The following is a 461,373-nucleotide window of genomic DNA, read 5'->3' as shown; positions in this document are numbered from 1 at the left end:
CCATGTCGCGCTACCTTGTTTTATCCCTCTGGATGATTTTTTCCGCCGCCCACGCCGACGAAAAAACCACCGCGAACGATGCTCACGATCTGGCCTACAGCCTCGGCGCCAGCCTCGGTGAGCGCTTGCGCCAAGAGGTCCCGCAATTGCAGATTCAGGCGTTGGTCGACGGATTGCAGCAGGCCTATCAAGGCAAGCCATTGGCACTGAGCGAAGCACGGATCGAGCAGATTCTCGCCGATCACGAGTCGCAAAACGCCGAACACTCTACGCTGCCTTCAAGCGATGCCGCGATGGAAAACGAACAACGTTTTCTCACCGCCGAAAAAGCCAAGCCAGGCGTAAAGGAACTGGCCGACGGCATCCTGTTGACCGAGCTGACCCCGGGTACCGGTGCCAAGGCCGGCCCCGATGGGAAAGTGCAGGTGCTGTACGTCGGTCGATTGCCGGATGGCACGGTGTTCGACCAGAACACTCAGCCGCAATGGTTCAGCCTCGACAGTGTGATTGCCGGCTGGCGTACCGCACTGCAGAACATGCCGGTAGGTGCCAAGTGGCGGCTGGTGATTCCATCGGATCAGGCCTACGGGGCCGACGGTGCGGGCGATCTGATCGCGCCATTTACACCACTGGTGTTTGAAGTCGAGTTGCGCGGCGCAACGAGCTGATCGCACCCGGCGCGCAGGCATAAAAAAACGCGGTGCACTTTCGATGCACCGCGTTTTTTATGTCTGCGAGAAACCTGTCAGGCCTGAACCGGATCTTCCTGCTTGTGTGCCGTGTGCAGCACTTCAATCAGACAGTCTTCCAGCTCGAAGCGCTCGTGCAGCAGGCCACCCAGTTCCTTGAACTTCTCGGCGACACATTTGCCTGCATCGCAAAGGTCGTTGAACGCGAGGAGTTTTTCGGTGATGACGTCGATACGCGGGTAAAGGGTTTCGGCAAGTTCGAGGCCGCGCTTGTCGTTGAACGCCTTGGCTTCACCGGTCAGTTGTTCGTAGATCTCGAAGTGCCCGGCCGAGACGTAATCGACCAGCACACCGCAGAATTCCAGCAAGGGTTTACGGTTCTCGGACAGAGCCTGTGGCTTGTCGCCCAACTTGTCGTAGGCACCGATCAGATCTTCACGCTCTTGCAACCAGCGGTCGATCAGCAGATGAACTCCACCCCAGCGTTCCTGAGCATTCTGACAACTTTCGAGCATGGCGATCTCTCTTCCCTTGTGGGTCATGCTGCTCTACACCCGCGCCCCTCTTCTGGCTGTTATCGCTTGGAGGCGGACCGGGCAGAGCGTCATCGAGCAACATAAATCCAATGACACGTGCGGGCCAGATTATGCCCGCACGCCTGTGGCTTCAAGGTACGCAGGAGATAAAGTTCATACAAGTGTTTAATCCCTGACCAGCGTGCGGTGCGACGCTTCGCCGCTGGGGGAGCGCTGCAGAGCGCTCCAGACCAGCCGCAGCAATTGGTACACAGACAGGATGAACATTGCCACAAAGAACAGCAGACTCCACTCGGGGATACTCAAATCGAACAGTGTCCAGGAAATTTCTGCGCAATCTCCACCGCCTCTGAGCATCCGCACCGTGGCACACAACCATGGCAGGTTGCTGAACAACGCTTCGGAATCAGGCGCGCAGCGGGTCATCTGCATCAGCGGGTCACTCTGCAGCAACACCTGTCGCCAGGCCGCCGTCGTCCCGCCAAGGCTCAGGCCAAGCGCGGCGCCCCAGTACAGCGACAGGCCGACACGCCGTGGGCCATGGACTGCCGCCACCCCGCAACACAACGTCAGCACCGCCATGAAGAACCGTTGCGCCAGGCACAGGCTGCAGGGCGTCAGCCCGACCGCATACTCGAGATAATAGGAAGCTCCCAGGGCCATAGCCCCTGCAGTGAAAGCCGTGAATAACAAGGAGCGTGAACAGGCCAACGACATGGCTTTTCCGTAGCAATAGAGACAGGCAGTTACGGTAGAGGAAAGCTTGTCAGCCTTTCAAGGCGGAGCTCTGGCGACAGTTCACCAGAAGTGTAGGGAAAACCCGACAGACGCGAGAGGAATAGGCGTAGTCCCCTGTAGGACTTCGCCCAAGACGCCCGCCGGTGGTAATTATTCGCTCACTGAACGTTCACGTGGGAGCATGCTCCCTCGCGAAATCAGGCGTGAACCGGCACTGGCAACGGCGCAGCCAGCAGGCGCTCATCCAGCAATCCGAGACCTTCCTGGAACAGCTGGTTACTGCGCTCGGTGTCACCCAGTTGCGCAAGCAGACGTGCCAGCTCTGCACAGGCTTCCGGATTGCGCTGCAGCCGCAGACTGCTTTCCAGGTAATCCCGAGCCTTGCCCCACAAACTGGTTTGCAGACAGAGACGACCGAGGGTCAGCAACAGGCTCGGATCCGCCGGATGCTCTTTGAGCCAGCCTTCGGCGGTCTGCAACTGACGCGCCGGATCACTGCCGCGCACCAGGCCATACAGCCGAGCAAGATGGCTGTCGTACTTGCGCTTGAGGGCGCTGCGCAGGACTTCTTCCGCTTCAACCTGTGCGCCAAGCTGACGCAGTTGCTCGGCGTATGCCAGCACCAGCGCCGGTTCCTGACGCTGCGCGGACGTCAATTGCTCCCAGGCACGGGTGAGTGATTGCAGACCAACCTTGCCGTCCTCGTCACGATGCGCCGCCAGCGACAGGTTGTTACCCCAGGCTCGCCGTTCCAGTTCAGCCAGTTCGGCTGGCGGCAGAGCCTTGTCCTTGCGCAGTTCCGGCAACAGGCGAATCACCGCCGACCAGTCGCCGCGCTGCTGATGCAGACGCTGCAACTGCCGCAAAGTCTGCACGTTATGCGGATGCCGCTCGTGCATCGCTTGCAGGGTCACTAGGGCGCCGTCGGTGTCACCACGATCGGTCTGCAATTGCGCATGACTCAAGGCAATCGCCAGTTCGGCCTGCGGCTGGCGCTCCAGCGCACGCTCAAGCAACTGATCGCACTCCTCGTACTTGCCTTGCTCGTTGGCCGCGCGTGCCGCGCCGAGGTAATACAACAGCGGCTGGCGCTCGGCCTCGGCGGCGCGAGACAGGTGACGTTGCGCGCTGGCCCAGCGACCTTCGGCCAGATCCAGCTGACCGTGTTCGATGGCCACCTGCACTCGCCGGCTGCGATTACGTCGCGACCACGGGTTGACCACACCACTGGAGGTCATGACCAGCTCGACCAGGGCCCTGATGCCCCAGATCAGCAGCCACAACACCGCAATCAGTGCCAGCGTCGCCCACAGACTCGATTCATAACGGAAGCTCTTGTAGGCGATCAGCACGTAACCGGAGTGCTCGGCAATCGCCAGGCCCAGCGCCGCCGTCGCGGCGATCACCAGAAACACGATCACATACAGGCGTTTCATGGCGTGGTCTCCTGCGCGGTGTTGGCGGCAGGTTTGGCGAACGGTTTGACCGATTCTTCAGCGTTGACGTTACGCCGCTCCAGATAAGCCTGCACCGCGCTCAACGTGCCGGTCAGATCCGGCGTCTTGACGGTGACCGGTTGCTGGCTCAGCTCGGCAACCTGTTCGAGCATGGTTTTGCTCTGCGGATTGTCCGGGTTGAAATTGCCCTTGAGCACGTCCCGCGCTTCGGTCAGCGCCTGGGTGTAGACGGGTGCCTGGCCATTGAGCGCCGCCCATTGCGCCTGCTCCAGCGCCAGGCTCAGGGCCAGACGCACCTGGCTCAGGCTTTGCCCGGCCAGCAGTGGCTTCACGTTCTTGTCGGCATTGAAATCGATGCGGATGTAGCGCGACACCTGATCCCACCACTGCGCCCAGCGACTGGCGCCATCGCCATCAGCGGTCAGGCCCAGCAGTGACTCGCCACGATCCTTGTACTCCGGGGCCAGTTCGGTCAGTTCGATGACCTGGTCACGCAAGGCGCCAATGCGCAGGAACAGGCCGGTGCGATCCGGCTGTTCGGTGCCGCGCAGCGCGACGAGGGTTTTCGCCACTTGCTCGCGGGCGGCGAACGATCCCGGATCGTTCTGCTCACGGAGGATTTCGTCAGCGCCCTGCACCAGCGCCTGAGCGCTGCTGATGTCCTGCAAGGCCGAAAGGCGCAGGCTGGCCAGCCGCAGCAGATGCTCGGCCTCGGCCAGACGCCAGTCCTTGCGGCTGGCACCAAGGACGGTTTCCAGGCGCTGATTGAGGCGTTGCTGATCACCCTGCAGTTGCGTCACCAGACGCTGGCGCTCGGCGAGCTCATCGGCACCGGGCAATTGCGCGAGACGCTCGGTCAGACGCTGTTCGTTGAGCTTGAGGCTCTGCGCCTGATCGTTCAACGCCTGCACCTGGCCGGACTGTTGCGCAGTGTTGGTCTGCAGGTGACGCACCTGCCAGACACCCCAGCCACCGATCGCCACGCCGGCAGCGCCGAGCAACAGGGCGACAATGGCCAGGCCGTTGCCTCGGCGCGGCGCTTGGGCCGGCAGTGGCGTTTCAACCTGGGCATCGATCACAGGCTGGACATCATCTTTAGGCAAGGCTGTTTCGCTCACGTATCCATCCTTTGCATTAGAGAACGGGCACGGGATGCTCCCGTAACGCCGTCAGCAAAGCCGCAGCACTCGCGCCACGGCAATCCACAACTGTTTGGGCCCCGGCGGCACGTGCCAGCTCGGCGACCCTTGGGCTTGGCACAAACAACGGCAACTGCGCAATCGCCGGCCAGGCAGCGCCGGCCAGTTGGCACAGGTGCTCGAAACCCTGTCCACTGCTGACCACCAGCCCGTTCAAGCGTTCCGCTTCGATCCGTCGTGGCAGTTCATCCGGGGCATAGGCTGGCAGGTCACGCCTGTACAACTCCAGATACTCGACACTAGCACCTAGCGCACGCAGGCGCTCGGCGAGCAGCTCGCGACCTCCCTCCCCGCGCAGGATCAGCACCTGCGCGTCGGACCCGCTGACCGCTTCGCGCAGACGCGGCAATTGCAGCAGGGCTTCACTGTCATCGCCGTCGGCGGGAAAGTGTACGTCGAGACCGTGATCGCGAAGAATCTGCGCGGTCGCCGCGCCGACGCTGAACCACGGCATCGACAACGACTCAGGCCCGTGAGCGTCCAGCAGATCAAGCGCAATCCGCGCCGCCGGTTTGCTGACCACAATGACCGCGCTGCAACCCGACAGTTGCGCCAGTGCCCGACGTATCTTGTCAGAGACCGGCAGCGGCACGATGTCCAGAAGCGGCAGGCAACTGCTGAAAAAACCTTCTGTGGCCAACACCCCGGCCAGCGCCGCGCAGTCATCCGCAGGACGCGTCAGCAGCAGGCGCCAGGCAGTCACTCGTGACCTGCCTCGCCATACACCGCTTTGAGAATGTCGTCGGCCCCCTGACTGAGCAAGGCTTCAGCGACCTGCACGCCCAACGCTTCGGCATCGGCGCGCGGCGCGCGGGCCTCGGCGCTGAGCAGCTTGCCACCGCTCGGCTCACCCACCAGGCCACGCAGCCACAGCTGCTCATCTTCAAGCACGGCATAGCAGGCGATCGGCACTTGGCAGCCGCCATTCAGATGTTTGTTCAGAGCACGTTCAGCGGTCACGCGCGAAGCGGTGTCGGCATGGTGCAAAGGCGCAAGCAAGGCGTGGATTTGCGTATCGGCGCTACGACATTCGATGCCGACCGCGCCTTGGCCACCGGCCGGCAGACTGTCGTCGATACTGATCGCCGAGGTGATGCGGTCTTCGAAACCGAGACGAATCAGGCCGGCTGCCGCAAGAATGATCGCGTCGTACTCACCGGCATCGAGCTTGGCCAGACGGGTGTTGACGTTGCCGCGCAGGAAGCGGATTTCCAGATCCGGGCGACGAGTCAGCAGTTGTGCCTGACGACGCAGGCTGGAAGTGCCGACGATGGCGCCGGCAGGCAGCGCGTCCAGGCTTTGATAGGTATTGGAAACGAAAGCATCACGCGGATCTTCACGTTCGCAGATGCAGAACAGGCCCAGGCCTTCGGGGAAGTCCATCGGCACGTCTTTCATCGAGTGCACGGCGATGTCGGCTTCGTTTTCCAGCAGCGCGGTTTCCAGTTCCTTGACGAACAGGCCCTTGCCGCCGATTTTCGACAGCGGTGAGTCGAGCAGCTTGTCGCCGCGACTGACCATGGGCACCAGCGTCACCAGCAGACCCGGATGGGCCTCCTCCAGACGGGCTTTGACGTATTCGGCCTGCCAGAGGGCCAGCGCACTTTTACGGGTGGCGATGCGGATTTCGCGAGAGGACATGGATCAATCCGTACTGAATAGATACGGCGGATAATAACAGCTCAGCCAAATCCACTTTGACTTGAATCAGAAACGGCGTGGCCTCCCTGGCCTGCAATGCCCGGCAGAAGAACGTGCAACCCCGCGCGAAGGCCGGGTCAGAGGCCCTGCATCATCTTGCGCACACCCGCCACATGCCGCCGGCTGACGATCAGCGCATCACCATTGAGGCCTTTGAGAAATAGCTGGAAATGCCCCAGCGGCGTGCGTTGCAGACGCTCGATACGGTCGCGGGCGACCAGCGCGTTACGGTGGATGCGCACGAAACGCTCGCCGAATTCGTCTTCGAGGGCCTTGAGCGGCTCGTCCAGCAGCACCTCGCCACTTTCATGGCGCAGGGTCACGTACTTGTGATCAGCAATGAAATAGACCACCTGATCCAGCGGGATCAGTTCGATGCCTTTTCGGGTTCGGGCGCTGATATGACTGCGCGGGCCGTTGCCGCTTTCGGCGGCAGGCCGGGTCAGGGCCGAAAGTTGCGCCCGGTTGGGACGTTCAGCCCGCTTCAGGGCGTCATGAAGATGTTCGGTTCGCACGGGTTTCACCACATAGCCCACGGCGCTGGCCTGCAGGGCTTCCACGGCAAATTCATCGGGGCTGGTGCAAAACACCACGGCCGGCGGCGTTTCACGCTCGCACAGACGGGCAGCCACTTGCAGGCCATCGAGGCCCGGCATGCGGATATCGAGCAGCACGATATCCGGCTTGTGGCTGTCGATCAGCGCCAACGCCTCTTCGCCATTCGTGGCGCTGGGCTCCAGAACTGTATAACCCTCGAGCTCGCTCACCATTCGGCTGAGGCGCTCGCGAGCCAGTGGTTCGTCATCAACGATCAGGACATTCATATTGCGCTGGATTCCTGCGTGAGTCTCGCACAAGGATAGCGTAGACAGGTGAAGTGACGTCCGTCACCGCGATCCACGCTAAGACTAGCCCGAGCGCCAAAAAGTGCCGTACGTCGGCCAGCAATATTTGCCAGTGTCCGGGTCGTACTGCTCAAAGCCCGCTGTTTTCTGCGTTTTTCACGGGGTATGCCAAAGGACAAATCCACCCACCCCCTCTTCTTATAGTCGGCGTCCAGACCTTAGCGCGATCTGCAGTCGCGCCGACCCTTATGTCCAACTGTAGACGCTTGCCGGGCCGATATTGCTCAATCGAAAAATATCCTTGCGCAAATTCCCTGCAGACAGCGCCGACTATGAACGAGCAGATGAGAAAAAAACGTATCGACCGGTGTCAGCGACAGGATTGGCAACCCTGTTATTATCCGCGCCAGCGTTTCACGCCTTCTTTCTCCAAGCCGATACGAGCGAATTCATGAGCACTGACAAGACCAATCAGTCCTGGGGCGGCCGCTTCAGTGAACCCGTCGACGCCTTCGTCGCCCGCTTCACCGCCTCCGTCACTTTCGACCAGCGCCTGTATCGCCACGACATCATGGGCTCGATCGCCCACGCCACCATGCTGGCCAAGGTCGGCGTGCTGACGGATGCCGAGCGCGACAGCATCATCGATGGCCTGCAGACCATCCAGGGCGAAATCGAGGCCGGCCAGTTCGACTGGCGCGTCGACCTCGAAGACGTGCACATGAACATCGAAGCGCGCCTGACTGACCGCATCGGCATCACCGGCAAGAAACTGCACACCGGGCGCAGCCGTAACGACCAGGTCGCCACCGACATCCGCCTGTGGCTGCGTGACGAAATCGACCTGATCCTGGCCGAAATCACTCGCCTGCAAAAAGGCCTGCTGGAGCAGGCCAACCGTGAAGCGGCGAGCATCATGCCCGGCTTCACTCACCTGCAGACCGCACAACCGGTGACCTTCGGCCACCACATGCTGGCCTGGTTCGAAATGCTCAGCCGCGACTACGAGCGTCTGGTCGACTGCCGCAAGCGCACCAACCGCATGCCGCTGGGCAGCGCTGCGCTGGCCGGCACCACCTACCCGATCGACCGCGAATACACCGCGCAACTGCTGGGCTTCGACGCCGTGGGCGGCAACTCGCTGGACAACGTTTCCGATCGCGACTTCGCCATCGAATTCTGCTCCGCCGCGAGCATCGCGATGATGCACCTGTCGCGCTTCTCCGAAGAGCTGGTGCTGTGGACCAGCGCGCAATTTCAGTTCATCGATCTGCCGGATCGTTTCTGCACCGGCAGCTCGATCATGCCGCAAAAGAAAAACCCGGACGTGCCGGAGCTGGTACGCGGCAAGACCGGCCGGGTATTCGGCGCGCTGATGGGCCTGCTGACCCTGATGAAAGGCCAGCCATTGGCCTACAACAAGGACAATCAGGAAGACAAGGAACCGCTGTTCGACGCCGCCGACACCCTGCGCGATTCGTTGCGCGCCTTTGCTGACATGATCCCGGCGATCAAGCCGAAACACGCGATCATGCGTGAAGCGGCCCTGCGCGGTTTCTCCACCGCCACCGACCTGGCGGACTACCTGGTACGCCGTGGCCTGCCGTTCCGTGATTGCCACGAAATCGTCGGTCACGCGGTGAAATACGGCGTGGATACCGGCAAGGATCTGGCCGAGATGAGCCTGGAAGAATTGCGCCAGTTCAGCGACCAGATCGAGCAGGACGTGTTTGCCGTACTGACGCTGGAAGGCTCGGTGAATGCCCGTGACCACATCGGCGGGACTGCGCCGGCACAGGTCAAGGCAGCGGTGGTTCGCGGTCAGGCCCTGATCGCCAGTCGCTAAAAGCATCGCTGGCAAGCCAGCTCCCACAGGGTTCTTTGTTGGAACACAATTTTGCGTTCGACCCAAAGACCTGTGGGAGCTGGCTTGCCAGCGATTACCTATTTACAAACGCCACAATACTCACTTCTTGGCAGCGATCATCGCCAAAAACGCCGGCATCGCCGCCTCTTTGTCCGCTGCAATCTTCTGCACATGCGGATTCTGCTCAAGCTGCTCCAGCAGCGCCTTGGCTTTCGGCATCTCCGCCAGCCAATCGATCCCGAACAATTTCTGCCCGACCGCACAGGCCAGCGGCACGCTGTACAAAAAGTACAGATCCGCAATGCTCAGGCTGTCGCCCGCCACGTACGGCGCGAACTTGCCGTGTCGGCCCAGTGCCGCAAAACCCAGCAACAGCTCGGCTTTGGTTTTCTCCTTGATCGCGTCCGGCACCGTCGCGCCGAAGAACGCCTCGCCATAACAGGCGCGCCCCGGCAGCTCGATGTACAGCTCGATTTCCTTGGCAATTGCCAACACCTGCGCTCGCTCGAATGGATCGCTCGGTAACAGCGGCGTACCTTTCTGGGTCTGCTCAAGGTATTCGAGGATGATCGCGGTTTCGTTAATAAATCCGGCATCGACACCGAGTACCGGTACTTTGCCGCGCGGGCTGATCGCCAGCGACTCCGGGGTCTGCGTCGGGTAGAAGGTGACTTCTTCGAACGCCAGGCCTTTTTCCAGCAGCGCCAGTTTGACCATGTTGTAGTAGTTGCTGACAGCGAATCCATAGAGCTTGAACATCACATAGCCTCCAGGCCGTGCGGGGTGGGCAGGCACTGTTTATAGATCGCCCGTCACGATCCTGCCAGCAGCATCACGGCGCTGAATGCGGGTAAACTGGCGCCTTTCCTTGAGGAGCCTGCCATGAGCGAGCCGACAGACATCGACAACGACGAAGAAGAGTTCACCGAGGCGACGCTGATCGAAGCCATCGAGAACCAGATCGAAAGCGACAACCCGCCAGCCGCCAAGGCGACCTTCAACAAGCTGACCCTGGTGGGTGTCGAGCGCGAAGAGATCCTCAACCTGATGGCGCACGTGCTGGCCTATGAGATTGACGCGATGCTCGACGAAGACCGCGCGTTCGATACCGAGTGGTATGAAACCGCACTGCGTGCGCTGCCAGAGCTGCCACCGGAAAAGCAGTAAGCAAATCACATCCCCTTGTGGGAGCGAGCCTGCTCGCGAATGCCGTGTATCAGCAAAAACAACGCTATATGACACACCGCTTTCGCGAGCAGGCTCGCTCCCACACAATTTGTCACCCATCCATCCAGCCATCTCTCCGGCCCCGACTACACTGGAATCCGCCTCAAGACAAAATCCCTGATCTGAGCACTGGACATGCCGCAAAAGCGGGTTCACCTTAGGGACGCTGTCGTCCAATTCCTAGAAAGTCTGGAGTCCTTATGTCGCTTACCCCTGAGTTGGTTGCCGAACTGGAAGTCCTCGCACTCTTCAACCTGGACAGTTCCCAGGAAGGTTTGAAAATTCATCAGACCGCTGCCCCGAAACACATTGCCGCCGCCAAACGCCTCTTCGAAAAAGAACTCACCGACCAGCCCGATGGCGGGTATCTGACCAGCCTGGGTCGCGATGCCGCGCAAAATGTGCAAACCGTGCTGACCATTCTGAGAGAGCAGGAAACCGCCTGATTCCCCCTTCTTTTGCCCACGGGAACTCCTGCCACGGGATTTCCGCGGGCCTGCCCCGCCCTTGCGCTAAAAATCTGGCGTCAAAAAACAAATTCAGCTTAAAAGTCCCGCCGTGCAAAGGCTAAACTGCCTCCCATTCCGAGACCCTCTTCGTCCGAGCCCACGAGCCGGTTTGAGCTGACATGACGCGCACCCACGAAATCCGCCCCGATCTGGACGAAGGCATCGACCGCAAGGTACTCAGCCAGCTGCGCGCGCGTTTTCTCAAGCTCAATGAAGGTCGCCTTGGCCGGGCACTCGAAGGTCTGTCGACCCGCCAGCAAGGCGTGCTGACCCTGCTGCCGCTGTTCTTCCACGTCAATCACCCGCTGCTGCCAGGCTATGTTTCCGGCAGCACGCCAGCCGGGCTGTCCAACTATGAACCGGACGCTACCGCCCTCGCCGAAGCACAACGCCTGACTCGCTCGTTCTCCTACAAACCACGCCACGGCAGCAACCCGCCACGGCCGATTCACGGGCTGTTCCTGATGGGCAGCCTCGGTACCCTGGCCCAGGCCGATCAGAGCGACATGGACGTGTGGGTCTGCCATGCGCCGGATCTGGGCGAAAGCGAGATCGCCGAGCTGCGCAAAAAATGCCAGCTGCTCGAAGCCTGGGCCGCGACCCAGGGCGCCGAGGCGCACTTCTTCCTGATCGACCCGGTGCGTTTCGTCACAGGCGAACGGGACAGCCAACTCAGCTCCGAAAATTGCGGCAGCACTCAGCACTATCTGCTGCTGGACGAGTTTTATCGCACCGCGATCTGGCTGGGCGGACGCACGCCGATCTGGTGGCTGGTGCCGGTCTACGAAGAAAGTGCGTACGACCTGTACACCCACACTTTGCTGTCCAAGCGCTTCATTCGCGCCGACGAGACGCTGGATCTCGGGCATTTGGCGAGGATTCCGCCGGGCGAGTTCATCGGCGCCGGCCTGTGGCAACTGTTCAAGGGCATTGAGTCGCCCTACAAATCGGTACTCAAGTTGTTGCTGACCGAGGTCTACGCCAGCGAACACCCGAACGTGCAGTGCCTGAGTCTGCGTTACAAGCAGGCCGTGTTTGCCAATCAACTGGATCTGGATGAGCTGGATCCGTACATGGTCGTGTACCGACGCATCGAAGAGTACCTGACCGCCCGCAACGAGCCGGAGCGGCTGGAGCTGGTACGACGCGCGTTGTACCTCAAGGTCAACCGCAAGCTCACTGGCAGCAGCCGCACCCAGAGCTGGCAGCGCTCGCTGCTGGAACGCCTGGCGCACGAATGGCATTGGGATCAGCGCCAACTGGCCTTGCTCGATAGCCGCAGCCAGTGGAAAGTCCGCCAAGTCAGCGCTGAACGCCGCGCCCTGGTCAATGAGCTGAATTACAGCTACCGCTTCCTGACCCAGTTCGCCCGCAGCGAACAGACCGTCAGCCTGATCAACAAGCGCGATCTCAACGTGCTCGGGCGCCGCCTGTACGCGGCGTTCGAGCGCAAGGCCGACAAGGTCGAATTCATCAATCCCGGCATCGCCCCGGACCTGGCCGAAGACACCCTGACCCTGGTGCAGTCGCCGAACAAGAAAGAACCCGGGCAAACCCAGTGGGGCTTGTACAACGGCAGTCTGAACGCTTTGGAATGGGAGCACTTTGCGCCGATCAAGCGCAGCCGCGAGTTGCTCGAGCTGCTGACCTGGTGCCATCGCAATGGCGTGATCGACAGCAGCACGCGCCTGGCCCTTCATCCCGGCACCAGCGACATGAGCGAGTTCGAGTTGTTCAACTTGCTCGGCAGCCTGCAGCAGTGCATCGCCCTGCCCCTGCCAACCGTTGCAGAAGAGCCGCTGCTGCGCGCCGCGATGCCGAGCGAGGTGCTGATACTGGTCAACGTCGGTGTCGACCCGCTCAAGCATCATCGCGACCTGAATATCCTGATGACCACCGAGCGCACCGATTCGTTGAGTTACGCCGGGGTGCGCGAAAACCTTGTATTGACCCTCGATCAAGTCACGCTCAACAGCTGGAATGAAGTGCTGGTCAACCGCTTCGACGGTCCCCACGCATTGCTCGATTGCCTGCGCGACTACCTCAACAACCTGCCGCGCGGCCCGCAGCAGCCGTCATTGAAAGTGCGCTGCTTCTGCCACAACCGCGCACAGTTCATTGCCCGGCGCGTCGAAGAAGTCATCGACACCGCGCAGACCCTGCTGCTCAGCGAACTCAATCATCGCTACCTGATTCAGGTGCAACAGCACTATCACGTGCTGGAACTGGTGCCGGGCCAGGTCAATCACGTAGCCCTCGCGACATTGCCGGCGCTGCTGGATTATCTGGGCGAAGAACAGCCGCGCTACAGCCCGCTGCACCTGGATCCGATGGCGCTGGAGGATCATGACCTCGCGCTGATTCTGCCCATGGGTCAGCCGGAGGCAATTCAGGTGTTCTACCGGATTACCGAACAACAGGCCGAGTTGTACGTGCTGGATGAGTTCAACGCGCTGTGGCAACAGCATCTGCCGTACCACGACGAACAGAGCCTGCTGGTGCCGCTGCAACGCTTCCTGCAATCGATTCAGTACCGGCGAGAAGCACTGTTGCCGATGGACGGCAACCCGGCGATTAGCCTCGAAACCTTGTATTACCAGTTATTGCCTTCAGGCCCGGGGCGCGCGCGCCGGGTCGAAGCACGGCCGGCGCCGCAAACCCCGGTGAACAAACCGTTCTACGATGTGCAGGCAATCATTGGCAAAGCCGCACCGGGCGAAGTGCACGTCACCCTGTATTGCAATCAACGAGAATTCAGCGAGCTCGAACATGGCGACCAGCTGTTTCGCGTGGTCGCCCGGGAGATCGTCGAACAGCGCCGCGAGACCGAGCGCTATCGCTGCTACATCACCGACCTGGACCTCTCGGGCCTGCTTGGTGACGGGCAGAGTTCAAGCAATCTGTATTTGCGCTACAAGGCCGACCTGGAGCGCGCCCTGAACGAGGCGCTCGAACAGATCTGAGGCGGGGTCACTCGCGGAAATCACCGCCGTTGGCTGGTTGTGACTCGACTTCCAGCAAGGTCAGTTTCAGGGTCTTGCCACCCGGCGCGGGCCAGTCGATGTGCTGACCGACCTTCAGGCCCAGCAGCGCGCTGCCGACGGGTGCGAGGATCGAGATCTTGCCTTCGTCGGCGTTGGCATCCTTGGGGTAGACCAGCGTCAGGTGATAATCCTTGCCGCTGCCTTCTTCGCGGCAGTGCACGCGGGAATTCATCGTCACGACATCAGCGGGCACTTCATCGTGGCCGACCAGTGTATCGGCGCGGTCCAGTTCGGTTTGCAGCGCGATCACGCCCGGCGCAGCCTGGTCTTTCTCGTTCAGGTTGTCGATCAGGCGCTCCAGACGTTGTACGTCCAGACGGGTAAGGGTGATGGAAGGTGCGGTCATGATCCGGGCAGACTCCTTTCTTCTGCACACAAAAAAAGCAAAACCCCGCCAAAAAAGACGGGGTTTTCACCAAGCCTCGATGGGTTGAGGCGTGTTCGGACACTATCACAGCTCAAAAAATATACAAGCCACCCACCCGACAGCCCCACTCAGCCCTGAGGAAACTTTGTGGTGAGGGGATTTATCCCCGATAGACTGCGCAGCAGTCTCAAAAGGCTGGGGCCGCTGCGCAACCCATCGGGGATAAATCCCCTCGCTACAGGATCGAGTCAGGCCTGAATTCGGCGTTGTCGGGCTTGGCTGACGATCACCCGCCGCCGCTCATCATCGGCCGAGCGCCATTCGCGAATATCCTCGACATGGCGGAAGCAGCCAAGGCAAACCTTCTGCTCATCCAGCCGGCAAACGCCAGTGCACGGTGACGGCACCGCTGGGCTGACGTTGCTGTAGAGCGGCTTGGGTGGGCGCGGGGCAACCTCGGTCACGATCAGATCTCTTCGAAATCCAGCTCAAGGCCGGTCTGGTCCTGAACGCAACGAGCCAGTACTTCACCGAGCAGTTCTTCAGACTTCTCGCAGCTCCATTTGCCCGACTCTTCGTCGTAGTCGAAATGGAAACCACCGGAACGCGCCGCCAGCCACAGCTGACGCAGCGGCTCCTGGCGGCTGATGATCAGCTGGCTGCCGTTGTCGAACTTGATGGTCATCATGCCGGCCGTGATCTCGATATCGTCGGCATGATCCTCCAGCAACTCTTCCAACGCCTGCTGGGTGGCATCGACCAGATCGTGGAAACGCGCTTCGGACAAACTCATTGTGGCAACCTCAAAAAATGTCGGGTCAGGCTCAAGCGCCGCAAGATACGGGCGCTGCCGGCCGATTGCAAAGATTAACGACCAAGCACCGTTTCCCATCCAGCGCTGGCGCCTGTGGGAGCGAGCCGGCTCCGGGCGGCGATCCGACGAAAGCGGTGTGTCAGCCAGCAAACATATCGAATGTGCCGGCCTCTTCGCGAGCAGGCTCGCTCCCACAAGGCTCCAGGTGTATCCAGAGAGCCCCGCCGGACGGGAACCCCCTCGCATAGGCAAGCTGCCGGGTGGCCGGTATACTCCGGCGCAATTAACGCATTTTCAAGGATTTCGCCATGAAGCGCCTGATCTCTTCCCTTGCTGCGCTCGTCGCGGTTGCCTGCCTCGTTTCGGCCTGTGGTCAAAAAGGCCCGCTGTACCTGCCGGATGACGATCAGGACCCGGCCGAGCAAGCCCAGTCTTCGCAAAAGCAGCCGTCCAAAGCACACAAGCACGACGTTTACCAATAAGGGATCGCCATGGACGCTTTTAACTACCGTGGCGGGGAGCTGTTCGCGGAAGGTGTGGCGCTGTCCGCCATCGCCGACCGCTTCGGCACGCCCACCTATGTCTACTCGCGTGCGCACATCGAAGCCCAGTATCTGGCCTACGCCGATGCCTTGGCGGGCATGCCACACCTGGTCTGCTACGCCGTAAAGGCTAACTCCAACCTCGGCGTGCTGAATGTCCTGGCCCGTCTCGGCGCCGGTTTCGACATCGTTTCCCGTGGCGAACTGGAGCGGGTGCTGGCCGCTGGCGGCAACGCCGACAAGATCGTCTTCTCCGGTGTCGGCAAGACCCGTGACGACATGCGTCGCGCGCTGGAAGTCGGCGTGCACTGCTTCAACGTCGAATCCACCGACGAGCTGGAGCGCCTGCAAGTGGTGGCCGCCGAGCTGGGCGTTCGCGCGCCGATCTCGTTGCGTGTCAACCCGGACGTCGATGCCGGCACCCATCCGTACATTTCCACCGGTCTCAAAGAGAACAAGTTCGGCATCGCCATTGCCGACGCCGAAGACGTGTACGTGCGTGCCGCACACCTGCCGAACCTGGAAGTGATCGGTGTCGATTGCCACATCGGCTCGCAACTGACCACCTTGCCGCCGTTCCTCGACGCTCTCGACCGTCTGCTGGACCTGGTCGACCGCCTCGGCGATTGCGGCATTCATCTGCGCCACATCGATCTCGGCGGTGGCCTGGGCGTGCGTTATCGCGATGAAGAGCCGCCACTGGCCGGCGATTACATCAAGGCTGTGCGTGAGCGTCTGAACGGTCGTGACCTGGCACTGGTGTTCGAGCCGGGCCGCTTTATCGTCGCCAACGCCGGCGTGCTGCTGACCCAGGTCGAATACCTCAAGCACACCGAACACAAGGATTTCGCCATCGTCGACGCGGCGATGAACGATCTGATCCGCCCGGCGCTGTATCAGGCCTGGATGGACGTCACCGCCGTCAAGCCGCGTGACAGCGCCGCGCGCCAGTACGACGTGGTTGGCCCGATCTGCGAAACCGGCGATTTCCTCGCCAAGGATCGTGAGCTGGCGCTGGAAGAAGGCGACCTGCTGGCCGTGCATTCGGCCGGTGCCTATGGCTTTGTGATGAGTTCCAACTACAACACCCGCGGCCGTGCCGCTGAGGTGCTGGTAGACGGTGATCAGGTTTTTGAAGTGCGCCGCCGCGAAACCGTGGCCGAGCTGTTTGCCGGCGAAAGCCTGCTGCCGGAGTAACCCATGCTGCTGCGTTTTACCAAAATGCACGGCCTGGGCAATGACTTCATGGTTCTCGACCTGGTCAGCCAGCACGCGCATATTCAGCCCAAGCACGCCAAGCAATGGGGCGACCGGCACACCGGTATCGGTTTCGACCAGTTGCTGATTGTCGAGGCGCCTAGCAACCCGGACGTGGATTTCCGTTACCGGATCTTCAACTCCGATGGCTCGGAAGTGGAACAGTGCGGCAACGGTGCGCGCTGCTTCGCGCGCTTCGTGCTCGACAAACGCCTGACCGCCAAACGGCAGATTCGCGTCGAGACCAAGGGCGGCATCATCGAGCTGGATGTGCGTAACGACGGCCAGATCGGCGTGAACATGGGCGCACCACGCCTGGTCCCGGCGGACATTCCGTTCGACGCACCGGCGCAGGCGTCCAGCTATCAGCTGGAAGTCGACGGCACCACGGTCGAACTGGCCGCCGTGTCCATGGGTAACCCCCATGCGGTGCTGCGCGTGCAGGACATCAATACCGCACCGGTGCATGAACTGGGACCGAAAATCGAACACCATCCGCGCTTTCCGGCGCGGGTCAACGTCGGTTTCATCCAGGTCATCGACCGTCACCGCGCGCAATTGCGCGTCTGGGAACGCGGCGCCGGGGAGACCCAGGCCTGCGGCACCGGCGCTTGCGCCGCGGCTGTCGCGGCCATCAGCCAGGGGTGGATGGATTCGCCGCTGTTGATCGACCTGCCCGGCGGGCGTCTGTCCATTGAATGGGCAGGCCCCGGCCATCCGGTGCTGATGACCGGCCCGGCAGTGCGTGTATACGAAGGACAAGTGCGTCTTTGAGTGAGCAGAAACCATGACCGATAAGCCTCAGGTACCCGCCCGACAGTCCGACGAATCAGCGTCCGAGAGCCTGGAGGCGGCAGCGGTTGCCGCATACCTGGAGGCTCATCCGGACTTCTTCGTCGAGCACGAAGAACTGCTGCCCGCCCTGCGCATTCCCCACCAGCGCGGTGACACCGTATCGCTGGTCGAACGGCAGATGAGCATTTTGCGCGACCGTAACATCGAGATGCGTCATCGCCTCTCGCATTTGATGGACGTCGCCCGCGACAACGACCGGCTGTTCGACAAGACCCGTCGCCTGATACTGTCGCTGATGGACGCCGCCAGCCTCGAAGACGTGGTGATCAGTGTCGAAGACAGTCTGCGTCAGGATTTCCAGGTGCCTTTTGTCAGCCTGATCCTGCTCGGCGACAATCCGGCCTCGGTCGGCCGCTGGGTGACCCACGCCGACGCGCAAACCGCCATCGGCGGCCTGCTCACCGAAGGCAAAAGCGTCAGCGGCAGCCTGCGTGAGCATGAGCTGGACTTCCTGTTCGGCGAAGAACAGCGCAAGCAGATCGGCTCCACCGCCGTGGTCGCCGTCAGCCACCAAGGCATCCACGGTATTCTGGCGATCGCCAGCCGTGATCCGCAGCACTACAAAAGCTCGGTCGGCACGCTGTTTCTCAGCTACATCGCCGAAGTCATGGGCCGCGTGCTGCCACGGGTCAACAGCTCACTGCGCTCGGTACGCTGAGCATGGAACGACAACTGGACGCTTACTGCGAACACCTGCGCAGTGAGCGACAGGTGTCGCCGCACACCCTGTCGGCCTACCGCCGCGACCTCGATAAAGTCCTCGGCTGGTGCCTCAAGCAGAACATCGGCAGCTGGGCGGCGCTGGATATTCAGCGTCTGCGCAGCCTGATCGCCCGGCTGCATGCTCAGGGACAATCGTCACGCAGTCTCGCCCGCCTGCTCTCGGCGGTGCGCGGGCTCTATCACTACCTCAATCGCGAAGGTCTGTGCGACCACGACCCGGCGACCGGTCTGGCGCCGCCGAAAGGCGAACGGCGCCTGCCGAAAACCCTCGACACCGACCGTGCGTTGCAACTGCTGGAAGGTGCGGTAGAGGACGATTTTCTCGCCCGTCGCGATCAAGCGATTCTCGAACTGTTCTACTCCTCGGGCCTTCGCCTGTCCGAGCTGACCGGGCTCAACCTCGATCAGCTGGATCTGGCCGACGGCATGGTTCAGGTGCTCGGCAAGGGCAGCAAGACCCGCCTGCTGCCGGTGGGCAAAAAGGCCCGCGAAGCACTGGAGCAATGGCTGCCGCTGCGGGCCATGACCAACCCGGCCGACGACGCCGTGTTCGTCAGCCAGCAAGGCCGACGCCTCGGTCCACGGGCGATTCAGGTGCGGGTGAAACTGGCCGGCGAGCGCGAGCTGGGGCAGAACCTGCACCCGCACATGCTGCGGCACTCCTTCGCCAGCCACTTGCTGGAATCCTCGCAGGATCTGCGCGCGGTGCAGGAACTGCTCGGCCACTCGGACATCAAGACCACGCAAATCTACACCCACCTGGACTTCCAGCACCTGGCGGCGGTCTACGACAGCGCCCACCCACGGGCCAAACGCAGCAAAGGCGACGATTCATGAACATCCAGTTGATCACCTTCGACCTCGACGACACTCTGTGGGACACCGCCCCGGTGATCGTCAGCGCCGAAGCGGTATTGCGCGAATGGCTGAGCGAACACGCACCGAACCTGGGCGCGGTGCCGGTGGAGCATCTGTGGGCGATTCGCGAACGGGTGCTGACCCGCGAACCGGGCCTCAAGCACCGCATCAGCGCGCTGCGCCGGCGGGTGCTGTTCCACGCACTGGAAGACGCCGGGTACGCCCACGGCGAAGCTTCGGATCTGGCCGACAAAAGTTTTGAAGTGTTCCTGCAGGCACGGCACGAGATCACGGTATTTCCCGAGGTCGAACCCACCCTGGAAATCCTCGCCAACCACTACGCCCTCGGCGTGGTCACTAATGGCAACGCTGACGTGCGCCGCCTCGGGCTCGCCGATTACTTCAAGTTTGCGTTGTGCGCCGAAGACATCGGTATTGCCAAGCCGGATGCGCGGCTGTTTCACGAGGCGTTGCAGCGTGGTGGTGCCACAGCCGAAACCGCCGTACATATCGGCGATCATCCAGGCGATGACATTGCCGGCGCGCAGCAAGCGGGCATGCGCGCGATCTGGTTCAACCCGGCGGGCAAGGTCTGGGAAGCGGAGCGACTGCCGGATGCCGAGATTCGTAGCCTGACTGATTTGCCGGCCGTTCTCGCACGTTGGAATGCCACCGCCTGCTGACACACAACCGCTTTTTTGTGGTGAAGGGATTTATCCCCGATCGGTTGCGCAGCAGCCGTGAAGTCATCTTGCGCGGTGTGTCAGGACTGTGGGGCGTGCTGCATCAGGGGCCGCTTCGCGACCCATCGGGGATAAATCCCCTCGCCACAAGGCTCACCCCTGCAAGGGATCGCGGCGCGTCTGGAGTATTTGTTCCAGGCATGAAAAAGCCCGCAGCGACGGCGGGCTTTTTCAGCAAGCAAGTGGCACGCCTCAGATAGGGCGGCTGCCGTACTTGTTGTCCGGCTTCTTGGGCGGATCGGCGACCACGTTGGCCTCCACTTCCTGCACCTTGCCGCCGCGCGCAAGGAATTCTTCCATGGCCTTGGCCAGGGCGTCGCGCTCCTTGTTCTTGGCTTCGATGCTCGGCAACTCGTCGACCGACACCGCAGCCTTGGCTTTGCCTTTGGCAGCCGGGGCCGGCGTATCGTCACCGCCATCGTCTTCAGCAACGTCTTCCGCTGCTGCTTCCAGACCGTCCTCGGCCTCGTCTTCGTCGCCTACTTCGAGGTCGTCGTTTTCCAGATCATCGTCGCTCATGTTCTACCTCATGACTTGCGAAAAGCAGATTAGTTATAGACCAGCTTTGGCGACTGTCGAAAGTCGCCGGAAAAAAATCGGTAACCGCTGGTGACCAGCGGTTTACGCCCCTTCACCGTGCAAGGTGGCGAGGACTTTACGGGCACCGCCATGATCACGGTGCTCGCCCAGATAAACGCCTTGCCAGGTTCCCAGAGCCAGACGCCCAGCCGATACCGGCAGACTGATCTGACAGCCAAGCACGCTGGCCTTGAAGTGCGCCGGGAGGTCGTCCAGGCCTTCGTCGTTATGCTCATAGCCGTCTGTTCCTTGTGGGATCAGACGATTGAAAAATCGTTCGAAGTCGCGACGGACCGCCGGATCGGCGTTCTCGTTGATGGTCAACGACGCCGAGGTATGCTGCAGCCACAAATGCAACAGACCGACCCGGCACGCCTTGAGTTCAGGCAGGCCGGCGAGTAACTCGTCCGTTACCAGATGAAAGCCCCGGGGCCGTGCCCGCAGGGTTATCAGAGTCTGTTGCCACATACAGTTCTCCGCACGTTCGGGGCGCATTCTAGCGCGCTCTGGGAAAAAACAAAGGCCCTAATATTCCTGCAATGATGTAAGCCATTGGCCGCAGAAAAATGCCCATCGTAAACACGACGAAAGCCGTACGAAAAATCCTTTCAGCTGCTCTCTCAATGACAAATCCCGGACAAAAAAATGCCCGGCAAGCCGGGCAAGTTTTTTCGATGCGCGTACTTACAGGTTGTAGCCGCGTTCGTTGTGTTGTGCCAGGTCCAGGCCAACCGATTCTTCTTCCTCGGTCACACGCAGACCCATCACGGCGTCCAGCACCTTGAGGATGATGAAGGTGACAATCGCGGTGTAGATCACTGTGAAGCCGACGCCTTTGCACTGAATCCACACTTGCGCCGCGATGTCGGTCACGGTGCCGAAGCCGCCCAGCGACGGTGCAGCGAATACACCGGTCAGGATCGCACCGAGGATACCGCCGATACCGTGCACGCCGAATGCGTCCAGGGAGTCGTCATAACCAAGCTTGCGTTTCAGGGTGGTGGCGCAGAAGAAACACACCACACCCGCCGCCAGACCGATCACCAGTGCGCCCATCGGGCCCACGGTGCCAGCCGCTGGAGTGATTGCAACCAGACCGGCAACCACACCCGAGGCGATGCCCAGTGCACTTGGCTTGCCGTGGGTGATCCACTCGGCAAACATCCAGCCCAGTGCGGCAGCTGCGGTTGCAATCTGAGTGACCAGCATCGCCATACCGGCAGTACCGTTGGCAGCAGCGGCGGAACCGGCGTTGAAACCGAACCAGCCGACCCACAGCATCGCTGCACCCATCAGGGTGTAACCGAGGTTATGCGGCGCCATCGGGGTGGTCGGGAAACCTTTGCGCTTGCCCAGTACCAGGCACGCTACCAGGCCGGCGATACCCGCGTTGATGTGCACCACGGTGCCGCCCGCGAAGTCGAGTACGCCCCAGTCCCACAACAGGCCGCCGTTGCCGGACCAGACCATGTGTGCAATCGGTGCATAGACGAGGGTGAACCACACGCCCATGAAAATCAGCATCGCCGAGAATTTCATCCGCTCGGCGAACGCACCGACGATCAGCGCCGGGGTGATGATCGCGAAGGTCATCTGGAAGGTGACAAACACCGCCTCAGGGAACAACGCCGCCGGGCCGGTCAGGCTCGCCGGAGTGACACCGGCCAGAAAGGCCTTGCCCATGCCGCCGACGAAGGAATTGAAGTTGACGACGCCTTGCTCCATACCGGTAGTGTCAAACGCGATGCTGTAGCCATAAATGACCCACAGGACGCTGATCAGACCGGTAATGGCGAAGCACTGCATCATCACCGAAAGAATGTTTTTGGAGCGAACCATGCCGCCGTAGAACAGCGCGAGGCCGGGAATGGTCATGAACAGCACGAGGGCTGTGGAGGTCAGCATCCAGGCGGTATCGCCGGAATTGAGGACTGGAGGCGTTACCGGATCTGCCGCCATAGCCAGGCCGGGCATTACGATGGACAACAGGGCGCCTAGCCCTGCGAATTTACGCAGAGTCATATTGTTTTCTCCTGGGGCGTTGGGTTTGTGGCGGCGTTTAGATCGCGTCGGTATCGGTTTCGCCGGTACGGATGCGGATCGCCTGTTCCAGATTGACCACGAAGATCTTGCCGTCACCGATCTTGCCGGTGTTGGCCGCCTTGGTTATCGCCTCGATAACCCGATCCAGATCCTTGTCGTCGATGGCCACGTCGATTTTCACCTTGGGCAGAAAATCGACCACATATTCCGCGCCGCGATACAGCTCGGTGTGACCCTTCTGCCGGCCGAAGCCTTTGACTTCCGTAACGGTAATGCCCTGCACGCCGATTTCGGACAGCGACTCGCGCACGTCGTCCAACTTGAACGGCTTGATGATGGCAGTGACTAGCTTCATGAAACTCTCTCCCGAATTGGTGGACTTGCCCCAGGAAAACAAACCCGACTCAAGTCTAAGCGCAGTGCCTGGCTTTGTAACGCATCGTCGGCCTTACCTGCCCGACTGACGCCAGCTAACCGCTGCCGGCGAAACTCCCCGCTCCGCCTGCCGCACTGCATTCGTCACAGCGACTGCATCAGTGCATGGGTCACTACCGACTAAGCAGAAAGCTTGCCATCTCGCCAAATTCCTCTGATTTCAATCCCTTGGCCGCTGCCGCAGGCGTTTGCACGAAAAACGCCCGACGGTTACGCACAACAACGGTGCGCTGCCGTCCGTCCGCTTGCGCGAAAAGCGTGCATCCGTGCCTGCGTCAATGACTATAGACACTGCGTGATACACTGCGCGCCACTGTTTACAGGACACATTCCATGCTCGCGCCCAAAGACTTCCTCGACGCCCTGAGCGGCACTGCCTCCCGCCTGTTCAGCGGCGACACCCCGCTGCCAAAAGCCGAAATCGAAAGCCAGTTCAAGATGCTGCTGCAAAGTGCTTTCAGCAAACTGGATCTGGTGAGCCGTGAAGAATTCGATAGCCAGATGGTCGTCCTGGCTCGAACTCGCGCCCGCCTTGAAAGCCTTGAAGCCAAAGTCGCAGAACTGGAAGCCAGGCTGACGCCGCCGGCCGAGTAAGGCTGCAGCCCCTGGGCCGAGACGCCTTCAAGTTTGCGAGTAGACATTAAACCGCCCCCGCCGAGGCAGGAGCGGTTTCCGCCAGATCAATCCTCTACAACGAATTATTCCAACGGTCTCGCAGAAACTCGTACAGGCGAAAAGCCCATAACGCGATTCTGACGAGGCGCCACATATGTTTAAGAAACTTAGACATACTTTGGCCCTCCTTGCGTGGGGCCAAACCTCCGATGCACTTTCCGGCGTACGAACATCTTCGGGACTACACACGAGTGTGTCCGCCAAGGCGGCCGGGTGTGGGTTCCCCAAAAACAGCACCGGCACGGGTCTCATACCGTGTCGAGGAACATGAAATCTTTAGCTCCCGGCCACACTTCACGAAAACTCGAGGAGTGGGCATCGTCGCCGGGGATGTTATGCCGGTAGTTCGAAGGGGACTTAAACAAGTTGTATCAAGTGATTAAGCAATGTTTCACACCTTAATGAGTCAATCATTTCAAGGTGATATTGACTTTGGACAAATGATGTCGGTGCTTGCGTCAACGTGAAAACGTGCATAACCTGCACATACACGAGTGTGTCCGCAAAGGATACGCAGGCCTTGGCCTCACCGATGCCTGCAAACTGAAAACCGTCTACTCAAGGCGGTTTTTTTTCGCCTCGAAATTGGTTGACCTCCTCCCGCAACATCCAGTGAAAGTTCGCGCCCGCCAGCTCCCCTTTCCCCGACTACCCTTCAAAAACCCGCAGGAAGCGGCCCCCGATTCAGCTCAAGGAACGACCATGTCCCTGTCCATCGTCCACAGTCGCGCCCAGATAGGCGTGGATGCACCTGCCGTTACCGTCGAAGTCCATCTGGCCAACGGCCTGCCGTCGCTGACCATGGTCGGCCTGCCCGAGGCGGCGGTGAAGGAGAGCAAGGATCGGGTGCGCAGCGCGATCATCAATTCCGGGCTGCAGTTTCCGGCGCGGCGGATCACCCTGAATCTGGCGCCGGCGGATTTGCCCAAGGATGGCGGGCGGTTTGATCTCGCGATTGCCTTGGGGATTCTGTCGGCAAGTGTGCAGGTGCCGTGTCTCACGCTGGATGAGGTGGAATGCCTCGGTGAACTGGCGCTGTCCGGCGCGGTGCGGCCGGTGCGCGGGGTGTTGCCAGCGGCGCTGGCGGCGCGCAAGGCCGGGCGGGCACTGGTGGTGCCGCGGGCGAATGCCGAGGAGGCCTGTCTGGCTTCGGGCCTGAAAGTGTTTGCGGTGGATCATCTGCTGGAAGCCGTGGCGCATTTCAACGGACATACTCCGGTCGAGCCTTATGTCTCGGACGGGCTGATCCACGCGGCGAAACCTTATCCCGACCTCAATGAGGTGCAAGGACAGATGGCCGCGAAACGGGCTCTGCTGATTGCGGCGGCGGGCGCACACAACCTGCTGTTCAGCGGGCCGCCGGGCACTGGCAAAACGTTGTTGGCGAGTCGCTTGCCAGGCCTGCTGCCGCCCCTGTCCGAATCCGAAGCGCTGGAAGTGGCGGCGATTCAATCGGTCGCCAGCGGTGTGCCGCTGACTCATTGGCCGCAGCGTCCATTCCGTCAACCGCACCATTCTGCATCGGGGCCGGCGCTGGTCGGTGGCAGCTCGAAACCACAACCTGGCGAAATCACCCTCGCTCACCACGGCGTGCTGTTTCTCGACGAGCTTCCGGAATTTGATCGCAAGGTGTTGGAGGTACTGCGCGAACCTCTGGAATCCGGATATATCGTGATCGCCAGAGCCAAGGATCGCGTGCGATTCCCCGCGCGTTTCCAGCTGGTAGCAGCGATGAACCCCTGCCCCTGTGGATATCTGGGCGAGCCGAGCGGCAAGTGCTCGTGCACACCAGACATGGTGCAGCGCTACCGTAACAAGCTCTCGGGGCCGTTGCTGGATCGGATCGATCTGCACCTGACGGTGGCGCGGGAGGCAACGGCGTTGAATCCATTGGTCAAACCGGGCGAGAACAGTGCCAGTGCGGCAGCCGTGGTGGCCGAGGCACGAGAGCGCCAGCAAAAGCGCCAGCGTTGTGCCAACGCCTTTCTTGATCTACCGGCGCTCAAGCGGCACTGCCAGTTATCCACAGCCGATGAGAAATGGCTCGAGTCAGCCTGTGAACGGCTGACACTCTCACTGCGTTCGGCACATCGCTTGCTCAAGGTCGCTCGCACACTGGCGGACCTTGAGCAAGTGGATGCGATCAAGCGTGAGCACTTGGCCGAGGCGCTGCAATACCGCCCGGCAACGCCTTAATGCTCGGTCAAATCCACCAGCGGCGCCTGCCGTACTTCGGTTTCGCGCCCGGCCTGAATCTCGGTCACGCGCTTCAATGCGTTATCCACAGCGCTTTTGTCTGCCAGCAGGCTGTAGCTGATCTGAAACTGTTGGCTGGCCTTTGGCGCAATGGTCGGTACCAGGTTCAGCGGACGCTGATAGCGGCGGTTGTAGGAAAAACTGGTTCCCGGCTCAAGGCCCGTGACATAGCCCTGCCCTTGGGTGTCGGTGTTCTTCCACAGAGAAAATACCGGCAGCTGCCGGGTATTGAAGCCGACGGAGACACCGAGGCTGCCAGCCTTGTCATGCAGCACGGTCAAGGTTTCGCCTTTGGCGTCGGCGTAGGGTATGACGTTGTAGACGGTTTCGTCATAGTCCTTGGTCGGCCCGCGATAGGTCTGCCAGTCGGCCAACTCGGCTTTGGCCTTGTCGTTGAAGGGCGAGACCTGTTTCACCGGTGCCGCGAACCGCGAGCCCTGCTCGAGGAACGGCGTGCTGAAGTTACTGTGGTACAGCGCCTGGTATTCCTTTGGATAATCGCCGTTGTTGGTCAGCGTATCGTTAAGGGCAAAACGGGTGCTGCCGGGCTCAGTGACAAGCTCCGTCATCACCGAAAAGTCGACTTTCTTGAACGCCTGCTCTTTGAGTTCGCCGCGCAGGCTGATGGCATAGGGTGGTTTTTCATCGATGTGCAGCGTGACGCCGCTGGCCGGGATATTGGCAGCGCGGCCGTGCAGGGTCAGCAACTCGCCATTGTCCATGCCGGGATGGCCGACCCATTCGTAACCGCAACGTGTCACCAGTTCATTGAAGCCTTCCAGCCAGCCCAGACCACCGCGCCCATTGAGTTCGATGAAGGCCGGGTTGACCACGTCCTTGACCGGCGAATCCCAACCCATGCGTACATTGCCGACGGAGGCCTGCAGGACATTCATGCCACGGGTTGGCACCACCGAGAGTTTCATCGTGCCGTTATCGATATCGACGATGCTGACACCTTCTTGTCGCCCACCGTGCAGGGTGCGCAGGCTTATGGAGAAAGGTTTGCCGGTTTTCACACCGAGCTGCTCACTGGTGATCGTCCAGTTTTGCGCGGGCTTGTTGGTATCGAGGAGTACGTAATCCCAAGCCATGGCGTGGGAAGCAGCAGAGAGTGCGCCGAGGGCAACGGCGAGTTTGAGCAGGGTCATGGCAGCAGCCTTTATTGGAGTTGTGCCATTTTTATAGCGCTGCGGAAACGTTTCAGCAAGTGCAATGGAGCTTGCGATCGTGTGATTTCCCAAGAATTGGCGGGGATCCATTCGCGAGCAAGCTCGCTCCCACAGGGATCTCGGGTGTTCACAGAATCTGTGATTCACGCCGGAAACTGTGGGAACGAGCTTGCTCGCGAAAGCTATATCAAGGCTGTATCAACGAAAGCGATCAACCTCGGAACGCAAGTCCGCCGCCAGTTTCTCCAGCTCTTTAGCCGTAACAGCCAGGTTCGACACAACCTCACGCTGCTCACTGTTGGCCAGCGCAATGCTCTGCAAATTGCTGCTCAACAATGTCGCGGTGCTGCTCTGCTCCTGAGTCGCCGTGGTAATCGCGGCGAACTGCTGCCCTGCCGAACGGCTCTGCTCATCGATCCGCGCCAGCGCCGACGCCACGTTGGCGTTGCGCGACAGGCCTTCCTGCATCAGCAGGTTGCCCTGCTCCATGGTGCTGATGGCGTTGCCGGTTTCCTGCTGGATGCTGTGAATCATCCCGGAGATTTCATCAGTGGCCTGACGGGTGCGCGAAGCCAGGTTACGCACCTCATCGGCGACCACGGCAAAACCACGACCCTGTTCACCGGCACGGGCCGCTTCGATGGCCGCGTTGAGCGCCAGCAGGTTGGTCTGTTCGGCGATCGAGGTAATCACGCTGACGATGCCGCCGATTTCCTGGGAGCGCTGACCGAGGGTGTTGATCACGGTAGCCGTGGTGTTCAACGCGCCAGCGATTTGCTCCAGCGAGGAAGACGCTTCCTCCATTGAGCTGCGACCGATCTGCGTCTGCTGAGCGTTTTCCTGGGCCAGACGCTGGGTGGCCCCCATGTTGTCGGCGATGTTCAGCGAGGTGGCGCTGAACTCCTCTACCGCACCGGCCATGCTGGTGATTTCGCCGGACTGCTGCTCCATGCCTTCGTAGGCACCACCGGACAAACCGGACAATGCCTGGGCGCGGCTATTGACCTCTTCCGAGGAGCGACGGATGTGCTCGACCATCGTCGACAGCGCCTGGCTCATCTGGTTGAACGCGCGGGACAGCTGACCGATCTCGTCGTTGCTCGACACGTTCAGGCGCACGCTCAGATCACCCGCGCCCAGCGCTTCGGCCTGACGTACCAGATCACTCAGCGGCGCCAGTTTGCTGCGCAGCAACCACACCACCGAACCCACCGCCAACAGCATCGCCAGCAGACTGCCGATGGCCAGTTGCGTGCCGACGCTCCAGGTCACCGCGCGAATTTCGGCTTTCGGCATACTTGCCACCACCGCCCACGGCCCACCGTCAAATGGCACCGAAACGCTGTAGAAATCTTCGTTCTTGTCGCTCCAGAACTGCCCCTTGCCCGGGGTTTTCGCCAGGCCGCCGATCACCGTGACCGCCTGATCCAATGCCTGGACGCCCGCCGGCGCTACCAGCCATTTATTCTGCTCATCCAGCAGCGCCAGCGAACCGGTCTGGCCGATGCGGAAGCGCTTGAGGTTGTCGAACTGGGCGTTCTGCGCATCGGTGTAATCAAAACCAACGAACAACACCGCAATCACCTTGCCGCTGCCATCGCGCACCGGGGTGTATTGGGTCATGTAGGAACGATCGAACAACAAGGCACGGCCGACGTAGCCCTGCCCCGCCATCAACCTGGCATAGGCGGGGTGCGCATGATCGAGCAAGGTGCCGATGGCGCGCGTGCCGTCCTGTTTGGTCAGCGAGGTGCTGACGCGCACGAAGTCTTCGCCGCTGCGCACGAACAGCGTGGCGACACCAGCGGTCATCTGCTTGAACTCGTCGACTTCCTTGAAGTTGTTGTTCAGCACTTCACTGCCCAGGTGCAGGCCCGGGGTCTGGGTGCCGGCGACGTTCACCGGTTCATCCGGATGAATGCTCAGGCCCGCGCTGAAGCGCTTCTCGAACAACCCGCTCAGGCGCTGCGTGCTCTCGCGCAGCGTGCCGTGGAAGGTGCTCAACTGGTCAGCCAGCAGCCGCGCCTCACTGGCGAGGTGTTCCTCACGGGTGGCGAGATTGGCGGAATCCAGCGAACGCAGGGCGAATACCGTACTGCCGCTGATGACGATCGCCAGTATCACAGCGAGCGCGAGGCCCAGCTGCGAAGCGATCCGAGCGCGAGGTTGAGACATGAACAGCTCCTGGCCGAGCCACCGGATCCTCCTTGATCGCAGCACCTGCTCGGAAAATTCTAATAATGGGGGTGGAATCGTGGAGACCGGCACGACGGTCCCACATGCTCATTTTCGGCGGTCAAACCGAATACTTGAGTAAATAGCGGGGTTATGGCGCAAGGCCGGCATTGTGGCGGCTCTAACGTTTCAGCTCAAGCGCTTGACCTGCGGCAGCGACATGGCGCGCACTTCGCCTTGCAGAAAATCACTAAGGCGGCGCAAACGTTCACCTCCCGGACGGGTTTTCGGCCACACCAGGTAGTAATTCAGGCCACTGGCGACGGCAGTCGGCCACGGCAGGCTCAAGCGGCCCTGCGCCACATCCTCGGCGACCATCAGCAGATCCCCCATCGACACCCCATAGCCTCGGGCTGCAGCGATCATGCCCAGTTCGAGGGTATCGAACACCTGCCCGCCCTTGAGCGAGACCTGATCGGACAGCCCCATGTGCTCCAGCCAACTGCGCCAGTCACGCCGGTCCGGGGTCGGGTGCAGCAACTCGGTGGAGGCCAGCCGCGCCACATCCCAGGGTTGATCGTTCAGCAGGTTCGGCGCGCCGACCGGGATCAGTTCTTCGGGAAACAGCAGGCTGGCCTCCCAGTCCGGCGGGAAGTGCCCGTCACTGAGCAGTACCGCGCAATCGAATGGCTCATTGTTGAAATCCACCGAATCCACGTCCATCCACGCACTGGTCAGTTGCACTTCGTTGCCCGGTTGCAGATGGCGGAAACGACTGAGTCGCGCCAGCAGCCAGCGCATGGTCAGGGTCGATGGCGCTTTCATGCGCAGGATGTCGTCCTCGGCGCGCAAGGTGTTGCAGGCGCGTTCAAGGGCTGCAAAGCCCTCGCGAATGCCGGGCAACAACATCCGCGCCGATTCCGTCAGTTGCAGGTTGCGTCCGCTGCGGTGAAACAGCTTGCAGGCAAAATGCTCTTCCAGCGTCTTGATGTGCCGGCTGACGGCACTCTGGGTGATCGACAACTCCTCGGCCGCCCGGGTGAACGAGCTGTGCCGCGCCGCCGCTTCGAATGCGCGCAGGGCATACAAGGGTGGAAGACGACGGGACATACACAAAGCTCCTTTGGCGGCATCCGGCCACCCCGGCGAGGTTTATTCATGATGAGTTTTAATCATGCCACCCATCCTTTTTATCCTTTTGTGCAAACCCTGCCAAGCGCCGAGAATCGACGGTCTCTTGTTCCCTTTGATTGATGGGTGGTGATGACCATGCAGCATCCTGTGCGTACCGAACTCTGGGCCATCCTGCGGCTGGCGGGGCCGTTGATTGCTTCACAGTTGGCGCACATGCTGATGGTGCTGACCGACACGCTGATGATGGCGCGCCTGAGTCCCGAGGCGCTGGCCGGTGGCGGACTGGGCGCGGCAAGTTATTCGTTCGTGTCGATTTTCTGCATCGGCGTGATCGCGGCGGTCGGCACCCTGGTGGCGATCCGTCAGGGCGCCGGCGACATCATCGGCGCGGCCCGCCTGACTCAGGCCGGATTATGGCTGGCATGGCTGATGGCGCTGGGCGCCGGTCTGCTGCTGTGGAATCTGAAACCGGTGTTACTGCTGTTCGGCCAAACCGAAACCAACGTCCAGGCCGCCGGGCAATTCCTCATCGCCCTGCCCTTTGCCCTGCCCGGCTATCTGAGCTTCATGGCCCTGCGCGGCTTTACCAGTGCGATCGGCCGGGCGACGCCGGTGATGGTCATCAGCCTGGGCGGCACCGTGGCCAACTTCCTGCTCAATTACGCGCTGATCACCGGCCTGTTCGGCCTGCCGAAACTGGGGCTGACCGGCATCGGACTGGTCACGGCAATCGTTGCCAACTGCATGGCGCTCGCGCTGGCCTGGCACATTCGCCGGCACCCGGCCTACGACGCTTACCCGTTGCGCGCCGGCCTGTCGCGGCCAAATCGTCAGTATCTGAAAGAACTGTGGCGACTCGGCCTGCCGATTGGCGGCACCTATGCCGTGGAGGTCGGTTTGTTCGCCTTCGCCGCGCTGTGCATGGGTACCATGGGCAGCACGCAACTGGGCGCACACCAGATTGCCCTGCAGATCGTTTCGGTAGCGTTCATGGTGCCGGCGGGGATGTCCTACGCGATCACCATGCGCGTCGGCCAGCACTACGGCGCCGGGCAACTGAGCGATGCACGCCTGTCCGGCCGGGTCGGCATCGTCTTCGGTGCAGTGGTGATGCTGGGTTTCGCCATGGTGTTCTGGCTGTTGCCGAATCAACTGGTCGGGTTGTTCCTCGATCACCACGACCCGGCGTTTGCCGAGGTGATCCGCCTGGCGGTGAGCCTGCTGGCGGTGGCGGCATGGTTTGAGCTGTTCGATGGTACGCAGACGATTGCCATGGGTTGCATTCGTGGACTCAAGGACGCAAAAACCACGTTTCTGGTCGGCCTCGGTTGCTATTGGCTGATCGGCGCGCCGGCGGCGTGGTGGATGGCGTTCCACCTGCATTGGGGGCCGACGGGCGTCTGGTGGGGTCTGGCGCTGGGTCTGGCGTGTGCGGCGGTGAGCCTGACGCTGGCGTTTGAATGGAAGATGAAGCGGATGATCCGGCTGGAGCCTGTGTCACAGAGGTTTGAGGCCGTTCGCGCAGATTAGGATCAAAAGATCGCAGCCTTCGGCAGCTCCTACAGGGATTTGTGTAGGAGCTGCCGCAGGCTGCGATCTTTTAAACGGCCTCCACAGAAACCTGCTGGCTTGAGCCAAACGTCAGGTACTCAACCAACTCCGCCAACGGCAACGGCCGGCTGATCAGATACCCCTGCACCTGGTCGCAGCCAAAGCCGCGCAACAACTCCAGCTGTTCCGGTGTTTCCACGCCTTCGGCCACCACTTCCAGATGCAGGTTGTGCGCGAGGTTGATCATTGCGTGCACCAGTTTGCGGTTCTCTTCGCGCTGTTCCATGCCGCCGACGAAGCTCTTGTCGATCTTCAGCAAGGTGATCGGCAGGCTGTTGAGGTGCACGAACGACGAGAACCCGGTGCCGAAGTCATCCAGCGAGAAACGCACGCCGAGGCGGCCGAGGGCGTCCATGGTCTGTTTGACCAGATCGCTGCGGCGCATCACGGCGGTTTCGGTGAGTTCGAACTCCAGCCACTGCGCCTCGACCCCACGCTCGGCAATCAGCCGACTGAGCGTCGGCAGCAACTGACTGTCCTGAAACTGGCGGAACGACAGGTTGATTGCCATGTGCAGCGCCGGCAGCCCGCGCTCGCGCAGCGCCTGCATGTCACGCAGGGCGCGGGAAATCACCCAGTAACCCAGCGGCACGATCAAACCGCTTTGTTCAGCGAGCGGCACGAATTCGCTCGGCGGCAGCAGACCACGCTCGCCATGACGCCAGCGCACCAGCGCTTCAAGGCCGACGATTTGCCCGTCCGCCAGATTCAGGCGTGGCTGGTAGTGCAACTCCAGCTCATCACGACGCAAGGCCCGGCGCAGTTCGCTTTCGAGGTCGGCCATGCTCCGCGCGTTGCGGTTGATGCGTTCGTTGAAGATATGGAAGGTGCAACCCTGGGTGCTCTTGGCCTGCTGCATGGCGATGTGCGCGTGCCACATCAGCGGATCGGCGCCGCCCTGCGCACGGGCGTGGGCGATGCCGAGGCTGGAGCCGATCAACAGGCTTTCGCCATCGACCCAATACGGTTCGGACAAGGCTTCGGTGATGCGTTCGGCCATCCACTCGGCGCGTTGCGGCGCGCGGCGGGTGTCGATCAGCAGGGCAAATTCATCGCTGCCCAGGCGGGCCAGTTGATCACCGGCCTCCAACTGACTTTTCAGCCGCGCAACGACCTGCAGGATCAGCCGGTCGCCGGCCTGATGGCCGAGGGCGTCGTTGGCGTGACGGAAGTTGTCGAGATCCAGATGCCCCAGGGCCAGACCGCGACCGTCGTTTTCCGCCAGGCGCGCCGCGAGCAAGGTCTGGAAACCCTGGCGGTTGGCGATGCCGGTCAGCGGATCCTGTTCGGCGAGGCGTTGCAGGGTGTTTTCCAGCACACCGCGCTCACGCACGTGGCGCAGGCAGCGGCGCAGCATGCCGGCGTCGAGCGCGTCGAACACCAGCCAGTCACTGACACCCACCGGCGCGGTGGCGGGTTCGTGCTCCAGCAGCAACACCGTCGGCAGGCTGCAACGGCCCGGGGCCGGCTGCAGCGCGGGAACGGTCAACAACACCGCATGGCGATTGTCTTCGAACAGACTGCTGACCGACTCCCAGCTCGGCGCGCTGATCAGCACCGCCGCGCTCCCCATCGGAGCCAGACACTCGCGCAATAACGCTGTCCACGCTGGCTCTTCGGCCAGTAGCAGCAAACGCAAGGGTTCGACAGGCGTAGACAAGCTAGCTCCCTAGACTCTGCAATGATGTGGGCGGGGCATTATGCCGTTGCGATGTTCAATGACAACGATTATCAGAACGTTATTTTGTGTCACGAATGAGAACATTAGCCGCAAAATCACCGTGTATCCTCCGCGAAAGTAACAAAACCGGCAAATTTGAATCGCGTGGTGCGTCACAAGTCGGAGAGAGCAGCACAAATCGCTGAGCCTGTTAAAATGCCGGCCCATTTCGTCAACGACTCCCGAATTTTCGTATGTCCCGACTCAATCCCCGGCAGCAAGAAGCCGTGAACTACGTCGGCGGCCCTCTATTGGTGCTCGCCGGCGCTGGCTCCGGCAAGACCAGCGTGATCACCCGCAAGATCGCGCACCTGATCCAGAACTGTGGCATCCGCGCCCAGTACATCGTCGCCATGACCTTTACCAACAAGGCCGCGCGCGAGATGAAGGAGCGGGTCGGCACCCTGCTGCGTGCCGGCGAAGGTCGCGGCCTGACGGTCTGCACCTTCCACAACCTGGGCCTGAACATCATCCGCAAGGAGCATGCGCGGCTGGGCTACAAACCCGGTTTCTCGATCTTCGACGAGACCGACGTCAAAGCCCTGATGACCGACATCATGCAGAAGGAATACGCAGGCGACGACGGCGTCGACGAGATCAAGAACATGATCGGCGCCTGGAAAAACGACCTGATCCTGCCGGCCCAGGCGCTGGAAAACGCGCGCAATCCCAAGGAACAGACTGCTGCCATCGTTTACACCCACTACCAGCGCACACTCAAAGCGTTCAACGCGGTGGACTTCGACGACCTGATCCTGCTGCCGGTAAAGCTCTTCGAAGAGCACGCCGACATTCTCGAAAAGTGGCAGAACAAGGTGCGTTACCTGCTGGTCGACGAATACCAGGACACCAACGCCAGCCAGTACTTGCTGGTGAAGATGCTGATCGGCAAGCGCAACCAGTTCACCGTGGTGGGCGACGACGACCAGTCGATCTACGCCTGGCGCGGCGCGCGGCCGGAAAACCTGATGCTGCTCAAGGACGACTATCCGTCGCTGAAAGTGGTGATGCTGGAGCAGAACTACCGCTCCACCAGCCGCATCCTGCGCTGCGCCAACGTGCTGATTTCGAACAACCCGCACGAATTCGAAAAGCAACTGTGGAGTGAGATGGGACACGGCGACGAGATCCGCGTAATCCGCTGCCGCAACGAGGACGCCGAAGCCGAGCGCGTGGCCATGGAAATCCTCAGCCTGCACTTGCGCACCGACCGCCCGTACAGCGATTTCGCGATTCTCTATCGCGGCAACTACCAGGCCAAGCTGATCGAGCTGAAGTTGCAGCACCACCAGGTGCCGTATCGCCTGAGCGGCGGCAACAGTTTCTTCGGGCGTCAGGAAGTGAAGGACCTGATGGCCTACTTCCGCCTGATCGTGAACCCGGATGACGACAACGCCTTCCTGCGGGTAATCAACGTGCCGCGCCGGGAAATCGGTTCCACGACGCTGGAAAAGCTCGGCAACTACGCCACCGAACGCAAGATCTCGATGTACGCCGCCACCGACGAAATCGGTCTGGGCGAGCATCTGGACAGCCGCTTCACCGATCGCCTGTCGCGCTTCAAGCGCTTCATGGACAAGGTCCGTGAACAGTGCGCCGGCGAAGACCCGATCTCGGCCCTGCGCAGCATGGTCATGGACATCGACTACGAGAATTGGCTGCGCACCAACAGCTCCAGCGACAAGGCTGCGGACTACCGGATGAGCAACGTCTGGTTCCTGATCGAGGCCTTGAAGAACACCCTGGAAAAAGACGAAGACGGCGAGATGACCGTCGAAGACGCCATCGGCAAACTGGTCCTGCGCGACATGCTCGAACGTCAGCAGGAAGAAGAGGACGGCGCCGAGGGCGTGCAGATGATGACCCTGCATGCGTCCAAGGGCCTGGAATTCCCTTATGTGTTCATCATGGGCATGGAAGAGGAAATCCTCCCGCACCGCTCCAGCATCGAAGCCGACACCATCGAGGAGGAACGCCGCCTGGCCTACGTGGGTATCACCCGCGCCCGTCAGACCCTGGCGTTCACCTTCGCCGCCAAGCGCAAACAGTACGGCGAGATCATCGACTGCGCGCCAAGCCGCTTCCTCGATGAGCTGCCGCCGGACGACCTGGCGTGGGAAGGCAACGACGACACACCGACCGAAGTCAAAGCCGTGCGGGGCAACAGCGCACTGGCTGATATACGCGCGATGTTAAAGCGCTAGAATTGACCACTTTTTACTAGACCTTCGGCGCACAAAGCGCCAAATGAGGACAGCTTCATGGAAGCATTGCACCAGAAAATCCGCGAACAAGGCATCGTGCTTTCCGACCAGGTCCTGAAGGTCGACGCCTTCCTGAACCACCAGATCGACCCGGCCCTGATGAAGCTGATCGGCGACGAATTCGCCACGCTGTTCAAGGATTCGGGCATCACCAAGATCGTCACCATCGAAGCCTCGGGCATTGCCCCGGCGATCATGACCGGTCTGAACCTCGGCGTGCCGGTGATCTTCGCCCGCAAGCAACAGTCCCTGACCCTGACCGAAAACCTGCTGTCGGCGACCGTTTACTCGTTCACCAAGAAGACCGAAAGCACCGTGGCCATCTCGCCACGGCACCTGACCAGCAGCGACCGCGTGCTGATCATCGACGACTTCCTGGCCAACGGTAAGGCTTCGCAGGCGCTGATCTCGATCATCAAACAGGCTGGCGCCACGGTTGCCGGTCTGGGCATCGTGATCGAGAAGTCGTTCCAGGGTGGGCGTGCCGAGCTGGACTCACAGGGCTATCGCGTTGAATCGCTGGCTCGCGTGAAGTCGCTGAAGGATGGCGTTGTCACCTTCATCGAATAAAGCCACACCGCAGCTCCCCTGTAGGAGCTGTCGAGTGCAACGAGGCTGCGATCTTTTGATCCTGATTTTTACAATCAACATCAAAAGATCGCAGCGTGCCGCAGCTCCTACAGGTTTGCGGTAGACAATTATTGTGCGGTGGCTTTGAGGCCGGTGAGCAGCAGGCGCTGGAACAGCTCTTCTTTCAGGCCTTCCGGGTTGGTCAGTTGCATACGTTCGAGGTGCTCGGGGAACGTCGAAGCCTCCGGCGCATCCAGCGCAGCCTTGCCCAATTCCAGAATCTCGCTCAGCTTGAACTTGCTCTTCAGCCAGTTCAGCGCTCGCAGCAGATCGCGCTCGATCGCGGTGAAATCACAACCCAGCGGATACTCCGGAAACAGGTTCGGATGCTTTGCGGCGATGGCCTGCAAGCGTTGCGGGGTGTTATCGGCAAATCGCGGATCGAGGCGGAAGTCCTTCGGCAGCTTGCCGACCTTCTGTGCCTGCTCGATCAACCCCGGCTGGAAGCGCGAATCGCTGATATTGAGCAACGACTCGATCACCACCGCATCGGCCTTGCCGCGCAGGTCGGCGATGCCGTACTCGGTGACCACGATGTCACGCAGGTGCCGTGGAATCGTGCAGTGGCCGTACTCCCAGACAATGTTCGAACTGACCTCGCCGCCGGACTCGCGCCAGCTGCGCAGGATCAGAATCGAGCGTGCATCGTGCAGCGCGTGGCCTTGGGCGACGAAGTTGTATTGCCCGCCAACCCCGCTGAGCACCCGCCCGTCCTCCAGTTGATCGGCCACGCCCGCGCCCATCAGGGTCATGGTGAACACGGTGTTGATGAACCGGGCATCGAGGCGCTGCAAGCGCTTGAGCTCTTCCTGACCGTACAGCTCGTTGATGTAGCTGATGCGGGTCATGTTGAACTCGAGGCGCTTGCTCTGCGGTAACTCGCGCAGGCGCTCATAGAAACTGCGCGGGCCGAGGAAAAAGCCGCCGTGCACCGAGATGCCATCGGTCTGCGCCGACTCATCGAGGGTGCCGGCGTTGGCCTGCTCTTGCGTCTGAACGTCGGGGTAGACCTTGCGCCGGATGATCCCGGCATCGGCCAGTACCAGCAGACCGTTGACGAACATTTCACTGCAGCCATACAGGCCCTTGGCGAATGGCGCGGTACCGCCCTCGCGCTCGATCAACTGCGCCCACTGGCTGAGATTGATGTCATCGAGCAACGCTTGGTAACCGGCGTTATCTGCCTGCCGCGCCAGCAGTGCGGCGGTCAGTGCATCGCCCATCGAGCCGATGCCGATCTGCAAGGTGCCGCCGTCGCGCACCAGCGTGCTGGCATGCAAACCAATGAAATGATCCTGAAAGCCCACCGGCATGTTCGGCGTGGAAAACAGCGTGCTGCTGTCCTTCGCGTCGATCAGCAGGTCGAAAGTGTCGATATCGACTTCGGCATCGCCGGGCATGTACGGCAGGTCGGTGTGCACCTGACCCACCAGCAAAATGGTCTCCCCGGCATCGCGGCGCTTGGCGATCATCGGCAGCAGGTCAAGGGTGATGTCCGGGTTGCAGCTCAGGCTCAACCGATCGGGATGTTCGCTGCTGCTGGCAAGTAACTGCGCCACCAGATTGAGGCCGGCGGCATTGATGTCGCGGGCGGCGTGGCTGTAGTTGCTGCTGACGTAATCCTGCTGGGCCGGTGCGCTGTTGAGCAGGCTGCCGGGCTGCATGAAGAACTGTTCGATACGGATGTTGGCGGGCAGGCTGTCACGCTGCAGATCGGCGAGGAAATCGAATTCGGGGTAGTCGCCGAACACGCGCTCAACGAAGGGTTCGATAAAGCGCTTCTGCAGACCGTCGCCCAGTGTCGGGCGCCCCAGGCACAGCGCGGTGTACATCGTCAGTTGTCGCTCGGGCAGATCCTTTATGCGCCGGTACAGCGCGTTGACGAAATGATTGGGCTTGCCCAGCCCCAGCGGCATGCCCATGTGGATATGCGCCGGCAAGCGTGCGAGCACCTCGTCCACTGCCTGTTCGATCGAACACAACTGCACCATCTGTAGCCTCCTGCCCGTTCCGTGAATAGAGGTAGACCGAGCTTGCCTCGACTTTGCTGCAAAGGACAGCCCACGTCGCGAATCGCAGGCACAAAAAAACCGTCCGAAGACGGTCTTTTTCGTCAGAAGCGCGGCTTATTTCAGGCCGGACATCTTCTGGATCGCGCCTTTCAACTCGTCATCCGAGCAATCGGCGCAGGTACCTTTTGGTGGCATGGAGTTGATGCCGGTGATGGCCTTGGCCAGGATGCCGTCGAGGCCGCCCTGATGATCGGCGCGGTCTTTCCAGGCGGCGGTGTCACCGATTTTCGGTGCGCCCAACAGGCCAGTGCCGTGGCAAGCGTTGCAATGTTTTGCAATCACGTCATCCGGGCTCTTCGCACCACCGCCGCCGCCCGCAGAGACAGCGACTTCCATTCCTTTGCATTCCTGCCCCTGAACACACACCTGGCCCACTGGCTCGAGGCGCTTGGCAATGTCGTCATTCGTCGCAGCTTGAGCGCTGACAGCCCAGAGGGCCAGTACGGTTGCTGGTGCGGCCAGCATTTTCATAATTAGGTTCACGCGTTCACCCTCAATGGTGGCTATTCACGCCTGCGGCCACGGTTCGCAGGCGGGCGCAAGTATAGCGGGTAGCCCGCCACACTGAAACAACCCCATAGTCGAAGGGGTTATACCGCGCAGTGGAAAAACTCTTCGGATGCCTTCGCCGTCATGGCCTGGCGCCTCTGTGTTTAAAAATTCGCCGGCGTGGCTGCGCTGATTAGTCGCGCAGGCGCGTCGAACGGATTACGGAAACGGTGCGGCTTGGTACTTTCAAAATAGTAGCTGTCGCCGGCTTCGAGAATAAAAGTTTCCAGCCCCACCACCAGTTCCAGACGACCTTCCACCAGAATCCCGGTTTCCTCGCCTTCATGGGTGAGCATTTCTTCGCCGGTATCAGCGCCCGGCGGGTAGATTTCGTTGAGAAACGCGATGGCGCGGCTCGGGTGCGCGCGGCCGACCAGTTTCATGGTCACCGCGCCGTCGGAGATGTCGATCAGCTCGTTGGCCTTGTAGACGATCTGGGTCGGGACTTCCTGCAGGATTTCTTCGGAAAAGAACTCGACCATGGACATGGGAATCCCGCCCAGTACCTTCCTCAGCGAACTGATCGAAGGGCTGACGCTGTTCTTTTCGATCATCGAAATGGTGCTGTTGGTGACGCCCGCGCGTTTGGCGAGTTCACGCTGGGAAAGCCCTTTGAGCTTGCGGATCGATTGCAGTCGTTCACCGACGTCCAAGGCGGGAGCCTCCTGATGTTGTAAGAATATTGAGCGTTATCATGGCGACAGCGTTCAGTATTTACAACACTTGGCCCCCGCAGCGGCGTCAACCCTCGGAATAGAGCCTTGGCACCCGACGCAGGTTGCAGAAGATCTGGTACGGAATGGTGTCCGCCCACTGCGCCACTTCGCTGGCGAGGATGTTTTTGCCCCACAGCTCGACGGTCGAACCGAGGTCTGCTTCCGGCACCTCAGTGAGGTCGATGCACAGCATGTCCATCGACACGCGACCGAGAATCCGGCTGCGTTTACCGGCCACCAGCACTGGCGTGCCGGTCGGTGCCTGACGCGGGTAGCCGTCGGCATAGCCCATGGCGACTACGCCGATGCGCATCGGCTTATCGGTAATGAATTTGGCGCCGTAGCCGATTGGCTCGCCGGCGGGCAATTCACGCACGCAGATGACTTTCGATTCGAGCGTCATCACCGGTTGCAGGCGCTCGGCCACGGCGTTGGCTTCTTCGAACGGGGTCGCGCCATAGAGCATGATGCCCGGGCGTACCCAGTCGCTGGGGATCTGCGGCCAACCGAGCACCGCCGGCGAGTTGCGCAGGCTGACTTCGGCCGCCAGGCCCTGACGCGCCGCCTCGAACACCGCCACTTGATCGGCGCTGCTCTGCTCGTGCAACTCATCGGCACGGGCGAAGTGACTCATCAGCACGATCTTCGCCACTTTGCCGCTGGCCAGCAGGCGTTGATAGGCCGCCGCGTAATCCTTCGGATGCAGGCCCACACGGTGCATCCCGGAATCGAGCTTCAACCACACGGTGATCGGTTTGCTCAATGCCGCCTGCTCGATGGCTTCGAGCTGCCACAACGAATGCACCACGCACCAGAAATCATGCTCGACGATCAGCGCCAGTTCATCGGCTTCGAAAATGCCCTCAAGCAACAACACCGGGGCCTTGATGCCCGCCGCGCGCAGCTCCAGCGCTTCTTCGATGCAGGCGACGGCGAACCCGTCGGCCTCGGCTTCCAGCGCCTGGGCGCAACGCACCGCGCCGTGCCCGTAGGCATCAGCCTTGATCACCGCCAGCGCCTTGGCGCCGGTGACTTCGCGGGCAATTCGGTAGTTGTGGCGCAGGGCTTCTAGGTCGATCAGGGCACGGGCAGGACGCATGGCGGCAGACTTCTAGGCGGTCATGGGAATAAAAACCGGCGCTGGCTGACGGCGTGAACCGCCAACAGCGCCGGGAGAGGGATCTTTGAAACGGTTACGGCAACGCGGCGACGATGGAAATCTCGACGAGGATGCTCGGCTTGGCCATCTTCGCTTCGACGGTGGCGCGGGCCGGCGCGGCGCCTTTGGGCAGCCACTGATCCCACACCGAGTTCATCCCGGCAAAGTGCGCCTCGATGTCGTTCAGGTAGATCGTCGCCGACAGCAGGTGCTGCTTGTCAGTCCCTGCCAGATCCAGCAAACGCTCGATGTTGGCGAGCACGTCGCGGGTCTGCTGTTCGACCCCGGCGTTGAAGTCATCACCGACCTGACCGGCCAGATACACGGTGCCGTTGTGGGTGACGATCTGACTCATGCGCTCATTGGTGAGCTGGCGCTGGATTGCCATGTTTTGCGGACTCCTGAGGCTTGTTGCCGTAACGGGAAATATCGAGGCCTTCGGCGCTGATCTGCGGCTTTTTCTTCGCCATCAGATCGGCCAGCAAACGACCGGAACCGCACGCCATGGTCCAACCCAGCGTGCCGTGACCGGTGTTTAGGAACAGGTTCTTGAACGGCGTGGCGCCCACGATTGGCGTGCCGTCCGGCGTGGTCGGACGCAAACCGGTCCAGAAGCTCGCCTCGGTCAGATTGCCGCCCTGAGGATAAAGGTCGTTGACGATCATCTCCAGGGTTTCGCGCCGACGCGGGTTGAGCGACAGGTCAAAACCGGCGATTTCCGCCATGCCGCCGACGCGGATGCGGTTGTCGAAACGGGTGATCGCGACCTTGTAGGTCTCGTCGAGAATGGTCGAAGTCGGCGCCATGTCCGGGTTGGTGATCGGCACGGTCAGCGAGTAGCCCTTGAGCGGATACACCGGGGCCTTGATGCCCAGCGGCTTGAGCAGTTGCGGCGAGTAGCTGCCGAGGGCCAGCACGTAGCGGTCGGCGGTTTCCAGCTTGCCGTCGATCCACACGCCGTTGATGCGGTCGCCAGCGTAGTCGAGGCGCTGGATGTCCTGACCGAAGCGGAATTCCACACCGAGTTTCACGGCCATTTCCGCCAGGCGCGTGGTGAACATCTGGCAGTCGCCGGTCTGGTCGTTCGGCAGACGCAGGGCGCCGGCGAGGATATCGGTGACATTGGCCAGCGCCGGCTCGACGCGGGCAATGCCGGCGCGATCGAGGACTTCAAACGGCACGCCGGATTCTTTCAGCACGGCGATGTCTTTGGCGGCGCCATCCAGCTGCGCCTGGGTGCGGAACAATTGCGTGGTGCCCAAGCTACGGCCTTCGTAGGCGATGCCGGTTTCGGCACGCAGTTCGTCGAGGCAGTCGCGGCTGTACTCGGACAGACGCACCATGCGCTCCTTGTTCACCGCGTAACGGCTGGCGGTGCAGTTGCGCAGCATCTGCGCCATCCACAGGTACTGGTCGATGTCGGCAGTGGCCTTGATCGCCAGCGGCGCGTGGCGCTGCAGCAGCCATTTGATGGCCTTGAGCGGCACGCCCGGCGCGGCCCACGGCGAAGCGTAACCCGGCGACACCTGGCCGGCGTTGGCGAAACTGGTCTCCATGGCCACGGCTGGCTGCCGGTCGACCACCACCACTTCAAACCCGGCACGGGCCAGATAGTAAGCACTGGCGGTACCGATGACGCCGCTACCCAAGACCATTACGCGCATTTTTGTATCCCTCATCGCGGCGGGGCCGCGTACGTCTGTTGTTAGAGCAATGATGCGCGCAGTGTAAAAAAGAATGGCCAGTGCATTTCACTATATAAGCGCCTATATTTGGCGACAATTCTCGGCAAAAACCCTTTTCACGGAGGCGCATCCCCTATGCGTACCAACACTCAGACCAAACGTGAGCTGGACAAGATCGACCGCAACATCTTGCGGATCCTGCAGGCAGACGGGCGCATATCGTTTACCGAACTCGGGGAGAAGGTTGGTTTGTCCACCACGCCGTGCACTGAGCGGGTGCGACGGCTGGAGCGTGAGGGGATCATCATGGGCTACAACGCCCGCCTGAATCCGCAGCACTTGAAGGGTAGCCTGCTGGTGTTCGTCGAGATCAGCCTCGACTACAAATCCGGCGACACGTTCGAGGAGTTTCGCCGCGCGGTGCTGAAACTGCCGCACGTGCTGGAATGCCACCTGGTGTCAGGGGATTTCGACTATCTGGTGAAGGCGCGGATTTCCGAGATGGCTTCGTACCGCAAGCTGTTGGGCGACATTCTGTTGAAGCTGCCGCATGTGCGTGAGTCGAAGAGTTATATCGTGATGGAGGAGGTGAAGGAGAGCCTGAGCCTGCCGATTCCAGACTGAGATTTGGAAGATCAAAAGATCGCAGCCTTCGGCAGCTCCTACAGGAGAACGCATTTCCATGTAGGAGCTGCCGAAGGCTGCGATCTTTTCAGACCAGCACCTGCCGATTCGAAGCCATGTATTCGAAGATCTGCTTTTCCACGCGCGGATGAATCAACTCCACCGGCCCCCGCCCGTTCGGGCAAGGCAGGGTTTTGGTGGTGCCAAACAACCGGCAGATCAGTGGCCGCTCGCCATACACCGTGCAACCATTGGGGCCCAGGTGCACACAGTTCAGCTCTTCCATCGCCGCATCCTGTTCGGCGTGGGTCTTGCGCGGCAGACGTGACATTTCTTCCGGGGAAGTGGTCACCGGTCCACAGCAGTCATGGCAGCCGGGCACGCAGTCGAACGTGGGTATCTGCTGACGCAGATCGCGAAGGGTCTGGCGATTGCAACTCATCGAAACGGTAACCCACATGAAATAGGCGGCAATTGTGCCGCAAAAGCCGTGATCCAGACAGCAACGACCGACCAGTGTTGCCCGTGCTCGGGCGTGCGGCTTATGCTCCGTCAAATTTTCTCGACACTCAGCCGTTGGATGACGCCCATGAACGCCCGCGCCCGAACCTTCGCGAGCCAACCCCACGTTGCCTCTTACTACGCCGCCAGCAGCCTGCCGCAGCCCGATCATCCGCAGCTGCAAGGTGAAGTGATGGCCGACGTGTGCGTGGTCGGCGGCGGGTTTTCCGGGTTGAATACCGCGCTGGAACTGGCCGAACGCGGCCTCAGCGTGGTGTTGCTGGAGGCGCACCGGATCGGCTGGGGCGCCAGTGGCCGCAACGGCGGACAGTTGATTCGCGGGGTCGGCCACGGCCTCGACCAGTTCGCCAATGTCATCGGTGCTGACGGCGTACGCCAGATGAAACTGATGGGCCTGGAAGCGGTGGAAATCGTCCGTCAGCGCGTCGAGCGCTTTCAGATCCCGTGCGATCTGACCTGGGGCTACTGCGACCTCGCCAACAAGCCGGCCGACCTCGAAGGCTTCGCCGAAGACGCCGAAGAGCTGCGCAGCCTCGGCTATCGCTACGAAACCCGCCTGTTGCAAGCCGATAAAATGCACACCGTGGTCGGCTCCAAACGTTACGTCGGGGGCTTGATCGACATGGGTTCCGGGCATTTGCACCCGCTGAACCTGGCGCTGGGCGAAGCCGCTGCCGCACAGCAATTGGGTGTGAAGCTGTTCGAGCAATCGGCGGTGACGCGGATCGATTACGGCACCGAGGTTCGCGTCCACACCGCTCAAGGTTCAGTGCGGGCGAAAACCCTGGTGCTGGGCTGCAACGCTTACCTCAACGACCTCAATCCGCAACTCAGCGGCAAAGTGCTCCCGGCCGGCAGCTACATCATCGCCACCGAGCCGTTGAGCGAAACCCAGGCGCACAGCCTGCTGCCGCAAAACATGGCGGTCTGCGACCAGCGGGTGGCGCTGGATTACTACCGGCTCTCGGCGGATCGGCGTCTGCTGTTCGGCGGTGCCTGCCATTATTCCGGGCGTGATCCGAAGGACATCGGCGCCTACATGCAACCGAAGATGCTCGACGTGTTTCCACAACTGGCAGGCGTGAAGATCGACTATCAATGGGGCGGGATGATCGGCATCGGTGCCAACCGGTTGCCACAGATTGGCCGACTCAAAGATCAGCCGAACGTGTATTACGCCCAGGCCTATTCCGGGCACGGGGTAAATGCCACGCACCTGGCCGGCAAGCTGCTGGCCGAGGCAATCAGCGGGCAGCACAGCGGTGGCTTTGATCTGTTTGCCAAGGTGCCGCACATCACTTTCCCCGGCGGCAAGCATTTGCGTTCGCCGTTGCTGGCGTTGGGGATGTTGTGGCATCGGCTCAAAGAGTTGGTCTGATGTTTTTGCTGCGTCCTTGAAGCCGCCATCGCTGGCAAGCCAGCTCCCACGGGTTTTTGCGGCGAATACAAATATTGTGAACACCAAATTACTGTGGGAGCTGGCTTGCCAGCGATGAGGCCCGCCAGAAAAATACAGGTTTCAGATCCGCCAGAACGGCTTCAACCCCTCTTCATGCGCCTGCTCGCGGGTCAACCCGACATCCTTGAGCTGCTCCGGCGTGAGATTCAGCAACGCCTTGCGCGTGTGCAGACGATGCCAGAACAGGCCCCAGCGACTCAGGCCGGACGGCGCGTTGCGCATGGCGCTATTCCATGCGCTGTCCTCCTGCCCTGCCGCCAGTTCCTGACTGTGTAACGTCAGCCGCACATCGCTCAAGCCGTTCATTTTTGTCGCTCCTGTTTACTTGGGTAGCCAGAGATTCCATGATGCGCGCGTCGGCAAAAGCATTACAGATTCAACACATCTGTATTAATCCCATACAGATTTGCCGTTTCTGCGTCTGAATCACCGATTTTTGCTGCATCTGTACTGGTTTAACGAATCACCTGCATCGAGGCAGTGCCATGACCCTGTATGTGAACCTCGCCGAGCTGCTCGGCACCCGCATCGAACAAGGCTTCTACCGTCCCGGTGATCGCCTGCCTTCGGTGCGCGCCCTGAGCGTAGAACACGGGGTCAGCCTGAGCACCGTGCAGCAGGCCTATCGCATGCTTGAAGACAGCGGCCTGGCAACGCCGAAACCCAAGTCCGGCTACTTTGTGCCGGTCGGTCGCGAGCTGCCGGAGCTGCCCGCCGTCGGGCGTCCGGCGCAGCGGCCGGTGGAGATTTCGCAGTGGGATCAAGTGCTGGAGCTGATTCGCGCAGTACCGCGCAAGGACGTGGTGCAACTGGGTCGCGGCATGCCCGACGTGACCACGCCAACGATGAAACCGCTGTTGCGCGGACTGGCGCGGATCAGCCGACGCCAGGACATGCCCGGTCTGTATTACGACAACATCCACGGCACCCTCGAACTGCGCGAGCAGATCGCCCGGCTGATGCTCGATTCCGGCTGTCAGTTGAGCGCCAGCGATCTGGTGATCACCACCGGTTGCCACGAAGCGCTGTCCACCAGCATCCACGCGATCTGCGAGCCGGGCGATATCGTCGCGGTGGATTCGCCGAGCTTCCACGGCGCCATGCAGACCCTTAAAGGGCTGGGCATGAAAGCCCTGGAAATCCCCACCGATCCACTGACCGGCATCAGCCTCGAAGCGCTGGAACTGGCGCTGGAGCAGTGGCCGATCAAGGTCATCCAGATCACCCCCAACTGCAACAACCCGCTGGGCTACATCATGCCGGAGTCGCGCAAACGCGCGTTGTTGACGCTGGCGCAGCGTTTCGACGTGGCGATCATCGAGGACGACGTGTATGGCGAACTGGCTTACACCTACCCGCGACCGCGCACGATCAAATCCTTCGACGAGGATGGTCGCGTGCTGCTGTGCAGTTCGTTTTCCAAGACCCTGGCGCCGGGGCTGCGCATCGGTTGGGTCGCGCCGGGACGGTATCTGGAACGGGTGCTGCACATGAAATACATCAGCACCGGTTCCACCGCGCCACAGCCGCAGATTGCCATTGCCGAATTTCTCAAAGGTGGATACTTCGAGCCGCATTTACGGCGGATGCGCACGCAATACCAGCGCAATCGCGACGTAATGATCGATTGGGTGACCCGCTATTTCCCGGCCGGCACTCGCGCCAGTCGTCCGCAAGGCAGCTTCATGCTGTGGGTCGAATTGCCGGAGGGTTTCGATACGCTGAAACTCAATCGTGCATTGCATGACCAAGGCGTGCAGATTGCCGTCGGCAGCATCTTTTCCGCCTCGGGCAAGTATCGCAATTGTTTGCGGATGAATTACGCGGCCAAACCGACCCCGCAGATCGAAGAAGCGGTGCGCAAGGTCGGCGCAGCGGCGATCCGGCTGCTGGCCGAGTCCGAATCACTCGAGCTGAAACGTACCGTACCCCTCGAAGCGCTGAAGGTCGGCGACACGGCTTGAGGTATCGCTGACGCGGGCTTCGATCTGCAGTTCCACCTCCAGATGGCGCCCGGTGGCGATGCTGCCCGCGCGCCGGTTCACGATGCGATCACCAGGCTGCAGCAGATCCGCCGCGCCCGTCCGGCCTACCTCGCGCTGCCATTGCACCGGCGCGCCATCCAGACGCGCCGCCACCATGCGTAGCTGCAAGCGTCCCGCTGCCCATCGATAATCCAGCGCATCGCTGTTCGGGGCAGAAAACGACCAGGTGAACGAACGCGCGACCGGGCATTGAATCCGTAGGTGAACCGTGCGCACCCCAAAACTGCCGTCATTGCCCGATTGCCGAGCGCGCAGCTCCGGCCGCGTCGAAATGCCATAGTTCACAGCGCTCGGTGAGAGCGTCATCTGACAGGCGTCGCTGGCCATGGCCGACGTTGCTGCCAGCGCTCCCAGCGTGATCAGGATAATCCGTCGAAGCATGCGCAATAACTCGCTCATGTGAGATTCAAAGGCTGACAGAGCGCGTCGACGGGCTCGATCAACGCGTGCTCGTCCGGCGCTTCAGCCAGATTGAATTGCAGGTCGCAGTGCGCGCTATCCGACAGTTGCACCCGCAGCAACTGCCCGGGCGTGATATCCGGTAGAAAGATCGTCCCGGCCTCAAGCACCGTGGTCACGAATGCGCCTTGCCGGTCTTGAACAAGCAAACCACTGGGCAGCCATTGCCGATCAACCGTTCTGGCCTTCAACAGCACACGCCGCACACGGGTGACGGTGAAATCCAGATGCTGAACCGAGCCGCGCCCGGCCTCCACTTCCTGATAACCGTCGAGCACCTCCACATTGCGCGGCAGGCTCAGTGGGTCGACCTCCAGCCTGGCCGTCGCATAGGGCGGCAGACTCGCCGCTACTGCCCGGCCCGAAACGTCCGTCCACACCGGACCTTGCGGCGTGTACAGCTTCAGACCCGCACGGTCACCAGCCTTGAGCACGGCAAAGGTCTCGCGCAGCGGATACGGCGACAGCGTCACACCGTCGCGATGCAGCGCCATGCCGCCACGCAGGCCCACGTCGAACTCACTTGCGCTGTCACGCTGGTTCAGGCCCAGGTCCACACGGCTGTAATGCGTCAGTGCGTTGACCCGCAATCCCAGCGATGGCGCTGCGGCTTCACGCTGTTCGGCGCTGGCGCTATAAGCCAGGGTTTCACTGAGCACCTCGCTCATCGACACGCCACTGCGCACTCCGGATCGCGGATCGCTGCGCACATAGCTACGAGCCCTGCGCTGCTCACCCAATGGCATCCCGACCGTCAGATAAGCCGAGGTACCCCGACGCCACGCGTCGGCATCGCCGATGCTGCGCTCAAGACTCAACGACAGGCTGATCCGCTCGGGCAACGTCTGCGACCAGGACAAACCCAGGCGAATGTGTGGCGGTTCGTCCACGCTGGTGTAGCGCGACCAGGTCATGCCGAATGCCCCCCAGCGCTCGACAGTACCGTTGAGCGAAAATGTCCAGTGATCGCGCCCGGGGGCCTCGGCGCTTCCCCGCTGCTGGTTCCACCCCATGTCCGACAGGGTGCGAAAGCCCTGACCACGGCGCACCGCAACCACGCTGGTGGACAGATTCGGCGACAACACGGCACTGACGGTCATTTGTAATTGATGCCCTGCAATACCTGTCTCTCGATCACTGGACAGCACCTGGCGCACACCGGTGCTCAGATTGCCCGGCCATTGACGCTGCAGCCCCCAGCCTGCCGACAGGTAGTCCGCCCCACCCAGGATCCCGCCGCTCACGCGCAACGCTCGCGACAGACTCCATTCCCGGCCAAAGGTGGCAAACGATGGCGCCTGACGATCATCCGCACCCTGGCGTCGCACCGTGCCCAGCGCCAGATTGAAGCCGTCGGCGCGATCAAATTGTGAATCCTGCAGGCTGGCTGCCGGGACGCGAAAACGCCGCACTTGCCCTTCTTGCTCGTGCACGCTGACTTCGAGGTCGAGTTGGGTGCTCAACAATGGCAGCGCGCGCAGAGTGAATGGCCCACCGGGAACCCGCGTGGTGTAGATCAGCAAACCGTTCTGTCGGACTTCGATTCGCGAGGGCGACCAGGCAATGCCCTCGACCTCGCCACGCGCGCCCTGCTGTGCCGCGCGCAATTGCGCGAACGCATCCTCCGGCAGAATCTGCACACCGCTGAACGCTTCGCCGGCAAACAAGGGCGACTGCAGGTTCAACTGACCGATCTGCACGCTGGTTTCGTAGTCTTCCAGGGTGCGCATGCCATAGGCATACAGATGCTCGAAGCGCGTACTGTCGGGCAATTGCGTATAGGACTGACGACTGCGCAAAACCCAGTTGCCAGCGTTCAAGCCAATCTCCGAACCCAGGCTGCGAAAATCGCTGCGCTGCCCCCCTGACTGGCCGCCCATGACCAACGCATCGTAATTGAACACGCCGCCGACACCGCCGTTGGTGAAGGTGTGCGGTTGAGGTTCCGGCAACGCGAGCAGGTCGGTCGGTAGCAGCAGGTCGATCTGCTCCTGGCCGGGACGCAGCTCGACGATGGCCGAGGGCAGACCTTCGCGCAGTGTCAGACACGGGTCGACCGGCGCCGGAGCCGCTTGTGCCCGCACGCCGGCAGCCTTGAGCAAGGCCGGTTGCAGGCACGGCTCGCCCTCGGCATCGAACGTCACGAACACCCGACCCCGAGGCTGTCCATTGACCTCCAGCGCGACCAGACGTGTGCCCTGGGAGAAACGCGGTGCCTGGCGAAAGTACGCCGCCAATGCCGGATCGAGTCCGCGTTCGCGAAGCATCTGCGCGTCGAACTCCACCACCTCGCCGGCCAGCGCCACGCCGACACCCTGAGCCATCACCAGCGCCAGTCCCCGACGGGCAGAAGCGCGCATCAATGCGTTACCGGAGCATCGAAGTGATCCACCGCAAAGCCATAGGTGGTGGCCGGGAAAGTCCGTACGGCCATGGCCCGCACCGTCGAGCTCAACGGTAACCGGACGGCCAGGCGCTCTCCGGGCAGGATCCAGGTACGCGGCAGCTCCACCACCTGCGTGCCCGGCAGAGGAACAATCGCCTTCGCCAGCCGCACAACATAAGGACTGGGATTACTGACCAGCAGGCCTTCAGCCGTGGCCGACCAGCTCAGCCGCTTCCATGGCTCGCGCTCGACTGGCAGGCCGGCGGGGCGCAGGATCACCGGCAGGTTTTGCCGAACCCCCAGATTGACCCGGGCGCCGTCGACACCTGAGACAGGATTGATCCCCTCAAAGATCACCCGCTTCAGACGCTCGGTCTGCAACGGTTCGGCGCTCTGCAAAATAAACCGTACCTGCTGCACCGCGCCGGCCTCGACCCGGGCCACCGACGGGCTGAACAGCAACAGCGTCTGATCATGCGGTTCGACGTCTACGACCGTGGTATGCAGCAGGGCCGGACGCGTTTCGGTATTGCGCACGTTCATGGTTGCTTCGCCCACGCCCTCATCCACCACCAGCACAGGGGTTTGCGGCACCATGCCCGCAGCGTGGACGACAGGCATCAAAAGCAGGGCGAGCAGGCACAGTGGCAGCGCCCTGAAGACAGGACGACACATCGAAATCGACATCGGTATTGTTCCGCTGGGAATGGCAACGCCCCCGTCAAAGGGTGCGCCGAAAGAGCGAGAAAGAACCCGGCCATGGCCGGGTTCTGACGATCAGAGGTAGTACATATCGAACGTGACCGAGCCATCGAGCGGAATCTCGCTGGTGATCGGCAGTGCGTTACTCGGACCAATGATCGGCAGCAGGCTCATCGGAAATCCGTGGTGGCGCGCCGCGACCGGGCCAGCGGCCACGCCCGTTCCCCAGGAGTACAGCGCCGGGGCATTGCTTACCAGCGGCGAGGAAGGCAGTTGCCACGTCGGCGCCGCCAGGCTTCGGGTGATCAGGGTCTGCTGGATGCCGTCGGCCTCCGGACGCCCGTGGCGCAGCGCAAAGCCACCGATACGGATGCCGTTGATTTCACCCAGGCCATAGAACAAGGCCGCATCGCTGTTACCGGCGCCATCGCTGATACCCGGCAGTTTGGTCGCCGCGCGATTGTCTCTGACCGACACTTCCACCGGTGCTGGAGCATCGCAGTTGATGTGCAGCGATATATCGTGAGTTGGCAGCAGCGTCTGCGTGGTCTTGTTCAGCGTGGCTGCCGATATCTTGCGTAAATCTACCGTGCCGCCACCGGCAAACGCGGGAATGCACGACGTCGGAATGATGGTTCCGATCACGCTCAGGTCCACGCTTTCGGCAACCGCCAGTGTGGGTATTACTGCAGCCGCAACGGCGGCCATCCATGTTGATGTTTTCATCAGTCCCTACCTGTTCGGCTATTTAAATGGCAGTGGTTCAGTGCATCGCTTTCACGAGGCCGTGAACGCCGGGGCGATGATTTCGTTTTTTGTAGGCTCCGTATGTAGGAATAGGCACCAAGCCAAAACAGAAAAAACGACAAAGCAAATAGTCCAAAGCCACATGCGAACTCATTCCTACTTTCGAACGACTAATGGTTTACCCAATGTGGCGAGGATCTGCCTTGAAGGGTCTTTGAAATCCTCTGCATGCCATACTCCGCCCCCCAGCCTCCAGCCGAGAAAGCAACGTGCGACCCGGAAAAAAATTGCTCGCTGTCTGCGTGTTGTGTTCGTTGGCCAGTGGTTGCGCAACCCTTGATGTACCGCGCGAACCCAGCCAGGTGTTGCCGGCCACCGGCTCCGCATTCGGCCGCTCGATCCAGGCCCAGGCCGCGCCCTATCAGGGCCGTTCCGGCTTCCGTTTGCTGTCCAACAGCACTGAAGCGTTCACCGCGCGCGCCGAACTGATCCGCAATGCGCAAACCAGCCTCGACTTGCAGTACTACATCGTTCACGACGGTGTCAGCACGCGGATGCTGGTGGAAGAACTGCTCAAGGCTGCCGACCGCGGCGTGCGCGTACGCATCCTGCTCGATGACACCACCAGCGACGGTCTGGACACGATCATCGCCACGCTGGCGGCGCACCCACAGATTCAGATTCGCCTGTTCAACCCGCTGCACTTGGGTCGCAGCACCGGCGTGACCCGCGCTGCCGGACGCCTGTTCAACCTGTCGCTGCAACACCGGCGCATGCACAACAAACTGTTTCTGGCCGACAACAGCGTGGCCATCGTCGGCGGGCGCAATCTGGGCGACGAGTACTTCGATGCCGAGCCGAACCTGAATTTCACCGACATCGACATGCTCAGCGTGGGCCCGGTGGCCGAACAGCTCGGGCACAGTTTCGACCAGTACTGGAACAGCGCGCTGAGCAAGCCGATCGACGAATTCCTCTCCAGCAAACCGAGCATCAAAGACCTGCAAAACACCCGCACACGCCTGGAAGAATCGCTGGATGAAACTCGCAAACAGAACCACGCGCTGTATCAACAGTTGATGACGTTCAAGACCGCGCCGCGCATGGATATCTGGCGCAAGGAACTGATCTGGGCCTGGAACCAGGCACTGTGGGACGCGCCGAGCAAGGTGCTGGCCAAGGATGAGCCGGATCCGCAACTGCTGCTGACCACGCAACTGGCGCCGGAGCTGCGCGGCGTCAGCAAAGAACTCATCATGATTTCGGCGTACTTCGTACCGGGCCAGCCGGGGCTGGTGTACCTGACCGGACGCGCCGACGCCGGGGTCTCGGTGAGCCTGCTGACCAATTCGCTGGAAGCCACCGATGTGCCAGCGGTGCACGGCGGGTACGCGCCGTACCGCAAGGCGTTGCTGGAACACGGCGTGAAACTGTATGAACTGCGCCGTCAGCCCGGGGACAACTATGGCAGCGGTCCGCATTTGTTTTACAGCAAGTCGTTCCGCGGCTCGGACTCCAGCCTGCACAGCAAGGCGATGATTTTCGATCGACAGAAAGCCTTTATCGGCTCGTTCAACTTCGATCCGCGCTCAGTGTTGTGGAACACCGAAGTCGGGGTGCTGGTGGACAGCCCGGAGCTGGCCGGACATGTGCGCGAACTGGCGCTGCAAGGCATGGCGCCAGCCCTGAGTTATCAGGCGAAATTGCAGGATGGGAAGATTGTCTGGGTGACCGAGGACAACGGACAGATGCACACGCTGACCCAGGAACCCGGGAGCTGGTGGCGGCGCTTCAATGCGTGGTTCAGCACCACGGTGGGCCTGGAACGGATGCTTTAAAAAGCAAAAGATCGCAGCCTGCGGCAGCTCCTACAGCGGAGGAATGCGGTTTCCCTGCAGGCTGCGATCTTTTGACCTTAAGCCGTTTGCACCGTCCCGAATGCACCTTGGCGCATCAGCAGAATCACCAGCCCGAACGCCCCGGCCGCCATCAACAATGGCAACGCATGCCCGCTGATCCACTGGCTGCCCGCCCCCGCGAGCAAAGGCCCGATCAGACAGCCCACACCCCACAGCTGCGCAATGTGCGCATTGGCTCGCACCAGCGCATCGTCGCGGTAACGCTCGCCGATCAGGATCAGTGACAAGGTGAACAGGCCACCGGCACTGGCCCCGAACAACACCCACAACGGCCAGATCAGCAGCGTATCGATCAACAGCGGAATCGCCAGGCTCGACAGCATCAGGATCACCGCGCATCCGGTGAACAACGTGCGCCGCGACAGGTAGTCTGCCAACGCGCCAATCGGCAGTTGCAGCAGCGCGTCGCCGACCACCACGGTGCTGACCATCGCCAGCGCAATCTCGGCAGTGAAGCCCTGCTGCAGGCAATACACCGGCAGCAGCGTGAGGATCATCGCCTCGAACGCGGCGAACAACGACACCGCCCAGGCAATCGCCGGCAACTCGCGGGCAAATCCCCAGAGATCGCCGAAGGTCACACTGCTGGCTTCACTGCTCGGCGCCCCGCTGCGGCCCATCAACAGAAAAGGCGAAACCGTCAGCAGCCCGACACCGACCCAGAACCCGTAATCATGCTCAGTGCCCAGTGCCCCCAGAAGCAATGGACCAGACAGCTGGCTCAATGCATAACTGCTGCCATACAGCGCGACCAGCCGCCCGCGCCAGTGTTCGACGACCAGTTGGTTGATCCAGCTTTCGCCAAGGATGAACACGATGGTCAGGATCACCCCGATCATCAGGCGTAATACCAGCCAGATCGGATAACTCGGCAGCAGCGCCAGCAAGCCGATCGACAACGCGCCGGCCCACAGGCACAGGCGCATCAGGTTGGCTGTGCCGAAACGCGCCGCCAGATGACTGGAAATCTTCGCGCCCAGCAATACGCCAATCGCCGGCATCGCCGCCATCACACCGATGGCGAAAGAGCCATAGCCCCAACCCTCCAGACGCAACGACACCAGCGGCATGCTGACCCCCAGGGCCAGACCGACACTCAAGACAGACGCCAACACGGCGAAATACGTCGCCCAACGCATGGTCCACGCTCCTGTGGATTATTTTTATGTACACCACAAAACCAAATGTGGGAGCGGGCCTTTGTGGTGAGGGGATTTATCCCCGATCGGCTGCGCAGCAGTCGCAAAACCTGAGCATGCGGTGTATCTGCAAATCCGCATTGTCCGGTTCTGGGGCCGCTGCGCTGCCCATCGGGGATAAATCCCCTCGCCACAAAAACCCGCTCCCACAGGGGATCTCTGTTTCGTCAGGGAGCCGGAGTTGCCGGGCTCCCGCTAACGACTTACAGCTTGATCCACGTCGCCTTCAGTTCGGTGTACTTGTCGAATGCATGCAGCGACTTGTCACGACCGTTGCCCGACTGCTTGAAGCCGCCGAACGGTGCGGTCATGTCGCCGCCGTCGTACTGGTTGACCCACACGCTGCCGGCGCGCAGCGCTTTGGCGGTCAGGTGCGCTTTGGAGATGTCCTGGGTCCACACTGCTGCGGCCAGGCCATACGGCGTATCGTTGGCGATCTGGATCGCCTCTTCGGCGGTGTCGAAAGCGATGACCGACAGCACTGGGCCGAAGATCTCTTCCTGAGCGATCTTCATCGCGTTGCTCACGCCGTCGAAAATCGTCGGCTCGACGTAGGTGCCACCGGTTTCCTGGAGGATGCGCTTGCCGCCAGCGACCAGTTTGGCGCCGTCGCTGTGACCGGATTCGATGTACGACAGCACGGTATTCATCTGCTGGGTATCGACCAGCGCACCAACGTTGGTCGCCGGATCCAGTGGATTGCCCGGCTTCCAGGTTTTCAGCGCCTCGATCACCATCGGCAGGAATTTGTCCTTGATCGAACGCTCGACCAGCAGACGCGAACCGGCGGTGCAGACCTCGCCCTGGTTGAAAGCAATGGCGCTGGCGGCGGATTCGGCAGCGGCTTGCAGGTCCGGCGCATCGGCGAAGACGATGTTCGGACTCTTGCCGCCGGCTTCCAGCCACACGCGTTTCATGTTCGATTCGCCGGAATAGATCATCAACTGCTTGGCGATCTTGGTCGAACCGGTGAACACCAGCGTGTCGACATCGTTGTGCAACGCCAACGCCTTGCCAACGGTGTGGCCGTAGCCCGGCAGCACGTTGAGCACGCCTTTCGGAATACCGGCCTCAACGGCCAGCGCAGCGATGCGGATGGCAGTCAGCGGGGACTTTTCCGACGGCTTGAGGATCACCGAGTTACCGGTCGACAGCGCCGGGCCGAGTTTCCAGCAGGCCATCATCAGCGGGAAGTTCCACGGCACGATGGCGCCGACCACGCCGACCGGCTCGCGGGTCACCAGACCCAGTTGATCGTGCGGAGTGGCGGCGACTTCGTCGTAGATCTTGTCGATCGCCTCGCCGCTCCAGCTCAGGGCCTGCGCCGCGCCGGGCACGTCGATGTACAGCGAATCGCTGATCGGCTTGCCCATGTCGAGGGTTTCGAGCAGCGCCAGTTCTTCGGCGTGCTGCTTGAGCAGGCCGGCGAAACGAATCATGGTGGCTTTGCGTTTGGTCGGTGCCAGGCGCGACCAGACGCCGGAATTGAAGGTGGCGCGAGCGTTTTCCACGGCGCGCTGAGCGTCGGCGGCATCACAGCTGGCGATCTTGCCCAGCAGACGGCCATCGACCGGGCTGATGCACTCGAAAGTCTCGCCAGAAACGGCGTCGGTGTATTCACCGTTGAGGTAGGCGCGGCCTTCGATCTTCAGGTCGCGGGCGCGTTGTTCCCAATCGGCACGAGTCAGGGTGGTCATTCGAGTGTCCTCCTCTTGTTGAATAGAGCGCCGCGTTCTTCGCGGTCGTCTTCAGGAATGCTGCCCGGCCAGCCTGCTTTTCGGCCCAAGGCACCCGCCACCCTAAACCAGCGGCCGGGTTTGTTTCAATATATTTGACATAAGCGCGCCATACGACCTTGCGGTGTTCATTTTAATAAACATAGACTCTGGCCCTTTCAAGCCACCGCGCCGTCATCACGGGAGAAAACAACAATGAACATCCAGAACGTCGTCGACATCAGCCTGACCACCAGCGCAGCCGAACGCTATCGCCCGGACCCGGCCAAAGTGCTCAAGGGTGATCCCGAGCAAGCGGTGTTCAATCAATACGACAGCCCTTGCGGGCAAATGGGTGTTGGCGTGTGGGAAGGTGCGGTTGGCCAATGGACGGTCAATTACACCGAACACGAATATTGCGAAATCCTGCAGGGAGTTTCGGTGCTGCGTGACAGCGATGGCAATGCCAAGACCTTGCGCGTGGGTGACCGCTTTGTGATTCCAGCGGGCTTCCGTGGCACTTGGGAAGTGCTGGAGGCTTGCCGCAAGGTCTATGTGATCTTTGAACAGAAGGCTTGAGGACTTTCGCTGACTGCTCCGGCCCTATCGCTGGCAAGCCAGCTCCCACAGGTTTTGTGATTAACGCCAACATTGTGAACACCGGTAATCACTGTGGGAGCTGGCTTGCCAGCGATGAGGCCCGGCCTGACACCGCAGAAATCCGAGGCAACAAAAAAGGCCCGCATCTCACGATACGGGCCTTTTTTGTAAGTCGGGAAAAATCAATTACTTGATTTTGCCTTCCTTGTAGATCACGTGCTTGCGAACAACCGGATCATATTTCTTGATCTCGATTTTGTCCGGGGTAGTACGCTTGTTCTTGTCGGTAGTGTAGAAGTGACCAGTACCGGCGCTCGAAATCAAACGAATCAATTCACGCATGATTAGCTCCCTTAAATCTTGCCGTCGCGACGCAGCTCGGCCAGCACAACGCTGATGCCACGCTTGTCGATGATACGCATGCCTTTGGCGGAAACGCGCAGGCGTACGAAACGTTTCTCTTCTTCAACCCAGAAGCGGTGATGCTGCAGGTTCGGCAGGAAACGACGACGGGTTTTGTTGTTTGCGTGGGAAATGTTATTCCCGGTTACCGGACCCTTACCGGTAACTTGACATACTCTCGACATGCCTCAGCCCTCTAAAACCACATGCCCAACCCGGCATGGGTTGGCCGCTTAATCTCTCAGTCATTTGGCGCCAGGCGCCGCGTTTCTTTAGAGGTCTTACCGGCTACACCTACAGTGAAGGAACCGGGCCCCTAGAAAAGAGCGCTGCTTTATACCAGAAAGACCGGGGTGCAACAACAATGGATGTGCAATCGACCGGTAAAAAGGCGCATTTTCCGCCTGCAGACGCTTTGGATAAAGGCTGAGGCGCGCTTTGACCACTCGTCGCAGAAAACCGCTTTAAAAGAGGTTTCCGACTTTTCCTCGCGCAACGTGGTCTGAAAAACACCACTGTCCCGGCCCGAAAAATGCAAAAAGGGGATAGTCATTTGCAATCCAGCCCTCTAGGGTAACCCTTTTCCAGACTGCACCTGCAGATGGGCCTTCGATCTGTAAAGGAAGCCGACCATGCGCCTCGCTGCCCTACCCCTGTTGCTCGCCCCGCTTCTGCTGAGCCCATTGGCCCAGGCTGCCGCCCTGAGCGTGTGCACCGAGGCCAGCCCTGAAGGGTTCGACGTGGTGCAATACAACTCGCTAACCACCACCAATGCCTCGGCCGACGTACTGATGAACCGCCTGGTGGACTTCGACACCGCCAGCGGCAAAGTCGTGCCAAGCCTGGCCGACAGCTGGGAAGTCAGCCCCGATGGCCTGAGTTACGTGTTCAAGCTGCACCCGCAGGTGAAGTTTCACAGCACTGAATATTTCAAGCCGACCCGCACCCTGAGCGCCGAAGACGTCAAGTTCAGCTTCGACCGCATGCTCGACCCGGCCAACCCATGGCACAAAGTGGCGCAAAGCGGATTCCCGCACGCCCAGTCCATGCAGTTGCCGACGTTGATCAAGAAGATCGACGCACTCGACCCGCTGACCGTGCGCTTTACCCTTGACCACCCGGATTCGACGTTCCTCGCGACACTGAGCATGGGCTTCGCCTCCATCTATTCCGCCGAATATGCGGACAAGCTGCTCAAGGCCGACGCCACCGACAAGCTCAACAGCCAACCGATCGGTACCGGCCCGTTCGTGTTCACGCGCTTCCAGAAAGACGCCTCGGTGCGCTACAAGGCCAACCCGGACTACTTTGGCGGCAAGCCTGCGGTCGATCCGCTTATCTTCGCCATCACCCCTGACGCCAACGTGCGCCTGCAAAAACTGCGGCGCAACGAATGCCAGATCGCCTTGTCGCCAAAACCGCTGGACGTGAAGGCCGCGCAGGAAGAGCCGACGCTGAAAGTGGAAAAGACTGACGCGTTCATGACCGCTTTCGTCGGCATCAACAGCCAGCATCCACCGCTGGACAAGCCGGAAGTACGTCAGGCGATCAACCTCGCCTTTGACAAGGCCAACTACGTCAAAGCCGTATTCGAAGACACCGCCGAACCCGCCAACGGCCCTTACCCGCCGAACACCTGGAGCTACGCGAAGAACCTGCCGGGCTATCCGCACGACGTGGCCAAAGCCAAGGCGTTGCTGGCCAAGGCCGGGCTCAAGGACGGCTTCCAGACCACCATCTGGACGCGTCCGTCCGGCAGCCTGCTCAACCCGAACCCGAGTCTGGGCGCGCAGTTGCTGCAATCGGACCTGGCAGAGATCGGCATTCAGGCGGAAATCCGCGTGATCGAGTGGGGCGAACTGATTCGCCGCGCCAAGGCTGGCGAGCATGACCTGCTGTTCATGGGCTGGGCCGGCGACAACGGTGATCCGGACAACTTCCTCACGCCGCAGTTTTCCTGCGCAGCAGTGAAGTCCGGCACCAACTTCGCCCGCTACTGCAATGCCGACCTGGACAAGCTGATCAGCGCCGGCAAAACCACCAGCGAGCAAGGCGTGCGCACCAAGCTGTATGAACAGGCACAGGCACAGATTCAGCAGCAGGCGCTGTGGCTGCCGCTGGCACACCCGACCGCTTATGCGCTGACCCGAAAGGATGTGCAGGGTTACTCCGTCAGCCCGTTCGGGCGGCAGGACTACTCCAAGGTCAACCTGAAATAACCCACCACAACACAAAACCTGTGGGAGCTGGCTTGCCAGCGATAGCGGACTGACAGGCAGCATTGTGCTGAATGTACCGCCGCCATCGCTGGCAAGCCAGCTCCCACAGGGTTTTGCATTCTCCCACCGGATCTACATCCAACCACACTCCGCCATCGACAGCGGCTCGCCGTCGCCGATGATGAAGTGATCCAGCACTCGCACATCAATCAGATCCAGAGCCTTCTGCAGGCGCTTGGTCAGTTGCCGATCCGCCTGGCTCGGATCGCTGTTCCCCGATGGATGGTTGTGGCAGAGAATCACCGCCGCCGCGTTGTTGGCCAATGAGCGCTTCACCACTTCCCGGGGATGCACACTGGTATTGTCGATCGAGCCGCGAAACAGCGCCTCGAACGTCAGCACTTGATGCTTGGAATCAAGAAACAGGCAGCCAAAAACCTCGTGGGGCTCATGGCGCAGCATGGATTTGAGGTAATCCCGAACAGCCTGTGGATTCTCCAATGCCGGCTCTCTACGTGAGCGCTCGGCCAGATACCGGCGGTTCATTTCTTGAGCAGCCTGCAACTGCGCAAACTTTGCGGGCCCCAGCCCCAACTGTTTGCTGAATGCTTCCTGATCGGCCTCAAGCAACAAACGCAGGCTGCCGAACTGATTCAACAAGTGTCGCGCCAGGTCCACTGCGCTTTTTCCAGCGACTCCCGTACGCAAAAAAATCGCCAGCAACTCGGCGTCTGAAAGGCTCGCAGGGCCCTGTTCCAACAACCTTTCTCGCGGCCGCTCCGCCGCCGGCCAATCGCGAATACTCATACACATTCCTTGTCTGTGGGCGCCGCTGTTCCGTAGCGGTCGCTGTGATATCGTAGCCCATCTTTTTTGCGGGCGAATTCACCCTGGGGAGGGGGTTTCGCCACGTATCAACCACGAAATGAAAGGCAGACCTATGCAGCGGCTGTATCGGAAACGCATCGTTCTGGGCGTCGGCGGCGGCATTGCAGCCTACAAGAGTGCCGATCTGGTTCGTCGCCTGATCGACCAGGGTGCCGAAGTGCGCGTGGTCATGACCCATGGCGGCGCCGAGTTCATCACCCCGCTGACCATGCAGGCCCTGTCGGGGCACCCGGTTCACCTCGACTTGCTCGACCCGGCTGCCGAAGCGGCGATGGGCCACATCGAGCTGGCCAAGTGGGCCGATCTGGTATTGATTGCGCCGGCCACCGCCGACCTGATCGCCCGTCTGGCCCAGGGCATCGCCAACGACTTGCTGACCACTCTGGTTCTTGCTACCGACGCCGTAGTGGCGGTCGCGCCGGCAATGAACCAAGCCATGTGGCGCGATCCGGCGACCCAGGCCAACCTGCAACTTCTTGAAAGCCGTGGCCTGAAGACCTTCGGCCCAGCCTCCGGCAGCCAGGCCTGCGGTGACGTCGGCATGGGCCGGATGATGGAAGCCACCGATCTGGCGCAGTGTGCGGCGGACTGCTTCCTGCGTCAGGCACTGACCGGCAAACACGTGGTGATCACCGCCGGCCCGACCCAGGAAAACATCGACCCGGTGCGCTACATCACCAACCACAGCTCCGGGAAAATGGGCTTCGCTCTGGCCGAAGCCGCGGTGGAAGCCGGCGCCCGCGTGACCCTGATCAGCGGCCCGGTGCACCTGCCGACGCCGGATCGCGTCACCCGCATCGATGTGGTCAGTGCCCGCGACATGCTCGCGGCGTGCGAATCGGCCATCCCGTGTGATGTGTTCATCGCCTCGGCAGCGGTGGCGGACTACCGTCCGGAAGTGGTTGCCCCGCAAAAACTCAAGAAAGACCCTACAAGCGGCGACGGTTTCGTCCTGCAAATGGTGCGTAACCCGGACATCCTGGCCACCATCGCGACCCGTCCCGACCGTCCGTTCAGTGTCGGCTTCGCCGCCGAGACCGAACACCTGCTCGACTACGCTGCACGCAAGCTGAAAGACAAGAATCTCGATTTGATCGTCGCCAACGACGTGGCCAATCCGAGCATCGGGTTCAACAGCGAAGAAAACGCCTGCAGCGTGATCGACCGTCAGCTTCACGCCACCGTTTTCGCCCAGACCAGCAAGAGCAAGATCGCTCGCCAACTGGTCACTTTTATCGCCGAACGTCTGAACCAGGTTTAATTTACATGCACGCTTTGCAAGCCAAGATCCTCGACCCCCGCATCGGTACCGAATTCCCGCTGCCACAATACGCCACCCCGGGCTCCGCCGGCCTCGACCTGCGCGCCATGCTGGAACAGGACATCGTGATCAAGCCGGGTGAAACCGTGCTGATCCCAACCGGTCTGTCGGTCTACATCGGCGACCCGAACCTCGCCGCGCTGATCCTGCCGCGCTCGGGCATGGGCCACAAGCACGGCATCGTGCTGGGCAATCTCGTCGGCCTGATCGACTCGGATTACCAGGGCCCGCTGATGGTGTCCTGCTGGAACCGTGGCCAGAGCGACTTCACCATGACCGTCGGCGAGCGTCTGGCGCAGCTGGTGCTGGTGCCGGTAGTACAGGCGCACTTCGAAATGGTGGAAGAGTTCGTCGAAACCGAGCGCGGCGCGGGCGGCTTCGGTCATACCGGCACTAAATAACCCTGAAATATTATTGTGGCGAGGGGATTTATCCCCGATGGGCTGCGAAGCGGCCCCAAGACTTTTGGATCTGTTGCGCAACCATCGGGGATAAATCCCCTCACCACAAAATTCGTGCATTTCGGCAGCAGGTTTTAACACCGAAAATCAAGGTTTTGCCGGCCGAAAGCCGCGCCAGCCGAGGCGTCATGGCCCTTTCACACCACGAACTCTCTGTGGAAAACGCCGTCATACCCTTCAGTTTGAGCCTGCCGCCGAGTGAATCGTCGGTCTGTCCCGCCACTTTCGAGATGGAGCATTTGTGCAGATGAGCACCCCAGCCAAGATCGCCCCGAAGCTACCTGACAGCATCTTCCGCGCCTATGACATTCGCGGCACCGTGCCGGAATTCCTCAATGCCGAAACCGCGTACTGGATTGGCCGCGCCATCGGCTCGCAGAGCCTGGCCCAGGGTGAACCGAACGTGTCGGTCGGCCGCGACGGGCGTCTGTCCGGCCCGGAGCTGGTTGCCGAACTGATCCGCGGTATCGCCGAGAGCGGCTGCCATGTCAGCGACGTTGGCCTGGTTCCGACCCCGGCGCTGTACTACGCGGCCAACGTGCTGGCCGGCAAGTCTGGCGTAATGCTCACCGGTAGCCACAACCCGTCGAACTACAACGGCTTCAAGATCGTGATCGCCGGCGATACCCTCGCCAACGAGCAGATCCAGGTGCTGCACGAGCGCATCAAGACCAATGACCTGACCAGCGGTCAGGGCAGCGTCACTCAAGTCGAAATCCTTGACCGCTACACCACCGAAATCGTCCAGGACGTCAAACTGGCCCGCCGCCTGAAAGTCGTGGTCGACTGCGGCAACGGTGCGGCCGGCGTGATTGCCCCGCAACTGATCGAAGCGTTGAACTGCGAGGTCATCCCGCTGTTCTGCGAAGTCGACGGCAACTTCCCCAACCACCACCCGGACCCGGGCAAACCCGAGAACCTCGTCGACCTGATCGCCAAGGTCAAGGAAACCAACGCCGATCTCGGCCTGGCCTTCGACGGCGACGGCGACCGTGTCGGCGTGGTGACCAATACCGGCAGCATCGTCTACCCGGATCGCCTGCTGATGCTGTTTGCCCGCGACGTGGTGGCGCGCAATCCCGATGCGGAAATCATCTTCGACGTCAAATGCACCCGCCGCCTGGTGCCGCTGATCAAGGAATACGGTGGTCGCCCGCTAATGTGGAAGACCGGTCATTCGTTGATCAAAAAGAAAATGAAACAATCCGGTGCTCTATTGGCCGGCGAGATGAGCGGGCACATCTTCTTCAAGGAGCGCTGGTTCGGTTTCGACGACGGTATTTACAGCGCCGCACGGCTGCTGGAGATCCTCAGCAAGGAAAAATCCACCGCCGAAGAGCTGTTTGCGACCTTCCCGAACGATATTTCTACGCCGGAAATCAATATCCATGTGACCGAAGAGAGCAAATTCAGCATCATTGATGCACTGCACGACGCACAGTGGGGCCCAGGCGCCGACCTGACCACCATCGACGGCGTGCGAGTCGATTACGCCAAAGGCTGGGGCCTGGTGCGCGCCTCCAACACCACACCGGTGCTGGTGCTGCGTTTCGAGGCCGATGACGAGGCAGAACTTGCGCGTATCAAGGCGGTGTTCCACACCCAACTGAAACGCGTTGCACCTGATCTCCAACTACCGTTCTGATTCACCCGGAGCCCTGAATGACCCTCGAACGCGAAGCCGCCGCCCATACCGCCCAGGTTCTGTCCGAAGCGTTGCCTTACATCCGACGTTATGTCGGCAAGACCCTGGTGATCAAATACGGCGGCAACGCGATGGAAAGCGAGGAGCTGAAAACCGGCTTCGCCCGCGACATCGTCTTGATGAAAGCCGTGGGCATCAACCCGGTGGTGGTTCACGGCGGCGGCCCGCAGATCGGTGATCTGCTCAAACGCCTGTCGATCGAAAGCCACTTTGTCGATGGCATGCGCGTCACTGACGCGGCGACCATGGACGTGGTGGAAATGGTCCTCGGCGGCCAGGTCAATAAAAGCATCGTCAACCTGATCAACCGCCACGGTGGCAGCGCCATCGGCCTGACCGGTAAAGACGCCGGACTGATTCGTGCGAAGAAACTGACCGTCACCCGCCAGACTCCGGAGATGACCCAGCCGGAAATCATCGACATCGGTCAGGTCGGTGAAGTGGTCGGGATCAACACTGAACTGTTGAATCTGCTGGTCAAAGGCAACTTCATTCCGGTGATCGCGCCAATCGGCGTCGGTGAGAACGGCGAGTCGTACAACATCAACGCTGACCTGGTGGCCGGCAAGGTCGCCGAGGCGCTGAAAGCCGAGAAGCTGATGCTGCTGACCAACATCGCCGGCCTGATGGACAAGTCGGGCACTGTGTTGACCGGCCTGAGCACCCAGCAGGTCGACGACCTGATCGCCGACGGCACTATCTACGGCGGCATGCTGCCAAAGATCCGTTGTGCACTGGAAGCAGTTCAGGGCGGTGTCGGCAGCTCGCTGATCATCGACGGTCGTGTGCCGAACGCGATCCTGCTGGAAATCTTCACCGATACCGGTGTGGGTACGCTGATCAGCAATCGCAAGCGTCCGTAAGGCGTCGCACAAACCAAAAGACCCCGCTCAGCCTGACTGAGCGGGGTCTTTTTTTGCCTGCAATCCCTGTAGGAGCTGCCGCAGGCTGCGATCTTTTGACGTTTTGCTTTCAAAAAACAAGATCAAAAGATCGCAGCCTTCGGCAGCTCCTACAAGGGCAGCGCATCAGACGCCGAACTGGGCGCGGTACGCTTCCACAGCTGGCAGATGCTGCTTGAGCTGCGGATCGTCAGCGAGGAATTCCAGCACCTGGTTCAGCGAAACGATGCTGATCACCGGAATACCGAAATCACGCTCGACTTCCTGGATTGCCGACAACTCGCCGTTGCCACGCTCCTGACGATTCAGGGCGATCAACACGCCAGCGGCCTTGGCGCCATCCTGGGAAGCGATGATCTGCATCACTTCACGGATCGCGGTGCCGGCGGTGATCACGTCGTCGATGATCAGCACTTCGCCGGTCAGCGGAGCGCCGACCAGACTGCCGCCTTCGCCGTGGGCCTTGGCTTCCTTGCGGTTGAAGCACCACGGCAGGTCACGGTCGTGATGCTCGGCCAGCGCGACGGCAGTGGTGGCTGCCAGCGGGATGCCTTTGTAGGCCGGGCCAAACAGGACGTCGAAAGAAATGCCGCTTTCGGCGATGGCCGCCGCGTAGAAACGCCCCAGCTGCGCCAGGGCCGAGCCCGTGTTGAACAGGCCGGCGTTGAAGAAGTAAGGACTGGTGCGCCCGGACTTCAGGGTGAACTCACCGAAGCGCAAAACGCCGCGATCGATGGCAAAACGAATGAAATCGCGCTGATACGCTTGCATGAAAAAAACCCCAAATACCACGGATTTAGCTAATTAGCTTGACGCCGTGTATCATACACGCACGCGATTTTTGGGGCCATTTATGCGGATCATCAGTGTGAACGTCAATGGTATTCAGGCGGCAGTCGAGCGCGGTTTGCTCAGTTGGCTGCAAGCTCAGAATGCCGACGTCATCTGCCTGCAGGACACCCGTGCCTCCGCCTTTGAACTGGATGACCCAGCCTTCCAACTGGATGGCTACTTCCTTTATGCCTGCGATGCTGAAGTCCCTGCCCAAGGTGGCGTGGCTTTGTATTCGCGGTTGCAACCGAAGGCTGTCATCAGCGGTCTCGGTTTCGAGACGGCCGACCGCTACGGGCGCTACCTGCAAGCAGATTTCGACAAAGTCAGTATTGCCACCTTGCTGCTTCCTTCGGGGATGAACGGCGATGAGGACTTGAACCAGAAGTTCAAGCTCATGGACGACTTCGGCAAGTACCTGGACAAGCAGCGGCGCAAACGTCGCGAGTACATTTATTGTGGCTCGCTGTACGTGGCGCAGCAGAAGCTCGACATCAAGAACTGGCGCGACAGCCAGCAATCCCCGGGCTTCCTGGCGCCGGAACGCGCCTGGATGGACGAGATTGTCGGCAACATGGGTTACGTCGATGCCCTGCGCGAAGTCAGCCGCGAAGGCGACCAGTACAGCTGGTGGCCGGACAACGAACAGGCCGAGATGCTCAATCTGGGCTGGCGTTTCGACTACCAGATCCTGACCCCGGGCCTGCGGCGCTTCGTGCGCAGTGCACGCCTGCCGCGGCAGCCACGGTTCTCGCAGCACGCGCCGCTGATCGTCGACTACGACTGGACGCTGACCATCTAAGCGTCGATTTGTGGATGCAAAAAAGCCGACATCGCTGTCGGCTTTTTTGTGCGCGCTGATTACAGGTCATTTGTGCTGATCGTTATTTGATCAACCGCCAGGTGAACGGATAACGGTAGGGGAACCCTTCGTTCGCCTTCACCCCGGCAATGATCGTCAACACCAGCGCGCCGATGGCCAGCAGGCCCAGCAAGAAGAAGCCGATGATCAACACCATCAGCAGCAGACAGATCGCGGCAGCAATCGCCACGGTGATCTGGAAATTCAGTGCCTCTTTGCCCTGAGCGTCGATGAACGGATCAGTTTCGCGCTTCATCTGCCACAGAATCAGCGGCCCGATCAGGTTGCCGAACGGAATCCAGATCCCCAGCAAGGCGGACAAGTGACAAAACATCGCCCATTGGCGAACCTCCTGGCTCGGTTTGGGCAGCAACTCTTGCTCATCACTCATCGCGTCCTCCTTGCGGGTTACGAACCTGCTCAGTCGGCCAGTGCAGCCTTTTGCAGTTCGAAGATTTCGTTCATGCCTTTCTTGGCCAGCTCCAGCATGGCGTTCAGCTCTTCAGGCTGGAACGGCGCGCCTTCGGCGGTGCCCTGGACTTCGATGAAGCCACCGGTGCTGGTCATCACCACGTTGAGATCGGTCTCGGCGGCGGAATCTTCAAGATAGTCCAGATCCAGCACCGGCTCGCCCTGATACATGCCGACCGACACTGCGCCGATCATTTGCTTGAGCGGGTCGCCGCCTTTCAGGCCGCCACGCTTCTTGATCACTTTCAGTGCATCAACCAGGGCCACCATGGCACCAGTGATGGAGGCGGTGCGGGTGCCGCCGTCAGCCTGGATCACGTCGCAGTCGACGTACAGGGTCACGTCGCCCAGCTTGGACATGTCCAGCGCAGCGCGCAGGGAACGGCCGATCAGGCGCTGGATTTCCAGGGTGCGACCGCCCTGCTTGCCACGGCTCGCTTCACGCTGGTTACGCTCGCCAGTGGCGCGCGGCAGCATGCCGTATTCGGCGGTCAACCAGCCCTGGCCCTGACCCTTCAGGAAACGCGGCACGCCGTTTTCGACGCTGACGGTGCAGATGACTTTGGTATCACCGAATTCGACCAGTACGGATCCCTCGGCGTGTTTGGTGTAGTTGCGGGTAATGCGGATCGAGCGGAGCTGATCGGCAGCGCGACCACTTGGACGTTTCATAGGGAATACCTGTACTGGGGACGGAAAACTGCCGAGCATTATAGAGCGCTGCACCGTGCCTGGGCACGGGTTAAAAATTCCGGCCGTCGACACAACGCCCTGAAACGCACATAACCGACGGCCTGCAGCCCTTTGTCACACCGTGTGTTTGGGCGCATCCGCCGCACTGCGCTACAATCCTGCGCCTTTGCTGCCAGTCGGCTTAAATTCATTGATATCGAGCCTGCGGAACATCCCTTCTGCGCCGATCTGCATTGCGAGGTCACCGCCATGGTGCACAGCATGACCGCCTTCGCCCGCGTTGAGAAAGCCGGCGCCCAGGGCACCCTGAGCTGGGAACTGCGCTCGGTCAACAGCCGCTATCTGGAACCGCACCTGCGTCTTCCGGAGTCGTTCCGCGACCTCGAGGGCTCAGTGCGTGAAGCCCTGCGTCAGGGCCTGTCGCGGGGCAAACTGGAATGCACCCTGCGCTTCACCGAAGAAAGCACCGGCAAGCCGTTGCAGGTCGACCGCGAGCGCGCCGCACAATTGGTCGCCGCCGCCGAAACCGTTGCCGGGCTGATCAACAACCCGGCGGCACTGAACCCGCTGGAAGTGCTGGCCTGGCCCGGCGTGCTGGTGGCCGACGCGACTGATCCACAGGCGCTGAATGCCGATGCGCTGGCGTTGTTCAATCAAGGTCTCAAGGAACTCAAGGCCGGCCGCGAGCGCGAAGGCGCGGAGCTGGCACGCCTGATCAACGAGCGCCTGACCTCCATAGAAGAAGACGTCGTGACCCTGCGTGAACTGGTGCCGCAGATGCTCGCGACCCAGCGCCAGAAAGTCCTCGACCGCTTCGCCGACATGAAGGCCGAACTGGATCCGCAGCGTCTGGAACAGGAGATGGTCATGCTCGCGCAAAAGAGCGATGTGGCCGAAGAACTGGATCGCCTGAGCACCCACATCATTGAAGTCCGCCGGGTGCTCAAGTCCGGCGGTGCTGCTGGCCGGCGCCTCGACTTCCTGATGCAGGAACTCAACCGCGAAGCCAACACACTGGGCTCCAAGGCCTTCGACCCGCGCAGCACCCAGGCCGCCGTCAACCTCAAGGTGTTGATCGAGCAGATGCGCGAACAAGTGCAGAATATTGAGTAAGGCAACAGACATGACCCACCACACCGGCACCCTGTACATCATTTCCGCCCCTTCGGGCGCGGGCAAGAGCAGCCTGGTCAAGGCGTTGACCGACACCAACCCGGAAATCCGCGTCTCGATTTCCCACACCACTCGCGCCATGCGCCCGGGCGAAGTAGATGGCGTGAACTATCACTTCGTGACCCGCGAAGAGTTCGTGAAGATGGGCGAGCACGGCGACTTCCTCGAACGCGCCGAAGTCTTCGGCAACTTCTACGGCACTTCGCAAAGCCGTTTGCAGCAGACGCTGGACGAAGGCCACGACCTGATTCTGGAGATCGACTGGCAAGGCGCCGAGCAGGTCCGCAAGTTGATGCCGCAAGCCCGCTCGATCTTCATCCTGCCGCCGTCGCTGCAGGCCCTGCACCAGCGCCTGACCAACCGTGGCCAGGACAGTGACGAGATCATCGACGGCCGGATGCGCGAAGCGGTCAGCGAGATGAGCCACTACGTCGAATACGATTACTTGATCATCAACGATGATTTCGCCCACGCGCTGGACGATCTGAAAGCGATTTTCCGTGCCAATCAGCTGCAGCAGAAGCGCCAGCAAGTGCGTTTCGGCAGATTGCTGGCTGAATTGCTGGGTTAATCAGCACTTCCCAAAACCGCTGCAAGCGCTTTACATTGGTGCCTGCAGCGCTTTGAAGGGTCTGGTCAAAAAATCAGCGCTTCCCTAATCGCTGGTGATTTTTTAAACTGTTGAGTCCGCTCGCCCAACCGGGCAGCGCGCATATTGCATTCGCTCCGAGGAATACCATGGCCCGCGTAACCGTTGAAGACTGCCTAGAACACGTGGAAAACCGCTTTGAGCTGGTCATGCTCTCTACCAAGCGTGCCCGTCAACTGGCCACCGGCGGCAAAGAGCCTCTGGTCCAGTGGGAAAACGACAAGCCGACCGTTGTCGCCCTGCGTGAAATCGCTGAAGGCCTGATGAGCTACGAGTTCATCGCCGAGCAGGAAATCGTCCAGGATGAACCGCTCTTCGCTGCTTTCGAGGACGAGTCCAACGAGGCCGTCTAAGCCTATGCCTGGTCGACGTAGCACGGCGCGGGAACACAGCCTACGGCAGGAGTCATCATGCCGAGCATAGACGCCCTCGCCGATCGCTTATCGACCTACCTCGGCAACGACCAGGTCAACCTGGTCCGCCGAGCGTATTTCTACGCCGAACAAGCCCATGACGGCCAACGCCGCCGCAGCGGCGAGGCGTACGTCACGCATCCGCTTGCGGTGGCGAATATTCTTGCCGACATGCACATGGACCATCAGAGCCTGATGGCGGCGATGCTGCATGACGTGATCGAAGACACCGGTATCGCCAAGGAAGCGCTGCAAGCGCAGTTCGGTGAAACCGTAGCCGAACTGGTCGACGGGGTCAGCAAACTGACCCAGATGAACTTCGAGACCAAGGCCGAAGCCCAGGCCGAGAACTTCCAGAAAATGGCCATGGCCATGGCACGCGACATTCGCGTGATCCTGGTCAAACTCGCCGACCGCCTGCACAACATGCGCACGCTGGAGGTGCTGTCCGGGGAAAAACGCCGCCGCATCGCCAAGGAAACCCTCGAAATCTACGCGCCCATCGCCAACCGGCTGGGCATGCACGCGATTCGTATCGAGTTCGAAGACCTCGGCTTCAAGGCGATGCACCCGATGCGTTCCGCGCGGATCTACCAGGCGGTCAAACGCGCCCGGGGCAACCGCAAGGAAATCGTCAACAAGATCGAAGAATCCCTTGGCCATTGCCTCGCCATCGACGGCATCCAGGGCGAAGTCAGCGGACGCCAGAAACACCTCTACGGCATTTACAAGAAAATGCGCGGCAAGCGTCGGGCCTTCAACGAGATCATGGACGTCTATGCGTTCCGGATCATCGTCGACAAGGTCGACACCTGCTACCGCGTACTGGGTGCTGTGCATAATTTGTACAAACCGTTGCCGGGGCGCTTCAAGGATTACATCGCGATCCCCAAGGCCAACGGCTATCAGTCGCTGCACACCACGTTGTTCGGCATGCACGGCGTACCGATCGAGATCCAGATCCGCACCCGCGAAATGGAAGAGATGGCCAACAACGGCATTGCCGCCCACTGGCTGTACAAATCCAGCGGTGACGAGCAGCCCAAAGGCACTCACGCCCGCGCCCGTCAGTGGGTCAAAGGCGTGCTGGAAATGCAGCAACGTGCCGGCAACTCGCTGGAATTCATCGAGAGCGTGAAGATCGACCTGTTCCCGGACGAGGTCTACGTGTTCACGCCCAAAGGCCGGATCATGGAGCTGCCCAAAGGCTCCACGGCGGTCGACTTTGCCTACGCGGTACACACCGATGTCGGCAACAGCTGCATCGCCTGCCGGATCAACCGTCGCCTCGCACCGCTGTCCGAACCGCTGCAAAGCGGCTCCACGGTCGAGATCGTCAGCGCGCCCGGCGCACGGCCGAACCCGGCGTGGCTCAACTTCGTGGTCACCGGCAAGGCGCGCACGCACATCCGTCATGCGCTGAAACTGCAGCGCCGCTCCGAGTCCATAAGCCTTGGCGAACGCCTGCTGAACAAAGTGCTCAACGGTTTCGACAGCGCGCTGGAGAAGATCCCGGCCGAGCGCGTCAAGGCAATGCTCGCTGAATATCGTCTGGAACTGATCGAAGATTTGCTCGAAGACATCGGCCTGGGCAACCGCATGGCCTATGTCGTGGCGCGCCGTCTGCTCGGCGAAGGCGAGCAGCTGCCGAGTCCGGAAGGTCCGCTGGCGATTCGCGGCACCGAAGGGCTGGTGCTGAGCTACGCCAAGTGCTGCACGCCGATCCCGGGCGACCCGATTGTCGGCCACCTGTCGGCAGGCAAAGGCATGGTCGTGCACCTGGACAACTGCCGCAACATCAGCGAAATCAGGCACAACCCGGAAAAATGCATCCAGCTCTCGTGGGCCAAGGATGTCACCGGCGAATTCAACGTCGAGCTGCGCGTCGAGCTGGAGCACCAGCGCGGCCTGATCGCCCTGCTGGCCAGCAGCGTCAACGCGGCCGACGGCAATATCGAGAAAATCAGCATGGACGAGCGCGATGGCCGCATCAGCGTCGTCCAACTGGTGGTCAGCGTCCACGACCGTGTGCACCTGGCCCGCGTGATCAAGAAACTGCGCGCCCTGACCGGGGTCATCCGCATCACCCGCATGCGTGCCTAATTCACACCTAACAAGGAGTCATACATGACCAAGACTGTTATCACCAGCGACAAGGCCCCAGCCGCCATCGGCACTTACTCCCAGGCGATCAAGGCCGGCAACACTGTCTACATGTCGGGCCAGATTCCTCTGGACCCAAAGACCATGGAGCTGGTTGAAGGCTTCGAAGCCCAGACCGTCCAGGTGTTCGAGAACCTCAAAGCCGTAGCTGAAGCTGCCGGTGGTTCGTTCAAGGACATCGTCAAGCTGAACATCTTCCTCACCGACCTGAGCCACTTCGCCAAGGTCAACGAGATCATGGGCAAGTACTTCGACCAGCCGTACCCAGCGCGCGCCGCCATCGGCGTTGCTGCCCTGCCGAAGGGTTCGCAGGTCGAAATGGATGCCATCCTGGTCATCGAGTAATGCGCACGGCGCAGCCTTCAAACGCTGCGCCGACTGCTCTGCGGTAAAGAACAGGTTTTGAAAGGATTCCACCATGCGCAAAGCGCTTGCTCTCTCGCTGCTCGCCATTTTCCTCGGCGGCTGTGCCAGCGACCCCGCCGACCGTGACATCAGCGGCACCTGGATCAACCAGGTGGCGATCGACGCTGCTGCCAAGGGCGGCCCCCTGCGCGAAGCGCTTCAGGCCTATGGCCCGAACCTGGAGTGGGACGTCAACACCAAGGCCGGTCAGGCCCGCTACACCAACGGTTTCGAGAACGTCGAAGGACGGCTGCAGGGCGAACAGTCCGGCGCCTGGAAAGTCGACTTCTATGGCAGCTCCGGCAGTGAGCTGAAACGCGACGGCGGCCGGATGAAACAAGCCGCCACCGAGAACGAACCCGACCAGTTGTTCGACCGCGCACAAATCCCCGTACCGGAAGGCGCACCAATCGGTGCCAGCTTCGAACGCGCACTGTATTCGGCTTACCTGGGCGGCAGCTGGAAGATTGCCAGCGGCGACGGCGAAGGCAACACCGTGCAATTCCAGGCCGACGGCCAAGTGTCCGGCCTGCCCGGCGCCGACCGTTATGCGCTGTGCCTGGCAGGCGACTGCGCCTCGATGAACAGCGACCACGACAGCATGTGGCTGCAGCTCAACGGCCAGGGCAACAACTGGATCTTTGCCCGAAAAGGCAAGGCGCTGGAAATCTTCCAGGCAGTGAATACCGCACTGGCGGATGAAATGCCGCAGTTCACCCCGGGTGAGCGCAAGTGGTTGCTTGAGAAGCAGTAACCGCGCCTGAGAGCAACACATAACCCTGTGGGAGCGGGCTTGCCCGCGATGAGGCCATCAGACTCAACACTTTAGTTGACTGCCAAGCCGCCATCGCGGGCAAGCCCGCTCCCACAGTGGTTTGTGGCGTTAGAAAGTCAGCACTTGCCTTCAAGAATCGCCGCATAACCTTCGCGGTAACTCGGGTATTTCGGCGTCCAGCCCAGCGCCTTCGCACGAGCATTGCTGCAGCGTTTACTGCCAGTGCGGCGTACGCTGGCGTCGTCAGCCCATTCGGTAACCCCCAGATACTCCCGCAGCCAGGCGACCACTTCGGCCAACGGTGCCGGCGCATCGTCCACACCAATATAGATATCCTGCAACGGCTTGCCCTGATGAGCCGCCTGCAGCAAAAACGCCATCAGCCCCGCCGCGTCATCAGCATGGATGCGATTGCCGTACAGCGGCGGCTCGACCGCCACCCGATAACCACGACGCACCTGAGTCAGCAGCCACTCACGTCCCGGGCCGTAGATACCGGTCAGTCGCACAATGCTCGCCGGGATGCCGCTGCTCAGCGCCACTTGCTCAGCCTCAAGCATCACTCGCCCGGAATAGCCGCTGGCGACGGTCGCTGAATGTTCGTCGACCCACTCCCCTTCCTGCTGCCCGTACACACTGCTGCTGGAAACGAACAGTAGCCGATCAGGCGTCTGCCCGTAGTCGTCCAGCCAACTCAGCACATTCTGCAAACCCTGTACGTAGGCAGCGCGGTAACCGGCTTCATCGTGATCGGTCGCCGCCGCGCAATACACCAGATAGTCCACCGCCCCGAATGGCCAGTTTTCCGGGCAATCTTCCTTGAACAAATCACCAGCGACGCCGATGACGCCGTCCGGCAAACGCGACACATCACGGCGCAGACCCTGCACCTCCCAGCCGGCGGCCAACAATTGCGTAGCCAGACGACTGCCGACATCACCACAACCGGCAATCAAAACAGAAGGCGCGGACATCAAAAAACTCCCAAAAGAAAGGAACAGACTAGCCCTCGTACAGGACGAACGGCTAGCAATGAAGGAAAAAAAGAAACTCTATTACTTTTGTTAACAAGAATTACTTGCAATAATGCACCCCACTTTTGTTCTCGGCCTTACGAGGCCTGGAAGAGCATTACCGTTTTTCTACCTCAGGTCCGGCCAGCATGACACGTAATCAAACCCCCGCTTCGCCAACCAAACGACCTCGCGCCTTCAGCGCAGTGGCGGCCCTGCTGCTCAGCCTGATGCTGGCACCGACCGCCGCTTTCGCCGACGCACAAGCGCCAACCGCTCCGGCGGCCACCGAACAGCACGCACCAACTGCAGCCGCGCCAGCCACCACCGATCCGGTGCAGGCAGTAGACGCCGCCCCCGCAGACACCCCTGAAGTGCTCGAACCCGACAACACCTTGGGCATGGCCCACGACCTGTCGCCATGGGGCATGTATCAGAACGCCGACATCATCGTGAAAATCGTAATGATCGGTCTGGCCATCGCTTCCATCATCACCTGGACCATCTGGATCGCCAAAGGCTTCGAGCTGATGGGCGCCAAGCGGCGTCTGCGTGGTGAAATCGCGGCCCTGAAAAAGGCCGCCACCCTCAAGGAAGCCAGCGCCACTGCGGCGAAGGAAGGCACCCTGGCCAACCTGCTGGTGCACGACGCCCTCGAAGAGATGCGCCTGTCGGTCAACAGCCGCGAGAAAGAAGGCATCAAGGAACGCGTCAGCTTCCGCCTTGAGCGTCTGGTCGCCGCCTGTGGCCGCAACATGAGCAGCGGCACCGGCGTCCTCGCCACCATCGGTTCCACCGCGCCGTTCGTCGGCCTGTTCGGCACCGTGTGGGGCATCATGAACAGCTTCATCGGCATCGCCAAGACCCAGACCACCAACCTCGCCGTCGTGGCGCCGGGTATCGCCGAAGCGCTGCTGGCCACCGCGTTGGGTCTGGTTGCTGCGATTCCTGCGGTGGTGATCTACAACGTGTTCGCCCGCTCCATCGCCGGCTACAAGGCGCAGGTGTCCGACGCTTCGGCGCAGGTCCTGTTGCTGGTCAGCCGTGACCTCGATCACCAGCCTGAGCGCAGCAGCTCGCAACCACACATGGTGAAAGTGGGGTAATCGGCCATGGGCCTGCATTTGAAAGAAGGCGCAGACGACGATCTGGCCGAGAACCACGAAATCAACGTCACGCCGTTCATCGACGTGATGCTGGTGCTGTTGATCATCTTCATGGTGGCCGCGCCACTGGCCACTGTGGACATCAAGGTCGACCTGCCGGCCTCGACCGCCAAACCGGCGCCGCGCCCGGAGAAACCGGTGTTCCTCAGCGTTAAAGCTGATCAGCGCCTGTACATCGGCGACGATGAAGTCAACGCCGATACCCTCGGCGCAACGCTCGACGCCAAGACCCAGGGCAAAAAAGACACCACCATCTTCTTCCAGGCCGACAAGGGTGTGGACTACGGCGACCTGATGAGCGTGATGGATAAACTGCGCTCGGCCGGTTACCTGAAGGTCGGTCTGGTAGGACTTGAGAGCGCAGCCAAGAAATGATCACGACGCGCCATAAGCTGACGCGTTACAGCGGTAGCCTGGCCGTGGTGCTGGGCGTTCATGCGCTGGCCATCGCGCTGGCGCTGAACTGGACCGCCCGCCCGCCCATCGAACTGCCGCCGCAGGCAATGATGGTCGAACTGGCACCGGTTCCGGCCCCGCCACCGCCTGCTCCGCCGAAAGTCGTCACACCGCTGCAGCCACCAGCTCCGGTCGAAGAGTTGCCGATCCCGAAACTGGCTGAAGCACCCAAGGCCGAGATTGCCGTACCGAAGCCCAAACCCAAGCCAAAGCCGAAACCGCAGCCGCCCAAGCCCGTCGAAAAGAAACCGGAGCCGGTGAAGGAAAAACCGGCCGAGGAAAAACCGGCTGACACCCAACCGACTCAGGCGCCGACGGAGAAATCCGCCCAGCCCGCACCGGGCCCGTCGCCGGCACAAATGGCCGCCAAGGCCAGTTGGCAAGGCACCCTGCTCGCGCACTTGGGCAAATACAAGAAGTACCCGGCCAGCGCACAGGCTCGCGGCAAGGAAGGCGTGAACCGTTTGCGCTTTGTGGTCGACGCTGAAGGCAACGTGCTGTCATTCGAACTGGTGGGCCGCTCGGGCAACGCCGACCTGGATCGGGCCACCCTGGAAATGATCCGCCGCGCACAACCGCTGCCCAAGCCACCGGCCGATATGCTGAACAACGGCTCGATCGAAATTGTGGCGCCGTTTGTGTACTCGCTGGACCGTCGTCGTTAAGTAGCAAGATCAAAAGATCGCAGCCTTCGGCAGCTCCTACAGGTATTCGGCCCCTGTAAGAGCTGCCGAAGGCTGCGATCTTTTGTTTTTCAGCTCATCCATAAACGGCAAACTCACATTGCCCGGTGTCGCATTCCTCACTCAGTCTGATAACGTGCGTCTATCGATTGCAGCCGTTATGCTTGGCCCGCAACTTCATGGACGCTCGCTATGACCCTCACAGAATTACGCTACATCGTTACCCTCGCCCAAGAGCAGCACTTCGGCCACGCCGCCGAGCGTTGCCACGTCAGTCAGCCGACCCTGTCGGTGGGCGTGAAAAAACTTGAAGACGAACTCGGTGTGCTGATTTTCGAGCGCAGTAAAAGCGCCGTGCGCCTGACTCCGGTTGGCGAAGGCATCGTCGCCCAAGCGCAAAAGGTGCTGGAGCAAGCGCAAGGCATCCGTGAACTGGCCCAGGCCGGCAAGAATCAGCTGACCGCCCCGCTGAAAGTCGGCGCGATCTACACCGTCGGGCCGTACCTGTTCCCGCACCTGATTCCGCAACTGCACCGGGTCGCCCCGCAGATGCCGTTGTACATCGAAGAAAACTTCACCCACGTGCTGCGCGACAAACTGCGCAACGGCGAGCTCGACGCGATCATCATCGCCCTGCCGTTCAACGAAGCCGACGTGCTGACCCTGCCGCTGTACGACGAGCCGTTTTACGTCTTGATGCCAGCCCAGCACCCGTGGACGCAAAAAGAATCCATCGACCCGGGCCTGCTCAACGACAAGAGCCTGTTGCTGCTCGGCGAAGGCCACTGCTTCCGCGATCAGGTGCTGGAAGCCTGCCCGACCCTGACCAAGGGCAACGACGGCGCCAAACACACCACGGTGGAATCCAGCTCGTTGGAAACCATCCGCCACATGGTCGCGTCCGGTCTGGGCATTTCGATCCTGCCGCTGTCGGCGGTGGACAGCCATCACTACGCCCCGGGCGTGATCGAAGTGCGTCCGCTGTCGGCGCCGGTGCCATTCCGCACTGTCGCCATCGCCTGGCGCGCCAGCTTCCCACGGCCGAAAGCCATTGAGATCCTCGCCGACTCCGTTCGCCTGTGCTCGGTGGCCAAGCCCGCCGCGCCGGTCACGGCCGGTTAAGCCAGGGTCATGACCGAGCTGTCGCAAGTGTCGGTGACGGCACTCAAGGGTGTCGGCGAAGCCATGGCCGAGAAACTGGCCAAGGTCGGCCTGGAAAACCTCCAGGATGTGCTGTTTCACCTGCCGCTGCGTTATCAGGATCGCACCCGCGTGGTGCCGATCGGCCACTTGCGCCCGGGCCAGGATGCGGTGGTCGAAGGCACCGTCAGCGGCGCCGATGTGGTCATGGGCCGGCGGCGCAGCCTCGTCGTGCGCATGCAGGACGGCACCGGCGGGCTGAGCCTGCGCTTCTACCATTTCAGCAACGCGCAGAAAGAAGGCCTCAAGCGCGGCACACGGATTCGCTGCTACGGCGAAGTACGGCCCGGCGCTTCGGGGCTGGAAATCTACCACCCGGAATACCGCGCCATCACCGGTGACGAACCGCCGCCAGTGGATGAAACCCTGACCCCGGTCTACCCACTCACCGAAGGCCTGACCCAACAGCGCCTGCGCCAGTTGTGCATGCAGACCCTGACCCTGCTCAAGCCGAACACCCTGCCCGACTGGTTGCCGACCGAACTGGCTCGCGACTACCAACTGGCGCCGCTGGCCGATGCGATCCGCTACCTGCACAATCCGCCCGCCGACGCCGAGGTCGATGAGCTGGCCCTCGGTCATCACTGGGCCCAGCATCGCCTCGCTTTCGAAGAACTGCTGACCCATCAACTGTCGCAACAACGTCTGCGCGAAAGCATGCGTTCACTGCGCGCACCAGCGATGCCGAAAGCGACGAAGCTGCCGCCGAAATACCTGGCCAACCTCGGCTTCAACCCGACGGGTGCTCAACAACGCGTCGGCAACGAAATCGCCTACGACCTCAGCCAGCACGAACCGATGCTGCGGCTGATTCAGGGCGATGTCGGCGCGGGCAAAACCGTGGTCGCCGCCCTCGCGGCACTGCAAGCGCTGGAGGCCGGTTATCAGGTCGCGCTGATGGCGCCGACCGAGATCCTCGCCGAGCAACACTTCATCACCTTCAAACGCTGGCTCGAACCGCTGGGCATCGACGTCGCGTGGCTGGCCGGCAAGCTCAAGGGCAAGAATCGCGTCGCCGCGCTGGAACAGATCGCCAGCGGCACGCCGATGGTGGTCGGCACCCATGCGCTGTTCCAGGACGAAGTGCAGTTCAAGAATCTGGCGCTGGTGATCATCGACGAGCAACACCGCTTCGGCGTGCAGCAGCGTCTGGCGCTGCGGCAGAAAGGCGTCGGCGGGCGCATGTGTCCACACCAACTGATCATGACCGCCACGCCGATCCCGCGCACGCTGGCGATGAGCGCCTACGCCGACCTCGACACCTCGATCCTCGACGAACTGCCGCCCGGTCGCACCCCGGTCAACACCGTGCTGGTCACCGACACCCGTCGCGTCGAAGTTATCGAACGGGTGCGCAGCGCCTGCGCCGAAGGGCGTCAGGCCTATTGGGTGTGCACGCTGATCGAAGAGTCGGAAGAGCTGACCTGTCAGGCCGCCGAAACCACCTTCGAAGACCTCACCGCCGCCCTCGGCGAGCTGAAAGTCGGGCTGATCCACGGGCGCATGAAGCCCGCCGAAAAAGCCGCGGTCATGGCCGAATTCAAGGCCGGCAACCTGCAACTGCTGGTCGCCACCACCGTGATAGAAGTCGGCGTCGACGTGCCCAACGCCAGCCTGATGATCATCGAAAACCCCGAGCGCCTCGGCCTCGCACAGTTGCACCAGTTGCGCGGCCGGGTTGGCCGGGGCAGCGCGGTCAGCCATTGTGTGCTGCTCTACCATCCGCCGCTGTCGCAAATCGGCCGCCAGCGCCTGGGCATTATGCGCGAGACCAACGACGGTTTCGTCATCGCTGAAAAAGACCTCGAACTGCGCGGCCCCGGCGAAATGCTCGGCACCCGTCAGACCGGCCTGCTGCAATTCAAGGTCGCCGACCTGATGCGCGACGCCGATCTGCTGCCCGCCGTACGCGATGCCGCGCAAGCTTTGCTCGAGCGCTGGCCGACTCACGTCAGCCCATTGCTCGACCGCTGGTTGCGCCACGGGCAGCAATACGGCCAAGTGTGAGCACCGTCGCAGTTTGTGCAGGATCGTTCCGACAGAGCTGGTTATACTCCTGCCATTGTTTCAAAAACGGATACAGACCATGACTGACGCAGCTCTCGCCCCCGAACTTCCGCACGCGCCGTCTGTAATTCGGCTGCTGCTCGGCAAGCTGGGTATCGCCTACGAAGAAGTGCTCGACCACCACGGCCTCAATGCTTCGCGCAAGGTACAAGCCGTGTTGCTGGACGACGCCGTGGGCGCGCTGATGGTGCTGTTTCCGCAGAGCCAGTTGCTCGACCTCAATCGCCTCGCCGAACTCACTGGCCGACGCCTGACCGCCGTGTCCACCGAGCGCCTGGAAAAGATGCTCGGCAAACACAGCCTGAGCCTGCTGCCGGGCCTGCCGGCGCTGACCAGTTCGCCGTGCCTCTACGAAGAAAGCCTGCTGCGCGAGCCGAAGCTGCTGATCAACTCCGGCGAGCCGGGCGTGCTGCTGGAGATCACCAGCGAAGCCTTCAAGACCATGCTGACCAAGGCCAGCGCCGCCAACTTCGGCGAAGCCCTGAGCAGCATCCGCCCGAACCTTGATCGCCCGGACGATGACCGCGAGGAAATCACCCAGGCCGTGCAGGCGTTCACTGCACGCCGGATTCAGCAGCGTCTGGAAGCGACTATCGAAATTCCGCCGCTGGCCGAAACCGCGCAAAAAATCATCAAACTGCGCGTCGACCCCAACGCCACCATCGACGACATCACCGGCGTGGTCGAAACCGACCCGGCGCTGGCTGCACAAGTGGTGAGCTGGGCGGCGTCGCCGTACTACGCCTCGCCGGGCAAGATCCGCTCGGTGGAAGACGCGATCGTTCGCGTGCTCGGTTTCGATCTGGTGATCAACCTCGCGCTGGGCCTGGCCCTCGGCAAGACCCTGAGCCTGCCGAAGGACCACCCGCAACACACCACGCCGTACTGGCAGCAATCGATCTACACCGCCGCCGTCATCGAAGGCCTGACCCGCGCCATGCCGCGCGCCCAGCGCCCGGAAGCCGGCCTGACCTATCTGGCCGGTCTGCTGCACAACTTCGGCTACCTGCTGCTGGCCCACGTGTTCCCGCCGCACTTCTCGCTGATCTGCCGCCACCTGGAGGTCAACCCGCACCTGTGCCACAGCTACATTGAGCAGCACCTGCTGGGCATCAGCCGCGAACAGATCGGCTCGTGGCTGATGCGCTATTGGGACATGCCCGATGAACTGGCCACCGCCCTTCGCTTCCAGCACGACCCAAGCTACGACGGCGCCTACGCCGAATACCCGAACCTCGTCTGCCTGGCCGTGCGCCTGCTGCGCAGCCGCGGCATCGGCTCCGGCCCCGACGAAGACATCCCCGACGCCCTGCTCGAACGCGTCGGCCTGACCCGCGACAAAGCCAACGACGTCGTCAGCAAAGTGCTTGAGGCTGAAGTCCTGCTGCGTGAGCTAGCTTCGCAATTCAGCCAGGCTTGAAAACTTCGCGAGCAAGCTCGCTCCCACAAGGTTTCGGTGACCTCCTGTGGGAGCGAGCTTGCTCGCGAAGAATCCACCCCAATCTACCTGCCTGACACAAAACCTGTGGTGAGGGGATTTATCCCCGACCGACTGCGCAGCAGTCGCAAACCCAACTAACAGGATGTGTCAGTTATATCGAGGTCTCAGGTTTTGGGGCCGCTGCGCAGCCCATCGGGGATAAATCCCCTCACCACAACAGCCCATCCACTCAAGCCCTTCTACTCAAGCCTTAGGCTTGGCATTCCTCGGCTTCAAATACTTCATCAACCCCTGAAACCACATCACCAGCGCCGGATTCCCCTTCAGCTGGATCGACTTGTCCTGAATCCCCTGCATGAACGCCAGCTGCTTGTTCTTGGCCTGCATCGTGGCAAAGGCATAACCCGCATCCTTGAACGCAATCGCAAACGCCGGCTCCGCCACCACGCCAGACTTGCTGGTAATGCGCTGATTCTTCACCACGAAATGCCGCGCCACTTTCCCGTCCAGCGTCTGCAGCTGAAACACCAGATCCTTGTCACCCAACTGCTGCTGGAACGCAGGATTTGTCCGGCTGGCCTTACCCATCAACAAACCCATCATCCACAGAAGAAAACGAAATTTCATGCGCACAGCCTCAAAAGGAAAATGAACGGCCGGGGCAGTGTAAGGGATTCGGACGATAACGCCACTATCCGCCGCTATTGGAAGATGATGCAGACCATTTCCCGCACGATGACCGCCAAGTCACACTTCTGCACCCACCGTCCTACACCTGTTGAAACACATCCCTGTAGGAGCTGCCGAAGGCTGCGATCTTTTGATCTTCCAGCCTGCAAACCTATGGGAAATTTCCTGCAAAGCGCCGCGATACCTATGAACTAGGCAGGTTGGCAGTTCGTCGATAGCCTTTGCTTGTCGCCGCCAAATCGGTGACCGGATGTGCAAGTCCGAAATCCGGAGCAAATCTCTTCTAACTCCAAAGGATTTACACCGATGACCAACCCGACACCCAACACTGAGGACACCTCGCCCTACGAATCTTTCGATTCAAGAAAACTCCACGAAGCCGCCGAACGCGCCCTCGACCACCACTTCAAACCATGCATCGAATCCCAACCCAAACGCGAAACCGGCCTCTTCAGCCTCTGCCCCGGCATCGACGCCGAAGCTCTCATGGCCAACGCCTCCGAAGACCTCCTGTCCATCAGCGCCATCGCCTGCGACCTCGCCGACGACCTCCACGGCTCCCGCCGCTCGGTAGCACTGGCCCTGAGCAGAATGGCGGACGGGGTGCGATTGATGGTGGAAGGGACGCTCGACCATATTGAAGTGCGAAACCTGGCAGCCAAGTCGTAGCGGGATTTGCGGATGAAAAAAAGGGGACGTTAAGTCCCCTTTCTTAAAGACTTTATCTCCACTGACAACCCGTCTCTGGGGAGGCCTCGATGCTGAAGTCTTCATCGAACGAATACTGTTTGTAGGATTTGTAATTCGTGTAGCGCATCGAGTTCACGCGAGCGCCTTGCGTTGCAATGACATACTGCCCCGTCACCGCACCGTCTGAAATTTCCACCCAAGTCGTCGTGAATTCGTAGGGGCCGTCCTCCGTCATGACGTATTCTTCGGTTCGGTGATGAACCAGAGCAATGGCGTTCTTCGACTTGCTATACCTGACACTTGCGCCGCTCCATTTGGCGGCCGCGTCGTAATAGGTTCTGAATTCAAAATCGATATTTTTGCCTTCCAGCGAGCGGAAGCACCTTACCTGTGTAGAAACTTCACTGTGCGCTGCCAGTGGCATTAGAAGAAGCACAGAAATAAACGCAGGCAAAAATTTCAAACCGAACATTCCTTTAGCGGTTTCATGAGGTATCAGAAAACACATCTACAGCAACTCAACGAGCGTTGATCACGCCTCGGGCACCAAAGCGCGGCGCTCACCCACCCTCGCCGGGATCTTCGAAGCTTTTCCCGCTTCAGACATTCGCGATACGTATTGCTTGTATGCCGCCACCGCCCGTTCTTTATCGTTCACGGCCCAATAACTGTCAGCGAGATTCAGGTAAGCAACCGTCCTGTTTGGGTGATTGGCAATTACTGCATTGAGCAACTCAATCGACTCAACGTAGTAACCCGCCTCGCCCAGTAAAAACCCAAGGTCGTTGGACCAGCCGGGACGCTGCGGGTAGTAGTACTTTGCGACGATATAGCTATCCGGGGGACAGGTGTCATGCGAGCCGCCGCCCATCAACACGTAGCTCATCGTATCCTTGAAGGAAGAGTCATCACCCTTTCGATAGGCTGCCAGCGCCATATCCAGCAGATCAGCCGAATCGACGGTCATCAATTTCTTTCTCACGCCCTTAATACTGCCAGTACGAGCAACCTGCAGCTTCTGCAGCGCTTCACGCCCATCGAAAGAAGCGAGAGTGATTGGGCCCAATGTCTGCACCGGCAACTCCACTACGCTGACGAGCGATCGATCACATGAGTCGTTATTCGCCACTTCCAGGAGAGCTTTCAGCTCAAACTGCTTTGAACCTCTGTTGAAGGCGAACAACAGGTTGAAGTTGTAAACCGCGTTATCTTCCTCGCTGGTTACCAGCGCTATGTAATCCCCAGCCTCAACGAACGGCTGCTTGACCACAGCTTCCTCCGCCTGCGGATCAATGACGGTCATGACGCCAGGGCGACCTTTGAGTAGATGGACGCTGAATACACCCTGAAGCGCAGACGAGTACTGACTTTTGATCAGAGGCAGCGCCTTCGACGTATCGAGCAATATGTCCTCATCACGTGCCTGTACCGGCGCAATCAACAATCGGTTGGAGGCCTCTTCCGCATCTCCTGCCAGAACAAATACGTTTTGCCGTGATGCATCACCCAGCAAGCTAGCCGGAATTTCCTTGAGGACTTGGGGCGCAGCAAGCGCGGGAGAACCCGGTACAGCGACACAACAAGTTAGAGCGCAGAGAACGCTCTGCAATACGCGTTTCACTTTCTTCAATCCTTGATTCAATCAAATGATGTCCAAATACACCCCAATAGAGCTTGTCCGATTAGGCACCGGGTTCAGGCGCGCCGCACTTTAGTTCTTCAATTCGCTCATTCTGGATCGGTATCACACAAGCGAGCCGCTTCTCTCCTTCCCCACGAAGCTCGAACAAGCTGAGCGTCAGGTGTAAACCATCAGCAGCAAATGCATGATCCTCAAACAATGCACTGGCATAACCATTCCAAAACGATTTGCCGTCAAAACTGCAAAACCGCTTGGAGGACAGCACTCTCCAACCGCCGTTGGGAGCCAGTATCTGGACCGTCAGGCATGGGCTGCCAAAGGTGCTGACATAACGTGCCACGACATTGCCGAAGCGCTGGGAGCCGGACAGGTACACCTTGTTGAGATCAACCACATTACCCGGCTCATCAGCGACGATTGTGTCCAGGTAAGCCGCACGCTCCAGACTCAGTCTGGCCATGCAGTTGTTGATCGTCGTGACATGCGCTGCCACCCCTGGCTCGATTTCCGTGGCTTCAAGCGGGCATGTGGTGTCGCGTAGCTTGATCCAGGCGCGCTGGGATTCTCTGGCCATGGCGACCAGCGCCTTGCCCTGCTCAGGGTCAAGCCGTTGTTGAGCCCCAAACCGTCCCAGCAGTTTCTTGTAGCTGGCATTGAGTTGCGTGTCGGCTTCCTTGCGGGCGGCCTCCACACACCGATCGACCTGGGCGCTCACGGTGATTTCCTTGCAGTCGTCCTCGGCCATCGCAAGAGAGGCAAACAGGCATACAAAGGACAACGCGATAAAGCGCACAAACATGTTCAATGTTTCATTCCCTGAATAACGGATCGCTCAACTACGCGTTGAGGTATTTTCTGCGCCTTGCCCTCGGCGCTCATCGCGTCGCGGTACTGGCTGTAATAGCGCTGCGCTTCATCTTTGCGATCAAGGCGCCAGAGTGAATCGGCGATGTTCAACATCAGTACTGTGCGTTTACCAACGGTCTCAACGCCGCGATAAAATTTCAGCGCCAGCTCATCGTTACCGCCCTCGGCCAAGTAAAAAGCCAAGTCGTTAAAAGCTTGAACATTGCGCGCCGGTGGGTGACAAGCCATATAGGACTCTGGACTTATAGTGCGAAGATTGAATGCGAGTTCTTCCACGCGAGATTGCGGCATCTCAATATTTGAGACCTGCTTCAATAAGTCCTTTGGAGACGGCGTCTGCATGACGAGGTCAGGCGCATCCTCTTCCCCGGAAGTCCACCGATTGCCCTCCCACTTGCCGTAGCAAAACCTGGCTGCCGGCTGACTGAGCACGCAACCGGTCTCCATCGAAATGACCCCGCAACCAGTTTCCTCTGTCGGGATTTCTTCACCCTCCTGGCCAATGACAACGCCATACAGAGTCTGAAGGAGGAGCAATGTTTTCTTGTCGGGACTTAACCAAGTCTCATGCGTTTCAGTACCCACCGCGGGTACATAGAGGGGAAACGTTTTTCCATTGGCGGTAAACGAGGCAACCGCCGACTCCGCAGCAGGCCTACCCCATGTCTTGTCCTTCAGCGTCACTAAGTGCCCGCCAACCCCCACGATCTGAATATTTTCAGACAAGGCATTGGCTGAAGCTGACACGCTCATGACAATCATCATCCGCTTAAGGCTGCCCGCGAGAAGACGGTTCATCCACTCACTCCTCATCCATCGGCGACGATTCCACGTCGGTCATGCTCAGCAGTCGAAATTCATTGTTCACAAACTCGTAGTAACGATCCCGGTTACCACTTTCCAAAGCATTCCCCTGCGCATCTTCTTCACCGTCGAGCGTGATGCCGGACACGATGATCAAGCGGCTGTCGGGCTGGTAAATCATGCCGAACGTGCTGCCGTCGTAAGCATTGGGCAGACCGCCAACGACTTCCCCAGTCTGAGCGTCCAGCACTTCGCCGCAAATGGCGCTACCGCCACAGCCGAGCCTGTGCAGGATGTAATGGCCGGCGAAGTTGACCTTGCCTTTCAGGGCTTGTGCCCGCGCTTGGTCCATCATTGGGCTGCTGTTTTCTTGCGGCACCAGCTTATGGTTGGGGCCGTTGAAAACTGGCGTGACGGTGTAATCCTTGAAGGTTGGATCTGCAGCGAAGGCCATGGCGGTTGAAATTGCCAAGAGACTGCCCGCTACCAGTGACAGCCAGTTCATACGCAACAATAGTGTTTTCACTTCCTATCCTTCGAATTAATCAATTCCAACTCACCATCCCGATACAACACCTCACACCCCATCCACGCCGGATCCACCTGCGGCATCACCGCCGACGGCTTGCGCAATTCCCGCAACAACGTCGAGCCATGGGACAGCCGCCCACCCATCCGCGCAATCACCGCTCGTGCTGCTTGATAGTGCGCATGCCGCCCCGGATCGAGGGTGTCTTCGAGCAGGATGTCCTCGCCGAGAATGCCTTGCACTTGTCCCGGATAAATCATGAACCCGGTGGCCTGCTCCGCACCTTCGCGACCGTCCTGCCAGAAGCTGCCATCGCGAGTGCGTACGTCCGGATGCGGCGCGAACCAATGCTCGCGGTCCGCCAGTGGCATGGCGTGGTGAAGACGGAAGAAGATGCACATCAGGTTGTCGCGGTACCACTCGCGTACTTGCAGGTAGTAGCCGCGCAGGCCCGGCAGGCCGGTCGAGTGCGCGAGGCGGATCAGCCCAGACCATTGCGGGAATGGCTGTAGCGGCAGTGCGCTCGACGCGGGTCTAGGCGTAGCGGGATCGGTTTCCCACGGCAATCGATGCGGACTGTTTTCAAGATTGTCGTAAGCGGTCGGCGGGCGGCCCAGCCAGTCGCCGCCACTGCTGGCCAGCGCCGTGGCGATGCACAGATTGCCTTGCACCACGAACACGTAGAACCGGGTGAACCAGTCCGCGAGTTGTTGGCCATTGGCACTTTGGGCGACCAGTTCGGCCAGCTCCCGATCGAAGCGCTGCAAACCGTTTTCAAGGTTCAGCAAATGGCCCCGAGCCTTGCGTTGCATACGCAAAAACAGCGGCAACGAACGCAGCATCTTCAGCGGTTGCCACGGCAGATGCGGCGTCGCACCACCAACTTCACCGGCGTAGTTATCGGCGCTGATGCCCCAGTCGGCCAACCGGGCAAGAAACAGGTCATTGTTGATGTAGGACGCGCCGCCGAACACAGCAGTGAACGGCTCGTTGTCCTGCAACACCCGCGCATCCCAACGCGCCATGATCGCCGGAATACTCATTGCCGCGCGGCGCTGGGTGTACTCCACCAGCACGCTCGGTTGCGGCGGCAGGATCTCGGCGATGTTGGCGGTGGTCAGGTGGCGGCGCCAGCCGTAATCGCTGATCGGCCGGTATTGCAGCAGCCACAGTTGCGAGCCGTCCCAGGCCCATTCGACGTCGCCGGGCACGTAGTGGAACACGCGCAACACATCTTGCATAAAGCGCCACAGCAGGTCTTCGGTCAAGCCGTGGGACGGCGTGAACGTGCCGCTGCGCCACGCATCGCCCAGTCGCGAAAGCGTTGCTTGTGAGGGGCTGACGTGACCGTTGGCCAACGATTCGAGATGGCCCTCAACCCATTCCAGTTCTACCGAGAGATGGCGCACGAACGCGATGCCGGAAACTACCGGGGTGATGAAGCGTTGCACCATCACTTCCTCGACGCCTTCGGCCGTCAGTTCGGCGATGCGTTTCGACACATTGGCGGGCGGCTCGCGCAGATAGGTTGTGCTCAAACCGGCATTCGCCGAATCGGCCTGGTCCTCGCCATAACTGGAGGAGCGCACCGCCCAGGTCACGTCGGGTTGGGCAGCGAGAAATGCTGGCAGACGCGGATCATTGCAATCGTTGAGCGTCAGCGCCGCCGGCACCGCTTGCCGCGCCAGTTCAGCCAGGCGCAAACGCCCGCCCTTGGTGTGCGCAACAAACCCGCGCTCGCCCGACTCCAGCCACTGCGCGAATTCGGCGGGCGAGTCGATCCACGGGTAATGGCCCCAACCGGGTTTGAGGCTGATAGTCAGATCAGCGCGAGCGAGAATCGCCGACCACGCCGCCGCTTGCTCGATACCGAGCACGGCGTCCTGATCGCCCCAAACCAACTCGACCGGATCGGTGATCCACTCCAGCAGTGGCAGCGCGGTGTCGGCGCGAATCAGATCCCAGTGCGGCACGAACGCACGACAGCGCGCATAGCCGGCGCCCATGCGCTGGTACTGCGCGGGCGTCCAGGTCTGGTTGGAAAACTTGCGCGCGAACAGTGTGGGCTGGTTCGACAGCAGCCAGTGAATGGTCTTGCGAATCGGCAGCGGCGACATCAGCGCCGGCAACCGCCGCTGCCACAGAAACGCACCGACCGGCGCCAACAAAACGCTGCGGGAAAAGTGCCCCGGCCGACGTTGCAACGCATGCAACACCAGCAACGCATTGACCCCGACCGCCATGATCGCGCTGCCCTGCTGTGTCATCGCCAGCAAGGTCTGCGCGTAGCCCGCCAGATCCTCACAGGGCGGCTGCGGATTGGCGCCGAAACCCGGCAACTCCAGCGGAACCACGTCGTAGTGTTGAAAGTGCGGCAGCGCGTCATCCCACCAATCGGCGGCGCTGCCGTTGCCGGCCAGCAGGTACATCAAGGGCTTGCTCATGAGCGATCCTCAGGTCAGATCGCGCAGAGCGGCGTCGAGGGTTGGAAAGCGGAATGTGTAGCCAGCCTCGGTCAAACGCTGCGGCACCACACGCTGGCCGTCGAAAAACAGCTGCGCCATCTCCCCTGCCATTGCACGCACTGGCGCGGCGGGAATATGGAACCACACCGGACGCTTGAGGACCTTGCCGACGTTCTCGGCGAAGGCTGCCTGACTGACGGTTTCCGGCGCCACCATGTTGTAGGTACCGCGCAGACTGTCGTCATCGAAAGCCCTTGCGATCACCTGAAGCACATCATCGCGATGCACCCAACTCATGATCTGCCGACCATCGCCCATGCGCCCGCCGAAGCCCAAGCGGAACGGCAGCAGCAACGGCGTCAACGCGCCGCCCGGGCCGAAGACCACGCCGAGGCGTAGCACCACCTGACGCACGCCAAACTCAGTGGCCGGTTGCGCGGCGGCTTCCCAACGCGCGCAGAGTTCGGCCATGAAACCATCGCCCTTGCTGGCGTGTTCATCGAGGCTTTCGCTGGCATCGCGCACGCCGTAGAAGCCGATGGCCGAGGCTTGAATCCACAGCGTTGGTTTTTGCTTGGTGTTCTTCAGCCAGGTCATCAACGCTTCGGTGGTGCCGACTCGGCTGGCGAGCAGTTGCGCCTGACGTTTGGGAGTCCAGCGTGGGCCGGCGACAGGGGCGCCAGCGAGATTGATCACTACGTCGAAGGTTTCGTCGTGACTGAGTTCGCCGAGCGAATGCACACAGCGGACGCGGCCGTTGAATAGATTGGCCGCGCTCAACGGATCGCGCGTTAGGACGCTGACCGAATGACCCGCGTCGAGTAATTGAATGACCAAGGCTTCACCGATGAACCCAGTGCCGCCGGTGATCAGCACACGTTTGAAAGCGCCACCGGCAAATGGGTTGGACAGGCTCGTTGTCTTTACTGCAGGAGACTTCCGGCGGTCATGCCGATACAGCCACAACAGTGGCGGCAACAACACCAGCAATGCAAAACCATCTAGCCATAGATGCGACCAAACCTGTTGTTGCTCTGAGAGCCACATGTCCTGCGGCGCCCATAACAGGATGCCGGCGATCAACCAGCCCCAGACTCCCGGGGCTTTCAAGCGATTGCCCAAGTGCACCAACGCGAGCATGTACAGCGAATAACTTTGCAGCGTCGCGCCGAACAGCGCGAGCCACCAGACTTGTTGTTCGTGGCCGGCGGCAGGTACCGCATCGGCGCCCCAGAATGCGAGTTCGAGGATGTGCAGATAGCCGTCGAGTAAACCGGAGTGACCGGCCCAAGTCAGGGTGAGGCCGGCGAGTATGTGCACGATTGCGGCGGCGTATAGCCAGAGCACTAACGCGGGGCGAAGCGAGGTCGAGGGGGCTGGCATTCCGTGTCCTGAGCGCATTACTTGGGGTGGAGAGTTTAAAGGAAGGACAACATAAAAAATCCAAAAAACTTTCTAACGCATGTTTTTAAGTCGTACTTATTCTTCAAGTGAGATAGCCATTTTCAGAGTAGATCCATTCAGATAAACGATCGCTTCGCGCCCGTTAACATCGATAGGCGTAGGATTCTGAATCATTCCTTCATCACTGGCCTTCGCAATTTTCGTCAGCGTCTTATCCACAACATTGGCACGCCAAACAGTTTTATCGCCATTCTTGAAATAAAACGTCGGCCTTGATTTGCTCCAGATTGGATTATAAATATTCCAACTAGCATCCGGCCCACCAACCGGAGCTATCGTTTCATACCCTGGGGTATGCGAATAGTACGCTTGCAACTTTCCATACTCTCCACCCCAGCCGAATGTCAAACCACTTACAGCATTTTCATTAGTATTTGGCCACTGCTGAAACAATAAACTACTTTCAACCGGCGGCAGCTTGGAGCCGAGTTTATAAACCATCCCCCGCAACTGATTTTTCGAAAGCTGCTGTCGATAGTAAAACGACCCGTCCAGAATTCCCGCAAACCTTTTGCCTTCGTCATTCGACCCCAGACTCAGAGCACCATCAAAACCGATATCTTTCGCAATCGTGTGCAGTATTTGCCTGTCATTGCGATCAACGTACTCATAAAGATTGCCCCTGTACGCTATCATCGCTGGATCAAAATGCCCTTCAAATACGATGACATGCAACATGCCTGAGATTGTTTCAGCGGAGATTAAAAATCGTTCGACAACCCCCTTTTCATTGGGAAGCCATGCTAAATCAACGACCTTCCATGAGCGCTCAGACTGCGTATATGGCTTATCGCCCAACATCAACTTAATATCTTTCTGGGTCGGCCTAGGCGCAATAGAAATCGGCGACAGAAACTGTATCTGCTGAGTATAAGCATCCTCTAGACACTCAACCGACTCACAAGCATTACGTTCCGACTCCAGCCAATCGCTTTCGATTATTTGAAAAGCCCGTCGACTCTTTAACGGCTTGAAAAATTCATTCAACTTTTCATCCATTATGGACAAAGAGGGAGAATTACAAATTTTCTTTTCTACGTCCGTTGAAGCCTTGCCGCAATCGAAACTCGCGGAATGCGCAACCGTACTAAAAAGCAAAAAGGCTAACGATAAAATCCCAGAAACTGGAAATATGTTTCTCATTGATTCAGCCATTAATGAAGTCTCAACGGGTGATATAAATTTCAAATGTTAAACCTTTCGGCGCGCGACAATTAGGCTCTTCCCATCGCATTTCGTCGGGCGACGCTAGCATTGACCATAAAGAATCAAGGCGTGGAATATAGCCAGCCAAGGGGTCGGATTAAGCCAAACAAAATCCGCTCCCTTTTATTGCCAAGACTATCTTTAATTATTTAGAGCCAATCATTTTATCAATATAGGTCTTTATCAACCCTGCATTAACGTAAGGAAAATGTTGCTCCTCACCTTCTTGATAACCTTCCATCCCACTCAAGTTTTTATCAAACCTGACAAGCTTATTCACAACCAATTCATTACCCGCACTTTTTTCATACCCATAAACTTGATAAAGGGTTCCGTACGTTCCAATTCCTCTACTCGTGATTTCCCAAGAAACCAAAACAAGTACATTTTTCTTACCTTTTACTGGATAAAAGAAAATCGACTCGATTTTTGGATCCGAGCCTGCCACATCATATTTATCGACAAGGCTTCTATTTTTTTTATTATCGGCACCAACAACATCCAAAACCAAAGAAACCGGAAATTCTGCGTTCCCTGTCTGCAAGAAGGAGAGTTCCCCTCCCTTTACAACATTAGTTTTAAACGGGCCCTGTAGCACGCGCCCCTGAAGGTAATCTACATCTTGCGCACTGCTGAAGTTTGCCATAAGAAGAACGAAAGCAAACATAAAAAAACGGAGCATAGCAAATGACCTCTTAGTTGATATTCATTAGTGCAGCAAGGGCTTGGTATCTATTGTTTCTGTCCGTATATCCGTTTTGCCCGCCATTCACCATTTGTGTGACGTCGACCACACTCCCCGTCTTGGCGACTTCGCACAATTTTGTGCCTCCTTGCCCAGTTTTGGTAAACCAAAAAACGAAGGCAGACTCAACTCCGTACTCGGTTGAGGAAATCAGGAGATCTGGATTGGCCACGAAATCCTGAATATCCGACGGATTTCGCTGATTATGCACATTAGTAAACCGTTGATACTCGGACTTTCCGGTTACCTGCAGCATTCCACGGCCACGATATCGATAACCGTCTCGACTAGCCTCATTGCCATTACCCATTCGATCCGCGTAGACGTAACTGGCAAGATTTTCAGCATTCATCGCGTAATGACTTGTTTCTGACCAAAGCTTGCTTCTCAACACACCAAAATCGCAGCTATCCGTTTGCTCATTATAGCCATTCACATTGTTTTGCCGTCGGCACCCATAGGTCTTCTTCATTTGCCGGGCACTATAATTCAAGCCCTCTTCAATAATCCTGAATTGACTTTCATGGCCGACTTGGGAAAGGAAATGCGCAATAGCTTTAGGTTGCTCAAGCTTATACGCCGCGGCATATTTATTGAGATACGGCAAAATACTCGAATGATGTGATTCAGCCCCTGCTGGGTTAGCGGCCCTAAGCATTTCCAAGGTAATCAGATCACGTGTAGCAGTGAAACTTCCAATAAGTGCAATCGGGTGAATATGCCGAACATTTGTATCATTGGTAATTCCATGCTGCCCGATAAGCTTGTCCCACCAACTCAACGTCTTAATTCTTGCTTTTTCTTCAATCCATTCATTGTGTGGCTCTGTTTCAGTGTGACCCATTAACTCATCCAGAGAATCCCATTTTTCTTGTTTGAATTGCCACTCGTTTTCATAGCGTGTAACCATCTGAGAAATCGGCTGAGCGAACCATGGTTTACTCAAAGCCTCTTTTATTTCCGAAGGCGTGAGTTTTTTATCGCCGTTTCTGTCTAGAATTTTGTAAAGATTTTGCTTTGTAGAACCTTCTTCGGCATTACCGATATTAGGCTGATAGTTAGCTTGCTCCTCCTCACTAAGACTTTCCTGCGCATGAAGAAACGCGGCCAAATGATCCACATTACTCCCAGCTTCATCTATAAAACTAAAACCCTCCCACTCAAATGGTGAATGGCGTGACAACGCAGTATCCGGCTCTGCAAACCAACCGCTGATTTCATTCCCTTCGGCATCCCCCAGCAACCCATCCAGACGCCACCAAAGCGTATAGGTAGTGGTTCCACCCATCACAACAGGAACTTTTATCTTTTTTTCCGCGGGTAGCGCTTCCAATACTCCGACTGGGATAAAGAAGTCATAGCCAACCTTTTTGTGGGGATCGGTCACTTTCGGAGGATTTGTTGCGCTCATTCCTTGCGTGTGAGTAACCAACACACTGTCTTTTGGAATCTTTACGAGCGTTTTTCCAGCGGCAGGCATTCCCGCAGCTTTCTCTTTACTCAGTTCAGTAAATGCCTTTACGTCCTCGCAGCTGAACACCTCAACGTGCAACAGATTCTTGGGCGCCGAATCCGAATGGTTTTGATATTTGCCTACGTGACCGATCAGACTCCCCGCCGTAATCGGGAATGGAGTCGCCAAAACATGTACCGAGTCCTTCTCGGCTGGCTCACTTTTGGCTTCAAGGTTCCCCTCCCAGACATACCCGAGCACTTCAGCAGGCGCCAGCGGAGGAATAGCACTCCCGCTGACAATCTCCAACAGTTTCTGGTACTTACCACGCGTCCCATCGTTCCCGATTCTGACTTGCGTGCCGTGGGGCAAAATGGCTTTTTCAGCGCCAGATCGGCTTGCAGAAGCGCGAACAACCAAACCTTTCTGAGGTGGGTTCATCGGGTCTTTTGCAGCGGCGCCAATGACGTAAGTGTTGGGTGTCGGACCCGCCGTCATTTCTCTCTTGAAAACCCAGCCTGCTCCGGGTTGAAGATTGGTATTAGCCGGCGTGACGCTGACCACCTTGAGCCAACCGTTTTGCTCTTCCCCCGTCTCGACGACCGTACCGCGACTCAAAACCGTTAGCACGGTTGCGTACCCAGGCTTGCCACGCGGTTCCTGACGAACGCGCAAACCGAGAATTTCGTCGTCAGCCGTTGCTTTGACTTGCAACGTACCCCCTCCCCAAAAGGGCGGTCGCGACAATGTCGGAATTTCCTCGTAGTTCTTCCACTGCAACAAATGCATGTAAAGACTGAAAAAAATCAGGCTTGGACCAGGTGCTGGCGGAGAAGCAGGCGATCCAGCAGGAGCTGGGGTTGCAGGTTGCACCGGCACTTCCAAACGATGCTTAACTAATACAAAACCAGTCGAAAACTCAGCCTCAGCCGTACCGTAGGCCGATTTCGGATAAGTACTATCAATACGGTAAGCGACTACTTCACCATCCGCGATGCACTTGACTTCTGCCAGGTCGGGCACTAAACCCGAGGCTTCATCGAAATGAATACCACCATGCCAAAGACCATTGGCACCCAACGGGTAGAAACCATCTTTGGCCTTGGCTAAGGCCTTGTAGAACTGCTGTGGATCCGTCGTCCCTGCCGCTCCAACTTTTAACGGATACGACCATTTTTCTACTTTCTTGCTGGTTGTCTCTGTCATTACCAATTACCTGAATTCTGATCCCTGGTGGCTTGGATTGCCGTCAATGTCTTACCCGGAAAAATTGAGCATCCGCTTCGGCTTGCGTTTGATTTTCTCCTCAGACGCATTCCCCAGCGCCTGATCCATCAAACTCCCCGCCTTATCCTTATCCGCAGCCCCCGGCAGCACCGGCGGCTTAATCCCTATGCCAGTCCCACTCCCCGGCGAGCCACCGGCATTAATCTTCACCACCGGCCCAACCACCGTCACACCACCGCCATCGAGTTTGATAAAGCTCCCACCCCCAAGAATGGTCAGCTCCGTCCCCGCCTCAATAACAATCTTGTCCCCAGCCTTGAGGTGAATCTCTTTCCCCACGCTGGTCAGTTGTGCCGTGCCCAGCTTCACATGCTGGTTCTGCCCAACCGTCAGGTGGTCATCCAGCTTCGCTTCAACCTTGCGGTCGGAAATAGTCGTGCGGTGTTCTTCAGCCTTGAGTTCGGTGTAGGTGTTCTTCACCACCGTGTCATGACGTTCATTACCGACACGAATCTTCTGGTCGTGCTCGATGTTTTCATCCCAGTCGCGCTGGGCGTGGATGTAGATTTGCTCCGCGCCTTTTTTGTCTTCGATGCGCAGTTCGTTGTACCCGCCGCCGCCCGGGGAGCTGAGGGTTTTGAACACGCTGCGGGTTTTGTTTGCCGGCAGGGCGTACGGCACCGGGTTTTCCTTGTGGTACAGGCAGCCGGTGACGAGGGGTTGGTCGGGGTCGCCTTCGAGGAAGGTGACGAGGACTTCCATGCCGATGCGCGGGATGCTGATCGCGCCGTAGCGGTCGCCGGCCCAGGAGCTGGAGACGCGCAGCCAGCAGCTGGTTTTGTCGTCGGCGAGGCCTTCTCGGTCCCAGTGGAACTGGACTTTGATGCGGCCGTATTGGTCGCAGTGGATTTCTTCGCCTTTGGGGCCGGTGACCATGGCGGTCTGGCTGCCGAGCACCCGCGGTTTCGGGTGTTCGAGAGCCGGGCGGTAGAACACGTCCCACGGGGTGGCGAGGAAGGTGTTGCGGTAGCCCTGGTGGAAGTCGTCCTTGTTGTCGGTGGTGTCGCTGGTCACGCCTTCTTCGAGGACTTGCGGTTGTTTGCCTTCGTGGAAGATTTCGGTGAGCAGCCACAGGTCGTTCCACTCGCTACGCGGGTGGTCGGACATGGCCATGAAGTGGCCGCTGACCAGTTTGGTCTGGTCGCCGCGACCTTCGGCCTGGCGGTAGTCGGCGCGGTGGCGTTCGAGGGCGCGCTGGCTGAGGAACTTGCCGCGTGCGCGGTCGATGAAGCGGCCCGGGTAGTCGTAGTCTTCGAGATCCGGCTCAGTGCTCTCGCCATCCGGCTTGTAAGCCGCTTCCATCTGCAGGCGCGGTTTTTCGAAGTCGTAGTCGCGGCGCGTGGTGCGGCTGGTGCGGGTTTCCAGACGCAGTTTGAAGCCTTTGATCACCGGCTCTTCGGCGACCATGCCGCTGCCCTGCACGTACGCGGTCGGCTGGCCGAGGTCGGGGAACACGGTCTGGTCATCACCGAACACCAGCAGGTGGGCTTTTTCGCTGTGCTGGAAGTGGTAGTGAATACCCTCCTCTTCGCACAGACGCTGGACGAAGTGCAGATCGGTTTCGTCGTACTGCACGCAGTAGTCGCGATCCGGGCACGGCTGGCTCAGTTGGAAGCTGTAGGCGTTGCCCTTGATCCCGTGTTCGTCGAGGATCAGCGCGATGATTTTTGGCGCCGACATCTGCTGGTAGATGCGCTGGTTGGTGCGGTGATGCAGGTACTGCAGTTGCGGCACCAGCGAGACCTTGTAGCGGGTCAGGCGCTTGCCGGCATCGCCCTGGGCGACGCGGTAGATCTGCCCGTGAATGCCCGAGCCCTGCGGATCGAATGCGAGAAACGCCTGCTTGTGCAGGAGTTTTTCCAGGTCCAGATCGGGGTTTTCGCTGACCAGTTCGAGGTCGAAACGAAACGGCTGGCTGATACCTTCGGTGCCGGTGAACGACAGCACTTGCAGGTCGCCCACGTAGTCTTCGACCTTGAGGCTGAAGTGGGTTTCGTTAGCTGGGTTGAACATAAAGCGCTCCCTGTTCGAATGTCGTCCGTTACGCCCGAAGTCGCAACCGTTGCAGCCAGGACGAAGTGGCGCCCAAGGCGTCACGCAATTGGGCAGCAGTGATGGTGCGTTCTGCCGCATTGAAGCTCAGCGCGGTTCGCAGCGCTGGCCAGCCGTGTTTCGGTAAGTTCGCCGGGGCTTGCAGCTCGCGCTCCAGGTGCTCGTCGCGGGCCTGGGTCGAGGGCAAGCGGCGGAACGGGTGTTTGCCGCTCGCCAGTTCATAGATCACGCAGGCCACGCCGTACACGTCCGCGCTGGCCGACAACGGTTGGCCCTCAAGCAGTTCGGGGGCGGCGTAGCCCGGGGTCCAGGCGTTGAAGCGCTCGCGGCTCAGGTGCGGCAGGCCGGGCAACACGCCCTCGTCTGCCTGGCCGAGACCGAAGTCGAACAGGCGCAGGCCGTCTTCGCTGAGCATGACGTTGCTCGGTTTCATGTCACCGTGCAGCACGCCGCGACGGTGGGCGTAGGCCAGCGTGTCGAGCAGCGGCAGCGCGATGTCGCGCGTTTCTTTCCACGGCAGGCCAAGGGGCCGCTCGCAGAGCAGTTTGTCCAGAGTCAGGCCACGCATGTATTCCATGGTGATGAAGGCCCGCTGGCAGTCGGTGTCGACTTCAAAGGTGTGTGCACGCACGACGTTGTCGTGGCGCAGGCATCGGGTCAGGGCGAACTCGCTGTAGAGCAAGGCACTGGCGTCCGGCGATTCGGCAAATTCTTCGCTGAGGATTTTCAGCGCAATGTAAGGGTCGGGATCGCCGAACTGCTCGTGCAGCAGATCCCGCGCCCGGTAAACAGCGCCCATGCCGCCCGCCCCGAGCAGACGCTCGAGGTGGTAGCGGCCGGCGAGTACGTCCGGCAATGCACCGATGCTGGCCTTGGTCGGCGCCAGCAACGGCTCGGCGTTGTTTGCCTTGGCGAAGGCGAAGTAGGTCAGGTTGCTGGCCTGCTCTTCGTTCATCAGCAAGTCATCGACTGAGGATTCGATTTCAGTCATTGGCGGATCACCACGGCAGTCAGGTTATCCCGGGCGGCGCCACGCAGGGCGCCGTCGAACAGACGTTCCAGCGCCACATGCGGCGCGCTGAGGCTGAGGGCGTTGCCGAGGGCATCGCTGCTCAGGCCCTGATACAAACCATCGCTGCACAGCAAAAATGCATCGCCCGGATAGACCTCGAGTTCGAGGACATCCAGGGTCAGCTGTTCGGCGGCGCCGACGGCTCGGGTCAAGGCCTGAGCTGCCGGGTGCGCTGCCGCCTGTTCGACGCTCATCTGTTGCTCGTCGATCAGTTGCTGTTGCAGCGAATGATCCTTGGACAGCTGATACAGCCGCTGCCCGCGCCACATGTAACAACGGCTGTCGCCGGCCCAGATGCAGGCCGCGCGATTACCTTCCACCAGCAGCGCCACGACGGTGCTGCCCATGATGCTGTCGTGGCGCCCGGCGGTGACCGTCAACTCCTGCCCCAAACGCCGGTTCAGCCAGTGCAGGCACTGGCGGATGGCTTTGAGGCGTTCGTCGAAGTCCTCGTGTTGCGGCAGTTCAGCCAGGCTGGCAACGATCAACTGGCTGGCGATGTCGCCACCCTGATGACCGCCCATGCCGTCCGCGACCACCCACAGCCCCTGCTGTGGCGAGTCGAGGAAGGCATCTTCGTTGCGCGCCCGCACCTTGCCCGGGTCGGTACGCGCCGCGCTGCGCCAGGGACTGGCCACCAGCATCAGAGCTGCACCGGCATACGGAAGGTACGCAGCACGCCCATGTCGAACGGGTTCGGCGTGCGCTGGCTGGTCAGCAGGTAGTTGGCGCGCAGGCCACCCACATCGGCTTTCAGCACCAGCACGTCGCGTCCGGTCAGGTACTCGGTCTGCATCAGGTCGAACAGACGGAACAGCGACCATGGGCCGGAGTTCTTCTCGATCCCGATCGGCCGCCCGGCCATCTTGTCCATCACCAGGCTGGTGCGACCGTCTTCAGCATCGGTCGGCCACTTGAACGTCATTGGCAGGATCGGACCGTGGCGGTACTCCATGGTCTTGTCGCCGAACTTGAACTCGGAACGGCTCACGGCCGGGTCGAGGGTGTAAGGCTCCAGTTTGAACTGCACGGTCGGCTCGGCCGGGTTGATCGAGAAGAAGCTCTGGCGAATGGTCAGGGCTGCTGCCATCTGGTCGAGGTACATCTTCGACACCGGCAGGCTGTGACCGTCGACGCTGCGCATCCGGTAGTTGCCCGGATCACCGCTGACGAACGGACGCATGTAGCTGTCGAAGAAGCGATCGACGGTGCCTTGAGCGCGGAAGAACTCGCGGAAGTCGCTGATCGCCACGTCGCTAGTGCTGCTGGCGCTGAACGGATAACGCTTGCTGATGGTTTTGCCATACACGCTGTACAGCTCGTTCTGATAACGGCCGTTCAGGTATTGGTAAGCGTCGTTGAGCACCAGGCGCCACGAGTCCTCGGCCAGCACGTTGAACCACACGCTCAGTGGACGCGGCAGGCGACCCGAGGCCGCACGCAGGTTGGTCAGCGCATCACGCTGGCCGCTCATGCGGGTTTTCGCCATTTCGAACGAGGCTTGTTCCGGCGTGCTGGAACGGGCCAGACCGGACAGTTGCAGTTGCAGGTCGTTGAGCGCGCTGATGGCCGGGGTCAGGTCTGCGGCCGGGCCGTTGTTGTCATCGAGCAAACGGTGCAGCGGCTCGAAGCGGCGTTGCAGCGACTTCTTCGCGGTGTCCGGCAGGCTTTTCGCCACGGCCATCGCCGACGCCTTGTCCGCCACGGCAGACGCCAGTTTGCCGACCTTGCCCAGTTTGCCCTTCTGCCCGGCCAGTGCATCGGCGGCATCACCGGCTTCGTCCACCGGATCGGCAGCGGCCGGGAAGCGCGTGTTTTCACGTACTTCAGTGAGCAATGCCAGCACCGGCGAGTTGGCCGAGGTCAGGCCCGCCAGTTGTTCGGCGCCTTCACCGGCGTCGCTGATCGGCGGCAAGGCCACCTGGCCAACGGCTTCGCTCCAGTAGTTGGCGTAGTCACGGAAGTACAGTTGCTCCAGCTCGACCATCAGGCGACGCAAGTCCATGTCGCTGATGCCCGCACCTTCGCCCAGCACCCAGTTGTCACGCAGGATGTCGGTGACCAGCGCCGAACCCTGCACCGAGAAATACTGCTGATAACCCTGCTGGGTGTAGAACCCCGGGATCACGTATTCGGTGCCGATGAACAGCGAGCCTTGCGGGCCGAGGTGTTGGCTGAAACGGTATTCCGGCAGGTTACGCGCCTGCTCGCGGAGCATGCGGTAGACCACGGTGGCCAGCGATTCGGCGCGCAGCACCTGACGTGCCTGAGTGACCAGTTGATCGTTCAGCGGGTAGATGAACGGCTGCTTCAGCAGGCGCTCAAGGTGAGTGTTCAGACCATTCTGCACCGCGGTGTTGCCGGTGTAGCGCTGCGACCAGTCAGTGGCGACCCAGTCCTTGAGCCACGCTGCGTCACGACGGTCCTTCATGTTCAGCATCAGGTACGCACGCAGGCTGTTGAGCAGCTTGTCGCGGTCCTTCATGTTGGCGCGGATCTGCCCTTCGAGCATCGTCGCGACCCGTGGCAGCAATTGTGCTTCGAGCTCATGCTCGTAGGCTTGCTTGACCACCGGATTGACGTCTTCGCCCTGATACAGACCGCCACGCTCGTGGTACGAGACGTCGCCCTTCTTCGGGAACACCTGAGTCGCGGCGTAGCTGGTGTCGAGGGTTTTCAACACGCCCATCGCGTCATCACGCGGGGTCAGCGCCGAACGCTGCTGAGTCCAGTTCTGCGCCAGCGTGCGCAGGTTTTCCAGACGCTCATAGTTGGCCGAGAAACCACCGGCCCAGAGCATGCCGAACAGCGCCAATGCCGCCAGTGCGCCAACGTACAACGCACGCTGACCCCAATGGATGCGGCTGCGCTCGCGTTTGTCGAGGCCGGCCAGATCCGACTCGGGGAAAATCACCCGACTGAACAGATGATGGATGAAGCGCGAACGGCCACTGCGCAGGGTCGGCAGCACACCGGCATTCATGCCGAGGTTGGCGCCGATGCCGGCGGTAGTTGCGTCCATTTCCTGCGTCAGGTGCGGAGCACTGGTCAGGTAGAAACCCCGCAGCAGCGACGCGCGCTGATACCGGTTGCCAGTGAACGCCATGTCGACGAACAGGCACAAGCGCTCGCCGATCTGCCCCAGTTGATGCGGGAAGTCGAGGATGCGGCCACGGCGCTGGGTATCGCGCTCGGAGTGCATGCGCATGATCACCTGATTGTTCAGGCGCCGCAGCAGCTCTTCGAACTCGCCGCGCAGTACCGCGACGTCGGTACCAACCTGATCCTTGCGGAAACTGGTGCCCAGCACCTGATCGCTTTCTTCGCGAGTCAGTTGATCGAAGAACTCGTCGAAACCGAGCAGCTTGTCCGCCTTGCTCAGCACCAGGTACACCGGCACATCGACGTGCAGTTTCTGATAGACGTCTTGCAGACGACCGCGCACCTGGCGCGCGAGGGTGTCGATGTCCTGCTCGCTGCCACCGATCAGCGATTCCACCGGAATGGTCACCAGCACACCGTTCAACGGACGCCCGCGACGACGCTTGCGCAGCAGTTCGAGCAAGGTGGTCCAGGCATTGCCGTCGACTTCCGCGTCCGGCTGGGTGGTGTAGCGCCCGGCGGTGTCGATCAGCACACCGTGATCGGCGAAGTACCAGTCGCAATGCCGGGTGCCGAGGGTGTCACGGGTCAGCTTGCGGTCGATCTTGTTGATCGGGAATTCCAGCCCGGAGAAGTCCAGCAGACTGGTCTTGCCGGAAGCCTGCGGGCCGATCAGCAGGTACCACGGCAAGTCGTTGCGCCAGCGTTCGCTGCGGCCGCGATACAGGCTGGAAGTCTTCAGGGTTTTCAGCGCGTCCTTGAAGCGCGCTTTCAACTCTTTCTGCTCTTCTTCGATCAGTTCGTCACGACGGATGCGATCCTGGCCATCTTCGGTTTCTTCGACGGCTTTCTTGCGGATGCCTGCGCGCCAGCTGACGAAGACCATGGTCAGGCCCCAGATCAGGAACAGCACGCTGATGGTCAGCAGGCGCGAGGTCGCGCTCTCCCAGAACTTGTAGTCATCCACCGCCAGCAACGGACCAACGAACCACACCAGCAGCGCCACGAACAGCACCAGCAGCAAGGTCCAGACCCAGGTCTGGCGCAGGAAGGCGCCGACTTTCTTGAAAAACTTTTTCATCACACGTCCCTGTTTACGGCTGCGACTGCGGTTGCACCGCGGCCGGATCAAGCGGCTGATAAGGTTGCAGAACGGTGTCGCGCTGCTCGCCCAGGACCCAGGCGAAGCCCGAATACATCACCACCAGGCAGACCAGCGTGAACAACACCACCATCCACGCCGGCACGATGCGCACCAGGTTGCGACGCTGGTCGTTGAGGCCTTCCCAGTGCGGCGACAATTCACGCGGCACGTCGCCACGCAACTGACGGATCTGCCGGTACAGGGCGTCGCGGATGCCTTCAAGCTCAAGCATGCCACGGGCCTGCACGCGGTACTTGCCCTCGAAACCAAGGGACAGGCACAGGTACATCAGCTCGAGCATCGGCAGGTGTTTGACCGGGTTTTTCGACAGCCGATCGAGCAGCTGGAAGAACTTCTCGCCACCGAAGGTCTCGTTGTGGAAGCTGCTGAGCAGGCTCATCTGCGACCACTCGCTTTCGTTGCCCCACGGCGTGGTCACCACAGCTTCGTCGACCACGGTGCAGAGCACGTAACGGGCGGCCATCACCTGACTGCTTTCGGCGCCGTTGTGCAGGGCGCGCACTTCGAACAGTTTGAGCCCGGCGGTCAGGCGCTCGTTGAGCGCGTAGAGGTCTTCGCGGGTTTCGCTGTGCTTGAGGCGCACCACTTCCGAGAGCAGTTCGGACGACGCTGCCACCAGCGAATTCAGGCTGATGTTGAACGCTTCCGCCGGGCGCAGGCGCGCGGCGTAGATCATCCGTTCTTCCAGTTGCTCGAAGCGCGGCGGCGCGGCGAAGTCGGTCAGCGGACTGGCTGCCGGTCCGTGGCCCTGACGATCGAGCAGGACGGTTTTGTCGTCCTGGTTGTAATCCGTTTCCTTGATCATGTCGGTCAGTTCCTGATGGCCCAGAATTTCAGTTCAAGCTCGGCGAATTCGCCGGACACGTGGAACGCGAAGCCGCCGGAGCGCTCGAGTTGCGCCAGGTCTTCGGAACTGAGTTCGAGGATGAAGTAGGTTTTGTTCGAGTGGAACGCGATCTGCCGCGGGGCCACCGGCAACGGTTTGACCTTGATCCCCGGCAAGTGCAGGTTGACCAGTTGGCGGATACGCTCCACCGGGCCGACCTTGAGGTGCGCCGGCAAGCGATGGCGCAGTTCTTCGGAGTCGCAGTTGGCGCTCGCCGCCAGCACGAACGACGCCGAGCCGAGCAGTTTGTGGTCGTGCAACGGCGACACGATGATCCCGTACTGACGCGCCTGCAGAATCAGTTCGATGGCGTGCTGTTCGAGCACCATCGACAGCACCTGACGAATCGCTTCCATCAGTTTGCGGAAGCTCGCGCCCTGATCGGCGTGGGAATAGCGGCTGTCCAGACGCGGGCGTTTGCTGTCGCTGGAGAAGGTCGCCAGATCGCCAAGCATGGTCAGCAGCGTGCGATACAACTCTTCCGGGTGCACCTGCTCCAGACCGAGGTAGTGGCGCAGCAGCAGTTCGGTACGGTTGATCAGTTGCAGCATCATGAAGTCGCCGACTTCCGCACCGCCGACCTTGCCGTTGGAGCGGATCCGCTCGGCAATCGTGTCGCCACGGTGGTTGAGCATGCTGATGACTTCTTTGAGGCACGACAGCAGATAGCTGGAAGCGTGAGCCTGAATGTAGGTCGGCACGAAATCCGGATCGAGGCTGATCACGCCATCAGGCGTGGTGTCGAGCACGTCGCAGATCTTCAGCTTCACGTAGGCCTGATCGCTCTGCTGCTCGCCGAGCAACAGTTTGAAATCCGGGCGACCACAGCTGACCTGGCTGGCGGAATCGTCGCCGGCGTTGGAGTCGGCCACTTCGGCGTCGTACGCGGTGTAACGCGCGAGCACGTCGGACTGCTCCGGGCGGCGCGCCTCGATGTGGTTACCGGTGACCAGCGGCAGCGCCAGGTAAATCGGCGTGTTGCCGGTGTTCGGCGGCACGTCCAGCGCCAGCGGCTCGGTGTTGCCGCCGAGTTCGAACAGGCTGCCGTCCGGCAGGATCCCCGAGGCGGCACTGATCACCAGTTTGCCCATGTTGAGGAACTGCAGGTCGATCTCCAGATTGAGGAAACCCCAAGTGTAGCCACCCAGCAACTGGGTGCGGGTTTTCATCTGGTGATCGTAGTAGCGATCGTTGTGCTGGAAGTGCTGCGGCCGCAGCAACATGCCTTCCTGCCAAATGACTTTATGGGTATTCATGTTCAGTCATCCGCCTTGGCGAGCGCTTCATGGGTGTTGCGGATACCGGCCTGATCCAGGGTCAGATCGGCCTCGGTCAGCTCCAGCGGGGTGACCTGAACGGTGTAGCGCCACTTGGTTTCCGGCAGATCGCGGTAGGCAGCGAGGACGCCGACGTAGCGGCTGCCCTCCTCCACGCTGAGCTTCATTTCCACGGTTTCACCCGGGCGCAGTTCGAGTTCTTCGCTGGCCACCAGATCCGGGTTGAGGGATTCCTTGGCGCGCTCGTAGAGGCTGAAGAAATCAGCGTTCTCGAAAGTCACCGGGTGCTTGAGTTCGAACAGGCGCACGACGATCGGCGAAGGACGGCCGTTGAGGTCCGGGTTGAGCTGATCGCTGCCGGTCAGCTTCAGATTGATCTTGGTCACTTTCGAGTACGGCGACAGCGACGAGCAACCGGCGAGCAGCACCAGCACGGTGAGCGCAGTCAGCGTCTTGAAAAAAGCGGTCGAGCGGCGAGACATGCGCATCATCCTTGGTGGTCGGTGTGGAGGGTGGAGATCAGGCGGATCTGTTCTTCGTAGGCCTGGGCGAAATCGCGGGCCAGCAGACGCTCGCTCCAGTCATCGTCCTGACGCAGGGCCTGGTGGTAACGGCCGAACGCTCTCCAGCGTCCGCCCGAAGTGGCGATCAACGGCTTGTTGTCGCGCTCGAAACGCAGGGTCAGTTGCTCCGGCGAGAAGTGCTCGAGGGTGCCGCGTACGGCGGCGCGGCTGGCGGTCAGCAAGGCCACCTGATGCGCCTGCAGATCGCGGAACGCACGGGAAATCGCCTGCTCGGCCGGCAGGTGCCCGGGCTTGTGCGGCTGCAACAGAATCTCCAGCGCTTCGCTCGGATCGACGGCGAACTTCAGCGGGTTCTTGTTGGTGCCTTGCACGGTGGTCTGGGCCAGACGCAGTTCGTTTTTCAGCTCCGAACGGGTGCGCAGGCTCTGCTGCAGTCCGCCGATGCTCTGGCGCAACAGACGCGCGGCGTTCAGCGCCAGGGCTTCGCGGGCGTCGTGATCAAGGCCTTTGAGATCCACGCCCAGTGCTGCACCGAAATGCTCCCAGAAGCCTTCACTCTGACGCTCGACGGCTTTCGGGGCCGGAGCTGGCTCGGGTTCAACCGGGGCGACCAGCTCGGGCACCATCAGGCTTTCCATGTCGATGCGCGCGTAGTCGGCACGCTGACGGGAGTCCTCAGGCTTGGCGGTCGGCGCCAACAGTTCGTCGATTTCCGAATAGACGCGCTCTTGCTGTTCGATCGCGTTCAACGGATCAAGGTCGAGGAAGGCGTCGTCCGGAATGATGCTGCCGGCGGCACGCGGACGGCCGACCTCACCGTCGAAGGTCGCCGGGTCACGCACCAGCCGCGCACGAATCTCGAAATCGCCGAGCACGTAGGTGCTGCCGTGCTCGATGCGCACCGGTTCGCCCTTGTGCAGGCGTGCGCCGCTGTCGCCGTCCTGAACCCCGTTGCTGCTGGTGTCGGTGAGGAAAAACGTGCCTTCGCGGTAGCTGACAATCGCGTGGTGATTGGACAGATGACGCTTGCGGTCAGGAATGATCCAGTCGCAGTCCTCGCCCCGCCCGATCACGCCACCGGCCTGTTTGAAGGTCTTCTGGCACAGCTCGGTGGGCACGAACTGCTTGGTGTTCAGCATTTCGAAAACCAATTCCATGTTTGATGCTCCTTGCGGTCACTTGCCGCGATTGACCGCTTGCGGATCACCCAACGGGCGATAGTCGTTGTCGTTGAATTTGTAATTGCCGCTGCAGCCGCCAAGGCCGCATAGAACGACGAGGGTCAGCAGGACAGCGTGCCAGTGACGAACAGACATCAGAGGGTCTCCAGGGGTAGACAAAGCACAAAGCGCCGACCCTTGCGGGCGGCGCTGAAATTAATTCTTTGGGTGGTCTCGAAGGCTCTGCATCGGGGCCTTGAGCCAGACCAGCGAGGCGTACGCACCTCCTGTGGCCAGTGAGCAATTTGTGGTGAGGGGACTTGTCCCCGATGGGCTGCAAAGCAGCCCCAAAACCTGATTACCGGTTCTTGCAGGAGAACCGCGCTTGCTCGATTACGACTGCTGCGCAGCCGATCGGGGATAAATCCCCTCGCCACAGAGAAGCCCTTCAAGACAGGAGTTGTGCAAACGGCAAGAGCCAGGTTCAGATCAACCATCGAAATCACCCAGGTTGATATTCAGGCGCCCGAGGCGGTACAGCAGGGTGCGGCGCGGCAAGCCCAGTTCGCGGGCGGCGAGGGTCTGGTTGCCGTCGTTCTTGCGCAGGCAGTCGAGCAACAACGTGCGTTCGACCTTTTCCAGACGTTCGCGCAGATTCAGGCCGCTGTGGTCTTCGGGCATCGGCTCCATGCGCAGGGAGAAATGCTCGGCCAGCAACTCGCCGCCCTCGCACAACAGCACCGCGCGTTCGACCAATGCCTTGAGTTCGCGCACGTTGCCGGGGAAGGTGTAGCCGGACAGGTGCTCCAGCGCCGCGCTCGACCAGCGCACCGGGTCGCGCTGCAAATACGCGCAGGTCTTCTCGGCGAAGTGGTGGGCCAGCTCGAGGATGTCGCCTTCACGCTGACGCAACGCCGGCAGCTCGATCGGAAATTGCGCGAGGCGGTAGTACAGGTCCTCGCGGAATTTGCCTTCGCTGACCAGCGTCGACAGATCACGGTGGGTCGCGGCAATGATGCGCACGTCGATCTTGTGCGTGTCGTTGGAACCCAACGGGCGGATCTCGCCTTCCTGCAACACGCGCAATATCTTCGCTTGCAGCGACAGCGGCATATCGCCGATTTCGTCGAGCAACAACGTGCCGCCGTTGGCCGCATCGAACAGCCCCGCGCGGTCACGATCAGCACCGGTGAAGGCGCCTTTGCGATAGCCGAACAGCTCGCTTTCCAGCAGGTTTTCCGGGACGGCCGCGCAGTTCTGCACGATGAACGCCTGAGAGCGACGCGGGCCGCAATCGTGAATCGCCCGGGCCACGACTTCCTTGCCGGTGCCGGTTTCGCCGCGCAACAGCACCGTGTACGGGCTGTGCAGGACTTTGCTGATCAGCGAATGGGTCTGGCGCATGGCGGCGCTTTTGCCGATCAGGCCATAACCACTGATACTCGGCACACTGCGCGCCACCGTTGCCGACTCGGCCAGCGGCTGTCGCAGACGCTGCAGCAAGTGCAATTGACCGAGCACGAACGAGCCGAGCTGACCGAGCGAATCGGCAAAGCCTTGCAGGTCGACGTGACGACGACTGGCGCACAGCAGCAGGCCTTCAACCGCCTTCTGCTGATTGACCAGCGGCACGCACAACAGCGATTGCCAGGCACCCGCGGTGGCCGGCAGGAAACTGGTTTCGTGCAGGCTGGCACCCAGATCGTCGAGGCACACCACGCGGTTCTGGCACAGGGCAAACTGCAGCAGCTGCTCACCGTTGTAGTCCGCCGGGAGGCTGGTGGCGGCGCGCGGTTGCAGCGCGCCGTCGAGGCATTCGGCGTTCATTCCCAGGCAGGTGTGGGTGGCGTCGAGCAGGTACAGCTGCGTCAGTTCGCAGCCGCTCAACTCGGCCAACCCGCGCACGAAGTCACCCAGCAGCGCAGCACCGTCCGCCGCCCGCGACAGGCTGGCAAACTGCGCCAGCAAGGCTTCGGCATAGACCAGTGGCTGCGGCACTTGAGTGAACATCACACCCACCTCAGGCGAACTCGCACGTCACGCTGGCGTTGCCGTCGAGCGTGGCATGCACACGCATGAGGCTTTCACCGGTGGCCATTGCATCGAGCAAGCGGTCGGCCACCAGCGGCAGCACGTGCTGATCGAGCAAATGGTCGATCAGGCGCGCGCCGCTTTCGCTTTGCGTGCAGCGCTCGGACAGGTGATCGACGAGGTTCTGGCACCAGCTGAAATCCAGCTGACGGCGATTGAGGCGCTCGCCCAGACGACCGAGTTTGATCTCGATCAGCTCGCGCAATACCGGGCCGCCGACCGGGTAGTACGGCACCACTTTCATCCGCGCCAGCAGCGCCGGTTTGAAGTGTTTGCTCAGCACCGGGCGAATGGTTTCCTCAAGCAGCTCGGCGGTCGGGCGAGCGCCGTCTTCGCAGAGATCGCTGATCTTGTCGCTACCAAGGTTCGAGGTCATCAGGATCAAGGTGTTGCGGAAGTCGATCTCGCGACCTTCGCCGTCGTTGGCCACACCTTTGTCGAAGATTTGGTAGAACAGGTTGAGCACGTCCGGATCGGCCTTCTCGACTTCATCGAGCAGCACCACCGAGTACGGCTTCTGGCGCACCGCTTCGGTGAGCATGCCGCCCTCGCCGTAACCGACATAGCCCGGTGGCGCACCGATCAGACGCGAGACGGTGTGCTTCTCCTGGAATTCGGACATATTGATGGTGGTGATGAAACGGTCGCCGCCGTACAGCAGGTCAGCGAGGGCCAGCGCGGTTTCGGTTTTGCCGACGCCGCTCGGGCCGACCAGCAGGAACACGCCGACCGGCGCATCCGGTTTGTTCAGGCCGGCGGCAGTGGCGCGCATCGAGCGATCCAGCGCGTGCACGGCTTGTTCCTGACCACGGATGCGCGTGCGCAGGTCGGTGGCGAAACTCGCGACCTTGGCGTTGTGTTCGCGGGCCAGTTGCGCCAGCGGCACACCGGTCCAGGCACTGATCACTTCGGCCACCAGACGCGGGCAGACTTCGAAGCTGACCAGACGCTCTTTGACTTGAGCCGCGGTCAGGGCGCTGTGGGTTTCGTTGAGCTGGGCTTCCAGCGCTTCGACGCTCTGGCCTTCCTCGACCTCGGCGGCGATGGTTTCGATCACCGTGCCTTCGGCGTCTTCCTCAACGCTGACGCTCGGTTCGACGGCGGCGGCTTCGCGGGCCTTGGCCAGTTGCTGACGCAGTTCCAGCAGGCGCTCGGCCAGTTGTTTCTGTTCGGTCCACAGACTTTCCAGCGCGACCCTTTCGCTTTCGGCTTCGTCCAGTCGCGCTTCCAGTGCATCCAGCGCTTCGTGGTCGATCAGCAGACCAGCCTCGGCATCGCGACGCAGGGCCTGACGCTGACGGCCACCTTCGGCCAGTTCGCCACGCAGGCGTTCTAGGCTTTCCGGGGCGGCGGCGAGGCTGATGCGCACACGGGCACACGCGGTGTCGAGGACGTCGACGGCTTTGTCCGGCAGCTGGCGACCGGCCAGATAGCGCGCCGACAATTCCGCCGCCGAGACCACCGCGTCATCGCGCAGATAGATGCCGTGGCTCTTCTCGTAGACCTGCGCCAGACCACGCAGGATGGTCACCGCTTCGCTGACGGTCGGTTCGTGCAACTGCACCGGTTGGAAACGACGGGCCAGCGCCGGGTCCTTCTCGAAGTATTTCTTGTACTCGGCCCAGGTGGTGGCGGCGATGGTGCGCAGTTCACCACGGGCCAGCGCCGGTTTCAGCAGGTTGGCCGCGTCGGAACCGCCGGCGTTGCCACCCGCGCCGATCAGGGTGTGGGCTTCGTCGATGAACAGGATGATCGGTTTCGGCGAGGCTTTGACTTCGTCGATCACGCCTTTGAGACGCCGCTCGAATTCACCTTTGACGCTGGCGCCAGCCTGCAGCAGGCCCATGTCCAGCGACAGCAGCTCGACACCCTTGAGCACCTGCGGCACTTCACCGGCCGCGATGCGCGAGGCCAGGCCTTCGACGATGGCGGTCTTACCCACACCAGCTTCACCGACCACGATCGGGTTGTTCTTGCGGCGACGGGCGAGGATGTCGACCATCTGCCGGATCGCGCCATCGCGGCACAGCACCGGGTCGAGTTTGCCGTCGCGGGCCTGTTGGGTCAGGTTATGGGTGAAGCGCTGCAGCAGCGATTCGCCCTGCGCCGCCGGCTTGCCGTTGGCCGCCGGTTGCTCCTGTTGCGACAGGGCAAATTCCTTCAGGCGATCGATGTTCAACTTGGCGAGCAACGGCTGGTAACGGCTGCCGGCGTAGCGCATCGGGTTGCGCAGCAGCGCGAGGATCAGCGCGGCATCTTCCACCGAGGTCTGGCCCAGTTCAAGGTTCGCCACCAGCAGCGCGTCTTGCAGCCACTGCACCAGTTCCGGGGCGAACACCGGGTTGCGCGAGGCGCTGTGTTCAACGCGAGATTGCAGTGCGGCGCTCAGTTCACCGGCGTCGACGTCGGCATCCTGCAGCGCGCGCGAGAGCAAGCCGTTGGGACGTTCCAGCAAACCCAGCAGCAGGTCTTCGACGAGGATCTTGCTGCCGCCACGAGCCACGCAACGTTCGGCCGAACGCTCCAGATCACGACGGGTTTCGGCGTCCAGCGCCTGGATGAGTTGTTGCAGGTCTACGTTGATCATGGCTCACGTCCTTAATGAATTTTGCTGCCCAGGGTGACCACGCCGTCTGCTTTTTCGCAGCCCAGCCAACTGGTCCACCCCAGGCGACAGTCGTTCTTCTCACCAATGCGCAGTTCGCGGATTTCTTCCGGGCGCAGCACCAGGCGAATGTCGTAATCAAGCGGGTCACGCAAGGTGAACCGCACCAGCGCGCACAGCGGCTGGTACCCGAAACCGATCGGCAGGAATTCGTGGAATCGCTCCCAGTCGAGTTCGGTAATGTGAATGCGGAATTTGCCGCTGCGGTCGCGCACCCGCTCGCCCAGCACCAGGTCTTCACCGAGCAGGCTGTTGGCGCGGCCGAGGCGGTTGCGCTGCTCGTCGAGAATCTCCACGCGGCGCTCGATGCACTGCTCGATGACCAGGTCTTCGTGCTTGAAGTAGTAACGCAGCACGGCTTCGATCAGCGCCGCCGAGTGCGCGCGCAAGCTGAGCAAGCCGAGGTACGGCAGCAGGCGCTTCCAGTTCAGCTCCTTGGCCTTGCGGATCTCGTCGCCGCCCAGACCGATCAGCGCGAACAGCTGCGAGGAGAACGGGTCAATCGCGCCGCTCTGGAAGCTGGCGCGATAGCGGTACTTGCGCCAGATCGGCAGCATCAGCCGTTGCAGGCGATGGTGGAACAAGTCGAGGAAATTGCGCGTCGGGTTGCCGTCCTCGCTGTCGCCCAGCGCTTGTTCGCCGTAGAACGCCGGCAGCGGCGAACCGGAGCCGACCAGCCCGATCAGGTTGAAACGCATGCGCGCGCGCATCTGCCCGTGCTCTTCGAAAAACTCTACGCGATCGACGTCGCTGCGCGGAAAGCCCAGGCTCGGGTTGGCCTGGAACTCCACCTGATCGTACAGATCGTCTTCGCTCAGGTACGGGTGCGCCTCGCGCAGCCGGTCGATCACCAGCAGCACGGCCTGAAACAGCGAGTACTCGCGTATTACCTTGGTCAGCCCGCTTAAAGCAGGGGCTGCAGGCCCATACGTGGTGTCCATTGGTACACCTCTCCCTGTGTGCTTTTTACCCGCAGCTCATGGTACGAATTGAGACTGGCGTAAAGCGCGAAAAACTCGTTGAGAACCGAGGCGAAAACGAACAGGTCGCCTTCGCCGATATACCCTTCCGGGTCGATGGTCAGTTCGGTGCGCAGACCGCGCACCGGCAAGCCACGGTGCAGCCGGTCGACGTGGTGGTGCTTGATGTGCTTGAGGCCGCCGAGCAGGCGTTTGCTGACCTTCTCCGCGTGCTGGTCGTAGTAGCGCGGCAGGTCGTAGGTTTCGAGAATCACCTTCAACGCGTTGACGTCGGCCAGCGACAGATAGTTGAGCGACATGTTGCTGATCAGCTTCCACAGGAAGTCACGGTTCAGCGGCGGCGCAAAGCTCGACGTGGCCGGGGTGATGTTGCGGAAACTCAGGAACTCCGGGGTTTCTTCGCAGGCCATGCAGATGTCGCCGAGCTTGAGCTTGCGTGGCAGGTTCTGGTTGGTGCACATCAGCTCGATCGACAGGGTTTCGTGGGCTTCGGTGTGGCGGATGCCGAAGCTCAGGTAGGTGTCGAGGCCGTCGTGCAGCAAGGATGAGCGCTGGCGGATGCTGTAATGCGGACGGCTGTTGGGCACGTCGAAACTCGGGTCGTGCTCGAACGATTCGAACGGCACGTACTCCTGATAACCGAGGCCGCCGGGCTTCCAGCCGGTCACGGTTTCCACCGAAAACACACCGCAGTTTTCCAGATCGTATTCCGCCGGCAGCAGCAGGTATTCATCCTGTTTGCCATCGAGGCGGATCGGCAGCGCGTCGTGGGCGAACAGGTTGGCAATCGGCGTGCAGAACAGCTTTACGTTATCCAGGGTCGGCCGCATGCGCATGATCCCGCTCTTGCGGATATCGAAACGCAATTCCAGGCCGCGCATCTGCTTGAGCGTGTCTTCCGGCAGCGCCTTGAGGATGTCCAGACCGTTGACGTCGACGAACAGGAACTTGTCCTGGAAGGCGAAGTATTCCTGCAGGTAGCGATAACCACGGAAGGTGTTCAGCGGATACGGGATCAACGCTTCTTCTTCGGCAAAGCCCACCGGCTTGACCCGGTCACCGGGAATCTTGAACGCCATCGGCTTGCCCGCCACGCCATCGATCGGCTTGCCGGCGCCGTCGAGCGGGATCAGTTCGATGCCTTCCAGGTTGCGCAGCAGGCTCAGGTAGAGCATCTGGCTGATGTAGCGTTCGCCGGCAAAGTGCAGGCGCAATTTGCTCAGCTCCAGCTCACCGAGGTGACCGTCAGCGCTCATTTCCAGACGCAGGCTGAGCAGCGAACCGTCGCCCTTCACCGAGTAGTTCAGCGCGGCCAGATCCAGCGGCAGCACCTCGGTCGGGTAGCAGGTGCGGAAGCGGCAACGCACGTCTTCGATCGGTTTGCTTTCGATCGGCGTATCGCGCTCGACCACCAGCGCCGGCCCGGAACGCTTCAGCGGATCGAACTGCAGAATGCTGAACGCCGGCAGCGGGCGCATGTAGTTCGGCCACAGCAGTTGCATCAGCGAATGGCTGAGCTCCGGCAACTCGTCGTCGAGCTTCTGCCGCAGACGCCCGGTGAGGAACGCAAAACCTTCCAGCAACCGCTCCACATCCGGATCCCGCCCGGCCTGGCCCAGGAACGGCGCCAACGCCGGACTACGCTCGGCGAAACGGCGACCGAGTTGGCGCAGTGCGGTGAGTTCGCTTTGGTAGTAGTGGTTAAAGGACACGGGTTACCTGCCTGGTAGTGGAACTCATGGAATAACTGTCCTGCGGATTACGCTCGATGTCCGACCTGGTCATTGGATTGCACCTGCAGGCTGACTTGGCTGAATGCGACCTGCGATGTTTCGCAAAGCCCAACGCAACTCGATGACTTGAGTGGTGAGGATCGCCAGCAACGTGACGCAGCCTTGAGCCACGCCGTAGAACAGGGCTCTTAACGGGTTGTCGGGTAGCATCCAGAGCAGGATGAAGCCCACCATCAGAAAAAGGATGGCCAGCTTGGCGACCAGACCTGGAATCAGCGCAACGATCAGGTTGACGCCCAGAAAAATGTAAAACAGTGCGTAAGTCGCAATGCCGATGGCGACACCATGGGAGGTAAATCCGCCGTTAAAAAGCCTGTAAGCATGCACAACCGCGTCATTCAAAAATGCATACGCCACGCATCCGAGAGCGTGGATTAATAGGCATAGGGCGAGACGAACGTAGCTGTTCATACTGCTATCAATTTTCCAGAATCTCGTAGGGTGTATTACTGATGAAAATATTCAGCCAACTTTCTTCCCATTGCGGCATGGAGATTATAAAAGCCTTATCTTTCTTTTCGAAGGCGATCCAAGTAATTCCAACTTCAGCATCATCTTCGAATGTGCGCATATCCAGTGACTGAGTATCATACAACGGGGTTCGATATACCTTTCCTGGCTCTTTTGAGTCGACAACTCTTAAATACGCCATACCGCCAAGCATGAAGATCCTGCCGACACGCACATTCTCAATTGTGTAGCGACCAGAGGGGCTAGCTGTAGTTGTACTTGCAGGATACCCTAGCATTGCATTAACGCAATAAACGAGCAATGCAATCAATACCAAGAGAAAACTGATAGGCACTAGCCATTTCTTTTTAAGCGTAGTCATTTTTTCGCCACACCCACTTCGACAGCGATTGTACATAAGCAAAAAATGCGCATCATTTATTCCAAACATTAATAACTGTCACGGGAACATTCTGATATTTGATATCAGACAAAACCTGGAAATCACCGCCTTTTTTAAATTCCGTCCGATATTTTACAAAATGAGAATTCGTAATATAGAAATAACGCGAGTTCTCTATTTCCCGAAACATCGCCTGAGAATCTTCTGCACTGATATAGGGATTTGAAGCGATGTCTGACTTCATCTGCGCCGCACCGGCATTTGCAGTAGCCGCATAGGCCGGGTTGGCTATACCATCGAAGTTCCAGAACCCCAATGGCTGACTGAAATTGTCATCCGGTGCGTCATTGAAGTCATAGGCGTCCTCAGCGTAAAACCCAATTCGCTCTACAAACAGTTGAATGCTGTCTACGGAAATAACCAGCTTTCCTTCTGGAAATACGCGGACGTTAAAGTTTGCCAGCGCAGCTCGCAATTCATCAGTCTTCTCTATTAGACCGAATTTAACTGCTCGATTATTACTGTATCCAAACTCTTCAACCTTCCTGGCGCTCGCAAACTTAAAAGGATAGACACCCGGCGCCGAGCCAAGATACTTATCTTTAATCTTCTTGCTTATATTATTGCGGCCTGCAGGATTATCCCAGGCTGACTTAAGCTCTTCAATGACAGCTTTCGCAGGTTCAAACTTTTCCAACCAGGCCATTTTTACGATGGTGTCATTTACGTAGGCGATGTCAGCAAGAGCAATATGGTCTTTGACCTCTTTACTCATCGCACCATCTGCAGTTGGCCATGGCTTGCCATCAAACCAATGGCGCATCAGCTTCGCAGCAACTGGCCACTTCATCTTATCCATCGCATCAGGTATATCTGTGATTTTGAATTGACGGACAGCTGCAGACTTACCAGTTTGGTTACTGGCCGGCGTCAGACTTGATGCTATTTTCGTATCCGCCATAACAAAATCCTTTTATCCAATTACGACTTCAGATTGCTGTTCAATAATCAACTCATAGGACTCCGCTACAGAGGACGAGATTTTTTGCGTCTTCCCGTCGGCTCCCGTGACGCCACTGATAACTTTCCCCGAGGCGGTTTTGAAACTGTATGCCACTCCCGCCAGGGGCTTCCCGGAGTCCTGACAATTGATGACGTAGTGCTCGTTAAACGGCCATTTGATCTCCACCGGCTCCGGCGGCACAAACGGCGCCGGCGAATGCGAATTACCGATAATCACCGTCCCGGAACCTGCCGTGACCTTGTTGCCGTGAGCACCAACCGAACCTACGGTCGCAGCCGGTTTTCCGTTGATCAAAACCGTGGTCGCCAGATCGCCGACCAACGCACCACCACACGCCGAGGCATCGCCTTGGCGGGCGGCCGCGAGGCCGTCGAAGAACACGTCGCCGGAACCGGCGGCGATCGGGTTGGTACCGTGGCCAGGAAGTGGGCAAGCGGTGGGGTCGGATACGCGTGCTGCGGGTTTGCCAGACATCGGGAATCTCCTTAGGTGACCTTCACTTGACCGCTGCCATCCAGGCGCGCGGAAAAACTGACCTGACGCTTGAAACCCTCGACTTCCAGCAGGCCTTCGATGCTGAAGGCCAGCCGTAGCTGGTCGTGGTCACGCGGCAGGGAAATGACACGCACGTTGCTCAGGCGCGGCTCGTAGGCTTCGATGAAGTTTTCGATGGCCAGACGGGCCTGACTCAGGGAGTCGTGCAGGCTCAGACGCATGTCATTGAGATCGGGCAACCCGTAGTCGGCCAGCGTTTGCACGCTGCCGGCCCGGGTGCTGAGCATTTTGGCCAGATGGGCAGCCACTGACGCCATGGCACAAGCCTCGAGGCTGTTGCCCTTGCGTAGTTGCGCGTCGCCGTTGAGGCGCTCGAACAGGCTGCCGTATCCGTCCATGAGTCGCTCTTACTCTTTGTCCAGCTTGCCAACCAGCGACAGGGTGAAATCGGCACCCATGTACTTGAAGTGCGGACGCACGTTCAAGCTGACGCGGTACCAGCCCGGCTCGCCTTCAACGTCGCTGACGATCACTTGCGCAGCGCGCAGCGGACGACGGCCACGCACTTCGGCGCTCGGGTTTTCCTGGTCGGCCACGTACTGGCGGATCCACTTGTTCAGTTCCAGCTCAAGGTCGGTACGTTCTTTCCACGAACCGAGTTGCTCGCGCTGCAGCACTTTCAAGTAGTGAGCCAGGCGGTTGACGATCATCATGTACGGCAGCTGGGTACCGAGCTTGTAGTTCAGCTCTGCCGCCTTGCCTTCTGCGCTGATGCCGAAGAACTTCGGCTTCTGCACCGAGCTGGCGGAGAAGAACGCCGCGTTGTCGGAGCCTTTGCGCATGGTCAGGGAGATGAAGCCTTCCTCGGCCAGTTCGTATTCACGACGGTCGGAGACCAGAACCTCGGTCGGGATCTTGGTTTCGATTTCGCCCATGCTTTCGAAATGGTGCAGCGGCAGGTCTTCAACCGCGCCACCGCTCTGTGGGCCGATGATGTTCGGGCACCAGCGGAATTTGGCGAAGCTGTCGGTCAGCTTGGTGCCGAACGCGAACGCGGTGTTGCCCCACAGGTAGTGCTCGTGGCTGTTGGCAACGGTTTCCTTGTACACGAACGATTTGACCGGGTTTTCTTCCGGATCGTACGGGTTACGCAGCAGGAAACGCGGCACGGTCAGGCCAACGTAACGGGAGTCTTCGGAAGTACGGAAGCTCTGCCATTTGGCGAATTGCGGGCCTTCGAAGTGGTCTTTCAGATCTTTCAGATCCGGCAGGCCGGTGAAGCTTTCCAGACCGAAGAATTTCGGGCCGGCTGCGGCGATGAACGGCGCGTGGGACATGCAGGAAACGCTGGCCACGTACTGCATCAGTTTCACGTCCGGCGAGCTTGGGGACATGAAGTAGTTGGCGATGATCGCGCCCACCGGCTGACCACCGAACTGGCCGTATTCAGCGGTATAGATGTGCTTGTACAGGCCCGACTGCATGACTTCCGGCGAATCTTCGAAATCGTCCAGCAAGTCTTCTTTGGAGACGTTGAGGATTTCGATCTTGATGTTTTCGCGGAAGTTGGTGCGGTCGACCAGCAACTGCAGGCCACGCCACGACGATTCCAGCGCCTGGAAATCCGGGTGGTGCAGGATTTCGTCCATCTGACGGCTGAGCTTGGCATCGATCTCGGCGATCATGCGGTCAACCATGGCTTTCTTGACCGGCTCACCGTTGTTCTGCGGCTTGAGCAGTTCTTCGATGAACGCCGACACGCCACGCTTGGCGATGTCGTAGGCTTCGTCGTCCGGGGTCAGACGGGTTTCGGCGATGATGCTGTCGAGAATGCTGTATTCGCCGCTTTCGGCGCTCTTCTCTTGTGCTGCGCTAGTGCTCATTGTGTTGGCTTCCTTGGCTGAAGTCTCAGGCGTCCGGGGCTGCGGCGTTCAGGCCCAGCTCACCGAGTACGCGACCGCGGGATTCGTCGTCGGCGAGCACGCCTTCGATCGCTTTACGGAACGCAGGTGCGTTACCCAGCGGGCCTTTGAGGGCCACCAGCGCATCGCGCAGTTCCATCAGTTTTTTCAGCTCAGGCACTTGCTCGACCAGGCTGGCCGGGTTGAAGTCCTTCATCGAATTGACGCGCAATTGCACAGCCAGCTCGTCGGCCTCGCCATCTTCCTGCAGACGGTTCGGCACGCTCAGCGTCAGACCCAGTTCTTGCTTGGCCAACACTTCGTCGAAGGTCATCTTGTCGATGCTGATCGGCTTGCGATCTTCGATTTTGCGATCGTCCTTGCGGTGGGTGTAGTCACCGATTGCCAGCAGCTTCAGCGGCAGTTCAATCTCTTCCTGAGCACCGCCGGTGGCGGGTTTGAAGGTGACGTTGATGCGTTCCTTGGGGGCTACCGAGCCTTCTTTGGCCATGGCTTTTCTCCTTGCGGTTGTGGCCCTGGGGCCTATTCGAGTACCACTTCGAGATCGAGGTGGCACAGCCTGCGATAAATCTCTTCCTTGCGTTCACGCACTGCATGGTTCTGCGGCAACAACTCGCAGCAACTGTGCAGCAGGTGCAGCACTTCCAATGCAAGATCGGGCTCCCAGGCGTGCAGGCCTGAGTCCTGTAATGTCTGATCGAGGGTTTCGAGCTGGTTCTTGGCCAGTTCGTATTTCTTGGCCATGAAGCACAGCCGCGCGAGGGCGAACTGCCAGAAGAACCGCTCGCGGCCACCGTGGGCCGACTGCAGCCCCTGTTTGAGGATTTGCACGGCAGGCTTGAGGCCTTCTTTGCGCAGCAGCGGCAGCACGTCCTGCAGGGCCTTTTCCCAGGCGGGCTGGGTTTCGATGTCATCGGTTTCGACCTTGCGCGGCGCGCTGGCGCTTTGCAGGTGCGGCATGACATTGCCGGCGATCCACGCCCGGGTGGACGGATCGGCAAACGGCGCGCCGTCATGGAAACGACATTCGATGATCCCGGGCAGGCGCTGAACCAAAAGCGCGAAGTGGATTTCCACTTCGCGCATTGCCATCTCGGCGTTGAGGTTCTGGAGACATTCCCAGACCATCCTCTGGCCATCGAACCAGAACGGCGCCTTCGCCAGGCTCGCCTCCAGCTCCACCAACAGGTCGGCGTATTTGCCTTGATCGAAGCGATCCTGATACTGCTTGAGTTTGTCCACCGGCAGACCGCGCAACACGGTGATCTGCTCGGCGTTGCGCTCGGGCACCGCGTCGATCGGCAGCCACAGCAAGGTGCGGTTCAGACGCAGGGCGCGCAGGTCGGTGGCCTTCTGCTTGAGCCACCAGGCACACAACGGACGCGCGCTTTCCTGCTGGGCGCGCAGTGCCTTGTAAGCGTCTTTTTCGTTGTCGATCGGTGCGCCGGGGGTCAGCAACTGGCTCGCGGCCTGCTTGACCTGCGCCACCGCCGCACCCACCACACCGGGGGCCGGCTGATTGTCGGCGGCACGCTGGATCATGGTTTTCAGGCGGCGCGAGAGCGGCAACAGCAGCGGCGCATCGTCGCCCAAATGTTCAGTGCACGCGGCATCGAGCCCGGCCAGATGCTCGGACAACTGCCGGAACATCGGCAGCTGTTCCTTGATCGCGATGTTTTCGGTGAGCACCTGCTCCAGGCGCGGCACCAGCCAGCCGATGGCGGCGGCACGGGTACGCGGCTTGAGCGGGTGAACGTCGGCCCAGTGGTTTTCCGACAGATGGTGCAGCAGACCGAGGCCGGCCAGCAGCCCGGGGAAGGATTCGCGCTGGTACAGCGACCAGGTCAGCCAGGCGCCGACACGCAAATCCTTGGATTGGGTGCGCAGCAGGTTTTCGCTGTTTTCGCGGATTTTCTGCCAGTCGATCTGCCCGCTTTCGTGCATCGACGAGGCTTTGGCCAGCTCGCTTTCCAGCGCCTCGAATTCGCTCGAAAAACGAACGTCTTCGCCCGCGAAATTCTCTTTGGAAACAGAGACTTTTGCGAGTTCGAGGTAATGGGCGGAAAGTTTGCTTGAGTAGGACATCCATGGCCTTTATTCAGGATTACAGTCAGGCGCCTATTGGAGTTACCGCGGCGCGGGACAGTATCGAAGAGCGGTGAAGCGACTCATCCAATTGAGATGTGCTCTTTCAAGTGGGCGCATCGTAATCACTATGATGGCCACTAGCAAGCATCTGATTAAACAACAAGACGAAGTGTTCAGTGGGGTGTGTAAGAGATCGCCCTATATATGGCAGGGGAATCCCTGATGGCGAATTATATTGCGCGCATTTGCCTCGCCCCCTCAGAACCCTTGATCCAGAGCGGCCCAACCCGCTGTGTGCGAATCGCCTCGAACACCCGTCCCAATACACGGCGGCAAGCATGACAACTCTCGAAAAAAATAGAAGTAGGACTCTTCCGAAAATGCATTGGATTTTACAAACGATTTACCGACGACAACACTCAACAACAAAAGTGCCATCAATTTGATGGCAATTAATTTTTCTGAAACTTTATTCAGCTCGTGAATGCTGTACTTCAGTGCTAACTCAATAATTATCGAAGTGACTTCCCACAGACATTTCCTCCAATCCGCACAACACTTTCACGCCCGGAATACTCTGACAAATGTCAGAGATACTTCTTACATCAATTTATTTCCTGCGTCGCTAGCGTGTCTTGGCAAATTCTTTTCGCGTGGCGATCAGGGAGGATCGAACACCGCGCATCGACTCACTATGCCAAGGACAAGCGTATGTTCAGTACGGGCAGCTGCGCGCCTTTCTCCCTGCACATTCCCGGCGTTCGTCATGACTTCGAGGTGCTCGCATTTGATGGTGAAGAAGCCATCAGCCGCCTGTACGCGTTCCGGGTCGAGCTGGTCAGCGAACGTGCAGATATCGATCTGGAAAGCCTGCTCAGTCAGCCGGCTTTTCTGCAATTCGGGTTCAACAACGAAGGGATTCACGGGCGCATTGAAGATGTACGGGTGGGTGAAAGCGGAAAACGCCTGACCCTCTATGAGCTGACGCTGGTGCCTGCGTTGCATTATCTGCAGTTCAGTCATGACCAACGGATTTTTCAGCAGCGTACGGTGCCGCAGATCATCGCGCAGGTGCTCAAAAGGCATGGCATTCAAGGTGATGCTTTTACCTTTCATGTCGCCTCGAATCCGCCACGCGACTATTGCACTCAGTACGCGGAAAGCGACTTTGAGTTCATACAGCGCCTGTGCGCCGAGGACGGAATCGCTTGGCATCACCAGCATTCAGCGGATGGCCACCTGCTGGTGTTCACCGATGACCAGGTGTTTCTCCCCACGTTGGCTGCGATGCCGTATCTGCAGGAATCCGGCATGGTGGCCGAGCATCAGGTGGTCAGCCGATTCAGTGTGCGCAACAGTACGCGCACCAGCACCGTCACTCGTCGTGACTACGACCTGAAACGCCCGAGCCTGTTGCTTGAAGCCCGCTTCACTGCCGGCTTCACTCCAGCACTGGAGGACTACCGTTATCCGTTATTGATTGAAAACGACAGGCGCGGCAAGCAAGTTGCCCGGCAAGCGCTGGAGCGCCACCGTAGTGATTACGAACGGGGCGACGGCGAAAGCGATCAGACGAGTCTGCGTAGCGGCCACTTGTTTGAGCTGAACGGACACCCGCGCAAACAGTGCAACGATCTGTGGCTGCTGCTCAGCGTTACTCACGAAGGCCGCCAGCCGCAAGTGCTTGAGGAGACCGGCACCGGCAACGTCGAACCCGCCGATGGTTTTACCCAAGGCTACCGCAATCGCTTTAGCGTGATTCCTGGCGAGGTGGTATTCAGGCCTGCACTGCCGCCGCCACGCCGTCCGCTGGTGACTCAGACCGCACGGGTTACCGGCCCCGAAGGCGAAGAGATTTATTGCGATGAGTTCGGTCGCGTGAAGATCGAATTTCCCTGGGAACGCAAAGAACTCAACAGTGAGCGCAGCAGTTGTTGGGTACGCGTAGCGAGCAGTTGGGCCGGCGATCATTTTGGCGCAGTGACCATTCCGCGGGTTGGCATGGAAGTCGTGGTGTCCTTTTTGGAGGGCGACCCGGACAAACCACTGATCACCGGTTGTGTGTCCAACAGAGTTACCGCGCCACCCTACTCGTTACCCGATCACAAGACCCGAACTGTCTTGCGCAGCGAAAGCTCGCCGCGCAATGGCGGTTACAACGAACTGTCGATCGAGGATCGTGCCGGGCAAGAGCTCATCCATGTGCGCGCACAGCGCGACATGGCGCAAAAAATCGGCAACAGCTTTCAACTGGAAGTGGGCAACGAGCGCCGCGAAACCATCAATGGCAACAGTTACACCCGTGCCGGAAGGTCTCTCGACATCGAGGCCGGCCAGCAAGTGCTGCTCAAGGCTGGCGCCAGTGTGGTGCTGGATGCCGGCGCCAGCATCACGCTGAAGGCTGGCGGCCATCACCTCGTGATCGATAGCGGTGGCATTTTCAGCAGCACTGAAATCGAAACAGGCCATAAGCCGCAAGACAGTGAAGCGCCCCCTCTGCTGCTGCCTGGACTGGATGGCGCATTACCCGTTGCGCCAGCGGTACACGAACGTGCAGAGGCAGAGCTCGAGGAAGAGGAGGAAGAAGTCGACCTGGAGGATGAGACGCCGGGGGGAATAACTTTGCGTATCGGGGTGTTTTTCGATGGCACGGGGAACAACAAGGCCAACAGCGAGACGGTCGCAGCGTGTTACGCCCCGGACGCCAATCTTGCGGAGGCGGCTGCAGAGATCCAGCAGCACTGCGCCACCTACGGTTACGACGGTGATGGAAACTCGCCGGATAACAGTTATGGGAATGATGTGAGCAATATTGCGAGGTTGTATGAGCTTTACACCGACGACACTTACAAGCTTTTACCAGTGTCCGCAAAAAACGCATCGATCGCGGTTTACATAGAAGGCGTCGGCACCAAAAGCAATGACGCCGACTCTCTCTACTCACAAGCAACAGGTAGAGGTGAAACAGGCGTAGTCGCTCGTGTAGAGCAAAGTCCGACAGTTATCAGGCAACAAATACGGCAGCTGATTGAACGGAACCCAGCATTGGTAATTCAGCGAATCAAATTCGATATTTTCGGTTTCAGCCGAGGAGCCGCAGCAGCCAGACACTTTGCAAATGAAGTGCTTAAGGGTAATGAGGGGCTACTCGCCAAGTCGCTTTCCAGCGGCTTGGTTGAAGGCTTCAACTGGCGATTCAAGGTCGATACGGAGATCAACTTCATTGGGCTTTTTGACACCGTTGCAGCAATCGCCAACCCATGGCTGCTCGATTTTACCGGCGCCAACAGTAGAAACCCCGGCCTCGAATTGAAGCTGCCTGATGGTTGCGCCAACAAAATAGTCCATCTGGTTGCCCGTGATGAATATCGCGAGAACTTCGCACTCAACAGCCTGGGCGACATCGATCTGGTCTTGCCCGGCGCTCACTCGGATCTGGGCGGCGGCTATTTGCCTAAAGCCAAGGAAAAACTTCTGCTGAGCAACCCGCTCACCAGCACTATCAGCCGAGACAAGGACGCGACCCGCAGTGCAGCCTATGCTGCTGCCGAAAAAGAAACCTATGCCTGGTATGCAAAAGGCGTCATCGAAGAGGACACCACGGGCAGTCATTTACACGTTGCACTTTGGGAAAGAGCCGTGACTCAACCAACGGAAAAAGGCGGATACAGGCAGGATCCCCAGAAGCGGGTTTACGCGGCGGCCAGCATTGAGCGACCAGTACACGGGGAGCTGTCTCTGGTGTATCTGCGCATCATGCGTGAGCTGGCGGTCAGACATGGAGTCCCATTCGAGGAGATTGACGAAAATGAGCCAAGACTGTCCTTGCCGGCGGAATTGATCCCGATTCATGCCAAGCTTGAAGCTTATGCGCTTGGAAAATCATCTGTCGAAGGCCTGACCATCAAAGAAAGGGAATTGTTACGTAGGCGCTATATCCATCTTTCCGCTCACTGGAATGCAGCCAAGGGCTTGAACAGCAGCGACATGAACATCGTTTTCATCAACCGCCCGGCCAAGAGCAACCCACGAGTGGTGCACCCCCATGAATGACTTCACTCGACGTCTCGGCAAAACAATATGTTTCCTGCTTGGCACATTTTTGGCTGGCTGTGTACAAGATGTCTCCCATGCTGCAGAGAAGCAGCCTTGGTTCCTTGGCTTTGGAGCACCAGACTATATGGAGGTCTGGATAGAAACAGCCGACGTGGTGGATATCCGGGAGCGAGTGTTCCAGCGTGCCGGATCGGGTATTGCATCAGTACAGAATCCCGTGGAGCACAAGGGCAACCCCGCAGGTTGGCCAGAAAACCCTGGAAGCGGAAAAGGCAAGTATGTAACGGGTGCCGACCTGCCCCGCTTGGTCTACGTACGCTGGCAATCTCTGGCCGAACCTCAGACTTATGAAGCCTATATCGTCATCCCCGAATCAGCCCGGGAAATCATGCGCAAACCGGAAAAAGCGTTCTGCAACTTTGGCTCGGAGTGGGTTACTGAATCGCGTAAAAACCTGGTAATTGGGCTGGCACCCGGCGGCATTGCCAAAGTATGGCTCACTGGAACATGCCTCAAGGCAATCGAGATTGCCCGGATCGCAGGCACCGTGAATAAAAAGGGTCCATACCAAAGAAAAAATGAAGGCCGCTATGCGCTGCCTCTTGAGCCGGAGTCCAGGGCCTACGTGGAAAAATTTGGAATTCCTTATGGCTCTTGGTAAGGACAGCCCGGTGATCACGCCGAGAAGCTCGCCCCTTGGAATCAAGAAACTCACAAGCCTGTTTACAGGCCTTCTGCTGGCGGTTTGCACTCAAACTCATGCTCAAGCGAAAGACAAACTGCCCTGGTTCCTTGGCTTTGGAGCACCGGACTACATGGAGGTCTGGATTGAAACTGCCGATGTGGTGGATATCCAAGAAAGAGTGTTCCGGCGGGCAGGATCAGGCATTGCTTCAGTACAGAGGCCTGACGATCAAAAAGGCAACCCCGCTGGCTGGCCGGACAACCCCGGCAGCGGCAAAGGCAAATATGTAACCGGCGCCGATTTACCTCGCCTGATCTACGTGCGATGGCAGTCACTGGCCGAACCCCAAACCTACGAGGCGTACATCGTAATTCCCGAATCTGCACGGGAAATCATGCGCAAACCCGAAAAAGCGTACTGCAGGTTTGGCTCAGAGTGGATCACCGAATCCCGTGACAATATGGGTATCGGTCTGGCCCCCGGCGGCATTGTAAAGGTTTGGCTAGGGGGAGCCTGTTTGAAGTCGGTCGAAATTGCCCGCGTACAAGGAACCATCAACCCCAAAGGCCCCTACGAAGGTAAATCCGGCGGTAAACATCGACCTCTTTCTGATGCCTCAAAAACCTACATCGAAAAATTCGGCATCCCCTTCGGGAGCTGGTAAGGAGCTTTACCTCATGGAATTGAAACCCCTGCTTTTCGCAGCACTGCTGTCGCTACCCATCTCTCAAGCCTCCGCAGATACCCCACCACTGGACGGTCATTACTATCTGACCGGCGCAATGGAAATGGGCGCCGAATTGCTGCTGCGCAAGGACGGCACGTTTGACGCAGGCGTGGCATATGGCAGCGCAGACGGCTTTGCCAAAGGCACCTGGCAGGTGCAGAACAACACCGTGACGCTGAAGAGCGAAACCAAACCGGCCTCGAACAGCGATTTGTCCGGCCTGTTTCAGGATCTGCAACTGGCAATCGAGCCGAACTGTCTGGCCGTGGATTTCGGCAACGGCAAGGCCTGTTTCCGACGTCAGTAAACCGATTTACAGCCACAAAAAATGGGCACCCGACCGCAATCGGTGTGCCCATTTTTTATTGCAGTTCTCCCCGCTTCTCAGGGAGTTCGCCGCAATTTAAGGATTGACGCTGTCTTTCAACGACTTGCCTGGCTTGAATGCAACAGTGTTGCTGGCCTTGATTTTCACCGGTTCACCGGTTTGCGGGTTCTTGCCGGTGCGGGCGCCGCGGTGGCGTTGCAGGAAGGTGCCGAAGCCCACCAGCGTGACGCTGTCCTTGCGGTGCAGAGCGCCGGTGATTTCTTCGAGGACGGCGTTGAGAACGCGGTTGGCCTGTTCTTTGGTCAGATCCGCTTTTTCAGCGATTGCAGCGGCGAGTTCTGGTTTACGCATTAGTGAAGCCCCTTTGACGGTTTTTTGTTGTTATGTCCGTGCTGTTCTCGTTGGAACAGCGCCCAAGGCGCCGCAGGCTCTACTCTGCGGCAGACGGGAGTGAGAATGGCACGCGGATACCGGCGGCGCCAGTCTCCCCGCGACCTTTGTAGGGGCAAAAGCGGGGTGATTCCGACAGAACGACCGGTATTTACGCCAGCAGGGCCGGAAGCTGTTTGTTCAGAGCAAGTTTTTCCATCACTGCCGCGCCGGTCAGCGCGTAACCGAGCAACTGACCCTCGGCGCTGTGGCACAGGGCCTTGATGTCGGCGCCCTGCCCTTCGACGGTCCAGACGCCTTCGCTGCCCCGTGGCGGTGGCGAAACGACCAACGGGCATACCGGGGTTTTCACCGTGATCGGCATCGCGCCGTAGCTCACGGCCGTCGGATTGCCGGCCAGGGTTTGTGCCAGCGCACGCGCACAGCTCATGAGGGGCATCACGTACAACAGATTCAGCCCATCGACCTCGGCGCAGTCGCCCAGGGCGTAAATATTGGCGTGGGACGTTTTCAAATAACGGTCGACGACAACGCCGCGATTGACCTGCACCCCGGCAGCCGCCGCCAGATCGATGCGCGGACGCAGGCCGATGGCCGACACCACCACATCGCAGGCAATCACCTGACCGTCGGACAGATGCGCTTCCAGCCCGTCCGCGACTTTTTGCAGGCGGGTGAGCACCGGGCCAAGGTGAAAACGCGCGCCCAGGCTTTCCAGCCCGGCCTGCACGGCGGCCGCAGCGGCCGGGTGCAGCAGCATTGGCATCACTTGCTCGCACGGCGCCACCAGTTGCACCTCGTAGCCGCCGAGGATCAGGTCGTTGGCGAATTCGCAGCCGATCAGGCCCGCTCCCAGCAGCAACACGCGGCGCTTGCCCGCAGCGGCGGCACGAAAGCGTGCGTAGTCTTCGAGATCGTTGATCGGGAATACCAGTTCGGCGCCGTCGCCTTCGATCGGCACCCGCACGGTTTCCGCGCCCCAGGCGAGGATCAGGTCGCGGTAGTACACCGCTTCTTCGCCGATCCACAGACGCTTGTGGCCGGCGTCGATGCCGCTGATGCGCGTGTGGGTGCGCACTTCGGCCTTCAATTGCTCGGCCATGGCGCCGGGTTCGGCCATGCTCAGGCCATCGGCGTCCTTGTTCTTGCCGAAACCGGTGGAGAGCATCGGTTTGGAGTAAGAGCGCCCGTCGTCGGCGGTAATCAGCAGCAGCGGGGTTTCGCCATCGAGTTTGCGAAACTCCCGGGCCAGGTTGTAACCCGCGAGCCCGGTGCCGACGATTACGACAGGTGCGTTCATGCCTTACTCCTTGGTTTTTCTCAGTTGATTTCGATCATTTCGAAGTCCGACTTGCCCACTCCGCAATCCGGGCACAGCCAGTCTTCCGGCACGTCCTGCCACAGGGTGCCTGGCGCGATGCCGTCATCCGGCCAACCTTCGGCTTCGTTGTAGATCAGGCCGCAGACGATGCATTGCCACTTTTTCATTCAGGTACTTCCTCAGGATTCAGGCTTTGGTCGGCGCGGACGGTCGATGGTGGTTGCGCTGCCGTCCGGCTCAGGGCGTTTTGTACTGAGGGTGCCGGGCAGATGCAAGCCTGTTCGGCGCAACGGCGACCCGGATCCATCAAATTCGCAGCACGCCATGTTAAGCTCGCCGCCTCATTTGCGGCCAATAATGACTCATTGTGCACCATTCAAATGCCTGCCCGGCCCCGCTCTGGCTGACTCAAAGCCGACTGACGCCCCTTCCCGATTCGTTGACCCTGAACTGGTTGTTCGACGAAGGCTCGCTGACCCGCCGCCTGACGCGGCTGTCGAATGACGGCTTCAGTGTCACGCCGCTGTTCGAAGGCTGGGACACTTTGCGCAGCGACGAATGCGCGGCGCTGGATCTGGCCGAAGGCAGCGAAGGCTGGGTGCGCGAGGTGTATCTGCGCGGTCACGGCGAGGCCTGGGTGTTCGCCCGCAGCGTGGCGTCACGCGCCGCCCTGCAAGGCGACGGCTTGCACATGGACGAACTGGGCAGCCGCTCGCTGGGCGAACTGCTGTTTTGCGACCACGCTTTCCAGCGCCGCGCCATCGAGGTCTGCCACTACCCGCAGGACTGGCTGCCGTCAGAATGCCGCGCGCCGGAACTGTGGGGCCGCCGCTCGCGCTTCGACCGTGGCGCCCTGAGCGTGCTGGTGGCGGAGATTTTCCTGCCGACGCTGTGGAGCACCGCCCGCGCCCATCCGGAGAACAGCTGATGTACCAGAGCCTGCTCAAGTCCCTGAACCGCTTGAACCCGCGCGCCTGGGATTTCATTCAGCTGACGCGCATGGACAAGCCGATCGGCATTTACCTGCTGCTGTGGCCGACGCTATGGGCGCTATGGATTGCCGGTAAGGGCTCGCCCTCGCTGGCCAATATCGTGATTTTTGTCCTCGGCGTGGTACTGACCCGCGCCGGGGGTTGCGTGATCAACGACTGGGCGGATCGCAAGGTTGATGGCCACGTCAAACGCACCGCGCAACGACCGCTGGCCAGCGGCAAGATCAGTTCGAAAGAGGCGCTGGTGTTCTTCGCGCTGCTGATGGGCGTGAGCTTCCTGCTGGTGCTGTGCACCAATGCGCCGACCATCTGGCTGTCGCTGGGCGGCCTGGCGCTGGCGTTCACCTATCCGTTCATGAAGCGCTACACCTATTACCCGCAAGTGGTGCTCGGCGCGGCGTTCTCGTGGGGCATGCCGATGGCGTTCACCGCCGAAACCGGCGAACTGCCTGCCGCCGCGTGGCTGCTGTGGATCGCCAATCTGTTGTGGACGGTGGGTTACGACACCTATTACGCGATGACTGACCGTGATGACGACCTGAAGATCGGCGTGAAATCCACGGCGATTCTGTTTGGTGATGCGGATCGGGTAATCATCCTGACCCTGCAGGCGCTGTCATTGGGCTGTCTGCTGCTGGCCGGGTCGAAGTTCGAGCTGGGGACGTGGTTCCATCTCGGCCTGCTGGTGGCCGCGGGCTGTTATGCGTGGGAGTTCTGGTACACCCGCGATCGCGACCGCATGCGTTGCTTCAAGGCGTTCTTGCACAACCATTGGGCCGGATTGGCGATTTTTGTCGGGATCGTGCTGGATTACGCGTTGCGCTGATCCACAAAAACCTGTGGAAGCGAGCCTGCTCGCGAAGGCGTCGTGTCAGTCAGCCAATGTGTTAACTGACACACTGCTTTCGCGAGCAGGCGCGCTCCCACAGGGATGTAGTTGCTGCAGGAATCAGTGTTTAGGCATGTGCCACATGTCCTTGAACCCTTCCCCCTTCATGTCGCCCGGTTTTTCATCCATTTTGAAGGTGTAAAGCGGCTTGCCGTCATATGCCCACTGCATGGTGCCGTCATCACGCTTGATGGGGGTGAATTTGCCTTCAGCCTTGGCACCCGCCGGCGCCATCATCGGCGGCCAGTTCTTCGCGCAATCGCCGTTGCACATCGATTTACCGCCCGTGTCCTTGTCGAAGGTGTACACGGTCATGCCTTTGTGATCGGTCATCATGCCGTCTTTCATCATGACCGGGTCAGCGGCGAACGCCATCGACGGTAATGCAACGGCAGCAGCCATCAGCAGGGCTTTGAAAGAAGCAGTCATTTGAGTCATGGAAACCTTCTTTTGTGGTTGTCAGGATTCGGACTTAGAGCTTAGCCCAGGATCACGCCAACCGCCGGGCGACTAAAATACTGTCACACGACTGCAATAATTCCGTTATCTAATGCGGCGCAAGACAGTTAAATGACAAGAGGATTAAGGCATGGTTGGCAGGAGCATTCTGATCGTCGACGACGAAGCGCCCATTCGCGAAATGATCGCCGTTGCGTTGGAAATGGCCGGCTATGACTGCCTCGAGGCGGAGAACTCGCAGCAGGCACACGCCATCATCGTTGACCGCAAACCGGACCTGATCCTGCTCGACTGGATGCTGCCCGGCACCTCCGGCATCGAACTGGCCCGCCGCCTCAAGCGTGACGAGCTGACCGGAGATATCCCGATCATCATGCTCACCGCCAAGGGCGAAGAGGACAACAAGATCCAGGGGCTTGAAGTCGGCGCCGACGACTACATCACCAAACCGTTTTCTCCACGCGAACTGGTCGCCCGCCTCAAGGCTGTGCTGCGCCGCGCCGGCCCGACCGATGGCGAAGCGCCGATCGAAGTCGGCGGCCTGCTGCTCGACCCGATCAGCCACCGCGTGACCATCGACGGCCGTCCGGCCGAGATGGGCCCGACCGAATACCGTCTGCTGCAATTCTTCATGACCCACCAGGAACGCGCCTACACGCGCGGGCAGTTGCTGGATCAGGTTTGGGGCGGCAACGTCTATGTTGAAGAGCGCACCGTCGACGTGCACATCCGGCGCCTGCGCAAGGCCCTCGGCGATGCCTACGAAAATCTGGTACAAACCGTGCGCGGCACCGGCTACCGGTTTTCCACCAAGGCCTGATCCGACCGCCAGACTCGCTGACAAGGACCGTATTTTCCGTGAATCAAAACTGGCATGGCACCCTGATTCGCCACATGCTGTTGCTGGTCACCGCCTGCCTGGTGATCGGCTTGATCAGCGGCTATTACGGCTGGAGCCTCGCTGCAGGCCTGGGCCTGTATCTGGCCTGGACGCTCAAGCAACTGCTGCGCCTGCACGAATGGCTGCGTCTGCACCAACCCGATGAAGCACCGCCCGATGGCTATGGCCTGTGGGGCGAGGTCTTCGACAGCATCTACCACCTGCAACGCCGCGACCAACGGGTACGCGGGCGCCTGCAAGCGGTGATCGACCGGGTGCAGGAGTCCACCGCCGCGCTCAAAGATGCAGTGATCATGCTCGACAGCGACGGCAACCTGGAATGGTGGAACCGCGCCGCCGAAACCCTGCTCGGCCTCAAGACCCCGCAGGACAGCGGCCAACCGGTGACCAACCTGGTGCGCCATCCGCGCTTCAAGGAATACTTCGAGCAGGACAGCTACGCCGAACCGCTGGAAATCCCTTCGCCGACCAATGATCGTGTGCGCATTCAGCTGTACCTCACGCGTTACGGCAACAACGAGCATCTGATGCTGGTGCGCGATGTCACGCGCATCCATCAACTGGAACAGATGCGCAAAGACTTCATCGCCAACGTCTCCCACGAACTGCGCACGCCGCTGACGGTGATCTGCGGCTACCTGGAAACCCTGCTCGACAATGTCGAGGAAGTGAACCCGCGCTGGAGCCGCGCCCTGCAGCAGATGCAGCAACAGGGCGGACGCATGCAGACGCTGCTCAACGACCTGCTGTTGCTGGCGAAACTGGAAGCCACCGATTACCCGTCGGACAATCAGCCGGTGCAGATCGACACCCTGCTGCAATCGATCAAGAGCGACGCCCAGCAGTTGTCCGGGCAGAAAAACCAGAAAATCACCCTCGAAGCCGACGGCAAGATCCTGCTCAAGGGCAGCGAGGCGGAACTGCGCAGCGCCTTCTCCAACCTGGTGTTCAACGCCGTGAAGTACACCCCGGCCGAGGGCAACATCCGCATTCGCTGGTGGGGCGACGAGCAAGGCGCGCACCTGAGCGTGCAGGACTCCGGGATCGGCATCGACAGCAAGCACCTGCCGCGCCTGACCGAACGCTTCTACCGTGTCGACTCCAGTCGCAACTCCAACACCGGCGGCACCGGGCTGGGCCTGGCAATCGTCAAACACGTGTTGCTGCGCCACCGCGCACGGATGGAGATCAGCAGCGTGCCTGGTCATGGCAGCACGTTCACCTGCCACTTCGCCCCGGCCCAGGTGGCCCAGGCACGGGCCATCAGCGCCGCCGAGTGATACCGGCCAGCACGCGCCACTAGGCAATCGCCAAGTCAGCCGCTACATTGGCTGACTTGCGTCTGCCTTTCAGGCGCGATTTTTTCTCTCTTACGAATCACACGGAACCTGCAAAACTCCATCATGGACCCTTCCCCTGGCTTGTCCCTCGCTACGATTTTCGCCGATTTCGGCATGATTCTTTTCGCTCTGATCCTGGTGTTGCTCAACGGCTTCTTCGTTGCAGCGGAATTCGCCATGGTCAAACTGCGCTCGACCCGGGTCGAGGCCATCGCCGACAAGAACGGCTGGCGCGGGCACATCCTGCGCACCGTTCACAGTCAGCTGGATGCGTACCTCTCGGCCTGTCAGCTCGGTATCACCCTCGCCTCCCTCGGCCTGGGCTGGGTCGGTGAACCGGCGTTCGCGCACCTGCTCGAACCACTGCTGAGCGCGGTCGGCGTGCAGTCGCCGGAAGTGGTCAAAGGCATTTCGTTCTTTACCGCGTTCTTCATCATTTCCTACCTGCACATCGTGGTCGGTGAGCTGGCGCCCAAGTCATGGGCGATCCGCAAACCCGAGCTGCTGTCGCTGTGGACGGCAGTGCCGCTGTACCTGTTCTACTGGGCGATGTACCCGGCGATCTACCTGCTCAACGCCAGCGCCAACGCGATTCTGCGCATCGCCGGCCAAGGCGAACCCGGCCCGCACCACGAACACCATTACAGCCGCGAAGAACTGAAACTGATCCTGCACTCCAGCCGTGGTCAGGACCCGAGCGACCAAGGCATGCGCGTGCTGGCCTCGGCAGTGGAGATGGGCGAACTGGAAGTGGTCGACTGGGCCAACTCCCGCGAAGACCTGATCACTCTCGAATTCAACGCGCCGCTGAAAGAAATCCTCGCGATGTTCCGTCGCCACAAGTTCAGCCGGTATCCGGTGTACGACAGCGAGCGCCAGGAGTTCGTCGGCCTGCTGCACATCAAGGACCTGCTGCTGGAACTGGCGGCGCTGGACCATATTCCGGAGTCGTTCAACCTGGCCGAGCTGACCCGCCCGCTGGAGCGCGTGTCGCGGCACATGCCGCTGTCGCAGCTGCTGGAGCAGTTCCGCAAGGGCGGCTCGCACTTCGCCGTGGTGGAAGAAGCCGACGGCAACATCATCGGCTACCTGACCATGGAAGACGTGCTGGAAGTGCTGGTCGGCGACATCCAGGACGAACACCGCAAGGCCGAGCGCGGGATCCTCGCGTATCAGCCGGGCAAGCTGCTGGTGCGTGGTGATACGCCGCTGTTCAAGGTTGAACGCCTGCTCGGTATCGACCTGGATCACATCGAAGCGGAAACCCTCGCCGGGCTGGTCTACGAGACCCTCAAGCGCGTCCCGGAAGAGGAAGAGGTGCTGGAAGTCGAAGGCCTGCGGATCATCATCAAGAAGATGAAAGGGCCGAAGATTGTGCTGGCCAAGGTGTTGATGCTGGATTGATGGGTGTTTTGGGGGACGCTTCTGTGGTGAGGGGATTTATCCCCGATGGGTCGCGGAGCGGCCCTGTAATCTGCAATCGCGTAACTCCTGACTCAATGCCTTCAATGATTTTGGGACGGCTGCGCCGTCCATCGGGGATAAATCCCCTCACCACAGAAGCCCCTCCACAGCGGCCCCCTAACGGTTTTACTGTTTGCCCAACGCAAAGTTGGGCAACGCCCCCAGCGGCTGGTTGAACTGATACGGAATCGACACCAGCCCCTGCCCGGTATTGCGCTGCACCACAAAGTGCAGGTGCGGGCCGCTGCTGTTGCCGGTATTGCCCGACAGTGCCAGCGGGCTGCCAACCGTCACCCGCTGCCCCTCGCGTACGCTCACCGAACCTTGCTTGAGATGCAGGTACACACCCATCGTGCCGTCGTCATGCAGCACCCGGACAAAATTGCCGGACGCATCATTGCCGCGCCCGCTCTGCGAGTTTTCGGTTTTCACCACCACCCCGGCCCGTGCGGCAATGATCGGCGTGCCGACCGGCATGGCGATGTCCATCGCATACCGGTTCTTCGGCCCGTAATGGCTGTACTGGCCGTTGGCGCCCTGACTCAGACGGAACGGCCCGCCCCGCCACGGCAACGGATAGCGATAGCTCTGCGCGGCGCCTGCAGGGTCACCCAGCGAATACTGAAATTGCGGTGAATACACCAGCGGCTGACCCTGGGTAATCGCTGTGAGCAGCGCCAACCGGGTATTACTGCGCGCAGGCAGCACTCGGCGGATGGTCTGGGCCGGCACGCCACGCACGTTGCTCATCCCGGTAAACGCCAGCGCAATCTCGACCGGCGCATACAGATCGTTGCGCACGAACACCACGTCGGCGCCCTTCTGCTTCTTGATGTCGAGGTACACCTGGCGCTCCAGATGTTCGACCATACGGTCCTGAAACACGAACACCTGCGAGCCTTTGCTCGGTCGGTCGCTGTACGAGACGACACCGTTGGCATCGGTGGATTTGTAGATGGTCATGGCCACAGTCGAGGTGGAGGCCAGGAAAAGACCACAGAGAAACAGCAGGCGCGCGAGCATGGGCAGAAATCTGTCGAAGGAAGGCCTGGAAAAGAGCCTAGCAGCTGAGACAGACCAGGCTAGTCGACAGATGTTTCAAGTTGCCCAGCGCATAAAGCAAAAGATCGCAGCCTGCGGCAGCTCCTACAGGGAAATGCATTCCAATGTAGGAGCTGCCGCAGGCTGCGATCTTTTCACAGACGCCGCTTACGCGCCCGGAACGAAGTGCTTCTGCGCCGTACCGCGGGCGATCAGGCGGGAGATGTAGTCGAGCTTCTGCGCATCCTGGTCGACGAAACGGAACGTCAGTTGCAGCCAGTCGCTGTCGGCTTTCTGTTCGTGGGCAACGATGGCGTGCAGGTAGCCGTTGAGGCGGGCGATTTCGGCGTTGTCGCCCTGCTCCAGATCGAGCACGGCGCTGTCGAGAATCTGCGGCAGGGCCTCGGTGCGTTTCACCACCAACAGCGCTTCCTTGATACTCAGGGCCTTGATCACGCATTGCTGGGTGCCGCCGGGCAGGCGCAACTGGCCCTGGCCACGACCGCCGGCCGTTGCTTTGGAGGCGGCCGGAGCCTGGACTGGCGGGCTGTTGAGCAAGCCGCGGGACGGCGCCGCAGCAGGTGCCGCCGCAGCGGCAGGCTTGGCGAACGGATTGGCCGCAGCAGCGGCCGGCGCAGCACCGACCACCGCAGGCTTGCCACCGGTCAACGCGCTCAGGGAATCGTTGCCGAATGCCGAATTCATCTTGGTCGGTGCGCTGTTCATCAGGGTGTCGAGCTTGCCGACCTTGTTCAGCGCCTGCTTGACCTTGGTCAGCAGTTGCTCGTTGGTGAACGGCTTGCTGACGTAGCCGGAAACGCCGGCCTGAATCGCCTGCACCACGTTCTCTTTATCACCACGGCTGGTGACCATGATGAATGGCATGGTCTTGAGATTGTCCTGCTCGCGGCACCAGGTCAGCAGTTCAAGACCGGACATTTCCGGCATTTCCCAGTCGCACAGCACCAGGTCGAATGCTTCCTTGGCCAACATGGCCTGAGCCTTTTTGCCGTTGATGGCATCCTCGGTGCGGATCCCCGGGAAGTAATTACGCAGGCACTTTTTCACCAGGTCGCGAATGAACGAAGCATCGTCCACGACCAACACACTGATCTTGCTCATCCAACACCCCTATAAAAATCCCGGCAAGCATACCGCTTTGCTGATGGCACATTGCCAACAATCTTCAGTCACGCCGGGACTTTTCGTTCGCGGGTGCTGCTTTTCAATTCGATTTTCTGTTCAAGCGCCATAAACAAAAACGCCCGGCCAAAGGGCCGGGCGCTTTTCTCAGGCAATCTTACTTATCGTCAGCATCGCCCGGAACATTAGCGGTTTCGCCGCTTGTGCCTTGAACTTCTTCTTTCATGCGTTTGAGGCCCAAGTGCCGCACATCGGTGCCGCGTACCAGGTAGATCACCAACTCCGAGATGTTGCGCGCGTGGTCGCCGATACGCTCCAGCGAACGCAGCACCCAGATGATGCTCAGAACCCGCGAAATAGAGCGTGGGTCTTCCATCATGTAGGTGGCCAGCTCACGCAGCGCGGTCTTGTATTCACGGTCGATGACCTTGTCGTATTGCGCCACCGACAGCGCCAGATCGGCGTCGAAGCGGGCAAACGCGTCCAGCGCATCGCGCACCATGTTGCGCACCTGGTCGCCGATATGACGCACTTCGACATAACCGCGCGGCGCTTCGCCTTCTTCGCACAGCTGGATGGCGCGGCGGGCGATCTTGGTCGCTTCGTCGCCGATGCGCTCCAGATCGATCACCGACTTGGAGATGCTGATGATCAGACGCAGGTCGGACGCCGCCGGCTGACGACGGGCGAGAATGCGCAGGCATTCTTCGTCGATGTTGCGTTCCATCTGATTGATCTGGTCGTCGATCTCGCGCACCTGCTGGGCCAGACCGGAATCGGCCTCGATCAGCGCGGTGACCGCGTCGTTGACCTGCTTCTCGACCAGCCCGCCCATGGCCAGGAGGTGGCTGCGCACTTCCTCAAGCTCGGCGTTGAACTGCGCGGAGATGTGGTGGGTAAGGCCTTCTTTACTAATCATGTTGGCGTCCTTGGAGCGTCCGGTAAGGTGCGGTGGGCCGCAGCGTCAATTCTGTGAATAACCGCAACTGTCAGCCATAACGACCGGTGATGTAGTCTTCGGTCTGCTTCTTCGCCGGATTGGTGAACAGGGTGTCGGTGTCGCCGAATTCCACCAGTTTGCCCATGTACATGAACGCCGTGTAGTCGGAAACCCGCGCGGCCTGCTGCATGTTGTGGGTCACGATGACGATGGTGAACTTGGACTTCAGCTCGTAGATCAGCTCTTCGACTTTCAGGGTCGAGATCGGGTCGAGGGCCGAGCAGGGCTCGTCGAGCAGCAACACTTCCGGCTCAACCGCGATGGTGCGGGCAATCACCAGACGCTGCTGCTGACCACCGGACAGGCCGAGTGCCGAGTCATGCAGACGGTCTTTGACCTCATCCCACAGTGCAGCACCTTTCAACGCCCACTCGACGGCTTCGTCGAGAATGCGCTTCTTGTTGATGCCCTGGATACGCAGGCCGTAGACCACGTTTTCGTAAATGGTCTTGGGGAACGGGTTGGGCTTCTGGAACACCATGCCGACGCGCCGACGTAGTTCGGCGACGTCTTCACCCTTGCGGTAGATGTTGTTGCCGTACAGGTTGATCGCACCTTCGACACGACAGCCGTCAACCAGGTCGTTCATACGATTGAAGGTGCGCAGCAGCGTGGACTTGCCGCAGCCGGACGGGCCGATGAACGCGGTCACGCGCTGTTTCGGGATGTTCATGCTGACGTCGAACAGCGCCTGCTTCTCACCGTAGAACAGGCTCAGGCCCGGGACTTCGATGGCCACCGTTTCCTGCTCGAGGCTCAGGCTCTGCTTGTCGCGACCCAGGGCCGACATGTTGATGCCGTGGGTATGTGTTTCGTGCTGCATGGGAGGCTCCCTGTGCTAACAAATTCGGTTCGTTGTACCGCCGGACAACGCCAGCGGGTTACTCAAATTCTGTGTCTGTCGCGATTCCTGTGGGAGCTGGCTTGCCAGCGATGGCATCACCGCGGTGTTACTGGCAGACCGAGTCGTCTGCATCGCTGGCAAGCCAGCTCCCACAGGGTTTGTGTTAACTATCCAGTGCTTTGTATTTTTCGCGCAGGTGGTTACGAATCCACACCGCCGACAGGTTCAACGTGGCGATCACCAGCACCAGCAGCAACGCCGTGGCGTACACCAGCGGCCGTGCCGCTTCGACGTTCGGGCTCTGGAAGCCGACGTCATAGATGTGGAAGCCCAAGTGCATGATCTTCTGGTCCAGGTGCAGGTACGGGTAGTTGCCGTCCACCGGCAGCGACGGTGCCAGTTTCACTACACCCACCAGCATCAGCGGCGCCACTTCACCAGCGGCGCGAGCCACGGCGAGGATCATGCCGGTCATCATGGCCGGGCTGGCCATTGGCAGGACGATCTTCCACAGCGTCTCGGCCTTGGTCGCGCCCAGTGCCAGCGAGCCTTCACGGACGGTGCGCGGGATACGCGCCAGACCTTCCTCGGTCGCCACGATCACCACCGGCACCGCCAGCAGCGCCAGGGTCAACGAAGCCCAGAGCAGACCCGGTGTGCCGAACGTCGGCGCTGGCAGCGCTTCAGGGAAGAATAGACGGTCGACCGAACCACCCAGCACGTAGACGAAGAAGCCCAGACCGAACACGCCGTAGACGATCGCCGGCACACCGGCGAGATTGTTCACCGCGATGCGGATCACTCGGGTCAGGGTGTTCTGCTTGGCGTATTCACGCAGGTACACCGCCGCCAGCACGCCGAACGGGGTGACAATCATCGCCATGATCAGGGTCATCATCACGGTGCCGAAGATCGCCGGGAAGATCCCGCCTTCGGTGTTCGCTTCACGCGGGTCATCCGAGAGGAACTCCCAGACCTTGCCGAAGTAGAAACCGATCTTGGTCATCGTGCCCATGGCGTTCGGCTGGTAAGCGTGAACCACTTTGCCCAGGCTGATTTCGATCTCTTTGCCGTTTGCATCGCGGGCGGTCAACGCGTCGCGGTTGAACTGCGCATGCAGATCGCTCAGGCGTGCTTCGACATCCTGATAACGCGCGTTCAGCTCGGCACGCTCGGCGTCCATGTCCGCTTGCGCGGTGGCGTCGAGCTTGCCGTCCAGTTCCAGCTTGCGCCCGTGCAGACGGATGCGTTCCAGCCCTGCGTTGATCGCACCGATGTCAGTCTTTTCCAGCGATTTGAGCTGTGCAGCCAGGCCGTTCACCCGGTTGATCCGCGCTTGCAGCTCAGGCCACGCCGCTTCACCTTCGGCGATGACCTTGCCGTCCTGTTTGACGTTGACCAAGTAGCCGTAGAAGTTGCCCCACTCGCGACGCTCGATCGCCATCAGTTCCGGCGGCGTGGTCTGCTTGGTCAGCCACTCGCCGACCACCCAGGTGAAATCGTTGCCGTTCAGGTCGCGGTTGCCGACCTTGATCAGCTCGCGGGTCATGAATTCCGGGCCCTGATCAGGCACCGGCAGGCCGGCGCTTTTCAGGCGTGCGCGCGGTACTTCTTCTTTCTGTACCACTTCGCCGATGACCAGGTGATTGGCCTGGCCCGGTACGTCGTAGCTGGCGTGGATCAGGTCCGCCGGCCAGAAGTGACCCAGACCGCGCACGGCAATCACCGCCAGCAGGCCAATGGTCATGATGACCGCGATGGACACCGCGCCACCGCTGATCCAGACGCCCGGGGCGCCGCTCTTGAACCATCCATTCAGGGAGTTCTGTTTCACAGACTTCTACCTTTCTTAAAGCGACGAGTATTTCTTGCGCAGACGCTGACGAATCAGTTCTGCCAGGGTGTTCATGACGAAGGTGAACAACAGCAGCACCAGCGCCGAGAGGAACAGCACGCGATAGTGGCTGCCGCCGACTTCCGACTCAGGCATTTCCACCGCGACGTTGGCGGCCAGGGTGCGCAGGCCTTCGAACAGGTTCATTTCCATGACCGGGGTGTTACCCGTGGCCATCAGCACAATCATGGTTTCGCCGACCGCACGGCCCATGCCGATCATCAGCGCGGAGAAGATCCCCGGGCTGGCGGTGAGGATCACCACCCGGGTCATGGTCTGCCACGGCGTGGCACCGAGCGCCAGGGAACCGAGGGTCAGGCCACGCGGCACGCTGAACACGGCGTCTTCGGCAATCGAGTAGATGTTCGGGATCACCGCAAAACCCATCGCCAGCCCCACCACCAGAGCGTTGCGCTGGTCGTAGGTGATGCCCAGGTCGTGGGAGATCCACATGCGCATGTCACCGCCGAAGAACCAGTTCTCCATGTACGGGCTCATGTACAACGACAGCCAGCCCACGAACAGAATCACCGGAATCAGCAGTGCACTTTCCCAGCCATCCGGGACTTTCAGGCGGATCGACTCGGGTAGACGACTGAAAGTGAAACCGGCCACCAGAATGCCGATCGGCAACAGCATCAGCAGGCTGAAGATGCCCGGCAGATGCCCTTCTACATACGGGGCGAGGAACAGACCGGCGAAGAACCCGAGGATCACCGTCGGCATCGCTTCCATCAGCTCGATCACCGGCTTGACCTTGCGGCGCATGCCCGGGGCCATGAAGTAGGCGGTGTAGATCGCAGCAGCAACCGCCAGCGGTGCCGCCAGCAGCATCGCGTAGAACGCCGCTTTCAGGGTGCCGAAGGTCAGTGGCGAGAGGCTCAGTTTCGGTTCGAAATCGGTGTTGGCCGCCGTCGATTGCCAGACGTATTTAGGCTCGTCGTAGTTCTCGTACCAGACCTTGCTCCACAACGCGCTCCACGACACTTCCGGGTGCGGGTTGTCGAGCAGCAGCGGTTGCAGCTTGCCGCCGGCCTCGACGATCACCCGGTTGGCGCGCGGCGACAGGCCGAACAGGCCCTGACCTTCGGCCACCGGCTCGACCAGCAACGTGCGGTGCGCGGTGCTGTGGAACACACCGAGCTTGCCGCTGGCATCGAGGGCCACGAAGCCCTTGCGACGCTCTTCGGCGGTGATTTCAACGATCGGCGTGGTGCCCATCTGGAAGGTACGGATCTGCTTCAGGCGCAGTTCGCCATCGGTGTCACGGGCCATGAACCACTGGGCCAGGCCACCCTTGGAGTCACCGATGATCAGCGAGATGCCACCCACCAGTTGCGTGCTCGCAGTGACTTCGGCGTCAGCGTTTTCCAGCAGTTTGTAGCGACCGTTGAGGCTCTTGTCGCGCAGGCTGAACACGTCGGCCTGGGCGCGCCCGTTGACCACGTACAGCCATTGCTGGCGCGGGTCGACGAAGATGTTTTTCACCGGCTCGGTCATCTGCGGCAGTTCGATACGCTTCTGCTCGTTGGTGACTTCGCCGGTCATCATGTTTTCTTCGCTGGTCAGCGACAGCACATTAAGTTGCGCACCGGTCGAACCCACCAGCATCAACGTCGAATCGGTGGCGTTGAGGCTCACGTGCTCCAGTGCCCCGCCGCTCTCGTTCACAGCGATCGGCGCTTCGCCGTACGGGTATTCGATGGCCGGGGTGATGGTTTTCTTGCCATCGGGATAGCTGACTTTATAGGTGTGACGGAACACCAGCGCCTGGCCGTTGGACAGGCCCACCGCTACCAGCGGATGACCTGGCTGATCTTCGCCAATGGAAGTGACGGTCGCGCCAACAGGAACCGGCAGATCGACGCGCTTCAATTCAGCGCCACTGTCGATGTCGAAGAACAGCGCCTGGCCCTTGTCGGAAACGCGCATCGCCACCTGATTCTGCTCTTCGAGCGAAATCATCAGCGGCTTGCCGGCGTCCTGCATCCAGGCTGGGGTAATGGCATCTTTCGCGGTCAGGCTGGCACCCTGGAACAACGGGGCAACGACGTAGGCGAGGAAGAAGAAGATCAGCGTGATGGCTGCCAGCACCGCCAGACCGCCAACGAGGACGTACCAGCGGGTGAAGCGATCCTTGAGCGCGCGAATGCGGCGCTTGCGTTGCAACTCAGGCGTATTGAAGTCAATGCGCTTGGGAGGGTTCGTAGTCATTTTGGAATTGGCCAGATCATTCATGCGCACACCCTAGCGATCCTGTATGACAGAAAGATGACAATGCAGTGACGCAGCAAATCCGCCGCCAGCAGGGCACTGGCAGTGGATAAAAGAATTCGGGGAGTGTGGGGCGAACTTGCTCGCGAAAGTGCCGGTTCTGAAGGCCGCTTCGCGAGCAGGTTCGCTCCCACATGAGTCAGGCGGGGTTTACCCCTGACTCAGTTTGTTACTTTTTTGCGACTTCAGCGCCGCCTTCCTGCAGACCCAGGTCAGCCAGCGCTTTTGCAGCAACCTTGGCCGGCAGTGGGATGTAGCCGTCTTTCACCACCACTTCCTGGCCCTGTTTGGACAGAACCAGTTTCACGAACTCGGCTTCCAGCGGGGCCAGAGGCTTGTTCGGGGCCTTGTTCACGTAAACGTAGAGGAAGCGCGACAGTGGGTACTTGCCGTTCAGGGCGTTTTCTTCGGTGTCTTCGATGAAGTCAGTGCTGCCTTTCTTCGACAGAGCAACAGTCTTCACGCTGGCAGTCTTGTAGCCGATGCCCGAGTAACCGATGCCGTTCAGCGAGGAGCTGATCGACTGCACAACCGACGCCGAACCTGGTTGTTCGTTGACGTTAGGCTTGTAGTCGCCTTTGCACAGGGCTTCTTCCTTGAAGTAGCCGTAAGTGCCGGATACCGAGTTACGACCGAACAGTTGCACTGGCTTGTTGGCCAGGTCGCCGGTCACACCCAGGTCGCCCCAGGTTTTCACGTCGGCTTTGGCGCCGCACAGACGGGTGGACGAGAAGATCGCGTCAACCTGTTCCATGGTCAGGTGCTGGATCGGGTTGTCCTTGTGCACGAACACCGCCAGGGCGTCCACGGCCACCGGAATAGCAGTTGGCTTGTAGCCGTATTTCTGTTCGAAGGCCGCCAGTTCGGTGTCCTTCATCTTGCGGCTCATCGGGCCCAGGTTGGAGGTGCCTTCGGTCAGCGCAGGTGGCGCGGTGGCGGAGCCAGCAGCCTGAATCTGGATGTTTACGTTCGGGTATTCTTTCTTGTAGTTCTCAGCCCACAGGGTCATGAGGTTGGCCAGAGTGTCGGAACCAACGCTGGACAAGTTGCCCGATACACCGGTGACCTTGGTGTAAGCCGGAATTGCCGGGTCAACGCCAGCGGCTACCGCGTGGGCAGTCGCAACGCCAGCAGCGACAAAAGTCATTGCCGCCATCAAACGCTTCAGTTTCATGCCTTACTCCTAGCAGATAGGGTGTGTTAAGTCGGGGCCAAGTATCAGCAGGCCGTGTGAACACTCTATGGCTGAAATATGACAATTGGATGAAAGGCCAGCATCTGGGTTTTACTGAATGATTCGAGTGGCCCCCTTCGCGAGCAGGCTCGCTCCCACAGTTGAAATGCATTCCAATGTGGAAGCGAGCCTGCTCGCGAAGGGGCCGGTACTGCTGGAGGAAATTCGGGATCAGCGCCCCTTGTTCCAGAGCCACGCGCCAACAAGAATCCCCATCGTGCACAGCACCGCCACATAGTAGGCCGGGCCCATCGCACTCTCTTTAAGCAGCAGGCTGACCACCATCGGCGTCAGGCCACCGAAGATCGCGTACGCCACGTTGTACGAGAACGACAGCCCGCTGAAGCGCACCACCGGCGGGAACGCTTTCACCATCACATAAGGCACCGCGCCGATGGTGCCGACCAGCAGACCGGTCAGCGCATACAGCGGGAACAGCCAGTTCGGGTGGTCGGCGAGGCTGTGGTAGAAAGTCCAGGAGCTGATCAGCAGGCCCAGGCTACCGAAGACAAACACCCGGCCGGCGCCGAAACGGTCGGCCAGGGCACCGGAGATGATGCAGCCGACGCTGAGGAACACGATCGCCAGACTGTTCGATTGCAGCGCCACCGTTGGCGAGAAGTGATAGACCGTCTGCAGCACGGTCGGGGTCATCAGAATCACCACGACGATCCCGGCGGACAGCAGCCAGGTCAGCAGCATCGAGATCGCAATCGCCCCGCGATGGTCACGCAGCACCGCACGCAGCGGTACTTCTTCGGCCAGCGCCTTGCGCAGTTGCAATTCGGCGAACACCGGGGTTTCGTGCAGCCAGCGGCGCAGGTACACCGAGAACAGGCCGAACACGCCGCCGAGCAGGAATGGAATCCGCCAGGCGTAGTCGGACACCTCCACTGGCGTGTAGATGCTGTTGATTGCCGTGGCGACCAGCGAGCCGAGCAAGATGCCGGCGGTCAAACCGCTGGTCAGTGTCCCGCAGGCGTAGCCGATGTGCCTTTGCGGCACGTGTTCGGAAACGAAGACCCACGCCCCCGGCACTTCCCCGCCAATCGCCGCGCCTTGGATCACTCGCATCAGCAGCAACAGAATCGGCGCCCACAGGCCGATCTGTGCGTAGGTCGGCAGCAGACCCATGATCAGGGTCGGCACGGCCATCATGAAAATGCTCAGGGTGAACATTTTCTTGCGCCCCAGCAGGTCGCCGAAGTGCGCCATGACGATGCCGCCCAGCGGCCGCGCGAGGTAACCGGCGGCGAAAATGCCGAAGGTCTGCATCAGGCGCAGCCACTCGGGCATGTCGGCCGGGAAGAACAGCTTGCCGACCACGGTGGCGAAGAACACGAAGATGATGAAATCGTAAAACTCCAGCGCACCGCCCAAGGCCGATAGCGACAGAGTCTTGTAATCATTGCGGGTCAGGGGGCGTGCAGGTTGCTCGGGCTGCGCGAGGCTCGAAGGCGCTGTGGTCATGGCAAGGGCTTCTCTTATAGGCGGATCTACCGCCACAACAACGCTGGCTGTGGCTTGGGCAGGTTCGGCACCATAGCAAATTGTTCGAAAAAGCACATAGAGGCGCGTATTTGACGGTCAAAATCAGAACCCGATGGTCGTCGTGGAGTCTACCGACCGATATACTCGCAACCTTGCTCCGGTTTGTAGGGGGTTGCTGTGCGAAAACGTCGTTGGTCGCCCTGGTGCGTGGATCCAGCCGCTTTCGCAGAGTTTCCCTTTAGACGCCTACGGAAAACGTGACGAACGCAGTATGTTCGGTGCTGAATCGTTTTTCCTGAAGACGGCTACCACCAGCAATACCAACGAAGAGTCACGGGTCAGAGGCACCCCCGGCATGATAGAGCTCGAACAAGAAGATCCGATCCCGCAAGGCGACCTGGCCTTGCAAATCACCGCACTCCCTCGCGAGACCAACGGCTTTGGCGATATTTTCGGCGGCTGGCTGGTGGCGCAGATGGACCTGGCGGGGACCGCGATGGCCAGCCGCGTTGCCGGTGGCCGTGTGGCGACCGTGGCCATCGACCGCATGGCCTTTCTGGTGCCGGTCGCGGTCGGTGCGCAATTGTCCTTTTATACCCAGACCCTGGAAATCGGCCGCAGCTCGATCCAGATGATGGTCGAAGTGTGGAGCGACGATCCGCTGTCCAGCGAGTGGCGTAAAGTGACCGAGGCGGTGTTCGTCTTCGTCGCCATCGACGGCAGCGGTCGCACCCGCTCGGTGCCGCCGCGCGCACGTTAAACCTCGCCGCGGTTTTGCGGTCGATAGTCGTCCCAAGTGTCTGATCGAGAGCTGTCCCATGAACACGCCCAGCGTTGAAGCCGTGAAACTGGATGAACTGAACTGCTGGCGCATCCGCCACGGTCAGGCCGAAGTGCTGGTGGCCCAGCAAGGCGCGCACATCCTCAGTTATCAGATCGACGGCCAGCCGCCGATCATCTGGCTCAACGACAAGGCTATATTCAAGACCGGCAAGAGCATCCGTGCCGGTGTGCCGGTGTGCTGGCCGTGGTTCGGCAAGTTCGAACGCAACCCGCAGCACGTGCAGGCCATGTACACCGGTGAGCAACCGGCACCCGCACACGGTCTGGTGCGAGCGATGGATTGGGAGCTGGGCGGCATCGAATCAGAGGCTGACGGCGTCAAGGTCGAATTCAAGCTGCCCTACCCCGAAGGTGGCCTGCCGGGCTGGCCGCATCAGGTCGATCTGACCCTGACCCTGCATCTGAATGATCAGTTGCACATCAGCCTGACCAGCCATAACCGGGGTGTCGAAACCGTCAGCATCAGCCAGGCGCTGCACACTTATTTCGCAGTCAGCGATGTGCGCAACGTGCACGTCGACGGTGTGGACGGTCTGGAGTACATCGAGACCCTGGACAACTGGAACACCCACCACCAGCAAGGCGCACTGCGCTTCGCCGGGGAAACCGACCGCATCTACCTCGAGGCTCCGCCGCAACTGAGCATCGTCGACCCGACCTGGGAGCGGCGCATCGTACTGACCGCAAGCGGCTCACGCACCGCAGTGATCTGGAACCCGTGGATCGACCGCGCCGCCGCGTTCAGCGACATGGACAACGACGGCTGGCAGCGCATGCTGTGCATCGAGACGGCGAATGTGATGAATGATGTGGTCACGCTAGGCTCGGATGCGAGCCATACCATGGGTGTGAGCATCGGCAGCAAACCGCTCTAACGAACACCGCAATCTCAATGTAAATGAAAGCCTTTGTGGTGAGGGGATTTATCCCCGATGGCCTGCCGAGCAGGCCCTTGCCCTTGATTCAAAGCGGGGGTCGCTGCGCAACCCATCGGGGATAAATCCCCTTGCTACAATTGTTCAGGTGTTAGAGATCAGACTCCTGCACCACCCGCACCTTGTCCGCATCCAGCGCATACGCCGCATCGGCCAGGTCATTGCTGACCTTCTCGATCTTCAGCGTGCCGGTCACCCACAGCGGCGTGTAGATGTCATCCAGCTTCAAGCCCTTGGGATAACGCACCAGCACCAGTTGATTCGGCGGCGGTGGCGGTACGTGGATGCACGCGCCCGGGTATGGTACGAGGAAGAACAGCGTGCTGCGACCCTTCGCATCGGATTCCAGCGGCACCGGGTAACCACCGATGCGGATGTGCTTGTCGTTCATCGACGCCACGGTCTTGGTCGAATACATCACCGCCGGCAGGCCCTTGGCCTGTTTCATCCCACCCTTCTCGGTGAAGGTGCCGGTGGCTTCCGGGGAGTTGTGGTCGATTTCGGGCATGGCCTCGAGGGCTTTCTGGTCCGACTTGGGCATCAGTTCCAGCCAGTCGGTTTCCGGCAGTTCGCCGGCGTGGGCCAGACCGCTGCCCAGCAAAAGGAGAGTCAACAAAAGACGGCGCATGGAGGTGCTCGGTAAAAAATGCTCGGATAAAGGAAGGACGTTGAATCGCCGAGCATTCTAGCCCTCCCTGCCGCGTTGGCAGAGAGGACTTGGTCGCTTGGATCAGTTCTTTTTGATCAGGCCGTAGATCACCAGCAGCACGATCGCGCCGACCAGCGCACCGATGAAGCCAGCGCCTTGACCTGCCTGATAGATACCCAGGGCCTGGCCGCCGTAAGTGGCCGCCAGCGAACCGCCGATACCGAGCAGGATGGTCATGATCCAGCCCATGCTGTCATCGCCCGGTTTGAGGAAGCGTGCCAGCAGGCCGACGATCAAGCCGATAAAGATGGTTCCGATAATTCCCATGGCATTTCCCTCTGACACTCAATAGTAGATATGCCAAAGCCTAGTCAGACTTTGGCATCCTGCCATGAGAGAACGGCGAGCCCTGAATGGTTCCGCCGCTGCCAGATGAAACTGTCGTTACTCGGCGATCAGCGCTTCGACCTTGACGATCTGCGCCTGCAGCGTGGCCATGTCGGCGCAGCGCAGGTTGGCGTGACCGACCTTGCGCCCGGCCTTGAAGGCTTTGCCGTAGTGATGCAGATGGCAGTCTTCGATGGCGATGACTTTCTCAACCGGCGGAACCACGCCGATGAAGTTGAGCATGGCGCTCTCGCCGACCTTGGCCGTCGAGCCCAGCGGCAGGCCGGCTACGGCGCGCAGATGGTTTTCGAACTGGCTGCACTCGGCGCCTTCGGTGGTCCAGTGCCCGGAGTTGTGCACGCGCGGGGCGATTTCGTTGGCCTTGAGGCCACCGTCGACTTCAAAGAACTCGAACGCCATCACGCCGACGTAATCCAGCTGCTTGAGCACACGGCTGGAGTAGTCTTCGGCCAACGCCTGCAGCGGGTGATCGGTGCTCGCCACCGATAGCTTGAGGATGCCACTGTCGTGGGTGTTGTGTACCAGCGGATAGAACTTGGTTTCCCCATCGCGGGCACGCACGGCAATCAGCGAGACTTCGCCGGTGAACGGCACGAAGCCTTCCAGCAGGCAGGCAACGCTGCCCAGCTCGGCGAAGGTGCCGACCACGTCTTCCGGCTTGCGCAGGACTTTCTGACCCTTGCCGTCGTAACCCAGGGTGCGGGTTTTCAGCACGGCCGGCAGACCGATCGAAGCCACGGCGGCGTCCAGGTCGGCTTGCGATTGAATGTCGGCGAAGGCCGGGGTCGGAATCCCCAGGTCCTTGAACATGCTCTTCTCGAACCAGCGGTCGCGAGCGATGCGCAGGGCTTCGGCGCTCGGATAGACCGGGACGAATTGCGAGAGAAAAGCCACGGTTTCGGCCGGGACGCTTTCGAACTCGAAGGTCACCAGGTCGACTTCGTCAGCCAGTTGGCGCAGGTGATCCTGATCGCCGTAATCGGCCCGCAGGTGTTCGCCCAGCGCGGCGGCACAAGCGTCCGGCGCAGGGTCGAGGAAAGCGAAGTTCATGCCCAGCGGAGTGCCCGCCAGCGCCAACATGCGGCCCAACTGGCCGCCACCGATTACACCGATCTTCATCTCAACAACCTCAGGCAATACGTGGGTCTGGATTGTCCAGGACGCTGTCTGTCTGCTCGGCACGGAAGGTTTTCAGCACCGCGTGGAACTGCGGATGCTTGGCACCAAGGATGCTCGCCGAGAGCAGCGCGGCGTTGATCGCGCCGGCCTTGCCGATGGCCAGGGTGGCAACCGGAATGCCCGCCGGCATCTGCACGATCGACAGCAGCGAATCGACACCCGAGAGCATCGACGACTGCACCGGAACGCCCAGCACCGGCAGGTGGGTCTTGGCCGCACACATGCCTGGCAGGTGGGCTGCGCCACCGGCACCGGCGATGATCACCTCGATGCCACGGCCCTCAGCCTCTTCGGCGTACTGGAACAGCAGATCCGGGGTGCGGTGGGCAGAAACCACCTTGACCTCGTACGGGATGCCGAGCTTTTCCAGCATATCGGCGGTGTGGCTAAGGGTGGACCAATCGGACTTGGAGCCCATGATCACGCCAACCAGTGCACTCATCGTCGCGCCTCTTCTCTCTGGGCGCCCGCAGGCGCGTCAAAAACAACAAGCCACGCAGGATTGCGTGGCTTGATTGTACGAAAAATGGCCGGACGTACCGGCCGAAGGCCGCGCAGTATACCGCAAAGAAGCCAATAAACAGCCCCCGAAACGACCATCTGTCAAATCAGCCAAAGGCCCGGTTTTATTGACTTGAAGGTCAGCGCTCCAGCATCACTCGATACCTGTGGGAGCTGGCTTGCCAGCGATGGCGTCGGATCAGTAACCACAGGCGGTGACTGACCCACCGCTATCGCTGGCAAGCCAGCTCCCACAGAGTTGTTGGGTGGGCTCAGGAAGCCTGCGCAGCGCCGCCTTCAAGCTTGCGCCACAACAACCGCACGTTGGCCTTGCGCACCAGTGCGCAGCGGTACAGGCGAATTTCCAGCGGTACATGCCATTGCGGGCCGCCGCAGACCACCAGTTCGCCGCGGGCCAGCTCGGCACGCACGCTCAGTTGCGGTACCCAGGCGATGCCGAGGCCTTCCAGGGCCATACTTTTCAGACTGTCGGCCATGGCGGTTTCATAGATCGTGGTAAAGCGCAGCTGACGTTGACGCAGCAAACCATTTACCGAGCGCCCGAGAAACGCCCCGGCGCTGTACGCCAGCAACGGTACGCTGACGTCACCTTCCAGATCGAACAGCGGCTTGCCTTCGGCATCCGCCGCACACACCGGGAGCATCTCGGTCTGGCCCAGGTGCAACGACGGGAAGATTTCCGGGTCCATCTGCATCGCTGCGTCCGGGTCGTAGAACGCCAGCATCAGGTCGCAGCCGCCTTCGCGCAGCGCGTGCACCGCGTCGCCGACGTTGGTCGCGACCAGCCGTGTGGCGATGTTCAGCCCTTCATTGCGCAGTTGCGCGATCCAGCGCGGGAAGAATCCCAGCGCCAGCGAGTGCGCGGCGGCGACCTGCATCACCTCGCCCTGCCCGCCTTCCAGGTGATGCAGATGCCGCAGCACTTCGCCGAGCTGTTCGACCACGGTGCGCGCGGTCACCAGAAACAGTTGCCCGGCCGCCGTCAGTTCGATCGGCGTGCGCGAGCGGTTGACCAGCGTCAGGCCCAGCGCCGCTTCAAGGCTGCGGATCCGCCGACTGAACGCCGGCTGGGTCACGAAACGCCGTTCGGCCGCCTGCGAGAAGCTGCGGGTGGCGGCCAAAGCACTGAAGTCCTCGAGCCATTTGCTTTCCAGATTCATCACGCCCTCCCGGGAACGCACCAAAACAGGTCACACGTCTGCCGCGCAGGCGGCGTCACACGGGCATTATGCCGAATGTGCATAGGCCAGTGTTTAACAGCATTGGCCCAAAAAATCCTGTAAGCCTAGCATTCGCAGCGTTCCGGCATAGACCGGGTCCATATCGAGATGATTTCTATCATGTCCTCCGCTGCATCTTTCCGCACAGAAAACGACCTGCTTGGCGCCCTCGAAGTACCGGCTCAAGCGTATTACGGCATCCAGACCCTGCGAGCGGTGAACAACTTCCGTCTCTCCGGCGTTCCGATTTCGCATTACCCGAAACTGGTTGTGGGTCTGGCGATGGTCAAACAGGCCGCCGCTGACGCCAACCGTGAGTTGGGTCATCTGAGCGAAGCCAAGCACGCTGCCATCAGCGAAGCCTGTGCGCGATTGATCCGCGGTGATTTCCACGAAGAGTTCGTGGTCGACATGATTCAAGGTGGCGCCGGTACGTCCACCAACATGAACGCCAACGAAGTGATCGCCAACATTGCGCTCGAAGCAATGGGTCACCAGAAAGGCGAGTACCAGTACCTGCACCCGAACGACGACGTCAACATGGCGCAGTCGACCAACGACGCCTACCCAACCGCGATCCGCCTGGGTCTGCTGCTGGGTCACGACGCGCTGCTGGCCAGCCTCGACAGCCTGATTCAGGCCTTCGCCGCCAAGGGTGAAGAATTCAACCACGTCCTGAAGATGGGTCGTACCCAACTGCAAGACGCCGTGCCAATGACCTTGGGTCAAGAGTTCCGCGCATTCGCCACCACCATGGGCGAAGACCTGGCCCGTCTGAAGACGCTGGCCCCGGAACTGCTGACTGAAGTGAACCTGGGCGGTACCGCGATCGGCACCGGCATCAACGCCGACCCGCGCTATCAGGCGCTGGCCGTTCAGCGTCTGGCGCTGATCAGCGGTCAACCGCTGGTGCCCGCCGCCGACCTGATCGAAGCCACTTCCGACATGGGCGCCTTCGTGCTGTTCTCCGGCATGCTCAAGCGCACCGCGGTCAAGCTGTCGAAGATCTGCAACGACCTGCGCCTGCTGTCCAGCGGCCCACGCACCGGCATCAACGAGATCAACCTGCCGGCGCGTCAGCCAGGCAGCTCGATCATGCCCGGCAAGGTCAACCCGGTGATTCCGGAAGCCGTTAACCAGGTGGCCTTCCAGGTCATCGGTAACGACCTGGCGCTGACCATGGCAGCCGAAGGTGGCCAACTGCAGCTGAACGTGATGGAGCCGCTGATCGCGTTCAAGATCCTCGACTCGATCCGTCTGCTGCAACGCGCCATGGACATGCTGCGCGAGCACTGCATCGTCGGCATCACCGCCAACGAAGCTCGCTGCCGCGAACTGGTCGAGCACTCGATCGGTCTGGTCACCGCGCTGAACCCGTACATCGGCTACAAAAACGCCACCCGCATCGCTCGTATCGCCCTTGAAAGCGGCCGCGGCGTGCTGGAACTGGTGCGCGAAGAAGGTCTGCTCGACGAAGCCATGCTCGCCGACATCCTGCGCCCGGAAAACATGATTGCCCCGCGTCTGGTTCCGCTCAAAGCCTGAGCCGACGCGTTATTTGTAGCACCGCTCACCAGGTCGAGGGACTAGACACCTCTCACCTTTTGAGGGCTTGGGGATTTGTCCCCAAGCCCTTTTTTTTAACTTTCTGATCCTGAGACCCGTATGTCTGGGGACTGAACAATGTAGAGGTGAGCCCTTGTGGTGAGGGGATTTATCCCCGATGGGTCGCGAAGCGGCCCCAAAACCTACCATTGCGATGTAACAAGTACACCGCGTGCAATGATTTGCGACTGCTTCGCAGCCGATCGGGGATGAATCCCCTCGCCACAGGGTTTGCATCTACAGAAACGCAGTTCCCGCACAAGCCCGGCGCCGGTAACGCCGGGTGCTTCAAAGCTTCGTTTCGTCGCTTGCACCACGAGCGTGCAGACGGGCGCCGCACTGATCGGTATAGTGCCGCCCCTCTTCGCGTGAGCGGTCGTCGGTAACGAGGCCATAACCCATGCGAAACCCGAACTAATAACAAACCCGCGAAATGGACCGGGACGAAACCTTCGCCTCACCTGTCGTGCCGCGCGCAAACCGGTGTAACGCGATGTTTCTGAACATCCAGCATTTGCTTACACAAAAAACAGCGAGGAAAAATCCATGCTCGAAGTCATCAACGACTTCCTCTCAGGGAAAGTACTGATCGTGCTCATTGTCGGGCTCGGTAGCTACTTCACGATTCGCTCGCGTTTCGTTCAATTGCGCCACTTCTTCCACATGTTCGCGGTGTTCCGCGACAGCCTCAAAAGCAGCGGCGGGCAACTCAGCTCGTTCCAGGCCCTGATGCTCAGCCTTGCCGGCCGCGTCGGTGCAGGCAACATCGCCGGTGTCGGCATCGCCGTGACCCTCGGTGGTCCGGGTGCGGTGTTCTGGATGTGGGTGACCGCACTGGTCGGCATGTCCAGCAGCTTCTTCGAATGCACCCTGGCGCAGGTCTACAAGCGCGCCGACGGTGACGGTCTGTACCGTGGCGGCCCGGCCTACTACATCCAGCACGGCCTGAAGCTCAAAGGCATGGCGGTGGTGTTCTCGATCCTGCTGCTGGTCACCTACGGCTTCGCCTTCATCGGCCTGCAGTCCTACACCGTGACCCACTCGCTGCAAAACGCCTTTGCCTTCGACCCACGCCACACCGGGATCGTCCTGGCGGTGCTGCTGGCCATCACCTTCATCGGCGGCATCAAGCGCATCGCTGCAGTGTCCGACCTGCTGGTACCGGTCAAGACCCTGGCCTATATCGGCGTGACCCTGTACGTGATCGGCACCCAGATCGAGCACGTGCCAGCCATGCTGGAAACCATCTTCAAAAGCGCCTTCGGTCTCGACCCGGCCTTCGGCGGCCTGCTCGGCAGCGCCATCGTCATGGGCGTGAAGCGTGGCGTGTTCGCCAACGAAGCGGGCCTGGGCAGTGCGCCGAACGTCGCCGCCGTGGCCTCGGTGAAACACCCGGGCGCTCAGGGCGTGGTTCAGGCCTTCAGCGTGTTCCTCGACACTTTCGTGATCTGCACCTGCACCGCGCTGCTGATCCTGTTGTCGGGCTTCTACACACCGGGCTTCGAAGGTGACGGCATCGTTCTGACCCAGAACTCGCTGGCCGCCGTGGTCGGTGACTGGGGTCGCATCTTCGTCAGCGTTGCGCTGTCGCTGTTCGTCTTCACCTGCATCCTCTACAACTACTACCTGGGCGAAAACAGCCTGCAGTTCCTCAGCCGCAACCGCGCCTTGCTGATGGTGTTCCGCGGTCTGGTGCTGGCGCTGGTGGTATGGGGTTCGATGCAGGATCTGTCGACCGTGTTCGCCTTCGCTGACATCACCATGACCTGCCTGGCCTTCGTCAACCTGATGGCCCTGGCCATGCTGTTCAAGGTCGGCATGCGCGTGATGCGCGACTACGACGAGCAGCGCCGCGCCGGCATCAAGCAGCCGGTGTTCGACTCCAGCAAATTTGCCGATCTGGATCTGGACCTGAAGGCCTGGCCGACCGAGGCGCCAGCCGTCGGCAAGACCGCAGTCGAGCCGCAAGGCATCCCTGCAGCGCAACGCTGACAGGTGAATGACGGGCGCATCCCCTGCGCCCGTCAGTTACAGTTCGTAAAACTGTGGGAGCGAGCCTGCTCGCGAAAGCGGCGGATCAGTCGACATTCTGGTATCTGACCCACCGCATTCGCGAGCAAGCCCGCTCCCACAGGAACTCATCGCTTCGGAGAATCCTATGACCCCTTCGACTTATCCCGCCGCCCAACACGTCATGGTGCTCTACACCGGTGGCACCATTGGCATGCAGGCCAGCGCCAACGGCCTGGCCCCGGCGTCCGGTTTCGAAACCCGCATGCGCGATTACCTGCACGGCCAGCCCGAGTTGGTGGTGCCGCAGTGGCGCTTCCGGGAAATGTCGCCACTGATCGACAGCGCCAACATGACCCCTGCCTACTGGCAGCAACTGCGCGAAGCGGTGGTCGATGCGGTGGACGTGCAAGGCTGCGACAGCGTGCTGATCCTGCATGGCACCGACACTTTGGCTTACAGCGCCGCGGCCATGAGCTTTCAGCTACTCGGCCTACAGGCGCGGGTGTGCTTCACCGGCTCGATGCTGCCGGCCGGCGTGACTGACAGCGATGCCTGGGAAAACCTCGGTGGCGCGCTGGTTGCCCTCGGCCAAGGCCTGGCGCCGGGCGTGCACCTGTACTTTCACGGTGAACTGCTGGCGCCAACCCGTTGTGCGAAAGTGCGCAGCTTCGGCCGGCATCCGTTCAAGCGCCTGGAACGTCAAGGTGGCGGCGTGAAAGCCACGTCGATTCCGGCAGCGCTGCACTACGACCAGCCAAAACAACTGGCGAATGTCGCTGTGCTGCCACTGTTCCCCGGCATCAGCGCCGGGATTGTCGACGGGTTGCTCGACGGCGGTATTCAGGGTCTGGTGCTGGAGTGCTACGGCAGCGGCACCGGGCCGAGCGACAATCCCGAATTCCTCGCCAGCCTTGGCCGCGCGCGGGATAACGGCGTGGTGGTGGTCGCGGTCACGCAGTGCCATGAAGGCGGCGTCGAGCTGGATGTGTATGAAGCTGGCAGCCGTTTGCGTGGCGTCGGTGTGCTGTCCGGTGGCGGCATGACCCGCGAGGCGGCGTTCGGCAAGTTGCAGGCGTTGTTGGGTGCAGGTCTGGAATCGACCGAAGTGCGCCGGCTGATCGAACTCGATCTGTGTGGCGAGCTGATCTGACACACATTTCCCCTGTGGGAACGGGCTTGCTCGCAAATGCGGTGTGTCAAACAGGCTGATATCGACTGACACGACGCTTTCGCGAGCAAGCTCGCTCCCACAATTGGATCTGTGTGCGGCATACAACTTGCTGCGTTCCAGCCATCCCCAGGCTGGAAGATCACATGCTGCACTCCCACCTCACGACCCTCAACGCCGTCTCTCTTATCCTCAACACCTTCAAAGATGAAGGCCTGTCGAGCGACGCGCTACTGGCCGGCAGCGGCATCAGTGCAGCGGATCTGAACCGCGCCGACACGCGCATCACCACCAATCAGGAAATGCAGGTGTGCGCCAACGCGGTCGCGCTCAAGCACGACATTGGCCTGGAACTGGGCCGGCGGATGCACGTTTCCTGCTACGGCATCCTCGGTTACGCGCTGCTGACCTGTGCCACCTTCGGTGACGCTTTGCGCCTGGCGATTCGCTATCCGGCGCTGTTGGGAACACTTTTCGAACTGAGCCTGGAAGACGATGGCGAGCGCGTCTGGTTCGTCGCTGCCGATTACCGCGAGAGCCCGGAGATGGCGGTGTTCAACGCGGAATTCTGCCTGGTGTCGCTGAAGGTCATCTGCGACGACCTGCTCGGGCATCCGCTGCCACTGCTGGCGACGCGTTTTGAACATGCCGCGCCGGATTATCGCGACAGTTATGCCGAGCACTTCGCCAGCCCGCTGCACTTCGCCGCCAAGGACAACGCCTTTGCCTTCGACCGGCGCTGGCTCGATCAACCGTTGCCATTGGCCGACAGCATCACCCACCAGGCCATGGCCGATCGCTGCCGCAAGCAGAATATCGAGTTCACCGGACGGCAGGCGTGGCTGGGGCGGATTCGCCAGCTGCTCAGCGCCCAGCTCAATGCAGCACCGGGCCTCGAGGGGCTGGCCCAGCAGATGAAATGCTCGCCGCGCACCTTGCGCCGCCACCTCAAGGACATGGGCAGCAGTTACCAAGAGCTGCTCGACGAACTGCGTTTCGAGCGCGCCAAACAGATGCTCTTTGAGGATCAGTTGCCGATCTACCGCATTGCCGAGACCCTGGGTTTCAGCGAAACCGCGAGTTTCCGCCATGCGTTCGTGCGCTGGAGCGGGGTTGCGCCGAGCCAGTTCCGACCCTGAAGATCAAAAGATCGCAGCCTTCGGCAGCTCCTACGCCGATCTGTGTAGGAGCGGCCGAAGGCTGCGATCTTTTGATCTGCTGACAAGGGGCGAATTTCGGTCAGCGTTTTTGGCCATATCGATCCCCTTTTGGCCTTTCCTGCCGTTCTCCGATTCGCCGCGCACCGCAACACTGGGGGCAACCGAATCAGCCCCCTGCGGAGAACAACAAATGCTGACGATCTACTCGGACGATCACCACCTGCACCACGGCCGCTGCGAGCTCATCGACGGCCAGCTCAAGCCGTGCTTCGAGATGCCATCGCGTGCTGACCATGTGCTGCAACGGGTCAAGAACCAGAACCTCGGCTCGGTGGAAGCGCCAAAGGATTTCGGTCTCGAACCGATCGCGCGCATCCACAGCCGCGACTACCTCGACTTCTTCAAAGGTGCGTGGGCACGCTGGACCGAATTCAACACCGACGGCGACTTGCTGCCCTACACCTGGCCCGCACGCACTCTGCGGCAGATCAAACCGACCAGCCTGCACGGCCAGCTCGGCTACTACAGCTTCGACGGCGGCGCGCCGATCACCGCCGGCACCTGGCAAGCAGCCTACAGTGCAGCGCAAGTGGCGCTGACTGCGCAGGCCGAAATCCAGCGCGGCGCCCGCAGCGCCTTCGCCCTGTGCCGGCCACCGGGACACCACGCCGCCAGCGACTTGATGGGCGGTTATTGCTACCTCAACAACGCCGCTATCGCTGCTCAGGCATTCCTCGATGCAGGCCACCAGAAAGTTGCGATCCTCGACGTCGACTATCACCACGGCAACGGCACGCAGTCGATTTTCTACGAGCGCAGCGACGTGCTGTTCACCTCTATCCACGGCCACCCGGAAGCGGAGTTTCCGTTCTTTCTCGGCTACGAAGATGAACGCGGCGAAGGCGCCGGTGAAGGCTTCAACTTCAACTATCCGCTGCCGGCCGGCTCCGGCTGGAAGGTGTGGAGCGCGGCGCTGGAACAGGCCTGCAACGAGATCGACAGCTACGGTGCCGACATCATCGTCGTGTCGCTGGGCGTCGACACCTTCAAGGACGATCCGATCTCGCAGTTCAAGCTCGACAGCCCGGATTACCTGGCCATGGGCAAACGCATCGCCGCCCTCGGCAAGCCGACGCTGTTCGTCATGGAGGGTGGTTACGCGGTGGAGGAAATCGGCATCAACGCAGTGAACGTGCTCGAAGGGTTCGAACAATGAACCGACTCAAGCACTGCATTGCACCAGCCCTGTGCGCGGCGCTGCTCAGCGTCGGCGCCCACGCCGAAGAACGCACCTTGCGCGTCTACAACTGGTTCGACTACATCACGCCCAAGGCGCTGGAAGACTTCAAGGCGCAGAACAGCCAGACCAAACTGGTCTACGACATCTTCGACACCAACGAAGCGCTGGAAGCCAAGCTGCTGACCGGCAACTCCGGCTATGACGTGGTGGTGCCGTCCAATGTGTTCCTCGCCAAGCAGATCGAGGCCGGGGTGTTCCAGCCGCTGGACCGCAGCAAGCTGCCGAACTGGAATCACCTCGATCCGAAACTGATGAAGCTGATCGAGGCCAACGACCCGGGCAACCAGTTCGCCGTGCCGTACATGTACGGCACCATCCTGATCGGTTTCAACCCGGCCAAGGTCAAGGCCGCACTGGGTGACAGCGCGCCAGTGGACAGCTGGGACCTGATTTTCAAGGAAGAGAACATCAGCAAGCTCAAGCAGTGCGGCGTCGCCCTGCTCGACTCGCCGTCGGAGATCCTGCCGCTGGCCCTGCAACACCTGGGCCTGGACCCCAACAGCAAGAAGCCGGCTGACTATGCCAAGGCCGAGGCGTTGCTGATGAAGATCCGCCCGTACGTCACTTACTTCCACTCGTCCAAATACATGGCTGATATTGCCAACGGTGACATCTGCGTCGCGGTGGGTTATTCCGGCAGCTTCTCGCAAGCGGCCAATCGCGCCAAAGAGGCGAAGAACGGTGTCGTGGTCGACATGCGCCTGCCCAAGGAAGGCGCACCGATCTGGTTCGACATGCTCGCCGTTCCCAAGGGCGCGAAGAATCCGCAAGACGCCTACACCTTCATCAACTACCTGCTGCAACCGGCGGTGATCGCCCCGGTCAGCGATTTCGTCGGCTACCCGAACCCGAACAAGGACGCTACCGGGCTGGTCGATCCGGCGATCCGCAACAACCCCAACCTGTACCCGACCGATGCGGCGATGAGCACGCTCTACACCCTGCAACCGCTGCCGCGTGATGCCGAACGGGCGCGCACACGGGCCTGGACCAAGATCAAGTCCGGCACCTGACCTTCACTTCGGTTTTTTTATTGGCCTGCGTTGATGCAGGCCTTTTTTTGTCCGCGATATCTATATACCGCCATGCCGGCCCCGACGGTCATTACCTTGAGCCCGAACGCGCACCGAACGCCCAACGGTACCTGCACCCACCTCACAGGAAGTGACCATGAGCGAAGATTCCGCCCCACCCGCCGCCCTCCCGAATAATCAGAATGACCTGCTCACCCAACTGGTGACGGGGCCCTCGATCAGGGAAGTCGCCACCCAGGCGCTGTTGCCGGCCCTGAAAGCCCTCTACCCGCAACTGACCATCGATCCACGTCTGGCCATGGTGGTGACACCGACCTGGGCCTTTGATGCAACACAGGTCATCCCCGGCGCAAGACGCTACGAATCACTGACGGGCGCCCTGGTCCGTCATGGGGTGGCATCCACGCCCGTGCTGTATTTCGATGGCGAGCATTACCTCACCCTGGAACCTCTGGCGCCGGTACCGGTGCAATTGCCGGTCAACATCGAGGCTATCGGGCGCTTGCTCAACGAACTTGCGCCCTTGCTGTTCATTGCGTTTCAGGAGCAACAGCTCAATTACTGGAACCAGCTCACGCGCCCCTCGAAGCCACGCTGGAAGCAGTTGTCCCACTCACTGCGCGAGCGCTGGAACATTGAACCCGGGCCATCATGGGATGCCGATCAGGTCGCCATGGCCCGCCACTTGTTCACTTATCCGGAAAAGGACGCTCGCACGACCAACGACCGTTATCAATCGCGGGCCTGCCTGATCGACCTCGACCAGGTCGATGACGGTGCTGCAAGACACCTGAACACCCTCGACATGGCGGTGCTGACCGGAACGCTGGGCACTCGCACACTGATCCTCACTTACACCATAACCGGTGGTTTTCAGAGCTACGAGTCAATGCAGGCTCTGGGCGAGTCCCTGCTGAGCTACACCGCAGAAAATGACGCCGGCAATGCCTGGCAGTGGCGCCTGATCGAACCCGAAGGCAATTACTTCGACCACCTGGCCTGTAACCTGATTGCCTTGCAAGCCGATGCGATCGGTGCACTGGCGACCGATACCGACATCCGCAACCGCGATCTGGCCCCCCACATCAGTCGGGCGGCAGATGGACACGACCCGACGGACAGGCAGGCACCCTCGCGCTTCAACCGGGTCGAGCAAGGGTTGCCGGACTGGATGCTCAACGCGTCCTCCGTCGATCTCACGGCCTACAGTCGTCATCTGATGGACTTGGCGACCCTTCGCACACAGAACGCCAACCAGTCGTTTCAGGACGGGATCAAGCCGATCCGCGAGTACACCCTGGAGAGACTTCGCGAGGCCATGCTCAAGCAACATCCCGAGGCTGCAGATCTGGATCTGGCAGACATCGAGATCGTGGTCGACAGTGTCGTGGTCTGGGGCACTTTTGTGCCACCGACGGAACCACAACGTAGCACCTTGAGCCTGGTCGATCTGGCGCTGCAAAACCTGATCGCCGTCCCCCTGGGTGACAAGACCGTGCGCAGCAAAAGTGCTTCGACGCTGCCGTCCTGGATGAACGCGGCGTACCTGGAGGCGTTGATCGTCAGTGTCGACATCGGCAAGGCCTACCCGGCCCTGATCAAAGGCAAATTGCTTGACGATCCTCTGGAAAGCCTGCGCCGGCAGAATCTGTTCACCGGCCATTTGCGGGTTGAGCTACCGCTGTTGGCCCTGCAACAAAAGATTCGCGGCCTGGGCGGGATCAATGAGCTCGGCTATCGCTATGTCGCGGCCGTGGTGCAGGTGCTCGATGCCAATCGCCGGGTCGACGGCCAGGAAATTGTCATTCGCCCACTGGCATTCAATCCCGGTTGGCGGCTGCTTGCCTCTGCGGACGAAGTGGCCAACATGTTTGTCATCGGTCCTCGACAGATGGACAAGGGCCCCTGCCTGCTTTACCAGCCATTACTTGACCAGTCCTTGAGCCAGTACCCGACACCGGCGAACCTGATTTATGCCATCAAGCATTCGGCCACCCTGCGCCAATCGGTACTTGCCTGGTTACCGGACAGGGTACGCAGCCATTACTCCGACTACGTATTCACCGGCAGCCTGCCCTCGGTCTGGTCGCTCTCGCAGCTGTTGGCAGACCCGCTGACCCCTCTGCAAATGGGCGGCACGCTGTCCCTTGGCACGCAAGTCATTGCCAACGATTACCTGGCCGCTGTGTTCAAGAGCAACGCCCTGGCACTGGTGGATCTGGCACAGCGGCAATCGGTGTCCAACGCGCAAAACCGCTGGGCGACTTTCAAACAGGCGGCGTGGTCGATCCTCAATGCGGCGCTGCCCTTTCTGGGCAGTACGGTCGGTACCGCCGCGTGGGTCTGGCAGATTCTGGAGGACCTGCAACAAGGCCTGGACGCCACAGAAACAGGCGACCGTGACCAGCAGAAAGCCGTGATGACCGACCTGTTGCTGACATTGGCCATGGTCCTCGCGCACCGCGGTGCGACGCGTCATACCACGGCCCGCCAGATCGAAGAAAAGTCTGTCGATGCCGTCTCGACCGAGATTCGGCAGGCCGTCGAACCGCCGCCGGCCTCTATCGTGCAACTGCCCGACAGGGCAAGCGATTCCACTACTGCCCGGCACCCTGTATCCCTACTGACCGGCCCGGCCCTGAGCCTTAGGGAAACGCTCGACCGCTTCCAAATCAGCAAACCCGAGCCTCTGACTCCGCCCGCTGCCGATAGCGGTGCGTACCGACATCTCTACAGCCACGACAACCGCTACTACACCCAGGTCGGCGAGCGCTGGTTCGAGGTGGCCGTGGAGGAAAACGGCGAGGTCTCGATCATCGACGCTCGCCAACAACCTCCACGCCAAGGGCCGCCGTTGATCGGCAATTCCCGTGGGCAATGGTTCGTCGACACCCGCCTGCGTCTGCGAGGCGGCGGCTTGTCTGTCCGGCGCAAAGCGATCAAACAGCAAAACGCTCAACGGATCGCCGAGCTCAAGCAACAGTTGGCCACGTTTGATGAGGAACGCGCCAACGCCAAAACCGAACTGATCGCCGCTTACAACCAGATGAAAGCTGCCAGCACCGAGGCTCGACCGGCCTTGCAGCAACAATTTTTAGACCTGCTTGAGCAGCGCAGCAGCCAGTACGAAGCCCCCATCGAACAGCTCAAGGCGCTCAGCCTGCTTGAAAGCTTGCCCAACTACCGCTCCGCCATGACTTCGATGTTGGATACCCAGCTGTACTTCAACCAGAGCTGGCTTGATGAGAACAATGCCACCTTCAGCCGGACACTGCGTGAAACCCTGGCACTGCTGGAGGCGCAAGAGACTGCCGCGGGCTCGGGCGATCGGACGATCTATCGACAGATGATTGATCTCGCTGAAGGCGTAATCGGCAAGATCGAGTTTGCCCACTCGCGGTTCCAGGCGCTGAGCAGGCTAGGCAGAAACGCTGCCGAGATCACCAATAAGTACCGCAGGCAATTACCCGCTTTCAGCGTGAATGACCTCAAGGCGCTGCAAGTTTCACTGGCGCGTGAGGTCTGCTTCGAAGCAGGCGACGGCGCTGCTCTGAATGAGGCGCGAGGCGACTTCACCCGCCTGCTCGACACCACCAACCTGGCGATCCAGACCTCACAGGAACTGATTCAGGAAGACAGCGCCGAGGGGATTATCCAGCGCGTCGAAGCGCTCGATGGCGTGCTGGAGCAGTTCACGGGCATTACTCAAGCCTTCGAAGACATGTCCCTCAGCCACAAGGAAGTGCTGATCCAGCCGTCCTTCGAGCAAGTGCGCAAACGGGTCAGCGAATTCCACAAAGACACTGAAGATCATCTGGCGCAATTGCTGCGTGAACTGCCGACGACGGAGCCACGTTCCGTACCTTCACAACCGCCGCGAACCTCGCGCAAACGGGTCATCAAAACGCGCTTCAAAGGCACCGTGGTCGGCGAAATGCGCCCTTCGGCTCCCGGTGAACCCGTTTTGCTGGAGGTTCGCGCCCCCGTGACCGGCAAGGTCATCGCCACCTTTCACGAAAAGACACCCGGGGTCTGGCTGGAACGCATCCCGGCCCCGCGGCGCCGTCCGGTCGCACCTGCACCGGCGCTGGCAGTACAGCTGGTGCAGGGCCAGGCACTGCTTGATGGCCTGGAGGATTTCATTCGGCGAACCGAAGCCCAATCGAAGAAACCCGGCCGTATCCCGGTGGAAACCGAGGAGCTGTTTCGACAACAAGCCGAACACGTCGGACAAAGCGCCAGTGCCCTGGCGCAAGCCATGACCCCTCTCAGCACGATTGACGGCCAGAGCCAGACCGCCACCCGACTGCAGGCGGCGCTTGAGAAAGCAAAGGAGCGACTGTACGACGAGGGTTACCGGGTTCGCGTCGACATGATCAAACGGCAACCGCCGACGGCGGCGCGGGTGGAATGGCTGCTGAGCAAAGGTGAAATCGACATCGTGCGCAACGGTGATCGGCGCCGGCTCAAGGGACCGCGCAAGGATTTTCTTCAGGAATACGAGATTCGCGAGCGTCGTGGGGCAGCGACTCTCTGGTACGCGCACTTTCATTATCCCCGGCTCGACGCGGCCATCAACGCCTTTACCGCTGCTCATTTGAAGACCCGGGAGCAGCGCTTGCTGGCCGGCGCTTTCGACGTACGCGCCGACACTGCAAACCCACAGCTCATCGCGATTTATCGCAGCGAGATCAGCCCGCAACTGGCTCGTGCCCTGTTTTTTTCGCATGCCTGAAATGTCAAAAAGGAAACTGACAATGACCGACTCTGTCGACAACCTCCGCCCCCCCGTCCTGCTGAAGAAAAACCTCGTCGTGCGGCAGACGAGCCAAGGCCCCACCGTCGACGAAGTGGCGGCTCAGATGCTGCGTAAAGCGCTGAAAGAGAGGTTTCCCGAACGCGATATCGACCCCGACCATACGCTCATCGGCACCCCTCAATGGCACTGGGACGACGGTACGCTGACGGCAATGCCCATCCGGTTCGAGTCTCTGACCCAGGCCGTAGTCCGGCAGTTCTTCACCGCCACCAGCGCCAATTACCTGGAAGGCGAACACTTCCTGACAACCGATCCGCAAGCCACACCCGTGCTGCACCTGGACATCGGCATCGAAGCCATCGCCACCTTGCTCAACGACTACGCGCCCCTGCTTTTCACCGCCTTTGGCGAACGTCAGCTGGATTACTGGAACAGCGCCGGACCCAAGTCAACGCGTTGGCAGGAGTTGTCCGATGCCCTGCGCAAAGCCCTTGATGTGCAGACCGACAGTGGCTGGGATGAAAGCCAATGCCACGTGGCCAGAGCCGTCTCGCAGTTCCCGGACAAGCAGCAGAGGCCAACTCGGGCTCCCGAGGTTTCGTCGATCAAGGCCTGCCTGATCGACGTCGATACGGTCGATGACAAGGGCGAGACCCGGCATCTGATCGTCGGCGGCGCGGCCGTGCTCACGGGGCGTTATCGGCAGCGCGACCTGGTGATGATGTACTCGGTAGAGAAAGGTTATGAGTCGTTCGACACTCTGGAATCGCTGGGAGCGTCTTTATCTGATCGCCTGCCCGACCAATTGGCCGGGCGCAACCTGAAGTGGCAGTTGTTCGAGCCCGCGGGCAATTTCTTCGATCATATGGCCTGGGCGTTGATTGCCAGTCAACTCGATGCCATCGCCTCGATCACCAGCGCAGAACTCGCCGCCGATCGCACGCCGTACGCCCCGGACTTGACCCGTGCCGACCATCCCCGCGATACCGGACTGGACGATGCCATTCCCGACTGGCTGATCGGCGCCTCGGCGGCGGACATGGAGCGCTACAGCCGATCGGTCAGTGCGCTGGGCAAGCTATACAAACTGGCGGACAAGAACCTGTTCCGGATTGCGTCCATCACGACCTTCGCTGGCAGGCGTATGCGCGAAGCCATTCTGGCCGATAAAAAATCTGCGGCCGGGCTGCCGCTGGAAACCCTCGAAATCACCATCACCAACAGCTTCGAGTCGGGGGGCCTGACGCTGCCCAACCCCAACGATACTCATACGGAAACCCTGGGTGAGTTTGCACTGCAGAACGCCGCCCCCTATCAGGCAAGCCTGCGCTTCAATCCGCCGCAAACCGTTCCCCGCTGGTTGAACGAGACCTATCTGACAAACATGGCGAGCCAGGTCAACATCGGCATGGCCTATCCACAGTTGATCAAGGAAAAACTGATCAATGATCGGCCGCAAGCTGCATTACAAGCACAGTTCTATATCAGACAACTCCAGGCTGTGCTGCCGCTCGTTGCACTGGAGAACAAAATCCGTCGCATCGCCGGTTTCAATGAGCAGGGCCATCGCTATGTGTGCGAATGGCTCAAACCGACACCCGCTCATCCGCAACCGGTGGTGATACGCCCTCTGACCTTCATCCGCTCCGGAGAAAGCATCGGTGATACGGTGGACAACATGTTCATCATCGGCCCCCGTCAGCCCGAGGCCGGCCCCTGCGTGCTGTACCGGCCACTGTTCGAACAATCGCTGATGCAATTCCCTTCTGCGCAAAACCTGCTGTACGCCTTGCACCAACCGGGAGAGCTGAGGGATTCGGTGCTGGCGTGGTTGCCCGATGCAGCCATCAGCTTCAAATACGCTCAATTCACCTTCCCGATCGGCCTGCCCACCCCATGGCTCGGCGCTGAGTTACTGCTGGAACCCTGGACCTCCGTGAACTGGGCCGGGCCGGTCGAGCTCGGGTCGCAGGAACTGAACGGCGATGTATTCGCCAAATTGTTCCAGTCCCATGCCCAAGCGATGGCACAACTGGCTGACCGGCAATCGCAATCCAACGCCGAACGCCGCTGGGCATTGCTGCGAGACAGCGGCTGGGCCGTGTTCAATGTTGCTGCGAACTTTCTCAGCGGCCCGGCTGGCGCGGCCATCTGGATCTGGCAAAGCCTCACTGAAATCGAGCATGCGCTGGAGGCGCATCAACGCGGCGACAGGCTCAACGAGTGGAGTTCGGTGGGCGACATGTTGCTGACCTTGGGCATTCTCCTGGCCCATCACGCTGCCGTACGCCGCAAGGCCGGCCCACGTCCATGGTCAGACATCGACAACATCGTAGCCGACTTGCCGCAGAAACCAGCCGTAGCGCCCGCCAAACCTGTCGTGACCCTGATTCCCACGCCACTGACCGATGAACTGCCTCCCGCTCATTACAATTCACTGGAAGCCAGCGGCTCCATACCTCGCAGGAGCCCGGCGGCCTTGATCGCGTATCTGCAAGATGCCGCAGTCCCGGCCCCGGACCTGACTGATCCGAATGTGCAGACCTTGCGGCGCGGTCGTGCCAGCCTGTACAGGCTCAATGATCAGCTGTACGCACAGGTCGGCGAACACTGGTACACGGTGATCGAAAACGATGATCAACAGCTGCAGATCGTATTTGCCGGCAATCCGCGGAAAACCGGGCCGCTTCTGGCGCAATTTGCTCAAGGCCAGTGGGTGGTCGATACGCGTCTGCGCCTGCGCGGGGGAGCCGGTGGGCAGAGTCTGCAAAACCGGCTCAGGAGCCAACGCAGGGAAAAGGAGCAACAGCGAAAACAGCTGGAAACCGCGCTGAATGACTTCAAACGCCAGGAACCCGCGGCCGATGCCGCGTTGCAACGGGCACTGGATGAAATGCTCGCGGCCAGCGGCCCTGCGCACGAGCAAGCCACCGAGCGCTATCTCGCACAGGTTGAAACGCTGATTGGCGATTATGACGCCGCCCTGAAAAACCTCGAGCAATGGCGCCAGAAAGGCGGCAGCGAAGGCTATCTGCATGATGTGCTGCGCCTGACCACGCTGCTGCAGAAAAACCTCGCCCTGTGGTTTTCCCTCAAACGCAACGCCTATGCCAGCCTTACCCACAAGCTGGTCGAGAACAACGAGATCGAATCGGACACCGCACTGCAAACTCATATCGAAAATGTCAGACAGACATTGGCATTGAGTCAGGACATGGTGACGCGCCTGCGATTGTCCCAGAGCTCACTGGCCGCTCTCGAAACCCTGGGTAGTGCCGGTATCACCGCTGCACAACGCTTGCGCGCGTTGCTGCCGTCATTCACCGAGTGGGATCTGAAGTCCAACGAAATCGGCATGTCCCACGAGCTGTGCATGCGTAACTCGGCCAACGCAGCGGCCGCGCCGGAGCGTGACGTGGTGGGATTGCTGATCATCGAGGCAGCTACCGCCACCCATCAGCATGCACAATTGCTCAAAACGCCGACCGCGACAGATGCAATCGCGCTGCACATCGAACGTCTGAGCAAGCTGATCGATGTTTATGCCGACACCGATCAGCGCCTCACAGACCTTCCTGGTGAAATGCCGGACAAACTGGAGCCGACCCAGCTTGAACGAATACGCGGCCTGATCAACGAGTTCCGACAACTGGCTCAGGATCAATTGAACGCGCTGCTGCCCGAGAACGTTGTCAGCGCCCCACCCGTCCCTCCCAGACCGGCCGTTGCGGGGCCCTCCCGCCCAGCCATAAAAGTGACCAAGAGCCGTCCTCGCGAACCGCAATCCGCCCACGCTTCAACCACAACCGAGCAACCTCTGGAGAGCGTACTGCCGCCGAGGCCGCGTCCGAATCGACAACCGCCGTTGGCAGACATCGATATTGTCGCCAATAGCCTGAAACTGGTTGATGACGTGCAGGCTTTCACGCAACAGACACGCAAGGACGCGTTACGGCCCAACCGGATTCCGGCGGACATGCAGGATCTGTTCGATCAACGAGCAGCGCTTCTGGAGCGAGCGGCGGCCGATGCTGCCCAGGCCCTCGCCCGCATTCGCGCAACTGGCGGCGCAACGCCGCCGGTGGGCAATATCGGGGCGTATCTCACCGCCGATGCCCAGCGATTACGGACCGAAGGCGTCAACCTCCGCGCCAGCATGCTCAAGCAGCGCCAGCCTCGTCAGGCTTATCTGCAATGGATGCTGGACAATCATCAAGTGCAAATCGAACGCAATGTTCAGGGAAGGATCAGGACCAAAAAACGTCGCGATTACTTTCAGGAATACCGGATTCTGGATGTAACCAACAAGCATCAACCATTGTGGCTGGCGCATTTTCACTACGACTCGCTGGAGGCTCCACTGGAAAGCTTCACAGCGGCGCACCTGAAAATCGCTGATGCGCATTTGCAGCAATTCACTGCCGAACGCCGCGAGGCACTCGGCACATTGGCACCGATTGACTATGTGCTGCGACGAATCAGCGACCCGGCGCTGTTTTTCAAACTTGAACCCCAGCCCTGACTCAGGCGACGGGGCGGTCTGGAGCCCGCCCCTTTCAATCCACCTGCCAGGCCCTGCGCAACCTGTCCAGCGCGGCGTCGATCGCCGGTTCAGGCACCGCAGCAAACCCCATCACCAGACCGGCGCGCTGCTCCAGCTCAGCGCCGGCGTCCGGCAACCAATAGCTGCTCAAGCCATTGATCTCGACCCCGACGTCACGGGCCAATTCGATCAACTCCTGCTCACGCGCCATGCTGTCGACTGGCACGGTCATATGCAGGCCTGCGGCCACGACGGGCAACGGGCCAACTCCCGGGATGTGCGCCGGCCACCCCTTGAGCAGGGTGTCGCGCCGGCTCAGCGCCGCTCGCCGCATACGGCGGATGTGCCGCTGGAAGTGTCCGCTCGCCATGAATTCGGCCATGACCGCCTGGGTGCTGACTTCGGAATGCCTTACATCCACCGCACGCCGTTGAGCGAACGCTTCCACTAACCCCGGAGGCAGCACCAGATACCCCAGGCGCAATGCCGGAAACGCCACCTTGCCGAACGTGCCGACATACAGCACACGTCCCTGCCGATCCAGCGCCGCCAAAGGGGCCAGCGGCGCGCCGCTGTAGCGGTACTCGCCGTCGTAGTCGTCCTCGACGATCCAGCCTCCTGTGCGCTCGGCCCAGGCAAGCAGTTCAAGGCGTCGGGCAAGGCTCATCACCACCCCGGTGGGATATTGATGGGAAGGCGTTACATAAGTCAGGCGACAGTCGTTCAACCTCGTCAGTTCGGCACAGTCGATGCCCTCGTTATCCACAGCCACACCGTGCAGTTTCGCACCGGCCACGGCGAAGGCGTGACCCGCTGCTCGATACCCCGGATTTTCAATCGCGACGCCGTCACCCGGCTCTACCAGCAACTGTGCACAAAGGCTTATTCCCTGCTGCGCACCACTGGTGATCACAATTTGTTCAGCTGTGCATTGCATGCCCCGAGAACTGCGCAGATAGGCAGCGATCATCCCGCGCAACCGTGCATCACCGGCCGGATCGCCATAACACAGCTGCTGCAAATCCGGTTTTCGCCAGAAAGCCGCATTCAGCTTGGCCCAGACGTCGAACGGGAACAGATCAAACGCCGGTACACCGACTCGAAAAGCCCGGGGCGGACCACTGGGCGGCCGGGCCAAATGGTTATTTCTGACCCGGGTCAGCGGATCGTTGTGGATAACGTTGCTGGATGGATCTACAGGTAAATCTGGGCATTTTGTGGATAAGGCTGTGGGTAAGCCTGTTGAAAACCCTGTGGATACTTTTGTGGACAACTTTTTCGCTGGCAACGCTGCGTGAGGCAAATGCGCAACGTAAGTGCCATCACCGACCCGACCTTCGATGAAGCCTTCGGCATACAGTTGATCGTAGGCGCGCACCACACTGTTACGCGAAATGGCCAGCGCCGCCGCCAGATCACGACTGGCCGGTAGCCGCGTGCCGCTGCACAGCCGCCCGTCCAGTACGCGCAATCGTAATGCCTGATAGAGCTGGCGGCTCAAGCCTTGGCGGCGGTCGAGTTCGATTCCGGCCGGATTGAACGGCATAGACAGTGTGGTCGATTCGGGCATGGCAATGGACCTATGAAATTGGTCATCAATGGCTCTTACAACAGACCAATAGCCTGCCTAGGATGCAGGCATTCGCCAAGGAAAATCTCTCCATGTACACGCCCCGCGCCTTCGCCATCGACGACCTGTCGCAATTGCACGAACTGATCCTCGCCACTCGCCTTGCCATTCTTGTGAGTCAAGGTGAAAACGGTCTGCAAGCCAGCCATGTGCCGGTGCTGCTGCACCGCGAACAGGGTCCGAACGGCACGCTGTACGGGCACCTGGCCAAAGCCAATCCGCAATGGAAAGACCTGCGCGACGGCGCTGAAGCGATGCTGATATTTGCCGGCCCCGACGCCTACGTCAGCCCCGGGTTTTACCCGAGCAAGGCCGAGCACGGCAAAGTCGTGCCGACCTGGAACTACGTCGCCGTGCACGCCTACGGCCACGCCGAAACCTTCAGCGACGGCGGGCGGCTGCTCGACATCGTCAGCACACTGACTGATCGCCATGAAGCCGGGCGCGCGCAGCCGTGGAAGGTCGACGACGCGCCAGCCGACTACATCGACGGCATGCTCAAGGCCATCGTCGGTTTCGCCATTCCCATCGACCGCCTCGAAGGCAAGCGCAAGCTCAGCCAGAACCGCAGCGCCGAAGACATTGCCGGCGTGCGCGAAGGCCTGGCTGCCAGCCCCGACATCAATGACCAGACCCTCGCCCACTTGATGCGTTAAGGAAATCAGCATGAGTCAGATCCAGATCCGCCCGGTGACTGCCGGTGATCACACTGCCTGGCTGCCGTTGTGGCAGGCCTACCTGCGCTTCTACAACACCGAGTTGCCGGACGCCGTCAGCCACAGCACCTGGCAGCGTTTCCTCGACCCGAGCGAGCCGACCCACGCCGCCCTCGCCTGGGCCGACGGTAAAGCAGTGGGCATGGTGCATTTCATCTATCACCGTTCCAATTGGAGCATCGAAAACTCCTGTTACCTGCAGGACCTGCTGGTGACGCCAGAGACCCGTGGCACTGGCGTCGGACGCCGGCTGATCGAACACGTCTACGCCACCGCCAAGGCCGACGGTTGCTGCAAGGTGCATTGGCTGACCCACGAAACCAATGCTACCGCGATCCAGCTCTACGAGCGCATCGCCGAGCGCCCGGGGTTCATCCAGTTTCGCAAAGCCATTTAAGGAGCCGCGTACATGACCACTTCACTCGCCGACTGGAAAGGCGTCCCGGCGCCCACCAGCAAACTGCTCGAAGGCCGCTTTATCCGCCTGGAAAGACTTGACCCGGCGCGCCACGGCGACGAGCTGTTTAACGCCCTTGAGGGCCCCGGCGCCGACCCGAAGCTGTGGGATTACTTGCCCTACGGGCCGTTTCCGCAGCGCAGCGTGTTCAATGACTGGCTGAACAACCATGCGGCCAGCAGCGATCCGTATTTCTTCAGCATCGTCGACCGCGCCTCGGGTCAGGTGCAGGGCATTTTGAGTCTGATGTCGATTGTCCCGGCGCAAGGCCGCATCGAGATCGGCCACGTGACCTTCGGCGCGTCGATGCAGCGCTCGCCGAAAAGCACTGAAGCGGTGTACCTGCTCGCCAAATATGCCTTCGCGCTGGGCTACCGGCGCCTGGAGTGGAAGTGCAACAACGGCAACGCGCGCTCCAAATACGCCGCCGAACGCTTGGGCTTCAGCTTCGAAGGCGTGTTCCGCCAGCACATGGTGGTCAAGGGCCAGAACCGCGATACCGCGTGGTATTCGATTCTGGATTCAGAATGGCCGGCGATTGCGGCAGGGTTCGAGCAGTGGTTGAGCGATGCCAACCAGACGCCGACCGGGCAGGTGAAAGGCTTGGTCGAGTGCCGTAGTTAAATCGTCAAAGCAAAATCGGCAGCTCCTGCAGGGTGAACATCAATCCCCTGTAGGAGCTGCCGAAGGCTGCGATCTTTTGATCTGTTGTTTACCCCAGTTTCTGCGCCAGCACCGCAATGTGTTCCGGCCCGATCCCGCAACAACCGCCCAAATGGCTGGCGCCCCGCTGCTGCCAGTCAATCGCCCAGTGCAAATAACCCGGCGGATCCAGGTCATCGCGCAACGGATCGAGACCGTCATTGGCCGTTGCCTCTTTCGGTTGCGGTGGAAACGCATTGGCATACGCGCCGATATGAATCTGCACACCCAGGCGTTCGAAGGTATCGCGCGCCGCATCAATCGCCGCACCGATCACTTCCGGCTGGCTGCAGTTGAACAGCAGCGTCTCGACGCCCAGCTCCGCCGCCACGGCCGCTGCTTCGGCCACCGGTTCGCCGGAACGCAGACGCGGTACTTCGTCGGTGTCTTCATCCTTCAAAGTAAACGACAGCCAGAACGGTTTGCCGTCCTGCGGCAGACCGGCACGAATGGAACGCGCCTCGATGATCGAGCTCTGGGTTTCCGCCAGCCACAGATCGACATGCGGCGCCAGGCCGGTCACCAGTGGCGCCAGCAATTCGTTCACCCGCGTCGCTTCGAACAGGTCCGGGCGATAGGAACCGAACAGCGGCGGCAACGAACCGGCGACTCGCACCGCTTTGCCCGACGCCTGCACCGCACGCTGTGCCAGCTCGCCCGCCAACGCCGCCAGAGCCTGGCCTTCAGCGGCAAACCGCGCCTCGCCGATATGAAACGGCACGACCGCATAACTGTTGCTGGTGATCACATTGGCGCCGCTGGCGATGTAGGCGGCGTGCACCGCTTCGACCGCTTGCGGCGCTTCGATCAGGGCCAGCGCCGACCACTCGGGCTGCCGAAACGGCGCCCCGGCGCGTTGCAACTCACGGCCCATGCCGCCATCGAGAATTACCGTGCTTGCTGTGCCCATATGCTTTTCGCTCATATGCTTATGAATATTTCTCACTACCAGAGTAGTTCTTATAACTATTTAATACGCACCATTCGGTTAATAACAACCCCTTTTTTCAGGTGTCGACTGTGAAACTTCAACCGCTACTGGCCTTGGGCCTGACGATTCTGGCCGCGTCCACTCAAGCCTTCGGCGGCGCCACACTCGATCGCGTCGAACAGAAAAAAGAGCTGGTCGGCGTGCTGATGGAAAGCTACCCGCCCTTCTCGTTTCTCAATGAGCAGAATCAACTCGACGGCTTCGACGTCGACGTCGCCAAAGCCGTCGCGGAAAAACTGGGGGTCAAGCTGCGCCTCGAAACGCCATCCTGGGACGTGATCGCTGCCGGCCGCTGGAGCGGGCGCTATGACATCTGTATCTGCTCCATGACCCCGAGCAAGGCGCGCGCCGAAGTGTTCGATTTCCCGGTCGAGTACTACGCCTCGCCGGCCGTGATCGTGGTCAACGCCAAGGACAATCGCATCCACGGCGCCAAGGACTTGAGCGGCAAGAAAGTCGGCCTGACCAGCGCCTCCAGCTACGAAAGCTATCTGAACAAGAATCTGGTCATTGAAGGCGCCGAAGACACGCGCCTGGAGTACCCGTTCGAAGATGTGCAGATCGCTCCTTACGATACCGACAACGTCGCCTTCCAGGACCTGGGCCTGGGCGCCGGTGTGCGCCTGGACGCCATCCTCACCAATCTGGTGACCGCGCAGCCGCGCCTGAATCAGGACCAGCGCTTCAAACTGGCCGGCGCGCCGCTGTACTCGGAGCCGAACTCGGTGGCCATCGAGAAGGGTGATGCCGAGTGGGACGCCAAGGTGCGCGAGGTGTTTGCGCAACTCAAGCAGGACGGCACGCTGAGCACGCTGTCGCAGAAATGGATCGGCGCCGATATCAGCCAATGACTGCCTTCCCGACACCTCCACAGCCGCCGCAACCGGTGGCTGAATCGCGCCTGCAACGGCTGTTCGGTTTCCGCACGCGCCTGTACCTGACCTGGGCGGCGATGTTCAGCCTGTTCGCCGGGTTTTTCCTGAGCTTCGATCTGAAGCTCTCGATCATCCTCGACAAGCTGCCGAATCTGCTCGGCGTGCACCTGGCGCCCAACGGCTTTCTGCAGGGCGCGGCGCTGACCCTGTTTCTTTGCGCGTGCGCCATCGTCGCTTCGTCTTTGCTGGGCTTCGTCACCGCCCTCGCGCGCCTGTCGAAAAGCGCCGTGGCGTTCGGGATCGCCAGTTTCTACACCTCGTTCTTTCGCGGCACGCCGCTGCTGATCCAGATCCTGTTGATCTACCTCGGCCTGCCGCAACTGGGCGTGGTGCCCGGCGCAGTGGTCGCCGGGATCATTGCCCTGTCACTCAACTATGGCGCGTACCTGAGCGAGATTTTCCGCGCCGGCATTCTCGGCGTGCCCTACGGCCAACGTGAAGCTTCGCTGGCGCTGGGCATGCGCGAGAGCGTGATCTTCTGGCGCATCACCCTGCCCCAGGCGATGCGCACGATCATCCCGCCGACCACCAACCAGTTCATCTCGATGCTCAAGGACTCGTCACTGATCTCGGTGATGGGCGTCTGGGAAGTGATGTTTCTGGCGCAGTCCTACGGACGCTCGAGCTACCGCTACATCGAGATGCTGACCACGGCGGCGATCATTTACTGGCTGATGTCGATCGGTCTGGAGCTGATTCAGGCGCGCATGGAACGGCATTATGGCAAGGCTTATGTGCGGCGTAGCTGAGCTGATGCGTCGACAGACATCTACCACGGGCGGATCGAGCAGTGGCAGATGACTTTCTGATCATTACCAGCGGCCAGTGACAACACAACTTGTAGGAAAGGGCAGCAGGCCGGCAGGACGTAATGCGCAAATCTGCGTTGATCCGGCCTTTTCCGCCGATCAAAACGACGTAGCCCGCAGCACCGGGCGATCCGGCTGACATCGGTGCCTGCAGCCTCCAACTTAGAGTTTGGCCTCCTTCCAAGAGAGGCTGAACTCGATGCCCGTTCAATTCCACTTTCGACCGAAACACCTGACACTGGCCATTACTCTGGCGATGGGATGTGCTGATCTGTCCATGGCTCAGGACACACCGCCCGACACTCAAGGCATCTCTCCCGCCCCCTCTGAAACGTTCAAATCAGCGATCAACGCTTTCGCCAATCATCCGGACACCGTCCAACTGAAGGTCAGCAAAGCGTATCCGGCGCAGGAAGGTGTAGCGCTGGCGCTCGATGGCCGCAACGATCTTGTCACCGTGCAATCTCGCGGCAGTTTCGCCGGTCTGGTCGACGGTGGCGGGGGCGACAATCTGCTGCAACTCGACGCGAACAAGAAAGGCGTGCTGGGTGAAACCCGTAACTTCAGCGGGCTGGAGGTCAGGCGCGGGAACTGGACCCGTAGCGGACCGGGTGATTTCAACATCGGCGTACTGGTCCATCCGAAGGCAATGCTGGTCAACGATGGGCAAATTCTGGGTACGGCAGTGACCGAGGGGATTCTGATCAACAAAGGAGCGATCAATGGCGGCGCCACTGTCGCGTCTGGCGGTGACCTGACCAACCAGGGCCTCATCGACGGCACGGTGGATGTTCATGAAAACGCCCATATAGCCGGTAATGGTGCGGTAAATCATTTGAATGTGTACGGACGCATGACCGTCGACGATGTCTACGGCGCACCCGAGGTTTCGGGAGATCTGCGCCTGGCCCATTCTGCCGTGCTGGCCTATGCCGTGGATGCATCCGGCAACAGTCAGACGGTGGTCGTAAAAGGAACCGCTCATTTGGGTGACGCCACCCTGAAACTCGTCACCGCCGGCGACTATCTGCAAAGCAGTCAGCACACTGTTCTGCAAGCGGAAACGATTGAGGGACAGTTTGGCACCGTTGAAAACGATCTGGCCTACATGACCCCGACGCTGCACTACGAAGCACAACGAGTGGGCTTGCTCTATGCCCGTAACGATGTGCCGCTCGAAAAACTTGCGACCACGCAGAGTAGTCAGGCGCTCGCCCAGAGCATTGACGAGACACCCTCCCCATCTCAGCAGCCTCAGCAACCTCAGCAACCTCAGCAACCTCAGCAACCTCAGCAACCTCAGCAACCTCAGCAACCTCAGCAACCTCAGCAACCTCAGCAACCTCAGCAACCTCAGCAACCTCAGCAACCTCAGCAACCTCAGCAACCTCAGCAACCTCAGCAACCTCAGCAACCTCAGCAACCTCAGCAACCTCAGCAACCTCAAGAGCCTGAGGCACTTCGCCAGACAAGCAAAGCCATCAGCGCGGCCACACCTCAAAATACTGCCGTCACGGCCCTGCTCGGTGCCAGCAAGCCGACGGCCAGCCTGGCCCTCGAACAACTCGCCGCCGGCAGCAACGCCAACCTCGCCAAAGCCACACTGAGCAGCGTCAATCCGCTCAGCGCCAGCATGCTTTCGGCCATGCATCAACTGGACAGCGGCAATGGCGCGCCAAGCTCTGGGAATGCACCGCGCCTGACGGCTGGTGGCGAAGGCAACGGGCGGGTCTGGCTGCAAACGCTGGGGCATGGCGGCCAGGTTGATCGTGACGCCGCCAGTGTCCTGAAGCATTCCACCCAAGGTCTGGTCATGGGGGCCGACTGGCGAATCGACGAACAATGGCATGTCGGCCTGATGGGTGCAAAAGCGCAAACCCGCTTCGATGCCCAACAGTTCGACGGTGATCTCGACAGCTGGCACCTCGGCGCCTACGCGCTGCGTCAGGATGGCCCGTTCGCCTTGCGCTTGGGCGCCTCGTACGGCAGCCATGACGGCAGCGGCAAACGTCGCGTCGCCTTCAATGGTTTCAGCGATCGGCTCAAGAGCCGCTATGACGCCAGCACCCAGCACGCCTTTGCCGAAGTCGGCTACAACCTCGGTCGTGGCGACGTCAGCATCGAGCCGTTCGCCAGCGTCGGCTATCAACGCTATCAACGTGACGGCTACACCGAGAAAGGTGGCGATGCGGCGCTCAAGGTTCAGGGTCAGACCCAGGCGAATCCGAGCAGCACCCTCGGCCTGCGCCTGACGAGCACCAACCAACTGTCCAACGGTATGCAGTTGACGCCGCGCCTGAGCGCGAGCGTGAAACACACCTACGGCGATCTGGACAACGTAACGCGCCAGCACCTGGTCAAGGGTGGTAGAAGTTTTGAAGTCACTGGCGCCGAGATGGATCGCAACAGCTTCACGCTGGATGCAGGTCTGGATCTGACCCTGTCCGCCCGTAACACTCTGGGCATTGGCCTCAGCGGCGAGGCCGGCAACGACAGCCGCAGTTACGGCGTGACAGGCCAGTGGCGAATGGCGTTCTGACACAACGCTACCCTGTAGGAGCTGCCGCAGGCTGCGATCTTTTGATCTCCAAGAGCAAAGTCAAAAGATCGTCCGATCGCGGCCCGAGCCTGCGGCAGCCCCTACAAAGAACAGCATATTGCAGGCGAAAAAAAAGGGGAGCACATGCCCCCCCGAGGTTTAAAGCGTTGGATCGCGGCGGTTATCTCAGCCTTCGATCTCGATCAGGATTTCGCCCGGGTTGACCCGGTCGCCCTTGGCCACATGAATGGCGGTGACCTTGCCGGCAATCGCTGCCTGGACTTCGGTTTCCATCTTCATCGCTTCGGTGATCAATACAGCCTGGCCAGCCTTGACGGTGTCGCCCTCCTTGACCAGCACATCGACGATGTTGCCTGGCATGGTGGTGCTGACATGGCCCGGTGCCGACGCCTGCTTGCGTTTGCTGCTGCCACCGCCGACGAATTCGTTGAGCGGTTCGAACACCACTTCTTCCGGCATGCCGTCGATGGACAGGTAGAAGTGACGCTTGCCTTCGGCCTTCACGCCGACACCAGTGATGTCGACGCGGTAGGTTTCGCCGTGGACGTCGATGACAAACTCGGTCGGCACGCCTTCGCCGCCGGCCTTCGCCACACCACCGGCCTCAGGGATCGGCAACAGCACTTCCGGAACCAGGGTGCCGGCGGCACGCTCTTCGAGGAACTTGCGCCCGATGTCCGGGAACATGGCGAAAGTCAGCACGTCTTCTTCGGACTTGGCCAGTGCGCCGATGTCGGCACGCAGCTTGGTCATTTCCGGCTTGAGCAGATCGGCCGGACGCACGTCGATCACCTCTTCGCTGCCGATGGCCTGACGACGCAACTTCTCGTTGACCACGCCCGGCGCCTTGCCGTAACCACCTTGCAGGTACAGCTTCACTTCATTGGTGATGGTCTTGTAGCGCTCGCCAGCCAGCACGTTGAAAAACGCCTGGGTACCAACGATCTGCGAGGTCGGCGTTACCAGCGGCGGGAAGCCGAGGTCTTCACGTACCCGCGGAATTTCCGCCAGCACTTCGGCCATGCGGTTCAGCGCGCCCTGCTCTTTCAACTGGTTGGCAAGGTTGGAGATCATCCCGCCCGGCACTTGGTTGACTTGCACGCGGGTGTCGACGGCGGTGAATTCGCTTTCGAACTGGTGGTACTTCTTGCGTACGGCGTAGAAGTACAGACCGATTTCCTGCAGCAGCTCCAGGTTCAGACCGGTGTCGTACTCGGTGCCTTTGAGCGCAGCAACCATCGACTCGGTGCCCGGATGACTGGTGCCCGAGGCGAAGCTGGAGATCGCGGTGTCGATGTGATCGGCGCCGTTTTCAATGGCTTTCAATTGGCACATCGCCGCCAGACCAGCCGTGTCATGCGAGTGGATGAACACTGGCAGCGACTGCTCGGCCTTCAAGGCGCGGACCAGTTCACCGGTGGCGTACGGGGTCAGCAGACCGGCCATGTCCTTGATCGCCACCGAGTCGCAACCCATGGCTTCCATCTGCTTGGCCTGCGCCACGAACGCGTCGATGGTGTGCACCGGACTGGTGGTGTAGGCGATAGTGCCTTGCGCATGTTTGCCGGCAGCTTTCACCGCTTCGATGGCCACGCGCAGGTTACGCACATCGTTCATTGCGTCGAAGATGCGGAACACGTCGATGCCATTGACCGCGGCCTTGGCGACAAAGGCTTTGACCACGTCATCGCTGTAATGGCGGTAGCCGAGCAGGTTCTGCCCGCGCAGAAGCATTTGCAGGCGGGTGTTGGGCAACGCGGCGCGCAGTTGACGCAGGCGCTCCCACGGGTCTTCTTTCAGAAAGCGTACGCAGGCGTCGAACGTCGCACCGCCCCAGCATTCCAGCGACCAATAGCCGACTTTGTCGAGTTTGTCGCAGATCGGCAGCATGTCTTCGGTGCGCATACGGGTGGCGAGCAGCGATTGGTGAGCGTCGCGCAGGATGGTGTCGGTGACAAAGATCTTCTTGCTCATTCTTATAATCCTCACAGGCCTGCGTGGGCGGCGATGGCGGCGGCGATGGCCAGAGCCAGCTCTTCGGGTTTGCGCTTGATCGAGTAGTTGGTCAGTTCAGGGTGGCTTTCAACGAAGCTGGTATTGAACTGGCCGCTACGGAATTCCGGATTGCGCAGGATTTCCTGGTAGTACGCGGCGGTGGTCTTCACGCCTTGCAGGCGCATGTCGTCCAGCGCGCGCAGGCCACGGTCCATCGCCTCTTCCCAGGTCAGCGCCCAGACCACCAGTTTCAGGCACATCGAGTCGTAGAACGGCGGAATGGTGTAACCGGTATAGATCGCCGTGTCGGTGCGTACGCCCGGGCCGCCGGGGGCGTAGTAGCGGGTGATCTTGCCGAAGCTCGGCAGGAAGTTGTTTTTCGGGTCTTCGGCGTTGATGCGAAACTGCAACGCAAAACCACGGTGCTGGATGTCTTCCTGTTTCACCGACAGCGGCAGGCCGGAGGCGATGCGGATCTGTTCGCGGACGATGTCGATCCCGGTGATTTCTTCGGTGATGGTGTGCTCCACCTGCACCCGGGTGTTCATCTCCATGAAGTACACCTCGCCCTCGGCGAGCAGAAACTCCACGGTGCCGGCGTTCTCGTAACCCACAGCCTTGGCCGCACGCACTGACAGGTCGCCGATGTAGGCGCGCTGTTCCGGGGTCAGTTGCGGGCTCGGGGCGATCTCGATCAGCTTCTGGTTGCGGCGCTGGATCGAGCAGTCACGCTCGAACAAGTGCACGACATTGCCGAAGCTGTCGCCGAGGATCTGCGCTTCAATGTGTTTCGGGTTGACGATGCATTTTTCCAGGAACACTTCCGCCGAACCGAAAGCCTTGGTCGCTTCGGAAATCACCCGAGGGAAATTCTGTTCGAGTTCTTCGCGGCTGTTGCAGCGACGGATGCCGCGCCCGCCACCACCAGAGGTAGCCTTGAGCATCACCGGATAACCGATGCGGTCGCCTTCGGCCAAGGCTTCTTCGATACCGGAGACGTTGCCTTCGGTGCCTGGGGTGACGGGGACGCCGGCCTTGATCATGCTGCGCCGGGCTTCGGTCTTGTCGCCCATGCGGCGAATGACTTCCGCCGACGGGCCAATGAACTTGATTCCGCGTTCGGCGCAAATGTCTGCCAGCTCAGCATTTTCCGAAAGGAAGCCGTAACCGGGATGCAATGCATCGCAACCGGTTTCCACCGCCAGATTCACCAGCTTGCGCGGGTTCAGATAACCGGCCAGAGGCTCGGCACCAATGCTGTGGGCTTCGTCCGCGCGCTTCACATGCAGGGCATGGCGGTCGGCGTCGGAAAAAATCGCAACCGAGCGAATGCCCATTTCGGCGCAGGCTCGCACGATTCGTACGGCAATCTCACCACGGTTGGCGATCAGGATCTTTGTTATCACTTGGAGGTTCCCTTGAGCCGGTGGCACCACGACCTGCTAGACCCAGGTCGACGCGTGACTAAATGTTTCAATTTAGTCGCAGCCCCACACTAGCGCTCGCAAGGGATTAACAAAAATGAATAAAAATTGGGTCATGCATAAGCAAAGACTTATAGTTAAACCATCAGCCTGTAGCCAGAGCCTATAAGAAATGCGTAAGTCCTTGATGCGTATGACATTACGCCAATTGCAGATCTTCAACGAAGTGTGTGATTTACGTTCCTACAGCCGCGCTGCCGATGAAATGTCTCTCACACAACCGGCCGTCAGCCTACAGATTCGTCAGTTGGAAGAGTTGATCGGGCAGCCGTTATTCGATTATGTCGGCAAAAAACTCTACATGACCGAGGCCGCCGAAGCCCTGCAGCGCGCCAGCCGGGATATTTTCGGCCGCCTGGAAAACCTCGACATGCAGCTGTCGGACATGCAGGGCTCGCTGCAAGGCCAGTTGAAGCTGGCAGTGGAATCCAGTGCCAAATACTTCGTGCCGCACCTGTTCGCCGCGTTCAAGCGCCAGCACCCGGAAGTGAACCTGCAGCTGACTGTGGTCAACCGCGGCCAGGTGATTCGCCGCCTCTCGGACAACCGCGATGATCTGGTGATCATGTCGATGGTGCCGCAGGACATGGGGCTGGAGTTTCTGCCGTTTCTGAACAACCCGATTGTCGTCGTGGCGCGCCCGGACCATCCGCTGGCGCACATGGGGCCGCTGCGCCTGCAGGATCTTGAGCCTTACACGCTGCTGATCCGCGAACCGGGTTCAGGTACGCGATTGGCCTGTGAAGAGTATTTCAAAGAGAAACGCGTGCACTTCACCCAGACTCAGGAAGTGGCCTCGGCCGAAGCTCAACGTGAATGCGTCGTGGCGGGTCTGGGTCTGGCGCTGTTGACCCGCCATGCCCTGAACCTGGAACTGGCGACCGGCGGCCTGGTGGAGCTGCCGGTCGAAGAGTTGCCGCTGTTTCGCAGCTGGTGTCTGGTGCAAGCCAAGGCCAAACGGCTGTCACCGGTGGCGCATGCCTTCCTGGCGTTTATCCGCAGCGAGCGGGTGCAGATCAGCGCGCTGGTTGAGCGATTCGACGGGAAACTGCCGGTGCGGCCTGCCAGTAGTTGAGTTCGATGTCCTCGGGAAAATCGCTGATTTCGCTCTGAAGCTGACGGAGTTCGAAGCGATCTTCGATGGCGCGACGGAATTCCATGCGGCGCTGGTCTTCCTGCTGACGACGGGTTTTCGCGGCGCTGTTGCGTTCTTCGTAGGGCTGAGCCATTTCGAGTCTCCCAAGGCGAGTACGGGAGTTTCACGATAGGCGTGGGGGATGACGGTTTGGCTGCGCGGGGATGACAGTGCGATGAAAATTTCTTATAACCGTGTTTTTTTCGAGGACGCCATCGCGGGCAAGCCCGCTCCCACAGGTTTTTGTGTGGAGCACACAATTCGTGAACACCATCAATCCCTGTGGGAGCGGGCTTGCCCGCGATTAAGGTCGGAACGACCTTACGATGACTTTAGTCATCGAGGGCTTTCACGGCTTTGGGCGACAACCGCAAGCTACGCAAACTGCGTTTCACACTCTTGAGATGGTTAACCAGACTCGGCCCACGCGCCATCGCCACGCCCATCGCCAGCACGTCGATCACCACCAGATGCGCAATGCGCGAGGTCAGCGGTGTGTAGATCTCGGTGTCTTCGTGTACATCGATTGCCAGGTTGACCGTCGACAGCTCGGCCAACGGTGTCTGACTCGGGCACAAAGTGATCAGCGAGGCGCCGCTCTCGCGCACCAGGTTGGCAGTGATCAGCAGATCCTTGGAACGCCCGGACTGGGAAATGCAGATCGCCACGTCGGTCGGCTTCAAGGTCACCGCCGACATCGCCTGCATGTGCGGGTCGGAATACGCCGCAGCGGTCAGCAGCAGACGGAAGAACTTGTGCTGCGCATCCGCCGCCACCGCGCCCGACGCACCAAAGCCGTAGAACTCGACGCGCTGCGCCTGGGACATCAGCGTCACGGCACGCTGCAATTCCACCGGATCGAGCTTCTCGCGAACCTCCATCAGCGTATGCAATGTGGTGTCGAAAATTTTCAGGCTGTAGTCGGCGACCGAGTCGTCTTCATGGATCGCGAACTGGCCGAAGCTGGCACCGGCGGCCAGGCTCTGCGCCAGTTTGAGCTTGAGATCCTGAAACCCGGAGCAGCCAATGGCCCGGCAGAAGCGCACGATGGTCGGCTCGCTGATGCCGACGCTGTGGGCCAGGTCGGCCATGGAACTGTGCATCACCGCCGCAGGGTCAAGCAGCACGTGGTCGGCGACCTTGAGCTCCGACTTGCGTAACAGGTGACGTGACTGGGCGATGTGTTGCAGCAGATTCAAGGGGCTGGACTCTTCTTATGGGCAAGGATGTAGCACGCTTGTAGTTATACTACATGAATTGGCTTTTTGCCTGCTCAATGCGTAACTCCATGTCCCCATATCAGGCGCGATGGAGTGCATGTAGCCCTTAAAGCGGTTTTTCCTGTTCGCGCAACAGCCCGGCCAGACGGTCGGCCTCCACCGGACGACTGATCAGATAACCCTGCACTTCGTCGCAGCGCTCGACGCATAGAAACTCCAGCTGCTCTTGCCGCTCGACACCTTCGGCCACCACTTTTAACGACAGCCCATGCGCCATGGCAATGATTGCCCGAGTGATCGCCGCATCCTCGCTGCCCTGCCCCAGTCCGCGAATGAACGCCTGATCGATCTTCACGTAATCCACCGGAATCCGTTTGAGGTAACTCAGTGACGAGTAGCCGGTGCCGAAATCGTCGATTGCCAGCTTCACCCCCAGATCGCGCAGTTGCTGGAAGGTCGCGATGATGTGTTCGACGCTGTCGAGCAACTGGCTTTCGGTAAGTTCCAGTTCGAGGTAGTGCGGCGCCAGCCCGGTTTCCTCCAGCACCTGGCGCACCAGACTGACCAGTTTGCCCTGCCGCAGTTGATGCACCGACAGGTTCACCGATACCCGAATCGGCGCCAGCCCCTGACGCTGCCATTCGCACGCCTGCCAGCAGGCCTGGCGCAGCACGAATTCGCCGATCGGGCCGATCAGTCCGGTTTCCTCGGCCAGACCGATGAAGTCCCCCGGCGGCACCCGGCCCATGGTCGGATGATCCCAGCGCACCAGCGCTTCCGCCGCATTCAGGCGCCCGGTTTGCAGGCACAGCTTCGGCTGGTAGAACACCTTGAGTTGCTTGTCTTCGATGGCTTTGCGCAACTGGTTCTCCAGTTGCAGACGTTCAAGGGTGCTGGCCTGCAAGCTGTCGGTATAGAACTGAAAATTGTTGCCGCCCAGGTGCTTGGCGTGTTGCATGGCCATGTTCGACTGACTGACCAGCGCGGAAATCTCTCGGGCGTTGTCCGGCAGCATGCTGATGCCCATCGAGGCACTGACCACCAGTTCATGCCCTTCGACCGTCAACGGCAGGCGCAGCTTGCTCGACAGCCGCGTGGCGACCCGTGCCAGGCTCGACAGGTTGCCGTAAGCATCGAACAGCACGGCAAACTCGTCACCGGACAGTCGCGCGATGGTGTCAGCCTCCGGCAATGCATTGACCAGGCGTCGGGCCATTTTCTGCAGCAGTTGGTCCGCGACCTCGTGACCGAGGCTGTCGTTTAGCAGCTTAAAGCGATCGAGATTGATGTGCAGCAGCGCCAGACTGCGCCGGCCGCCCTGACGCACGCGCTGATGGGCTTCGTGCAGGCGCTCGCGGAACAGTGAGCGGTTGGCCAGCCCGGTGAGTTCATCGTAGTGCGTCAGGTAGCGCATGCGCTCTTCGGATTCACGCCGCGCGGAAAGATCGGCGAAGAAGCCGACGATATGACTGACGTTTCCCCGACTGTCGCGCACCGCGTTGAGTTGCAGCCACTGCGGATACAGCTCGCCGTTCTTGCGGGTTTCCACCAGTTCGCCCTGCCAGCTGCCGTGCTGCTCCAGTGCGTGGCGGATCGAAACGTAATGTCGCCTCGCATCACGACTGCACGGCAGCTCGACGACATTGCGCCCGAGCATGTCTTCGATGTCATAACCGGTGACCCGGCTGAACGCCTGATTGATCGCGATCAGCGCGTAGTTCGGGTCGAGAATGACGATGCCTTCGCTGGCCGCTTCGAACACCGTGGCCGCCAGTCGCTGCTGTTCTTCAAGGCTTTTGCTCGCGCTGATGTCGCGCCGGGTACCGACCATGCGGATCACCCGGCCACTGTCACTGCGCTCCACAGCGCGGCCGCGGTCTTCGATCCATACCCAATGGCCGTCACCGTGCCGTACGCGGTATTCGATCTGATAGTCCTCGGAGCGCCCCTTCAGGTGCTCGATCAGCGCCTGCTTGAGTCCGGGCACATCCTCGGGGTGCAGGCGTGGCTTGAGGTCGCGCAGGATCGCCGTGACATATTCAGGCGCGAGGCCGAACAGCTCCTGAATCTGCGTGTGATGGACTTCGTCGGTTTGCAGGTTCCAGTCCCACAGCCCCAGTTCACTGGCCTTCAACGCCAGGGCCAGGCGGGCTTCGCTTTTGCTCAGCGCCTGGTTGGCCACGTCCAGTTGGCGGCTGCGCTGTGCCACCCGGTCTTCCAGCTCGACCTGCGCCTCACGCAATTGGCCCTCGGCGCAGCGCCGCTGTTCGATCTCTTTGGCCAGCGCCTGATTGAGCTGCTCGCTGCGGTTCTGCGCCTGCTGCAGGTGCTCGATCAGGTGCTGGTTCTGAAAACGCCGCAGCAAGCCGCGGTCGATCAGCCGATTGACCTGCCAGGCGACCACGCTCAGCGAACCGAGCAGAATCAGCCCGAGCCAGCCCCAACCGCGCGCCTGCTCATCACCGCCCCAGAACAGGTAGCCGATCGCCGGCAGCAGGCACGGCAAGGTAAAGGACAGAAACGCCGGCAGGCTGACGGCGTAGGCAACGCTGGCCGATAACGTCGCGGCACCGATCAGGCCGAACACCCAGGCTTGCTGCATGAAGTTGTCGGCAGGCACCAGGGCGATGCCGGCACCGGCCAGGGTCAGACCGGTCATGGTCGAGCCGAGCAGGAACATGCGAAACCAGATCGGCTGGGCCTGGCGATCCGGGATCGCCGAATCGAACGCCGCGACCTGAATCACCCGCAGTGCCACCAGCGACAACAACCAGACCAGCCAGATGCTGACCACGAAATAGCGCTGCGGGCTCCAGAGCAAAGCGGCGCAGACCAGACCATTGAGCAACATGAACATCGTCGGCAGCAGCGAGCCCTGATACAGCAGGCGCGTGCGTTCGACCGCCATTTCGACGGCGTAATGCTTGCGGATGACCCGGGGTTCCACAGAGGGGCCCGACAGGTCTGAGCTGAGGGTCTTGTGCAATGTTGTTGTTCTTATAAGAGTGAGCATTGGGCCCGAAACGTGGACGGAGCATACACAAGCAGACCCCGTTGCCAAACTGCTCCAGATCATAATTTGCCGGAAACTTTTCCCGTCCGATCACCGGCAAAACCCGCAAAGCGAGGCGGGCCGAAGCCTGTAGCCAGTGACCGACCGGTCGTCATCGACGGCGCTTTCATCGGCTAATGCAAAGCTCGGTTTGCCCGGGCCTGCGGCGCACCCTAGAATGCCCCGATGCGCGATGATCTCTCCCTTCTGCTGAACTCCCTCAACGATGCCCAACGCCAGGCCGTAGCAGCCCCCGTTGGCCGTCAGTTGGTCCTGGCCGGTGCCGGTTCCGGTAAAACCCGAGTGCTGGTGCACCGTATCGCCTGGTTGATCCAGGTCGAAAACGCCTCGCCCCACTCCATTCTGTCGGTGACCTTCACCAACAAGGCCGCTGCCGAGATGCGTCATCGTATCGAGCAGTTGCTGGGTATCAACCCGGCCGGCATGTGGGTCGGCACCTTCCACGGCCTGGCGCACCGCCTGTTGCGGGCGCACTGGCAGGAAGCCGGGTTGAGCCAGACTTTCCAGATTCTTGACAGCGACGACCAGCAGCGACTGGTCAAGCGGGTGATCCGCGAGCTGGGGCTGGACGAGCAACGCTGGCCGGCGCGTCAGGCCCAGTGGTTCATCAACGGGCAGAAAGACGAAGGTCTGCGCCCACAGCACATTCAGGCCAGCGGCGACTTGTACCTGGCGACCATGCGCGGCATCTATGAAGCCTACGAGGCGGCCTGCCAGCGCGCCGGGGTCATCGATTTTTCCGAACTGCTGCTGCGCGCCCTCGACCTGTGGCGCGATCACCCGGGTCTGCTGGCGCACTATCAAAAGCGCTTTCGCCACATCCTCGTCGACGAGTTCCAGGACACCAACGCCGTGCAGTACGCCTGGTTGCGCCTGCTCGGCAAGGGCGGTGACAGCCTGATGGTGGTCGGCGACGACGATCAGTCGATCTACGGCTGGCGCGGGGCGAAAATCGAGAACATTCATCAGTACTCGTCCGACTTCCCGGATTCGGTGACCATCCGCCTGGAGCAGAACTACCGCTCCACCGCCGGCATCCTCAAAGCGGCCAACGCCTTGATCGCCAACAACACCGGACGCCTCGGCAAAGAGCTATGGACCGACGGTGGCGATGGCGAAGCGATCAACCTGTACGCCGCGTTCAACGAACACGACGAAGCACGCTACGTTGTCGAAACCATCGAAAGCGCGCTGAAAACCGGCCTGGCTCGCAGCGATATCGCGATTCTCTACCGCTCCAACGCCCAATCGCGCGTTTTGGAAGAAGCCTTGCTGCGCGAGCGCATTCCGTACCGCATCTATGGCGGCCAGCGCTTCTTCGAGCGCGCGGAAATCAAGAACGCCATGGCCTACCTGCGTTTGCTGGAAGGTCGCGGCAACGATGCGGCACTGGAGCGGGTCATCAACGTCCCGGCCCGCGGCATTGGCGAAAAAACCGTCGAGGCGATCCGCGACCATGCCCGTCACAGCGATGTGTCGATGTGGGAAGCGATGCGGCAACTGGTCGCCAATAAAGGCCTGACCGGTCGTGCTGCCGGCGCCTTGGGGGCGTTTATCGAGCTGATCGAGAACCTTGCCGCCAAGTGCATGGAGATGCCGTTGCATTTGATGACCCAGACCGTCATCGAGCAATCGGGGCTGATCGCCTATCACGAAGCGGAAAAAGGCGAGAAAGGCCAGGCCCGGGTGGAAAACCTTGAGGAACTGGTCAGCGCCGCGCGCAACTTCGAAAACACCGAAGAAGACGAAGAGCTGACGCCACTGGCGGCATTCCTCGGCCACGCGTCGCTGGAAGCCGGCGACACTCAGGCCGACGAGCATGAAGACAGCATTCAACTGATGACCCTGCACAGCGCCAAAGGCCTGGAATTCCCTTACGTGTTCCTGGTGGGCATGGAAGAAGGCCTGTTCCCGCACAAGATGAGCCTGGAAGAACCGGGGCGCCTTGAAGAGGAACGCCGTCTGGCCTACGTCGGCATCACCCGCGCCATGCAGAATCTGGTGATGACCTATGCTGAAACCCGACGCCTGTACGGCAGCGAGACCTACAACAAGGTTTCGCGTTTCGTCCGCGAGGTGCCGAAGGGTCTGATCCAGGAAGTGCGTCTGTCGAACAGCGTCAGCCGACCGTTTGGCGGCAACCAGTCGATGAGCGGCAGCAACCTGTTCAGCGGCAGCGAGATTCCGGAAACCGGCTTCAGCCTGGGTCAGGCAGTACGCCATTCAATCTTCGGCGACGGCGTGATCCTCAACTTCGAAGGTTCCGGCGCGCAGGCACGGGTGCAGGTGAATTTCAGCGAAGGCAGCAAGTGGCTGATGCTGGGGTACGCCAAGCTGGAAGCGATCTAAAAGTACAAAAGATCGCAGCCAGCGGCAGCTCCTGCACAAGCACGCTCCCCCTGCAGGAGCTGCCGCAAGCTGCGATCTTTTTGATTTACAACCCATTCGGGAAAGGACAGTGCAATGGGCTCAGGCTTCTTCTCTTCCTGGACATTCTGGGCCTTGCTCTCGGCGACGTTCGCCGCGCTGACGGCGATCTTTGCCAAGATCGGCATCGAAAACGTCAATTCCGACTTCGCCACTCTGCTGCGTACTATCGTGGTACTGGTCAGTCTGGCCTTGATTTTGTACGCGACGGGCCAATATCAGTCATTGGGATCAATTTCCGCCAAGAGCTACCTGTTCCTGCTGTTGTCCGGCCTGGGTACCGGCGCGTCGTGGCTGTGCTACTTCCGCGCGCTGAAAGTCGGCCCGGCTTCGCTGGTCGCGCCAGTGGACAAGCTCAGCGTGGTACTGGTGGCGGTGCTCGGCGTGATCCTGCTGGGCGAGAAACTCGACCTGCGCCAATGGGGCGGTATCGGCTTGATCACCGCGGGTGTGGTGATGTTGGCGTTGCGTCGATAAGCAAGTTTCCCGCTGAACCTATCCCATTTTCCTACAGACAAAAGTACATGGCCTGATTGCCTCGACCGAGCTGAACGTAACCTGTCAGGCAAAAGCCCGAAACACTCTCTCGCTAGCCAGTAACACTTCAGCTGTGCAACATGGCGCGCGTGTCTCCACAAACGGGAATTCCCTTTATGAAACGTTTTCTTAGCATCGCCATGGCGTTGTGCATCGGCCTGACGATGAGCCTCGACGCCAACGCCAAGCGCTTTGGTGGTGGCAAAAGTGCCGGCGCTGCGCCGACGCACCAGACCAGCCAGATGGCTCCTTCTTCCCCAGGCATGGGCGGCGCAGCAGCGACCGCTGGTGCAGCCGGCGCTGCCGGTGCCGCGGCCAAGGCTGGCGGCGCTTCGAAATGGCTCGGCCCTCTGGCCGGTATCGCCGCCGGTGGCCTGCTCGCGTCCATGTTCATGGGCGGCGGCTTCCAGGGCATGCAGATCTTCGACATCCTGATCATGGCCGTGATCGCGTTCGTGATCTTCCGCTTCATCGCCGCTCGTCGACGCAAGCAGCAGGAGCACCTGGCTCCGGCCGGCGCGCCGATGCAGCGTGAAGTATTCGAACAGAAGCCTGCTGCCATGGGTTCGATCTTCGGTGGTTCGGCTGCTCCGGCTGCCGCTCGTCCGGTGATCAACGCGCCAGCCTGGTTCAACGAACAGCGCTTCCTTGAAGCCGCGCGCAGCCACTTCCAGTCGCTGCAGCAGCACTGGGACGCCAACGAAATGGACAAGATCGCCGAGTTCGTGACCCCGCAGATGCTCGAGTTCCTCAAGCGTGAGCGTGCGGATCTGAGCGACGGCTTCCAGTCGACCTACATCGACAACCTGCAAGTGCAGTTGGACGGCGTGGATGATCGCGCCGACAAGACGATCGCCACCCTGACCTTCAGCGGCGTGTCGAAGACCTCGCGTTTCGACCAGGGCGAAGTGTTCAGCGAGAGCTGGAACATGGAACGTCCACAGGGCGAGAACCAGCCTTGGCTGGTGGCCGGTATCCGCCAGAACGGCTGATCCCCATCGCGTTACGCATGTGGTAATAAAAACCCCGGCTCAGGCCGGGGTTTTCTATTTCGCGGTTGCATCTATAGCGAGCTACTGTATAAACCGGCCCATATAAACCGCGCCATTCAAGCAAGAGGATCCCGGACGTGGAAGAAATCATCGAACAACTGCGCGAAGCCAACGAACCCGTACCGGTTCCCCTGGATTTGCCCGACGAAGACCAGTTGGTGGAGATCGAAGAAGAACTCTTCATCAACATCCCGTTCGTCTTCAAAGAGTTTCTGCTGACCGTCAGCGACGTGGTGTACGGCAGCCTCGAGCCGGTGACCGTCACCGACCCGCAATCGCACACTTACCTGCCGGATGTCGCGGCCAACGCCTGGGACGCTGGCGTACCGCGCGACCTGATCCCGATCTGCCAAGACGGCGACAACTACTACTGCGTCGAAGAAGACGGCACCGTGGTGCTATGGTCCGGCGAAGAAGAGCTGATCACCGAAGAGTCCTGGGAATCGGTGTGGCACTGGGCGCGGGACGTCTGGCTGGAAAGCTGATTCACCAGCCGCCCCGGGCAATCAGTGCCCCGACGATTCCTTGTGGTTGTCGAGGGTTTCCAGCAAAGCCACCTGCATCCGCGTGTGCACGCGGATGAACCAGCGCCAAAGCAGTGCCGCCACGGCGGCCGCCACCACGGCGACCAGCACCAACAGCTTGTTGGTCGGCAGGATACTGGCCGACAAGGCTGCCAGCAGCAGGAAGATCACCAGCAGCGAGAGGATCGGGATCACTTCGGAGATCACCCGCCGCACTCGCTGCGTGTGCCGCCCAGCCATCTCCGGCTTCACGCCCATCTCCGCCAGCAGCATCGACAGCGCCTTGAGCTTGCGATACGCCGCGATCAGAAACGGCAGCGACAGCAGCAGCGCCCCGCCCCAGATCAACGCCTTCTGCCAGCTCGGATCAGCGACCCAGTCCTGCATCCACTCCGACAGCCGTCCGGCAAAGAACGCACCGCTGAAGAAGATCGCGATCACCAGCGCCAGGTTGACCCCGACCTGCAACAGAATCCGCCGGATCATCGCCGCCAGCATCGCGCCCTCGCCTTGCGGCTGAATGCTGCGCAGCCACTCGCCGTACATGCCGAATACTCGGCCCAGGCGCTTGGGTACCGCCGCAGAGAGTTTGATCGACAGCGGATCGGCCGCGCGGATCAGGTACGGCGTCAGCAGCGTGGTGATCACCGACACCGCCACCGCGACGGGATAAAGAAAGTTGCTGGTGACCTGCAGCGTCATCCCGAGCGCGGCGATGATGAAGGAAAATTCGCCAATCTGTGACAGCCCCATCCCCACACGCAGTGAGGTGCGTCCGTCATTGCCGGCGATAAACGCCCCGAGGCCGCAGGACAACATCTTGCCAAGCACCACCGCCACGGTGATTACCGCGATCGGCCAGGCGTATTGCAGCAGGATCATCGGATCGAGCATCAGGCCGATGGCGACGAAGAAGATTGCACTGAACAGGTCGCGAACCGGTTCGATCAGGCGCTCGATTTTCAGCAACTGCCGCGACTCGGCCATGATCGCGCCGATCAGAAAGGCGCCGAGCACCATGCTGTATTCGAGCTTGACCACCAGCAGACAAAAACCGAAACACAGGCCGAGCACGGTGATCAGCAGCATCTCGTTGCTTTCGAATTTGGCGACGTACGCCAGCAGGCGCGGCACCAGCAGAATGCCGATCACCAACGCGACGATCATGAACAGCGACAGCTTGCCGACCGTGGAAAACACTTCGCCCGAACTGACCGTGCCGCTGACTGCGATGCTCGACAGCAAGGCGATGATGCCGATGCCGAGGATGTCCTCGACGATCAACACGCCGAAGATCAACTGGGCGAAGCGCTCGTTCTTCATCTTCAAGTCGTTGAGCGCCTTGACGATGATGGTAGTCGAGGAGATGGCGAGGATTGCGCCGAGGAACAGCGAGTCCATGGTGTTCCAGTCGAACCAGCGGCCGATTTCATAGCCGATCCAGATCATCAGGACAATTTCGAGGAACGCCGCGATAAACGCCGTGGCCCCGACCTTGAACAACTTGCGCAGGCTGAACTCCAGCCCGAGGCAGAACATCAGGAAAATCACCCCCAGTTCGGCGAGGGTCTTGATGGTTTCTTCGTCGTGAATCAGACCGAATGGCGGGGTGTGCGGGCCGATGATGAAACCGGCGACGATGTAGCCGAGCACCACCGGCTGCTTGAAACGGTGAAACAACACGGTGACCACACCTGCGACCAACATGATCACTGCCAGGTCCTGAATAAAGCTGATGGCATGCATGGTGTGGGCTCCTTGTATGACGTGACCCGCCGTCAGACTTCAAAAAGCTCTGAGCGAGTTGGGTAAAAATCCGCTTTTCATGTAGGAATTGCCCTTGGGCAGGGCCTTTTGCAGGTTAACACCGCGACTTCCGGCTGGAAGGCGGTGCAATATAAGGAAACAGATCGGTCGCGGCGTGACGGCAGCCAGCCGTCTGGCGTCCCGATAACGGTGCTTTTGAAAAAGCCACCAGGCACCCGCAGAGGTGCGTCCAGCCATCCAGCCTTGATCCGTGAGAACGTTATGGAACCCGGAAACGCCCAACTGTCGATGACGGTATTGATGACCCCCGACATGGCCAACTTCTCTGGCAATGTCCACGGCGGTACCCTGCTCAAATACCTCGACGAAGTGGCCTACGCCTGCGCGAGCCGCTATGCCGGCCGCTACGTGGTGACGCTGTCGGTGGATCAGGTGATTTTCCGCGAGCCGATCCATGTCGGCGAACTGGTGACCTTCCTCGCGTCGGTCAACTACACCGGCAACACCTCGATGGAAGTCGGCATCAAAGTGGTGACCGAGAACATCCGCGAGCGCTCGGTGCGCCACACCAACAGCTGCTTCTTCACCATGGTTGCGGTGGATGACCAGCGCAAACCGGCCGCCGTGCCGCCGCTGCAGCCGCAAAACAGTGAAGACAAGCGTCGTTATATGCAGGCGCAGCAGCGTCGGCAAATTCGCCAGGAGCTGGAGAAGCGTTATCAGGAGATCAAGGGCGACGCTTAAAGCAAAAGATCGCAGCCTTCGGCAGCTCCTACAGGGTGAACATTAATCCTCTGTAGGAGCTGCCGAAGGCTGCGATCTTTTGAACGATAACGCGATTACAGACTGATCGCCGTCGCCTCGAACTTCACCCGCGGATGCGCGATCCGGTCCTGCGCCCGCACCAGTTGCAGCTCATAACTGGCACACGCCTGGGTCTCCAGCAGCACTTCATGCACCGCCGCTGCGGTGAACTCGAACGCCGCCACCAGGCTGTCGCCCAACAGCACCCGCGCGAGGAACAGCCCGGACGTCAGATCGCCCACGCCCACCGGCTGACGCGGAAACGCCAGCAGCGGACGGCGCAAGTGCCAGCTTTCATCAGCGGTCACCAACAACATCTCGAAACCATCCGCCGGTTTGCCCGGATAATCCAGATGCTTGACCAGCACCGCTTTCGGCCCGCGCGCCAGCAGCGCCCGAGCCATCGCCAGGCAGTCGAACAGCGACTGCGGCTTGCGCCCGGAGAAACTGTCCAGCTCCAGTTGGTTCGGACACATGATGTCCGCCACCGCCGCGGCTTCTTCCAGCAGAAAGTCGCTGACTTCGGCCGGCACACTGCAGCCTTTCTCCGGATGACCCATCACCGGGTCGCACAGGTACAACGCCTTCGGATTGACCGATTTGATGCGCTCGACGCCACTGAGAATCGCCCGGCCCTGCGCCGCGCTGCCCAGATAGCCGGAGAGCACAGCGTCGCAGTTGCCCAGTTCGCCAATGGCGGCAATGCCGTCGACCAGTTCGGGGATCTGCTGCGGCGCGAGCACTTCACCGGCCCATTGGCCGTACTGGGTATGGTTGGAGAACTGCACCGTGTTGAGCGGCCAGACATTCACCCCGACCCGCTGCATCGGAAAAACCGCAGCGCTGTTGCCGGCGTGGCCGAAGACCACATGGGACTGAATGGCGAGCAGATGAGGCGTACGTTTCATTCGGGTTATTCCGTAAAACGATTGAAATTCAAGCCGCGCAGTATGCGACGAAACACAGCCTGTACGACAGACCGGCGACGCAGTTAAGCTGGACCAATCTTTTGGAGTTTCCTGTTGATGCTGACCCTTGAAAACATCTTCGTGCTGATGCTGTTCGCCGCTGCCGGCGCATGGCTTTGGCACAACCACGGCTTGCGCGAGCGGGCGCTGGAGCGGGTCAAGCAGCATTGCATCAACGTCGGCGTTGAACTGCTGGACGGTAACGTCGCGTTGAAAAAAATCGGCTTGATCAAGGATGCCAGCGGCCGGCGGCGTCTGGCCCGGGTCTACAACTTCGAGTTCACCGTGACCGGCGAAACCCGGCACAACGGCATCATCACCCAGTTTGGCGCGCACAGCGCTCAGATTGAACTGGCGCCCTACCCGGCGCCGTTCGACGACACGCCACCAGTGGTCGAAGTTACCCGCCCACGGGCCGAAGTGATCGAACTGAGCCAGTGGCGTCAGGAACACAATAAGTGGAAGCCGTAAGCTAGTCCGCTTGAACTCGACATTGCGTCAGGCCTGCCTGCAAAGCATCGATACTTTGCGCATCGGCAAAGATCAGCTCTATACGCGAATCCCGTCGCCACTCGCTGGGCTGCCAATCCAGTTCAGCGTTATCCACGGCATTGGCCGACACCCAGCCCTCGACGCTATGGATAACCAGTTTCGCCCGCCGCCAGTTCAGGCTCTGCAGCCATTGGTTCAGACGTTGCGTATCGAACCTCTGTCCCGGGTGCCAACGCCAGCCGATGCTCCAACCGCCCTCTTGTGCCTGACTCAGGCAGATCGGCGATGCCGGGTCGCTCCAGAGCGCCGGAATCGGTCCCGCCCCCTGCGGCACAACAAGGTTATCCACACCCGCCAGTGCTTGCGCCGTCCCCCCCGGCAACTCGCGTAAAGCCAGTTGCGCCTGCTGCGTCCAGATCAATTTGACCGCCGGCAAACGCTCGGCGATGGTCTGCCGCACAGCCTCATCCAGACCTTCTGCCTTGTTCAGCAACAGCAGACCGGCGCTGCCCAAAGCGTCCTGCTGAGCGGGTGGCAACGCTTTCCCGGCGGCCAGTGCCTGGGCATCCAGCACTGACACACATGGCTGCAGCGCCAGTACACCCAACCACGGCGCCTCGCCTAACTGCTTGAGCAATTGCGCCGGATGGCCCAGTCCGGACGGCTCGATGAACAGCCGATCCGGTCTGGCCTTGCGCAACAAACGGCCGAGGCCGATCTGAAACGGCGCGCCGTTGACGCAACACAAACAGCCCCCGGCAACTTCGCCCAGTGCGATACCATCGCCATCGCGGGTCAGCAGCGCCGCGTCGAGGCCGATCTGACCGAACTCGTTGATCAGCACCGCCCAGCGCTCGCCTTCCGGCCGTTGGGCCATGAGCTGGCGAATCAGACTGGTCTTGCCAGCGCCCAAAGGGCCGGCGATGACATGGGTAGGAATGTTCTGCAACATGACTGGGCGTTTTCTGAGGGGATTGGACATGCGTTGGATGGGATGGTCGTTGCTGTTGATGTTGCTGTCGAGCGAAGCCTTGGCTCAAGCCTGCGTTGTGCACAGTCAGGGCGAGCGACTCGACGTCAAGGTTTGCCAGCAAAACCGCAGTATTCCCGAGAAGCTGTTCAGCGACGGGTTCTGCCAACCGACCCTGGCCGGGCAGAAAGTCGAGGTGCAGTACGTCGATCAATGCCCGAGCGGCGCGTTCGGCGTGTGCAGCAACGCGCAAGTCGCCAATATGCCCTATCGCCAGGATATCCACTATTACGGCGTGGCTTCAGACATGGCGTATTTGAAGCCGTATTGCGAAGGCCAGAGCCAGGGTAAATGGCTCAAGCCTTGAGCCATCAACCGAGCCAGTCGAGCGTCAGCAGCAGCCGTCGTTCACCCGCTGGCAGTTGCGGAGAACGATGGATCAGACCGAAGCCTTCGTTGCCGTGCCATTTCTCGCCTTTCAATAGCGCCACGTCGCCACTGTGCAGTTGCTGGATGTTTGCCATGTCGTTTGGCTCAGCATTCGCCTGACCCAATTGCTCGCGGTCCATCGCGCCCTCCTTGAGCCACTGACTGCCGATTCCGCCATACGTGGTGATCAGGCGCACCGGCACATGATCGACGTGGAAACGCGGACACATGGCATTGTCCAGCACCCGCAGGCGCAAGCCGATACGCCGTGCCCCCAGCAGGCAGGCGAAGGCACTGACCAGCCATCCCAGATCAGCGACAAAGCCTTCATAGCCTTCCAGGTCACGGAACCCGGCGGCCAGCCCACTGAGATCAGGCTCGCCGTCTTCATCCGGCAATTCGAGGCAGAGCGACTGCGCCAGTGGCTCGTTGAGCGACAGCAACAATGCTGCGAAATCGGCGATGTGCAGCGGCAGTTGACGCTGCCAGACCGCAAGATTGACGTCGTCTTCGAGGATTCGCGTCAGCGTTTTCGGCGTCGCCCCCTGATGCTGATGACGTACTCGGTTCTGCTGCAGTTTGAGCGCCAGCATCAGGCGGCCTCATCGTGCCAAGGGCCGAACGGATCCGGCAGCGTGCGCCAACCGTCTACACCAGCAGCCATTTCTTCGTCAGTCAGCAGGCTGGCATCGAGCTCCGACTTGAGCTGTACGAAATCGATGTTCTGGCCAATGAATACCAGCTCCTGACGACAATCTCCGACACTCGGCGTCCAGTTTTCCATGATTGCTGCGGTACTGTCCTGATCCTGCGGCCATTGGTTTTTCGGCACGAAACGCCACCAGCGTCCAGCGAAACCGTGGCGCATCAGGCCGCCTGCCTGCGACCAGCTGCCCGCATCCGTGACCTTGCTGGCGAGCCAGAAAAAGCCCTTGGAGCGCAGTAATTTACCGTTCGTCCATGGACGATCAATGAAGCTGTAAAAGCGCTGCGGGTGGAACGGGCGGCGTGCGCGATAAGCCGTGGAAGCAATGCCGTACTCGGTGGTTTCCGGCACATGCTCACCGCGCAATTCCTGCAGCCAGCCCGGGGCTTGGGCGGCTTTGTCAAAATCGAATCGGCGCGTGTTAAGGATCTTCTCCAGTGGCACCTCGCCCATCACCATCGGGATAATTTCCGCCTGGGCATTGAGGCGCTTGAGAATTGCCGTGAGTTCGTCGCGCGCCTGGCGGCTGATGAGGTCGATCTTGCTGATCAGCAGTACGTCGGCGAACTCGATTTGTTCGATCAACAGGTCAGTGATCGAGCGTTCATCTTCGTCGCCCAAGGTCTCGCCGCGGGACGCGAGGCTCTCGGCAGCCTGGTAGTCGAGGAGAAAATTTACGCCGTCGACTACCGTGACCATGGTGTCGAGTCGAGCAACGTCGGCGAGGCTCTGACCCAGCTCATCGCGGAAGGTGAAGGTTTCGGCGACCGGCAGCGGCTCGGAAACACCGGTGGATTCGATCAGCAGATAATCGAAACGGCCTTCGTGAGCAAGTTTGCTGACCTCTTCCAACAGGTCCTCGCGTAACGTACAGCAGATACAACCGTTGCTCATCTCTACCAGTTTTTCTTCAGCACGGTTCAGGCGGACATCGCGCTGGACTTCGCTGCCATCAATGTTGATCTCGCTCATATCGTTAACGATGACTGCAACGCGCAAGCCTTCTCGATTACGTAGTACGTAATTCAAAACTGTACTTTTTCCAGCGCCGAGAAAGCCCGAAAGAACGGTCACGGGGAGCGGAGATGACATTGGATAATCCTCATCAGATGGTGGCCGATGGGCGTGTATGCCGGATTTGGCGTAACGCACCGCGTTCTCAGGCTTCAAAACAACGTGATGGCAGAAGCTGACGCTTTAAATCGGCGGGCTCAGGCTCAATTAAAATCAATGTTATAGTATAACAATACGAATTAGCCAGACCTGCTCTTGCCCAAACCGATAAAGAGCATGAAGCTGCATGCCATCTGCCCGTCGGGAACCGTGATGAAAAATGTCCTGAAATGCTCGCTAATGAGTCTGGCATTGCTGTCGGGTGCCAACGTATGGGGACAAGCGCCAATGCTCGCCAAGTGCACACACAGCGCTAACCTGCTGGCATGCGTCGATGCGCAAGGTAACGCCTACAGCGTGAATACGGTGGGCCGCACGATTTACCTGCGCGGCTTTGAGAAGGTCGGCAATCGCTACTGGGCGCAGACCAACAGTCGCTTCGGCCAACTGACGTTCTTCACCGGCATCGCCTCTGACGGTGAAGCCTGGGTCGGCTACACCCGTCGCGTTGGCTGGACGACGATCAATCGCTTCTCCAGCTCAGGCGGCAGCAGCGCGAAGTTCACCTGCAGCCGGATCACTGGCTGCTAAACCTGCACCTTGTGCTGCGCCTGCTGCCAGGCGAGGTAACTGTCGATTGGCGGGTTCTGCTGGAAATAGCGCTGCAATCCTTCAAACAACCCGTTAGCGACAGCCTGCTGATGTCGAGTTGTCACCAGACGCTGGCTGTCACGCGCATTGGAAATAAAGCCGGTTTCTACCAGGATCGACGGCACATCCGGCGACTTCAGCACCGCAAATCCCGCCTGTTCCACGCGCTTTTGATGCAATGTGGTGATGCCTTGCAGAGTGCCCAATATGCTGCTGCCGAGTTGCAGACTGGCGGCGATGGTGGCGTTCATCGACATGTCGAGGATCACGCCGGCGAGCATCGGATCCTTGTCCTTGAGATTAAGCAGACTGGTCGCGCCGAGCAGATCCGCGCCGTTCTCGCGCTGTGCCATGAAGCGTGCAGTCGCTGACGTCGCACCCCCTTCTGACAGGCAATACACCGAAGCTCCCGACGCCGTCAGGCGCGGCGCTGCATCGGCGTGCACGGAGATAAACATGTCGGCCTTGTGCTGACGGGCAATGTCTACACGCTTGCGAAGGGGCACGAAAAAATCGTCATTGCGCACCAACTTCACGTCGAAACCCTTCTCCTTTTTAAGACGTTTGGCGAGCAATTGTGCGATGGACAGCACCACGTCCTTTTCCCGCTCACCCTTGGCGCCGACGGCGCCAGGGTCTTTACCACCGTGTCCGGGATCAACCACGACAATGATGTCGCGTTTAAGGTGATGGTTATTCGTGGATGTTTCACGTGGAACCACTGCGGTGCTCAGGACTTTATCGGCGTTCACCAAGTCGAGCACCAAACGGTGTCCTTGACCATCCTGCGGTGCCAAAACAAAGCTGTTCAATAGAACGGGAGTGTTCAGATCGAGAACGATCCGGGTATCGCCTTGACCAAAATGCCCGGCGCGGATCGAGCGAATGGCCGTATCTGCTAACGGCAATTGACTGAAATCACCACTCAGACTCGCCCCGGACAGGTCAATGATCAAACGCTCTGGAGCACTCAACGTGAACGTTTTGTAGCGCACCGGGCCGCTCAAATCGAAGACCAGTCGCAGCTTTTCACGCGAACGCCAGAGCCGCGCATTTCGCACTTGGGTTGCTGAGACACTGAAGGGCAGAGCCAAGGCTGCGCTGGCCAAAAACAAACTGAGCAAGTGGCGTCTGTGCATATGAAAACCCGTTCATGAAAAAAGCATCGAGATTTGAATTGTTATAATGTAACATCCAATTCAGTCAACACGATGGTTCCGAACATGAATTCGCTGACACTTCCGGATATCGCCACTCAAGCCTCTCGACAAGCATTACCGCTTGAGTGGGTGGGAATGCGCGGCATTGCCTTGCCGGTATTATTGGATGGCCAACGTCTGAGCGCGAAGGCAGATGCAGGCGTCAGTCTTGACGATGGTGAGGCGCGTGGCATTCACATGTCGCGTTTGTATCTGGCCTTGGCAAGGCTTGAGCAGCAGAACCTTTCTCCACGGGTTTTGCATCAGGTACTGGACGATTTTCTGGCGAGCCACGAGGGCTTATCCAGCAATGCTTACCTGAATATCCACAGCGAAGTGCTGCTGAAACGACCCGCGTTGGTCAGCCCACTGGCGGGGTGGAAAAGCTATCCAGTGAGCATTTCTGCCAGCCTCAAAAACAAAGTGTTCCACGTGGAACTCAAGATCGATGTGCCCTACTCCTCGACCTGCCCGTGCTCAGCCGCATTAGCGAGGCAACTGATCCAGCAGCAGTTCATCGATGATTTTGCCAATAAGCCACTGCAGCACGCTGAAGTTCTGGCTTGGCTTGGATCAAGCCACGGCATCGTTGCCACTCCGCACAGCCAACGCAGCACCGCGCAATTGCACATGCATCTGGACGAGTTTATCGATGAGTTGCCCCTGAGCGTGATCATCAACGACGCTGAAGCCGCACTGGGCACCGCCGTGCAAACCGCCGTGAAACGCGCCGACGAACAAGCCTTCGCGCTGGCCAACGGGCAGAACCTGATGTTCTGCGAGGACGCCGCGCGACGACTCAATCTGGCCCTGCGTCGCTGCCCTGGTGTCAGCGGGTTCCACCTGCGAGTGATCCACGCTGAAAGTCTGCACGCCCACGACGCCGTCGCCGAAAGCCACTGGCATCGAGAACACGCATGATCCGCTGCCATTCCTTGTGCTGGGGCGCTCCGGGGCAACCGCTGACTTCACCACTGACGGTCACGCTGGAAAGCGGCAGTCTGAGCGCTATCGTCGGCGCCAACGGCTGCGGTAAAAGCAGCCTGCTGAAAGTCATCGCCGGGTTGCAGAAACCCTTGAGCGGAAAAGTCGCGCTAGGCGTCCCCCGCCAAGGAGGATTGTCATTCCTGCCGCAACAGCAACACCTCGACCGACAGTTTCCCATCAGTCTGGAAGAACTGGTGGCTGCCGGGTTCTGGGGCCGTCGATTGTCGACGCAATTGCGCGCACAGCGCCTCACTCACGCACTCGACAATTGGCACTTGAGCGGACTCGAGAAACGCCCGCTGATGGCGCTCTCCGGTGGCGAACTGCAACGCGCATTGCTCGCCCGTTTGAGTCTGGCTGACGCGCCGCTCCTCCTGCTTGACGAACCCCACGCTGCGCTCGACGAACTGGGTCAGCAATTGCTTTGGCAACACATCCAGGCCTGGCACGCCGAAGGTCGAACCTTGTTGGTGGTCTGCCACGACCTGGCCGCCGTCCGCCAACACATCCCGCAGACACTGCTGATCAAAAACCACGAATGCGTGTTTGGCGCCAGCGTCGAACTGATCCAGCAAACACCCGGCACGCAGGTGGCTTGATGCTCACCGTCGCCCACCTTTGGCAACCGTTCAGCGAATTCCTGTTCATGCGCCGAGCGCTGCTCGGCGGATTGGTCTTGGCCTGCAGCACAGCACCGCTCGGCGTTTTTCTGATCCTGCGGCGCATGAGCCTGATCGGCGACGCCGTCGCTCACGGCATTCTTCCCGGCGCCGCATTGGGCTTCTGGTTCGCCGGTCTGAGTCTGCCCGCGCTAACGTTCGGCGGTCTGGGTGCGGGCCTGAGCATGGCCGGGCTGGCTGCGTGGATTACCCGTCGCACCGGTTTGCGCGAAGATGCCAGCCTCGCCGCGATCTACCCGATCTCACTCGCCAGCGGCGTGCTGATTCTCGGCATCGCTGGCAAACGCCTCGACTTGCTGCACTTGCTGTTCGGCTCGGCGCTCGCCGTCGACGGCCCGACCCTCAACGGCATGTTATGGGTCTCGGCCCTCAGCCTGATCACCATGGCCGTCATCTACAAACCGCTGCTGCTCGACACCCTCGATCCTCTATTCCTGCAAACCGTCAGCTGCCTCGGCCCTCTCGCCCACGGCGTGTTCCTGACCCTGGTGGTGCTCAATCTGGTGATCGGTTTCCAGGCCATCGGCGCGTTGATGGTGGTCGGTCTGATGATGCTGCCTGCCGCTGCCTCACGGTTCTGGAGTCGTCGTCTGCCGAGCCTGATTGCCATCTCCGCACTCATTGGCTGCCTGTCGGTGTGGCTCGGATTGTTGCTGTCGTTCGACTACTCGCTGCCCAGCGGGCCGGCCATCGTGCTGGTCGCGGGGTTCGCCTACTTGCTGTCCGTGGTGTTCGGACCGGTTCACGGGCTGCTGCGCCGCCCGCCTTTGCTCACATCCCAATGAGGTGTTTCCCGATGCGCGTTCTACTCGTGTTGTTCAGCTTGCTGCTGTCGATGTCGTTATCGGCGGCGGAAAAATTGCCGGTGGTCACCAGCTTCAGCATCCTCGCCGACATGGTGCATCAGGTCGGCGGCGAGCATATCCAGATCACCAACATGGTCGGCCCGGACGCCGATGCGCATACCTATGAGCCAACACCGGACGACGCCAAAGCGCTGCTCAAAGCCAAGCTGATCATCAAGAACGGCCTCGGTTTCGAACCATGGCTCGATCGACTGGTGACCAGCACCGGCACCCAAGCCCCGCTCATCAGTGCCAGCCACGGTGTGATTCCGCGCTCGCTCGATGAAGACGGTGAAACCATTCCCGACCCGCACGCTTGGCACAATCTGGCCAACACCGAGCTGTACATCGCCAACATCACCAAGGCGCTGATCGCCGCCGATCCGGCGAACAAGGCCGACTACCAACGCAACAGCCAGACCTACCTGAAACAGATCTACGCCCTGCTCGCCGAAGCCAAGACCAAGCTCGGCTCGCTGTCACCAGGCAATCGCAAGATCGTCACCAGCCACGACGCCTTCGGTTATCTCGGGCAGGCCTACGGCATTGACTTCATGGCGCCGCAAGGACTTTCCACCGAGCGCGAACCATCGGCCGCCGAAGTCGCCGCACTGATCACGCAGATCCGTCAGGCCAAGGTCAAAGCGGTGTTCATGGAAAACATCAAGGACGCGCGCCTGCTCAAGCAGATCGCCGAGGAAAGCGGCGCGCATATCGGCGGCACGTTGTACTCCGATGCCCTCGCCGCCAGTGGCCCGGCCAGCACCTTTACCGGACTGTTCGAATACAACCTCAACACCCTTTATGACGCGCTGAGCCAACCATGATCCGCAAAAATCCCTCAGGCGATCTGCCGCAAATTGCCGAGTCGGCCTACGTCGACAAAACCGCGATCATCTGCGGCAAGGTGATCATTGGCGAGAACGTGTTCGTCGGCCCCTACGCGGTGATCCGCGCCGACGAAGTAGACGCTTCGGGTACGATGGAGCCGATTACCATCGGCGCCAATTCGAACATCCAGGACGGCGTGGTGATCCATTCGAAATCCGGTGCCGCCGTGACCATCGGCGAATTCACCTCGATCGCTCACCGCTCGATCGTGCATGGCCCGTGCGTAGTCGGCGACCGGGTGTTCATCGGATTCAACAGCGTGCTGTTCAATTGCGTGGTCGGTGACGGCTGTGTGGTACGGCACAACTCGGTGGTCGATGGCCGCGATCTACCGGACGCGTTCTACGTGCCATCCACCACCCGCATCGGCCCCAACACCGACCTATCGCAGTTCCCGCCGGTGAGTGTCAGCGCCTCGGAGTTTTCCGAAGACGTGGCGCGCACCAATGTCGATCTGGTACGCGGCTACAAAGCCTTGCAGAACGAGTTCTGAGCCATGAGCAGCGTGCTGATTCGCAACGCCAGACTGGTTAATGAAGGGCGCGAGTTTGACGGCGATCTGTTGGTCAGCCATGGTCGCATCGTCAAGATCGCGGGACGCATCGACGGTGAAAATGCCCGTGTGGAGATCGACGCCAATGGCCAATGGCTGTTGCCGGGCATGATTGATGATCAGGTGCATTTTCGCGAACCGGGAGCGCCGGCCAAGGGCAGTATTCACTCCGAGTCGCGCGCAGCGGTGGCGGGTGGCATCACCAGTTTCATGGACATGCCCAACACCCAACCGGCCACGCTTACCCTCGAAGCGCTGGCGGATAAAAAGCGTCGGGCGGCGATCAACTCCGTGGCCAACTACGGATTTCACTTCGGTGTCAGTCAGGACAACCTCGACACCGTGGCCGCGCTCAACCCCTGCGAAGTGGCCGGGGTCAAAGTGTTCATGGGCGCCTCCACTGGCAATATGCTGGTGGATGATCCTAAGATTCTCGAACGCTTATTCGCCGAAGTGCCGACGATTCTGCTGGCGCATTGCGAACACACACCAAGCATCGAGGCCAATGCAGCACGTCTGCGTGAACGCCTCGGCGAACACCTGCCAGCGAATATCCATGCACTGATTCGCGATGCCGAGGCTTGCTACCGCTCCTCTTCGTTCGCAGTGGAACTGGCGAAACGTCACGGTACCCGTCTGCATGTCTTGCACCTGACCACCGCTCGCGAACTCGAGTTGTTCGAGGACAAGCCGCTCGCACAGAAACACATCAGCGCTGAAGTCTGCCTGCATCATCTACTGTTTGATGACCGCGACTATCCAACCCTCGGCAACCTGATCAAATGCAACCCGGCGATCAAGACCCAGGCCGACCGCGATGCCTTGCGCGCGGCGCTGCTGGGCAATCGGCTGGATGTGATCGGCAGCGATCATGCACCGCATACCTGGGCGGAAAAACAGCGTCCTTACACCGAAGCACCGTCCGGGTTACCGCTGGTGCAACACGCCTTGCCGGCACTGCTGGAACTGGTGGCCGATGGCGTGCTGCCGATCACCACGTTGGTGGCGAAGACCAGCCATCGCGTGGCGGATCTGTTTGCGATTCCGGATCGGGGTTATTTGCGTGAGGGGTATTGGGCGGATCTGGTGCTGGTTGAGCCCGCGGCCATAGAGGTGTCGCGGCAACCGATTCTGTCGCAGTGCGGATGGACACCGTTTGCTGACAAGACTTTCCGCTATCGGGTGAATACCACGTTGGTGTCAGGGCAGATTGCATGGCGGGAGCAGCGCATCAACGAAAGCTGTCAGGGGCTGCCGCTGCGGTTTATGCGTTGAATGATCAGGCGTCTGACAGGACGTCTTCCCGAGCAAGCCCGCTCCCACAGGAAGTGCGCTTCCCCTGTGGGAGCGGGCTTGCTCGCGAAGCTTTTAAGCTCTTGGCTTCACAGTGCCGCAATCCTGACCCAACCACACCGCACGGGTTTCCAGACTGCCCTTCTGGTTGATGCCGATGGCGTTGAACGTGCCGTTGGCCACGGTGGTGAACTCACGATCACTGAGGAACGTCGCGACACCCGTGCCTTGCGCTTTCGGGCAGCTGAAGCGAAATTTCCACTGATTGCCGGTGCGCTCGGTGATCTGCTGTTTGCAGCCCGACTGCGGATCGGCCAGCGGAATATCGTTGGTCGCCACTTGCTGCGGCGTCAGACAGGCACGAATGCCCTTGCCACCGATGTTGATCCCGTTCTTCTCCAGCGCCGCGCGCTGTTGCGGGGTCATCTGGCCTTGCAACTGGCCGAGGATCGATTGCACATCCATGGGCTGGTCATCGACCTTGACGTTGCTCGAGGTCATTTCCCACAGCCCCGGCTGCAGCATTTGCGCCTGCGCAACCACCGGTATTGCCAAACCCAGGCCCAGCGCCAAACCCAGCAGACGAACGTTCATCGAAAAAACTCCTGATCAGTAGTGGCCGTTAGACGTCGGCCGATTGCTTCGGTTCATGCACCAATTAAATAGCGACATTCGCCTCGGAACATGGTCTGTTACGCATTGAGTCTTCAGGAGCAAGGCTGCCCCATGGATTATTTTGGACCGCACATTTTCGGCTATCTGATCGCCCTGATACATAGCCTTGGCTTGATCGCCGCGATCCACGCGGTGCTGACCGTTCGCACCGCCCAAGGCTCGATCGCCTGGGCATTGTCGCTGATTTTCATTCCCTACCTGACACTCATCCCTTATCTGGTCTTCGGCCGCAGCACCTTCGACGGCTATATCAAGGCACGGCGCCAGGCCAACGAACAGATGCGTCAGGCAATTTCCGAGTTGAACTGGCGACCGTGGGTCGAAGAAGCCCTCACCGCCCGCGCCTCAAATGCCTATGCCTCGCTACGGGCCATGCCCAAACTGGGGCGGATGCCATGCCTGGCGAATAACGAAGTGCAACTGCTGGTGAATGGCCACGCGACCTTCGAGGCGATTTTCCAGGCCATTGATCAAGCGCGCGAAGCCGTACTGATCCAGTTTTTCATCATCCATGACGACCGCCTCGGGCAGCGCCTGCGCGATCTGTTGCTGAAGAAAGCTGCCGAAGGCGTGGCGATTCATCTGCTCTACGACCGCATCGGCAGCCACGCCCTGCCCCACAGTTATGTACAGGCGTTGCGCGATGGCGGTGTCGAGGTCAAAGCCTTCGCCACACGTAGCGGCTGGCTCAATCGCTTCCAGGTGAATTTCCGCAACCACCGCAAAATCGTCGTGGTCGATGGCGTGCTCGGCTTTGTTGGCGGGCACAACGTTGGCGATGAATACATGGGCGAGAAGCCGCCGTTGGCGCCATGGCGCGATACCCATGTGCAAGTGCGCGGGCCGGTAGTGGCCTGCATGCAGGAGTCATTTGCCGAGGATTGGTTCTGGGCCGCGCGCACATTGCCGCCGCTGATCCTGCCGGACGTTTACCCGGAGGACGGCGTGCTCTGCCAGTTGCTGGCCAGCGGACCGGCCGACGCCTACGAAACCTGTTCGCTGTTCTTCGTCGAAGCGATCCACGCCGCAACCGAGCGGGTGTGGATCACCAGCCCGTACTTCATTCCCGATGAAGCCGTGTTCGCCGCGTTGCGTCTGGCGGTGCTGCGCGGCGTCGACGTACGCCTGCTGCTGCCATCGCGCCCCGATCACCGCATCGTCTACGCCGCGTCCAGCCTGTATGCATTCGAAGCGGTGCGCGCCGGCGTGCGGGTGTTCCGCTACGAACCGGGGTTCCTGCATCAGAAAGTGGTGTTGATCGACAGCGAAATCAGCGCCGTCGGCAGCGCCAATCTGGACAACCGTTCGTTCCGGCTGAATTTCGAAGTGATGCTACTGACCGTCGACAGCGAATTCGCCGCCCACGTGGAACGTATGCTCAACGATGATTTCGAGCAGGCTTATGAAGTTGCCAAAGAGGAAAGCCGGGAGATCCACCGCCTGCAACAGCTCGGCATGCGGATCGCCCGGCTTATTTCACCGATTCTCTAGAAGCCCATCACCCTCTCCAAGGGAGAGGGCATGGTTCAGGCATCAAGGATTGTAGATGTCGTCACGGGTCCAGGGCAGTTCATGACTGCCGTCCGGATGAGCCTTCACTGCCAGAATCTGATGCAGATTGATCCAGCCCCGGGCAAACGCGTAGGCACACCCGGCCAGATACAGGCGCCAGATGCGCAGCGCCTGATCCGGCACCAGTTTCCCGGCGGCCTCGAGGTTATCCTCCAGCCGCTCGCTCCAGTGATCCAGCGTGCGCGCGTAATGCAGGCGCAGGCTTTCGACATCGACAATCTCCAGCCCGGCTTCGCTGATCTCGGCCGAGATCATCGCCAGGTGTGGCAACTCGCCGTTGGGGAACACGTATTTCTCGATGAAGTCGCCGGCACCGCGTCCCACCGGGCGGCCGTCGGTGTGCTTGGCGGTGATGCCATGGTTCATCACCAGACCGCCCTCCTTCACCGCGCCAAACAGGACTTTGCAGTATTCGGCGAGGTTGGCGTGGCCGACGTGTTCGAACATACCGACACTGACCACCTTGTCGAAACGCCCGTCCTGCGGCAGGTCGCGGTAGTCGAGCAATTGCAGTTCAATCTGGTCTTCCAGGCCTTCGGCCTTGACGCGCTCGCGGGCCAGTTCCAGCTGTTCCTTGCTCAGGGTGATGCCGAAGACTTTGGCGCCGAATTCACGTGCGGCGTAACGCGCCAGACCACCCCAGCCGCAACCGACATCCAGCAGGTGATCGCCCGGCTGCAAACGCAGCTTGCGACACAGATGGCGGAATTTGGCTTGCTGCGCCTGCTCCAGGGTTTCGCTGCCCGTTTCGAAATACGCGCAGGAATACGCCATGTCGCTGTCCAGCCACAGCTGATAGAACGCGTTGGACAGGTCATAGTGATAGGAAATGGCTTTGGCGTCGGTTTCCTTGTCGTGCACTGCACGCACTGGCTGAGCGCCTTCATCTTCATCGAGCAAGGCGCTGCTCAATTCGTCGCAGACCCGGATGACCTCGCTGATCGAGCCCTCCAGTTCGAGCTTGCCTTCAACAAACGCCGCCCCCAGCGCGTCGAGGCTTGGATGGGTGAACTGGGTGACCATCGTCGGGTCCTTGACCACGATGGTGACGCTGGGCGTCGGCCCCAGATTGAACTCATGGCCGTCCCAGAGTCGCAGGCGAAGCGGAAGCTGCAGATTCTGTAAGGCCGGTGGAAGTTGCGCGAGCATGGAAAATCCCCCCTTGTTTCAGACGTCAGATCTGAGGGTAGACCATCCTTGAAAAATAGCAGGCTATCGATTTAATTAGCCGAGACTATCGTTTCAGACGCGCCAGCAGGCCGGAATGCAACCCGTGTTTTCGACACGGAAACCGGCAATGACGTGTGCGCCTTCTATATAGATGACTGCCTATTCGGCGCACAGTTCGCTGCCACTCATTTCAATGACCGTCCTTGAGCTTGAGCAATGGCTCCTGAAACCGCAGCAGCCGTCCGGCATTGCCCAACACCAGCAACGTGCTCAGGTTGTGCAGCAGCGCGGCGATCATCGCCCCGGCCGCGCCGAGCCAGCCAAATGCAGCAAAGATGACAATCGCCAAGGTCCAGCCCAGACCGATGATCACGTTAACCTGCAAGGTTCGTCGGCATTGGCGGCTGAGCCGCACACAGGTTCCGAGGCGGCGCAGATCACTGCCGATCAAGACGATATCCGCCGAGGCCAGTGCGATGTCAGCGCCGCCCGCGCCCATTGCGACACCGACCACACCAGCCTTCAGCGCCAGCGAATCATTGATGCCGTCGCCCACCACCATCGGCCGAAATCCGTTGTCGATTTCCTTCAGTACGCGGTTGAGTTTGTCCTCGGGCAGCGCCTGCGCTTCCAGCTCTTGCAGGCCGACCTCGCGGGCCAGCGTCTGCGCGACACTCAGGCGGTCGCCGGTCAGCAGCAACTGGCGACCCAGACCGAGCTCGCGCAATTCGCTGAGGGCAAAGCGAGCTTCCGGTTTGACGCTGTCGGCCAGCAACAGCCAGGCGACAAATTCGCCGTTCAGTGCCAATCCGGCAATCGGCCCGTCGTGCTCGGGAACGGTGGTGGTGACGATGCCCAGTTGCGCGAACAACTCGGGCCGGCCCAAAGCCGCCTCGCCTTGGGCGGTCGTGGCGACTACACCAAGACCCTGACGCTCATGAATATCAGTCAGCGGCAGGCTCTGTTCCTGACTGACCAGCCCAGCCAACGCGCGGCTGACCGGGTGGCTGCTGGCCGCCCCGAGGCTGGCGGCCAGTGCCATTACCGAGGCCTGATCCAGCCGTGGGCTGCTGATCGATTGCAAACGCAAGGTGCCGTAAGTCAGCGTGCCGGTTTTGTCGACCACCAGTGAAGTGAGATCTGCCAACTCCTCAAGGAACGCCGAACTGCGAATCAGAATGCCGTGGCGCGCCGCCACCGCCACGCCGGCAATCGCCGTGGCCGGTGCCGACAGCACCAAAGCGCAGGGACATGCCGCCACCAGCACCGCGAGCATCGCCTGCGCGTCATGGGTGACAAACCAGGTCACCGCCCCCAGCAGCAACACCAGCACCATGTAGCTACCGGCATAGCGCTCAAGCAGGCGCGTGATGGGCGGCTTCGAGCGCTCGGCGTTCTGCATCAGCGCGATGACCTTGCCCAGCGTCGATTGATCGCCGATACGGGTCACCTCGATGCGCAGCAAGCCGTCGAGGTTGATCGCGCCGCCAAACACCGTCATGCCTACCGCCGTTTCCACCGGAACCGACTCACCGGTAATCGACGCCGTGTCGAGGCTGGCCTGGCCGAACAACACTCGACCATCCGCTGGCACCCGATCTCCGGCGCGCACCTCTACCGTGTCGCCGGGCTTCAGCGTGCCGTTATCGACTTCGATGATCGAGCCATCGGTCTGAATCTTGCGCGCGTGGCTGCGGGTCAACTGGCCGAGGGCGTGAATCGCTTCCTGCGAGCCGATCACGCTGCGCTCTTCCAGCACGTGGCCGAAGATCATGATGATCGGCAGCAACGCGGCGGTCAGCAGATCGCCGGTCGCCCACGCACCGAGCATCGCCAGGGCGATCAATTGATCGGTGATGCCGTGCAGGCTTGGATAGCGCAGGCTGTACCACGCCGAGCGCATCACCGGCACCGCCACCAATAAAGAAGCGAAACCCAGCAGCAACTGACTGACACCGGTTTGCTCCGGTAACAGCCAGCGCCAGAGCAGACCGAGGCCGAGCAAGCCAAGGGCGACCATCGCCAGGGTCAATTGCCGTGCGGCGCGGCGCTGTTCGGCCGAGGACAACAGGCTCGGTGCGGCAGTGGTCGCAGTCATTTGCTGGCTCCCTGAATGATCAGGCGGGAATCGTCTTTCGGATCGACCGTGGTCACCGAACCGGCCTGGCCAAGAATCTTCGGCATGCGTTCACGGTACAGCCGCAGGAGCATCTGCGGGTCGGTACCCTGTTGTTGCGCCTTGGCCAGGCTCAGCACCGTGGCGGTATCGGCAGCGGCTTTTGCCAACCGTTCGCCGGCCTGCGCGTGGGCCACTTGCAGGATGCGGTCGGCTTGTTCGTTGGCGGTCTGGGTAAGTTTTTCTGCTTCGGTGCGTGCGTTGGCAACGGCTTTGTCGGCTTGCTGGCTGGCGGTCAGAACCGCATTGAAAGCGCTGACCGCAGGGTCCGGCAGACTCGACTGCACGTCTACCCGCGCCACTTCAATGCCGATGCCCTGCCCGCTCGCCTTCAACTCAGCCAAGCGCTTGTTGATGCCTTGCACCAGATCACCGCGCAGACGCTCACGTCTTTCGGCGGCCTGGTTATCAGCACCGATCAACTCCGGACGGGCGACGAGAATCGTGTCCAGATCCCGGGCAGCAGTCAAAGCCACAGCGCTGCGGGTGACCAGCCGATCCAGCGCCGGCAGCACATGATCACCCTGCAGGACGAAGTCGTAAGGGTCGGTCACTTTGTAAAACACCCTCACATCCAGTTGCACCACGCCGGCGTCCCCCGTCAGCAAGTAACCGGAACCGGCCAATGCATCGCTTAGCGGTGTGGCGAAAGTCGCTACACGATCAGCCTTGATCGCCTCACTGCTGCGCAGCAGGTTTTCCACTCGACGCTCGATCACCCGATCCGCTGCCGGTAGTAAAACCACCTGCTCGAACGGCTGTGGCCAAGCCAGTAACAGCCCGGCATTCTGGATGCGTTCCAGTGCGCCAAAGTGCAGAACCACGGCGCGATTCTGCGGATCGATCTGCCGCACATTGGAAAACGCCCACGCCAACGCGGCCAACACCGTGACCGCGTACAAGGCAAAAAACGCCAAACGTCCGGCCTGAATCCACGGACTGCTCAGCGAATGTGTTCCACGTGGAACTTCATCACTCATGGCTGCGATCCGGATTTGTTTTCGACATTCGGCGGGCCGTCCACCAGCACGCGGAATGGCGCGGCGTCGGTACGCAGGATTAGCTTGGTGTCCGGCGTGACGATAGTGCCCAAGGTGTCCAGCGAACGCAGCAGGTTGTACAACTGCGGCGACCCAGCGTAGGCACGGCCATAAATTTGCGCCGCTTCGACTCGGGATTGCGCTTCGATTTCTGCGGCTTTAACTGTCGCGTCAGCCTGAACAATTCGTGCATCGCGCTCGGCAGCAGAACGAATTTGTGCAGCTTCCCGCTTACCGATGGCGGTGCGTTCGGTGGCAATTGTTTCACGCTCCGCGCGCATCCGATCGACCGTGGCGGTGAGCGTGACCGAAGGCAAGGTCAGGCGTTCGATGCCCACCTGCACCACGCGCACACCGTAAGTGGCCAGCAACTGCTGGTCGATCTGCTGACGCAGTTGCGCCTCGAAATCGGCAATACGCACTTTGCCGGCATCAGTATTCACCAGATCCGCCAGGTCGAAACTGCTGGCGGTGGTTTCCAGCGCCGAGCCGACAAAGGTACGAATCTGCCGCGCCGCTTCGTCCGGCTGGTTCTGCACCGCGCGCATGAAACGCTGCACGTTGTCCGGATCGCCCTGCACCTGCCACGCCACGTAGGCCTGAACGATGATGCGCAAACCGTCGCGAGTGCCGACATCCTGCAAACCGCTGGAGGTGGTGCGCAGGCGCAGATCCACCGGGATCGCCGCTTCGAACGGCGCCGGCCAGCGCCAGCTCAAACCGGGTTCAAGCAGCACCCGTGAAGGATTGCCGAAACGGGTGATGACCGTGGCTTCACCCGAGCGCACTTGCACCAGGCTCGCCGCCGCAATGGCAAACGCCACCAGCAACAGCGCCCAGCCCATCCGCCGCCAAGGGAACGGTCCCGCGTCCTCCGGCGCACCGTGGTGATGGTAATGATGCCCATGATGATGGTGATGCCCGGCGTGGCCGTGATCGTGGCCGCTGTGATCATGGGAATCGTGAGTGTGCGACTGGCTCAAGGGGCAACTCCTGGTTGAGCGGTGGTGCGCGCGGGCGTCGGATCAGCCGGCAGCGTGAACGTACGCAGGTCGATGGTCGGCGCATTGCTGCTGCCGCCTAATCGGTGGTCGAGTACCAACAGTTTGGCTTTGCTCAGACCGTGGCTAAGTTGGCTGAGGTATTGCTCCAGCACGAATGCCTGACCAGCGCTGGCATAAGCTTTCTGTTCAGCGCTGAACTTCAGGTCTGCCGCCTGCGCCGTGGCGTTGATTTCGCGAGCGCTGGCACTGGCCTGATCACGGGCAAGGCTGGCCTGCAACAACGCCTGGTTACTGGCTTCAGCCGCAGCGCCGCGCTCACGGGAGATCAACGCCTGCGCGCCGATCTGTGCCGCTTGCACACCGTGATAAGCATTGGCGGCGCCGGCTGGCGGGTGAATCGCTTCGACCACGGTGGCGAGAATTTCCACGCCGCTGTTGAGCTTCTGCAGATCGCCTTGCACCGCGCGACCGATTTCTTCGCCCAGCCCAACCCGGTCAGCACCGAGCAGACCGTCGAGGGTACGCGAGGCAAAGTCGTGCACCAGAATCCGGCTCGCGGTGCTGCGAATCAGCGTCGGCACATCGGCATTGTTGTAAGTCGCGGCCAAAGCATCCTGATCACTCAGACCAATGCGATAAACGAAGCGCACGTCCATGTTGACGATCTGAAAGCTCTGCTGATCGCCACGGCTGCTGGCGATCACTTGGGATTTGTCGTTAACGTGGCTGGCATCCCACAAGCGGTTGGCGGTCAACGGCGCCGGGCCTTCGGCAGGCTCAGCCTGGGTTGGCGCCGGAGCATCGCCGACGCTGGTTGCCAATTCGTGCACCACACCGTTCTCGACGCTCAATACACGGCCCAGTGGCCACGGCAAACCGGCGTGCAAGCCAGGGCCAAAGACTTGTACCGGTTTGCCGAAGCGCTCGTAGATACCGCGCCCTTGCAGCGGGATTTCGTGGATCCCGGTCAGCAGCCAACCGACGGCGGCGACCAGCGCCAGCACCGGCAGAAAAGCGCGGCGCATATAGCTGAACGCCCAGATCTGGCGCAAATCGATGCCGAAACGGTTGTGCAATTCGTGCTGCAAAGCGAGTAACGGCTGTGGTGGCCAACGCAGCATATCGGCAACAAAACTGCGCGCTAGCAGGGTCGGTTCCAGCTGCTCGCATCGAGGGCTGAATACCGACAGAACTGCGCGCAATAGCAACTCGATCGCGATCAATCCCGGCAAGATCCCGATCAATACCGCGAGGCGCACGGGCCACACCGAAGCCTCGCTGGCGAACAGCAGGCACAACGCCCCCAGTACCAGACTGATGATCGCCACCCGCGCAAGTTGCGCAAGGGACCCGGCTTCCGGCCATTGCGCGGGGTTTTCCTGAGCCAGTTGCCGCTCCAGCACCAGCAAGCCGAAACCCAACAGCAACATCAGCGCGGCGCCCACCGTGGCCGATAACCCGACTGCAGCGGCAGGCAACGTCAGATTCCACACCTGCCCGATGGCCAGCACAATCAGCACTGACCAGCCGCCCAGCCACAACGTGGCCACGCCAATCTGACCGAGCAGGTGCAGACCGCGCTGACTCAATCGCTCCAGCACCCGTTCGTACCAGCCGTCAGGAGCGGTTTGCTCGACCTCGTTCAGCGGTTGCTGCGCCACGGGGTGCATGACCCGTGCGCGCCATTGAGTCACCCACCACGCCGACTGCAGTGCGGCGACCAGCACCAGCAACGCCGCGCCCAGATTCACCAGCAAGGCCGGCCAGATCGATTGCGCGGCAAACAGCTCGACAAACAACGCCAGCACCCACCCTGCCCCGGCCAATCCGCCGAGGCCGAAGGCCAGGCGGCGCAATCGTCGCCCCTGCGCAGCCGCTTGTTGAAAGCGCGGCAACCCGGTCACTTGCGTGCCATCGACATCCAGATCGACTTGCATATCACCCCAAAGCCATTGATTCACCGGTCTTATCGTTACGATATAACGAAAAGCGTGAAATATTCGTACACAAATACGCCTATCTAAAGATGCGCAACCTGTCGCTTGCCTGAAGCCTTGACCGAAATGTCCGGAAATGCACATATTACGTTCGTAATTTTAATCGCCTACTACTTTTAGCGATCCGCATCCCCAACGAGGAGCAAGAGCATGAGTCACTACGACGTGGTCATTCTGGGCGGCGGCCCCGGTGGTTATAACGCGGCGATCCGCGCCGGCCAGTTGGGCCTGAAAGCCGCGTGTGTGGAAGGCCGCGCCACCCTCGGCGGCACCTGCCTGAACGTCGGTTGCATGCCGTCCAAGGCCTTGCTGCATGCTTCGGAGCTGTACGACGCGGCCATGGGTGCGGAGTTCGCCAACCTCGGCATCGAGGTCAAACCCACGCTCAACCTCGCACAAATGATGAAACAGAAAGACGACAGCGTGAGCGGCCTGACCAAAGGCATCGAGTTTCTGTTTCGCAAGAACAAGGTCGACTGGATCAAAGGCTGGGGCCACATCGAGGGTCCGGGCAAAGTCACGGTGACCGACGATCAAGGCAACAAGACCGAACTGAGCGCCAAGGACATCATCATTGCCACCGGCTCCGAACCCACGCCCCTGCCCGGCGTCGAGATCGACAATCAGCGCATCCTGGACTCCACCGGCGCGCTGTCGCTGAGCGAAGTGCCCAAGCATCTGGTAGTCATCGGTGCCGGAGTGATCGGCCTGGAGCTGGGCTCGGTCTGGCGGCGTCTCGGCGCCCAGGTGACCGTGGTCGAATACCTCGACCGCATCTGTCCGGGCGTCGATGCCGAGGCCGGCAAAACCCTGCAGCGTTCGCTGAGCAAGCAAGGCATCAGCTTCAAATTGAGCTCGAAAGTCACCCGCGCCACGACCTCGGCCAACGGTGTGCAGCTCAGCGTCGAACCTGCAGCGGGCGGCAGCGCCGAGTTACTGGAAGCCGACTACGTACTGGTCGCGATCGGCCGGCGTCCGTACACCAAAGGCCTGGGCCTGGAGAACGTCGGCCTGAGCACCGACAAGCGCGGCATGCTCGCCAATCGCCAGCACCGCACCGAAGCCAATGGCGTCTGGGTAATCGGCGACGTAACGTCCGGGCCGATGCTCGCGCACAAGGCTGAAGACGAAGCGATGGCCTGTGTCGAACAGATCGTCGGCAAGGCCGGCGAGGTCAATTACGACTTGATTCCCAACGTCATCTACACCCGGCCGGAACTGGCCAGCGTCGGCAAGACCGAAGAGCAACTGAAGGCCGAAGGACGCGCCTACAAAGTCGGCAAATTCCCGTTCACCGCCAACAGTCGGGCGAAGATCAATCACGAAACCGAAGGCTTTGCCAAAGTCCTCGCCGACGAACGCACAGACGAAATCCTCGGTGTGCACCTGGTCGGCCCGAGCGTCAGCGAAATGATTGGAGAATATTGCGTGGCCATGGAGTTCAGCGCCTCGGCCGAAGACATCGCGCTGACCTGCCATCCGCACCCGACTCGCTCCGAGGCGCTGCGTCAGGCGGCGATGAATGTCGAGGGGATGGCGACGCAGATGTAGATGGTCACCCGAACCCTGTGGGAGCTGGCTTGCCAGCGATGGCGTCAGTCCTTTAACCGTTGCGGTCGCTGACACACCGCTATCGCTGGCAAGCCAGCTCCCACAGTTGACCGTGTTCCTGCTGGAGGATTGCGGTCGAATGTGGGAGCAACCCGCTCTACCGCGGCAGATGCCCCAACGGCAACGCCCCCGGCGTCTTCACCGTGTGAATCGCAAAGTTGCTGCGAATGTCACTCACCCCCGGCAGCTTCAGCAGGCAGCCGCTGAGAAAGCGGTCATACGCGCGCAGGTCCGGCACCACCACTTGCAACAGAAAGTCCGATTCCCCGGACACCAGAAACGCCGAGATCACCTCCGGCAGGGCGGTGACTGCCGCGTAAAAGGCTTCGGCCTGCTCATCGTTGTGGCGCTCGACCTTGACCCCGACAAACACCGTCAGCCCCAGTCCCACTTCATCGCGATCGAGGTTGGCCTGGTAGCCACGAATCACCCCGGCCTCCTCCAGCATCCGCACCCGGCGCAAGCAAGGTGACGCCGACAGGCCGATCTCGTCCGCCAGCTCGACATTGCTCAGCCGTCCGTTGCGCTGCAAGGCAGCGAGAATCTTGCGATCAAAAGCGTCGAGTTTCATGTTTGGCAGATCCTGCTGGTCAAGGCGCAAAAAGAAAGCAGGTTATGCCAATCCCAAGGGTTTTTGAAGCTGACTTCGCAAGCACCTGCCCCGCCCTTGCGCCATAGACTTTGCTCACCGAATCGATAACGAAAGGGCTGCGACATGACAAGTATCTGGCTGTTTTTTCTGGCATTGGCGGTGGTCTTCCTGTTGCCCGGCCCGGACATGATCCTGTTGCTGCAAACCGGTGCCCGTCAGGGTCGCGGTGCGGCGCTGGCAACCGCCGTTGGCTTGGCGATCGCCCGAGGCTGTCACGTGGGATTGGCGGCATTGGGTCTGGCCGCGCTGTTCAAGGCGGCGCCGTGGACGTTTGATATGGTGCGCCTGGCCGGGGCGGCGTACCTGCTGTGGATCGGCATTCAATGCCTGCGCAGCAGCTTGCTGCCGAACCTGAATACGGCTGCCGTGACACATACCCAAGGACAATGGCGCGAGGCGATTCGCCGTGGCCTGCTGACCAATCTGCTCAACCCCAAGGCGTTGCTGTTCTGCTCGGTGCTGTTGCCGCAATTCATCGTCAATGACGGCGCAGCGGTACTGACCCAATTTGCCACCCTAGGCGTGTTGCTGGTGGGCGTCGGGCTGCTGTTCGACAGCGCCTATGCCCTGACCGGCGCGGCGCTGGGCCGTTGGCTGCAACACAATCCAACCGCCCAACGCGTTCAGCAATGGCTGTTCGGCAGCCTGTTGATCGGCTTTGCCGTGCGCCTGACGTTTATCCAGCAGGCTTAGGGCTTGCGTGCCTTGCGCCGACGACTGAGCAACACCAAGGCGCCCGCACTAAACAGCACCAGGACACCGACCACCGGCCATTTATACGGGCGCAACGTATTGCGTACGGCATCGGTAACCTGGCTGACGTAACGCTTGTCGGCGTTTTCGAAATCCGGGTACGGGCATTGATTGCCGAAGTCCACCGCCCAAGGCACGTATGGGCCTTCGTTGACGTAGCGTCGATACAACGCGCTCTGCTCTTCAAGGCTGCTGTTGAAACCGGCGGCATTGCACAACACCGCAGCAAACGCCTGACTGGTGTGCGGCAAGTTGTCGGCAGCCCGGCTGGCCAGCGCGGTAGCGACAAAACGGTAGTGATAACGCTCGTCCGGTTGCGCCTGGCTGGCCTTCTGGCGCTGGACTTCAGCCTCGGCCACCAGCGGCCCGACTTTCAGCTCGGTGCTTTCCAGACTGTAATTGCCGCCAAACGTGGCGTAATCCGGCGCCATCTCGTAACCGAGAATGTCCATGCCCCATTCACGCGCGGTCCACGCCGCGTTGTACAAGGCGCTGGCGCGTTTGGTCGGCCACCACGCAGCGTCGGCCTTCATCCGTTGTTCGCCGTAGAGCCGGGCCTTGTGCTGCAGGTCGGGATTGTCGAAATAGCCGACCGCTTCCTCGTAATGCCCTTCACGCAGCAAGCGCCGTCCCAGCAGATTGCGCAGGCTGGCGGCGACCGGCAGCGGCACATAGTTGTCGCGCTGCTGCTGGGTCAGCGCCGGCGGCGCCGGCACGTTGTCATCGACATAGCGCTTGAGCTCATCGACCGTCAGCACGCGCTCGGCCACCGTCGCCGCGTCGAACCAGTAGATGCTGTTGCTGCGATACAACTGCACGAACGCTTGCAGGTATTCGCCACGTTGGAGCGCGAGAATCGCGCTCTCGCCTTCGACCCGGCATTTCGGCTGGACGGTTTCAAAGTCCCAGTCCGGGGTGCGCCGGTAGCCCCAATCCTCGCTCTGCGGGAAAGCCTGCGCAGCTTTGGCATAGGCGGCAGCCGCGGCATTTTTATCACCGTCACGCACCGCCAGCTTGGCCCGCAACCACCACGCCAATCCGCCATCACCGGCATTTTCAAGGAAGGCTTTGGCGCTGGCGTAATCACCTTGTTGATAGTTCATGGCCGCCAGTCGATCGGCGTTTTCCAGGCTGCCACGGGTGCTGTCCTGCAGCAGCTTGATCAGCTTCTTCTCGTTCGGCGGTTGTTCGTCGAACGACCAGCCCATCCGGCTGATCAACGAGGCGGTAACCAATTGCTGCACAGCCTTGCGCTCCAGCAACTTGGCCAGTTGCGGCTCGGGCAGTTCGGCCAGCTCATTCATCAGTTGTTTCAGCGAGGTATAACCCACGGCCGAGCCGTGCAGGTTCTGCGCTTCGTACAGTTCGATGGCGCCGTTCCAGTCACCGGCGTTGCGCAGCACTCGCGCCTCCTCACCGAGACTGGCGACACCGAGTTCCAGCGGATCGCTGAAGCCATCGATGCTCAGTTGTCGGGCCTGACGGAAGGCTGCGCGTGCGTCCTCCAGCACTTCAATGACATCGCCCGCCTCGGCACTCATGGCAAACCAGGCGCGGCCCAGGGAGTACGCCGCCCAAGTGCTGCGCAGCGGACGCTGATCGGCCGGCAGCGCCAGCACTTTGTTGAAGTATTCGATCGCCAGCGGATGATCGCCAGTGGCAAACGCCACCGCGCCGGCCACGTACAAGCGGATTTCCGCCGGCAGACTGGCGCCCTGCGCCTCGACCTGACGCGCGTCGGTCAGGCCGCGCAGTTGCTTGACCAGCGCCTGTTGCTCGGCGCTCAGACCCACCTGTTCGGCTTTTTCGCGAAGCGCCGCAGGCTCGCTTTCGTCGCCGTACATATCGTCGGGATTGTGCGTCGCCGCCGTGACATTCTTCAGCCCGGCAATGGTCTTGCCCAGGCGGCTGATCTCAAAGTTGAAGTTGCCCTCCGGCAGCTCGGCCAGGCTTTGCCCACGATTGTCGAGCAGGCGCATCGGAAAGTCCGGGCCGCAGGCCAGCACCGAACCCAGCGGCAGGCTGAGGCTCAGGCAGAGCAGATGGCGGGGCCAGTTACGGGTCAACATGCGAACCTCCTTGATCAATAAATGCACAGCGCGCCCAACCGATGGCACGTTGTCCGCCCGCCGGCAGACGACCGTCGCGCAGGCGGGTGAAGGTAAGCAGATCCGCGCTTTGTTGCAACGCGTAACCGGCGAGCGCATCGGCGCCCTCGCAAGCGCTGGCCTTGACGGTGATGCGCGTGGGCCAGGCACTGTCGAGGTTACCGACATTGCGCAGGGCGATGTCCTGCAGGCCATCGTGGTCGCTGAACGTCAGACCGAGCCGGCTGCTCAACGTATCGCCACGGGCCACAGCGCGCAGCGTACTGAGGCTCCAGGCGCGACGATCATTGGCCAGCGGCAGACGAAACCAGATCAACCCGGCCAGATGTTCCGGACGATCCTCGCGCATGTCAGTGGCCAGTCGGCTCAGTTGTTGCGGATCGGCGAGCAATTCGCGCCGCTGGCCGCCGCGCTCAAGTGGCACTTCACTTTCCACCACTGGAACGCCATCGGCATCCGGCAACAGCGCCACGCCGTAGGCCGGCAGCGCCAGATAAAACGGTTTGTCGCTCACCCGCCCCCAGGCCTTGGCCCAGCGCCGCGCCTGCTCGGGGTCGAACAGACCACGACGCGGATCGCTGACCGCGTGCACCTGCAGCACACTGCTGTCGACGCTGGCCAGCAGTGCCGGCAGTTGCGAACTGTCGAGCCACGCCGGCAACGCAGTGATGCTCAGCGGCAAGTTGGCCGGCAATGCGCCACGCAGACGCACAAGAAATTCGCTATACGCCGGCAGACGCGCATTACCGGCGTCGTGATCGATCTCGACCCCGCTCACCGTCAGGCCCTGCGCTTGCCAGTCAGCCAGCATCTGAAGGATCTGTGCGCTCACCTGTTGCTGATCGAGCGCCTTGAGCTGACCGTCGAGACGAACCACCGCAATCAGCGGTCGGCCATCGTGCTTGAGCAACGGCGCATCAATTTGCGCCCGATGCCAGCCGTCATTGGGGAATGCCTGCAAGGCCAGCACGCGCAGTGTCGAGAAGCTCTCGCGGCTTTCGCGCAGGGCGGCGTCATGGGCCGGCGTCCATTGACGTTGCCAGATATAAAGTTGTTGATCGAGGGCGGGGGCATCCTGCCGCTCGCAAGCAGCGAGCAGCAGCGTTGCCGCGATCAAAATCGAAAAGCCGAACCGCATGAAATGCTTATTCCCTGCCGATACAAAAATGCAGGGTACACAAATCCCTGGAGGAGCGACTCAAGGCTTGCGGGCAATGATTACCTGACTCTTCGCCACGACCGCGTCCAGCGCCTGCTTGATCTGCGCACCCCGGGGCGAATCGAGCACCGCTTGCCAGGTGTTGGCCCAATGCTCGAGCAACGGGTGATCCGGGTTGCTGAAATCGACCTTGGCTTCCCAGAACAACAGCATCCACATCGACCAGTAAAAACCGTACTGGCTGTGGCTGATGATCTCCAGCCCGGCGTCGCTGACCAGCGTCTTGAACTGATCTTCACTGATGATGCGAATGTGGTTGGGCTTCTGGAAATACTCCGGCGCCGCAATGTCCTTCTGCAAGTCTTCCGAGCTTGGGTGCGGCACGCTCAGCAGGTACAGCGCACCGGACTGGCCGACCCGCACCAGCTCGGCGAGAAACTGCGCCGGGTCGTCGACGTGCTCGATGACTTCGGTGGAGACCACACGGGTAGCGGTGCCGTCGGCGATCGGCAACGGATTACAGTCAGTGACGTGGCACTCGACGCTGCGCGCCGGGGTATCGCTCAGGCGTTGGCGGGTGGCCTCGACCTTGGCGCCGTCGATGTCGGCGATGATGATCTTCGCCCCGCGCATGCCGCAAAAATGCACGTTGCCGCCGTCACCACAGCCGACATCGAGCAAGGTGTCATTGGCGGTCACCGGGAAGCCCTTGAACAGCTCGCCGGTCTCCTGGTTGAACCAGCCGCTGAGCTTGGCATCGTAGAGGCCGAGCATGTACGGATCGACCTTGTCCGCCACCGGGGCGACAGGTTGCGCGGGGGCCGGTGCAGGCGCCGCCGCCGTGAGTTTTTTCAATAGGCTCAGCATGAGGTGGCTCCGGGGGTTGAAACGGCAGTTCGGGACGTGTCGAGGCGCCGTACCAGGGCGGCACCGCGATTACGCATCGGCATTTCGATGAAGCGGTAGTTCAGCTCGCTGAGCAGCACGATCAGGCCGAAGGCGATCAGCAAGGTGAGAATCGGGTGCCCGGCCGGGCTCGGTAAACCGGCAGCCTGCAAACGGAAGATCAGCTCCCGCACTAGCAGATAGGCCGGGATATGAATCAGGTAAATGCCGTAGGAACGACTGCCGATCCACGCCATCAGCCGCTGCAAATGGCCCGCCGGCAGCAGGTAATCGCGGTTGTACGAAGCAATCCACACCAGCAACGCGCCGAGCACGGCAATCGAGCCGATGCGATAAGGCGCGAAAGTGAAACGGTCGGTGGCCATGAAACTCATCAGCAGCGCCACGCCGATCAACACTGACACGCCAGCCCACGGTCGCCGCAGAAACGTCGGCTGCCAGCGCTGGTAAGAAGGTTGCGCGCTCCACAGCGCCAGCAGCACGCCGAGCGCCAGGGCATCAGTGCGCACCACCATCAGCAACGGCGTGCGCAGGGTGAACAGTTGCACCGCCACCAGCGCCAGCAAGGCCCAGACCAGATGCTTGCGGCACAGCACAATCAGCAGCGGGAACAGCAGGTAGAACTGCTCCTCCAGCGCCAGGCTCCAGTAGACAAAACTGCTGCCGTATTCGTAATGAAAAAAGCTGTCGGCAAATCGGAAATTGGCGTACTGCAACACCCCCGCCAGCGTCGCCTGCAGGTTGGCGTGCAAGCTGCCAAAGGCCCCGGAGCGGTTGAGAAACACACACGCCAGCAGGATCAGCGCCAGCCACAACCAGGCCGACGGCAACAGGCGAAACACCCGGCGCAGCCAGAAATTGCGCGTCTGCTGCCAGCACTCCTGACGCGTCGTGCAGCCTTGCAGCGCGGGGATCAGGCTGCGCGCGATGACGAAGCCGGAGATCGCGAAAAACAGATCAACGCCCCACCAAGGTTGCGCCCAGGCGTGAATGTTTTCCAGCAGCGGCACCGTGTCGGTGAACAGGCTGCCCTGCAAGTGATGGAACAGCACGCCGAGCACGGCGATGGCGCGCAGCACCTCGATGTCCATGATCCGCCTGGCGCTCATGGCTGGCCCTCGATGCAGGTTTCGCCAGCCAGCGGTTTGCGGGCAATGATCACCTGGCTCTTGGGCATGAAGCGGTCGAGCATCTGCTTGATCGCCAAACCGTCGGGCTGCGCCAGCAGGTCTTGCCAGGTCCGTGCCCAGCTTTCCATCAACGGCGGGTACGGCGCCTGAATCCGGTCGCGTACCGCGCCACCGAGGTCCCGGCCGGCAGCGCGTTCGCTGGCCCAGAAGAAGATCATGCCCATCACCCAGAAGAAGCCGCTGGCCTGCCGATGCTCGATCACCAGCCCGGCGTTCTCCACCAGTTCGGCAAAGCGCTGCTCGGTGAAAATCTGCACATGGTTGGGCGTCTGGTAATAACTGGCCGGGGCGATGCCTTGTTGCAGGTGCTCGCCCACCGGCGCCGGCACGCTCAGCAGATACTGCGCACCGGGGCGGCCCATGCGCACCAGTTCGGCCATGAACGGTTCCGGCTGATCGATGTGCTCCAGCACTTCCATGCACACCACTTTGCTCGCGCAACCAGCGGCCAGCGGCAATGGCAGGCTGTTGCTGACCAGCCCCAGATTCGGCTTGGTGCTCTGCGCCTCAACCTGCCGGGCCAGATCGCGAACCTTGTCATGTTCGCTGTCGGTGAAAATTACCGAGGCGCCCTGCCGCACAGCGAACAGCGTCGCCACGCCCTCACCGCAACCGACGTCGAGCAAGGTGTCGTCAGCCGTGATCGCGAAGCCCTTGAGCAACTCGCCGCTGCCCGGCAAAAACCAGCCGTCGAGAATCGCGTCATGCAACCCCACATCCCGTGGCGAGACCTGCGCGCTTGGCTCAGGTGCAGGTGCAGCAGGCGACGGAGCCGGGAGCAAGCGTGCGAGCAGACGCCGGATCATGCGCCCGAGGCTTCCACGGACAACGGCTTGAGGGCCTGCGCGCGCTGCGCAAAAAACCTCCGCAGGCGTTCTTCTGCACTCGCCTGACTGCAGAACTTCTGCAGGTTGTGAACGGCATGCCCGGACATTCGCGCATAGCGTTCAACGTCGTTTTTTGCCACCTCATAACTGTCGCGGTACGCAGCGCACAGCGAGTCCCAATCGGTCATGTAGCGCAAGGTACGGTAAGCCGCACGTGGGTCGTGGGGCCACGCCGTAAGCTCGTCGGTGGAATCAACGATGAACGCGTTGTCGCTGTCGACGTAGTCGGCCATCGCCGTGTTCAGCGGGGCGATCGCCGGTTTGCCGCAGGACATGAACTCCATCAGCGGCAGGCACTGCCCTTCGCCATAGGAGCTGTTGACCACATAGCTGGTGGCCTGCACCAGCGCTTCGTAATCGGCGTCCGCCAGATAACCGTGGATCAGCACGATCCGGCACTGGTAGGACTGGTTCTTGTACAGGTGATGCAGCATGTCATTCAGGGCATTGGCGATGTCATGGTGCGTGAGCTTCAGCACCAGGGTGGCATCGGCGACGTCACGGAACGTGGTGCAGAAGGCACTGATCATGTCCTGCCAGTTCTTGCGCCCGTCGTAAGGGTTGAACACCGAGGTGTAGACCACGCCGTCCAGTTGCAGCTGGCAGTCCTGCGGTGGCCCGGCAAACGACATTGGCGTGCCTTCGCACAACCCCGGCGGACCGTACGCGCGCAGATCCACCGTGCGGCTGTCGAGCAACAGGCCACGCAACTTCAACTGCACCGCTTCGACCACAGGCTGCTTGCGCAACTGCGCACCGCGTGCGGCAAAACGGTCCCAGACTGGCGCGGGTATCGCGCAGATCGGATAGTCCGCGCCCATCACGTCGCAGACCGCGTTCACCGTGAAACTCGAATGGGTAATCGCCATGCCGCAGGCGTTCAACACCACGCGCCAGTCGTGACGTGGCTCGCCCTGCCAGCTCTCGGTGGGGATAGTGCTGAATTCCCAGGCAAATACCGGGATGATCGGGCAGGCGTAATGAATCGGTGTGCGATGCGGCGGCGAGAACGACAGGAACACGCACGCTTCGCCACGGCTCAGACAATCGAAGTACAGGCGATCAACCAGTTCGTCCGGGTTGCTCACTTCAATGACTTGCCCGAGGCGCTCCAGCACCGGGCGGAATTCCTTGAGCACGAAGTAATAGCTGTACTCGGGCCGGCCGAGGTTCTGCTGGATGTTGCTCTTGTTGGTTTCCGAATGAATGATGATCAGCATGATGCAGTCCCCGCCTCGGCGATCAGCTGTGGGCTTGCACTCGGCGTCAGTTGAAAAAACTGCGCCAGACGCTGCTGCACCGGGGCAAAACTGCAGTACTCGCGCATGCGCTCATTGGCCGCCAGGGCCATGGCCTGATAAGCCACCGGATCGTTTTTGGCCATGGCGTAACTGTTTTCGTAGGCGATTTTCAACGAGCCCCAATCCGGACGATGGCGCAGGGTGCGGTAGAGGATCCGCACGTCATCCGGCCAGATCGTCGGCTCACGGCTGGACTTGACGATGAAGCCGACGCGCTCGTCGATGTAGTCGTGCATTGCCGTGTGGTCCGGCGCGATCACCGGACGAGCGCAGGACATGAATTCCATCAGTGGCAGGCACAAACCTTCGCAGCGGGACGCGTTGACGTAGAAACTGGCAGCACCGTAGAGCCTGGCGAATTCTTCGTCCTCCAGATAGCCGTGCATGACCACCACCCGGCAGGCGAAGGGCGACAGCTGCGACAACAAGGTGATCAGGTGTACGTAGTAAGTCGCCAGCTCGTTCTGCGTCATCTTCAGCACCAGCGTGGCATCTTCGACATCGCGCATGGCCCAGCAGAACGCCGTGATCAGGTGATGCCAGTTCTTGCGTCCATCTTCAGGGTTGAACACGCTCACATAGACCACACCGCTGACCTCGGTCTGTACCGTGGCACTGGTGTCGGGCAGGCTGGCCTGCGGATGCTCGACCACCGGCGGTGTTTCGACGATGACGGCCGGCGGCAACGGCTCGGGGGCCGGGCTACGCAACCGGAAGAGCTGGCGGCGCAGGGCGAGCGGCAGCAAGTCGCGAACGGCTTCGCGATACCACAGCAACAGATTGTGCTTGAGCAAAAACAGCGGCCCGTGGTCAGTCGGGGTCGCGGCGGCGCGATAACTTTCGCGCAGGTAGTGTTTGGTGATGAACGCACGTCGGCGCAAGGTCAGTGGCGGTAATGGCGCGGCTTCGGGCGTAACCACCGCGTCGGGCTGCGGCTCCTGCACATCGACGGCGGGTGCGATCAGCCCATCGGCGGACAAACCGAGCGTGCGGCTGTCGATGATGCAGCCCTTGATCTGCAACACCGCGCCCGGGTTCACCGCGGCAGGCGGGAACTGCCGGCGCACCCCGGCGAAGCCTTCCCACAAAGGTGTCGGCAATACCAGGACCGGGAAATCTTCGCCCATGGTCCGGCGAATGGCTTGTGCGGTGTGACTGGACAGTGTGATCGCCCGACCATGGCTGGCCAGCAGCCGGCTCCAGTCGTGCCGCGTATCGTCATCGCGAGGGGCATCCGGGATCGAGTCGTACTCCCACGCGATCACGCAGACCACGGGGCACTGCAGGTCGGTCGGGGTCTTATGCGGCGGCGCAAACGAAAGAAAAAGGCAGTCCTGACCGGCCAGTTGCAATTGCCGATACAACGGGTCGACTTCGGCCGCCGACGACACAACGTGCACCTGTCCAAGGCTTTCCAGCACAGGACGGTAGGCCTTGAGCACGAAGTAATAGCTGTATTCCGGACGCCCCAGACTCTGGCTGATGGAGCGGTCATTGACGTCCGAGTAAAGAATGAAATTCATGGCATCCCACGGTGACACCACCATCCCGGCAGTTTCACGCTATGACGGCCAGGCGCTGAATCGAGTCGGGATCACCGCTGCTCGTCCTTCGTCCTGAGCTCGTCTTCGTTCTTGTTTTAGTGGCTGGTTTCACCCTGTTGCGCAACACCCCCGGCGAATCCGGGGAGATGGCGACGAGGGCCATTCTAAACACATCCTTTGCGAATCCGGGAACCGCCCGACAAGAATAAATAGGGCTACGCTGACGAGAACTGACCGGTCACGGTTTGCGGTGTTGAAATTGCCGAGCAATTGGCACAGATTGGTAACAAATAACTACAACAATGACTTCGCCGATTGTCCTGTCAGACTTTTTTATCCGGCCTGACGACTCCTCCCCCAAAGCCTATGGGAAAGTGGCGAATGTTAAAGACCAAGGGGTCAGTGTTTGAAAAAACGTCTGTTCATCACGGGCCTCAGTGGGTTCGTGGGACAACATCTCCAGTCGCATCTGGAACAGCCTGGCTCGACGTGGGAACTGCTGTCTGCGGCGGCGCCCTACGACCTCACGGCTGCGACCAGCCTCACCGATCTGTGGCCACAATTGCCCGACGCGGTGATTCATCTGGCCGGCCAGACCTTCGTTCCCGAAGCTTTCCGTGACCCGGGCCGAACGCTCGAAATCAATCTGCTCGGCACCCTCAATCTGTTACAGGCCCTCAAGGACCGTGGCTTTCGCGGGACGTTCCTGTATGTCAGTTCCGGCGACGTCTATGGTCAGGTTGCCGAAAGCGCCCTGCCCATCACTGAACTGCAACCGCCCTGCCCGCGCAATCCCTACGCCGTGAGCAAACTGTCGGCGGAATTCCTCTGCCTGCAATGGGGCCTGAGCGAAGGCTGGCCAGTGCTGGTGGCGCGGCCGTTCAACCACATCGGCAGCGGGCAGAAAGACAACTTTGTCATCGCCAGTGCTGCACGCCAGATCAACCGCATCAAACAAGGCCTGCAAGCCGCGCAACTGGAGGTCGGCGACATCGACGTCACGCGCGATTTCCTCAATGTCGGCGATGTGATCGCGGCGTATTTCGCTCTGCTGGAAAAGGGTACGCCGGGGCAGGTCTACAACATTTGCTCGGGCCGCGAGCAAAGCATCCGCAGTTTGATCGAGCAAATGGCCGACCTTGCCGAGGTCGACCTGCAACTGGTCCAGGATCCGGCGCGCATGCGCCGCGCGGATCAGCGTCGCGTTTGCGGCAGTCATGCAAGGCTTGCCCAAGTCACGGGATGGGCGCCGAAAATTACAACACAACAATCCTTGCGGGCGATCCTGTCCGACTGGGAGCAGCGAGTACGACAAGAATGAAAAGTGCACTGATCACAGGGATCACCGGCCAGGACGGCGCTTATCTGGCCAGACTACTGCTCGACAAGGGCTACAAGGTTCACGGTCTGGTCGCACGGCGCAGCAGCGATTCACGCTGGCGCCTGCGCGAGATGGGCGTCGAAGGCGACATCGTCTACCTTGACGGTGACATGGCCGATGCCTGCTCGGTGCAACGCGCGGTGATCAAGTCGGCGCCGGACGAGGTCTACAACCTGGCCGCGCAAAGCTTTGTCGCCGCGTCCTGGAATCAACCGGTGACCACCGGCATCGTCGATGGCCTGGGCGTGACCCACCTGCTTGAGGCGATCCGCCAGTTCAGCCCGCACACCCGTTTCTATCAGGCCTCGACCAGCGAAATGTTCGGCCTGATCCAGGCTGAGCAGCAGGACGAGAACACGCCGTTCTACCCGCGCAGCCCCTATGGTGTCGCCAAACTCTACGGCCACTGGATCACCGTCAACTACCGTGAAAGTTTCGACCTGCACGCCAGCAGTGGCATCCTGTTCAACCATGAATCGCCGCTGCGCGGCATTGAATTCGTCACCCGCAAGGTGACCGACGCCGCTGCCCGCATCAAACAGGGCAAGCAGCAGGAACTGGCCCTGGGCAACATCGACGCCAAACGCGACTGGGGCTTTGCCGGTGACTACGTCGAAGCCATGTGGCTGATGCTGCAGCAGGACAAACCTGACGATTTCGTGGTCGCCACCGGCATCACCACCACCGTGCGCGAGATGTGCCGCATCGCTTTCGATCACGTCGGTTTGAACTACCGCGATTATGTGAAGATCGACCCGGTGTTCTTCCGCCCCGCCGAAGTCGAAGTGCTGCTTGGCAACCCGGCCAAGGCGCAGCGCGTGCTGGGCTGGAAACCGAAAACCGACCTCGACACCCTGATCCGCATGATGATGGATGCGGACATGAAACGCGTCGCCAAGGAGTAGGCCATGCTGATCCCCGTGATTCTGTCCGGCGGCGCCGGCACTCGTCTGTGGCCGGTGTCCCGCGAGGGCCATCCCAAGCCGTTCATGACCCTGCCCGACGGCCAGTCGCTGCTGGGCAAGACCTATCAGCGTGCCGCCGCATTGCTGGACGGCTGGGGCGACATCGTTACGGTGACCAACCGCGAATACTACTTCCAGAGCAAGGATCACTATTGCGCCGCACATGTGTCGCGCCATCGCGGACACTTCCTGCTGGAGCCGACCGGGCGCAACACCGCCCCGGCGATTGCTGCGGCGGCCTTGTCACTGCAAGCGTTGCACGGTGACGACGCGATCATGGTGGTGATGCCCGCCGACCATCTGATCGTTAATCAGCAAGCCCTCAAGAGCGCCGTCGAACACGCGGTCAACCTGGCGAAGGACGGTTATCTGGTGACCTTCGGCGTACTGCCGACCGCCCCGGAAACCGGCTTCGGCTACATCGAAACCGGCGCGCCACTGGATGCCAAAGGCGCGGCAAAAGTGCAGCGTTTCGTGGAAAAGCCTGACCTGCAAACCGCCACGCATTATTTGGAAAGCGGCAACTTCCTGTGGAACTCGGGCATGTTCTGCTTCACCACCGCGACCCTGATCAACGAGTTGCAATTGCACGCGCCGGAGTTGCTGGAGCAGACCCGCGCCTGCATGGAGGCCAGCGCCCCGGTGGAAACCGTCGGCTGTCTGCAACAGGAACTGTCAGCAGCGCTGTTCGCTGAGATCACCGACATCTCCATCGATTACGCGTTGATGGAACGCTCGGACAAAGTCGTGGTGGTACCCGCCGGTTTCGACTGGAGCGACATTGGTTCATGGGGCGCCGTGGCCGCACTGGTACCGGCCGATGCCGACAACAATCGCGCCAGCGGCGAAGCGGTGTTCATCGACAGTCACAACAACTTCGTGCAGAGCGAAGGCCGGCTGGTGGCTGCCGTGGGTGTGGATAACCTGATCATCGTCGACACCGCCGACGCCGTGCTGGTGGCCCACGCCGATCGCGCCCAGGATGTGCGGCGCGTCGCCAAGCAGCTCAAGGACAAGTCCCACGAAGCCTACCGCCTGCATCGCACGGTCAGCCGTCCGTGGGGCACCTACACCGTGCTCGAGGAAGGCCCGCGCTTCAAGATCAAGCGCATCGTGGTCAAGCCCGGCGGCAAGCTGTCGCTGCAAATGCACCATCACCGCAACGAACACTGGGTGGTGGTCGAAGGCATGGCCAAGGTCACCAACAACGGTACCGGCACGCATCTGGTGGCGAAGAACGAATCAACGTTCATTGCCGCCGGGCACCGCCATCGCCTGGAAAATCCCGGCGTGATCGACCTGGTGATCATCGAGGTGCAAAGCGGCGAATACCTGGGTGAAGACGATATCGTGCGCTTCGAAGACCAATACGGCAGGACGGTTTGATGCTGCTTTCCCTGTATCGCTCGCTGCGCAGCTATCGCGGATTCATCCTCGGCAGCGTCAAGCGGGAGTTTCAGGCGCGTTATCGCAATTCGCTGTTCGGCGCGCTGTGGACCGTGCTCAACCCGTTGTCGATGATCGTCGTGTACACGGTGATCTTTTCCCAGATCATGCGCGCGCGCCTGCCGGGTGTGGATGACGGCCTGGCCTACAGTGTGTACCTGTGCGCGGGCCTGCTGACCTGGGGACTGTTCGCGGAAATCACCTCGCGCAGCCAGAGCATGTTTCTGGAAAACGCCAACCTGCTGAAGAAAATCAGCTTCCCGCGGATCTGCCTGCCGGTGATTGCGCTGCTCAACGCCGGGATCAACTTCGCGATCATTCTCGCGCTGTTCTTCGGTTTTCTGCTGATCAGCGGGCGCCTGCCCGGCATGGCCTTGCTGGCGCTGATTCCACTGTTGCTGGTGCAGGTGATCTTCGCCGCCGGGCTGGGGATGATCCTCGGCATCCTCAACGTATTCTTCCGCGATGTCGGACAGATGTTCGGCATCTGCCTGCAATTCTGGTTCTGGCTGACCCCCATCGTTTACCCGCTGTCGATCCTGCCGCCGGGCATCCAGCACCTGATCAGCCTCAACCCGATGACGGCGTTGATGACCAGTTACCAGAACGTGTTCCTCTACAACCAGTGGCCAAACTGGTCATCGCTGCTGCCGTTGCTGATCCTCGGCCTGCTGTTCTGCGCCATGGCCCTGCGCCTGTTCCGGCAACGTGTCGGCGAAATGGTGGATGAACTCTGATGGGACATATACGCGTCAGTGGCCTGGGCAAGGCCTACAAGCAATACCCCAATCGCTGGAGCCGGTTGTTCGAGTGGCTGGTGCCGTTTTCCGGCACGCGGCACCACTTGCACTGGATCCTGCAGGACATCGATTTCGAGATTCAGCCCGGCGAAGCCGTCGGCATCGTCGGGGTCAATGGCGCGGGCAAAAGTACGCTGCTGAAGATGATCACCGGCACCACGCAACCCAGCTGCGGGCAGGTTCAACTGCAAGGTCGCGTGGCCGCGCTGCTGGAGCTGGGCATGGGTTTCCACCCGGATTTCACCGGGCGTCAGAACGCGTTCATGGCCGGCCAGTTACTGGGCATGCAGGTCGAAGAGATCGAAGCCTTGATGCCGCAGATCGAAAGCTTTGCCGAAATCGGCGAAGCCATCGATCACCCGGTGCGCACGTATTCCAGCGGCATGCAGATGCGCCTGGCCTTCAGTGTCGCCACCGCGCGCCGTCCGGACATCCTGATCGTCGATGAAGCGCTGTCGGTGGGCGATGCCTACTTCCAGCACAAAAGCTTCGAGCGCATCCGCAACTTTCGCAAGGCTGGCACCACGCTGTTGATCGTGTCCCACGACCGTTCGGCGATTCAGTCGATCTGCGACACCGCGATCCTGCTGGAGAACGGCCGCCTGGCCATGCGCGGCAAACCCGAAGAGGTCATGGATTACTACAACGCCATGCTCGCCCAGCGCGAAGGGCAGATCGTGCGCCAGGAAATGCTCGCCAACGGCCAGGTGCAGACCATTTCCGGGACCGGTGAAGCGGGAATCGTCAGCGTGCGCCTGCTCGACGCTCAAGGGCGCAGCCTGGAAGTGGCGGAAGTCGGCCAGCCAGTGGTGCTGGAAGTGCAGACCGAGGTGCGCGAGGACATCGAACGACTGGTGTTGGGCTTTCTGATCAAGGATCGCCTCGGCCAGGCGATCTACGGCATCAATACCCATCGCCAGGACCAGGCGATCAGCGACCTGAGCGCCGGTGAACAGGTGACGTTCCGCTTCGCCTTCGATATGCGCCTGGGCAAGGGCAGCTATTCGGTGGCGCTGAGCCTGTCGCGTCTGGATTCGCATCTGGATCGCAATTTCGAATGGCGCGATTACGGTCTGGTCTTCCACGTCATCAACAACCGTCAGGAAGACTTTGTCGGTTGCTCATGGCTGCAAGCCCGGACCGAGATCAGCCGCTCCAGCGAACACGCAACGCCGCAGCCAGACAGGGAGATCTCGCGATGACACGACTGTTGATGGAGTGCACCTACGTTTTCGAACACCCGTCCGCCAATTCGGGCATTCAACGCGTGGTGCGCAACGTCATTCAACAGTTGCCAGAAGCCAACGCCGAGCGCGAATGCATCCCGGTGGTGATGCTCGACGGTGCCCTGTATGAGGTGAAAAGCCTGGCGCCGATCAAAACCCCGAGAATCAATCTGACCAGCCTGCGGGTGAAGCTGGAACAGTGGGCCAACAGCTTCTGGTTGCGCCATCGCGCTCTGGAACGACGCCGGCCTTTCAGCCAGTCGCATTTCGCCCGGCGGGTGTTGTATGTGCTCTGCCGGCTCACCGCGTTCGCCTGTTTCAGCCTGCCGATGCGCGTACTCGGGCGCCTGCTCAAGGGCAAACCGATCCCCGAGCGTTGCGTGCCGCTGCAACATCGGGCCGGCGATCAACTGGTGTTGCTCGATTCCTCCTGGCACGCCAACTTTTTCCCCTTGGCCGAACAACTCAAACGCGATGGCGTGGGTATCGTTTCGGTGATCTACGACCTGATCCCGCTGACCCATCCGCAGTTTTGCGACGCGGGTCTGGTCAAGGTGTTCAATGACTGGTTCGACTGGATTGCACGCACGGCCGATGGCTATGTCGCGATCTCGACCACCATTCGTGATCAGGTGCGCCAGGAGATGTTGCGCCGGATCGGCACGCAACAGGTCCAGCAGCGCTGGTTCGATTACTTCCACCTGGGTTCCGAACTGGACCTGACTGACGCCGCAGCGGAGGTCGATCGCAACCTGCTGAACCTGTTCAAGACCCCGGAGCCGGTGTTCCTGATGGTCAGCACCATCGAGCCGCGCAAGAACCACGCCTACCTGCTCGATGCGTTCGAACGTGCCTGGGCGGCTGGCTCCACAGCGCGCTTGTGCATCGCCGGGAAAATCGGCTGGAAGTGCGAAGCCCTGATCGAGCGGATCCGCCAGCACCCACAACTGAACCGTCGCCTGTTCATGTTCAACTCGCTCTCGGACAAAAGCCTTGAGCACGCCTACTCCCACGCCACCGCACTGGTGTTCCCGTCACATGTCGAAGGGTTCGGCCTGCCTCTGGTGGAAGCCATGCAACGCGGGCTGCCGGCGATGGCCAGCGACATCCCGGTGTTCCGCGAAATCGGCGGCGATTACATGGCGTATTTCGACCTGCACAACCCGAAAAGTCTTACCGACCTGGTGCTCAGGATGGAGCGCTCGGGTGAGTTTCCGGCACCTCTGAGCCTCGACCAATGGCGTTGGCTGAGCTGGCGCGAAGCAAGCGCACAACTGGTGCAGCGCATCGAGCGCAACCTGAACCATCCACTGCCCGCATCCGAAGGCCAGCATGCGCATTGCTCTTAACGCGCGGATTCTTCAGGCGCCACGCACTGGCATCGGCCATTACGTCGCCGAACTGGTCCGCGCCCTGCGCGCCAGCACTGAAGTCGAGGTGGCGTTGTTTCATGGCTGGGGCTGGAGCTCGGCCCTGCCGGAAGCGGCCATGCCCGGCTACTCGCGCTTGACGCCACTGCTGCGGCAGATCCCCGGGGCCTATCAGGCGCGGCGCTGGCTGGAGCAGAAACGTTTCGATCAGGGCCGCACGCAAGGCATCGACCTGTATCACGAGCCGAGCCTGTGGCCGCTGGCCTTCGATGGCCCGACCGTGATCACCCTGCACGACCTGACCCATCTGCATTTCCCTGAGACCCAGCCCTTGGCGCGCCTCAAGGAAATAGAACGGCGCCTCGCTGCGGGCGTGCAACAGGCGCAACGGATCATCACCGACTCGCAGGCGATTGCCGACGAGGCGCAGGCTTATTTTGGTCTGCCGGCCGAGCGTTTCGTGGTGGCGCCACTGGGTGTGGCCGAGCGCTTCCACCCACGGCAACCCGACGCTATCGAAGCGGTGCTCAAGGCACATGCCGTTGCCCCGCGCGAATATTTCCTGTGTGTCGGTACTCTGGAGCCGCGCAAAAACCTCAGCCTGGCATTGCGCGCCCATGCCCTGCTGCCGGAGGCCGTACGCCAGCGTTTTCCGCTGCTGATCGTCGGCATGGCCGGTTGGCAACAGGCCCAGTTCAGCGATGAACTGCGTCAGGCCCTCGCGTCGGGGCATGTGTGCCTGCTCGGCTATCTGCCGGATGAACAGGTCGCACAACTGCTGGCCGGCGCCCGGGCGCTGGTGTTTCCGTCGCGGTATGAAGGCTTCGGATTGCCGGTACTGGAAGCCATGGCCAGTGGCACTCCGGTGATTCTCACCCGTTCTTCAGCCATGCCGGAAGTCGCCGGCGCGGCGGGCAACTACATTGAACCTGATGATGCACAGGGCTTGCGTGATGCGCTGATCCGCCTGATCGACGATCAAGCGCATTGGCAGGCCTGCCGAGAAGCCGGATTGCACCGGACGCGGCTATTTTCCTGGGAACGTTGCGCACAGGCCACCGCCGGTGCCTACCGCCAGGCCATGGGAGGCTGAATGCGAGTTCTTCATTTCTTCAAGACGTACCTGCCAGATTCGGTCGGCGGCATCGAACAAGTGATCTTCCAGCTCTGCGAAAGCGGCGCGCATCACGGCATCGACGGTCAGGTGCTGACCCTCAGCGCCGACCCGACCCCTCCTGTGATGCAACTCGGCTCACACGAGGTGCATCGCGCCAGACTCGACATCCAGTTCGCCTCCACCGGGTTTTCCTGGAGCGTGTTCAAACAGTTTCGCGAACTGGCGGCCGAAGCCGATGTGGTCAACTATCACTTTCCGTGGCCGTTCATGGACCTGGTGCACTTTGCCTGCGGCCTGAACAAACCGAGCGTGGTGACCTACCACTCCGACATCATTCGCCAGAAGCATCTGCTCAAACTCTACCGCCCGCTGATGAACCGCTTCCTGGCCAGCGCCGACCGGATTGTTGCGGCCTCGCCGAACTACCTGCACACCAGCGACGTGTTGCAGCAGTTCCAGGACAAGACCCGGGTGATTCCATACGGTTTGAACAAGGCGGGTTATCCACAGGCCGACAGCGAACGCATAAATCGCTGGCGCCAACAGCTTGGGGACAAGTTTTTCCTGTTCGTCGGGGTCATGCGTTATTACAAGGGTCTGCACATCCTGCTCGATGCCTTGAAGGACGTGGATTATCCGGTGGTCATCGTCGGTGCCGGGCCGCTGGAACTGGAACTGCATGCCCAGGCCGCCGCGCTGGGCCTGCGTAATATCCACTTCCTCGGGCGTCTGGGCGATGAAGACAAAGTTGCCCTGCTGCAACTGAGCTACGCCATCGTGTTCCCCTCGCATCTGCGCTCCGAAGCGTTTGGCATTTCGCTGCTCGAAGGCGCGATGTACGGCAAGCCGATGATCTCCAGTGAAATCGGCACCGGCACCAGCTACATCAATATCCACAACGAAACCGGGTTGGTGGTGCCACCGAGTCATCCACAGGCGTTTCGCGAGGCGATGCGTACCCTCTGGGAAAACCCCGAACGCGCGGCGGCCATGGGCATCAAGGCCGAGGCGCGTTACCGGCAGTTGTTTACCGCCGACGAGATGGGCCGCAAGTGGACCGCGTTGTATCAGGAGCTGCTCGAAGAGAAAGACCTGTCTTACGCCTGATCCACCACAACACATCAATCCTCTGTAGGAGCTGCCGCAGGCTGCGATCTTTTGATTTTAAAAAACCCAGGATCAAAAGATCGCAGCCTGCTGCAGCTCCTACAGGGGGAGTTGCGTTACAGATCCAGCACCAGCAATTGCTCACTCTGCGCCGGCACCGCGCAACAAATCAGCACCTGCCCCGCTTCCGGCATGTCCGCCGGGGGCTGTGGATAATTCACCGCGCCACTGACCAGGCGCGTCTTGCAGGTGCCGCACGAACCTCCCCGGCAACTGAACTCGGGGCGCAGGCCACGGCTTTCTGCGAGCTCCAGCAGACTGCCGCCGTCCGGCTGCCAGCGCGCTTCCTTGGCAGAACGTTCGAACATCACCGGCACTGACGTGATGGCGGCCGGTGGCTGCTCGATGACCACCGCATCCGGGTCCGGCTGGCGCTTGAGCGTTGAAGGGCCGAAGGTTTCGGCGTGAATCCGTGCGTCGCGAATGTCCAGCTCACGCAGCCCGTCGTAGACACTTTGGGTGAAAGCGCCGGGGCCACACACAGCAAAATCGATCTGGTCGTAATCCTCGACCTCCAGCAGATCGCGCAGCAGTGCCCGATCAATGCGCCCATGGCGGTCGAAATCCACGCCTTCATGCACATCGGCTTCCGGCTGGCTGAGCAGGCGAATCACCCGCACCGCGTCGCCAGCATTTTCCAGCAAGCGATCGAGTTCCTGGCGAAACGGCTGATCGGCCAGGCTGCGCGAACTCTGCAGCAACCACGTCGGCCGAATCCGCCGAGTGCGCAGGCCTTGATACACCACCTCGCGCAGCATCGACAGCAACGGCGTAATGCCAACTCCCGCCGCCAGCAGCACCAGCGGCCGTTGTTCCAGCGGCGCCACCGTGAAGTGCCCCTGTGGCGCCCGTGCCTCGAGGACATCGCCGACCCGGATCTGCTGGTGCAAATGGCCTGAAACCAGGCCCTCGCGTTTCACACTGATGCGCAGGAAATCATCCGATGGCGCACTCGACAGGCTGTAGGTGCGGATATGCGTTTCTCCACCCAGAATGAAGCGCAGCGGCAGATGCTGGCCGGCCTGAAACACTGGCATCCCTGCACCGTCGTCCGGTTGCAGATAGATCGAGCGGATGTGCTGGCTCTCCCTTTCGATGCGGGTTACCCGCAGCGGCCGCCAGCGGTCACCCAAGGCCTTGGCCTGCAAGCGTGCATCGGCCTGGGCCCAAGTGCCGGTCAACAGGCTGGTGGGCGACATACCGTCGAAGCGCCAGCGCAGGGCCAGTGCCGCCGGACGCCGCACGAGTTTCTCGACCTCGAATGTCCACAGACGCTCGGCGCCCTGGAACGCTTCAATCTGCGGCCCTTCAAGGATGATTTCGGTCCGCCCGCTCAGTTGCAGCACATCGCCTGTGGAAAAGTCGATGAACAGCAGGCCAGCCTTGGGATTGAGCAGCAGATTGCCGAGCGTGTTGAAGTGCAGATTGCCGGCAAAATCCGGGATGGTCAGGCGATGACCTTCAACCCGGACAAATCCGGCCTGCCCGCCACGATGGGAAACATCCACCGCACGTTGTCCGTCGGCATCGACGTAACTGGCGACAAAGAAGGTGTCGGCGCCTTCGATCATCGCCCGGGCCGCGTCATCAAGACCGTTGCCGTGCTGCGCTGGCCGCGTCTGCGGATCGGTCAGCGGTACGCGCTGAAACTGGCGTAACTGGATGTATTGCGGACAGTTGCCGAAAGCCTGATCCACGCTCACCTCGAAACCCTGCTCGGTGAGATTAGCGACATGACCGTTGAGGCGATTGCGGCGGCGGGTATGCAATTCAATGCCGAGCAATCCGATCGGTTCGCCATTGCGCAATTGCGCTGGATCATCAGCAACGGGTTGGCTGGCGAAATGCAGGTGCCCGGGATCAGGCGAATGAGCAAACCCTGGCGCGCCCTCGAGCACACTGGCCCATGGACGCCCGTCACCATCGACCGCGCCGTACAGCATGAACGGCAATTGCTCATAAAAGGCGCGGTGTTGATCCGGCATCCAGTCGCGAATCACTTTTCGGCCAAAGGCCTCCATGCGCTCGGCAACGCCGACATGGGCCTGCAGTTGTTGCTCGCCAGCGTGCCACGGTGAACGTTCCATCACGCCTCTCCCCGCGCCGCCGGCGCATTGTGGATAACTCGATCAGATCAGGGCTGAACCTCAGGCAGTCTTTTGCAGACCAGCGACCGTGCGTGGCATGCCGACAAAACCGGGCAAGGCTTCAACCCGCGCCAGCCAGGCACGCACGTTGGTGTAGTCGTCCAGTGACACGTTGCCTTCCGGCGCATGGGCGATGTAGCTGTAGGCGGACACGTCGGCGATGGTCGGCTCGCTGCCGGCCAGATACGGGGTCTTGCCCAGTTCCACGTCCATCACTTTGAGCAGGTTGTGCGCACGGGTAATCGCTTCTTCAGCATTCAACTGTGCGCCAAACACCGTCACCAATCGGGCAGCAGCAGGTCCGAAAGCAATCGGCCCTGCTGCGGCCGACAGCCAGCGCTGAACCCTTGCAGCGCCCAGCGGATCGGTCGGCAGCCAGCGACCATTGCCATACTTGAGCGCCAGGTACACCAGAATCGCGTTGGAGTCGGCCAGCACTACATCGCCATCATCGATCGCCGGCACCTGGCCGAAGCTGTTGATCGCCAGATACGGCGCCTGCTTGTGCTCACCCTTGGCCAGATCGACCAGGATCAGTTCGGTCGGCAGTTGCAGCAGGGACAACATCAGCTCCACCCGATGGGCGTGGCCGGAACGCGGGAAGTTGTAGAGTTTGATCGCTTGCATGGTCGACTCCGCTGGAGGTGGCGCCGTTCGGGATGGCAGCGCCGATGGGGGCCATCTTCCCCCCATCCTCAAAGCAACAGAATCACCAGCAATCGCAATCGATTATTTCACTGGATGAAATAATGCTGCGTTCTGCAACGCCGGATGCTCTCGCAAGGCTTTCACTGCATGGTCGACAAAACTGCGTACCCGCGCCGGAGCCTTGCGCCCGCCTTGATACACCACATGGATCGGCAGCGGCGGCAGTTCGAAGTCGGCGAGGACAATTTCCAGCTCACCGCAGGCCACCTTGCCGGCGACCTGATAAGACAACACCCGGGTCAGCCCCAAGCCCAGGCAAGCCGCAGTAATCGCCGCCTGGTTGGCGGTGACCACCAGCCTCGGTTCTGGCCGCACGCTGATCGCTTCGCCCTGATCCACAAACGGCCAACTGCGCAACTGGCCGATGGCCGAGGTCGCCACCACCGGCGCGCCAGCCAGCGCCTGTGGATGCTCGGGGCGGCCGTACCGGGCCAGATAGGCCGGCGACGCACAGATCACCCGCCGCACTTCGCCAACCCGGATCGCGTGCTGATTGCTGTCCGGCAACTCACCGATGCGCACCGCGACATCGATGCCCTCCTCGACCATGCTCACCACCCGATCAACCAACAGCGCATTGATCGAAACGTCCGGGTATTGCGTCAGATAACTGGTCATCAGTGGCGTGACAAACAACTCACCGAACAAAACCGGCGCAGTCACCGTCAATTGCCCACGGGGCTGGGCGTGACTGCCGGCCGCCGAATCCTCGGCTTCCTGCACTTCGACGAGAATTCTCCGACAGTCTTCCAGATAACGCTGACCCGCTTCGCTCAGATGCACACTGCGCGTGGTACGGATCAGCAACTGCGTGCCAATACGCTGCTCCAGCGCTGCAACCGCGCGAGTGACACTGGCGGCGGACAAGCCAAGGCGTCGCGCCGCTGCCGAGAAGCCCTGCTCCTGAGCCACCGTGGCGAAGATTTGCATTTCCTGGAAGCGGTCCATGGATGCCCTCGAGTCGGATACAAAAATCGCAGCCGAGGCTGCGATTTTTGCGGGTCAATGTCAGCTGTGGATAACTTATTCCACCGTCACCGACTTCGCCAGGTTACGCGGCTGGTCGACGTCGGTGCCCTTGAGCACCGCGACGTAGTACGACAGCAGTTGCAGCGGGACGGTGTACAAGATCGGCGAAAGAATGTCGTGGATATGCGGCATCTGCACCACGTGGGTGCCTTCGCCGTTGGTCATCCCGGCCTTCTCGTCAGCGAATACGATCAGTTCACCGCCACGGGCACGGACTTCCTGCAGGTTGGACTTGAGCTTCTCCAGCAGTTCGTTATTCGGCGCCACGGTGACCACCGGCATGTCGTTATCCACAAGCGCCAGCGGGCCGTGCTTCAGTTCACCAGCCGGGTAGGCTTCGGCGTGGATGTAGGAGATTTCCTTGAGCTTCAAGGCACCTTCCATCGCCACCGGGAATTGCGCACCACGGCCGAGGAACAGGGTGTGGTTCTTCTCGGCGAACAGTTCGGCGATTTTTTCCACGGTGCTGTCCATGGCCAGTGCCTCACCCAGACGGGTCGGCAGGCGACGCAACTCTTCCACCAGCGTGGCTTCAACGCCTTTGCCGAGCGTGCCGCGCACCTGCCCCAGCGACAGGGTCAGCAACAGCAGGCCGACCAGTTGCGTGGTGAACGCCTTGGTCGAAGCCACACCGATTTCGCGACCAGCCTGGGTCAGCAGGGTCAGGTCGGACTCACGCACCAGCGAACTGATGCCCACATTGCAGATTGCCAGGCTGGCGAGGAAGCCCAGCTCTTTGGCGTTGCGCAGCGCGGCCAGGGTGTCGGCGGTTTCGCCGGACTGCGAGATAGTGACGAACAGGGTATCCGGCTGCACCACCACCTTGCGGTAGCGGAACTCGCTGGCGACTTCGACCTGGCACGGAATACCGGCCAGTTCTTCGAGCCAGTAACGCGCAACCATGCCGGCGTGGTAACTGGTACCGCAGGCGACGATCTGCACATTGCGCACTTTGGCGAACAATTCGGCAGCCTGTGGGCCGAAGGCCTGCACCAGCACTTGATTGTTGCTCAGACGACCTTCGAGGGTACGCTGCACCACGACGGGCTGTTCGTGGATTTCCTTGAGCATGTAATGGCGGAATTCGCCCTTGTCGGCGGCTTCGGCACCATCGCTGTACTGCACGGTCTGGCGTTCGACGGCGTTGCCATTGACGTCCCAGATCTGCACATTATCGCGGCGAATTTCGGCGATATCGCCTTCTTCCAGGTACATGAAGCGGTCAGTGACCTGGCGCAGGGCCAACTGGTCGGAGGCGAGGAAGTTCTCACCCAGGCCCAGACCGATCACCAACGGGCTGCCACTGCGCGCGGCAACCAGACGATCCGGCTGTTGTGCGTTGATCACGGCCAGACCGTAGGCGCCGTGCAGCTCTTTGACGGTGGCTTTCAGCGCGACGGTCAGGTCAGGCTGATCCTTGAGTTTGTGGCTCAGCAGGTGCGCGATGACTTCGGTATCGGTGTCCGAAGTGAACACGTAACCCAGCGCTTTCAGTTGCTCACGCAGGGCTTCGTGGTTCTCGATGATGCCGTTGTGCACCACGGCGATATCACCGGAGAAATGCGGGTGCGCGTTACGCTCGCATGGTGCACCGTGGGTCGCCCAACGGGTGTGGGCGATACCGAGACGGCCAACCAGCGGCTGTGCGGCCAATGCTGCTTCCAGCTCGCTGACCTTGCCCGGGCGGCGCATGCGCTCGAGCTTTTCGTCGTTGGTGAAAACTGCCACCCCGGCACTGTCATAGCCGCGGTATTCAAGGCGCTTGAGGCCTTCAAGCAGGATGGCGGTGATGTTACGTTCAGCAACTGCGCCGACAATTCCACACATGCTTATTTCTCCTGACTGACAGCCGCGCAAATCAATGTGATACCGCGGGCCTGAATCTGATCGCGGGCCTCTTGTGGCAGGCGATCATCGGTAATGAGGGTATGGACGCTGCTCCACGGCAGCTCCAGGTTGGGAATCTTGCGGCCGATCTTGTCGGCCTCGACCATCACGATCACTTCCCGCGCCACGTCAGCCATCACCCGGCTCAGACCGAGCAACTCGTTGAATGTGGTGGTACCGCGCACCAGATCGATGCCATCGGCGCCGATAAACAACTGGTCGAAGTCGTAAGAGCGTAGTACCTGCTCCGCCACCTGGCCCTGGAAGGACTCCGAATGCGGATCCCAGGTGCCGCCAGTCATCAGCAGCACCGGCTCGTGCTCGAGTTCGCTCAAGGCGTTGGCGACATGCAGGGAGTTGGTCATGACGACCAGACCCGGCTGCTGGCCCAGCTCGGGGATCATGGCGGCGGTGGTACTGCCGCTGTCGATGATGATGCGGGCGTGCTCGCGGATACGTTTGACGGCAGCGCGGGCAATCGCCTGTTTGTACTTCGAAACGCTTTGGCCGGGTTCCGCCACCAGCTCCTGCGGCATCGTGATTGCCCCGCCGTAACGGCGCAGCAATAGACCATGGCTTTCCAGCGCAGCCAGATCCTTGCGGATCGTAACTTCCGAGGTTTCGAAGCGCTTGGCCAGTTCATCCACACTGACTTCGCCCTGCTCGTTGAGCAAGGCGAGAATGTTGTGGCGGCGCTGGGGTGTATTGCGTTTCGACATGGCGGCTTAAGTTTCGTTTCGAAAGATAACGTAAGCAATCAAAACCTATTGCCCTTCAATCGTCAAGCTCACGCCATAAAAAAATCGCAGCCCCCGGCATCCTCTATAGGAGTTGCCGAAGGCTGCGATCTTTTGATGTTAAAACTGCTGTGGAAAACTCAGCTCTTCTTGATCTTCTCCGGCCGCTTCCAGCCATCGATATTTTTCTGCCGCGCCCGACCAACGGCCAACTGCGCGTTATCCACATTCTGGGTAATGGTCGAGCCAGCCGCGGTGGTTGCACCGGACGAGATATCCACAGGCGCGACCAACGAGTTGTTGGAGCCGATGAATACATCTTCGCCCAACACGGTTTTCCATTTGTTGGCGCCATCGTAGTTACAGGTGATGGTGCCGGCGCCAATGTTGGTGCGTGCACCGATTTCCGCGTCGCCCAGGTAGGTCAGATGCCCGGCCTTGGCGCCCTCGCCCATGCGCGCGTTTTTCAGTTCGACAAAGTTACCCACATGCGCGCGCGCTTCCAGAACCGTGCCGGGACGCAAACGGGCGAAAGGACCGGCATCGCTGCCTTCACCCAACACCGCACCTTCGATGTGGCTGTTGGCCTTGATCACCACGCCTTTACGCAGGGTGCTGTCCTTGATCACGCAGTTCGGGCCGATCACCACGTCGTCCTCGATGACAACATTGCCTTCGAGAATCACGTTGACGTCGATCAGCACATCGCGACCGACGGTGACTTCGCCACGCACATCGAATCGCGCCGGGTCACGCAGGGTCACACCTTGCGCCATCAGGCGGCGGCCGGCGCGCAGCTGGTAATGACGCTCCAGTTCCGACAGTTGCTTGCGATCATTGGCGCCTTGCACTTCCATCGGGTCGTGCGGCTGCTCGGTGGCCACCACCAGACCATCGTTGACCGCCATTTCGATCACGTCGGTCAGGTAGTACTCACCTTGCGCGTTGTTGTTTGACAGGCGGCTCATCCAGTCGGCCAAACGATTGGCCGGGACAGCGAGAATGCCGGTATTGCCTTCGGTGATCGCGCGCTGGGCTTCGCTGGCATCTTTGTGTTCGACGATGGCAGCAACCTTGCCGTCAGCGCCGCGCACGATGCGGCCGTAACCCGTCGGGTCTTCCAGCTCAACGGTCAGAAGGCCCATCTGCCCCGGTACGACGTGCTTGAGCAGACGCTGCAGGGTTTCGACTTCGATCAAAGGCACGTCACCGTAAAGGATCAGTACGGTATCAGCACTGATGAACGGGACCGCCTGAGCCGTGGCATGTCCAGTGCCCAATTGCTTGTCCTGCAGCACGAAATTCAGGTCGTCAGCCGCCAGACGTTCGCGCACCACGTCGGCACCGTGGCCGATCACCACATGAATGCGCTGTGGATCGAGCTGCCGTGCACTGTGGATAACATGCCCAAGCATGGAATTGCCGGCAACCGGGTGCAGCACTTTCGGCAACGCCGATCGCATACGGGTGCCTTGACCGGCCGCGAGAATAACGATTTCGAGAGACATGACTGGCTACCAATCCTGGGCGGTCAGCAACTGCGACCGGGTTGTAAAAATCGGAAAAGAAAAAAGGGTAGCCGAGGCTACCCTTTTTTATCAATCGCACAACAAGTGGCTGACGGATTAACCGCCAAACTTCTTGCGGATCTGCTGGACGGTGCGCAGCTGAGCTGCAGCCTCGGCCAGACGTGCGGACGCAGCTCCGTAATCGAAATCTGCGCTCTTCTCGTGCAGAGCAGCTTCGGCAGCCTTGAGGGCTGCTTGAGCCTGAGCTTCATCCAGGTCGGCGGCACGTTGCACGGTATCGGCAAGCACCTTGACCATGTTCGGCTGAACCTCGAGGAAACCACCGGAGATGTAGAACACCTCGGCTTCCCCGCCTTGCTTGATCAGGCGGATCGGACCTGGCTTCAGATTAGTGATCAGCGGCGCGTGACCCAGAGCGATACCAAGATCACCCAGTGCACCGTGCGCAATCACCATCTCGACCAGGCCGGAAAAGATTTCCCCTTCCGCGCTGACGATATCGCAATGGACTGTCATAGCCATCTGATTGCCTCAACCTAAATTAGCGCCCGTTGCCGGGCGCCGGGATTACAGTTTCTTGGCTTTCTCGATCGCTTCTTCGATGCCGCCAACCATGTAGAACGCTTGTTCTGGCAGGTGGTCGTAGTCACCGTTGAGGATGCCTTTGAAGCCAGCAATGGTGTCTTTCAGGGAAACGTATTTACCCGAAGCACCGGTGAAGACTTCAGCCACGAAGAACGGCTGCGACAAGAAGCGCTGGATCTTACGAGCACGGTTTACCAACTGCTTGTCGGCTTCCGACAGCTCGTCCATACCCAGGATCGCAATGATGTCCTTCAGCTCTTTGTAGCGCTGCAGCACGTACTGAACACCGCGAGCGGTTTCGTAGTGGTCGTTGCCGATCACGTTCGGATCCAGCTGACGCGAAGTCGAGTCCAGTGGGTCTACCGCTGGGTAGATACCCAGGGAAGCGATGTCACGGGACAGAACGACGGTGGCGTCCAAGTGGGCGAAGGTGGTCGCTGGCGACGGGTCAGTCAAGTCGTCCGCAGGTACGTATACCGCCTGGATCGAAGTAATCGAACCTTGTTTGGTCGAAGTGATGCGCTCTTGCAGCACGCCCATCTCTTCAGCCAGAGTCGGCTGGTAACCTACTGCCGAAGGCATACGGCCCAGCAGTGCGGATACTTCAGTACCGGCCAGGGTGTAACGATAGATGTTGTCGACGAACAGCAGAACGTCGTTACCTTCGTCACGGAACTTCTCGGCCATGGTCAGGCCGGTCAGTGCTACGCGCAGACGGTTTCCCGGCGGCTCGTTCATCTGACCGTAAACCAGGGCCACTTTGTCCAGAACGTTGGAGTCCTTCATCTCGTGGTAGAAGTCGTTACCCTCACGAGTACGCTCACCCACACCGGCGAACACGGAATAACCGCTGTGCTCGATGGCGATGTTACGGATCAGTTCCATCATGTTTACGGTTTTGCCTACACCGGCACCACCGAACAGACCGACTTTACCGCCCTTGGCGAACGGGCAAACCAGGTCGATAACCTTGATGCCGGTTTCCAGCAGCTCGTTGCCGCCAGCTTGTTCAGCGAAGGAAGGAGCGGCGCGGTGAATACCCCAGCGCTCTTCTTCGCCGATCGGGCCAGCTTCGTCGATCGGGTTGCCCAGTACGTCCATGATCCGGCCCAGAGTCGCTTTACCGACCGGTACGGAGATGGCTGCGCCAGTGTTGTTGACGTCCAGACCGCGCTTCAAGCCTTCGGTCGAGCCCATCGCAATGGTACGTACCACGCCGTCGCCCAGCTGCTGCTGAACTTCCAGAGTGGTTTCGGCGCCTTGAACCTTCAAGGCGTCGTAGATGCTCGGTACGCTGTCGCGTGGGAATTCCACGTCGATAACGGCGCCGATGATTTGAACGATACGTCCGCTACTCATAGCTGGATCCTCTGAATATTTGAACCGTTAAACCGCGGCAGCGCCGCCGACGATTTCCGAGATCTCTTGGGTGATCGCAGCCTGACGCGCCTTGTTGTAGATCAGCTGCAAATCGCTGATCAAATCACCGGCGTTGTCGGTAGCGTTCTTCATCGCGATCATCCGCGCAGCTTGTTCGGCCGCGTTGTTCTCGACCACCGCCTGGTACACCTGCGACTCCACGTAACGCACCATCAAGCCGTCTAGCAGCTCTTTGGCATCTGGTTCGTAGAGGTAGTCCCAGTGGTGCTTGAGTTCTTGATCCGGGGTCGCCACCAGTGGAATCAACTGCTCCACGGTAGGCTGTTGCGTCATGGTGTTGATGAACTTGTTGGATACCACGGACAGGCGGTCAATACGGCCGTCCAGGTAGGCATCCAGCATCACCTTGACGCTGCCGATCAGATCATTGATCGACGGCTCTTCACCCAGGTGGCTGATAGCTGCAACGACGTTACCGCCGAAGTTGCGGAAAAAGGCCGCACCCTTGCTACCAACAACACACAGATCAATCTCGACGCCGTTTTCGCGGTTTACCGCCATGTCCTTGACCAGGGCCTTGAACAGGTTGGTGTTCAAGCCGCCGCACAGACCACGGTCACTGCTCACTACGACATAACCGACGCGCTTTACTTCACGGTCGATCATGAACGGGTGGCGGTATTCCGGGTTGGCGTTGGCCAGATGCCCAATTACCTGGCGGATACGTTCCGCATAAGGACGGCTAGCAGCCATGCGCATTTGTGCCTTGCGCATTTTGCTGACCGCCACTTTTTCCATGGCGCTGGTAATCTTTTGCGTGCTTTTGATGCTCGCAATCTTACTGCGAATCTCTTTTGCGCCTGCCATGTAACACCTATCAGGTTAGCAAGCGGGAGCCTTGCGGCTCCCGCTGCGGCTTACCAGGTTTGGGTGGCCTTGAACTTCTCGATACCGGCTTTGAGGCCAGCGTCGATTTCGTCATTGAAGTCACCTTTAACGTTGATCTTGGCCATCAAATCGGCGTGATCGCGGTTGAAGAAAGCAATCAGCGCTTGTTCGAAGCTGCCGATCTTGGCGATTTCAATGTCAGTCAGGAACCCACGCTCAGCGGCATACAGCGACAGCGCCATGTCAGCGATCGACATCGGTGCGTATTGCTTCTGCTTCATCAGCTCGGTAACGCGCTGACCATGCTCAAGTTGCTTGCGGGTCGCTTCGTCCAGGTCAGAAGCGAACTGGGCGAATGCCGCCAGTTCACGGTACTGAGCCAGAGCGGTACGGATACCACCGGACAGCTTCTTGATGATCTTGGTCTGAGCGGCACCACCCACACGGGATACCGAAACACCGGCGTTCACTGCAGGGCGAATGCCCGAGTTGAACATGGCCGATTCCAGGAAGATCTGACCGTCGGTGATGGAAATCACGTTGGTCGGAACGAACGCGGAAACGTCGCCAGCCTGGGTTTCGATGATCGGCAGTGCGGTCAGGGAACCGGTTTTGCCGGTCACTGCGCCGTTGGTGAACTTCTCTACGTACTCTTCCGAAACGCGGGATGCGCGCTCCAGCAGACGGGAGTGGAGATAGAACACGTCGCCTGGGTAAGCTTCACGGCCTGGTGGACGGCGCAGCAGCAGGGAAATCTGGCGGTAAGCCACTGCTTGCTTGGACAGATCGTCATAAACGATCAGCGCGTCTTCACCGCGGTCGCGGAAGAATTCACCCATGGTGCAACCGGAGTACGGAGCCAGGAATTGCAGTGCTGCAGATTCCGAAGCGCTCGCTGCAACGATGATGGTGTTAGCCAGTGCACCGTTTTCTTCCAGCTTGCGAACCACGTTGGCGATGGTCGACTGCTTCTGACCGATTGCCACGTAGACGCAGAAAATGCCGCTGTCTTTCTGGTTGATGATCGCGTCGATCGCCAGAGCGGTTTTACCGATCTGACGGTCACCGATGATCAGCTCACGCTGGCCACGGCCGACAGGGATCATGGCATCGACAGCCTTGTAGCCAGTCTGTACAGGCTGGTCTACCGACTTACGCCAGATCACGCCCGGTGCAACTTTCTCGACCGCGTCGGTCTCGGTGTTGCCCAGTGGACCTTTGCCGTCAACAGGGTTACCCAGTGCGTCGACTACGCGACCCAGCAGTTCCTTACCTACCGGAACTTCGAGGATGCGGCCGGTGCACTTGGCGCTCATGCCTTCAGCCAGACTGGTGTATGCGCCCAGTACAACGGCACCTACGGAGTCTTGCTCCAGGTTGAGGGCCATACCGTAGACGCCGCCCGGAAACTCGATCATCTCGCCGTACATGACGTCGGCCAGACCGTGAATCCGCACGATGCCGTCAGATACGCTGACGACAGTGCCTTCGTTACGGGCTTGGGAGGTCACATCGAGCTTTTCGATGCGGCCCTTGATAATTTCACTTATTTCGGAAGGATTGAGTTGCTGCATTGCTCTGCTGCCCCTTCAAACTCAAGATTTCAATGCTTCGGCAAGTTTCGCGATTTTGCCGCGAATCGAGCCATCGATAACCAGGTCGCCGGCGCGGATAACGACACCACCTATAAGGGCAGCATCCTCCGCAACTTGCAGGCGCACTTCCCGGTTGAGTCGTGCACTGAGAACCTTGGCGAGTTTGTCTTGCTGTTCTTGGTTCAATGCAAAAGCACTGGTCACTTCAACGTCTACCGATTTCTCTTGCTCGGCCTTGTACAGGTCGAAAAGAGCGGCGATCTCCGGCAGAAGCGGGAGACGGTCGTTTTCGGCAACGACATTGATGAAATTCTGTGCCTTGGCATCGAACTTGTCGCCGCACACGTCAATGAACGTGGCGGCCTTTTCTGCGCTCGTCAGTCGCGGGGCCTTGAGCACGCGCTGCATGGTGTCGTCTTGCGACACCGCTGCTGCCAGGCCGAGCATGGCTGACCAATTGGCCAGTTGCTGGTGGGCCTGAGCGTGCTCGAAGGCCGCCTTAGCGTAAGGTCGGGCCAACGTGGTCAGTTCTGCCATGATCGCCCTCGCTTAGATTTCAGCAGCCAGTTGGTTAACCAGCTCTGCGTGCGCGTTTTGATCGATTGTGGCACCCAGGATCTTCTCGGCGCCGCCGACAGCCAGCAAGCCCACTTGGGCGCGCAGCTTGTCTTTGACACTGTTCAGTTCCTGTTCGATCTCGGCTTGAGCCTGAACCTTCACACGGTCAGCGTCGATACGGGCTTTTTCAACAGCCTCTTCAACGATCTGGTTACCGCGTTTCTTGGCTTGCTCGATGATTTCAGCTGCCTGAGCTTTCGCTTCGCGCAGTTGCTGACCCGCTTTCTCTTGGGCCAACTCCAGGTCGCGAGCTGCTCGGCTGGCAGCGTCCAGACCATCAGCGATCTTCTTTTGACGTTCGTGCAGTGCCGCAATGACCGGAGGCCATACGAACTTCATGCAGAACAGTACAAAAATCAGGAACGCAACGGACTGGCCAATCAGGGTCGCATTAATGTTCACGCCAACACCTCGCAGTTACGTTGTCCATCACATCAAATTACTCGGAAGAATCCGGGTAATTAGCCAGCGATCTGACCAACGAACGGGTTCGCAAAGGTGAAGAACAGAGCGATACCAACACCGATCATGGTTACGGCGTCGAGCAGACCGGCAACGATGAACATTTTAACTTGCAGCATTGGAACCATTTCTGGCTGACGCGCTGCGCCTTCCAGGAACTTGCCGCCCAGCAGGCCGAAACCAATTGCGGTACCCAGTGCGCCCAGGCCGATCAACAGTGCAACAGCGATAGCGGTTAGACCAACTACAGTTTCCATCTTTCCTCCCGACTTTTACGTCGTATGGTTTAGGTTTTTTAGATTAAAGCGGTAAAACAAATCGTTTCAGAGGCCCGGTTAGGAGCCCCTTCCCGTTTGACCGGGAAGGACATCAGACTAGTCGAGACTCGTCTTAATGGTTTTCTTCGTGCGCCATCGACAGGTAGACGATGGTCAGCATCATGAAGATGAACGCCTGCAGGGTGATGATCAGGATGTGGAACACAGCCCACGCCCACTGCAGAACAACGCCCAGGCCGCTCAGCCAGAGCAGGCCGCTGCCGAACATCACAGCGATCAGAATGAACACCAGCTCGCCGGCATACATGTTGCCGAACAGACGCAGGGCCAGAGAGATCGGCTTGGCGATCAGGGTCACGAATTCCAGCAGGAAGTTCACCGGGATCAGCAGGGCCTGAACGAAGATGTTCTTGCTGCCAAACGGGTGCAGGGTCAGTTCGCCGATGAAACCGCCGATGCCCTTGACCTTGATGCTGTAGAAAATGATCAGTGCGAAAACCGAGAACGCCATGCCCAGGGTCGCGTTCGGGTCGGTTGTCGACACGGCGCGGAACGGGATGTGGTGGTCACCGGAAATCAGGATGGCCAGCTGAGGAATCCAGTCGACCGGTACCAGGTCGATGGCGTTCATCAGGAACACCCAGACGAAGATGGTCAGTGCCAGCGGTGCAATCACCGGGCTACGGCCATGGAAGCTGTCTTTCACGCTGCCATCGACGAATTCGACCAATACTTCAACGAAGTTCTGCAAAGCACCCGGCTGACCCGAAGTCGCTTTCTTTGCCGCCATGCGGAAAAGGAAAACGAAGATCAGACCCAGCGCGACCGACCAGCCGAGGGTATCGACGTGGAAAGCCCAGAAGCCCATTTCCTTGGCTTCTGCTGCGGAATGGGCAAAGCCCCAGCCGCCGTTAGGTAGCTGACCGAAGGTCAGGTTCTGCAAGTGGTGCTGGATATAGCCCGAAGCGGTTGTTTCTGCCATGGTTGCCTCAAACGCCCTAAGGTCTCGAAAGTCTTGTTCTCATCAGCAGGGGAGCGAACCAGCTGACCGACTGAGTCAGCACGAAGGCGCCGAATACTGCGATCGGCGCCAATGGCTTCACACCTGCAAACACCAGTGCAAACAGCACTGCTGTCAAAATCAGTTTGCCTGCCTCGCCGGCATAAAATGACCGGACGATGGACTGGGCTGCTCGGGCGCCGGAAAACCGAAATGCCTTGTGAGCGAAATAAACATTGGGCAGCAAGGCTATCAGGCCTCCGCAAAGTCCCGAGTATCCGGCAACGACTCCGTGCCATTGCCAGAGCGCCAAAGCGGCAATGAGCAAAATGACAAATTGAGCCATCAACACCGGAAAAACCGCCAGGCGATGGAACGGCAGGCGGTTTGGCTTGCGGGTTTCCATCACGTTTGCTCTCCAATGGTCGGCTGCCGAAATTCAATAACTTGGCATAATTTGTGCCGACAAAATGCGCGCAGAGTATAGGGGCGGTTCTGCCCCTATTCAACTGTCAGGTAGTGATTTCCGACTGCGCGCTACATGAGGAAATGTTTCAGCGGATGTGTGCGAGCACACCTTGAAGCTCATCGAGGGAGTTGTAACCGATCACCAACTGCCCTTTTCCCTTCTTCCCGTGGCGGATCTGCACCGCAGAGCCTAGGCGCTCGGCCAGACGCTGTTCGAGCCGGGCGATATCCGGGTCGGGTTTGGCCGCTTCCACAGGCTCCGGTTTGCCACTCAACCACTGGCGAACCAGTGCCTCAGTCTGGCGCACAGTCAGGCCGCGTGCGACAACATGTCGCGCCCCTTCCACCTGCTGATTGTCCGGCAGACCGAGCAAAGCACGGGCATGACCCATTTCCATGTCACCGTGGGACAGCATGGTCTTGATGACTTCCGGCAGTGCAATAAGTCGCAACAGGTTAGCCACAGTCACGCGGGACTTACCCACAGCCTCGGCCACCTGTTGTTGTGTGAGCTGGAATTCCTGCTGCAGGCGCTGCAAGGCGACGGCTTCTTCGATCGGGTTCAGGTCTTCACGCTGAATGTTCTCGATCAGCGCAATGGCGATCGCGGTTTCATCCGGCACATCACGGACCATCGCCGGGATGGTTTCCTGGCCGGCCTGCTGGCTGGCGCGCCAGCGGCGTTCACCGGCGATGATCTCGAAGCGGCCGCCGCCAATCGGGCGCACCACGATCGGCTGCATCACGCCTTGCGACTTGATTGATTGCGCCAGCTCTTCCAGTGCCTGCGGGTCCATGTCGCGGCGTGGCTGGTATTTGCCGCGCTGCAGCAGGTCCAGCGGCAAGTGTTGCAGTTCACGGGTATCGGCCTGCGCCGCCTGTTCTTCCAGCGCGCTGACGGTCGGACCACTCAGCAGTGCATCCAGTCCACGTCCGAGACCTCGTTTCTTGACGGCCATGGGGATTCCTTAAGTTGGCTGGGCAGCGGCGATGCGTGAATTTTTGCGCTGACGGCGAACCATTTCGCCCGCCAGAGCCAGATAGGCCAGCGCGCCGCGCGATTGCTTGTCGTAGGCCAGTGCCGGCATACCGTAGCTCGGCGCTTCGGCCAGACGGATGTTGCGCGGGATCACTGTGTCGTACAACTGTTCGCCAAAGTGTTCCTTGAGCTGGGCCGAGACGTCGTTCATCAGACTCAGCCGCGGGTCGTACATGGTGCGCAGCAAACCTTCGACCTTGAGGTTGGGGTTCAGCAGTTCGGCGATGCGCTTGATGTTATCCACAAGGTCGCTCAAGCCTTCGAGCGCAAAGTATTCGCATTGCATGGGGATAATGACCCCATCGGCGGCAACCAGAGCGTTCAACGTGAGCATCGACAGCGACGGCGGGCAGTCGATCAAAATGTAATCGTAGTTTTCACGGATCGGCGCCAACGCGCTGCGCAGACGGCTTTCCTTCATCTGCATTTCCAGCAGCACCACTTCGGCCGCCGTCAGATCCCGGTTGGCCGGCAGCAGTTGATAACCGCCATGTTCCGAGAAGTGCATGGCCTGGGCCAGATCGCATTCGCCGATCAGCAGGTCGTAGACCGAGTTTTCCAAGCCGTGTTTATCCACACCGCTACCCATGGTGGCGTTGCCCTGTGGATCGAGATCGATCAACAGCACCCGGCGCTTGGTCGCGACCAGGGATGCTGCGAGGTTGATACAGGTGGTGGTCTTGCCCACACCACCCTTCTGGTTCGCTATCGCGAATACCTTAGCCATTCTTGCTTGTGTTCCCAATCATGCCGTGCGGCGCAGTATCAGCAGATGGCGTTGGCCTTGGCAACCGGGGACGGCCAGGGCGTGTTCGCTATCGAGTTTGAAGTCTGCCGGCAATGCTACCAGCTCATCGGCCGGATGAACGCCCTTCATTGCCAGCCAGCGCGTGTCGGCATCGCCGAGGTGGCGAGTCCAGTTGGTGAAGTTCTCCATGCTGCTGAAAGCCCGGGAAATGATCCCGTTGAATGGCTGGGCAGGCTGGAAAGCTTCGACACGACTGTGGATAACTTGCAGGTTATCCAGTTTGAGTTCGAGTTTGACCTGAGTCAGGAAGCGGGTTTTCTTGCCGTTGCTGTCCAGACAAGTCACTTGCGAGTCCGGATACAGGATCGCCAACGGGATCCCCGGCATGCCGCCGCCGCTGCCGACGTCGAGCCAGCGACCGTTTTCGATAAACGACATCACGCTCAGACTGTCGAGCAGATGCCGCGAGACCATCTCGTCCGGGTCGCGCACTGCAGTCAGGTTGTAGGCCTGGTTCCATTTGATCAACAGGGCCAGGTAACCCAGCAGCAATTCGTGCTGGGCTGCGCTGAGATTGACACCGAGCGCGCGGGCTCCTGTGGATAACTCTTCGGCGTGTTGCGAAGTGACCTTAGAACTCAAGCGCTTTGCTCCAACTGACGGCCCGCGCCGCGTTTTTTCAAATGAATCATCAACAGCGAAATCGCTGCCGGGGTCACGCCCGGAATCCGCGAAGCCTGGCCGAGCGTCTCCGGACGCGTGGCACCGAGCTTGCTCTGGATCTCCTTGGAGAGACCGGAAATGTTGGTGTAATCGATATCCACAGGCAGTTTCGTGTCTTCACTAGCGCGCAGACGGGCGATTTCGTCCTGTTGACGGTCGATGTAACCGGCGTATTTGGTCTTGATCTCAACCTGTTCGGCGACCTGTGGATCTTCGGCGCCCTGCCCGGTCACTTCGACCAGACCAGCGTAGTCGATTTCCGGACGGCTCAAGAGGTTGAGCAAGTTGTATTCGTGAGTCAGCGGTGTGCCGAATTTTTCCGCAATCGCATCACCCTGCTGCGTGCCCGGGCGAACCCAGGTGCTTTTCAGGCGCTGCTCTTCCAGTTCGATGTTTTCGCGCTTCTTGCAGAACGCCGCCCAACGCGCGTCATCGACCAGACCCAGTTCGCGGCCTTTTTCGGTCAGACGCAGGTCGGCGTTGTCTTCACGCAGGATCAGGCGGTACTCGGCACGGGAAGTGAACATGCGGTACGGCTCTTGGGTACCGAGGGTGATCAGGTCGTCGACCAGTACGCCGATGTACGCCTCATCGCGGCGCGGGCACCAGGCTTCTTTGCCCTTGGCGCGCAGCGCAGCGTTGGCCCCGGCAAGCAAACCTTGCGCACCGGCTTCTTCGTAACCGGTGGTGCCGTTGATTTGCCCGGCGAAGAACAGACCGCCGATGACTTTGGTTTCCAGGCTGTACTTCAGGTCGCGCGGATCGAAGTAGTCGTACTCGATCGCATAACCCGGACGCACGATGTGCGCGTTTTCCAAGCCGCGAATCGATTGCACGATCTGCAATTGCACGTCGAACGGCAGGCTTGTGGATATCCCGTTCGGGTACAGCTCATGGGTGGTCAGGCCTTCCGGCTCGATGAACACCTGATGGCTTTCCTTGTCGGCAAAGCGATGAATCTTGTCTTCGATCGACGGGCAATAACGCGGGCCGATGCCCTCGATCTCGCCGGCAGCGGAATACATCGGCGAACGGTCGAGGTTCGCCGCGATGATTTCGTGGGTGCGGGCGTTGGTATGAGTAATCCAGCAACTGACCTGGCGTGGATGCTGTTCCTTGTTTCCCATGAACGACATCACCGGGATCGGCGTATCGCCTGGTTGCTCGGTCATCACCGAGAAATCCACAGACTTGCCATCAATGCGCGGTGGGGTACCGGTTTTCAGGCGACCGACACGCAGCGGCAGTTCACGTAGTCGATGTGCGAGGGCAATCGATGGCGGATCACCGGCACGACCGCCGGAGAAATTTTGCAAACCAATGTGGATAAGTCCACCGAGGAACGTTCCGGTGGTCAGCACCACGGAATCGGCGAAGAAGCGCAGACCCATTTGTGTGACCACACCACGAACCTGTTCCTGCTCGACGATCAAGTCGTCAGCAGCCTGTTGAAATATCCACAGATTCGGCTGGTTTTCCAGGATTTCGCGGACAGCGGCCTTGTACAGAATCCGGTCCGCCTGGGCACGGGTTGCACGCACGGCCGGGCCTTTACGGCTGTTCAACACACGAAACTGGATACCGCCCAGGTCGGTAGCCACGGCCATCGCGCCGCCGAGGGCATCGATTTCCTTGACCAGATGGCTTTTGCCAATGCCACCGATGGCCGGGTTGCAGCTCATGGCACCGAGGGTTTCCACGTTATGCGTCAGCAACAGGGTTTTTGCCCCCATACGTGCTGAGGCCAGTGCTGCCTCGGTACCGGCATGACCGCCGCCGATGACGATCACTTCAAAACGGGAAGGGAAATCCACCACGCACCTCGTGCCTGCTTAAGTAGGTCATTCAGGAATAGTTTGAGATCAGGTTTCTGAACCTGGTCGACAAGTATAGGGACTTCGCCCTTCCTAAAGAACCCTTTGCACAAAATTTAACCAGCTGTGGAGAACTCGAGATCAAAAGAATAAAAAAGAGAGAAATTTATAAAACCTTTGTTTTTATGTTTATTCTTACTGACCATCCTTTCTGTGGATAGATCGCTACAGGCTATATATTTCAATATGTACAGCGTTTCAAAACCCTGTGACCAGGTGCCAATGAGGCCCTTGGATAACCGCTTTAAGCCTGTGGATGAATGAAGTGGTTATCCACAGAGGCAGTTATATTCAGTTTTGGAGCCCTGTTATCAACTGCCCTCAGTGGCAGTTATTCACAGGGCTTAATCCACAGAAATCCGCTGAGTGACTGTACGACGGCCGAGGGAAATCCGCTGAGGGAGAGGGAATCTGCCCGGCACTGGAGAAAGGAATTGGAAATGAGGGTGCAGACAGGCCGCGAATGGGCCTGTCTGCTTACAGCAGAGGGCTTATTTACCGATACAGAAACTGGAAAAGATCCGGCCGAGCAGGTCATCGGAGCTGAATGCCCCGGTGATTTCGCCCAGTGAGTGCTGTGCCTGACGCAAATCTTCGGCCAGCAGTTCACCGGCACCTGCCAGCGTCAGCTGTGCACGACCATGTTCCAGCGCTGCACTGGCATGGCGCAGTGCTTCCAGATGGCGGCGACGGGCACTGAAGCTGCTTTCCGAGGTTTGCTCATAGCCCATGCAGGCCTTGAGGTGGTCGCGCAGCAATTCCAGACCTTCGCCGGCGGATTTGGCGCTGAGGCTGATGGTCACGTGGCCATCGTCACTGACTTCCAGGGCAATCGTCTCACCCGTCAGGTCAGCCTTGTTGCGGATCAAGGTGACTTTGGCCGGATCTGGCCGGGTTTCGAGGAATTCCGGCCACAGGGCAAACGGATCCGCCGCTTCCGGCGCAGTGGCATCGACCACCAGCAACACCCGGTCGGCTTCAGTGATCGCCTTCAGCGCTCGTTCAACACCAATCTTTTCCACTTGATCATCGGTATCGCGCAGACCGGCGGTGTCCACCACGTGCAACGGCATGCCATCAATGTGGATATGTTCGCGCAGAATGTCCCGCGTGGTACCGGCGATCTCAGTCACGATCGCGGCTTCGCGGCCAGCCAGGGCATTCAACAGGCTGGACTTGCCGGCATTCGGACGACCGGCAATCACCACGGTCATACCGTCGCGCAACAAGGCACCCTGTCCGGCTTCCCGCAGCACAGTGGATAACTCTTCACGTACCTTGTCGAGCATGCTCAACACATGGCCATCGGCAAGAAAGTCGATTTCCTCTTCCGGAAAGTCGATGGCAGCTTCCACGTAGATGCGCAGGCCGATCAGTTGTTCAGTGAGGTTATGCACACGCTGGGAAAACGCTCCCTGCAGCGAGCGCAAGGCATTGCGTGCAGCCTGTGCAGAACTGGCTTCGATCAGATCGGCAATCGCCTCGGCCTGAGCCAGGTCGAGTTTGTCGTTGAGGAACGCGCGCTCGCTGAATTCGCCGGGGCGGGCCAGACGGCAACCCAGTTCCAGGCAACGCTTGAGCAACATATCCAGAACAATCGGGCCGCCGTGGCCCTGCAGTTCCAGCACGTCTTCGCCGGTGAACGAGTTCGGCCCCGGGAAATACAGAGCCAGTCCTTCGTCCAGCACTTGCTGATCATCACTGAAAAACGGACCGTAATGCGCGTAACGCGGTTTCAGTTCACGGCCGCTGATGGCTTTGGCTGCGACGCTGGCCAACGGCCCGGAAATACGGACGATGCCGACACCGCCGCGACCTTGAGCGGTGGCGACAGCGGCGATGGTTTCACGAGGTGCGCTCATAAACCGGAATCCAGACAAAAGTGGCAGATAGCAAAACGCCCCACTAGGGGGCGTTTTGAGTGGTGTTATCCACAGAGTAAGTTACGCCTCGGCTTTTTTCGTCGCCGCTTCGATCTTACGCGTGATGTACCACTGTTGGGCAATCGACAGGCAGTTGTTCACAACCCAGTACAGCACCAGACCAGCCGGGAACCACAGGAAGAAGAAGGTGAAGATGATTGGCATCATTTTCATGACCTTCGCCTGCATCGGATCCGGTGGAGTCGGGTTCAGACGCTGCTGAATGAACATGGTCGCGCCCATGATGATCGGCAGGATGAAGAACGGATCCTTGATCGACAGGTCAGTGATCCACAGCATGAATGGCGCTTGGCGCATTTCCACGCTTTCCAGCAGAACCCAGTACAGCGAAAGGAAAACCGGCATCTGCACGAGGATCGGCAAGCAGCCGCCCAGCGGATTGATCTTCTCTTTCTTGTACAGCTCCATCATGGCTTGCGACATTTTCTGCCGGTCATCGCCATGTTGCTCTTTCAATGCAGCCAGTTTCGGCGCAACGGCACGCATGCGCGCCATGGATTTGTAGCTGGCGGCCGACAATGGGAAGAAGATCCCTTTGATCAGCATGGTCAGGAAGATAATCGACCAGCCCCAGTTACCCACAATCGCGTGAATGTGTTGCAGCAGCCAGAAGATCGGTTGAGCGATGAACCACAGAATGCCGTAGTCGACCGTCAGTTCCAGACCTGGGGATAACTGTTTCAGCACGGCCTGGCTTTTCGGCCCGGCGTACAGAATGGCGCTGGTTTCAACTTTCGCACCCGGTGCAGCGGTCAGCGAAGGACCGGTGTAACCGATGATGTAGTTGCCTTTGCTGTCTTTACGCGTCTGAACGATGTTGTTTTCGCCTTTCGGCGCAACCCACGCAGTCACGAAGTAATGCTGCAGCCAGGCTACCCAGCCACCGGTGACGGTTTCCTTCAGCTGACCTTTGTCCATGTCTTTCATGGACACTTTCTTGTACGGCTCGGAACTTGTCCACAGGGCAGCGCCCAGGTAAGTCGCGGTGCCGGTGGCAGTGGTCGACGAAGGGTCGGCACTGGCATCGCGCTTCAGCTGGGCGAACATCGAACCCGACCAAGGCTGAGCGCTCTGGTTATCCACAAGGTAGGTCACGGTCACGTCATACAGGCCGCGTTTCAGAGTGAAACGCTTGATGTAATTGACGCCGTCCTTGCTGAACTTCAGGTCGACAACCAGTTGATCCTGACCGTCAGCCAGTTGATAACTTTTCTTCTCCGAGGCGTAAACCGGACGACCGGCCGGGCTTGCGTCCGGACCGTTGGTGCCGATCAGGCCGCTTTGTGCCAGATAAGTACGTTCGCCGCCGTTGTCGAACAGCTGGAACGGTACATCAGGACGATCCTGACGACGTGGATACAGTGGCAAAGTCAGTTGAGCAACGTCACCGCCCTGTGGATCGATCGCCAGATCGAGCACGTCGGTTTTGACCTGGATCAGATCCTTGCTGGCAGCGACTGGCGTTTCCACAGGTGCGCTGGTATCGCTGGCGGCACGCGGAATATCGTCACTGGCGGAAGCGTTATTGCCAGGAACGGTGTCCGGCAAACCGGATGCAGTCGTACTGGTAGCAACATTCTGAGTCGGCAGGGCAGCCTGGCCATAATCCTGGTTCCATTTAAGAACCATGACGTAGGACACGATTGCCAGGGCGACGATCAGGATCGTGCGTTTGATATCCATGATTACTCGGCCATCGAAGAAGAACGGGAGGTAGGGATAGGTGGAACCGGGTCATAACCACCGGGATTCCACGGATGACAGCGACCTAAACGACGAAAGGTCAGCCAGCCACCGCGCAGAAGGCCATGATTTTCGATGGCTTCATACGCGTAGCAAGAACAACTGGGGTAGAAACGACAGTGATTGGCCATCAAAGGACTAATGGCGTAGCGATAAAACTGGATCGGAACGAGGGCCAGTTTACGCATCTGGACTGTCTACCCCTACAGTTTCGGTTTTGACTGCTGAAACTGGCTTGTTACGGGCCAGGCGCTTCCAGAGTTTGCCGAAATGCTGAATCAATTCGGGGTTTTCTACGTCGCCCAAACCTTTGCGCGCGACGATAACGATGTCCCAGCCGACCAGAGAATCCTGGTGCAGACGGAACGATTCGCGCATCAGACGTTTGAGGCGATTGCGCTCAACGGAGAGCTTTACGCTCTTTTTCCCGATAACCAGCCCGAGACGGGGGTGATCAAGATCGTTGTTGCGCGCAAGGAGCAGGAGATTTTTCCCCGGAACCTTGCCGGTAGGGGAGTCAAAGACTGCCTTGAAATGCCGGGGGGTAAGCAGACGCTTTTCCCGACTGAAGTCCTGACTCACCTCCAGTACCGGATTATCAAACTGCCAGACGCGCACGACCTTTGGCGCGACGACGCGACAGGACAGCGCGACCGTTCTTGGTAGCCATGCGAGCACGGAAACCGTGGGTACGAGCGCGTTTGATAGTGCTTGGTTGGAAAGTACGTTTCATGTCGTGTTACCTGGTTCGTCCACAACGGGCCGGAATGGCCCCCGTTTTAAGAGACCGGGGATTCTAGAGAAAGCAAGCCCTCAGGTCAATTTCCAACCAGCGTTTCCTTATAAATAGATCTCTGGAGCTTGCGGAAGCGAAATCCTGTTTGCCAGACATAAAAATAAAGAAGGGAATTATTTAAAGCTTTTCTGTAAAGCTTGTAAAAGCTAGGGCGCCCCTCTTCTGTGGATAACCATGCTCAGCCCTTATAAAGCTTGATGTACAGAGAATGACAACTACAGTGGAAAACCGTGTTCAGCCTGTGCTGCGCTGTCGGATAACCTGTGTGTGGAATGGCCTGTTATCCACAGGCTGGTTATCCACCGAGTTCCACCCCCAGTTGTCCAGTGCCCTCAAAGGCGGTTATCCACAGAGCTTATGCACACACCGTTGGTCGCCTTTTTACCGGTTAACGCATTGATTAATCATGGTCACCACACAACCTGCATGTGGATAAGTGGACGGCTCGCCGCTACAATGGCCGCTTGTTTTTGCCTCACCGGCTTTCAACTTAGGGGATATCCGTGTCAGTGGAACTTTGGCAGCAGTGCGTGGAGCTTTTGCGCGAAGAGCTGCCTGCCCAACAATTCAACACCTGGATCCGTCCACTACAGGTCGAAGCCGAAGGCGACGAGTTGCGCGTCTACGCACCGAACCGTTTTGTGCTGGACTGGGTCAACGAAAAGTACCTCGGTCGCGTCCTTGAACTGCTGGATGAGCACGGCAACGGCATGGCGCCAGCGCTTTCCTTATTAATAGGCAGCAAACGCAGCTCGGCACCGCGTGCCGCGCCGAATGCGCCGTTGGCCGCTGCGCAGGTGTCCCAGGCGCAGGCCAATACCGCGCCGGCCAGCGCGCCAGCCCCGGCTCCAAGTGCAGCCCCGGCCAAGCGCTCGACGCAGAAAACCGAGGAAGTCAGTGAAGAGCCGTCCCGCGACAGCTTTGACCCGATGGCCGGTGCGGCCTCGCAACAGGCCCCGGTTCGCGCCGAACAGCGCACAGTGCAGGTCGAAGGCGCGCTCAAGCACACCAGTTACCTGAACCGCACCTTCACTTTCGAGAATTTCGTCGAAGGCAAGTCCAACCAGCTCGCCCGCGCGGCGGCCTGGCAGGTGGCGGACAATCCCAAGCACGGTTACAACCCGCTGTTCCTGTATGGCGGCGTCGGTCTGGGTAAAACCCACTTGATGCACGCGGTGGGTAACCATCTATTAAAGAAGAACCCGAATGCCAAGGTCGTGTACCTGCATTCCGAGCGTTTCGTGGCCGACATGGTCAAGGCGCTGCAACTGAACGCGATCAACGAATTCAAGCGCTTCTACCGTTCGGTGGACGCTCTGCTGATCGACGATATTCAGTTCTTCGCCCGTAAAGAGCGTTCCCAGGAAGAGTTTTTCCACACCTTCAACGCCCTGCTTGAAGGTGGCCAGCAGGTCATTCTCACCAGTGACCGCTACCCGAAAGAAATCGAAGGCCTTGAAGAGCGCCTCAAGTCCCGCTTCGGCTGGGGCCTGACGGTTGCCGTCGAGCCGCCGGAGCTTGAAACCCGCGTGGCGATCTTGATGAAGAAGGCTGATCAGGCCAAAGTCGAGTTGCCTCACGACGCGGCGTTCTTCATAGCCCAGCGAATTCGTTCCAACGTCCGAGAGCTGGAAGGTGCGCTGAAACGCGTGATCGCTCACTCGCACTTCATGGGCCGCGACATCACCATCGAGTTGATTCGCGAATCTCTGAAGGACTTGTTGGCACTGCAGGACAAACTGGTTTCTGTGGATAACATTCAGCGCACCGTCGCCGAGTACTACAAGATCAAGATTTCCGACCTGCTGTCCAAGCGTCGTTCGCGCTCGGTGGCACGTCCGCGTCAGGTGGCCATGGCATTGTCCAAGGAGCTGACCAACCACAGCCTGCCGGAAATCGGCGATGTGTTTGGTGGTCGCGACCACACGACGGTGTTGCACGCCTGCCGCAAGATCAACGAACTTAAGGAATCCGACGCGGACATCCGCGAGGACTACAAGAACCTGCTGCGTACACTGACCACTTGATGAACACCAGCGCAGCTTATTAAGGCAAGGGACTAGACCATGCATTTCACCATTCAACGCGAAGCCCTGTTGAAACCCCTGCAACTGGTCGCAGGCGTCGTCGAGCGCCGACAGACCTTGCCGGTACTGTCCAACGTGCTGTTGGTCGTCGACGGCCAGCAGCTGTCGCTGACCGGTACCGACCTGGAAGTCGAGCTGGTGGGGCGCGTGCAACTCGAAGAACCGGCCGAAACCGGCTCCATCACCGTGCCGGCGCGCAAGCTGATGGACATCTGCAAGAGCCTGCCCAACGACGCGCTGATCGACATCAAGGTCGACGAGCAGAAACTGGTCGTGAAGGCCGGTCGTAGCCGTTTCACCCTGTCGACCTTGCCGGCCAACGATTTCCCGACGGTTGAAGAAGGCCCGGGTTCGCTGACCTGCAGCCTGGAGCAGAGCAAACTGCGTCGTTTGATCGAACGCACCAGCTTCGCCATGGCCCAGCAGGACGTGCGCTACTACCTCAACGGCATGCTGCTGGAAGTTTCGGCTGGTGTGATCCGTGCCGTGGCCACCGACGGTCACCGTCTGGCGATGTGCTCGATGCAGGCCGATATCGGTCAGCCGGATCGCCACCAGGTGATCGTGCCGCGCAAAGGTATCCTCGAACTGGCGCGTCTGCTTACCGAGCCGGACGGCAACGTCAGCATCGTTCTGGGTCAGCACCACATCCGCGCCACCACCGGCGAATTCACCTTCACTTCGAAGCTGGTCGACGGCAAGTTCCCGGATTACGAGCGCGTTCTGCCAAAGGGCGGCGACAAGCTGGTATTGGGCGATCGTCAGGCACTGCGTGAAGCCTTCAGCCGTACCGCAATTCTGTCCAACGAGAAATACCGTGGTATCCGTCTGCAACTGGCTAACGGTCAGTTGAAGATCCAGGCCAACAACCCGGAGCAGGAAGAAGCCGAAGAAGAAGTGGGCGTTGAATACAACGGCGGTTCGCTGGAAATCGGCTTCAACGTGAGCTACCTGCTCGACGTGCTGGGCGTGATGACCACCGAACAGGTTCGCCTGATCCTGTCCGACTCCAACAGCAGTGCGCTGGTGCAAGAGTCCGACAATGACGACTCGGCTTATGTTGTCATGCCGATGCGTCTGTAATCAGCTGATCCTGGATGTCGTTAAGTCGTGTTTCGGTCACCGCGGTGCGCAATCTGCACCCGGTGACCTTCTCCCCCTCCCCCCGCATCAACATTCTTTACGGCGCCAACGGCAGCGGCAAAACCAGTGTTCTGGAAGCCATTCATCTGCTGGGGCTTGCCCGTTCGTTTCGTAGCACGCGGCTGTTGCCGGTCATCCAGTACGAGCAACTCGCCTGCACGGTGTTCGGTCAGGTCGAGTTGGCCGAGGGTGGCCACAGTGCGTTGGGCATATCTCGCGACCGTCAGGGTGAGTTTCAGATTCGCATCGACGGGCAGAACGCCCGCAGCGCTGCGCAATTGGCCGAGATCCTGCCACTGCAGTTGATCAACCCCGATAGCTTCCGCCTGCTCGAAGGTGCGCCGAAGATTCGCCGGCAGTTTCTGGATTGGGGTGTGTTCCACGTCGAGCCGCGTTTCATGGCGACCTGGCAGCGTTTGCAGAAGGCCTTGCGCCAGAGAAACTCCTGGCTGCGGCATGGTACACTTGACGCCGTTTCGCAAGCGGTTTGGGACAGGGAACTGTGCCAGGCCAGCGCTGAAATCGATGAATACCGCCGCGCTTACATCAAAGCCTTGAAACCAGTCTTTGAACAAACCTTGAGCGAACTGGTTGAGCTTGAAGGTTTGACGCTCAGCTATTACCGAGGCTGGGACAAGGACCGGGAATTGAGTGCCGTACTGGCTGGCTCCGTGCAACGGGACCAGCAAATGGGTCATACCCAGGCCGGACCGCAACGGGCTGATTTGCGTCTTAGATTGGGCGCACACAATGCCGCGGACATCTTGTCCCGGGGTCAGCAGAAGCTGGTGGTTTGTGCCTTGCGAATTGCCCAGGGGCATCTGGTGAGCCAGGCCCGACGCGGCCAGTGTATTTATCTGGTGGATGACTTGCCGTCCGAGCTGGACGAGAGCCACCGTCGCGCGCTGTGCCGCTTGCTGGAAGACTTACGCTGCCAGGTTTTCATCACCTGTGTAGATCACGAATTATTGAGGGAAGGCTGGCAGACGGAAACGCCAGTCGCTCTGTTCCACGTGGAACAGGGCCGTATCACCCAGACCCACGACCATCGGGAGTGAAGGCATTGAGCGAAGAAAATACGTACGACTCAACGAGCATTAAAGTGCTGAAAGGCCTGGATGCCGTACGCAAACGTCCCGGTATGTACATTGGTGACACTGACGATGGCAGCGGTCTGCACCACATGGTGTTCGAAGTGGTCGACAACTCGATCGACGAAGCCCTCGCCGGCCACTGCGACGACATCAGCATCATCATCCACCCGGATGAGTCCATCACCGTTAAAGACAACGGCCGTGGCATCCCGGTAGACGTGCACAAGGAGGAAGGCGTTTCCGCCGCCGAAGTCATCATGACCGTCCTCCACGCTGGCGGTAAGTTCGACGACAACTCCTACAAGGTCTCCGGCGGTCTGCACGGTGTAGGTGTGTCGGTTGTGAACGCGCTGTCCGAAGAGCTGGTACTGACCGTACGCCGCAGCGGCAAGATCTGGGAACAGACCTACGTCCACGGCGTGCCTCAGGCACCGATGGCGATCGTTGGCGACAGCGAAACCACCGGTACCCAGATCCACTTCAAGGCTTCCAGCGAAACCTTCAAGAACATTCACTTCAGCTGGGACATCCTGGCCAAGCGCATTCGTGAACTGTCCTTCCTCAACTCCGGTGTCGGCATCGTCCTCAAGGATGAGCGCAGCGGCAAGGAAGAGCTGTTCAAGTACGAAGGCGGCCTGCGTGCGTTCGTTGAATACCTGAACACCAACAAGACTGCGGTCAATCAGGTGTTCCATTTCAATATCCAGCGTGAAGACGGCATTGGCGTGGAAATCGCCCTGCAGTGGAACGACAGCTTCAACGAGAACCTGTTGTGCTTCACCAACAACATTCCACAGCGCGACGGCGGTACTCACCTGGTGGGTTTCCGTTCCGCACTGACACGTAACCTGAACAACTACATCGAGCAGGAAGGCCTGGCGAAGAAACACAAAGTCGCCACCACCGGTGACGATGCCCGTGAAGGCCTGACCGCGATCATTTCGGTGAAAGTGCCGGATCCGAAATTCAGCTCGCAGACCAAAGACAAGCTGGTGTCTTCCGAAGTGAAGACTGCGGTCGAGCAGGAGATGGGCAAGTACTTCTCCGACTTCCTGCTGGAAAACCCGAACGAAGCCAAGCTGGTCGTCGGCAAGATGATTGACGCGGCGCGTGCCCGTGAAGCGGCGCGCAAGGCCCGTGAGATGACCCGCCGCAAAGGCGCGCTGGACATTGCCGGCCTGCCGGGCAAGCTCGCTGACTGCCAGGAAAAAGACCCGGCGCTGTCCGAACTGTACCTCGTGGAAGGTGACTCCGCGGGCGGCTCTGCCAAGCAGGGACGTAACCGCAAGACCCAGGCGATCCTGCCGCTGAAGGGCAAGATCCTCAACGTCGAGAAAGCACGCTTCGACAAGATGATCTCGTCCCAGGAAGTGGGCACCCTGATCACCGCACTGGGCTGCGGTATCGGTCGCGAAGAGTACAACATCGACAAGCTGCGCTATCACAACATCATCATCATGACCGATGCTGACGTCGACGGTTCGCACATCCGTACCCTGCTGCTGACTTTCTTCTTCCGTCAGTTGCCGGAGTTGATCGAGCGCGGTTACATCTACATCGCCCAGCCGCCGCTGTACAAGGTCAAGAAAGGCAAGCAAGAGCAATACATCAAAGACGACGACGCCATGGAAGAGTACATGACGCAGTCGGCCCTGGAAGATGCGAGCCTGCACCTGAACGAAGAGGCTCCGGGCATTTCCGGTGAGGCGCTCGAGCGTCTGGTGAACGACTTCCGCATGGTGATGAAGACCCTCAAGCGTCTGTCGCGCCTGTACCCGCAGGAACTGACCGAGCACTTCATCTACCTGCCAGCCGTGAGCCTGGAAATGCTCGGCGACCACGCCAAGATGCAAGACTGGCTGGCCCAGTACGAAGTGCGTCTGCGCACCGTCGAGAAGTCGGGCCTGGTGTACAAGGCCAGCCTGCGTGAAGATCGTGAGCGTGGCGTGTGGCTGCCGGAGGTCGAACTGATCTCCCACGGCCTGTCGAACTACGTCACCTTCAACCGCGACTTCTTCGGCAGCAACGACTACAAGACCGTCGTCACCCTCGGCGCTCAACTGAGCACACTGCTCGACGAAGGCGCGTACATCCAGCGCGGCGAGCGCAAGAAAGCCGTCACCGAGTTCAAGGAAGCCCTCGACTGGCTGATGGCCGAAAGCACCAAGCGCCACACCATCCAGCGCTACAAAGGTCTGGGCGAAATGAACCCGGATCAGCTGTGGGAAACCACCATGGACCCAAGCGTGCGCCGCATGCTGAAAGTCACCATCGAAGACGCCATTGGCGCAGACCAGATCTTCAACACCCTGATGGGTGATGCGGTCGAACCTCGCCGTGACTTCATCGAGAGCAATGCACTGGCGGTGTCCAACCTGGATTTCTAAGGTTGCCGATGCTGCTCAGGAAAAGCCCGCGAAAGCGGGCTTTTTTTTGCGTTCAATTTCGTCTTGAGGCGCGATACGATGCGGGTCTTGCGTCGCAGACAGGCGGCCGGATTGTAGAAAAACGACTAAAAAAAGAGCAATCAATTGACTCATCAATGCGTAACGAAGGATTCCGTTAGACGTCCATGGGTCAATGCGTTGCCCCTGCTGCTGGGGGTTGTGGCGTTTTTTATCGTCATCGGCCCCAGGGCGTTGAACCCGCAAAATATTGCATGGCTGGGCAGTGGTGATCCGGCCACGCACTACCTGGGTTGGGTATTCTTCAGACACTCGCCCTGGTCGTGGCCGCTGGGGCTCAATCCTTCGTATGGATTGGAGCTGAGCAGCGCAATCATCTTTTCTGATTCCAATCCGCTGTTAGCGTTGGTCTTCAAACCTTTTGCCGCATGGCTACCCGAACCCTTTCAATACTTGGGCCTCTGGCTGCTGCTATGTTTTGTGCTACAGGGCTGGTTCGCCTGGAAGCTTATGGGGCTGGTCACCACCAATATTGCGCTGCGCTTGCTGGGTGCGGCGCTGTTTCTGTTCAACCCGGCGCTGATTTCGAGAATGGGCGAGCATTTGTCCCTGGCGGGGCATTTCCTGATTCTGGCTGCGTTGTATCTAGCCCTGCGTCCACACACCGAGCGGCGCCGTCTGGCTTGGGGCACGTTGTTGGCGGTCACCGCTTTGATACACGCTTATTTATTGGCGATGGTGGGTTTGATCTGGCTGGCCGACCTGCTGGCCCGTTCCTCGAAGCGGCAACTGCAGCTGAAAAACGCGTTTTTCGAACTGTTCAGCCTTCTGCTGCCGACAGGTTTGTGTTGCTGGCAGGCGGGCTATTTCACCGTCGAAGGGGACGGACTGGCCTCTTTTGGATTCGGACTGTTTCGTGCCAATGCGCTGACGTTCTTCGACCCAGCCGGATGGTCTTACATCCTCGGCGATATACCCGGCGTACCCGGGGATTTGGCCGGCATGGCTTTTCCGGGATTGGGGGTCCTGTTCCTGCTTGCTTGTGCGTTGTGGTTCATGTACTCAGGCGACAACCATTTTATGGAGGGCATGCGCAAATGCTGGTTATTGCTGCTGGCTCTGCTGGGATTAATGCTTTTCGCGTTCTCCAACAGGGTCGGTGTCGGACCGTTCGAGTTCGTCTACTGGTTGCCTGACCCCGTCATTTCCATGGCCGGTATTTTCCGTGCGTCGGGGCGGATGATCTGGCCGGTAATGTATGCGGCGATCTTCGCTGTGGTGTGCCTGATCGTGCGTAACTCTGCGCCACGAGCCGCGCTTGTGCTGCTGGCGATTGCGCTGCTGGTGCAGATCACTGACACCCGTGCCGGTTGGGAACACATTCGCCATCAACTGATGGTCACGCCTGCTGCAACGTGGAACACCCGGATGGTCGACCCGTTCTGGCAAAACGCGGCGACGTACTATCAGAAGGTCCGCTATGTGGTTCCACAAAACCTGACAACCCATTGGATGACCTTCTCTGATTATGCGGGCAGAAACCATCTCGCCACGGATGCCGTGTACCTGGGCCGAGTTAGCGCACAAGCTCAGGAAAATCTGCAGTTGGCGGCCACGAGGGCCATCGACTCCGGCAAGTTTGCACACGACACCCTCTATGTGCTCGAACAGCGCTCTGCCCTGCAAGCGACGGTCAGCATCAATCACGACAGCGATGTGCTGGCAAAGGTTGATGGCTTCTACGTGCTGGCACCGGGCTGGAAGGAGTGCTCTGCCTGTCCGCCAATCACCGATGAATCCCGGACATTGATTCCTTCATTTGGTGCAGGTGAAAAGCTGCAGTTCACGGAGGGCAGCCCCGGCGCCCAGGCGCTGGCCAAAGGCTGGTGGTTTGCCGAGGCGTGGGGCACCGGGTCAGTTGGAACGGATGCCGAAATTATCCTGCGGCCCAAGACTGGCTTGAGTTTGCTGACGCTTGAAACCAATGCCTTCCTGGCTGAGAAACACCCGCGCCAAGCGGTGGAGATCAGCATCAATAACGTGCCGCTACTTTCCACCAGCCTGACCAATGCCACCGCCAACACAATCAATATCAGCCTGCCCGCCCAAGTGCAGGCACTGGTCGCGCAGCAAGGTGTGTTGCGGGTTCAGTTGCATTTCCCTCTGGCAATAAGTCCGCATGACCTGGGCTGGAGCGAAGACACCCGCAAACTGGCGATCGGCTTGCTGGCGCTGACCTTTCATTGATCAAGGGGGCCAACGCAATGCCGTTGGCCTGCCCTTCTCACTCGTTTGTTGCTGCGACGCTCTCCAACCGATACCCATACCCATAAATCGTCAGCAACTGCCAACCGCGATCCGCCGTCAGCCCCAGTTTGTTGCGCAGGCGATAGATGTGCGTATCCAGCGGCCGTGATGACGCGACTTCTTCATGCGGCCAGAAGCGTTCGTACAGATACTCCCGCGATAACGGCCGACCCAGGTTACTGAACAGGCACCGCGCCAGGCGGTACTCACGTTCGGTCATGACGACTGACTTTCCCTCGCGGGTGACACTCAGTTCGGCATCGTCGAAGGTCAGGTCATTGAAGGTCAGGACTTCGCCAGCACTGCTGCGTGGCTGGCTGTGCCGGCGCAGGACGGCGGCGACTCGGGCTTTCAGCTCGTTGGGGCGGAAAGGCTTGCTGACGTAATCGTCGGCACCGGCGTTCAGCGCCTGGACGATATCGCTTTCGCCGTCGCGGCTGGTCAGCATGATCGCGGCGGGCGGCGACTCCATGTGTTCGCGGGTCCAGCGCAGCAGCGCCAGGCCAGTGATGTCGGGCAGTTGCCAGTCGAGGATCAGCAAGTCGAAGGTGTCCCGACGCAACTGGCGCAACAGGTCCTCACCCCGTTCAAAGCTGTGCAGCGACCAAGGCTGCTCTCCCACTGCAGCCATCTGCTGCAGGGTTTGCTCGACCCGACGCAGTTCGGCGGGTTCATCATCCAGTATCGCAACGCGCATACGCGTGGGTTCCTTGTTGCTTGGGCAGTGGCCGGCCACGTTAACGGCTCGGCCTGAGCAATAAAAGTAAGCCGTTCACCATGGGTCGACGTCCGCTATGATTCTTCGGATCTACATCCTCAGACCTGTGGCCCATGAAACCATTCACTGTCCCCTGCCCTGTTTGTCATGATTAGCCCGCGTCGGCGTGAAAGCCGCGAGCCGAGTCAGGTTCAGCGCCTGTTTCGGCGATTGGTGCGTGAGTGGTTGTGGATAAGTCTAGTGCTGTTGCCGCTGACTGCCCTGTTGTCGTATCGCGCGCAGATTAATCTGCACGATGCGTCACCGGTTTGGAGCGCGTTGCTTTCGGCGGGATGGGTGGCGGTTGTCCTCGGTTTGCTGCCGTGGCGTCCGCGCTGGGCGATCTGGGTAACGCTGGGTGGGGTGGCGGGTGTGTTGCTCACCAGCGCCGCACTGGCGGAAGTTCGTCACTGGTGGTCACCGACGCCGGCAGCGCTTGGCATATTGTTCGGCTACCTGGTCTGGAACTGGCGGCGCCTGAGCGTGGTGCTGACGTACTTTGGCTGGGAACTGGCACGGCTGGATCGCGAGCCGAAAGTATTCCCGGAACGGCGCCGCGCGCAATTCACCAGCGCTGACCAGCTGCAGGGCCAAATCATGGCGCTGGAGCAAGCCATGAGCCGCACGCGCGATACCCGGCGCTTCATTGCCGACGGTCTGGAATACCTGCCGGTGGCGACCCTGATCAGCGATCCCAAGGGGCAGATTCTGCTCGGCAATCGCAAGGCGCGGGTATTGTTTGATCACCCGCTGGTTGGCGACGACGTCCTCGAGCATCTGGCCCGCCTCGGTTATCCGGAGTTGTCCACAGAACCACGTCCGGCGCTTTCCACCCTGGCGCTGCTGGAGTTTCGCGATCACAAGGAACGCAGCTTGCGTCTGGAACGGGCGGCTTTGCTGCCGGTGGATGGCGATACCCCCATCGGCTGGCTGCTGAGCCTCACCGACCTGAGTGCCGAACGCGCCGCCGAAGAGCAGCGTGGGGTCTTGTTGCGGTTTCTTTCCCACGACCTGCGCGCCCCACATTCAGCGATTTTGGCCCTGCTCGATGTGCATCGCCATCAAGCCGGAGCGGACTCACCGCTGTTCGAACAGATCGAGCGCCAGGTACGCCGCGCGTTGGAATTGACCGATGGTTTCGTGTTGCTGGCCCGTGCGGAATCCGAGGCTTACCAGTTTCAACCCAGTCTGTTCGCGATGCTGGTGCTGGACGTGCTGGATCAGGCGCTGCCCATTGCTCAGCAGAAAAGCATCAAACTGTTGCACGCGATGGATGAGCAATCCCAGGAGCGCCTGATCAGCGCGGATCAAGGCCTGTTGACCCGGGCCTTGTTCAACCTGTTGGAAAACGCCATCAAGTACAGCCCGGCAGGCACCACGATTCAGTTGAGCGTCAGTTGCCAAGGCGAGTGGCTGTGCTGTGAATTGACCGATCAGGGCAAAGGCATTGCCGCCGAGGAACTGCCGGATCTGTTCACTCAATACCGACGATTTTCATCGGCGCAGGGAATTGATGGTATCGGTCTGGGGCTGTCGATGGTCAAGGCAGTGATCGATCATCATGGCGGTCGCATCGAGTGCCACAGCATCGTCGATCAAGGCACTACGTTCCGGCTGCAGCTACCGTTGATGGCCGAGTGAACAGGCACAAAAAACCGGCTATATCAGCCGGTTTCTTTACTTCCGAAAAAAAACTTATGCACCTTTTACGGTGTTTTATGAGCTTGAGAAATATATAAGTAAATCAATAAGTTACTTTCAATATTCAGTCTTTTTCTACAAAACCGTACACAGGTTATCCACAAAATCTCAGACAGCCAGCTGATCATTCGCGGCAGGTGTCTGCGGCGCCGGTGGCAGCGAACCCATTTCGCGCTGAGTCTGTTCGTTCCAGGCCTGTACCCGGTCGTTCAGATCGGCGATGGCGCGAGGTCCAGTGCCTTCGGCGTACATCGGCTGACCGATGACCACGGTGATCACACCCGGCGTCTTGCCCCAGCCGATTTTCGGCCAGAACTTGCCGGCATTGTGTGCAATCGGCAGGACCGGAAGCGCCGCATTCACCGCCAAGGCGCTGCCACTGCGCGAGAACTTGCCAATAGTGCCGTGGGGAACGCGGGTGCCTTCCGGGAAGATCAATACCCAGACGTTGTCCTTGAGCAGCTCATCGCCTTTGGCTGCGACTTGCTTGAGTGCGGCTTTCGGGTTGTCGCGGTCAATCGCGATCGGCCGCAGCATGGCCATGGCCCAGCCGAAGAACGGCACGTACAGCAATTCACGCTTGAGCACCTGGCTCAAGGGCGAGAAATAAGCGGAGAGAAAGAACGTCTCCCAGGTGCTCTGGTGGTTCGACTGAATCACACAGGGCCGGTCCGGCACGTTTTCCGCGCCTTTGATTTCGTAACGAATGCCGAGAAACACCTTGGTCAACCACAAGGCGCAACGGCACCAGTACACGTTGATAAAACGATAACGCGCCTTGAACGGCAGAAAGGGCGCGATAAAAAAGCTCAGGCTGCACCACAGCAAGGCAGTGGTGCCCAGCAGCAGGTAAAAGAGAAAAATTCTGATGGCCTGCAGTATCGACATGGCGACGTTTACCGTTACGGGCACTGCCCGACTGTTCAAGCGCACTCCCGATCAATCCCTGGTCAGGAACTTCAGAAGCACTCTAGTTGTGGATAAGTTCTGCGGCAATCGCCGCCAGATCGTCAAAAATCAGGGTGCCGACCGGAAGGGTCTTGCCCAGAGTTTTTTCGCCTTTCCCGGTCTTTACCAAAACGGGCTGTGAATCGACGGCTTTGGCGGCCTCCAGGTCACCAAGGCTGTCGCCGACGAACCAGACATTCGTCAGCGCCACGTTGTAATGCGCCGCGATGGTTTGCAACATCCCCGGTTTCGGCTTGCGACAGTCGCAACCTTCGTCCGGCCCGTGCGGGCAATACACGATCAGCCCGACTTCACCGCCCTGCTCCGCCACCAGCGCGCGCAAGCGCGCGTGCATGGCGTCGAGGGTGGCGAGGTCGTAATAGCCGCGAGCAATACCGGACTGGTTGGTAGCGACCGCCACCGTCCAGCCGGCCTTGCTCAACTGCGCAATCGCCTCGATCGAGCCGGGCAGCGGAATCCACTCTTCCACCGACTTGATGTAAGCATCGGAGTCGTAATTGATCACTCCGTCCCGATCGAGAATCAGCAGTTTCAACAGCAGTCCCTCAACCCAGCAGCGAAATGTCGGCAACCCCGAGGAACAGACCACGCAGGCGCGCCAGCAGCGCGTAGCGGTTGGCCCGGACCTTGGCGTCTTCGGCATTGACCATGACGGCGTCGAAGAACGCATCTACCGGTTCGCGCAATGCCGCCAGACGCGCCAGAGATTCGTTGTACTGACGCGCTGCGGCCATTGGCTGCACCGCTTGATCCGCTTGCTGGATCGCCGAATACAGCGAGAACTCGTTGGCGTTGTCGAAGTATTTGGCCTCGACCACGGTCGGCACCGAGCCTTCGACTTTGCTCAACAGGTTCGATACACGCTTGTTGACCGCCGCCAGCGCCGCCGCTTCCGGCAGTTTGCGGAAGGCCTGTACCGCTTGCACACGCTGGTCGAAGTCCAGCGCCGAACCCGGCTTCAGGGCACGAACCGACAGGTAGGTGGCAACATCGACGCCTTCGTCTTCGTAACGCGCACGCAGACGGTCGAAGATGAACTCCAGCACCGAATCGGCCAGACCGGCAGCCTTGACCTTGGCGCCGAACGCAGTCACGGCGAAGGCCACGGCGTCGTTCAAGTCCAGATCCAGTTGTTTCTCGATCAGGATGCGCAGCACACCCAGCGCCGCACGGCGCAGGGCATACGGGTCTTTGCTGCCGGTTGGCAGCATGCCGATACCGAAGATACCGACCAGAGTGTCGAGTTTGTCGGCGATCGCGACAGCGGCACCAGTCAGGGTCGCCGGCAGTTCAGCACCGGCACCGCGTGGCATGTACTGCTCGTTCAGCGCCAGCGCGACATCTTCCGGCTCGCCGTCATTGAGCGCGTAGTAGTAACCGGCGACACCTTGCATCTCCGGGAACTCACCGACCATTTCGGTGGCCAGGTCGCACTTCGACAGCAAGCCGGCACGGGCCGCCCACGAAGCGTTGCCGCCGATGCGTGCGGCAATGTACGCCGCGAGTTTTGAAACGCGCTCGGCCTTGTCGTAGACGCTGCCGAGTTTTTCCTGGAACACCACGTTCTGCAGGCGCAGGTTGAAATCTTCGAGTTTCTGCTTCTTGTCTTGCTTGAAGAAGAACTCGGCGTCGGTCAGACGTGGGCGAACCACTTTCTCGTTACCGGCGATGATCTGCTGCGGGTCTTTGGATTCGATGTTCGCCACGGTGATGAAACGCGGCAGCAACTTGCCCTCGGCATCCAGCAGACAGAAGTACTTCTGGTTGTCCTGCATGGTGGTGATCAGTGCTTCCTGCGGCACGTCGAGGAAACGTTCCTCGAACGAGCACACCAGCGGCACCGGCCATTCAACCAGCGCGGTCACTTCGTCGAGCAGCGCCGGCGGCACGATTGCAGTGCCTTCCTGACGGGTCGCCAGTTCTTCGGTGCGCTTGCTGATGATCTCGCGACGCTCGTTGGCGTCGGCCAATACATAAGCGGCACGCAGGTCGGCCAGGTAGCTCGACGGCGAGCCGATGCGCACGTTTTGTGGATGGTGGAAACGGTGACCACGGGAGTCGCGGCCAGCCTTCTGCGCGAGGATGGTGCAGTCGATGACCTGGTCACCGAGCAACATCACCAGCCACTGGGTCGGACGCACGAACTCTTCCTTGCGCGCCCCCCAACGCATGCGTTTCGGGATCGGCAGGTCGTTCAGCGAATCTTCGACGATGGTCGGCAGCAGGCTCGCGGTCGGCTTGCCGGCGATGTTCTGGCTGTAGCGCAGTTTCGGACCGCTCTGGTCGATTTCGCTCAGCTCGACGCCGCACTTCTTGGCGAAGCCCAGGGCGGCCTGAGTCGGGTTGCCTTCAGCGTCGAAGGCGGCCTGACGTGGCGGGCCATCCAGGTTGATGCTGCGATCCGGTTGCTGGGTGGCCAGCGCGGTGATCAGCACGGCCAGACGCCGCGGTGCGGCGTAGACGGTTTTGCTTTCGTAGCTCAGGCCGGCAGCTTGCAGGCCCTTGTCGATACCGGCGAGGAACGCTTCAGCCAGGGTGTTCAGGGCTTTTGGCGGCAGTTCTTCGGTGCCCAGTTCAACCAGAAAATCTTGAGCACTCATTGTGCAGCCTCCAGCTTGGCCAGTACTTCGTCACGCAGGTCCGGGGTCGCCATCGGGAAGCCCAGCTTGGCGCGAGCCAGCAGGTAGGCTTGCGCAACGGAACGCGCCAGGGTGCGAACGCGCAGAATATATTGCTGACGCGCGGTCACCGAGATCGCCCGGCGCGCATCCAGCAGGTTGAAGGTGTGCGAGGCCTTCAGGACCATTTCGTAGCTTGGCAACGGCAGCGGCTGGTCGAGTTCGATCAGGCGCTTGGCTTCGCTTTCATAGAAGTCGAACAGTTCGAACAGTTTGTCGACGTTGGCGTGTTCGAAGTTGTAGGTGGACTGCTCCACTTCGTTCTGGTGGAACACGTCGCCGTAGGTCACTTTGCCGAACGGACCGTCAGCCCAGACCAGGTCGTAGACCGAATCCACGCCCTGCAGGTACATGGCCAGACGTTCCAGACCGTAAGTGATCTCGCCGGTCACCGGGTAGCACTCGATGCCGCCAGCCTGCTGGAAGTAAGTGAACTGGGTCACTTCCATGCCGTTGAGCCAGACTTCCCAGCCCAGACCCCAGGCGCCGAGGGTCGGCGATTCCCAGTTGTCTTCGACGAAGCGAATGTCGTGGACCAGCGGGTCCAGGCCGACATGCTTGAGCGAGCCCAGGTACAGTTCCTGGAAATTGTCCGGGTTCGGCTTCAGGACCACCTGGAACTGATAGTAGTGCTGCAGACGGTTCGGGTTTTCCCCGTAGCGGCCGTCAGTCGGACGGCGGCTTGGCTGCACGTACGCGGCGTTCCAGGTTTCCGGGCCGATGGCGCGCAGGAAGGTCGCGGTGTGGAAAGTGCCGGCGCCTACTTCCATATCGTAGGGCTGAAGTACCACACAACCTTGCTCGGCCCAGTATTGCTGGAGCGCGAGGATCAAGTCTTGGAAGGTACGCACGGCTGGCGTAGGCTGGCTCACGAAATTCACCTGTTTCTTGGGCTGCGATTTAAAGAGCGGGAGTATACCCGATTCAGTCGCACCTCCACCCCCTGGAGCCTTATGCCACGCTGCTTTTGGTGTACCGAAGATCCGCTGTACATGGCTTATCACGATCAGGAGTGGGGCACGCCGCTGCGCGATGCGCAGGGTTTGTTCGAGTTGCTTTTGCTCGAAGGGTTCCAGGCCGGGCTGTCGTGGATCACCGTGCTGCGTAAACGCGAGCGCTACCGCGAGGTGTTGTACGGCTTCGACGTGCAGCGTGTGGCGCAGATGAGCGACGCCGAAATCGCTGAATTGATGCTCGATCCGGGGATCATCCGCAACCGCCTCAAACTCAATGCCGCCCGGCGCAATGCCCAGGCCTGGCTGGCGCTGGAAGACCCGGTGGCGTTTCTCTGGTCGTTTGTCGGCGACCGCCTGATCATCAATCATTTCAAGGATCGCAGTGAAGTCCCGGCGATCACGCCCGAAGCGCTGGCCATGAGCAAGGCCCTGAAAAAGGCCGGTTTCACCTTCGTCGGCCCAACCATTTGCTACGCACTGATGCAGGCTTCGGGCATGGTCATGGATCACACTCAGGACTGTGACCGCTACGCGCAGCTGGTCAACGGCGGTTAGAATGGCCGCCTCGCGCACAGCACAAAATCAGGAGTGACCTGTGGAAAAGTTTAAAGGCGCCTTGCTGGTAGGCGCTCTGCGGCTGTTTGCCCTGCTGCCATGGCGGGCCGTGCAGGCCGTGGGTTCGGCGATCGGCTGGATCATGTGGAAAACCCCCAACCGTTCCCGCGACGTGGTGCGGATCAACCTTTCCAAATGTTTTCCACAGATGGACCCGGCCGAGCGCGAGCGCCTGGTCGGCCAGAGCCTGAAAGACATCGGCAAATCCCTGACCGAAAGCGCGTGCGCCTGGATCTGGCCGGCCCAGCGTTCGATCGATCTGGTGCGCGAAGTCGAAGGCCTCGACATCCTCAAGGATGCGCTGGCCTCGGGCAAAGGCGTGGTCGGCATCACCAGCCATCTGGGCAACTGGGAAGTGCTCAACCACTTTTATTGCAGCCAGTGCAAACCGATCATTTTCTACCGCCCGCCGAAGCTCAAGGCGGTGGATGAATTGCTGCGCAAGCAACGCGTGCAACTGGGCAACAAAGTCGCTGCTTCCACCAAGGAAGGCATCCTCAGCGTGATCAAGGAAGTGCGCAAAGGTGGTGCAGTGGGCATTCCGGCTGACCCGGAACCGGCCGAGTCCGCCGGGATTTTCGTGCCGTTCTTCGCCACCCAGGCGCTGACCAGCAAATTCGTGCCGAACATGCTCGCCGGCGGCAAAGCGGTCGGCGTGTTCCTGCATGCCCTGCGTCTGCCGGACGGTTCCGGCTACAAAGTGATCCTCGAGGCGGCGCCCGAAGCCATGTACAGCACCGATACCGAGGAGTCCTGTGCGGCCATGAGCAAAGTGGTCGAGCGCTACGTCGCTGCGTATCCGAGCCAGTACATGTGGAGCATGAAGCGCTTCAAGAAACGCCCGCCGGGCGAAGCGCGCTGGTACTGAGCAAGTTGGCACACTCTGTGGATAACCTGCAGAAGCTGCCGCAGGCTGCGATCTTTTGATCCAGCTTCTGCGGCTTATCCACAGCCTCGTTCATACAAGGGCGCATAAAGATGTCCGAACAACGCAAATCCTTCCGCATCAAGATCACCCACGACAGCTTCGGTGAGTGCCTGGGGCAGACGCGCAATCTGTCGGCCACCGGCGTGTATGTCCAGCATCCAGGCCTGGCTTCGTTGCCCAAAGGCGCGGTGGTTTATGGTCAGGTGCAAGGTTTACCCACAGGCGCGCCACGGGTGCGAATGGAAGTGGTCACGGTGGATGCCGAGGGCATTGGCCTGCGCTATCTCTAGCTTATTGCGCCAGGCGGTCGAGCTTCTTCAGAAACACGGTCATTTCCTTCTCCGCCTGCTTGTCGCCATGGGCGCGGGCGGCTTCCAGACCTTGCTCCCACGCCTGCCGCGCGGCGGCGTGCTCGCCCAGTGCAAGCTGAGCCTTGCCCAATAGTTTCCACGCCGCCGAGTACTTCGGATCGAAGCCGACACAGCGCTGGAAATGCTCGGCTGCCTTGGCGTTCTCTCCCAAATCCAGATAACCCTTGCCCAGGCCAAAGCGCAGCAATGAGTTATCCACACCCTTGGCGAGCATTTTTTCCAGGGATTCGAGCATCGGTGGAGTCCTTTTCTAGTGCTTCAGAAAGATCTGCGGTGCCGCCATCGCTGGCAAGAGCTCCCACAAGGATCTCGGGTGCACATCACATTTGTGAACAACCGAAAAACCTGTGGGAGCTGGCTTGCCAGCGATGGGGCCAATGAAGGCACCGCTCATTCAGGATCAGAAGAAGCTCAGACCCACATGAAACAGCTTCTCCACATCGCGGATATGCTTTTTATCCACAAGGAACAGAATCACATGGTCACCGGTTTCGATCACCGTATCGTCGTGGGCGATGATCACTTCTTCGTTGCGGATGATCGCACCGATCGTGCTGCCCGGCGGCAGGCCGATTTTCTCGATCGGCCGGCCGATGACCTTGCTCGACTTCGCATCACCGTGGGCAATCGCCTCAATGGCTTCCGCCGCACCCCGACGCAGTGAATGCACACTGACGATATCGCCACGCCGTACGTGAGCGAGCAAAGTGCCGATGGTCGCCAGTTGCGGGCTGATGGCGATGTCGATGTCGCCGCCCTGGATCAGATCGACGTAAGCCGGGTTGTTGATGATCGTCATCACCTTCTTCGCGCCCAGGCGCTTGGCCAGCAGGGACGACATGATGTTGGCTTCGTCATCATTGGTCAGCGCGAGGAAGATGTCGGCGTCGGCGATGTTTTCCTCCAGCAGCAGATCACGGTCCGAGGCGCTGCCCTGCAGCACTACGGTGCTGTCGAGGGTGTCGGAGAGATAGCGGCAGCGCGCCGGGTTCATCTCGATAATCTTCACCTGATAACGGCTTTCGATGGCCTCGGCCAGACGCTCGCCGATCTGCCCGCCACCGGCAATCACGATGCGCTTGTAGGTTTCGTCGAGACGGCGCATTTCGCTCATCACCGCGCGAATATTCTCACGGGCGGCGATGAAGAAAACTTCGTCATCGGCCTCGATCACCGTATCGCCCTGAGGCAGGATCGGTCGGTCACGGCGGAAAATAGCCGCGACACGCGTCTCGACATTCGGCATGTGCTCGCGCAACTGGCGCAGTTGCTGGCCCACCAGCGGTCCGCCGTAATAGGCGCGCACCGCCACCAGTTGCGCCTGGCCTTCGGCGAAATCGATCACTTGCAGCGCGCCCGGATGCTGGATCAGACGCTTGATGTAGTTGGTCACCACTTGCTCGGGGCTGATCAGCACGTCGACCGGAATCGCTTCATTCTGGAACAGCTGTTCTTCGCGATTGAGGTAGGACGCTTCGCGCACCCGGGCGATCTTGGTCGGGGTGTGGAACAGCGTGTGCGCGACCTGGCAGGCGACCATGTTGGTTTCGTCGCTGTTGGTCACCGCCACGAGCATATCGGCATCGTCGGCGCCGGCCTGACGCAATACCGACGGCAGCGAGCCGCGGCCCTGAATGGTGCGGATGTCGAGACGGTCGCCGAGGTCGCGCAGGCGCTCGCCGTCGGTGTCGACCACGGTGATGTCGTTGGCTTCGCTCGCCAAGTGTTCGGCCAGCGAACCGCCGACCTGCCCCGCACCGAGGATGATGATTTTCATCCAGTCACTCCGTTGAATCCGTTTAGCCGCGCGCGGCAGCGATCTTGATCAGCTTGGCGTAGTAGAACCCGTCATGCCCGCCCTGCTGGGCCAGCAGTTGGCGACCGTGGGGCTGTTTGATCCCGGCGGTGGTCGCCAGATCCAGTTCGCGGGCACCCGGCGTGCGCTCGAGAAACGCGGCGATGACGTCGGTGTTCTCGGTTGGCAAGGTCGAGCAAGTGGCGTAGAGCAGAATGCCGCCGACTTCCAGGGTTTTCCACAGTGCGTCGAGCAGCTCGCCTTGCAGCTGTGCGAGGGCAGCGATGTCGTCGGCCTGACGAGTCAGCTTGATGTCCGGGTGGCGGCGGATCACGCCGGTGGCCGAGCACGGCGCGTCGAGCAGGATGCGCTGGAACGGTTTGCCGTCCCACCACGCGGCGGTGTCGCGACCGTCGGCGGCAATCAGCTCGGCGCTCAGGCCCAGCCGCTCAAGGTTCTCCTTTACGCGCACCAGACGCTTGGCTTCCAGATCCACGGCCACCACGCCGGCCAGCGCCGGTTCGGCTTCGAGGATGTGGCAGGTCTTGCCACCCGGAGCGCAGCAAGCGTCGAGTACGCGCTGGCCGGGGGCGAGATCGAGCAGATCGGCGGCCAGTTGCGCCGCTTCGTCCTGCACGCTGATCCAGCCTTCGGCAAAACCCGGCAGGCTGCGCACGTCGGTGGCGGCTTCGAGGACGATGCCGTCGCGGCTGTAAACGCATGGCGCCGCAACGATACCCGCTTCAGTCAGCAAGCCGAGGTAGGCGTCGCGGCTGTGATGCCGGCGGTTGACCCGCAGGATCATCGGCGGGTGCGCGTTATTCGCGGCGCAGATCGCTTCCCACTGCTCAGGCCAGAAGGCTTTCAGGGATTTTTGCAGCCAGCGCGGGTGGGCGGTGCGCACCACCGGATCGCGCTCAAGCTCGGCGAAAATCGTCTCGCTTTCGCGCTGGGCGTTGCGCAGCACGGCGTTGAGCAACCCCTTGGCCCAGGGCTTTTTCAGCTTGTCGGCGCAACCGACGGTTTCGCCGATCGCCGCGTGGGGTGGCACGCGGGTGTAGAGCAGTTGATAGAGACCGACCAGCAGCAGCGCCTCGACATCGACGTCGGCAGCCTTGAACGGCTTCTGCAAAAGCTTTTCCGCCAGTGCCGACAGCCGTGGCTGCCAGCGCGCGGTGCCGAACGCCAGATCCTGGGTGAAGCCGCGATCACGGTCTTCGACCTTGTCCAGTTGCGTCGGCAGGGAGCTGTTCAGCGATGCCTTGCCACTGAGCACGGCGGCGAGTGCCTTGGCGGCGGCCAGACGCGGGTTCATTGCGCGTCCACCGCTGCACCCAACACAGTGCCGACGGCAAATTTCTCGCGGCGGCTGTTGAACAGATCGGCGAAGTTCAGCGCCTTGCCGCCGGGCAGTTGCAGGCGGGTCAGGCACAGTGCCTGCTCACCGCAGGCGACGATCAGGCCGTCCTTGCTGGCGCTGAGGATTTCACCCGGTGCGCCATTGCCGTCAGCCAACGTTGCGGCCAGCACTTTCAGCGCTTCACCATTGAGGGTGCTGTGGGTGATCGGCCATGGGTTGAAAGCACGCACCAGACGCTCCAGTTCGACCGCCGGACGGCTCCAGTCGAGGCGCGCTTCGTCTTTGTTCAGTTTGTGGGCGTAGGTGGCGAGCTCGTCGTTCTGCACTTCGCCTTCGAGGGTTCCGGCGGCCAGACCGGCAATTGCCTGGACCACGGCGGGCGGACCCATTTCGGCGAGGCGGTCGTGCAGCGTGCCGCCGGTGTCGTTGGCGCTGATCGGGGTCACGACCTTGAGCAGCATCGGCCCGGTGTCGAGGCCCGCTTCCATGCGCATCACGGTCACGCCGCTTTCGGCATCACCGTGTTCCACGGCGCGCTGGATCGGCGCCGCACCGCGCCAGCGTGGCAGCAGCGAAGCGTGGCTGTTGATGCAGCCCAAGCGCGGAATATCCAGCACGGCTTGCGGCAGGATCAGGCCGTAGGCGACCACCACCATCAAGTCCGGCTTCAGTGCGGCGAGTTCAGCCTGAGCCTCAGCGTTGCGCAGGGTCGGCGGCTGCAACACCTGGATATTATTTTCCTGCGCCAACTGCTTAACCGGGCTCGGCATCAGTTTTTGCCCACGACCGGCCGGACGATCCGGTTGGGTGTAGACCGCAACGATCTCGTAAGGGCTGTTCAGCAGGGCCTTGAGATGTTCGGCGGCGAATTCCGGGGTGCCGGCAAAAACGATGCGCAGTGGCTCAGTCATGAAAGGAGTCTCATAAAAAGAAAAAGGCTTGCCGCAGCAAGCCTTTGAAGAGGGGCATCAAGCGTTCTGGCGGTGCAGCTTTTCCAGTTTCTTCTTGATCCGGTCGCGTTTGAGCGTGGACAGGTAATCGACGAACAACTTGCCATTGAGGTGGTCGCACTCGTGCTGGATGCACACCGCGAGCAAGCCTTCGGCGATCAGTTCGTAAGGCTGGCCATCGCGGTCCAGTGCCTTGATTTTGACCTTCTGCGGGCGGTCGACGTTTTCGTAGAAACCCGGCACCGACAGGCAGCCTTCCTGGTATTGATCCATCTCGTCGGTCAGCGATTCGAACTCGGGGTTGATGAACACCCGGGGTTCGGTGCGGTCTTCGGAGAGGTCCATCACGACGATACGTTTGTGCACGTTGACCTGGGTCGCGGCGAGGCCGATGCCCGGCGCTTCATACATTGTTTCAAACATGTCATCGACCAACTGACGCACTTCGTCGTCCACTACAGCCACAGGCTTGGCGATAGTACGCAGACGCGGGTCCGGGAATTCGAGGATGTTTAAAATGGCCATAGGCTGATTGCTGCACGTATTGAGTAAAGTCGGGTCGATGGCCTGGCAGGTCCGAAGATGCAGGCTACCGTTGTGAAGCGTAGCCAATGCAATTTGCAGTAGCGAGCCACGGGGGCTCTGACGGTTCACGCGAACGCACATGATAAAGGGATTCGCTGCATGAGGAAAACACTACTCGCCCTGCTGCTTCTGGCTTCGGCCGCGGCTGCGCAAGGGCAAGTGCAACTCAGGGATGGTTTTCCACAGCAATACACGGTGGTTTCGGGAGACACCCTCTGGGACATTTCCGGCAAATACCTGCGCGAGCCCTGGCAATGGCCACAGCTGTGGCGGGCCAACCCGCAAATTGAAAACCCCAACCTGATCTACCCGGGCGACACGCTGACGCTCCGTTACGTCAACGGCCAGCCGCAGCTGACCCTCAATCGCGGCGAGTCACGGGGCACCATCAAGCTGTCGCCACGCATCCGCACCAGCCCGGTGGCCGAGGCGATTCCGAGCATTCCGCTGAAATCAATCAACAGTTTCCTGCTGAGCAACCGCATCGTCGACAAGGTCGAAGACTTCGACAAGGCGCCGTACATCGTCGCCGGCGATGCCGAGCGGGTGTTGAGCGGCACCGGTGACCGAATCTTCGCCCGCGGGCATTTCGACCCGAATCAGCCGGTGTACGGCATCTTCCGCCAAGGCAAGGTCTATACCGACCCGCAGACCAAGGAGTTCCTGGGGATCAACGCCGACGATATCGGTGGCGGTGAAATCGTCGCCACCGAAGGCGACGTCGCCACCCTCGCCCTGCAACGCACCACTCAGGAAGTGCGTCTGGGCGACCGCTTGTTCAGCGGCGAAGAGCGCTCGGTCAATTCGACCTTCATGCCCAGCGCCCCGAGCACCCACATCAATGGACTGATCATCGACGTGCCGCGTGGTGTCACGCAGATCGGCGTAATGGACGTGGTCACCCTGAACAAGGGCAGGCGCGACGGCCTCGCCGAAGGCAATGTGCTGGTGGTGATGAAAACCGGGGAAACCGTGCGTGACCGGATCACCGGCCAGCCGCTGAAAATTCCTGACGAACGGGCCGGTCTGCTGATGGTGTTCCGCACCTACGACAAGCTCAGCTACGGCCTCGTACTCAACGCATCACGCTCGTTGGCGGTGCTCGACAAGGTGCGAAATCCTTAGCAGGCTTAACAAGTTACCAACAGAGTTATCCACAGCTTGTTCCGAATGGTTCGGGACTTATAACGATCAAGGATGATCCACGATGCTGTCTGCCTGTACGCCGGTTTCCCCTGCGGAACTGGAAGCGCGTTTGCGCCTGCACCGCTTGCCGGAAATCGGCCCGAAACGTTTTGCCAAACTGCTTGAAGCTTTCGGCTCGGCGTCAAAAGCCATCAGTGCGCCGAGCAGTGCCTGGCGTGCGCTGGGTCTGCCGGCGGCGTGCAGTGACGCTCGGCGCAGTTGCGAAGTGCGCGACGGCGCGAGCCATGCATTGCGCTGGCTAGAGCAGCCGCAGCAGCATGTGCTGATGTGGGATCAACCGGATTATCCGGCGTTGCTGGCGCAGATTCCCGACCCGCCACCGCTGTTGTTTGTGGCCGGCAATCCGCTGATGCTGGAAAAACCGCAACTGGCGATGGTTGGCAGTCGCCGTGCTTCACGTCCGGGCATGGACACCGCCGCAGCGTTTTCCCGTAGCCTGGCCGGGGCCGGTTTTGTCATCACCAGTGGTCTGGCCTTGGGTATCGATGCGGCGGCCCATCAAGCAGCGCTGGACGTCGGCGGACAAACCGTCGGCGTGCTTGGCACGGGACTGGAAAAATTTTATCCACAGCGCAATCGACGCCTTGCAGATGCAATGATCGCCTCCGGCAGTGCGGTGCTTTCAGAGTTTCCCCTGGACGCCGGCCCGACGGCGAGCAATTTTCCCCGACGCAACCGGATCATCAGTGGTCTGTCCCTGGGCGTGCTGGTGGTAGAGGCCAGTGTCGCCAGCGGTTCGCTGATCACCGCACGACTGGCGGCGGAACAGGGCCGCGAGGTCTATGCGATTCCTGGCTCGATTCACCACCCCGGCGCGCGAGGTTGTCACCAGTTGATCCGCGACGGTGCGGTGCTGGTGGAAACCATCGAACACATCCTCGAAGCCCTGCGCGGCTGGCAGCAGCTGCCGTTATCCACAGATATGCTGGAGACCGGACACCCGTTGCTTGCCTTGCTGCATGCAGCGCCGCACACCAGTGAGGCTTTGGCCGACAGCTGTGGCTGGGCGTTGCCCAAAGTGCTGGCGGCGCTGACCGAACTGGAAATGGACGGCCGTGCGGTGTGTGAAAACGGTCGCTGGCTGGCCAGGACACGCTAGGTTTTACAGGGAAGATCGGTAAACTGCGCAAAACCTGTTTGCGGAGAGTTTTTTCATGGTCAACAGTTGGCGTGTGCAACAAGCCGCACGAGAGATTCGCGCCGGGGCGGTGATTGCCTATCCAACCGAAGCCGTCTGGGGGCTGGGTTGCGACCCGTGGAATGAAGAGGCGGTGGATCGACTGCTGGCGATCAAGAACCGTTCGGTGGACAAGGGCCTGATCCTGGTCGCCGACAATATCCGTCAGTTCGACTTCCTGTTCGAAGATTTCCCGCAAGAATGGATCGACCGCATGGCCAGCACCTGGCCGGGGCCGAACACCTGGCTGGTGCCGCATCAGAACCTGTTGCCGGAATGGGTGACGGGCGTGCACGACACCGTGGCTTTGCGGGTCAGCGATCATCCGCAGGTGCGGGATCTGTGCTCGATGGTCGGGCCGTTGATCTCGACTTCGGCGAACCCGCAGGGGCGGCCGGCGGCGCGCACGCGGTTGCGCGTCGAGCAGTATTTCCGGGGGCAGATCGATCTGATCCTCGGCGGCCAACTGGGTGGGCGCAAGAACCCCAGCGTGATCCGCGATCTGGCAACCGGCAAGGTCATTCGTCCCGACTGATCCTGCGTCGAAAACCTTTACCGTGAGTCTTCCTCGCCTGAATGGTGAGGAAGACTACGCGTGCCTGCGATTTATCCTGCAATGACGCTGTTTTCCATGTCGGAAAAGTCGCCAAGTGTCCGTATTCATTGATATTTCCCACCTGATTATCAGACTTTCTGGCGTGGCGGAATTGCCAAAAGCAACCATCCTTTCCCTGCACTTGAAACACTTCGATAAGTTAAGGTCTGCGGAGAAAGAATGGACACTACGAATTTGCAACTCACGGATTACCTGCGGGCGCTTCAGGTGACGTTGAAGAGTCACCATGACGGGTGTCGCATCGTGATGCTTGAGGCGGGGGCGGATACTCAGGAGTTCGACCGGTTTATCGATCGACAATTTCGGCTCCGGCTGCAGCATTACATGCTGACTTCACGGGCGCGGATGCTCGAAACCAGACTGGCGATAAAGTCGCGCAGTACTCACTTTCTGCTGTATCGCCACGATCAACTGCTGGCGGTATTGAGGGCGACTCCGGCACCGTTCGAATGGGTATCGCTGGCGCAGCAACACGTTTCTCCCACGGCGGCGCTGTCGCGCCATGTCGAATTCAGCCGCTTGATCTCCTACACACCCAATCAGCTACCGATCGCGGTCAATGGTCTGTTGGCAGCCGCTACCGAATGGGCCATCAAACGCGGCTATAAGGGCGTGACCGCGTTGTGCAGATCGCAACAGCTGCGCTTTTACCAGCGTTTCGGGCTGATGCCGATCGCCTCCAACGCGCTGCACATCGAACAGCGCGCACGCGGCGATTACTGGGTGGTGTCAGCCGAATGGCGGCAAATCCTCGCGGCGGTTCAACCGCCGGATCACGCGACGGTTGGCCATTTGGTGCAGAAACCGTTGGAGTGTCATCTGCCGAGGTGTTGAACGCGTTCGAACGGTGTTGCCAGCCGGGAAGTTGCAACCCTGACTGGCAAGCCGCCGAAGGTGGATCAGGGCAGCAGGATGGTCGAGCCGGTGGTGCGTCGCGCCGACAGTTCGGTCTGCGCCTTCGCTGCATCAGCCAGTGAATAGCGCTGGCTGATGTCGACCTTGAGCTTGCCGCTGATGATCATCTCGAACAGCTCGTCGGCCATGCGCTGCAGGTTCTCGGCATTGTTGGCGTAGGTCGCCAGGGTTGGCCGGGTCACGTACAGCGAACCCTTGGCCGCGAGAATCCCCAGATTGACCCCGTCCACTGCACCGGAGGCGTTGCCGAAACTCACCACCAGTCCGCGCGGCGAGACGCTGTCGAGCGAGGTCAGCCAGGTGTCCTTGCCGACGCCGTCGTACACCACCGGGACTTTCTGGCCATCGGTCAGCTCCAGCACCCGCTCTGCCACGTTTTCGTGGCTGTAATCGATGGTCGCCCAGGCGCCGTTGGCCTTGGCCAGTTCGGCTTTTTCCTTCGAGCTGACCGTACCGATCAGTTTCACGCCCAGCGCCTTGGCCCATTGGCAGGCCAGCGAACCGACACCCCCGGCAGCCGCGTGGAACAGAATGGTTTCGCCGCCCTTGAGTTCATAGGTCTGGCGCAGCAGATACTGTACGGTCAGGCCCTTGAGCATGACCCCGGCAGCGGTCTCGAAGCTGATCTCGTCCGGCAGCTTCACCAGATTGGCTTCGGGCAGGGTGTGCAAATCGCTGTAGGCACCCAACGGGCCGCTGCCGTAGGCGACGCGGTCGCCGACCTTGAACCGGGTGACGTCGCTGCCCACCGCATCGACGATGCCGGCACCTTCCGCGCCCAGGCCGGACGGCAAGGCTGGCGGGGCATACAGACCGCTGCGGTAATAGGTGTCGATGAAGTTCAGGCCGATCGCCTTGTTGGCCACCCGCACCTGATTCGGGCCGGGCGCGGCGGGCTGGTAGTCAACATACTCGAGCACTTCGGGACCGCCATGGGCACGGAACTGGATACGCTTTGCCATCTGCCTGCTCTCCTTGGGTCGTTTGTAAGCCCCCTATCCAACTCCCCTGCTTGATCTTCGTCAACTGCGGCACGCTTGCCTGCGGTGTTATGCTACGCGCCCATTTGCGCCGCCCCCTGCCTGCGGGGCGTGCGCGTAGTTATGCCCGATTCAAGGTGAAGCCATGACGACCCGCACCGACGCCGTAAAGGCCTATCTGCTCGACCTGCAAGACCGCATCTGCGCCGCGCTGGAAACCGAGGACGGCGGCACGCGCTTCGTCGAAGACGCCTGGAGCCGGCCTGCCGGTGGTGGCGGTCGTACCCGCGTGATCGAGAACGGTGCGGTGATCGAAAAGGGTGGCGTCAACTTTTCCCACGTGTTCGGCAGCGGTCTGCCGCCGTCGGCCAGCGCCCATCGTCCGGAACTGGCCGGTCGCGGTTTCGAAGCCCTCGGCGTGTCGCTGGTGATTCACCCGCACAACCCGCATGTGCCAACGTCCCACGCTAACGTGCGCTTTTTCATCGCCGAGAAGGAAGGTGAAGAACCTGTCTGGTGGTTCGGCGGCGGCTTCGACCTGACCCCGTATTATGGCAACGAAGAAGACTGCATCCACTGGCACCGCGTCGCCGAGCAAGCCTGCGCGCCGTTCGGGGCGGACGTCTATCCGCGTTACAAGGCGTGGTGCGACACCTACTTCCACATCAAGCATCGCCACGAACCGCGGGGCATCGGCGGCCTGTTTTTCGATGACCTGAACGAGTGGGACTTCGACACCAGTTTCGCCTTCATGCGCGCTATCGGTGACGCCTACATCGACGCTTACCTGCCGATCGTGCAGCGCCGCAAGCACGAGGCGTTCAGCGCCAAACAGCGTGAATTCCAGGAATTCCGCCGTGGCCGTTACGTCGAGTTCAACCTGGTTTACGACCGTGGCACGCTGTTCGGCCTGCAATCGGGCGGGCGTACCGAGTCGATTCTCATGTCGCTGCCGCCGCAAGTGCGCTGGGCCTATGACTTCAAGGCCGAGCCCGGCAGCGAGGAAGCGCGCCTGACCGACTACTTCCTGCAAGACCGCGACTGGCTGGCCCTGGCCTGAGGACTGTTGATGGATCGTTACGTCGTTTTCGGTAACCCGATCGGCCACAGCAAGTCGCCGATGATTCACAAACTGTTCGCCGAACAGACCGGGCAGCGCCTGGACTACAACACCCTGCTGGCGCCGCTGGACGACTTCAGTGCCTGCGCCACGGCGTTCTTCCAGGAAGGTCGTGGCGCCAACGTCACCGTGCCGTTCAAGGAAGAGGCCTATCGTCTGGCGAACAGCCTGACCGCCCGTGCACAACGCGCTGGTGCGGTGAACACCTTGAGCAAACTGGCCGACGGTTCGCTGCTGGGCGACAACACCGACGGCGCCGGTCTGGTCCGTGACCTGACGGTGAATGCCGGGTTCAGCCTGACCGGCAAGCGCATTCTGCTGCTCGGCGCTGGCGGCGCGGTGCGTGGCGCGCTGGAGCCGTTGCTGGCGGAAAAACCGGCGTCGGTGATCATCGCCAATCGTACGGTGGACAAAGCCGAGCTGCTGGCGGAGTTGTTCTGTGATCTGGGGCCGGTATCGGCCAGTGGTTTCGACTGGTTGCAGGAGCCGGTGGACGTGATCATCAACGCCACCTCCGCCAGCCTCTCCGGCGACGTGCCGCCGATTGCAGCAAGTTTGATCGAGCCAGGCCAGACCCTGTGCTACGACATGATGTACGGCAAGGAACCGACTGCGTTCTGCCGTTGGGCCAGCGAGCATGGCGCGGCGGTGTCGATGGATGGTCTGGGGATGCTGGCCGAGCAGGCAGCCGAGGCGTTTTTCCTGTGGCGCGGGGTGCGTCCGGATACGGCGCCGGTGCTCGCCGAACTGCGTCGCCAACTGGCGCAGTAACAGAGCCTTTGTGGCGAGGGAGCTTGCTCCCGCTCGGGTGCGAAGCGCCCGCAACCGGCTTTGGGCTGCTGCGCAGCCAGCGGGAGCAAGCTCCCTCGCCACAGAGGTCTGGTATGGCCAGCAGGTCAGTCCTCAAACCGGATCGGGCATTTCTCCGGCCCTTCCAGCTTTCGTAACTCCTCCACCACCTGCGGCCGCGCCCGGCGCAGGGTCAGGCTGCGATCCTGACGCAGCAGGCGCCGCGCCTCCTGATGCAGCATCTCCACCCCCGAATAATCGATGAAGTTGATCTGCTGCGCTTCGATCACCACCCGCGCGCCATGCAGCCGTTGCAGGCGCACTTGCAGGTAATGGCTGGCGCCGAAAAAGATCGAGCCACCGACCCGCAGCACGTCCTCTTCGCCCTCGCGCCAATGCTGCACCCGCGGTTGTGAAGTGCGTTTGAGGTAGAAGAACAGCGACGCCAGCACCCCGGCGTAGATTGCCGTCTGCAATTCCAGCAGCAGCGTGGCGAGGCAGGTCAGCGCCATGACCACGAACTCGGCGCGGCTGACCCGCAGCAGTGAGCGGATCCCGCGATGATCCACCAGTCCCCAGGCGATCAGCAGAATGCTCCCGGCCATGGCCGGAATGGGAATGTGCGAAATCAGCCCGGCGCCGAAAATCGCAAACAGCGCGACCCAGATCGCCGAAAACACCCCGGCCAGCGGCGAGCAGGCACCCGCTTCGTAACTCAGGCCCGAGCGGGTGAACGAGCCGGCCGACAACGATCCGGAAAAGAACGCCCCGACAATGTTCGATAAACCTTGCGCGCGGACTTCCTGATTGGCATCGAGCAACTGCTGCGAACGCGCGGCAATCGAACGGGCAATCGACAGGCTGGTGACCAGCCCGAGCATACCCACCGCCACCGCGCTCGGCAGCAAGCGCAGGATCAGATCCAGATCCAGTGGCAAGCCACTGAACGGCGGCAAGCGCCCGACAAAGGCGCTGACCCGATGTACATGGCCGAACATTGATGGCCACAGCCACACCAGCAGGCTGGCCAACACCAACGTAATCAACAACGTCGGCCAGCGCGGCAGCAGTTGTTTCAGCACCACGCCAACCACCACGGTGGCCAGGCCGAGCAGCAAAGAGGGTTTATCCACAGCCCTGAGGTGGTTCAACAAATCCATCAGACTGGCCAGCGCCGTGGCTTTGGCCGGCAGATCCAGCCCCAGCAGATTGGGTAACTGGCCGATGGCAATCACGACTGCCGCGCCGAGTGTGAAACCGAGCACCACTGAATGCGAGACAAAATTCACCAAAGCGCCGAAGCGCAGCAACCCCAGCAGCCACTGAAAAATTCCCGCAAGGAAGGTCAGCAGCAGAATCAGCGTGATGTAGTCCTGCGACGCGGGCACGGCCAAGGGACTGACGCTGGCGTAAAGCACAATCGAGATCGCTGCGGTTGGGCCGCAAATCAGATGCCACGACGAACCCCACAGACAGGCGATCAGCACCGGGATGATCGCGGCGTAGAGGCCGTATTCCGGGGGCAGGCCGGCGATCAGCGCGTAGGCAATTGACTGCGGTAGCGCGAGAATGGCACCGCTGAGGCCAACGACCAGATCCCGGCCGACGCTGGCGCGGGTTTGCCGCGCCAGCCAGGTCAGGAAGGGGAAGAGTGAGTGGCGACTGGGCAGGGCCATGGGTCCTCGCGGCGTGTGGGTTTAGGCAAGGTTATCAGGACGCGCCAATCACTGTGGCGAGGGGATTTATCCCCGATGGGCTGCGAAGCGGCCCCAAAACCGACGGTCTCGGTGAGTCAGGTATACCGAGTGCATAGACTTTGCGACTGCTGCGCAGCCGATCGGGGATAAATCCCCTCACCACGAGTAAGTTGTCGTCAAGTAGAAAGCGTCAGAGCTTGGCTTTGACCGCTGGCAAAGCATCCTTGCCATCCACGGTCTTCACCCCCTCCAGCCACTTGTCCAGCACCGCCGGATTGGCCTTGATCCATGCCTTTACCGCTTCGGCATTGCTGACTTTCTTGTTCACCACCTCGGCCATGATGCTGTTCTCCATGTCCTGAGTGAACGACAGGTTGGTCAGCAACTTGCCCACGTTCGGGCAAGCCTCGGCGTAGCCCTTGCGCGTCAGGGTGTAGACGCTGCCGGTGTCGCCGAAATACTTCTCGCCGCCCTTGAGGTAATGCATCTTCAGCTGCACGTTCATCGGGTGCGGGGTCCAGCCGAGGAAGGTGACGAATTTCTGCTTCTTCACGGCCCGCGAGACTTCGGCGAGCATCGCTTGTTCGCTGGATTCGATCAGCTTCCACTGGCCCAGGTCGAAGTCGTTCTTCTTGATGATTTCCTGCAGCGAAATGTTCGCGGGTGCACCGGAGCCGATGCCGTAGATTTTCTTGTCGAATTTGTCCGCGTATTGGTTCAGGTCGGCAAAGTTATGCACACCGGCGTCCCACACATAATCCGGAACTGCGAGGGTGAATTCGGTGCCGTCGAGGTTCTTCGCCAGTTGCGTGACGTCACCGGTGGCGACGAACTTGTCGTAGAAACCCTGCTGCGCCGGCATCCAGTTGCCGAGAAAGACATCCACCTGGCCGTCCTTCAGACCGCCGAAGGTGATCGGCACCGCGAGGGTGTCGACCTTGGCCTTGTAGCCGATGCCATCCAGCAGAAACCCGGTGATGGCGTTGGTCGCGGCGATGTCGCTCCAGCCCGGGTCGGCCATTTTCACCGTTTCGCAGCTTTGCTCGGCAAATGCCGAGGCGCTGCCCAGAGCCAGCAGGCCTATCGTCAGTGCTGTGGATAACTTGCGCATGGACTTCCCCTTACATTATTGGTTTTGGCAGGGTTGTGGATAACGGGCCTTGCGTTCCAGATCGTCGAGGTCGATGTGGTTGCGCATGTACTGCTGACTGGCGTCCACCAGCGGCTGGTGATCCCAGCTCTTCAGCTTGCCGATGGTCAGGGCATCGGCGACAAAACGACGACGGCGCTGGCTGGCGAGGACCTCGCGGTGAATGGCCGGCATGTCCCATTTGGCCCGCGCTTCGGCGAGAAAATCGTCGAACAGTTGGCGATGTTGCGGCGACTGGCTGAGTTCTTCGAGTTCACGCGGGTCGTTGTGCACATCGAAGAGTAGGCACGGGTCGTTTTCACTGTAGATAAATTTGTACGCGCCACGACGAATCATCATCAGCGGGCTGACCGTGCCTTCGGCCATGTATTCGCCGAACACTTCGTCATGCCCGCCCTGCCCTTGCAGATGCGGCACCAGGGAGCGGCCGTCCAGCGGCAGATTCGGTTCCAGGCTGCCGCCGGCCAGTTCGACGAAGGTCGGTAACAGGTCGGCAGTGGAGACGGCAGATCTGACACGGCCCGGTTTGAACTGACCGGGTGCACTTATCAACAGGGGCACGCGAGCGGCCATTTCGAACCAATGCATTTTGTACCAGAGGCCCTTCTCTCCCAGCATGTCGCCATGGTCGCCGGAGAAGACGATGACGGTGTCTTCCATCAGCCCACAATCTTCGAGGGTTTGCAGGAGTTTGCCGACGTTGGCATCGATATAGCTGCAAGCACCGAAGTATGCTCGCCGTGCGTCGCGGATTTTATCCACAGGCAGTGGCTTGTCCCACAGGTCATAGACCTTGAGCAGGCGTTGCGAGTGTGGATCGAGGGAATGTGGATCCGGTGTCGTCGGAAGCGGGATATCCGCATCGTCGTACAAATCCCAGAACGCCTTGGGAATGGTGTACGGGTCATGTGGGTGCGTCATCGACACGGTCAGGCAGAACGGTTGATCGCCGTCCTCGCGAATGTGGTCGAACAGGTATTGCTGGGCCTTGAACACCACCTCTTCATCGAAGTCGAGCTGGTTGGTGCGCACGCACGGCCCGGCCTGCAGCACCGACGACATGTTGTGATACCAGCTCGGGCGCACGTCCGGTTCGTCCCAGTTCACCGCCCAGCCGTAGTCGGCCGGGTAGATGTCGCTGGTCAGGCGCTCTTCGTAGCCGTGCAATTGGTCCGGGCCGCAGAAATGCATCTTGCCTGACAGCGCGGTGCGGTAGCCGAGGCGGCGCAGGTAGTGGGCGTAGGTCGGAATATCGGCAGGGAAATCAGCGGCGTTGTCATAGGCGCCGATCTTGCTCGGCAGTTGGCCGCTGACCAGGGTGAATCGCGACGGCGCACACAGCGGGCTGTTGCAGTAAGCAGCATCGAACACCACGCCCTGAGCGGCAAGGCGCGAAAGATTCGGCAGTTTGATCGGCGACGGGCCGTAGATCGGCAACATTGGCGCGGCCATTTGATCGGCCATGATGAAAAGAATGTTCTTGCGCTTCATGTGATCGCGGCATTCCATAGTGAATAGTTATGCGACATTGCTGCGATCGAGCATGGAGTCCATGCTCTGTCGGGTAAAGCCCGCGCCGGACAATGACTAGGATAAGCACAGCTTATGTATGACGCCCTCGGCAATCTGTCCCTCGACCTGTTGCGCGCTTTCGAAGCGGCGGCCCGTCACCGCAGTTTTACTGCGGCGGCGGTTGAGCTGGGCACCACGCAGCCAGCGATCAGCCAGCAGATCAAGCGTCTGGAAGAACAGCTGGGAGCACGACTGTTTGACCGGATCTATCGTGGCATCGAACTGACCGAGGGCGGCGCGATTCTGTTCGAGCAGGTTCAGCTCGGTTTGCAGAATATCGACGCAGGATTGAGTGCGATCAGTACGCAGCAACAACACGAGGTATTGCAGGTCGCCACCGATTTCGCTTTCGCCGCCTACTGGCTGATGCCACGTCTGCACCGCTTCCACGAAGCCAACCCGAACGTCGATGTCAGCCTGGTCACCAGCGAGCGCAACCACAACATGCTGCGCACCGACATCGATGTCGCGATCCTGTTTGGTGACGGGCGCTTTAAACAGGGCGAAAGCCATTGGCTGTTCAGCGAGGAAGTGTTTCCGGTGTGCAGCCCGCAACTGCTCAAGGAGCGCGCCCTGCCCTTGCCCGCCCAGACGTTGCTGGAGTTCCCGCTGCTGCATCTACGGGGGGAAAACAGCAGCAACTGGTTTGACTGGAGCGGGCTGTTTCGCGAACTGGGCATCACTACCCCGCCGGCGCCGGGGCAATTGCGCTTCGACAACTACACGCTGTTGATTCAGGCGGCGATTGGCGGCCAAGGCGTGGCCATCGGCTGGCGCCACCTTGTGGATAACTTGCTGACCCAGGGCTTGCTGTGTCGGCCGATCGCCGAGACCACGTTGTCGCGCCTGGGTTATTACGTGGTGCTGCCGCAGCGCAAACGCCGGGGCGCGTTGATTCAGCAGTTTGTCGACTGGTTGATGGCCGAACAGGCCAGTAGCGCCGAATCCCTTGCCGGGGTGGCGCTGCCGTCGATTGCGGTTTGAACATCAAAAACAACTCTCTGTAGGAGCTGCCGCAGGCTGCGATCTTTTACGTATCCGACGTCGCGACAAAATTCACATGCTGCCCCACATGCAGGTTCAGCCGCAGCTCATCGGCAATCCCCACCGCGACCCGGTTCAGCCGTTCCAGCGGCTCCGCCAGCCCCGGCTCGAGATTGCCGCCGACCTGACTGAAATGCTCGATGGTCAGCCCCGCCACGCCGTGAGGCGCGTTGACCAGTGTCCACTGCAATGGACTGCTTTGCAGGGCTTCGCGGATTTCTTCGGCAGCGTGGCGTTGCAGGCCGTCGTCCAGTTCCGGTTCGTCGAGCACGGCAAAATTCCCCACCAGAAACAGCCGTGAAACATTGGCTGCCTGCAGGCCGTCGACCAGCGCATCGACCGCCAGCACTTGTTCCACCGGCCCAAGCACCACCGACCGTTCCACATGGTCGCTGCTGAACGGCAAGCCCGGTGCATCAAGCAGACAGATCACTGCCGAGCTGCCCGCTACGCTTTGCTTGACCCGCTCGGCATCGAACAAATCGCCGCTTTTGGTGCGCAGGCCGGGACGTGGCGCGAGTACGTTCAAATCGTCGAGAATCGTGATGACTTCGTGCTGGCGTCGCAGCAACTCAGCCATCAACGCACCGCCCAGGCTGGCCATGGCACCATAGAGCACCACTTTCACCGTCGGGGTTTCGGCATTTTTCATGGCTGATCCTTTTTATAATCCCTTGTATGGCGTGTGACATATGGGCACCGCCCAGGGTTCGAACCGATTTCCGAGGGCTTCAGATGCCAGCGATCAAGGGCTACCACGCCCACGTCTATTTCGATGCCGATACCATCGATCAGGCACGCGCGTTGTGTGAGCAAGCCGCGCAGTTGTTTCCATTGAAGATGGGCCGCGTTCATGAGCGCCCGGTCGGCCCGCACCCTGACTGGAGCTGCCAGTTGGCCTTCGGGCCGCAGATGATCGGCGAGGTATTGCCGTGGCTGGCGCTCAATCGCAAGGGCCTGGTGGTGTTCCTTCACCCCGACACCGGCGACGATTTGCTCGATCACACCGAGCACGCAATCTGGATGGGCGCGATGCGACCGCTGGACCTGTCTGTTTTCCGGTCAACGAAAGGTAGCTGAAAGGTTGCCCGATTAGGATCGCCGCCACTACCGGCAACAGACCGGTTGGCCAACGCGTGTGATCGCTCGCACGTCAGGCCCAATTAACAACAACAATGGTGATTCTGATGTCCTCTGTAGCCCGCCTTCTCGCTGAAACTCCGCCCGTACGTCTCGTGCTTCCCGTTCTGCGCTGATCCCTCCGATCCGCTCACTCAATTAGCCGCGCTACGCCTGGAGTAATCCCATGCTGACTTTCCTTGGCTTCGCCATGGTCATCACGTTCATGTTCCTGATCATGACCAAGCGCCTGTCTGCGCTGATCGCCCTGATCATCATCCCGATCCTGTTTGCCCTGTTCGGTGGTTTCGCGCCGAAGATCGGCCCGATGATGCTCGAAGGCATCACTAAGCTTGCGCCGACCGGTGTGATGCTGATGTTCGCCATTCTGTATTTCGCCCTGATGATCGACTCCGGCCTGTTCGACCCGGCCGTGCGCAAGATCCTCAAACTGGTCAAGGGCGACCCGCTGAAAGTTTCGGTCGGTACCGCCGTGCTGGCGCTCGTCGTTTCCCTCGATGGTGACGGCGCGACCACTTACATGATCTGTGTGGCCGCCATGCTGCCGCTGTACAGCCGCATCGGCATGAGCCCGCGGATCATGGCCGGTCTGATCATCCTCGCCGGTGGCGTGATGAACATGACTCCGTGGGGCGGCCCGACCGCCCGTGCCGCCAGTGCGCTGCATGTCGACCCGTCGGACATCTTCGTGCCGATGATCCCGGCGATGGCTGCCGGTGTGGTGGCGATCCTGATCATTGCCTACTTCTACGGCAAACGTGAGCGTGCGCGTCTGGGCGAGCTGCACCTGATCGGCGACGAGATCGATCACAGTGAAATCAGCGTCTCGCAGTTCCCCGATGCCCGTCGTCCGAAGCTGATCTGGTTCAACGGCCTGTTGACCCTGGCGCTGATGTGCACCCTGATCGCCGGCCTGCTGCCGCTGCCGGTGCTGTTCATGGTGGCGTTCAGCATCGCGATGATCGTCAACTACCCGTGCCTGCAAATGCAGAAGGACCGCGTGGCGGCCCACGCCGGCAGCGTGCTGTCGGTGGTCAGTCTGATTTTCGCTGCGGGTATCTTCACCGGTATCCTGTCCGGAACCGGCATGGTCGACGCCATGTCGAAAAGTCTGCTGGCAGTGATTCCGGACTTCCTCGGGCCGTACCTGGCCGTGATCACGGCGCTGGTGAGCATGCCGTTCACCTTCTTCATGTCGAACGACGCGTTCTACTACGGCGTGTTGCCGGTGCTCTCCGAAGCGGCCAGCCATTACGGCATCACCGCGGTGGAAATGGCCCGTGCCTCGATCGTCGGTCAGCCCGTCCACTTGCTCAGCCCGCTGGTGCCGTCGACGTACCTGCTGGTGGCGCTGGCCGGTATCGAGTTCGGTGACCACCAGCGTTTCACCCTGAAGTGGGCAGTGCTGGTCTGCCTGTGCATACTGGTGGCCGCCTTGCTGCTGGGGACTTTCCCGCTGTTCAGCACGTTGTAACGGCATTCACTCACCATGACGCCAGCTGCTTGCTGGCGTTCTGGTTTAACACTCGCTCAAAGGAATACACATGGATTGGCTGACCAACCCCGAAATCTGGGTTGCCTTCTTTACCCTGACCGCCCTGGAAATCGTTCTGGGCATCGATAACATCATCATGATTTCGATCCTGGTCAGCCGCATGCCCAAGCATATGCAGCAGCGCACGCGGATCTTCGGCCTGGGTCTGGCGATGATCACGCGGATCCTGTTGCTGCTGTCGATCACCTGGGTCATGCGCCTCACCGCCGACCTGTTCGTGGTGTTCGGCCAGGGCATTTCCGGGCGCGACCTGATCCTGTTCTTCGGTGGTCTGTTCCTGCTGTGGAAGAGCTCGCAGGAGATGTACCACGCGCTGGAAGGCGAAGACGAAAGCGGCGACGAGCCTTCGGGCAAGGGCGGCAACTTCCTCTACACCATCATCCAGATCGCGATCATCGACATCGTGTTCTCGCTGGATTCGGTGATCACCGCCGTCGGCATGGTCTCCCATGTGCCGGTGATGGTCGCGGCAATCGTCGTCGCGGTGCTGGTGATGATGGCGGCCTCGGGCAAGATCAGCGAGTTCATCGACAAGCACCCGTCGCTGAAGATGCTGGCGCTGTCGTTCCTGCTGGTGGTCGGTACCGTACTGATCGCCGAAGCGTTCGATGTGCATGTACCAAAAGGCTACGTGTACTTCGCCATGGCGTTCTCACTGGCGGTGGAAGCGATCAACATCAAGATGCGCGGCGCGATGGCCAAAAAGAAACAGCAGCAGGATCCGGTGAAGCTGCGCAAGGACGTGCCGGGGCAGTAACCCGGTAGTCCGATAGCAATACAAAACCTGTGGGAGCTGGCTTGCCAGACGCCCATAGGTTTTTTTTTCCAGCGGATTTTGAGCTCGTACACAAACCCTGTGGGAGCTGGCTTGCCAGCGATAGTGGCGTGTCAGGCAACATCAATGTCGCCAGTGCTGCCGTCATCGCTGGCGAGCCAGCTCCCACAGGGATTTGGGGTGATTGCGCGGGGTGTGGATAAAGCTGTTTTCATGACACTTTTGTTTCAATCCGCACTTTAGCTGTGCAATGCTGGCGCCCAGTCCGTTAGCCAACTACAGCTTAAGTATCAAAAACGTAGAAACCGCGCGGTACCGTCAACTTGCCCCTTTGGGGCGCTGCTACTACAGGGGGTCTGCATGCTCACCCTGCTCAATTTGCTGTCTGCCGTGGCCCTGCTGATCTGGGGTACGCATATCGTCCGAACCGGCATCCTGCGGGTGTACGGTACCAATCTGCGCCATGTGATCGGCCAGAACATGTCCAAACGCTGGCTCGCGTTCGTCGCCGGCATCGTCGTGACCGCGATGGTGCAGAGCAGCAACGCCACGGCCATGCTCGTCACTTCCTTCGTCGGTCAGGGCCTGATGGCGCTGACCCCGGCGCTGGCGACCATGCTTGGCGCCGACGTCGGTACGGCGCTGATGGCGCGGGTGCTGACCTTTGACCTGTCGTGGCTGTCGCCGCTGCTGATTTTCCTCGGGGTGATTTTCTTTCTGTCGCGCAAACAGACGCGCCTCGGGCAGATGGGCCGGGTCAGTATCGGTCTGGGCCTGATCATTCTCGCCTTGCAACTGATCGTCGAAGCCGCTGCACCGATTACCCACGCCCAAGGCGTGAAGGTGATCTTTGCGTCGCTGACCGGCGACATCCTCCTCGACGCCCTGGTCGGTGCGTTGTTCGCGATGATTTCCTATTCCAGCCTCGCCGCTGTGTTGCTGACCGCGACGCTGGCCGGCGCCAGCGTGATCAGCCTGCCGGTGGCGATCGGTCTGGTGATCGGCGCCAACATCGGCAGCGGCGTGCTGGCGTTCATGAGCACCAGCATGCAGAACGCGGCCGGGCGGCAAGTGGCGCTGGGCAGCCTGTTGTACAAACTGATCGGGCTGTTGCTGATCATTCCGGTGCTTGATCCGCTGGTGCACTGGATGGACGGGCTCGACTTCAGCCCGCAAGAAATGGTCATCGGGTTCCACCTGCTCTACAACACCGCGCGCTGCCTGATCCTGCTGCCCAGCGTCGCGCCGATGGCGCGGCTGTGCGCCTGGTTGCTGCCGGAGCGCCCGGAAGTCAACGGCACCGCCAAGCCGCGTCACCTTGATTTGACGGCACTGTCGACACCGAGCCTGGCGCTGGCCAACGCGGCCCGCGAGACCCTGCGCATGGGCGATCTGATCGACAACATGCTCGACGCGATGCTCGATGTGCTGCGCGGCAAGCAGACCGCCATCACCCAGGAAATGCGCCGACTGACCGATGACGTCGAAGCGCTGTACAGCGCGATCAAGCTGTACCTGGCGCAAATGCCCCGCGAAGATCTCGGCGAGCAGGACAGTCGGCGCTGGGCGGAGACCATCGAACTGGCGATCAACCTGAAACTGGCCAGCGACCTGATCGAACGCATGCTGCGCAAAGTGCAGCAGCAGAAGACTTCACAGCGTCGTTCGTTTTCCGAAGAAGGCCTGGAGGATTTGGCCGGGTTGCATCAGCAACTGATCGCCAACTTGCGCCTGGGCCTGTCGGTGTTCCTCAGCGGTGACAAGGAAAGCGCCCGTCAGCTGTTGCGCGAGAAACGTCGCTTTCGCGCACAGGAACGGCGTCTGGCCCATGCCCATGTCAGCCGTTTGCAACGTAAGATCGTGCAGAGTCTGGAAACCAGTTCGCTGCATCTGGAGCTGATTGCGGATATGAAACGCTTGAATTCGCTGTTTTGCAGCAGTGCTTACGTGGTGCTGGAAACGGCAGATACCGGAGCGCTGGAAGCGGATGATATTGCCGACATTACGCATTCGCCTTGAACGTCTGGGGCTGGGGTCAGTCAGTAACATTGATTCAGCCTTAAGACCTTCGCGAGCAAGATCGCTCCCACATTTGAAATGCATTCCCCTGTGGGAGCGAGCTTGCTCGCGAATGCCGGCCTGAATAGCGACACGGATCTCCAAATCAGCCGTATGGAAGCCTGTTATGCGTTGCCTGTTGTTCGCCTGTCTGTTGCTCGGTTCCCTGCCCGTCTTCGCCGTTGATCGCTTTCAGGTCGAAGGCTATGCGCTGCCCAACGGTTTGCAGCTGTTGCTCAAACCCGGCACTGAACGCGGGCATGTGGCGATTCGTCTGGTGGTCGGCGTCGGCCTCGACGATTTCGATTGCGATGAAAAAGAGCTGCCGCACCTGCTCGAGCACCTGTTATTCAGCGGTGTCGACGCCACTGGCGAAGGTGGCCTTGAGGAGCGCATGCAGGCGTTGGGCGGTGAGTGGAACGCGTTCACCAGCAACGCCGACACCACGTTCGTCATCGAAGCCCCGGCGAAGAATCAGCGCAAAGTGCTCGACCTGCTGCTCGGTCTGCTGACCCAGACCCGCATTGACGACAATGCGATCAACGCCGCCAAACGCGTGGTCGAGCGCGAGGACGGTGGCCATTACACGCGCCTGCAACGCTTTCTCGACCGCCAGGATCTGGGCCACACTGCCAGCAATCAACTGGCGGTGGAGCTGGGCCTGAAATGCCCGCAACGCGCCGAGGTCGGGCACCTGACCCAGCAGCAACTGGAGAAGGTGCGCAAGACCTGGTACGCGCCGAACAATATGACGCTGATCGTCGTCGGTGAACTCGACAAACTGCTGCCGGGCTATCTGGAACGCACTTGGGGCGCGCTCGAAGCGGTGGATCCGGCCGAGCACCGTGAGTTGCCGGACATCCGCACCAGCGCCGCCCATGAACGCACCCTCACCCGTGGCTTCATCGGCGACAGCGCCAAGTTGCACTGGCTGGTGCCGGAGCCGATGCTCGACGATCAGTACGACGAGACCTTCGACATCCTCAAGGACTACCTCGACTGGGCGCTGTACCGGCAGATTCGCCTGAATCACGGCCTGTCCTACGGGCCATGGGCCGAGCGTGAAGTGTTCGGCGGGGTCGGTTTCATGAGCCTCAATGCCGATGTCGATCGCGATGATCTCGTCGAGGCCAGACAGGTGCTGGAAGACCTCAAGGCCGACCTGCTGAAAAACGGCCTCGACCCGGACACCTTCGCCCGGATCAAACAGGCCGCCATCGCCCATCAGGCCTGGGCGGTACAGGGCAACAGCGCGATGGCCGACTATTACTGGAGTGCGCTCGGCGATTACGAGGACGGACGCTTTGCCAACCCTGCCCGCGAGTTGCAAGGCGTGACCCTGGAAACGGCGAACAAGGCCATGCGCGAGTTGCTGTTGCAACCGGGGTATCTGCGGATCGAGAAGCCGTTGCTCAGTGATGATGAGGTGTTGTGGCTGATTGCCGGTGGTCTGGGCGTGGTCTTGCTGGTGCTGATTGGCTGGAGGTTGCACCGTCGTAAGCCAGCCAAACACTGAACCTGTGGGAGCGGGCTTGCTCGCGAATGCGGTGTGTCATTCAGCAATGATGTCGACTGACACGGCCCCTTCGCGAGCAAGCCCGCTCCCACAGGGATCTGTGGTGATTTTACTGACCGGGAGCCTCGCCACGTCGCCCGGCGGACGGTACTCTGTCGAGGTTTTTTCCTACTCAGTCGTGAACCGCCACCATGCAGAAAATCCCCCTCCTGATCCAGCGCATTCTCGAACTGATGAAGCGCTATCCCGGGGTCATTGCGCTCGGCGGTTTCATCTCCGGGGTCGGCAGTTTCATTCTGGTCGATCGGCAGCAGGGGCTGGCGAGCTGGATCACTATCATCATGCTGCTCAGCTGGATCTGGCTGATGCTGGAAAACACCCTCACCGGCCTGTTCACGCGCATCTTCAAGCGGGAAATCCCCCAGCCGCTGCTGCGCTACGCGACGCAGATGATCCACCAGGAAAGTCTGTTTTTCGTCCTGCCGTTCTTCTTCATCACGACTACGTGGAACAGCGGCCAACTGATCTTCACCGGCCTGCTGTGCATCGCTGCGCTGATCTCGATTGTCGACCCGCTCTATTACAAATGGCTGGCGCCACGGCGCTGGGCGTTTCTCGCGCTGCACACCCTGACCCTGTTCGCCGCCCTGCTCACTGCGCTGCCGGTGATCATGCACCTGACCACCGCACAGAGTTTCAAATGGGCACTGGGTACGGCGGTGGTGCTGTCGTTCCCGAGTCTGGCGTCGATCTTCCCGATCCGCACCGTGCGCAATGCGTTGGCCATTCTGTGCATCACCGTCGGCATCGGCGCGGTCGGCTGGACCCTGCGCTCGTGGGTGCCGCCGGCGACGTTGTGGATGACCGACGTGGCGATCAGCACGCAGTTACAGGACCGCACGCCTGGCGCCAGCCTCGACGAGGTCAGCGCCGAGCAGATTCGCAATGGCGGCCTCTACGCCTACACCGCCATCAATGCGCCGCGCGGGCTGGATGAGCGGATCTACCACGTGTGGCAGTTCAACGGCCAGGAAGTCGACCGCATCGCCCTCGACATCCACGGCGGGCGCAAGGAAGGCTACCGCGCCTGGACCCACAAGCAGAACTTCCCCGGCAACCCGGCAGGCAAGTGGCAGGTGCGAGTGCTGACTGAAGACGGTCAGGTGATCGGCGTGCTGCGTTTCAAAGTGACAGACAGCACAGCGATCAAAGAAAAGTAATCCGGTTCGTGCTATTACGTTAGTTCGCTTAATAGCCGAACAAGCACGGAGCTTATGATCAGCAGCTCAATGAGCGGTAATGCCCAGCTGGACACGTCGATCAGCCCTGCCCGCCTGCGGGTTTCCGGGGACTGGACGCTTGCCCATTACGTCGACCTCAAGCACCTGACCGAACAACTGACCGGCCAGTACGACGCCAACACCGTGGTCGACCTCAACAGCCTCGGTGCCCTCGACACTGCGGGCGCTTCGTTGCTGGTGGAGCTGCTCGGTTCCGAGCGTCTGGGCCGCTCCGCCGAACACCCTGACTGCACGATTTCCCAGGCTGACCGCGCGCTGCTGCAAACGGTGTATCGCTCGCTGACCGACTTCTGTGTGCCGATCAAGGAGCCGGAAGTCAGCGTCAGCGTGCAACTGCTGACCCGCATCGGGCGTGCGGTGGAAACGGTCTGGCAGGACACCTTGCAAGTACTGGGTTTCATTGGCCTGATCCTCGAAACCATTGCCCGCAGCCTGTTTCGTCCCAAGCGCTGGCGCATCACCCCCGTCGTCGCCCACATCGAACAGACCGGCCTCGACGCCGCGCCGATTGTGGCGCTGCTGACCTTTCTGGTGGGCGCGGTGGTGGCGTTTCTCGGTGCCACGGTGCTGGCCAGTTTCGGTGCGACGATCTTTACCGTGGACTTGGTGGGCTTCTCCTTCCTGCGTGAGTTCGGTGTGCTGCTCACGGCAATCCTGATGGCCGGACGCACCGCCAGCGCGTTTACCGCGCAGATCGGTTCGATGAAGGCTAACGAAGAGATCGACGCAATCCGCACCCTCGGCCTCGATCCGATGGAGCTGCTGGTAGTGCCGCGGGTATTGGCGATGCTGGTGGCGCTGCCGATGCTGACGTTTCTGGCGATGCTCTGCGGGATCATTGGCGGCGGCGTGGTGTGCGCGGTGTCGCTGGGGATTTCGCCGGCGATGTTCCTCTCGCTGTTGCAGAGCGACATCGGCATTCAGCACTTTCTGGTTGGTCTGGTCAAAGCGCCGGTGTTTGCCTTCCTGATTGCAACCATTGGTTGCCTGGAAGGCTTCAAGGTCAGTGGCAGCGCCGAATCGGTCGGCGCGCACACCACGTCCGCCGTGGTGCAGTCGATTTTCGTGGTGATCGTGCTCGACGCGGTGGCTGCGCTGTTCTTCATGGAGATGGGCTGGTGAGTCGTTTACCCCGTGCGCCCTCGGAGGCGGTGATCGAAGTCCGTGGCCTGTGCAATCGCTTTGGCAGCCAGAGCGTGCACGAGAATCTCGATCTGGATCTGTACAAGGGCGAAATCCTCGCCGTGGTCGGCGGTTCCGGCAGCGGCAAATCGGTGCTGCTGCGCAGCATTGTCGGCCTGCGCCGGCCCAGCGAAGGCAACGTAAAGGTGTTCGGGCAGAACCTGCCGAGCCTGTCCGAGCATGAGCGCTCACTGGTCGAGCGGCGTTTCGGCGTGCTGTTCCAGAAAGGCGCGCTGTTTTCCTCGCTGACGGTGACCGAAAACGTCGCCCTGCCGCTGATCGAACACGCCGGTCTGAGCCGCAACGACGCTGAGCATCTGGCGGCGGTGAAACTGGCGCTGGCCGGGCTGCCGCTGTCGGCGGCGGACAAATACCCGGCGTCGCTGTCCGGCGGGATGATCAAGCGCGCCGCGCTGGCCCGGGCGCTGGCGCTGGATCCGGACATCCTGTTTCTCGACGAGCCCACCGCCGGCCTCGATCCGATTGGCGCGGCGCAGTTCGATCAACTGATCCTGACCCTGCGTGATGCGCTGGGCCTGAGCGTGTTTCTGGTGACCCACGACCTCGACACGCTCTACACCATCACCGACCGTGTGGCGGTGCTGGCGCAGAAGAAGGTACTGGTCGCCGGCCCGATCGACGTGGTCTCGGAAACCGATGACGCGTGGATTCACGAATACTTCCACGGCCCGCGTGGCCGCTCGGCGCTGGACGCCGCCAAATTGCTCAACGAGGTCTGACATGGAAACCCGAGCCCATCATGTGTTGATCGGCCTGTTCGCCGTAATTGTCGTGGCGGGCGCCCTGCTCTTCGGTCTGTGGCTGGCCAAGTCCAGCGTCGACAGCGAGTTCAAGGATTATGAAATCGTCTTCAATGAGGCGGTCAGCGGCCTGTCCAAGGGCAGCCCCGTGCAGTACAGCGGGATCAAGGTCGGTGACGTGGTCAGCCTGCGCCTCGACCCGAAAGACCCGCGCCGGGTGCTGGCGCGGATTCGTCTGGGTGGTGACACCCCGGTCAAGGAAGACACCCAGGCCAAACTGGCGCTGGCCGGGATCACCGGCACTTCGATCATCCAGCTCAGCGGCGGTACCCCGGAGAGTCCGAAACTGCGCGGACACGACGGCGAATTGCCGACCATCGTCGCGGCGCCCTCGCCCATTTCCCGGCTGCTTAACGACAGCAACGACCTGATGACCGGCGTCACCGCCCTGTTGAACAATGCCAACCAGATGTTTTCCCCGGAGAACGTCGAGCGCGTCAGCAACACTCTGGCGCATCTGGAACAGACCACCGGTTCGATCAACGATCAGCGCGGCGACTTGCGTCAGGCCATGCAGCAACTAGCGAGCGTCGGCAAACAAGCCGGCAGCATGCTCGAGCAAACCTCGGCACTGATGCGCAACGCCAACGGCCTGCTCAACGATCAGGGCAAGCAGGCGCTGGGCAGTGCCGAGCAGGCGATGAAGTCGCTGGAACAGAGCAGCGCCACCATCAACGGCCTGCTGAGCAAGAACCAGAACTCCCTCGACAACGGTATGCAGGGCCTCAATGGCCTGGCGCCGGCGATCCGCGAACTGCGCGAAACCCTGACCTCGCTGCGCGGCATTTCCCAACGCCTTGAGGCCAACCCCAGCGGCTACCTGCTGGGCAGTGACAAGAACAAGGAATTCACCCCATGAAGCTGACTCACTTCGCCTTCCTCGCCAGTTTTACCCTGCTCTCGGCGTGTTCGATCCTGCCCAAGGCCGAACCTTCGGATGTCTATCGCCTGCCCGCCGCGCAAGCGCCCGCCTCGGCCAGTTCGGCGGCGACCCAACACTGGTCGCTGCGCCTGAACAAATTGCAGGCCAGCGAAGCGCTGAACCGGCCGAACATCGCGGTGATTCCACAGGGTGACGTGATCAGCAGCTACAAAGCCTCGCGCTGGAGCGATCCGGCGCCGGTGCTGGTGCGTAATCGGCTGCTCGATGGTTTTGCCCGCGATGGTCGGGTGACATTGCTCAGCACCGATGACAGCAACTTCGCTGCGGATCTGGAACTGGGCGGCAGCTTGCAGGCGTTTCAGACCGAGTATCAGGGCAATCAGGCCAGCGTCGTGGTGCGCGTCGATGCGTTGTTGGTGCGCGGCTATGACCAGAAGATTCTCGCCAGTCGGCGCTTTGAAGAGCGCCAACCGCTGAGCGATGTGCAAGTGCCGGCGGTGGTGGCAGGGTTTGGACTGGCCAGTGATCGGCTGACGGCCAAGGTTGTTGCGTGGGCTGTTCAGCAAGGCCAGCAATTGGCTCCAGTTAAACCCTGAAGTCGCCAGGATCGCAGCCTTCGGCAGCTCCTACAGGGTTATGCGTGCCTTTGTAGGAGCTGCCGAAGGCTGCGATCTTTTGCTTCAACCAAAGAACCAGTAGCACACGCCAATCGCGCCGAGCACACCGGCCAGTTCGGCCAGCAGCGCGCATCCAACGGCATGCCTTGCGCGCTGAATTCCCACCGCACCGAAATACACCGCCAGCACATAGAACGTGGTTTCGGTGCTGCCCTGAATTGTCGCCGCCACCAGCGCCGGGAAGCTGTCGACGCCGGAGGTCTTCATTGTCTCGATCAGCATCGCCCGTGCGGCGCTGCCGGAAAACGGTTTGACCATCGCCGTCGGCAGCGCGTCGACAAAACGCGTATCCCAACCGGCCCACTGCACCAGATGGCGGATGCCGTCCAGGCCAAAGTCCAGCGCTCCGGATGCGCGCAGTACGCCAATCGCACAGAGCATCGCCACCAGATACGGCAGCAGGTTCCTGGCGACGTCGAAGCCCTCCTTCGCGCCCTCGACAAACGCCTCGTAGACCTTGACCTTGCGTAACGCGCCGATCACCAGGAACAGCATGATCAGGCCGAACAGCGTCAGGTTGCCAAGGATCGACGACAGCCCGGCCAGCGCCGTGGCCGACATCGTCGCCAGCAGCGCCATGAAGCCGCCGAGGATCAGTGCGCCGGGAATCAGATAGGCCAGCACCACCGGGTCCCAGATGCGCAGGCGTTGCATGAACGCCACCGAGAGGAAGCCGACAATAGTCGAGCAACTGGTCGCCAGCAGAATCGGCAGAAACACCAGAGTCGGATCTGGTGCGCCTTGCTGGGCGCGGTACATGAAGATGGTCACCGGCAACAGGGTCAGCGACGAGGCGTTGAGCACCAGAAACAGGATCTGCGCGTTGCTGGCGATGGTCGCGCTGGGGTTGAGCTCCTGCAGCGCCTTCATGGCCTTGAGGCCGATTGGGGTGGCGGCGTTGTCCAGGCCCAGGCCGTTGGCGGCGAAGTTCAGGGTGATCAAACCGAGCGCCGGGTGTCCGGCCGGGACTTCCGGCATCAGCCGCAGGAACAGCGGGCCCAGCACTTTTGCCAGCCACTCGACGATCCCGGCCTTTTCAGCGATGCGCAGAAAGCCCAGCCACAGGGTCAGCGTACCGAACAGCAGGACCATGACCTCGACCGAGAGTTTGGCCATGGCGAAAATGCTTTCCACCATCGCTGCGAAAATCCCGGCGTTGCCGCCGACCAGCCACTGCACCAGCGCAGATATTGCTGCCACGACGAAGAAGCCAAGCCACAGGCCATTAAGCATCAGTCAAATCCCCCGGAAGATGCGGCGAATGATAGCGGGGTCGCCAGAAACGACAAACCCCGGATTGCTCCGGGGTTTGTCGGTAAGGCTTGCCTCAATCACCTGTAGGAGCTGCCGAAGGCTGCGATCTTTAAAAGCAAGATCAAAAGATCGCAGCCTGCGGCAGCTCCTACAGAGGTTCAGCTATCAGTTCTTGGAAATTTCGCCAGCCGGCAGTTTTTCCTTGCTGCGCCAGTGTGGCAGGGAGTTCCAGTAGCGCTGGCCCTTGGCGTCGTCGTACATGCCTTCCCAACGTGCGATAACCAGTACCGCCAGGGCGTTGCCGATCACGTTCAGTGCGGTACGGGCCATGTCCATGATGCGGTCGACACCGGCGATGAACGCCAGGCCTTCCAGCGGGATACCGACACTGCCCAGCGTCGCCAGCAGCACCACGAAGGACACGCCCGGTACGCCGGCGATGCCTTTGGAGGTAACCATCAGAGTCAGCACCAGCAGCAGTTGCTGGCTGATCGACAGGTCGATGCCGTACAGCTGGGCAATGAAGATGGCGGCGATCGACTGATACAGGGTCGAACCGTCGAGGTTGAACGAGTAGCCGGTCGGGACCACGAAGGAGCAGATGGCTTTCGGTGCGCCATAGGCTTCCATCTTCTCGATGACGCGTGGCAGTACGGTTTCCGAGGAGGCGGTGGAGTAAGCCAGGACCAGCTCATCCTTGAAGATGCGCATCAGCTTGATCACCGAGAAGCCGAACAGCTTGGCGATCAGGCCCAGCACCACGAAAGCAAAGAAAGCGATGGCGACGTAAACCAGGATCACCAGCTTGGCCAGCGGCAGCAGCGAGGCGAAACCGAAGTTGGCCACGGTCACCGCGATCAGGGCGAAAACGCCGATCGGGGCGTAGTTCATGATCATGTGGGTGACTTTGAACATGCTTTCCGAGACGCCCTGGAACATCTTCACCAGCGGCTCGCGCAGGTCCGACTGCAGGCTCGACAGACCGAGACCGAACAGTACGGAGAAGAAAATGATCGGCAGCATTTCGCCGCGGGCCATGGCCGCGAAGATGTTCGACGGGATCAGGTTGAGGATGGTCTCGATGAACGCGTGTTCATGTTGTACTTCGGCGGCGGTCGCCTGGTACTTGGAGATATCCACGGTGCCCAGGGTGCTCATGTCGATGCCGGCACCCGGGTGGAACAGGTTGGCCAGCAGCAGGCCGACGATGATCGCGATGGTGGTGACGACTTCAAAGTAGATGATGGTCTTCAGGCCGATACGCCCGAGTTTCTTGGCGTCGCCCACGCCGGCGATGCCGACGATCAGGGAGGAGATGACGATCGGAATCACGATCATCTTGATCAGACGGATAAAGATATCGCCTGCCGGTTGCAGGACGTTGCTGATCCACCAGGCTTTTTCGGCACTGAAGTGGTTGAGCAACGCACCAATTGCAATCCCTAAAACCAGACCGATGAGGATCTGCCAGGCGAGGCTGAGTTTTGCCTTCTTCATTATCTTTACCCTTACTTGCGTTTGACTCAGGCACATGCAGCAACTGGAACGCTCTTTAGCGGAAAAGTCTGTGCATCTGCCTCCGTATAAGGTGCCCCGAAGCGCGTATTTACGGCTCTTCGGCAGGCGAAAAAAGGCGCAACTATTCCGATGCAAGGTTGCGCCGTCTAATGCCGTAAACGCCTACCCTATGCCGAATCGGCATGAGATTTTTTAAATGAAACTGGCGTCCCAAGCGGTTCGATTACGACATTTCAGCCGGCATAAGTGCCGTGAACCGGCCATTTCAGCTTGGGTTGGTTGTTTTTTGAACGAGTGAATTCATCGAAAAATTCAGGAAAAAGCCTACATTTGCAGACTAGAAGTCCCACAGTTTAAAGGGGCTCTTTCTCGATATACGGTCGCCAGGAAACACGGCGAAATGTTTTCGCGCGCAGTCTGAACCATAAAAAGGCGAGCAGGACGCTCTGGATCAATGTTTTGTATCGCGCAAAGCTCAGCGCAAGTCCGTCGAGCCGCTGAGGGTCGGCGAACCTGCGTCGCAGCTTTTACCCTGACCCGGCCCTCGCGCAGGCACTCCCTGTACCCGTAGGTCACTCCGACCCTGTAACAGTCAGAACGTCCCGGCCCCCTGGTCATGCGCCGGCCTTCCTCGGGCAGGCGCAATAAAGGGCAGCGGGGCGCTGCCCTCATGTTCGAATCAGTACCAGTTCGGATCTTTCTTCAGCGTTTCCATCAGCAGGTTCTGCATGCCCTGATCCGGTTTGCCGAGGAAGCGGTAAGTGGCATGTCGCGTGGGCGACTTGTCGGCCGGCAGTCCTTCGGGCACATCGACGAGCATGGCGTAGGCATCTTTCTTGTCGAAGCTGAACGCTACGATCAAGCGGTGATTCAGGCACTTGTCTGCGGATTCGCAGAGCGGGCCGACCAGATACTTGTCGCCATCTTCGGTCACGGCATTCATCTGCTGCTCTGGCGTACCGGAAAGGTTCATCACCCACTCCGGGAGGCGCTCTTCATGCTTCACGACGCCTTGCCAGGTTTCCCGGTATTGCGGGTCGGAGCTGAGCAGCTCGTTGACCCGCGCCTGGCCATCATTGGCCGCGATCGCCATGGCACTACCGCCCAGAAGCAGGGCGGCTGCCAGTGTCTTTAACGCAATCATCGTTAACCTCGGCCGCGACGGCCAAAGAAGAAGGACGCGATGAACATTACCAGGAACACGACAAAGAGAATCTTGGCGATACCCGTGGCGGTGCCCGCGATACCACCGAAGCCCAAGACGGCGGCGATGATGGCAATGATCAAGAATGTAATTGCCCAACTCAACATGGTGATTCTCCTTACTTCTCTATTTAGGGATATTGCGTGTCCTGGCGCCAGGCGCCCGAATTCGTTGGTTCGTCAGAAAACCCAGCGCTCTTCACGTGGAAGTTGATCCAGCGGCTGCGGCTGATCGACATCCATCATGCGCATCGAGGCGCTTTCGGCCTGACTGCTGCTGACGGCGCTGAAGTGCGTCTGCGTGCTGTGTTGAATCGAGATCAGCGGCTCAGGCTTCTGGCTGTTTTCCCAGCTCAGGTATTGCTGGCAGGCGATCAGGGTGATCAACAGTGCAAGCACGCCAAACAGGCCTTGCTGGATATGCAGTGGCGAGATACGCACTTGGGCGGCACGTTGGCGAGTCATCCTGGGTTCCTCACTCTTATTCGGTTGGGGCAGTGGAATCTGCCCGGGCTGAATGAGTTATTGCAGGCTGCATGCCAGTTTTTTCATTGAAAAATATTCAACAAAATCAATAGCTTATAAGTAATTAAAATTCAGCGACGGACGCATCCTGCACGATGGGGCGTCTACGGTCGTGCGGAATGCACGATTATTTCGTAGGAGATTTCATTCTTATGGAATTGAGAGCACGTCCTGGATGTCAGAAATGTACGCGGGGTTACCCCTGCGAATCGGTGATTGTTTAAAAACTCAACAAAATCAATGGATTGGCCGTTATGGCAGGAGAGAGCTACCCTCCCATGGCTCGCATCGTTCAGAATCAACCATGCAACTTGCCCGATTTTTCCGGGACTAACCCAAGATCAATCACTATGGAGCGTAGGAAAAATGGAATCTGCCACTGAGCATCAAGGCCGCATTCTGCTGGTGGACGATGAGTCCGCCATCCTGCGAACCTTTCGTTACTGCCTCGAAGACGAAGGTTACACAGTGGCCACCGCCAACAGCGCGGCTCAGGCCGAGGCATTGTTGCAACGTCAGGTGTTTGACCTGTGCTTCCTTGATTTGCGTCTGGGTGAAGACAACGGTCTCGACGTACTGGCACAGATGCGCATTCAGGCGCCATGGATGCGCGTGGTCATTGTCACCGCCCACTCGGCGGTTGATACCGCAGTGGATGCGATCCAGGCGGGCGCCGCCGATTATCTGGTCAAACCGTGCAGCCCCGACCAGTTGCGCCTGGCCACCGCCAAACAACTGGAAGTGCGTCAGCTCTCGGCGCGTCTGGAAGCCCTCGAAGGCGAGATCCGCAAACCCAAGGACGGCCTCGACTCCCACAGCCCGGCGATGAAAGTCGTGCTGGAAACTGCGCGGCAGGTCGCCGGTACCGACGCCAACATCCTTATTCTCGGCGAATCCGGCACGGGTAAGGGCGAACTGGCCCGGGCCATTCATGGCTGGAGCAAGCGCGAGAAAAAATCCTGCGTGACCATCAACTGCCCGTCGTTGACTGCGGAACTGATGGAGAGCGAGCTGTTCGGCCACAGTCGCGGTGCGTTTACCGGCGCCAGCGAAAGTACGCTTGGTCGAGTCAATCAGGCGGACGGCGGCACGCTGTTTCTCGATGAGATCGGCGATTTTCCGCTAACTTTGCAACCAAAGTTGCTGCGTTTTATTCAGGACAAGGAATATGAGCGGGTTGGCGATCCAGTGACCCGTCGTGCCGATGTGCGGATTCTCGCCGCGACCAACCTCAATCTTGAGGACATGGTGCGCGACGGGCGCTTCCGTGAAGACCTGTTGTATCGCCTCAACGTGATCACCCTGCATCTGCCGCCATTGCGCGAACGTGCCGAGGACATCCTGACCCTTGCCGACCGCTTCCTCGCGCGCTTCGTCAAAGAGTACGCGCGCCCGGCACGGGGCTTTAGTGATGAGGCGCGCGAAGCGCTGTTGGGTTATCGCTGGCCGGGCAACATCCGAGAGCTGCGTAACGTGGTGGAACGGGCCAGCATTATCTGCCCGCAGGAACGCGTGGAAATCAGCCACCTCGGGATGGCCGAGCAACCGGCGAACAACGCACCGCGAGTCGGTGCCGCGCTGAGCCTCGATGAACTGGAAAAAGCCCACATCGGCGCGGTGCTGGCAACGGCAGGCACCCTTGATCAGGCGGCGAAAACCTTGGGCATCGACGCGTCGACCCTGTATCGCAAGCGCAAGCAGTACAACCTGTGAGCGCCCGACGATGAAACTGGCGATGAAGTTGCGCACTCGCTTGTTTCTGAGCATCTCTGCGCTGATCACGGTCGCCTTGCTCGGGCTGTTGCTCGGGCTGGTCAGCGTGATGCAGATGGCCGGTACTCAGGAAGCAACGATCCGCAGCAACTTCGTGACCCTCGACCTGGGGCTCAAACTGCGCCAGACCCTCGGCGATCAACTGGTGCTGATGCTGGCCGAAAAGCCCGACCCAGTCGCGTTCGAAGCGTCAAAGCAGCATTACCTGCAATTGCTGGATGAAGGCATTTCCCAAGAGGCAGAGGGCGATGGCCGACAGTACGGGTTTACCCAGGCCAAGGCTGACTACCTGAGTTTTCTCCAGGCGTTCGAGATGTCGCGTGATCCGGGCAATGTGCTCAGTGGCAACAGCGACCTCAGGGAACGCTTCAACACCTTGCGCAACGGTTTGATTACCGAGCACAAGCACGCACTGGACAACATCAACGCAGTGCAGCATGACGCCCGGGAAAGGGCACTGCTGGTCTCCGGTCTGCTCGGGCTGGTGGGATTGGCGGTGCTGATTATCGGCTTCGTCACCGCGCACGCCATTGCCCGGCGTTTTGGCGCGCCCATCGAGGCGCTGGCCAAAGCGGCGGACAACATCGGCCAAGGCAATTTCGAAGTGACGCTGCCGATTTCCTCGGCGATGGAAATGAACCAGCTGACCAAGCGCTTCGGGCTGATGGCTGAGGCGCTGCGCGAGCATCAGGCGACCAACGTCGACGAATTGCTGGCCGGTCAGCAACGCCTGCAGGCGGTGCTCGACAGCATCGACGACGGCTTGTTGATGATCGACCGTGAAGGGCATCTGGAGCACCTCAATCCAGTGGCTCAGCGTCAGTTGGGTTGGGACAGTGACCGTCTCGGTCAAGGCCTGGGCACTGCGCTCGAGCGCCCGGAGCTCGACGCGCAACTGCAACTGGTGCTGCGCGGCGGCACCCTTGAGCGCGCCCCGGAAGATTTGAGCATTGAAGTCGATGGCGAATCGCGCTTGCTGACCTACAGTTTGACCCCGGTCAGTCACATCCAGGGGCATATTCTGGGGGCGGTGATGGTGCTGCACGATGTCACCGAGCAACGCGCCTTCGAGCGCGTGCGCAGCGAGTTCGTGCTGCGCGCCTCCCATGAACTGCGGACGCCGGTCACCGGCATGCACATGGCGTTCGGCCTGTTTCGCGAACGTGCGAAGTTCCCCCCGGAGTCACGCGAGGCGGACCTGCTCGACACGGTCAACGAAGAGATGCAGCGCTTGATGCAGTTGATCAACGACTTGCTCAACTTCTCGCGCTATCAGAACGGCTTGCAGAAACTCACCCTGGCGCCGTGCTCCATCGAAGATTTGCTGGAGCAGGCGCAGTCGCGCTTCGCCGATTGCGCTGCGGGCAAAGGCATTGCCCTGAGCGTCGAAGTGCAAGGGCCGTTACCGCGTCTGCAGGCCGATCAGGCACAGCTTGAGCGGGTGCTCGACAACCTGATCGACAACGCTCTGCGCCATACCGCCCGCGACGGCCAGATTCGCCTGCAGGCGCGGCGGCATGGCGAACGGGTGATCATCAGCGTCGAAGACAACGGCGAAGGCATTGCCTACGGTCAGCAGGGGCGGATATTCGAGCCGTTCGTGCAGGTCGGGCGCAAGAAGGGTGGCGCCGGGCTGGGTCTGGCGCTGTGCAAGGAAATCGTCCAGCTGCATGGCGGGCGGATGGGCGTCTATTCGCGGCCGGGGCAGGGCACGCAGTTCTACATGGCGCTGGCGGTCTAGGCTTCGTCGTCCAGGCGGCGCCCGGTGAGGCGCCGCCCACGGGTGATCAGTTCGATGAACTGCACCGCACTCAGGGCCTGGGCGAACAGCCAGCCCTGACCGAACTTGACCCCCTCACTGCTGAGAAACACGGCTTGCGCTTCGTGCTCGATGCCTTCGGCAATTACCTTCAACTCCAGAGCCTGCGCCATGTGAATGATGTGCGGCGCAACGCCGCTGCTGGCCGCATCATGGCCGAGCGCGTCGATGAAGGCCTTGTCGATCTTCAGGCAATCCACTGGCAGCGTCTGCAGGTAGGCGAGGCTGCAATAACCGGTACCGAAGTCATCGATCAGCACTTGATGGCCGACATCGCGCAAGGCTTGCAGGTTCTCCCGCGCCACCACCACATCGATCAACCCGCGCTCAGTGACTTCGAAGGCGATCTGCCGCGCCGCAACCCGGTGCAGGGTCAACAGCCTGGCCATGACCTGGCCGATGCGCGGCACCATCACGTCGCAGGCGGCGAGGTTGACCGAAATGTACAGCTGCGGATTGGCGCGCAGCACCGGTCCCAGTTGTTCCAGCAGCCGTTGCAGGACAAAGTCTGTCATCTGCCGGATCTGCCCGGTGTTTTCCGCCAATGGAATGAACAGGTCGGGACTGGTCAGCGTGCCGTCCGGGCGACGCCAGCGCAGCAGGGCTTCGGCGCCCACGCAATTGCGGCTATCGAGATCGAAGATCGGCTGATACAGCACTTGCAGCTCGCCACGTCGAATGGCGCCCTGGAGTTCGGCGTCCAGTGACTGGCGCTGGCGCACCAGCAAAAATATAAAGAACCCGACAAAAGCCCCCAGCAGCAGGCAGATCGGCACCATCCACCACCAGACGCTGGGAATATGCATGCCGCTGCGCGGGGTGATCAGCACCAACTGGTATTCCGGATTGTTGGTTGGCATGCGGTAGATCAGCCGTGACTGGGTGACTTGCAGGGGCGCGCGGCTTTTGGGTGGCCACGCTTCGGTTGGTGGCCACGTCTGCGCGGTGCCCAGCACCGGAATCGCCCGTTTGCCGTGGTCCAGCACCACCAGAAGGCTGCTGTCCGGCGGCAGGTCGACCATGTCGGTCAAATGCCCGCGTGATGTCGCCACGCGAAAATTGCCGCGCCCGAGCATCAGCGCAGCACGGTTTTCATCCGGTTCGGTGGTGGTGTTGAGCCAGTAGCTGTAGGTCGGTCCTTTGATATCCGGTGCGCGAACCACCGACAGTCCTTCCTGGCGGGGCCGGTTGGAGCATATCCGCGCACCATCCATGTAGGCCGCTTCATAGACGAAGCGATAGTTGAAGGTGACTTGTTGCAGCGTGGCGATCATTTCCTCATCGCAACTGCGCAGCGGCTGCGCTTCGAGGTCATCGAGACTTTCACGCAGTTGTCCGAACAGCTGCTCAAGGCGTGCCAGAAAGCGCTCGCCCTGGGTGTTCATTTCCTGGCTTTCGTTCTGTTCGATCTGGCGCATGGCGACGAACATTCCGCCGGCTATCAGCAATGCAGCACTGAAGACAGCCGCGATCATCGCCAAAAACCACGGGCGATAAAACCAGCTACGCAGCGTCGCTCGGGTAGCAACCATCATGGAATATCCGAAGAATTACCAATGAGTTATAGCTGCTGATTACGCTTTCGCCCTGACCGTCGGGCGGGCGTCATTATTTTGTCTGATTGAGGACCTGCAACAACGCTGCTGTTTGCGCGTCCGGTGTACCGTCGAAGCGTGAAGGGCGAAAGTGCATCTGGAACGCTGCCAGGACATGGCGAGTCGCGACGTCCAGCTCGCCGGTCTGCGGGGTGTCGTAACCGATGCGCGCCAGTTGTTCCTGGAACCAGCTGATGCTTGGCAGTTCGGCGTTGAACTGCACTTGCTGCCGGGCCACCGCTTGTTCATTGGGCCATACGCCCAGGCCTTCGGCGGCCAGGCGTTTCCATGGGAACAAGGGACCCGGGTCGAGTTTGCGCAGGGGCGCAATGTCGCTGTGGCCAATGATATGGCGCGGGCTGATGCCCTGGCGCTTGCTGATGTCCTTGAGCAGAACGATCAGCGATTGAATCTGCGCTTCGCTGTACGGGAACCACAGGCGCCCGGTCGGCGTGTCCTTGAAGCCCGGATTGACGATTTCGATGCCGATCGAGCTGGAGTTTAGCCAGGTACGGCCCTGCCACTGGCTCTCGCCGGCGTGCCAGGCGCGCTGGTTTTCATCCATCAGTTTGTAGATGGTGCCGCCCTTGTCGTCGCCGATCAGATAGTGGCTGCTGACTTCGCCGTGGGTCAGCAGTTGCAGCGAACGGGCGAGGGAAGCGGAGGTGTAGTGCACGATCACGAACTGCACGCGGCTGTCGTGATTGGCCGAAGGGTGGCTGGTGTCATAACGCGGGCCGCTGGCACAACCGGCCAGAACGAGCAGCGACGCGAGGAGGGTAAAAAATTTCATGGCAGAAGGCAGTACGCGCAAGACAATAATGCAACAGTGTAACGTACTGCCTTGCGTATCGACGCCTGACGGGCCGATTTAAACAAAATGGAACAACTTGCTCAGCCCAGTTCGACTCGGTTACGTCCGCCGTTTTTCGCTCGGTACAACGCCTGATCGGCTCTTTTAAGCACCAGATCGCTGTGTTCTCCCGGCTTGAACGACGCCAGTCCCATGGAAATCGTGATCGTCACTCGCTCACCCTTGAAGTGAAACGGGCACGCTTCGATGGCCGCTCGCAGGGTTTCCAGCAATTTGGCGCCGACGGCCGGCGTGGTGGCTGGCAACAGCAGAACGAACTCCTCTCCGCCGAAACGAGCAATGAAATCCGCCCCACGCAGACGTTTGCGCAGCACCGTGGCGATGATTTTCAATACCTTGTCGCCCGCCAGATGGCCGTAGTTGTCGTTGATGCGCTTGAAATGATCGAGGTCGAGCATCGCCAGGCTCAAGGTGTTGCCGTGTTGTTGCCATTGCCTGATCTCGTGTTCCAGCCGTTCGCTCCAGGCAGCGCGGTTGGGCAGGCCGGTCAACGGGTCGATCAGGGCTTTCTGTCGCTGTTCTTCCAGATGTTCGCGAAAGCCCAGGGCTTCCTGCTCCATGTGCGCCACACGTTCGGCCAGGCCTTTGAGACGTGCTGCCACTTCCTGCTCGCGGGCATCGCGTTGTTGCTGATGCTGGTCCATGGTACCGAGCAGGCCTTCGAGATGGTTCTCCAGCACTCGCTTGAGATCATCCAGATCGGCCGCTTCCTGCACGCTGGTCTGCAAGCCGTCGACTTGCTCGCGAATCTGCGTGTCCATTGCCCGGGCTGCCGAGCTGTTGTCGGCATGGCCCTCGCTGGCGGCCTGCAAATTGCTCTGGAATGCTTCGAGGCGTTCGTTGAGCCGCTGCAGATAGGCTTCGAATTCGTGTTGGCCGCTGTCGGTGATTGCCAGCATCAAGGTGGCAAGGTCGTCGAGAATGGGCAGGAGTTCGTACCAGTTCAGGCCATTTTTCAAGCGATCACGCATGGCCTCGGCTTGCGGGCGATGGCGCTCTGGCAAGGTTAGGTCGTCGAGCAGCCCGATCAGCGTGTCTTCGATGTGTTTGGCCACCGAGCTGTAGGAAGGCTCCGGCGAATCGGGCAGGGCGTAGAGAATGTCTTGCTCGGGCTGCTCCGGATCGATGGCAGCCAAGGCTTGGGCAATCGGGGCGGGCAGGGGCAGGCTGTCGAGGAGCAAGGGGGCCGGGGCGTCGCCCGGGTGGATCAACTCGTCAGGGTTGATCGCCGCAGTGAGGGCTGGTGGCGCAAGCGGCAGGGCCAGAGGTTCGAGGGGCGGTTTGAGTTCAGGCAGTGGTTCGGGCGCCGTCTCGATGGCAATGACCGGCGGCACAAACGAAACCACAGGCGATTCGGCCTGCGGTTGCGCTGCAGGTGCCTGTTGAGGGCTTGCCTCTGCCGGCTGCAACAGCGGCGCGGCGCTGACCGGTGCCGGAGTCGGTTCGCCTGTTGGCGTCTGTGCGGGCTTGACATCAGGTTCAGTGTTGGCTGAGGGCGGCGCTGATATTGGCGCAGGCGCTTGAGCTTGCTCCGGGCCTGGCGGCCCTGGCGTTTCTTCGGCTTCGCGATTACCAAACAGGCGTTGCAGAAAGCCCGGGCGGTCCGGCGCGGGTGGGGTTTCCAGCTGGCTCAACGCTTTGCCCTGCAAACCGCTGAGTTCGCTCAACAGCAACGGCATTTCCCGCGCCTGACCGACCCGACTGTCCAGTTGCTTGGCGAATTTCTTCAGCGGCTGGGCGACTTCCCGCGGCAGCGGCAACGCTTGCAGTTGGGTAACCAGCGCGGTCAACGCGGTGCTGACCTGATCAATGCGGGTCTCGCGGCGCTGCTCGGAGTCGAGTACGGCTTTCTCCAGGCGCGGCAGCAGGGCGGCGAGACCGGCATCCATGTCGTCGGTGCGCACCACGTCGCGCATCTCTTTCATGCACTGATCAACAACCTTGTCGGTGCCTTCAGCGGCCAGCGTACTGCGTACCAGACCGCGGCGCAGCAAGTCGAGCCGGGCGGCCCAGCGCCGTTCGAGCTTGTCCTGCTGTTCGATACTTTTGAGGTACTTCTCTTTCCAGCGCTGGGCGTCGTCGCTCATTCAGGGGTTCCGCGAGGGGCAGGACTCAACGCGGGCAATGCATCGGCCGTGAGCGAACCCGGCAGACGAATCTCTACCGCGACCGGCAGGTGATCGGAAATGGGTTGGGCCAGCACTTCGACCTTTTCCAGGGTCAGGGTCGGGCTGAGCAAAATATGATCCAAGCATCGCTGCGGCCGCCAGCTGGGAAACGTGGCTTGCATCTGCGGGGCCAGCAGGCCGAGATCGCGTAACGGTGACTGTTGTAGCAGATCGCTGGCGTGGGTGTTCATGTCGCCCATCAATACCTGGTGCTTGTAGCCACCGATCAGGTCCCGAATGTAGGCCAGTTGCAGGCTGCGCACCCGGGCGCCGAGGGCCAGGTGCATCATCACCACCACCAGCGCTTCCGGGCCTTCGCCAAAGCGCAGCAGGATTGCGCCGCGACCTTTCGGGCCCGGCAGCGGATGGTCTTCGATCGCCCACGGTTTCAGTCGGCTGAGCACGCCATTGCTGTGCTGGGCCAGCCGGCCGAGGTTGCGATTGAGTTGTTGATACCAGTAAGGGAAGGCGCCGAGGTGGGCCAGGTGTTCGACCTGATTGACGTAGCCTGAGCGCAGGCTGCCGCCATCGGCTTCCTGCAGGGCGACCAGGTCGAAGTCGCCAAGCAGGTCGCCGATCTTCTGCAGATTGCCTGAGCGCCCGGTGTGCGGCAGCAGGTGCTGCCAGCTGCGGGTCAGGTAATGCCGATAGCGTTCGGTGCTGATGCCGACCTGGATGTTGAAGCTGAGCAAGCGCAGACGATGGTCTGCGGGCAGGCCCGTGGACTCCAGGTGATGCTCGTTGACCTGCGGATCATGCAGGCCAACGCTGCGTTCGGTGCCCCAGCGGCGCATGGCGGTTACCGCGCTTAGTTGGCGGCTGCCTTGTTGGCCGCTCGCTCTTTGGCGACCAGTTGATCAGCCAGTTTCAGGGCTTGCTCGGCACCACCGGCAGAGCCGATGTCGAAGCGGTATTTGCCGTTGACGATCATGGTTGGAACGCCAGTGATTTCATATTTCTTGGCCAGCTCACGCGCCTTGACGATCTGCCCTTTGATCGCGAACGAGTCAAAGGTGGCGAGGAACTTGTCCTTGTCCACGCCTTGTGTGGCGAGGAAGTCAGCCATGTCGTTCTTGTCGGTCAGCTTCTTGTGTTCTTTCTGGATCGCATTGAATACCGCAGCGTGAACCTTGTGCTCGACGCCCATTGCTTCCAGGGTCAGGAACATTTGACCGTGAGCATCCCACGGGCCACCGAACATGGCAGGAATGCGCACGAAGTTGACGTCGGACGGCAGTTTTTCAACCCAGGGATTGATCACCGGCTCGAACGCGTAGCAATGCGGGCAGCCGTACCAGAACAGCTCCACGACTTCGATCTTGCCAGGCTCTGCCACTGGCACCGGGTTGGCCAGTTCGACATAAGGGGCAGCGGGTGCTTCGGCGGCCTGGGCGGTCACGCCGAACAGGCTGGCAGCGACGAGAGCGGCGCTGATGATCAGATTACGCATGCTTTACTCCTGGACAATTTTGGTCGCCTCGCGCGACCTGTTTTCAGACAGATCCTGGCGGGCATGAGTTCTGTAGTGTAACGGCAGCGGCCACAAAAAAGGGCGGCCAAAGCCACCCTTTTTATACTTGCTGCGACGGATTAATCGAGCGTTAACGTTGCAGGAGATGTCCATCACCGGTAACGCTCGATGCAGGGCGGTTAGTGCAGGCCCTGAATGTAGCTGGCGACCGCAGCAATGTCTTCGTCGCTGAGTTTGCGTGCGATGGTGCGCATCGGCATGGAATCGCCGTCGTTGGCGCGACCGCCTTCTTCCTTGCGGAAGTCGGTCAGCTGTTTGGCGATGTATTGAGCGTGTTGGCCTCCCAGGTGCGGGAAGCCGGCGGCGGCGTTGCCGGCACCGTTCGGCGAGTGGCAGCCGGTGCAGGCTGGCAGGCCTTTGTCCAGGTTGCCGCCACGGAACAGGGCTTCACCACGGGCGACGATTTTTGGATCGGCGGCGCCGACGCTGCCCTTCTGACTGGCAAAGTAGGCGGCAATATCGGCCAGGTCCTGATCGCTCAGGTTGGTCAGCAGGCCGGTCATTTCCAGAACCTGGCGTTTGCCCGACTTGATGTCATGCAACTGCTTGTCGAGGTAACGTTCACCTTGACCGGCCAGTTTCGGGAAGTTGGGTGCCATGCTGTTCCCGTCCGGGCCATGGCAGGCTCCGCACACGGCAGCTTTTGCCTGGCCGGCTGCTGCATCACCTGCAGCATGGGCGATGCCGGAGATTCCCACGGTCAACAGCAGACTCACGATCAATTTGTTCATCAGCTAATCCAACTACGGCTAAGGGTTAAGAGTTATGGACCGGGTTTACTCTCGCTCATCCAAAGGATGATGGCCTGGTAATCCTCGGCACTGCAGTCCATGCACAAACCACGCGGCGGCATCGCCTTGAAACCCTGGGTCACGTGTTGCACCAGCGTCTCCATACCTTTCGCCAACCTCGGCGTCCAAGCTGCCTGATCGCCTCTTTCGGGCGCCATGGGTAGTTGGCCGGAATGACAGGCACCACAAACACGGTTGTACACGGCTTCCGGTTCCTGTGTAGCCTGTGCGCCGCAAAGCGGTATCAGGACTCCGGCAGCCAGCAGCCATTTCGTCATAAAACGACCTTTTCAGGGTTGAGAGCGTTCTGCGTTCTGATGCGCAATCAAGGTCTTTGGCTCTCGTGAACTTCATCCTTCGCTGGGACAAAGCACACACAAAATCTGCGGCATTATATACTGGCGTCACTGAAACGGAAGCGACACCGCGTTCCGCGCCCAATCCCGGCGCCGCCCACATCGGAAATCCCATGCAACTCAAGAATCCCATCCTCGGCCTGTGCCAACAGTCCACGTTCATGCTCAGTGCCGCCAAAGTCGATCAATGCCCTGACGACGAAGGCTTCGAAGTGGCGTTCGCCGGTCGTTCCAACGCCGGTAAATCCAGCGCGCTGAACACCCTGACTCACGCCAGCCTGGCGCGCACCTCGAAAACTCCGGGTCGCACACAGCTGTTGAACTTCTTCAAGCTAGACGATGAACGGCGTCTGGTCGACCTGCCGGGCTACGGTTATGCAAAAGTACCGATCCCGCTCAAGCAACACTGGCAGCGTCACCTCGAGGCCTACCTCGGTGGCCGCGAGAGTTTGAAGGGTTTGATTCTGATGATGGACATCCGTCATCCAATGACCGACTTCGACCTGTTGATGCTCGACTGGGCCGTTGCCGCCGGCATGCCGATGCACATTCTGCTGACCAAGGCCGACAAACTGACCTACGGTGCCGCCAAGAACACGCTGCTCAAGGTGCAGTCGGAAATCCGCAAGGGCTGGGGTGATCGGGTGACGATCCAGCTGTTCTCCGCGCCCAAACGCATGGGCCTGGAAGAGGCCTACACTGTGTTGGCAGGCTGGATGGAGCTGGCAGACAAAGGCGCGGAAGCCGCGGCTGAATAATCAGGATATGGAAAATTGGTTGTAGCGCGGTCAGGCAAGGCAAAAGCGTTACTAAAAAGCGGAGTTTAGGGAACCTGAATGAGCATTTTTAGTAACGCTTTTAACGCAGCATGACCGCGCTACAGCCGATTTTTGGGTAAAAAAAGCCCCGGACTTCATATGGGGAGGGAGAAGTTCCGGGGTTTAAGTTCCGAACCGCTAGGGCGGGGTTCAGATATCTGCCAACACTTAACACAACATAGGAGCATCGAAGGGCTTCACCAGCCATTCAGTATCTCTGAGTAGTGAGTTGTCAGATTAGTTCAGATTTTTTTCAAAAAGCTTTGGAATAAGCCCAAGCGCGATTCGAAATAAGGCCATTTCGGGCGTTTGCCGCGACAGTGTGTCGCGGCAAACGCCCGATCCAGACGCCTTAGTGCGCCTCATCCCAGTTGTTGCCGACGCCGACTTCCACCAGCAACGGTACGTCCAGTTTCGCCGCTTCGCTCATATGCAGGCGGATTTCCTGACTCACCTGCTCAACCAGATCCTCGCGAACCTCCAGCACCAGTTCGTCGTGCACCTGCAGGATGACCTTGGCGTCCAGCCCGGACGCTGTCAGCCAGTTATCCACCGCCACCATGGCTTTCTTGATGATGTCGGCCGCGGTGCCTTGCATCGGCGCATTGATCGCCGTGCGTTCGGCGGCGGCGCGTTCCTGCGGCTTGTTCGAGTTGATTTCCGGCAGGTACAGGCGTCGACCGAAGAAGGTCTCGACGTAACCCTGATCCGCAGCCTGCTTACGGGTGCGCTCCATGTATTCGCGCACACCCGGGTAGCGGGCGAAGTAGGTGTCGATGTAGGCCTTGGCGGTCTTGGTGTCGACGCCGATGTCCTTGCCGAGCTTCTGTGCGCCCATGCCATAGATCAGGCCGAAGTTGATCGCCTTGGCGCCACGGCGCTGGTCGGAGGTCACTTCGTTGAGCTCGACCCTGAATACTTCGGCAGCGGTGGCGGTGTGCACGTCCAGATTATTGCGGAAGGCGTTCATCAAGCCTTCGTCCTTGGACAAGTGGGCCATGATCCGCAGTTCGATTTGCGAATAGTCCGCCGCCAGCAACTTGTAGCCTTTCGGCGCGACGAACGCCTGACGAATGCGGCGGCCTTCAGCGGTGCGCACCGGAATGTTCTGCAGGTTCGGATCGCTGGAAGACAAACGCCCGGTGGACGCTACAGCCTGATGGTACGAAGTGTGGATACGTCCGGTGCGCGGGTTGATCTGCTCCGGCAGGCGGTCGGTGTAAGTGCTTTTCAGCTTGCTCATGGAGCGATGCTCCATCAGCACTTTCGGCAGTCGATGATCGTCTTCGGCGAGTTTCGCCAGCACTTCCTCGGCGGTCGATGGTTGGCCCTTGGCGGTTTTCTTCAAAACCGGCAGGCCGAGCTTCTCGTAGAGGATCACGCCCAACTGCTTCGGCGAGCCGAGGTTGAACTCTTCGCCAGCGATCTCGAACGCTTCGCGCTCCAGTGCGACCATCTTGTTGCCCAGCTCGATGCTCTGGATGCCGAGCAGCTCGGCGTCGACGAACGCGCCCTGACGCTCGATGCGCGCCAACACCGGTACCAGCGGGATTTCAATGTCGGTCAGGACGCTGGCCAGGCTCGGGATCGCGCTGAGTTTTTCAAACAGGGTCTGGTGCAGACGCAGGGTGATGTCGGCGTCTTCGGCGGCATACGGGCCGGCCTGCTCCAGAGCGATCTGGTCGAAGGTCAGCTGTTTGGCGCCTTTGCCGGCGATGTCCTGAAAACTCACAGTGGTGTGATCCAGGTACTTCTGCGCAAGGCTGTCCATGTCGTGGCGGGTGGCGGTGGAGTTGAGCACGTAGGACTCAAGCATGGTGTCGAAGGCAATCCCGCGCACATTGATGCCTTGGCTCTGATCGCCGCCAATGGCGCAGTTGGCCAGAATGTTCATGTCGAACTTGGCGTGCTGGCCAACCTTGAGTTTGTTCGGGTCTTCCAGGATCGGCTTCAGCGCGCGCAGCACAGTGTCGCGATCCAGTTGCTCGGGCACGCCGATGTAGGAGTGGGTCAGCGGGATATAGGCCGCTTCGTTGGCCTGCACCGCGAACGACAGACCGACCAATTGTGCCTGTTGCGCGTCGATGCCTGTGGTTTCGGTGTCGAAGGCGAACAGCTTGGCGTTGCTCAGTTTTTCCAGCCAGACATCGAAACGCGCCTGATCGAGGATGGTTTCGTAAGCGGCGTCGGCAGGGGCGGCGGGCACTTCGGCTGGCGGCGCGCTAAACAGATCGCCAGCCGGCGCAGGCTCGGCGGCCGCGCTCAGCTCCTGGCGCTTGGCGTCGCGATCGAGGTCATTCAGCCAGCTCTTGAATTCCAGCAGGGTGTACAACTCGTAAAGCTTGGCCGGGTCTTCCGGGCCCATTTGCAGGTCATCGAGGCCAATGTCCAGCGGCACGTCGACCTTGATCGTTGCCAGTTGATAGGAGAGGAAGGCCATCTCCTTGTGCTCTTCAAGCTTGGCCGGCAGAGTCTTGGCCCCGCGAATCGGCAGGGTCGGGACGATGTCGAGGTTTGCATAAAGCTCGGTGAGGCCGCCGTTAACGCCGACCAGCAGGCCGGACGCGGTCTTCGGGCCGATGCCGGGAACGCCCGGGATGTTGTCGGAAGAATCGCCCATCAGTGCCAGATAATCGATGATCTGCTCCGGAGCGACGCCGAATTTCTCCTTTACGCCCTCAACGTCCATCGAGCTACCGGACATGGTGTTGACCAAGGTAATGTGGCCGTCGACCAGTTGCGCCATGTCCTTGTCGCCGGTGGAGATGATCACCGGGCGAGCGGCTGCCGCGCTGCTGCGGGCGAGGGTGCCGATCACGTCGTCTGCCTCGACGCCCTCCACGCACAACAGCGGGAAGCCGAGAGCAATCACGCTCTGGTGCAGCGGCTCGATCTGCACGCGCATGTCGTCGGGCATGCTGGGGCGATTGGCCTTGTATTCGGCGTACATCTCATCGCGAAACGTCCCGCCCTTGGCATCGAAAACCACGGCGAACGGGCTGTCCGGATACTGCTTGCGCAGACTCTTGAGCATGTTCAGCACACCTTTGACCGCACCGGTCGGCAGGCCTTTGGAGGTGGTCAGCGGTGGCAGTGCATGGAAAGCGCGGTACAGGTAAGACGAACCGTCCACCAGGACGAGGGGGGCTTGGCTCATGAGCAGAATCAACCTTTTCGGCGGGCCCGGCGCTAGAATAGCGGGACCGTTGACGACAAAGGGACAAGGTTATCATGCGTACGTTAAATCGCTTGCTGCTGGTCGGTTTGATTGCTGTCTCACCATTGGCCGCGATGGCGGCGGATGATGCGCCGTCGAAGGAGCCGGAAGTTACCATTAACACGCACACCGAGGGCGACAAGGTCATTCAGGAATACAGCCGCAGTGGCTTCGTGTATGCGATCAAGGTCACGCCGAAGGGCGGCAAACCGTATTTCCTGGTGCGCGCCGATGGTTCGGACGTGAACTACATCCGTTCCGACCAGCCGGATATGCTGATTCCGTCGTGGGAAATCTTTACCTGGAAGTAAGATTCCTGACTTTTTAATCGGCGCCGCTTGATCGCGGCGCCCGAACTGAGCAGTTTTTAACCATGTCTGTGTTCACCCCCCTGGCTCGGCCAGAGCTGGAAACCTTTCTTGCCCCTTACGGGCTTGGCCGTCTGCTTGATTTCCAGGGGATCGCCGCCGGCAGCGAAAACACCAACTTCTTTATCAGCCTGGAGCAGGGCGAATTCGTCCTGACCCTGGTCGAACGCGGCCCGGTGCAGGAAATGCCGTTCTTCATCGACCTGCTCGACGTACTGCACGAGGCCGATCTGCCGGTGCCCTACGCGCTGCGCACCACCGACGGCGTGGCCCTGCGTGAGCTCAAGGGTAAACCGGCCTTGCTCCAGCCGCGGCTGTCCGGCAAGCACATCAAGGTCGCCAACGCCCAGCATTGCGCGCAGGTCGGTGAGTTGCAGGCGCATCTGCACCTGGCGACCCAGGGCGAGCGCATGATCAAGCGCAAGACCGATCGTGGCCTGGACTGGATGCTGGACGAGGGCAACGAGTTTCTCTCGCACTTGAGTGACGAGCCGCGTGCGCTGCTGCACAAGGCGCTGGATGAAATCACCCTGCAGAAAGACAAAATTCTTGCGCTGCCACGGGCGAACATTCATGCCGATCTGTTCCGCGACAATGCGATGTTCGAAGGCACGCACCTGACCGGGTTGATCGATTTTTACAACGCCTGCTCGGGGCCGATGCTCTACGACGTGGCGATCGCCTTGAATGACTGGTGTTCGGACGAGGATGGCCTGATTGATGGTCCGCGTGCCCGCGCATTCCTTGGCGCCTATGCGGCGCTGCGTCCGTTCACTGCCGCTGAAGCTGAACTCTGGCCGACCATGCTGCGCGTGGCCTGTGTGCGGTTCTGGCTGTCACGGTTGATCGCCGCCGAGCAGTTTGCCGGGCAGGACGTGCTGATTCATGATCCGCGGGAGTTCGAGCAGCGACTGGCGCAGCGGCAGCAGGTTCATACGCCGTTGCCTTTCGCCCTTTAAAATCAAAAGATCGCAGCCTTCGGCAGCTCCTACACAGTAAACCCTGTAGGAGCTGCCGAAGGCTGCGATCTTTTGCTTTGGGGTTACAACGATTCCAGGCAGCCGGCCAAATCGTTGCCCAACTTCTCCAGCACCTGCTCATACCCCTGAGCGGTCGCTGGCGTATAGCCGCCCAGCGCATCCAGCTCCGCCAGCTTCACCGGCAGGCCCGCCACGAGGGTTTCCGCCAGGCGTGGACGCAGTGGCGGTTCGCTGAACACACAGGTCTTGCCCACTTCCTGCAGGCGTTTGCGCATCGCGGCGACATGTTGCGCGCCCGGTTGTACTTCGGCGGCCACGCTGAACACGCCAGTGTGTTTCAGGCCGTAAGCATCCTCGAAATAGTCGAAGGCTTCGTGGAATACGAAATACGGCTTGCGTTCAACGCTGGCCAGACGCTGCTTCAGCCGCGCGTCCAACGCATCGAGACGCTCATCGAAGGCCTTGGCGTTGCGCTGATAGCGTTCGGCGTTGGCCGGATCGGCAGCGCTGAGGTCGGCAGCCATTTTCCCGGCAATGACTCGGGCGTTGACCGGCGATAGCCACAAATGCGCGTCCAGCGTGCCCGGGCGATGATCGTGATCATGCTCGTCGGCATCTTCGGCGTGGGAATGGCTGTCTTCGGCAAAGCGGCGCAATTTCATGCCCGGCAGATCCTGCACGGCGACGCTCGGCAGCGTACGACCGTTCAGCACGCGCGGCAGGAAACCTTCCATATCCGGGCCGATCCAGTACAGCAGATCCACCGATTGCACCTTGCGTACGTCGGACGGGCGCAGGGCGTAATTGTGCGGCGAGGCACCCGGTGGCAGCAGCACTTCCGGGATGGCCACACCGTCCTGGACCGCTGCAGCGATCAACTGCAACGGTTTGATGCTGGTGAGAACCTTGACCTCGGCCTGAGCCGAACCGATCAGCAGAAAACTGGCGACAAAAGCCACAAAAACAGAAAAAAGTCGGGACACGATGACCACTCAAGGAGGCGAGAACGGGTAACATAATAACGTCTCTATCAAAACGCGTCGCCGCCCATGCCTATTACACCGATTGCCAGCCGTCCCCACGACCACTCTCATTGCGTGCACAGCGCACTGACCGAGGCCGATACCTTGTGCGCCCAGAAAGGCCTGCGCCTGACTGCGCTGCGCCGGCGGGTGCTGGAACTGGTGTGGCAGAGCCACAAGCCACTGGGCGCTTATGACATTCTCGCGGTACTGAGCGAGCAGGACGGCCGTCGCGCCGCGCCGCCAACCGTTTACCGCGCGCTGGATTTCCTGCTGGAAAACGGTTTGGTGCACCGCATCTCTTCACTCAACGCCTTCGTTGGCTGTGTGCATCCGGAGCATGCGCATCAGGGCCAGTTCCTGATCTGCCGCGACTGCCACGCCGCCATTGAGCTGGAACAGAAAGCCATCAGCGACGCGATTATCCACAGCGCCAAAGACGTCGGGTTCATTGTCGAAGCGCAGACCGTCGAAGTGGTCGGCCTGTGCGCCGGTTGCCAGGGGGCTTGATGAGCAACCCGTTGATCCGTCTTCAGCACGTTGCTGTCACGTTTGCCGGGCAGACCGTGCTCGACAACATCGAGCTGAGCGTCGAGCCGGGGCAGATCGTTACCCTGATCGGCCCCAACGGCGCCGGCAAGACCACCCTCGTGCGCGCCGTACTCGGGCTGCTGAAGCCGGACAGCGGCAGCGTCTGGCGCAAGCCGAAACTGCGCGTTGGCTACATGCCGCAAAAGCTGCACGTCGACCCGACCTTGCCGCTGTCGGTGCTGCGCTTCCTGCGCCTGGTGCCCGGTGTAGACCGCCCGCGCGCGTTGGCGGCGCTGAAAGAAGTCGGCGCCGAACACGTCATCGACAGCCCGGTGCAAAGTGTTTCCGGCGGTGAAATGCAGCGCGTGCTGCTGGCCCGGGCGCTGCTGCGCGAGCCGGAGCTGTTGGTGCTGGATGAGCCGGTGCAGGGCGTCGATGTCGCCGGACAGGCCGAGCTGTACAGCCTGATCACCCGCTTGCGCGACCGTCACGGTTGCGGCGTGCTGATGGTGTCCCACGATCTGCATCTGGTGATGAGCACCACTGATCAGGTGGTTTGTCTGAATCGCCACGTCTGCTGCTCCGGGCACCCCGAGCAGGTCAGCGGCGATCCGGCGTTCGTCGAACTGTTCGGCAAGAATGCGCCGAGCCTGGCGATCTATCACCACCATCACGACCACGCCCATGACCTGCACGGTTCGGTGGTCAAGGCGCCCGGTGCGGGCCACACCCACGTTCATGGAGACCACTGCAAGCATGGCTGATTTTCTGTTGTATGCCCTGCTTGCAGGTCTGGCACTGGCGGTGGTCGCCGGGCCGCTTGGTTCGTTTGTGGTCTGGCGGCGCATGGCCTACTTCGGCGACACCCTGTCCCACGCCGCGTTGCTGGGCGTGGCGCTGGGCTTTCTGCTGGATGTCAGCCCGACGGTCGCGGTGACCGTCGGCTGCCTGCTGCTGGCAGTGTTGCTGGTGACCTTGCAGCAGCGTCAACCGCTGGCCTCCGACACGCTGTTGGGGATTCTTGCACCGAGCACGCTCTCTCTTGGCCTGGTGGTACTAAGCTTCATGCATGAAGTGCGGATCGACCTGATGGCCTATCTGTTCGGCGACCTGCTGGCGATCAGTCCGACCGACCTGGCGTGGATCCTCGGCGGCAGCGCGGCAGTGCTGGTGTTGTTGGTGACGCTGTGGCGACCGCTGCTGGCGATCACCGTGCATGAAGAATTGGCCAAGGTCGAAGGTCTGCCGGTAGCGGGCCTGCGCATGGCGCTGATGCTGTTGATTGCGGTGGTGATCGCGGTGGCGATGAAAATCGTCGGTGTGTTGCTGATCACTTCGCTGCTGATCATCCCGGCGGCTGCGGCACAACGTCACGCCCGTTCGCCGGAGCAGATGGCGCTGGGCGCGAGCCTGCTGGGCATGCTCGCGGTGTGTGGCGGGCTGGCGCTGTCATGGTTCAAGGACACCCCGGCGGGGCCGTCCATCGTTGTGACGGCGGCCGCACTGTTTCTGCTGAGTTTTGTTCTGCCCCGTCGAGGGGTGTAGACTTGCTCGCTTTTTGCGCAATTAGAGAGTCGCAGGAATGAAGCCGTTCGCCTCCCGTTATCTGCTCCTTGTCGCATTTTCCGTGCTGCTGGGCGCCTGCCAAAGCACGCCGCCGGTGGCCGAAGCCCCCGACGCGCGGGCCACGGCCATCGCACAGCTGGAGCAAAGCCTGGCCAGCAGCGAACTGGCCACCGCCGAAGACCAATTGGCCGCCTTGCAAATACAGAACCCCAACGATCAGTCCCTGGAGCAATACCAGCGCCAGCTGGCCGAAGCCTACTTGCGCCGCAGCCAGATCGTATTGCAGAAAGGTGATGTGAATGCGGCAGCCACCGCGCTGAGCCGCGCCCGCGCCCTGATGCCCAAAGCCCCGGCACTGACCGGTGGCGTCAATGGCGCCATCACCGAAGCGCGCAAAGCCGAGCTGGAAAAAGCCGAAGCGGCGCTGCTGGCGGCCGAAGCCAAACCGAAAGCCAAGGTCATTGATCCGACTGCCGAAAGCACCACGGTGGCGTTGAACATCAACGATAGCCGCAAACTTCGCCGGCAACTGGATGCGATCGCCGCCGATGTGGTGAATTACGAGTGCGCTGTGAGCATTCAGGCGCCGCGGACCCAGGATTACCCTTGGCTGGCGACGTTGCTGAAAAAACGTGTGAAGAAATTGAATCCGGATTTCGAGCTGAAGATTGAGAAACAGATCCTGCGCACCGTGCCGGCGCAGATGGTCTTGATTCCAGCCAAACCCTAAAAGATCGCAGCCTCCGGCAGCTCCTACAGGTGCAAGTAAACCCTGTAGGAGCTGCCGAAGGCTGCGATCTTTTGCTTTAGGCTGGAATGGCCTTGGCCTTAATCTCCCGCGCCCAAACCCGATGCTGCCCGATCGCCGCAAAGAACGGCTTGGTCAATCCCGGCACATCCTTGCCCTGCAGCAACCCTGCATCCGCCTCCAGCTTCAGCAGATCCTGCAACTGCTTGGCATCGCCGTGCAGCGCAATCGCCTTCAGGTGCTTGTACGCCTCCAGCAGGTAGTGCAGCGCCACGCCATCAGCGCTCAACGCCTTGATCGACGCCGCGCCACCGGGCACGAACACCGCATCGAAGATCACTGAAGGCATGCCTTCCATGGAGGCGTCCACTGCCAGGGCTTTGCCGTCGGCAGTCTTCACCGGTGCCGACGTCGGGCCGAGCAGCTTGGCGTGTGCGCCTTGTGCAGCCAAGGCCTTCTTCATCGCATCGATCGCCGCACCATCGACGCCGTTAGCGGCAAGAATCGCCACTTTCCGAGTTTTGATGTCCTCTGGCAGCAGATTCGCCTGGCTCAGCGCCGGCGAATGATCGAACGAAGTCTTGCGCACCTCGACCGTGCCTTTGCTCGGCGCCGGTAACCCGAGGTTGGCCGCCACGCGCTTGGCCAATTCCAGGTCAATGTTGGCGAGAATCTCATTCACCTGCCGTGCACGGATGAACTCGCGTTCGACCTTGCCCAGCTCGAAGCTGTAGGCGGCAATGATGTGCTCCTTCTCGTGCTCACTCATGCTGTTGAAGAACAGCCGCGCTTGCGAGAAGTGATCGCTGAACGACTCGCTGCGCTGGCGGATCTTGTTCGCATCGATGCGTTCCGGGTAACTCTCGAAGCCGCCGTCTTTAGCCGCCGGTGGGGTTTCCTTTGGCCAGCCGCCATCAATCGAGTTCGGCTCGTAGGACGCGCGCCCCTTGTCGATCACCGTGCGGTGTTGGGCATCGCGCTGGCCGTTGTGGAACGGTGCCACCGGGCGGTTGATCGGCAACTCATGAAAGTTCGGCCCACCCAGTCGGCTGATTTGCGTGTCGGTGTAGGAAAACAGCCGGCCTTGCAGCAGTGGGTCATTGGAGAAGTCGATGCCGGGCACGATGTGGCCGGGGCAAAACGCGACCTGCTCGGTCTCGGCGAAGAAGTTGTCCGGGTTGCGGTTCAGGGTCATCTTGCCCAGCGGGGTGATCGGCACGATTTCTTCGGGGATCAGCTTGGTCGGGTCGAGAATGTCGAAATCGAAGTCGTGTTCGTTTTCCTCCTCGATGATCTGTACGCCCAGCTCCCATTCCGGGTAGTCGCCCATCTCGATGGCTTCCCAGAGATCGCGACGGTGGTAGTCGGTGTCTTTACCGGCGAGCTTCTGCGCCTCGTCCCACACCAGCGAGCAGGTGCCGGCGGTCGGGCGCCAGTGGAATTTGACGAAGCGCGATTTGCCCTCGGCATTGATCAGGCGGAAGGTGTGCACGCCAAAGCCCTGCATGCTGCGGAGGCTTTTCGGAATCGCCCGGTCGGACATGGCCCAGATCACCATGTGCGCCGATTCCGGCACCAGCGAGACAAAGTCCCAGAACGTGTCGTGGGCCGAGCCGCCGGTCGGGATCTCATTGTGCGGCTCGGGTTTCACCGCGTGGACGAAGTCGGGAAACTTGATCGCGTCCTGAATGAAGAACACCGGCATGTTGTTGCCGACCAGGTCGAAGTTGCCTTCGTCGGTGAAGAATTTCACCGCGAAACCGCGCACGTCACGCACGGTATCGCCGGAACCACGCGGCCCCTGCACCGTGGAAAAGCGCACGAACACCGGAGTCTTTTTCCCCGGGTCCTGCAGGAAACCGGCCTTGGTCAGCGCCGAATGGTTCTCGTAGGCCTGAAAGAAACCGTGAGCGCCCGTACCGCGGGCATGGACGATGCGCTCCGGAATGCGTTCATGGTCAAAGTGCGTGATTTTCTCACGCATGATGAAGTCTTCCAGCAACGACGGCCCGCGCGGGCCGGCCTTGAGGGTATTCTGGTTATCGGCGACCTTCACCCCCTGATTGGTGCGCAGGGCCTGGCCGGTAGCGTCGGAGCGAAACTTCTCCAGGCTGTCGAGTTTGGCGTTGGTGTTGGCGCGATCCTTGGTATCGGTTCCGGCCAGCTGGCTTTTGTCGGTGGTAGGTTTCTTGCTGCTCATCAGACGTAAACTCCTCGGTTGACCCCGTTTCCACGGGGACTCTTGAGCGTTTCCGGGCACGGTTACCCAGGGTTTCAAGTCGCTTAACTAGTGACCAATGAGCGGGAACGGGCGTTCCTTTTTTATGACCTTTGATCTTGTTATTGCCAAATCGAAGGTTAATTGCGAAATAAATGCTAAGAACCTCTATACGGACAGGCTAAAATGCGCGCCCGGCTAACCGCTGATCCTTTTCTAACGCGCCCCACAAGGTTCGCTACGTGATCGAGTTTCAAAACGTCCACAAAACTTACCGCGTCGCCGGTAAGGACATCCCCGCCCTGCACCCGACCAGTCTTTCGATTGAAAACGGTCAGGTCTTCGGCCTGATCGGCCATTCCGGTGCGGGAAAAAGTACCCTGCTGCGTCTGATCAATCGCCTGGAAGATTCCAGCGGCGGCAAGATCATCGTCGACGGCGAAGAAGTCACCGCGCTGGACGCCAACGGCCTGCGCCGTTTCCGCCAGCAGGTCGGGATGATCTTCCAGCACTTCAACCTGCTCGCCTCCAAGACCGTGGCCGACAACGTTGCGCTGCCGCTGACTCTGGCCGGCGAACTGTCGAGCAGTGAAATCAATCAACGCGTCGCCGAGTTGCTGGCCCGGGTCGGTCTGTCCGATCACGCCAAAAAGTACCCGGCACAATTGTCCGGCGGCCAGAAACAGCGCGTCGGCATCGCCCGCGCCCTGGCGACCAAGCCGAAAATTCTGCTGTGCGACGAGGCCACCAGCGCCCTCGACCCGCAGACCACCGCGTCGGTTCTGCAACTGCTGGCCGAGATCAATCGTGAACTGAAGCTGACCATCGTCCTGATCACCCACGAGATGGACGTGATCCGTCGCGTCTGCGATCAGGTGGCTGTGATGGATGCCGGCGTGATCGTCGAGCAAGGTTCGGTGGCCGATGTGTTCCTGCATCCGCAGCACCCGACCACCAAGCGTTTCGTTCAGGAAAGCGAGCAGATCGACGAAAGCGAACAGCGCGATGACTTCGCTCACGTACCGGGTCGCATCGTGCGTCTGACCTTCCAGGGCGAAGCGACCTACGCGCCGTTGCTCGGTACCGTTGCCCGGGAAACCGGGGTCGACTACAGCATCCTCGCCGGTCGCATCGACCGCATCAAAGACATTCCTTACGGGCAGTTGACCCTCGCCGTCACCGGTGGCGACATGGAAGCGGCGTTCGCCCGCTTCACCGCCGCTGACGTTCACATGGAGGTGCTGCGTTAATGGAAATGCTCAAGGCTTTCTTCGAAAACATCGATTGGCTGGAAATCTGGCTGGCCACCGGCGACACCCTGCTGATGCTCGGTGGTTCGCTGCTGTTCACCGTATTGCTCGGCTTGCCGTTGGGCGTGTTGCTGTTCCTCTGCAGCCCGCGTCAGTTGCTGGAAAACCGTGGCCTCTATGCCTTCATGTCGTTGGCGGTGAACATCCTGCGTTCGCTGCCGTTCATCATTCTGCTGATCGTGATGATTCCGTTCACCGTGCTGATCACCGGCACTTCGCTGGGCGTGGCCGGTGCGATTCCGCCGCTGGTGGTGGGTGCGACTCCGTTTTTCGCGCGTCTGGTGGAAACCGCGCTGCGTGAAGTCGATCGCGGCATCATCGAAGCCACTCAATCGATGGGGGCGACCACCCGGCAGATCATCATGAACGCCTTGCTGCCGGAGGCCCGTCCAGGCATCTTCGCCGCGATTACGGTGACCGCGATTACTCTGGTGTCCTACACGGCAATGGCCGGTGTGGTCGGCGCCGGTGGTCTGGGTGACCTGGCGATCCGTTTCGGCTACCAGCGTTTCCAGACTGACGTGATGATCGTCACCGTGGTGTTGCTGCTGATTCTGGTACAAGTGCTGCAAATGGTGGGCGACCGTCTGGTCGTGCATTTCTCGCGCAAATAACCGGTTTTTGTAATCAAGAGATGAGCCGGCCATTCGCTGGCAGGCGCCACACGGGCGCTTTGAAAAGGAGTTAGCTGAATGAAAAAACTGATCGCTGCTTTCGCTGCCGTAGCCGCTTTTTCGGCCCACGCTGAAACCCTGACCGTTGCCGCCACCCCGGTGCCGCACGCGGAAATCCTCGAGTTCGTGAAGCCGGCCCTGGCCAAGGAAGGCGTGGATCTGAAGGTCAAGGTCTTCACCGACTACATTCAGCCGAACGTACAGGTGGCCGAGAAGCGCCTGGACGCCAACTTCTTCCAGCACCAGCCGTACCTCGATGAGTTCAACAAGGCCAAGGGCACCAGCCTGGTGGCGGTGACCGGCGTGCATCTGGAGCCGCTGGGCGCCTACTCGAACAAGATCAAGGATCTGAAGGACCTGCCAAGCGGCGCCAACGTGGTGATTCCGAACGACGCCACCAACGGCGGCCGCGCGCTGTTGCTGCTGGCCAAGGCCGGCCTGATCACCCTGAAGGATCCGACCAACATCCTGTCGACCCTGAAAGACATCGCGCAGAACCCGAAAGACCTGAAAATCCGTGAACTGGAAGCCGCGACCATCCCGCGCGTGCTGACCCAGGTCGATCTGGCGCTGATCAACACCAACTACGCGCTGGAAGCCAAGCTCGATCCGTCCAAGGATGCGCTGGTGATCGAAGGCAACGACTCGCCGTACGTGAACATCCTGGTGTCCCGTGCGGACAACAAGGACAGCGACGCGATGCAGAAACTGGCGGCTGCGCTGCACAGCCCGGAAGTGAAGAAATTCATCACCGAGAAGTACAAAGGCGCGGTATTGCCGGCGTTCTGATACAGGACCGGACAGGCGCAATAAAAAGGCGATCCCTCGGGATCGCCTTTTTTATGGGGCAAATTCCCCTGTAGGAGCTGTCGAGTGGAACGAGGCTGCGATCTTTTGATCTTGCTGTTGAAGATCAGAGCAAAAGATCGCAGCCTTCGGCAGCTCCTACAGAGAAATGTTTACCCCTGCAGGCACTGCATTATTTGCGGTTGAGCATTACTGGCAGCTGCGCAACCAGTTTGGCGTTGTTCAGCGGCGCACGAATAAAGCCGCGTTGCGTGCCGTCCGGGCCGATCACCGCGAGGTTGCCGCTGTGATCCACCGTGTAATTCGGTTTGCTGGTGTCGGCCGGAATGAACGGAATACTCACCGCATTCGCGACTTTCTGCAGCTCTTCGATCGACTTCGGCGTCAGTCCCACAAACTGCGGATCGAAGTAGCCCAGGTACTGCTTCAACTGCTGCGGGTTGTCGCGGTTCGGGTCGACGCTGACCAGCACGATCTGCAACTTATCCACAGCATCCTTGGGCAACTCGCTCTTGATCTGGCGCAGTTGGGCGAGGGTGGTCGGGCAGATGTCCGGGCAGAAGGTGTAGCCGAAGAACAGCAGACTCCACTTGCCTTTCAACTCGTCGATGGCGACCGGTTGGCCATCCTGATTGGTCATGGTCACGCCCGGCAACGTGCGGCTCTGCGGCAGCAGGATGATGCCGGCGTCGATCAGCGCGGTGGGGTCGCCCTGGCCCTTGCCGCTGAGTACTTTGTTGACGGTCAGTCCCAGGATCAGCGCGATCACGGCGACGAGGATGAAGACGGTTTTCTGGGTTCGAGTCATAGGTTCAACAGTAAGTAGTGGTCTACGAGCAGGGCGATGAACAACAGGAACAAGTAATAAATAGAGTACTTGAAGGTGTTGATCGCCGCGTGCGGCCGAGTGCCACGGTACAGCACCACGGCCCATTGCAGAAACCTTGCGCCGAGGGCGAGGGCGCAGATCAGATAGAGCACGCCGCTCATGTGGATCACGTATGGCAGCAGACTCACCGCGAGCAGGGCGAAGGTGTACAGCAGAATATGCACCTTGGTGTAGTGCTCGCCGTGGGTCACCGGCAGCATCGGGATGTCGGCCTTGGCGTATTCCTCCTTGCGATGGATGGCCAGCGCCCAGAAGTGCGGCGGGGTCCAGGCGAAGATGATCAGCACCAGCAGCAACGGTTCGGCGCTGACATGGCCAGTGGCAGCGGTCCAGCCGAGCAACGGCGGGGCCGCGCCGGCGAGGCCGCCGATGACGATGTTCTGCGGCGTCGCGCGTTTGAGGAAACCGGTGTAGATCACCGCGTAACCCAGCAGCGAAGCCAGTGTCAGCCATGCCGTCAGCGGATTGGTGAACGTCAGCAGCATCGCCTGCCCGAGCAGCGCCAGCACCAGCGCAAAGGTCAGCGCCGCTGCCGGCGAAACCCGGCCCTCGGCCAATGGCCGTTTGTGCGTGCGCGCCATCACCGCGTCGATACGCCGATCCACCACATGATTGACCGCCGCCGCGCCGCCGGCACACAACGCAATCCCCAGATTGCCGAACACCAGCACCGTCCACGGCACCCCGGCGCGGGTCGCGAGGAACATGCCGACCAGCGAGGTGATCAGCATCAGCACCACCACTTTCGGCTTGGTCAGCTCCAGATAGTCACGCCACAGCGCTTGCGCGGGACGTTCGCCGATCAGAAGCGCCATGGCGTTTCTCCTTTTATCGTGATGGGCGCAGCCGAATGTTTACGCGGGCTCAGACGCCAGCGCGCCAACATCGGCTGTTTGACCCGAACCAGACTGGTGCGCGCGTGGTAATTGACCAGCACCATGCTCAGCAGCAGCGCGGCGCCACCGGCGTTGTGGGCCACGGCCACCGGCAGCGGCAGATGAAACAGCACGTTGCTGATGCCAAGGGTGATCTGCGCGCCGAGGGCGACCAGCACCAGCCCGGCGAGCCGGGTCATGCCGACGGCCCTGAGTTGCCAGGCCAGACAGAGCAGCACCAAGGTCACCAGCAGTGCACCGATACGGTGAGTCAAGTGAATCGCCGTGCGCGCATCGCTGTCGAGTTGCCCGCCGAGATAATTGGGGCCGATGTGCTGGGTCAGGTGAAAGCCGTTGGCAAAGTCCGCCGGCGGCAGCCATTGGCCGTGGCAGGTCGGGAAGTCGATGCAGGCCACTGCCGCGTAGTTGGAGCTGACCCAGCCGCCGAGGGCAATCTGGCCGATCACCAGCAACAACCCCGCCGTCGCCCAATACTGCAAGCGCTTGGGCACGGTCAGCGCCGGCAGCACGCCGGACAGCCTCAACGTCAGCAGGAACAGCAGACTCAAGGTCGCAAAACCGCCGAGCAAATGCCCGGTGACCACTTGCGGCCAGAGCTTGAGCGTCACCGTCCACATGCCGAATGCCGCTTGGGCGAACACCACCGCCAGCAGAAACAGCGGCAGCTTCAGCGGCTGTCCCGGATGGCGGCGATTGACCCAGGCGCGCCCGGCCAATACCGAAATCAGCAGGCCGAGGGTCCCGGCGAAGTAACGGTGGATCATTTCGTTCCAGCCCTTGTGCGCCACCACCGGCGAGTCGGGGTAATGCAGTTCGGCATGGGCCAGTTGGGCTTCGCTTTTCGGCACGCTGATAAAGCCGTAGCAGCCCGGCCAGTCCGGACAGCCCAGGCCTGCGTGGGTCAGGCGGGTGTAGGCGCCGAGCAGCACGACGATCAGTGCCAGCAGGGTGGCAAACAGCGCGAGGCGAAATCCAGGTTTGGCCATGACGATGCCCTTATCCGATGTTCGACAGTTTCAGCAGGTGGCGCAGGTCGTTGAGCAGATCCTTGCCCTTCACGCTCGGGTCGTAGCGCAGCACCAGGTTGCCGTGCGGGTCGATGATCCACAGCTGGGGTACGGCCTTGTCGCCAGTGGCTTTGCTCAACGCTGCGCTGTCCAAGGGGTAGCGTTGCAGTTGCGGGTATTCGCGGCTCAGTTTTGCTTCGTAGTCGCTGCTCAACGGTTTGGCAGCGGCGAGGGCATGGCTGGCGCGTCCGGCATCGCGACCGAGACCGATCTGAATCTGCCGGGCGAGGTACACCAGTTGCTGACAGTCCACTGCGCAGTCCTTCGGTGCGGTGACCAGCATCTGCCAGCGCGTTTCGTCGGCCTGGATGCCGAGGTCGGCGCGGGTCTGGCCGTTGCCGATCAGTTCGCCGTGATAGCTGCGACCTTCCGGCACCCAGAACTGCAATTTGTACATGCCGGTGGCGAGAATCATCGGGCCGACTACGCCGAGCACAATCAGCAACAGCTGGATCCGTCCACGGCGGCGGGTGGCCGGGGTTTTCGCCTCAGACATGCTGGGTGGATTCATGGCCGTTCCCATGGTGGTTCTCCTTTGCGTTGTGCAAGCCCAAATAGACATAGAGACCGAGCAGGGCGGTGGCCATGGCGAACCACTGCACGGCGTATCCAAGGTGTTTTTCCGGACCCATGGCCACCACCGGCCAGTCGGCCTCGTAACTGGCAGGACCGGGTTCGGCGCGCAGTTCGTAGGCGAAGCCGTCGCGATCGAGGGTTTTCCACAGCTTGGCCGGCTCGACGGCGGTGACGGTTTGCGGCCAGGTGCTGCTGGCGGGGTCGGCGTGCAACTGGAAGGTCGCGCCGGGGGCGACGTACACCCAGGCATCGATATTCACGGCATCGGCCGGGGTTTTGAATTGCGGGGTAACGCGGCGATCCGGCCAAGCCAGCCAGCCGCGATTGACCAGCAGCCACTGGCCGCTGGCCCGATCCTGAAACGGTTGCAGCAGCTCGATACCGACCTTGCCGTTGCGCTGGCGGTTGTCGAGCAGCAGGCTGTGGGCGCCATCGAACTGGCCGTACAGATGCACACGGCGAAAGGCCGGGTCGGCGCTGTGCAGCAATTCGCTGCTGGCCATCGGCTCGGCCGCGCGGCGTTCGGCGTAACTGGCGAGCAGGGCGGTTTTCTCCGCGCCCCGACCGAGCTGCCAGAAACCCAGCGACACCAGCAACGGCAGCAACAGCGCCACCACCACGGTCGGTATCACGCCCGGGCGGAGGCGCTTCATGGCCGCGCCACAAAGTCAGTCGTCGCGATCGCTATACTCAACTGCATCGCCTGTCCCCCGGAGTTCTTCCCATGCTCAAAGCAGCCATTGTCGTGCTGCTGATTGCCACGGTGATCAGCCTGTTCAGCGGCCTGTTTTTCCTGGTCAAGGACGACAGCAGCTCCAATCGTCTGGTAATCGCCTTGAGTGTTCGGGTGGCCCTGGCCGCTGCCACCGTCGGCTTGATTGCCTGGGGCTTCTACAGCGGCCAATTGGTGTCGCACGCGCCTTGGTGATCAGTGCTCAAAGCACATAAACGAAGATGAACAAGCCGATCCACACCACATCGACGAAGTGCCAGTACCAGCTCGCCGCCTCGAAGCCGAACTGATGCTCGGCATCGAAATGGCCCTTCATGATGCGCATCAGCATCACGAACAGAATGATCGTGCCGATGGTCACGTGGGCACCGTGGAAACCGGTGAGCATGAAGAACGTCGCGCCGTAGATGCCCGAACCCAGGGTCAGGCCCAGTTCGTGGTAGGCGTGCATGTATTCCTCGGCCTGCAAGGCAAGGAAGCCGCAGCCCAGCAGCACGGTGATCGCCAGCCAGATTTTCAGCGCGCCGCGATGGCCCTTCTTCAAGGCATGGTGGGCGATGGTGATGGTCACACTGGAGCTGACCAGCAGAATCGTGTTGATCAGCGGCAGGCCCCACGGGCTGATGACTTCTTTGGGCGGCGGGAACAGTTTCGGGTCTGGCGTGTGCAGTAGCGGCCAAGTGAACTGGAAGTTCGGCCAGAGCATGTGGGCGATGCCTTTCGGCCCTTCGCCCCCCAGCGCAGGGCCGGAAATATGCCGCACGTAGAACAGCGCACCGAAGAAGGCGATGAAGAACATCACCTCGGAAAAGATGAACCAACTCATGCCCCAGCGGAACGAGCGATCGAGCTGCGGGCTGTACAGCCCGGCGCGACTTTCCTTGATCACCGCGCCGAACCAGCCGAACAGCATGTACGCCAGCAACAGTCCGCCGACGAAAAAGATCAGTGGCCCGTGGGATTCAGGGCGCGCGGCCTTCAGATCGTTGAACCAGGTCGCCAGACCGTACACGGTGACGAACATCCCCACCGTGGCGACGATCGGCCATTTGCTCTGGGCCGGGACGTAATAGTGCTCATGAGTTGCCATTTATTGTTCTCCTTATCGGGCACGCTTAACCGCCAGTGTTTGCAGCCACCGGAGGATGTCGGGCGGTGATATCGAACAGCGTGTAGGACAGCGTCAGGTGCTTCACGTCCTTGGGCATATCGCGGTCAACGATGAAACGCACCGGCATCTCGATCTGCTGACCGGGCTGCAGCACCTGCTGGGTAAAGCAAAAGCATTCGGTCTTGTGGAAATACGCCGCCGCATTGCTCGGCGCGATGCTCGGCACGGCTTGCGCACTCATCGGTTTGTCGGTGGGATTGCGCGCGACGAAGATCATCTCGTTGACCGCGCCGGGGTTGGCGGTCAACTCATCGTGTTTGGGGTAGAACTCCCACGGCATGTCGATGTTGTTGGTCGACAGAAACTGCACGCGCACTTGCCGCGAACTGTCCACCACCTGCTCGCCCTCGTACTGCCCGGCGGTCTTGCCGTTGATGCCGAAGGCCTTGCACATCACGTCGTAGATCGGCACCAGGGCAAAGCCGAAGACAAACATCGCCACCACCACGCCGAGCAGGCGGGTGACCAGTTTCTTCATCGAGATCGAGTCAGCCATGGTTCCAACCTTCCCGGTGATCACTTTTGCCTGGCAATACCTTTGTGGTGAGGGGATTCAGCGAAACGTCGCACCGCCCCGACCGGCTGCGCAGCAGTCGTAAAGCCCGCATATGCGGTGTGCTTGATACACCTCGATTGCAAGTTTTGGGGCTGCTTCGCAGCCCATCGGGGATGAATCCCCTCGCCACAAGGGATGAGCCAGCAGAGGAGGTGTTCATTTCACTTCCGGCGGCGTGGTGAAAGTGTGATACGGCGCCGGTGACGGCACGCTCCACTCCAGGCCTTCGGCGCCGTCCCACGGTTTGGCCGGGGCTGGCGCGCCGCCACGAATGGTCTTGATCACGATGAACAGGAAGAAGATCTGCGTGGCACCGAACATGAACGCGCCGATCGACGAGACCATGTTGAAGTCGGCGAACTGCAGATTGTAGTCCGGAATCCGTCGCGGCATTCCCGCCAGTCCCACGAAGTGCATCGGGAAGAAGGTCAGGTTCATGCCGACGAATGACAGCCAGAAGTGCAGCTTGCCGAGGGTTTCGTCGTACATGTGCCCGGTCCACTTCGGCAGCCAGTAATAGGCCGAGGCGAAGATTCCGAAGATCGCCCCCGGCACCAGCACGTAGTGGAAGTGCGCGACCACGAAGTAGGTGTCCTGGTACTGGAAGTCCGCCGGGGCGATAGCGAGCATCAGCCCGGAGAAACCGCCGATCGAGAACAGGATCACGAACGCCACGGCGAACAGCATCGGCGTCTCGAAGGTCAGCGAGCCTTGCCACATGGTGCTGGCCCAGTTGAACACCTTCACACCTGTCGGTACGGCGATGAGCATGGTCGCGTACATGAAGAACAACTCGCCCACCAGCGGGATGCCAACCACGAACATGTGGTGCGCCCAGACGATGAATGACAGGAACGCGATGCTCGCCGTGGCGTAGACCATCGAGGTGTAGCCGAACAGCGGCTTGCGCGAGAAGGTCGGGATGATCTGGCTGACGGCACCGAAGGCCGGCAGGATCATGATGTACACCTCGGGATGCCCGAAGAACCAGAACACGTGCTGGAACAGCACCGGATCACCGCCACCGGCGGCACTGAAGAAACTGGTGCCGAAGTGGATGTCCATCAGCATCATCGTCACGCACCCGGCCAGCACCGGCATCACTGCGATCAGCAGGAACGCGGTGATCAGCCAGGTCCAGACGAACAGCGGCATTTTCATCAGGGTCATGCCGGGGGCGCGCAGGTTGAGGATGGTGGCGATCACGTTGATCGCGCCCATGATCGAACTGATCCCCATCAAGTGGATGGCGAAGATGAAGTAGGTGACGCTTTCCGGCGCGTAGGTGGTGGACAGCGGCGCATAGAACGTCCAGCCGAAGTTCGGCCCGCCACCGGCGGTAAACAGGGTCGAGACCAGCAGCAGGAACGCCGCCGGCAGCAGCCAGAAGCTGAAGTTGTTCATCCGTGGCAGGGCCATGTCCGGCGCGCCGATCATCAGTGGGATCATCCAGTTGGCGAGGCCGACGAACGCCGGCATCACCGCGCCGAAGACCATCACCAGGCCGTGCATGGTGGTCATCTGGTTGAAGAACGCCGGTTCGACGATCTGCAGCCCAGGCTGGAACAGCTCGGCGCGGATCACCATGGCGAACGTGCCGCCGAGCAGGAACATGCAGAAGGCAAACCACAGGTACAGCGTGCCGATGTCCTTGTGGTTGGTGGTCAGCACCCAGCGCATCAGGCCTTTGGCGGGGCCGTGGGCGTGGTCGGCGTGACCGTGGTCATCGATGACAGCGCTCATGGCCGGTCTCCTTCATGTGAGTGGACTGGGCGGGCCGGGGCGCGCTGCCTCGACCGATTGACGAAGTACGCAATGGACCGGCTCATTTGCTTTCCGCCTGTTTGAGCTCAAGCACTTCTTTTGGTGTGACCATGTCGCCTTTGTTGTTGCCCCAAGCGTTACGTTCGTAGGTCACGACCGCTGCGATATCGACTTCCGACAACTGCTTGCCGAATGCGGCCATGGCGGTGCCCGGCTTGCCGAAGTACACGCGGTGCAGGTGGTCGGCTTTGGGCCCGGTGGCAATCGGCGAGCCTTTGAGCGCCGGGAACATCGGCGGCAGGCCCTGGCCTTCGGCCTGGTGACAGGCGACGCAGGTGGTGTGATAGATCTTGTCGCCACGTTCCTTGAGTTCGTCCAGCGTCCATTCCTTGCTGGTCAGCTCCTTGAGCTGCGCGGCTTCGGCTTTGCGCTCGGCGAGCCACTTGTCGTAGTCGGCCTTCTCCTTGACGTCGACCACGATCGGCATGAAGCCGTGGTCCTTGCCGCACAACTCGGCGCACTGGCCACGGTAGAGGCCGGGTTTGTCGATGCGCGTCCAGGCCTCGTTGACGAACCCCGGAATCGCATCGCGCTTGACCGCGAACGCCGGCACCCACCACGAGTGGATGACGTCGGCGGAAGTCACAAGGAAGCGCACCTTGGCGCCGACCGGCAACACCAGCGGCTTGTCGACTTCGAGCAGGTAGTGCTCGCCCTTGGCTTCCTTGTTGTGAATCTGTTCGGCGGGGGTGGCCAGGTTGCTGAAGAATTCGACGTCCTGACCCAGGTATTTGTAGTGCCACTTCCATTGATAACCGGTGATCTGGATATCGATATCCGGCTCACTGGTGTCGTACATGCGGATCAGGGTGGCGGTCGCCGGAACGGCCATCGCCACCAGGATCAGCAGCGGCACGACAGTCCAGAGAATTTCAACGGTGGTGCTTTCGTGGAATTTTGCGGCGACCTGCCCGGTCGAGCGGCGATGCACGATCATCGACCAGAACATGGCACCGAAGACGATGATCCCGATCACCACACAGATCCAGAAAATGGTCATGTGCAGGTCGAATACTGCGTGACTGATTTCAGTCGCTCCAGGCGCCATATTCACAGTCCAGGCCGCCTGGGCCGGGCTGAAAATCGACCACAACAGGAGGCCCATCCAGACGTGTGGATGTCGCATCATTGCGGGTTCCCCTTATCGTTCTTGTTATCCCGTAGGCGCAACGCCTTCGGCAAGGGAGCGGCTGCATCAGACTACGAACTTGAATCGCCGGGCCTTGCTGCGTGGGCAGTCGGGCGTCATCAGCTAACTCCATTCAATGGCGAGTATAGACAGCCGCCGGAAATTGCAATGTCGTGGCGTTAATGTTCTGAAACAGCCGGGACTTGCGCTAAAGGGCACGAATGGAGAAGGATGCAGACGAGTGGTGGCGAACCGATATAACGCTGCTGCATCAAGGATGAAATAATTATGACAAATGCGTCTTAGCATTTTTCGTAAGCCAGCTAAGTTATGTCTTCCCTATTTCATTGCCTTGTTCCCTGGAGTTTTCATGAACACCGCCGCATTGCGCGAGCAGATCCAAAAAGCCCGACAGACCGAAAACGAAACCGGACGGCTCAAGCGTCAGCTGGAAGCCAAGTTGCCTCATCTGCATTCGGCCATTCAGTTGCCGGACGCTAACCGCGAAGACGCGTTGACGAGTTTTGTCACCGCCTATATCGATGAAGTACCAGACATGCTGGACGCAGCCAATGAAGTTGCCAGGGAAGCGGGAATCGAGTCGCAGATCAAGCCGGTGCTGAAAATCGCCGAGCAGTACTTCCTCCAGCCGCCGGTCGGTCTGGACAGCCTGCTGGACGAAGCCTATCTGGCGCACCGCTTTGTCGAAGAGGTCAACGACCTGTACATCAAACACCTCGGCCAGCCACTGATCCCCTTGGACATGACGGTCGCCAACCTGATTGCTCACCAGCTGCTCGGTGAGGAATTTGCCAATCAACTGGATGAAGTCGTGCATCACACCATCGACGAGATGCTCGACGACGAGAGTTTTGCGCTGGAATCGGTAGAAGCCTACCGCGACAAACTGAGCAGCCCGGACACTGGTGCTGCATGGAAGCGCTGGCCGTGCATGGGCCGCCGCCTGGGCGTTGGCCTGGAGCTCGACCAGCCCGCTGCCTGAGTTACACACAATCCAATGTAGGAGCTGCCGCAGGCTGCGATCTTTTGATGTTGTTTTTAACAATCAAGAGCAAAAGATCGCAGCCTGCGGCAGCTCCTACAGGGGTTGAGTTCACCCCGGAGATTTAACCGGCAGCGCCGATGCCTGTTGTTGTGCGAACCCGCCCCTCAAGTCGTCGCTTCAACCCACGCGACTCGATCAACAACTTCGACCCTTTCGCGGCATTCGCCCGGCCCCACTCCTCCAGCAATTCCAGACACGAATGGTCGATGTAGCTCAGGTGGTTGAGCGGCACATGCACCGTTGTGCCCGCTGGAATGCTGCCCAGTACCTGGGTCAGTGCCGGTACCTTGAGAAAGGTCGCCGCGCCCACCAGACGCAATTCCATCTCACCGTCCTGCGGCAGGTCGATCAGGCTGATCTTCAGGCGCGACGCCTTGAACGCCAGTTTCAACATCGTCAAACCGAAACCGATCAACACACCGGTCAGCAGGTCGGTGAAGATGATCGCCAGCGCCGTGGCGGCGTAGGTGAACATCGGCATCCGCCCGTAACGGCCCAGACCGCGAAAGGCCTTGAGGTCCACCAGTTTGAAACCGGTGTACACCAGCACGCCTGCCAGACTCGCCACCGGAATGCTTTGCAGCACGCTCGACAACAACAGCACGAACGCCAGCAGCCACAAACCATGGAAGATCGTCGAATAGCGGGTGGTTGCGCCAGCCTGGACGTTGGCCGAACTGCGCACGATCACCCCAGTCATCGGCAGCGCTCCGACCAGTCCGCAAAGCATGTTGCCGACGCCTTGCGCTGAGAGTTCACGGTCGAAGTCCGAGCGCACACCGCTGTGCATGCGATCCACCGCCGCCGCCGACAACAGGGTTTCGGCGCTGGCGATGAATGCCACGGCAAAAGCCGCAATCAGCAGGGTTGGATCAGCAAGGCTGAGCAAATCCGCCGGTTTCAGCCAGTCGATGGCTTCGGCCAGATTCTCCGGCACCTCGACCCGTTTCACCTGCAACGCCAGCAGCAGGCTGGCACCCGTGGCCAGGCCAACGCCGAGCAGCGCACCGGGAATGAAGCGCAGCGAATGCGGACGCAATTTCTCCCACAGCCACATCACCGCAATGGTCGCCAGCCCGAGCAGTCCGGCCTGCCAGCCGAACGACGGCAAGGCTTGCGCCACCGCGCCGGGGAAGGCCGTGAGGTTATCCAGCCCCGAGGGCTGCGGCTTGGCATCCAGCATCACATGCACCTGCGACAGAACGATCAGCACACCGATCCCCGCAAGCATGCCGTACACCACCGCGGGCGCCGTCACCCGAAACCAGCACCCAAGCTTCAAACGCCCGGCCACCAGTTGCAGGAAACCGGCGAGCAGCAGAATCGGCCCGAGCATCTCGATCCCGTGCTGGCGCACCAGCTCGAACACCAACACCGCCAGTCCCGCCGCCGGCCCGCTGACTTGCAACGGCGAGCCCGCCAGCCAACCGACCACCAGACCACCAATAATCCCGGTGATCAGGCCTTTGGCCGGTGGCAACCCGGAAGCAATCGCAATACCCATGCACAGCGGCAGGGCGACCAGAAACACAACCACCGAAGCCAGCAACTCCCGTGGCAGAACCGCTTTCAATTGAGCAGCACGCATGGTGACTCTCCCGAAGTTTTCTTCAGGCGTGGCTTCGCCGCACCGCTGAAACAGCGGCCGGCGTCAAACCACACAGATTTTTAGGAAGATTTAGAAGCGCGCTTTGGGCGTCGCCACCGGAATCGGATGGCTGCCGTCGAGCGGCAGGAAGCGTCCCTGATCCGCGTCGTAAGCTTTGATTTCGCTGGTTTCGATGTTGTAGACCCAGCCATGGATGAACAGATGACCGTTCGCCATGCGTGAGGCTACGGAAGGATGGGTACGCAAGTGCTGCAGTTGAGCGATGACGTTCTCCTCGGTGAGGATCGGCATGCTTTCTTTTTCGTCGGTGCAGTTGCAGTTGTCATGCACCATGGTCTTCGCCACTTCCGCATGACGCAGCCAGGCTTTGACTGTCGGCATTTTTTCCAGGCTGTCCGGATTGAGCACTGCGCGCATGGCGCCGCAGTCGGAGTGGCCGCAAATGATGATGTGTTGCACGCCCAGCGCCAGTACCGCGTATTCAATGGCGGTGGAAACGCCGCCGTTCATCTGGCCATAAGGCGGTACGACGTTGCCGACGTTACGGGTCACGAACAGATCGCCTGGCGAGCTCTGGGTGATCAGCTCGGGCACGATGCGCGAGTCGGCGCAGGTGATGAACATCGCCCGTGGCGATTGCGCCGTGGCGAGTTTCTTGAAGAGTTCTTCCTGTTGCGGGAAGACCTCATGATGAAAATGCAAAAAGCCGTCAACGATCGTTCGCAGCGCTGCATCGGCGGATTGCGCCCCAGGGACGGCTTGCGCCGACGCAGCCAACGGCTGTTTATCCTTGTCACTCATGATTCATCCTCTTTGGCGGATTCGGGGAGTCATTCCCGTGTATTCCGGTATGAAGCCAGTGGCTGTTTAAAACATCCGGGCCATCCCGACCCGTCAGTCACTCGATGAACAAGGTAGCCGCCGAAACTTAACTCAAACTGAATCAAGCGCTCTAGAACGTGTGTTCCAGGTCACAAAAAACGTGACTGAGGTTACGACGGAAGGATTCCAGCCCCTCAACCATAGGGCCAATTGTCGCTAAATCAACGACATCTGGCGACCCGGTGGACAGAAGGCGGTGCAGTCGAGGTCATAGCCCTCGCGATGATTGAGGTCGAGACGCTTGATCGTTTTGGCAAAGCGTTGCACGAGCAAGTCGGCGAACGGCCCTTCGCCGCGCATCCGTGCACCGAAACGGCTGTCGTAGAGCTCGCCGCCACGGCTCTGGCGGATCAGGCTCAGGACATGGGCCGCGCGCTGCGGATAGTGCGCGTGCAGCCACTCCTCGAACAGCGGTGCCACCTCCAGCGGCAGGCGCAGCATCATGTAGGCGGCACTTTGCGCACCCGCCGCATGCGCCTCGGTCAGCAGGCTTTCGATTTCGCTGTCGTTGATCATCGGAATCATCGGCGAACACAGCACACCCACCGGAATGCCTGCTTCGCGCATCACCCGGATCGCCCGCAGCCGTGCTTTCGGTGCAGCGGCACGGGGTTCGAGGATGCGTTTGAGTTCATCGTCCAGCGTCGTCAGGCTGATCATCACCGCCACCAGCCGTTGTTGCGCCAGCTCCGTGAGCAGATCGAGGTCACGCAGGATCAGCGAGCCCTTGGTGACGATAGTCACCGGGTGCCGATAGCGCAGCAGTACCTCGAGGGTCTGGCGGGTGATCCGGTGTTCACGTTCGATGGGTTGGTACGGGTCGGTATTGGAGCCGAGGTTGATCGGCGCGCACTGATAACCTTTTTTCCCAAGCTGTTCTTCCAGCACCTGGGCGGCGTTGGTCTTGGCGATCAGCCGGGTTTCGAAATCCAGCCCCGGCGACATGTCCCAATAAGCGTGGCTGGGCCGCGCGTAGCAATAGATGCAGCCATGCTCGCAGCCGCGATAGGGATTGATCGAACGATCGAAGGGCAGGTCCGGCGAGGTATTGCGGGTGATGATGGTTTTCGCGGTCTCGATCATCACCTCGGTGTTCTGTGTCTCGGGCACTTCCTGATACCAGCCGTCGTCCTCGGCTACCGAACGATTCGGCGCAAAGCGGTTGTGCGGGTTGGTCGCGGTGCCGCGACCACGAGGAGGCAAGGGCGTATGCATCGCAAGTGTCCTGATGGCTGTATGTGCATACAGTATCGCTGGCGCGGGGAAACAGCCAGTGCCGTTTGGCGATTCGGAGCATCAACACAGGTCCTGTGGTTCATGGATTGATATATATTTATCGCAAACCGAAGACACATCTTTCAACTGGAAGTACAACTTGCAATGTCGTTAGTATCCGTCTTGTTGTCTTTCTGTTATTCAATATTTTAAAAGGAATTAAACGTGTCTTACTTTAACCATCGTGGCATCTTTTTGCAGAAACTTGGTCCGACTCCAGTTGATCCGGATGAAGTACTGGTGTCCATGCAGTTTGCGCTGAAGCAATCCGGCTGGGACTTAGAAAACGCCGTGCCGACCGACTCTCTGCTGGATTCGCGGATCATCATTGCGTCGTCCTATGACGGTGGCGAAACGTTCGATGTAAGCAATGAAAAAGATGTCGATGGGGATGGTGATATTGATGCAGATGATAAAGCCAAGTTGCTGGCACTGGCCAAGGCTTATGTAAGTATCATGAATCCATAATCTGGTCAGACGTCAGCTTAGTTGTGACCTGAACAAAAAGCCCTGCCCGTATTAAATACGGGCAGGGCTTTTTTTAGTTGCTGCGGGTTACCTGACCAAGATCATCAGCCGAGGTGGTGGTCATGTCGCTGGTGCGTAGATGACTGACCTCGTCTGCGCTCACCGGCGCGCCTTTGTTGCCCCAACTGCCACGGATAAAACTCACCACGTCCGCCACTTCCTGATCCGACAAGCGCCAGGCGAAGCCCGGCATGGTGAAGGTCGATGGCGCGGTGTGGGTGGCCGGCAGGGTGCCGCCCTTGAGCACGATGTGGATCAGCGAGGTCGGGTCTTCCGATTGCAGCACCGGATTGCCCGCCAGCGCCGGGAACACCCGGGTGTAGCCGTGGCCGTCGGTACGGTGGCAGGCCGCGCAGTTGTCGATGTACACCGCTGCGCCGCGTTGACTGTCGTCTCCGCTCCACAGGGCTTTGGCGGCTTTCTCGTCGTACTGGTGCGGCTGATCGTTCGGATCAACTGCTGGCAGTGACTTGAGGTAGCGGGCAATCGCAGTGAGGTCGGCGTCGGTCATGTATTGCATGCTGTGAGTCACCACATCGCTCATGCCGCCGAACACTGCGCTGCGGTCGCTGCGTCCGGTCTTGAGGAACTGCACCAACTGCGCTTCGCTCCAGCTGCCCAAGCCATCCTTGTGATCACCGCGCAGACTTTTGGCGATCCAGCCTTCCAGCGGCGCACTGCCGGCGAGGAAGTTCTTGCCGTCCGCCGCGCTCAGGGATTTTTCCTGCATGGTCAGGGCTCGTGGCGTATGGCAGGCGCCGCAATGGCCGAGGCCTTCGACAAGATAGGCGCCGCGATCGATCACCGGATCATCCGAGGTGGCCTTGTAGCCCTCGACCTTCGGCGCAAACAGCCAGCGCCAGCCCATCAGCGGCCAGCGCATGCTCAGCGGCCATGGGATGTCGCTGACCTTGTTCTCCTGCACCACCGGTTCAACGCCGTGCATGAAGTAGGCGTACAGCGCCTGCATGTCGGTTTCGCTGACACGGGCGTAGGACGGATACGGCATCGCCGGGTACAACGTACTACCGTTTTTGGCGACGCCGTGGCGCACCGCTTGGTCGAAGTCCTCGAAGCTGTAATCACCGACGCCGGTTTTGTCCGGGGTGATGTTGGTCGAGTAGATCGTGCCGATCGGCGTTTCCATCGGCAGGCCGCCGGCGAACGGTTTGCCGCCCTTGGCGGTGTGGCAGGCCACGCAGTCACCGGCGCGGGCGAGGTATTCGCCTTGTTTGATCAACGCCTGATCGACGTCGGCGGCGTGCACGGCAGCACTGCCGAGCAGGGCCAGGGTGGCGATAACGAGATTGTTCATGGTCATCGCTCCTTAAGCCTGAACCAGCGGGCCGGGGTTTTTCAGGTATTGCTCGCGGATCGCCTTGGCCGACCAGTAGGTCAACGCCGCCACCAATCCGGTCGGGTTGTAACCCAGTCCTTGCGGGAACGCCGACGCACCCGGCACAAACACGTTGTGCACGTCCCAGCTCTGCAGATAACGGTTCAGGGCACTCTTTTTCGGATCGGTGCCCATGATTGCGCCACCGTTGAGGTGGGTGGTCTGGTAGGCCGCGGTGTTGAAATGATCACCGACCTGCTTGCCGATCACCGCAATGGCTTTCGGGCCCATGGCTTGAGCGACCTTGCCCATTTTCTCGACCATGAAGCGGTTCATTTTGATGTCGTTTTCCTGCCAGTCGAAGGTCATGCGCAGCAGCGGCAAGCCGTAGGCATCGCGGTACACCGGATCCAGATCGAGGTAGTTGCCACGGTAGGACTGATGCGCGCCGTGGGCGTCCATCGACACCTGGTGGGTGTAGTAATCGGCGGTCGCGCGTTTCCACTGGCTACCCCAGGCCGGCGTGCCGGGCGGGTTCGAGGTACCGGCAATCGGACGGCTGCCGGCCTGGTTGACCCACATCGGCGAGCCGCCGACGAAGCCGTGCGGGCCGTGGTCGAAGTTGTCGGCGTTGAAGTCATCCAGCGCCACACCGTTGCCGCCCGCCCCGATGAAGTTGTTGGTGTGGGTGTCCTTGTCGAAGAACGCCTTGATGGTCGCCATGTTCTGGTAGGCGAAGTTACGCCCGACCACGCCTTCGCCGCTGATCGGGTCGTACGGTTTGCCGATGCCCGAGAGCAGCATCAGGCGCACGTTGTGCAGCTGGAAGGCGCCGAGGATCACCAGATCCGCCGGTTGCTCGATCTCGCGGCCCTGGCCATCGATGTAAGTCACGCCGGTGGCCTTGGACTTGGTGCTGTCGAGATTGACCCGCAGCACATGCGAGTTGGGCCGCAATTCGAAATTCGGCAGCGGCTTGAGCGCTGGCAGAATGTTCACGTTCGGCGACGCCTTGGAATACATGTAGCACACGTAACCGCTGCAGAATCCGCAGAAATTGCACGGGCCCATCTGTGCGCCGTAGGGATTGGTGTACGGGCCTGAAGTATTTGCCGACGGCAGGTTGTAGGGTTTGTAACCGACCTCTGCCGCCGCTTTGCCGAACAGTTGTGCGGAAACGGTGTTCTTCTGCGCTTCCAGCGGGAACGGATTGGAGCGATCCGGTGCGTAAGGGTTGCCGCCCTTGCCCTGACCGACCAGTTGGCCTTTCACGGTCCAGGCCTGGCCCGAGGTGCCGAAAACTTTCTCGGCGAAATCGAAGAACGGCTCCAGCTCTTCATAGCTGACGCCGAAGTCCTGGATGGTCATGTCCTTGGGGATGAAGCGTTTGCCGTAGCGTTCTTCGTAATGGCTGCGCATGCGTAGCTCGATCGGATCGACGCGAAAATGCACACCCGACCAGTGCAAACCGGCGCCGCCGACGCCATTGCCCGGCAGAAACGCACCCAACTGGCGGTTCGGCAGGGCGATGTCGTTGACGCTGTGGCGGATGGTGACGGTTTCTTTCGAGATGTCCTGAAAGAGTTTTTTGCGCACGCTGTAGGTGAGTTCGTCGATGACCTGCGGATAGTTGCCGTCAGGGTAGGTGTCCTGCATCGGCCCGCGCTCCAGCGCCAGCACGTTGAGCCCGGCTTCGGTCAGCTCCTTGGCCATGATCGCGCCAGTCCAGCCAAAACCGACGATCACCGCGTCGACCTTCTTCATTACGGTTGCCATGCTCAAGCCCTCTCGCCGCGAATCGAAACTGCCGGGAAGGGGTACTGCTCGTTGCGTTCCACCCAATCCATGAAATCGGCGCGGGCGCCGGGGAAGCCGATCATGGTCCAGCCGACCATGCCTTTATTGCCGCCGTGGATCGGGTCGCAGAAGAACCCTTCCTTGGTGTTTTGCAGCAGCAGGTTGAAGAAAATCTTCGCGGGAACCGCATCGAACTGCGGTTTGCCCGCTTCGAGTTGCTTGAGCAAATCGTCTCGGGTAGCGCTGTCTTGCTCGGCAAATGTTTTACCGTTGAGGGATTTTGCCCACTGATCCGTGGCAGCGATGCCCAGGCGATAGATCTCTTTGGGCACCAGTTTGCTCTGCCAGCCCATCTCCGGCGCAGCGTCGGCGTTGAACGGACCCTGCATGTACCACAGGGCACCGGCCGCGTACGGGGTGTTCATCTGGCGGTCGATGTATTCCGGCACGCCGGCTTCCAGGGCACCCGGGCCTTGCTCGTCATTGGGGATCAATTGCGCCACGGCGGCGTTGATGAAGGCCCATTCCTCGGCGGTGAAATAGCTCGGCTGATAAGCGCTGGCGTCAGCCTGGGCAGGTGTTGCTGCGGGCGCCGTCGGGGTGGCTTCAGGTGCAGCTTGCAACACGCTGCTGCCCAAGCCGGTGCCGGCGAGGGTGACCACGGGAATCAGGGTCAGGGATTTGCGCAAGAACTCACGCCGCGGGTTGTCTCGATCTGCATCAGACATGGGGTGCACCTCATCAGGCATTGATGGTTGTCCGTTTCTGCGAACGGCTTGAGCATTTTTTCGTCGCGGCGCGCGGCCCGTTTGACCGGGAAAAAGGGGACGCCTGCAACATCGTGTGACAAATGGTAGCAGGCTAATCATCGGGATGAACCGATTCAGTGGGAAAAAGCCTCGGTTTTTTACCCGGCGCTCAATGAAATCGCCCGGATTCACAATTCTTTGACAAGAGCCTCACAGGGCTTTGACCGTCAGACGTGGAAGCTGCGAGGCCTTTCATTGATGAATTCCGATTACGGTCAGCCCAGCATGTCTCGAGTGCGTCTTTTTCCTGTTTTGTGTTTGTCGCTTGTCGCTCTGCTGCACTTGATGCCGGCCCAGGCTGATGCCGCTGTCACATCGCGCCCGCCGGAGTGGGCGCAACCGGTGGAAGTGCAGTACAACCTGTTCCAGATGTCGCCAACGCTGTACCGCAGTGCCTTGCCGGATGGCGGCGCGGTGCCGTTGCTGAAAAATCTCAAAGTGGCGACGGTGATCAACTTCCTGCCGGAAGCCGACAGCAGCTGGCTGTCCGAGCCGGGCATCAATCAAGTGCAACTGCCTTATCGCACCAACCACGTCGATGACGCCGATGTGCTCAAGACGCTGCGCGCGATTCAGGCTGCCGAAGCCAACGGCCCGGTGCTGATGCACTGCAAACACGGTTCCGACCGCACCGGCCTGATGGCGGCGATGTACCGAATCGTGGTGCAGGGCTGGAGCAAGGAAGACGCGCTGAATGAAATGACGCAGGGCGGTTTTGGTGAAAGCGGCCATTTCAAGGATGGCGTGCGCTACGTGATGCAGGCCGATGTCGACAAACTGCGCACCGCGCTGGCCAACGGCGACTGCAGCACCAGTGCCTTTGCCACTTGCTCGATGAAGAGCTGGTTCCAGTCAGTCAACCTCAAGTAAGCCGCACCCTCCACGGCATTGCACCGTGGAGGGTTATTTGCCGGCTCAGTCTTCGGACTTTTTCTTCAGCTTCGGATTCGGAAAGAACTGCACGGCCTGGACCGTCTTGTCCGGCGCCGGCTTGAGCGCGCTGGTATTGACCCGCGTGCCCAGTTCCTTGGGAACCGACAGCCCTTGCTCGTTCAGCGTATCCGAGTAACCGCAGGCCACGCACTCGCGGTGCGGCACGCTGTCCTCGTTCCACATCATCAGTTTGTCCGGCTCGCTGCACGCCGGGCAGACAGCCCCGGCGATAAAGCGCTTCTTGGTAATCACAGGTGCCTCACTCATGCTGCTGCGTCCTCACTCAGGCCGCTATGGCGCAAGAGTGCGTCAATCGATGGCTCACGGCCACGGAAGTCGACGAACAGCACCATCGGGGCCTGCGAACCGCCACGCGCCAGAATCGCTTCGCGGAAGGCGCGACCGGTTTCGGCGTTGAGCACGCCATCCTCTTCAAATTTGGAGAAGGCATCCGCCGACAGCACTTCCGCCCACTTGTAGCTGTAATAGCCCGCCGCGTAACCGCCGGCGAAGATGTGCGCGAAGCTGTTGGGGAAGCGGTTGTACGCCGGTGGACGCATCACCGACACCTCGTCGCGCACGCCTTCCAGCACTTGCGCCACGCTGCGGCCGTCACCGTGAGTGGCGTGCAGTTCGAAGTCGAACAGCGAGAATTCCAGCTGACGGACCATCATCAGCCCGGACTGGAAGTTCTTCGCCGCGAGCATTTTTTCCAGCAGGTCCTGAGGCAGCGGCTCACCGGTTTCGTAATGACCGGAGATCAGCGCCAGGCCTTCCGGCTCCCAGCACCAGTTTTCCATGAACTGGCTCGGCAGCTCGACCGCATCCCACGCCACGCCGTTGATCCCGGAAACACCGGCGTGATCAACGCGGGTCAGCAGGTGATGCAGGCCGTGGCCGAATTCGTGGAACAGGGTGGTCACTTCATCGTGGGTCAGCAGCGCAGGCTTGCCGCTGTCGGCCGGGGTGAAGTTGCACACCAGGTTGGCCACCGGGCTTTGCAGCACGCCGTCAACGGTGCGGCGACGGTCGCGGGCGCCGTCCATCCACGCGCCGCCACGCTTGTTGGCGCGGGCGTAGAGGTCGAAGAAGAAGCGCCCGACGTGCTGGCCGTTTTCCTTTATTTCGAACAGGCGCACGTCCGGGTGCCAGGTGTCGAAGCCTTTCAGTTCGGCGATTTCGATGCCGTACAGACGCTGGACGATAGCGAACAGACCGCCGAGGACTTTATCGATCGGGAAGTAGGCGCGCAGGGTTTCCTGAGCGACGCTGTAGCGCTGCTCGCGGAGTTTTTCCCCGTAGAAACCGCTGTCCCAGCTCTGCAGATCGGCGCAGCCCTGTTCGGCGGCGAAGGCGCGCAGCTGCTGCAGATCCTGCGCGGCAAACGGTTTGCTGCGCTTGGCCAGATCGCGCAGGAAACTCAGCACCTGATCGCTGGACTCGGCCATCTTCGTGGCAAGGCTCAGCTCGGAGAAGCTGGCGAAGCCCAAGAGTTTTGCCAGTTCCTGACGCAGGTCGAGGATCTCTTCCATCACCGGGCCGTTGTCGTTCTGCCCGGCGTTCGGGCCTTGATCCGACGCACGGGTGCAGTAGGCGGCATAGACTTCCTCGCGCAGCGCACGATCCTGGGCGTAGGTCATCACCGCGTAGTAGCTTGGGAATTCCAGGGTGATCAGCCAGCCGTCAAGGCCTTTGGCCTGGGCGGCAGCGGCCATTTGCGCCTTGGCCGAGTCGGTCAGGCCGGCGAGGGCGGCTTCGTCGGTGATGTGCTTGGTCCAGGCTTGCGTGGCGTCGAGCAACTGGTTGGAGAAGCGGCTGCCCAGCTCGGACAGTTTGCTCTGCACTTCGGCGTAACGCTTCTGTTCGGCTTCCGGCAGGTCGATACCCGACAAACGGAAATCGCGCAGGGCGTGTTCCAGAATGGTTTTTTGCGCCACGTCGAAATTGGCGGCTTCCGGGCTGTTGGCCAGCGCTTCATAAGCCTGGAACAGCTCGCGGTTCTGACCCATCTCGGTGGAGTAGGCGCTCAGGGCCGGCAGGCACGACTCGTAGGCCTCGCGCAGTTCAGCGCTGTTGCACACGGCGTTGAGGTGGCTGACCGGGCTCCACGCAGCGCCGAGGCGATCATTGAGTTCGTCCATCGCCAATACCAGGCCGGCCCAGGTCGGGTTCTCGACTTGAGTCTTGAGGATTTCGGCGATGGCGGCGCGGTTGTCGGCCAGGATGGTTTCAATGGCTGGCAGCACGTGTTCGGCACGGATCGTGGAGAACGGCGGCAGGTCGTAGGACTGCAGAAGAGGGTTGTTCACGCTCACGGTTGGCACCTTGGCTGGGAGAAACATGCGCCCATCTTAATTACAATCGGCACTCACCGCAGCTATCGGCGACAGAGAGAGAAATTATCGTGTCCGTTCGCAAGTACCAGAATCACACCCCGCAGCTCGGTAAAGGCGCGTTTGTCGACGCCTCCGCGGTGGTGATCGGCGACGTCGAAATCGGCGAAGACAGCTCCGTGTGGCCGCTGACCGTGATCCGTGGCGACATGCACCGCATCCGCATCGGTGCGCGCACCAGCGTGCAGGACGGTTGCGTGTTGCACATCACCCACGCCGGTCCATTCAACCCGGACGGTTTTCCGCTGCTGATCGGCGATGACGTGACCATCGCCCACAAGGTCATGCTGCATGGCTGCAGCGTTGGCAGCCGCGTATTGATCGGCATGGGCAGCATTGTCATGGACGGCGCGCAGGTCGAGGATGATGTGATCATCGGCGCCGGCAGCCTGGTACCACCGGGCAAGCGCCTGGAAAGCGGCTTCCTGTACGTGGGCAGCCCGGTGAAACAGGTCCGTCCGTTGACTGACAAGGAGCGCGCCTTCTTCACCTACAGCGCGGCGAACTACGTGAAGCTCAAGGACCTGCATCTGGCCGAAGGCTACGACCAGCTCTGAATCGACCTACACCTGCTCAGGATTTCTCATGCATTACCAGACCGTACTGTTCGACCTCGATGGCACCCTGACCGACCCGCGAGAGGGCATCACCCGATCCATCCAGTTCGCTTTGAGCAAACTCGGCATCGACGAGCCGGACCTGAGCAAACTCGAACACTTCATCGGCCCGCCGCTGTTGCAGGCGTTCATGCAGTTCTATGGCTTCGACGAGGCCAAGGCCTGGGAGGCGGTGAATTTCTATCGCGAACGCTTCAAAGTCACCGGCCTGTACGAGAACCGTGTGTTCGAGGGCGTCACACCGCTGCTGGAAACCCTGAGCGGCCAAGGGCGACAGCTGTATATCGCGACATCCAAACCGTGGGAGTTCGCCCGGGAAATTGCCCGGCACTTCGACTTCGCCAAACACTTCAAGGTGATCTACGGCAGTGAGCTGGATGGCACGCGGACCAACAAGGTCGAGCTGATTGCGCATCTGATCGCTGAAGAAGGACTGGATCCGGCCAATACGCTGATGATCGGCGATCGCAAGCACGACCTGATCGGCGCGCGCAGCAACGGCGTGGACGCGGCGGCGGTGGGGTATGGGTTTGGCAGTTTTGAAGAGTTGAGCGCTGAGGCGCCGGCTTATCACTTTGAAACGCTGGCCGAGTTGCATCAGGCGTTTTTGCGGCGCTGATGAGTCAGTCTTCGCCAGCAAGCCCGCTCCCACAGGTGAGCAGTGTGCGCAGGTTCACCCGAATCCATGTGGGAGCTGGCTGGCCAGCGATGAGGCCGGATCAGCCGACATCAGTTCAAGATCCGGCCAAAGCTTTCAAGGCCGCTTTACGCTCCGCGACAGGTAACCCGCCTAGCTTCTCGACCTCAACATAAAACCGCTCCCAATCCCCGCCAACCTGCCTGAACAGCGCCGCAAACGCCGGCACCCACTGGTCATACAGCCCAAACGGCAACAATCGCGCATTGTTCAGCGGCATATTCACCCACGCGTCGTAACGCTTGTCCCCGGCCCACCGGCGGTCGCGCATCAATCGATATTCGCGACGAAACTGCTCGAACGTCGCCGCTTTGCGTTCGCGCATCTGCTCGGCCGGCAGCGGCTGAGCGTAGAGCTTTTCCAGGCGCGAGCGCGTTTCGAGCACCAGTTCGATGAACTGATCGCGCTGCTTGAGCCTGGCATCGGTGTCCGGCGGCAGGCCACGAAACACCCGCCACTGTCGAGTGCCTTCCTGCTCGACAAATGTGGCGAAGGACTCGTTGAACTCGGTGTCGTCCTTTACATAAAAGCGCTGATGCGCCAGTTCATGAAAGATCAGCGTAGCCAGACGCTCATCGCCCCAGCCCATCATCGAATTGAGGATCGGGTCATTGAACCAGCCGAGGGTCGAATAGGCCTCGACGCCGCCAATCGACACATCCATGCCTTGCAGACGCTGGATCGCCGCTTCGCCGCGCGCGGCGCTCTGGCTGTAGTAGCCGCGATAGGCCACGCAACCGGCGATCGGGAAGCAATGGTTCTGCGGCTTCAGGGAAAACTCCGGGGTGGCGAACACGTTCCACACCACATAGGGCCGGCCAATGTCGGCGTACAGCCGATAGCTCTGGTTGTCCGGCAGGTGCAGGTGTTCGCTGGCAAAGTTCCGGGCCTTCTGAGACTGGCGCAGGTGCGTGCGCAGCTTGGCGTCGCGGCTCGGGTCGGCGATCACCTTGGCCACTGGCTCGCGCGCGCGCAGCAACTGCAATTGGCCGCTCGCCAACTGGCTGTAATAGCTGACGCTGGAACAACCGTTGAGCAACAAAAACATCACACCCGGAAACAAAATCCGAAAAACGCGATCAAGTAACCCATGGCTTGGAAGCGGCCTGCTCAAAATAAAAATCCTTTGGAAAGTCTGCCCGCAAGACTATCCCGCCATTTGGAGCTTCGCTATGCGCATGTTGTTGCTGACAGGAGGCCTGCTGACGCTGGCCGGATGTGCCGGATTCGGAATGCCCGACCCTGACCCCTCGCAAGCCTGGATCGATCTCGATGCCCGGCAACAGGACACGGCGCTGCAAGCGCTGAAGGTCGATGACAAGGCGACCGTCGACAAACGTTATTTTGAGGTCGAGCCCGGCAGCCACCAATTACAGGTGCGCTACCAATTCCCGGTCGAAGCCACCAACATCGGCCCCGATGCCGAACCGCTATGGCGCGACTGCCAGTTGAATTTGAAATTCAAGGACTTCAACGCCGGTCAGCGCTATCAACTGCAAGCTGGCAGCATCGGTTTCCGGCCATGGGCGAAGCTCTATGACGAGCAGCACAATGTGGTCGGCCAAGGTACGCCGGCAGGCTGTCAGCGCACGTGATCAGCGCTATGCTGGAAGTCTGAATCCTTGGACATCCATCATGCGCAAGTTGATGTTGTTGCTCGCAGTCGGCGCTATCGCCGGCTGCCAGACGCCACTGCCACCGGTCGATCCGCAAATGGCCTGGGTCGACTTCTCAACCCCGACCCCCGGCGGAAAACTGCTCATGGCCGAGCGCCTGGACAATCAACGGCTGACCGATGGGCGTTTCTTTCAGGTCACGCCTGGTAGCCACGAGCTGCGGGTGCGGTTTGACTTCGAGGTGTTTGGTGGCGGCGGTGCGCTGATGACCGGCCCGATCGAGCGGCTGTGCTACCTGTACATCCGCTACGACCATTTCGAAGCCGGCCAGCGTTATCTGCTGGAAGGTCGCTCGCTAGGGTTCACCCCGAGCGCCCGCCTGTACAACGCCAAGCATGAGATCGTAGCTGAGGATCACGACATGGACTGCCTCAGCTGAGACGGATCAGTTGTCGTTCTTCTGGTAAATGATTGCCTTGCTGCCGTTTTCACAGGTGCCCACGACCATGGCCACGTCGTGCTTGTCGGCCTCTTCCTTGCTGACGATTTCCAGCGTGTAGGACGGCACGGCGTTCGCCTGGATCTTTACTTCGATTTCTTTTCTGAGTTCTTCACAGTCTTTCGGTGCGGCAAGAACCGTTGTGGCCAATGCACTGCAGAGGATCGCCAAGCCAATACGTTTCATATCCTGAAGCTCCATGGGGCAGCGCGCACGGGCGTGCGCTGAAGCTGCTGTCACTTATTCGACCATATTCTTGCAGCGCAGGTTCTGATGTCGCTCACATCTTCAGCAATTGCGGTGCTATTCAAATCGCCTTCGCGGGCAAGCCCGCTCCCACAGGTTAGGGGCCGACCCAAATCCTGTGGGAGCGGGCTTGCCCGCGAAGGCGTCAGTGCCAGCAACGCCTTTGTCGAAGGCTGCGCAAATCAGCTGACCAGCGAAGCCTCAAGGGTAATCTTCGCATTCAATACCTTGGATACCGGGCACCCTTCCTTGGCCTTGTTGCTCAGTTCTTCAAACTGCGCCTGAGTCGCCCCCGGGATTTTCGCCTTGAGAATCAGTTTGACTGCAGTGATAGCAAAGCCGCCATCCACTTGGTCCAGTGTGACCTCTGCCTGAGTATCGATGCTCTCGGCCTTCAGACCCGCATCACCGAGAATCATCGAAAACGCCATGGAAAAACAGCCGGCATGCGCGGCGCCGATCAGTTCTTCCGGGTTGGTGCCCTTACCGCCCTCGAAGCGGGCCTTGAAGCCGTAAGGCGCTTCTCTGAGGACGCCGGTCTCGGTAGAGATCGAGCCGATGCCGGTTTTCAGATCGCCTGCCCAATGCGCGGATGCTTTCTTCACGATAGCCATGTCTGCCTCCTCAAGATCTGGCGCGAAACGCCGCGCCGTCGTGGTTTTTGCTTGCAAGGCTTCTGAGGATAGACGCCGGGACAAAGTTCAGCTCAGGTGAATCGTTGACTTTTTTAGTAGGATTTTTCCCTCAGCTATTGAAACTCGGGTATATGCCCTCATTGCACAGAACACGCTTATGAATTCGGCAGGTTTTCGTTCGCAAGAAAAAACCTGCACCCCACTCGGAGACGCAGGTTTATGAAGCAACTGTCCGACGTAAAGTTTTCCACCCTCGATCTGGTGCCGGTGCGCGAGAACGGTAGCCCGGCGCAATCGCTGCGCAACTCGCTGGATCTGGCGCAGCACGTCGAGAAATTCGGCTACACCCGCTTCTGGGTGGCCGAGCACCACAACATGGACGGCATCGCCAGCTCCGCCACCTCGGTGCTGTTGGGATATCTGGCCGGGGGGACTTCGACGATTCGCGTAGGCTCTGGCGGGGTAATGCTGCCCAACCACGCACCGCTGGTAATCGCCGAGCAGTTCGGCACTCTTGAAAGCCTGTACCCGGGACGCATCGATCTGGGGCTGGGCCGCGCGCCCGGCTCCGATCAGATGACGGCCCGCGCTCTGCGCCGCGAACGCTCCGGCAGTGCCGACGATTTCCCGGAAGACGTTGCCGAGCTGGCGCGCTTCCTCGGCCCGCGCACTCCGGATCAACGGGTGATCGCCATGCCCGGCACCGGCACCAATGTGCCGATCTGGCTGCTCGGCTCCAGCCTGTTCAGTGCGCAACTGGCCGGTGAGCGCGGCTTGCCTTACGCCTTCGCCTCGCACTTCGCTCCACGTTTCATGCATGAGGCGATTCGCGTCTATCGCAACCACTTCAAGCCCTCGGCGGTGCTCGATAAACCGTACGTGATGCTCGGGGTACCGCTGGTGGCGGCGGATACCGATGAACAGGCCGATTACTTGGCGACCTCGGTGTATCAGCGAATTCTGGCGCTGATGCGTGGGCAGAGTCTGGTGCAGCGTCCACCGGTGAAAACCATGGACGGCCTGTGGCTGCCCCATGAGCGCGAGGCGGTGGGGGATTTCCTCGGCCTGGCGATGGTTGGCAGCCCGCAGAAGATTCGCGCGAAACTGGAAGTGCTGGTCGAGCAGACTCAGGCCGACGAGCTGATTTTCACTTGCGACCTGTATGAACACGCCGATCGCCTGCATTCCTACGAACTGCTGGCGCAGGTCATGAAAGGATAAACGCGGCGCCCTGTAGGAGCTGTCGAGTGAAACGAGGCTGCGATCTTTTGATCTGATTTTTCAAAGCCACGATCAAAAGATCGCAGCGTGCCGCAGCTCCTGCATGTAAATCATCGCCCACAAAAAAGCCGACGCCTTCGCGTCGGCTTTTGCATTTCAGGCGCGATCAACCGCGTTTGTAGACGATTTCCTTGGCGCCGCCTTCACAGGTGCCGACGACTTTGCCGTCAGCGGCCGCACCCTTGTCGACAACCTCCAGTGAATACCCGGAAACGTGCTTGGCATCCAGCTTCGCCGCAATTTCGCTTTTCAACTCTTCACAAGGCTTGCCAGCAGCAAACGCGCCACCCGCAAGGCTCAACAAACCTACTGCCAATATGAACTTCTTCATCGGTCGCACTCCCTGGTCGGATTAAAAGAGGCGGGCACCGGCTCTGCCGATGCGCTCACCTTGTAGCGCTTTGCCATTCCTATGGCACTCGGCCAGCGCGCAAGTTCAGAAGCGTAGCCCAAACTCAGCTGCTGGCAATGCGGAAGCCGACTTTGAGGGTTACCTGGAAATGCGCAGCCTTGCCGTCCTTGATGTGGCCACGCGTCTCAACCACTTCAAACCACTCCAGATGCTTGATGCTCTTGTTGGCTTCGGCCAGCGCGTTGTTGATGGCGTCTTCGATGCTGCTGGTGGACGAGCCGACCAGCTCGACTTTCTTGTAGGTGTGATGGTCACTCATGGCGATCTCCTTGACGTGTGGATTTGAGACTAGCAGTGAATCTGCACTGTTGATTTCGGCGGCTCGATGCAAGCGAAGTTCAGATTTTCTGCACTTTCTCAAACCGCTGAAGTCCCAACCAACACACGCCACTCATCACCAATGCAGGAGAGCCACCATGGCCAACACCTCTTTACGTAAAGCCTCGTTGCAAAGCATGGAAGCCGAGATCGAGAGTCTGCTCAAATCGTTGGAAAGCCTGAAGGATGACGCGTCCGACGAGTCGCGCAAGACCCTCAAGGCGCTCAAGAGCAACGCTGAAAGCGCGCTGAAACATTCGCGCAGCCTGCTCAGCGATGCCTATGAAGAAGTCAAAGTGAAAACCCGCGAGACCGGCATCGCCACCCGCGATTACGCTCAGGAACATCCTTGGACCACTGCCGGTGTGGCCGTCGGTGCAATCGGTCTGCTGGCCGCTTACCTGCTGTTCAAGCGCGGCGAGTGATCTGTCTGGCGCAGCTCGTTCTTGAGCCATTGCGCCAGTTGCCGGGCGCGCCCGTCTGCGGCGCGCTTGGGTAGCCACAACGCCAGTTGCGCCGGGGTTTCGCAGAAGCCCCACGGTGCAACCAGGCGACCGGCCTTCAAGTCTTCGGCCACCAGCGGCTCGGGCGCGATTGCCACGCCAAGTCCGGCCACTGCGGCTTCCAGCAGATAATACAAATGCTCAAAACCTTGCCCCAACTTCAACGCCTTGGCGTCGAGGTGATTTTGCTGTGCCCAGCTCGGCCAGGCTTGCGGGCGCGACGTGGTGTGCAGCAGCGGCTCGCTGAGCAAGGCTGACGCCGGCGCTGCCTGCAGGCGTTGATGACCGCTGAACAGCGGGCTCAGCACCGGGCCGATACGTTCTGCGGCCAGTTCGTAGACCTGCATGTCTACCGGCCATGGTGGCTCGGCGAAGAGCAGCAAGGCATCGAGTCCGGGACGCCGCGGGTCGAGATCGCCTTCACCGGCCGACAGATGCAAACGCAAGTCCGGCAAGTCCGCGTTGAGTCGTCCCAGGCGTGGAATAAACCAGCGCGCCAACAGACTGCCGGAGCAGCCGAGCACGAACGGCGCGTCAGCGGTGTTTTGCGTCAGCTCGGCACACACACTGCGCAACCGATCAAAGGCCTCGCCGCTGGCGTCTCGCAGACGGACCCCGGCATCTGTGAGTTTCAAGCCGCGACCATCCTTGACGAACAGGCTCACGCCCAGATGCTCTTCGAGCACTTTGAGCTGACGGCTGACTGCACCATGAGTGACGTGCAGTTGCTCGGCAGCCTGACTGACGCTGTTCAGTCGGGCGGTGGCTTCGAATGCGCGCAAGGCGTTCAGCGGGGGAAGGTCATGGCTCATGATATCTGTGAGTTTTCCTGACAGGTTGTGGCGATCTTATCGGTTTTCAGCCTGGAAGGTCAGGGGTAGAGTGGCGTCATTGTCTTCTGACCCGAATTCACCTGGAGCACATCATGACCCAGACTTCGAACACCTCCAACCTGCGCAGCGGCCCTGACGATAACGGCCTGTTCGGTGCGTTCGGCGGCCGCTACGTGGCGGAAACCCTGATGCCGTTGATCCTCGATCTGGCCCGTGAATACGAAGCGGCCAAGGAAGATCCAGCGTTTAAAGAAGAGCTGGCCTACTTCCAGCGTGACTATGTCGGGCGTCCGAGCCCGCTGTACTTCGCCGAGCGTCTGACCGAGTTCTGCGGCGGCGCGAAGATTTACCTCAAGCGCGAAGAGCTGAACCACACCGGCGCGCACAAGATCAACAACTGCATCGGCCAGATCCTGCTGGCGCGGCGCATGGGCAAGAAACGCATCATCGCCGAGACCGGTGCCGGCATGCACGGCGTGGCGACTGCTACCGTGGCCGCACGTTTCGGTCTGGATTGCGTGATCTACATGGGCACCACGGACATCGAGCGGCAGCAGGCCAACGTGTTCCGCATGAAGCTGCTGGGCGCCGAAGTGATCCCGGTGGTCGCCGGCACCGGCACCCTGAAAGACGCGATGAACGAAGCGCTGCGTGATTGGGTGACCAACGTTGACAGCACCTTCTACCTGATCGGCACCGTGGCCGGCCCGCACCCGTATCCAGCCATGGTGCGCGACTTCCAGGCGGTGATCGGCAAGGAAACCCGCGAGCAGCTGCAAGCCCAGGAAGGTCGTCTGCCGGACAGCCTGGTGGCGTGCATTGGTGGCGGTTCCAACGCCATGGGCCTGTTCCATCCGTTCCTCGACGACCAGAGCGTCGAGATCATCGGCGTCGAAGCGGCCGGTTACGGCATCGAAACCGGCAAGCATGCGGCCAGTCTGAACGGCGGCGTGCCGGGTGTGCTGCACGGTAACCGTACCTTCCTGCTGCAGGACGACGATGGCCAGATCATCGACGCCCACTCGATTTCCGCCGGCCTCGACTATCCGGGCATTGGCCCTGAGCACGCCTGGTTGCATGACATCGGCCGCGTTCAGTACACCTCGGTCACCGACGACCAAGCCCTCGCTGCGTTCCACCAGTGCTGCCGCCTCGAAGGCATCATCCCGGCACTGGAAAGCGCTCATGCGTTGGCTGAAGTGTTCAAACGCGCGCCGAAACTGCCGAAGGATCACCTGATGGTGGTCAACCTGTCCGGCCGTGGCGACAAAGACATGCAGACCGTCATGCATCACATGGAACAGTCCAAGCAGGAGAAACACTGATGAGCCGCCTGCAAACCCGTTTTGCCGACCTCAAGCAACAGAATCGCGCCGCGCTGGTGACCTTCGTCACCGCCGGTGATCCGGACTACGACACCTCGCTGGCGATTCTCAAAGGCCTGCCGGGCGCTGGCGCCGACGTGATCGAGCTGGGCATGCCGTTCACCGATCCGATGGCCGACGGTCCGGCGATTCAACTGGCGAATATCCGTGCCTTGGGCGCCAAGCAGAATCTGGTGAAAACCCTGCAAATGGTTCGCGAGTTCCGTGAAGGCAACAGCGACACGCCGCTGGTGCTGATGGGCTATTTCAACCCGATCCACATGTACGGCGTTGAACGTTTTATCGCTGATGCCAAGGAAGCGGGCGTCGACGGTCTGATCGTGGTCGACATGCCGCCGGAGCACAACGCCGAGCTGTGCGATCCGGCGCAGGTTGCCGGTCTGGATTTCATCCGCCTGACCACCCCGACCACTGACGATGCGCGTCTGCCGAAAGTGCTCAATGGCAGTTCGGGCTTCGTCTACTACGTGTCGGTGGCCGGTGTGACCGGTGCCGGTGCCGCGACTCTGGAGCATGTCGAAGAAGCCGTGGCTCGTCTGCGTCGGCATACCGACCTGCCGATCAGCATCGGCTTCGGTATCCGTACTCCTGAGCAAGCAGCGTCCATCGCCCGCCTGGCGGACGGGGTGGTGGTGGGGTCGGCACTGATCGATCACATCGCCAATGCGACCACGTCGGCCCAGGCTGTCGATGGTGTGCTGGGTCTGTGCAAGGCGCTGTCCGAAGGCGTGCGTCAGGCCCGCGTCAACTGAAGGTAAAGTTCCTGATACAGAGGAATTCGCACCTCACAACACAGCCTAAATGAGCAAGACCGAGGGATTCAGAACCACGTTCTGAATCCCTTTTTTGCTGTTGGTGCCGTGAGGAAAGACCCGATGAAAATGCCGAAACGTCTGATTGCCGGACTGGGCGTGCTGATGCTCAGCGCGACGCCGCTGCTGGCCAGCGCCGATCCACGCGATGATCATGACCACGGCGGCCCGCAACCGGGCCACTACGATAACCGTGGTGACGATCACCGTGGCCCGCAGAACGACCATCGTGGCGGCCCGCCACACGACTTCGGCCCGGTGCGGCAGACCATTCGCGACAACCACGGCTACTTCGTACGTGGCGCACCGCCGCCACCGGGCATTCATCTGGAACGCGGCCGGCCGTTGCCGCACGGTTACTACGGCGAGCGGCTGGACGGGCGGGCGCTGAGCCGTTTGCCGGTGTATCCGGGTTATGAGTGGCGCCGGGCCGGTGGGGACATTGTGCTGATCGCGGTGGGTACTGGAATCGTTTACGAAATTCTGGACGGTGTTTTGTACTGATTTACAGGCAGTAAAAAGATCGTAGCCTGCGGCAGCTCCTACATTTATCTCTGTAGGAGCTGCCGCAGGCTGCGATCTTTTGCTTTTAAGGCAACTCCAGTCCGCCGGACGCCTTGTGCAGTTTGCGCAGGTGCTCGCCGATCTGCTTCACGTTGGCTTCGCTGGCGGCAATCTCGGCCGCTCGCTTGGGCTCCAGCAACTTGCGCACTTCCTTGTCCAGATCGCCACTCAGCGCCAGCAGTTGTTTCTGGCGTTGGCTGCTTTCGTCTTGCAGGCGCTTGAACTCGCTCGGTTGCGGCAAACCGTAACCGCGGCTGTCGAGCAGTTCCGCCGGACGACTGAGGAAGCCGCTGTTGGCGAGAATTTCCTGCAGGGTCGCGTTGGCCTTGTCCATGCCACCGTTCTCCAGCTCCCGGGCACCGAGGTAGCGTTGCTTGACCTCATCCTGGGCCAGCAGCAACTGGCGGCGATAACTCGCCTGTTCCAGCAGCAACAACGCTGCACTGGTGCGCAGGTCTGCGCGCTCGAACCACTGCCGGCGTTCTTCGGCAGACAGCGATAGCCAGTCCTCGACGGTGGTCTGTTTGATCGGCAGCTGCTTTTTCAACACATCGAACATCGCCTGATAGCGATCGCGGAACGAGTCGAAGCGATAGCCCAGGCGCAAGGCTTCCTTGGGGTCGTCCAGCACGCTGGTGTCGGCCAGGCCACGACCTTTCAATACTTCCAGCAAGCCATTGGGCATGATGCTGTCCAGACCGACCAATTGCTTGTTGTTGCTGCCGCTGCGTAACAGCTTGAGACTTTCCACGGCGCAGTTGTTGGACAGGAAGAAGTAGTTGCCGTCGTAACTCCAGTGCATCTCGGCGGCGTGTTCGACCACCTCTTCAATTTCCTTGCGCGACAGGTTCAGCGGTACCGAAGCGAGGCTGCGCAGTTCCGTCTTGGTGTATTCGTCGATGACCTGTGCGAGTGGCAGCACGAACAGCCGTGACGGGTACTTGCCGACCAGTCCGTCCCAGCTCGACAGCTGCACGTCACCGACAAAGGCGCGGTACGACAACACCAGATGCTGGTCGAGGTCGAGCCGGCAATCCGGGCCCCGTGGTCGCCCCGGCGCACAGATCACCAGGCGCAGCATGCTGTGGCCCCAGCGGCTGACCCAGTTCTGGTTGGCCTCAGCCAGCAAATAATCGACGGCATACACCCGCTCCGGGTCGACCTGGCCCAAGGGCTGTTTGGCGAAGTCGTTGCCGGCGTTGAGAAAGGCGAAGGTATTGCTGCAGATGTCCTTGGCCGGTGGTGCCCAGCCGAAGCGCTCCTTGTAGTAGCGATAGAGCGCAGGACGTCGGCAGGCGTAGCTCGGGTCGAGGAGGAAATACTCCATGTTGACCGCGACAAACTCTTTCGGACTGGAAATCTCGTACAGATCCGGGCTGCGGGCCACCTGGCGGTTGTGCTGTTCACGCTCGCCGCGCCGCCCGACGTACTGTTGCCAGCCGGCGAGGTCGAGCAGGCGCGGGTCATCGCTGAGGGTGAAGCGGCGTTCAGTCTGGCCGCGACACTCGTCGGGAATGCCGATCAGGCCGGCGCTGTTGCTGCGGCGAGTGCAGCGTTGGATCAGCGTGCGCTCGGCGGCGGGCCACAGGCGCGCGCGGTCATAAATGTGGGTGAGCTCGTGCAACACGGTTGCCAGCAGCTCCTGGCGCACGGTGCCGTGAGGGCGATTGGTCTTTTCTTTGGCCGCGCTGCCGTCGGTGAGGCCAGCGAGCAGTTTGCGGTTCAGGTCGAGTTCGGCAACCAGGGTCGCCTGGCCGTAGGCATTGCCGGGCATGTCGTCGGACCAGCCGACGTCGATGCGCCGGTCCAGCTGTTCGACGAAGCTGGGCGGCAGCTTCTGCATCGCTTCATCGAGCAGCGCCTGACTGGCCTGTTGCTGGGCGGGGCTCAGACCGTCGGTCTTGAGCCGCAATTGCAGGCTGGCGTGGGCGCTGTTGCCAAGCAGCAACAACGCCCCGGCCAGTAGCCAGGCGCCGAGTGACTTCACAGGGCAAGAATGGCTTCGGCGAGCACCTGATCGCTGGCGTCGCGGGCTTCCGGCACGCGGGTGCGCAAGGTGTTGAGGGCGGCTTCCAGGTGAGCACCACGGATATCGCCGTTGGTGGCAACAAAGCTGGCGGCATCGTCATGGGCTTCGCGGATGATTTTCGAATCGCGAATCGACGTGGTGGTATCGGAGGTGAAATCGATGGTGCGCTGGGAGGCACGAACGATGATGTTACTGGTGGCTACCAGGGTGTGCGCCTGGGCCACGTCGGCCAATACAAACAGGCCAAGGGCGGCAGCAATCAGCGGGCTACGCATGGAACGACTCCGGAAGGGCAATGATAACGAAGGACTGAGATAACTATTGGACGAGAATTGCCTGTGCCAGTTCAAGGTCGCTGACATGAAGTTTCGGTCGGGATTTGCGCAAGTAATGCAGGGCGGATTCGAGCTGCGCGCCGCGCAATTCACCGTCACTGGCAACAAACGCCGCCGCGTCATCATGAGCGGCGATGATCAGTTTACGGTCGAATGGCGCGGAAGACACCATTCCGGTGGCCCAGACCGTCACCACCGTATTTTGCGTGGAGACATCAAAGGCATCGACCGACGTCGCCCAGCAGGCGCTGAACAAGGCACAGGGAATAAGCAGGTTGGTCAGAAAACGCATGGGACTCGATAACGGCTAGCGAATCTCAAGGCTAGCGCAATGCCCGGGCCAGAGCCAGTGGCGAAACATCGGGACACGACTGGCGTGCCCCGTCCGGCAACGTCCGATCAGATCGCCAGAATGGCTTGCGCCAGTTGGAAGTCGGTCGCGTTCAGTTGTGGTGCCTGGTGGCGGATCAGGTCCAGGGCGCTTTCCAGTTTCACGCCGCGGATCTGGCCTTCGCTGGCGACGAAGCTGGCTGCGTCATCACGCGCGGCGATCACGACCTTGTTGTCACGCAGCGAAGAGCTGACGTCGGACGTGGCGTCCGAGGAGGACTTCAGCGCGCCAACCACGGCGTCGGTGGTGACGATGAAGCTCGAGGCGCTGGCGTTGGCAGCCACGGCCAGCAAGGCGGCAGCGCTGAGCAGGCGAAGACGGGACATGGTGTATCTCCTGATAGTAAACCGTATTGAGAGGTGGCTTGTGTCTGAGACTCAGACGCGGGTTACGGAAGATTCGCCACGTTCTGGCATGGATATTAGGCCTGCGCGCAAGGTTCGGACAGTGGGCAGAATGCTAGCGCCAGAAGGGTTTCTCCAGCTCGTTGCCGATCGGCGTGGTTCAGACCCAGATCCGCGAGGTCGCGCTGCCCCATCTGGGCCAACAGACGCCGCGTCCTGGCGCGCTCCAATCCCTGCCATAGGCTACGAACCAGGCGCCGCAGCAGGTGCGAGTGAATGAGGGGTTGAATCGACGCTGTCGAAACATCCTGTAAGTCTTTCATGGCATTTTCCTTAAGCCGAGGAGGGTTAAGGACAGGCTGCGCCCGATGCAGTTTTGCCGGCAGATACACCGATGAAGAATTGTACTGGTTCAGATTTTGATTATTTAGAACTGTACCTGTTGTTTGAACAACCTGCTGTAAGGGCCTTGCGAACCCTGAAACGACAAGACCCGTCGCGGTTTCCCGCGACGGGTCTTGTGTGTTCAATTCGGGTTGCTGGCGGTGGGTCTAACGACCAGAGCCAGCGACGCTACTTAGCGCCAGAACGGCTTGCTCAGCTCTTCGTAGCGTTGTGCTTCGCTGATACCGGCGTCAGCCAGCAGACGCGAATCCAGACGAGCCAGTTGGTGGCGGCTGGAGATGCGGCGCTGCCACAACATCAGGTTGGCGATAACGCGCAGAGGCAGGGAAGCCTGGGTTTTTGCAGCTTTGTCTTCGAAGAACAGTTCGGAACTGAGTGTACGTTCCATGGTTGACATCCTTCCGCTTGTGGCGGGATCAGGTAGTGGTTTAACTGGTGCCCATGATCCTCTCGTTTGCCTAGTCTCTCTAGATACAGTTCAACTGTATTGTGAGTGACCAGTTAACTGTTTATAGGTGGTGTATGGGTCAAAATTGAGCAAACTGTACCTGTCCGCACTTTTGTGGTGCGTTATTGCTCAAATGGAGAGAGGGAGTAGGCAAAAGCCGTAGGAAACAACCAGTACAGCAGTACAGTTTTTGTCGAGTGGGAGGGATTAAAAAACCGCTGACACAAACTGTGTTTGCATCAGCGGTTTGACTGTACGAATTACACCGCGAGCATGCGACCGGTTTCTTCCAGATTCATGTGCCAGCTCAAAGCTTCGCGGAGGATGTGCGGGGTATGACCGCCGATGGCGCAGGCGGCGGTGAAGTAGTCATTCAGCGCCTCGCGGTAATCGGGGTGCACGCAGTTATCGATAATCACCCGGGCACGTTCGCGCGGGGCCAGGCCGCGCAGGTCGGCCAGACCGATTTCGGTCACCAGGATGTCGACGTCATGCTCGGTGTGGTCGACGTGGCTGACCATCGGCACCACGCTGGAAATCGCCCCGCCCTTGGCGATCGATTTGGTCACGAACACCGCGAGGTGCGCGTTGCGCGCGAAATCACCCGAGCCACCGATGCCGTTCATCATCCGTGTGCCGCAGACGTGGGTAGAGTTGACGTTACCGTAGATGTCGAACTCCAGCGCGGTGTTGATGCCGATGATGCCCAGACGACGCACCACTTCCGGGTGGTTGGAGATCTCCTGCGGACGCAGCACCAGTTTGTCCTTGTACTTCTCCAGATTGCCGAACACATCGCTGTTGCGTCGCTCCGACAACGTGATCGAGCTGCCCGAGGCGAAGCTCAGCTTGCCGGCGTCGATCAGGTCGAAGGTCGAGTCCTGCAGTACTTCGGAATACATGGTCAGGTCTTCGAACGGCGAGTCGATCAGGCCGCACATTACCGCGTTGGCAATGTTGCCGATCCCGGCCTGCAACGGGCCAAGCTTGTTGGTCATGCGTCCGGCATCGACCTCCTGCTTGAAGAAGGTGATCAGGTGTTCGGCAATGGCGTTGGTGTCGACATCCGGGGTCGACACCGTGGACGGCGAATCCGCCTGCTGGGTAATGACGATGGCGACAATCTTCTCTGGTGGAATCGGGATCGCCGTGCTGCCGATGCGATCGTCGACTTTTACCAACGGGATCGGCGTGCGCGTCGGGCGGTAGGTCGGGATATAGATGTCATGCAGGCCTTCGAGGTTGGCGTTGTGCGCCAGGTTGATCTCGACAATTACCTGTTTGGCAAAAATCGCGAAGCTGGCCGAGTTGCCCACCGAGGTAGTCGGCACGATGTGGCCCTGCTCGGTGATGGCCACGGCTTCGATCACTGCGATGTCCGGCAGCTTCAGTTGCTGATTGCGCAGTTGCTCGACGGTTTCCGACAGGTGCTGGTCGATGAACATCACTTCGCCGGCGTTGATTGCCTTGCGCAAGGTGCTGTCGACCTGAAATGGCATGCGCCGCGACAGCACGCCGGCCTCGGTCAGCTGTTTGTCGAGGTCGTTGCCCAGGCTGGCGCCGGTCATCAGGCTGATCTTCAGCGGCGTGACCTTGGCTCGCTCGGCCAATGCGTGAGGGACGGCTTTGGCTTCGCCGGCGCGGGTGAAGCCGCTCATGCCGACGGTCATACCGTCTTCAATCAGCGCGGCGGCGTCGGCGGCGCTCATCACTTTATCCAACAACGAAGGCAGGCGAATACGGTCACGGTACATGGGTTATTTTCTCGGGAAGCGAGTATCAGGATGCGCAGTCTAGTGAATTTCGCGGGCGCCTGTCCCGCTACCAAGGTCGCAAACGAGGCGTCTATTTAGCGGGTTTGAAGTAAAACACCGTTACCGGATCTGCAACAACGCGGCAAATTGTCCGACGCTTTGCGAAAACGAAAACGCCCCGACAAGTCGGGGCGTCCGGTGCAACGGTGGAGGATTACTCGACCGCTTTGACCATGTCTTCGATGACTTTCTTCGCGTCGCCGAACACCATCATGGTTTTGTCCAGGTAGAACAGTTCGTTGTCCAGACCGGCATAGCCGCTGGCCATCGAGCGCTTGTTGACGATGATGGTCTTGGCCTTGAACGCTTCGAGGATCGGCATGCCGGCAATCGGCGATTTCGGATCGTTCTTGGCGGCCGGGTTGACCACGTCGTTGGCGCCGAGCACCAGCACCACGTCGGCTTGGCCGAACTCGGAGTTGATGTCTTCCATCTCGAACACTTGGTCGTAAGGCACTTCGGCCTCGGCGAGCAGGACGTTCATGTGCCCGGGCATGCGACCGGCCACCGGGTGTATCGCGTACTTCACGGTCACGCCACGGTGGGTCAGCTTCTCGGTCAGTTCTTTCAGTGCATGCTGCGCGCGGGCCACTGCCAGGCCGTAACCCGGGACGATGATCACGGTGTCGGCGTTGGTCAGCAGGAAGGTCGCGTCGTCGGCCGAACCGGATTTCACCGGACGGGCTTCTTTCGCACCGGCGGGTCCTGCGTCGGCCGTATTGCCGAAACCACCGAGCAGTACATTAAAGAAGGAACGGTTCATCGCCTTGCACATGATGTACGAGAGGATCGCACCGCTCGAACCCACCAGCGAGCCGGCGATGATCAGCATCGAGTTGTTCAGCGAGAAGCCGATACCCGCTGCAGCCCAGCCCGAATAGCTGTTGAGCATCGACACCACCACCGGCATGTCGGCACCGCCGATCGGGATGATGATCAGCACGCCCATCACGAACGCCAGCGCCAGCATCAGCGCGAACGCAGCGAGGTTGCCGGTGAGCATGAAGGTCACGCCGAGCACCAGCGTCGCCAGGCCCAGAACCGCGTTCAGCTTGTGCTGACCGCTGAACTGTACCGGTGCACCCTGAAACAGGCGGAACTTGTACTTGCCCGACAGCTTGCCGAAGGCGATCACCGAACCGGAGAAGGTGATCGCACCGATCGCCGCACCGAGGAACAGTTCCAGACGATTACCCGCCGGGATCGAATCACCGAGTTGCTTGACGATGCCCAGCGATTGCGGCTCAACCACCGCAGCAATCGCGATGAACACCGCCGCCAGACCGATCATGCTGTGCATGAAGGCGACCAGTTCCGGCATCTTGGTCATTTCGACGCGTTTGGCCATGATCGAGCCGGCAGTGCCGCCGATCAGCAGGCCGACGATCACATAGCCGATACCGGCAGTCGCCAGCTCGGCACCCAGCTTATAGATGAGGCCGATGGTGGTGAGAATGGCCAGCGCCATGCCTAGCATGCCGAACAGATTGCCGCGCCGCGAAGTGGTCGGGTGCGAGAGGCCTTTGAGGGCCTGGATGAAGCAGATCGACGCGATCAGGTAGAGCGTCGTGACGAGATTCATGCTCATTACTTCGGCGCCTCTTCTTTTGCTTTCGGGGCTTTCTTCTTGAACATCTCAAGCATGCGGCGGGTGACCAGAAAGCCACCGAACACATTGACGGCCGCCAGTGCCACGGCGAGGGTGCCCATGGTCTTGCCCAGCGACGTGACGGTCAGCGCAGCAGCGAGCATGGCGCCGACGATCACAATCGCCGAAATGGCGTTGGTCACCGCCATCAGTGGCGTGTGCAGCGCGGGTGTTACGTTCCAGACCACGTGGTAACCGACATAAATCGCCAGCACGAAGATGATCAGGTTGTAGATACCGGGGGAGATAAGCTCTTCCATCGTCTGAATCCCTGCTTAGGCGTTTTTGCGGATGACTTGGCCGTCGCGGCACATCAGGCACGCGGCGACGATGTCGTCTTCGAGGTTGACGTCGAACTGGCCTTCTTTGGTGAACACCAACTTGAGGAAGTCCAGCAGGTTGCGGGCGTACAGCGCCGAAGCATCTGCGGCGACTTCACCGGCCAGGTTGGTCGGGCCGACGATGGTCACGCCGTTCTCGACTACGACCTGATCGGCGACGGTCAGCGGGCAGTTGCCGCCCTGAGCTGCTGCGAGGTCGATGACCACCGAGCCCGGCTTCATCTGCGCCACGGTGTCTGCGCTCAACAGTGTCGGCGCCTTGCGGCCCGGGATCAGTGCGGTGGTGATGACGATGTCGGCCTGCTTGGCGCGCTCGTGCACAGCCTGGGCCTGACGCTGCATCCAGCTTGCCGGCATTGGCCGCGCGTAACCGCCGACACCGACCGCGCATTCGCGCTCTTCGTCAGTTTCGTAAGGGACGTCAACGAACTTGGCGCCGAGGGATTCGATCTGTTCCTTCACCGCCGGACGCACATCAGACGCTTCAATCACCGCGCCCAGACGTTTCGCCGTGGCAATCGCCTGCAACCCGGCCACGCCGGCACCCAGAATCAGTACGCGCGCCGCTTTCACGGTGCCCGCAGCGGTCATCAGCATTGGCATGAAGCGCGGATAGTAGTGCGCAGCCAGCAACACCGCCTTGTAGCCGGCGATGTTCGCCTGCGACGACAACACATCGAGACTCTGTGCGCGAGAGGTGCGCGGCGCCGCTTCGAGGGCGAACGCAGTAATCCCGCACTCGGCCATCTTGGCGATGGTTTCGTTATTGAAGGGGTTGAGCATGCCAACCAGCACCGTGCCGCGCTTGATCAGCGCCAGTTCGGTGTCGCTGGGGGCGACTACTTTGAGAATCAGCTCGGCACCGAACGCATCGCTGGCACTGCCAATGGTTGCGCCCGCCGCTTCATAGGCACTGTCGACAACGCTGGCTTTGACGCCAGCGCCGGTTTGCACAGTGACCTTATGACCTTGGCTGATCAGCTTTTTAATGGTTTCCGGGGTTGCAGCAACCCGTGTTTCACCGGTCTGGGTTTCGAGAGGAACACCAATGTGCACGTCAAATCTCCTGCGTGATCTTATTGAGTAAACCCAGGCACTGCGGATGGTGCGACTGGGGCGGCCGATCAGCACGATCCCGCCAAATCAGGGCGGGGCGCGGCATTTTGCAGGCGAAGTTTATGCCCTTCAAGGGATTATGACGGGTGACGGAAAATTAACTACAAGTCATCCCGTGACCGAATGTCGCAGATGGCTGGCTGAATCCCTTGCAGGCCGTGCCTTGCAAGGAGTGTGGATGAATTTGAAGAATTTTCTCATCGGTGACGTGAATAGGTCGTAATGAGTCGCGAATGAAGGCTCAAAGCCACGTCCACAGGCGCTTGTGGGACGTCTGTACGACTTTCGGATACAGTCTGCGATTTTGCGACAAATACTTATATCTGTAGGGCTTTGAATTTCCTGACTACCGGGTTAGTAATTGTTGTAAGCCTTTATCCTTCTAGGCTGTAGCTGTTTGCCTGATTGACCAGCCAATCGCGAAATGCCTTGAGTGACGCCGATTCGACCTTGCGCTCCGGAATCATCAGGTAATACGCCTTGATGCTGGAGAGTGCATCCGGGTTGGCGATCACCAAGCGTTTCTCGGCCAGTTCGCGTTGAATCAGGAACGGCGGAATCAGTGCGATCCCCATGTCGTGCATGGCTGCCTGGGCCAGCATGGAGAATAGCTCGTAGCGTGGGCCTGTCATGTCGCGGGGGATGTTCAACTGCTGTGAGTTAAACCATTGGCGCCAGGCGTAAGGGCGAGTGGTTTGTTGCAGTAACGGCAGCTCGGCGATCTCGTCAGCCGTCAGATGCGTTCTATCGCCGAGTAGGGCTGGGCTGCACACTGGCATCGGATTTTCGCCCATCAGTCTGTGGGACTCGGTACCCGACCAATCGGCGTCTCCGAAGTAGATCGCTGCGTCGAAATCGGTGTCGGCAAACAGGAACGGACGGGTGCGGTTGGTCAGGTTAACCGTCACTTCCGGGTGCTTGAGCTGGAAATCCTTGAGCCGCGGCAGCAGCCATTGCGTGCCGAAAGTGGGCACCACCGCCAGTTCGATCACGTTGGTGCCCTGTTGGCCCATGACCGAGAGCGTGTCGCGCTCGACGGCATCGAGTTGCGTGGCCACCCGACGGCTGTAGGACAGCCCCGCTTCCGTCAGCTTCACACCGCGTCGCGAGCGTCGGAACAGTTCCACACTGAGGAACTCCTCAAGGCTGGCAATCTGTCGGCAAATGGCGCCCTGGGTGATAGAAAGTTCTTCGGCAGCCTTGGTAAAGCTTTCGTGGCGAGCGGCGGCCTCGAAGCTGATCAGGGCTGTGGTGCTGGGAATCTTCCTGCGCATGTACGTCAACCTCACTAATGCGCCGCTTAAAAGGCATTCAGCGACGTTTCGGAGTGAGAAATTAGCACAACAGGATGCGAAATCCTCGTTTGCCGCGCTGGCGAACCGGGCCTAGGATCAATGCCACGTTAATTCACCGATTTACGAGGGCACACTCATGGGCGGTAAAGCTAGCTTCAACTGGATCGATCCCCTGCTGCTGGATCAACAGCTCACCGAAGAAGAGCGCATGATTCGCGACACTGCCGCCCAGTTTGCTCAGCAAAGCCTGGCGCCACGTGTCCTCGAAGCGTTCCGCCATGAGAAAACCGACCCGGCGATCTTTCGCGAAATGGGCGAAGTCGGCCTGCTCGGCGCGACGATCCCTGAGCAATACGGTGGCAGCGGTTTGAACTACGTCAGCTACGGTCTGATTGCCCGTGAAGTGGAGCGCGTCGACTCCGGCTACCGTTCGATGATGAGCGTACAGTCCTCGCTGGTGATGGTGCCAATCAACGAATTCGGCACTGAAGCGCAGAAGCAGAAATACCTGCCGAAACTGGCGTCCGGCGAATGGATCGGCTGCTTCGGTCTGACCGAACCCAACCACGGTTCCGATCCGGGTGCGATGATCACACGTGCGCGCAAAGTCGACGGCGGTTACAGCCTGACCGGCGCCAAGATGTGGATCACCAACAGCCCGATCGCCGACGTATTTGTAGTCTGGGCCAAAGACGATGCCGGCGACATCCGTGGCTTTGTCCTGGAGAAAGGCTGGAAGGGCCTGAGCGCACCGGCGATTCACGGCAAGGTTGGCCTGCGCGCATCGATCACCGGCGAAATTGTCATGGACAACGTTTTCGTACCGGAAGAGAACATCTTCCCGGACGTGCGTGGTCTGAAAGGTCCGTTCACTTGCCTCAACTCGGCGCGCTACGGCATCTCTTGGGGCGCGTTGGGCGCTGCCGAATTCTGCTGGCACACCGCTCGCCAATACACCCTTGATCGTCAGCAGTTCGGTCGCCCATTGGCCGCGACTCAGCTGATCCAGAAGAAGCTGGCCGACATGCAGACCGAGATCACCTTGGCACTGCAAGGTTGCCTGCGTCTGGGGCGCATGAAGGATGAAGGTACTGCGGCGGTCGAAATCACCTCGATCATGAAGCGCAACTCCTGCGGCAAGTCGCTGGATATTGCCCGGATGGCCCGTGACATGTTGGGGGGTAACGGTATTTCCGACGAGTTCGGTGTGGCCCGTCATCTGGTCAACCTGGAAGTGGTGAATACCTATGAAGGTACTCACGACGTTCACGCGCTGATTCTGGGTCGCGCGCAAACCGGTCTGCAGGCGTTCTATTAACAGGAGAGCGACCATGGGCGCGCTGTCGCATCTGCGAGTACTGGATTTATCGCGCGTGCTGGCCGGGCCGTGGGCCGGGCAGATACTTGCCGACCTTGGCGCCGAGGTGATCAAGGTCGAGCGCCCAGGCAATGGCGATGACACGCGCGCCTGGGGGCCGCCCTTCCTCAAGGACGCATACGGGGAAAACACCAGCGAGGCGGCTTACTACTTGTCGGCCAACCGCAACAAGCAATCGGTGACGATCGACTTCACTCGGCCTGAAGGTCAGAGCCTCGTGCGGGAGCTGGCGGCGAAGTCGGACATTCTCATCGAGAACTTCAAGGTCGGGGGGCTGGCCGCCTATGGGCTGGACTACGAGTCGCTGAAGGCGATCAATCCGGACCTGATCTATTGTTCGATCACCGGCTTCGGTCAAACCGGGCCGTATGCCAAGCGCGCCGGTTATGACTTCATGATCCAGGGGTTGGGCGGGCTGATGAGCCTGACCGGTCGCCCTGAAGGTGATGAAGGCGCCGGGCCGGTGAAGGTGGGTGTGGCGCTGACGGACATCCTTACTGGTTTGTATTCGACCGTGGCGATTCTGGCAGCGCTGGCTCATCGTGATCACGATGGCGGCGGGCAACACATCGATATGGCTTTGCTGGATGTGCAGGTCGCCTGTCTGGCCAATCAGGCGATGAATTACCTGACTACGGGCAATGCGCCCAAGCGTCTGGGCAATGCGCATCCGAACATCGTGCCTTATCAGGACTTCCCCACGGCTGATGGTGATTTCATTCTTACCGTTGGCAATGACGGCCAGTTCCGCAAGTTCGCCGAGGTGGCTGGGCAGCCGCAGTGGGCGGACGATCCGCGTTTCGCAACTAACAAGCTGCGGGTGGCTAACCGCGCGGTGTTGATTCCGCTGATTCGTCAGGCAACGGTATTCAAGACCACCGCCGAATGGGTGGCGCAGTTGGAGCAGGCGGGCGTGCCGTGTGGGCCGATCAATGATCTGTCCCAGGTGTTTGACGATCCGCAGGTGAAAGCACGTGGGTTGGCGATAGAGCTGCCGCATGCCCTGGCAGGAATGGTCCCGCAGGTGGCGAGTCCGATCCGGCTGTCGCAAACGCCTGTCGAATACCGTCGCGCGCCTCCTTTATTGGGCGAGCATACGTTGGAGGTTTTGCAGCGGGTGCTGGGTCTGGGCGCTGGCGCGGTAGAGGCACTCAAGGCTGATGGAGTGCTTTGAGTATCGCTTCTATATAGAAGAAGGCTGTTTCCTGCTTATATATAGGTGGATTTGTGCGTTTTTTAACCGATCTGTAAGTTGTTGAAAGAAAACTGAAATTAACGGTTGACGTCAGATTCTGGAGGTCTATAATTCGCCCCACTTCCGGCGCAGTCGAAACGGAAAACTCCTTGAGATTCAACGAGTTACGCGGTTTTCGACAGTGGGTCGCTTCAGTTCATCGAGGCCTGGAAGGAGTTGAAAGAGCGGTGATGTTTGGCTCTTTTGACGGTTCGATCTTCTCGGTCGAAAGCGGTGAAAAAGAGGTGTTGACAGCAGCGTGTAACGCTGTAGAATTCGCCTCCCGCTAACGAGAGATCGGAAGCGCAAGTGGTTGAAGTTGTTGAAGAATTCTTCGAAAACTTCTGAAAATAATCACTTGACAGCAAATGAGGCTGCTGTAGAATTCGCGCCTCGGTTGAGACGAAAGATCTTAACCAACCGCTCTTTAACAACTGAATCAAGCAATTCGTGTGGGTGCTTGTGGAGTCAGACTGATAGTCAACAAGATTATCAGCATCACAAGTTACTCCGCGAGAAATCAAAGATGTAACCAACGATTGCTGAGCCAAGTTTAGGGTTTCTTAAAAACCCAAAGATGTTTGAACTGAAGAGTTTGATCATGGCTCAGATTGAACGCTGGCGGCAGGCCTAACACATGCAAGTCGAGCGGATGAAAGGAGCTTGCTCCTGGATTCAGCGGCGGACGGGTGAGTAATGCCTAGGAATCTGCCTGGTAGTGGGGGACAACGTTTCGAAAGGAACGCTAATACCGCATACGTCCTACGGGAGAAAGCAGGGGACCTTCGGGCCTTGCGCTATCAGATGAGCCTAGGTCGGATTAGCTAGTTGGTGAGGTAATGGCTCACCAAGGCGACGATCCGTAACTGGTCTGAGAGGATGATCAGTCACACTGGAACTGAGACACGGTCCAGACTCCTACGGGAGGCAGCAGTGGGGAATATTGGACAATGGGCGAAAGCCTGATCCAGCCATGCCGCGTGTGTGAAGAAGGTCTTCGGATTGTAAAGCACTTTAAGTTGGGAGGAAGGGTTGTAGATTAATACTCTGCAATTTTGACGTTACCGACAGAATAAGCACCGGCTAACTCTGTGCCAGCAGCCGCGGTAATACAGAGGGTGCAAGCGTTAATCGGAATTACTGGGCGTAAAGCGCGCGTAGGTGGTTTGTTAAGTTGGATGTGAAATCCCCGGGCTCAACCTGGGAACTGCATCCAAAACTGGCAAGCTAGAGTATGGTAGAGGGTGGTGGAATTTCCTGTGTAGCGGTGAAATGCGTAGATATAGGAAGGAACACCAGTGGCGAAGGCGACCACCTGGACTGATACTGACACTGAGGTGCGAAAGCGTGGGGAGCAAACAGGATTAGATACCCTGGTAGTCCACGCCGTAAACGATGTCAACTAGCCGTTGGGAGCCTTGAGCTCTTAGTGGCGCAGCTAACGCATTAAGTTGACCGCCTGGGGAGTACGGCCGCAAGGTTAAAACTCAAATGAATTGACGGGGGCCCGCACAAGCGGTGGAGCATGTGGTTTAATTCGAAGCAACGCGAAGAACCTTACCAGGCCTTGACATCCAATGAACTTTCCAGAGATGGATTGGTGCCTTCGGGAGCATTGAGACAGGTGCTGCATGGCTGTCGTCAGCTCGTGTCGTGAGATGTTGGGTTAAGTCCCGTAACGAGCGCAACCCTTGTCCTTAGTTACCAGCACGTTATGGTGGGCACTCTAAGGAGACTGCCGGTGACAAACCGGAGGAAGGTGGGGATGACGTCAAGTCATCATGGCCCTTACGGCCTGGGCTACACACGTGCTACAATGGTCGGTACAGAGGGTTGCCAAGCCGCGAGGTGGAGCTAATCCCATAAAACCGATCGTAGTCCGGATCGCAGTCTGCAACTCGACTGCGTGAAGTCGGAATCGCTAGTAATCGCGAATCAGAATGTCGCGGTGAATACGTTCCCGGGCCTTGTACACACCGCCCGTCACACCATGGGAGTGGGTTGCACCAGAAGTAGCTAGTCTAACCTTCGGGAGGACGGTTACCACGGTGTGATTCATGACTGGGGTGAAGTCGTAACAAGGTAGCCGTAGGGGAACCTGCGGCTGGATCACCTCCTTAATCGACGACATCAGCTGCTCCATAAGTTCCCACACGAATTGCTTGATTCATTGAAGAAGACGATAGAAGCAGCTTTAAGCTCCAAGCTGATAGCTCTGAGCTAATCAGTTACGCGCTCGAAATTGGGTCTGTAGCTCAGTTGGTTAGAGCGCACCCCTGATAAGGGTGAGGTCGGCAGTTCGAATCTGCCCAGACCCACCAATTTTGTATGGGGCCATAGCTCAGCTGGGAGAGCGCCTGCCTTGCACGCAGGAGGTCAGCGGTTCGATCCCGCTTGGCTCCACCATTAACTGCTTCTGCTTGTTAGAGCTTAGAAATGAATATTCCAGTGCGAATATTGATTTCTAGTCTTTGATTAGATCGTTCTTTAAAAATTTGGGTATGTGATAGAAAGATAGACTGAACGTTACTTTCACTGGTAACGGATCAGGCTAAGGTAAAATTTGTGAGTGACTCTTAAGAGTTTTGCGAATTTTCGGCGAATGTCGTCTTCACAGTATAACCAGATTGCTTGGGGTTATATGGTCAAGTGAAGAAGCGCATACGGTGGATGCCTTGGCAGTCAGAGGCGATGAAAGACGTGGTAGCCTGCGAAAAGCTTCGGGGAGTCGGCAAACAGACTTTGATCCGGAGATGTCTGAATGGGGGAACCCAGCCATCATAAGATGGTTATCTTGTACTGAATACATAGGTGCAAGAGGCGAACCAGGGGAACTGAAACATCTAAGTACCCTGAGGAAAAGAAATCAACCGAGATTCCCTTAGTAGTGGCGAGCGAACGGGGACTAGCCCTTAAGTGGCTTTGAGATTAGCGGAACGCTCTGGAAAGTGCGGCCATAGTGGGTGATAGCCCTGTACGCGAAAGTCTCTTAGTCATGAAATCGAGTAGGACGGAGCACGAGAAACTTTGTCTGAATATGGGGGGACCATCCTCCAAGGCTAAATACTACTGACTGACCGATAGTGAACTAGTACCGTGAGGGAAAGGCGAAAAGAACCCCGGAGAGGGGAGTGAAATAGATCCTGAAACCGTATGCGTACAAGCAGTGGGAGCAGACTTTGTTCTGTGACTGCGTACCTTTTGTATAATGGGTCAGCGACTTATTTTCAGTGGCGAGCTTAACCGAATAGGGGAGGCGTAGCGAAAGCGAGTCTTAATAGGGCGTCTAGTCGCTGGGAATAGACCCGAAACCGGGCGATCTATCCATGGGCAGGTTGAAGGTTAGGTAACACTGACTGGAGGACCGAACCGACTACCGTTGAAAAGTTAGCGGATGACCTGTGGATCGGAGTGAAAGGCTAATCAAGCTCGGAGATAGCTGGTTCTCCTCGAAAGCTATTTAGGTAGCGCCTCATGTATCACTGTAGGGGGTAGAGCACTGTTTCGGCTAGGGGGTCATCCCGACTTACCAAACCGATGCAAACTCCGAATACCTACAAGTGCCGAGCATGGGAGACACACGGCGGGTGCTAACGTCCGTCGTGAAAAGGGAAACAACCCAGACCGTCAGCTAAGGTCCCAAAGTTATGGTTAAGTGGGAAACGATGTGGGAAGGCTTAGACAGCTAGGAGGTTGGCTTAGAAGCAGCCACCCTTTAAAGAAAGCGTAATAGCTCACTAGTCGAGTCGGCCTGCGCGGAAGATGTAACGGGGCTCAAACCATACACCGAAGCTACGGGTATCACGCAAGTGATGCGGTAGAGGAGCGTTCTGTAAGCCTGTGAAGGTGAGTTGAGAAGCTTGCTGGAGGTATCAGAAGTGCGAATGCTGACATGAGTAACGACAATGGGTGTGAAAAACACCCACGCCGAAAGACCAAGGTTTCCTGCGCAACGTTAATCGACGCAGGGTTAGTCGGTCCCTAAGGCGAGGCTGAAAAGCGTAGTCGATGGAAAACAGGTTAATATTCCTGTACTTCTGGTTATTGCGATGGAGGGACGGAGAAGGCTAGGCCAGCTTGGCGTTGGTTGTCCAAGTTTAAGGTGGTAGGCTGAGATCTTAGGTAAATCCGGGATCTTAAGGCCGAGAGCTGATGACGAGTTACCTTTCAGGTGACGAAGTGGTTGATGCCATGCTTCCAAGAAAAGCTTCTAAGCTTCAGATAACCAGGAACCGTACCCCAAACCGACACAGGTGGTTGGGTAGAGAATACCAAGGCGCTTGAGAGAACTCGGGTGAAGGAACTAGGCAAAATGGCACCGTAACTTCGGGAGAAGGTGCGCCGGTGAGGGTGAAGGACTTGCTCCGTAAGCTCATGCCGGTCGAAGATACCAGGCCGCTGCGACTGTTTATTAAAAACACAGCACTCTGCAAACACGAAAGTGGACGTATAGGGTGTGACGCCTGCCCGGTGCCGGAAGGTTAATTGATGGGGTTAGCTAACGCGAAGCTCTTGATCGAAGCCCCGGTAAACGGCGGCCGTAACTATAACGGTCCTAAGGTAGCGAAATTCCTTGTCGGGTAAGTTCCGACCTGCACGAATGGCGTAACGATGGCGGCGCTGTCTCCACCCGAGACTCAGTGAAATTGAAATCGCTGTGAAGATGCAGTGTATCCGCGGCTAGACGGAAAGACCCCGTGAACCTTTACTATAGCTTTGCACTGGACTTTGAATTTGCTTGTGTAGGATAGGTGGGAGGCTTTGAAGCGTGGACGCCAGTTCGCGTGGAGCCATCCTTGAAATACCACCCTGGCAACTTTGAGGTTCTAACTCAGGTCCGTTATCCGGATCGAGGACAGTGTATGGTGGGTAGTTTGACTGGGGCGGTCTCCTCCTAAAGAGTAACGGAGGAGTACGAAGGTGCGCTCAGACCGGTCGGAAATCGGTCGTAGAGTATAAAGGCAAAAGCGCGCTTGACTGCGAGACAGACACGTCGAGCAGGTACGAAAGTAGGTCTTAGTGATCCGGTGGTTCTGTATGGAAGGGCCATCGCTCAACGGATAAAAGGTACTCCGGGGATAACAGGCTGATACCGCCCAAGAGTTCATATCGACGGCGGTGTTTGGCACCTCGATGTCGGCTCATCACATCCTGGGGCTGAAGCCGGTCCCAAGGGTATGGCTGTTCGCCATTTAAAGTGGTACGCGAGCTGGGTTTAGAACGTCGTGAGACAGTTCGGTCCCTATCTGCCGTGGACGTTTGAGATTTGAGAGGGGCTGCTCCTAGTACGAGAGGACCGGAGTGGACGAACCTCTGGTGTTCCGGTTGTCACGCCAGTGGCATTGCCGGGTAGCTATGTTCGGGAAAGATAACCGCTGAAAGCATCTAAGCGGGAAACTTGCCTCAAGATGAGATCTCACTGGAACCTTGAGTTCCCTGAAGGGCCGTCGAAGACTACGACGTTGATAGGTTGGGTGTGTAAGCGCTGTGAGGCGTTGAGCTAACCAATACTAATTGCCCGTGAGGCTTGACCATATAACACCCAAGCAATCTGAATGCTCGAAAGAGACCAGATTGCGGTGTGTGAAGACGCAATGAACCGAAAGTTCGCGCTGCTCACAAAACACCTGTATCACATACCTGATTTGCTGAAGCGAGGCCAGCCGGTCACGAGTCAGTACCCGAATTTCTTGACGACCATAGAGCGTTGGAACCACCTGATCCCATCCCGAACTCAGAAGTGAAACGATGCATCGCCGATGGTAGTGTGGGGTTTCCCCATGTGAGAGTAGGTCATCGTCAAGATTAAATTCCGAAACCCCAATTGCGAAAGCAGTTGGGGTTTTGTTTTAGTAGAAGTCACCGATTTTGCTGGCACGTTACCGTGTTGACGGGCCAGATACAGAATTTCTTGACGACCATAGAGCGTTGGAACCACCTGATCCCATCCCGAACTCAGAAGTGAAACGATGCATCGCCGATGGTAGTGTGGGGTTTCCCCATGTGAGAGTAGGTCATCGTCAAGATTAAATTCCAAAACCCCTGTCTGCTAACGCAGACGGGGGTTTTGTCGTTTCAGGGAATTCAAAAATCAGGCCGCTTTGCGAGCCGTATTGATCTTCCAGGCAACCGATTACTTCTTCCGGAACGGTTTGTCATGGAGTAATCGCACCGCCTCAGCTGAGGCCGTTTGAACGGCGCCCTTAAAATCGAAAAAGCCAGCCCCTGAATGATCAGGGGCTGGCTTTTTTATGCACAAGGCTAAGGTTCAGAACTGGTAGCTGACCGTGGCCGCGACGTTGCGCTCTTCGCCCATGTAGCAGAAGCTCAGACTGGCGCAGGAGGCCACGTAAGATTCGTTGGTCAGGTTGTTCGCATTCAATCGAACGTCGACGCCCTTCAAGCCGACCTTGCCCAGGTCATAACCGATCGATGCGTCGAACAACGTGTAAGACGGCACCTTCAGTGTGTTTTCCGCATCCGCCCAGCTGTAACCGACATAACGCACACCACCGCCCAAACGCAGGCCATCCAGTGCCGCGCTATCGAACTTGTAGTCGGCCCACAACGATGCCATGTGCCGCGGTGCCTGAGTCGGCGAGTTGCCTTTGTTTTCGATCACATCGGTCGGCGTGCTCAGGGTACTGACCATCGACTTCGAATACTCGATATCGGTGAAGGTATAGCTACCGAGCACTTTCAGGTTGTCGGTCACCTGCATGTGCGCTTCCAGTTCCAGACCTTGCGAACGCACGGCGCCGACAGCACGGTAGAAATTTTCCTGGGGCAGCTTGGTCGCCAGGTTCTCCTGATCGATATGGAACAGCGAGGCGGTGAACAGATTATCGGTGCCTGGCGGCTGGTACTTCAGGCCGACTTCCCATTGCGTTCCGTCGGTTGGCGGCAGTGGATTGCCGGCGCTGTCAGCATACGAGTTCGGGTTAAACGACTCGGAATAGCTGATGTACGGCGCCAAGCCGTTTTCGAACAGATACAAGGCGCCAGCGCGGCCGGTCAGTTTGGTGCGGCGGTCGTTGATTTCGGTGCCCACTGGCCGTCCCGCTTCGGCGATACGGTTCTCATCGGAAGTCTCGACCCAGTCCTGACGCAGTCCGAGTGAGAAGCGCCACTGGTCTATCTCGATCAGGTCTTGCAGGTATACGCCGGTTTGTTCCAGGCGGCGCAGATAACTGGTCTCGCCGTACATGTCGATCGCCGAATTGCCGTAGACCGGATCGAAGGCATTGATCGGCGCCAGGCCGCCGCTGGTCCAGTCGACCACGGTTTTGCGCCGTTGATAATCTGCGCCCATCAACACGGTGTGCTTGGTGGCACCGGTGAAGAATTCGGCCTGCAGCATGTTGTCGACGATGAACGCATGCAGACGCTCATCGCCGCCGGTGTAATAGCGGTTCAGTTCGTTGCTGGTTGGCGTCGTCCAGCCATAGGCGTAGACCTGATCCATGTTCACTTTGGAGTCGAGGTAACGGAAATTCTGCCGCGCCGTGAAGACATCGTTGAAGCGATGTTCGAACTGATAGCCAAACGACTGCTGATCCCGCGAATACCCATCAACTCCCGGCTCGCCCTCGAAGAAGTGCGGCGAGATGCGGTTGCCGTTGCGCTGATGAATCGTGCCATCCGCCGGAACGCCACCGTGGTAGCCGCCATCCGGATCGTGCTGCAGATACGCCTGCAGCGTCAGCGAAGTGTCTTCAGTGAAATCGATGCTCAGGGTCGGGGCGAGAGCGAAGCGTTTTTCCTTGTTGTGATCGAATTGCGTGTCGGATTGATCCGTCAAACCGGTCAGACGATAGGCAATGCGCTTGTCGTCATCGACTGGGCCGCTGAAGTCAAACCCGACCCCGCGCTGACCTTGGGTACCGACCGTGGCCTGAACCTGATGATAGGCCTCGTACAACGGTTTTTTGCTGGTCAGCGCCACCAGTCCACCGGGCGAACTGCGACCGTACAACACCGACGATGGGCCTTTGAGAATATCCACGCGCTCAAGGAAATACGGATCGACCTGCATGGTGCTGTAGGTGCCGCTGTCACCCATCGACTTGAGGCCGTCGAGATAGATGTTGTCCACCGAACCGTCGTTGAAACCGCGCATCGCCACGTAATCGTAGCGATGCGTCGCGCCGTAAGGGTTGGTCAGCACGCCGGGGGTATAACGCATCGTCTGGGAGACGGTCTGCGAGCCTTGGTCGTCCATTTGCTCGCGAGTCACCACCGATACGCTTTGCGAAGTTTCCAGCAGCGCGGTACTGGTCTTGGTGGCGATCTGGCTGTGGGTGGCGTTGTAGCCCTCCATGCTGCCTAGCGCGTTACCGAGAGCGAAGCCTTTGATATCAGTAGCCGGCAGCGCCAATGCATCGCTGTCGCTGACCGAGTGCAGAATATAGCTTCTGCCATCCTGGCTGACCGCTTCCAGCCCCGAGCCACTCAGCAAATGGCTCAACGCTTGATCGGTTGAATATTCGCCCTGCACGCCCGGCGACTGCCGCCCCTGCGTTTGCTGGGGTGTCATCGACAAAGTGATACCCGCCTCGCGCGCAAACCGGTTCAGCGCGTCGTCCAACGGGCCGGCGCCAATGTTGTAGCGATGGCTGCTCGCTTCACTGGCATTGGCGGCGAGGCTCAGGGCAGGCAACACTCCGGTGCCTAGAACAGTGGAGAGCAGGGCGGCGCGAACGGCGTGGCGTAACAGGCCTGATTCGGCAGTGAAATGCAGAGAGGTGATGCGGACAGTCATTGTCGGTTTCCGTGGCAAGTCGCTAAAGCGGAATGGAAGTGCTTACTGACCAAGCCGGATTTGCCGCAAAAAACCGCCAAAATAATTTCAGGCCACTGCCTCAATCATTACCCACCACCGGGTGCGGTAGCGCAATTGCACCGGCAACGTCTGCGGCAAAATGGTCAACAGCTTGTCGGTGTCCTCCAGGCGGAATACGCCGGACAGGCGCAAATCTGCCACCGCCGGCGCGCACGTCACGAAACCTGGACGATAACGTCCGACCTCGTTGAGAAAGTCGCCCAGGCGCATATTGCGAGTGACGATCAGACCGTCGACCCACGCGCCCGCGTCCATATCTGGTGGCGGCGCCGGGCGTACCTGGTGGTGATCGATCAGGTAGGTCTGCCCGGCGAGTGCCTCGACCGAGGTGCCAGCGCTATGAATGGTCACACGGCCGTGGGTGACGCTCAGCCGCGTGCAATCACTGTCCTGACGCAGGATGAAGCGGGCGTGGGTCGGCTCATAAACGCCGTGACGACTTTGTACGCGTAGCGCCCGATTGAACGCCGCGCCTTCATCGTTACCGCCGCATGTGACGATGATTTCGCCGCGATTGAGTTTGATCAGCCGCTGCTGCGCGGTGTAATCCAGATCCACTGCGCTGGCAGTGTTCAGCTCGATCCGCGTGCCGTCGGGCAACTGGAACCCGCGACGCTCGCCGGTCGCCGTAGCGTAATCAGCGCGCCACTGCTGCCACACGGAGGTGTCCTTGGCCAGCCATGCCGCGGAGCCCATCAGCACCGCGCCAGACAGCAGCTTCAAGGCTTGTCGCCGTCCGAGCCCTTGCGCACTGTTTTCCAGCGTATGGAACGCCACTTGGGCACCGGGCACGGCGCGCAGGTTATGGCTCAGTTCAGCCTGCAGCGACTGCACGCGCTGCCAGGCCAGTTCATGTTCATGATGTTCGGCGCGCCACGCGTCGCACTGATGACTCAGACGCGCATTGCCATGGTTGTTGCGCAGCCGCAGCAACCAGTAAATGGCTTGCTTGACCACCTGTTGCGGCGGCTCGGCGCGACGCCCGACTGAGTTGTTATCCACAGGCATCAACTTGCATACCGCAACACGTAACAGTGATACAGCGCAGCGGCGACGTAACGTTCGACTGAGCGCAGTGACAAACCCATCTGCGCGGCGATCTGCTTGTGGGTCAAACCTTCGCACTGCGCCAGCAGAAACGCCTGACGCACTTTCGGTCGCAGGCCTTCAAGCATGCGCGCGATGCTCTCGAGCAACTCGATTACCAGCGCGCGGGTTTCGGCGCTTGGGGCTTCGGCTTCGGGCAAGTGGGCGATGGTTTCGAGATAGGCGCGTTCGATTTCTTCACGACGCCAGAGGTCGATCACCAGGCCACGGGCGATGGTGCTTAAAAATGCGCGAGGTGCTTTCAGTTCCAGGCGTTCGCTGCGCTGCAGCAGACGGACGAAGGTGTCCTGGGCCAGATCCGCCGCATCCGCGGCATTGCCCAGTCGCGCTCGCAGCCAGGCGTTGAGCCAGCCGTGATGACTCCTGTAAAGCGCCTGCACTGCAAACTCAGGTGAGGACATGAACGCAACAGCCCGAACGTCACAAATGATAATTAGTCGCATTGTCATCAAGGGCTACAGAATTTGCAACCGGCGCTGCAAAACAGTCATCAAAAAATGACAGACGAACGCTCTGGCACGCCGTTCGGCGGGAATCTGGCAGAAATGCCGTGCATTTCCTGCAAAGCGCTAAGTTTTCTCCGAAGCGTGCCGACAGACTGGTGAGACATGCGTGCACCAAAGTAGAGCGGCCGTCAGAACGCCGCCTGCGCTGTACATGGAATGTTGCATCCCGGAACGCATCCCCACTTTTGCATAAGAAGTCCCATGAAATGAATCTCAAGTTCAGCCATAAAATCCTGTTGGCCGCCTCGGGCGTCGTGGTCCTGGCTTTCGCTTTGTTCACCCTCTACAACGACTACCTGCAGCGCAACACCATTCGCCAGAACCTCCAGTCGTCCGTGCAGCAGGCCGGCGATCTGACCGCCAGCAGCGTGCAGAACTGGATGAGCGGGCGAATTCTGGTGCTGGAAAACCTCGCGCAAAACGTTGCCCATCAGGGCAAGAACGCCGACTTCCCGGGGCTGGTCGATCAACCGGCCTTCACCTCGAACTTCCAGTTCACCTACGTCGGTCAAGCCAACGGTGTGTTCACCCAGCGCCCTGACGCGAAGATGCCGGACGGCTACGACCCGCGTCAGCGCCCTTGGTACAAGCAAGCCGTCGCTGCCGACAAAACCATGCTGACGCCGCCGTACATGGCGGCGGTTGGTGGTCTGGTGGTGACCATCGCCATGCCGGTGAAAAACAATGGCGAATTGCTGGGTGTGGTCGGCGGTGACCTGAGCCTGGAAACCTTGGTGAAGATCATCAATTCGGTGGACTTCGGTGGCCTCGGTCACGCATTCCTGGTCAGCGGTGACGGTCAGGTAATCGTCAGCCCGGACAAAGACCAGGTGATGAAGAACCTCAAGGACATCTACCCGAACGCTGGCGTGCGCATCGAGAAGGGCAACCAGAACGTGGTACTCAACGGCCAGGAGCGCATCCTGTCGTTCACCCCGGTCAGCGGCTTGCCGAATGCCGACTGGTACATCGGCCTGTCGATCGATCGTGACAAGGCCTATGCCGCGCTCAGCCAGTTCCGCACTTCGGCGTTGATCGCGATGTTCGTCGCGGTCGCTGCGATTGCGCTGCTGCTGAGCCTGCTGATCAACGTTCTGATGCGTCCGCTGACCACCATGGGTCGTGCGATGCAGGACATCGCTCAAGGTGAAGGCGACCTGACCCGTCGTCTGGTCGTGCAAGGCAAGGATGAGTTCGCTGAACTGGGCAGTTCGTTCAACCAGTTCGTCGAGCGCATTCACGCGTCGATTTCCGAAGTGTCGTCGGCCACCCGTCATGTACACGACCTGTCGCAACGGGTGATGGCCTCGTCCAACGCTTCGATCATCGGTTCCGACGAACAAAGCGCCCGCACCAACAGTGTGGCCGCCGCGATCAACCAGTTGGGCGCCGCCACTCAGGAAATCGCCCGCAACGCCGCCGACGCTTCGCAACACGCCAGCGGCGCGAGCGAGCAGGCCGATGACGGTCGTCAGGTGGTCGAACAGACGATTCAGGCGATGACCGAGCTGTCGCAGAAGATCAGCCTGTCGTGCACCCAGATCGAAACCCTCAATGCCAGCACCGACAACATTGGCCACATCCTCGATGTGATCAAAGGCATCTCGCAGCAGACCAACCTGCTGGCGCTCAACGCGGCCATCGAAGCGGCCCGTGCCGGTGAAGCCGGACGTGGTTTTGCGGTGGTGGCGGACGAAGTGCGTAACCTCGCGCATCGCACCCAGGAATCGGCGGAAGAGATCCACAAGATGATCACTTCGTTGCAGGTCGGTTCCCGTGAAGCGGTGACCACCATGAACGCCAGTCAGGCGTCCAGCGAAGAGAGCGTGGAAGTGGCCAATCAGGCGGGCCTGCGCCTGGTCAGCGTGACCCAGCGCATTGGTGAAATCGACGGCATGAACCAGTCGGTGGCCGCAGCAACCGAAGAGCAGACGGCGGTAGTGGAAACCCTCAACGTCGACGTCAATCAGATCAACCTGCTGAACCAGCAGAGCGTCGCCAACCTCAATGAAACGTTGAAGGATTGTGATGCGTTGTCGCAGCAGGCGAATCGGTTGAAGCAGTTGGTCGACAGCTTCAAGATCTGACGTCTAGCAGACTGCGTTATCGTTCATCGCGGGCAAGCCCGCTCCCACAGGATTTCTGGCGAACACAATATCTGTGACCGACCTGGAACCTGTGGGAGCTGGCTTTCCAGCGATAGCGGCGGTGCAATCACTGCCAATCTGAAGCCTTAGACAAACAGCTTCAGCACATTCCCCATCGCATCATCGGCAAACCCCTGCACGAAATCCTTGAACCCCGGCAGCGCCTCGGCACCACCGCTTGCCGGCTCGGCAATAATCGTCCAGGTCGCCCGCGACTTGCCCGCCCCCAAAGATTCCACGTTCATCGCTGCCCACAGATTGGCCACACCCAGCGTGTTGTAGATCGTGGTCCAGGTCATGGCGCGCGCCAGCTCATCGCGGGAGTTGAGTTGCTCGACCACCACGTTGCCGTCTTTGAAGAACTTCTTGCGTAGCGAGGACACGCCTTCACCGGTCATTTCGATGTGCGACAGCGCCGGAATAAACCGGTCGAAACCGGCGAAGTTGCCGACCACCGCCCAAACCTGCGCCGCGTCCGCCGGCACTTCCACCGACGACACAACGTGGCAGCCGTGCGGGTTTTTGATCAAGGTGTCGGGTTGCAGATTGCTCATGGTGTTGCTCCTTTTTGATGAACTAGATGAAGTTGATCTGTTTCAGGTAATCGCAGCCGCGACGCAGCAGCGCCGGGGATTTTTCCGGGTACTGCGCGCCCATTTGTTGCACGCCGGCTTCCGCGTTGGCGTGGCCGATCAGGGAGATGTCGCCGATGTCTTCCTCGAAGCCGTTGAGGTAGAAACCGAGCACGCCGAACAGCGCGTTGTCGGCGTCGACCCGGCCCAGCTGCTGTTGCCAGTCGGCGACACTGACCAGCGAAAATTCGCTGCCGGTTTCGCGGAACGAAGCGACGTAGGCATCCCAACTCAGCGGCTCGGGGTTGTGCAGGTTGAACACCGCTCGCTCGGTCGAATAACGGCTGGCGTGGAAGGCGATGAAACGGGCGAGAAAGTCCACCGGCATCAGGTCGAAATTCAGTGCGAAGGCCGGCACCTGACCGAGTTGGATCGAGCCCTTGAGCATCAGCATCAAACGGTTCTTGTGCGGTTGGCAGACGCCGCTCAGGCTGTTGAAACTGATGTTGCCGGGGCGATACAGGTTGACCCACACCCCACGCTCGCGCGCCCGTTCAAGGATGCGCTCGCCGACCCACTTCGACAGGTTGTAGCCATTGCGGATGTAGATCGGCGGTGTTGGCGCGGCGGGCAGTTCGAGCACGCGGCCGTCGCTATCGACAGTGCTTGAAGCGGACAGCGTCGAGACAAAGTTGAAGACCTTTTTGTTGCGCCCTTCACACAGGCGCAGCAGCTCGAAAATCGGCTCGACGTTATCCGCGGCCAGCGACTCGTAATCGAGCACATGGTTGACGTTGGCGGCGTTGTGCACCAGTGCGCCGAACTCGCGATCCAGGCGCTGATAATCGGCGTCGGCCAGGCCCAGCTGCGGACGGGTGATGTCTGCCGAGTAGATCCGCACCCGGCTCAGGTCCAGATGCTCCAGGCGATTTTCGCGCAATGCCTGGGCAAAGCGCTGCGCCGCCGTCTGTCCGCCACCGTCACGCACCAGACACGCCACCTCGCTGGCGCCCCAGCCGAGCAGCGCTTCGACAATGTGTACGCCGACAAAGCTGTTGGCGCCGGTGACGATCACCTTGTGCACATCGCCCAGGCGACTGATCGGCAACGGCTCGATGTTCAGCGGGCGTTCGGCGTCGGCCATGGCCTGGGCGCTGAGCACCGCGCTGTCATCGGTCCCGCGCACCAGCGTTGCGAGCTTGATGATGGTCGGCAATTCGATGAAGCGGTTGATCGAGATGCTGCGCCCGAACTCCTCACGCAAACGCAGCAACATGCGCGACAGCAGGATCGAATGCCCACCGAGGTTGAAGAAACTTTCGTCGGTGGAAATATCGCTGGTGGGCAGCTCCAGCAGTTCCGCCCAGATCTCCAGCAGCAGCGCTTCGTCGGCATTTGCCGGCAGGCATTTCGGGCCGCTGTCCTGCACGCTCACCGGCAGTTCCAGCAACGCCTTGCGGTCGACCTTGCCGTTGCTGGCGAATGGCATGTGCGGCAGTTCAGTCCACGCCACCGGTTGCATGTAGTCCGGCAAAAACTGCTGGGCATGCGCCTTCAATAGATCGCGTGCAGCGTCCGACTGCGGCTGCGCAAGGAACGCCAGAATCCGCCGCTGACTGTCGATCACCACCGCCACCTGACGGTACAACTGGCTCTCGCGCAGGCAGCGTTCGATCTCCTCCGGCTCGACCCGGAAACCACGGATCTTCACCTGATTGTCGCGCCGTCCGCACAGCTCGATACCGTGCTCGCCCCATTTGGCCATGTCGCCGCTGCGGTACGCGCGCAACGTTTGGCCGTGCGGCAGTTGCAGGGTCAGGTAGCGCTCGGCGGTCTGCTGCGGGTTGTTCAGATAACCGAGGCAAACGCCGGGGCCGACGATGAACAATTCGCCGACAGTGTTCTCCGGCACCGGTTGCAAGTCGTCATCGAGAATCAGCACCTGACTATTGGCGATCGGCGCCCCGAGGGTGCGGTTGCTGTCACCCGGTTGCAGTTGCCGGGCGGTGATCAGCACCGTGGCTTCGGTGGGGCCGTAGAGGTTATGCAACTTGCCCTGACGGGTCAGTTGCTCGATGACGAAGGGCTCGCAGACGTCGCCGCCGGTCATCACTTCGACGCCTTGCAGGTGCTCCAGCGGCAGGATGCTCAGCAGCGCTGGCGGCAGGAACGCGTGGGTCAGTTGCCGGCGGCGGATCAGCGCCACCAGTTGCAGCGGGTCGCGCCGTTGCGTGTCATCCGGCACCACCAGTTCGGCGCCTTTCAGCAGGCTCGGGAAGATATCGATCAGCGAAGAATCGAAGCTCAGCGAAGAGAACTGCAAGACCCGACTTTCAGCGCGCAACTGCACGTAATCGGCGTACCACGCGGTGAAGTGCGCGAGGTTCGCCTGGCTCAGCAGCACGCCCTTCGGATGCCCGGTGGTGCCCGAGGTATAGAGCGCCATGCACGGCGCTTCAAGCGTCGGCCGCTGACGCATCAACGGTTGGCTGGGATCCGCATCCGCGCTGTCGATACAGCTGACATCCAGACCGGGCATTGACTCACTCAGCGGGTGCTCGCCGTCGTGCAGCAACAACACCGCGCCGGCGTTCTGCAGGATGTATTGCTGGCGCTGCAACGGATGGCTCGGCTCCAGCGGCAGGTACACCGCGCCACTGCCGAGCACCGCCAGAATCGAGGCAAACAGCGCCGGGCTTTTCGGCTGACAGATACCTACGATCCACGGCTGCGGATGTTGCTCGAGCAATGGCAGCAGGCGTTGCTGGATCGCACAGCTGTGGGCGTGTAACTGGCGATAGCTGAGCGACTGCTCGGCCAGGTGCAGCGCCGGTCGCTCGGCGTGTTCGATCAGGCTGCGTTGCAGACGCTCGATCAACGGGATCTGCGCCTGCGTAAGCAGCATCGGGTTGGCCGTGTCGTTAAGGCGATGGACGTAGGCCAGGCTGTCGAGAAACCGCAGGTCTTCCACCTGTTCGAAATCTGCTGCCGTGGCGGGCATCACCTGCTGGAAATACTCGGCATCGCGGGAGAAACGGCTGACCAGCAGCGCAACTTCGTCGACCACCTGCGTCAGCACCCGCTGGCGCAGAGCCTGACCGTTGCCGGACGGCTCATCGCCAATCGGCACGCGGCAGATCAGAGACGAACCAAGGAAGCACAGCAGGTCGAGCGTCGGTAAACCGCCAAGGCTCTGCGCAGCGATACCCAGGCGCAGGTGCAAGTGCGGGATGGCGCAGAAATCGCCGGCGCCGATGAAGCCATCGTCGATGATCAGATCCACCGGCGATTGCGCCGCGCCGCTGCGCAGCAAGGTGTGACCGTGTTGTTCGAGTTCCTGCGCCAGGTCGGTCATGGCCTCGCTGGCGCCAATCAGCAAAATGTCGAGACGTCTCATGTCAGCCTCCTCATCAAACCAGATAGTCGCGCAGGGCGTGCTGCACGCAGGGCGTGTCGAGCAGCGAGCTGCTGTGGAAAAAACGCACGATGTTGCCCACCAGCGGATGGTGGCGATTGATCGGGAAGGCCAGCCCGGTCATCTCGTCCCTGAGGGAACGGCGCACGGCATCGCTGACCGGCAAGGCGTCGATCAGGCGCAGATCGAAGGACTTCTGGATGTCGTTGGTCAGGTAATGGCCGATGAACACCGGCAGGATCTGCGCGATGGTTTCCCGGTCGGCGTCACTGGCGGTGTGCCAATAGATGCGCACCATGCGCGCCCAGAAGCTGGAATGCCGGCCTTCGTCGAGCAAGTGATCGGCCATCAGGCCTTTGATCGACGGCTTGACCGTATCGTCCCGGGCGAACGCTGCGACATCGCCGGTCACGGTGTTTTCGGCGATCGCCACGCAGATCAGTTCCACGGCGCTGCGCAGGTGCTCGGGCGCCAGTGCCACGGCGGCAGGAATTGCCCGGCTCAGTTCGATTTCAGTGGGCAGTTCGATCGGCTCGATGCCGGTCATCGCCACGGTCTGTTGCATGAAGTCCATCGCCACCAGCGCGTGGTAATCCTCGTCCACCACCACGGTCATGGCGTCGTAGCGACAGGCGAACGGGAAGGCCACGGCAAAGCGATTCTTGGCGATACTGCGCGCGGTCTTGTCGACGATCTCGGTCTCGAAAATCACCACGTCGTTAATGAACTTGTACAGCGTCTGCACCAGGGCAAAATCCCGTTGATGCGGGCACTCGCGCAGGAAGGTTTCGCTGAGCACCAGGGGCTGGCGGCTCAACGGATAGATCAGGCGCTCATCGTCTTCCAGTACGCGCCGTGGCCGGGTGCGGATGGTGGCGCGGCTTTCCCAGGCGTCGGCGAAGGATTGGTAATCGGCGGCGTTCATTGGGCCACCTCCGCCAACGGTTCGCGCATGCTCAGACGCAGGCCGTCCCACAAGGCGATGCGGCTTTCAACCGCCGCGATGGCGCTGGCGTAGACCTCGGCTTCGCGTTGCGGATCGCCATCGACCAGACGCTCAAGCAGTTGCTCCGCCGCCGGACCGTGATCTTCGGAATCGACCTCGATGTGGCGCTCCAGGTAATAGCGAAAGGTCGGCGCCTGTTCGATACCGATCCCCCAGTCATCGAGGATGCGCTGGAACATGGTCGGGATGACGCTCTCGCGACCATGCAGGAACGCGGCAGCGACGCTGTGGCCTGGCGCATGCAGCGCGGTGTTTAGCGTCTCGCGAACAAATTTTGCTGCTGCCGGATCCACTTCCACGCTTTGCAGGGCGACGTCGTAACTCACGCCTTCCTGTTGCAACGCGACAAACCGTTCGACCGCCGTGGTGCTCGCACCGACTTCACGCATTGCGTCCAGATACAGTTCGAAATGGCTGTAATGGCCGTGAGCGGGACGGTCGTCGGACTCTTCGCCGAGCACGATCTCGTTGATCAGCCGCGCAGCATGCGGATCACGCGGCGGCAGCCAGGGCAGACGGGTGCAGGTCAGTTCCTGTTGCAGACGCTTGGTCAGCGACATGAAATCCCAGACGGCGAAGACGTGGGATTCCATGAACCGGCGCAGTACCGATAACGAATCGATTTCAGTAAAGATCGGATGAACGCTCAATTGAGCTTTTATCAGGGCGAGTTGTTCTTTAGTTGGCATCATGGCTAACCTCGGTGTTATTGGAATAGAGAGAGTTGCTCGTTCGGTGCGTCAACGCGGACTGGCTGTTTCTTAAACTTTTATAGTGGCGAGCGCTGGCCTCATTCAGATAAATGAAAGTATGCGAAGTGCATGGGAGGCTCTGGGCTATGCCTGGGCGACTATTTGCCAAGGCTGTCAGCTAAGTGCGGAGCCGTGCCGTGTTTGCGGGGTTTAACCTGCTCGGCGAGGAAAAGCTAATACATCATCAAATAACTTAACAAGTTTATTTTTAATTATTTTAAGTTTGCTGTTTTTTAAGTATGAGACGATCCGGTAAAACTTATTAATTAGGTTTTACTTGGGCGTAGTTGCTCCTTTCGGCGAACAGTGGCCAAAATTGAAGACAAGAGTGAATGCCTCACTCAGAGCAACTTTTCGATACAAGGGTTGAAGTTATGTATAGGGGTGAAAGTTGGCCGGGAACGGCGCCGTAACTTCCTTTTATCCCGTGGCAAGGCTCCTTCCGTAGGTTCCTGGTGCGAGGACTGCGCCGGCGGTGCGGTGCGTCCCCGTTCTTCATGGGTTGGCTGTTCAAGAGTGCGGGTAAATTGGCGGGACGGCTATGACCGATTCGTCCGCGGCGAGCTGCAATACCGGACTTATGGGGGCGCTGGGAGGTTAGAGCGAACAGGCGAATCCGCCACCGGGTTTGCGGCAGACCGTAGAGAGGATTTGTAAGCGGGTTATTCGCCGGTCAGCTGCAAGGGCCTGAAACCGGCGTGGAGGGGATCAGCGAACGGCCTTGCGCTGCTGTGCGGCAGGGCTGGCGAGGTAACGGGTGATCACCTCGACGCCACGGTTGAGGTGTTGTGTGAGCAGCTTCACCGACAGTTCGACATCGCGTTCGATTACGGCCTGGAGCATCGCGCGGTGATCTTCCTGGGACAGTTTGCCCAGGCCCATGGCTTCAAGGTTGAAACGCAGAAAGCGCTCTTCTTCATTCAGGCCGCCTTCGACCAGTCGCAGCAACCGCTGATTCGGCGCCTTGCTGTACAAAGCCATGTGGAACAGGCGATTGAGCCGACCGATTTCGCTGTAGTCGTGCTGGGTCTCAAGTGCTTCGATAAAACTGGCGGCAAGCGCGTGATCGGTGCTGGTCAGCAGCGGAACCGACTGGCGCATGGCTTCGGATTCGAGCAGGATTCGCAACTCGTAGGTTTCGGTAGCGTCGCCCTGAATCAGCGGGGCAACCACAGCGCCTTTGTGGGTCGTGACGCTCAGCAGCTCCTGGGCCTCCAGCTGACGCAGAGCCTCGCGCACCGGCATGCGGCTGACCCCGAACAGGTCAGCCAGATCCTGCTGACGCAGGGCAGTGCCGCACGGTAAACGACCGTCAAGGATCGCCGAGCGCAACGTCTCCTCGATGATCGAACGGGCAAGATGTGCAGGAATCGGCCCATCGACTTTGATGCTGTGCAGCGGTTTGGGCTTCTGTGTCACAACTACTCACCCTGAATGAAGACGTAATTTGGATCCAAAGACACTAGTGATTGCTCTACAGGTTGTCAAACCACGTAAAGGATTGCTGTCCTGAGTAAAGTTTAGCGCGCTGGCGATGATCTCATGGTGCCATTGTTTTTTGCCGGGCTAAGCTTCACCATCAAACGCTTTCCTTCCTGCCCCCTGGAAACCTGCTGTGGCGGTACGTTTCGCGATCCCTCGGACTTTGCGCTGGCTAGGCTGCGCACTGCTGCTGGCCGGCGTCATGCTGGGCGGTCTGCATGCCGATTGGGATTTTTCCGCGATCAGCCGCAAAGCCACGGCGCTGTACGGGCCGCTGGGCGCCGGGCAGCAGCGGATCGATGCCTGGCAGAACCTGCTGGCCACGCAGAAACAAGTCAGCGAGATGGAAAAGCTGAAAGTCGTGAACCTGTTTTTCAACAAACAGGTGCGCTATGTAGAGGACATCGATCTGTGGGGCCAGGTCGATTATTGGGAGACGCCCATCGAAGCGCTGTGGAAAGGCGCCGGTGATTGCGAAGACTACGCGATCGCAAAGTATTTCAGCCTGCGCCATCTCGGGGTTTCCAGTGACAAGCTGCGCATCACCTACGTCAAGGCACTGCGCCAGAATCGCGCGCACATGGTACTGACTTACTACGCCACCCCCGATGCCATGCCGCTGGTGCTCGACAGCCTGATCGATCCGATTCAGCCTGCGTCCCAGCGAACCGATTTGCTGCCGGTCTACTCTTTCAATGCTGAAGGTCTGTATCTGCCGGGAGCCAAGGGCAACAAAAAGGTCGGTGACACCAAACGCCTGTCGCGCTGGCAGGATGTGCTGAAGAAAATGCAGGCCGAAGGTTTTCCGGTCGAAACGACTAACTAGGAGCACGCGCTCAGATGTCTTTGTTCAAACAGCTGTTGATCGCTATCTGTCTGTTCCTGGTGGTCGCTTTCACCGGCAGCTTCATGGTCAGTCTGGAGAGCTCGCGCACCCAGTACGTCAACCAGCTGCGCTCCCATGCCCAGGACGCTGCCACGGCGCTGGCGTTGTCGCTGACGCCGAATATCGACGACCCGGCGATGGTCGAGCTGCTGGTCAGCTCGATTTTCGACAGCGGCTATTACGCGAGCATCCGTGTGGTCGACCTCAAGACCGACCAGACCATCGTCGAGCGCAGCGGGATTCCGGCGGTGAGCAATGTGCCTGACTGGTTCGTCAAACTGATCGGCCTGGAACCGGCCGGTGGCGATGCCTTGGTCAGCCGTGGCTGGGAGCAGGCCGCGCGGGTCGAGGTGGTCAGCCACCCGATGTTTGCCGTGGCCAAGCTGTGGCAGAGCGCGTTGGGCAGCCTCGGCTGGCTGTTGCTGTGCGGCGCGGTCAGTGCCGTGCTTGGCGCGCTGCTGCTGCGCCGGCAACTGCGCCCGCTGGATTACATGGTCAAGCAGTCCCACGCCATCGCCCGTCGCGAGTTCCTCAGCCTGCCGGAGCTGCCGCGCACCCCGGAACTGCGGCGCGTGGTGCAGGCGATGAACCAGATGGTCGAGAAGCTCAAGGCGTTGTTCCAGGAACAGGCCGAGCGCAGTGAAAAACTGCGCGCCGAGTCTTATCAGGACAACCTCACGGGGCTGGCCAATCGGCGCTATTTCGAGATGCAACTGCACAATCGGGTGAGCAACCCGGAGCAGGCCAGTTCCGGTTACCTGCTGTTGTTGCGGGTCAAGGATCTGGCCGGGCTCAACCAGCGCCTGGGCGGTCAGCGCACGGATGAATTGTTGAAAGCCGTCGGCGAGCAATTGTCCCGCGAGTGCGCCAAATACCCTGAAACCCAGAACCTCGTGACGCGCATCCGCGGCGGTGAGTTCGCCGTGCTGGCGCCAGGGCTGGTGCGTGAAGAGGCGCTGCAACTGGCGCAAAACCTCGACAGTGCGCTGAGCAGCCTGCACGCCACCGGCGCAACCGATGTGCCGGCCGTGGCCTCCATCGGCCTCGCCCCGTTTGCCCACGGCGATTCACCGCAAGCAGTGCTGACCCTGGGTGATCAGGCGCTGGCGCAGGCCGAAGGGCAGGGCGAGCAGAACTGGGCGTGCATCGATCAGAGCCTGGTGGCCGAGGTTGGCGACGATCATCACGCCTGGCATCGATTGCTTGATCAGGCGCTGAATCAGCAGCGCTTCGAGTTGTATTTCCAACCGGTGGTGGCTGCGCAGGACACGCAACTGGTGCTGCATTACAAAGTGCTCTCGCGCTTGCTGGATGAGCAGGGCCAGACCATTCCCGCCGGACGTTTCCTGCCGTGGCTCGAGCGTTTTGGCTGGACCGCACGACTCGACCGCCTGATGCTCGAACGCGTTCTGGAGCAGATGAAAGGGCACGAGGATTCGCTGGCGCTGAACCTGTCCTCGGCAACCCTGGCCGATCCACAGGCATTGAACAAAGTGTTCGAGATTCTGCGCGCGCACTCCGACCTCGGCGAGCGTCTGACGCTGGAGATCGGTGAGGAGCAACTGCCGGAGCAAGCGGTGCTGGAGCAGTTGACCCGGCGTCTGCGTGAACTCGGTTTCTCCCTGAGCCTGCAGCGCTTTGGTGGACGCTTCAGCATGATCGGCAACCTGGCGCGGCTGGGGCTGGCGTATCTGAAGATCGATGGCAGCTATATTCGTGCGATCGATCAGGAAAGTGACAAGCGTCTGTTCATCGAAGCCATCCAGCGGGCGGCGCACAGCATTGATCTGCCGCTGATTGCCGAGCGCGTCGAGACCGAAGGGGAATTGTCGGTGATTCGCGAGATGGGTTTGTATGGGGTGCAGGGGCAGCTGTTTGGTGAGCCCAAGCCCTGGAGCTGAGCCGTTGTCCGCGTGGCGTCAGTGATGCCGCCATCGCGGGCAAGCCCGCTCCCACAGGATTTTGTGTCGTTCACATAACTGCGGTAACCCATCCCATTGTGGGAGCGGGCTTGCCCGCGATGAGGCCAGATCAGTCAACGAAGATTCGGGATCAGATCAGCCCGCCTTCATCTTCATCGATCAACTGGCTCAACCCGCCCAATGCTTCCCGTGCCTGGGTCCGGTCCATCAGTTTGGCCTGCGCCGCCGGCGGCAGGTCGGTGACGCGGATCACGCCCTTCTGGGTCAGCACCTGAATCAGGTCGTCGAGTACCCGAATCATTTCAAAGTCGCTCTGCTTGAGCTGTTTGAGGCTGTTTTCCACGGCCGCGTTGGCGAACCAGGCCTGGATGTCATGGTGGTCGGCCGGCAGCGTTTCCGTGGCCTCGGCGTAGGCCGCCGCTTCCACGCGAATCAACTGACCCTGCGCATCGCGTTGCACGTAAAACATTGAGCATCCCTCAGAAAGAACCAGCGTCATGCTGTCAGCAGCATAGGCCAACTGCGCGCGAGTATGCGGGCTGGCGACGAAATCGTCACCGCCGAGTTAGCCGCAAACGTGACGGCCGCCCCAAGGGGCGGCCGTTTTGTTCACGCATCAGCTGTTGTTGTGGTCGACCTTGATGGTCGGATCGCTGCCGGCGATCAGGTTGTGAATGTTGGCGCTCGACCAGTTGTTGCCTTCCAGTTTGATCGTCACGTCCGGCGTGGCGGCTGCCGCGTCGCCGGAGTTGAACTTGCCCGCCGAGCTGACTTGCAGCGACGACGTGCCATCAACCGTGGTGATCTTCAGGAAGTTGTCGATGGTGCTGCCGGTTTCGCCCTGCAACAGGTCACGCAGGTCGATGCGGTCGCCTTCGCTGGCGTTGAAGTCCTTGATCACGTCGTTGCCGGTGTCGCCTGCTTTCCAGACGAAGGTGTCAGCACCGGAACCACCGATCAGGATGTCGTTGCCCTGGCCACCGATCAGCGTGTCGTTGCCGGTGCCGCCGAGCAGGATGTCATTGCCCTTGCCGCCGTCGAGCAGGTCGTTACCGCCCGAGCCGAACAGGATGTCATTGCCTGCGCCACCCAACAGCGTGTCGTTGCCATCGTGCGCACCGGAGACATCGAACGCCTGATAGTGCTCGGTGATGTACTGGTGCACATTGCTGGTAGTGACTTTGCTGACATCCACGCCGGTCTGCTGTGCCACGAACGCCTGCATCGCCTGATAACCCTCGCCGGCAATGCCGTTGAAGCTCACCAGGTCGCCGAACAGGATGTCGTTGCCGTCGCCACCGCTGACGGTGTCGTTGCCCGGCATCGTTGCTTCGGTATGGCCGATGATCGAGTTGGCCAGATCCTTCGGATCGATGTTGGTTTGCGGCAAGTGATCCGAGTCATACGGTTTCAGGTCGTTGAGGCTGACACCGCTGTTGATACCGATGGCTTCGACGTTCGACAGAACGCTGAGCAAGGCGAAGCTGCTGCTGGAGTTGTCGGTGGTGGCAGTCGTGGTGCTGTTACCAGTACCGGCCAGGCTCGACAGCTCGTAGGTGCCATCACCCTGAGCGTGGACAGTGCCCAGGTTGGTGGTGGTCCAGCCGCGGCCGTTGTAGGTCTGCAACTGGGCATAACCGCTGGCGGTGATGCTCAGGTAATGCGTGTTGTCGATGTACGTGCTGAAGGTATCGCCCAGCTTGTAGTTGCTGGTCGTGACCACACTGTCGAACTTCACGCTGCCATACAGCGTCGGGTTGGTCTGCTCGCCGCTCTGGTAGTAGGTCGGCTGGCCGTCGGTGATGAAGTAGGTAAGGTTCTTCGCCCCGGTGTTGGCCAGCGCTTCCGTGCTCTGGAAGAAGTTGGCCGTGGTCTTGAACACGTCTTCGTAGTTGGTGCCGCCACCGGAGGTCATCGAGTCGAGTACGGCTTTGAGCTGGGTCAGCGCGTTCGGGTCGTTGAGGTTGACCGAGACTGACTTGTTGACCTGGGTATCGAAGTCCACCAGGAAGATGTTCACCGTGCCCGAATTGCTGCCGCCCAGGCTCTGCTTGAGGGTGTTGAACACCGAGGTCAGCGAGTCTTTGGCCGCGTTGATCGACGAGGTGCTCATACTGCCCGAGCTGTCGACCATGAACGCAATGTTGTAGTTGGTGCCCGGCACCACGGTCAGACCGCCGATATCGGCGACCATGATGTCGTTGCCGTCGGTACCGTTGAAGGTGTCATCGCCCGAAGTACCGACCACGGCGTTGTATACCGCCGGCACCACGGTGACCGGAATCGTCGCGGTGCTGCTGGCCGAGCCGCCGACCATCTCGGTGGAAGTCGACGTCACGGTCAGGTTGAACTGGCCGTTGTAGTAGGTCGGCGGGGTCACGGTCAGGCTGCCGAGGCTCCAGCCGGTAACGTTGGCTTCGCCATTGCTCGCGGTGACAGTGAAACTGTGGCCATGGCCGTCGGAGAGAACCGAGCCGACCGGCGCGCCACTGATCTTCACGCTCAGGGTTTCCGAGCCGTCGGTGTCGGTCAGCGCGGTGTTGATCGCCGACAGTTTCACCGTGGTGCCTTCGGCGCCGGTGTTGAGTTTGTAGCCGTCGTAATAACCTTCGCCGTTGGTACCGTGCAGGTCGGAGACGGTCACACCGGCGTTCACCAGATCCTGCACGCCGGTGTAGATCGGCACGCCGGCGCTGCTCAGGTCGATCGGCGTGCTGCCGTTGACCGACAGGTTCACGTCATAGCTGCCCGGGCCGCTCTGGTTGTGGTGGTAGATGTCCAGGGTGTAGTAGCCGCTGGTGGTCGGGGTGAACGAACCGCTGATCGTACCGCCCGCGCCCCAGGTGCCCGACGCCACGCTCTTGCCGCCGATGGTGATCAGCAGGCTGTCGTCAGCCACGCCGCTGAAGCTGTAGGTCTTGCCGGCTTCCAGATAGATCAGGCCCGAGGTTTTCGACGCGGTGCCGGCGGTCACGCTGCCGTCGGACTGCACGTTGGTCACGTTGGTGCTGGAGTTCGGGGTGCCGGCGCCATCGATCACGTTTTTCAGCGTGGTCGAGTCAGCGCCATTGCCGCTGGTACCCAGGCCCGCCAGACCGGTCCAGACTTCCTTGACCAGTCCGGTGGATTTCACGCTGTTGTCGGCCACGCTCACGGTCGGTGCATCCGCCACTGGCGTGATGTCGATCTTCACGGTGCCGGTGTTGCCCAGCAGTTGGCCGTCGGTGGGCTGGAACTTGATCTGCGCGTAGTCGGCCTGGTTGTTGCCCATGCCGGTGCCGCCGTAACCGTTGACGCCCGACTCGTTGGCATCCGGCAGGAAGCGCAGCTTGCCCGCGTCGATGTCAGCCTTGCTGAAGGTCTGGTTGTTGGCGACGTCTTTCCAGGTCGAACCGTCCAGGTACTGCAGTTTGCCTTCGCCCGGCAGCTGGGTGATTTTGATCCCCAGGCTGCTGGCCGGGCTGTCCACGTCGGTCACACCGAAGGTCGACCAGCCGAGGATCAGCGGGGTGTCTTCGGTGCCGGTGACGTTGACTGGCGCTGCAACAGGCGCATCGTTGACCGCCACCACGTTGACCGTGGTGGTCGCGGTGTTGGAGTAGTTGCCGCCATCGGTCACGGTCACGGTGATGATCCGTGGCACGGTGCTCGGGTCTTCACTGCTGTTGGTGAAGGTGATGTTCTTGATGGCCTGCATGTAGTCGGCCAGCGTCGCGTTACCCGACAGGGTCAGGGTCACGGTGCCGTTGGTGCTGTTGGCATTGATGGTGATGCCGTTGACGCTGTTGCCGAGGTTCAGCGCATCGCCGTCCTGACGGTTGGTCAGGACGATGGTCGCACCGGTCAGCATGGTGCTGTCCGGGTCGGTGATCGTCAGGTCGGTATCGGCAATCGACACGCCGGCGCCCGGAGTGTTTTCGGTGAACGTCACCTTGTAGTCGGCACCGGTGGCGCCGCTGGAGTTGTTGGCATCCAGGTCGATGACCGGTGGTGCATCGTTGTCGATGATCGAGGTGCTGACGCTGCCGTTGGTGCTGCTGACGGCCAGGTTCTCGAAGTTGCCGCCGGTGGCCGAGTCGATCTTGACCACGAAGTTCTCGGTGCCTTCGGTGATCTTGTCATCGATGGTCGCGACGTTGAACTGCGCGCTGCTGGCGCCCGCCGGAATCTTCACGGTGTACACGCCAGTGAAGTCCGAACCGTCGGCGGCGGTGCCGCTGTAGACGATTTTCAGGGTCACGTCGGTTTGCGCCGGGTGGGTCAGGCTGACGGTGTAGCTGGCGGTCTGGCCTTCGGTCACCGAGGTGCTGCCGGTGATGCTGACGGTGGTGGTATCGATGGTATCGGCGACGCTGGTGACGGCCGGTGCCGTGCTCGGTACCAGGTTCTCGAAGTTGCCACCGCTGGCATTGGTGATGGTCGCCTGCACGCTGCCGGCGTCTTTGTAGACATCGTCAGCCGGAGCCGGAACGGTCACGGTGCCGGTGGTTTTACCGGCGTCGATGGTGATCACCGAGCCGTTGCTCAGGGTCACGGTCACCGGGGAACCGGCAGCGTTGCTCAGGGTTGCGGTGTAGGTGATCTGGCCGCCCTCGTTCACCGCCGGGGTCGCGCTCAGCGACAGGCTGGTGGTGTCGACGGTGTCGATCACGGTGGTGCTGACCGGGGTTTTGTCGGCCACGAGGTTTTCGTAATTGCCGCCGGTCACGTTGCTGATCGAGTTGGTCAACGGCGCGTGGCCAGTCAGTGCATCGTTTGGCGCGATGCTGGTCACGGTGCCGGTGGTTTTACCGATGTCGATGGTGATGGTCTGGCCGTTGGCCAGGGTTACCACGACTGGCGAACCAGTCACAGGCGCACCGACGGTGGCGGTGTAGGTGACGGTGCCACCTTCGGCCACGGTGCCCGTGGCGGTGAGTTTCACCCCAGTGGTGTCGATGGTGTCGGTGACGCTGGTCACGGCTGGCGTGGTGCTTGGTACCAGATTTTCGAAGCTGCCACCGGTCGCGGTTTTGATCGTGGCCTGCACGGTGCCGGCGTCTTTGTAGACGTCATCGGCTGGAGCTGGGACGGTTACGGTGCCGGTGGTTTTGCCCGCATCGATCGTGATCACTGCGCCGTTGCTCAGGGTCACGGTCACTGGCGAGCCAGCGGCGTTGGTCAGGGTTGCGGTGTAAACGATCGAGCCACCCTCGGCCACGGTGCCGGTCGCGGACAGCGACAGGTTGGTGGTGTCGACGGTATCGGTCACGGTGGTGCTGACCGGAGTCTTGTCGGCAACCAGATTCTCGTAGTTGCCGCCGCTCACGTTGGTGATTGCGTTGGTCAACGGCGCGTGGCCGGTCAGCGCATCGTTCGGTGCGGTGGTGGTTACGGTGCCGGTGGTTTTGCCGATGTCGATGGTGATGGTCTGGCCGTTGGACAGAGTCACCACGACTGGCGAACCTGTGACTGGCGCACCGACGGTGGCGGTGTAGACGACGTTGCCGCCTTCAGCCGCTGTACCGGTGGCAGACAACTTCACGGTAGTGGTGTCGATGGTATCGGTGACGCTGGTCACGGCCGGTACGGTGCTTGGTACCAGGTTTTCGAAGTTGCCGCCGCTGGCATTGGTGATGGTTGCCTGCACGGTGCCGGCGTCTTTGTAGACGTCATCAGCCGGGGCAGGAACGGTCACGGTGCCAGTAGTTTTACCGGCGTCGATAGTGATCACGGCGCCGTTGGACAGAGTCACAGTGACCGGCGAACCAGCCGCGTTGGTCAAGGTCGCGGTGTAGATGATCGAACCGCCCTCGGCGACCGTGTTGGTGGCGCTGAGGGACAGGTTGGTCGTATCGACAGTGTCGGTCACGGTGGTGCTGACCGGTGTCTTGTCGGCTACCAGATTTTCGTAGTTGCCGCCGCTGACGTTGGTGATCGCATTGGTCAACGGTGCGTGGCCGGTCAACACGTCGTTCGGCGCAGTGGTGGTCACGGTGCCGGTGGTTTTGCCGATGTCGATGGTGATCGTCTGGCCGTTGGACAGGCTTACGGTCACTGGCGAACCGGTGACCGGAGCGCCGACAGTGGCGGTGTAGGTGACGGTGCCACCCTCGGCCACAGTACCCGTGGCGGTGAGTTTCACGCCCGTGGTGTCGATGGTATCGGTGACGCTGGTCACGGCTGGCGTGGTGCTCGGCACCAGGTTTTCGAAGTTGCCACCGCTGGCGTTGGTGATGGTTGCCTGCACGGTGCCGGCGTCTTTGTAGACGTCATCAGCCGGGGCAGGAACGGTCACGGTGCCAGTGGTTTTACCGGCGTCGATAGTGATGACTGCGCCGTTGCTCAGCGTCACGGTCACTGGCGAACCAGCGGCGTTGGTCAGCGTTGCGGTGTAAACAATCGAGCCACCTTCGGCCACGGTGCCGGTCGCGGACAGCGACAGATTGGTGGTGTCGATGGTGTCGGTCACGGTGGTGCTGACCGGCGTTTTGTCGGCCACCAGGTTTTCGTAGTTGCCGCCGCTGACGTTAGTGATCGCGTTGGTCAGTGGTGCATGACCGGTCAACACGTCGTTAGGCGCGGTGGTGGTCACGGTGCCGGTGGTTTTGCCGACTTCGATGGTGATGTTCTGGCCGTTGGCCAAGGTCACCACAACCGGCGAACCGGTGACCGGCGCGCCGACGGTCGCGGTGTAAGTGACAGTGCCACCTTCAGCAGCAGACTCGGTCGCGGTCAGTTTGACCGTGGTGGTGTCGATGGTGTCGGTGACGCTGGTCACGGCCGGGGTGTTGCTGGTCACCAGGCTTTCGAAATTGCCGCCAGTCGCGGTCTTGATCGTGGCCTCAACGGTGCCGGCGTCTTTGTAGACGTCATCGGCCGGTGCCGGAACGGTCACGGTGCCGGTGGTTTTGCCCGCGTCGATGGTGATCACGGCGCCGTTGCTCAACGTCACGGTAACCGGCGAGCCGGCAGCGTTGGTCAGGGTCGCGGTGTAAACGATCGAGCCGCCTTCGGCCACGGTACCGGTCGCGGACAGCGACAGGTTGGTGGTGTCGACGGTATCGGTGACCGTGGTATTGACCGGGGTCTTGTCGGCAACGAGGTTTTCGTAGTTGCCACCGCTCACGCTAGTGATCGCGTTGGTCAACGGCGCATGGCCGGTCAGCGCGTCGTTCGGTGCGGTGGTGGTTACGGTACCGGTGGTTTTACCGACTTCGATGGTGATGTTCTGGCCGTTGGCCAGAGTTACCACAACTGGCGAACCGGTGACCGGCGCACCGACAGTGGCGGTGTAGGTGACGGTGCCGCCCTCGGCCGCCGACTCGGTCGCGGTCAGCTTGACCGTGGTGGTATCGATGGTGTCGGTGACCTGAGTCACAGCCGGAACGGTGCTTGGCACCAGGTTTTCGAAGTTGCCACCGGTCGCGGTGGAAATGGTCGCTTCGACTTTACCTGCGTCTTTGTACACGTCATCGGCTGGCGCCGGAACGGTCACAGTGCCAGTGGTTTTACCGGCGTCGATGGTGATCACGGCACCGTTCGACAGGGTCACGGTGACTGGCGAGCCAGCGGCGTTGGTCAAGGTCGCGGTATAGATGATTGAACCACCCTCGGCGACCGAGTTGGTTGCGCTGAGGGACAGGTTGGTGGTGTCGACAGTGTCGGTAACGGTAGTCGAAACCGGGGTTTTGTCGGCGACCAGACTCTCGTAATTGCCACCGGTCACGCCGGTGATGGCGTTGGTCAACGGAGCGTGACCTGTCAACGCATCATTCGGTGCGGTGGTGGTTACGGTGCCGGTGGTTTTACCCACTTCGATAGTGATGTTCTGACCGTTGGCCAGTGTCACAACGACAGGCGAACCGGTCACAGGCGCACCGACAGTGGCGGTGTAAGTGACGGTGCCACCTTCCGCAGCCGATTCGGTCGCGGTCAGCTTGACCGTGGTGGTATCGATGGTGTCGGTGACCTGCGTCACAGCCGGCACGGTGCTCGGTACCAGGTTTTCGAAGTTGCCACCGGTAGCGGTGGAGATGGTCGCTTCGACTTTACCCGCGTCTTTGTAGACATCGTCGGCCGGTGCCGGAACGGTCACAGTGCCGGTGGTTTTGCCAGCCTCGATGGTGATCACGGCGCCGTTGCTCAACGTCACGGTGACTGGCGAGCCAGCGGCGTTGGTCAGGGTCGCGGTGTAAACGATCGAGCCACCTTCGGCCACGGTACCGGTGGCGGACAGCGACAGGTTGGTGGTGTCGACGGTGTCGGTGACGTTAGTGCTGACCGGGGTTTTGTCAGCCACGAGGTTTTCGTAATTGCCACCGGTGACGTCGGTGATCGCGTTGGTCAGAGAAGCATGACCGGTCAATGCATCATTAGGCGCAGTGGTAGTCACGGTGCCAGTGGTTTTACCCACCTCAATGGTGATGTTTTGACCGTTTGCCAAGGTCACGACCACAGGCGAACCGGTCACTGGCGCGCCGACGGTTGCGGTATAGGTGACGGTGCCACCTTCGGCCACTGAGGTATCGGCAGTCAGTTTGACGGTCGAGGTGTCGATCGTGTCGGTGACTTCGGTGACAGCCGGCACGGTACTTGGCACCAGGTTTTCGAAGTTGCCACCGGTGGCGGTGGAAATGGTTGCTTCGACTTTACCGGCATCTTTGTAAACGTCGTCCGCCGGAGCTGGAACAGTCACGGTGCCGGTGGTTTTGCCGGCCTCGATGGTGATGACAGCGCCGTTGCTCAGCGTCACGGTAACTGGCGAGCCAGCGGCGTTGGTCAGGGTTGCTGTGTAAACGATCGAACCACCTTCAGCGACGGTGCCAGTGGCACTGAGCGACAGGTTGGTGGTGTCGACGGTGTCGGTGACATTGGTCGAAACCGGCGTTTTATCCGCCACGAGGTTTTCGTAGTTACCACCGCTCACGTCGGTGATGGCGTTGGTCAGCGGCGCGTGGCCGGTCAGCGCATCGTTCGGTGCAGTGGTAGTCACGGTGCCAGTGGTTTTACCCACTTCGATGGTGATGTTCTGACCATTGGCCAAGGTCACCACGACCGGCGAGCCAGTCACTGGCGCGCCGACAGTCGCGGTGTAAGTGACGGTGCCACCTTCCGCAGCCGATTCGGTCGCGGTCAGTTTGACCGTGGTGGTATCGATGGTGTCGGTCACGTTGGTGACGGCCGGAACGGTGCTCGGCACCAGGTTCTCGAAGTTGCCACCGGTAGCGCTGGAAATGGTTGCTTCGACTTTACCCGCGTCTTTGTACACGTCGTCAGCCGGAGCTGGAACGGTCACGGTGCCCGACGTTTTACCGGCTTCGATGGTGATCACCGCGCCGTTGGACAGGGTCACGGTCACCGGAGTGCCGGCAGGGTTGGTCAGGGTCGCGGTGTAAACGATCGAACCACCTTCCGCCACCGAGTCGCTGGCGGTCAGGTTCAGATTGGTAGTGTCGACAGTGTCCGACACCGAGGTGTTCGCCGGTGTTTTGTCGGCCACCAGGTTTTCATAGTTGCCGCCGGCAACCTTGTCGATGGCGACGCTCAGCGAGCTGCCGCCCGCCAATGGGCTGTTCGGTGCGACGAAATTCACGCTGCCGGTGGTCTCACCGACGGCGATGGTGATGGTCTGGCCGTTGGACAGGGTCACGACGACCGGGGAGCCGGTTACCGGCGCGGTCACGCTCGCGGTGTAGACCACGGTCTCGCCTTCGGCGACGTTGGCGGTGGCGGTCAGCGACACGGTGGAGGTGTCGATGGTGTCGTTGACGGTGGTCACCGCCGGCGTGTTGCTGGTCACCAGGTTTTCGAAGTCGCCACCGGTCGCGCCCTTGATGGTCGCTTCAACGGTGCCGGCGTCCTTGTAGACGTCATCCTTCGGTGCATCGACGGTCACGGTGCCGGAAGTTTTGCCGGCGTCGATGGTGATCACCGCGCCATTGCTCAACGTCACGGTCACCGGAGTGCCGGCGGCGTTGGTCAGGGTGGCGGTGTAGGTGATCTGGCCACCTTCGTTCACCGCCGGCGTCGCGCTCAGCGACAGGTTAGTGGTGTCGACGGTGTCGGTCACGGTGGTGCTGACCGGCGTCTTGTCGGCGACGAGGTTTTCGTAGTTGCCGCCGCTGACATTGGTGATCGAGTTGTTCAGCGGCTCGTGACCGTTCAGCGCATCGTTCGGTGCGGTGGTGGTCACGGTGCCGGTGGTCTTGCCGATGTCGATGGTGATGGTCTGACCGTTGGCCAGGGTCACAACAACAGGCGCGCCAGTCACTGGAGCGCCGACAGTAGCGGTGTAAGTGACAGTGCCGCCTTCAGCCACCGAAGTATCGGCGGTGAGTTTGACCGTCGAGGTGTCGATGGTGTCGGTGACTTCGGTAACGGCTGGAACGGTGCTTGGCACCAGGTTCTCGAAGTTGCCGCCTGTTGCATCCTTAATCGTGACTTCGACCTTGCCGGCGTCTTTGTAGACGTCATCGGCTGGCGCTGGAACGGTCACGGTGCCGGTGGTTTTGCCCGCGTCGATGGTGATCACGGCGCCGTTGGACAAAGTCACGGTTACCGGCGTACCGGCCGGGTTGGTCAAGGTTGCGGTGTAGACGATCGAACCGCCTTCAGCGACGGTGCCGGTAGCGGCCAGCGACAGGTTGGTGGTGTCGACGGTATCGGTCACGGTGGTGCTGACCGGGGTTTTGTCGGCAACCAGATTCTCGTAGTTGCCGCCGCTCACGTCGGTGATGGCGTTAGTCAACGGCGCATGACCGTTCAGCGCATCGTTCGGCGCGGTGGTGGTGACGGTGCCAGTGGTTTTGCCGACTTCGATGGTGATGTTCTGACCGTTAGCCAGGGTCACGACCACAGGCGAGCCGGTCACTGGTGCACCGACAGTCGCGGTGTAGGTGACGGTGCCACCTTCAGCAGCGGACTCGGTTGCGGTCAGTTTCACCGAAGTGGTGTCGATGGTGTCAGTGACTTCAGTCACTGCCGGAACAGTGCTCGGAACGAGGTTCTCGAAGTTGCCGCCGGTTGCACTGTTGATGGTGACTTCAACCTTGCCCGCATCTTTGTAGACGTCATCGGCTGGCGCTGGAACGGTTACGGTGCCAGTAGTTTTGCCGGCGTCGATGGTGATCACGGCGCCGTTGCTCAGGGTCACGGTGACCGGCGAGCCGGCAGCGTTGGTCAACGTCGCGGTGTAAACGATCGAACCGCCCTCAGCCACGGTACCGGTCGCGCTCAGCGACAGGTTGGTGGTGTCGACAGTGTCGGTCACGATGGTGCTGACCGGGGTTTTGTCGGCAACCAGATTCTCGTAGTTGCCGCCACTCACGTCGGTGATGGCGTTAGTCAACGGCGCATGACCGTTCAACGCATCGTTTGGAGCGGTGGTGGTGACGGTGCCGGTGGTTTTGCCCACTTCGATGGTGATGTTCTGACCGTTAGCCAGGGTCACGACCACAGGCGAACCGGTTACTGGAGCACCGACAGTGGCGGTGTAGGTGACGGTGCCGCCTTCAGCCGCGGACTCGGTTGCGGTCAGTTTTACCGACGTGGTGTCGATGGTGTCGGTGACTTCGGTCACGGCTGGAACGGTGCTCGGCACCAGATTTTCGAAGTTGCCGCCGGTTGCACTGTTGATGGTGACTTCAACCTTGCCGGCATCTTTGTAGACGTCATCGGCAGGCGCTGGAACGGTCACGGTGCCGGTGGTTTTGCCCGCTTCGATGGTAATCACCGAACCGTTGGACAGGGTCACGGTAACGGGCGAGCCAGCAGCGTTGGTCAGAGTCGCGGTGTAGGTGATCGAACCGCCCTCGGCGACCGAGTTGGTGGCGCTGAGCGAAAGATTCGTCGTGTCCACGGTGTCAGTGACGGTGGTGCTGACAGGGGTTTTGTCAGCGACCAGATTTTCGTAGTTGCCGCCGCTGACGCCGGTGATCGAGTTGGTCAGCGGTTCGTGACCCGTCAGCGCGTCGTTTGGCGCGGTGGTGGTCACGGTGCCGGTGGTTTTGCCGACTTCGATGGTGATGGTCTGACCGTTCGCCAAAGTGACAGTCACTGGCGAGCCAGTGACTGGTGCGCCAACGGTCGCGGTGTAAGTGACAGTCCCGCCTTCAGCGACCGATGTATCGGCCGTGAGTTTCACGGTCGAGGTGTCGATGGTGTCGGTGACTTCAGTGACGGCTGGAACGGTGCTCGGTACCAGATTTTCGAAGTTGCCGCCGGACGCATCCTTGATCGTGACTTCAACCTTGCCGGCGTCTTTGTAGACGTCATCGGCTGGTGCCGGAACGGTCACGGTGCCGGTGGTCTTGCCCGCTTCGATGGTAATCACCGAACCGTTGGACAGGGTCACGGTGACTGGCGAGCCAGCAGCGTTGGTCAGGGTCGCGGTGTAGGTGATCGAACCACCCTCGGCGACCGAGTTGGTGGCGCTGAGCGACAGGTTCGTCGTGTCCACGGTGTCAGTGACGGTGGTGCTGACAGGGGTTTTGTCAGCGACCAGATTTTCGTAGTTGCCACCGGTGACGCCGGTGATCGAGTTGGTCAGCGGTTCGTGACCCGTCAGCGCGTCGTTCGGCGCGGTGGTGGTCACGGTGCCAGTGGTTTTGCCGACTTCGATGGTGATGGTCTGACCGTTGGCCAGGGTCACCACGACTGGCGAACCGGTCACGGGTGCACCGACAGTCGCGGTGTAGGTGACCGTGCCACCTTCAGCAGCCGACTCGGTTGCGGTCAGTTTCACCGACGTGGTGTCGATGGTATCGGTGACTTCGGTCACGGCCGGAACGGTGCTTGGCACCAGGTTCTCGAAGTTGCCGCCGGTTGCCCCGTTGATGGTCACTTCAACCTTGCCGGCGTCTTTGTAGACGTCATCAGCCGGAGCTGAAACAGTCACGGTGCCAGTGGTTTTGCCAGCCTCGATGGTGATGACCGAGCCGTTGCTCAAGGTCACGGTCACCGGGGTGCCCGCCGGGTTGGTCAGGGTTGCGGTGTAGACGATCGAACCGCCCTCAGCCACGGTACCGGTGGCGGTGAGCGACAGGTTGGTGGTGTCGACGGTGTCGGTGACGCTGGTCGAAACCGGAGTTTTGTCAGCAACCAGATTTTCGTAATTGCCACCGCTCACGTCAGTGATCGCGTTGGTCAGTGGTTCGTGACCGTTCAACGCATCGTTCGGCGCGGTGGTGGTCACGGTGCCGGTGGTTTTACCCACTTCGATGGTGATGGTCTGGCCGTTCGCCAGAGTCACGACAACCGGCGAACCGGTCACGGGGGCGCCAACGGTGGCGGTGTAAGTGACGGTGCCGCCCTCGGCCACCGAGGTATCGGCGGTCAGTTTGACGGTCGAGGTGTCGATGGTGTCAGTCACTTCAGTGACCGCCGGAACGGTGCTCGGCACCAGGTTCTCGAAGTTGCCGCCGGTGGTACCGGTAATGCTGACTTCAACCTTGCCGGCATCTTTGTAAACGTCATCGGCAGGTGCTGGAACCGTTACGGTGCCAGTAGTTTTACCGGCTTCGATGGTGATGACCGAGCCATTGCTCAAGGTCACGGTCACCGGGGTGCCCGCCGGGTTGGTCAGGGTCGCGGTGTAGACGATCGAACCGCCCTCAGCCACGGTACCGGTGGCGGTGAGCGACAGGTTGGTGGTGTCGACGGTGTCGGTGACGCTGGTCGAAACCGGAGTTTTGTCCGCGACCAGATTCTCGTAGTTGCCCCCGCTCACGTCAGTGATCGCGTTGGTCAGTGGCTCGTGACCGTTCAACGCGTCGTTCGGCGCGGTGCTGGTCACGGTGCCAGTGGTTTTACCCACTTCGATGGTGATGGTCTGGCCGTTCGCCAGAGTCACGACAACCGGCGAACCGGTCACGGGGGCGCCAACGGTGGCGGTGTAAGTGACGGTGCCGCCCTCGGCCACCGAGGTATCGGCGGTCAGTTTGACGGTCGAGGTGTCGATGGTGTCAGTCACTTCAGTGACCGCCGGAACGGTGCTCGGCACCAGGTTCTCGAAGTTGCCGCCGGTGGTACCGGTAATGCTGACTTCAACCTTGCCGGCATCTTTGTAAACGTCATCGGCAGGTGCTGGAACCGTTACGGTGCCAGTAGTTTTACCGGCTTCGATGGTGATGACCGAGCCATTGCTCAAGGTCACGGTTACCGGAGTGCCCGCCGGGTTGGTCAGGGTCGCGGTGTAGACGATCGAACCGCCTTCAGCGACGGAGCCAGTGGCACTCAGCGACAGGTTGGTGGTATCGACGGTGTCGGTGATGTTGGTCGAAACCGGAGTTTTGTCAGCGACCAGATTTTCGTAATTGCCACCGCTCACGTCAGTGATCGCGTTGGTCAGTGGCTCGTGACCGTTCAACGCATCGTTCGGCGCGGTGGTGGTCACGGTGCCGGTGGTTTTACCCACTTCGATGGTGATGGTCTGGCCGTTCGCCAGAGTCACGACAACCGGCGAACCGGTGACCGGTGCGCCGACTGTGGCGGTGTAAGTCACCGTGCCGCCCTCGGCGACCGAGGTGTCAGCAGTCAGTTTGACGGTCGAAGTATCAATGGTGTCGGTCACTTCGGTGACAGCCGGCACGGTGCTCGGAACGAGGTTCTCGAAATTGCCGCCGGTGGTGCCGGAAATGCTGACTTCAACTTTGCCGGCGTCTTTGTAGACGTCGTCGGCAGGCGCTGGAACGGTCACGGTGCCGGTGGTTTTACCGGCCTCGATGGTGATCACGGCGCCGTTGCTCAGGGTCACGGAGACCGGCGAACCGGCAGCGTTGGTCAGGGTCGCGGTGTAGACGATCGAGCCGCCTTCAGCGACGGAACCGGTCGCAGTCAGCGACAGGTTAGTGGTGTCGACGGTGTCGGTGACGGTGGTCGAAACCGGGGTTTTGTCGGCGACGAGGTTCTCGTAGTTACCGCCACTGACGTTGGTGATGGCGTTGGTCAGCGGCGGGTTGCCGGTCAGCGCATCGTTCGGTGCGGTGGTAGTCACGGTGCCGGTGGTCTTGCCGACTTCGATGGTGATGGTCTGGCCGTTCGCCAGGGTCACGGTCACTGGCGAACCGGTGACCGGCGCGCCTACGGTGGCAGTGTAAGTGACGGTGCCGCCCTCAGCGACCGAGGTATCGGCGGTCAGTTTGACCGTCGAAGTGTCGATGGTGTCGGTGACTTCGGTGACGGCTGGAACGGTACTTGGTACCAGGTTCTCGAAATTGCCACCGCTGGTGCCGGTGATGCTGACTTCGACTTTGCCGGCGTCTTTGTAGACGTCATCCGCAGGCGCGGGAACGGTCACGGTACCGGTGGTCTTGCCAGCTTCGATGGTGATGACGGAGCCGTTGCTCAACGTCACGGTCACCGGGGTACCGGCCGGATTGGTCAGGGTTGCGGTGTAAACGATCGAACCGCCTTCGGCCACGGTGCCAGTGGCACTCAGCGACAGGTTGGTGGTGTCGATGGAGTCAGTGACGGTGGTGGTCGCTGGCGTCGTGTTTGGCACCAGGTTCTCGAAGTTGCCGCCGGTAGCACCGGTAATCGTGGTGCTGACGGTGCCACCGTTGTTGTAGACGTCGTTCGGCGGTGTCGGCACGTTGACGGTGCCCGTGGTCTTGCCGGCTTCGATGGTGATGGTCGAGCCGTTGGACAGCGTCACGGTAACCGGCGTCTGCGCCGGGTTGGTCAGGGTCGCGGTGTAGGTGATCTGGCCACCTTCAACCACGCTGCCGGTAGCGGTCAGGGTCAGGCCGGTGGTGTCGCGCGAATCGACGATGTTCGTCACGGCTGGCGACGTGTTCGGCACCAGATTCTCGAAGTTGCCGCCACTGGCACCGGTAATGGTGGTAGTGACGGTGCTGCCGTTGTTATAGACGTCATTCGGCGCGGTTGGCACGTTGACAGTGCCCGTGGTCTGGCCGGCTTCGATGGTGATGGTCGAGCCGTTAGACAGGGTGACGGTGACAGGCGTCTGTGCCGGGTTGGTCAGGGTCGCGGTGTAGGTGATCTGGCCGCCTTCAGTGACGCTGCTGCCAGCGGTCAGGTTGACGGTGGTGGTGTCGATGGTGTCGGTGACCTGGGTCGTGGCCGGAGTGGTCGGCGGGGTCACGGTGATGCCGTTGCCGCCAGTGGTGCCGGTGACGGTCACGTCGATCTGGGTCGGGTCGTTATAAACGGTGTCGTTCGGCGCCAGCGGCACGTTGACGGTGCCGGTGGTGGAGCCGGCTGGAATCACGATCACCGAGCCGTTGGACAGGGTGATGGTCAGGTCGGTCAGCGGCGCCTGGGTCAGGGTCGCGGTGTACACCAGCACGCCGCCGGCTTCGGTGATGGTCGGCGTGGCGCTGAGGCTCAGGGTCGACTCACGCAGAGCGTTGGTGGTGGTGTCGGTGGTCTGGCCACCGGTGATGTTCTGCGCCGCTTGCGCACCGGAATTGATGCCTGCGGTCGGGAAGCCGATGGTCGGGTCGACGCGGCCAGCAGTGGCGTCGAGCATCACGAAGCTGTGGCCGCCGCCTGCCGCGCCGCCAGTCCCCGCCGCGGTCGCGCCGGCAGCGGTGGCTTCAAGAGCAGTGGTCGGGTCGGCACCGGCGGCGATGGCCTGCTGCAACTCGGCTACAGAAGGTGCGGCCTGCGCGGTGGCTTCGGCCAGGTCCGTGCTGGAGTCGGGCGCGTTGGCGCTCCACTGCGTTTCGCGACCCAGGTCCAGGGTGCGGCCATCCGCCAGTTCCAGCGATACAGCGCCGGAGAGGCCAGTATCGATCTGGTCGCCGACGAACAGGCGATCGCCTTCAACGAGCACGCGGCGTACACCCTCGGGGGATACCACGAATACCTGACCGACAATGCTTTTGACGATGGCAACAACACTGCTCATTGAAGACTCTCCGGGTGTTACGTTCAGTTGACTTCCATTGCCTGATGGCTTCGGCGCCGATTCAGTCTGGACGTACTTTTAAAATTTGCGAATCAAGTTTGACGCTTCTTTTCGTCAATATTTTGGCTAGATTCTTTCGCTATTAACTTTATGCCAAACTATTGACCTTCTGGGTGCCATCCTAAACAATCGCCCCACTAATGTCACATTGATATTTCCGCGGCGACCTGTCCCTCAGCGTGTGATCCAGTTCCTATTTTGAACTTTCCGACATACGGTCATTCCGGTTGCCAATCATCCGACGCAGCAGCACGTTTTGCTGTGATTCAAGACAAGAAGTCCTGGGAAATCTTTACCATGCGTTTGCACTTGTTCAAGGCTCTACCCTTCGCTCTGGCCGCCTCTTTCGCCCATGCACAATCCTTACCGGAAGCCATGCAACAGGCGCTGGATGTCCATCCGGAAATCCAGGCAGGGGTCAACAGTCGTCTGGCCGCGGATTATCAGTTAAAGGCTGCGAAAGGTGGATACCTGCCCAAGGTCGACCTGCTGGGTGGTTATGGCCGTGAGGGCACCGACAGCGTGACCACGCGCGCCAACGGTGGCGGCAACCACTGGGAGACGCTGAACCGCAGTGAGTCAAGTTTACGTCTCTCGCAAATGGTCTTTGACGGTTTTGCGACGTCGAGCGAAGTCGGGCGTCAACAAGCCACCGTCAACTCGCGCGCCTACTCCCTGCTGGGGACTTCCGAGCGCACCGCGCTGACCGTCGCCCAGGTGTACCTGGACGTGTTGACCCGCCGCGAATTCGTGCGTCTGGCCGAAGAAAACCTCAAGAGCCATCAGCGGATCTACGACCAGATTCAGCTGCGCACCCAGCGCGGCGTCGGCAGTGGTGCCGACCTCGATCAGGCCGAAGCGCGGATGGCCCAGGCGCGCAATAACCTGATCACCGAGCAGACCAACCTCGCCGACTCCGAGACCAACTTCCTCAGTGCCGTCGGCCAGATGCCTGACCAGTTGGAGCGTCCGGCGCCGTTCATGGCGATGATGCCGGCCAACCTCAATGAAGCGCGGCAGCAGATGCTGGAAAACAGCCCGATCCTGCGCTCGGCCGAGTCCGATATCGCTGCTGCCGAGAAGCAGTACGAAACCGCCAAGTCGACCTTCTACCCACGTTTCGATGCCGAGCTGGGTCGCACCGCCGACAACGATCTCGACGGTCAGAACGGCCACAACAACGAGTGGCAGGCCATGCTGCGCATGCGCTTCAACCTGTATTCGGGCGGCAGCAACAAGGCCGATCTGGAATCCAAGTCGTACCTGTCAAACCAGGCGCTGGACATCCGCAACAACGCCCTGCGTCAGTTGAACGAAGAACTGGGTCTGGCCTGGAACGCTCTGAACAACGCCAATGCGCAGGTGCCGATCGCTCAGCAGTACGTTGATCACAGCACCGCCGTGCGTACCGCCTACCAGCGTCAGTTCAGCCTCGGCGAGCGGACCTTGCTGGATTTGCTCGACAGCGAAAACGAGTTGTTCACCGCTTCGCGCCGTCTGGCTGAGATCAAGAACATTCAGTTATTTACTCAGTATCGAATCAAGGCGACCATGGGCGAGTTGCTCAAGAGCCAGGGAGTGGTCGCACCGTTGGCATCCGTCGTGCAGAACGATGTGAAGCCGAAGGTCCAACTGCCGGGTATGAATTGAGCAGAACCTTCATTGTTCAATTGTTAGCCAAGAGTGCCGAGCGTGGAATCAGAAGTCAGTCGAGTTCAACTCATTCATGATCCGCGCGCGATGCACGACGATCCGTTGCTGGATGGTCTGCTCGCTCTGTGCATGCTGCACCAGAAACCCGCCAGTGCGGCGATGCTCACCACCGGTCTGCCGCTGCCCAAGCAGCGCCTGAGCGTCGAGTTGCTGCCCCGCGCGGCGGCTCGCGCCGGGCTGCAGGGTCGGGTGCTGCAACGCAAGCTGGAAGAGATTCCGGCGATTGCCATGCCGGCGCTGTTGCTGCTCAAGGATGGCCGCAGCGCCGTCCTGCTCGGCTGGCAAGGTGACAACGAAGCCCGGGTGCTGCTCAGCGAAAGCGACGGCGGCGAATCGGTGGTCAGCCGCGAACTGCTGGCCGACGACTACACCGGCAAAGTGTTCTTCGCCCAGCCGCAGCACAAATTCGACGTCAACCACGGCACGCTGATCCCGCGTGCGCGCTCGTGGTTCCGCGACACCCTCAAGCGTTCGCGCTGGCTGTACGCCGATGCGATCGCCGCGAGTTTCCTGATCAACATCATCGCCATGGCCGCGCCGCTGTTCGTGATGAACGTCTACGACCGCGTGGTGCCGAACCAGGCCGAAGCGACCCTGTGGGTGCTGGCGCTGGGCATCACCGGTGCCTACATTTTCGATCTGATTCTCAAGAGCCTGCGCAGTCTGTGCCTGGATCTGGCCGGCAAGAAAACCGACCTGATCATCTCCGCGACGCTGTTCGAGCGCATCGTCGGCATGGCCATGAAGTACCGCCCGGCGCGGGTCGGCAGCTTCGCGCAGAACATCCATGAGTTTCAGAGCCTGCGCGACTTCCTCGCCTCGCTGACCCTGACCAGCCTGATCGACTTGCCGTTCACCATTCTGATTTTCATCGTCATTGCCATTCTCGGCGGGCATCTGGTGTGGATTCCGGTGCTGGCGTTCCCGATTGCGCTGTTGATCGGTTACGCGTTGCAGAAGCCGCTGGTCGCGACCATGGAGCGCACCATGGCCCTCGGCGCCGAGCGTCAGTCGAGCCTGATCGAAACCCTAGCCGGCCTCGACGCGGTCAAGGTCAACAACGCCGAAAGCGAACGCCAATACCAGTGGGAGCAGACCATCGGCACCCTCAGCCGCCTCGAGCTGCGCGTGAAAATGCTCTCCGGTCTGGCGATGAACATCACCTTGCTGATCCAGCAACTGGCCGGGGTGATCATGATCGTCTTCGGCGTGTACCAGATCATCGCCGGCAACCTGAGCATGGGCGGTCTGATTGCCTGCTATATGCTCAGCGGCCGCGCGCTCAGCCCGCTGGCCTCGTTGTCCGGTCTGTTGACCCGCTACCAGCAGGCGCGGGTGACCATGACTTCGGTTGACCAGATGATGGAGCTGCCGCAGGAGCGCAATTTCGAAGAGCGTCCGCTGAGCCGCAAGGTGCTGCAAGGCGCGATCGAGTGCCGTCAGCTGAACTTCACCTACCCGGAACAACAGAACCCGGCGCTGAAGAACATCAACCTGGTGATCCGTCCCGGCGAGAAGATCGGCATCATCGGCCGCAGCGGTTCGGGCAAGAGTTCGCTGGCGAAACTGCTGGTCGGCCTGTACCAACCGGATGACGGCGCGCTGCTGGTAGATGGCGTCGACATCCGCCAGATCGACGTCAGCGAACTGCGCTACAACATCGGCTACGTGCCGCAGGATATCCAGCTGCTGGCCGGTACCCTGCGCGACAATCTGGTCTCCGGAGCGCGTTATGTCGAAGACGAGCTGGTACTGCAAGCCGCAGAACTCGCGGGCGTGCACGAATTCGCCCGTCTGCACCCGCAAGGCTATGAACTGCAAGTCGGCGAGCGCGGGCAGAACCTGTCCGGCGGCCAGCGGCAGAACGTTGCGCTGGCGCGGGCGTTGCTGCTCAACCCGCCGATCCTGCTGCTCGACGAACCGACCAGCGCCATGGACAACACCGGCGAAGAACGCCTCAAGCAACGCCTGGCTGCCGTGGTTGAAAACAAGACCGTGGTACTGGTGACGCACCGGGCCTCGCTGCTGTCGCTGGTCGACCGCCTGCTGGTGGTCGACCGTGGACAGATTCTCGCCGATGGCCCGAAAGCCGCCGTGATGGAAGCGTTGAAGAAGGGGCAGATCAGTGTTGCTTAAGTCGGGTGTCAAAGAGTCGATCCGTCGCTACTTCAAGGGTTCTGCCTCGTTGCAGGGCCAGCCGCTGCCGGAGGTCAACAAGGCGCTGATCGAGGACGCCCCGCGCGTCGTGCGCCTGACCATCTGGGCAATCATCGGCTTCTTCCTGTTCCTGCTGCTGTGGGCCAACTTCGCCGTGATCGACGAAGTGACCAAGGGCGACGGCAAGGCGATTCCGTCGTCGAAGATCCAGAAAATCCAGAACCTGGAGGGCGGGATCGTTTCGGAAATGTTCGTCAAGGAAGGCCAGATCGTCGAGGCCGGCGCACCGCTGATTCGCCTGGACGATACGCGATTTGCGTCCAACGTCGGCGAAACCGAGGCTGATCGCCTGTCGATGCTGTTGCGCGTCGAACGCCTGAGCGCCGAGGTCGATGACCGTCCGCTGAACTTCCCGGAAGACGTGCTCAAAGCCGTGCCGGGTCAGGCGAAAAGCGAAGAGTCGTTGTACATCAGCCGTCGTCAGCAATTGCATGACGAAATCGGTGGCCTGCAGGAACAACTGATTCAGCGTCAGCAAGAACTGCGCGAATTCAGTTCCAAGCAAGCGCAATATCGTCAGCAACTGGGCCTGCAGCGCCAGGAAATCAACATGTCCGAACCACTGGTGGCACAGGGTGCCGTATCGCCGGTGGAAGTGCTGCGCCTCAAGCGTGCCGAAGTCGAAACCCGTGGTCAGCTCGACGCCACCACGCTGGCCATCCCGCGCGCCGAATCGGCGATCAAGGAAGTACAACGCAAGATCGACGAGACGCGCGGCAAATTCCGCAGCGAAGCGCTGACTCAGCTCAACGAAGCCCGCACCGACCTGAACAAGGCCCAGGCCACCGGCAAAGCGCTGGAAGACCGGGTCAGCCGGACGCTGGTCACCTCGCCGGTGCGCGGCATCGTCAACAAGTTGCTGGTCAACACCATTGGCGGCGTGATCCAGCCGGGCAGCGACATGGTGGAAATCGTGCCGCTGGACGACACCTTGCTGGTCGAAGCCAAGATCCGCCCGCAGGACATTGCCTTCCTGCATCCGGGGCAGGAAGCGATCGTCAAATTCACCGCGTACGACTACACCATTTACGGCGGACTGAAAGCCAAACTGGAGCAGATTGGCGCCGACACCATCACCGACGAAGACAAGAAAACCACCTACTACATGATCAAGGTGCGCACCGAGCGCAGCCACTTGGGCACCGATGACAAGCCGCTGCTGATCATTCCGGGGATGGTCGCGTCGGTGGATATCATCACCGGCAAGAAGTCGGTGCTGAGCTATCTGCTCAAGCCGATCATTCGGGCGCGGGCCGAGGCGTTGCACGAGCGTTAATTCTCTAGTGGTCATTACCGCCTCATCGCTGGCAAGCCAGCTCCCACAGAGTTTTCGGCTGGAACACGATTGTGTGCTCGACATCGGAAACTGTGGCAGCTGGCTTGCCAGCGAAGGCGCCAGTGAAGTTGCCCCATTACGCCTAGAAGTGACGCAAATCGTCACTCACCATCCCGTCCATTCCTCACCATCCGCCATATCGTTATTCATTAACGGTATTTAATTTCCAATTCTTATAGCTTTAAAGTCATCCACCTGCGTACCTGCCGACCAATCGGCGCGCCGCACGACCTGAACCGACACGCAATCCAGCGTGAGTGTCTGATCGACGTGCGCGCCTGTGAGCGCGCCGTGCGTGGGAGATTGAAAGATGTCCGCAGCTACTGCCACCCCAAGCGCCGCGACTGCCGCGCCGCAAACCTTTGAAATTCGTCCGTTCAGCGGTGCCGTCGGTGCCGAGATCATCGGCCTGGACCTGACCCGGCCGGTCAACGATCAGGACTTCGCGCGCATTCATCGTGCGCACCTGGATCACCACGTGGTGGTGTTCCGCGACCAGCGCATCACCCCGCAACAGCAGATCGATTTCAGCCGCCGCTTCGGCGTGTTGCAGATTCACGTGCTCAAGCAGTTCCTGCTGGCCAATCACCCGGAAATCCTCATCGTTTCCAACATCGTCGAGAACGGCCAGAACATCGGTCTGGGCGACGCCGGCAAGTTCTGGCACTCCGACCTTTCCTATAAAGAGCTGCCGAGTCTCGGCTCGATGCTGCATGCCCAGGAGTTGCCGTCCGAGGGCGGCGACACCCTGTTCGCCGACATGCACAAAGCCTGGGACAGCCTGCCCGAGGCGCTGCGCAAAGCCGTGGAAGGGCGATCGGCCGCGCATTCCTACACCGCGCGTTACAGCGAAACCAAATTCGAAGGCAACTGGCGTCCGACCCTGACCCCGGAGCAACTGGCGCAGGTCGCCGAAGTGGTGCACCCGATCGTCCGCACCCATCCGGAAAACGGCCGCAAGGCGTTGTTCGTCAGCGAAGGCTTCACCACCCGCATCGTTGGTCTGCCGGAGGACGAGAGCAAACAACTGCTGGCCGAGCTCTACGCTCACAGCGTGCTGCCGCAAAACATCTACCGCCACCAGTGGCAGCCCCACGACATGGTGTTCTGGGACAACCGTTCGCTGATCCACCTTGCCGCGGGCTGCCCCGCGCACCTGCGCCGCAAGCTGTATCGCACGACCATCCAGGGCGACGCGCCTTTCTGATTTGCCGGAGATTCGATCATGTCCAAACGTTTTCCATTTGCACCGCTGGCGGCGGCCATCGGCCTGGGTTTCAACCTGCTTGCCGGTAGCCTGGTGGTGCCAACCGTGGCCCACGCCGAAGGTGAAATCCGCATCGCCGAACAGTTCGGGATTGTCTATTTATTGCTCAACGTGGTGCGCGATCAGGGCCTGATCGAGAAGTACGGCAAGCAGCAAGGCCTCGACATCAAGGTCGACTGGACGCAGCTCTCGGGCGGCGCGGCGGTCAACGATGCGCTGTTGTCGGGTTCTATCGACATTGCCGGCGCCGGCGTCGGCCCGCTGCTGACCATCTGGGATCGCACCCACGGCAAGCAGAACGTCAAGGCAGTCGCCTCGCTCGGCAACTTCCCGTACTACCTGGTCAGCAACAATCCCAAGGTCAAAACCATTGCCGACTTCACCGAGAAGGACCGCATTGCGGTGCCGGCGGTGGGCGTGTCGGTGCAGTCGCGCTTCCTGCAATTCGCCGCGGCCAAACAATGGGGAGACAAGGAATTCAATCGCCTCGACAAGTACACCATCGCCGTGCCGCACCCGGATGCGACCGCTGCGCTGATTGCCGGCGGCACCGAGCTGACCGGGCATTTCTCCAACCCGCCGTTCCAGGATCAGGCGCTGCAGAATTCCAACGTGCACGTGGTGCTCAACTCCTACGACATCCTCGGCCCGAACTCGCCGACGGTGCTGTTTGCCACCGAGAAATTCCGCAACGACAACCCGAAAACCTACAAAGCTTTCGTCGAGGCGCTGAGCGAAGCCGCGCAATTTGCGCAGAACGATAAGGGCGCGGCGGCGGACACCTACATCCGCGTGACCAAGGCCAAGATCGACCGCGCCGAGCTGCTGAAAATCATCGACAACCCGCAATTCGAATTCAGCGTCACGCCGAAAAATACCTATCCGCTGGCCGAATTCCTCTACCGCGTCGGCGCGATCAAGAACAAACCGGAGTCGTGGAAGGACTACTTCTTCCAGGACGCCAAACCGCTGCAAGGGAGCTGATCGAGATGAACGCCCCTTTGCAAGGCCACGCGGCCAGCAACCCGGTCGCCAGCACGCAAGCGCTGCTGGCGGTGGATAACGTCAGCCTCGAATACCGCACTCCGCAACGGGTGGTGCGGGCCACCCATCAGGTCAGCTTCGAAATCGATCCGGCGGACCGCTTTGTGCTGCTCGGCCCGTCCGGCTGCGGCAAGTCGACTTTGCTCAAGGCCGCTGCTGGGTTCATCGCACCGAGCGAAGGCGAGATTCGCCTGCAAGGTCAGCGCGTCGAGGGACCCGGTCCGGACCGGATCGTGGTGTTCCAGGAGTTCGATCAACTGCCGCCGTGGAAAACCGTGAAACAGAACGTGATGTTTCCGCTGCTGGCCTCACGAACCTTGAACAAAAAAGAGGCCGAACAACGTGCGCTGCACTATCTGGAAAAAGTAGGGCTGGCGGCGTTCGCCGATGCCTATCCTCACACCTTGTCCGGCGGCATGAAGGCGCGGGTGGCGATTGCCCGCGCGCTGGCGATGCAGCCGAAAATCCTTCTGATGGACGAGCCATTCGCCGCGCTGGATGCGCTGACCCGGCGCAAGATGCAGGAAGAATTGCTGCTGCTCTGGGAAGAAGTGCGCTTCACCTTGCTGTTCGTCACCCACTCGATTGAAGAGGCGCTGGTGGTCGGCAATCGCATCTTGCTGCTGTCGCCACATCCGGGGCGGGTACGCGCTGAAGTGCACAGCCATCAATACGATCTGCAAAGCCTCGGCGGCGTGGCGTTTCAGGAATCGGCACGGCGCATTCACCGCTTGCTGTTCGATGAAGGCCAGTCGCCGGAGACCGAGCGTGACCATGACTTCAACGACATTCGTATCGCTTATTGAGCGTTCTGGAGGATTGCCCGATGAGCCAACCATCGTCTGTACGACAAGAGTTTGAAACCGTCCTTGAACCATTGACCAGCGTGCCGCTTGAGCGCGAATTGCCGTTGGCGCAACGCCTGTGGCAACAGGGCTGGTTGCGTAAGAGTGTGATCCTGATTCTGCTGGCGATCCTCTGGGAAGTGATCGCCCGGGTGCAGAACAACGACCTGTTGCTGCCGAGCTTTCTGCAGACCGGCCATGCGCTGTACGACGGCCTGCTCAGCGGCGAGCTGCTGGGCAAGGTGTGGATATCGCTGGTGGTGCTGATCAAGGGTTACCTGATCGGCATCGTCCTGGCATTCGCCCTGACCACGCTGGCGGTGTCGACCCAGTTCGGTCGCGACCTGCTGAGCACCCTGACCTCGATGTTTAACCCGCTGCCGGCGATTGCCTTGCTGCCGCTGGCGTTGCTCTGGTTCGGTCTGGGGCAGAACAGCCTGATTTTCGTGTTGGTGCATTCGGTGCTGTGGGCGCTGGCGTTGAACACCTACGCAGGCTTTCTCGGCGTCTCGGAAACCCTGCGCATGGCCGGGCGTAACTACGGGCTGAAGGGCATGCGTTTTGTGCTGTTCATCCTGATCCCGGCAGCGCTGCCGTCGATCCTCGCCGGGTTGAAAATCGGCTGGGCGTTTGCCTGGCGCACGCTGATCGCCGCCGAGCTGGTGTTCGGCGCCACCAGCGGCAAGGGCGGGTTAGGCTGGTACATCTTCCAGAACCGCAATGAGCTGTACACCGACAAGGTGTTTGCCGGATTGGCGGTGGTGATCCTGATCGGGTTGCTGGTGGAGAATCTGGTGTTCGACACGCTGGAGCGGGTCACTGTAAAACGCTGGGGCATGCAGCGCTGATGTGTATTGACTGAGCTGGCCCCATCGCTGGCAAGCCAGCTCCCACAGGAGTTTCGCCGGCCATAGACTTTGTGGAAGCTCACAATCCTTGTGGGAGCTGGCTTGCCAGCGATGGCGTCCTTGCAACCACCACCAGACTTGAGGGATGTTTGCTAGCATTGCACCCGGATCAATTCAGATCAGCCATGAGTGCTCTGCATGCAACTCCCGGACATGAATCTCCTGGTCGCCCTCGACGCCCTGCTCGACGAAGGCAGTGTGGTCGGCGCCGCGCGGCGGATGAACCTCAGCCCTGCCGCCATGAGCCGCACCCTGACGCGTATTCGCGAAGCCATTGGCGATCCGATCCTGGTGCGCGCCGGTCGTGGCCTGGTACCCACCCCCAAAGCCCTCGAATTGCGCGAGCAGGTGCGCGATGTGGTCGAGCAGGCGGCGTTGCTGTTTCGCTCCGCCGACAGCGTGGATTTGGGTACCTTGCGGCGGCGTTTCAGCATCCGCGCCAACGACTTTTTCATCGGCGTGTACGGCGGCAAGCTGTTCGACACCCTCGACCAGCAGGCCCCGCACTGCGAATTGCGTTTCGTCCCCGAGGGCGATGGCGACGACGAAGCGCTGCGTGAAGGACGGATTGATCTGAGTGTCAGCAACACCCGTCCGGTGACCCCGGAAGTCAAAGTGCAGAACCTGTTCTCCACGCATTTTGTCGGTCTGGTGCGTGAGGATCATCCACTGCTCGACGGCGAAATCACCGCCGAGCGTTATGCCGGTTATTCGCATATCAGCATGTCGCGCCGTGGCATTGCTCGCGGCCCCATCGACACTGCGTTGAACGCCTTGGGCCTGGAGCGGCGGGTGGCAGTGATTGCGCCAAGCTTCCACGCGGCGATGTTTGCCTTGCCCGATTCCGACCTGATCCTGCCGGTGCCCAAGGAAGCGTTGCTCAGCGTGCGCCGACTGGGCCTGAAGCTGCGCTCGTTCAATCTGCCGATTCCGTTGCCGACGCTGATGCTGACCCAGGCCTGGCACCCGCGCTTCGACAAGGACCCGGCGCACCGCTGGCTGCGCGAAACGCTGAAGGCCTGTTGCGATGAGACGTGGCTGGCCGCGCAACCCTGAAAGTCAAAAGATCGCAGCCTTCGGCAGCTCCTACAGGGAAGCGCAGTCCGTAGGAGCTGCCGAAGGCTGCGATCTTTTGCTTTAAACAATTGTGTCTGACGCACTTATAACCTGCCGATAAGTCAATTTTCGTCAGCAGTAAGCCTTACTAAAATGCTCCGGTATTTTTCCCTCCGGAGTGTGTATTCATGACATCCCTGACCGTCCCGGCGCCCGTCGCTGCGGCCAGTCCGGCGACGGCGGCCACGCCACCGGTGTTTGGCGCGCGGATCATCACCGGCCTGGTCGGCGTGCTGCTGGCGGTGCTGGTCTCGGGCCTCAACGAGATGGTGACCAAAGTCGCTTTGGCCGACATCCGTGGTGCGCTGAACATCGGTTACGACGAAGGCACCTGGCTGGTGTCCTGCTACGCCGCGACTTCGGTGGCGGCGATGGCGTTTGCGCCGTGGTGCTCGGTGACGTTTTCCCTGCGCCGCTTCACCCTCTGCGCGATCAGCCTGTTCACGCTGCTCGGCGTGCTGTGCCCGTTCGCCCCGAACTACGAAAGCCTGTTGCTGATGCGCACCTTGCAAGGGCTGGCCGGCGGCGCGTTGCCGCCGATGCTGATGACCGTCGCCCTGCGCTTTCTGCCGGCCAATTTCAAACTTTATGGCCTGGCCGGCTATGCGCTGACGGCGACGTTCGGCCCGGGTCTTGGCACGCCGCTGGCCGGGTTGTGGAGCGAATACGTCGGCTGGCAATGGACGTTCTGGCAAATCATCGTGCCGTGTCTGATTGCCATGGCGATGGTGGCCTGGGGCATTCCGCAGGATCCGCTGCGCCTGGAACGCCTCAAGACGTTCAACTGGAAAGGCCTGCTGCTGGGTTTTCCGGCGATCTGCATGCTGGTGATCGGCTTGCTCCAGGGCAATCGGCTGGACTGGTTCGAGTCGAGCCTGATCTGCGCATTGCTCGGCGCCGGCGCGCTGTTGCTGCTGGCGTTTCTGATCCATGAATGGTCGCAGCCGATTCCGTTTTTCAAGCTGCAGATGCTCGGTATTCGCAACCTGGCGTTCGCATTGATGACCCTGGCCGGGGTGCTGGTGGTATTGCAGGCGGTGGTGCTGATTCCGTCGAGCTATCTCGCGCAGGTGCAGGGTTATCGCCCGGTGCAGACCGCGCCGATCATGTTGATCGCGGCGTTGCCGCAGTTGATTGCGCTGCCGCTGGTGGCGGCTTTGTGCAACCTGCGCTGGGTCGATTGTCGCTGGGTGCTGGGCATCGGTTTGAGCATGCTCACGCTTTCTTGCCTGGGCGGCTCGCTGCTGACTTCGGAGTGGATCCGCGACAATTTCTACGTCCTGCAATGGCTGCAGATTTTCGGTCAGCCGATGTCGGTGCTGCCGCTGTTGATGCTCTCCACCGGCAGCATCCAGCCGCAGGACGGCCCGTTCGCTTCGGCGTGGTTCAACACGGTGAAAGGCCTCGCGGCGGTGATCGCCACCGGCGTCATCGAGGCGCTGACCACCGCGCGCCTGCATTTTCACTCGACCATGTTGATCGACAACCTCGGTAATTCACCGTTGGCCGATCGCAGCGATCCGGGCCTTGCCCATCGCCTGCACGAACAGGCCGTGGTGCTGACGTCCTCTGATCTCTATGTGTGCATGGCCGGCGTCGCGGTGGCGCTGATTCTGCTGATTTTCTGGCTGCCGACGCGGATTTTTCCGCCGCGCGCGCCGACCTGATTGCTTCACAGATACCGAAGGTTTTTATGACGACTCAAGCAAAGCAAAAACTCGCGGTGGCCGTGGCCGCCGCACTGGCGGTCGGCGTGTTGCTGTACCTGGCGGTGCCGGGACTGTTCGGCAAGCGTACTCAGCAAAACACCAACGACGCGTTCGTTTCCGCCGACTACACGTTAGTGGTGCCGCGTGTGGCCGGGTTCATCAAGGAAGTGCTGGTGGAAGACAACCAGCAGGTCAAGGCCGGGCAATTGCTGGCGTTGATCGATGACCGTGATTTGCGCGCCGCCGCTGAAGCGGCCGATGCGCAAACCCTGGTCGCCCGCGCCCAGTTGCAAAACGCCAGGGCCACGCTGGAGCGGCAGACCTCGGTGATCGCTCAGGCGCAGGCTTCGGTGGTCTCGGCCAAGGCAGAAATGGCCTTCGCCCAGCAAGAGCTCAATCGCTACAACCACCTCGCTGGCGTCGGCGCCGGCACGGTGCAGAACGCGCAGCAGGCGCGCACCCGCATCGATCAGGCGAGCGCACGGCTCGATACGGCCAGCGCGAAACTGGCGGCCGAGCGTAAGCAGGTAGAGATTCTCACGGCGCAGCGCGATGCCGCCGAAGGCAATCTGAAGCATGCGCAAGCGGCACTGGAAATCGCCAGTTTCGAGCTGTCGTATACGCGCATCACTGCGCCGCAGGACGGCATGGTCGGCGAGCGTGCGGTGCGCGTCGGCGCCTATGTCACGCCGGGCAGCAAGTTGCTGGCGGTGGTGCCGTTGCAGCAGGCGTATGTGGTTGCCAACTTTCAGGAAACCCAACTTACCGACGTGCAGCCGGGGCAGCACGTACAGGTACGCGTCGACAGCCTCGGCGGCGAGGCCTTGAACGGTCGCGTCGAAAGCATCGCCCCGGCGACCGGCGTGACATTCGCCGCGGTGAAACCGGATAACGCCACGGGCAACTTCACCAAGGTTGTACAACGGATTCCGGTGAAAATCGTGCTTGAGCCGGGTCAGCCGTTGGCCGAGCGTTTGCGTGTGGGCATGTCGGTGGAGGCGAGTATCGACACTCGCCGTTCGGCGCCGGCGGAACGCGAGGTGACTCAGCGATGATTTTTGTTGAATCGGCTGGCGACATCGCTGGCAAGCCAGCTCCCACAGAGGGTGTGCAGACTGGCCGGGATTCTCACTCCAAACAGAGTTCTCTGTGGGAGCTGGCTTGCCAGCGAAGAGGCCCGTGGCAGCAACTCACCTTAAGTGCCTTGCTTACCCTTGGCCTCAGCGCCTGCACCGTCGGCCCGGACTTCCACAAGCCTGAAGCCCGCCAGATCACCGACTGGGCCAAACCCGCCAAGTCCGCCCCCAGTCAGGCGGTCAGCGAACCGCTGAACGAACGCTGGTGGGAGGTTTTCCACGACCCGCAACTCTCAGCCCTGACCCAGCGGGCGATGAACAGCAACCTCGATCTGCAACTGGCCGGCAGCCGCTTGCAACAAAGCCGCGCCGCGCGTCAGGTGATCACCGCGGATCGCTACCCGACCACCGCCGCTACCGGCAGCTACGCGCGCAAACGCAACAGCGGCGAAGGCCTGAATGACCCGTCCGGGCACAACGGCGATTCCGCCTTCAACCTGTGGGACGCCGGTTTCTCCGCCTCGTGGGAACTGGATGTCTGGGGCCGCGTGCGCCGCGAGACCGAGGCTGCCGATGCCAACCTCGAAGTCGCCGAAAACGATCGGCGCGGCGTGCTGCTGGCAGTGCTGGCTGACACTGCACAGAACTACATCCAGTTGCGCGGCGTGCAGAATACCCGCGCGGTCACCGAGCAGAACCTCGACGTCGCCCGGCACAGCCTCAAGCTGTCGCAACTGCGCCTGAACGACGGTGTGGCAACCGATCTGGATGTCGCCGAAGCCGCCGCTCAGGTCGCGGCCATCGAATCGCGTCTGCCAGCGCTTGAACAACGCCAGTCGCAACTGATCAACGCGATCAGTCTGTTGATGGGCGAGCCACCGCAAGCGCTGGCCAAAGAGTTATCCACAGACGCTGCCGTGCCGCAGTCACCGCTGCAAGTCGCCATCGGCCTGCCGTCGCAATTGGCCGAACGCCGTCCGGACATCCGCCAGGCCGAGTCGCGCCTGCACGCGGCCACTGCCAACATCGGCGTGGCCAAAGGCGATTTTTATCCGCGCATCACCCTGTCCGGCAACTTTGGCTCGCAGGCAATGCAGCTGAGCGATTTCGGTTCCTGGGGCTCGCGAGCTTTCGGTATCGGACCGCAATTCAGCCTGCCGCTGTTCGACGGCGGCCGCCTGCGCGGCATGCTGCAACTGCGCGAAGCCCAGCAACAGGAAGCGGCCATCGCCTATCAGCAGACCGTGCTGCGCGCCTGGCATGAAATCGACGACCAGTTGACGGCCTACAACGCCAGCCAGCGCCGCCGCGACAGCCTCGCCGAAGCCGTGCGGCAGAACCAGATCGCCCTGCGCACCGCGCAACAGCAATACGTCGAAGGCGTGGTCGATTTCGTCAACGTCCTTACCGTGCAAGGCGCGTTGCTGGCCACTCAGGAGCAGTGGGTGGAGAGTTCGACGGGTGTGTCGTTGGCGATGGTCGGGTTATACAAGGCGTTGGGTGGGGGCTGGGAGTCGGTGTATCCGGTGGGGGAGATGGCGCAGCGCTGAGATTGCGCCTGAGGGAGCAAATCGGCGAATTCGATTGGCCACTATACGGCTATTGCACAGTGGAAGATTCACAGGTTGAAGCGGGTTATGGCTGTTCAGCCTGCGAAATTTTCGATTTTGATTTGCCCGTCGGGAAAGGTCGCGATGATTTCAAGTTCGCCACCCATTGCCCGGATATAGTTGCGCAGCGTGCTGATGTACATATCGGTACGGCGCTCCATTTTCGAGATGGCCGCTTGGTTCACGTGCAGCATTTCAGCCAGCGTGGCCTGGCTCAAGGCCTTGGCTTGTCGCAGTTCGTTAAGCGGCATTTCCTTGATGTGTTGTTCGTAGATCGAATCGGCAAGCGCCCGTGCTTCGGGTGTCATGCGTGCTTCGAGGTCGGCGAATTTCTTAGCCATTGTTGCAACCCTCTTTGCGCAATGTTTCGAGATGCTCATCGTACAGTCGATCGGCGAGCGGGACGTTGAGTTCATACCAGCGGTCCTGACCGGTTTTATCTCCACCGATCAAAAGCAACGCGCAGCGTCTTGGATCAAACGCATAGAGCACGCGATACGGTCGCCCGCCATGCTGGACGCGCAATTCCCGTAAATGACCATGCCGCGCGCCATTGATTGCACTGCTATGCGGAAAACGCAGGCCTGGGCCGAATTGCCCAAGCAGTTTGACGCTTGCCGCCACAGAACTCTGCTCGCTCTCAGTCAGTTCTTCCCACCAGTTGCCGAACTCGTCGGTGTATTCGATATCCCAATTCATGGGCACTAATATGAGTGTTATGGAATATTCCATCAAAGTCATATTTTCGATGGGTTGACCATAGCGCTTCGCTCGGATTACAGCAAGCGTAACGGCACAGTGATGGCCTTTCGCTTGACGCTATTCCCCGCTGTCGTAGACTCCGCTCATCCGTCAGGGAGTAGCGGTTATGCAGCGTTTGCGCGGTTGGGTTATCGGATTGACCTTTGTTACGTGTGCAGTTCAGGCGCAAACGCCCGGGCCAGACGATCCGCTGCTGGATAACGCAGCGCCTGCGACAGCCACGGCGAGCAGTGAGGCGCGGGGTGTGTTGCGCGCTCGGGATCAGGCGACGCTGGCCAGTGAGTTGTCCGGGCGGGTTGTCGAGTTGCCGTTCAGCGAGGGCGAGTCGTTCAAGAAGGGCGATGTGCTGGCGAAGTTCGATTGCTCGGCGTATCAGGCGCAGCTCAATGCCGCCCAGGCCGCCAGCCGCGGTGCCGGTGAGGAGCTGGCGCACAATCGGCAACTGGCGGCGCTCAATTCCGTCGGGCGTTTCGAAGTGGCGCGGGCCGAGGCCAAGGTCAGCGAGACCCAGGCGCAATCTCAGGTTTATCAGGTTCAGGTCAAACGCTGCAGCGTGGTTGCACCGTTCGACGGGCAAGTGGTCGAGCGCAAGGTACAACGCTACGAAAGTGTGCCGGCCGGCGCGCCACTGCTCGATGTGGTCGACAACCGTACCCTGGAAATTCACCTGCTGGTGCCCTCACGCTGGATGGCCAGACTCAAGCCAGGCCAGACCTTCAGTTTCGTTCCCGATGAGACCGGTCAGCCCATCGACGCCACGGTCAAACGACTCGGTGCGCGGATTGACGAAGGCAGTCAGACCCTGTTGCTGGTCGCCACACTTCCCGAAGCCAAGGGCTTGCTCGCCGGCATGAGCGGCACGGCGCATTTTGCGGAGCTTAAATGAACGCCCCGGTGGCCGGCGGCGCCGAACAGGTGTTTGCGCGGTTTCTGGATCTCGAACGACAGACACGCGCTGCTCGCGATGCCTCGCAACTGGCCTATAGCCTGGTCAACGACGGCCAGGCGCTGTTCGGGTATCGCCATGCGGCATTACTGATCGCTGGCAAGGTACAGGCGGTGACTGGCGTCAGTACGGTCGAGCCGAATGCACCGTTTGTGGCATTCGTCGAGCAGGCGGTGGCGCAGTTGTTCAAGCAGGATGGATTGAAGATTGCGCGGGTCATCACGCCTGAGCGGGTGGGCGAAGCGATTCAGGCTGACTGGCGCAGTCTGTCTGCCGCTCAGGTGTTCTGGCTGCCACTGATCGACCGCGAGGGCGAGGTGTTCGGCGGTTTGTGGCTGGCCCGCGACGTGCCGTGGAACCCTTCCGAACAAGTGCTGTTGTCACAACTGGGCGACACCTTCAGTCACGCCTGGCTGGCGCTGCAACCGCGCAAACCGTGGCGGCTGCGCTGGACCCGCAAGCGTCAGGTGGCGCTGGTGGCGGTGCTGTTGCTCGGGTTGTTGATCCCGGTGCGCCAGTCAGTGCTGGCCCCGGCCGAGGTGGTGCCGCAGGGCGGGCGCGTGGTGGCGGCGCCGCTGGACGGGGTGATCGCCGAGTTTCTGGTCAAGCCCAATCAACCGGTGAAAACCGGCGACCTGCTGCTGCGGTTTGAAAGCACCACCCTCAAGGCCCAGGCCGATGTGGCCGAGCGTGCCTTGGGCGTGGCGGAAGCAGAGCTGAAATCCAACTCGCAACGTTCATTTGCCGATGCCGAGTCCAGTGCCAGGGTCGATTTGCTCGCCGCCCGTGCCGAGCAAAAACGCGCCGAGCGCGATTACGCCCGCGAGTTGCTGGCGCGCAGCGAAGTGCGCGCCGAGCGTGACGGGATCGCCGTGTTCGCCGATGCCGAACGCCTGACCGGCAGACCGGTGCAGACCGGCGAGCGCTTGATGGAAATCGCCGACCCGAATCAGGCCGAACTGCGCATCGAACTGGCGGTGGGCGACGCGATTGCGCTGGAACCGGGCGCCGATATTGCGTTGTTTCTCGATAGCGATCCGCTGCAACGCCACACCGCCAGACTTGAGCGTTCGGCCTATGAAGCGCAGCCCACCGCTGGCGGCCAACTGGCGTATCGACTGGATGCGAATTTTACCGAGGCACCGCCGCGCATCGGCCTGCGCGGTACGGCCAAGATATTCGGCGACCGCGCGCCGCTGGCCTTGTATCTGCTGCGCCGCCCGCTCGCCGGTCTGCGCCAGAGCGTGGGCCTGTAAATGAATCTGCCGAGCCTGCGTGCCGACCTGCAACTGTCGCCTGCGGCGCCGGCACTGGACGGTTCACCGCGCTGGACCCTGGCCGATCCGGTGCGCGGTCGGTATTTCAAACTCGGCGCGGCGGCGATGCGTCTGTTGCGCCACTGGTCGCTGGGCGATCCCGAACAAGTGCTGCGCGCCGCCAACCGCGAACCGGGCCTGCCGCTGGACGGCGTCGAGTTGGAGCAACTGCTGACATTTCTGCGCGGGCATGACCTGATCAGCGCCCTCGACGATCAGCAGCGTGCCAGTTACTCGCTCAAGGCCCTCGCGCAACGGCAGAGCCTGTGGAAAATCCTGCTTCACCAATATCTGTTTTTTCGCATTCCATTGTGGCGCCCGGACGCTTTTCTCAATCGCGCGTGGCCGTGGCTGGAGCGCTTCGGACCACGACTGTTGCGCGTCGGTCTGCCGGTAACGCTGGCGCTCGGGGTGTTTCTGGTTTCGCGGGACTGGCAGCGCTTTGTCGGCACCTTTCCGCACCTGTTCAGCCTCGGTGGGGCGCTCTCGTTTGGTGTGGCGCTGTTCTTCGCCAAGCTCTGTCACGAGTTTGGCCACGCATTCATGGCCAAGCGCGCCGGCTGTCGGGTGCAGAGCATGGGCGTGGCGTTCATGGTCTTGCTGCCGATGTTTTACACCGACGTCAGCGACGCCTGGCGGGTCAACGACCGGCGTGCGCGGCTGCTGATCGGCGCCGGCGGGGTGCTGGCGGAGTTGTTGCTGGCGTGCATCGCGTTGCTGGTCTGGTCGTTGTTGCCCGACGGCCCCGGACGCACGGCGGCGTTCATGCTCGCCAGCGCCACGTGGATCACTACGCTGGTGGTCAACCTCAATCCGTTCATGCGTTTTGATGGCTATTTTCTGCTCAGTGACCTGTGGGAGGTCGACAACCTGCAGGGCCGGGCCTTTGCCTTCTGTCGCTGGCGCCTGCGTGAGTGTTTGTTCGGCTATGGCGCTCCGGCGCCGGAGCCTTGGTCGCCGAAGATGCAACGGCGTTTGCTGATCTGGGGGTATGGCTCGTGGTTATGGCGTGCGGCGTTGTTTTTCGGGATCGCGCTGGCGGTCTATCACCTGTTTTTCAAAGTGTTGGGGATCTTCCTGATGCTGGTGGAACTGGTGTGGTTCATCTTTCTGCCGATCATGAATGAGTGGCGCCAGTGGTGGAGCCGCCGCGAACAAGCGCATGGCCCGCGTGTGCTGCTCAGCAGCCTGGCGGTGCTCGGTCTGTTGCTGGTGCTGATCGTGCCGTGGCGCAGCGCGGTGGAACTGCCAACGATGCTTGAGGGCGGTCGGGCCAGTGCGTTGCATGCGCCGGTGGCGGCGCGGGTCAAAACAGTCAAGGTCGCGGATGGCCAGACAGTCGCTCAGGGTGATGTGTTGATCGAACTGGAGTCGCCGGATCTCGATTCGCAGCAGGCCATCGTCCGCCGGGAAATCCAGATCCAGCAATTGCTGATGCGCCGACAGGCCGGTCGCAGTGAAACCGCGGCCGACGCCAGTATCATCGAGCAACGCCTCGCCGAAGCCGTGGCGCAATACCGTGGTCTGAGCGCTCGGCGCGAACGCCTGCTACTGCGCGCGCCCCATGCCGGCACTGTGCGTGATGTGCTGGCAAACCTGACGCCGGGGCGCTGGCTGTCGAGCAAGGATGCGCTGGCGCGGGTGGTCGAGGACGGTTCGCGCCTGCGCGGCTATATCGCCGAAGCCGAGTTGTGGCGAGTCCAGCCGGGTGCGACCGGGCGCTTCATCGCCGATGATCCGATGCATCCGGCGCTCGCCGTAAAGCTGGATGAAATCGATACCAATGGCGTGGCCTATGTCGATCAGGAGGCGCTGACCTCCGATCATCACGGGCCGATTGCCGTGCGCCGCGATCAACAGCAACGAGCCGAGCCTGTACAGGCGCAATATGGCGCGCGATTGACTACGCTGGATCAGCCGCCCACCCCGGTTCAACCGTTGCGCGGTGTGGTGGTGCTGCAGGGCAGCGGCGAGTCGGTACTCGGCGTGGCCTGGCGCCGGTTGGCGGCGCTGGGGGTCAGGGAAAGCGGTTTTTAGGGAGCGTGAACATGGCGAGCAACGCAGATGTGGCGGCAGACGGATTGGTGGTGCGACCTGCGCGGGCCACCGACGGGCCGTTTTTGCACCGCCTCTATCAGTCGGCACGCCCGGATCTGCAATGGATCGACGGCGAGCAGGAAGTTGTCCATCAAGTGGTCGCCCAGCAATTTCAGGTGCAGGAACAGGGCGTGGGTGAAAACCATCCCAACGCCATGCACTACGTCGTGGAAAAACTTGGCACGGCCGTCGGGGCGCTGAGCACCGACTTCGGCCCCAATGAAATCCGCGTGTTGTACATCGCCTTCATCCCTCAGGCGCGGGGCAAGGGTTACGGCCGCGCGGTGTTGCAAGGCGTGCAAAAGGCCGCGCAGCAGGTCCGCTGCCCGGTGGCAACGGTGGTCTGGGCCAACAACCCTCACGCGCGGCAACACTATCTGGCGTTGGGCTTTACTGTGGAGGAAAGCAATCCTGCGGCGCAGCGGCTCGTCTGGTATCCCCACGGCTAGACCTCACAAAACCCTGTGGGAGCGAGCCTGCTCGCGAAGGCGGTGGTTCATCCAGCATCGTTGTTGGCTGATACGGCGCTTTCGCGAGCAGGCTCGCTCCCACAAGGGTGATGTGCCGTCTAGATGATCGAGTCGATATCGAGCGTATGCGGCGCACCGATCGTATGCCCGTAAAGTGACGTCAGCAGTGCATCGTTGCCGGCGTTGTCCGGGGCCTGCGCGAGTTGTTCTTGCTTGAGGTTTTCCGGGTGCGCACGCCAGCGTTGCACGCACTCGGCGAGCAGCTCCGGCTGTTCGGCGAGCAGGCCATAAACGTCCGTTGCGCTGACCCGTTTATGCCGCAGGGCGCTCAGGCGCGCATGGCTGGTCTCGATGCGGCTGACTTCGTGGCTGATCGCCTCGATCGTGCGCTCCTGGGTGCGCACGTAGGCCGCTGGCCGGGCCAGCAGGTCCTGGCGGGCGGCGCGCAACTGCCGGGTAATGCGCACCAGCGCTTGCTCGACCCATTCAAACTCGCTGTCAGTGACCCGCGTGCGATTCGCCTCATGCGCCTGTTGCCAACGGCGCAAGGCCGCCCAGCACGCCGGGACATAGCCGCCGACCATCGAGTGATGCCCGGCATTGAAGATCTGCCGCAACAATCCCGGACGATCCGGCAGGCCGTTTTTCTGTTGCAACGCGAGGGTGCACGCCGCGTGCTGGGTGATGGTGTCGCAGCCCGGCTGCCACAGGATAGAAGACGTCTGCTGACGCCCGAACTCCACCGGCATGGCGTGATGCAGGCTGCCATGGTGATCGTAGGCTTCCCCCGTCCAGTTTGTAATGCCCGCGACGAACACCGACAGCCCGACCGGCACGTTGGTAAACATCAATGCCGCGCCCGTCCCGTACACCTCGGCCTTGGTGTTCATCCAGCTGCCCGGCACGCTGGGCACCGGGTCGTTGTGGTTGACCATGCGGTGATGCACCAGCGGGGCGGCTGCCTGGGTGAAGACCGTGTCGCCGGCGCGGGGGGCGCCGTAGGTGTAGAGCTGGATGTTGTACGTGAAATTCGATCTGCGGCGCAGCATTTCCGCGAGAAGCAAGGTGATCGCACCTCCGAGGCTGTGGCCGCAGATGAGTAGTTTTTGGCCGGCGTAGAACCGGTCCAAATAGTCAGTAGCGAAAGCGGCTGCTTTTTTTGCCGCTTCATAAAAGCCGCGATGGACGTTGCCTTCTCCCTCTTCAAAGGGCACTTGGAGAGCATCGGCATCGCGTAAACCATCGGGAATAATCTCGAATGTTCCGCGCACCGCAATCAGGATCAGTTCGTCGTTGTGGGTGATAAAGGCTTGGGTATCGGTCGCTTCTTTACCCACGTACCTGTCGTCGAGAAAGTGGATCTTCTCGGGATGCTCCTGATCCTCACCAAGGGCTGGATCATTGACCTCATACAACGCCGGATCGAACGGCACGATTTCCAGTCTTCTCGAATACGCCACGTCCTCATACAAGGGGTAAAAGGCATTCTTTTGCGCGGGGTCGACGCGCCACAGCTCATCGGACTTGGCCAGAGCATCGGCGAACCAGTTGCCCACACTGGGTTGATCAGGGAAGGCCACCCGGGGCTCCTTGATCGGCGCGGTGGCGGGTTTCTGGCCAAAAGGGCAGTAACTCAGGGTGGCCATCAACGCCAGTTGATACAGGTTGAGTGCGCAGAACTCCGGCGCCGTCGACAGCATCGGGCGCAAGGCCCGCAACGCACGAACTTCCAACACCGTGTGCTTGCGCGAGGCCAAGGCGACGCCGACCTCTGCGTGCTTGCCCATGATCGCGGCCAGGCCGCTGTCGGCGGGGTAATGGCGATAGACCTCGGGTGGCAGATGAGCGACGTGCCGGACCAGATGACGCACCTCCACCTGTATGTATGCGTCGCCGTCCGGAATGGGTTGTTCGCGGTTACGGGTGGCTCCGGGATTACGGTAACGGGTTTGCTCGGCGCGAACCTGGAGTTCGGTGATTTTCAGGGGGTAATGGGGCCGCTCCATTACACGTAAGTAGACCTTCTCCTGCCCCTCATAAGCCTGTTCGAAACGTAAGGCAATCGGACCTGCGCAATAACTGTCGACTCTGCCAATTCCTTTTGCATCCAGATATCCATTGAATGCTTGTCCCTCCGAATCGACCGCAACATAGGCCAATCCCTCATAGGCTTGCCCCGAGCCAAACTCATCGACCAGTTGAAAACTGCTCCAGTTGCCTTGCGTCGGGCAGGTCAGCATGCGGCTGTTGAGTGGTGATTGCAGTTCCTTTTCAAATGACGTCATGTGGAACACTCCTTATTCCGTGCAGCCGGGATAGATGGTGCAGATGCGGCCATCGACCATCTGGAAGGTGCTGAAATCGGTGTGGTTGCCGAAGCAGAAGGCATCCTGATCTTCGAAGTTGTCGCCCATGCAGCGCTTCCAGCCGTTAGGGACCTTGACCCAGGTCTTGCCGATGGCGGGCCTTTCCTCCTCTGCCAAACTGATCTTCATCCGCACGGTTTTGCCCGGCAGTTGCTCAAGGGTGTAGGCGGCAAAAGGGCGACCTCGCGCGAGCGCGCCAAGCTCGTCGGTTTTTTTGCAGTCGAGGAGCTTTACGATGCGGCGGTACGGCCCCATCGTGCGGAACAGCCACTGGCACTGGCCGTGAAATCGACTTTCAGACTCTGCGTTGAAGACTCCCTTGTAACGAGTCTCCAGTTCTTCGCGTACAACGACCGCTGCGAAGTCCCCACTCTTGTCGCCCCAGTCTTTTCCGTAGGCAGCCCTGATCACCAGATCGATCTTCCTGATCACCAATGGGCATCCTTTGACCGTCCTGTGGATCGCAATTTCTGAAACCGGCTCGTAGTGCTCACGCCATTTCAGGTTGTAGCCAACCGCAGTATTTCGCCCGTCCGGGACGGTGCAGTTTTCTCCTTTTGCGGGTACGTATTTGGCGATGGCTTCATAAGCGAACCCCGGCGGCAGATCAGCCGTGAAGGTGAAGCTGTCGGGCGGACTGCTCTTGCAGCCAGCCATAAGAGCGAAGCAACCACCCAGCCTCGCCATGCATCGCAGGCGAGGCCCGGTGAGGCGTCTGCGCAGTTCCTTTTCAAATGACGTCATGTGGAACACTCCTTATTCCGTGCAGCCGGGATAGATGGTGCAGATGCGGCCATCGACCATCTGGAAGGTGCTGAAATCGATGTGATTACCATTGCAGTAAGCACGCTGGTCTTCAAAGCCTTTACCCATGCAGCGCTTCCAGCCGTTGGGTACCTTGACCCAGGTGTCTCCCCAACCGGGCCTTTCTTCCGCGTCCAAATCGATCTTCATCCGCACGGTTTTGCCCGGCAGTTGGTCGAGGGTGTAGGCGGCAAAAGGCCGACCTCGACTGAGTACGCCAAGCTCGTCGGTTTTTTTGCAGTCGAGGAGTTTTCGCAGGATGCGTGGCTTGCCCGAGGTGCGGAACAGCCACTGACACTGACCGTAAAAGTTGCTTTCAGCCTTATCGTTAAAGGTGCCCTTGTAACGGGCTTCCAGCTCCTCGCGTACAGCGACCACTGCGCTGTCACCGTTGATGTCACTCCAGCCTTTGCCATATGCAGCCTTGATTTCGACATCGATCTTCCAGATCACCAACGGGCATCCTTTGACCATCCTGTGGATCGCAATTTCTGAAACCGGCTCGTAGTGCTCACGCCATTTCAGGTTGTAGCCAACCGCAGTATTTCGCCCGTCCGGGACGGTGCAGGTTTCTCCTTTTGCGGGTACGTATTTGGCGATGGCTTCATAGGCGAACCCCGGCGGCAGATCAGCCGTGAAGGTGAAGCTGTCGGGCGGACTGCTCTTGCAGCCAGCCATCAGGGCAAAGCAGCCGCCCAGCACCGTGATGCATCGCAAGCGAGGCCCGGTGAGGTAGCTGTTCAACCCCTTTTCAAATGACGTCATGGTGGAACACTCCTTATTCCGTGCAGCCGGGATAGATGGTGCAAATACGCCCATCGACCATCTGGAAGGTGCTGAAGTCGGTGTGATTACCGAAGCAGAATGCGTACTGGTCTCCGAAGTTGTCGCCCATGCAGCGCTTCCAGCCGTTAGGGACCTTGACCCAGGTCTTGCCGATTGCGGGCCTTTCCTCCTCCGCCAACCCGATCTTCATCCGCACGGTTTTGCCCGGCAGTTGGTCAAGGGTGTAGGCGGCAAAAGGGCGACCTTGTGCGAGCGCGCCAAGCTCATCGGTTTTTTTGCAGTCGAGGAGTTTTCGCAGGATGCGTGGCTTGCCAATCGTGCGAAACAGCCATTGGCATTGGCCATGGAAAGTGCTTTCGCCGGACTGGTCAAAAACACCCTTGTACTTCGCCTCCAGGTTATCGCGAAGGGCAATAACGGCACTGTCGCCACTGGAGTCTCTTCGGCTTTTGCCATATGCAGCTCTGACCTCGACATCGATCTTCCAGATCACCAACGGGCATCCTTTGACCATCCTGTGGATCGCAATTTCTGAAACCGGCTCGTAGTGCTCACGCCATTTCAGGTTGTAGCCAACCGCAGTATTGCGCCCGTCCGGGACGGTGCAGTTTTCTCCTTTTGCGGGTACGTATTTGGCGATGGCTTCATAAGCGAACCCCGGCGGCAGATCAGCCGTGAAGGTGAAGCTGTCCGGCGGACTCGCCACACAACCCGGCAACAATCCCACGCAGCCCACCCACCCGGCATGTCGAAAAAATCGTTTCACTGCGTTGCCTCTCCAGCCATCGTTTTCACCCAATGGCTCACCCGTTCAAAGTGTTCCAGCGGCGTTTCCCCCGGGCGCACTTGCCACTGCGCGTCAAAGCCGTTGGCTGGCGCTCGCAAGCTGTGAATCAGCAGAAACTCCAGCTGCTGCGGGGTCTGCCAACCCCACTCATCCGCTTGCGCCAAGCGTTCGCGCAGCCAGGTTTGCGGTGGCTGTGTGCGGGCGAGGTCGGCGTAGGCCTGCTCGTGCTCGGCCAGCAGATAGCGATGAGCGTTAAGCTGGCGAATCTCGCGGGTTTGCTCCGCAGGCACGGGTGTTTGCAGCCACGGTGGAGACGCTGGCAGTGGATAGCGGCCGGGCGCCGGGTTGTCGCAGCTTTCCCATTGCGTGTCCTGCCAGTAACACACGCTAAGGGCGGGCCCGAGGTAGGCCGCAATGTCTTCGTTTGGCAGATGCGCCAGTGTCCGGGCCAGCACGCGGTTGTCGTGAAAGCGGTACAGCGCCTGATGTGGACGGGCGCCGATAATCAGCCGTTGCTGCCAGTGTTCCACCCACGCGGACAGGGAGGTTTGCGGCAGGCTGAACAGCCATCCCCAGTTGCTCTCCGGACTGGCGAGCAACGGCGCGATGCGCCTGTCGTCGTACCGCTCCAGGGCGAAGACAAACGGCCCGTTGTCCGCCAGTTCGGCGGCGGGTGTGTCTTTGTAGAGGATGCGGTAGTGCTCGAAGTCGCTGGTTTGCAGCAGCGTCTGCCGGGTTTCCCGTTGTGGCGGCTGTGAGTCCAGCAGCAGGTACAGGCCGTGCCCTGAAGCGAATTGACCGCTCAGCCAGCGGCGCGCAAATGCGTCGTTCATGCGACGTTCTCCCGTGGCAGACAGACGCCATCGCGGCAGTCTTCACACAGTGGGCAGAATGTCGCGCCCATGGCGTTGCTGGCCGCCAGCAGCGCGAGTTGCGTGGACGCCAGCACGGGTGGCAATGGAGATGGGGCCGCCAAGTCGTCGACGCCGTCGGGCATCGCGGCCCGCGCCGACGCAACCGCCTTGGGATTGCCGCCGAGCTGAATGGCACTGCTGCTGAAAATGCCACCGTGACTGATCACCAGATGCTCGCCACCGACCGTGAGGCTGATGCTGTTGCCGGCGTTGAGCACCAGATGATCGCCGGCGTTGAGGTGGATTTGCCGACCGGCCTCGATCGCCTGCAGTTGATCGACCCGGCTATGGCTGTCACCGCTGACGTGCAAGTGGTCGCTGGCATACAGCCGGGTTTTGCGGTCGCCGTGCACGGTGCGCTGGTCTTCGGCCTGCAACACGCTGATGCTGTGGCCCTTGATGGTTTCGTGGCGCTGGTTGCCGACGTCCAGGCGGCTGTCGTTTTCCACCTTGTGTTCGAGGTCGCGCTGGGCGCGCAGGTAAATCAGTTCGCGACCGGCGCGATCTTCCACGTGCAACTCGTTGAAACCGCCGTTGTCCGGTGAACTGCGTGAGCGAAACACGCTGCGGGTCTTGTGTTCCGGCAGTTCATAGGGCGCCGGGTTGGCGCTGTTGATCAGGCAGCCGCTGACTACCGGGTGATCGGGATCACCGTCGAGAAAACTGACCAGCACCTCCATGCCGACCCGGGGCAGCGTCAAGCTGCCGTGGGCGCTGCCGGCCCAGTTCGAGGCCAGCCGCAGCCAGCAACTGCTGTGGTCGTCGTGGTTGCCTTCGCGGTCCCAGTAGAACTGCACCTTGACCCGCCCGAACGCATCGCAATGGATCTCTTCGTCCACGGGGCCGGTCACCACGGCGGTCTGGCTGCCGAAGATTCGCGGCTTCACGAACGATGGCGGTGGGCGGTAGATCACCTCCCATGGCGTGGCGACGAAATCGTTCCGGTAGCCTTCAACGAAGCCGTCGTCTGCCGCGGTATTCACCGCACTCAGCGTTTCCTCCAGCACTGCGGGTTGTTTGCCGCGATGATTGACTTCGGTCAGCAGCCACAACCCGTTGGTGTCCTCGCAGGGATGCTCACTGATCGCCAGGAAATGACCCGTCACCAGGCCTGGCTGATCGCTTTGGCCTTGGGCCTGCAAGTAGTCGACGCGATGACTTTCCAGGGCGCGGCGGGTCAATTGCTTGCCCCGCGCGCCGTCGGTGAAGCGCCCGGGGTAGCGATAATCCTCAAGCGCCGGCCGGGCCGCGTCACTGTCGGCGCGGTGAGTGGCCTCCAGCAGAAAGCGGGTTTTGCGAAAGTCGTGATCACGCCGCACGGTTGCCGTGGGGCGGGTTTCCATGCGCACCTCAAAGGCGTTGATCGCTGGTGTCTGGGCAACCATGCCGGTGTCCTGGCGATAGGCTGTGGGACGATCCAGCCTGGGGAAGACCGTCTGGTCGTCACCCAGCACCAGCAGGTGTTTTTCGCGACTGTGCTGGAAGTGGTAGTGAATGCCTTCTTCCTGACACAGCCGCTGGATGAAGTGCAGATCCGACTCCGCCTGCACGCAATAGTCGCGTGGCGGATAGTCGGCCCCCAGATGAAACCGGTGCAGGTCACGGTGAATGCCGTTGTCCGCAAGAATCCGGGTGATGATTTGCGGCACGCTCATCTGCTGGAAAATCCGCTGATTGCAGCGATGTTGCAGATACGCCAGACGGGGTACCAGGGTCAGGCTATAGCGCGTCAGCCGTTTGCCGCGATCGCCGCGGGCGATGCGATTGACCACGCCGTGGATACCCTGGCCTTCGAGGTCGAATGCGAGGAATGCCTGTTGGTGCATGAAGCTTTCAAGACGCAGGTTCGCTCGTTCGCTGACCAGTTCAACTTCGAACGCATAGGGCTGGCTGATCGATTCGTGGCCGGTGAAGGAGAGGACCTGCAGGTCGTGTTTAACGTCGTTGAGCAATAGGTTGAAGCGGGCACGGGTGGTCGACATCCTTTATTCCTTGTCCTGTGACGGGGCACTGGCTCTTGGACGTCGATGCAACGCTTGCACGCCGATCTTCCTTGGTCTGGCGCGCAACAAACGTCTCGGAGCCGGTTTCGTGCAACGCTAACAAGGCCGCCGAAGAAATGATGTCAGACGCTTCCCAAACTGCGGTTACAAAAACACTGGTCGATGCGGATTCCGGCGGGTCAGTTGAAGGACATGCAGAAGTAACCCAGTTGCGGATCCCGCCCCATCGCTGGCACTCGTGACACGAAAATGTCTTCCACTCGCCCGAGTTCCGGCAGCTCCAGTGCGCACAGGCCGTCGACGAACCCGGTCGGCACCAGGCTGTTGAATTCGAGGCAGAACGGCATGCGCTCGCTGTAGCGGGTTTTCGCGGCGGGGACTTCGTTGAGGTACTCGATGTGGATCGGCAATGCCGTGCCATCTGGCAGGTGCAGCGTGCTTTGCTGTCCGAGCAACGGCTGGACGTGTTGGATCTGAACCGCTTGCAGCATGATCTGACTCCGTTGAAAAAAGAACGGCCGGGGGCCGTGAGGCCCCCGACGTTTGTTCAGTTGCGCGAAGGGAACAGCCCGTTCAGGGCAACGCTGAAGTTGACGACCAGAGAGGGGTTGACGATGGATAACGGCTGACTGCCGCCCGTGGAGGAAATGTCCCCGGTGACCGTGGTGGTCAGGCCTTTGATGGGAACCGGTGTGGCACCTTGGGCATCGGAATAGATGTTCGCCGAGCCAGGGCCGCCGCCGGACGCGCCGATGTACGAGTTGGTGGCGGTGGGTACGGTCGCCGGATTGCTTGCAGGCACCGCCAGTTGCAGGGCGGTGTTGGCGGAAAGGCCGGTCATCGCGTGGGTGTGGTTGGGCATGTTGGCGATCGTGGCCGTTACGTTTTCTGTGCCATACACCTGACCGATGACACGCGGCGTCAGCCCCTGTCCGTTACCCTGTGCCACCGGCACCCGACCTTGCAGGTTGGGCAACTGAAAATTGGTCGTGCCGTTGCCGCCGTAGTAGGTGCCCAGCAAGGCGAACAATGCCTGGTATTGCGAGATGCTCAGGATTTGTCCGTTGCACAAGGCCCAGCCACTGGGGGCGAAGTTGAAGGCGAACGGTTGAATCGTACCCATAAAGACTTCCATGGTTCCTCATCCTTCTGTTATGTGGTCGGCGCGCCGCGCGGTAGCCTAGTTGCAGGGCAGGTACACAGGCTGTGCTGACGCCTTGCATTTGCGCGGGCAGGTCACGCCAAGCCGTAGCGTAGACCCGGATCAGCGGACTTGCCGGACGTCGTCGTGGCCGCGCGTCGACTTCGACTCTGGCCTACAGTGTGCGCAATGAGTGGCGCTGGTTTTTACTCGGTAAATCTGTAAGGGAAGGTTGATGGAAGCGCGTCGCGAGACTCCGCTGGGGGATACCCAGGACCCGTTTGCCGCACCGAATGCCGGTGTCCGGCGTCTATGGCGCTGGGCTCGCCAGCAGTGGCTGATACCGATTCTGTTGTTGGCGACGGTGGTGCGTTTTTATGACCTGACCGCTGCCGCGATCTGGGGCGACGAAGGCTCAAGCCTGCTGCTGGCGCGCTATTCGCTGACCGGTATTTGGCAGCACGCGGCGTTCGACGTGCATCCGCCGTTGTATTTCATGCTGCTGCATGGCTGGATCGGGTTGTTCGGTGAAGGCATCCTGTCGATTCGCAGCCTCAGCGCCGTGGCTGGCATCGCCACGGTCGGGCTGGGTGTCTGCCTGGTCGATCGCCTGGCCACCCGCCGCGCCGCGATCATTGCCGGGGTGCTGTTGGCGTTGCTGCCGACGGCGGTGCGCTACAGCCAGGAAGTGCGCATGTACTCGCTGCTCGGCTTGCTCCTAATCGGTTCCACACTGGCGCTGATCTGCTGGGTCAGACGCTCGCAGCGCCGGCGGTATCTGGTGATCTATGCATTGCTGATGAGCGCGGCGTTGTACACCCACTACTTTGCAGTGCTGGCCGCGCTGAGCCATTGGCTGTATCTGGGGCTGATTCGCCTGCTGCCGGGTTATCGCCTGCGGCATATCCAGCGCAAGGACTGGTGGCTCGCCAATCTGGCCATCGTCGTGCTCTACCTGCCGTGGTTGCCGAACCTGCTTGATCTGACGCAACACATGGAAGAGCTCAAGGTCGGTGGCGACGTGGGCTGGGAAGATCCGGTAACCCTGTCCTCGCTGCCGTCGATGATCTGGCTCTGGTTGATCCAGGACGATGGCGAGCATCTGCCGTTGCTGCTGTTCTGCGGCGTACCGCTGGCCGTGCTGGCGCTGGCGGGCGTGGCGGTTGCCCGCGACCGCAGCGTGAACCATGGCAGCGTCTTGCTGGCGCTGTACACCGGTATGCCGTTGTTGCTGGTGTTCGCGGTTTCCTTCATCAGCCCGGTGTTCATCGAGCGTTACCTGACAGCCTATGCGCTGGGGTTGCCGATGCTGGCGGCGCTGGCCATTGATCGGTTGTACCGCCGCGCTCGTGTGCTGGCAGTGGCGATCCTGGTGTCATGGATCGGGGTTGAGCTGGTGGGTGTAAATACCAATGCCACGGTCGACCCGCACGATCAGTTCAACGTCATGGTCGATTACATCAACCGGCATTTCGTCAGCGGTGACCGGATCGTCACCAGCGACATGCTCTGGTACCTCAGTTACGTCTATTACAACCGCACTGACGCTCAGGTGCGGCTGTATACCCCACCCGCCGCCGATGGTCGTTCGACGCGCCCGAATCACTACGGTTTTGGCACCCTGGTGTCCGAGGAGGTCTATCTGGATCGGCTCGGTGACCTGCCCAAGGGCAGTGCTCGCGTCTGGTTGATCGGCGATCTGGACGTGGACGTGCCTGATCCATTCCGACCCTTGCCGACGACCTGGCAGCTGCGTGATCAGACCCATGCCGGTGGCGCAAATGCGCGACTTTTTTCGTTGACCACTGATAACGGAACGACGGAGAAATGACTTAAACGCTTCACTATTTTTTTCGCGATTAAAACGGACTTTAATAGTCCGTTTTGCTCTATTTTGATATCAAAACACTACTAGTCGAAAGGGTATTGTTGGACTACGCTCGTCGGACAAAAGGACTTACAAAGTAAGGTGAAGGGATTGCAGCAGTTCCACTTTATCTCCGGCTTGCCGCGCTCAGGTTCCACCCTGCTTTCTGCGATTCTTCTGCAGAACCCGCGCTTTCATGCCGGCATGACCAGCCCGGTCGGCGCGCTGTTCTCCGGTGTCCTTGAACAATGCAGCGCCGGCAGCGAATTCGGCGCGGTGATCGACACCGACATGCGCCGCCGCCTGCTGCGCGGACTGTTCGATGCCTACTACGCCGACAAGGCTGACAAACCGGTGGTGTTCGACACCAACCGGCAGTGGAGTTCGCGCCTGCCGGCCATCAGCGATCTGTTCCCCAAAGCCAAAGTCATTGCCTGCGTGCGCAACGTCGCCTGGGTGATGGACAGCCTGGAACGGTTGTACCGCGCCAATCCTTATGAAAACACCAAGCTGTTCGGCGATGCTGTCGAGCGCAACACCGTCTACAGCCGCTGCGAAACCCTGGCCCAGCGCAATCGTCTGGTCGGTTTTGCCTGGGCAGCGCTCAAGGAAGCCTATTACGGCGAGCACGCCGATTCGCTGCTGATCGTTGATTACGACTTGTTGACCCAGGCCCCGGAGCGGGTGCTGCGGCTGGTCTACGACTTCATCGGCGAGCCCTGGTTCGAGCACGATTTCGAACACCTGGCCTATGACGCGCCGGCGTTCGACCAGGCGCTGGGTGTGGCCGGCCTGCACAAGGTCAAATCCAAGGTTGCCCTGCAGTCCCGGCGCACGATTCTGCCGCCGGACCTGTTCAAGCAATACGCCGATCTGTCCTTTTGGCTCGATGGCTCAGCCAGCGCTGCCAATGTGATTCGTATGAAGTCCGACGCCGCGATCAGTTGATCGCGGCGTTTTTCATTGATGCGTTTACAACTGTTCGAGTCCGGGTGAGCAACATGTGGTGGAGCAAGCAAAAGTCGCGGGTAACCGAAGGCCAACGGACGCTGGCTGCGCCGCTGATCATGTCGCTGGAACCGCGCATGCTGTTCGACGGTGCCGTCGCAGCCACGGTCGCTGACACCGCCGCCCAGGCCGACAGTCATCCCGCCGCCGACGCGGCCAAGGCACCGACGGCCGATCACCCGTCGGTCAGCAAAGACACCCACGGCCAGGCCGATGCCACGCCGGCTGCCAGTCCTGTCGCGGTACCTGGCCAGAGCGTGGTGTTCGTCGATGCCCGGGTCAAGGATGCCGACAGCCTGCTCAAAGGCGTCGCCCCCGGCGCGCAAGTGGTCAAGCTCGATGCAAGCAAGGACGGCTTGCAGCAGATCGCCGATTATCTCGACCAGCATTCGGGCGTCAGCTCGGTGCAGATCATCGCTCACGGCAACGCCGGTGACCTGTGGCTCGGCAACAGCTATCTGTCGGCCGACAACGTCGCGCAACGCAGTGCAGTGCTGGCGGAAATCGGCAAGGACATGAACGTTGGCGGCGACATCCTCATTTACGGCTGCTACACCGCCGAGGGCGACCGAGGCCTGAGCTTCGTTGACTCGCTGGCACAATTGACCGGCCGCGATGTAGCCGCCTCGAACAACCGCACCGGCGTGGGCGGCGACTGGGATCTGGAAATCGCCACGGGCAAGATCGAGAGCGCCAACGTGCTGTCGACCCTGTCGATGAGCGAGTATCAGTGGGGCCTCGCCACGTGGACCGCCACCAACAACGCGAACACCGGGGTCGGCTCGCTGCGCGCAGCGCTGGCGTCGGCGCAGAACGGCGACATCGTGACCTTCGGCACCAGCATGACGGTACAGCTCACCTCTGAGCTGCTGATCAACAAGAACATCACCGTCGATGGCGACCTGAACAACGACGGCGTCGCGGACGTCACCCTCGATGGCCAGTACAAGACCCGAGTGGTAGAAATCACCTCCGGCAACACCGTGACCCTCGATGGTCTGGTGATTACCCGGGGTCTGGTCTCTGGCAACGGCGGCAATGGCGGCTACGGGGCAACCGGCGCCATGGGCGGCGGGATTTTCAACGCCGGTATTCTCACGCTGAACAACGTTTCGGTAACGGGTAACGCGGCGGCCGGCGGTGGTGGTGGCGGCGGTGTCACGGGTGCCAACTACGGCGGCGGTGGTGGCGGTGGCGGCGGCCTTGGTGGTCAGGGCGGCGGCCATGGCGGTACGGCCGGGCCGGGCACCGGAACGTTGGGCGGCCAGGCCGGCAGCGGTGGCGTGGGTGGCTATGGCGGAGGCTACGATGCAACGCACATGGGCGGACGCGGCGGCTCCACCGTCGGCGGTGCCGGTGGCGTGGGTGTGTCCTATTACAGCAACGGCGGCAATGGCGGCACGGCCAACAACGGCACGATTTCCATCGGCGGCGGCGGTGGCGGCTCCGGTTGGGACAAGGTTGGCGGCGTCGGCGGCAATGCGGCCGGCGGGATTTACAACGCCTCGACCGGTACGTTGAAAATCGTCGGCACCTCGGTCATCAGCAACAACATCGGCGCGGGCGGCGGTGGCGGCGGCGGTAGCGGCCAGGGCAGCAACAACCTGAACGGCGGCGACGGCGGACGGGGTGTCGGTGCGATCTGGAACCAGGGCGGCACGGTCCTGATCACCGCCGCCAACTTCAGCGCCATCAGCGGTAACGCGGCTGGCAGCGGCTCCGGTGGTACAGAGCTGGGCGGCGGCGTGACGGGCTCTGTACCGTTGGCCTTCGCGGCGATCTACAACAACGGCGGTACGCTCAACACTGCTTATGTTGAGCCACCGACCGCGACCATCGTGATGGCCGACACGGCGTTGAAAATCGGCGAAACCTCGCTGGTGACCATTACCTTCAGCCGGGCGGTGAGCGGTTTCACCAACGCCGACCTGACCATTGCCAACGGCACGCTGACAGCGGTCAGCAGCAGCGACGGCGGCCTGACCTGGACCGCGACGTTCACTCCGACCAACAACATCACCGACGCCACCAACCTGATCACCCTCGACAACACCGGGGTGACCGCGATCAGCGACGGCGTGGCGGGCGTCGGCACCACCAACTCCGTCAATTACGCGATCGATACCGCGCGCCCGACCGTGACCATCGTGATGTCCGATACGGCGTTGAAGATCGGCGATACCTCGCTGGTGACTTTCACGTTCAGTGAAGCCGTGACCGGTTTCACCAACGCCGACCTGACCATCGCCAACGGCACGCTGAGCGCGGTGAGCAGCAGTGACGGCGGTATCACCTGGACCGGGACCTTCACTCCGACCGCCAGCATCACCGACACCACCAACCTGATCACCCTCGACAACACCGGTATCGCCGACCTCGCTGGCAACGCCGGCAGCGGCACGACGGATTCGGCCAACTACGTGATCGATACCGTGCGGCCGACGGCGACCATTGTGGTGGCCGACACCAACTTGGCGGTCGGTGAAACCTCGCTGGTGACCATCACCTTCAGCGAAGCGGTCAGCGGCTTCACCACCGCCGACCTCACCGTGGCCAACGGCAGCCTGAGCGGCCTGAGCAGCAGTGACGGCGGCATCACCTGGACCGCCACGCTCACGCCGACCAACAGCATCACCGACACCACCAACCTGATCACCCTGGATAACACCGGGGTCGTCGATCTGGCTGGCAATGCCGGCAGTGGCACCACTAACTCCAATAACTACGCCATCGACACCGCGCGTCCCACCGCGACCATCGTGGTGGCCGACAACAACCTGCGGATCGGTGAAACCTCGCTGGTGACCATCACCTTCAGCGAAGCCGTGACCGGCTTCACCAACGCCGACCTGACGATTGCCAACGGCACCTTGACGGCGGTCAGCAGCAGCGACGGCGGCATTACCTGGACGGCGACCTTCACGCCGACCGCCAGCATCACCGACGCGACCAACCTGATCACCCTGAACAACACCGGCATCGCGGATCTGAACGGCAACGCCGGCAGCGGGACCACCGACTCCAACAACTACGCCATCGATACCGTGCGCCCGACCGCGACCATCGTGGTGGCCGACAACAACCTGCGGATCGGCGAAACCTCGCTGGTGACCATCTCCTTCAGCGAAGCGGTGACCGGTTTCACCAACGCCGACCTGACCATCGCCAACGGCACGCTGAGTGCGGTGAGCAGCAGCGACGGCGGCATCACCTGGACCGCGACGTTCACGCCGAGTGCCAGCGTCACCGACACCACCAACCTGATTACCCTGGACAACACCGGTATCGCCGACCTGGCGGGCAATGCCGGCAGCGGCACCACCGACTCCAACAACTACGCCATCGACACCCAGCGCCCGACCGCGACCATTGTGGTCGCCGACAGCAATCTCACGGCCGGTGAAACTTCGCTGGTGACCATCACGTTCAGCGAAGCGGTGAGCGGCTTCACCAACGCTGACCTGACCATCGCCAACGGTACGTTGACGGCGGTGAGCAGCAGCGATGGCGGCATCACCTGGACGGCGACGTTCACCCCGAACGTGGGCGTCAACGACGCGACTAACCTGATCACGCTGGCCAACACCGGCATCGCGGACCTCGCGGGTAACGCCGGTAGCGGCACCACCAACTCCAACAATTACACCATCGACACCGTGGTGCCGACCGCGACCATCATCGTGTCCGACCCCAGCCTGAAAATCGGCGAGTCCTCGCTGGTGACCATCACCTTCAGCGAAGCCGTGACCGGCTTCACCAATGCTGACCTGACCATCGCCAACGGCACGTTGACGGCGGTGAGCAGCAGCGACGGCGGCATCACCTGGACGGCCACGTTCACGCCGACTACCAACATCACCGACGCCACCAACCTGATCACCCTGGACAACACCGGCGTACAGAACCTGTCGGGCAATGCCGGCAGCGGTACCACCGATTCCAACAATTACTCGATCGACACCCAGCGCCCGACTGCCACTATCGTGGTGGCTGACACCGCACTCGGCGTCGGCCAGACCAGCCTGGTGACCATCACGTTCAGCGAAGCGGTGACCGGTTTCACCAACGCCGACCTGACCATCGCCAACGGCACGTTGAGCGCAGTGAGCAGCAGTGATGGCGGCATCACCTGGACAGCGACCTTCACTCCGGCGGCAGGGATTACCGACACCAGCAATGTGATCACCCTGGACAACACCGGCATCGCCGACCTCGCGGGCAACGCCGGCAGCGGCACCACCGACTCCAACAACTATGCCGTCGACAGCCAGCGCCCGACGGCGACCATCGTGCTCTCCGACAGCAGCCTGAGTGCCGGAGAAACCTCGCTGGTCACCATTACCTTCAGCGAAGCCGTGACCGGTTTTGACAATGCCGACCTGAGCGTCGCCAACGGCACCTTGAGCAATGTCGCGTCGAGCGACGGCGGCATCACCTGGACGGCGACGTTCACGCCGAACGTGGGCGTCAACGATGCGACCAACCTGATTGTCCTGAACAACACCGGCATCGCCGACCTGGCCGGCAACAGCGGGACCGGCACCACCAGCTCGCCGAACTACACCATCGACACCGTGCTGCCGACCGCGACCATCATCATTGCCGACAACGCGCTGAAAATCGGTGATACCTCGCTGGTGACTATCACCTTCAGCGAAGCGGTGAGCGGTTTCACCAACGCCGACCTGACGATTGCCAACGGCACGTTGTCGGCAGTCAGCAGCAGCGACGGCGGCATCACCTGGACGGCCACGTTCACGCCGACTACCAACATCACCGACGCCACCAACCTGATCACCCTGGATAACGCCGGCGTACAGAACCTGTCGGGCAATGCCGGCAGCGGCACCACCGATTCCAACAATTACTCGATCGACACCCAGCGTCCGACCGCGACCATTGTGGTCGCCGACACAGCCCTGGGCGTCGGTCAGACTGCGTTGGTGACCATCACCTTCAGCGAAGCGGTGACCGGTTTCACCAACGCCGACCTGACGATTGCCAACGGCACGTTGTCGGCAGTCAGCAGCAGCGACGGCGGCATCACCTGGACAGCGACCTTCACCCCGGCGGCAGGGATTACCGACACCAGCAATGTGATCACCTTGGACAACACCGGCATCGCCGACCTCGCCGGCAACACCGGCAGCGGCACCACCGATTCCAACAACTATGCGGTCGACAGTCAGCGTCCGACGGCGACCATTGTCATGGCCGACAGCGACCTGCGTCCCGGTGAAACCGCGTTGGTGACCATCACCTTCAGCGAGACCGTGACCGGATTCGACAATGCCGACCTGAGCGTCGCTAACGGCACCTTGAGCAATGTCGCGTCGAGCGACGGCGGCATCACCTGGACGGCCACGTTCACGCCGAACATTGGTGTCACCGATCTCACCAACCTGATTGTCCTGAACAACACCGGTATTACCGACCTGGCCGGCAACACCGGCACCGGCACCACCAACTCCGCCAACTATCAGGTGCAGACTCAGGTGCCGACTTCCACCATCGTGGTTGCCGACACTTCACTCAAGGCCGGGGAAACCTCGCTGGTGACCATCACCTTCAGCGAAGCGGTGAGCGGTTTCGACAACAGCGACCTGACCATCGCCAATGGCACGTTGAGCAATGTCAGCAGCAGCGACGGCGGTGTCACCTGGACGGCGACCTTCACCCCGACCGCCAATGTCACTGACGCGACCAACCTGATCAGCCTGAACAATGCCGGAGTGACCAACGTCTCAGGCAACAGCGGTATTGGCACCACCGATTCCAACAACTTCGCCATCGACACCGCGCTGCCGACCGCCACCATCGTGGTCGCCGACAACCGCCTGGGCATCGGCGAAACCACCACCGTGACCATCACCTTCAGCGAGGCGGTGAGCGGTTTCGATCTGTCGGACATCAGCGTCGCCAATGGTGCGCTGTCGAACCTGGCCAGCAGCGACGGCGGCATCACCTGGACGGCGACTTTCACCCCGACAGCCGGCGTCAACGACGCGACCAACCTGATCCTGATCGACACCGCCGGCGTCCAGGATCTGGCCGGCAATGCTGGGGCGAGCATCGCCATCTCCAACAACTACATCCTCGATGCGACCCGGCCAACGGTGAACATCGTGGTTGCCAATCCGCATCTGGGCATCGGCCAGACCACCACGGTGACCTTCACCTTCAGCGAGGCGGTGAACAATTTCGACCTGTCCGACCTGAGCGTGACCAACGGCGACCTGAGCAACCTGAGCAGCAGCGATGGCGGCAAGACCTGGACCGCGACTTTCACGCCGACCGCGAACGTGACCGACCCGAGCAACTTCATCGCGCTGGACACCAGCAACGTCACCGACCTGGCGGGCAATGCCGGCAGCACGGTGGCGGTGTCGAACAACTACGCCCTCGACAGCGAGCGCCCGACCGCCACGGTCGTGGTGGCCAACCCGAATCTGGGTCTCGGCCAGACTTCGCAGGTGATCATCACCTTCAACGAAGCGGTCAGCGGTTTCGATCTGGCGAACCTCAGCGTGGCCAATGGCACCTTGTCCAACCTGAGCAGCAGCGACGGTGGCAAGACCTGGACGGCGACCCTGACGCCGACCGCCAACGTCAACAGCGCCAGTAATGCGATCAGCATCAACACGGCCGGGGTCAGTGACCTGTCGGGCAACAGCGGCAGCGGGATCAGTCAGTCCGGGAACTACGTGATCAATACGGTGCCGGTGGTCGTACCGCCGGTGACACCGACCTCGCCGTTGGTGGTGGTGCCGCCGGATCCGGAGTTCCGCAGCAGCGACCCCGTCGTGCCACCACCAGCGCCGAACGTCCCGCTGCAACCGCTCATCTTCACACCGCCCACTGGCGACATCGGCTCACCGCTGACCTTCGCGCCGTTGTTCGAACAACGGGTGATCGGCAACGGCATCCGTCCGCTGGGTGACATTTTCATCAACCACGGCGCCCTGAGCCCGAGCTTCATCGCCCAGGTTTTCACCAGCAGCGACAGCGGCGGCGATGGTTCCGGCCATGGCTTCCTCGGGTTTGGCGGTGGCGATGGCGGGGTGTTCGGCAGCAGCACGCTGTCGAGCCTGTTCCATCAGGACAGCGCCGCAGAGCGCGATTCGCTGAATGCCTTCGACCGTCATTCGATCACGGGCGGCGATATTTCCCAGGGCCTGCGCGGTGTGTTCGGCGCGCCGACCCTGGGCCAGCAACTGCAACAGATCAAGGACAGCGAGCAGCACCGGGTCGACAACCTGGCGGCGGCTCTGCAACAGGTCGGTATCAGCGAAATGCAGGCCTGATAACACACACAACAACTCAATATGCGCAGCACCCAGGGGCGATGCAGGGATGAAGAAAAGTCAAAAATTGTTCGGCGCCAGCCTGCTGGCGCTGGCAATCAGCGGATGTGCAGTCACCAGTGAACCGATCGAACGCAGTGTCAGCGAACAACGGGCCAAAGCCGACCTGCAAAGCATGTACAAGGGCCAGGAACCGCTGAGCGGTCCGCTGACCCTGCACCAGGCGATGGCCCGCGCGGTGAAATACAACCTCGAAGGGCGCTTGAAAATCATGGAGGAAGCGCTGGCCAAGCGGCAGCTCGACCTCGCCAGCTTCGACATGCTGCCACGCATGGCGCTGGATGCCGGTTACGTCGGACGCAACAATGTCAGCGCCTCCAGCAGCCAGAGCGTACGCACCGGCACCCAGTCCCTGGAACCGTCGACCTCCCAGGACCGCGACCGCAACGTCGCCGACCTGACCATGGTCTGGAACGTCCTCGACTTCGGCGTCAGCTACATCAACGCCAAGCAACAGGGCGACCAGCGCCTGATCGTTCAGGAACGCCGGCGCAAAGTGATCAACACCATCGTTCAGGACGTGCGCTCGGCCTATTGGCGGGCGATGGCGGCCGAACGCCTGCTCAAACAGATCGACAGCCTGATGGCGCGGGTCGATACCGCCCGGCGCAACAGCGAAAGCATGAGCGAGCAGCGCATCGGTGATCCGGTGCAGTCCCTCGGTTACCAGCGTTCGCTGATCGAAGCGACCCGGCAACTGGAAGAGCAACGCCGGGCGTTGTCGCTGGCGAAAACCGAACTGGCGACCCTGATCAACCTGCCGCTGGGCACCA

At 60.5% G+C, this 461,373-nt stretch carries 389 protein-coding genes, 2 tRNA genes, 4 rRNA genes and 3 pseudogenes (1 of these 398 running past the window's edge); 172 read left to right on the top strand and 226 right to left on the bottom strand.

Translation table 11 applies throughout. The annotated features are described in order from the left end of the window. Positions 1–2: 2 nt before the first annotated feature. Positions 3–668, top strand: coding sequence for an FKBP-type peptidyl-prolyl cis-trans isomerase (locus AB1J88_RS21830; RefSeq protein ID WP_222017781.1), 666 nt, complete (start codon positions 3–5; stop codon positions 666–668). A 77-nt stretch (positions 669–745) separates the two neighbouring features. Here AB1J88_RS21830 and AB1J88_RS21825 read toward each other — a convergent pair whose 3' ends face one another. The 8 genes and pseudogenes from AB1J88_RS21825 to AB1J88_RS21790 form a co-directional block, all read right to left on the bottom strand. Continuing rightward, positions 746–1,204, bottom strand: coding sequence for an Rsd/AlgQ family anti-sigma factor (locus tag AB1J88_RS21825; protein ID WP_041072012.1), 459 nt, complete (start codon positions 1,202–1,204; stop codon positions 746–748). Between the two features lie 186 nt (positions 1,205–1,390). Next, on the bottom strand, positions 1,391–1,942 hold the full coding sequence (locus AB1J88_RS21820; protein ID WP_222017778.1) for a disulfide bond formation protein B: 552 nt from the start codon (positions 1,940–1,942) through the stop codon (positions 1,391–1,393). A 218-nt stretch (positions 1,943–2,160) separates the two neighbouring features. Next, entirely contained in the window at positions 2,161–3,399 is a 1,239-nt protein-coding gene (locus AB1J88_RS21815) for a heme biosynthesis protein HemY (protein ID WP_430291952.1), read from the bottom strand. Further along, entirely contained in the window at positions 3,396–4,538 is a 1,143-nt protein-coding gene (locus AB1J88_RS21810; protein WP_430291951.1) for a uroporphyrinogen-III C-methyltransferase, read from the bottom strand. Before AB1J88_RS21810 ends, AB1J88_RS21815 begins: the two co-directional genes overlap by 4 nt. Positions 4,539–4,554: 16 nt before the next feature. Next, entirely contained in the window at positions 4,555–5,322 is a 768-nt protein-coding gene (locus AB1J88_RS21805) for a uroporphyrinogen-III synthase (protein ID WP_222017773.1), read from the bottom strand. Then, on the bottom strand, positions 5,319–6,260 hold the full coding sequence (gene hemC, locus AB1J88_RS21800; protein ID WP_430291950.1) for a hydroxymethylbilane synthase: 942 nt from the start codon (positions 6,258–6,260) through the stop codon (positions 5,319–5,321). Before hemC ends, AB1J88_RS21805 begins: the two co-directional genes overlap by 4 nt. A gap of 137 nt (positions 6,261–6,397) precedes the next feature. Continuing rightward, the gene (locus tag AB1J88_RS21795; RefSeq protein WP_041072003.1) at positions 6,398–7,144 is read right to left on the bottom strand and encodes a LytR/AlgR family response regulator transcription factor; all 747 of its coding nucleotides are present in this window, start codon (positions 7,142–7,144) and stop codon (positions 6,398–6,400) included. Further along, positions 7,141–7,281: pseudogene (locus AB1J88_RS21790) on the bottom strand (sensor histidine kinase); the annotation flags it as partial. The pseudogene AB1J88_RS21790 and the gene AB1J88_RS21795, both read right to left, overlap by 4 nt. A gap of 335 nt (positions 7,282–7,616) precedes the next feature. Between AB1J88_RS21790 and argH the strand changes: the two are divergent. Continuing rightward, entirely contained in the window at positions 7,617–9,011 is a 1,395-nt protein-coding gene (gene argH / locus AB1J88_RS21785) for an argininosuccinate lyase (RefSeq protein WP_430291949.1), read from the top strand. A gap of 120 nt (positions 9,012–9,131) precedes the next feature. Here argH and AB1J88_RS21780 read toward each other — a convergent pair whose 3' ends face one another. Then, positions 9,132–9,791, bottom strand: a complete 660-nt coding sequence (locus AB1J88_RS21780) for a glutathione S-transferase family protein (RefSeq protein WP_047297256.1) — start codon at positions 9,789–9,791, stop codon at positions 9,132–9,134. Between the two features lie 123 nt (positions 9,792–9,914). Here AB1J88_RS21780 and AB1J88_RS21775 point away from each other — a divergent pair, with 123 nt between their 5' ends. From AB1J88_RS21775 to AB1J88_RS21765, 3 genes are all read left to right on the top strand, one after another. Next, the gene (locus AB1J88_RS21775; RefSeq protein ID WP_007964529.1) at positions 9,915–10,199 is read left to right on the top strand and encodes a hypothetical protein; all 285 of its coding nucleotides are present in this window, start codon (positions 9,915–9,917) and stop codon (positions 10,197–10,199) included. Between the two features lie 260 nt (positions 10,200–10,459). Beyond that, complete coding sequence (locus AB1J88_RS21770) at positions 10,460–10,705, top strand: TIGR02647 family protein (RefSeq protein WP_003229392.1); 246 nt, start codon at positions 10,460–10,462, stop codon at positions 10,703–10,705. A 182-nt stretch (positions 10,706–10,887) separates the two neighbouring features. After that, positions 10,888–13,731 carry a class I adenylate cyclase gene (locus tag AB1J88_RS21765; RefSeq protein WP_198758808.1) on the top strand — a complete coding sequence of 948 codons (2,844 nt, stop codon included), beginning with the start codon at positions 10,888–10,890 and terminating at the stop codon, positions 13,729–13,731. A 7-nt stretch (positions 13,732–13,738) separates the two neighbouring features. On the opposite strand, the gene rnk is transcribed toward AB1J88_RS21765, so the two are convergent. The 3 genes from rnk to cyaY form a co-directional block, all read right to left on the bottom strand. Further along, positions 13,739–14,158 (bottom strand): nucleoside diphosphate kinase regulator, encoded by a 420-nt coding sequence (gene rnk, locus AB1J88_RS21760; protein ID WP_041071993.1) that lies wholly within the window; start codon positions 14,156–14,158, stop codon positions 13,739–13,741. Between the two features lie 269 nt (positions 14,159–14,427). Continuing rightward, on the bottom strand, positions 14,428–14,643 hold the full coding sequence (locus AB1J88_RS21755; protein WP_108184178.1) for a DUF1289 domain-containing protein: 216 nt from the start codon (positions 14,641–14,643) through the stop codon (positions 14,428–14,430). Positions 14,644–14,645: 2 nt separating this feature from the next. Then, positions 14,646–14,972 carry an iron donor protein CyaY gene (gene cyaY / locus AB1J88_RS21750; RefSeq protein WP_041071991.1) on the bottom strand — a complete coding sequence of 109 codons (327 nt, stop codon included), beginning with the start codon at positions 14,970–14,972 and terminating at the stop codon, positions 14,646–14,648. Positions 14,973–15,301: 329 nt separating this feature from the next. Here cyaY and lptM point away from each other — a divergent pair, with 329 nt between their 5' ends. Genes lptM through AB1J88_RS21720 form a run of 6 tightly spaced genes read left to right on the top strand, consistent with a single transcriptional unit; the run spans position 15,302 to position 19,911 of the window. Next, positions 15,302–15,475, top strand: coding sequence for an LPS translocon maturation chaperone LptM (gene lptM, locus AB1J88_RS21745; RefSeq protein WP_007911098.1), 174 nt, complete (start codon positions 15,302–15,304; stop codon positions 15,473–15,475). Positions 15,476–15,484: 9 nt separating this feature from the next. Next, positions 15,485–16,732 carry a diaminopimelate decarboxylase gene (gene lysA / locus AB1J88_RS21740; RefSeq protein ID WP_430291948.1) on the top strand — a complete coding sequence of 416 codons (1,248 nt, stop codon included), beginning with the start codon at positions 15,485–15,487 and terminating at the stop codon, positions 16,730–16,732. Positions 16,733–16,735: 3 nt separating this feature from the next. Beyond that, positions 16,736–17,566: a diaminopimelate epimerase gene (gene dapF / locus AB1J88_RS21735; protein ID WP_041071988.1), complete on the top strand. Its 831-nt coding sequence runs from the start codon at positions 16,736–16,738 to the stop codon at positions 17,564–17,566. A gap of 13 nt (positions 17,567–17,579) precedes the next feature. Next, entirely contained in the window at positions 17,580–18,305 is a 726-nt protein-coding gene (locus tag AB1J88_RS21730; RefSeq protein WP_041071987.1) for a DUF484 family protein, read from the top strand. A gap of 2 nt (positions 18,306–18,307) precedes the next feature. Next, entirely contained in the window at positions 18,308–19,207 is a 900-nt protein-coding gene (gene xerC, locus AB1J88_RS21725; RefSeq protein WP_003229409.1) for a tyrosine recombinase XerC, read from the top strand. After that, the gene (locus tag AB1J88_RS21720) at positions 19,204–19,911 is read left to right on the top strand and encodes an HAD family hydrolase (RefSeq protein ID WP_430291947.1); all 708 of its coding nucleotides are present in this window, start codon (positions 19,204–19,206) and stop codon (positions 19,909–19,911) included. Before xerC ends, AB1J88_RS21720 begins: the two co-directional genes overlap by 4 nt. 252 nt (positions 19,912–20,163) lie before the next feature. On the opposite strand, the gene sutA is transcribed toward AB1J88_RS21720, so the two are convergent. From sutA to glnK, 4 genes are all read right to left on the bottom strand, one after another. Beyond that, positions 20,164–20,490 (bottom strand): transcriptional regulator SutA, encoded by a 327-nt coding sequence (gene sutA / locus AB1J88_RS21715; protein ID WP_007951900.1) that lies wholly within the window; start codon positions 20,488–20,490, stop codon positions 20,164–20,166. A 102-nt stretch (positions 20,491–20,592) separates the two neighbouring features. Next, a complete protein-coding gene (locus tag AB1J88_RS21710; RefSeq protein ID WP_003229414.1) occupies positions 20,593–21,018 on the bottom strand; it encodes a secondary thiamine-phosphate synthase enzyme YjbQ in 426 nt (141 codons plus the stop codon). Between the two features lie 216 nt (positions 21,019–21,234). After that, entirely contained in the window at positions 21,235–22,572 is a 1,338-nt protein-coding gene (locus tag AB1J88_RS21705; RefSeq protein ID WP_430291946.1) for an ammonium transporter, read from the bottom strand. A gap of 37 nt (positions 22,573–22,609) precedes the next feature. After that, positions 22,610–22,948 (bottom strand): P-II family nitrogen regulator, encoded by a 339-nt coding sequence (gene glnK / locus AB1J88_RS21700; protein WP_002555808.1) that lies wholly within the window; start codon positions 22,946–22,948, stop codon positions 22,610–22,612. 413 nt (positions 22,949–23,361) lie between these two features. Here glnK and AB1J88_RS21695 point away from each other — a divergent pair, with 413 nt between their 5' ends. Both AB1J88_RS21695 and AB1J88_RS21690 read left to right on the top strand, forming a co-directional pair. Continuing rightward, positions 23,362–23,622 carry an accessory factor UbiK family protein gene (locus AB1J88_RS21695; protein WP_041071977.1) on the top strand — a complete coding sequence of 87 codons (261 nt, stop codon included), beginning with the start codon at positions 23,362–23,364 and terminating at the stop codon, positions 23,620–23,622. 783 nt (positions 23,623–24,405) lie between these two features. After that, positions 24,406–25,899 carry a YifB family Mg chelatase-like AAA ATPase gene (locus AB1J88_RS21690; protein WP_430291945.1) on the top strand — a complete coding sequence of 498 codons (1,494 nt, stop codon included), beginning with the start codon at positions 24,406–24,408 and terminating at the stop codon, positions 25,897–25,899. Here AB1J88_RS21690 and AB1J88_RS21685 read toward each other — a convergent pair. The 3 genes from AB1J88_RS21685 to AB1J88_RS21675 form a co-directional block, all read right to left on the bottom strand. After that, on the bottom strand, positions 25,896–27,110 hold the full coding sequence (locus AB1J88_RS21685) for an aldose 1-epimerase family protein (RefSeq protein WP_430291944.1): 1,215 nt from the start codon (positions 27,108–27,110) through the stop codon (positions 25,896–25,898). The two genes, AB1J88_RS21690 and AB1J88_RS21685, sit on opposite strands and share 4 nt — an antisense overlap. A 219-nt stretch (positions 27,111–27,329) precedes the next feature. Next, positions 27,330–29,306 carry a methyl-accepting chemotaxis protein gene (locus AB1J88_RS21680; protein ID WP_430291943.1) on the bottom strand — a complete coding sequence of 659 codons (1,977 nt, stop codon included), beginning with the start codon at positions 29,304–29,306 and terminating at the stop codon, positions 27,330–27,332. Between the two features lie 189 nt (positions 29,307–29,495). Beyond that, positions 29,496–30,416: a LysR substrate-binding domain-containing protein gene (locus AB1J88_RS21675; protein WP_041071969.1), complete on the bottom strand. Its 921-nt coding sequence runs from the start codon at positions 30,414–30,416 to the stop codon at positions 29,496–29,498. 159 nt (positions 30,417–30,575) lie between these two features. Between AB1J88_RS21675 and AB1J88_RS21670 the strand changes: the two genes are divergently transcribed. Further along, positions 30,576–31,970, top strand: coding sequence for a NorM family multidrug efflux MATE transporter (locus tag AB1J88_RS21670; protein ID WP_222017650.1), 1,395 nt, complete (start codon positions 30,576–30,578; stop codon positions 31,968–31,970). 70 nt (positions 31,971–32,040) lie between these two features. On the opposite strand, the gene AB1J88_RS21665 is transcribed toward AB1J88_RS21670, so the two are convergent. Continuing rightward, positions 32,041–33,711, bottom strand: a complete 1,671-nt coding sequence (locus AB1J88_RS21665) for a putative bifunctional diguanylate cyclase/phosphodiesterase (RefSeq protein WP_041071967.1) — start codon at positions 33,709–33,711, stop codon at positions 32,041–32,043. A 254-nt stretch (positions 33,712–33,965) separates the two neighbouring features. Between AB1J88_RS21665 and rep the strand changes: the two genes are divergently transcribed. Both rep and AB1J88_RS21655 read left to right on the top strand, forming a co-directional pair. After that, entirely contained in the window at positions 33,966–35,975 is a 2,010-nt protein-coding gene (gene rep, locus AB1J88_RS21660) for a DNA helicase Rep (RefSeq protein WP_027610430.1), read from the top strand. Positions 35,976–36,032: 57 nt separating this feature from the next. Beyond that, complete coding sequence (locus tag AB1J88_RS21655; RefSeq protein WP_003229440.1) at positions 36,033–36,605, top strand: xanthine phosphoribosyltransferase; 573 nt, start codon at positions 36,033–36,035, stop codon at positions 36,603–36,605. A 128-nt stretch (positions 36,606–36,733) separates the two neighbouring features. Here AB1J88_RS21655 and AB1J88_RS21650 read toward each other — a convergent pair whose 3' ends face one another. The 6 genes from AB1J88_RS21650 to dadA all read right to left on the bottom strand — a co-directional run bounded on the left by AB1J88_RS21650 (position 36,734) and on the right by dadA (position 42,825). After that, the gene (locus AB1J88_RS21650) at positions 36,734–38,656 is read right to left on the bottom strand and encodes an acetyl-CoA hydrolase/transferase C-terminal domain-containing protein (protein ID WP_430291942.1); all 1,923 of its coding nucleotides are present in this window, start codon (positions 38,654–38,656) and stop codon (positions 36,734–36,736) included. A gap of 135 nt (positions 38,657–38,791) precedes the next feature. Next, positions 38,792–39,208, bottom strand: a complete 417-nt coding sequence (locus tag AB1J88_RS21645) for a c-type cytochrome (RefSeq protein ID WP_430292710.1) — start codon at positions 39,206–39,208, stop codon at positions 38,792–38,794. Between the two features lie 182 nt (positions 39,209–39,390). Beyond that, positions 39,391–39,939, bottom strand: a complete 549-nt coding sequence (locus AB1J88_RS21640) for a cupin domain-containing protein (protein WP_007920393.1) — start codon at positions 39,937–39,939, stop codon at positions 39,391–39,393. 88 nt (positions 39,940–40,027) lie between these two features. After that, positions 40,028–41,101, bottom strand: coding sequence for an alanine racemase (alr, locus tag AB1J88_RS21635; RefSeq protein ID WP_041071963.1), 1,074 nt, complete (start codon positions 41,099–41,101; stop codon positions 40,028–40,030). A gap of 94 nt (positions 41,102–41,195) precedes the next feature. Continuing rightward, entirely contained in the window at positions 41,196–41,549 is a 354-nt protein-coding gene (locus AB1J88_RS21630; RefSeq protein ID WP_041071962.1) for a RidA family protein, read from the bottom strand. Continuing rightward, positions 41,521–42,825 carry a D-amino acid dehydrogenase gene (gene dadA / locus AB1J88_RS21625; RefSeq protein WP_041071961.1) on the bottom strand — a complete coding sequence of 435 codons (1,305 nt, stop codon included), beginning with the start codon at positions 42,823–42,825 and terminating at the stop codon, positions 41,521–41,523. Before dadA ends, AB1J88_RS21630 begins: the two co-directional genes overlap by 29 nt. Positions 42,826–42,981: 156 nt before the next feature. Here dadA and AB1J88_RS21620 point away from each other — a divergent pair, with 156 nt between their 5' ends. Next, entirely contained in the window at positions 42,982–43,470 is a 489-nt protein-coding gene (locus tag AB1J88_RS21620; protein ID WP_003177284.1) for an Lrp/AsnC ligand binding domain-containing protein, read from the top strand. Between the two features lie 88 nt (positions 43,471–43,558). Here the strand turns inward: AB1J88_RS21620 and AB1J88_RS21615 are convergent, their stop codons facing one another. Then, a complete protein-coding gene (locus AB1J88_RS21615; RefSeq protein WP_430291941.1) occupies positions 43,559–43,912 on the bottom strand; it encodes a YkgJ family cysteine cluster protein in 354 nt (117 codons plus the stop codon). Positions 43,913–44,059: 147 nt separating this feature from the next. Here AB1J88_RS21615 and AB1J88_RS21610 point away from each other — a divergent pair, with 147 nt between their 5' ends. Then, positions 44,060–45,370 (top strand): NAD(P)/FAD-dependent oxidoreductase, encoded by a 1,311-nt coding sequence (locus AB1J88_RS21610; protein WP_430291940.1) that lies wholly within the window; start codon positions 44,060–44,062, stop codon positions 45,368–45,370. A gap of 141 nt (positions 45,371–45,511) precedes the next feature. Here AB1J88_RS21610 and AB1J88_RS21605 read toward each other — a convergent pair whose 3' ends face one another. Then, on the bottom strand, positions 45,512–45,757 hold the full coding sequence (locus tag AB1J88_RS21605; RefSeq protein WP_222017639.1) for a DUF1127 domain-containing protein: 246 nt from the start codon (positions 45,755–45,757) through the stop codon (positions 45,512–45,514). A 179-nt stretch (positions 45,758–45,936) separates the two neighbouring features. Between AB1J88_RS21605 and AB1J88_RS21600 the strand changes: the two genes are divergently transcribed. After that, positions 45,937–47,415, top strand: coding sequence for a PLP-dependent aminotransferase family protein (locus AB1J88_RS21600; protein WP_430291939.1), 1,479 nt, complete (start codon positions 45,937–45,939; stop codon positions 47,413–47,415). On the opposite strand, the gene AB1J88_RS21595 is transcribed toward AB1J88_RS21600, so the two are convergent. The 4 genes from AB1J88_RS21595 to AB1J88_RS21580 form a co-directional block, all read right to left on the bottom strand. Next, complete coding sequence (locus tag AB1J88_RS21595; RefSeq protein ID WP_430291938.1) at positions 47,356–47,895, bottom strand: hypothetical protein; 540 nt, start codon at positions 47,893–47,895, stop codon at positions 47,356–47,358. The genes AB1J88_RS21600 and AB1J88_RS21595 overlap by 60 nt on opposite strands. Continuing rightward, on the bottom strand, positions 47,892–50,315 hold the full coding sequence (locus tag AB1J88_RS21590) for a fimbria/pilus outer membrane usher protein (protein ID WP_430291937.1): 2,424 nt from the start codon (positions 50,313–50,315) through the stop codon (positions 47,892–47,894). The genes AB1J88_RS21595 and AB1J88_RS21590 overlap by 4 nt, the downstream gene beginning before the upstream one ends. Continuing rightward, positions 50,315–51,016, bottom strand: a complete 702-nt coding sequence (locus AB1J88_RS21585; RefSeq protein ID WP_430291936.1) for a fimbria/pilus chaperone family protein — start codon at positions 51,014–51,016, stop codon at positions 50,315–50,317. Before AB1J88_RS21585 ends, AB1J88_RS21590 begins: the two co-directional genes overlap by 1 nt. Before the next feature lie 102 nt (positions 51,017–51,118). Further along, the gene (locus tag AB1J88_RS21580) at positions 51,119–51,769 is read right to left on the bottom strand and encodes a DUF1120 domain-containing protein (protein ID WP_041071953.1); all 651 of its coding nucleotides are present in this window, start codon (positions 51,767–51,769) and stop codon (positions 51,119–51,121) included. A gap of 308 nt (positions 51,770–52,077) precedes the next feature. Here AB1J88_RS21580 and AB1J88_RS21575 point away from each other — a divergent pair, with 308 nt between their 5' ends. Then, a complete protein-coding gene (locus tag AB1J88_RS21575; protein ID WP_430291935.1) occupies positions 52,078–53,628 on the top strand; it encodes a phospholipase D family protein in 1,551 nt (516 codons plus the stop codon). 77 nt (positions 53,629–53,705) lie between these two features. Here the strand turns inward: AB1J88_RS21575 and AB1J88_RS21570 are convergent, their stop codons facing one another. Together AB1J88_RS21570 and AB1J88_RS21565 are read right to left on the bottom strand one after the other, a co-directional pair. Then, a complete protein-coding gene (locus AB1J88_RS21570) occupies positions 53,706–54,848 on the bottom strand; it encodes an MFS transporter (protein ID WP_222017628.1) in 1,143 nt (380 codons plus the stop codon). 263 nt (positions 54,849–55,111) lie between these two features. Continuing rightward, positions 55,112–56,605 (bottom strand): aldehyde dehydrogenase, encoded by a 1,494-nt coding sequence (locus AB1J88_RS21565; protein WP_041071948.1) that lies wholly within the window; start codon positions 56,603–56,605, stop codon positions 55,112–55,114. Between the two features lie 234 nt (positions 56,606–56,839). Between AB1J88_RS21565 and AB1J88_RS21560 the strand changes: the two genes are divergently transcribed. Continuing rightward, positions 56,840–57,202, top strand: coding sequence for a cupin domain-containing protein (locus AB1J88_RS21560; protein ID WP_041071946.1), 363 nt, complete (start codon positions 56,840–56,842; stop codon positions 57,200–57,202). Positions 57,203–57,409: 207 nt separating this feature from the next. Here the strand turns inward: AB1J88_RS21560 and rpmG are convergent, their stop codons facing one another. Further along, a complete protein-coding gene (gene rpmG, locus AB1J88_RS21555) occupies positions 57,410–57,565 on the bottom strand; it encodes a 50S ribosomal protein L33 (RefSeq protein WP_003177274.1) in 156 nt (51 codons plus the stop codon). A gap of 11 nt (positions 57,566–57,576) precedes the next feature. Continuing rightward, a complete protein-coding gene (rpmB, locus tag AB1J88_RS21550) occupies positions 57,577–57,810 on the bottom strand; it encodes a 50S ribosomal protein L28 (RefSeq protein ID WP_003229474.1) in 234 nt (77 codons plus the stop codon). A gap of 447 nt (positions 57,811–58,257) precedes the next feature. On the opposite strand from rpmB, the gene AB1J88_RS21545 reads away from it, so the two are divergent. Beyond that, positions 58,258–59,844 carry an ABC transporter substrate-binding protein gene (locus AB1J88_RS21545; RefSeq protein ID WP_430291934.1) on the top strand — a complete coding sequence of 529 codons (1,587 nt, stop codon included), beginning with the start codon at positions 58,258–58,260 and terminating at the stop codon, positions 59,842–59,844. 132 nt (positions 59,845–59,976) lie between these two features. Here AB1J88_RS21545 and radC read toward each other — a convergent pair whose 3' ends face one another. Beyond that, a complete protein-coding gene (gene radC / locus AB1J88_RS21540; protein WP_041071940.1) occupies positions 59,977–60,651 on the bottom strand; it encodes a RadC family protein in 675 nt (224 codons plus the stop codon). Between the two features lie 133 nt (positions 60,652–60,784). Here radC and coaBC point away from each other — a divergent pair, with 133 nt between their 5' ends. The 4 genes and pseudogenes from coaBC to argB all read left to right on the top strand — a co-directional run bounded on the left by coaBC (position 60,785) and on the right by argB (position 65,082). Next, positions 60,785–61,993 carry a bifunctional phosphopantothenoylcysteine decarboxylase/phosphopantothenate--cysteine ligase CoaBC gene (gene coaBC, locus AB1J88_RS21535; RefSeq protein ID WP_430291933.1) on the top strand — a complete coding sequence of 403 codons (1,209 nt, stop codon included), beginning with the start codon at positions 60,785–60,787 and terminating at the stop codon, positions 61,991–61,993. A gap of 5 nt (positions 61,994–61,998) precedes the next feature. Next, positions 61,999–62,454 (top strand): dUTP diphosphatase, encoded by a 456-nt coding sequence (dut, locus tag AB1J88_RS21530; protein ID WP_003229483.1) that lies wholly within the window; start codon positions 61,999–62,001, stop codon positions 62,452–62,454. A gap of 328 nt (positions 62,455–62,782) precedes the next feature. Further along, positions 62,783–64,159: pseudogene (locus AB1J88_RS21525) on the top strand (phosphomannomutase/phosphoglucomutase); the annotation flags it as partial. 17 nt (positions 64,160–64,176) lie between these two features. After that, positions 64,177–65,082 carry an acetylglutamate kinase gene (gene argB, locus AB1J88_RS21520; protein WP_003229488.1) on the top strand — a complete coding sequence of 302 codons (906 nt, stop codon included), beginning with the start codon at positions 64,177–64,179 and terminating at the stop codon, positions 65,080–65,082. A gap of 165 nt (positions 65,083–65,247) precedes the next feature. Here argB and pyrE read toward each other — a convergent pair whose 3' ends face one another. After that, a complete protein-coding gene (pyrE, locus tag AB1J88_RS21515; protein ID WP_430291932.1) occupies positions 65,248–65,892 on the bottom strand; it encodes an orotate phosphoribosyltransferase in 645 nt (214 codons plus the stop codon). Between the two features lie 82 nt (positions 65,893–65,974). Between pyrE and AB1J88_RS21510 the strand changes: the two genes are divergently transcribed. Next, positions 65,975–66,754 carry an exodeoxyribonuclease III gene (locus tag AB1J88_RS21510; protein ID WP_007920349.1) on the top strand — a complete coding sequence of 260 codons (780 nt, stop codon included), beginning with the start codon at positions 65,975–65,977 and terminating at the stop codon, positions 66,752–66,754. Between the two features lie 82 nt (positions 66,755–66,836). On the opposite strand, the gene AB1J88_RS21505 is transcribed toward AB1J88_RS21510, so the two are convergent. Next, entirely contained in the window at positions 66,837–67,205 is a 369-nt protein-coding gene (locus tag AB1J88_RS21505) for a DUF4870 domain-containing protein (protein WP_003229492.1), read from the bottom strand. Positions 67,206–67,234: 29 nt separating this feature from the next. Further along, positions 67,235–67,957 carry a ribonuclease PH gene (rph, locus tag AB1J88_RS21500; RefSeq protein WP_003229494.1) on the bottom strand — a complete coding sequence of 241 codons (723 nt, stop codon included), beginning with the start codon at positions 67,955–67,957 and terminating at the stop codon, positions 67,235–67,237. A gap of 270 nt (positions 67,958–68,227) precedes the next feature. Between rph and AB1J88_RS21495 the strand changes: the two genes are divergently transcribed. The 6 genes from AB1J88_RS21495 (at position 68,228) to AB1J88_RS21470 (ending at position 73,535) form a co-directional block, all read left to right on the top strand. Further along, entirely contained in the window at positions 68,228–69,091 is an 864-nt protein-coding gene (locus AB1J88_RS21495; protein WP_086792433.1) for a YicC/YloC family endoribonuclease, read from the top strand. 10 nt (positions 69,092–69,101) lie between these two features. Further along, positions 69,102–69,722, top strand: coding sequence for a guanylate kinase (gmk, locus tag AB1J88_RS21490; RefSeq protein ID WP_041071927.1), 621 nt, complete (start codon positions 69,102–69,104; stop codon positions 69,720–69,722). A 167-nt stretch (positions 69,723–69,889) separates the two neighbouring features. Then, positions 69,890–70,153 carry a DNA-directed RNA polymerase subunit omega gene (gene rpoZ / locus AB1J88_RS21485; RefSeq protein WP_008030604.1) on the top strand — a complete coding sequence of 88 codons (264 nt, stop codon included), beginning with the start codon at positions 69,890–69,892 and terminating at the stop codon, positions 70,151–70,153. 57 nt (positions 70,154–70,210) lie between these two features. Next, positions 70,211–72,316 carry a bifunctional GTP diphosphokinase/guanosine-3',5'-bis pyrophosphate 3'-pyrophosphohydrolase gene (gene spoT, locus AB1J88_RS21480; protein WP_041071922.1) on the top strand — a complete coding sequence of 702 codons (2,106 nt, stop codon included), beginning with the start codon at positions 70,211–70,213 and terminating at the stop codon, positions 72,314–72,316. Between the two features lie 24 nt (positions 72,317–72,340). Next, positions 72,341–72,721, top strand: coding sequence for a RidA family protein (locus tag AB1J88_RS21475; protein ID WP_003229509.1), 381 nt, complete (start codon positions 72,341–72,343; stop codon positions 72,719–72,721). Between the two features lie 73 nt (positions 72,722–72,794). Continuing rightward, positions 72,795–73,535: a hypothetical protein gene (locus tag AB1J88_RS21470; protein WP_027610405.1), complete on the top strand. Its 741-nt coding sequence runs from the start codon at positions 72,795–72,797 to the stop codon at positions 73,533–73,535. Positions 73,536–73,672: 137 nt separating this feature from the next. Here AB1J88_RS21470 and AB1J88_RS21465 read toward each other — a convergent pair whose 3' ends face one another. Then, entirely contained in the window at positions 73,673–74,530 is an 858-nt protein-coding gene (locus AB1J88_RS21465; protein WP_198758390.1) for an SDR family oxidoreductase, read from the bottom strand. 188 nt (positions 74,531–74,718) lie between these two features. Here AB1J88_RS21465 and exbB point away from each other — a divergent pair, with 188 nt between their 5' ends. The 6 genes from exbB (at position 74,719) to AB1J88_RS21435 (ending at position 81,561) form a co-directional block, all read left to right on the top strand. Next, a complete protein-coding gene (gene exbB / locus AB1J88_RS21460; RefSeq protein WP_430291931.1) occupies positions 74,719–75,675 on the top strand; it encodes a tonB-system energizer ExbB in 957 nt (318 codons plus the stop codon). A gap of 6 nt (positions 75,676–75,681) precedes the next feature. Beyond that, a complete protein-coding gene (gene exbD / locus AB1J88_RS21455) occupies positions 75,682–76,110 on the top strand; it encodes a TonB system transport protein ExbD (RefSeq protein ID WP_041071566.1) in 429 nt (142 codons plus the stop codon). Continuing rightward, a complete protein-coding gene (locus tag AB1J88_RS21450; RefSeq protein ID WP_430291930.1) occupies positions 76,107–76,856 on the top strand; it encodes an energy transducer TonB family protein in 750 nt (249 codons plus the stop codon). The genes exbD and AB1J88_RS21450 overlap by 4 nt, the downstream gene beginning before the upstream one ends. A 210-nt stretch (positions 76,857–77,066) precedes the next feature. Further along, complete coding sequence (locus tag AB1J88_RS21445; protein WP_007962352.1) at positions 77,067–77,996, top strand: hydrogen peroxide-inducible genes activator; 930 nt, start codon at positions 77,067–77,069, stop codon at positions 77,994–77,996. Positions 77,997–78,005: 9 nt separating this feature from the next. After that, the gene (recG, locus tag AB1J88_RS21440) at positions 78,006–80,081 is read left to right on the top strand and encodes an ATP-dependent DNA helicase RecG (RefSeq protein ID WP_430291929.1); all 2,076 of its coding nucleotides are present in this window, start codon (positions 78,006–78,008) and stop codon (positions 80,079–80,081) included. A 79-nt stretch (positions 80,082–80,160) separates the two neighbouring features. Further along, on the top strand, positions 80,161–81,561 hold the full coding sequence (locus tag AB1J88_RS21435) for an aminoacyl-tRNA deacylase and HDOD domain-containing protein (RefSeq protein ID WP_007962347.1): 1,401 nt from the start codon (positions 80,161–80,163) through the stop codon (positions 81,559–81,561). 264 nt (positions 81,562–81,825) lie between these two features. Here the strand turns inward: AB1J88_RS21435 and AB1J88_RS21430 are convergent, their stop codons facing one another. Beyond that, the gene (locus AB1J88_RS21430) at positions 81,826–82,209 is read right to left on the bottom strand and encodes a helicase (protein ID WP_430291928.1); all 384 of its coding nucleotides are present in this window, start codon (positions 82,207–82,209) and stop codon (positions 81,826–81,828) included. 369 nt (positions 82,210–82,578) lie between these two features. Between AB1J88_RS21430 and AB1J88_RS21425 the strand changes: the two genes are divergently transcribed. Further along, a complete protein-coding gene (locus tag AB1J88_RS21425) occupies positions 82,579–82,941 on the top strand; it encodes a DUF6124 family protein (protein WP_430291927.1) in 363 nt (120 codons plus the stop codon). Positions 82,942–82,993: 52 nt separating this feature from the next. On the opposite strand, the gene AB1J88_RS21420 is transcribed toward AB1J88_RS21425, so the two are convergent. The 31 genes from AB1J88_RS21420 to tssA all read right to left on the bottom strand — a co-directional run bounded on the left by AB1J88_RS21420 (position 82,994) and on the right by tssA (position 120,570). Beyond that, on the bottom strand, positions 82,994–83,434 hold the full coding sequence (locus AB1J88_RS21420) for a hypothetical protein (protein ID WP_430291926.1): 441 nt from the start codon (positions 83,432–83,434) through the stop codon (positions 82,994–82,996). A gap of 60 nt (positions 83,435–83,494) precedes the next feature. Next, a complete protein-coding gene (locus tag AB1J88_RS21415; RefSeq protein ID WP_430291925.1) occupies positions 83,495–84,583 on the bottom strand; it encodes a tetratricopeptide repeat protein in 1,089 nt (362 codons plus the stop codon). Positions 84,584–84,644: 61 nt separating this feature from the next. Further along, positions 84,645–85,403 carry a lysozyme inhibitor LprI family protein gene (locus tag AB1J88_RS21410; protein WP_430292709.1) on the bottom strand — a complete coding sequence of 253 codons (759 nt, stop codon included), beginning with the start codon at positions 85,401–85,403 and terminating at the stop codon, positions 84,645–84,647. A 2-nt stretch (positions 85,404–85,405) separates the two neighbouring features. Beyond that, on the bottom strand, positions 85,406–86,269 hold the full coding sequence (locus AB1J88_RS21405; protein WP_430291924.1) for a tetratricopeptide repeat protein: 864 nt from the start codon (positions 86,267–86,269) through the stop codon (positions 85,406–85,408). Between the two features lie 4 nt (positions 86,270–86,273). Beyond that, entirely contained in the window at positions 86,274–86,729 is a 456-nt protein-coding gene (locus AB1J88_RS21400) for a hypothetical protein (RefSeq protein ID WP_420094610.1), read from the bottom strand. A gap of 68 nt (positions 86,730–86,797) precedes the next feature. Then, entirely contained in the window at positions 86,798–89,248 is a 2,451-nt protein-coding gene (locus tag AB1J88_RS21395; RefSeq protein ID WP_430291923.1) for an alpha/beta hydrolase, read from the bottom strand. Positions 89,249–89,257: 9 nt separating this feature from the next. Continuing rightward, on the bottom strand, positions 89,258–90,652 hold the full coding sequence (locus AB1J88_RS21390; protein ID WP_198758397.1) for a TIGR01777 family oxidoreductase: 1,395 nt from the start codon (positions 90,650–90,652) through the stop codon (positions 89,258–89,260). Positions 90,653–90,748: 96 nt separating this feature from the next. Then, a complete protein-coding gene (locus tag AB1J88_RS21385) occupies positions 90,749–91,888 on the bottom strand; it encodes a lysozyme inhibitor LprI family protein (RefSeq protein ID WP_430291922.1) in 1,140 nt (379 codons plus the stop codon). A gap of 196 nt (positions 91,889–92,084) precedes the next feature. Further along, positions 92,085–92,621, bottom strand: a complete 537-nt coding sequence (locus tag AB1J88_RS21380; protein ID WP_430291921.1) for a hypothetical protein — start codon at positions 92,619–92,621, stop codon at positions 92,085–92,087. 13 nt (positions 92,622–92,634) lie between these two features. Then, on the bottom strand, positions 92,635–95,343 hold the full coding sequence (locus AB1J88_RS21375; RefSeq protein ID WP_430291920.1) for a hypothetical protein: 2,709 nt from the start codon (positions 95,341–95,343) through the stop codon (positions 92,635–92,637). Positions 95,344–95,394: 51 nt separating this feature from the next. Beyond that, positions 95,395–97,437 (bottom strand): type VI secretion system tip protein VgrG, encoded by a 2,043-nt coding sequence (locus tag AB1J88_RS21370; RefSeq protein ID WP_430291919.1) that lies wholly within the window; start codon positions 97,435–97,437, stop codon positions 95,395–95,397. A 28-nt stretch (positions 97,438–97,465) separates the two neighbouring features. Further along, positions 97,466–98,467: a serine/threonine-protein kinase gene (locus tag AB1J88_RS21365; RefSeq protein ID WP_430291918.1), complete on the bottom strand. Its 1,002-nt coding sequence runs from the start codon at positions 98,465–98,467 to the stop codon at positions 97,466–97,468. Beyond that, positions 98,464–99,192, bottom strand: a complete 729-nt coding sequence (locus tag AB1J88_RS21360) for a PP2C family protein-serine/threonine phosphatase (RefSeq protein ID WP_027610389.1) — start codon at positions 99,190–99,192, stop codon at positions 98,464–98,466. Before AB1J88_RS21360 ends, AB1J88_RS21365 begins: the two co-directional genes overlap by 4 nt. Then, positions 99,192–102,731, bottom strand: a complete 3,540-nt coding sequence (gene tssM / locus AB1J88_RS21355; protein ID WP_430291917.1) for a type VI secretion system membrane subunit TssM — start codon at positions 102,729–102,731, stop codon at positions 99,192–99,194. Before tssM ends, AB1J88_RS21360 begins: the two co-directional genes overlap by 1 nt. Positions 102,732–102,744: 13 nt before the next feature. Beyond that, positions 102,745–103,620, bottom strand: a complete 876-nt coding sequence (icmH, locus tag AB1J88_RS21350; protein ID WP_003229559.1) for a type IVB secretion system protein IcmH/DotU — start codon at positions 103,618–103,620, stop codon at positions 102,745–102,747. A 5-nt stretch (positions 103,621–103,625) separates the two neighbouring features. Continuing rightward, the gene (gene tssK, locus AB1J88_RS21345; RefSeq protein ID WP_007962327.1) at positions 103,626–104,957 is read right to left on the bottom strand and encodes a type VI secretion system baseplate subunit TssK; all 1,332 of its coding nucleotides are present in this window, start codon (positions 104,955–104,957) and stop codon (positions 103,626–103,628) included. Between the two features lie 2 nt (positions 104,958–104,959). After that, entirely contained in the window at positions 104,960–105,460 is a 501-nt protein-coding gene (gene tssJ / locus AB1J88_RS21340; RefSeq protein WP_007962325.1) for a type VI secretion system lipoprotein TssJ, read from the bottom strand. 5 nt (positions 105,461–105,465) lie between these two features. Next, positions 105,466–106,659 carry a type VI secretion system-associated FHA domain protein TagH gene (gene tagH, locus AB1J88_RS21335; protein WP_041071586.1) on the bottom strand — a complete coding sequence of 398 codons (1,194 nt, stop codon included), beginning with the start codon at positions 106,657–106,659 and terminating at the stop codon, positions 105,466–105,468. An 18-nt stretch (positions 106,660–106,677) separates the two neighbouring features. After that, entirely contained in the window at positions 106,678–106,818 is a 141-nt protein-coding gene (locus tag AB1J88_RS21330) for a hypothetical protein (RefSeq protein WP_003229566.1), read from the bottom strand. A 333-nt stretch (positions 106,819–107,151) separates the two neighbouring features. Further along, complete coding sequence (locus AB1J88_RS21325; protein WP_430291916.1) at positions 107,152–108,672, bottom strand: sigma-54 interaction domain-containing protein; 1,521 nt, start codon at positions 108,670–108,672, stop codon at positions 107,152–107,154. Positions 108,673–108,682: 10 nt separating this feature from the next. Continuing rightward, positions 108,683–111,340 carry a type VI secretion system ATPase TssH gene (gene tssH / locus AB1J88_RS21320; RefSeq protein ID WP_430291915.1) on the bottom strand — a complete coding sequence of 886 codons (2,658 nt, stop codon included), beginning with the start codon at positions 111,338–111,340 and terminating at the stop codon, positions 108,683–108,685. Between the two features lie 11 nt (positions 111,341–111,351). Next, a complete protein-coding gene (tssG, locus tag AB1J88_RS21315) occupies positions 111,352–112,359 on the bottom strand; it encodes a type VI secretion system baseplate subunit TssG (RefSeq protein WP_041071592.1) in 1,008 nt (335 codons plus the stop codon). Continuing rightward, the gene (gene tssF, locus AB1J88_RS21310) at positions 112,323–114,110 is read right to left on the bottom strand and encodes a type VI secretion system baseplate subunit TssF (protein WP_121182770.1); all 1,788 of its coding nucleotides are present in this window, start codon (positions 114,108–114,110) and stop codon (positions 112,323–112,325) included. Before tssF ends, tssG begins: the two co-directional genes overlap by 37 nt. 69 nt (positions 114,111–114,179) lie before the next feature. Next, entirely contained in the window at positions 114,180–114,602 is a 423-nt protein-coding gene (locus AB1J88_RS21305; protein WP_041071594.1) for a hypothetical protein, read from the bottom strand. Between the two features lie 7 nt (positions 114,603–114,609). Beyond that, positions 114,610–115,023 carry a hypothetical protein gene (locus AB1J88_RS21300; protein ID WP_430291914.1) on the bottom strand — a complete coding sequence of 138 codons (414 nt, stop codon included), beginning with the start codon at positions 115,021–115,023 and terminating at the stop codon, positions 114,610–114,612. 52 nt (positions 115,024–115,075) lie between these two features. Beyond that, a complete protein-coding gene (locus AB1J88_RS21295; protein ID WP_430291913.1) occupies positions 115,076–116,005 on the bottom strand; it encodes a DUF6402 family protein in 930 nt (309 codons plus the stop codon). A 12-nt stretch (positions 116,006–116,017) separates the two neighbouring features. Next, complete coding sequence (locus AB1J88_RS21290; protein ID WP_430291912.1) at positions 116,018–116,542, bottom strand: PAAR domain-containing protein; 525 nt, start codon at positions 116,540–116,542, stop codon at positions 116,018–116,020. An 11-nt stretch (positions 116,543–116,553) separates the two neighbouring features. Further along, positions 116,554–116,961 carry a type VI secretion system baseplate subunit TssE gene (gene tssE, locus AB1J88_RS21285; RefSeq protein ID WP_007920274.1) on the bottom strand — a complete coding sequence of 136 codons (408 nt, stop codon included), beginning with the start codon at positions 116,959–116,961 and terminating at the stop codon, positions 116,554–116,556. Positions 116,962–116,970: 9 nt separating this feature from the next. Then, on the bottom strand, positions 116,971–118,446 hold the full coding sequence (gene tssC, locus AB1J88_RS21280) for a type VI secretion system contractile sheath large subunit (RefSeq protein WP_003229584.1): 1,476 nt from the start codon (positions 118,444–118,446) through the stop codon (positions 116,971–116,973). Positions 118,447–118,471: 25 nt separating this feature from the next. Continuing rightward, a complete protein-coding gene (tssB, locus tag AB1J88_RS21275) occupies positions 118,472–118,975 on the bottom strand; it encodes a type VI secretion system contractile sheath small subunit (protein WP_003229587.1) in 504 nt (167 codons plus the stop codon). Positions 118,976–119,007: 32 nt separating this feature from the next. Then, a complete protein-coding gene (gene tssA, locus AB1J88_RS21270; RefSeq protein ID WP_430291911.1) occupies positions 119,008–120,570 on the bottom strand; it encodes a type VI secretion system protein TssA in 1,563 nt (520 codons plus the stop codon). 714 nt (positions 120,571–121,284) lie between these two features. On the opposite strand from tssA, the gene tssI reads away from it, so the two are divergent. Genes tssI through AB1J88_RS21250 form a run of 4 tightly spaced genes read left to right on the top strand, consistent with a single transcriptional unit; the run spans position 121,285 to position 126,348 of the window. Then, positions 121,285–124,626 (top strand): type VI secretion system tip protein TssI/VgrG, encoded by a 3,342-nt coding sequence (gene tssI / locus AB1J88_RS21265; protein WP_430290003.1) that lies wholly within the window; start codon positions 121,285–121,287, stop codon positions 124,624–124,626. Beyond that, positions 124,619–125,290, top strand: coding sequence for a DUF2931 family protein (locus AB1J88_RS21260; protein ID WP_430290002.1), 672 nt, complete (start codon positions 124,619–124,621; stop codon positions 125,288–125,290). The genes tssI and AB1J88_RS21260 overlap by 8 nt, the downstream gene beginning before the upstream one ends. Beyond that, positions 125,277–125,978, top strand: coding sequence for a DUF2931 family protein (locus tag AB1J88_RS21255; RefSeq protein ID WP_430291910.1), 702 nt, complete (start codon positions 125,277–125,279; stop codon positions 125,976–125,978). The genes AB1J88_RS21260 and AB1J88_RS21255 overlap by 14 nt, the downstream gene beginning before the upstream one ends. A gap of 13 nt (positions 125,979–125,991) precedes the next feature. Next, positions 125,992–126,348 (top strand): hypothetical protein, encoded by a 357-nt coding sequence (locus tag AB1J88_RS21250; RefSeq protein ID WP_430290000.1) that lies wholly within the window; start codon positions 125,992–125,994, stop codon positions 126,346–126,348. A gap of 96 nt (positions 126,349–126,444) precedes the next feature. On the opposite strand, the gene AB1J88_RS21245 is transcribed toward AB1J88_RS21250, so the two are convergent. From AB1J88_RS21245 to AB1J88_RS21235, 3 genes are all read right to left on the bottom strand, one after another. Continuing rightward, positions 126,445–126,720, bottom strand: coding sequence for an HU family DNA-binding protein (locus AB1J88_RS21245; protein WP_003213368.1), 276 nt, complete (start codon positions 126,718–126,720; stop codon positions 126,445–126,447). A 190-nt stretch (positions 126,721–126,910) separates the two neighbouring features. Then, entirely contained in the window at positions 126,911–128,059 is a 1,149-nt protein-coding gene (locus tag AB1J88_RS21240) for an NAD(P)/FAD-dependent oxidoreductase (RefSeq protein ID WP_222017569.1), read from the bottom strand. A 20-nt stretch (positions 128,060–128,079) separates the two neighbouring features. Then, entirely contained in the window at positions 128,080–128,247 is a 168-nt protein-coding gene (locus tag AB1J88_RS21235; protein ID WP_086792472.1) for a rubredoxin, read from the bottom strand. 200 nt (positions 128,248–128,447) lie between these two features. Here AB1J88_RS21235 and AB1J88_RS21230 point away from each other — a divergent pair, with 200 nt between their 5' ends. Next, on the top strand, positions 128,448–129,008 hold the full coding sequence (locus AB1J88_RS21230) for a chorismate--pyruvate lyase family protein (RefSeq protein WP_108184231.1): 561 nt from the start codon (positions 128,448–128,450) through the stop codon (positions 129,006–129,008). Then, positions 129,008–129,898 carry a 4-hydroxybenzoate octaprenyltransferase gene (gene ubiA, locus AB1J88_RS21225; protein WP_108184232.1) on the top strand — a complete coding sequence of 297 codons (891 nt, stop codon included), beginning with the start codon at positions 129,008–129,010 and terminating at the stop codon, positions 129,896–129,898. The genes AB1J88_RS21230 and ubiA overlap by 1 nt, the downstream gene beginning before the upstream one ends. A 123-nt stretch (positions 129,899–130,021) precedes the next feature. On the opposite strand, the gene AB1J88_RS21220 is transcribed toward ubiA, so the two are convergent. Beyond that, positions 130,022–130,399, bottom strand: coding sequence for a COG4315 family predicted lipoprotein (locus AB1J88_RS21220; RefSeq protein ID WP_041071626.1), 378 nt, complete (start codon positions 130,397–130,399; stop codon positions 130,022–130,024). Positions 130,400–130,550: 151 nt separating this feature from the next. Between AB1J88_RS21220 and phoB the strand changes: the two genes are divergently transcribed. The 3 genes from phoB to AB1J88_RS21205 all read left to right on the top strand — a co-directional run bounded on the left by phoB (position 130,551) and on the right by AB1J88_RS21205 (position 134,065). Continuing rightward, complete coding sequence (gene phoB, locus AB1J88_RS21215) at positions 130,551–131,240, top strand: phosphate regulon transcriptional regulator PhoB (protein WP_003229608.1); 690 nt, start codon at positions 130,551–130,553, stop codon at positions 131,238–131,240. A 74-nt stretch (positions 131,241–131,314) separates the two neighbouring features. After that, complete coding sequence (phoR, locus tag AB1J88_RS21210; RefSeq protein WP_217436730.1) at positions 131,315–132,601, top strand: phosphate regulon sensor histidine kinase PhoR; 1,287 nt, start codon at positions 131,315–131,317, stop codon at positions 132,599–132,601. Between the two features lie 123 nt (positions 132,602–132,724). Next, positions 132,725–134,065 carry a hemolysin family protein gene (locus tag AB1J88_RS21205; RefSeq protein ID WP_007962298.1) on the top strand — a complete coding sequence of 447 codons (1,341 nt, stop codon included), beginning with the start codon at positions 132,725–132,727 and terminating at the stop codon, positions 134,063–134,065. A gap of 186 nt (positions 134,066–134,251) precedes the next feature. Here AB1J88_RS21205 and AB1J88_RS21200 read toward each other — a convergent pair whose 3' ends face one another. From AB1J88_RS21200 to AB1J88_RS21165, 8 genes are all read right to left on the bottom strand, one after another. Next, positions 134,252–135,148 (bottom strand): peptidoglycan DD-metalloendopeptidase family protein, encoded by an 897-nt coding sequence (locus AB1J88_RS21200; RefSeq protein ID WP_041071631.1) that lies wholly within the window; start codon positions 135,146–135,148, stop codon positions 134,252–134,254. A 186-nt stretch (positions 135,149–135,334) separates the two neighbouring features. Then, entirely contained in the window at positions 135,335–136,288 is a 954-nt protein-coding gene (locus AB1J88_RS21195; protein WP_430291908.1) for a response regulator, read from the bottom strand. Positions 136,289–136,466: 178 nt separating this feature from the next. Then, positions 136,467–137,228 carry a phosphate signaling complex protein PhoU gene (phoU, locus tag AB1J88_RS21190; RefSeq protein ID WP_007962290.1) on the bottom strand — a complete coding sequence of 254 codons (762 nt, stop codon included), beginning with the start codon at positions 137,226–137,228 and terminating at the stop codon, positions 136,467–136,469. A 70-nt stretch (positions 137,229–137,298) separates the two neighbouring features. Continuing rightward, positions 137,299–138,132 carry a phosphate ABC transporter ATP-binding protein PstB gene (gene pstB, locus AB1J88_RS21185; protein WP_007962289.1) on the bottom strand — a complete coding sequence of 278 codons (834 nt, stop codon included), beginning with the start codon at positions 138,130–138,132 and terminating at the stop codon, positions 137,299–137,301. Between the two features lie 184 nt (positions 138,133–138,316). After that, complete coding sequence (pstA, locus tag AB1J88_RS21180) at positions 138,317–139,987, bottom strand: phosphate ABC transporter permease PstA (protein WP_041071636.1); 1,671 nt, start codon at positions 139,985–139,987, stop codon at positions 138,317–138,319. 15 nt (positions 139,988–140,002) lie between these two features. Continuing rightward, positions 140,003–142,036 carry an ABC transporter permease subunit gene (locus AB1J88_RS21175; RefSeq protein WP_430292708.1) on the bottom strand — a complete coding sequence of 678 codons (2,034 nt, stop codon included), beginning with the start codon at positions 142,034–142,036 and terminating at the stop codon, positions 140,003–140,005. A 454-nt stretch (positions 142,037–142,490) separates the two neighbouring features. Further along, complete coding sequence (locus AB1J88_RS21170; protein WP_086792482.1) at positions 142,491–143,495, bottom strand: phosphate ABC transporter substrate-binding protein PstS; 1,005 nt, start codon at positions 143,493–143,495, stop codon at positions 142,491–142,493. A 231-nt stretch (positions 143,496–143,726) separates the two neighbouring features. After that, positions 143,727–145,025 carry an MFS transporter gene (locus tag AB1J88_RS21165; protein WP_430291907.1) on the bottom strand — a complete coding sequence of 433 codons (1,299 nt, stop codon included), beginning with the start codon at positions 145,023–145,025 and terminating at the stop codon, positions 143,727–143,729. A 376-nt stretch (positions 145,026–145,401) separates the two neighbouring features. Here AB1J88_RS21165 and AB1J88_RS21160 point away from each other — a divergent pair, with 376 nt between their 5' ends. Beyond that, the gene (locus AB1J88_RS21160) at positions 145,402–145,806 is read left to right on the top strand and encodes an acyl-CoA thioesterase (protein WP_003229628.1); all 405 of its coding nucleotides are present in this window, start codon (positions 145,402–145,404) and stop codon (positions 145,804–145,806) included. A 58-nt stretch (positions 145,807–145,864) separates the two neighbouring features. Further along, complete coding sequence (locus AB1J88_RS21155) at positions 145,865–146,764, top strand: D-hexose-6-phosphate mutarotase (protein ID WP_430291906.1); 900 nt, start codon at positions 145,865–145,867, stop codon at positions 146,762–146,764. Positions 146,765–146,915: 151 nt separating this feature from the next. Here the strand turns inward: AB1J88_RS21155 and AB1J88_RS21150 are convergent, their stop codons facing one another. From AB1J88_RS21150 to AB1J88_RS21130, 5 genes are all read right to left on the bottom strand, one after another. Beyond that, positions 146,916–147,452, bottom strand: a complete 537-nt coding sequence (locus AB1J88_RS21150) for a DUF3299 domain-containing protein (protein ID WP_007962278.1) — start codon at positions 147,450–147,452, stop codon at positions 146,916–146,918. Positions 147,453–147,554: 102 nt separating this feature from the next. Further along, positions 147,555–147,800 (bottom strand): GlsB/YeaQ/YmgE family stress response membrane protein, encoded by a 246-nt coding sequence (locus AB1J88_RS21145; RefSeq protein ID WP_003229635.1) that lies wholly within the window; start codon positions 147,798–147,800, stop codon positions 147,555–147,557. A gap of 117 nt (positions 147,801–147,917) precedes the next feature. After that, positions 147,918–149,000 carry a 5-(carboxyamino)imidazole ribonucleotide synthase gene (locus tag AB1J88_RS21140; RefSeq protein WP_047596872.1) on the bottom strand — a complete coding sequence of 361 codons (1,083 nt, stop codon included), beginning with the start codon at positions 148,998–149,000 and terminating at the stop codon, positions 147,918–147,920. 10 nt (positions 149,001–149,010) lie between these two features. After that, positions 149,011–149,502, bottom strand: a complete 492-nt coding sequence (gene purE / locus AB1J88_RS21135; RefSeq protein ID WP_003229641.1) for a 5-(carboxyamino)imidazole ribonucleotide mutase — start codon at positions 149,500–149,502, stop codon at positions 149,011–149,013. A gap of 331 nt (positions 149,503–149,833) precedes the next feature. Next, positions 149,834–150,742: a LysR substrate-binding domain-containing protein gene (locus tag AB1J88_RS21130; protein ID WP_041071648.1), complete on the bottom strand. Its 909-nt coding sequence runs from the start codon at positions 150,740–150,742 to the stop codon at positions 149,834–149,836. Positions 150,743–150,922: 180 nt separating this feature from the next. Here AB1J88_RS21130 and aspA point away from each other — a divergent pair, with 180 nt between their 5' ends. The 8 genes from aspA (at position 150,923) to AB1J88_RS21090 (ending at position 168,363) form a co-directional block, all read left to right on the top strand. Continuing rightward, complete coding sequence (aspA, locus tag AB1J88_RS21125) at positions 150,923–152,347, top strand: aspartate ammonia-lyase (RefSeq protein WP_003229645.1); 1,425 nt, start codon at positions 150,923–150,925, stop codon at positions 152,345–152,347. A 606-nt stretch (positions 152,348–152,953) separates the two neighbouring features. Further along, positions 152,954–154,399 (top strand): alanine/glycine:cation symporter family protein, encoded by a 1,446-nt coding sequence (locus AB1J88_RS21120; protein ID WP_108184240.1) that lies wholly within the window; start codon positions 152,954–152,956, stop codon positions 154,397–154,399. Positions 154,400–154,565: 166 nt separating this feature from the next. Then, a complete protein-coding gene (locus tag AB1J88_RS21115) occupies positions 154,566–155,570 on the top strand; it encodes an asparaginase (protein WP_430291905.1) in 1,005 nt (334 codons plus the stop codon). A gap of 164 nt (positions 155,571–155,734) precedes the next feature. After that, complete coding sequence (locus AB1J88_RS21110) at positions 155,735–156,727, top strand: AraC family transcriptional regulator (RefSeq protein WP_198758421.1); 993 nt, start codon at positions 155,735–155,737, stop codon at positions 156,725–156,727. 211 nt (positions 156,728–156,938) lie between these two features. Next, positions 156,939–157,964, top strand: a complete 1,026-nt coding sequence (locus tag AB1J88_RS21105; protein ID WP_041071656.1) for a histone deacetylase family protein — start codon at positions 156,939–156,941, stop codon at positions 157,962–157,964. Beyond that, positions 157,961–159,061, top strand: a complete 1,101-nt coding sequence (locus tag AB1J88_RS21100; protein WP_262949075.1) for a polyamine ABC transporter substrate-binding protein — start codon at positions 157,961–157,963, stop codon at positions 159,059–159,061. The genes AB1J88_RS21105 and AB1J88_RS21100 overlap by 4 nt, the downstream gene beginning before the upstream one ends. Before the next feature lie 157 nt (positions 159,062–159,218). Next, entirely contained in the window at positions 159,219–163,817 is a 4,599-nt protein-coding gene (locus tag AB1J88_RS21095) for a hypothetical protein (RefSeq protein WP_430291904.1), read from the top strand. 22 nt (positions 163,818–163,839) lie between these two features. Beyond that, on the top strand, positions 163,840–168,363 hold the full coding sequence (locus tag AB1J88_RS21090; protein WP_430291903.1) for a hypothetical protein: 4,524 nt from the start codon (positions 163,840–163,842) through the stop codon (positions 168,361–168,363). Positions 168,364–168,397: 34 nt separating this feature from the next. Here the strand turns inward: AB1J88_RS21090 and AB1J88_RS21085 are convergent, their stop codons facing one another. Beyond that, positions 168,398–169,954 (bottom strand): PLP-dependent aminotransferase family protein, encoded by a 1,557-nt coding sequence (locus AB1J88_RS21085; RefSeq protein WP_430291902.1) that lies wholly within the window; start codon positions 169,952–169,954, stop codon positions 168,398–168,400. Between the two features lie 92 nt (positions 169,955–170,046). On the opposite strand from AB1J88_RS21085, the gene AB1J88_RS21080 reads away from it, so the two are divergent. From AB1J88_RS21080 to AB1J88_RS21070, 3 genes are read left to right on the top strand one after another with little or no spacing between them, the layout of a single operon-like run. Beyond that, complete coding sequence (locus AB1J88_RS21080) at positions 170,047–170,670, top strand: FMN-binding negative transcriptional regulator (RefSeq protein WP_430291901.1); 624 nt, start codon at positions 170,047–170,049, stop codon at positions 170,668–170,670. 10 nt (positions 170,671–170,680) lie between these two features. Then, complete coding sequence (locus tag AB1J88_RS21075; protein WP_430291900.1) at positions 170,681–171,127, top strand: N-acetyltransferase family protein; 447 nt, start codon at positions 170,681–170,683, stop codon at positions 171,125–171,127. A gap of 12 nt (positions 171,128–171,139) precedes the next feature. Beyond that, the gene (locus AB1J88_RS21070) at positions 171,140–171,811 is read left to right on the top strand and encodes a GNAT family N-acetyltransferase (RefSeq protein ID WP_430291899.1); all 672 of its coding nucleotides are present in this window, start codon (positions 171,140–171,142) and stop codon (positions 171,809–171,811) included. A gap of 88 nt (positions 171,812–171,899) precedes the next feature. Here AB1J88_RS21070 and AB1J88_RS21065 read toward each other — a convergent pair whose 3' ends face one another. Next, positions 171,900–172,799: a homocysteine S-methyltransferase family protein gene (locus tag AB1J88_RS21065; protein ID WP_430291898.1), complete on the bottom strand. Its 900-nt coding sequence runs from the start codon at positions 172,797–172,799 to the stop codon at positions 171,900–171,902. A 110-nt stretch (positions 172,800–172,909) separates the two neighbouring features. On the opposite strand from AB1J88_RS21065, the gene AB1J88_RS21060 reads away from it, so the two are divergent. The 3 genes from AB1J88_RS21060 to AB1J88_RS21050 all read left to right on the top strand — a co-directional run bounded on the left by AB1J88_RS21060 (position 172,910) and on the right by AB1J88_RS21050 (position 177,163). Beyond that, positions 172,910–173,731 carry an ABC transporter substrate-binding protein gene (locus tag AB1J88_RS21060; protein ID WP_430291897.1) on the top strand — a complete coding sequence of 274 codons (822 nt, stop codon included), beginning with the start codon at positions 172,910–172,912 and terminating at the stop codon, positions 173,729–173,731. Next, on the top strand, positions 173,728–174,564 hold the full coding sequence (locus AB1J88_RS21055) for an amino acid ABC transporter permease (RefSeq protein ID WP_003229672.1): 837 nt from the start codon (positions 173,728–173,730) through the stop codon (positions 174,562–174,564). Before AB1J88_RS21060 ends, AB1J88_RS21055 begins: the two co-directional genes overlap by 4 nt. Positions 174,565–174,823: 259 nt before the next feature. Beyond that, positions 174,824–177,163, top strand: coding sequence for an autotransporter outer membrane beta-barrel domain-containing protein (locus tag AB1J88_RS21050; protein WP_430291896.1), 2,340 nt, complete (start codon positions 174,824–174,826; stop codon positions 177,161–177,163). A 186-nt stretch (positions 177,164–177,349) separates the two neighbouring features. On the opposite strand, the gene oadA is transcribed toward AB1J88_RS21050, so the two are convergent. Both oadA and AB1J88_RS21040 read right to left on the bottom strand, forming a co-directional pair. Then, positions 177,350–179,158: a sodium-extruding oxaloacetate decarboxylase subunit alpha gene (oadA, locus tag AB1J88_RS21045; protein WP_007962245.1), complete on the bottom strand. Its 1,809-nt coding sequence runs from the start codon at positions 179,156–179,158 to the stop codon at positions 177,350–177,352. An 11-nt stretch (positions 179,159–179,169) separates the two neighbouring features. Beyond that, a complete protein-coding gene (locus AB1J88_RS21040; RefSeq protein ID WP_041073867.1) occupies positions 179,170–180,585 on the bottom strand; it encodes an acetyl-CoA carboxylase biotin carboxylase subunit in 1,416 nt (471 codons plus the stop codon). A 190-nt stretch (positions 180,586–180,775) separates the two neighbouring features. On the opposite strand from AB1J88_RS21040, the gene AB1J88_RS21035 reads away from it, so the two are divergent. Next, a complete protein-coding gene (locus tag AB1J88_RS21035) occupies positions 180,776–181,738 on the top strand; it encodes a LysR family transcriptional regulator (protein ID WP_430291895.1) in 963 nt (320 codons plus the stop codon). On the opposite strand, the gene AB1J88_RS21030 is transcribed toward AB1J88_RS21035, so the two are convergent. From AB1J88_RS21030 to AB1J88_RS21020, 3 genes are all read right to left on the bottom strand, one after another. Beyond that, positions 181,680–181,892: a PA3496 family putative envelope integrity protein gene (locus AB1J88_RS21030; protein ID WP_430291894.1), complete on the bottom strand. Its 213-nt coding sequence runs from the start codon at positions 181,890–181,892 to the stop codon at positions 181,680–181,682. The two genes, AB1J88_RS21035 and AB1J88_RS21030, sit on opposite strands and share 59 nt — an antisense overlap. 238 nt (positions 181,893–182,130) lie before the next feature. After that, the gene (hexR, locus tag AB1J88_RS21025) at positions 182,131–182,997 is read right to left on the bottom strand and encodes a transcriptional regulator HexR (protein ID WP_007962240.1); all 867 of its coding nucleotides are present in this window, start codon (positions 182,995–182,997) and stop codon (positions 182,131–182,133) included. A 127-nt stretch (positions 182,998–183,124) separates the two neighbouring features. Next, complete coding sequence (locus AB1J88_RS21020) at positions 183,125–186,031, bottom strand: EAL domain-containing protein (RefSeq protein WP_430291893.1); 2,907 nt, start codon at positions 186,029–186,031, stop codon at positions 183,125–183,127. A gap of 225 nt (positions 186,032–186,256) precedes the next feature. Here AB1J88_RS21020 and uvrD point away from each other — a divergent pair, with 225 nt between their 5' ends. The 4 genes from uvrD (at position 186,257) to AB1J88_RS21000 (ending at position 190,592) form a co-directional block, all read left to right on the top strand. After that, a complete protein-coding gene (uvrD, locus tag AB1J88_RS21015) occupies positions 186,257–188,440 on the top strand; it encodes a DNA helicase II (protein ID WP_041073860.1) in 2,184 nt (727 codons plus the stop codon). 114 nt (positions 188,441–188,554) lie between these two features. Continuing rightward, a complete protein-coding gene (locus tag AB1J88_RS21010; RefSeq protein WP_027610340.1) occupies positions 188,555–188,995 on the top strand; it encodes an EamA family transporter in 441 nt (146 codons plus the stop codon). Between the two features lie 176 nt (positions 188,996–189,171). Continuing rightward, positions 189,172–190,047 (top strand): Tim44 domain-containing protein, encoded by an 876-nt coding sequence (locus tag AB1J88_RS21005; protein ID WP_430291892.1) that lies wholly within the window; start codon positions 189,172–189,174, stop codon positions 190,045–190,047. 137 nt (positions 190,048–190,184) lie between these two features. After that, positions 190,185–190,592, top strand: coding sequence for an SMI1/KNR4 family protein (locus tag AB1J88_RS21000; protein WP_430291891.1), 408 nt, complete (start codon positions 190,185–190,187; stop codon positions 190,590–190,592). 21 nt (positions 190,593–190,613) lie between these two features. Here the strand turns inward: AB1J88_RS21000 and AB1J88_RS20995 are convergent, their stop codons facing one another. Then, positions 190,614–192,377, bottom strand: coding sequence for a cation:proton antiporter (locus AB1J88_RS20995; protein WP_041073855.1), 1,764 nt, complete (start codon positions 192,375–192,377; stop codon positions 190,614–190,616). Positions 192,378–192,659: 282 nt separating this feature from the next. On the opposite strand from AB1J88_RS20995, the gene AB1J88_RS20990 reads away from it, so the two are divergent. Continuing rightward, positions 192,660–193,142 (top strand): acyl-CoA thioesterase, encoded by a 483-nt coding sequence (locus AB1J88_RS20990; RefSeq protein WP_003229693.1) that lies wholly within the window; start codon positions 192,660–192,662, stop codon positions 193,140–193,142. A 95-nt stretch (positions 193,143–193,237) separates the two neighbouring features. On the opposite strand, the gene pdxY is transcribed toward AB1J88_RS20990, so the two are convergent. Continuing rightward, the gene (gene pdxY, locus AB1J88_RS20985) at positions 193,238–194,110 is read right to left on the bottom strand and encodes a pyridoxal kinase PdxY (protein WP_145593773.1); all 873 of its coding nucleotides are present in this window, start codon (positions 194,108–194,110) and stop codon (positions 193,238–193,240) included. 117 nt (positions 194,111–194,227) lie between these two features. Between pdxY and AB1J88_RS20980 the strand changes: the two genes are divergently transcribed. Then, entirely contained in the window at positions 194,228–194,641 is a 414-nt protein-coding gene (locus tag AB1J88_RS20980) for a DUF3301 domain-containing protein (protein WP_086792506.1), read from the top strand. A 1-nt stretch (position 194,642) separates the two neighbouring features. Here the strand turns inward: AB1J88_RS20980 and AB1J88_RS20975 are convergent, their stop codons facing one another. Continuing rightward, positions 194,643–195,614, bottom strand: a complete 972-nt coding sequence (locus AB1J88_RS20975; RefSeq protein ID WP_430291890.1) for a CobW family GTP-binding protein — start codon at positions 195,612–195,614, stop codon at positions 194,643–194,645. Positions 195,615–195,642: 28 nt separating this feature from the next. Here AB1J88_RS20975 and AB1J88_RS20970 point away from each other — a divergent pair, with 28 nt between their 5' ends. Then, positions 195,643–195,999 carry a hypothetical protein gene (locus AB1J88_RS20970; protein WP_047297341.1) on the top strand — a complete coding sequence of 119 codons (357 nt, stop codon included), beginning with the start codon at positions 195,643–195,645 and terminating at the stop codon, positions 195,997–195,999. A gap of 4 nt (positions 196,000–196,003) precedes the next feature. Here AB1J88_RS20970 and AB1J88_RS20965 read toward each other — a convergent pair whose 3' ends face one another. Together AB1J88_RS20965 and zigA are read right to left on the bottom strand one after the other, a co-directional pair. Then, entirely contained in the window at positions 196,004–196,654 is a 651-nt protein-coding gene (locus AB1J88_RS20965) for a DUF1826 domain-containing protein (protein ID WP_430289959.1), read from the bottom strand. Then, the gene (zigA, locus tag AB1J88_RS20960) at positions 196,654–197,859 is read right to left on the bottom strand and encodes a zinc metallochaperone GTPase ZigA (protein WP_430292707.1); all 1,206 of its coding nucleotides are present in this window, start codon (positions 197,857–197,859) and stop codon (positions 196,654–196,656) included. The genes AB1J88_RS20965 and zigA overlap by 1 nt, the downstream gene beginning before the upstream one ends. A gap of 234 nt (positions 197,860–198,093) precedes the next feature. Between zigA and AB1J88_RS20955 the strand changes: the two genes are divergently transcribed. Beyond that, a complete protein-coding gene (locus AB1J88_RS20955; RefSeq protein WP_430289961.1) occupies positions 198,094–198,471 on the top strand; it encodes a glutamine synthetase in 378 nt (125 codons plus the stop codon). Here the strand turns inward: AB1J88_RS20955 and AB1J88_RS20950 are convergent. Continuing rightward, entirely contained in the window at positions 198,468–199,670 is a 1,203-nt protein-coding gene (locus AB1J88_RS20950; RefSeq protein WP_430291889.1) for an N-acetylmuramoyl-L-alanine amidase, read from the bottom strand. The genes AB1J88_RS20955 and AB1J88_RS20950 overlap by 4 nt on opposite strands. An 84-nt stretch (positions 199,671–199,754) precedes the next feature. Here AB1J88_RS20950 and folE2 point away from each other — a divergent pair, with 84 nt between their 5' ends. Genes folE2 through AB1J88_RS20920 form a run of 6 tightly spaced genes read left to right on the top strand, consistent with a single transcriptional unit; the run spans position 199,755 to position 204,961 of the window. Continuing rightward, entirely contained in the window at positions 199,755–200,651 is an 897-nt protein-coding gene (folE2, locus tag AB1J88_RS20945; RefSeq protein WP_430289957.1) for a GTP cyclohydrolase FolE2, read from the top strand. After that, entirely contained in the window at positions 200,648–201,316 is a 669-nt protein-coding gene (locus AB1J88_RS20940) for a metal ABC transporter ATP-binding protein (RefSeq protein ID WP_430289956.1), read from the top strand. Before folE2 ends, AB1J88_RS20940 begins: the two co-directional genes overlap by 4 nt. Continuing rightward, a complete protein-coding gene (locus AB1J88_RS20935; RefSeq protein WP_430291888.1) occupies positions 201,316–202,182 on the top strand; it encodes a metal ABC transporter permease in 867 nt (288 codons plus the stop codon). Before AB1J88_RS20940 ends, AB1J88_RS20935 begins: the two co-directional genes overlap by 1 nt. Positions 202,183–202,193: 11 nt before the next feature. Then, positions 202,194–203,069 carry a metal ABC transporter substrate-binding protein gene (locus tag AB1J88_RS20930; RefSeq protein ID WP_430289955.1) on the top strand — a complete coding sequence of 292 codons (876 nt, stop codon included), beginning with the start codon at positions 202,194–202,196 and terminating at the stop codon, positions 203,067–203,069. Further along, positions 203,066–203,626: a DapH/DapD/GlmU-related protein gene (locus AB1J88_RS20925; protein WP_047297349.1), complete on the top strand. Its 561-nt coding sequence runs from the start codon at positions 203,066–203,068 to the stop codon at positions 203,624–203,626. Before AB1J88_RS20930 ends, AB1J88_RS20925 begins: the two co-directional genes overlap by 4 nt. Positions 203,627–203,629: 3 nt before the next feature. Continuing rightward, complete coding sequence (locus AB1J88_RS20920) at positions 203,630–204,961, top strand: dihydroorotase (protein WP_430291887.1); 1,332 nt, start codon at positions 203,630–203,632, stop codon at positions 204,959–204,961. Positions 204,962–205,054: 93 nt separating this feature from the next. On the opposite strand, the gene AB1J88_RS20915 is transcribed toward AB1J88_RS20920, so the two are convergent. Then, positions 205,055–205,573, bottom strand: coding sequence for a DUF3617 domain-containing protein (locus AB1J88_RS20915; RefSeq protein WP_198759167.1), 519 nt, complete (start codon positions 205,571–205,573; stop codon positions 205,055–205,057). A 132-nt stretch (positions 205,574–205,705) separates the two neighbouring features. On the opposite strand from AB1J88_RS20915, the gene cls reads away from it, so the two are divergent. Then, positions 205,706–207,145, top strand: coding sequence for a cardiolipin synthase (gene cls, locus AB1J88_RS20910; protein WP_430291886.1), 1,440 nt, complete (start codon positions 205,706–205,708; stop codon positions 207,143–207,145). A gap of 42 nt (positions 207,146–207,187) precedes the next feature. On the opposite strand, the gene cfaB is transcribed toward cls, so the two are convergent. The 5 genes from cfaB to hflK (AB1J88_RS20885) all read right to left on the bottom strand — a co-directional run bounded on the left by cfaB (position 207,188) and on the right by hflK (AB1J88_RS20885) (position 214,553). Beyond that, positions 207,188–208,375, bottom strand: coding sequence for a C17 cyclopropane fatty acid synthase CfaB (cfaB, locus tag AB1J88_RS20905; RefSeq protein ID WP_430291885.1), 1,188 nt, complete (start codon positions 208,373–208,375; stop codon positions 207,188–207,190). Between the two features lie 211 nt (positions 208,376–208,586). Beyond that, a complete protein-coding gene (locus AB1J88_RS20900; RefSeq protein WP_430291884.1) occupies positions 208,587–210,494 on the bottom strand; it encodes a heavy metal translocating P-type ATPase in 1,908 nt (635 codons plus the stop codon). Beyond that, complete coding sequence (gene hflK, locus AB1J88_RS20895) at positions 210,491–211,552, bottom strand: protease modulator HflK (protein ID WP_430291883.1); 1,062 nt, start codon at positions 211,550–211,552, stop codon at positions 210,491–210,493. Before hflK (AB1J88_RS20895) ends, AB1J88_RS20900 begins: the two co-directional genes overlap by 4 nt. Then, positions 211,549–212,595, bottom strand: coding sequence for a protease modulator HflC (hflC, locus tag AB1J88_RS20890; protein WP_430291882.1), 1,047 nt, complete (start codon positions 212,593–212,595; stop codon positions 211,549–211,551). Before hflC ends, hflK (AB1J88_RS20895) begins: the two co-directional genes overlap by 4 nt. Further along, positions 212,592–214,553 (bottom strand): protease modulator HflK, encoded by a 1,962-nt coding sequence (hflK, locus tag AB1J88_RS20885; RefSeq protein ID WP_430292706.1) that lies wholly within the window; start codon positions 214,551–214,553, stop codon positions 212,592–212,594. Before hflK (AB1J88_RS20885) ends, hflC begins: the two co-directional genes overlap by 4 nt. A gap of 210 nt (positions 214,554–214,763) precedes the next feature. Here hflK (AB1J88_RS20885) and lpdA point away from each other — a divergent pair, with 210 nt between their 5' ends. After that, entirely contained in the window at positions 214,764–216,164 is a 1,401-nt protein-coding gene (gene lpdA / locus AB1J88_RS20880) for a dihydrolipoyl dehydrogenase (RefSeq protein WP_222017522.1), read from the top strand. 157 nt (positions 216,165–216,321) lie between these two features. Here lpdA and AB1J88_RS20875 read toward each other — a convergent pair whose 3' ends face one another. After that, positions 216,322–216,795, bottom strand: coding sequence for an Lrp/AsnC family transcriptional regulator (locus tag AB1J88_RS20875; protein WP_041073817.1), 474 nt, complete (start codon positions 216,793–216,795; stop codon positions 216,322–216,324). A 144-nt stretch (positions 216,796–216,939) separates the two neighbouring features. Between AB1J88_RS20875 and AB1J88_RS20870 the strand changes: the two genes are divergently transcribed. Further along, on the top strand, positions 216,940–217,569 hold the full coding sequence (locus AB1J88_RS20870; RefSeq protein ID WP_430291881.1) for a LysE family translocator: 630 nt from the start codon (positions 216,940–216,942) through the stop codon (positions 217,567–217,569). Here the strand turns inward: AB1J88_RS20870 and AB1J88_RS20865 are convergent. From AB1J88_RS20865 to AB1J88_RS20835, 7 genes are read right to left on the bottom strand one after another with little or no spacing between them, the layout of a single operon-like run. Continuing rightward, a complete protein-coding gene (locus AB1J88_RS20865; RefSeq protein ID WP_430291880.1) occupies positions 217,566–219,698 on the bottom strand; it encodes a hypothetical protein in 2,133 nt (710 codons plus the stop codon). The genes AB1J88_RS20870 and AB1J88_RS20865 overlap by 4 nt on opposite strands. Beyond that, positions 219,685–220,875 carry a DUF3142 domain-containing protein gene (locus tag AB1J88_RS20860; RefSeq protein ID WP_430291879.1) on the bottom strand — a complete coding sequence of 397 codons (1,191 nt, stop codon included), beginning with the start codon at positions 220,873–220,875 and terminating at the stop codon, positions 219,685–219,687. The genes AB1J88_RS20865 and AB1J88_RS20860 overlap by 14 nt, the downstream gene beginning before the upstream one ends. Positions 220,876–220,935: 60 nt before the next feature. Continuing rightward, positions 220,936–221,763, bottom strand: coding sequence for a class I SAM-dependent methyltransferase (locus AB1J88_RS20855; RefSeq protein ID WP_430291878.1), 828 nt, complete (start codon positions 221,761–221,763; stop codon positions 220,936–220,938). Further along, positions 221,757–222,911 (bottom strand): acyltransferase family protein, encoded by a 1,155-nt coding sequence (locus tag AB1J88_RS20850; protein ID WP_430291877.1) that lies wholly within the window; start codon positions 222,909–222,911, stop codon positions 221,757–221,759. The genes AB1J88_RS20855 and AB1J88_RS20850 overlap by 7 nt, the downstream gene beginning before the upstream one ends. Further along, complete coding sequence (locus AB1J88_RS20845) at positions 222,908–223,798, bottom strand: class I SAM-dependent methyltransferase (protein WP_430291876.1); 891 nt, start codon at positions 223,796–223,798, stop codon at positions 222,908–222,910. Before AB1J88_RS20845 ends, AB1J88_RS20850 begins: the two co-directional genes overlap by 4 nt. Beyond that, entirely contained in the window at positions 223,795–225,099 is a 1,305-nt protein-coding gene (locus AB1J88_RS20840; protein ID WP_430291875.1) for a glycosyltransferase, read from the bottom strand. Before AB1J88_RS20840 ends, AB1J88_RS20845 begins: the two co-directional genes overlap by 4 nt. Next, a complete protein-coding gene (locus AB1J88_RS20835; RefSeq protein ID WP_430291874.1) occupies positions 225,093–226,703 on the bottom strand; it encodes a glycosyltransferase in 1,611 nt (536 codons plus the stop codon). Before AB1J88_RS20835 ends, AB1J88_RS20840 begins: the two co-directional genes overlap by 7 nt. A 427-nt stretch (positions 226,704–227,130) precedes the next feature. On the opposite strand from AB1J88_RS20835, the gene AB1J88_RS20830 reads away from it, so the two are divergent. From AB1J88_RS20830 to AB1J88_RS20795, 8 genes are read left to right on the top strand one after another with little or no spacing between them, the layout of a single operon-like run. Then, positions 227,131–228,045, top strand: coding sequence for a GDP-mannose 4,6-dehydratase (locus AB1J88_RS20830; RefSeq protein ID WP_430291873.1), 915 nt, complete (start codon positions 227,131–227,133; stop codon positions 228,043–228,045). Then, positions 228,042–229,010, top strand: a complete 969-nt coding sequence (gmd, locus tag AB1J88_RS20825; protein WP_430291872.1) for a GDP-mannose 4,6-dehydratase — start codon at positions 228,042–228,044, stop codon at positions 229,008–229,010. Before AB1J88_RS20830 ends, gmd begins: the two co-directional genes overlap by 4 nt. A 3-nt stretch (positions 229,011–229,013) precedes the next feature. Continuing rightward, complete coding sequence (locus AB1J88_RS20820) at positions 229,014–230,456, top strand: mannose-1-phosphate guanylyltransferase/mannose-6-phosphate isomerase (RefSeq protein WP_108184282.1); 1,443 nt, start codon at positions 229,014–229,016, stop codon at positions 230,454–230,456. Beyond that, entirely contained in the window at positions 230,456–231,253 is a 798-nt protein-coding gene (locus tag AB1J88_RS20815) for an ABC transporter permease (RefSeq protein WP_041073796.1), read from the top strand. The genes AB1J88_RS20820 and AB1J88_RS20815 overlap by 1 nt, the downstream gene beginning before the upstream one ends. Continuing rightward, entirely contained in the window at positions 231,253–232,518 is a 1,266-nt protein-coding gene (locus AB1J88_RS20810; RefSeq protein WP_430291871.1) for an ABC transporter ATP-binding protein, read from the top strand. Before AB1J88_RS20815 ends, AB1J88_RS20810 begins: the two co-directional genes overlap by 1 nt. After that, the gene (locus tag AB1J88_RS20805; RefSeq protein WP_430291870.1) at positions 232,515–233,891 is read left to right on the top strand and encodes a glycosyltransferase family 4 protein; all 1,377 of its coding nucleotides are present in this window, start codon (positions 232,515–232,517) and stop codon (positions 233,889–233,891) included. Before AB1J88_RS20810 ends, AB1J88_RS20805 begins: the two co-directional genes overlap by 4 nt. After that, entirely contained in the window at positions 233,875–235,005 is a 1,131-nt protein-coding gene (locus AB1J88_RS20800) for a glycosyltransferase family 4 protein (RefSeq protein WP_198759157.1), read from the top strand. The genes AB1J88_RS20805 and AB1J88_RS20800 overlap by 17 nt, the downstream gene beginning before the upstream one ends. Next, on the top strand, positions 235,006–236,136 hold the full coding sequence (locus tag AB1J88_RS20795) for a glycosyltransferase family 4 protein (protein WP_430291869.1): 1,131 nt from the start codon (positions 235,006–235,008) through the stop codon (positions 236,134–236,136). Positions 236,137–236,252: 116 nt separating this feature from the next. On the opposite strand, the gene AB1J88_RS20790 is transcribed toward AB1J88_RS20795, so the two are convergent. From AB1J88_RS20790 to rpmH, 24 genes are all read right to left on the bottom strand, one after another. Beyond that, complete coding sequence (locus AB1J88_RS20790; RefSeq protein WP_430291868.1) at positions 236,253–238,283, bottom strand: pyridoxamine 5'-phosphate oxidase family protein; 2,031 nt, start codon at positions 238,281–238,283, stop codon at positions 236,253–236,255. Positions 238,284–238,343: 60 nt separating this feature from the next. Beyond that, positions 238,344–238,970 (bottom strand): glutathione S-transferase family protein, encoded by a 627-nt coding sequence (locus AB1J88_RS20785; RefSeq protein ID WP_430291867.1) that lies wholly within the window; start codon positions 238,968–238,970, stop codon positions 238,344–238,346. Between the two features lie 102 nt (positions 238,971–239,072). Further along, positions 239,073–239,999: a LysR family transcriptional regulator gene (locus tag AB1J88_RS20780; RefSeq protein ID WP_430291866.1), complete on the bottom strand. Its 927-nt coding sequence runs from the start codon at positions 239,997–239,999 to the stop codon at positions 239,073–239,075. 75 nt (positions 240,000–240,074) lie between these two features. Further along, a complete protein-coding gene (glmS, locus tag AB1J88_RS20775; protein WP_430291865.1) occupies positions 240,075–241,907 on the bottom strand; it encodes a glutamine--fructose-6-phosphate transaminase (isomerizing) in 1,833 nt (610 codons plus the stop codon). Between the two features lie 2 nt (positions 241,908–241,909). Then, the gene (locus AB1J88_RS20770) at positions 241,910–242,686 is read right to left on the bottom strand and encodes a DeoR/GlpR family DNA-binding transcription regulator (RefSeq protein ID WP_095137804.1); all 777 of its coding nucleotides are present in this window, start codon (positions 242,684–242,686) and stop codon (positions 241,910–241,912) included. A 158-nt stretch (positions 242,687–242,844) separates the two neighbouring features. After that, a complete protein-coding gene (gene glmU / locus AB1J88_RS20765; protein ID WP_041073575.1) occupies positions 242,845–244,212 on the bottom strand; it encodes a bifunctional UDP-N-acetylglucosamine diphosphorylase/glucosamine-1-phosphate N-acetyltransferase GlmU in 1,368 nt (455 codons plus the stop codon). Between the two features lie 117 nt (positions 244,213–244,329). Next, a complete protein-coding gene (locus AB1J88_RS20760; RefSeq protein WP_007954164.1) occupies positions 244,330–244,755 on the bottom strand; it encodes a F0F1 ATP synthase subunit epsilon in 426 nt (141 codons plus the stop codon). Positions 244,756–244,800: 45 nt separating this feature from the next. Continuing rightward, positions 244,801–246,177, bottom strand: a complete 1,377-nt coding sequence (gene atpD, locus AB1J88_RS20755; RefSeq protein ID WP_007954162.1) for a F0F1 ATP synthase subunit beta — start codon at positions 246,175–246,177, stop codon at positions 244,801–244,803. A gap of 27 nt (positions 246,178–246,204) precedes the next feature. Further along, positions 246,205–247,065: a F0F1 ATP synthase subunit gamma gene (gene atpG / locus AB1J88_RS20750; protein ID WP_007954161.1), complete on the bottom strand. Its 861-nt coding sequence runs from the start codon at positions 247,063–247,065 to the stop codon at positions 246,205–246,207. Positions 247,066–247,115: 50 nt separating this feature from the next. Next, the gene (gene atpA / locus AB1J88_RS20745; RefSeq protein ID WP_041073579.1) at positions 247,116–248,660 is read right to left on the bottom strand and encodes a F0F1 ATP synthase subunit alpha; all 1,545 of its coding nucleotides are present in this window, start codon (positions 248,658–248,660) and stop codon (positions 247,116–247,118) included. A 21-nt stretch (positions 248,661–248,681) separates the two neighbouring features. Beyond that, on the bottom strand, positions 248,682–249,218 hold the full coding sequence (locus AB1J88_RS20740) for a F0F1 ATP synthase subunit delta (protein WP_007911956.1): 537 nt from the start codon (positions 249,216–249,218) through the stop codon (positions 248,682–248,684). A 12-nt stretch (positions 249,219–249,230) separates the two neighbouring features. Next, positions 249,231–249,701: a F0F1 ATP synthase subunit B gene (locus AB1J88_RS20735; RefSeq protein WP_011336718.1), complete on the bottom strand. Its 471-nt coding sequence runs from the start codon at positions 249,699–249,701 to the stop codon at positions 249,231–249,233. A gap of 59 nt (positions 249,702–249,760) precedes the next feature. Further along, positions 249,761–250,018: a F0F1 ATP synthase subunit C gene (gene atpE, locus AB1J88_RS20730; RefSeq protein WP_003097235.1), complete on the bottom strand. Its 258-nt coding sequence runs from the start codon at positions 250,016–250,018 to the stop codon at positions 249,761–249,763. A 133-nt stretch (positions 250,019–250,151) separates the two neighbouring features. Continuing rightward, on the bottom strand, positions 250,152–251,021 hold the full coding sequence (gene atpB / locus AB1J88_RS20725) for a F0F1 ATP synthase subunit A (RefSeq protein WP_222017493.1): 870 nt from the start codon (positions 251,019–251,021) through the stop codon (positions 250,152–250,154). Positions 251,022–251,037: 16 nt separating this feature from the next. Then, a complete protein-coding gene (locus tag AB1J88_RS20720) occupies positions 251,038–251,445 on the bottom strand; it encodes a F0F1 ATP synthase subunit I (RefSeq protein WP_003229783.1) in 408 nt (135 codons plus the stop codon). A gap of 148 nt (positions 251,446–251,593) precedes the next feature. Beyond that, on the bottom strand, positions 251,594–252,466 hold the full coding sequence (locus AB1J88_RS20715; RefSeq protein ID WP_430291864.1) for a ParB/RepB/Spo0J family partition protein: 873 nt from the start codon (positions 252,464–252,466) through the stop codon (positions 251,594–251,596). 9 nt (positions 252,467–252,475) lie between these two features. Continuing rightward, the gene (locus tag AB1J88_RS20710; RefSeq protein ID WP_041073588.1) at positions 252,476–253,273 is read right to left on the bottom strand and encodes a ParA family protein; all 798 of its coding nucleotides are present in this window, start codon (positions 253,271–253,273) and stop codon (positions 252,476–252,478) included. An 18-nt stretch (positions 253,274–253,291) separates the two neighbouring features. Then, entirely contained in the window at positions 253,292–253,936 is a 645-nt protein-coding gene (gene rsmG, locus AB1J88_RS20705) for a 16S rRNA (guanine(527)-N(7))-methyltransferase RsmG (RefSeq protein ID WP_041073590.1), read from the bottom strand. Next, positions 253,933–255,831 (bottom strand): tRNA uridine-5-carboxymethylaminomethyl(34) synthesis enzyme MnmG, encoded by a 1,899-nt coding sequence (mnmG, locus tag AB1J88_RS20700; protein WP_430291863.1) that lies wholly within the window; start codon positions 255,829–255,831, stop codon positions 253,933–253,935. The genes rsmG and mnmG overlap by 4 nt, the downstream gene beginning before the upstream one ends. A 551-nt stretch (positions 255,832–256,382) precedes the next feature. Next, positions 256,383–257,753: a tRNA uridine-5-carboxymethylaminomethyl(34) synthesis GTPase MnmE gene (gene mnmE / locus AB1J88_RS20695; protein WP_108184348.1), complete on the bottom strand. Its 1,371-nt coding sequence runs from the start codon at positions 257,751–257,753 to the stop codon at positions 256,383–256,385. An 81-nt stretch (positions 257,754–257,834) separates the two neighbouring features. Then, on the bottom strand, positions 257,835–259,517 hold the full coding sequence (gene yidC, locus AB1J88_RS20690) for a membrane protein insertase YidC (protein ID WP_108184349.1): 1,683 nt from the start codon (positions 259,515–259,517) through the stop codon (positions 257,835–257,837). Positions 259,518–259,519: 2 nt separating this feature from the next. Next, a complete protein-coding gene (yidD, locus tag AB1J88_RS20685) occupies positions 259,520–259,765 on the bottom strand; it encodes a membrane protein insertion efficiency factor YidD (protein ID WP_080921994.1) in 246 nt (81 codons plus the stop codon). Then, entirely contained in the window at positions 259,758–260,159 is a 402-nt protein-coding gene (gene rnpA / locus AB1J88_RS20680; protein WP_218191430.1) for a ribonuclease P protein component, read from the bottom strand. Before rnpA ends, yidD begins: the two co-directional genes overlap by 8 nt. 16 nt (positions 260,160–260,175) lie before the next feature. Further along, positions 260,176–260,310: a 50S ribosomal protein L34 gene (gene rpmH / locus AB1J88_RS20675; RefSeq protein WP_003213577.1), complete on the bottom strand. Its 135-nt coding sequence runs from the start codon at positions 260,308–260,310 to the stop codon at positions 260,176–260,178. A 566-nt stretch (positions 260,311–260,876) separates the two neighbouring features. On the opposite strand from rpmH, the gene dnaA reads away from it, so the two are divergent. The 5 genes from dnaA (at position 260,877) to AB1J88_RS20650 (ending at position 269,349) form a co-directional block, all read left to right on the top strand. After that, complete coding sequence (gene dnaA / locus AB1J88_RS20670; protein ID WP_041073598.1) at positions 260,877–262,400, top strand: chromosomal replication initiator protein DnaA; 1,524 nt, start codon at positions 260,877–260,879, stop codon at positions 262,398–262,400. Positions 262,401–262,439: 39 nt separating this feature from the next. Beyond that, complete coding sequence (gene dnaN / locus AB1J88_RS20665) at positions 262,440–263,543, top strand: DNA polymerase III subunit beta (RefSeq protein ID WP_003220202.1); 1,104 nt, start codon at positions 262,440–262,442, stop codon at positions 263,541–263,543. A gap of 14 nt (positions 263,544–263,557) precedes the next feature. Continuing rightward, the gene (gene recF, locus AB1J88_RS20660; protein WP_003220208.1) at positions 263,558–264,661 is read left to right on the top strand and encodes a DNA replication/repair protein RecF; all 1,104 of its coding nucleotides are present in this window, start codon (positions 263,558–263,560) and stop codon (positions 264,659–264,661) included. Positions 264,662–264,666: 5 nt separating this feature from the next. Beyond that, the gene (gene gyrB / locus AB1J88_RS20655) at positions 264,667–267,084 is read left to right on the top strand and encodes a DNA topoisomerase (ATP-hydrolyzing) subunit B (protein WP_007960764.1); all 2,418 of its coding nucleotides are present in this window, start codon (positions 264,667–264,669) and stop codon (positions 267,082–267,084) included. Positions 267,085–267,282: 198 nt separating this feature from the next. Further along, a complete protein-coding gene (locus AB1J88_RS20650) occupies positions 267,283–269,349 on the top strand; it encodes a DUF6311 domain-containing protein (protein WP_430291862.1) in 2,067 nt (688 codons plus the stop codon). 37 nt (positions 269,350–269,386) lie between these two features. Here the strand turns inward: AB1J88_RS20650 and AB1J88_RS20645 are convergent, their stop codons facing one another. Then, positions 269,387–270,106, bottom strand: a complete 720-nt coding sequence (locus AB1J88_RS20645; protein ID WP_430291861.1) for a response regulator transcription factor — start codon at positions 270,104–270,106, stop codon at positions 269,387–269,389. A gap of 168 nt (positions 270,107–270,274) precedes the next feature. On the opposite strand from AB1J88_RS20645, the gene AB1J88_RS20640 reads away from it, so the two are divergent. After that, positions 270,275–271,807 (top strand): sensor histidine kinase, encoded by a 1,533-nt coding sequence (locus AB1J88_RS20640; RefSeq protein ID WP_041073602.1) that lies wholly within the window; start codon positions 270,275–270,277, stop codon positions 271,805–271,807. A 168-nt stretch (positions 271,808–271,975) separates the two neighbouring features. Here AB1J88_RS20640 and AB1J88_RS20635 read toward each other — a convergent pair whose 3' ends face one another. The 4 genes from AB1J88_RS20635 to glyQ form a co-directional block, all read right to left on the bottom strand. After that, entirely contained in the window at positions 271,976–272,755 is a 780-nt protein-coding gene (locus AB1J88_RS20635; RefSeq protein WP_430291860.1) for a lysophospholipid acyltransferase family protein, read from the bottom strand. 82 nt (positions 272,756–272,837) lie between these two features. After that, positions 272,838–273,377 (bottom strand): D-glycero-beta-D-manno-heptose 1,7-bisphosphate 7-phosphatase, encoded by a 540-nt coding sequence (gene gmhB / locus AB1J88_RS20630; RefSeq protein WP_198758022.1) that lies wholly within the window; start codon positions 273,375–273,377, stop codon positions 272,838–272,840. Between the two features lie 4 nt (positions 273,378–273,381). After that, positions 273,382–275,436 carry a glycine--tRNA ligase subunit beta gene (gene glyS / locus AB1J88_RS20625; protein WP_108181234.1) on the bottom strand — a complete coding sequence of 685 codons (2,055 nt, stop codon included), beginning with the start codon at positions 275,434–275,436 and terminating at the stop codon, positions 273,382–273,384. After that, entirely contained in the window at positions 275,433–276,386 is a 954-nt protein-coding gene (gene glyQ, locus AB1J88_RS20620; protein ID WP_003187265.1) for a glycine--tRNA ligase subunit alpha, read from the bottom strand. The genes glyS and glyQ overlap by 4 nt, the downstream gene beginning before the upstream one ends. 81 nt (positions 276,387–276,467) lie before the next feature. On the opposite strand from glyQ, the gene tag reads away from it, so the two are divergent. The 3 genes from tag to AB1J88_RS20605 all read left to right on the top strand — a co-directional run bounded on the left by tag (position 276,468) and on the right by AB1J88_RS20605 (position 278,303). Continuing rightward, positions 276,468–277,025 carry a DNA-3-methyladenine glycosylase I gene (gene tag, locus AB1J88_RS20615; protein ID WP_430291859.1) on the top strand — a complete coding sequence of 186 codons (558 nt, stop codon included), beginning with the start codon at positions 276,468–276,470 and terminating at the stop codon, positions 277,023–277,025. Positions 277,026–277,065: 40 nt separating this feature from the next. Continuing rightward, a complete protein-coding gene (locus AB1J88_RS20610; RefSeq protein WP_047596996.1) occupies positions 277,066–277,953 on the top strand; it encodes a lysophospholipid acyltransferase in 888 nt (295 codons plus the stop codon). 110 nt (positions 277,954–278,063) lie between these two features. Continuing rightward, positions 278,064–278,303 (top strand): PilZ domain-containing protein, encoded by a 240-nt coding sequence (locus tag AB1J88_RS20605; protein ID WP_041073615.1) that lies wholly within the window; start codon positions 278,064–278,066, stop codon positions 278,301–278,303. 1 nt (position 278,304) lies between these two features. On the opposite strand, the gene AB1J88_RS20600 is transcribed toward AB1J88_RS20605, so the two are convergent. The 5 genes from AB1J88_RS20600 to def all read right to left on the bottom strand — a co-directional run bounded on the left by AB1J88_RS20600 (position 278,305) and on the right by def (position 283,014). Then, positions 278,305–278,619, bottom strand: coding sequence for a tetratricopeptide repeat protein (locus AB1J88_RS20600; RefSeq protein ID WP_430291858.1), 315 nt, complete (start codon positions 278,617–278,619; stop codon positions 278,305–278,307). Positions 278,620–278,784: 165 nt separating this feature from the next. Beyond that, positions 278,785–280,161: a Trk system potassium transporter TrkA gene (trkA, locus tag AB1J88_RS20595; protein WP_003220233.1), complete on the bottom strand. Its 1,377-nt coding sequence runs from the start codon at positions 280,159–280,161 to the stop codon at positions 278,785–278,787. 22 nt (positions 280,162–280,183) lie between these two features. Continuing rightward, complete coding sequence (rsmB, locus tag AB1J88_RS20590) at positions 280,184–281,494, bottom strand: 16S rRNA (cytosine(967)-C(5))-methyltransferase RsmB (RefSeq protein ID WP_430291857.1); 1,311 nt, start codon at positions 281,492–281,494, stop codon at positions 280,184–280,186. Next, positions 281,491–282,450, bottom strand: a complete 960-nt coding sequence (gene fmt / locus AB1J88_RS20585; RefSeq protein WP_108181237.1) for a methionyl-tRNA formyltransferase — start codon at positions 282,448–282,450, stop codon at positions 281,491–281,493. The genes rsmB and fmt overlap by 4 nt, the downstream gene beginning before the upstream one ends. A 57-nt stretch (positions 282,451–282,507) precedes the next feature. Beyond that, positions 282,508–283,014 carry a peptide deformylase gene (gene def / locus AB1J88_RS20580; RefSeq protein WP_027610272.1) on the bottom strand — a complete coding sequence of 169 codons (507 nt, stop codon included), beginning with the start codon at positions 283,012–283,014 and terminating at the stop codon, positions 282,508–282,510. A 159-nt stretch (positions 283,015–283,173) separates the two neighbouring features. On the opposite strand from def, the gene AB1J88_RS20575 reads away from it, so the two are divergent. From AB1J88_RS20575 to AB1J88_RS20560, 4 genes are all read left to right on the top strand, one after another. After that, the gene (locus AB1J88_RS20575; RefSeq protein ID WP_430291856.1) at positions 283,174–284,199 is read left to right on the top strand and encodes a LysM peptidoglycan-binding domain-containing protein; all 1,026 of its coding nucleotides are present in this window, start codon (positions 283,174–283,176) and stop codon (positions 284,197–284,199) included. Positions 284,200–284,281: 82 nt separating this feature from the next. Beyond that, the gene (gene dprA, locus AB1J88_RS20570) at positions 284,282–285,379 is read left to right on the top strand and encodes a DNA-processing protein DprA (RefSeq protein WP_430291855.1); all 1,098 of its coding nucleotides are present in this window, start codon (positions 284,282–284,284) and stop codon (positions 285,377–285,379) included. A 55-nt stretch (positions 285,380–285,434) separates the two neighbouring features. Next, the gene (locus tag AB1J88_RS20565) at positions 285,435–285,992 is read left to right on the top strand and encodes an L-threonylcarbamoyladenylate synthase (RefSeq protein ID WP_007962683.1); all 558 of its coding nucleotides are present in this window, start codon (positions 285,435–285,437) and stop codon (positions 285,990–285,992) included. A gap of 240 nt (positions 285,993–286,232) precedes the next feature. Further along, positions 286,233–286,907 carry a hypothetical protein gene (locus tag AB1J88_RS20560; RefSeq protein WP_108181239.1) on the top strand — a complete coding sequence of 225 codons (675 nt, stop codon included), beginning with the start codon at positions 286,233–286,235 and terminating at the stop codon, positions 286,905–286,907. 65 nt (positions 286,908–286,972) lie between these two features. Here the strand turns inward: AB1J88_RS20560 and AB1J88_RS20555 are convergent, their stop codons facing one another. Continuing rightward, positions 286,973–287,950, bottom strand: coding sequence for an NADPH:quinone reductase (locus tag AB1J88_RS20555; protein WP_086794075.1), 978 nt, complete (start codon positions 287,948–287,950; stop codon positions 286,973–286,975). A 163-nt stretch (positions 287,951–288,113) separates the two neighbouring features. On the opposite strand from AB1J88_RS20555, the gene hemF reads away from it, so the two are divergent. Together hemF and aroE are read left to right on the top strand one after the other, a co-directional pair. Continuing rightward, positions 288,114–289,028: an oxygen-dependent coproporphyrinogen oxidase gene (gene hemF / locus AB1J88_RS20550; protein ID WP_430291854.1), complete on the top strand. Its 915-nt coding sequence runs from the start codon at positions 288,114–288,116 to the stop codon at positions 289,026–289,028. A gap of 9 nt (positions 289,029–289,037) precedes the next feature. Continuing rightward, positions 289,038–289,859, top strand: a complete 822-nt coding sequence (gene aroE / locus AB1J88_RS20545; RefSeq protein ID WP_430291853.1) for a shikimate dehydrogenase — start codon at positions 289,038–289,040, stop codon at positions 289,857–289,859. Positions 289,860–289,984: 125 nt separating this feature from the next. Here the strand turns inward: aroE and AB1J88_RS20540 are convergent, their stop codons facing one another. From AB1J88_RS20540 to betC, 3 genes are all read right to left on the bottom strand, one after another. Then, entirely contained in the window at positions 289,985–291,553 is a 1,569-nt protein-coding gene (locus tag AB1J88_RS20540) for a SulP family inorganic anion transporter (RefSeq protein WP_430291852.1), read from the bottom strand. Positions 291,554–291,764: 211 nt separating this feature from the next. Continuing rightward, a complete protein-coding gene (gene choX, locus AB1J88_RS20535) occupies positions 291,765–292,685 on the bottom strand; it encodes a choline ABC transporter substrate-binding protein (RefSeq protein WP_430291851.1) in 921 nt (306 codons plus the stop codon). Between the two features lie 15 nt (positions 292,686–292,700). Continuing rightward, positions 292,701–294,215 carry a choline-sulfatase gene (betC, locus tag AB1J88_RS20530; protein WP_430291850.1) on the bottom strand — a complete coding sequence of 505 codons (1,515 nt, stop codon included), beginning with the start codon at positions 294,213–294,215 and terminating at the stop codon, positions 292,701–292,703. 114 nt (positions 294,216–294,329) lie between these two features. Here betC and AB1J88_RS20525 point away from each other — a divergent pair, with 114 nt between their 5' ends. Further along, positions 294,330–295,280 (top strand): choline sulfate utilization transcriptional regulator, encoded by a 951-nt coding sequence (locus tag AB1J88_RS20525; protein ID WP_430291849.1) that lies wholly within the window; start codon positions 294,330–294,332, stop codon positions 295,278–295,280. A 46-nt stretch (positions 295,281–295,326) separates the two neighbouring features. On the opposite strand, the gene AB1J88_RS20520 is transcribed toward AB1J88_RS20525, so the two are convergent. After that, complete coding sequence (locus tag AB1J88_RS20520) at positions 295,327–295,992, bottom strand: NAD(P)-dependent oxidoreductase (RefSeq protein ID WP_041073642.1); 666 nt, start codon at positions 295,990–295,992, stop codon at positions 295,327–295,329. Between the two features lie 83 nt (positions 295,993–296,075). On the opposite strand from AB1J88_RS20520, the gene AB1J88_RS20515 reads away from it, so the two are divergent. The 5 genes from AB1J88_RS20515 (at position 296,076) to AB1J88_RS20495 (ending at position 302,384) form a co-directional block, all read left to right on the top strand. Beyond that, complete coding sequence (locus tag AB1J88_RS20515; protein WP_041073644.1) at positions 296,076–296,420, top strand: DOPA 4,5-dioxygenase family protein; 345 nt, start codon at positions 296,076–296,078, stop codon at positions 296,418–296,420. 226 nt (positions 296,421–296,646) lie between these two features. Then, positions 296,647–297,954 carry a CitMHS family transporter gene (locus tag AB1J88_RS20510; protein ID WP_007954069.1) on the top strand — a complete coding sequence of 436 codons (1,308 nt, stop codon included), beginning with the start codon at positions 296,647–296,649 and terminating at the stop codon, positions 297,952–297,954. Between the two features lie 70 nt (positions 297,955–298,024). Beyond that, entirely contained in the window at positions 298,025–298,792 is a 768-nt protein-coding gene (locus AB1J88_RS20505) for a TerC family protein (RefSeq protein ID WP_430291848.1), read from the top strand. 378 nt (positions 298,793–299,170) lie between these two features. After that, the gene (locus AB1J88_RS20500) at positions 299,171–300,829 is read left to right on the top strand and encodes a Na/Pi cotransporter family protein (protein ID WP_430291847.1); all 1,659 of its coding nucleotides are present in this window, start codon (positions 299,171–299,173) and stop codon (positions 300,827–300,829) included. A gap of 166 nt (positions 300,830–300,995) precedes the next feature. Beyond that, complete coding sequence (locus AB1J88_RS20495; protein WP_430291845.1) at positions 300,996–302,384, top strand: M16 family metallopeptidase; 1,389 nt, start codon at positions 300,996–300,998, stop codon at positions 302,382–302,384. Here the strand turns inward: AB1J88_RS20495 and AB1J88_RS20490 are convergent. Further along, positions 302,384–302,482, bottom strand: a pseudogene (locus AB1J88_RS20490) (metal ABC transporter ATP-binding protein); the annotation flags it as partial. The gene AB1J88_RS20495 and the pseudogene AB1J88_RS20490 overlap by 1 nt on opposite strands. 93 nt (positions 302,483–302,575) lie before the next feature. On the opposite strand from AB1J88_RS20490, the gene AB1J88_RS20485 reads away from it, so the two are divergent. Genes AB1J88_RS20485 through AB1J88_RS20465 form a run of 5 tightly spaced genes read left to right on the top strand, consistent with a single transcriptional unit; the run spans position 302,576 to position 307,167 of the window. Then, a complete protein-coding gene (locus AB1J88_RS20485; RefSeq protein ID WP_041073653.1) occupies positions 302,576–303,604 on the top strand; it encodes a DUF5924 family protein in 1,029 nt (342 codons plus the stop codon). A 54-nt stretch (positions 303,605–303,658) separates the two neighbouring features. Continuing rightward, positions 303,659–304,807, top strand: coding sequence for an MlaE family lipid ABC transporter permease subunit (locus tag AB1J88_RS20480; RefSeq protein ID WP_430291844.1), 1,149 nt, complete (start codon positions 303,659–303,661; stop codon positions 304,805–304,807). Further along, positions 304,804–305,607 (top strand): ABC transporter ATP-binding protein, encoded by an 804-nt coding sequence (locus AB1J88_RS20475; RefSeq protein WP_041073657.1) that lies wholly within the window; start codon positions 304,804–304,806, stop codon positions 305,605–305,607. Before AB1J88_RS20480 ends, AB1J88_RS20475 begins: the two co-directional genes overlap by 4 nt. 1 nt (position 305,608) lies before the next feature. Then, positions 305,609–306,547 carry an MlaD family protein gene (locus tag AB1J88_RS20470; RefSeq protein WP_041073659.1) on the top strand — a complete coding sequence of 313 codons (939 nt, stop codon included), beginning with the start codon at positions 305,609–305,611 and terminating at the stop codon, positions 306,545–306,547. Then, complete coding sequence (locus AB1J88_RS20465) at positions 306,544–307,167, top strand: ABC-type transport auxiliary lipoprotein family protein (protein ID WP_430291843.1); 624 nt, start codon at positions 306,544–306,546, stop codon at positions 307,165–307,167. Before AB1J88_RS20470 ends, AB1J88_RS20465 begins: the two co-directional genes overlap by 4 nt. 84 nt (positions 307,168–307,251) lie before the next feature. Here the strand turns inward: AB1J88_RS20465 and AB1J88_RS20460 are convergent, their stop codons facing one another. The 5 genes from AB1J88_RS20460 to AB1J88_RS20440 form a co-directional block, all read right to left on the bottom strand. After that, positions 307,252–308,481: a nucleoside recognition domain-containing protein gene (locus tag AB1J88_RS20460; RefSeq protein WP_108181256.1), complete on the bottom strand. Its 1,230-nt coding sequence runs from the start codon at positions 308,479–308,481 to the stop codon at positions 307,252–307,254. Positions 308,482–308,667: 186 nt separating this feature from the next. Further along, a complete protein-coding gene (gltP, locus tag AB1J88_RS20455; protein ID WP_047297447.1) occupies positions 308,668–309,999 on the bottom strand; it encodes a glutamate/aspartate:proton symporter GltP in 1,332 nt (443 codons plus the stop codon). Between the two features lie 700 nt (positions 310,000–310,699). Next, complete coding sequence (locus AB1J88_RS20450; protein WP_047297448.1) at positions 310,700–311,164, bottom strand: inhibitor of vertebrate lysozyme family protein; 465 nt, start codon at positions 311,162–311,164, stop codon at positions 310,700–310,702. A gap of 2 nt (positions 311,165–311,166) precedes the next feature. Continuing rightward, a complete protein-coding gene (locus AB1J88_RS20445) occupies positions 311,167–311,331 on the bottom strand; it encodes a DUF1328 domain-containing protein (protein ID WP_003177151.1) in 165 nt (54 codons plus the stop codon). A gap of 72 nt (positions 311,332–311,403) precedes the next feature. Next, positions 311,404–311,688 (bottom strand): hypothetical protein, encoded by a 285-nt coding sequence (locus AB1J88_RS20440; RefSeq protein ID WP_047297449.1) that lies wholly within the window; start codon positions 311,686–311,688, stop codon positions 311,404–311,406. A 426-nt stretch (positions 311,689–312,114) separates the two neighbouring features. Here AB1J88_RS20440 and algB point away from each other — a divergent pair, with 426 nt between their 5' ends. Then, complete coding sequence (algB, locus tag AB1J88_RS20435; RefSeq protein ID WP_047297450.1) at positions 312,115–313,461, top strand: sigma-54-dependent response regulator transcription factor AlgB; 1,347 nt, start codon at positions 312,115–312,117, stop codon at positions 313,459–313,461. Positions 313,462–313,471: 10 nt separating this feature from the next. Then, complete coding sequence (locus tag AB1J88_RS20430; protein ID WP_041073672.1) at positions 313,472–315,262, top strand: KinB sensor domain-containing domain; 1,791 nt, start codon at positions 313,472–313,474, stop codon at positions 315,260–315,262. On the opposite strand, the gene AB1J88_RS20425 is transcribed toward AB1J88_RS20430, so the two are convergent. The 7 genes from AB1J88_RS20425 to AB1J88_RS20395 form a co-directional block, all read right to left on the bottom strand. Then, positions 315,259–316,872 carry an EAL domain-containing protein gene (locus AB1J88_RS20425; RefSeq protein WP_177327929.1) on the bottom strand — a complete coding sequence of 538 codons (1,614 nt, stop codon included), beginning with the start codon at positions 316,870–316,872 and terminating at the stop codon, positions 315,259–315,261. The two genes, AB1J88_RS20430 and AB1J88_RS20425, sit on opposite strands and share 4 nt — an antisense overlap. Before the next feature lie 76 nt (positions 316,873–316,948). Continuing rightward, positions 316,949–317,728, bottom strand: coding sequence for an N-acetylmuramoyl-L-alanine amidase (locus AB1J88_RS20420; protein ID WP_041073676.1), 780 nt, complete (start codon positions 317,726–317,728; stop codon positions 316,949–316,951). 101 nt (positions 317,729–317,829) lie between these two features. Continuing rightward, positions 317,830–319,896 (bottom strand): diguanylate cyclase, encoded by a 2,067-nt coding sequence (locus AB1J88_RS20415; RefSeq protein WP_430291842.1) that lies wholly within the window; start codon positions 319,894–319,896, stop codon positions 317,830–317,832. Continuing rightward, positions 319,893–320,771: an endonuclease/exonuclease/phosphatase family protein gene (locus AB1J88_RS20410; RefSeq protein WP_430291841.1), complete on the bottom strand. Its 879-nt coding sequence runs from the start codon at positions 320,769–320,771 to the stop codon at positions 319,893–319,895. The genes AB1J88_RS20415 and AB1J88_RS20410 overlap by 4 nt, the downstream gene beginning before the upstream one ends. Before the next feature lie 14 nt (positions 320,772–320,785). After that, positions 320,786–321,427: a thiol:disulfide interchange protein DsbA/DsbL gene (locus AB1J88_RS20405; RefSeq protein WP_430291840.1), complete on the bottom strand. Its 642-nt coding sequence runs from the start codon at positions 321,425–321,427 to the stop codon at positions 320,786–320,788. Between the two features lie 200 nt (positions 321,428–321,627). Then, a complete protein-coding gene (locus AB1J88_RS20400) occupies positions 321,628–322,239 on the bottom strand; it encodes a c-type cytochrome (protein ID WP_041073681.1) in 612 nt (203 codons plus the stop codon). A gap of 32 nt (positions 322,240–322,271) precedes the next feature. Further along, positions 322,272–322,577, bottom strand: coding sequence for a c-type cytochrome (locus AB1J88_RS20395; RefSeq protein ID WP_041073683.1), 306 nt, complete (start codon positions 322,575–322,577; stop codon positions 322,272–322,274). Positions 322,578–322,768: 191 nt separating this feature from the next. Here AB1J88_RS20395 and yihA point away from each other — a divergent pair, with 191 nt between their 5' ends. Next, positions 322,769–323,413 carry a ribosome biogenesis GTP-binding protein YihA/YsxC gene (gene yihA, locus AB1J88_RS20390; RefSeq protein ID WP_108181262.1) on the top strand — a complete coding sequence of 215 codons (645 nt, stop codon included), beginning with the start codon at positions 322,769–322,771 and terminating at the stop codon, positions 323,411–323,413. A gap of 412 nt (positions 323,414–323,825) precedes the next feature. Here the strand turns inward: yihA and polA are convergent, their stop codons facing one another. Continuing rightward, complete coding sequence (gene polA, locus AB1J88_RS20385) at positions 323,826–326,630, bottom strand: DNA polymerase I (RefSeq protein WP_430291839.1); 2,805 nt, start codon at positions 326,628–326,630, stop codon at positions 323,826–323,828. Positions 326,631–326,704: 74 nt separating this feature from the next. Here polA and AB1J88_RS20380 point away from each other — a divergent pair, with 74 nt between their 5' ends. Together AB1J88_RS20380 and AB1J88_RS20375 are read left to right on the top strand one after the other, a co-directional pair. Beyond that, positions 326,705–327,001 carry a DUF2782 domain-containing protein gene (locus AB1J88_RS20380; protein ID WP_041073689.1) on the top strand — a complete coding sequence of 99 codons (297 nt, stop codon included), beginning with the start codon at positions 326,705–326,707 and terminating at the stop codon, positions 326,999–327,001. A gap of 62 nt (positions 327,002–327,063) precedes the next feature. After that, positions 327,064–328,017: a homoserine kinase gene (locus AB1J88_RS20375; RefSeq protein ID WP_222017467.1), complete on the top strand. Its 954-nt coding sequence runs from the start codon at positions 327,064–327,066 to the stop codon at positions 328,015–328,017. Between the two features lie 83 nt (positions 328,018–328,100). On the opposite strand, the gene AB1J88_RS20370 is transcribed toward AB1J88_RS20375, so the two are convergent. Next, complete coding sequence (locus AB1J88_RS20370; RefSeq protein WP_222017466.1) at positions 328,101–329,021, bottom strand: zinc ABC transporter substrate-binding protein; 921 nt, start codon at positions 329,019–329,021, stop codon at positions 328,101–328,103. A 66-nt stretch (positions 329,022–329,087) separates the two neighbouring features. On the opposite strand from AB1J88_RS20370, the gene AB1J88_RS20365 reads away from it, so the two are divergent. From AB1J88_RS20365 to AB1J88_RS20350, 4 genes are read left to right on the top strand one after another with little or no spacing between them, the layout of a single operon-like run. Then, positions 329,088–329,570: a Fur family transcriptional regulator gene (locus AB1J88_RS20365; protein WP_430291838.1), complete on the top strand. Its 483-nt coding sequence runs from the start codon at positions 329,088–329,090 to the stop codon at positions 329,568–329,570. Next, positions 329,570–330,355, top strand: a complete 786-nt coding sequence (gene znuC, locus AB1J88_RS20360; RefSeq protein WP_041073697.1) for a zinc ABC transporter ATP-binding protein ZnuC — start codon at positions 329,570–329,572, stop codon at positions 330,353–330,355. Before AB1J88_RS20365 ends, znuC begins: the two co-directional genes overlap by 1 nt. Then, a complete protein-coding gene (gene znuB / locus AB1J88_RS20355) occupies positions 330,348–331,136 on the top strand; it encodes a zinc ABC transporter permease subunit ZnuB (protein ID WP_041073699.1) in 789 nt (262 codons plus the stop codon). The genes znuC and znuB overlap by 8 nt, the downstream gene beginning before the upstream one ends. 37 nt (positions 331,137–331,173) lie before the next feature. After that, a complete protein-coding gene (locus AB1J88_RS20350) occupies positions 331,174–331,887 on the top strand; it encodes a PA5502 family lipoprotein (RefSeq protein ID WP_198758008.1) in 714 nt (237 codons plus the stop codon). A gap of 76 nt (positions 331,888–331,963) precedes the next feature. Here AB1J88_RS20350 and katE read toward each other — a convergent pair whose 3' ends face one another. Next, entirely contained in the window at positions 331,964–334,105 is a 2,142-nt protein-coding gene (katE, locus tag AB1J88_RS20345) for a catalase HPII (protein ID WP_430291836.1), read from the bottom strand. 260 nt (positions 334,106–334,365) lie between these two features. Here katE and AB1J88_RS20340 point away from each other — a divergent pair, with 260 nt between their 5' ends. The 3 genes from AB1J88_RS20340 to AB1J88_RS20330 all read left to right on the top strand — a co-directional run bounded on the left by AB1J88_RS20340 (position 334,366) and on the right by AB1J88_RS20330 (position 336,896). Then, positions 334,366–335,373 (top strand): methionine ABC transporter ATP-binding protein, encoded by a 1,008-nt coding sequence (locus AB1J88_RS20340; RefSeq protein ID WP_027610230.1) that lies wholly within the window; start codon positions 334,366–334,368, stop codon positions 335,371–335,373. After that, positions 335,373–336,047: a methionine ABC transporter permease gene (locus AB1J88_RS20335; RefSeq protein WP_096797317.1), complete on the top strand. Its 675-nt coding sequence runs from the start codon at positions 335,373–335,375 to the stop codon at positions 336,045–336,047. The genes AB1J88_RS20340 and AB1J88_RS20335 overlap by 1 nt, the downstream gene beginning before the upstream one ends. 78 nt (positions 336,048–336,125) lie before the next feature. Further along, positions 336,126–336,896: a MetQ/NlpA family ABC transporter substrate-binding protein gene (locus AB1J88_RS20330; RefSeq protein WP_041073708.1), complete on the top strand. Its 771-nt coding sequence runs from the start codon at positions 336,126–336,128 to the stop codon at positions 336,894–336,896. A 190-nt stretch (positions 336,897–337,086) separates the two neighbouring features. Here AB1J88_RS20330 and AB1J88_RS20325 read toward each other — a convergent pair whose 3' ends face one another. From AB1J88_RS20325 to AB1J88_RS20305, 5 genes are read right to left on the bottom strand one after another with little or no spacing between them, the layout of a single operon-like run. Further along, positions 337,087–337,722: an SCO family protein gene (locus AB1J88_RS20325; RefSeq protein ID WP_007962772.1), complete on the bottom strand. Its 636-nt coding sequence runs from the start codon at positions 337,720–337,722 to the stop codon at positions 337,087–337,089. Next, positions 337,719–338,618, bottom strand: coding sequence for a heme o synthase (gene cyoE / locus AB1J88_RS20320; protein WP_047297465.1), 900 nt, complete (start codon positions 338,616–338,618; stop codon positions 337,719–337,721). The genes AB1J88_RS20325 and cyoE overlap by 4 nt, the downstream gene beginning before the upstream one ends. Further along, positions 338,606–339,685 (bottom strand): COX15/CtaA family protein, encoded by a 1,080-nt coding sequence (locus AB1J88_RS20315; RefSeq protein WP_430291835.1) that lies wholly within the window; start codon positions 339,683–339,685, stop codon positions 338,606–338,608. The genes cyoE and AB1J88_RS20315 overlap by 13 nt, the downstream gene beginning before the upstream one ends. A 10-nt stretch (positions 339,686–339,695) precedes the next feature. Then, the gene (locus AB1J88_RS20310) at positions 339,696–340,289 is read right to left on the bottom strand and encodes a hypothetical protein (RefSeq protein WP_430291834.1); all 594 of its coding nucleotides are present in this window, start codon (positions 340,287–340,289) and stop codon (positions 339,696–339,698) included. Next, entirely contained in the window at positions 340,255–340,995 is a 741-nt protein-coding gene (locus AB1J88_RS20305; protein ID WP_430291833.1) for an SURF1 family protein, read from the bottom strand. The genes AB1J88_RS20310 and AB1J88_RS20305 overlap by 35 nt, the downstream gene beginning before the upstream one ends. Positions 340,996–341,066: 71 nt before the next feature. Between AB1J88_RS20305 and AB1J88_RS20300 the strand changes: the two genes are divergently transcribed. After that, on the top strand, positions 341,067–341,270 hold the full coding sequence (locus AB1J88_RS20300; RefSeq protein WP_041073718.1) for a twin transmembrane helix small protein: 204 nt from the start codon (positions 341,067–341,069) through the stop codon (positions 341,268–341,270). Positions 341,271–341,277: 7 nt separating this feature from the next. On the opposite strand, the gene AB1J88_RS20295 is transcribed toward AB1J88_RS20300, so the two are convergent. The 4 genes from AB1J88_RS20295 to coxB all read right to left on the bottom strand — a co-directional run bounded on the left by AB1J88_RS20295 (position 341,278) and on the right by coxB (position 345,755). Next, positions 341,278–342,165, bottom strand: a complete 888-nt coding sequence (locus tag AB1J88_RS20295; protein WP_121182933.1) for a cytochrome c oxidase subunit 3 — start codon at positions 342,163–342,165, stop codon at positions 341,278–341,280. A gap of 25 nt (positions 342,166–342,190) precedes the next feature. Then, the gene (locus AB1J88_RS20290) at positions 342,191–342,742 is read right to left on the bottom strand and encodes a cytochrome c oxidase assembly protein (protein ID WP_047297470.1); all 552 of its coding nucleotides are present in this window, start codon (positions 342,740–342,742) and stop codon (positions 342,191–342,193) included. Between the two features lie 216 nt (positions 342,743–342,958). Continuing rightward, on the bottom strand, positions 342,959–344,545 hold the full coding sequence (ctaD, locus tag AB1J88_RS20285; protein ID WP_041074772.1) for a cytochrome c oxidase subunit I: 1,587 nt from the start codon (positions 344,543–344,545) through the stop codon (positions 342,959–342,961). A gap of 82 nt (positions 344,546–344,627) precedes the next feature. Beyond that, on the bottom strand, positions 344,628–345,755 hold the full coding sequence (coxB, locus tag AB1J88_RS20280) for a cytochrome c oxidase subunit II (RefSeq protein ID WP_041074770.1): 1,128 nt from the start codon (positions 345,753–345,755) through the stop codon (positions 344,628–344,630). A gap of 370 nt (positions 345,756–346,125) precedes the next feature. On the opposite strand from coxB, the gene AB1J88_RS20275 reads away from it, so the two are divergent. Next, positions 346,126–346,758 (top strand): hypothetical protein, encoded by a 633-nt coding sequence (locus tag AB1J88_RS20275; protein ID WP_027610219.1) that lies wholly within the window; start codon positions 346,126–346,128, stop codon positions 346,756–346,758. 124 nt (positions 346,759–346,882) lie between these two features. Here the strand turns inward: AB1J88_RS20275 and AB1J88_RS20270 are convergent, their stop codons facing one another. From AB1J88_RS20270 to AB1J88_RS20260, 3 genes are all read right to left on the bottom strand, one after another. Next, a complete protein-coding gene (locus tag AB1J88_RS20270; protein WP_086794111.1) occupies positions 346,883–348,409 on the bottom strand; it encodes a SulP family inorganic anion transporter in 1,527 nt (508 codons plus the stop codon). A 90-nt stretch (positions 348,410–348,499) separates the two neighbouring features. Then, positions 348,500–349,231, bottom strand: a complete 732-nt coding sequence (locus AB1J88_RS20265; RefSeq protein ID WP_047297474.1) for a carbonic anhydrase — start codon at positions 349,229–349,231, stop codon at positions 348,500–348,502. A gap of 237 nt (positions 349,232–349,468) precedes the next feature. Further along, a complete protein-coding gene (locus AB1J88_RS20260) occupies positions 349,469–350,527 on the bottom strand; it encodes a PA0069 family radical SAM protein (protein ID WP_430291832.1) in 1,059 nt (352 codons plus the stop codon). 225 nt (positions 350,528–350,752) lie between these two features. On the opposite strand from AB1J88_RS20260, the gene AB1J88_RS20255 reads away from it, so the two are divergent. After that, positions 350,753–351,055: a hypothetical protein gene (locus AB1J88_RS20255; protein WP_430291831.1), complete on the top strand. Its 303-nt coding sequence runs from the start codon at positions 350,753–350,755 to the stop codon at positions 351,053–351,055. Between the two features lie 73 nt (positions 351,056–351,128). Here AB1J88_RS20255 and AB1J88_RS20250 read toward each other — a convergent pair whose 3' ends face one another. From AB1J88_RS20250 to AB1J88_RS20240, 3 genes are read right to left on the bottom strand one after another with little or no spacing between them, the layout of a single operon-like run. Further along, positions 351,129–352,430: a c-type cytochrome gene (locus AB1J88_RS20250; RefSeq protein WP_430291830.1), complete on the bottom strand. Its 1,302-nt coding sequence runs from the start codon at positions 352,428–352,430 to the stop codon at positions 351,129–351,131. 12 nt (positions 352,431–352,442) lie between these two features. Then, on the bottom strand, positions 352,443–354,227 hold the full coding sequence (locus AB1J88_RS20245; RefSeq protein ID WP_121182947.1) for a GMC family oxidoreductase: 1,785 nt from the start codon (positions 354,225–354,227) through the stop codon (positions 352,443–352,445). A 2-nt stretch (positions 354,228–354,229) separates the two neighbouring features. Further along, positions 354,230–354,976, bottom strand: coding sequence for a gluconate 2-dehydrogenase subunit 3 family protein (locus AB1J88_RS20240; RefSeq protein ID WP_430291829.1), 747 nt, complete (start codon positions 354,974–354,976; stop codon positions 354,230–354,232). A gap of 306 nt (positions 354,977–355,282) precedes the next feature. Here AB1J88_RS20240 and AB1J88_RS20235 point away from each other — a divergent pair, with 306 nt between their 5' ends. Beyond that, a complete protein-coding gene (locus AB1J88_RS20235; RefSeq protein ID WP_041074778.1) occupies positions 355,283–355,927 on the top strand; it encodes a dual specificity protein phosphatase family protein in 645 nt (214 codons plus the stop codon). A gap of 45 nt (positions 355,928–355,972) precedes the next feature. Here AB1J88_RS20235 and AB1J88_RS20230 read toward each other — a convergent pair whose 3' ends face one another. Then, the gene (locus tag AB1J88_RS20230) at positions 355,973–356,257 is read right to left on the bottom strand and encodes a YheV family putative zinc ribbon protein (RefSeq protein ID WP_007962808.1); all 285 of its coding nucleotides are present in this window, start codon (positions 356,255–356,257) and stop codon (positions 355,973–355,975) included. Further along, positions 356,254–358,332: an oligopeptidase A gene (prlC, locus tag AB1J88_RS20225; RefSeq protein ID WP_174377004.1), complete on the bottom strand. Its 2,079-nt coding sequence runs from the start codon at positions 358,330–358,332 to the stop codon at positions 356,254–356,256. The genes AB1J88_RS20230 and prlC overlap by 4 nt, the downstream gene beginning before the upstream one ends. Positions 358,333–358,394: 62 nt before the next feature. Between prlC and AB1J88_RS20220 the strand changes: the two genes are divergently transcribed. Further along, a complete protein-coding gene (locus AB1J88_RS20220) occupies positions 358,395–358,940 on the top strand; it encodes a gamma carbonic anhydrase family protein (RefSeq protein WP_108181278.1) in 546 nt (181 codons plus the stop codon). Positions 358,941–358,968: 28 nt separating this feature from the next. Continuing rightward, positions 358,969–359,619, top strand: coding sequence for an HAD family hydrolase (locus tag AB1J88_RS20215; RefSeq protein ID WP_430291828.1), 651 nt, complete (start codon positions 358,969–358,971; stop codon positions 359,617–359,619). A 115-nt stretch (positions 359,620–359,734) separates the two neighbouring features. Here AB1J88_RS20215 and AB1J88_RS20210 read toward each other — a convergent pair whose 3' ends face one another. Further along, the gene (locus tag AB1J88_RS20210) at positions 359,735–360,811 is read right to left on the bottom strand and encodes an aminopeptidase (RefSeq protein ID WP_430291827.1); all 1,077 of its coding nucleotides are present in this window, start codon (positions 360,809–360,811) and stop codon (positions 359,735–359,737) included. Between the two features lie 58 nt (positions 360,812–360,869). Here AB1J88_RS20210 and AB1J88_RS20205 point away from each other — a divergent pair, with 58 nt between their 5' ends. Together AB1J88_RS20205 and AB1J88_RS20200 are read left to right on the top strand one after the other, a co-directional pair. After that, positions 360,870–361,292, top strand: coding sequence for a hypothetical protein (locus AB1J88_RS20205; protein WP_108181281.1), 423 nt, complete (start codon positions 360,870–360,872; stop codon positions 361,290–361,292). Between the two features lie 40 nt (positions 361,293–361,332). Then, complete coding sequence (locus AB1J88_RS20200; protein WP_041074745.1) at positions 361,333–361,752, top strand: lipoprotein; 420 nt, start codon at positions 361,333–361,335, stop codon at positions 361,750–361,752. A 6-nt stretch (positions 361,753–361,758) separates the two neighbouring features. On the opposite strand, the gene AB1J88_RS20195 is transcribed toward AB1J88_RS20200, so the two are convergent. After that, positions 361,759–361,998 (bottom strand): DUF1161 domain-containing protein, encoded by a 240-nt coding sequence (locus tag AB1J88_RS20195; RefSeq protein WP_007962817.1) that lies wholly within the window; start codon positions 361,996–361,998, stop codon positions 361,759–361,761. Positions 361,999–362,240: 242 nt separating this feature from the next. Beyond that, a complete protein-coding gene (locus AB1J88_RS20190; RefSeq protein WP_131671836.1) occupies positions 362,241–362,672 on the bottom strand; it encodes an OsmC family protein in 432 nt (143 codons plus the stop codon). A 240-nt stretch (positions 362,673–362,912) separates the two neighbouring features. Here AB1J88_RS20190 and AB1J88_RS20185 point away from each other — a divergent pair, with 240 nt between their 5' ends. Next, entirely contained in the window at positions 362,913–363,914 is a 1,002-nt protein-coding gene (locus AB1J88_RS20185) for an LLM class flavin-dependent oxidoreductase (RefSeq protein WP_047297487.1), read from the top strand. A gap of 166 nt (positions 363,915–364,080) precedes the next feature. On the opposite strand, the gene AB1J88_RS20180 is transcribed toward AB1J88_RS20185, so the two are convergent. Then, the gene (locus AB1J88_RS20180) at positions 364,081–364,305 is read right to left on the bottom strand and encodes a DUF1161 domain-containing protein (RefSeq protein ID WP_041074738.1); all 225 of its coding nucleotides are present in this window, start codon (positions 364,303–364,305) and stop codon (positions 364,081–364,083) included. A gap of 124 nt (positions 364,306–364,429) precedes the next feature. Beyond that, positions 364,430–364,645 (bottom strand): dodecin, encoded by a 216-nt coding sequence (locus tag AB1J88_RS20175; RefSeq protein WP_027610201.1) that lies wholly within the window; start codon positions 364,643–364,645, stop codon positions 364,430–364,432. 157 nt (positions 364,646–364,802) lie between these two features. Here AB1J88_RS20175 and AB1J88_RS20170 point away from each other — a divergent pair, with 157 nt between their 5' ends. Next, positions 364,803–365,129: a DUF883 family protein gene (locus tag AB1J88_RS20170; RefSeq protein ID WP_003220391.1), complete on the top strand. Its 327-nt coding sequence runs from the start codon at positions 364,803–364,805 to the stop codon at positions 365,127–365,129. On the opposite strand, the gene AB1J88_RS20165 is transcribed toward AB1J88_RS20170, so the two are convergent. Further along, on the bottom strand, positions 365,102–366,019 hold the full coding sequence (locus AB1J88_RS20165; RefSeq protein WP_430291826.1) for a LysR family transcriptional regulator: 918 nt from the start codon (positions 366,017–366,019) through the stop codon (positions 365,102–365,104). The two genes, AB1J88_RS20170 and AB1J88_RS20165, sit on opposite strands and share 28 nt — an antisense overlap. 113 nt (positions 366,020–366,132) lie before the next feature. Here AB1J88_RS20165 and trpB point away from each other — a divergent pair, with 113 nt between their 5' ends. The 3 genes from trpB to AB1J88_RS20150 all read left to right on the top strand — a co-directional run bounded on the left by trpB (position 366,133) and on the right by AB1J88_RS20150 (position 368,741). After that, positions 366,133–367,365: a tryptophan synthase subunit beta gene (gene trpB, locus AB1J88_RS20160; protein ID WP_430291825.1), complete on the top strand. Its 1,233-nt coding sequence runs from the start codon at positions 366,133–366,135 to the stop codon at positions 367,363–367,365. Continuing rightward, the gene (gene trpA, locus AB1J88_RS20155; protein WP_430291824.1) at positions 367,365–368,177 is read left to right on the top strand and encodes a tryptophan synthase subunit alpha; all 813 of its coding nucleotides are present in this window, start codon (positions 367,365–367,367) and stop codon (positions 368,175–368,177) included. Before trpB ends, trpA begins: the two co-directional genes overlap by 1 nt. A gap of 123 nt (positions 368,178–368,300) precedes the next feature. Next, complete coding sequence (locus tag AB1J88_RS20150; protein WP_047297491.1) at positions 368,301–368,741, top strand: anti-virulence regulator CigR family protein; 441 nt, start codon at positions 368,301–368,303, stop codon at positions 368,739–368,741. A gap of 85 nt (positions 368,742–368,826) precedes the next feature. On the opposite strand, the gene AB1J88_RS20145 is transcribed toward AB1J88_RS20150, so the two are convergent. The 11 genes from AB1J88_RS20145 to AB1J88_RS20095 form a co-directional block, all read right to left on the bottom strand. Further along, on the bottom strand, positions 368,827–370,788 hold the full coding sequence (locus AB1J88_RS20145) for a DUF4105 domain-containing protein (RefSeq protein ID WP_430291823.1): 1,962 nt from the start codon (positions 370,786–370,788) through the stop codon (positions 368,827–368,829). Beyond that, positions 370,785–371,105 carry a DUF2388 domain-containing protein gene (locus AB1J88_RS20140; protein WP_041074727.1) on the bottom strand — a complete coding sequence of 107 codons (321 nt, stop codon included), beginning with the start codon at positions 371,103–371,105 and terminating at the stop codon, positions 370,785–370,787. Before AB1J88_RS20140 ends, AB1J88_RS20145 begins: the two co-directional genes overlap by 4 nt. A gap of 43 nt (positions 371,106–371,148) precedes the next feature. Beyond that, positions 371,149–371,457, bottom strand: a complete 309-nt coding sequence (locus AB1J88_RS20135; RefSeq protein ID WP_041074725.1) for a DUF2388 domain-containing protein — start codon at positions 371,455–371,457, stop codon at positions 371,149–371,151. A gap of 107 nt (positions 371,458–371,564) precedes the next feature. After that, on the bottom strand, positions 371,565–371,882 hold the full coding sequence (locus AB1J88_RS20130; RefSeq protein WP_007962831.1) for a DUF2388 domain-containing protein: 318 nt from the start codon (positions 371,880–371,882) through the stop codon (positions 371,565–371,567). A 95-nt stretch (positions 371,883–371,977) separates the two neighbouring features. Continuing rightward, entirely contained in the window at positions 371,978–372,430 is a 453-nt protein-coding gene (locus AB1J88_RS20125) for a DUF1127 domain-containing protein (RefSeq protein ID WP_430291822.1), read from the bottom strand. A 47-nt stretch (positions 372,431–372,477) separates the two neighbouring features. Next, positions 372,478–372,693, bottom strand: a complete 216-nt coding sequence (locus AB1J88_RS20120; protein WP_003220409.1) for a DUF1127 domain-containing protein — start codon at positions 372,691–372,693, stop codon at positions 372,478–372,480. Positions 372,694–373,013: 320 nt separating this feature from the next. Beyond that, entirely contained in the window at positions 373,014–374,507 is a 1,494-nt protein-coding gene (locus AB1J88_RS20115; RefSeq protein ID WP_430291821.1) for an acetyl-CoA hydrolase/transferase family protein, read from the bottom strand. A 214-nt stretch (positions 374,508–374,721) separates the two neighbouring features. Beyond that, positions 374,722–376,155 (bottom strand): NAD(P)(+) transhydrogenase (Re/Si-specific) subunit beta, encoded by a 1,434-nt coding sequence (locus AB1J88_RS20110; RefSeq protein ID WP_086794131.1) that lies wholly within the window; start codon positions 376,153–376,155, stop codon positions 374,722–374,724. Next, positions 376,155–376,475, bottom strand: coding sequence for an NAD(P) transhydrogenase subunit alpha (locus tag AB1J88_RS20105; protein ID WP_430291820.1), 321 nt, complete (start codon positions 376,473–376,475; stop codon positions 376,155–376,157). Before AB1J88_RS20105 ends, AB1J88_RS20110 begins: the two co-directional genes overlap by 1 nt. 15 nt (positions 376,476–376,490) lie before the next feature. Beyond that, positions 376,491–377,612 (bottom strand): Re/Si-specific NAD(P)(+) transhydrogenase subunit alpha, encoded by a 1,122-nt coding sequence (locus tag AB1J88_RS20100; protein WP_041074715.1) that lies wholly within the window; start codon positions 377,610–377,612, stop codon positions 376,491–376,493. Between the two features lie 434 nt (positions 377,613–378,046). Next, on the bottom strand, positions 378,047–378,946 hold the full coding sequence (locus AB1J88_RS20095; RefSeq protein WP_430291819.1) for a LysR family transcriptional regulator: 900 nt from the start codon (positions 378,944–378,946) through the stop codon (positions 378,047–378,049). Between the two features lie 157 nt (positions 378,947–379,103). On the opposite strand from AB1J88_RS20095, the gene AB1J88_RS20090 reads away from it, so the two are divergent. The 8 genes from AB1J88_RS20090 (at position 379,104) to rrf (AB1J88_RS20055) (ending at position 387,605) form a co-directional block, all read left to right on the top strand. Further along, complete coding sequence (locus AB1J88_RS20090; protein ID WP_003220420.1) at positions 379,104–380,285, top strand: acyl-CoA dehydrogenase; 1,182 nt, start codon at positions 379,104–379,106, stop codon at positions 380,283–380,285. Between the two features lie 13 nt (positions 380,286–380,298). Continuing rightward, entirely contained in the window at positions 380,299–381,519 is a 1,221-nt protein-coding gene (locus tag AB1J88_RS20085) for a CaiB/BaiF CoA transferase family protein (RefSeq protein WP_041074712.1), read from the top strand. Positions 381,520–382,162: 643 nt separating this feature from the next. Then, positions 382,163–383,699, top strand: a 16S ribosomal RNA gene (locus AB1J88_RS20080). Positions 383,700–383,823: 124 nt separating this feature from the next. After that, positions 383,824–383,900: transfer RNA gene (locus AB1J88_RS20075), tRNA-Ile, on the top strand. A 9-nt stretch (positions 383,901–383,909) separates the two neighbouring features. Continuing rightward, a tRNA-Ala gene (locus AB1J88_RS20070) sits at positions 383,910–383,985 on the top strand. Between the two features lie 237 nt (positions 383,986–384,222). Next, a 23S ribosomal RNA gene (locus AB1J88_RS20065) occupies positions 384,223–387,114 on the top strand. A 154-nt stretch (positions 387,115–387,268) separates the two neighbouring features. Then, positions 387,269–387,384: ribosomal RNA gene (gene rrf, locus AB1J88_RS20060) — 5S ribosomal RNA — on the top strand. A 105-nt stretch (positions 387,385–387,489) separates the two neighbouring features. Further along, a 5S ribosomal RNA gene (rrf, locus tag AB1J88_RS20055) occupies positions 387,490–387,605 on the top strand. The 16S, 23S and 5S rRNA genes sit together here with 2 tRNA genes alongside, the layout of an rRNA operon. 242 nt (positions 387,606–387,847) lie before the next feature. Here rrf (AB1J88_RS20055) and AB1J88_RS20050 read toward each other — a convergent pair. The 3 genes from AB1J88_RS20050 to AB1J88_RS20040 all read right to left on the bottom strand — a co-directional run bounded on the left by AB1J88_RS20050 (position 387,848) and on the right by AB1J88_RS20040 (position 391,929). Then, positions 387,848–390,340 (bottom strand): TonB-dependent siderophore receptor, encoded by a 2,493-nt coding sequence (locus tag AB1J88_RS20050; protein WP_222017433.1) that lies wholly within the window; start codon positions 390,338–390,340, stop codon positions 387,848–387,850. Between the two features lie 87 nt (positions 390,341–390,427). Then, complete coding sequence (locus tag AB1J88_RS20045) at positions 390,428–391,429, bottom strand: FecR domain-containing protein (protein WP_430291818.1); 1,002 nt, start codon at positions 391,427–391,429, stop codon at positions 390,428–390,430. Continuing rightward, a complete protein-coding gene (locus AB1J88_RS20040) occupies positions 391,429–391,929 on the bottom strand; it encodes a sigma-70 family RNA polymerase sigma factor (protein ID WP_086795007.1) in 501 nt (166 codons plus the stop codon). Before AB1J88_RS20040 ends, AB1J88_RS20045 begins: the two co-directional genes overlap by 1 nt. Positions 391,930–392,240: 311 nt before the next feature. Between AB1J88_RS20040 and AB1J88_RS20035 the strand changes: the two genes are divergently transcribed. After that, entirely contained in the window at positions 392,241–394,121 is a 1,881-nt protein-coding gene (locus AB1J88_RS20035; RefSeq protein WP_108181292.1) for a methyl-accepting chemotaxis protein, read from the top strand. 146 nt (positions 394,122–394,267) lie between these two features. Here AB1J88_RS20035 and AB1J88_RS20030 read toward each other — a convergent pair whose 3' ends face one another. From AB1J88_RS20030 to AB1J88_RS20010, 5 genes are all read right to left on the bottom strand, one after another. Then, on the bottom strand, positions 394,268–394,735 hold the full coding sequence (locus AB1J88_RS20030; RefSeq protein ID WP_430291817.1) for an SRPBCC family protein: 468 nt from the start codon (positions 394,733–394,735) through the stop codon (positions 394,268–394,270). Positions 394,736–394,757: 22 nt separating this feature from the next. After that, complete coding sequence (locus tag AB1J88_RS20025) at positions 394,758–398,150, bottom strand: non-ribosomal peptide synthetase (protein ID WP_430291816.1); 3,393 nt, start codon at positions 398,148–398,150, stop codon at positions 394,758–394,760. Between the two features lie 13 nt (positions 398,151–398,163). Then, positions 398,164–399,093 (bottom strand): diiron oxygenase, encoded by a 930-nt coding sequence (locus AB1J88_RS20020; protein WP_430291815.1) that lies wholly within the window; start codon positions 399,091–399,093, stop codon positions 398,164–398,166. Then, positions 399,090–399,866, bottom strand: coding sequence for a DUF3050 domain-containing protein (locus tag AB1J88_RS20015; protein WP_041070902.1), 777 nt, complete (start codon positions 399,864–399,866; stop codon positions 399,090–399,092). The genes AB1J88_RS20020 and AB1J88_RS20015 overlap by 4 nt, the downstream gene beginning before the upstream one ends. 768 nt (positions 399,867–400,634) lie before the next feature. Next, entirely contained in the window at positions 400,635–401,345 is a 711-nt protein-coding gene (locus AB1J88_RS20010) for a GntR family transcriptional regulator (RefSeq protein WP_430291814.1), read from the bottom strand. A 196-nt stretch (positions 401,346–401,541) separates the two neighbouring features. On the opposite strand from AB1J88_RS20010, the gene lapG reads away from it, so the two are divergent. Then, positions 401,542–402,234: a cysteine protease LapG gene (lapG, locus tag AB1J88_RS20005; RefSeq protein ID WP_007962016.1), complete on the top strand. Its 693-nt coding sequence runs from the start codon at positions 401,542–401,544 to the stop codon at positions 402,232–402,234. A 14-nt stretch (positions 402,235–402,248) separates the two neighbouring features. Then, positions 402,249–404,195, top strand: coding sequence for a cyclic di-GMP receptor LapD (lapD, locus tag AB1J88_RS20000; protein WP_222017424.1), 1,947 nt, complete (start codon positions 402,249–402,251; stop codon positions 404,193–404,195). Between the two features lie 151 nt (positions 404,196–404,346). Here lapD and AB1J88_RS19995 read toward each other — a convergent pair whose 3' ends face one another. Then, positions 404,347–404,685, bottom strand: a complete 339-nt coding sequence (locus tag AB1J88_RS19995; protein WP_041070910.1) for a hypothetical protein — start codon at positions 404,683–404,685, stop codon at positions 404,347–404,349. Between the two features lie 147 nt (positions 404,686–404,832). Next, a complete protein-coding gene (locus tag AB1J88_RS19990) occupies positions 404,833–421,068 on the bottom strand; it encodes a LapA family giant adhesin (RefSeq protein WP_430291813.1) in 16,236 nt (5,411 codons plus the stop codon). A gap of 357 nt (positions 421,069–421,425) precedes the next feature. Between AB1J88_RS19990 and AB1J88_RS19985 the strand changes: the two genes are divergently transcribed. From AB1J88_RS19985 to AB1J88_RS19935, 11 genes are all read left to right on the top strand, one after another. Then, complete coding sequence (locus tag AB1J88_RS19985; RefSeq protein ID WP_041070916.1) at positions 421,426–422,778, top strand: TolC family outer membrane protein; 1,353 nt, start codon at positions 421,426–421,428, stop codon at positions 422,776–422,778. A 42-nt stretch (positions 422,779–422,820) separates the two neighbouring features. Then, complete coding sequence (locus AB1J88_RS19980; RefSeq protein WP_027611114.1) at positions 422,821–424,977, top strand: type I secretion system permease/ATPase; 2,157 nt, start codon at positions 422,821–422,823, stop codon at positions 424,975–424,977. Beyond that, positions 424,967–426,334: an HlyD family type I secretion periplasmic adaptor subunit gene (locus AB1J88_RS19975; RefSeq protein ID WP_041070920.1), complete on the top strand. Its 1,368-nt coding sequence runs from the start codon at positions 424,967–424,969 to the stop codon at positions 426,332–426,334. The genes AB1J88_RS19980 and AB1J88_RS19975 overlap by 11 nt, the downstream gene beginning before the upstream one ends. A gap of 370 nt (positions 426,335–426,704) precedes the next feature. After that, complete coding sequence (locus AB1J88_RS19970) at positions 426,705–427,601, top strand: TauD/TfdA dioxygenase family protein (RefSeq protein WP_430291812.1); 897 nt, start codon at positions 426,705–426,707, stop codon at positions 427,599–427,601. An 18-nt stretch (positions 427,602–427,619) separates the two neighbouring features. Next, a complete protein-coding gene (locus AB1J88_RS19965) occupies positions 427,620–428,645 on the top strand; it encodes an ABC transporter substrate-binding protein (RefSeq protein WP_430291811.1) in 1,026 nt (341 codons plus the stop codon). Between the two features lie 5 nt (positions 428,646–428,650). After that, positions 428,651–429,511: an ABC transporter ATP-binding protein gene (locus AB1J88_RS19960; protein WP_430291810.1), complete on the top strand. Its 861-nt coding sequence runs from the start codon at positions 428,651–428,653 to the stop codon at positions 429,509–429,511. 20 nt (positions 429,512–429,531) lie between these two features. Then, entirely contained in the window at positions 429,532–430,398 is an 867-nt protein-coding gene (locus tag AB1J88_RS19955) for an ABC transporter permease (protein ID WP_108181302.1), read from the top strand. Between the two features lie 198 nt (positions 430,399–430,596). Continuing rightward, positions 430,597–431,514 (top strand): LysR family transcriptional regulator, encoded by a 918-nt coding sequence (locus AB1J88_RS19950; RefSeq protein WP_041070933.1) that lies wholly within the window; start codon positions 430,597–430,599, stop codon positions 431,512–431,514. A 188-nt stretch (positions 431,515–431,702) separates the two neighbouring features. Continuing rightward, positions 431,703–433,241, top strand: a complete 1,539-nt coding sequence (locus AB1J88_RS19945) for an MFS transporter (RefSeq protein WP_041070934.1) — start codon at positions 431,703–431,705, stop codon at positions 433,239–433,241. Positions 433,242–433,267: 26 nt separating this feature from the next. Further along, on the top strand, positions 433,268–434,338 hold the full coding sequence (locus AB1J88_RS19940) for an HlyD family secretion protein (RefSeq protein WP_430291809.1): 1,071 nt from the start codon (positions 433,268–433,270) through the stop codon (positions 434,336–434,338). Next, entirely contained in the window at positions 434,335–435,909 is a 1,575-nt protein-coding gene (locus AB1J88_RS19935) for an efflux transporter outer membrane subunit (RefSeq protein WP_430291808.1), read from the top strand. The genes AB1J88_RS19940 and AB1J88_RS19935 overlap by 4 nt, the downstream gene beginning before the upstream one ends. A gap of 95 nt (positions 435,910–436,004) precedes the next feature. On the opposite strand, the gene AB1J88_RS19930 is transcribed toward AB1J88_RS19935, so the two are convergent. Both AB1J88_RS19930 and AB1J88_RS19925 read right to left on the bottom strand, forming a co-directional pair. Further along, positions 436,005–436,310, bottom strand: a complete 306-nt coding sequence (locus tag AB1J88_RS19930) for an XRE family transcriptional regulator (RefSeq protein WP_098966556.1) — start codon at positions 436,308–436,310, stop codon at positions 436,005–436,007. After that, the gene (locus AB1J88_RS19925; protein ID WP_047290723.1) at positions 436,303–436,668 is read right to left on the bottom strand and encodes a type II toxin-antitoxin system RelE/ParE family toxin; all 366 of its coding nucleotides are present in this window, start codon (positions 436,666–436,668) and stop codon (positions 436,303–436,305) included. Before AB1J88_RS19925 ends, AB1J88_RS19930 begins: the two co-directional genes overlap by 8 nt. 169 nt (positions 436,669–436,837) lie before the next feature. Between AB1J88_RS19925 and AB1J88_RS19920 the strand changes: the two genes are divergently transcribed. From AB1J88_RS19920 to AB1J88_RS19905, 4 genes are read left to right on the top strand one after another with little or no spacing between them, the layout of a single operon-like run. After that, complete coding sequence (locus AB1J88_RS19920) at positions 436,838–437,617, top strand: efflux RND transporter periplasmic adaptor subunit (RefSeq protein WP_430291807.1); 780 nt, start codon at positions 436,838–436,840, stop codon at positions 437,615–437,617. Then, positions 437,614–438,933, top strand: a complete 1,320-nt coding sequence (locus AB1J88_RS19915) for an efflux RND transporter periplasmic adaptor subunit (RefSeq protein WP_430291806.1) — start codon at positions 437,614–437,616, stop codon at positions 438,931–438,933. The genes AB1J88_RS19920 and AB1J88_RS19915 overlap by 4 nt, the downstream gene beginning before the upstream one ends. Then, positions 438,934–441,030: a biotin/lipoyl-binding protein gene (locus AB1J88_RS19910; RefSeq protein WP_430291805.1), complete on the top strand. Its 2,097-nt coding sequence runs from the start codon at positions 438,934–438,936 to the stop codon at positions 441,028–441,030. It abuts the gene before it with no gap. A gap of 11 nt (positions 441,031–441,041) precedes the next feature. Beyond that, positions 441,042–441,539, top strand: a complete 498-nt coding sequence (locus AB1J88_RS19905; RefSeq protein WP_430291804.1) for a GNAT family N-acetyltransferase — start codon at positions 441,042–441,044, stop codon at positions 441,537–441,539. 119 nt (positions 441,540–441,658) lie between these two features. Here the strand turns inward: AB1J88_RS19905 and AB1J88_RS19900 are convergent, their stop codons facing one another. The 8 genes from AB1J88_RS19900 to AB1J88_RS19865 all read right to left on the bottom strand — a co-directional run bounded on the left by AB1J88_RS19900 (position 441,659) and on the right by AB1J88_RS19865 (position 450,355). Next, positions 441,659–443,845 (bottom strand): lipase family protein, encoded by a 2,187-nt coding sequence (locus AB1J88_RS19900; RefSeq protein ID WP_430291803.1) that lies wholly within the window; start codon positions 443,843–443,845, stop codon positions 441,659–441,661. A gap of 12 nt (positions 443,846–443,857) precedes the next feature. After that, complete coding sequence (locus AB1J88_RS19895) at positions 443,858–444,613, bottom strand: hypothetical protein (protein WP_430292705.1); 756 nt, start codon at positions 444,611–444,613, stop codon at positions 443,858–443,860. Between the two features lie 69 nt (positions 444,614–444,682). Continuing rightward, the gene (locus AB1J88_RS19890; RefSeq protein WP_430292704.1) at positions 444,683–445,408 is read right to left on the bottom strand and encodes a hypothetical protein; all 726 of its coding nucleotides are present in this window, start codon (positions 445,406–445,408) and stop codon (positions 444,683–444,685) included. Positions 445,409–445,508: 100 nt separating this feature from the next. Continuing rightward, complete coding sequence (locus AB1J88_RS19885) at positions 445,509–446,282, bottom strand: hypothetical protein (protein WP_430291802.1); 774 nt, start codon at positions 446,280–446,282, stop codon at positions 445,509–445,511. Continuing rightward, positions 446,279–447,136 (bottom strand): DUF4123 domain-containing protein, encoded by an 858-nt coding sequence (locus AB1J88_RS19880; RefSeq protein ID WP_430291801.1) that lies wholly within the window; start codon positions 447,134–447,136, stop codon positions 446,279–446,281. Before AB1J88_RS19880 ends, AB1J88_RS19885 begins: the two co-directional genes overlap by 4 nt. Beyond that, positions 447,133–449,199 carry a type VI secretion system tip protein VgrG gene (locus AB1J88_RS19875; RefSeq protein WP_430291800.1) on the bottom strand — a complete coding sequence of 689 codons (2,067 nt, stop codon included), beginning with the start codon at positions 449,197–449,199 and terminating at the stop codon, positions 447,133–447,135. The genes AB1J88_RS19880 and AB1J88_RS19875 overlap by 4 nt, the downstream gene beginning before the upstream one ends. 200 nt (positions 449,200–449,399) lie before the next feature. Next, the gene (locus tag AB1J88_RS19870; protein ID WP_222017396.1) at positions 449,400–449,711 is read right to left on the bottom strand and encodes a DUF6916 family protein; all 312 of its coding nucleotides are present in this window, start codon (positions 449,709–449,711) and stop codon (positions 449,400–449,402) included. Between the two features lie 56 nt (positions 449,712–449,767). Further along, on the bottom strand, positions 449,768–450,355 hold the full coding sequence (locus AB1J88_RS19865; RefSeq protein WP_041070954.1) for a phage tail protein: 588 nt from the start codon (positions 450,353–450,355) through the stop codon (positions 449,768–449,770). Positions 450,356–450,596: 241 nt separating this feature from the next. Between AB1J88_RS19865 and AB1J88_RS19860 the strand changes: the two genes are divergently transcribed. The 4 genes from AB1J88_RS19860 to AB1J88_RS19845 all read left to right on the top strand — a co-directional run. Beyond that, positions 450,597–452,192, top strand: coding sequence for a glycosyltransferase family 39 protein (locus tag AB1J88_RS19860; protein WP_430291799.1), 1,596 nt, complete (start codon positions 450,597–450,599; stop codon positions 452,190–452,192). 138 nt (positions 452,193–452,330) lie between these two features. After that, a complete protein-coding gene (locus AB1J88_RS19855; protein ID WP_430291798.1) occupies positions 452,331–453,176 on the top strand; it encodes a sulfotransferase family protein in 846 nt (281 codons plus the stop codon). A 53-nt stretch (positions 453,177–453,229) separates the two neighbouring features. Further along, a complete protein-coding gene (locus AB1J88_RS19850; RefSeq protein WP_430291797.1) occupies positions 453,230–460,540 on the top strand; it encodes an Ig-like domain-containing protein in 7,311 nt (2,436 codons plus the stop codon). Between the two features lie 49 nt (positions 460,541–460,589). Further along, positions 460,590–461,373, top strand: partial view of a TolC family protein gene (locus AB1J88_RS19845; protein WP_430291796.1) — the 5' portion only. 734 nt of this gene lie beyond the right edge of the window; only the first 784 of its 1,518 coding nucleotides appear in the window; the start codon lies at positions 460,590–460,592; its stop codon lies off the right edge, out of view.

Source organism: Pseudomonas sp. S8, from assembly GCF_050473925.1.
In the GTDB taxonomy this organism is placed as follows: Bacteria; Pseudomonadota; Gammaproteobacteria; order Pseudomonadales; family Pseudomonadaceae; genus Aquipseudomonas; species Aquipseudomonas parakoreensis.
This window is presented reverse-complemented; position numbering and strand designations above follow the sequence as displayed.

Excerpts from the sequence above, each read along its gene's own strand:
- AB1J88_RS21830 (WP_222017781.1), top strand. The coding sequence starts at position 3 with ATGTCGCGCTACCTTGTTTTATCCCTCTGGATGATTTTTTCCGCCGCC.
- AB1J88_RS21825 (WP_041072012.1), bottom strand. The coding sequence starts at position 1,204 with ATGCTCGAAAGTTGTCAGAATGCTCAGGAACGCTGGGGTGGAGTTCAT.
- AB1J88_RS21820 (WP_222017778.1), bottom strand. The coding sequence starts at position 1,942 with ATGTCGTTGGCCTGTTCACGCTCCTTGTTATTCACGGCTTTCACTGCA.
- AB1J88_RS21815 (WP_430291952.1), bottom strand. The coding sequence starts at position 3,399 with ATGAAACGCCTGTATGTGATCGTGTTTCTGGTGATCGCCGCGACGGCG.
- hemC (WP_430291950.1), bottom strand. The coding sequence starts at position 6,260 with ATGTCCTCTCGCGAAATCCGCATCGCCACCCGTAAAAGTGCGCTGGCC.
- AB1J88_RS21795 (WP_041072003.1), bottom strand. The coding sequence starts at position 7,144 with ATGAATGTCCTGATCGTTGATGACGAACCACTGGCTCGCGAGCGCCTC.
- argH (WP_430291949.1), top strand. The coding sequence starts at position 7,617 with ATGAGCACTGACAAGACCAATCAGTCCTGGGGCGGCCGCTTCAGTGAA.
- AB1J88_RS21780 (WP_047297256.1), bottom strand. The coding sequence starts at position 9,791 with ATGTTCAAGCTCTATGGATTCGCTGTCAGCAACTACTACAACATGGTC.
- AB1J88_RS21775 (WP_007964529.1), top strand. The coding sequence starts at position 9,915 with ATGAGCGAGCCGACAGACATCGACAACGACGAAGAAGAGTTCACCGAG.
- AB1J88_RS21770 (WP_003229392.1), top strand. The coding sequence starts at position 10,460 with ATGTCGCTTACCCCTGAGTTGGTTGCCGAACTGGAAGTCCTCGCACTC.
- AB1J88_RS21765 (WP_198758808.1), top strand. The coding sequence starts at position 10,888 with ATGACGCGCACCCACGAAATCCGCCCCGATCTGGACGAAGGCATCGAC.
- rnk (WP_041071993.1), bottom strand. The coding sequence starts at position 14,158 with ATGACCGCACCTTCCATCACCCTTACCCGTCTGGACGTACAACGTCTG.
- cyaY (WP_041071991.1), bottom strand. The coding sequence starts at position 14,972 with ATGAGTTTGTCCGAAGCGCGTTTCCACGATCTGGTCGATGCCACCCAG.
- lptM (WP_007911098.1), top strand. The coding sequence starts at position 15,302 with ATGAAGCGCCTGATCTCTTCCCTTGCTGCGCTCGTCGCGGTTGCCTGC.
- lysA (WP_430291948.1), top strand. The coding sequence starts at position 15,485 with ATGGACGCTTTTAACTACCGTGGCGGGGAGCTGTTCGCGGAAGGTGTG.
- dapF (WP_041071988.1), top strand. The coding sequence starts at position 16,736 with ATGCTGCTGCGTTTTACCAAAATGCACGGCCTGGGCAATGACTTCATG.
- AB1J88_RS21730 (WP_041071987.1), top strand. The coding sequence starts at position 17,580 with ATGACCGATAAGCCTCAGGTACCCGCCCGACAGTCCGACGAATCAGCG.
- xerC (WP_003229409.1), top strand. The coding sequence starts at position 18,308 with ATGGAACGACAACTGGACGCTTACTGCGAACACCTGCGCAGTGAGCGA.
- AB1J88_RS21720 (WP_430291947.1), top strand. The coding sequence starts at position 19,204 with ATGAACATCCAGTTGATCACCTTCGACCTCGACGACACTCTGTGGGAC.
- sutA (WP_007951900.1), bottom strand. The coding sequence starts at position 20,490 with ATGAGCGACGATGATCTGGAAAACGACGACCTCGAAGTAGGCGACGAA.
- AB1J88_RS21710 (WP_003229414.1), bottom strand. The coding sequence starts at position 21,018 with ATGTGGCAACAGACTCTGATAACCCTGCGGGCACGGCCCCGGGGCTTT.
- AB1J88_RS21705 (WP_430291946.1), bottom strand. The coding sequence starts at position 22,572 with ATGACTCTGCGTAAATTCGCAGGGCTAGGCGCCCTGTTGTCCATCGTA.
- glnK (WP_002555808.1), bottom strand. The coding sequence starts at position 22,948 with ATGAAGCTAGTCACTGCCATCATCAAGCCGTTCAAGTTGGACGACGTG.
- AB1J88_RS21695 (WP_041071977.1), top strand. The coding sequence starts at position 23,362 with ATGCTCGCGCCCAAAGACTTCCTCGACGCCCTGAGCGGCACTGCCTCC.
- AB1J88_RS21690 (WP_430291945.1), top strand. The coding sequence starts at position 24,406 with ATGTCCCTGTCCATCGTCCACAGTCGCGCCCAGATAGGCGTGGATGCA.
- AB1J88_RS21685 (WP_430291944.1), bottom strand. The coding sequence starts at position 27,110 with ATGACCCTGCTCAAACTCGCCGTTGCCCTCGGCGCACTCTCTGCTGCT.
- AB1J88_RS21680 (WP_430291943.1), bottom strand. The coding sequence starts at position 29,306 with ATGTCTCAACCTCGCGCTCGGATCGCTTCGCAGCTGGGCCTCGCGCTC.
- AB1J88_RS21675 (WP_041071969.1), bottom strand. The coding sequence starts at position 30,416 with ATGTCCCGTCGTCTTCCACCCTTGTATGCCCTGCGCGCATTCGAAGCG.
- AB1J88_RS21670 (WP_222017650.1), top strand. The coding sequence starts at position 30,576 with ATGCAGCATCCTGTGCGTACCGAACTCTGGGCCATCCTGCGGCTGGCG.
- rep (WP_027610430.1), top strand. The coding sequence starts at position 33,966 with ATGTCCCGACTCAATCCCCGGCAGCAAGAAGCCGTGAACTACGTCGGC.
- AB1J88_RS21655 (WP_003229440.1), top strand. The coding sequence starts at position 36,033 with ATGGAAGCATTGCACCAGAAAATCCGCGAACAAGGCATCGTGCTTTCC.
- AB1J88_RS21650 (WP_430291942.1), bottom strand. The coding sequence starts at position 38,656 with ATGGTGCAGTTGTGTTCGATCGAACAGGCAGTGGACGAGGTGCTCGCA.
- AB1J88_RS21645 (WP_430292710.1), bottom strand. The coding sequence starts at position 39,208 with ATGAAAATGCTGGCCGCACCAGCAACCGTACTGGCCCTCTGGGCTGTC.
- alr (WP_041071963.1), bottom strand. The coding sequence starts at position 41,101 with ATGCGTCCTGCCCGTGCCCTGATCGACCTAGAAGCCCTGCGCCACAAC.
- AB1J88_RS21630 (WP_041071962.1), bottom strand. The coding sequence starts at position 41,549 with ATGGCAATCCAGCGCCAGCTCACCAATGAGCGCATGAGTCAGATCGTC.
- dadA (WP_041071961.1), bottom strand. The coding sequence starts at position 42,825 with ATGCGCGTAATGGTCTTGGGTAGCGGCGTCATCGGTACCGCCAGTGCT.
- AB1J88_RS21620 (WP_003177284.1), top strand. The coding sequence starts at position 42,982 with ATGCGTACCAACACTCAGACCAAACGTGAGCTGGACAAGATCGACCGC.
- AB1J88_RS21615 (WP_430291941.1), bottom strand. The coding sequence starts at position 43,912 with ATGAGTTGCAATCGCCAGACCCTTCGCGATCTGCGTCAGCAGATACCC.
- AB1J88_RS21610 (WP_430291940.1), top strand. The coding sequence starts at position 44,060 with ATGAACGCCCGCGCCCGAACCTTCGCGAGCCAACCCCACGTTGCCTCT.
- AB1J88_RS21605 (WP_222017639.1), bottom strand. The coding sequence starts at position 45,757 with ATGAACGGCTTGAGCGATGTGCGGCTGACGTTACACAGTCAGGAACTG.
- AB1J88_RS21600 (WP_430291939.1), top strand. The coding sequence starts at position 45,937 with ATGACCCTGTATGTGAACCTCGCCGAGCTGCTCGGCACCCGCATCGAA.
- AB1J88_RS21595 (WP_430291938.1), bottom strand. The coding sequence starts at position 47,895 with ATGAGCGAGTTATTGCGCATGCTTCGACGGATTATCCTGATCACGCTG.
- AB1J88_RS21590 (WP_430291937.1), bottom strand. The coding sequence starts at position 50,315 with ATGCGCGCTTCTGCCCGTCGGGGACTGGCGCTGGTGATGGCTCAGGGT.
- AB1J88_RS21585 (WP_430291936.1), bottom strand. The coding sequence starts at position 51,016 with ATGTGTCGTCCTGTCTTCAGGGCGCTGCCACTGTGCCTGCTCGCCCTG.
- AB1J88_RS21580 (WP_041071953.1), bottom strand. The coding sequence starts at position 51,769 with ATGAAAACATCAACATGGATGGCCGCCGTTGCGGCTGCAGTAATACCC.
- AB1J88_RS21570 (WP_222017628.1), bottom strand. The coding sequence starts at position 54,848 with ATGCGTTGGGCGACGTATTTCGCCGTGTTGGCGTCTGTCTTGAGTGTC.
- AB1J88_RS21565 (WP_041071948.1), bottom strand. The coding sequence starts at position 56,605 with ATGACCACCCTGACTCGTGCCGATTGGGAACAACGCGCCCGCGACCTG.
- AB1J88_RS21560 (WP_041071946.1), top strand. The coding sequence starts at position 56,840 with ATGAACATCCAGAACGTCGTCGACATCAGCCTGACCACCAGCGCAGCC.
- rpmG (WP_003177274.1), bottom strand. The coding sequence starts at position 57,565 with ATGCGTGAATTGATTCGTTTGATTTCGAGCGCCGGTACTGGTCACTTC.
- rpmB (WP_003229474.1), bottom strand. The coding sequence starts at position 57,810 with ATGTCGAGAGTATGTCAAGTTACCGGTAAGGGTCCGGTAACCGGGAAT.
- AB1J88_RS21545 (WP_430291934.1), top strand. The coding sequence starts at position 58,258 with ATGCGCCTCGCTGCCCTACCCCTGTTGCTCGCCCCGCTTCTGCTGAGC.
- radC (WP_041071940.1), bottom strand. The coding sequence starts at position 60,651 with ATGAGTATTCGCGATTGGCCGGCGGCGGAGCGGCCGCGAGAAAGGTTG.
- coaBC (WP_430291933.1), top strand. The coding sequence starts at position 60,785 with ATGCAGCGGCTGTATCGGAAACGCATCGTTCTGGGCGTCGGCGGCGGC.
- dut (WP_003229483.1), top strand. The coding sequence starts at position 61,999 with ATGCACGCTTTGCAAGCCAAGATCCTCGACCCCCGCATCGGTACCGAA.
- argB (WP_003229488.1), top strand. The coding sequence starts at position 64,177 with ATGACCCTCGAACGCGAAGCCGCCGCCCATACCGCCCAGGTTCTGTCC.
- pyrE (WP_430291932.1), bottom strand. The coding sequence starts at position 65,892 with ATGCAAGCGTATCAGCGCGATTTCATTCGTTTTGCCATCGATCGCGGC.
- AB1J88_RS21510 (WP_007920349.1), top strand. The coding sequence starts at position 65,975 with ATGCGGATCATCAGTGTGAACGTCAATGGTATTCAGGCGGCAGTCGAG.
- AB1J88_RS21505 (WP_003229492.1), bottom strand. The coding sequence starts at position 67,205 with ATGAGTGATGAGCAAGAGTTGCTGCCCAAACCGAGCCAGGAGGTTCGC.
- rph (WP_003229494.1), bottom strand. The coding sequence starts at position 67,957 with ATGAAACGTCCAAGTGGTCGCGCTGCCGATCAGCTCCGCTCGATCCGC.
- AB1J88_RS21495 (WP_086792433.1), top strand. The coding sequence starts at position 68,228 with ATGGTGCACAGCATGACCGCCTTCGCCCGCGTTGAGAAAGCCGGCGCC.
- gmk (WP_041071927.1), top strand. The coding sequence starts at position 69,102 with ATGACCCACCACACCGGCACCCTGTACATCATTTCCGCCCCTTCGGGC.
- rpoZ (WP_008030604.1), top strand. The coding sequence starts at position 69,890 with ATGGCCCGCGTAACCGTTGAAGACTGCCTAGAACACGTGGAAAACCGC.
- spoT (WP_041071922.1), top strand. The coding sequence starts at position 70,211 with ATGCCGAGCATAGACGCCCTCGCCGATCGCTTATCGACCTACCTCGGC.
- AB1J88_RS21475 (WP_003229509.1), top strand. The coding sequence starts at position 72,341 with ATGACCAAGACTGTTATCACCAGCGACAAGGCCCCAGCCGCCATCGGC.
- AB1J88_RS21470 (WP_027610405.1), top strand. The coding sequence starts at position 72,795 with ATGCGCAAAGCGCTTGCTCTCTCGCTGCTCGCCATTTTCCTCGGCGGC.
- AB1J88_RS21465 (WP_198758390.1), bottom strand. The coding sequence starts at position 74,530 with ATGTCCGCGCCTTCTGTTTTGATTGCCGGTTGTGGTGATGTCGGCAGT.
- exbB (WP_430291931.1), top strand. The coding sequence starts at position 74,719 with ATGACACGTAATCAAACCCCCGCTTCGCCAACCAAACGACCTCGCGCC.
- exbD (WP_041071566.1), top strand. The coding sequence starts at position 75,682 with ATGGGCCTGCATTTGAAAGAAGGCGCAGACGACGATCTGGCCGAGAAC.
- AB1J88_RS21450 (WP_430291930.1), top strand. The coding sequence starts at position 76,107 with ATGATCACGACGCGCCATAAGCTGACGCGTTACAGCGGTAGCCTGGCC.
- AB1J88_RS21445 (WP_007962352.1), top strand. The coding sequence starts at position 77,067 with ATGACCCTCACAGAATTACGCTACATCGTTACCCTCGCCCAAGAGCAG.
- recG (WP_430291929.1), top strand. The coding sequence starts at position 78,006 with ATGACCGAGCTGTCGCAAGTGTCGGTGACGGCACTCAAGGGTGTCGGC.
- AB1J88_RS21435 (WP_007962347.1), top strand. The coding sequence starts at position 80,161 with ATGACTGACGCAGCTCTCGCCCCCGAACTTCCGCACGCGCCGTCTGTA.
- AB1J88_RS21430 (WP_430291928.1), bottom strand. The coding sequence starts at position 82,209 with ATGAAATTTCGTTTTCTTCTGTGGATGATGGGTTTGTTGATGGGTAAG.
- AB1J88_RS21425 (WP_430291927.1), top strand. The coding sequence starts at position 82,579 with ATGACCAACCCGACACCCAACACTGAGGACACCTCGCCCTACGAATCT.
- AB1J88_RS21420 (WP_430291926.1), bottom strand. The coding sequence starts at position 83,434 with ATGTTCGGTTTGAAATTTTTGCCTGCGTTTATTTCTGTGCTTCTTCTA.
- AB1J88_RS21410 (WP_430292709.1), bottom strand. The coding sequence starts at position 85,403 with ATGTTTGTGCGCTTTATCGCGTTGTCCTTTGTATGCCTGTTTGCCTCT.
- AB1J88_RS21405 (WP_430291924.1), bottom strand. The coding sequence starts at position 86,269 with ATGAACCGTCTTCTCGCGGGCAGCCTTAAGCGGATGATGATTGTCATG.
- AB1J88_RS21400 (WP_420094610.1), bottom strand. The coding sequence starts at position 86,729 with ATGGCCTTCGCTGCAGATCCAACCTTCAAGGATTACACCGTCACGCCA.
- AB1J88_RS21395 (WP_430291923.1), bottom strand. The coding sequence starts at position 89,248 with ATGAGCAAGCCCTTGATGTACCTGCTGGCCGGCAACGGCAGCGCCGCC.
- AB1J88_RS21390 (WP_198758397.1), bottom strand. The coding sequence starts at position 90,652 with ATGCCAGCCCCCTCGACCTCGCTTCGCCCCGCGTTAGTGCTCTGGCTA.
- AB1J88_RS21385 (WP_430291922.1), bottom strand. The coding sequence starts at position 91,888 with ATGGCTGAATCAATGAGAAACATATTTCCAGTTTCTGGGATTTTATCG.
- AB1J88_RS21380 (WP_430291921.1), bottom strand. The coding sequence starts at position 92,621 with ATGCTCCGTTTTTTTATGTTTGCTTTCGTTCTTCTTATGGCAAACTTC.
- AB1J88_RS21375 (WP_430291920.1), bottom strand. The coding sequence starts at position 95,343 with ATGACAGAGACAACCAGCAAGAAAGTAGAAAAATGGTCGTATCCGTTA.
- AB1J88_RS21370 (WP_430291919.1), bottom strand. The coding sequence starts at position 97,437 with ATGTTCAACCCAGCTAACGAAACCCACTTCAGCCTCAAGGTCGAAGAC.
- AB1J88_RS21365 (WP_430291918.1), bottom strand. The coding sequence starts at position 98,467 with ATGACTGAAATCGAATCCTCAGTCGATGACTTGCTGATGAACGAAGAG.
- AB1J88_RS21360 (WP_027610389.1), bottom strand. The coding sequence starts at position 99,192 with ATGCTGGTGGCCAGTCCCTGGCGCAGCGCGGCGCGTACCGACCCGGGC.
- tssM (WP_430291917.1), bottom strand. The coding sequence starts at position 102,731 with ATGAAAAAGTTTTTCAAGAAAGTCGGCGCCTTCCTGCGCCAGACCTGG.
- icmH (WP_003229559.1), bottom strand. The coding sequence starts at position 103,620 with ATGATCAAGGAAACGGATTACAACCAGGACGACAAAACCGTCCTGCTC.
- tssK (WP_007962327.1), bottom strand. The coding sequence starts at position 104,957 with ATGAATACCCATAAAGTCATTTGGCAGGAAGGCATGTTGCTGCGGCCG.
- tssJ (WP_007962325.1), bottom strand. The coding sequence starts at position 105,460 with ATGTCTCGCCGCTCGACCGCTTTTTTCAAGACGCTGACTGCGCTCACC.
- tagH (WP_041071586.1), bottom strand. The coding sequence starts at position 106,659 with ATGGAATTGGTTTTCGAAATGCTGAACACCAAGCAGTTCGTGCCCACC.
- AB1J88_RS21330 (WP_003229566.1), bottom strand. The coding sequence starts at position 106,818 with ATGTCTGTTCGTCACTGGCACGCTGTCCTGCTGACCCTCGTCGTTCTA.
- AB1J88_RS21325 (WP_430291916.1), bottom strand. The coding sequence starts at position 108,672 with ATGTTCACTCAAGTGCCGCAGCCACTGGTCTATGCCGAAGCCTTGCTG.
- tssH (WP_430291915.1), bottom strand. The coding sequence starts at position 111,340 with ATGATCAACGTAGACCTGCAACAACTCATCCAGGCGCTGGACGCCGAA.
- tssG (WP_041071592.1), bottom strand. The coding sequence starts at position 112,359 with ATGGACACCACGTATGGGCCTGCAGCCCCTGCTTTAAGCGGGCTGACC.
- AB1J88_RS21305 (WP_041071594.1), bottom strand. The coding sequence starts at position 114,602 with ATGAACAGCTACGTTCGTCTCGCCCTATGCCTATTAATCCACGCTCTC.
- AB1J88_RS21300 (WP_430291914.1), bottom strand. The coding sequence starts at position 115,023 with ATGACTACGCTTAAAAAGAAATGGCTAGTGCCTATCAGTTTTCTCTTG.
- AB1J88_RS21295 (WP_430291913.1), bottom strand. The coding sequence starts at position 116,005 with ATGGCGGATACGAAAATAGCATCAAGTCTGACGCCGGCCAGTAACCAA.
- AB1J88_RS21290 (WP_430291912.1), bottom strand. The coding sequence starts at position 116,542 with ATGTCTGGCAAACCCGCAGCACGCGTATCCGACCCCACCGCTTGCCCA.
- tssE (WP_007920274.1), bottom strand. The coding sequence starts at position 116,961 with ATGGACGGATACGGCAGCCTGTTCGAGCGCCTCAACGGCGACGCGCAA.
- tssC (WP_003229584.1), bottom strand. The coding sequence starts at position 118,446 with ATGAGCACTAGCGCAGCACAAGAGAAGAGCGCCGAAAGCGGCGAATAC.
- tssB (WP_003229587.1), bottom strand. The coding sequence starts at position 118,975 with ATGGCCAAAGAAGGCTCGGTAGCCCCCAAGGAACGCATCAACGTCACC.
- tssA (WP_430291911.1), bottom strand. The coding sequence starts at position 120,570 with ATGTCCTACTCAAGCAAACTTTCCGCCCATTACCTCGAACTCGCAAAA.
- tssI (WP_430290003.1), top strand. The coding sequence starts at position 121,285 with ATGTTCAGTACGGGCAGCTGCGCGCCTTTCTCCCTGCACATTCCCGGC.
- AB1J88_RS21260 (WP_430290002.1), top strand. The coding sequence starts at position 124,619 with ATGAATGACTTCACTCGACGTCTCGGCAAAACAATATGTTTCCTGCTT.
- AB1J88_RS21255 (WP_430291910.1), top strand. The coding sequence starts at position 125,277 with ATGGCTCTTGGTAAGGACAGCCCGGTGATCACGCCGAGAAGCTCGCCC.
- AB1J88_RS21250 (WP_430290000.1), top strand. The coding sequence starts at position 125,992 with ATGGAATTGAAACCCCTGCTTTTCGCAGCACTGCTGTCGCTACCCATC.
- AB1J88_RS21245 (WP_003213368.1), bottom strand. The coding sequence starts at position 126,720 with ATGCGTAAACCAGAACTCGCCGCTGCAATCGCTGAAAAAGCGGATCTG.
- AB1J88_RS21240 (WP_222017569.1), bottom strand. The coding sequence starts at position 128,059 with ATGAACGCACCTGTCGTAATCGTCGGCACCGGGCTCGCGGGTTACAAC.
- AB1J88_RS21235 (WP_086792472.1), bottom strand. The coding sequence starts at position 128,247 with ATGAAAAAGTGGCAATGCATCGTCTGCGGCCTGATCTACAACGAAGCC.
- ubiA (WP_108184232.1), top strand. The coding sequence starts at position 129,008 with ATGTACCAGAGCCTGCTCAAGTCCCTGAACCGCTTGAACCCGCGCGCC.
- AB1J88_RS21220 (WP_041071626.1), bottom strand. The coding sequence starts at position 130,399 with ATGACTCAAATGACTGCTTCTTTCAAAGCCCTGCTGATGGCTGCTGCC.
- phoB (WP_003229608.1), top strand. The coding sequence starts at position 130,551 with ATGGTTGGCAGGAGCATTCTGATCGTCGACGACGAAGCGCCCATTCGC.
- phoR (WP_217436730.1), top strand. The coding sequence starts at position 131,315 with ATGCTGTTGCTGGTCACCGCCTGCCTGGTGATCGGCTTGATCAGCGGC.
- AB1J88_RS21205 (WP_007962298.1), top strand. The coding sequence starts at position 132,725 with ATGGACCCTTCCCCTGGCTTGTCCCTCGCTACGATTTTCGCCGATTTC.
- AB1J88_RS21200 (WP_041071631.1), bottom strand. The coding sequence starts at position 135,148 with ATGCTCGCGCGCCTGCTGTTTCTCTGTGGTCTTTTCCTGGCCTCCACC.
- AB1J88_RS21195 (WP_430291908.1), bottom strand. The coding sequence starts at position 136,288 with ATGAGCAAGATCAGTGTGTTGGTCGTGGACGATGCTTCGTTCATTCGC.
- phoU (WP_007962290.1), bottom strand. The coding sequence starts at position 137,228 with ATGATTAGTAAAGAAGGCCTTACCCACCACATCTCCGCGCAGTTCAAC.
- pstB (WP_007962289.1), bottom strand. The coding sequence starts at position 138,132 with ATGCAGCACGAAACACATACCCACGGCATCAACATGTCGGCCCTGGGT.
- AB1J88_RS21175 (WP_430292708.1), bottom strand. The coding sequence starts at position 142,036 with ATGCAGGACGCCGGCAAGCCGCTGATGATTTCGCTCGAAGAGCAGAAT.
- AB1J88_RS21170 (WP_086792482.1), bottom strand. The coding sequence starts at position 143,495 with ATGAAACTGAAGCGTTTGATGGCGGCAATGACTTTTGTCGCTGCTGGC.
- AB1J88_RS21165 (WP_430291907.1), bottom strand. The coding sequence starts at position 145,025 with ATGACCACAGCGCCTTCGAGCCTCGCGCAGCCCGAGCAACCTGCACGC.
- AB1J88_RS21160 (WP_003229628.1), top strand. The coding sequence starts at position 145,402 with ATGATAGAGCTCGAACAAGAAGATCCGATCCCGCAAGGCGACCTGGCC.
- AB1J88_RS21155 (WP_430291906.1), top strand. The coding sequence starts at position 145,865 with ATGAACACGCCCAGCGTTGAAGCCGTGAAACTGGATGAACTGAACTGC.
- AB1J88_RS21150 (WP_007962278.1), bottom strand. The coding sequence starts at position 147,452 with ATGCGCCGTCTTTTGTTGACTCTCCTTTTGCTGGGCAGCGGTCTGGCC.
- AB1J88_RS21145 (WP_003229635.1), bottom strand. The coding sequence starts at position 147,800 with ATGGGAATTATCGGAACCATCTTTATCGGCTTGATCGTCGGCCTGCTG.
- AB1J88_RS21140 (WP_047596872.1), bottom strand. The coding sequence starts at position 149,000 with ATGAAGATCGGTGTAATCGGTGGCGGCCAGTTGGGCCGCATGTTGGCG.
- purE (WP_003229641.1), bottom strand. The coding sequence starts at position 149,502 with ATGAGTGCACTGGTTGGCGTGATCATGGGCTCCAAGTCCGATTGGTCC.
- AB1J88_RS21130 (WP_041071648.1), bottom strand. The coding sequence starts at position 150,742 with ATGAATCTGGAAAGCAAATGGCTCGAGGACTTCAGTGCTTTGGCCGCC.
- aspA (WP_003229645.1), top strand. The coding sequence starts at position 150,923 with ATGTCCTCCGCTGCATCTTTCCGCACAGAAAACGACCTGCTTGGCGCC.
- AB1J88_RS21120 (WP_108184240.1), top strand. The coding sequence starts at position 152,954 with ATGCTCGAAGTCATCAACGACTTCCTCTCAGGGAAAGTACTGATCGTG.
- AB1J88_RS21115 (WP_430291905.1), top strand. The coding sequence starts at position 154,566 with ATGACCCCTTCGACTTATCCCGCCGCCCAACACGTCATGGTGCTCTAC.
- AB1J88_RS21110 (WP_198758421.1), top strand. The coding sequence starts at position 155,735 with ATGCTGCACTCCCACCTCACGACCCTCAACGCCGTCTCTCTTATCCTC.
- AB1J88_RS21105 (WP_041071656.1), top strand. The coding sequence starts at position 156,939 with ATGCTGACGATCTACTCGGACGATCACCACCTGCACCACGGCCGCTGC.
- AB1J88_RS21100 (WP_262949075.1), top strand. The coding sequence starts at position 157,961 with ATGAACCGACTCAAGCACTGCATTGCACCAGCCCTGTGCGCGGCGCTG.
- AB1J88_RS21095 (WP_430291904.1), top strand. The coding sequence starts at position 159,219 with ATGAGCGAAGATTCCGCCCCACCCGCCGCCCTCCCGAATAATCAGAAT.
- AB1J88_RS21090 (WP_430291903.1), top strand. The coding sequence starts at position 163,840 with ATGACCGACTCTGTCGACAACCTCCGCCCCCCCGTCCTGCTGAAGAAA.
- AB1J88_RS21085 (WP_430291902.1), bottom strand. The coding sequence starts at position 169,954 with ATGCCCGAATCGACCACACTGTCTATGCCGTTCAATCCGGCCGGAATC.
- AB1J88_RS21080 (WP_430291901.1), top strand. The coding sequence starts at position 170,047 with ATGTACACGCCCCGCGCCTTCGCCATCGACGACCTGTCGCAATTGCAC.
- AB1J88_RS21075 (WP_430291900.1), top strand. The coding sequence starts at position 170,681 with ATGAGTCAGATCCAGATCCGCCCGGTGACTGCCGGTGATCACACTGCC.
- AB1J88_RS21070 (WP_430291899.1), top strand. The coding sequence starts at position 171,140 with ATGACCACTTCACTCGCCGACTGGAAAGGCGTCCCGGCGCCCACCAGC.
- AB1J88_RS21065 (WP_430291898.1), bottom strand. The coding sequence starts at position 172,799 with ATGGGCACAGCAAGCACGGTAATTCTCGATGGCGGCATGGGCCGTGAG.
- AB1J88_RS21055 (WP_003229672.1), top strand. The coding sequence starts at position 173,728 with ATGACTGCCTTCCCGACACCTCCACAGCCGCCGCAACCGGTGGCTGAA.
- AB1J88_RS21050 (WP_430291896.1), top strand. The coding sequence starts at position 174,824 with ATGCCCGTTCAATTCCACTTTCGACCGAAACACCTGACACTGGCCATT.
- oadA (WP_007962245.1), bottom strand. The coding sequence starts at position 179,158 with ATGAGCAAGAAGATCTTTGTCACCGACACCATCCTGCGCGACGCTCAC.
- AB1J88_RS21035 (WP_430291895.1), top strand. The coding sequence starts at position 180,776 with ATGCGTAAGTCCTTGATGCGTATGACATTACGCCAATTGCAGATCTTC.
- AB1J88_RS21030 (WP_430291894.1), bottom strand. The coding sequence starts at position 181,892 with ATGGCTCAGCCCTACGAAGAACGCAACAGCGCCGCGAAAACCCGTCGT.
- AB1J88_RS21020 (WP_430291893.1), bottom strand. The coding sequence starts at position 186,031 with ATGCTCACTCTTATAAGAACAACAACATTGCACAAGACCCTCAGCTCA.
- uvrD (WP_041073860.1), top strand. The coding sequence starts at position 186,257 with ATGCGCGATGATCTCTCCCTTCTGCTGAACTCCCTCAACGATGCCCAA.
- AB1J88_RS21010 (WP_027610340.1), top strand. The coding sequence starts at position 188,555 with ATGGGCTCAGGCTTCTTCTCTTCCTGGACATTCTGGGCCTTGCTCTCG.
- AB1J88_RS21005 (WP_430291892.1), top strand. The coding sequence starts at position 189,172 with ATGAAACGTTTTCTTAGCATCGCCATGGCGTTGTGCATCGGCCTGACG.
- AB1J88_RS20995 (WP_041073855.1), bottom strand. The coding sequence starts at position 192,377 with ATGCATGCCATCAGCTTTATTCAGGACCTGGCAGTGATCATGTTGGTC.
- AB1J88_RS20990 (WP_003229693.1), top strand. The coding sequence starts at position 192,660 with ATGGAACCCGGAAACGCCCAACTGTCGATGACGGTATTGATGACCCCC.
- pdxY (WP_145593773.1), bottom strand. The coding sequence starts at position 194,110 with ATGAAACGTACGCCTCATCTGCTCGCCATTCAGTCCCATGTGGTCTTC.
- AB1J88_RS20980 (WP_086792506.1), top strand. The coding sequence starts at position 194,228 with ATGCTGACCCTTGAAAACATCTTCGTGCTGATGCTGTTCGCCGCTGCC.
- AB1J88_RS20975 (WP_430291890.1), bottom strand. The coding sequence starts at position 195,614 with ATGTTGCAGAACATTCCTACCCATGTCATCGCCGGCCCTTTGGGCGCT.
- AB1J88_RS20970 (WP_047297341.1), top strand. The coding sequence starts at position 195,643 with ATGCGTTGGATGGGATGGTCGTTGCTGTTGATGTTGCTGTCGAGCGAA.
- AB1J88_RS20965 (WP_430289959.1), bottom strand. The coding sequence starts at position 196,654 with ATGCTGGCGCTCAAACTGCAGCAGAACCGAGTACGTCATCAGCATCAG.
- zigA (WP_430292707.1), bottom strand. The coding sequence starts at position 197,859 with ATGTCATCTCCGCTCCCCGTGACCGTTCTTTCGGGCTTTCTCGGCGCT.
- AB1J88_RS20955 (WP_430289961.1), top strand. The coding sequence starts at position 198,094 with ATGAAAAATGTCCTGAAATGCTCGCTAATGAGTCTGGCATTGCTGTCG.
- AB1J88_RS20950 (WP_430291889.1), bottom strand. The coding sequence starts at position 199,670 with ATGCACAGACGCCACTTGCTCAGTTTGTTTTTGGCCAGCGCAGCCTTG.
- folE2 (WP_430289957.1), top strand. The coding sequence starts at position 199,755 with ATGAATTCGCTGACACTTCCGGATATCGCCACTCAAGCCTCTCGACAA.
- AB1J88_RS20940 (WP_430289956.1), top strand. The coding sequence starts at position 200,648 with ATGATCCGCTGCCATTCCTTGTGCTGGGGCGCTCCGGGGCAACCGCTG.
- AB1J88_RS20935 (WP_430291888.1), top strand. The coding sequence starts at position 201,316 with ATGCTCACCGTCGCCCACCTTTGGCAACCGTTCAGCGAATTCCTGTTC.
- AB1J88_RS20930 (WP_430289955.1), top strand. The coding sequence starts at position 202,194 with ATGCGCGTTCTACTCGTGTTGTTCAGCTTGCTGCTGTCGATGTCGTTA.
- AB1J88_RS20925 (WP_047297349.1), top strand. The coding sequence starts at position 203,066 with ATGATCCGCAAAAATCCCTCAGGCGATCTGCCGCAAATTGCCGAGTCG.
- AB1J88_RS20920 (WP_430291887.1), top strand. The coding sequence starts at position 203,630 with ATGAGCAGCGTGCTGATTCGCAACGCCAGACTGGTTAATGAAGGGCGC.
- AB1J88_RS20915 (WP_198759167.1), bottom strand. The coding sequence starts at position 205,573 with ATGAACGTTCGTCTGCTGGGTTTGGCGCTGGGCCTGGGTTTGGCAATA.
- cls (WP_430291886.1), top strand. The coding sequence starts at position 205,706 with ATGGATTATTTTGGACCGCACATTTTCGGCTATCTGATCGCCCTGATA.
- cfaB (WP_430291885.1), bottom strand. The coding sequence starts at position 208,375 with ATGCTCGCGCAACTTCCACCGGCCTTACAGAATCTGCAGCTTCCGCTT.
- AB1J88_RS20900 (WP_430291884.1), bottom strand. The coding sequence starts at position 210,494 with ATGACTGCGACCACTGCCGCACCGAGCCTGTTGTCCTCGGCCGAACAG.
- hflK (WP_430291883.1), bottom strand. The coding sequence starts at position 211,552 with ATGAGTGATGAAGTTCCACGTGGAACACATTCGCTGAGCAGTCCGTGG.
- hflK (WP_430292706.1), bottom strand. The coding sequence starts at position 214,553 with ATGCAAGTCGATCTGGATGTCGATGGCACGCAAGTGACCGGGTTGCCG.
- lpdA (WP_222017522.1), top strand. The coding sequence starts at position 214,764 with ATGAGTCACTACGACGTGGTCATTCTGGGCGGCGGCCCCGGTGGTTAT.
- AB1J88_RS20875 (WP_041073817.1), bottom strand. The coding sequence starts at position 216,795 with ATGAAACTCGACGCTTTTGATCGCAAGATTCTCGCTGCCTTGCAGCGC.
- AB1J88_RS20870 (WP_430291881.1), top strand. The coding sequence starts at position 216,940 with ATGACAAGTATCTGGCTGTTTTTTCTGGCATTGGCGGTGGTCTTCCTG.
- AB1J88_RS20865 (WP_430291880.1), bottom strand. The coding sequence starts at position 219,698 with ATGTTGACCCGTAACTGGCCCCGCCATCTGCTCTGCCTGAGCCTCAGC.
- AB1J88_RS20860 (WP_430291879.1), bottom strand. The coding sequence starts at position 220,875 with ATGCGGTTCGGCTTTTCGATTTTGATCGCGGCAACGCTGCTGCTCGCT.
- AB1J88_RS20855 (WP_430291878.1), bottom strand. The coding sequence starts at position 221,763 with ATGCTGAGCCTATTGAAAAAACTCACGGCGGCGGCGCCTGCACCGGCC.
- AB1J88_RS20850 (WP_430291877.1), bottom strand. The coding sequence starts at position 222,911 with ATGAGCGCCAGGCGGATCATGGACATCGAGGTGCTGCGCGCCATCGCC.
- AB1J88_RS20845 (WP_430291876.1), bottom strand. The coding sequence starts at position 223,798 with ATGATCCGGCGTCTGCTCGCACGCTTGCTCCCGGCTCCGTCGCCTGCT.
- AB1J88_RS20840 (WP_430291875.1), bottom strand. The coding sequence starts at position 225,099 with ATGCTGATCATCATTCATTCGGAAACCAACAAGAGCAACATCCAGCAG.
- AB1J88_RS20835 (WP_430291874.1), bottom strand. The coding sequence starts at position 226,703 with ATGAATTTCATTCTTTACTCGGACGTCAATGACCGCTCCATCAGCCAG.
- gmd (WP_430291872.1), top strand. The coding sequence starts at position 228,042 with ATGAAAAGTGCACTGATCACAGGGATCACCGGCCAGGACGGCGCTTAT.
- AB1J88_RS20820 (WP_108184282.1), top strand. The coding sequence starts at position 229,014 with ATGCTGATCCCCGTGATTCTGTCCGGCGGCGCCGGCACTCGTCTGTGG.
- AB1J88_RS20815 (WP_041073796.1), top strand. The coding sequence starts at position 230,456 with ATGCTGCTTTCCCTGTATCGCTCGCTGCGCAGCTATCGCGGATTCATC.
- AB1J88_RS20810 (WP_430291871.1), top strand. The coding sequence starts at position 231,253 with ATGGGACATATACGCGTCAGTGGCCTGGGCAAGGCCTACAAGCAATAC.
- AB1J88_RS20805 (WP_430291870.1), top strand. The coding sequence starts at position 232,515 with ATGACACGACTGTTGATGGAGTGCACCTACGTTTTCGAACACCCGTCC.
- AB1J88_RS20800 (WP_198759157.1), top strand. The coding sequence starts at position 233,875 with ATGCGCATTGCTCTTAACGCGCGGATTCTTCAGGCGCCACGCACTGGC.
- AB1J88_RS20795 (WP_430291869.1), top strand. The coding sequence starts at position 235,006 with ATGCGAGTTCTTCATTTCTTCAAGACGTACCTGCCAGATTCGGTCGGC.
- AB1J88_RS20790 (WP_430291868.1), bottom strand. The coding sequence starts at position 238,283 with ATGGAACGTTCACCGTGGCACGCTGGCGAGCAACAACTGCAGGCCCAT.
- AB1J88_RS20785 (WP_430291867.1), bottom strand. The coding sequence starts at position 238,970 with ATGCAAGCGATCAAACTCTACAACTTCCCGCGTTCCGGCCACGCCCAT.
- AB1J88_RS20780 (WP_430291866.1), bottom strand. The coding sequence starts at position 239,999 with ATGGACCGCTTCCAGGAAATGCAAATCTTCGCCACGGTGGCTCAGGAG.
- glmS (WP_430291865.1), bottom strand. The coding sequence starts at position 241,907 with ATGTGTGGAATTGTCGGCGCAGTTGCTGAACGTAACATCACCGCCATC.
- AB1J88_RS20770 (WP_095137804.1), bottom strand. The coding sequence starts at position 242,686 with ATGTCGAAACGCAATACACCCCAGCGCCGCCACAACATTCTCGCCTTG.
- glmU (WP_041073575.1), bottom strand. The coding sequence starts at position 244,212 with ATGTCTCTCGAAATCGTTATTCTCGCGGCCGGTCAAGGCACCCGTATG.
- AB1J88_RS20760 (WP_007954164.1), bottom strand. The coding sequence starts at position 244,755 with ATGGCTATGACAGTCCATTGCGATATCGTCAGCGCGGAAGGGGAAATC.
- atpD (WP_007954162.1), bottom strand. The coding sequence starts at position 246,177 with ATGAGTAGCGGACGTATCGTTCAAATCATCGGCGCCGTTATCGACGTG.
- atpG (WP_007954161.1), bottom strand. The coding sequence starts at position 247,065 with ATGGCAGGCGCAAAAGAGATTCGCAGTAAGATTGCGAGCATCAAAAGC.
- atpA (WP_041073579.1), bottom strand. The coding sequence starts at position 248,660 with ATGCAGCAACTCAATCCTTCCGAAATAAGTGAAATTATCAAGGGCCGC.
- AB1J88_RS20740 (WP_007911956.1), bottom strand. The coding sequence starts at position 249,218 with ATGGCAGAACTGACCACGTTGGCCCGACCTTACGCTAAGGCGGCCTTC.
- atpE (WP_003097235.1), bottom strand. The coding sequence starts at position 250,018 with ATGGAAACTGTAGTTGGTCTAACCGCTATCGCTGTTGCACTGTTGATC.
- atpB (WP_222017493.1), bottom strand. The coding sequence starts at position 251,021 with ATGGCAGAAACAACCGCTTCGGGCTATATCCAGCACCACTTGCAGAAC.
- AB1J88_RS20720 (WP_003229783.1), bottom strand. The coding sequence starts at position 251,445 with ATGGAAACCCGCAAGCCAAACCGCCTGCCGTTCCATCGCCTGGCGGTT.
- AB1J88_RS20715 (WP_430291864.1), bottom strand. The coding sequence starts at position 252,466 with ATGGCCGTCAAGAAACGAGGTCTCGGACGTGGACTGGATGCACTGCTG.
- AB1J88_RS20710 (WP_041073588.1), bottom strand. The coding sequence starts at position 253,273 with ATGGCTAAGGTATTCGCGATAGCGAACCAGAAGGGTGGTGTGGGCAAG.
- mnmE (WP_108184348.1), bottom strand. The coding sequence starts at position 257,753 with ATGAGCGCACCTCGTGAAACCATCGCCGCTGTCGCCACCGCTCAAGGT.
- yidC (WP_108184349.1), bottom strand. The coding sequence starts at position 259,517 with ATGGATATCAAACGCACGATCCTGATCGTCGCCCTGGCAATCGTGTCC.
- yidD (WP_080921994.1), bottom strand. The coding sequence starts at position 259,765 with ATGCGTAAACTGGCCCTCGTTCCGATCCAGTTTTATCGCTACGCCATT.
- rpmH (WP_003213577.1), bottom strand. The coding sequence starts at position 260,310 with ATGAAACGTACTTTCCAACCAAGCACTATCAAACGCGCTCGTACCCAC.
- dnaN (WP_003220202.1), top strand. The coding sequence starts at position 262,440 with ATGCATTTCACCATTCAACGCGAAGCCCTGTTGAAACCCCTGCAACTG.
- recF (WP_003220208.1), top strand. The coding sequence starts at position 263,558 with ATGTCGTTAAGTCGTGTTTCGGTCACCGCGGTGCGCAATCTGCACCCG.
- AB1J88_RS20645 (WP_430291861.1), bottom strand. The coding sequence starts at position 270,106 with ATGCGCGTTGCGATACTGGATGATGAACCCGCCGAACTGCGTCGGGTC.
- AB1J88_RS20640 (WP_041073602.1), top strand. The coding sequence starts at position 270,275 with ATGATTAGCCCGCGTCGGCGTGAAAGCCGCGAGCCGAGTCAGGTTCAG.
- AB1J88_RS20635 (WP_430291860.1), bottom strand. The coding sequence starts at position 272,755 with ATGTCGATACTGCAGGCCATCAGAATTTTTCTCTTTTACCTGCTGCTG.
- glyS (WP_108181234.1), bottom strand. The coding sequence starts at position 275,436 with ATGAGTGCTCAAGATTTTCTGGTTGAACTGGGCACCGAAGAACTGCCG.
- tag (WP_430291859.1), top strand. The coding sequence starts at position 276,468 with ATGCCACGCTGCTTTTGGTGTACCGAAGATCCGCTGTACATGGCTTAT.
- AB1J88_RS20605 (WP_041073615.1), top strand. The coding sequence starts at position 278,064 with ATGTCCGAACAACGCAAATCCTTCCGCATCAAGATCACCCACGACAGC.
- AB1J88_RS20600 (WP_430291858.1), bottom strand. The coding sequence starts at position 278,619 with ATGCTCGAATCCCTGGAAAAAATGCTCGCCAAGGGTGTGGATAACTCA.
- trkA (WP_003220233.1), bottom strand. The coding sequence starts at position 280,161 with ATGAAAATCATCATCCTCGGTGCGGGGCAGGTCGGCGGTTCGCTGGCC.
- rsmB (WP_430291857.1), bottom strand. The coding sequence starts at position 281,494 with ATGAACCCGCGTCTGGCCGCCGCCAAGGCACTCGCCGCCGTGCTCAGT.
- fmt (WP_108181237.1), bottom strand. The coding sequence starts at position 282,450 with ATGACTGAGCCACTGCGCATCGTTTTTGCCGGCACCCCGGAATTCGCC.
- def (WP_027610272.1), bottom strand. The coding sequence starts at position 283,014 with ATGGCCATTTTAAACATCCTCGAATTCCCGGACCCGCGTCTGCGTACT.
- AB1J88_RS20575 (WP_430291856.1), top strand. The coding sequence starts at position 283,174 with ATGAGGAAAACACTACTCGCCCTGCTGCTTCTGGCTTCGGCCGCGGCT.
- dprA (WP_430291855.1), top strand. The coding sequence starts at position 284,282 with ATGCTGTCTGCCTGTACGCCGGTTTCCCCTGCGGAACTGGAAGCGCGT.
- AB1J88_RS20565 (WP_007962683.1), top strand. The coding sequence starts at position 285,435 with ATGGTCAACAGTTGGCGTGTGCAACAAGCCGCACGAGAGATTCGCGCC.
- AB1J88_RS20560 (WP_108181239.1), top strand. The coding sequence starts at position 286,233 with ATGGACACTACGAATTTGCAACTCACGGATTACCTGCGGGCGCTTCAG.
- AB1J88_RS20555 (WP_086794075.1), bottom strand. The coding sequence starts at position 287,950 with ATGGCAAAGCGTATCCAGTTCCGTGCCCATGGCGGTCCCGAAGTGCTC.
- hemF (WP_430291854.1), top strand. The coding sequence starts at position 288,114 with ATGACGACCCGCACCGACGCCGTAAAGGCCTATCTGCTCGACCTGCAA.
- aroE (WP_430291853.1), top strand. The coding sequence starts at position 289,038 with ATGGATCGTTACGTCGTTTTCGGTAACCCGATCGGCCACAGCAAGTCG.
- AB1J88_RS20540 (WP_430291852.1), bottom strand. The coding sequence starts at position 291,553 with ATGGCCCTGCCCAGTCGCCACTCACTCTTCCCCTTCCTGACCTGGCTG.
- choX (WP_430291851.1), bottom strand. The coding sequence starts at position 292,685 with ATGCGCAAGTTATCCACAGCACTGACGATAGGCCTGCTGGCTCTGGGC.
- betC (WP_430291850.1), bottom strand. The coding sequence starts at position 294,215 with ATGAAGCGCAAGAACATTCTTTTCATCATGGCCGATCAAATGGCCGCG.
- AB1J88_RS20525 (WP_430291849.1), top strand. The coding sequence starts at position 294,330 with ATGTATGACGCCCTCGGCAATCTGTCCCTCGACCTGTTGCGCGCTTTC.
- AB1J88_RS20520 (WP_041073642.1), bottom strand. The coding sequence starts at position 295,992 with ATGAAAAATGCCGAAACCCCGACGGTGAAAGTGGTGCTCTATGGTGCC.
- AB1J88_RS20515 (WP_041073644.1), top strand. The coding sequence starts at position 296,076 with ATGCCAGCGATCAAGGGCTACCACGCCCACGTCTATTTCGATGCCGAT.
- AB1J88_RS20510 (WP_007954069.1), top strand. The coding sequence starts at position 296,647 with ATGCTGACTTTCCTTGGCTTCGCCATGGTCATCACGTTCATGTTCCTG.
- AB1J88_RS20505 (WP_430291848.1), top strand. The coding sequence starts at position 298,025 with ATGGATTGGCTGACCAACCCCGAAATCTGGGTTGCCTTCTTTACCCTG.
- AB1J88_RS20500 (WP_430291847.1), top strand. The coding sequence starts at position 299,171 with ATGCTCACCCTGCTCAATTTGCTGTCTGCCGTGGCCCTGCTGATCTGG.
- AB1J88_RS20495 (WP_430291845.1), top strand. The coding sequence starts at position 300,996 with ATGCGTTGCCTGTTGTTCGCCTGTCTGTTGCTCGGTTCCCTGCCCGTC.
- AB1J88_RS20485 (WP_041073653.1), top strand. The coding sequence starts at position 302,576 with ATGCAGAAAATCCCCCTCCTGATCCAGCGCATTCTCGAACTGATGAAG.
- AB1J88_RS20480 (WP_430291844.1), top strand. The coding sequence starts at position 303,659 with ATGATCAGCAGCTCAATGAGCGGTAATGCCCAGCTGGACACGTCGATC.
- AB1J88_RS20470 (WP_041073659.1), top strand. The coding sequence starts at position 305,609 with ATGGAAACCCGAGCCCATCATGTGTTGATCGGCCTGTTCGCCGTAATT.
- AB1J88_RS20465 (WP_430291843.1), top strand. The coding sequence starts at position 306,544 with ATGAAGCTGACTCACTTCGCCTTCCTCGCCAGTTTTACCCTGCTCTCG.
- AB1J88_RS20460 (WP_108181256.1), bottom strand. The coding sequence starts at position 308,481 with ATGCTTAATGGCCTGTGGCTTGGCTTCTTCGTCGTGGCAGCAATATCT.
- gltP (WP_047297447.1), bottom strand. The coding sequence starts at position 309,999 with ATGAAGAAGGCAAAACTCAGCCTCGCCTGGCAGATCCTCATCGGTCTG.
- AB1J88_RS20450 (WP_047297448.1), bottom strand. The coding sequence starts at position 311,164 with ATGATTGCGTTAAAGACACTGGCAGCCGCCCTGCTTCTGGGCGGTAGT.
- AB1J88_RS20445 (WP_003177151.1), bottom strand. The coding sequence starts at position 311,331 with ATGTTGAGTTGGGCAATTACATTCTTGATCATTGCCATCATCGCCGCC.
- AB1J88_RS20440 (WP_047297449.1), bottom strand. The coding sequence starts at position 311,688 with ATGACTCGCCAACGTGCCGCCCAAGTGCGTATCTCGCCACTGCATATC.
- algB (WP_047297450.1), top strand. The coding sequence starts at position 312,115 with ATGGAATCTGCCACTGAGCATCAAGGCCGCATTCTGCTGGTGGACGAT.
- AB1J88_RS20430 (WP_041073672.1), top strand. The coding sequence starts at position 313,472 with ATGAAACTGGCGATGAAGTTGCGCACTCGCTTGTTTCTGAGCATCTCT.
- AB1J88_RS20425 (WP_177327929.1), bottom strand. The coding sequence starts at position 316,872 with ATGGTTGCTACCCGAGCGACGCTGCGTAGCTGGTTTTATCGCCCGTGG.
- AB1J88_RS20420 (WP_041073676.1), bottom strand. The coding sequence starts at position 317,728 with ATGAAATTTTTTACCCTCCTCGCGTCGCTGCTCGTTCTGGCCGGTTGT.
- AB1J88_RS20415 (WP_430291842.1), bottom strand. The coding sequence starts at position 319,896 with ATGAGCGACGACGCCCAGCGCTGGAAAGAGAAGTACCTCAAAAGTATC.
- AB1J88_RS20410 (WP_430291841.1), bottom strand. The coding sequence starts at position 320,771 with ATGCGCCGCTGGGGCACCGAACGCAGCGTTGGCCTGCATGATCCGCAG.
- AB1J88_RS20405 (WP_430291840.1), bottom strand. The coding sequence starts at position 321,427 with ATGCGTAATCTGATCATCAGCGCCGCTCTCGTCGCTGCCAGCCTGTTC.
- AB1J88_RS20400 (WP_041073681.1), bottom strand. The coding sequence starts at position 322,239 with ATGAACAAATTGATCGTGAGTCTGCTGTTGACCGTGGGAATCTCCGGC.
- AB1J88_RS20395 (WP_041073683.1), bottom strand. The coding sequence starts at position 322,577 with ATGACGAAATGGCTGCTGGCTGCCGGAGTCCTGATACCGCTTTGCGGC.
- yihA (WP_108181262.1), top strand. The coding sequence starts at position 322,769 with ATGCAACTCAAGAATCCCATCCTCGGCCTGTGCCAACAGTCCACGTTC.
- polA (WP_430291839.1), bottom strand. The coding sequence starts at position 326,630 with ATGAGCCAAGCCCCCCTCGTCCTGGTGGACGGTTCGTCTTACCTGTAC.
- AB1J88_RS20380 (WP_041073689.1), top strand. The coding sequence starts at position 326,705 with ATGCGTACGTTAAATCGCTTGCTGCTGGTCGGTTTGATTGCTGTCTCA.
- AB1J88_RS20375 (WP_222017467.1), top strand. The coding sequence starts at position 327,064 with ATGTCTGTGTTCACCCCCCTGGCTCGGCCAGAGCTGGAAACCTTTCTT.
- AB1J88_RS20365 (WP_430291838.1), top strand. The coding sequence starts at position 329,088 with ATGCCTATTACACCGATTGCCAGCCGTCCCCACGACCACTCTCATTGC.
- znuC (WP_041073697.1), top strand. The coding sequence starts at position 329,570 with ATGAGCAACCCGTTGATCCGTCTTCAGCACGTTGCTGTCACGTTTGCC.
- znuB (WP_041073699.1), top strand. The coding sequence starts at position 330,348 with ATGGCTGATTTTCTGTTGTATGCCCTGCTTGCAGGTCTGGCACTGGCG.
- AB1J88_RS20350 (WP_198758008.1), top strand. The coding sequence starts at position 331,174 with ATGAAGCCGTTCGCCTCCCGTTATCTGCTCCTTGTCGCATTTTCCGTG.
- katE (WP_430291836.1), bottom strand. The coding sequence starts at position 334,105 with ATGAGCAGCAAGAAACCTACCACCGACAAAAGCCAGCTGGCCGGAACC.
- AB1J88_RS20335 (WP_096797317.1), top strand. The coding sequence starts at position 335,373 with ATGGAAATGCTCAAGGCTTTCTTCGAAAACATCGATTGGCTGGAAATC.
- AB1J88_RS20330 (WP_041073708.1), top strand. The coding sequence starts at position 336,126 with ATGAAAAAACTGATCGCTGCTTTCGCTGCCGTAGCCGCTTTTTCGGCC.
- AB1J88_RS20325 (WP_007962772.1), bottom strand. The coding sequence starts at position 337,722 with ATGACTCGAACCCAGAAAACCGTCTTCATCCTCGTCGCCGTGATCGCG.
- cyoE (WP_047297465.1), bottom strand. The coding sequence starts at position 338,618 with ATGGCGCTTCTGATCGGCGAACGTCCCGCGCAAGCGCTGTGGCGTGAC.
- AB1J88_RS20315 (WP_430291835.1), bottom strand. The coding sequence starts at position 339,685 with ATGGCCAAACCTGGATTTCGCCTCGCGCTGTTTGCCACCCTGCTGGCA.
- AB1J88_RS20310 (WP_430291834.1), bottom strand. The coding sequence starts at position 340,289 with ATGGGAACGGCCATGAATCCACCCAGCATGTCTGAGGCGAAAACCCCG.
- AB1J88_RS20305 (WP_430291833.1), bottom strand. The coding sequence starts at position 340,995 with ATGAAGCGCCTCCGCCCGGGCGTGATACCGACCGTGGTGGTGGCGCTG.
- AB1J88_RS20300 (WP_041073718.1), top strand. The coding sequence starts at position 341,067 with ATGCTCAAAGCAGCCATTGTCGTGCTGCTGATTGCCACGGTGATCAGC.
- AB1J88_RS20295 (WP_121182933.1), bottom strand. The coding sequence starts at position 342,165 with ATGGCAACTCATGAGCACTATTACGTCCCGGCCCAGAGCAAATGGCCG.
- AB1J88_RS20290 (WP_047297470.1), bottom strand. The coding sequence starts at position 342,742 with ATGGCTGACTCGATCTCGATGAAGAAACTGGTCACCCGCCTGCTCGGC.
- ctaD (WP_041074772.1), bottom strand. The coding sequence starts at position 344,545 with ATGAGCGCTGTCATCGATGACCACGGTCACGCCGACCACGCCCACGGC.
- coxB (WP_041074770.1), bottom strand. The coding sequence starts at position 345,755 with ATGATGCGACATCCACACGTCTGGATGGGCCTCCTGTTGTGGTCGATT.
- AB1J88_RS20275 (WP_027610219.1), top strand. The coding sequence starts at position 346,126 with ATGAACACCGCCGCATTGCGCGAGCAGATCCAAAAAGCCCGACAGACC.
- AB1J88_RS20270 (WP_086794111.1), bottom strand. The coding sequence starts at position 348,409 with ATGCGTGCTGCTCAATTGAAAGCGGTTCTGCCACGGGAGTTGCTGGCT.
- AB1J88_RS20265 (WP_047297474.1), bottom strand. The coding sequence starts at position 349,231 with ATGAGTGACAAGGATAAACAGCCGTTGGCTGCGTCGGCGCAAGCCGTC.
- AB1J88_RS20260 (WP_430291832.1), bottom strand. The coding sequence starts at position 350,527 with ATGCATACGCCCTTGCCTCCTCGTGGTCGCGGCACCGCGACCAACCCG.
- AB1J88_RS20250 (WP_430291830.1), bottom strand. The coding sequence starts at position 352,430 with ATGAACAATCTCGTTATCGCCACCCTGGCCCTGCTCGGCAGTGCTGCC.
- AB1J88_RS20245 (WP_121182947.1), bottom strand. The coding sequence starts at position 354,227 with ATGGCAACCGTAATGAAGAAGGTCGACGCGGTGATCGTCGGTTTTGGC.
- AB1J88_RS20240 (WP_430291829.1), bottom strand. The coding sequence starts at position 354,976 with ATGTCTGATGCAGATCGAGACAACCCGCGGCGTGAGTTCTTGCGCAAA.
- AB1J88_RS20235 (WP_041074778.1), top strand. The coding sequence starts at position 355,283 with ATGTCTCGAGTGCGTCTTTTTCCTGTTTTGTGTTTGTCGCTTGTCGCT.
- AB1J88_RS20230 (WP_007962808.1), bottom strand. The coding sequence starts at position 356,257 with ATGAGTGAGGCACCTGTGATTACCAAGAAGCGCTTTATCGCCGGGGCT.
- prlC (WP_174377004.1), bottom strand. The coding sequence starts at position 358,332 with ATGTTTCTCCCAGCCAAGGTGCCAACCGTGAGCGTGAACAACCCTCTT.
- AB1J88_RS20215 (WP_430291828.1), top strand. The coding sequence starts at position 358,969 with ATGCATTACCAGACCGTACTGTTCGACCTCGATGGCACCCTGACCGAC.
- AB1J88_RS20205 (WP_108181281.1), top strand. The coding sequence starts at position 360,870 with ATGCGCATGTTGTTGCTGACAGGAGGCCTGCTGACGCTGGCCGGATGT.
- AB1J88_RS20200 (WP_041074745.1), top strand. The coding sequence starts at position 361,333 with ATGCGCAAGTTGATGTTGTTGCTCGCAGTCGGCGCTATCGCCGGCTGC.
- AB1J88_RS20195 (WP_007962817.1), bottom strand. The coding sequence starts at position 361,998 with ATGAAACGTATTGGCTTGGCGATCCTCTGCAGTGCATTGGCCACAACG.
- AB1J88_RS20190 (WP_131671836.1), bottom strand. The coding sequence starts at position 362,672 with ATGGCTATCGTGAAGAAAGCATCCGCGCATTGGGCAGGCGATCTGAAA.
- AB1J88_RS20185 (WP_047297487.1), top strand. The coding sequence starts at position 362,913 with ATGAAGCAACTGTCCGACGTAAAGTTTTCCACCCTCGATCTGGTGCCG.
- AB1J88_RS20180 (WP_041074738.1), bottom strand. The coding sequence starts at position 364,305 with ATGAAGAAGTTCATATTGGCAGTAGGTTTGTTGAGCCTTGCGGGTGGC.
- AB1J88_RS20175 (WP_027610201.1), bottom strand. The coding sequence starts at position 364,645 with ATGAGTGACCATCACACCTACAAGAAAGTCGAGCTGGTCGGCTCGTCC.
- AB1J88_RS20170 (WP_003220391.1), top strand. The coding sequence starts at position 364,803 with ATGGCCAACACCTCTTTACGTAAAGCCTCGTTGCAAAGCATGGAAGCC.
- AB1J88_RS20165 (WP_430291826.1), bottom strand. The coding sequence starts at position 366,019 with ATGAGCCATGACCTTCCCCCGCTGAACGCCTTGCGCGCATTCGAAGCC.
- trpB (WP_430291825.1), top strand. The coding sequence starts at position 366,133 with ATGACCCAGACTTCGAACACCTCCAACCTGCGCAGCGGCCCTGACGAT.
- trpA (WP_430291824.1), top strand. The coding sequence starts at position 367,365 with ATGAGCCGCCTGCAAACCCGTTTTGCCGACCTCAAGCAACAGAATCGC.
- AB1J88_RS20150 (WP_047297491.1), top strand. The coding sequence starts at position 368,301 with ATGAAAATGCCGAAACGTCTGATTGCCGGACTGGGCGTGCTGATGCTC.
- AB1J88_RS20140 (WP_041074727.1), bottom strand. The coding sequence starts at position 371,105 with ATGCGTAGCCCGCTGATTGCTGCCGCCCTTGGCCTGTTTGTATTGGCC.
- AB1J88_RS20135 (WP_041074725.1), bottom strand. The coding sequence starts at position 371,457 with ATGCGTTTTCTGACCAACCTGCTTATTCCCTGTGCCTTGTTCAGCGCC.
- AB1J88_RS20130 (WP_007962831.1), bottom strand. The coding sequence starts at position 371,882 with ATGTCCCGTCTTCGCCTGCTCAGCGCTGCCGCCTTGCTGGCCGTGGCT.
- AB1J88_RS20120 (WP_003220409.1), bottom strand. The coding sequence starts at position 372,693 with ATGGAACGTACACTCAGTTCCGAACTGTTCTTCGAAGACAAAGCTGCA.
- AB1J88_RS20115 (WP_430291821.1), bottom strand. The coding sequence starts at position 374,507 with ATGTACCGTGACCGTATTCGCCTGCCTTCGTTGTTGGATAAAGTGATG.
- AB1J88_RS20110 (WP_086794131.1), bottom strand. The coding sequence starts at position 376,155 with ATGAGCATGAATCTCGTCACGACGCTCTACCTGATCGCGTCGATCTGC.
- AB1J88_RS20105 (WP_430291820.1), bottom strand. The coding sequence starts at position 376,475 with ATGGAAGAGCTTATCTCCCCCGGTATCTACAACCTGATCATCTTCGTG.
- AB1J88_RS20095 (WP_430291819.1), bottom strand. The coding sequence starts at position 378,946 with ATGCGCAGGAAGATTCCCAGCACCACAGCCCTGATCAGCTTCGAGGCC.
- AB1J88_RS20090 (WP_003220420.1), top strand. The coding sequence starts at position 379,104 with ATGGGCGGTAAAGCTAGCTTCAACTGGATCGATCCCCTGCTGCTGGAT.
- AB1J88_RS20085 (WP_041074712.1), top strand. The coding sequence starts at position 380,299 with ATGGGCGCGCTGTCGCATCTGCGAGTACTGGATTTATCGCGCGTGCTG.
- AB1J88_RS20050 (WP_222017433.1), bottom strand. The coding sequence starts at position 390,340 with ATGACTGTCCGCATCACCTCTCTGCATTTCACTGCCGAATCAGGCCTG.
- AB1J88_RS20045 (WP_430291818.1), bottom strand. The coding sequence starts at position 391,429 with ATGCCTGTGGATAACAACTCAGTCGGGCGTCGCGCCGAGCCGCCGCAA.
- AB1J88_RS20040 (WP_086795007.1), bottom strand. The coding sequence starts at position 391,929 with ATGTCCTCACCTGAGTTTGCAGTGCAGGCGCTTTACAGGAGTCATCAC.
- AB1J88_RS20035 (WP_108181292.1), top strand. The coding sequence starts at position 392,241 with ATGAATCTCAAGTTCAGCCATAAAATCCTGTTGGCCGCCTCGGGCGTC.
- AB1J88_RS20030 (WP_430291817.1), bottom strand. The coding sequence starts at position 394,735 with ATGAGCAATCTGCAACCCGACACCTTGATCAAAAACCCGCACGGCTGC.
- AB1J88_RS20025 (WP_430291816.1), bottom strand. The coding sequence starts at position 398,150 with ATGAGACGTCTCGACATTTTGCTGATTGGCGCCAGCGAGGCCATGACC.
- AB1J88_RS20020 (WP_430291815.1), bottom strand. The coding sequence starts at position 399,093 with ATGAACGCCGCCGATTACCAATCCTTCGCCGACGCCTGGGAAAGCCGC.
- AB1J88_RS20015 (WP_041070902.1), bottom strand. The coding sequence starts at position 399,866 with ATGATGCCAACTAAAGAACAACTCGCCCTGATAAAAGCTCAATTGAGC.
- lapD (WP_222017424.1), top strand. The coding sequence starts at position 402,249 with ATGTCTTTGTTCAAACAGCTGTTGATCGCTATCTGTCTGTTCCTGGTG.
- AB1J88_RS19995 (WP_041070910.1), bottom strand. The coding sequence starts at position 404,685 with ATGTTTTACGTGCAACGCGATGCGCAGGGTCAGTTGATTCGCGTGGAA.
- AB1J88_RS19990 (WP_430291813.1), bottom strand. The coding sequence starts at position 421,068 with ATGAGCAGTGTTGTTGCCATCGTCAAAAGCATTGTCGGTCAGGTATTC.
- AB1J88_RS19985 (WP_041070916.1), top strand. The coding sequence starts at position 421,426 with ATGCGTTTGCACTTGTTCAAGGCTCTACCCTTCGCTCTGGCCGCCTCT.
- AB1J88_RS19970 (WP_430291812.1), top strand. The coding sequence starts at position 426,705 with ATGTCCGCAGCTACTGCCACCCCAAGCGCCGCGACTGCCGCGCCGCAA.
- AB1J88_RS19965 (WP_430291811.1), top strand. The coding sequence starts at position 427,620 with ATGTCCAAACGTTTTCCATTTGCACCGCTGGCGGCGGCCATCGGCCTG.
- AB1J88_RS19960 (WP_430291810.1), top strand. The coding sequence starts at position 428,651 with ATGAACGCCCCTTTGCAAGGCCACGCGGCCAGCAACCCGGTCGCCAGC.
- AB1J88_RS19955 (WP_108181302.1), top strand. The coding sequence starts at position 429,532 with ATGAGCCAACCATCGTCTGTACGACAAGAGTTTGAAACCGTCCTTGAA.
- AB1J88_RS19950 (WP_041070933.1), top strand. The coding sequence starts at position 430,597 with ATGCAACTCCCGGACATGAATCTCCTGGTCGCCCTCGACGCCCTGCTC.
- AB1J88_RS19945 (WP_041070934.1), top strand. The coding sequence starts at position 431,703 with ATGACATCCCTGACCGTCCCGGCGCCCGTCGCTGCGGCCAGTCCGGCG.
- AB1J88_RS19940 (WP_430291809.1), top strand. The coding sequence starts at position 433,268 with ATGACGACTCAAGCAAAGCAAAAACTCGCGGTGGCCGTGGCCGCCGCA.
- AB1J88_RS19935 (WP_430291808.1), top strand. The coding sequence starts at position 434,335 with ATGATTTTTGTTGAATCGGCTGGCGACATCGCTGGCAAGCCAGCTCCC.
- AB1J88_RS19930 (WP_098966556.1), bottom strand. The coding sequence starts at position 436,310 with ATGGCTAAGAAATTCGCCGACCTCGAAGCACGCATGACACCCGAAGCA.
- AB1J88_RS19925 (WP_047290723.1), bottom strand. The coding sequence starts at position 436,668 with ATGAATTGGGATATCGAATACACCGACGAGTTCGGCAACTGGTGGGAA.
- AB1J88_RS19920 (WP_430291807.1), top strand. The coding sequence starts at position 436,838 with ATGCAGCGTTTGCGCGGTTGGGTTATCGGATTGACCTTTGTTACGTGT.
- AB1J88_RS19915 (WP_430291806.1), top strand. The coding sequence starts at position 437,614 with ATGAACGCCCCGGTGGCCGGCGGCGCCGAACAGGTGTTTGCGCGGTTT.
- AB1J88_RS19910 (WP_430291805.1), top strand. The coding sequence starts at position 438,934 with ATGAATCTGCCGAGCCTGCGTGCCGACCTGCAACTGTCGCCTGCGGCG.
- AB1J88_RS19905 (WP_430291804.1), top strand. The coding sequence starts at position 441,042 with ATGGCGAGCAACGCAGATGTGGCGGCAGACGGATTGGTGGTGCGACCT.
- AB1J88_RS19900 (WP_430291803.1), bottom strand. The coding sequence starts at position 443,845 with ATGACGTCATTTGAAAAGGAACTGCAATCACCACTCAACAGCCGCATG.
- AB1J88_RS19895 (WP_430292705.1), bottom strand. The coding sequence starts at position 444,613 with ATGGCGAGGCTGGGTGGTTGCTTCGCTCTTATGGCTGGCTGCAAGAGC.
- AB1J88_RS19890 (WP_430292704.1), bottom strand. The coding sequence starts at position 445,408 with ATGGCTGGCTGCAAGAGCAGTCCGCCCGACAGCTTCACCTTCACGGCT.
- AB1J88_RS19880 (WP_430291801.1), bottom strand. The coding sequence starts at position 447,136 with ATGAACGACGCATTTGCGCGCCGCTGGCTGAGCGGTCAATTCGCTTCA.
- AB1J88_RS19875 (WP_430291800.1), bottom strand. The coding sequence starts at position 449,199 with ATGTCGACCACCCGTGCCCGCTTCAACCTATTGCTCAACGACGTTAAA.
- AB1J88_RS19870 (WP_222017396.1), bottom strand. The coding sequence starts at position 449,711 with ATGCTGCAAGCGGTTCAGATCCAACACGTCCAGCCGTTGCTCGGACAG.
- AB1J88_RS19865 (WP_041070954.1), bottom strand. The coding sequence starts at position 450,355 with ATGGAAGTCTTTATGGGTACGATTCAACCGTTCGCCTTCAACTTCGCC.
- AB1J88_RS19860 (WP_430291799.1), top strand. The coding sequence starts at position 450,597 with ATGGAAGCGCGTCGCGAGACTCCGCTGGGGGATACCCAGGACCCGTTT.
- AB1J88_RS19850 (WP_430291797.1), top strand. The coding sequence starts at position 453,230 with ATGTGGTGGAGCAAGCAAAAGTCGCGGGTAACCGAAGGCCAACGGACG.